Here is a 455980-nt window from a genome sequence, read left to right as displayed (position 1 = left end):
GTCGTCAAAAGGGGCATCCGGGGTATCTGTCGACTCAGTCATACCCCATCGTCACCATGGTTTTTCGAGCCGTCAAGAACCGCACAAGGGAAAGGACGACGGCGGGAACCTCCCGCCGTCGTCCGTCCTCCCATGCCTTACTTCAGCAGCGCTTCACGCACTCCGGCCGGTTCGAACCGGGCGCCGGCGCCCGGGAAGGTGGGCACCTCGATCCGGGCGTGTGTGTGGATTTCGTTGACGGTCGCCTTGGTGTGCTCGGCAATCTTCTCCATGGTGGTCACCCACATGCCGTCCATGCCCGCCACGCGCTCGATCAGCTGCTCCAGGGCCACGGCTTTGGAGGGCCGGCCGGAGATGAACGGGTGGTTGGTCAGGACGAAGCAGCTGCCCTGGGAGAGGTGGGCCTCGGCCTCGAGGGTCCACATCTCCAGGACCTTTGCAGGGCTTTCGATGACGCCGCTGCCGGTCACGCCGGGGTAGAAGGCATACTGTTCCCAGTCGTCCAGGGTCCAGTCCACGGGGATCTCCACGATGTCCCGGGGATCGTCCGCGGCGACGGCGAAGCGGTAGGGCGCGTCGCCGTCGAGCAGGCTCGAATCGTAGAGGAACCGGCGGTCGGCCAGCAGGCCGGGTGAGTGCCAGTTCAGCTCCCACCACGGCGCCCGGTAGCCTACGGGGCGGACGCCCGCTACCTTCGCAAGCGCCTCCAGGCCGCGGTCCAGGTAGGCGGCCTCGGTGGTGGCGTCAATGCCCTGCATGGGTTCGTGGAGGTAGCCGTGGTGCGCCACCTCGTGCCCGCCGTCCACGATCCGCCGCACCACATCCGGGTAGGACTCGGCGGTGAAGCCGGGAATGAAGAAGGTGGCCTGGATGTCCTGCCGCTCCAGGATCTTCAGGAGCCGCGGCACTGCGACCTTGGGACCGTAGGACTGGTGGGTCATCAGCGACATCCGGCGGGTGCTGGCGGGATCGTGGGCGATGGTGCAGGACTCGGCATCCACGTCGAACGTGAAGGACGCTGCGGCCTTGAAGCCCTCGGGCCAGGTGATCGGGTGCAGGAGGTCCGCGATGGCGGGCTGGTTCACGATGGATCCTTTCGGCGGGCGCACGGCGCCCGCCAGGGATAGGTAGGGAACGGTCAGAGGACCGGGATGACGGGGGTGCTGCCGGCGCTCTGGGGCTGTGGAACGTCCTTGTTCTCGACGCCGATGTACCGGACGTGGGCCCGCGGTCCGAGGACGGCGTAGACGGCGGCGCTGGTCAGGCCGCCTGCCAGCCAGGACAGGTCCCAGCCGCCCAGGGCCACGGCGATGGGGCCCTGCATGACGGGGATGAGGCCGTACATGAACAGCCACGTGGCGAAGATGCCGGCCAGGAGGGAGGTGACACCCGCCCAGTTGATGCTGGGCAGCCTGCCCGTGCCGACGCCGTCGAACAGCCGCTCGGGATCCCCCGGCCAGCGCTTGTCCAGCCAGAAGTAGTGCACCAGCATGACGCCGCCCCAGGCGGCCACCCAGGCCACCAGGCCGATCAGCCAGGCATCGAGGACCGCGGCGAAGTCCTCCTGGAAGATGAAGAAGACGACGGCGATGAGGGAGAAGACGCCGACGAAAAGGTTCAGTTTGCGGCGGCTGATGGAGATGTCCAAAGCCTGGGTAGCCACCGAGAAGGTGTAGATGTTCAGGATGTTGGTGGCGATGGGGCCGTGGAGCACCATCAGCAGGACCGGCAGTGCCAGGACGCCGAAGTTCTGCACGATGAGCTTGCCGGGGTCCACCTCGCCGCTGTTCGTGGCCAGGCTGGCGCCCAGCACTCCGAGCCAGACCACCGGGATGAACTGGCCCAGGACGGAGGCCAGGTAGACCTTGCGCTTGGGCACTTCGGTGCTGACGAAGCGGGAGTAGTCGGCCGCGTAGGTGAACCAGGTGATGCCCCAGCCGATGCCGATGGCGGTCATCACGGCACTCATCGCGGCGATGCGCTCGGAGCCTTCCAGGACCTGGCCGGCCGGACCGGCGTAGCCCCAGTCGATCTCCATGCCGAACCAGGCCACCGCGGACATAACGGCCAGGATGATGATGGTGGGCGGAACCGTCCACTTTTCAAAGGCGGCGATGGCCTTGTAGCCGAACCAGGCGATGGCCACCTGGGCGGCCATGATGGCGGTGGCGACGCCGATCTTCCAGGCGTAGTTCTGGGCTTCCGGGTCCACCCAGCCAAGGGTTCCGAAGAGTGCCATCACCAGGTCCAGGATGATCCAGGTGTTGACCGCGCACCACCCGATGACCAACAGTGCCTGGATGGCGGCCGGCAGGTAGTTGCCGCGCCGGCCGAATGCCGCGCGGGCCAGGACCATGCCGGTGGCGCCGGTTTTCTGGCCGAGAAGGACGAAACAGCCGAAGAGGAGCATGCCGATCAGGTTGCCCAGGACCAGGACGGTGACCGTGTCGGCGAAGCCAAGCCCGAGGTGGATTCCGAGTGCCCCGAGCACCCAGTTGATGGGTGCCAGGTTGGCGCCGGCCCAGATCCAGAACTGGCCGGATACCTTGCGGGTCCGCGCTGACTCGGGAATGGGCTGGAGCCAGGCTTCGTGGTCTTCAGTGCTGTGGCTTTGCGTGCTCTGGTTTCCTGCGGCAGCAGCGCGCCTTTGCGCTGCTGAAGAAAGCTTTTCGTGCATGGGAGCCTCCAGGAGGTGAATGAGTACTTCAAGGCTATGTGGCACCCATCACAAGCAACAAGATACGATGTGTCTAACACATCACTACTAATCCATACGGAACGTCATGTCAGTCTCCCTCGGCGATATTCTCGCCCACCCGGTCCTTGCTGCCGCCGATCCCGTGGTCCACTCCCCCGGCGCCATGGCGGAGCACCCGGTGCGCTGGGTCCACTCCAGCGAGGTGCTGGACATCGCTCCCCTGCTGCGCGGCGGCGAGCTGTTGCTGTGCGGCGGCATTACCCTCGCATCGGCAACGGCGGAGAAGCGGGCCGCCTACGTCCGCGAACTGGCGCAGCGCGGCATTGCTGCCCTCGCCGTGGAGACCGGCGGCGTGCTGCCGGAGATCCCCGCGGACATGCTGGAGGCGGCGAAGGAGCACGGCCTGGCCGTGGTGGAGCTGCGCAAGGTGGTGCCGTTCGTCGGCGTTATGCAGGCCATCAACTCGATCCTGGTGAGCGAATCCGTGGGGCACCTGCAGCAGGCCGACGCCGCCACCCGGGCCATGGCCGCGGAGTTGGCGCACGGTGCGTCGCTGGACCAGATCCTTGGCGTGCTGGCCGGCATCATCAGCTCGGCGGTGAAGCTCGTCTCGCCGTGGGGCGTTGCCCTGGGCAGCGCTGTGCCGGCCGGCTGGCAGGAAAAGGACGACGGCGGCAGCGGCCAAGATGCGCAGGATGGCCGCGGAGAGGCGGCCGGGAGAACAGCGATCACCGTGGACATTCCCGTCCGCGGCGTGCTGATGGGCCGGCTGGAGGTGGACGTTCCGGACGGGGTGGACACGGGCCTGGCGCGGGTGGCCGGCGACCGTGCGGTGGACATCCTTGGCCTGGCGCTCCTGCAGCACATGCCGCCGGGGCTGCATGCGCAGGCCGGGGCGGAACTCATGCGGGCGGTCCTGACCGCCGCGCCGGCGTGGCGCCTGGAGCAGCTGGCCCCGGGTGCCGGATTTCCGGCGGATACCCCGGCGGTGGTGGCGGCCATCCATGCCGCATCGCCCCAAAGGCTCCGCCGCGTGATCGAGTCATTCCTGAGCTCCAGCCGGATCCCCAGCGCCGCCTACCTGGACGATGCCGAGCTGGTGGTGATGATCGCGCTGCCCCCTGCCGATCCTGCCGGCGGGCGGCGGAAACTCCTGGCGTCCCTGGAAGGGGTGGACGGCGACCACGATGCAGCAATAGCAGTGGGGCCGCCGGCAGCCGGGGTGGCCGAAGCCGCCTGGTCACTGGCCGAAGCGCGCCGGGCCCTGGATGTGCGGCAGATCCGCCGCCGGAACGCATCCCCGCGCAGGCAGCACCCGTCCCGCGGCCTGGTAGTAATTGATGCGGAAGACACCGCCGTCGAGAGCCTTGCCCTGACAGGCATTGAGGCGTCGGCGCGGGCGGCGTTTGTCAGCCGGCACCTGAAGGCGCTGCTGGACCACGATGCGCAGCGCCAGTCCCAGCTGCTGGAGACCCTGCAGGTGTGGCTGGATTCCGGGTGCAACACAGCGCAGTCGGCGCGGGAACTGCACCTGGAGCGGCAGTCGATGCACCACCGGCTGCAGCGGATCTTCGAGCTGTGCGGGGGCGATCCGCGGGGCACCGGCCGGCTGGCAGCCCTGCACCTGGCGGCGCGGATGGCCGTGCTGCCCTAGGTGCAGCGTTATCCCGCGGCGCGTCCTCCCAGGCGGGTGGTCACCTGCGCCGCGGCAGCAACGCAGGCCTCGCCCAGGCTCTCCAGCCGCTCGCGAGAGACGCGGAAGCGCGGCGCAGGGACCAGCACCACGGCCACCACGTCGCCGCGGTGGTCGTGGACGGGGGCGGCAACCCCTACCTCGTCCATGGAGGATTCGCCGTAATTCTCGGCCCATCCCCGGCCCGCGACCTCCTGCAGCCGGGCCTCGTAAGCCGCGAGGCCGGCGTCGTCCATTCCCGGGTAGGTGATGGTTCCGCTGCGGAGCAGTTCGCGGACGCGTTCGGCGGGCAGGGTGGACAGGAAGACTTGGACGGAGGCGCTCATCGCGTCCCGGTAGCGGGCGCCCAGCGGCGTGGTGTGCTTGATCTGGTGGTGGCTGGCGATCTGCTCCACGCAGATGGCTTCGTCGCCGTTCCACAGCATGAGGGCGCTGGTCTCCCCCGTCTGCTCGGTGAGCCGGCGGAGCACCGGGTAGGCCACGCGCCGTTCCTCCATCTCGGCCAGCAGGGGCCCGGCGACGGCGATCAACCCCAGGCCCAGGCGGAACCGGCGGGTCTCGGGGTCCCGCTCCACCAAATTTTCCTGCTCGAAGGTGGCAAGGATCCGGGAAACGGAGCTCTTGTGCATGCCCACGCGGTTGGCGATCTCGGTGACGCCCAGCAGCGGCTCGTCCGCGGTGAAGGTGCGCAGGACGGCGATGGCGTTGACGACGACGGAGGCGCCTTTGGTGTCCGAGCTTCCGTTGGTGCCGTTGCCGTTCGCCGCCGGGGCATCGGTGTCCGTGTTCTTTGCTGCTGATGGGGTCATGGTAGCCATCATCTTTCCTTATCTTCGGCGGAGACGCCGAAAACGGCGCCACGTGGACCGCGGCGCCGCTTCGGGTTGTGGCGCCTACGCGCCGATGATGTTGTGTTCCGGGCCGAACGGGAACTTGGTGATGTTCTCCACCATGTCCTCGCCGATGACCAGGATGTCGTGCTCGCGGTAGCCGCCGGCGCCGGGCAGGCCGTCCATAACCGTGATCATCGGCTCCATGGAGACCACCATGCCGGGTTCGAGGACGGTGTCGATGTCCTCACGGAGCTCGAGTCCGGCTTCGCGACCGTAGTAGTGGCTGAGGACGCCGAAGGAGTGGCCGTAGCCGAAGGTGCGGTTGGCGAGCAGGCCGTGGCTGACGTAGATCTCGTTGAGCTCGGCGGCGATGTCCTTGCACACGGCGCCGGGCTTGATGAGTTCCAGGCCCCGCTTGTGAACCTCCACGTTGATGTTCCACAGTTCCAGCGAGCGCTCATCCGGCTGGCCCAGGAAGAGGGTGCGTTCCAGGGCCGTGTAGTAGCCGGAGGTCATCGGGAAGCAGTTCAGGGAGAGGATGTCGCCCTGCTGGAGCTTGCGCGTGGTGGCCCAGTTGTGGGCGCCGTCGGTGTTGATGCCGGACTGGAACCACACCCAGGTGTCGCGGACTTCCCGGTCCGGGAAGGTCCTGGCAATCTCGTGCACCATCGCCTCGGTACCGGCCAGCGCCACCTCGTACTCGGTGATTCCCTCGCGGATCGCGGCACGGATGGCCTCGCCGCCAAGGTCGCCGATGCGGGCGCCGTGCTTGATGACTTCGATTTCCTCGGCGGACTTGATCATGCGCTGGCGCATGGCGTCCTGGGAGACGTCAAGGAGTTCGGCGCCCGGGAAGGCTGCGGCGATCTTCTCGCGGGTCAGGCCCGGCAGGAGGTCGTCCTCGACGCCGAGGCGGCTGGCCTTGACGCCGCGCTGACGCAGGGCCTCCTGGAGTCCGAAGTAGAAGTTGTCACGGCGCCAGTCGGTGTACACGATGTTCTCGCCGTAGGACGTGCGCCACGGCATGCCGGCGTCGATGTTGGCGGTGACCGTCACCGAATCATTGGCGGTAACCACCAGTGCGTAGTTGCGGCCGAACGTGGTGTACAGGAAGTCGGAGTAGTACTTGATGCCGTGGTAGCTGGTCAGGATGACCGCGTCCAGGTTCTTTGCGGCCATGATCTGGCGGAGGCCGCCCAGGCGGCGCTCGAACTCTGCGTCGGAGAACGTGAGCTTGCCCTTGGATCCGTTGTGGAGGACCTTGAGGCGCTCGAGTTCGGCGATGGAGGAGATGTTCTCGGCGGTGGTGGTCATGGGTGATGCCTTTCTGTCTGAGTTTCTTAAGGTGTTGCTGGTTGTGGAAGGAAGCTATTCGTGGCGCAGGGGCTCTTTGCAGGTTTCCCTGGAGAGGGCCACGGCGATCAGGGAGACGACGGCGGCGGCGACGAGGTACCAGGCCGGCGCCAGGTCGCTGGCTGTGGCCGCGATGAGGAGGGTTGCCATGAACGGGGCGGTGCCGCCGAACAGGGCGTTGGACAGGTTGAAGCTGACGGCGAAGCCGCTGTAGCGGACCCGGGTCGGAAACATTTCCGCCAGGAAGCTGGGCAGGGTGCCGTCGTTCAGGGTGAGCATGGCGCCCAGGAGGATCTGGACCAGGACGATGACCAGGAAGTTCCCGGTTCCCAGGAGTGCAAAGGCGGGGACGGTCAGGAGGATGAAGGCTACCGATGCGCTGATGAGCACCTTCTTGCGGCCGTAGCGGTCCGAGAGCATGCCGGTGAGAAAGATGAAGCCGATGTAGGTGACCAGCGCGATGGTGGTGGCCAGGAATGATTCGGTTTCGCCCAGGCCCAGCTCCGAGGACAGGTAGGTGGGCATGTAGCTGAGGATCACGTAGAAGCCGACGGCGTTGAGCAGCACGGCCCCGACGGCCTGGAGCAGCTGGCGCCAGTGGTTCCGGAAGAGGCTGGAGACAGGTGTCTTGTCCTTTTGGTCTTCGGCCGCAAGTTCGCGGAACACGGGAGTGTCTTCCAGCTTCGTCCGGATGTACCGTCCGATGAGGCCCATCGGGGCCGCCAGCAGGAACGGCAGGCGCCAGCCCCAGCTGTGCATTGCGTCAGTAGACAGGAGTGTTGTCAGCAGGCCGGCCATCAGCGAGCCGAGGAGCAGGCCGGCCGCGGTGCTGGCCGGAACCACGGCGGCATACAGGCCGCGTCGGTTGGCAGGGGCGTATTCCACCAGGAATGCCGACGCTCCGGCGTATTCACCCGACGCGGAGAAGCCCTGGACCACCCTGATCATCAGGAGCAGGATGGGCGCCCAGATACCGATGGTGTCGTAACCCGGGATCAGGGCTATGCAGAAGGTTGCTCCGGACATGATCAGGATGGAAAGGGAGAGGGCTGTCCGCCGGCCCACCTTGTCGCCGATGTGGCCCCAGACGAAGCCGCCCAGAGGCCGGACCAGGAACGAAATCGCGAAAAGGGCGAAGGTCAGCAGAAGGCCGGTCTGGGGATCTGATTCAGGGAAGAAGACCGTGGCGATGGTGACGGCCAGGTAGCCGTAGACGGCGTAGTCAAACCACTCCACGAAGTTTCCGATAAAGCTGGCCGCGATCACGCGGCGCCGGACGTCCTTGCTCGGTCCATCGACGCTGACGGCACCAGTTGGATCAGTCACGCCGGAGCCTGGGGCATGTACGGCGGCTGCACCCGAAGCAGGACCGTTGGCGTCATCGGCAATGACTCCTGGCCCGGGTGCTTTCGATTCGTTGCTCATGTGTCCACCAATGAAAGTTGGAGTTGCATTTGTTGCAACACGGTTGCTTCAAGGTAGGCCGTGACCCACCACACAGTCAAGAGGGTTTGGTGGATTTGTTTTCCCTTCTACCGCTCGACCGGCCGGTTCTGCCATGAACTCTCGGAGATGTAGCGGTGCGGGTTTGTGTTGCAGCAACAGCAACATGGTTGTCACTATGGTTGGCGGAAGCTGAAAAGTGACCAAATCGCGGCTGAAAGGCGACAGTAATTGTGATGCCGGAGGCTCATACTGACCGCATGAACGGTGCAGCGAGAAAACCTGACAGGATCCTCATCGTTCTGCTTGCCACTGTCGGCGTGCTGGTGGCGGTCGCGCTGGCCGTCGTGTTTATGAGGGGTGAACCGGAACCGCTGGACGAGGCCAGTCCTGCCGGGGTGGTGCAGCGGTACAGCGCTGCGGTGATCGACGGCGATACCGTAACCGCGGGCTCATACCTGACAGCAGCCGCCCAGACACAGTGCGTGGGCAAATTCGACGGCATGCCTCCACCGGACCGGGTGGTCCTGGTCTCCACCAGGGAACGGGCGGAATCGGCCACCGTGACCGTGTCCATCGTGCAGTCTTCTGACGGCGGCCCCTTCGGCCCTTCCGAGTATCAGTCGGAGGACGCCTTTTCACTCGTGAAGGTCGACGGCAGGTGGAAGGTGGACGCGGCCCCGTTCCCCCTTCTTTCCTGCGCTGGCGTCCCGGCAAGGCCATGAGTTCCCAGCTAGTGTCGGCGTCGACGGGCCTGACCCGGGCACAGACCACCCTGCGCCGCCTCATCCAGTACGCCCTGCTGTTCGCCCTGGTGATGATCGCGGCTTCCGGCTTCAGCGGGTTGCTGGAGCGTCTGTTCGCGTCGGGGGCAGTGCTTGCAGCCCGGGATGTTCCCGGCCTCGCCGGGGGACTTGCCTTCACCCTGATCGGCGGGCCGCTCGCCCTGCTCCTGTGGTGGTTCCTGTGGCGCAGGATCGACGAGGCGGAGCGGGCCGCAGCCGCCTGGGGCCTGTACCTGGCCGGCATGTACACCGTCTCGCTGATCGTCGCCACCACGTCGCTGCTGCAACTCGGGGCGTCCCTCATCGGCAGTCCACGCGGCCAGTGGGCGTCCCTGTTGTCGAACGGCCTGGTCTGGGCCACCGTCTGGGTGTGGCACCGCTGGATGTGGAGGCATCCGGACAAAGGGGCTGCCCACCTGGAGGATGTACGGACCACCATCGGAAGCGTTTATGGCCTGGTCGTCGGCACGATTGCAGCGATTTCCGCGCTGGGCGGGTTACTCGACACCGCCATCCGGGGCGCCAGCCTTGCCATCACCGGGGCGGAACCATGGTGGTATTCCGTGCTCCGGTCAGTGGTGTGGGCGGCCGGCGGAGGCTCGGTGTGGTGGTGGCACTGGTTCCACGAGGGCGGCCACAGGCTCCGGACGGCCCTCGTTGACGTGAGCATGATCGCCGTCGGAATCTTCGCGGGCGGCATCACGGCGCTGGCTGGCGGCGCAGTGGTGCTGTTTGTCCTCCTCAGGCTGGCCTTCGACCGGGCAGACCCGATGGGCAAACTCCTCGAACCCCTGGCCCCAGCGCTGGCCGCTGCTGCGATCGGGGCAGTGGTGTGGCGCTACCACCGGGCCGTGTCGGTGGACCGGTCCGGTGAAACCCGGCGGGGAAGCCTCCTGGTGACGTCCGCGGTGGCCCTGGCGGCGGCGGCCTCGGGCATTGGCGTGATTGTGAGTTCGTTGCTGGGCGGTGCTGTATCGCCCTTGGCCGGAGGCACGGAGCGGACCCTGCTCTTGGGTGGCATCAGTTCCCTGGTGGTGGGCGGCCCGGTCTGGTGGCTTGCATGGAAACCTGCAAAGCAGCCAGACAGCGCCGATGCGATCACGCACGGAAGGCGCATCTACCTCATCGCGTTCTTCGGGGTCAGTGCCGTGGTGGCCCTGATTGCCCTGTTGGTGATCGGATACCGGATCTTCGAATTCCTCCTGGGCGAAGTATCGGGCGGCAGCGCCATCGACCGCATCCGCGGACCGCTCGGTCTCCTGGTGGCCGCGGGGATGGTGGCCGGCTACCACTTCGCCCTGTGGCGGCGCGACCGTGCTGCTCTCGCGGCAGCTGCGCCGCCACAGACAAGGACCATTGACCAGGTCACGCTCGTGGCCCGGCCCGGTTCGGAGGGGTTCGCTCAGGAAATTGCCGAGGCCACCGGGGGTGCAAAAGTTACCGTCTGGCTCCGAACGGACGACGGCGCCGCCTCCCCGCCGGACCCGGTCACCTCCCCTGCGTCCAACGAGAGCATGGGGCAGGTAGTGAAGGCCTTGGACGGCATTACGGCGCGGCACGTCCTGGTGGTGCTCGGTCCCGGTGCCCGGGTGGACGTGATTCCGGTGGACACCAGAGGCCGCTGACTGTCCGTCTCGCGCGGGAACAAACGGCATCACCGGAGACGTTGGCATACCTACGACCGTGGCGCATCCGAGGCCGACGGCACCCAACAGAAGGATCTACATGGTCAGGGCTATCTGGAACGGAAAAGTCATCGCCGAATCCGCCGACACCGTGGTGGTGGAGGGCAACCACTACTTCCCGCGGGACGCAGTCAACGCCGGCTATCTGCGGGACAGTGACATGTATTCCGTCTGCCCGTGGAAGGGCCAGGCCAGCTACCACACGCTGGAAGTCGACGGGAAGCTGAACGTGGACGCCGCCTGGTTCTACCCGCAGGCAAAGCCGCGCGCTCAGCAGATCGAGGACCGCATCGCATTCTGGCGCGGCGTGACCATCGAGAGCTGACAGACTCCTTCAACGGACGACGGCGGGACCTCCCGCCGTCGTCCGTTGGCCTTTGGTGCGTCCCCGACATCCGGACCTGCCGCGTCGGACCCGAAGTCACAAGGCCGGGGCCTCTTCCTCCGCCAGCCTGATCATCCGAAGCTCGTCCTCCACCGCACGGGCCGGCCAATAATCCTTCGCGAGCTCGTCCGCCCACACCCTGTCAGCTGACGGGAAAAGCTTGTGGAACAGCCCGGCAGCCTGAAGCAAAGCGATCAACGCCAGCGTCCTGGCATCGGGTGCCTTGGCAGCAGGTTGCGCGGCGTCCGTCGTCTTCCCATCAGTGGCCACTGCAGGGACCGGCGTGGATCCAGGCACCTGCTGCCCGGCCGGTACAACAGCGAGGGCCGCCTGGAGCTTCTTCATGAGCGCCGCCTCCGGAGCGTGGTCCTTCTCCGGGAACCGCACTGTCCGGAAGAAGCCGAGGTGCTTTTCGCCCGCATGTTCCACAATGCCCCGGGACGCCATGCCCTCATAAACGCGCTGCACTTCCCCCCGGCTCTCCATCATGGATACCCACCGTTTAGGTGTGTGGAGGCGGGATTTGTGCCGGATAGCCTCCAGCTCACGCCGGAGCTCGGTTTTGGGGGTGGCGCCGGTAGCCCTTACATGCTTTCCCTGCAGCTCGATCGCCCCCTGCATTTCCAGCTCCCCCAGTATCGCCCCGGCCAAGGTGGTCCTGAGTGCGAAGACGGGAATTTCGGGTTTGCCGTCGTTGTCATTTGTCGCCAAGAGGAGGAAGGCTTCGGGAAGGCTCAAGTCCACAGGTGCAGCTGTTTCCGCGTTCATACCACCATGGTGCGCCCGTCCGACAGCCACCACAATATGCTCCCGAAGAAGGCCGGATGGCACACCTGACATGCCAAAACAGCACCCGCCTCTGATCCAGCGATTGCTGAGAAACCGCTTTCTGGGTAGTCTCCTTGTCAGCGCTCACAATGCCGGCGTCATAGTGGACTCCGAGCCGGGCGCAGTTCATTCCAATGACGGAAGAGAGAACATGCGAAAACGCAGTACCCGCTTATCCCTGTCCGCAGCCCTTGCCGTGGCAGGAGCACTGGCCATTTCGGCTCCTGCGGGAGCAGCTCCGAGCCCGGTATCCGATCCCACCGCCCAGACCGCCCAGACCCCGCTGGAGCGCCAGGTTCTTGCCGCAGGGAACGGCTGGGCGTCCGAGGGAACAGGAACCACGGGCGGTTCAGCGGCAGACGATGCCCACGTTTATGACGTCTCCACCAAAGCCGAGCTGCTGGCTGCCTTCGCTGAAGCCGGCACCCAGCCCAAGATTGTCCGGGTCCATGGAACCATCAACGCCAACACCGCCGCGGACGGTTCAGCGCTGACCTGCGAAAGCTATGCCGAGGGCACCGGCTACAGCCTCGAGCAGTACCTTCTGGACTTCGACCCAGCAACCTACGGCCGCAGCCAGGAACCCGCCGGTCCGCAGGAAAGCGCCAGGCGCCTCGCCGCCGCAAACCAGGCGAAGGCCATCCGGTGGGACATCCCCAGCAACACCACCATCGTGGGTGCCACGCCGGAGAGCAGCATCAGCGGCGCCGCCCTCCGCGTCAACGGTGCCACCAACGTGATCGTCCGCAACCTCACGGTGCGGGACGCTGCCGACTGCTTCCCCGCCTGGGACCCCACCGACGGCGCCGAGGGCAACTGGAACAGCGAGTACGACCTGCTGCAGGTCATCAACAAAGCCACCCACGTCTGGATTGACCACTCCGAATTCACCGACGCCCCCAATCTGGACAGCTCCCAGCCGGAGTACTTCGGCCGCCCGTACCAGGTGCACGACGGCGCCGTGGACGTCACCAACGGCTCGGACCTGGTGACCATGTCCTTCAACCGGTTCTCCGACCATGACAAGCTGCTCCTGATCGGCTCCACGGACAACACCAACCGCGGGGACCCCGGCAAGCTGCGCGTCACCATCCACCACAACGTCTTCGAAAACGTCGGCCAGCGCGCCCCGCGCGTCCGGTTCGGCCAGGTGGACGTGTACAACAACCACTTCAAGGTGAATGAAGACAGCACCATCCCCTACGGCTACACGCTGGGCGCCGGGTTCGATTCCCACCTCTACGCCGAGGCGAATGCCTTTACGCTGCCGGACGGAATCGACCCCGCAAAGGTCATCACCCGCTTCAAGGGAACCGCGATCACCACCATCGGGAACGCCGTCAACGGCAAGATCACCGACCTGCGTGCCGAGTACAACGCCGCTGCCGCACCTGCTGACCAGCTGGCAGCGGACACGTCCTGGACGCCCACGCTTCGCACCCAGGTCCACCCGGCCCAGGCGGTGCCGGCACTGCTCCAGAACTCCACCGGCCCCATCTTCACCGCCGGAGGGGACCTCTGATGGCCGCCATCCTGCCGAGCCGCCGCAGCGTCCTGGCCACCCTCGCACTCACCGCAGGCACCATGGCACTCGCGGGAACGGGCATAGCCAGCGCCTTCCCCCAGGCCGAGCCGGACCCCACGAAACCCCGCACCAAGCCAGTCGTTTTCGTCGTCGGGGACTCGACGTCGTCGGCCTACCAGCAGTCCGAACGGCCCCGCGCCGGCTGGGGACAGGCACTGCCGCTCTTGTTGGGGCCGCAGGCCACCGTCTTTGACTACGCCTGGTCCGGCGCCTCGTCCAAGAGCTATGCCGACGCCGGGCTGCTGGACCGGGTGCTGGCCCTGATGCAGCCGGGCGACTACCTGCTGATCTCCTTCGGCCACAACGACGAGAAAGTCACGGACCCCAACCGGGGAACGCTGCCGGACTCCACGTTCAAGGAGTACCTAAGCCGCTACGTGGACGGCGCCAAAGCCCGTGGCGGCAAGCCCGTCCTGGTGACCTCCGTGGAACGCCGCCGCTTCGATTCCTTCGGGAATGCCCAGGATTCGCACGGCGCGTATCCGCAGGCCGTGCGGGACCTCGCCGCGGCGTCCGGCACTCCCCTGGTGGATCTGACGGCGTCGTCCAAGGCGCTGTGGCAGCAGCTGGGCCCGGAAGGGACCAAGCAGCACTTCCTGCACCTGGCTGCCGGCGAGCACCCGCAGTATCCCCAGGGTTCGGAGGACAACACGCATTTCCAGGCCGCCGGCGCGTTGGCGGTGGCCCGCCTCGTGGCCCGCGAGCTGCAATCCAAGGAAATCGTCCCGCCGGGCTACTTCCTGAATATCGACGCCGGCACCGATCCCCTGCTCGGCATGTACTGGCCCGCCGAGCGGCCCGTCGACGTCCCGGTCACGCTCGACGTCGGACCGGGCAGGACGTTCGCGACTGTACAGTCCGCCGTCGATTCCGTCCCTCCTGGCAGCCTTCAGCGGACAATCATCAGGATCCAGCCGGGCACCTATAGGGAAGCCGTGCGGGTGCCGAGCAACAAGCCCCGGGTCTCCTTCATCGGCCAGGGCGGACGGCCGGAGGACGTGGTGCTGGTCTACAACAACGCATCCGGAACGCCCAAGCCGGACGGCAGCGGGAACTTCGGCACCTCCGGCAGCGCCTCCGTGCGGATTGACGGACCGGACTTCGTGGCCCGGAACCTGACCATCAGCAACGATTTCGACGAAGCGGCCAACCTGGGCATGAAGGACCGCCAGGCTGTCGCGCTGCATATCACGGCGGACCGCTCGGTGCTGTCCAACGTCAGGATGCTGGGCAACCAGGACACCCTGCTGGTCAACTCACCGGCGGCGGGTGTCCAAGCCCGTTTCTACTTCGAAAGCTGCTACGTGGAAGGGGATGTTGACTTCATCTTCGGCCGCGGAACGGCTGTTTTCAGCGGCTGCGAGATCAAGTCCCTGAACCGCGCCTCGAGCACGAACAACGGGTACGTGACCGCCGGCAGCCTGGACCTGTCCATCACGTACGGCTACCTCTTTGACCAGTGCCGGCTGGTCTCGGACGCGGCGGCCAACACTGTCCACCTGGGCAGGCCGTGGCATCCAAGTGGCGACCCGAAGGCTGTTGCCCAGGTCCTGGTCAGGGACTCCTGGCTCGGCGCGCACATCTCCGGTACGCCGTGGACGGACATGAGCGGCTTCTCCTGGCGCGAGGCGCGGTTCCACGAGTACAACAACCGCGGCCCCGGCGCCCAGGTGACCCCCGACCGTCCGCAGTTGCCCGGGGCGGAGGCGGGCAACTACACGGTCAGGACCTACCTGCAGGGAACAGACGGCTGGGCACCGCAGCTCGCGGGCACCACTGCGGACAGCAGCGTAGTGCCCTCCGCGGCGGCCGCTTAGCCCGCTCCGCACATGCAACGCGGGGTCACTCCCGGCCCAATAATCGCCGGAAATTGGGCAGGATCTGACCCCGCGTTGGTGCAAAAGGGGACGTACGACGGCGGGAGGCGCCGCCGCCGTACGCTTCTTTGTGTGGCTGCCGCCTTACGAGGCCCGTGTGAAGGTGCCCAGCCCGGTCCGGTCGTAGAAGTCCAGCGTGACGCTTGGCGAGGAGCCGTTGCCGGCCCCGGCAAACAATGCACCGGCCAGGCCGTTGGCGTTCTCGCCGATGGTTTCGAAACTGAACGTGTCGCCGTCGAAGTGCGTGAGCGGAAAGCTGGTGGGGCTGCCGGCGGGGCCCATTCTCATGGCCAGTTTTCCACCCTCTTCGAGGACCACAAGCGGGCCGTAGTAGGGGTTGTCATAGGTGCCGGTGTAGGCACTGTTAGGCCCGGCAGGCGAGGGGCTGGGCGGAAGCTTGGTGTAATCGACCTCGGGTTTGTCGGACTCATCGATCCGCCTGAATGCATCGGCGGCGAAGGTGAGCCAGTCGACGGTGGGTGATCCGTGCTGTGCCGCGTCCAGGAAGCCGGCGCAGATTGCTTCAGGAATCCCCTGCGGGCGCCCGTTGGTCAGTGCCACAATGGCCAGTTGTTCGCCGGGAAGCATCGAGACGGCGGTGGCTGCGCCAAGGTTGAAAGCTCCGGAGTGCCCCAGCTGGACGCGCCCCTGGTCATCATAGGAGACGTTCCAGCCCAGTCCGTAGAAACGGGACCGGGCTGCCGGGGCCTGCGCCGGCCCGGAGACCGAGTGGGGAACGCGGGTTGTCTGGAGGGCGGCCGGATCGATGACGGGCTGGCCCTCGTAGCTGCCGTTTCCGAGCTGCAGCCGGAGCCACTGGGCCAGGTCCCGCACCGACGAACTCGCTCCTCCGGCCGGAGCCTCGGAATCGGCAATCCGGCGGTATTTTGCCGCCCACTCCTTGTTCCCGAGCGGAACATGGATGGTGGCCCTGTTGGAGGCGCGCTCATAGTCCGCGTAACGGTAGCTGCTGGCGGACATGCCCAGCTTCCGGAACAGGACCTCGTCGGCCAGGTCCTCCCAGCTCATTTGCATCGCATCGGCTGCCGCCTGGCCGGCTTCGGTGAAGCCGAAATTGCTGTAGTTGTAGCTTGCCCGGAACGTGTCCAGGGGCTCCTGGTTGAGGTGGCTGAGGATGTAGGCCCGGTCGAATCCGAGGTCCTCCAGCAGGTCACCCGAACCCGTTTTGAGCCCGCTGTGGTGCGACATCAGGTCAGCGAAGGTTGCATTCCGGGTGACGTACTCATCGTTGAGCGCGAAGCTTTTGTTGTGTTCAATGACGGGGTCCGTCCAGGTGATCACCTCCTGTCCTACTATCCCGGCCACCACGGTGGACGCCAGGGGCTTGGACACGGAAGCCACCTGGAACACGGTGTCAGGAGTGACCTCCCCGGGCTTCCCGACTTCCCGGACCCCGAAGCCATTGGAGTACAGCACCTCGTCCCGGTAGACGACGGCCACGGCCATGCCCGGGAGCCCGGTACTCCCCATGGCCTCCTGGATCAATCCCTCGAGCTTGGCCAGGGCGTTATCGACTTTGGCCCTGTCCAGCAGCGGCTCGACCTGTTGAGGCGGGGCCGGGAGCAGAGCTGCCGGCGCCGATGACGCTGCAAGCTGCGCCGATGCGCCCGTACAGGCGGACAGAACGGGCAAGCCGGCAACACCGGCCGCCCCCATTCCAGCCGCTTTCAGCAGCGTACGTCGGTTCGGGGAGACGGAGCCGTTATCCATGGTGAATCCTTGATCCTAGGGCGGTGAGCGCTTCCAGTAGGCGGCCCCAGCCTTCCCGACAGCCTCTATAGTGAACCCCGCACCGCACGCAGGCAATGGATTCTGCGGAAGTTGGGTAGGCCCCAGCGATGCGATGCTGTGGCCGCTGACCAGCAGGCATAAGCTGATAGGTACAGCTTCCTTCCAGACCCCGGGAGGTCATCGTGGACGCTGAAACCGCCACTGTGGTGGGTCATGATGTCACCACCATCACCTGCGTCTGCGGCAACACGGTCAGCCAGGACGGCTTGATCCAGGCCAACTCGCAGGGCGTGCCGGTCCACGCAGGAGGAGATGTGCCGGTCCCTCCGGAGTTGGCGGCATGGCCCGCGGATGAGGACCTCTACACCCTGTGCCCTAAATGCGGCCGTGTGTACCGCGACGCAGTCATCGAAGAGACAGGCACGGCGCCCGTTGCCTTCCGCGTGGACGTCGCCGCCGGACCGATTGCCGAAGCCATCCGCGTCCACTGGAACCTCAGCGCCTGAAACGCCGAGGGCTAGGACTCCCGCCGTCGTACGTCCTCTTGGTGCCAACGAACCTGGGCAAGTAGTAGGCCTGCGCGTTGTAGGTAATTAATACTCGTGCGCCCGGCCGCGGTCTCCTTGTAGCGTCGAACTACGTTTTGTGGCGCCCTGGCTTGAGACCCTGGGGCTTCGGGGACCGCTGGTTCCCACCCCCCTGATCGCGAGGAGGGAATGTGAATTGTCAGGTTCCTGGAGGGACGCATGACTCTTAAGCAACGGCACAGGGAACCCTGGCGCGTCGAGAAGATGGTGCTGCTGGTGGTCACGGCCCTCCTCACGGTGGAAATGCTCGATGGCTTCGCCGTCGTTCCTCCCACGCTGCCGGCCGTGGATGCAACCGTCACCATCGATCTAGATACAACGCTCAACGAGTTTCCTGGCACCCGGGTCCTTGGCGCCGGCGTGGACGGCCTGGAAGAAGGGGAAATCGACAAGGTCTGGACCCCCGCCAACGTCCAGGCGATGAAAACGGCCGGATTCGGACCCATCAGCTACCGGCTCCGCACTGAACTCGGCGTCAAGGCCTGGCACTGGAACCCGCGCGGGACATGGAGCGACCCCGCTGCGGAGCAGGGGTACTGGGTCTCCTCAGATGAACCGAAGGAAGATTACCGGGCGTCCCAGGGGTACCGCCTTCCCCGCCGCGGAAACACCGTCGACCAGGGAAAGAACGACGGCTACTCCCGGCTCTCCGACGGAGACCTCTCCACGTTCTGGAAGAGCAACCCGTACCTGGACTCGCATTTCACCGGGGAACCGGACGATCTGAACCCGCAGTGGATCATGGCCGTCTTCCCCCACGCTTTTCCGATCGACACCGTGATGTTCGACTGGGGTACGCCGTTCGCCACGGGTTTCAAGGTGCAGTACTGGTCCGGCAAGGACGCCCACTTTCCCGTTGACGACGGGAAATGGGTCGACTTTCCGCTAGGCACCCACACAGGAACCGGCGGTTCCCAGACAGTACGGATCGCGCCCCAACCCATGGATGTGCAGTATCTGCGCATCGTGCTGACCCAGGATTCGGACACCGCTCCCGAGGGTTCCACCGATGTCCGTGACAAGCTCGGATTCTCCGTGCGCGAGCTCTCCATCGGGCAGGAGACGGCCGACGGGTTTGTCGATTACATCGCCCATACGCCCTCGCAGGAGCAGACGGAGATGTGGACGTCCTCCACCGACCCGTGGCACAGTGCAGGCGACATCGACAAACACTACGAGCACGCCAGCTTCGAGCGGCTCTTCGACAGCGGCATCACCAACGGCCAGCCGATGATGGTTCCGGTTCCCGCACTGTACGGCGTGCCGGAGGACGCCGCAGCCCTGCTGCGCTACCTGAAGAAGCGCGGCTACCCGGTGGAACGCGTCGAGATCGGTGAGGAACCGGACGGCCAGCTCGCCCAGCCCGAACATTACGCGGCGCTGTACCTGCAGATGGCCCGGGCGATGAAAGAGGTTGATCCCGCCGTCGAGTTCGGAGGCCCGGGCTACCAGACCACCTTGCCGGAGTGGGTGCACTGGCCTGATGCGAAGGGCGTGAGGTCCTGGACGGGCCGCTTCGTGTCCTACCTGCGGGAACGCAACAAGATGGAGGACTTCGACTTCTTCTCTTTCGAGTGGTATCCGTTCGATGATGTATGCGCTGATCCGAGCGAACCGCTGGCCGAACACCCCAAGCTCCTCAAGGACCTCCTTGTCCGCCAGGAACAGGCCGGCCTTCCGGCTGACATTCCCAAGGTGATCACCGAGTACGGGTATTCCTCCTTCGCCGGCCAGGTGGAGCTGGAATTGCCCGGAGCCATGATTAACGCCGAAACAGCCGCCCTCTTCCTGGCCCTGGGCGGGGAGACCAGCTACTACTACGGGCTGGAACCGAACTGGGTTTTCCAGGAAAAGGAAGGCAAGAACTGCAACTCGTGGGGAAACCTGATGATGCTGCAGTTCTACGATGAGTGGAAAATCCGACCCCTGGCCGCGTTCCAGGCTGCCCGGCTTGTAAATGAGCACTGGGTGCATGCAAGCGACGGCAACCACACCGTCCATACCGCCACCAGCGACATCAACAACCAGAAGGGTGAGCCGCTGGTCACCGCCTACGCGCTGCGCCGGCCCGACGGCAGCCTGGGTGTGCTCCTGTTCAACAAGGACCCGCAAAAATCGATCAAAGTCCGGTTGATGCACAAAACCGGCGGTGAGCACGACGTTGTTGAGGGGGAGATCGCCCTCGAGCAGTACGGGTCTGCACAGTACAAGTGGAACCCGAGCCAGGGTGAAGGGAACGGCGGACAACCCAAACCCAACCAGCCGCCTGGTTCAAGTGTCATCAAGGCCGATGAGGCAGCCACCTTCACCCTGCCGCCGCACAGCATTTCCGTGGCAGTGACGGAGCCCTGACCGCCTTCTCAAGACAACGGTGCAAAGGGGACGTACGACGGCGGGACGCTTCCCGTCGTCGTACGTTTCCCTTTGTCAGGCGTCGGCGAAGGCGAGGCTGCTGGACAGGTCGCGGTGGGCGTTTGCCTGTTCCCCCAGCTTCTTGGCCCGTGCCTCGAAAGTCTCCACTGCGTCCGCGCCGGCCGCGAAGCGCAGCGGCGGGTCGTCCAGCTCGGCCAGCTGGATCAGGGCATCGGCGAGCTTGGCCGGGTCTCCCCACTGCTGGCCGTCCATACTCTTCCAGGCTTTGACTGTCTGCTCCGTGCGTTCGGCGTAGTCCTCGATGGTGGAGTCGACGTAGCTGGTGGATTCCGGGGTCAGCAGCTCGGTGCGGAAGAACCCGGGCTCCACGATCATGGACCGGATGCCGAACGGGGCCACTTCCGGCGCCAGCGACTCGGCCCAGCCCTCCACGCCGAACTTTGAGGCGGCGTATGCGGTGAGGAACTCCCCGCCCGCGATGCCGGCTGTGGAGGAGATGGTGACCAGCAGGCCGGATCGCTGGGCCCGCAGGACCGGCAGGGCGGCGCGGGTGACGTTGATGGGGCCGAACATGGTGGTTTCGATCTGGGTCCGGAAGTCCTGCGGGATGATTTCCTCGAAGAACCCGGCGTAGAAGTTGCCGGCGTTGTTCACCAGGACGTCGATCCGGCCGAACCGGTCCACTGCTGCCTGGACGGCGGCGGTCGCGTCCGCGGGGTCGGTGACGTCGAGCTTCACGGTGAGGAGGTCCTCATGGGCGCCGACCGCCTGGGTGACCTTTTCGGGGTTGCGGCCGGTGGCCACCACCGCGTGCCCGGCCGCCAGGGCAGCTTTGGCGATATCGGTACCGAGTCCACGGCCGGCGCCGGTGATGAACCAGACCTCTTGGCCGGTCCGGTTAGCGTTCTGTTCTGTCGATGGGCTCTGCTCAGTCATGTGGTTCTGTCTTTCCTGTGATGCGTGATTCCGCCTTCGCGTGGGGGCGGGCGGGGATAGTGGTTCCGCCGGCAGGACCGCCGGCGGTGGCCGTTTCGGTGGCTGCAGCGGACGGTGCTGACGCCCAGCTGGCGAGGAAGGCCAGCGCGCTTATGGAGGCGGAGTCCGGCTCCGCGGTGAAGGCGAACAGGGTCTGGCCTTCGTCGCCGGGGAGGTGCAGCGTCTCGAACTGCAGGGACAGGTCCCCGGCCACGGCATGGTGGAAGCGCTTGGTTCCGGTGGTGTGGATCCGCACGTCGTGCCCGGCCCAGAGCGCGGCGAACTGCCCGCTGCGTGTGGTCAGCTCCCCCACCAGTTCGTTCAGCGCCCGGTCGTGGGGATTCCGGCCCGATTCCGAGCGCAGCATCGCAACCGTGGTGGCCGCCACCGCATTCCAGTCGGGATACAGGTCGCCGGCGCCCCGGTCGAGGAAGAGGTAGCGTGCCTGGTTCGGCAGCCTGCCCGGCACGTCCGGCCCGTACGACACCTCAGAGTTGAACACGTCCGCATACAGCGCCTTGCCCAGGAGATTCGCGGCGAGCACGTCCGAGCGACCGTTCTGCAGCATCGCTGCCGCGCCGGTCACCCCTTCCAGCAGGCGCAGAACCCCGGGGCGGACCCGCTGCTGCGGCCGACGCGGCATCCGGCGTGACGGCGCGTTCGCCGTCCTTGCCAGGTCCATCAGATGTGCCCGTTCGGCCTCGTCCAGCTGAAGGGCGGATGCCACGGCTTCGAGGACCGAGTCGGAGACGCCGCGGAGGCTGCCGCGTTCGAGCCGCGTGTAGTAATCGGTGCTCACCCCGGCCAGCTGCGCCACCTCCTCACGCCGCAGGCCCGGAACCCGGCGCAGATCCCCGTAGCTGGGGATGCCGGCCTGCTCCGGGCTGACCTTCGCGCGGCGCGAGATCAGGAACTGGCGGATGTCGTCTTTTCTGTCCACATCCATCACGCTACGCAGCTTGGCCGGCCGGTGGCAGTGTCCACCAGACACCCCCAGATGTGGTGGGGAACGACGCCAGCAGGCACCACAAAAGCAGCCAGCGCAAAAGGAAGCGGCCGACGGCGGGAGGTTCCCGCCGTCGGCCGCTTCCCTTTGGTAGCTAGGAGGTGAAGGGGCCTTTCTCCCAGCTCACGACGGCGACGTCGGCGCTGTTGCCTGCCTCCGGTGGCGGAGGTGCTGAACTGCGCTGAGCACGAGGGCTGCGGCCAGGACCACGTAAAGGGTGACAGTGATGGGGCTGTCTACCAAGATGCCCAGATCTCCTTCGGAAACTGCCAGTGCCCGTCGGAGTTCGGTTTCTGCCATGGGCCCGAGAATCACTGCGATCAGAACCGGCGCCAGGGGGATGTTGTACCGGCGCATCAGGAATCCGATGAGGCCGATGGCGATGAGCAGCCACAGATCAAGGACTGCGGAGCTGACCGCGTAGACGCCGAGCATGGAGAAGACAGTGATGCCCGCGTAGAGGTAGTGCTTTGGGATGCTCAGCAGCTTTGCCCAGACTGATGCGAACGGGATGTTGATCATCACCAGGATCACGAGGCCGATGAACAGTGAGGCCAGCAGGGCCCACACCAGGTCACCGCTCCGTTCGAAGAGCAGCGGTCCTGGCTGCATGCCGTACTGCTGGAACGCGGCGAGCATGATTGCCGCCGTGGCCGATACCGGGAGCCCCAAGGCGAGCAGCGCGCCCATGGCGGTGCCGGCGGTGGCGTTGGCGGCGGCCTCGGGCGCGGCGAGGCCGCGGATGGAACCGGTAGTACCAAACTCAGGGTCATTCCGCCGCTTGGCCAGCTGCTTTTCGGTGCCGTAGGCAAGGAAGGTGGGGACCTCGGCGCCGCCTGCCGGGATCAGCCCGAACGGGGCGCCGAACGCGGTGCCACGCAGCCATGCTGGCAGGGCCTTCCTGAAGTCGGCCATACTCAGGCGGGCACGGCCCGTGGTTTGAATACGGGTTACCACCGGGTCGCGGTGGATGCGGGAGGCGATGTGGAAGACCTCGCCAAGCGCCAGGAGCCCCACGGTGATGACGATGACGGAGATTCCGTCGAAGAGCTGCGGCATGCCCAGCGTGAACCGGGCGGTTCCGCTGGGGCCGTCAATGCCGACGAGGGCCAGCGCGAGGCCGACGCCCAGGGCCGCGATGCCTCGAATCACGGATTCGGAGACGACGGCGGAGATGGCCAGGAAGGCGAATACTGCCAGGGCGAAGTACTCGGCCGGACCGAAGACGGTGGCCATCTTGACCAGGGTTGGTGCGAAGAAGACCACAAGGGTGGTGGCGATGAGGCCGCCGATAAATGCACCGATGGCGCAGGTGGCCAGGGCCTTTGCCGCCTGGCCGCTTTTGGCCATGCGGTGACCCTCGAAGGTGGAGGCGATGGCAGAGGAGTGGCCGGGGGTGTTGAGCAGGATTCCGGAAGTTGAGTCGCCGAAGAGGCCGCCGAAGTAGATCCCGGCAAACATGATGAAGGCCGCAGTGGGTTCCAGCGAAAAGGTGACAGGCAGCAGCAGGGCCACCGCCATGGCTGAGCCAAGTCCGGGGACGACGCCGACGGCGGTGCCCAGGAGGGCGCCGATCAGCACCCAGAGCAGGTTAATGGGGGTCAGGGCATTGGCGAAGCCGCCCATGAGGAGTTCGAGCTGTTCCATTTACAGGATTCCTCCTATGAAGCCAGAGGGCAGGCTGAGGCCGAGCGCGCCGCCAAAGGCGAGTTGGATGGTTGAGGAGAAGAGCAGGCCCAGGCCAATGTCGAAGAACGGACGGCGGCTGCCGAGAGCGTAGGCGACGAGCCAGAACAACGATGCCGCAGTGATGATCCAGCCCAGCGGTTCCAGCAGCAGGACAAAGGCCACGACGCCTCCAAGCATCAGGCCGACCGTGCGCCAATCGGAATAGGTTTTCCACGTTTTGCCGGGGCTTGGAAGTGGGGCAGCTTCATACGCGGCATCTTCTTCCTTCCCCAGGTGTCCGAGGTCGTGCAGCATGTCAGCGGAGAACTGGCCGTGCCCGGGATGGATGGTGTTGTCCGGGACGTTAGGTTTACGAAGGATTTGGATGGCCAGCAGCGTGGCTGCGAGGTAGAGGACAATGCACACGAGAATCGGGAAGAACTGAGGCCCGGGGGCTGACTTGCCCTGCACGTTCATCGTCACAGTGCCGATGGTGAGGACTATTGCCACTGCGTAAAGTACCGAAACCACAACAAATTCGCTGCGGCCGGTCCCAAAGCGGGGCTTGGGAGTGCCCTGTGGATCCATGACGGCTCCCGCTTCGGACTGGTGCTGGGTGATGCTCATAGGCCGAGGTCCTTTACGATTTCTTGGGCAGTTGCAACTTCAGCAGCTACGAACTGCTCGAATTCTTCGCCGGTTGAGAATGTGTCCGTCCAGCTGTTGCGCTTGAGGGCGCCCTGCCATTGCGCGCTGTCCCGCATCTCGGTGACGATCTTTATGAATTCCGCTTTCGCTTCCTCCGTGGTGCCGGGCGCCGCCACAAACCCCCGCCAGTTCGACATGGCCGCATCCACGCCCTGTTCTTTGAAGGTGGGAACGTCAACGCCCTCCAGCCGCTCCTCTGAGGAGATGGCCAAAGCACGCAGGGTTCCGGCTTCGATCTGGTCCCTGACCTCGTTGTAGCCGGACATGCCGGCGGCCGTGGTGTGGGACAACAGGGAGGTCAGCGCCTCGCCTCCTCCGGAGTAGGCGATGTAATTAACATCTTTCGGATCCATCCCGACGGTTTTGGCCACTATGGCGCTGAGCAGATGGTCGATGGAACCCAGAGAACCGCCTCCGATCGAGGTTCCGCCGGGATCCGATGTCCAGGCGTCCAGGAACTCATCGAGTGTCTGGAACCTGGAATCGGCAGGAACAACCAGGGCAGCGTAGTCATCGGCCATTCGGGCGATGGGAACAACGTCCGCCATGGACTCCGGGTTGTCGCCGAGCTCGATGGCCCCCACCATCACTCCGCCCGTCACCAGGAGGGCATCCTCGCGTCCTGGCGTCTGGACAAATTGGCTTAGTCCGATGGTCCCGCCGGCGCCGGGGACATTCACCACCTGCGGGTTGTTGACCACGCCGTCGCTCTTGAGCGCCTGCTGTCCTTCGCGCGCAAATCCATCCCATCCGCCACCAGGTGCTGCCGGGGCGATGAGGGTCAGTTTGTTCCTTGCGGTGCTGGTTCCGCCGGCGGTACCGGCATTGAGGAACGCAAGCGCAGCAATCACGGCGACGACCACGCCGAACACGGCATTGCGTAGGGGCTTTTTCATATCTCTCGTTCCGTAACGGCGTTGTTGAGCGGGCCAAGTCAGGTGAACGGTACTTTGCGTATGACATCCCGGCATTTGAGGATGAAGTGCGCATACATTTGTACACAATCGAATACAGTTATACCTGTGAGTCACGTCACCGGCAAGTCACAGCCCGAAAAAGCGCTCTTGTGCCGGGCGGCTAAGTTTGTATACAGTCGTATGCAACGGCAACGAAAGGACAAGGGATGTCTCTCGGAAAAGGTTTGAAGCCTCAGGACATTGAGGCTGTAGACGTGCTTGTGGTGGGCGGCGGGAACGCAGGCTTCACTGCAGCGCACGCAGCAGCAGTGCGCGGCCGGAAGGTAGTCCTGCTCGAAAAGGGCAGCGAAGACATGGCGGGCGGGAACAGCTTCTACACCGCGGGCGCCACCCGCATAGCCCACGATGGCCTCGCCGATCTGCTGGACTGGGTGGAACCGGACGAACGGCACAGCCGCACCGAAGTTCCGCCCTACTCCGCGGACGAATACGCCGCTGACCTTGCCAAGGTCACCGAAGGCCGGAACGACCCGGACCTGACCAAGGTGCTGGTTGAGGAATCCCAGCCCACGCTGCGCTGGCTCAACAGCCTGGGATTGAAGTACCGCTTGATGTACGAACGCCAGGCGTTTGAACGCCCCGATGGGTCGTACCTGTTCTGGGGTGGTCTCCACGTCGGTAACGTCGGCGGAGGCGAAGGACTGATCGAGGACCATACCCGGGTAGCCGCAGAGCTTGGCATCGATGTCCGGTACAGCCACGCGGCAAAAAGCCTCATCGTCGAGGGCGGCCGAGTGGTTGGCATCGTCACGGATTCCCCCTCGGGTGAACTGTCACTGCACGCCGAGTCAGTCATCCTCACGGCAGGAGGTTTCGAAGCCGATCCCCAACTGCGCAGGGAGTACCTGGGGGAAGGCTGGGAAAACGCCAAGGTCAGGGGCACGCCGAATAACACCGGCGACATGATCGCTGCTGCCCTTGCGGTCGGAGCAGCACGAGGGGGCGATTGGGGAACGTGCCACAGTGTTCAGTGGGACGCCTTCACCGCCACCAATGAGAGCAACCGTGAGCTGACCAACCGTTTGACCCGCCAGAGCTACCCGTTCGGCATCATCGTCAATACCAACGGTGAGCGGTTCCTGGATGAAGGGGCCGACTTCCGCAACTACACCTATGCCAAGTACGGCAAGGAGATCCTGAAGCAGCCCGGATCCGTGGCGTACCAGATCTTTGATGCGACCCTGCGCCCCATGCTGCGCACTGAAGAGTACGACATGCCGGGCATATCGGTGGAAGTGGCGGACACCCTGGAAGAGCTGGCGGCCAAGATCGGCATTGACGCCGAAAAGCTGTCAAAGACCGTGAGTGACTTCAACAACTCGATCGACCGCAGCATCACCTTCGATCCCAATATCAAAGATGGCCGCGCCGCCGCCACCGAGCCTGTGAAGAGCAACTGGGCCGCCCCGATCGAAACGGGCCCCTTCTACGCCTACGGTGTCACCTGCGGAATCACGTTTACGTTCGGCGGCATCAAAGCAGACACCCACGGCCGGGTTCTCGACAGCGAGGGGAAGCACATCGAAGGCCTGTACGTGGCGGGCGAAATGCTCGGCGGCCTGTTCAGCGCCAACTATCCGGGAGGCAGCGGGCTTGCTGCCGGATGTGTTTTTGGCCGACGGGCCGGCGTTCTCGCGTAAAGTTCCTTACAAGAGAATTGCCCAGCAGTAGCCATTCCAATGCCTCAAGGACCAGTCACGTGACGGACACAGCAACCGCCCGCATCGACGGAGAAAGCATCTTCCAGACCCTGCGGAGCGAGATCCTGTCCGGAGTGCACCAGCCTGGTACTGCTATTCGGGAAACATCGCTGGCCCAACGTTTCGGCGTCTCCCGGACCCCGGTCCGGGAGGCGCTGTCCCGCCTCCAGCAGGAGCGGCTTCTTGAGCGCGTCGACAGGGGCCTGCAAGTGCCCCAGGTGGACCCGCAGCAGGTCATCCAGATCTACGATATGCGCATCCTCCTCGAAGAAGAGGCCGCGCGCCAGGCAGCACGGTCGAGGCAGTTCCCGGACCTGATGCGGCTTGAAGCATTGCTGCAGCGCGACCGGCAACTGCAGGAACCGGATGACCATACTAGGATCACCACTAACCTGGAGTTCCATGCCGCCATCTGGAACTGCGCGCACAATCCCGTCCTCACAGACCTGTTGGACCGGTTGTCGACGCACCTGATCCATGCACCCCGGTCCACGCTCTCCACGGGGAACCGGTGGGCCGAGTCCCTGGACGAGCATGAATCCCTGATCCACGCCATCGAGCAGCAGGACGGCGACGCCGCCGGGAAAATTGCCAGGCAGCACATGGAAACAGCACGCGCCCTGCGTCTGCAGCTTCTCCGCGAGACGGCCCTGCAACATCCGCTGGGCAGTTCCCGCCGTTAATTCAGGCCAGCGGCCGACGGCGGGAGGTTCCCGCCGTCGGCCGCTTCCGTTTGTGTGCCTAGGAGCTGAAGGGGACTTTCTCCCAGCTCAGGACTTCGGCGCCGTCGGCGCTGTTGCCGGCCACCGTGAACCGGACGTAGTTGGTGGCGTTGGCCGAGCCGTCCACGGTGATGCGCTGCAGGTCGTCGGCGGGGGCCTGGCCGTAGATGTCCAGCCACGGTGAGCCCTCGGCCAGGGGCTGGTTCTCGGCGAAGATGTGGCTGTCGCCGTTGATGAGGTAGACAGGGCGGTCAAAGCCGTTGGTTTCCTCGACAATGGCCTGGACGATCCCGCGGACCCCGGACACCAGGTCAGGGTTGGCCGTGGCAGCGGCGAGCAGCGACGGGTCGAACATGTCGGCCTGGGTCATCAGCACCACGGCGCGGTCGTTGCGGCGCTCGGCGTCATCGAACGTTTCGCGGATCTGGCCCAGGACGTCGTCCGTCCGGTGCTCAACTTCGGCCAGCTGCTCGGGGGTGGCCGTGGTTTCGCCCAGGCCGCTCCACGGCAGCAGCGAGTTGTTGCTGCCCTGGATGTTCAGCACGGAAAAGGCCACTCGGTTCTGGGTGAAGCGGACGTTCTCCGGCAGTCCAAGGCTCTCCTGGGTCTTGACCGGCATGGTGGCGCCCAGGGTCTTGCCGGGTTCGTTGAAGAAGACGTCCCGCAGCTTGTCCAGCCGTTCCAGCGGGTTGTAGGCCCCATTGTTGGTGCGGTGGCAGTCCACCCACTCGTTGTCGCCCGGGGTGAAGACCAGCGGGTGCTCGAAGGTGTCGAACTGGGTGCGGATGTTGGCGAAGTACTCATCCGAGCAGACCGAGGAGCCATTCTTGATGTCTCCCACGTGGGTGACGAACTTCAGCGTACTGTCGGCGTTGATGTCCTGGATGCGGGCGGGGAATTTCGCGATTTCGGCCTCGCCGTAGGGGATGTCGCCCATGACGCCGAAGGTGAAGGCGTCGCTGGTGCTGTCAGCGGCCGTGGCCGGCTGGGACACAAGGAGGCCAAGCGCGAGGACGGCTGCCGCCGTCGTGGTTTTAATGGTCTTTGAAGGCATGGAACGCACTCCTGTTTCTCTGGGAAGGGCTACGCCGCGCGGGCGGTGAGGAACTGCTGCAGTCCGGCGAGGTCGTCGGTGTTGATGTGGTCCACCCCGGCGTCGACGAGTTCATTCCAGACCGCGTCACGCGCGTCGCCCGGCATGTCCGGGGTGGCCCAGAAGCGGACGCGGTAACCGTTCGCGTGCGCCTCGGCAACGTAGCCGTGCAGCTTGGTGCGCTCAGCCTCGGGCATGGGTCCGACGCCCTGCCAAGTGAAAAGCCTCGTCCAGTTGTCGCTGACCAGCGGCATCAGGTCGGCGGGCCTGCCGGAGGTGAGGTCGGCGGAGCGGCCGTCGTAGAAGCTGAACCGCTTCTCCTGTGCCTGCATGGTGGCCAGCGGGCGGTTGCCGCTGATGACGGCGGTGACCGGGCCGGTCTTGGTGGTGCCGTGGGTGTAGCGGCTCATGATGTCGCGGTGCTCGGCCAGTTCCTGCTCGATGGCGGCGTAGGTGGCCTCGCCTTCGCTCTTGATGTCGATCAGGAGCTGCAGGCTGCCGTCCCAGTGCGGGTAGACGCTGTGGCCCTGCTGGCTGCGGACCAGGTCCTGCAGCGGGTCAAGGTAGAGGCTTTCGAGTGTGACGCCGGGCTGGACGTCCTCCAGGTCGTGGGCCACCAGCAGCTCGCCGTCCACCAGCCAGACGTCCGCTTCGACACTGGTAAAGCCGTGCTCCAGCGCGTCGAACAGGGGGCGGTCATGCTCATAGTCGTTGTGCGCATGTGCCTGGGCCAGCGGTTGGCCGACGACGACGGGAGCGGGCTTGGTTGCCTCGGCCTGGGCCGGTGCTGCGGCCGTCCCTGCCAGGGAGGCGAGGATGGCGACGGCGGCAAGGGTGCTTTTCACGAACACGGAGTACTCCTGGTACCTCGGGGATGTCCGCCCGGGCGATGGGGTGCGCCGGGCAGAAGGGGTGCCTGAAAAGACTGCTGGTTACGGGAAAACGGCGAAGGACCTGTTGTTTGCCGGCGGGTGAACTGGAAGGGACCAATCCCCTGCCGCGGCCGCCGGCATGCCAAGGCTTATCCCTGCGTTACGGCGCCCCGAGGTAGATGCTGACGGCCGTACCGCCGCTGGGGGCGGGAGAAATCTCCAGCCGTCCGCCGTGGGCGGCAGCGATCCTGGCGCACGTGGCGAGGCCCAGCCCGGTGCCGGCGGGGTCGCCCGCCCTATGCAGCCGGACCAGGGGTTCGACTACCCTGCGCCGGTCTGTGGCCGCGATCCCTTTGCCGTTGTCCTCCACCCGGACCACTGCACCGGCTCCGGCTCCCTGCCCGCTGACGGTGATGACGGGGGGAACGCCCGGGCGCCGGTAGGCCACCGCGTTCTGGATCAGGTTCTGCAGGGCCACGCGCAGCTGGCTTTCGTCGGCGTCGAGAGAGAAATCCTCACAGTGCACTACGGCGCCGGCTTCCTGCAGGCCCAGCCTCAGGTCCTCGGTGGCGTCCCTGACCAGGCTTGCCAGCGACAGCCGGGACCGGGACAGGGAGCCGCCGACGGTAGAGAACGCCAGCAGCTCCTCCACCATGGACAGCATCCTCCGCGCGCTGCCGCCGACGATTTCCAGGTACTCTGCGGCCTCTTCCGTGTGGCCCGATTCTGCGTCTGTGGCACCCAGCTCGACGTAGCCCAGGATGGAGGTCAGCGGGTTGCGGAGGTCGTGGCTGACCCGGCCGGTGAATTCGGCGAGCCGCTCATTACTGTCCCTGGCTTCATCCAGGGCGGTGGCCAGGGCACCATGAAGTGCCGTGACCCGCCGGGCGGCCAGCAGGCGGGTGTGCAGGATGAAAGGGTCCAGCGGTTTGGCCACGTAGTCGTCCGCTCCGGCCCTCATGCCTTCCAATACGTCCTCCTGGGCGCCGTGCGAGGTCAGCAGCATGACGTACGCATAGGTGCCTGTTTCGGCGGCCCGGATGGCCCGGCACAGATCAAACCCATCCAGCCCGGGCATCATCACGTCGCTGATTACCACCTGGGGACGCCATTGCTGGTAAAGCTGCCACGCGGCATCGCCGTCCGCAGCGACGATGCAGTGATGCCCGGATTTCTCCACTGCGGCTTTCGCCACGAGCCGGGACCCTTCGTCGTCGTCGGCAACCAGCACCGTCATGGCGGCCCCGGGATTGTCATCCAGCAGTCCGGGAACCTTCGCGGCTTCCATGTCAGGGAGGTGCAGTCCTCCCGGCGCACTGGAGTTCGAATCAACCGTCATGATGCCCCCCGTTCACCGTCACGAAGCCGCCCTCCACCAGCGCGCTGGACCTATCGTCCCACGGGACAGGCTGGCCCGTGATGGCAACGGCAAAACGACGGCGGGAGGCTTGGTTCTAGCGGTCGTCCGCTTCTGCCTGCTGCCTTGTCATAAAGCGAGGACCGGTGGTTGACCCTGTCGAAACCGCTCGACACCAACCTCCTCAGCGAGCAAAAACTAGCAGCCGCTGATGATTGCTATTTGTTAGAGAAGAACGCTGTCATAACAATGACGCCGCCGACGAGCCCCAGGACACGGAGCACCTTTCCTGCCGTGGCCTTCACTCCCTGTTCTTCTGCCTTACGAGCGGTCATAAAGGCCACCACACCAAAGGTGATCCCAAAAATACATAACCCTACGACACCGAAAATAATCGAGTTCCGCCGATATCTTTGGCCAAGCACAAATCCCCGGAAGTAAGAATCTGCTCATCAACGGACATAGTGCCCCTACTGGTTTTTGGGGATCAGAAAAGTAAGCGAAAGTTAGCCTAACCGCTGCGCATGTTTTCGACATGCTGTGACTTTAGGACGGGCTTATCGCGCAACAGAGGCATTGACATGTATTTTGTTGCTTCAACAGCTTGGTTAAACGCTGCTCTGCTATGGCAGCAACCAACAGTCTTGTAGGGGGACCGATGGAGTTCGCAGAAAAACTTTCCGCTTTGGCAGCAAAGGTGCGCCAGCAGCGGGATGTGATCCAAACAGAAGAGGCAACGAAGAACGCGTTCGTGATGCCGTTCATCTCCACCATCCTTGGTTATGACGTTTTCAATCCCTTGGAAGTCGTGCCCGAGTTCATCGCGGACGTCGGGCTCAAGAAGGGCGAGAAGATTGACTATGCCATCGTCAAGGACGGCGAAGTCCAGATCCTGATCGAGTGCAAGAAGTCGACCGAACCGGTAAAAATTGAGCACGCGTCCCAGCTTTTCAGGTACTTCGCCGTGACCAATGCCAGGATCGCAATTCTCACCAACGGCGAGGTTTATCAGTTTTTCACCGACCTGGATGCGCCTAACCGTATGGATGCCAAGCCTTTCCTCGTGCTCGATCTCAACGACATCGACCAGTCACTGATCCCGGAACTGCAAAAACTGTCGAAGGAAGTCTTCGACCTCGATTCAATAATCAGCGCAGCGGGCGAACTGAAATACATCGGTGAACTGAAGCGGACGCTGGCGGCGCAGTTCAAGGAGCCTGAGGATGAATGGGTGAAGTTCCTGACCGGACGCGTTTACCCGGGCCCCTACACCCAAAAGGTGCGGGAACAGTTCACCGCCTTGGTATCCAAGGCGTCAAAACAGTTCTTGAATGACCAGGTCAACGAACGGCTGAAGAAAGCGCTGGGCGCACCCGGCTTCCCGCAAAACGAAGAAGTCGCAGTGGCTGCAACCGTCACCAGCGCTCCCGTCGCCGAAGCAGACCTAGCCGAGGCTGATGGCTTGGAGACGACCTTGGAAGAGATCGAGGGTTACCAGATCGTGCGGGCCATTGTCTGCAGCGAGGTTAAGCCAGCTCGTGTAGTACAGCGCGACGCCAAGTCGTACTTTGCAGTTCTACTGGACGACAACAACCGCAAGCCGATTGCGCGCCTGCACTTCAACCGGACGCAGAAGTACATTGGGATCTTCGACGAGAACAAGGAAGAAACCCGAGTACCCATCGCTTCCTTGGAGGAGATCTACGAACACACCGAGGCGCTGCGTGCGAGCGTCAAGAGCTACCTGCAGCCGCAATCCTGACCACTTCTGACTAACAACCCGCACAAGGGGGCGCTGGTGGTATCGGGTTTCGGCAATAAGGACTCTTCAGGTGTGCCTGCCAACGGCCATGACATTCCAGGCGTGAGGCGTTCGCCGAGCGGTCGTATCCCACAGTGGGCGATTGATGAGGCACTCGGCAAGCTTGAGAATCCCGAGCCCTGGCGGACGGCGGCAACCCAAGGCGCAGGAAAGAGGCGTCGCTTCCGGGAGACCAAGGCAGGTCGCACCCGTAAGTGGAGATCAGGGGTGGCCACGGTTCTTGGCGTCGGGCTCGTCGTCGGACTCTACTTCGCGCCATCATTGTTCGATCGGTACATCTTGTCGCAGGCACTGCCCCACTTGCCCGGCTCTGAAGTCCCGCCGCCAGGTTTTGAAGCCGCTTCATCCCCACTTGGTATCCCGCCTGCCAGCACCGGGTCGACGGCGTATGTCCTGCAGGAGTCGCCCGATGCGGACCAGCCGTTTGTGGCCTACGATCCGTGCCGTCCCGTTCACTACGTTGTCCGGACGGACCTGGCACCGCCCGGCACGGACCAGCTCATACAGGAGGCCGTGTCCGCCGTGTCCGCTGCTTCCGGACTGCAGTTCGTGTACGACGGGATCACGTCCGAAGCACCGACGAAGGTTCGAGAGGCGTACCAGCCTGATCGCTACGGCAAGAGATGGGCGCCGGTCCTGATTGCGTGGTCCACGCCGGAAGAGGCCCCTGAGCTGACGGGAAGAATTGCAGGAACGGGAGGCAGCGCCTCGATCCAGGTTCCGGGTGAGCCCTACGTGTACGTCACGGGCCAGGTACAGCTGGATGCGCCAGGACTGACTGAAACACTGGCCTCTCCGAATGGCCCGGCGTCGATTCGAGCCATCATCATGCACGAACTGGCGCATGTTGTCGGTCTCGGCCACGTGAACGATCCCACGCAGCTGATGTACGAAGAGAACAGCGGGCAACTGGACTTCGGCGACGGCGACCGCGCCGGGCTTGCGCTGCTGGGAACCGGCAAGTGCGTCCCGCGTTTATGAAGTGATGCTCCGCTTAGGGAGGTCCTGCCAGTACCCGTTTCAGCAGGGACTCCCACAGGCGCCGCGAAAAGCCGTTGACTGGAGGAAGGCCGGGCACGCCCCGGCAGCGACGTCATCAACGAGGGAGACTTCATGCACACTCGAACACTTGGGCAAGGTCTGCAGGTATCGGCTGTTGGCCTTGGCTGCATGGGAATGTCACAGAGCTACGGCCCCAACCCCGGGGACCGGCAGGCGATGATCGGGGTGCTGCGGGACGCCGTCGGGATGGGCATCAATTTCTTTGACACGGCGGAGGTGTATGGCCCGTTCGTCAACGAGGAGCTCGTCGGCGAAGCCCTCGCGCCGGTCAAGGACGAGGTGGTCATCGCCACAAAGTTCGGCTGGCGGATCGAGAACGGCAAATCCATAGGACTCGACAGTTCGCCGGAGCGGATCAAACGCGTGGCGGAGGAGTCACTCCGCCGGCTGCGCGTCGACACGCTTGACCTCTTTTACCAGCACCGGGTGGACCCCAATGTGCCTATTGAAGAGGTGGCCGGTGCCGTCGGCGAACTCGTCCAGGCCGGCAAGGTCCGCCACTTCGGGCTGTCCGAGGCCTCGGCTGCGACCATCCGTGCAGCGCATGCCGTCTTTCCGGTAACGGCTGTGCAGAGCGAGTACTCGCTGTGGACGCGGGACCCGGAGCCGGAAGTGCTGCCCACCCTGGCAGAACTGGGGATCGGGTTCGTGCCCTTCAGCCCGCTCGGCAAGGGCTTCCTCACCGGCACCGTAGACACGTCCACAGAATTCGCGGAAGGTGACGTCCGCGGCACCATCCCGCGCTTCACGGCCGAGAACCGCGCCGCTAACCAGGCGTTGGTGGACCACGTCGCAGGACTGGCCGCCGCCAAGAACGCCACCCCCGGACAAATCGCGCTGGCATGGCTCCTGGCACAGCAGCCATGGATCGTGCCGATCCCGGGGACACGCCGTCGCGAGCGCCTCGAGGAGAACGCAGCCGCCACCACCGTGGCGTTGTCCGCCGATGAGGTCGCCGATCTGAATGCTGTCGCCAGCCGGATCGGCGTGCAGGGAAACCGCTACAACGTCCTGCACATGGGCCTCGTCGGGCGGTAACGGCCTAACGCGCCTCACTCGGAAGCGGCCGACGGCGGGAGGTCCCCGCCGTCGACCGCGTTTCTGTTTGGTGGGGGTCGCTTCCCCAGTTGGTCCCGCTGGCACTCCTAGAACTGCCCGGTGGGGCCGCTGTCCTTGACTTCGCCGCGCCAGCCGCCGGTTTCGGTACCGCGCGATTCGATGAAGGCCTTGAACTTACGCATGTCCGCCTTCACCTGCATCTCGTCAATCTTCAGTGCCGCGCCTGCCTTTTCAGTGACGGTTTCCGGCGCCCATTCGAAATGGACCCTGACCTTGGTGTGGTTGGCATCCACCGGCGTGAACCTGATGATGCCGGCATGGGATTTGCCGTCGGTGCTGCGCCAGGCGATCCGGTCGTCAGGCTCCTGGTCAACGATCTCAGTATCGAATTCCCGCTGCACGCCACCCACTTTGGTTACCCAGTGGTTGGTGGTGTCGGTCAGCTGGGTTACGGATTCCACGCCGGACATGAACTGCGGAAAGGATTCGAACTGGGTCCACTGGTTGTACGCGGTCCGCACCGGGACATCGACTTCAACGGTCTCTTCAACGTGTTCCATTCTGCTTGCTCCTCATGACGGACGGCCGCAACAGCGGACCGGCAGCACTGGCAATCCTGCCAGTCAGGCAGCCGCCACACTTTCACCATAATTCCGCCCGTCACCGGGGTCCAGACCCTAAAATTGCAGGTCGGGATGGACGAATTGGCGGCGCCAGCCGGTAGATTTGAGCCGATGATTTCCATTGACCGGGACGACCCCGCACGCGCCGACGTCCATCAACTCCTCAGCGAACACCTGGCGGATATGTACGCCACTTCACCCGCCGAAAGTGTCCACGCCCTGGACCACTCCGCCCTGTCCGTACCGTCCATCACGTTCTGGACGGCCCGCGAGAACGGTGATCTGCTGGGGTGCGGCGCGCTCAAGCTCCTGGATTCCCCGTCCGGGCCAGCGATGCACGGCGAGATCAAGTCCATGCGCACCACGGCCAGAGCACGCGGCCGGGGCGTGGCTACCTTGATGCTCCGGCACATCCTCGACGACGCCCGCGCCCGGAACCTGGAGCGCGTCTACCTCGAGACGGGAACCGAGGACTACTTCGCCCCCGCGCGGCGGCTGTATGCACGGCACGGCTTCACCGAGTGCCCGCCGTTTGCCGGCTACACCCTGGATCCGCACAGCGTTTTCATGGAACTGGGCCTGTAGCGGGGACCCCGCAGCCAGCGGGCTCGAGAACTGACGTCACACAACGCGACAGCATCCCGCTCCGGACAGGCAACGGCCTACCCTTGACAGGTGACTTTGACTAAGATGCGCACCGCCGCCGCGAGCTCGCTCGCCGCCGCCGGTCTCCTGATTTCCCTCGCCGCCTGCTCCTCGCCGGCCGCCACCCAGCCAACCACTTCCGCACCGGCTTCCACCGCAGCGGCCTCAGCCAGCGCCGACGCCGGACCCTGCGAAGGCGTGAAGGTCATCGTGGATTCGGGCGCCCTCAAGCAGGACGCCGCCGACACCTCCGTTTGCGTGGATGTGGACGAGCCCACCGTCGCTTCCGAGATTCTCGACAAGGCTGACGTGAAAACCGAGGGCACCGAGCAGTACCCCACCGAACTGGTCTGCCGCGTGAACGGTGTCCCCGCCGCGGACTTCGACATTACCCACAAGGCCGGCACGTACCGTGAAGAATGCAAGGGGATGCCCGCCGCCTTCGCCTACTGGTCCCTCTGGGTGAAGCCCGCCTCCGGTGACTGGGCCTATGCCCAGGAAGGCCACGCCACCCTGAAAGTGAGCCCCGGCGAGAGCCTGGAACTGCTCTACACGGTCGACGGCGAACCGGCCGCCCCCAAGGCATGACCTTCCGACCCGCGCCGTTACGCGCCGCGGCGGCCCTGGCCGCCATCTTCGTCGCGGCGCGGGTCATCTACCGCATCCTTTTCCACGGGACGGCCATTGGCGGGCCGCTCCTGCTTGACCTGCCCGCAATCCGGCTGCCTGCCCCGTACGCCCACGTGGTCCTCCTCGGCCCCGTCACGGGATCCGGGCTGTGGGAGGCGGTGCTGTCCGCCCTGCCGATTGCCGGCGTGATCCTCGGTTTCGGCTTGCTCAACGCCTTCGTGGACGTGGCGCGCGGCTTCGTGCACCTGGCCCGCCGCGGCCCTGTGCAGGGTTTGGCGCGGACACTTGTGGTGGCGTGGGCGGCCCTTCCTGCACTGGCCGACGCCGTTGCCTCCGTGCGCCTGGCCTTCCGGCTGCGGGGTGAAAAGTTTGGAGCACGCGCCCTGGTGCCCGTGCTGGAGCGTACCCTTGAGCACGCAGGCCGGGTTGCCGCCGCCCTGGAGCTGCGGGGCTTCGGGAGCCGGGCGGCGCACCGCCCCGGCCAAAGTACAGAAGCGCCGGTCCTCATCCGGGACGCACAGTTCCGCATTGGTGGCGCGCAGGTGGCTGTGGCGAAATTCAAGCCGCCGCGCGGCTCAATAAACGTCATTACCGGGCCGACGGGCTCCGGCAAGTCCACCATCCTGGGGGGCATCGCCGGCCTCCTCTCCCACGTTGACGGCGGGGAAATTTCCGGCACCGTCAGCGTCGGCGGAATAGACCGTGCCGCCACGCCGCCGCGCGATACTGCCCGCCACATCGGCGTCGTCCTGCAGAATCCCCGCGCTGCGTTCGCCAGCACCCGCGTCCGGGACGAGATCTCCCTCGCCCTTGAGCTGCGCGGTGCCCCATCCGCTTCCGCCAAGGCCCGCGTGCTGGAGGTCGCCGGGCGTATCGGGGTGACGGACCTGCTGGACCGGAATCTCAGCACCCTCTCAGCCGGTGAGGCAACACTCGTCGCCATCGCTGCTGCCGTGGTGGATCATCCGGCCCTGCTGCTCGTGGATGAGCCCCTGGCGGACCTCGACACCGCCGCCCGCGGACGCGTCATCGCCGTGCTTCACGCCCTCGCCCGCGACGCCGGCGTCTGCGTCATTGTGGCGGAGCACCTTGCGGAAGCGCTCGTGCCGGTGGCCGATTCCTGGTGGACCATCGACGACGGCGCGCTGGTTCCGGGTGCCGCGCCCGCGCCGTCGCACCCTCTCGAGGCCCGTCCGATGCCGGTAGAGCCAACGGACCTCACACCCGTGCTGACGGCGACAAACCTTGCGGTGCACCGCAAGGGCCAGCCGCTCGTGCGCGACGCATCCCTGACCCTGCACCGCGGTGAAGTGGTGGCCCTGGTGGGGCCAAACGGGGCCGGGAAGTCTTCCCTCCTGGTGGCGCTCGCCCTGGGTGAAGGCACGGCGGGTGAAGGAAAGAGCGGTCCGAAAACGTACGACGGCGGCACGGTCGACGGGGGCCGCGTCGCCTTGGTGCCAGACGCCTCGGACGACCTTTTCACCAGGGATACGGTGGCAGGAGAGCTCCGCGCCGCCGAACGGCGGCTGGCCCGCCGCAAGAATGGCGGACAGCCGGAGCCCGGTTCTGCAGCTGCACACCTTGCCCGTCTGCGGGGAGACGTCAGTATTCCCATTGGCCACGAGCATCCCCGGGACCTCTCTGCAGGAGAGCGCAGGATCCTTGCCATCACGCTGCAGACCATGGACGACCCCCAGGTCCTCCTGATCGACGAGCCCACCCGTGGACTTGATCCGGCCGCGCGCACAGCAGTCTCGGCGGCGCTGCGTGCAGCGGCGGACACCGGCACGGCCGTCCTGATCGCCACGCACGACCTCGACTTCGCCCACGGCCTCGGCGCCCGGATCCTCCCGATGCGTGACGGCGTCGCGCCCTCTGCCGCGGCCGGTGCACCCGAACCGACCCTTCCGGATCTCCAACTGACAGCTGCCGGACCACAGCCAGAAGTCATCAACGAACAAGCAGATTCCCAGGCCCCGCAAAAACATCACCGCATCCGGCTGCCGCGCGGCGTCGAACTCGCAGTCCTCGCGGCCGCAAACATTCTGGCACTCGGCGCCTTCTGTTGGCCTTTGCTCGCCGCGGCCCTCCCCCAGGATGCCGCCGCTGCCCTCCCCTACGCGGCGTTGGCCATCGCGCCGTTAGCCGCGGTCGCCGTCGTCGTGTCCCTCGACGGTTCCGTCCGCTCGGCACACACGGTGGCGTTGCTCGGCGTCCTGGCCGCGGTCGGCTCGGCGGTGCGGGTGGCGAGCACCGGCGTCGGGGGCGTGGAGGCAGTCTTTATCCTGCTGATCCTGGCCGGGCGGGCGTTCGGTGCCCGTTTTGGCCTGCTCCTCGGCGCCGCCACCATCGCCGTCTCCAGCGTTCTGTGGGGTGGCGTTGGGCCCTGGACGCCGTTCCAAATCTTCGCGTGCGCGTGGGTGGGCGCCGGTGCAGGCCTGCTCCCCCGCCGGGTGCGGGGCAAAGCGGAACTGTGGATGCTGTGCGGCTACGGCGCCGTGGCGTCCTACCTGTTCGGTCTGCTGACCAACCTGTGGTTCTGGCCCTTCGCGGTGGGTGCCGGCACCGGCATCTCCTACGAGCCCGGCGCACCGCTGGCCACCAACCTCAGCAGCTTCCTGCTGTACTCGCTGGTGACGTCGACGGCGGGCTGGGACACCCTGCGGGCCGTCACCACGATCGTCGGAATCGTTGTGGTGGGGCGGGCGATTCTCGCCGCGTTCCGGCGGGTGAAGCCGGTCTCCAGCATGGGTAGCCAAGCCGCGACGGCGCACTCAACCCAAGCCAGGGACCGGCCGCAACTTAGGGTCTAAGGACCCCGCGGAAAGTAGCTCCTGCCGAAGGCCTTTGACTCGTATCGCGACCGTAAAGACTGCACATTGCCGCAGTCTCGGCTGGCGGGGAACCAGCCGAGACCTCGGTTTCAGGTGTGCGCGTTAGTGCGCCGTCACGTTGGACGAAGGCCGGCTAAATCTTCTGCCTCTCGTAATTGGCTTCCGGTCGGTGTCCATTGCCGCTGCCGTAGATGGGTGCTCCTGCGGCTGTGGCGTCCACGGCGTGCAGCGGTCCGGTGGCTGGGGCGGTGGATTCTTTGGTGGCGAGGATGAATTTTTGGTGGCCATGTTCATCGACGGCGGCGCGGACGGTGCGTCGCATGACGGAGTCGGAGAGTTGTTTACGGAGCCAGATGGGGTCCCGGCGAAGGTCCCGGGCGAGGGCGATGCAGAGGACGAGCAGCACGATAACGAAGGGCGCTGCGGCGACGATGGTCATCCGCTGAAGTCCGCCGAGTGCTTCGGCTGGTGTGTCACCGCCGGCCAGGAGCATCACGATCGCGACGGTACCCATCAGGGTTCCCCAGAACACGACGACGGGTTTGGAGGGTTTGAGGGTGCCGCGGGAGCTCAGTGAGCCCATCACGATGGAGGCAGAGTCGGCGCCCGTGACGAAGAAGATCGCGGTCAGGACCATAGCGAGGATGGCCAGGCCGACAGTAAGCCACTGGGGTGTACCGAGCCCGTTGAGCATCGCGAAGAGCGCACCGTCGAAGGAGATGGCGGGTGCACCGTCAACGATTGTCGCGATGCCGTCGCCGGTATCGGGAGTGCCGTCCGCGGCGCGCTGCTGGTGGATGGCTGTGCCGCCGAACACGGCGAACCACAGCAGGGAGACCAGGGACGGGACGAACAGCACGCCGGTGACGAACTGGCGAATGGTGCGTCCGCGGCTGATACGGGCGATGAACATGCCCACAAACGGGGTCCAGGACATCCACCAGACCCAGTAGAACACGGTCCAGCCCGAGAGCCAGGACCGCATTGTGTCATCCCCGGTGGCTTCGGTGCGGGCTGCCATCTCCGGCAGCTGCTGGATGTAGGAACCCAGGGCGGAGGGGATGAGGTTCAGGATGAACAGGGTGGGCCCGACGACGAACACGATGACGGCCAGAACGACGGCGAGGACCATGTTGGTGTTGGACAGGAACTGGATGCCCTTTTCCAGACCCGACACTGCCGAGGCGACGAAGCAGAACGTCAGGACGGCGATGATGATAACGAGCAGGGGTGTGGCGACTTCGCCGACGACGCCGTTGAACTGCAGGCCGCTGCCGATTTGCAGTGCTCCCAGGCCAAGGGACGCGGCGGAGCCAAAGAGGGTGGCGAAGATGGCGAGGATGTTGATGATTTTGCCGCCGATACCATCAACGGCCTTGCGGCCAAAGAGGGAGACGAACGATTCCGAGAGCAGGTTCTTGCGGCCCAGCCGGAAGGTGCTGTAGGCGATTGCGATACCGACGACGGCGTACATCGCCCAGGGGTGCAGGGTCCAGTGGAACACCGAGGTCGCCATCGCGGTTTCCACCGCTTCGGCTGTCTGCCCGTCCACGGTGCCCGGGGGCGGGGAAATGTAGTGGTACAGCGGCTCGGCGACACCGTAGAACATCAGGCCGATGCCCATGCCGCAGGCGAACATCATCGAGATCCAGGACCCGGTCCGGAACTCCGGGGCCTCTCCGTCCTTGCCCAGCGGGATGTTCCCGAAGCGTCCGACCGCCAGCCACAGGACGTACACGACGAAGACCGAGGAGAGGAGGACGAAGACCCATCCCGAGGTTCCGAGGACCCAGTTCAGCGCCAGTGTCGATGCGGCCGCCAGCCCATCGGTGTCGGTGAAACCCCACACCAGGAACGCAATGACCAGGGCACCGGTCACTACGATGATCGTCTTATCGAGCCCACGGGCGTGTTTCCTGAGTGCACCGCGCCGTTCGGCGACGCCGTCTTTTAGGTTTTCAAGGATCTTCACCTCCTCGGACTCGGTGCGGTGCAGGAGGGCGGTGTCATCCACGGGTGGCGCCGTTACCACCTCTTCTTCCGGCACGTCCGGAGCGGAATGTTTGGTGCTCATGGGAGCCTCTTTCAGCAAACGGTAGGGATTTTCGGGGCTTGCAGATGCGATGAAAGGCACTGCTGGGAAGTTGTCTTCCCATCAGGTCCCCACGGAGTGGGAAGCTGGGACGAGGGAACCGAAGGTTCCGGAGACTTTTGAAGGGTTAGTAGGAGGCCCGCCATTGGACGTCGACAAATTTGAACAGGGTGTTCATTGATTGAACATTCTCGATTGTGGCGCAGCTCACCCTGAACCACAAGGAGTATCTGCAAATATTTCGAACGTTACGTTCACTCAATGAACGGACTGGACGCGGAAGAGTGGGCGTAATACTGCCAGTCCGGACACGGAGGCTTCGTCAGAACGGCAGCGGCAGCCTGGCGGTCCTGCCGCCGTCGAGCGTGATGACCTCCCCGGTGAGAAAACCCGAATTATCGCCGGCCAGGAAAACAGCGAGGTCCCCTACGTCGCGAGGCTCGCCAATACGGCCCACGGGATGCAGCCTCTTCAAGGCGTCTCGCGCCTCTGCCGGTGCCGGCTGGGAGGCGAGATAGGTTTCGCTGAGTTCAGAGGCAATCCAGCCGGGGGCAATGGCGTTGCATCGAACGTTGTCGACGCCGAGATCCAGGGCGAGCGCTCTCGTCATCCCATGAATGCCCGCCTTGGATGCCGCATAAGCTGCGTGCTGGGGATTGGCGGCAATGCCTTCGATGGAGCCAATGTTGATGATGCTTCCGCCGCCGGCCTTACGAAACTGGGGAAGGACGGCCTGTGCAAGGAATAGCGGCGCCCGCAGATTCAGGGCAATCATGCTGTCCCACTCAGCGGGCGTGATCTCAGCGACACTGCGCTCGAACATGATGCCTGCGTTGTTGACGAGGATGTCCACCCCGCCAAGCCGGTCGACCACCTGATCGACGACCGCGGGAAGAACGGCCGTGTCCGCCAGGTCCGCGTGGATGCCAAACACCGAGGACCGGCCTTGCAGCTCCGGATCAAGTGAACGACGCTGAACGACGGCCACACGGGCGCCTTCGTCAAGGAAGCGGCCTACTACGCCCCTCCCGATCCCCTGGCCACCCCCGGTGACCAGGGCCTTCTTACCCAAAAGCTGCATAGTCGTGGTCAATCGGTTTCCGGGCTGGTGCAGAAGAAGCAGCTGTTGGCATCACAGTCGTCAGCAGCCGAATCGACAGCACCTTCGCTGCGGGTTGCTTCAGCATAAGGAGTGGCAGCCATGGCCTTATTCGCCGTACATCAAGCCGGCAAGGAATGAGTCCAGCTGCCGGCCCGGACCAGCCTCGCCGCCCCCAGTAGAGACAGGCCGCGCCTGCTCAAGGTACAAGCCTTCCCACGGCGAGCACTTAAGCTCCCCCGCTTCGTGGGAGACGCCTGTTTCAAAAGGAACGACAACGTCCCCTGTGGCCCCCGGCGAAAACTCCGGCGCGGACGGAGCATGCTCACGCCTCGCCACAGTGTTGCGGTGACCGAAAGCGGTAAAAATGGCGCGGTGCCCGATCGAGATAGACATGCTTGCTTTCCTTCCTTGACGCCGGCTTCGAGACGACGATGTCTCAAAACGGACCAAAATAAAATGAACGTGCCGTTCGATAAATGAACGTAATCCCAGTGTGGCACATCTCACGATTAGCGCGCAAGGGATGCCCTGCAGAAGTTCAGGGGGCGTGGGTGGGGCCCGCCTTGCAAAAGAACGTGAGGGTGGCCACAATAATATGTATGTTCATTTAATGAACGTGACGTTCAGGTAGCGGCGCGCCACTTGTTCCCGCCCGTGCATTCCTGAAAAGGAGGAATGACTATGCCGTACTGGCACCAAAAGCAGAAACAGAAACCGCGCAGGGAGCCTGCGGAAGTCCTCAGGGAGCGCGATGAGCGCCGGACCGCGGCATTGGTCCAATGCGTGAAGGAACTGTACGGCAGTCAACAGGGGCTGACGCACACCCTGGTGGCAGAGCGCACCGGCGTCCCGGTTCAGTACGTGCGCTGGAAGTACCCGTCCGTGGATCAGTTGCTACAGATGGCCGAGGCCTAGCCCGACAGGCTGTCCGCCATCCCGGATGCCGTACAGCCCGGCCCGTCAGACGTGAAGCGAAAGTTCAGGAGTTGCCCTGATCGATGCCGAGGAGGGCCTTAGCTATATCTCTGCTGGCCATACGGAGCTGTTCAATCGTGTCCGGCAGGCTGTCCGATTTCAGCCGCTGCTCCGGTCCGTTGACGGACACGATGCCTACCAGGGCGCCGCCTACGTCCCGGACCGGGACTGCCACGACAAAGAGGCCTTCTTCGAGTTCGCTGTCCAGAACTGCGTACCCCTGCTCCCGGATTGCGTGCAGTTCCTTGATGAGTGCGCCGGGTTTTGTGATGGTTCTTGAGGTATACGCTTCCAGCTTTTTGGGCAGCGCTTCAGCCACTTCTTCGTCGCTCATTTCCGCAAGCATGAGCTTGCCCGTGGCACTGGCATGCACCGGGTAGGTTTCACCCACGTACATGGTGACGTTCAGATACCGGGAGCCGGACGCTTCGGCAATCACGTCGTAGGCCAGCGCCTCCCGCACCATGGCAAAGCTGAGCGTCTCCTTAAGTACTGCCGCGTACTCCTCCAGGATGGGCTGCACCCTCGCAACAGCGCCGGCATAGGGATCGGCAAGCCGTCCCAGGCGCGCCATCTCCCAACCGAGGGTATAGCGGTTGTCAACCCGGTCAACGAATCCCGTTTGCTCCAGGCTCAGCAGCAGGCGGAAGGCCGTGGGGCGGGTCATTCCGACGGCCTGGGCCAGTTCGGTTACGGTGATTCCCGCCCTGTGCCGGCCGAGCTCACTGAGCAGGACTGTGGCTTTGATGACGGACTTGTTGGTGAGGTCAGCAGTCTCGCCGGGTGCGGTGTTGTCGCTGCCATTTCCCGCCTGCACGTCCAAATCTGCTTCCGCTGCCACATCGGCCCCCGGTCCCGGTTGGTTCAGTTCTGTCATGGCACAGCAGCCCTGACTGGTCTGCGTACCATCCTATGCCCCTTCAAAGAGCGAACAAGGCGTTCAAGACCGCAACGTTATGACCTGGCGGCGACAGATGCCAGGCCGGGCAACACTTACTTCCGACGGTTGTGGGTCAGCCGACCCTGGCGCCCTCGCGGGATATGGGTTCTCCAATGAGGAGCATGGTGGCAGTATCGATGCGCTCGTTGGCATCCTGTCCCTTGGCCAGCTCGGCCGCCTCCTCAACGCTGCTAACAACCGGCACTGAACCCAGGAGCGGCCGTCCTGCGGATTCGCGCATTTTCAACGTTGCCGTGAATGCGATGGCCGAGAAAAACATGATGTAAAAGGCCGGGGCATACGAGTTGCCGGTCACCTCGACGAGTACCTGGCTAACCAGTGGCGTCGTGCCGCCAAATATTGAAATGGCCAGGTTGTGTGTGAGGCCGACGCCGCCAAAGCGTGAGGCCGTGGGAAACAGCTCGGACATTACCGCACCGGTCAACGCGAGGAACAATGCGCTGGGCACCATGACCAGGAACATGGCCAGATACAACGACCAGAGGGTACCAAAATGCATCAGCCAGAATGCCGGCAACAGCAGGATGAGGTTGCCGATAGTGGCCATGATGTAGATGGGGCGGCGGCCAATGCGGTCCGACCAGTGACCGACCAGTGGAATCAGGACGGCCTGCAGTACCAGCACGAGCACTGCCGCCACAGCGGTGTGGACCGTTGGCGACCCCACCTGCGTTTCCAGGTACGTAGGCATGTAGCTCGTCAACATGTAGGACGAGGTTCCGTCGGCGGCAATCAACGCGAAGCCAATGAGGATCTGGTGCCAGTAGTGCTTCAGGATGTTCGGCAGGTTATGCCTGACGAAAATGGGGTTGTCGTTCTTATCCTCGGCGTTATCCTGGGCAACCTCAAAGCTCGGTGACTCCGGGATGCGGCTGCGGAGACAGATCGCAAGGATGCCCAGGGGAAGGGCGAGCAGGAACGGAATCCGCCAGCCGCCGTCGAGCATGGCTGAAGCACCCCACGCGGACGTCGTCACCTCCGTGGTCACAGCCACCACTCCGGCGCCCGCAGCGAAACCAAGCATCGATCCTGAATTCAGCAGGGCCGTCATGAACCCGCGGTGGCGGTCTGGGGAAAACTCGGAAATGTAGGTTGCAGCGCCGGAATACTCGCCACCGGTGGAAAAACCCTGCAGCATCTTCAACAGGTACAGGGGAATGATGACCCACAGCCCTACCTGCCCGGCGGTGGGCAGCAGGCCAATGATGGTGGTGGCGGCGGCCATCAGTGCCATCGTAAAGAAGAGCACTTTCCGGCGTCCGATCCTGTCACCCAGCGGGCCGAGAATCATTCCACCGAGGGGCCGCACCACGAAGGAGACGGCGAATCCCAGAAGCGTGACCAGCAGGCCCATCCGCTCGTCCATGCCCTCGGTGAAAACCGATGTCATGGTGACTGCCAGATATCCGTAAATGCCGATGTCGTACCACTCGATGAAGTTGCCGACGCCCGCACCAACCTGGGCCTTGCGCAGGTCGCGGTTGTCGATGACGATGCAGTCCTCGGCCCGCAGTCGACGCGTGGTTGTGGGCGGTATCGAACGCTTCGTACCGAGCTGATCGAACATCATTGTCCTTCTTTCCGTGGGGGATGGAAGCTCTTTTAGTTGGTCGCACAGACCCCTGTCCGGCGCTTAAGGCCACCTGGGCAGACACCCATCCGGGTTGTGCCAGTTTCTGCCACCGCGCTTCCTCGTAGAGCCTGCGCGTGGCTGGGGAACGCCTGGCTGGCGCTGCGGCATAGAAGGCGGCTGCCTCCGTTCGTTCAGTTGTCGAACGCGATGGTCAAAAATTATGGCATTCGCCACATTGCTGTCAAAAGTGACCTCGGGCAGCCGCATTCGAAGAAGCCCCTTGACAGTGAGTTTGGTTACAACCTAAGTTGAACGCAGTGTTCATATCTTGAACGTCATTGCTCTCACGTTGTCGCATTGTCCGGCACCAGTCCAAGGAAGCACCGCTGCCATGAAAAACGAGCCACTAAGCCTCTTCGCCTTCGATGTCTTTGCCCCTTCCCACCTGACTTCCGGGTCCTGGCGCAACGAAGCAGACCAGGGCTACCGCTACACGGACCTGCAGTACTGGACCGGCATCGCGCAGATGCTCGAAAACGCTGGCTTTGACGGAATCTTCTTCGCCGACAACGTCGGCTACCACGACGTTTACCGCGGGAACGGCGACGCCGCCCTCCGCGACGCGGCACAGTTCCCCATCAACGACCCCACCGTGCTGATCAGTGGAATGGCCGCCGTTACGAGGCATCTGACGTTCGGCGTGACCGTTTCGGCAACGTACGAACCGCCGTACCTGCTGGCCCGAAAGTTTAGCTCTCTGGATCACCTGACCTCCGGCCGCGTGGGCTGGAATATTGTCACCTCCTATTCGGAAGCAGCTGCCCGGAACCTCGGCAAGCAGCAGCAGCTCACCCCCGCAGAGCGTTATGACATGGCCGACGAGTACATGGACGTGGTGTACAAGCTCTGGGAAAGCTCCTTCGAAGAGGACGCCGTGGTCCGCGATGCCGAATCCGCGACCTATATCGACCCCGCCAAAGTGCACCCGATCGAGCATGCCGGAGAGCACTTCACGGTGCCCGGCTTCCACCTGTGCGAGCCCTCCCCACAGCGCACCCCGGTACTGTTCCAGGCCGGCTCCTCCGCACGCGGCATGGAGTTCGGCGGCAAGCACGCCGAAGCAGTCTTCATCCAGAGCACCTCGGTGGAAGGCGCAAAGCGCACGGTGGCGAAGCTCCGCCAGGCCGTGGCCGACGCCGGCCGGGATCCGCGCGACGTGAAGATCGTCATCCTGCTCACCGTCGTCGTCGCGCCCACCGACGAGGAAGCCCAGGCGAAGTACCAAAAGGCCGTGGATAACGCGCCAGTCGACGCCGTCCTGGCCCGTTTCAGCGGCTGGACCGGCATAGACATGTCCGAATACGAGCTGGACACCCCGCTGCGGTCCGTAGGCACCAAGGCCGGGCAATCCATGGTGGACATGTTCTCCAAGGCTGATCCGGACCGGGACTGGACCCCGCGCCAGATCGCGGAGTTCCTAGCCGTAGGCGGCACCGGATCCACCATCATCGGCTCGCCGGAAACCGTGGCAGCACAACTGCGCCGCTGGCGCGACGAAGCCGACATCGACGGCATCAACCTCAGCTACATCACCAAGCCCGGCGGCTGGGAAGAGTTCATCGAACTCGCCCTTCCGGAGCTCCGTGCCCAGGGCATTGTCGCCCCTGCCCGCCCGGAGGACCAGGAGCCGGTCACCCTGCGCGAGAAGCTCTTTGGCCGGAAGTACACGCTGGCCGGCCACCCTGCCACGGCCCAGCGCGCCAAGCACCTCAGCGACGCCGCCCTCTAAACGCAGCCGCCATCACGGAATTATCAACAAAGGATCCCTCAATGACTGAAGAAACTGACGTCGTCGTCATCGGTGCCGGTCTCGCCGGCCTCATCACCGCCCGGGAGCTCGGCAACCGCGGCTACCGCGTGGTTGTCCTGGAAGCCCGGGACCGCATAGGTGGGCGCCTGTGGACGGAAAACCGTCTGGGCCAGAAGCTGGAGCTCGGCGGCAACTGGCTGCACTGGACCCAGCCCCATGTCTGGGCAGAGGTCACCCGCTACGGACTCGAAGTTTCCCGAGGCCCTCGCTCGGAAGAAACCTACTGGCTGGCCGGCGATGAAGTGCGCCGCGGCAACCTGGACGACTTTATGAAGCTGATCGATCCCGGCATGACGCGCCTGCTCGAGGACACCATGAAGTGGCTGCCCCGCCCGGATGCCCCCCTGACCAATCCCAACCTCGCCGAAGCCGACCAGTACAACCTGCAGGAAATGCTGGACAAGCTGGACCTGTCCGAGGACGAACGGAACGCCAACGAAGCCGCCTGGGTGGGTCACTTCAACGCACCCCTGGACCAGTGCGCCTACGTCAACGCCCTGCGCTGGACCGCCGGATCTTCCGGGCACTGGCACCTCATGCACGAAGCCTCGGCAATTTTCCGCCTGAGGCACGGCAATGACACGCTGCCCAAAGCCATCGCCGCGGACACCAACGCTGACATCCGTTTCGACGCCCCAGTGACCGCCGTCCGGCACAACAGCGGCGGCGCGACTGTCAGCTATGGCGACGGCCAGGAGATCCAGGCAAAAAAGGTAGTCATCACCCTTCCCCAGAACATCCTGCACAAGCTCGATGTCGAGCCCGCCCTGTCCGAGGGCAAGCTCGCGGCCAGCCGGGAAAAGACTGCATCCCAGGGCGTCAAGGCCTGGATCCGGGTCAAGGGGCCCATCAAGCCCTTCTTCGCCTACTCCGCCCAGGACAAGCCACTGTCCGTGATCCGCACTGAATTCGTCAGCGATACCGACGCCGTCCTGGTGGGCTTCGGCGCCGACGCGAACCGCATCGATGTCACGGATGCCCGCCAGATCCAGGAAGCCATCAAGGTATGGCGCGACGACCTGGAAGTCCTCGAGGTCACCGGACACAAGTGGGGCGAGGACCCTTACGCCGAGGAAACCTGGCAGATCCAGCGGCCCGGTCAGCTCATCAAGTACCACGCCGCGCAGCAGGCCAGTGAAGGTGCACTGCACTTTGCCAGCAGCGACATCGCCAACATCTGGGCCGGATTCTTCGACGGCGCCATCGAAAGCGGACTTCGCGTTTCCCGTAACGTCCACGCAGAACTCAAGGAGGCACAGGCATGAGCGCCCCCGCACTCGAAGGCCGCCGGATCAATTCCGACACCTACCGGGCCGTCATGCGGCACCTGCCCACCGGTGTCGCCGCCATCTGCGCCACCCATCCTGTCACCGGTGAACAGAACGGCATGGTGGTAGGGACGTTCGCCTCACTGTCCATGGAACCGGCACTGGTGACCTTCAGCGTGATGCACTCGTCCACCAGTTGGCCCAAAATAACCGAATCCGGAACCTTCAGCGTCAGCCTGCTCGCCGAAGACCAGCAGCAGGTCTGCCGTGCTCTGTCCGCCAAGGGCGAGGACAAGCTCAATAACATCGCGTGGTCCGAGTCGGCGTGGGGCACCCCGCACGTGGACGGCTCCCTTGCCTGGTTCGACTGCCGAATTGAACAGCAGTTCACCGCAGGGGACCACGTCGTTGTCATTGCCAGCGTGCTGGACATGACTCCAGCCGAGGGGGCTTCCACCCCGCTCATCTTCCACGGCGGCCGCTTCGGAAGCTTCCGCGAAGCCGCCTGACCCACCCCTCCTCGATCAAGGACGATTGACATGGACATCACCCCGACACCCGAAAAGACTCCGGAAAACAGCATCACCCCCGCCTACTACCGCCAGATCCTGGGCAAGCTGCCCACCGGCGTCACGGCCATCACCGGCACCAACGACGATGAGGAAAAGCTCGGCCTGGTCGTGGGGACCTTCCAGTCCCTTTCGCTCGAGCCACCGCTGGTCATGTTCTGCGTGGACAAGTCCTCCTCCAGCTGGCCCAAACTGCGCAAGCTGCAGAAGTTCACGGCCAACATCCTTTCCGATGACCAGGTCGGTATCTGCCGCTCGCTGTCCCGGAAAGGCCCGCAGAAATTCGAGGGCCTGCCATGCACACCCGGCCCCCTCGGCACCCCGCACCTGGATGGGGCCACCGCCTACATCGACTGCCTCGTCACCGCAGAAGTCGTTGTCGGCGACCACTACATGGTGGTAGGTGCCGTCACCAGCATGGAAGACGGCACCGGCGACGCGCTGCTCTTCCGCGGCGGCAAGTTCGGGCAGTACCTGCCCATCGAAATTCCTACGCAGACACCCCAAGTAGCCAGGAGCGCATCATGAGCAACCGTCGCGAAGAACTCCTCAACGCCTGGAACCGTGCCTGGGGCAACGGCGACGTGGCAGCATTCGAACACATCATCTCTCCCGGTTACGTCCGCCGCTCAAAATCAGGCAGCGAGGACTCCAGCAGCGTCGTGGAAACCATCAAAGCCACCCATGAAGCATTCCCGGACTTCAGTACTGACATCCTGCACATCGTTGAGAACGGCGAAACCGCCGCCATTCACTGGCAAAGCCAGGGAACCCACCAGGGCTCGTTCATGGACGTGCCTGCCACAGGACGGAGCATCACCGTCACCGGCGCGTCCTTCCTCCGCTTTGACAATGGCAAAATCGCTGAGGAATTCGTTGTTTGGGACCCCAGGGAGCTCCTCTCAGCCCTCGGCATCTGGCACCTGGGATCCGGCAACGCCTGAAAACCCGCCAACCTGCCCGCACCCCTTCATTGTCTTCAGGAGACGTATCAAATGACGCTTAACGGACACTCCCTCATCGCGGGGAAGACCACCGCCGGAACCGGCGGCACAACCTATGGAATGAACCCGGCCACCAATGAACAGCTCGAGCCGGCCTACTCGCTGCTCACCGAGGACCAGCTGAAGCTGGCCACCGTAGCGGCCGCTGAGGCCTACCCCTCCTTCAGCGCCCTGGAGCCGGAGATCCACGCAGCTTTCCTTGAAGCCATCGCTGACAACATCGAGGCCATCGGCGAGGAGGAACTCATCACCCGGGCGAGCCAGGAGACCGGGCTACCCGCTCCCCGTCTGCAGGGCGAACGCGCCCGCACCACCGGCCAGCTGCGGCTCTTCGCGAACGTGGTCCGCACCGGCGACTTCCGCGGCGTCCGCATCGATCCCGCCCTCCCGGACCGCACCCCGCTGCCGCGGGCAGACATCCGTCAGCGCCAGATCCCGCTGGGACCCGTTGCCGTGTTCGGAGCCAGCAATTTCCCGTTCGCCTTCTCCACCGCCGGTGGTGATACGGCCTCAGCCTTGGCAGCGGGCTGCCCCGTGGTCTTCAAAGCCCACAACGCCCACCCCGGTACCGGCGAACTCGTCGGTCAGGCAGTCGTCAAAGCTGTCAAGGACTTCGGCCTGCATCCGGGCGTCTTTGCACTGGTTTACGGACCGGGCGCCAGCATCGGCCAGGCCCTTGTCGCCGACCCTGCCATCAAGGCCGTTGGTTTCACCGGATCCCAGGCAGCCGGCATCGCACTCATGAAGACCGCCGCTGCCCGCCGCGAGCCCATCCCGGTCTACGCCGAAATGTCCTCGCTGAACCCGGTGTTCGTGTTCGAAGGAGCCCTCAAAGGGGACATCGACGCCCTCGCCCAGCAGTACGTCGCATCCGTGACCGGAAGCTCGGGACAGCTCTGCACCTCCCCCGGGCTCCTCTTCGCCCCCGAAGGTGAGGCAGGGGACGAACTCGCTGCCGCCGTCGGCCGTGCTGTTTCTGGCTGCTCCGGGCAGACCATGCTCACCGAAGGCATCGCAGGTTCCTGGAATGCAGGAACCGAAGCAATCGCCAGCGCAAAAGGTGTAGACCTGATCGGGAAGGGACTGGAAGGACAGACCAGCAACGCCCCGGCCCCGACCATCTTCGGGACCCAGGTCCGCGACTTCGTGAGCAACCATGTCCTGCATGAGGAAATCTTCGGCGCCGCGTCCCTGGTCATCCGCTACACCAGCAGCCAGGACCTGATCGAGGCCATCAACAGGCTCGAAGGCCAACTCACCGCATCGCTGCAACTGACCGAAGAGGACTACCCCACCGCGGCGCCCCTCATCCCGGCACTCGAGCAGAAGGTTGGCCGCATCATTATTAACGGCTGGCCCACCGGCGTCGAAGTCGGCCACGCCATGGTCCACGGCGGCCCCTTCCCCGCCACCTCCGACTCCCGCACCACCTCCGTGGGAACCCTCGCCATCAACCGCTTCCTGCGCCCCGTCGCCTACCAGAACATCCCCCAGGAACTTCTTCCCTCCCCGCTACAGGACGAGAACCCCTGGAAGGTCAACCGCCTCATCGACGGCAAACCGGAACACGGCTAGGCCGGCGTCCCCGTATCTTCCGGACCCGGGCACGCCTCACGCAACGAGTCGCCCGGGGCCGGATCCCCAACCACTGAGAAAACCAGGGACCGTGACCATTACTACGCTTGAAGACATCGCCGATACGCTGCGCACCGCCCGGCTGCAAGGCCAGCCCGTCTCCGCCCCCACCGAAACCTGGCCCTCGCTGGATGCCGATGCCGCGTTCCAGATCCAGAAGATCAACGTTGAGCATGCCGTTGCCGGCGGCGACCGGCTCGTAGGCTACAAACTGGGCAACATCGCCAAGGTGATGCAGGACGCCTTCGGGCTGGACCAACCGGATTACGGCCACCTGCTGGCAGGTATGTTCGAGTTCGAAGGAACCACCCTCAATCGGGACGACTTCATTGCGCCCCACGTCGAGCTGGAGCCGGCATTCGTGCTCCGTTCCCGTCTGGGCGGCCGGAACACCACGGTCGCCGACGTCATCAACGCCATCGACTACGCGCTGCCCGCCATCGAAATCATCGACTCCCGGGTGCAAAACTGGGCCATTGGCCTGCCGGACACCCTCGCAGACAACGGCTCCACCGGGGCCGTCATCCTCGGTGGCACACCCCGGAAGGTCACCGACCTGAACCTTCGCGACACGCGCGGTGTCCTGACCTTCAACCACCGCGAAATCATCTCCGGCAGCACCAGAAACATCCTCGGAAACCCCCTCGCCGCCGTCGCCTGGCTGGTGAACCGCCTCGCGGACTACGACGTGGAGTTCGAAGCGGGTCACGTCATTCTTCCCGGCAGCTGCCTCCAGGCCGTTCCGATGAACGAAGCGGGCCGCTGGTCCGGGACTTTCGAAGGCTGGGGCACCGTCGAATTTGACGTTTCGGCGTGACCATGGGGTTGCGGATCCAGGACCCCTACGCGCGCTGACACGGCTTTCGCAGCGTGGCTTTCGCTCTGGCGGGCTGCCCGGTCCTTTGAGATCGGCAGCCCGCTTTCGTTCTAACTCTCCGAGGACCGGGGTGGGCGAGGCACCTCAGCCGGCCTGACCGCCGTCGGGCATTCTGTGGGCAGGCGGCGCCCGTTGGTCTCGCCGTGCACGGCACCCGTGATGACCTCGACAACAGCGATTTGGCCGGTTGTGTCCGGGACGCCAGGGAAATGAACCTGCGGGTCCTCGGCTGGCACGATCGGCTGTGGGCTCGCCGAACGCATTCGGAAAAGCGCGATCGCAGAAATGAGGAACCAGGCCACGTTCGTCACCACGGAAGGCCAGGCCCCGTGGACTGTGCCGTTGACGATGAAGGCAACGGCGCCAAACAGGTTCGCGGTCTGGAAGCCCTTGCCGGCCTTTAGCCAGCCCATGGAAACGGCGAGGTAGGCGCTGAGGATCGCAACAGCGCCAGCCCAGCCGGCGATTTCCCACAGCAGTTCCATGCTGTCCTTTCAGCGAGGCGCCCGGGGTGCCACTGGCTGGGCAGGGGTAGTGATGGTGGTTTGGAAGGGTGTTTTCACCAGAGTAGGCGAAGAACACTGCTCCTGCAGCAATGCCTCATTGTGCCATCTCCGAACGCTTCGTTCAACAAGCGAACGTTGGCAGACTTAGCTTCGCCGCTTCCGGTTCACCCCGCAGGTGTAACAGACTCCCTCGACAGTGCCCGTTTCGGCAGGCAGAAGCACCCTCATACCTTGAAGTACTTCGCCTCCGGGTGGTGGAACACGAACGCGCCGGTGGACTGTTCGGGGTGCAGCATCAGCTCATCACTCAAAACAACGCCCATCCGCTCGGGCTTCAGCAGCTCCGTCACCTTGCGGCGGTCCTCCATGTCAGGGGACGCGGGGTAGCCGAGGGAGAACGGGGCACCGCGGTAGTCGAGCTTGAAATACCCCGCCGTGTCCTTGGGTTCCTCGGCCGCGAAGCCCAGCTCCTTGCGGATCCGCGCATGCCAGACCCCCCGAGGGCAAGCGGCTGGTGCGCGACCATCCCTGACCCTGCACCGGGGTGAAATATGTGGCCCTGGTAAGGCCGAGCGGGGCCGGGAAGTCGTCCCTCCTGGTGTGCTCGCGTTGGGTGAGGGAACGGCGAGTGAATCAGCGGTCGACGGCGGCGGGATCGACGGCGGTGGCGTCGCCGTCGATCCGGACACCTCGAATGACCTCTTCACCGGGGACGCAGCCGCAGGAGAGCTGCGTGCAGCCGAGGTCCTTTGCGGTGGGCGCCGGCACCGGCATCTCGTATGAGCCCGGCGCACCGCTGGCCACCAACCTCAGCAGCTTCCTGCTGTATTCGCTGGTCACGTCGACGGCTGATGCGAATAATTTGTTCTAGTGCATGGTTCCACGGCAGCCCCGGCACGTCACACCGTTTGGTTCCAGAATGGTCAAGAACCGGATAGGCACTTGAAAACAGGATCCTAAGCATGCTTATTATGTTTGTAGCCGAATGCGAACGGCTGCCAACCAGAGGAGGAAACACCATGGGATTGGGCGACAAGATCGAAAACGCCGCCGAGAAAGCCGGCGGCAAGGGCAAGGAAGCGGCAGGCACGGCCACGGGTGATGAGAGCCTGCGGACCGAGGGGCAGGCCGATCAGGCCAAAGGTGATTTGAAGCAGGCCGGCGAGAAGGTCAAGGACGCTTTCAAAAAGGATTGACCAGCCTGCAACGAGGGGCGCACTCAGCGAACGGGGTGCGCCTTTTGTTGTCTCCGCACCGAGCGGAGCAGCGAAAGCAAATACCCGGCCGGATAAGACGGCCAGAAACGCCTACGGGAGCTCGCATGACGGAAGTACAGAGGTCGGCGGTAACCGGCCAACTTTTCTGCCGGCGATATCGGCTTCAGGAGCTGGTCGGCCGCGGCGCCGCCGCAGGCGTGTACCGGGCGCTGGATGAAGCCCTGGGCCGGGAGGTGGCGCTGAAGGTCTTCTCCAAGGAGGGCGGCGAGCCCGAGTTGCTGGCCCGCCAGGACGCTGAGATTCGGATCCTTGCCTCCCTGATCCATCCGTCCCTGGTGACTTTGTTCGACGCTGGCACCGATCCGGACACGGAGCGGAGCTTCGTGGTGATGGAGTACGTGCCCGGCCCTGACCTCCGCCGTCATCTGCGGGACGGGCCCATGGACCCCGCCGAAATCGCCAACGTGGGCTCGGATCTGGCAGCTGCCCTGGACTACGTCCACAGCCGCGGCGTGATCCATCGGGACCTCAAACCGGGGAACGTGCTTCTCTACAACCCCCGGCCCGGCCAGCCACGAATGCCATGGCGGGCCAAGCTCGCCGATTTCGGCATCGCCCGGATGATGGAGGAGGACCACCTTACGGGGACAGGCCGCATGGTCGGCACTGCCGCGTACCTAAGCCCAGAGCAGGCGCTCGGCGAGGCTTTGAACGGTGCAAGCGACGTCTATTCCCTGGGTCTGGTACTGCTGGAATGCTTCACACGCCAGGTTGAGTTCCCCGGCAACCAGATCGAATCGGGCGTGGCGCGGCTCCAAAGGAGCCCCGTCATCCCCGACAGTGTTGGCGCAGGCTGGAAGGCCCTGCTAACTGCGATGACTGCCCGGCAACCCGCCGACCGGCCAACCGCGGCAGAAGCAGCGACCGCACTGCAGCGATTGGCCCTGCAGGACGACACGCACGCCGCCTCCGTGACAACCGCTGATTTCGTACCCGTGGAGCGGAATGTCAGCAGTTCAAGGGCTCCCGCGCCCCCGCCGTTGCCGCCGCATCCGCCAACCGCTGCTGCCCGGCCGTTGCGAAAACCCGGAAAGCGCGCCCGGGCTGCTCTCGCCGCGTCCATCGCGGCGGTCCTCCTCGCCGGAGGCACAGCTGCAACCCTTGGCGGTGAGGGCACGGTCCAGTCAGCTTCACCTGCCGGGCCGGCAGTACCGGTGCAAAACAACCCAGTCGATTTTCACCTTGACCAGCTCGAAACCGCCCTCAAGCCCTCCCCTGCTTTCCAGTCCACACTCAACCGGGTGCGCCAGGCGGTGATCAAAGGCGACCTTCAAACTGCCCTCACCCAATTGGACCGGCTGGAAAAGGATGTCAGTGATGAAGCAGTCAGGAACGGGGTGACGTTCGAAAAATACCGGAGCATCACCGAGGCCATCCGTCTGGTCCGCAACGATCTGCAAACACTCATCACCGCTTCTGCCGGACCCACCGCTGACGCAGTCCCCGCAGCCCCCGGCCCTGTGCCGGTCACGACTGCAGACCCCGTTCCTGTTTCCAATCCCCTACCCGCGCCCGTCATTACCGTGGAAATCCCCGCCGGCGCACAGGCAGGTGATACCCCTCCCGGGGAGCAACAGGACCAAACCACGAACGAAGAACAAACCACCACAGGTGGAGGCCTCGACAACGAAAAGTCCAAGGCCGGCAAGCCGAAAGATCAGGGGGGCGGCAAAAACAAGAACTAAACCACACTCGGCTCCCCTCGGTAGGTGAAATGCAGGGCACCCTCCTGTTGATGATGTGCTTCAGGCACCTGCATATTGAGCAGGGGCATGGGCTTCTACTGCGGCGTTCAGTTCCTCAAGGGTCGGTGGGTTCGCTCCTGGGCGCTGCACGGTGATGGCCGCGGCTGCGGCTGCGGTGTGTCCAAGCTGCTCCAGGACAGCCGGGGCGAAGCCTTCGGTTCCTCGGGTGAGGAAGCCCAGGATCAGGGCTGACATGTAGGAGTCCCCGGCGCCGATAGTGTCTGCGACTGTCGTTTTCACCGCGGGGATGCTGATGTTGGCGTCGGCGGATGTGAACTGTGAACCTTCGGCGCCCCTCGTAATGACGGTCAACCGGGTGCCCAGTCCGAGGATGTGTGCCGCGGTTTCGTCCAGGCTTTTCCGGGGGTACAGCCACTGGGCATCCTCATCGCTGAGTTTGGTGACGTCCGTGAGGGCCACGAGCTCTTCGAAGATGGCTTTCGCTTCCGTGTGGCTGCCCAGCAGGGCCGGCCGGATGTTGGGGTCGTAGGTGATCATGCAGTGCCGGTGGGCCTGTTCGAGCAGGGCCTTTACCGCGCTGGCGCCTGGGCTGAGGAACGTGGCAATGGATCCCGTGTGCAGGATTTTGGGGAAGTACGCGGGCGGCGTGGGGGCCAGATCCCAGGAGATATCGAAGTCATATGTGGCGGAGCCGTCCGGTGCGAGGGTCGCTGTCGCAGACGGCGTCCGGGTGAGGGATTTTGAGCCGGGTAGAAGTGTGACTCCTGCGCTTCGGAGATGGTCTTCGATTGCGGTCCCTCGGGCGTCCGGGGCGATGGCTGTGAGCAGACCTGTGGTGACGCCAAGGCGGCCGAGTCCGTAGGCGACGTTGGCCGGCGAGCCGCCGGGGTGTTCCACCTGGCCGTCTGAGGTGGTGACCACGTCGATCAGCGCTTCGCCTACGACAGTGACGTCAAGCGTCGGGTGAGCGTCGGGCCGGGCTGTTGTGAGGTAATCCATGGTCTGTCTCTCGTGGGGATCTGATGGGGTGGGGGCTGTTCAAGCGACGTCAGTCCGCGGACCGGTAACCGGTGCGCGGACTGACGTAAGGGCAGCAGTTGGTTAGGCGCTGGCTGCGCCGGTCATGATCGCAACTGCTTCGGTCATGTTGTGGGTTTGAGGCGTGATCGTGGCCGCGCATTTGCCGAGGCGCTGGATGTGGATCCTGTCTGCCACATCGAAGACGTGGGGCATGTTGTGGCTGATGAGGATGACCGGCAGGCCGCGGTCCCGGAGGTCCCGGACCAGTTGCAGGACCTGGTTGGATTCGCGCACGCCCAGCGCCGCCGTCGGCTCATCCAGCACGACAACCTTTGAACCAAACGCCGCGGCGCGGGCAACGGCGACAGCCTGGCGCTGGCCGCCGGACAGGTTCTCCACGGGGACGGTGACGTCCTGGAGGGTGGAGATGCCGAGCCGGGTGAGCTCGTCCTTGGCTTTGCGGCGCATTCCCTTCGTGTCCAAGACACGGAAGATTTTGCCCAGCGGACCGGGGACCCGCTCTTCCCGCCCGAGGAAAAGGTTTGATGCCACATCGAGTGCCGGCGACACCGCGAGGTTCTGGTAGACCGTCTCGATGCCGTGGGCCCGGGCATCCTGCGGCCGTTTGAAATGCACCGGCTGACCTGAGACAAAGAGTTCACCGGAATCCGGGACTTCCGCTCCGGTGAGGCATTTGATCAGGGTTGATTTACCTGCGCCGTTGTCGCCGATGACTGCCAGGACTTCGCCCGGGTAGAGGTCAAGGCTGACGCCGTCCAGGCCGACGACGCGGCCGAAGGTCTTGACGAGGTTCCTGGCCTTCAGGATGGGTTCGCGGGTGGCGGTGTGGGTGGCTGCTGATTCTGTCATGGTCATGATTTGACCTTTCGGATCCACTGGTCGATGGACACAGCGAGGATGATCAGGACGCCCACCGCTAGGGTCTGGTACAGAACGTCCAGGCCTGCGAGGGAGAGTCCGTTGCGGAAGACGCCGACAATCAGGGCGCCGAGGAGGGTTCCCCAGACGGAGCCGCGGCCGCCGAAGAGGCTGGTTCCGCCAATCACGACGGCGGTGATGGAGTCCAGGTTCAGGTCCACACCGGCGTTGGGGCTGGCTGCGTTGGTACGGCCGATTTGGATCCAGGCGCCGATGGCCAAGACGGCGCCGGCGGCGAGGTAGACGCTCATGAGGACTTTGTTGACGGCGATGCCGGCCAGGCGGGCGGCTTCCTTGTCATCGCCCACGGCGTAGACGTGCCGGCCCCAGGCGGTTTTGCCCAGGATGAATGCGATGGCCACGTAGAGCAGAAGCATCACGACGACGCCTGTTGAGATGCGCACTGGCCCTACGGGGAAGGTGCTGCCGGTCCAGGTCAGCAGGTCCGGCATGGCCGAGCCGCGCACGGTCGCCCCGTTGGAGTAGAGCAGTGTCAGGGCGATGAAGATGTTCAGCGTGCCCAGGGTAACGATGAAGGGTGGGAGCCGGAACCTGGTGACCAGGAATCCGTTCAGGGCTCCTGTCGCGAGGCCGACCACCAGCCCTGCGAGCAGGGCAACAGGGGCGGGCAGTCCGTTGTTGACGGCGAGCTGGGCCACGACCATGGAGGAGAGGATCATGACGGCGCCGACGGACAGGTCGATGCCGGCCGTGAGGATGATGAGTGTCTGGGCGATGGCCAGGGTGCCGACGACGGAGACCTGCTGGGTAATCAGTGAGAGGTTTTCGACCCGCAGGAATCTGTCATTGAGCAGGCCGAACACGGCCACCGCTATCAGAAGGACAAGGGCGGGGCTGACGGCGGGGTGACGGTGGAGGATGTTGCGGATGCGGCTGAGCGGGGTCTGGCGGTCAAGGAATTCCTCGGCCAGGTCGGCATGCCCGGCGCTGGGCGGGCCGGCGGTCTGTTGCTGGGTCACGGTTGGTCCTGATCTTTGGTGATGGTCGCTGGGGCGTAGCTAACGCGGAAGTGGTGCGCCGGGGAGGCCGGAGCGGAGCACGGCCTCCCGGGACGGGTAGCGGGGGTTCTACTTACCCCAGCAGATCTCGGAAGCTTCGGTGGTGGTGATGCTCTTGATGCCGTCGGCCGGCTTGTCGGTGACGAGCTCGACGCCGGTGTTGTAGAAGTCCAGGCCTTCGGAGTTCGCGGGCTTGTTCCCGGTCTTGGCTAGGTCCACGATTGCCTTGACTCCGAGTTCGGCCATCTTCACGGGGTACTGCTGTGCCGTGGCACCGATAACGCCGGACTTGACGTTGTTCACGCCAGTGCAGCCGCCGTCGATTGAAACGACGAGCACGTCTTTGTCCTTGCCGGCCGACTTCAAGGCCTCGAATGCTCCCGCTGCTGCAGGTTCGTTGATGGTGTAGATGACGTTGATGTCGGGATTGCTCGACAGGAGGGTTTCCATGGCCGTCCGGCCGCCGTCTTCGGCACCCTGGGAGGCCTGGTTGCCGACGATTTCGTAGTCCCCGCCCTTGCCGCCGGTGTACTTTCCGGTCTTGGCCTCATCACCGTTCTTCTTGGGATCGGCAGTATCGATGCCGAGTCCGGTCAGGAAGCCCTGGTCGCGGTTGTAGTCCACGGAGACGACCTTGTCATCGAAGAGGTCAACGAGGGCGATCGTGGCCTTCTTGCCGTCCAGCTGTGCTGCCGTCCACTTGCCGATCAGCTCGCCGGCGGCGAAGTTGTCGGTGGCGAACGTGATCTCTGCGGCGTCGGCGGGGTCCGGCGGGGTGTCCAATGCGATAACGAACAGGCCGGCATCCCGGGCTTTCTGCAGCGCGTCAACCACGGAGGGGCCGTTGGGCGTGATGAGGATGCCCTTGTCGCCCTTGGAGATGGCGTTTTCGATTGCCTGGATCTGCGTATCTTCGTCGCCGTCAGCCTTGCCGGCGGCCAGTTTGAGGTCTACACCGTCAGCCTCTGCGGCTTTCTTCGCTCCGTCCTGCATTGAAACAAAGAACGGGTTCGTTGTGGTCTTGACGATCAGGGAGACGCCGACTTTTTCGCCTGACGTGCCTTCGCTGGCACCCGGCGCGGTGGAACTTCCTCCACAAGCCGACAGGCTAAGCGTTCCCAGGGTAAGGGCGGCTCCTGCCGCAAAGATGCGGGTGGCTGTTGCAAGGTGGGACTTGGAACTCAACATTGAATCTCCTGGTGTTTGAGGCCTCCATGGCCTCGACAACGATGTCATAGACGAGGTAAGCAGGATCACACGCTAGAGTCAATAGCAAAAGAACGAGAAGGAGCGACTTTCTTGACAACGATGTCCGATCGTTACCAGCCACCTCTGTCCCCCACCCGGCCCACGATGCGTCACGTGGCAGCACTCGCTGGTGTCGGAATCAAAACCGTTTCACGGGTGATCAACGACGAGGCCGGAGTATCCGAGGCCACCCGGCAAAAGGTGCTCGATGCCATCGCGCAGCTCAACTACCAGCTGGACGTCACAGCCGGCAGCCTCCGCCGGGCAGGTAGAAGGACCCTCTCGGTTGGCCTCCTGCTGCCCAGCGTCTCCAACCCATTCAGCGGCGAGATACACCGCGCCATGGAGGATGCCCTTGGCGCCCGGGGAATAGCCGTTTTCGCCGCCAGCCTCGACGACGACCCTCAACGGGAGCAGGCAATCATCGCAGCTTTCCTGGGCAGGCGGGTGGACGGCCTTGTCCTGACACCGATCGCTAAAAACCAGGCATATATGATCCCGGAGCACTCCAGAAACCTGCCAATGGTCTTTATTGACCGGGAGCCGGTAGGGGTTGAGGCTGATGCTGTGGTCACTGACAACGCAGTGGGCGCTGGCAAAGCGGCCGCACATCTGCTGGCGCACGGACACACCAAATTGGCCTACCTGGGCGACCGCACAGACATCCAAACCGCGCGGGAGCGCCGGCGGGGCTTCCTCGAGGAGATCGGCAACGCAGGCCTTCCCACCTCCGCACTACCGGTCATCGACAATCTCCATGATGAGGAAGCAGCGAGGCGGGCAGCCCTTGAACTGTTGACTTCCGAGGATCCTCCCACCGCAATCTTCTCCAGCCAGAACCTCGTCACCTTCGGAACGATGCGCGCACTGAAGGAACTGGACGTCCACAAGCGTGTGGCACTTGTTGGGTTTGATGACTTCACACTTGCCGACATGATGGACCCCGGGGTTACTGTCATCGCTCAACACCCGGAGCGGATCGGCGTCAAGTCGGCCGAACGGCTTCTGGCCAGGATCGATGGCGACGATCAACCTCCGCAGACCTACATTGTCCCCTCCGAGCTCATCCAAAGAGGCTCCGGCGAAATCCGCCCGTCGGCGTAAACCCTCAAAGAAAAACTGCACCTCTGCAAAAACCAACTGAAGAGAGAGATCATGACTAAAACCTTGTATGCCGAGTTCACCGTCAAAGCCGGCAGTGAGGCCCGCGTTGCCGAAATGATGGCCGAACTGACGCAGCACGTCCGCAACGAATCAGGCAACGAACTGTTTCTCCCCTACACCCGCGAAGAGAATCCCCGCGAGTACTTCGTCTTCGAGGTCTACCGGGATGAAGCCGCGTTCCAGGAACACATCACCGCCGACTACGGAGCCAGATTCAACGAGGAACTGGCCCGTCACATCGAAGGTGACGCCTCGGAGCTGACCTGGCTCAAACCGGTCGTATAACCAAGCTAAAACAGCGACAGTAGAGTGGGCGCGTCCCAGGGGTTTTACCTCTAGGGCAGCCCATTCGTACACACCTCAGCCCCCGTCCTCTGGACGCGGGGCCAGTCGTCGTGCCCGCGCCCGGCACCGAAATCAGCCTTAAGAAAAACGGCCACCAAAGGACCGTTGACTTGTCCGCTGGACATCTTTTAGAGTCCATCGCATTGGCTGACAACGTTGTCTACTGGCTAGACACGCGCAATGAAGGGCGACACAAGCAACATGAAACAATCCACAATGCGAAGCACGCGCAGCGTCTCCGCACTGACACTGGCCAGCCTCTCGCTCGCCGCAGCACTGGCCGGCGCCATGCCCGCGGCCGCCGCTGAACTCGGGGATGAGCAGCACCGGCCGGCCATCCACTACACGCCGGAAAAGAACTGGATGAACGACCCCAACGGGCTCGTCTTCCACAAGGGCGTTTACCACCTGTACTACCAGCACAACCCCTCCGGGAACACGTGGGGGAACATGTCCTGGGGCCACGCCACGTCCAAGGACCTCGTCCATTGGGAAGAGCAGCCGCTGGCCATCTCCACCGATGCCCAGGAAGATGTCTTCTCCGGCAGCGTCGTCGTGGACAAAAACAACACGTCCGGGCTGGGCACCGCGGAAAACCCGCCCCTGATCGCGATCTACACCAGTGCCTACAAGGAGCCGTCCCCGCACCGCGGCCTGCAGGCCCAGTCCTTGGCCTACAGCCTGGACGACGGCCAGACATGGACCAAGTACGACGGCAATCCCGTCCTGAACCGGAACTCAGCCAACTTCCGCGACCCGAAGGTCTTCTGGTACGACAACCCGGCCGGCGGAGGCTACTGGGTCATGACCGCGGTGGAATCGCAGGAACACAAGGTTGTCCTCTACAAGTCCGACAACCTCAAGGACTGGACCGCACTGAGCGACTTCGGGCCCGCCAACGCCACCGGCGGGCAGTGGGAATGCCCCGACCTGTTCCCCTTGGCTGTTGACGGTGACCCGAACAACGTCAAATGGGTCATGATCGTCAGCATCAACCCCGGCGGCGTCGCTGGGGGCTCTGCCGTCCAATACTTCGTGGGCAACTTCGACGGCACCACGTTCACCTCAGAAACCACCGAACCAGCCACTGCTCCACCCGCCGGAACAGTCCTGGCCGGATTCAACGACGGAACCTACAACGGCTGGACAGTGAACAACGAACCGGGCAACTGGAAGAACGGCCCCTTCGGTGACGCCCCAGCGCCCGGTTCCCTGCCCGGTCAGAGCCCCGTGACCGGATTCGGCGGCAGCGGACTGATCAACTCCTTCAATGATGGGGACTGGCCTCTGGGTTCCATGCAGTCACCCACATTCACCGTGACCGACGACTACTTGAACTTCCTCGTGGGCGGAGGCAAGCACCCCCACGTCTCGGACAAGCTGGACAATAACCCGCCCGAAGGAGAGCTCAAGTTTGAAGGCTTCGAGGTTCCCGACGGAACTACGCTGGCCAATGCCGGCTGGACCGGCACCGGAGACCTGACCCCCAATTTCCAGCCAGCCACCAGCGGCGGGGACTACTACATTGGCGCAAAACGGATCAACACATTCGAATCCGGTACGGTACCCGGTGATGACCGCCAAGGTACCCTGACATCCCCCGAGTTCCCCATCACCAAAGATTTCATGAGCATGTTGGTCGGAGGCGGCAACCGCTCCGCCGACTCCGGACAGACCCTCGCAGTCGAACTGCTCATTAATGGCAACGTGGTCCGCTCCCTGGCCGGCGACAACGGCGGGTTGCTGAACTGGAAAGGTTGGGACGTCTCCGAATTCGCCGGGCAAAACGCCCAGCTGCGTATCGTTGACCAAGCCACCGGCGGGTGGGGACACCTGACCCTTGACCACGTCATGCTCACTGACACTGCCGCTGTTCCCAGGTCCGATGAAGAAACGGTGAACCTGGTAGTCAACGGACAGGTGGTCCGTACGACCACCGGCAACGACAGTGAATCCTTGGACTGGGCATCATGGGATGTCAAGGAATTCGTTGGCCAGCAGGCACACATCAAGGTCGTCGATAACAACAGGTTCGGCTGGGGGCACATCCTCGCGGATGAATTCACAGCAAGCCCCACGCCAGCTGCCTCCCGGCTGGAGTCCTATGACTGGCTGGATTACGGACGGGACTACTACGCCACCGTATCCTTCGCCAACATGCCCGACGACAAGCGGGTAATGCTGGGCTGGATGAGCAACTGGGACTACGCCAACAACACCCCAACCAACCCCTGGCGCAGCGCCATGGCCCTCCCCCGTGAAGTGAAACTCACGCAAACCCCTGACGGTCCGCGCCTCACCCAAAGCGCCGTAAAGCAAGTGGAAAACCTGGGAGGGAAAGTCAGCTATAACGACAAGAAGGGCGGCCCGATTTCAGCAGGAACGCACCCGCTGCCGGCACAGTCGGCAGGCCAGGTCCAGCAGGTGGACATTACCTTCGCCCCCGGCACCGCAACAAAATCCGGCATCACAGTCCTCGGCGACGGACAGTCGTCCACCGTCATTGGCTACGATGCCACGACCGGCAAGATGTTTGTTGACCGCACAAAATCCGGCAACACCACATTCCACCCGGCCTTCGCTTCCATCGAGGACGCCCCCGTCACGCTGGACAAGAACGGCAACGTCACCATGCGGATTTACCTCGACCGCTCCTCCGTGGAGGTGTTCGCCCAGAACGGCCTGAAGACCATCACCGACCAGGTATTCCCCAACCCGGGAGCCGACAAGATGGCCCTCTTCGCCGAAGGCGGTACCGCCCAGCTCAAATCACTCACCGTGACACCGCTGGAAAAGGCAATGTTCCTCCCCGAAAAGAAATAACCCGCCCACGGTATGAACAGCTGACCTGCGAGCTGGAGCTGAAGGGACTGGGTTCGGTCATTACACCGGGCCCAGTCCCTTCAGCTTTCCAGGTGTAACAGACCCGCCCCAACAGTGTCTGTTCCGGCAGGCGGAAGTACCACCTCACACCTTGAAGTACTTCGCCTCCGGGTGGTGGAACACGAACGCGTCGGTGGACTGTTCGGGGTGCAGCATCAGCTCATCGCTCAAAACAACGCCCATCCGCTCGGGCTTCAGCAGTTCCGTCACCTTGCGGCGGTCCTCCATGTCCGGGCAGGCGGGGTAGCCAAGGGAGAACCGGGCACCGCGGTAGTCGAGCTTGAAATACCCTGCCGTGTCCTTCGGCTCCTCGGCCGCGAAGCCCAGCTCCTTGCGGATCCGCGCATGCCAGAACTCCGCCAGCGCCTCGGTGAGCTGCATGACCAGGCCGTTGAGCTCGTAGTAGTCGCGGTACTGGTTGGCGGCGAACATCTTGGACGTGAACTCCTCGATCTTCGAGCCGGCGGTGACCAGCTGCACGGGCAGCACGTCGATCTGCCCCGACTCGCGGGACTTCACAAAGTCGGCCAGGCACAGATGCCGGTCGCGGCGCTGGCGCGGGAAGTCGAAACGCAGCCGATCGGTCCCGATCGGACCGCCTGACCCACCGTCCGGGGCGAGCAGGCCCGCAGCGCCCAGGACGCCGTCGTGATCCTCCCCGTGGTGCAGCACCACCACCTGTTCCCCCTCGGAGACCACCGGGAAGTAGCCGTAGGCGACGGACGCGTCAAGCATTCCCTCGGCGAGGATGCGGTCCAGCCAGTAGCGCAGGCGCGGCCGGCCCTCGCGTTCCACCAGTTCCTCGTAGGAGGCACCGTCCTCGCCGCGGCCGGGCTTGAGCCCCCACTGCCCCATGAACGTGGCGCGCTCATCGAGCAAGGCCGCGTAGTCGTGGAGTGCCACGCCGCGCACAATCCGCGTGCCCCAGAACGGCGGCGCAGGGACGGGGTTGTCGGAGGCGACGTCGGACCGGCCGGGCATTGCCTCCGGCTCGGTCACCGTGAACTTCGCACCGCCCTTGTGGATGCGCTTCTTCAGGGGCGGCAGGCCGACGTCGTCCGGTGACTCGCCGCGGGCGACGCGCACCAGCGGTTCCATGAGGGCGAGGCCCTCGAAGGCGTCCTTGGCGTACCTGACCACGCCGTCAAACTGCTCGGCCAGGTCCTGCTCCACGTAGGCACGGGTCAGGGCAGCGCCGCCGAGGATGATGGGCCACTTCTTCGCCAGGCCGCGGGACTGCAGCTCAGCGAGGTTCTCCTTCATCACCACGGTGGACTTCACCAGCAGCCCAGACATGCCGATCACGTCCGCGTTGTGCTCCTCCGCCGCGGCCATGATCTCGGCGATGCCCTGCTTGATGCCGATGTTGATGACCTTGTAGCCGTTGTTGGTGAGGATGATGTCCACCAGGTTCTTGCCGATGTCGTGCACGTCGCCGCGCACGGTGGCGATCACCATGGTGCCCTTGCCCGAGGAATCCGACTTCTCCATGTGCGGCTCCAGCAGCGCGACGGCGTTCTTCATCACCTCGGCGGACTGCAGCACGAACGGCAGCTGCATCTCGCCGGCGCCGAAGCGCTCGCCCACCACCTTCATGCCCTCGAGCAGGTGGTCGTTGATGATGCCGAGCGGGGTCATGCCCTCGCTGCGCGCCAGGTCGAGGTCCTCCTCGAGGCCCTTGCCTTCGCCGTCGATGATGCGCCGCTCCAGGCGCTGGCCGGTGGGCAGCGCCGCGAGTTCAGCGGCGCGCTGGTCCTTGAGCGCTGCGGTGTCGACGCCGGCGAACATGTCCAGCATGACGGCCAGGGGGTCGTAGGTGGTGTTGCCCTCGGCGTCGTATTCGCGGCGGTCCCAGACGAGGTCCAGCGCTACCTTGCGCTGCTCTTCCGGCAGGGAGGCGAGCGGCACGATCTTGGCGGCATCGATGATGCCGCTGGTCAGGCCGGCCTGCGCGGCCTCGTGCAGGAACACCGAGTTCAGGACGACGCGCGCCGCGGGGTTCAGGCCGAAGGACACGTTGGAGACGCCGAGCGTGGTGTTGATGCCGGGGTACTTCGCGGTGATCTGGCGGATGGCCTCGATGGTTTCGATGCCGTCCCGGCGGGTTTCTTCCTGGCCGGTGGCGATGGGGAAGGTCAGGGCGTCGACGATGATGTCCTCGACGCGCATGCCCCATTCGCCCACCAGGGCGTCGACGAGGCGGGAGGCGATGGCCACCTTGCCCTCGGTGGTGCGGGCCTGGCCCTCTTCGTTGATGGTCAGGGCGATCACGGCGGTGCCGTGTTCCTTCACGAGCGGCATGATGCGTGCGAAGCGGCTGTTCGGACCGTCGCCGTCCTCGTAGTTGACGGAGTTGACCACCGGGCGGCCGCCGATGAGTTCGAGCCCGGCCTGCAGCACGGGCGGTTCGGTGGAGTCGATGACGAGCGGGAGGGTGGAGGCCGACGCGAAACGCGAGACGACCTCCTTGATGTCCGCCACGCCGTCGCGCCCCACGTAGTCGATGCAGACGTCGAGCAGGTGCGCGCCGACGCGGACCTGCTCGCGGGCGATGTCCACGCAGTCGTCCCAGCGCTCTTCGAGCATGGCCTGGCGGAACGCCTTGGAACCGTTGGCGTTGGTGCGCTCACCGATGGCGAGGTAGGCGGAATCCTGGTCGAACGGCACGTGGTGGTAGAGGGAGGCAATGCCCGCTTCCCGCTCGGTGGGGGTGCGGGCGGTGCCGTTGCTGGCTTTCGTTTCCTCGGTGCCCGGGGCTGCGGTGCGGAAGGGCGCAAGCCGTTCGACGACGGCGGCCATGTGCTCCGGCGTCGTACCGCAGCAGCCGCCCACCAGGCCCAGGCCGAACTCGCGCACGAACTGCTCGTGCGCGGTGGCGAGTTCGGTGGGGGAGAGCGGGTAGTGCGCGCCGTTGGGGCCGAGGACCGGCAGGCCGGCGTTGGGCATGCAGGCGATGGCGACGGAGGACTGCTTGGAGAGGTGGCGCAGGTGCTCGCTCATCTCGTCCGGCCCGGTGGCGCAGTTCAGGCCGATGGCGTCGACGCCGAGCGGTTCGAGGGCGGTGAGCGCGGCGCCGATTTCGGATCCCATGAGCATGGTTCCGGTGGTTTCGACGGTTACCTCAACGAAGATGGGGAGCCGGATGCCGCGGGACACGATGGCCTGCTTGCAGCCGTTGACCGCGGCTTTGGTCTGCAGGAGGTCCTGGCTGGTTTCGATGAGGAAGGCGTCCGCGCCGCCGTCGATGAGGCCCTCGGCCTGCAGGGCGAAGGTCTGCTTGAGGTAGTCGTAGGTGGTGTGGCCGAGGCTGGGGAGCTTGGTGCCCGGGCCCATCGAGCCCAGGACCCAGCGCATACGGCCGTCCGTTTTTTCTGCCGCCTCGGCGCGTTCGCGGGCGATCTGTGCGCCCTTGCGCGCGAGCTCCTCAATGCGGTCGTCAATGCCGTAGTCGGAGAGGTTGGACCAGTTGGCGCCGAAGGTGTTGGTTTCGACGGCGTCGATGCCGGTGGCGAAGTAGGCGTCGTGGATGTCGGCGAGGACGTCCGGCCTGGTGTCATTCAGGATCTCATTGCAGCCTTCGAGGCCCTGGAAGTCTGTTTCCAGGGACAGGTCCCGGCCCTGCAGCATGGTGCCCATCGCGCCGTCGGCAATGACGACCCGGTGGTTCACTGCGTCCAGAAGCTCCTGCGCACGGGCAGGACGGGGCACGGACTCAATATCAAGTGCAAAACGAGGCATCTAAACAGGTTAAGGGCGACACGTCGAAACATTGCTTCGTATGTCCGTGTGCTACGTGCGGCAATGGCCTGGGGCTGTCAACTCTGCACCCCTAATCCAGGCTTTGCAGACTCAATTCGTACGCCGCCCCGCGGGTAAGTTAGGCCCTGTGGGCGGTGAGGTATTGCTGCAGACTGCCGACTGACACCGACGTTGTTCGTGTTGATTTTGTCCATGCGGCGTCGAGAGGTTCATCAATGACGGCTTCGCATGCGGCGCCGGGCATGTCCGGAGTGGCCCAGACGCGGATGCGATAGCCGTTGCATGCGCCTCGGCCAGGTAGGCGCGCAGCCCGGCGCCTCGGCCTTCTGCACAGGGGCCGAAGCGCTGCAAGGTGAACAGCTTGGCCCAGTTGTCGCTGACCAGCGGCCCGTGTCGGCGGACGTGCCAGAGGTGAAGCCGGCGGAACGGGCGTCGTCGAAGCCTAACTGCTTAGAGCTGAAGACAGCATTGACCGGCCAGGTCTAGGTGGTCCCGTTGCCGTAGCGTTTTAGGGTTGAAGACCGGCCAGTTCCTGCTCGATGGCGGCGTAGGGATTCTTGTCCGCATTAGCTGGTTTGTGTCAGTCGGGTACTGCAGGCCGCCGACATTTGTATTAATACGTTAGAGCGTCGCGTCACTATCCAAAAGATAGAATTTATCACTCCCACCTTGGATGACTCTATGGACGCGGTTTAGATTACGAAGAGTGAGCCTTGTATACGCTGGCACGTTATTCAGAAAATCATCTAGCCCTGCACGCCAGTCGATAGTTTGTCCAGAATATTCTGGTGGAGAAAGCGGAATTACCTGCCTGTCGATCAATAACTTTTGGGTGACGGTGATGTGAAGTGGGCCGGAGTTGGTCATTTCCAGCGCCCGGATGTAGTTTTCAGCATCCAGCTCCGAGTATTGGGTCGCGTCGTATTCGAGTGAAAAACGAAGCGGTGGCACTCCGCTCGCGGACTCGCCGATAAGGCTAAGACGGAGTCCGGACTGATCGCTTCCATACATGGACAGAGCAACGCGGACGAAGACTGGCGTGATATTACGGTGCTTATTGGCATTTGAAAGATGACTTATGAACAGCGCTGACAAGTTTGCAGGAATATCAACAAGACCGCCAGCATAATCAGGTTGCGCTCGTTTTATCACCTCAACGAACCTATCGTCTAAGAGCGCGATAAACCTCCGAAGCCCATCGCCTTGTTTATTGCTTGCAATCTTCTCCTGGTAGTTCCCTTCCAAGGGGAACTGAACATTTATGCCTTTGCGAGGGAGCTTGTAGTTCTTCCAAATTGACTCCATGGCCATATCAAGGCAGGAGCGTGCATCCGTAACGATGTTTCCAATGAGGAAATTTACTGCTTGGGGAAGCTCTGGCAGATGTTGAACATCAACCGTGAATTCACAATGCCCCTTCGAAGATGAGCTGTCGTCCACTGTGATGCTGAGCATTGGATACTTTGGGTCCTCCAAGAATGGCTCACACAAAGCCCGCACGGTCTCGACCTGATGCTCAACCCAACCCAGCCGCTTCCAGGAGTCATTGAATATCGCATCTTGCTCTTCGCGTTCCCCGTACATGGGTGGAACTACACCTCGCTCTTCCACGAAGACAGGTCTCGGACGGACAACGTCTTCCTGCAATCAGGAAGGGCCCCTCTCCTCGCGCCAGGAACTGCTTCCCTGGCGCGAGAAGGGGCTTTTGGCTTAATCAGACCACCATTATCGCCGCTGGCGCTGCCGAACACTGCCGCAACAGACGCTAAACCTTTTGGTCCACCGCGTCCTCGTCGTCGACGTAGGCCGGAAGCGGGCCAGTCAGGTTAAAGGACGATATCAATTCGTTTCGATTCTGGTGCTGTAGCCAGATAAGGAAGCTGCGGTCCACGACGTTGAGCCGCCGCAGCGACTGATCATAGTCCAAAACTGGTGGCTTCACGTTGTGTCGAATCACTTGCAATGACGTTGATGACGTTAGCGCCTGAGTGATATTGCCCGGGTTGATCGGCGCGTCAGGGTGCGCACTGTTGATGAGCTCTGTTACCTCGGCGTAGCTCAGTCCGCGTTCCAAGTCTTCAATGGGAGCGGACAGGACGGCGTACAGAATCCACCGATGCATTTCCAGCCGGGTGGTCTGGAAACCAAGCGAGAATCCCAACATGAAGCCATTGAAGCGAGCAGAATGAACGGCCACGGACTCCCGAACCAATACCTCGGCGTCAGCGTCTACTACCTGCAGTTGAGGGACAGTCGCATTGATGCCAGCCTTGTCGCATGCCCTGCGGCAGGCGTCTTGAACGACCCAGACGCTATCGAAGGACCCGTCAAGAAGCTCTGAGGTGAACTTGTCACTGAACTTGATGTTGAGCATCTTGGCGCCTTCCTGAATAACCTCATTCAGTTCCTTCCTGGTCCATTTGTCCGCGTTGATGGACAGGACCCGGCCGCCGAGATCGCCATTGTATTGAAGCAGACGATTCTCATCAAGCCATACCCCTGCGATCACAAATGTGTACTCGGAGACCTCATGAAACGCCTTCAGCGCCATTGCAAAATCTAATTGTGTTTGTTCCGGCAAATAGTGAAAGTCGTCCAAAACAATGAATTTTGGTGCCTTCGCGTAGAGAAGGGCCTCGATTATCTCGTTGACATCAAAGGGGTCCAACTCCATTGGAGCTTCGACGTACTCAGTAGCGCTTCCGCTAAGTGTTTCTCCGCCAGCCTCAGCCTTGGCTTTGAAGCCGAGTATCCCAGCTTCTCCACTAAACTTGGCATTTATCTTATTCTCACCGCTGACTGTCTGAGTGGTAGTGCCTTCAACCCTATAACCCGCCGCCTTCAAAATCGCCGAATGCAGTTGGCCAAGCGTCCACCGATTCTGACAGACCACGGCTACGTAATCATCATCGTTGAGATTGTATTTGCGGACCGACGTCTTGCCTTGCTTCGAACTGCCGTGCACCACTATGTGCAGGGATTCCGTCAAGGCGCCAAGGAACGTCCCGTCCACGTCGTCCCTCACCACGTAGTTCCCTGGGAAGCCCCGAGAAATGCCGTAAACATCGCGTACCTTGTGTATGGTTTGCGCCACTGTTACCCCCATCGTCGTAATGGCCCCGTACGGAAACCCATGCCTATACAACCCCAAAGCGACCAATAGAGGAAACCGAGTGGTGGCAAGCCCTGCTCGACATAACCGGCACTACGAGTGGCCATCGCATAAGAACGACTGTGCCTAGATCTCCGCCACAGGAGCCGCGAACTGGGCCTCGTACAGTCGCGCGTAGGCTCCGCCCGCAGCCAGCAAAGAAGCATGCGTCCCCTGCTCCACGATCTGCCCGGCCTCCATCACCAGGATGAGGTCGGCGTCGCGGATTGTGGACAGGCGGTGGGCGATGACAAAGGAAGTCCGGTCGGACCGCAGAACACTCATCGCCTTCTGCACCAGCACCTCGGTCCTGGTGTCCACCGAAGACGTCGCCTCGTCCAAAATCAAAACAGAAGGCCGTGCCAGGAACGCCCGGGCAATCGTCAGCAGCTGCTTCTCCCCCGCGGACACGTTGGACCCCTCGTCCTCCAGGAGGGTGTCGTACCCGTCAGGCAATGACCGCACGAACCGGTCCACATACGTCGCCCGCGCAGCCTCCAGGATCTCGGCTTCAGTAGCACCAGGCCGCCCGTACGCAATGTTGTCCCGGATGGTCCCGGCGAACAGCCAGGTATCCTGCAGCACCATCCCCATCCGCGAGCGCAGCTCGCGCCGCGGCACCGAGGTGACGTCCACGCCGTCGAGCGTTATCCGCCCCGCATGAATCTCGTAGAACCGCATCATCAGGTTCACCAGCGTGGTCTTCCCCGCCCCGGTGGGCCCGACAATCGCCACCGTCTGCCCCGGCTCCGCCACCAACGAAAGGGAGGAGATCAGCGGCTGCTCGGGCGAATACGAGAACGAGACATCCGAGAACACCAGCCTCCCCCGCCCAAAAACCGGCCCCGCAGAAGGGGCAGGCTCAACCGATTCCTCCTCCTCGTCCAGCAACGAGAACACCCGCTCGGCGGACGCCACCCCGGACTGCAGCACGTTCGCCATGGACCCCAGCTGCGCCAGCGGCATGGTGAACTGCCGCGAGTACTGGATGAACGCCTGCACGTCGCCCAGCTGCATCGCCCCGGACGCCACCTGCAGCCCGCCCACCACGGCGATCCCCACATACACTAGGTTCCCGATGAACGTCATGGCCGGCATGATCAGCCCGGAAATGAACTGGGCGCCAAAACTGGCCGAGTACAGCTCCGCGTTCTTCTGCCGGAACCGCTCCCCCACCTCCTGCTGCCGGCCGAACACCTTCACCAGCGCATGCCCGGTGTACGTCTCCTCGATCTGCCCGTTTAGCTCCCCCGTGTGCTTCCACTGCGCCACAAACAGCTTCTGCGAGCGCTTGGCGATCAGCGCCGTCAGCCCCAGCGTCAGCGGAATGGTCACCAGCGCGATCAGTGCCAGCGTGGGCGAGAGGATCACCATCATCACCAGCACGCCCACCACGGTCAGCACCGACGTGACCGCTTGGCTGATGGTCTGCTGCAGGCTCTGCGAGATGTTGTCCACGTCGTTGGTGACCCGGCTGAGCAGCTCGCCGCGCTGGATCGAATCGAAATACCGCAGCGGCAGCCGGTTGATCTTCGCCTCGATCCGCTCCCGCAGCCCGAACACCGTCCGCTGCACCACCCCGTTCAGCACATACGCCTGCACCCACATAAACGCCGACGACAGCACATACAGCACCAGCGCCCACGTCAGCACACTGCCCAGCGCCGCGAAGTCGATCCCCTGCCCCGGCACCAGGTCCATTGCACTGAGCATGTCCGCGCGCTGCCCCTCCCCGGACGCCCGCAGCTGCGCAATCACCTGCTCCTTGCTCACCCCGGCCTGCAGCTCCCGGGACACCACGCCGGCGAAGATCAGGTTGGTGCCCTCCCCCAGCAGCCGCGGCCCGATCACGGACAGCGCCACCCCGGCCACCGCCGTCACGAACACCAGCAGCAGCCACGCCCGCTCCGGCCGCAGCGTCCCCATCAGCCGCTTGGCCGACGGCCAGAAGTTCATCGCCTTCTCCGCCGGGACGTTCATCCCCGCGAACGGTCCGCCGCGCCCCGGCCCGCCTGCCGGACGGGGAATGCGGACGACGTCGGCACTTGCCGTTTTGGCCCCGGGTGCGGTTCCGGCGGTGGTTCCTGGGGCGCCGCTTCCGGAAGAGGCGGACGACGGCGGGCGGTGCGGCGCGCTCATACCGTCTCCTCCGCTGCCAGCTGGGAGGAGACGATCTCGCGGTACGTTTCGTTCGTCTCCAGCAGCTCGCGGTGGGTTCCGCGCCCCACGATCCTGCCGGCGTCGAGCACCAGGATCTGGTCCGCGTCCACGATGCTGGAGACGCGCTGGGCGATGATCACCAGCGTGGCGCCGGCGGTGCTGCGCTTGAGGGCCTGCCGGAGCCGGGCGTCGGTGCCGGTATCCAGCGAGGAGAACGAGTCGTCGAAGATGTACAGCTCGGGCCGTTTCACCAGGGCCCGGGCGATGGCCAGCCGCTGCCGCTGCCCGCCGGAAACGTTGGTGCCGCCCTGGCTGATGGGCGCGTCCAGCCCCTCGTCCATCCGCTCAACGAAGTCGCGGGCCTGGGCGATCTCCAGCGCGGTCCAGAGCTCGTCCTCGGTGGCGTCCGGCTTGCCGTAGAGCAGGTTGCTGCGGACGGTGCCGCTGAACAGGTAGGGCCGCTGCGGGACCAGGCCGATGTGCCCCCAGAGCAGGTCCGGGTGCAGCTCACGGACGTCCACGCCGTTCATCCGGACCGAGCCTTCCGTGGCGTCGAAGAGCCGGGGCATGAGGTTCACCAGGGTGGTCTTGCCGGCGCCGGTGCTGCCGATGATCGCCGTCGTCTGCCCCGCCCTTGCGGTGAAGCTGATCCCGGTGAGGACGGGCTGGTCGGCACCCGGGTAGGCGAATCCGACGTCGCGCATTTCCAGCTCGCCGCGGCGGCGGCCGTCCTGTCCCGCCGTCGTACTGATGGGGTGAAGCGGCGGCCGGACGCTCGGCTCCGTGCGCAGCACCTCCCCGATCCGGTCACCGGACACCGCGGCGCGCGGGATCATCACGGCCATGAACGTGGCCATCATGACGGACATCAGGATCTGCAGCAGGTAGCTCAGGAACGCGATGAGCGTGCCCACCTGCATGGAGCCGTCCTGGATGCGGAACGAGCCGAACCAAATCACAGCCACGCTGGAGACGTTCAGGACCAGCATGACCATGGGGAACGCGAGTGCCATGAGCCGGCCGGCGCGCAGGGCGGTGTCCGTGACGTCCTCGTTGGCGCGGGCGAAGCGCTCGGTCTCAATGTCCTCGCGGACGAAGGCGCGCACCACGCGGATGCCGGTGAGCTGCTCGCGGAGGACGCGGTTCACGGTGTCGATCCGCTTCTGCATCTTGCGGAACAGCGGCACCATCCGGACGGTGATCAGGCCGACGGCGATCAGCAGCACCGGGACGGCGACGGCGATCAGCCAGGACAGCTGCGCATCCTGCCGCACGGCCATGATCACCCCGCCGATGCTGAGCATGGGCGCGGTGACCAGCATGGTGGCGGACATGAGCACCAGCTGCTGGACCTGCTGGACGTCGTTGGTGGACCGTGTGATGAGGCTGGGGGCGCCGAATCTGGTGACCTCCTGCTCGGAGAAGTCGCCCACCCTGGTGAAGATCGCGTCCCTGAGGTCCCTGCCCACGCCCATCGCTGCCTTCGCCGCGAAGTACACGGCGATGACCGCGCAGACGATCTGCAGCAGGGTGATCCCCAGCATCACGCCGCCGAGGCTGAGGATATAGCCGACGTTTCCCTTGGCCACGCCTTCGTCGATGATGTCCGCGTTCAGGGTGGGCAGGTACAGGGACGCGATGGACTGCGCCAGCTGGAAAACCACGACGGCGGCCAGCAGCTTCCGGTGCGGCCGCAGGTATTCAACGAGCAGTTTCCAGAGCATGGGCGGCTCCTGACACAGTGTCCACAAGGTGTGGTGCGAAGGTCAGTTTACGTCCGGCGGCTGGGATGGGGCCGTGCCTGTGGAGGAGAAGTTGGGGCGGTTCACGGAGGGCGTATTCAGGTGCGTCATAAGCAAAAGCGCCTTCACCAAATCAAGACATGAATTGGCCGGGGTGCGCTAAGAGCACCCCGGCCAATCCCCCAATTTAGGCCTTGTAGCCCGAGGGCGGCGTGAGTACCCCGCGCTCGATGAGTTTCTCGATATTGGCGGCTCGGGTTGAGTCTTCCCGGGCCAGCCAGTCCTCACCGGGAGGGGCGTCGAGGTACTGGTTCTTCGGGTAGATGGGGGTGTCGTAGATAACCCGGTACTGCTCGGTGCGCAGGTCCTTGTACTGGTTGTACAGGCCGTTGGAGACTCGGGCCCGGCGGAGCGCCTCGATGTCGATCGTGGTGCAGACGAACGAGTCACCCGACGTCCAGCCCTGCTGCTTGGTCAGGATCTGGCCCCGCGGACCGACGATCATGGACTGGCCGCCAAACAGGTCCTGCATGCTCCCGTCGTCACGAACCTCGGGCCCCAGGTTCGGGGCGACGACATACGCCGAGTTGAACATGGCGTGTGCCCGGTTCTGCAGTTCCCACATGCCGTTCTGCACGGCCGGCTCGATCAGGGTGCCCCGGATAATGATCTCGGCGCCGTTCATCGCGAGCCCACGCGGCACCTCGGGGTAGACACCCTCGTGGCAAATGGCGTACCCGATGTTGCCGATCTCGGTCTTCGCCACAGGGAAAATGGCATCCATTGCATTGCCATTGCCCTTCTTTTCAATCCACTCGTCCCACACGTCGTGCGGGTTCATGTTGCCAAGCATGCCGCCCTCATAGGCATCACTGGTGGCCTTGTAACGCTTGTAGATAATGTCGCCCTGCGGATCGATGATAAAGGCGACATTGAAGTGGCGGTCCGGGAAATCATCATCTTTTACCATGTACAGCTCGGCAGCGATGTAGGTGTTGAGTTCCACGGCCTTCTTGGCCAACTCGTCCGTCTCCGGCCCGGGGATTGTCACAGCAAAGTGGCGCTCCTTTTCCCGGTTACCCGGGGTGTTAGCGATCATCCCCTGGATAGCCATCTCCGGCAGGACAACCAGCTTGACCGGAGAGCCCTCCCAGGCCCCGACCATGACTGCTGTATCGATGAATTCGTTGATGCGCTTGACGTTCGCAACGCCGTCACCGGGATTCTTCACATTGATTGTCCGCGGCGAAACTGCAACGACGACAAATGGATCGACCATTGTTTTTCTCTCTTTTCTCTTCTTTGAGTTCCTGAGTTAGCGCTAACTCAACGTATTGCGGTGAGGTAGGGAATTGCAAGACCTGAAGGTCAATGATTTTCAGAAATAGGCCAGGAGCCCTTGGGGTCCCAGAGCTGGGAGTTCAGCCCCCCGGTTTGGGTGCAGGCAGACGCTGTTGGTATCAGCGCCTGCTACGCGGCGACGCGGTGGTGTCGCGGAGCATGAGGAGCGGTTCCAGCAGGGGGATGTCCCCCTCCGCCTCCTCTTTGATCATGGCGAGGACGCGGCCTACAGCGATGTGACCGATGGCTTCGAAGTCCAGCTTCACCGTGGTCAGTGCCGGCCGGAAGAAGGGTGCTTCCTTGACGTCGTCGAATCCCACGACGCTGACATCGCCCGGTACGTTGCGCCCGGCGTCGTCCATGGCCTTAATCACGCCGAGCGCGAAGGGGTCGTTGGCGGCAAAGACCGCCGTGACATCCTTCCTCGCGGCGAGTTCACGTCCAACGCGGTATCCCTCAGCGGCCGACCAATCGGTCGTTGCGAGCGGCGTCGGAACGACGCGTCCAGCCGCGCCCAGTTCCGCCGCCCATCCCTGGACCCGGGCTGATGTTGCCATCCAACCCGGAGGGCCTTGAACATGCCACACCGTTTCGTGCCCGAGGTCCAGCAAGTGGCGCACCACCATCCGGGCACCCCGCACTTCGTCAACGGAAACGCTTGTGGGGCTCGGGTGCGATCCCTGCTGGAAGGTGACCACGGGGACACCGATGTCGAGGTCCTCAAGCACCGTGATCGCATCCAACAGGGGCGCGAGCACGATTACGCCGTCGACCGTGTCCGAATTGATGGATTCGAAGGCTGCCCGGATATCCCGCCGTTCGAGACTGGCCAACGTGACCAGACGCGTAGCGTAGCCATGTTGCCTGGCTTCCTCCGAAATACCGTACAGCGCCACCGTTGGGCCCAGGACCGACAGTTCGAAGCTGACAACACCGATCGTCATGGTCCGGTTGCTGGCGAGCGCCGCGGCTGCAGGATTTCGCCGGTACCGGAGTTGCGCAATCGCGTGCTCCACGCGCTGTCGGATGTCCGGATCCACGTTGGTGGCTCCCCTGACAACCCGTGACACCGTCTGCTGGGACACTCCGGCGAGCCGGGCAACGTCGGACATTCGGGGAGCCTTTGACCTGGAGGCCAGCCGCTCCCCGCGCCCATTGGTGTTGCGGGCTTCTGAAGGCGCGGGAGTCGTGGACACCACTCCATTATCCCCGGCTACCCTCGAGGAGCCCCGGAACGCGCCGCCGGTCGGCGCGCCAGCTGTCACGGACGCCGGTACCGCAGGACTTCGGGATGCTGGTCGTACGGCCACTCGGCCCCCTCCACCATGTACTTGCGGGTTGTGTAGCTGCCGTCCATTGTTGAGGCCAGCGACGGAGGTCCGTCGAAGCCGATGACACCCCAACCGACGCGGTTCTCGTTCCCTCCATACACCGGGTCGCCGTAAAACCCCTGGCGGGTGTTGAGCACCAGCAGCGGGAAAAACTCCAGGAAGTCCTCGTTGACCGGTTGGTTTCCTGCCGGCGCGCCGCCAAGACCAACCTCGGAGTGCTCCAGCGAGAAAGCGTGTGGCTTCGCCGCGCCCGACAGTGTCTCGAGCACCGCGTCCTGGTCCTCTTCCGTAAGTCCGAGGAACTCGACGTCAGCACGCTCTTTCGCCAGCCGGTCCAGCTCCAGGACACCCTCGCGGTAAAACTCCCGGCGCTGCTTGATGCGCTCCTGCCATGCGGCCTCGTCGCGGCCCTCCATCCGGAGGAACCCGTTGCCGTCCGCTGCCGGGAAGATGAACTGCGTTCCCGCAAGCATCCGGTCAATGAAGCGGACCACCTTCGCCTCACGTGCACCCGGGTGGTGGTCGGTGGGGATAATCCGGGCCGACGCCGCTTCGATGGTGTTCCACTCGTGCTCGGTGAAGAAGACCGGCCCGTCAACGTCCCGTGTTGAGATGGGCACCGTAGCCCATTCCGCCTGTCCCATATGACATCTGTCCTTTCGTGTCCTGTGTTAAGTGCGAGTCAGTTTTCGGACCAGCCATGGCGGTCCACCTGAAGAATGCGGTCGGAGCACCGCCAGGCATTCGCCATGATCGTCAGGGCCGGATTGATACCGGTCGCTGTCGGGAAGAAGCTCGCGTCGAAGACGTAAAGGTTTGGTACTTCATGCGAGCGGCACCAGCGGTCCACGACGGACGTCGCAGGATCATTGCCCATGCGGGCGGTGCCCAGTTCGTGCGAGGTGTTGCCGGTGATCCGCTCCATGTTGACCGGGATGACCTTCTTCGCCCCTGCAGCCTCCAGGATTTCCCCGTTCTTGGCGACCTGCCAGCGTTCCTGCGCAAAGTCATTGGAGTGGGGCGTATGGGTAATACGGGCAACCGGCAGACCCCAGGCGTCCTTGACGTTCGGGTCAAGGTCGACCCGGTTGTCCTCCACCGGCAGGTCATGCAGGAGGACACCGATCTTCATGCTGTGGTTGAAAAACTCGCGGTCGGAGTCCTTTGCCGCCTGGCCCCACGTAGGCCGGCCGGGGTAACTCCAGTTCACCGGGTGTCCGATCATGGACGGGAAGATCAGTGATCCCAGGATGTGGCCCCGGCTCTCATCCGTCTCGTAGAAGTCGAACGAACACAGGCTCATGTAGTGGCCCGCCCACCCGTAAAGCGGGTCGCTGACCTCACGGTCGAACAAGCCGACGGAGAATGAGTACTGATGGAAGGTTGCATTCTTACCTACCATGCCGCTGCCGTTGCCGAGTCCGTCCGGGAAGAGTCCTGACTTTGACATGAGCAGCAGGCGCGGGGTTTCGATGCCGCCGCCGCAGACGATCACGGCTTTGGCGTGCTGGACGAACTCGTCGCCGTCCTCGTCCTGGTAGCGGACACCGGTGGCGCGGCCGTCCTTGCCGACGAGAATCTCGCTGACATAGCAGTCGGATCGGAGGTCGTAGCGCCCGGTCGCAACGGCGTCCGGGATGAAGCTGATCAGCGTGGATGACTTGCCGCTTCCCGGGTCCGGGTACTGCTGCCAGAAACCGTTCTCACTGAATGGCTGGCGCCCCCGGTAGGGTTCGGTCACCATGCCCTGCGGCATGGGGAACGTACCATGCCCGAGCTTGGACATCGCGGTGGCGAAGGTCCGCCCGATCTGGCTCAGCGGTGACGGCTTGGTGGGGTAGCCGCGGCTGCGCCACGCTTCCCATTTGTTCGCCCCGGCAAGACCCGACGTGCCGAACTCCCACTCAACGCGTGTGTAGTACGGCTCCAGTTCGTCATAGGAGATGGGCCAGTCGACAAGGCTTGCTCCCGGAACATCGCCGTGCAGGCTGCGCAGCTTGAAATCGCTCTCGGCCATGCGCGGGACCATGCCACCCCAGTGGGTGGTGCCTCCGCCGACGACTTGCGGCGTGGCTGAGAAGTTGGTGATTTCGGCTTCTACTTTGTCGTTTGGGCGGTAGGTCCGCGGTTTGATCTTCGGATCCTGCCAGATGAAATTCCGGTTGAGGAACTTGAGTTCGTCCCCCGAGGCGTGCTCGGGCTTCAGCCAGGGCCCACGCTCGAGGCCCACCACCTTCAGTCCGGCCTCCGACAGCACCTTTGCCGCGGTTGCCCCGCCGGCGCCTGCGCCGACGATGACGACGTCCACCGGCTCAGGCTGCTTCTTCCTGGTCATTGCTTCGTTTCCTTTCGTAAATTCCTGCTACTCGCCCCAGCGGTCAGACCGTCACGGCTTCAATGCCGTTCCGGCCCTCGCGTGCAAGAGGCAGGAGCTGGTCCCAGAGCTCCTGGGGGATGTCATGGTTGAGCAGGCGGAGGGTCTCCTCGACGCGGCTCGGCTGGGACATTCCGACGATGGTGGACGCCACGCGCTCATCACGCACGGAGAATTGCAGGGCAGCTGCGGCGAGCGGGACGCCGTGCTGCGCGCACAGTTCTTCCATGCGCAGGACCCTGCCGATGGTCGCCTGGTCCACAGGTGCATAGCAGTACCGCGGGACGGCCCTGGGTCCTTTGACGAGCATCCCGCCGCCGAACGGTGCGGCGTTGACGAAGGCGACCCCGCGGCGGGCCGCGTCCTCCAGGAGCGGCTCGGCAGTCTGTTCAACGAGGGTGTAGCGGTTGTGGCTGATGACGGCGTCGAATGCGTCGGTCGCCAGGTACTGCAGCTCCAGGTCGATCGGGCCTCCGGCGACACCCAAGTGCTGGATAACACCCTGGTCCCGGAGATCGATGAGGGCTTCCAGCGGGCCTCCCTTGGCCACCCCCTCCTCGAAGGAGATCTTCTCGGGGTCGTGCAGGTAGGCGAGCTGGAGTTTGTCGAGGCCGAGGCGCTCGAGGCTCTCCTCGACGGACCGGCGGACGCGGTCCCCGGAGAAGTCGGTGCTGCCGGGAAGCGGATCGACCTTCGTGGCGACGACGTATCCCTCGGGGATGCCGCCGCGCTCGGCGATGGCCCGGCCAATCCGCTCTTCGCTTGCACCGCCGCCGTACTCATTCGACGTATCAATGAACGTGAAGGGCCCGTCGAAGACGCGGTGGATCGTGGCGACGGCGGTGTCTTCGTCGACCTCGTAACCGTACTGGGCGGGAAAGCTGCCGAGCGCACTGGTGCCGACACAAATGTCGGAGACGGTCAGGCCGGTGCGTCCGAAGGGGTGAATGGACATGATTCCTGCTTTCTGAAGCTGAATTGGGATGACGATGACTACGCGGCTATGCGGGCTGGGTGCGCCGGAAATGTTTGGCGAAGAATCCGGAGATCCTCTGGACGCCGCCCGCGCTGGAAAGGAAGACGGCGAGGATAATCACTGCGCCTTTGATGACCAGCTGCGGCTCGGAGGAGATCCCGACGAGGTTCATGATGTTGATGATGGTGGTCAGGATGAATACCCCGATCACTGCGTTCAGCGGATCGCCCTTGCCTCCCATGAGGGAGGCGCCGCCCACCACGACGGCTGCGATGGCGTCGAGTTCGTAACCTACGCCGATGAGCGAGCTTCCCTGCCGCAGCTGGGCGGCAGCGACCAGGCCTGCCAGGCCGGCGAGCACGCCGGAGATGGTGTAGGTGATGATCAGGTTCCGGGCGACCGGCAGGCCCGAAAGCCGCGAGGCTTCAGGGTTGCCGCCGATCGCATAAAGTGAGCGCCCGAACGTCGTGTATTTGGCCACGAGCGCCGCGATCACGGCCACGATGATGAAGATCAGGACGGGGTTGCGGATGCCGAGGAAGCTGCCGCGGGAGAAAACCTGAATGATCCACTGGTCTTTGATCTCGATCAGGCTTGTTGACTGGATGATGTAGCTGAAGCCCTTGACGGCACTCATCATGGCGAGCGTCGCGATGAACGGAGGGATGTTCAGCCAAACGACGAGGATGCCGTTGATCAGTCCGGCGGCAGCGCAGCAGGCAAGCACAAACACGACGGACGCGCCGGCGGGCATCCCGGACTGCAGGGTCAGTGCCGTAAGTACCGTGGACATCGCCAGGATCGAGCCTACGGAGAGGTCGATGCCGCCGGTCAGGATGACAAAGTATTGGCCGATCGCCAGCACGACGACGATCGAGGCGGCCGTGATCACGTTTTCAGCATTGCGGAACGTCAGAAAGTCGTCGGAGACGTAATAGCCCACCGCAATGATCGCGAGAAGCACAAGGATAAGGTAGCTCTTCGGCAAGGCACGGAGGGTGCTGCCCCGCAGTCGGGAGCCGATGCTGGCCAATGGCGATGGGGACGGGGAGGGGGCGCCACTCGTTGGCGGCAGGGACGACAAGGTCCGGGACATAGGTGTACTCCTGAATAGAAACTGATTGGGGGCCGTCAGGCGAAGCGCTCAAGGATGGCGTTGCCGGAGGGGTCGATGTCGTCATGGTCGAGTTCGGCGACGACTTGGCCGCGCGCCATCACGAGGACGCGGTCGCACATCATCGCCTCCGTGATCTCCGAGCTCGCCACCACGACGGTTCCGCCGGCCTGCGCGAACTCGCGGATGAGCTCGTACATGTCCTCCTTCGCCCCGACGTCCACGCCGCGGGTGGGTTCGTCGCACACGAGGATGCGTGACTGGCGGACAAGCCAGCGGGCCAGGATGGCCTTCTGCTGGGTTCCCCCGCTCAGCGTCTTGAGCGGCTGATGCACTCCGGATACCTTCATGCCGAGCCGGCCCACCATCTCCCCGGCCACGGCACGTTCCCGCCGGGACTGGATCACGCTCAGCCGGCTGAATTGCGGCAAACTGGCCAGCGTGATGTTGCCGGCAACGCCCATGTCCGGGATGAAGCCCGCTGCCTTGCGGTCCTGCGGCAGCAGCCCGATCCCGCGGCGGATCGCGTCGCGGGGGGCACGGAAGTCCACCGCTTTCCCGTCGACGCGGATCTCGCCGGAAGTCCGCCTCCGCGCACCAGCGATGAGGCCAGCCAGTTCTGACTGGCCGCTGCCGATGAGCCCCGAGATGCCGAGCACCTCGCCTTCACGCAGCTCGAACGACACCTTGTCCACGTACCCCTGCTCGGAAAGGTCGCGGGCGGAGAGGATGATGCTCTCCTTCGGTCCGGCGCCGAGGCTGGGCGAGCGTTCCCCGCGGAGGGCCGCTTCGGCAATGGACCCTTCGAGGCTCTTCCCGACCATTGCCGTGACCACGTCCGCGGGCTTGGAGTTTGCTGTCTTCAAATCCGCAGCGTTTACCCCATCGCGCAGCACTGTCACGGCGTCGCAGAGCGAAAACAGCTCGTCCATGCGGTGCGAAATGTATAACAGCGTCACGCCTTGTTCGGACAGGGAGCGGAGGACGGTGAACAGCCGTTCAACATCGGGCAGGGGCAACGTGGAGGTGGGTTCATCCAGAAGCAGGACCCGGGCGTCCTTGTGCAGGGCCTTGGCCAACTCCACAGCCTGTTGCTCCGCTGTGGAGTAACTTGCCACGGGGCGGCGGACATCGAGATCGAAACCTACCCGGTCCAGCGCGGTCCGGGCTTCTGCCTGCATACGCTGCCAGTCGACAGAGGCCCCCGCCCGCCGGGGCAACTGTCCCAGGAAGATGTTCTCGGCCACCGAGAGGGACGGCACGAGCGAGAGTTCCTGGTAAATTGTGTGGATCCCGGCGCGCTGGGCGTCCATGGGGTCTCGAAAACGCTGAAGCTCGCCGCCAAGGCGGATGGTCCCGCCGTCCGGGGACTCCGCTCCGGAGAGGATTTTTACGAGCGTCGACTTGCCTGCGCCGTTCTGCCCGGCAAGTGCGTGAATGGATCCGCGGGAGACGCTGAAGCTGACTCCCTTCAACGCCTGGACGCCGGGATAGGACTTGGTGACGCCATCGAGCCGCAGCTCCGAAGCGCCGTCATGGGTGTCTCGTGCTGTCTCCGCCGCTGCGGTGGAAGGCGAGACCTGGTTATGGGCGAGCATCATGCTCCTTATATAGGGCTCTGGGTGGAACTGCCGGCCACGGGGCAGCGCCGGCCAGGGAGCTCAGTCTTTTGCGCGGACATAGGTGTCCGTGGGGACGTAGTAATCCGGCGCCTCGGCGGGCGTGATGACCGTCGTGTCGATGTAGTTCGTCTTGTCCGGGCACTGGGCCTGGTCGCCATTGAAGGCAGCAAGTGCCATCCGCACTGCGGCGGCTCCCTGGTCCCACGGCTGGTTGGAGGCATCCGCCTGCAACGGACCCGTCGGGTCGTCCACCATTTCCTTGATCGCCCCCATGCCGCCGTCATAGCTGGCCATGATGATCCCGTCACCCCAGAGACCGGCCTGTTGCAGGCCCTGAACGATGCCGCCATGCATCACGTCGCTCATGCTGTAGACAATCTTGATGTCCGGGTTGGCGGTGGCCACGTCCCGGATCGGGGCGAGCGCTTTGTCGGGCTTCCATTCCCCGTACTTCGTATCGAGCTTTACGGTAGTGACGCCCGGGTGCTTATCCATAACGCGGTTCCACCCCGCCATGAAACCGTTGAACCGGAGATCGCTCAACACGTCTCCCGGGAAGCCGCCGATACCGACGAGCTTGATCTGGCCGTTGTCGCCGTACTTCTCGAGCGCCTTCTGGGCAGCGGTTTCGCCGGCAAGTGAGCCGGTGTGCTCCTGGTCCTCGGCAACGTAGCAGAACATGTCCGGGACCAGTGACTTATCCAGGCTTGAGTTGACGGTGACGACGGGTATGCCCGCATCCTTCAGCGCCTGAACCGAGGGTCCGACGCCGAGCGGGTCGTTCGGGTTCATCACCACGACGTCTACGCCCTTTGTGATGAGGGTCTGCACGTCAGCGTTCTGCCGGACGGTATCACCATTGGCGTCAAGCAACTCGAGGCGCGCCCCAATCTTCCCCGCCTCAGCCTGGCCGCCCTCAACGAGGGTCTTCCACCAGTCACTGCCGCTGATGCCGCGCTGGCTCCAGCCGATGACAAGCCCCTTTCCGCTTGCCTTCTCCTCCGCATTGTCCGCGGTGGCGCCGCCCTTGCACCCGGCCAGCCCAAGCATGGCGACCGTCAGGACGGAAGCGCACAGAGCCGCCTTGCCAAGTCTTTTGTTCCGACGAATTCCAGTTGTAGTTCTCCGCATGAACAACACTCCCTTGTGTTCGTGATCACCCCACCTTTGGGGCTGTGAGCTAACTTACATGCTGAGTTAGCGCACTATCAAGGGTTTTCGGGAAACTCGTTAAAGGTGTGACGGCTGGTGTTACTGGCAAGCAAAGTGGCGGAAATAGACGGAGAAGAAGTCACTAACCGCGCCAGCAGCATTAGTAAGGGTGCTGATTTATCGCTAACTCAGCAGCTTGGGCCGACCACGCCCCTACGGCAAGATTGGCCAGAAGGAATGTAGTCACTAACGACGCTTTCCATCGCAGGTCGATGTGTAGCGCTGGCACGGAGCATCCGCGCCTGACTCCTCGAAGCTCAGCTACCCAACCCACGATTGGGGGAAGATTTCGGGGACGCCCCCTCGACACCGTTACTAAGGCTGCTTAGCATTAAGGCTCGATCAGTTCTCTTTTGCGTACAGCCGTCAGGCGGGATTTTCCCAACAGCCTGGCGGTCTGAAAACCTTTTGGCCTTACGAGCCTTGGGTGGGCTCAGGGGCCGCTATCCTTGTTCCCCCATTCCCTCGCCAGCTCCAATACGCGTATCGGGTGCCCCCTTTTTCCGGGCCGCAGTCCTGCAGGTCCCTTGCTTTGCTGCGCCCGGAAGGTACCACTGCGCCAACGATCGGGATGGGATAAAAGAAAAGAGCGGAAAAGTGAAGGCAGTAGTTGACAAAGGACCGAAAGACGTCAGCGTGGAGGACGTACCGGACGCCAAAATCGAGCACCCCGCCGACGTATTGGTGCGGATTACCGCTGCGAATATCTGCGGCTCGGACCTGCACATGTACGAAGGCCGGACCAGCTTCGAACCCGGACGCACCTTTGGTCACGAGAACCTGGGCGAAGTGGTTGAGACCGGCCCGGCGGTCAGCAAAGTAAAGGTGGGCGAGCGTGTCGTGCTGCCGTTCAACATCGCCTGCGGATTCTGTAAGAACTGCGATCGGGGCTTCACCAATTACTGCCTCACCATGCAGCCGGAACCCCAGCTCGCAGGCGCGGCCTATGGTTTCGCGGACATGGGCCCCTACCAGGGCGGACAGGCAGAATACCTGCGGGTGCCGTACGGAGACTTCAACTGCCTGCGCCTGGGCGAGGACTCCGTGGAGAAGGAGCTCGACTATGTCATGGTCGCCGATATCTTCCCCACCGGCTGGCATGCCACCGAGCTGGCGGGGGTCTACCCGGGAGACTCCGTGGTCATCTATGGTGCGGGACCAGTAGGCCTGATGGCAGCCTACTCGGCCATTATCAAAGGCGCTGGCAAGGTCATGGTCGTAGACCGCCAAAAGGACCGCTTGAAGCTGGCCGAGCAGATCGGCGCCATCCCTGTGGATGATTCCGCGGTGGACCCTGTCGAGTTCGTCAAGGACCAGACCATGGGATTCGGGGCCGACCGGGGCTGCGAATGCGTGGGCTACCAGGCACACGACCCGGGCGGCAATGAACATCCCAACCAGACCCTGAACCGGCTCGTGGACTCCGTGCGGTTCGTCGGCGGCCTGGGCGTGGTGGGCGTGTTCCTGCCCCAGGATCCTGGCTCCCCCGATGAGCTCGAAAAGCAGGGGCAGGTGGCCTTTGACTACGGAAACTACTGGTTCAAGGGACAGACGATGGGATCGGGCCAGTGCCCGGTCAAGAAATACAACCGGGCCCTGCGCGACCTCATCGCCGGCGGAAAAGCCAGCCCTTCCTTCCTCGTCAGCCACGAGCTGCCGCTGGACCAGGCCCCCGAGGGCTACCGAAACTTTGACAGCCGCGAAGACGGCTGGACCAAAGTCGTCCTCCACCCGGCCAGCGCCTGAGCGGCCGGACAGGAGATTTGATATGTCGGATCAAACTATTTCCCTGAGGCGGTACTGATGCGGTCAATGGTGTATCGCGGGCCCTACAAGGTCCGCGTGGAAGAAAAGGACATCCCTAAGATCGAGCATCCTAATGATGCGATCGTGCGGGTGACGAGGGCTGCGATCTGCGGCTCTGACCTGCACCTTTACCACGGCATGATGCCGGATACCCGGGTGGGAATGACTTTCGGGCACGAATTCATCGGCGTGGTGGAGCAGGTGGGCCCGTCAGTGGAGCGGCTACAGCCCGGGGACCGGGTGATGGTCCCGTTCAACATCTACTGCGGGTCCTGTTACTTCTGCGCCCGCGGCCTGTATTCGAACTGCCACAACGTGAACCCGAACGCGACGGCGGTGGGCGGCATCTACGGCTACTCCCACACCTGCGGAGGTTACGACGGCGGCCAGTCCGAGTACGTGCGGGTACCGTTCGCCGACGTCGGGCCAGGCTTGATCCCGGACTGGATGGACGAAGAGGACGCCGTCCTGCTCACCGATGCCCTGCCCACCGGCTACTTCGGCGCCCAACTCGGCGACATCGTCCAAGGCGACACGGTGGTGGTGTTCGGCGCCGGGCCAGTGGGCCTGTTCGCCGCCAAGTCCGCGTGGCTGATGGGCGCAGGCCGGGTGATTGTGGTCGACCACCTGGAGTATCGGCTCGAGAAGGCCCGCACCTTCGCCCACGCTGAAACGTACAACTTCGCGGAATACGACGACATTGTGGTGCACCTGAAGAAAGCCACTGACTACCTGGGCGCCGACGTCGTGATTGATGCGGTGGGGGCCGAGGCGGACGGCAACTTCCTGCAGCACGTCACCAGCAGCAAACTGAAACTCCAGGGCGGCTCCCCCATTGCCCTGAACTGGGCCATCGACTCCGTCCGCAAGGGCGGCAGCGTGTCCGTGGTGGGCGCCTACGGCCCGATTTTCAGTGCCGTGAAATTCGGTGACGCCATGAACAAAGGATTGACGCTGCGGATGAACCAGTGCCCGGTTAAACGGCAGTGGCCGCGGCTTTTCGAACACATCCGCAACGGGTACCTCAAGCCCAGCGACATCGTCACCCACCGCATCCCGTTGGAACACATCGCCGAGGGATACCACATCTTCTCCGCGAAGCTCGATGAATGCATCAAGCCCCTCGTCATTCCCAGCGCGGCCTGAAAGGAAAAACCATCATGGCTGAGATACCAACGCCCTACACCGCGGCCAAGCCGGCCCTGAAGGAGTCCGTGGAGGACCTGCGCGCCCGGATCCCGGGCTGGGGTGCGGACCTGGACCCGGCCGACAGGCCCTCCTACCCTCGCGAACAACCTGGCATCGAAACCGGCGCACATTGGGACTTCCCTGAGCGCCAGCCCGAGAAATGGCCCCGGGAACGGTCCGTCGAACACGCCTTCCTGACCCCCGTTTTCGGGACCTCCACCCCACCCAAGGGCGCGTCCGGGGCCATCCGGAAGTACGCCTACAAGTACAGCGAGGGCCGGGCAGCGCACTGGCTCCTGCTCGTCGCCGCAGACCGCGTGGACGCCACGGAACACCACGTGAAGTCCCTGGCGACGCTGCGCCCGGACAACCCCGTGACCGAAACCGGCGTGCTCAGCGAGTTCTCCAGCCACGGCATAAGCTCACGCTTCGGACAAAAGCGGGCCGACACCAACCACCAGTGGATCGACCCGATCATCGTGGCCGGCCCCTGGGTGCTGGCGGCTGTAGGGCTCGCAGCGGCCTATAGGACCTTGCGAAAGGAGCGCACAGAGCCTGACAACTGATCTGCCAGAACGGCGAAGGGTGTCACCAGCAAGGCATTTGCTGGTGACACCCGCACGTCATCCTTGGCCGAGGTTCGTGACCAAGTTGATGGAGACCGCCATCAGGACTGTGCCGAAGAAATACGACAGCAGAGCGTGCAGAAGAGCTTTGCGTCGGACCTCGGTATTGATGGGCTCGATCTCAGGCCCGGCGTACGACATCCCCACGGTGAAGGCGAAGTAGGCGAAGTCGCTGTAGGTAGGCTGCTTCTCCTGCTTGACGTCGAACCCGTCGTCGGGGTGATCCAGGAAGTACATGCGGGCGTACTTCAAGGCATAGACGGTGTTGACGAGCGCCCACGCAACTATCGTGCCGAGCACGCCCAGGATGACCAATGCCACCGAGGTGGGATCTTCGCTCCGGTCGCTGGACTGGATCAGTGCGACCACCACGGCCGCGATGCTCGCGATACAAGCCGTGACGATCGCGTTGTCGGTCACACGGGAGGCGGACTCCTCGCGCGCGAGGCGTTCAGTCCCCGGTGGATCCTTTCGCCAGCAGATCCGCCACACCCATGCCAGAGCGGTGACGCCGGCGGTGCACCACCCGACCAGGGGCCCAAGGGAAGGTTCTACGGCTACCGCTGCGACGGTGCCGGCCACTGCCCCGACTGCAACGCAGACAAGAGCACGGCGAGCTGACAGGATCCGACCGTTCATGGATGCTCCTCGAAGGGACGTTGCCGGCCATGCCCTGGCCTCAGGGCCGCTCAAGCCGGCAGGGTCCAATCCTCACATTCGTCCAGTGTGCGCAGCGGTGGACTCGCGCGCAAGGGTTTTGTTGCTAAGCCTTCGGGGACTTGCGGGGTGTGGCGCGGGTGGAGCTGTTGCGTACAACAAGTGTGGGTGCGATGGGAGTACGGTCTACCTCCTGCCCCTCCATGGCGCCGATAAGCACCTCCATGCTCATCAGCGCCAACGCGGTGAAGTCCTGGCGCACGGTGGTCAGGGGCGGCAGGAAATAGTCGGAACCTTCGATGTCGTCGAAGCCGACGATACTCACGTCGTCCGGGACGCGGACCCCATTTTCGGCGAACGCGCGAATAAGCCCTAGGGCAGTGTGGTCGCTGGCCGCGAAGATCGCCTGGGGGATCCTGTCTTCGCGGACCAGCTTGAGGCCTGTTTCGTAGGCCCATCGGGGGCTCCAGTCGCCCTCGAGACAGAGCCCGGGCGAAAGGCCGGCGTCACGAAGCGCGGCCTCCCAGCCGCGCTTGCGCACCCGTCCGTCGAACCAGTCCATTGAGCCGGCGATGTGGGCGATGTCTGTGTGGCCCAGGTCGATGAGGTGTTGGGTGGCCAGCCGTGCTCCGAGCTCCTGGTTTTCAGAGTATGTGAACACGTTGGGGGTGGATGATGCACCTGCGGCAATCATCTCCACGGGCACCCGGCACGATGCGTTCCAGACTGCTGCCGCCATGTCCACCACTGGTGCGATGACGATGATTCCACCCACGCCGACGTCATCGAGGGTGTCCAGGGCGGGCTGCACAGACTCTGCGTAGGGCTGCTCCACACTGATGACGGTTGTGGCGTAGCCCTTCTTCCGCGCCACGTTCTCGAGGGCCATGAGTGTCCCGACAGGACCGAACCGAGGGGAGCCGTCGGACAGTATCCCGATGGAGGTGGACCGGCTGGTGACCAGCGCGGTCGCAGCCCTGTTCCGGCGGTACCCGATGTCCTTGATGACGTCCAAAACGCGCTGGCGGGTTGCGGCACTGACATCCGGTGCATCGTTGAGAACCCGCGAGACAGTGCCAAACGAGACTCCGGCGAGTTGGGCCACATCGTTGATGGTTGGCTTCCGCCGCGGCGGGGCGTCCGAAAGCCGCCCTTTCGCCCCGCGTGGGATTGCAGCGTCTGCCATGCTCTCTCCTGTCTCGCGTCGCCAGTACCGACGCCGGCGCCGGTACGGCGTGCCTGTCAATCCTATGTCGACGCCGGTCCAGTCCATTGCTCCTCGGTCGTGCTGCTGTGAGGTTTGACACCTCGTTCCGTAAACGTTTACGATCGTCTCCGTAAACGTTCACGGTATCAGCGTTAGCGTTTACGGAAGCAAAAACATTCAATGAGGAAGGAGCGGAAATGCCTGGCACCGTTGCAGATGCACTTGCGCTCGATTCCTGTTTCAGGCTTCGAAATATTCACCGGGGACAGTGGGCAAACCTGGCACTGCTCCTCACTGATGAAGCAGTCGATGATCTCGCGGCAGCCGTCCGGGCCTTCGTTACCGCTGGCTCCTCGGCCGTTGTCTGCATCTTCAATGACAACGTTTTTTGGGCCGGCATGGTCATCACCGTTGACACGTCGGGCGGTGGCGCATCTGTGTCCACGCTGGACCGCCCGGCTGCCGAAGCCGGCGGTGACATGACTGAAACGGCAGGCGCGGCAGTGAGTTGGGTTCAGACCCACTATGGGCCGTGCTCCCTGGGCTTCTTCGTCAATAAAGAGCATGCACAGGCCATCCTGTGCGCTTCGGACAAGGCCAGCGCTGTCCGCTCGGCCTCTGCGGCGGGCGGCCTCATCCTGTCACCGATTCCCCCGGCGCTGGCCATAGCCCTCGCCTGATCCACCCCAACCATCCATCCACCTCAAAGCACTGGAGAACAATGATGATCCGCAGGCTTCCCCTCATGGCCGTGGCAGCAGTCCTGTCACTTTCGGTCGCCTCCTGCAGCAGTTCCACAACGGCTAGCTCGAACGCTCCTGACGCCGGTATCTCCGAAAAGGCTCAACAGGCCCTCGACAAGATCACCGGACAGGTTCTCAGCAAGGGCCCCAATGGCGAAACGCCCTCCCCGGCGTCCGTTGCAGACCTGACGACTGAAGAGATCGAGAAGGTCAAAGGACTCAACGCTACAGCAGCCATCGTGATGCACTACGGCGGCAACGACTGGGCCACAGCCCAAGTCAACGGACTCAAGAGCGAATTCGAAAAGCTGGGCATCAAGGTCATCGCCACAACGGATGCGAACTTCAAGCCGGACAAGCAGGTTTCCGACCTCGAGACGGTGATGACGCAGGACCCGGACATCATCGTGTCCATCCCCACGGATCCCGTTGCCACCGCCTCCGCCTACAAGAAGGCCGCTGCTGCCGGCACGAAGCTCATCTTCATGGACAACGTTCCCCAGGGCTTGACCGCCGGCCAGGACTACGTCTCCGTTGTCTCTGCCGACAACTACGGCAACGGCGTCGTCTCTGCCCACCAGATGGCCAAAGCGCTCGGCGGCAAGGGAAAGATCGGCCTTGTCTTCCACCAGGCCGACTTCTTTGTGACCAAGCAGCGGCACGAAGGCTTCAAGGACACGATCACCAAGGAATACCCGGAGATCCAGATAGTGGAGGAAAAGGGCATCGCCGGCCCGGACTTCGCTGGAGACGCCCAGGCTGCGGCCAACGCCATGATCAGCAAGTACCCCGATCTCGCCGGCATCTGGGCGGTATGGGACGTCCCGGCAGAAGGTGTCATGGCAGCAGCCCGCGCCGCCGGCCGGAAGGATTTGAAGATCGCCACGGAGGACCTCGGCAAGAACGTTGCGATCGCCCTTGCCAAGGACGAACTCGTCGTCGGCCTCGGGGCGCAGGTTCCCTTCGACCAGGGTGTTACTGAAGCACGGCTGGGCGCAGGCGCCCTGATCGGTAAGGAAGCACCGGCCTACGTGGCGTTGAGCGCCCTCCCGGTTGACCACTCCAACGTCCTGGAGGCCTGGAAGCAGGTTTACCACGAGGACGCCCCGAAGGACATCCAAGAGTCCTACAAGCAGTAGCCAGACCCGACGGTGCGGGGGCCCCACCCCCGCACCGCGCCGAAAGGGCAACAATGAACACCGCAGACAATGTCGTCGAGATGCGCTCGATTTCCAAGGGCTTCAATGGCGTTTCCGTGCTGAAGGATGTCAGCTTCGACGTCCGCCACGGCGAGGTCCACGCGCTGGCAGGCGGTAACGGTGCCGGGAAGTCCACGCTCATGAAGATCCTCCAGGGCGTCTACCAGACAGACGCCGGCGAGATCCTCATCGGAGGCAAACCTGCCTCCATCAACTCGATCCAGGACGCGAAGGCCGCCGGGATCGGCATGGTCTTCCAGGAATTCAGCCTCGTGCCGAGCCTGACCGTTGCGCAGAACATCTTCCTCGCCGCTGAACCGCTCGGCCCGAGCGGGCTCATCGACGACCGAACAGCGGTGAAGCGGGCCAAGGAGGTCTTCGCCGAAATGGAGGTCGACGTCGACCCCCGGGCGGAGGTCTCGCGGCTCGGCACCGCCTACTGGCAGCTGACCGAGATCGCCAAGGCCCTCGCACAGAACGCAAATGTGCTGATTATGGATGAACCGACCGCCAGCCTGGCCCGCCACGAGTCCGAAGCCCTCTTCGAACTGATTGACCGCCTTAAGCGGCGTGGCATCTCCATCATTTACATCTCCCACCGGATGGACGAGGTGTACCGGCTCGCAGATCGCATCACCATCCTCCGCGACGGCCGCCACCTCCTCACGAAGCCGCTCACTGACGTCACTCCCGAGCAGATCGTGGAAGGGATCGTCGGGAAGAAGATCGAGGGCCAGCTTTCGTACCGTGCCCGTCACGTGGCCCAGGACGCGGAACCCCTGCTCGAGGTCCGTGGGCTCAATGCCGGCCACCGGGTCCGGGACGTGTCCTTCGCGCTCCGTCCCGGCGAAATCCTCGGCCTGGCAGGACTCATGGGCAGCGGACGCACGGAGCTTGCCCGCGCGCTCTTCGGCATTGACAAGGTGGACAGCGGTGATGTCCTGCTTCGCGGCAAAAAGGTCAACCTTGCAACTCCGCAGCAGGCCATCAACGCCGGCGTCGCCCTCATCCCTGAGGACCGCAGGGCCCAAGGCCTGGTCCTGGAGCACTCCGTCCAGGACAACCTGCTGCTGCCGCTGCTTGGACAGATTCAGCGCGGACCCCTCCTGGACGGCACCAAAGGCAAGGAATTGTCCTCGTCGCTGATCAAGAGGTTCGCAGTAAAGGTGGCCCACCCCCACCGGCCGGTGCGGCTGCTCTCCGGCGGCAACCAGCAGAAGGTGGTCATCGCCAAGTGGCTGGGCACCGATCCGGACATCCTGATCCTGGACGAGCCAACGGCCGGCGTCGACATCGGCACCAAAAGCGAAATTTTGGACATGATCCGTGAGCTGGCCAGTGCCGGCAAAGCCGTCATCGTCATCTCCTCCGAGTACCCCGAACTACTCGCGGTCAGCGACCGCGTCCTCGTCCTCAAGGACGGCTCCATCATCCGCGACATCCCCCGCAGCGAGATCGCTGACGAGGAATATCTCCAACTTGCAGTCCAGGGAGTCTGAACAGTGAGCAAGGCAAACACCATCGCGCCCCGGGACACCACCGAGGCACCCCGTCAATTTGGCACCATCCTGAAAGAACTCGACTGGCGACGCTACGTCATCTACATCGGCTTCGTCGTCGTCTTCCTCTTTTTCGCCGTTCTGCTGCGCGACCAGGGCTTCCTGTCGCCGAACAACCTGCTGAACATTTTCCGGCAGACTGCCACCATCACCGTCATAGCAGTAGGCATGACATACGTGATCGCATGCGCTGAAATCGACCTGAGCGTCGGATCCGTAGCCGGCCTCTCCAGTGTCTGCACCGCTATGGCCCTCTCCCAGTGGGGCCTGATCCCCGGCATCCTTGCCGGCCTCGCCGTCGGGCTCGTGGTCGGATCGGTCAACGGCGCCCTGGTGAGCCTCCTCGGAATCCCCTCCTTCCTGGTGACCCTCGGCATGCTGGGAATAGCCGTTGGCGTTGCCCAGTGGATTACCGCCTCGGCGCCCCAGCCCATTCTGAACGACACCTTCAACACGCTGTTCGGATCGGGGAACTTCGGTCCAATTCCGGGCTTGGTGGTCTGGAGCGCCATCTTCGTTGCCATCGGCGCCGTCGTACTGAACCGCACCCGGTTCGGCCGGCAGGTCCTCGCCACAGGCGGCAACCGCAACGCGGCAGAGTTCACCGGCATCAACACCAAGCGGATCAAATTCCAGGTGCTCCTCATCTCGGGCATGGTGGCGAGCGTCGCCGGGATGCTGTACGCCGGCCGCCTCGAGTCGGGCCGATTCCAATGGGGAGCAGGCGACGAACTCTCCGCCATCGCCGCGGTCATCCTGGGTGGAACCAGCCTCTTTGGCGGATTCGGCTCAATCGTCGGAACTCTCTTCGGGGCCCTGCTGATTGGCCTGATCAACAACGGACTGATCCTGGCCGGGCTCGACAGCAGCCAGCAGCAGGTGGTCCGCGGCGTCATCATCATCCTCGCCGTCGCGCTCGCCCGGAAGAAGTAAAACAGTGCCGATGATTCCGGCACGCAACGTGCAGTCCATCCCTGCAGTCGAAAGGCACAAACAATGAAACTTGGTTACTGTTCCATCACCTGGGGCGGCGTCGTCGGCCACCCCCAAGGCGTGACGAGCGTCAAGGACCTTTTCTACATGACCCACGGATCCATGAGCGACGCCGTCCGGGACATCGCATCTGTCGGGTACGAAGGTGTGGAAATGTTCGACGGCAACCTCGCGGAGTACGCCAACAAGCCGGAGGAACTCAAAGAGCTCCTAAGCAGCTCCGGGGTCTCCCTGGCAAGTGTGTATACCGGGGCCAACTTCATTTACGCCGAGATCCTGCCCGACGAGATGCACCGGATCCACCGGGCCGCCGAGCTGGCGGCGAGCTTCGGAGCGGAACGGCTCGTGGTTGGTGGCGGGGCACGACGCGCCGCCGGAACCAACGAGGAGGACTACCGCCGCCTCGGTGAAGCGCTGGACCGCGTAACGGACATCGCAGAAAGCTTCGGGCTGTCGGCAAGCTACCACCCGCATCTCAGCACCATCGTGGAGAGCCCGGACGAGCTGGACAAGCTCATGCCGCTCACCCGGATAGGCTTCTGCCCGGACACGGCCCATCTTGCAGCCGGCGGAGCAGACCCGGCCGCCGTCATCCGGAAGTATCCCGACAGGATCCGGCACGTCCACCTCAAAGACTTCCAGCAGAACCCGTTCACCTTCCTCCCGCTGGGCCAGGGCGAACTCGACTTCCCGGACATCATTGCTGCCATCCGGGAAAGCGGATACGACAGCTGGCTCATGGTCGAACTCGACAACTACGACGGCGATCCACGGGAAGCTGCCGAAATCAGCAAGAAGTATCTCGAGAAAATCCTCTAACCAATTTTGACCATCAGGGAAAGCCAGCCTCGGCGACTCCCGTCTTTTCCGAAAGGAACCTCGTTCACATGCAGAACCTCAACGTCGGCCTCATCGGTGGGGGCTTCATGGGCAAAGCCCACTCCCTCGCGTACGCCGCCATGCCCATGTTCTTCTGGCCTGCACCGGCCCTCCCGGTCCGCAAGGTCATCGCGGAGGCCAATCCGGAACTGGCCGCCGAAGCGGCCCGTCGCTTCGGCTTCGAAAACTCCACCTCTGACTGGCGCAGCATCATCGAAGATCCGGACATCCACGTGGTGGATATTGCAACGCCGAACCATCTCCACGCTGAAATCGCCATCGCCGCCGCGGAAGCGGGCAAACACATCATCTGCGAAAAACCCCTGGCCCGCACGGGCGAAGAATCCAAGGCCATGTATGACGCAGTCAAAGACAAGAACATCGTCCACATGGTCGCCTTCAACTACCGGCGCACCCCCGCAGTGGCATTGGCAAAGAAGTACATCGAGGAAGGTGCCATAGGCAAGATCATCAGCTTCCGCGGGACATACCTGCAGGACTGGAGCGCCGACCCCAACTCGCCATTGTCCTGGCGTTTCCAGAAGTCGGTCGCAGGTTCCGGCGCGCTGGGAGATATCGCCACGCACGTCTTCGACATGGCCCGCTACCTCGTCGGTGAGTTCAGCGCCGTCAACGCCGTCCTGTCCACCTGGATCCCCGAGCGGCCCCTCCAAACGGGCGGGGCCGATGCGCTCGGCACCGTACGGGGCGGAGAGGGCCCGCGGGGCGAGGTTGATGTCGACGACGAGGTCATGACGATGATCCGGTTCGCCAACGGAGCCGTGGGATCCGTGGAGGCGACACGCAACGCGCACGGAAGGAACAACTACATCACCTTCGAAATCCACGGAACCGAAGGCAGCATCGTCTTCAACTACGAACGACGCGATGAGCTGCAGGTCTGCTTCGCTTCCGACCAGGCCGACCGCCGTGGATTCCGCACTGTGTACACCGGCCCTGCCCATCCCTACGGAGAAGGCCTCTGGCCCATTCCGGCCCTGGGCATTGGCTACGGGGAAACGAAGATCATCGAAGCGTACGACTTCTTCAAGGCCATCGCAGAAGGTGGCAGCGTGAGCCCTAACTTCGCAGATGGCTACCAGGTGGCCCTCATCGACGACGCGATTGTCGAATCTGCTGCAAAAGAATCATGGGTGGAAGTTCCGCAGATCACCGACTAACCCAGTTCCGGGAGGGACGGCGAAAGCTGTCCCTCCCGGAAACCCAGGACGACCATAAGCAAGGAAGACAAGATGCCACAGCCCCTCCCGATCCGCCAGGAGAGTGCAGAAGTCTGGCTCATGCCGGTTTTCATCGCCAAAGCAGGGCACGAAGCCGACCTCCAGGAAGCCCTCCACGCTCTTCAGACGCTAAGCCGGAAAGACCCTGGATGCCTGGAATACACCGTTTTCTCTGACGAACACCGGCCCGGCACGTTCGTTCTCTTCGAAGGCTGGGCGCGTGACGAAGACCTGGCATCACATAACGAAGAAGACCATGTCAAGGCGTTTGTAAGGGAAGTCGAACCGCTCTTGGCAGTACCGTTTTCCGTCACTCCAATCACGCCCCTCATCTAAATTCGATGCCCTGGGGGTCACTCCGAGAGCACGGCAATTCCGTCGATTTCCACCTTCATTCCGGGCCCCAGTCCGGCGGAGACGGTGGTGCGGGCGGGGTAGGGCTTGTCGAAGAACTCTCCGTAGACTTCGTTCATGCCGGGGAACTCCCCGTGTTCGCTGATGAACACACGGACCGTGACGAAGTCGTTCATGCTGCCGCCGGCCGCCTCGATGACGTACTTGAGGTTCTGGAGCGTCTGGCGGGTCTGCTCCTGAATGCCCTCGCCAACGAGCTGGCCGGTTTTTGCGTCGAAGCCGCCCTGCCCCGCGAGGTAGAGGGTGGTCCCGACTTTCACGGCCTGGGAGTAGCTGGCAACGGGCGTCGGTGCGAGGTCGGTAACGATCTCTTGCTTAGTCATCTGCACTGTTCTTCCTTTTCGTTGGGCTTTTCAGTTGGGAGAAGTATTCAAGGGCGGACGAATCGCTCAGGGCGCTGCCCACCCCGACGCCGACAGCGCCGGCATCGAGGAAGTCCTGGGCGTTGGACGGGGTGACCCCGCCGACAGCCACATAGCTGATCTGCGGGAACGGCCCCGCGAGGGTCTTCAGCGCGCCCGGACCTGCCATGTCCGCCGGAAACAGCTTCTGGACGTTCAGGGACATGCTGAGCGCACCATGCATTTCTGTGGGAGTCGCGACTCCCGGCAGGTACGGGAGCCCCATCTCCTGGGCACGCATGATGGACGGCGGGAAGAATCCCGGCGCAATCAGGAACTGGGCTCCTGCCTCCTGCGCACGGTCCACATCCTCGGGAGTGCAGATGGTGCCGGCGCCGATCAGTCGTTCGGTGCCGTCCGCAGCCCCGCCGGCTTCCTTCAGCGCGAGGAATGCCTCCTGGGACTGGAGCGGAACCTCCACCAGGCGGATGCCTGCGTCCCAGCACCGGACTGCCATCTCTACAGTCGCGGCGGCGGGCAGGCCCCGGAGGATGGCGATCACAGGTGACACCAGCAGGTGGCGGAGGAAGAAGTCGGAATCGTTAACCACGGCGCTTCCTTGATTTCGTGGGAGACTGTGCGGCTCCTACCCTATATAGTGGTTGCACATGCTGTCTAGTGCATTGCACATATTGCAACGGAGGAGTTGTGGAGCCACTTCGCGTATGGCTGAAGGCAGGGCACACCGTGGAAATTATCCGGCGTCTCTTGCCGGAGTTCCGCGAGGCGACGGGGATCGACGTTGCCCTCGATGTCGTCCCGGAGGGGGTGGCCCATGATGCCCTGGTGCAGGGGTCCCCGGTGGCCGACGTGGTCACGGTCCCTTTCTGGTACCTGGAGGAATTGCGCGCGGCGGGGACCCTGCTGCCCATCGCAGCGGCCGACGTCGGACTGGACGAAAGTGCCTTCGTCCCCCATGCGCTCGCGGCGCTGCGGCGGGGCGGGACGCTCTGGGCCGTGCCCCACACCCTCACAGGCGGCATGCTGGCGTACCGGCAGGACCTCTTCGAGGCCGCCGGTTTAGGGCGCCCGCAGTCACTGGCGGACGTCCTCACCGCCCACGGCGTGCTGCGGGAGCGGGGCATGGGCCTTGTTGCGCGGTGCAACGGGGAATTTTCCTCCTTGGAGACCTTCTCCGGCTGGGCAGCGGCCAAGGCGGTGAGGCTTCTTCCGGACGCCGGCGACCCCACCTTCGAGGACCTGCGCGACGGCGTTGGGGACCTGGTGCAGGCCCTCGCCCGCGGACCGCAGGACCTGACGGGGCTGGACTACGCGGGTGTGGGGAACCTGGTCTCCGACGGAAAAGCGTCCCATCTCTTCGACACCAGCGCCTGGGCATTCCAGTTCGAGGACCCGGGATCGCCGGTACGGGGACTCATGGGCTACACGACCGTTGGCGATGCGCGCCCCGCACAGTTCGTGTACGCCGAAGGCTTGGGCATCACCGCGGGGTGCCACAGTGAAGAGGCTGCGCGGCAGTTCATCGCGTGGCGCCATTCCGAGGAGGTGCTCCGCGCCGAGGTTGTGGGTGTCCGCCGCATCGATATTCCGCGGGCGGACCTGCGGGAGCGGGACTGGTACAGGGACTTCGTGGCCGGGGCGGGCCTGGAGGAATGCCTGCGGGCCGTGGACGAGTCCTGGTCCGGCATCGACTTCCGCCACATCCCGCTTCGGGTGGACTTCGTGGAGGCGGCCCGGAGGCTGATGGGCGCCATCAGCGGGACGGTCTCAGGAAAGTACGCCTCCCTTGCCCTGGCCTATGACGTCACTTACCAACAGGACGGCCAACGAGGATGACCTCATTGATCTTGTACAGCGCGCCCAGGTCTTCGAGCGGATCGGCGTCGAGGCACAGGATGTCCGCCCGCCGCCCAACGTCGAGATATCCCGCGCCGTCCCCCAGGAGTCTGGAACCGTTGACGGTCATGGCCCGCAGTACAGAGGCAGGGTCCATGCCGGCGCGGTTTAGGTGCAGCGCCTGCTCCTGCATGCCGAATCCGTGGGGGTTGAACGTTGTGCCGGCATCCGTCCCGACGGCCAGCGGCAGCCGTGCCCTAACGGCCTGCTGCAGCGCGGCGCGCTCGTGCGGGGCATGGGCGAGGATCTTCGACAGGGTTTCAGGGTTCGCCGTCTCGCGCTGGTCAGACGAGACGAAGCGCTCGGTGGCGACCAGGGTGCTGACCAGGGTGCAGCGGCTTTCGGCCAGCAGGGCGACCTCGTCCGGGGTGAGGTAGGAGAAGTGCTCGATGGAGTCCACCCCTGCCTCGATGGCATTCCTGATCCCGTCACTCCCGTGCGCGTGGGCTGCCGCGGCGAGTCCGGAACGGTGCGCCGCGGCCGTCACCTCGCTGATCAGGGAGGGCTCCATCTGCGTGGCACCCGGTACGGTGCCGGATGTAATGACACCGCCGGTGGCAAACAGCTTGACCCAGTGTGCGCCGAGGCCGGCGATGGCATTGATGGCTTCCTCGTATTCGGCGGGCGTCGTTGCCCACCGGGAAAGGAAATTGCCGTGGCCTGCCGGGGAGCTGATGGCACCCGCCGCCACAATCTGCGGCGCCCGCGCAGCACCCAGGCCGCCGCCCTTCACTGCGTGCAGCACCGCATCCTCCGGACTGCCGAGGTCCCTGACGGTGGTGACTCCGGACTGGAGATGGCGGAAGGCGTTGGCCTCGAGCAGGTCCTGCCGGGCCGCCGGGTCCGACGATCTTGCTTCCTGCTCCACATCCGCCCCGCCGGACAAGGCCAGGTGCACATGGCAGTCCACCAGCCCCGGTATCGCCACGGCGGCAGGGTGGCTGGGAATTCCCGCCGGCCCCTGGCCGGTGCCCAGCGCAGTGATAAGGCCATCACTGATGGTCATCCAGACGTCGTCCGCGGGCTCCATATCCGGGCCGAGAAGTGCTTTCCTGAAGCGAATGGCGTTGTACATCTTTCCCTTTCCAATCATCGGAGGTTTCCATGGCCAGCACGTCAATCCGGGTCGCAGTGATCGGTGCCGGTGACTTCGGCAGGCGGCACATCGCGGTGCTTTCTGCCCTTCCCGAGTTCCATCTGGCCGCCATCGCGGACCGCAATGAAGCAGCTGCGCGTGAGAGCGCGCAGGCGCACGGGGCCGAGCCCTTCAGCAGCCTGGAGGCGGTCCTCGGCAGGCTGGAGATCGACGCCGTCGTCATCGCAACTCCCCCGACCGCCCACACCGCAGATCTCCTCATGGCACTCGACCATGGCCTTCCGGTCCTCGTCGAGAAGCCGGTGGTGACCAGTGAAGAAGACCTGGCAAGGCTGGAGAGCCTGCCGGCCGAGCTCCGCCGCCTGGTCCTTCCTGGCCATATCAGCCGCTATCTTCCATCGTTCTGCGCCCTGCGGGAGCGGATGCGCGGTGAGACGGTGCGGGCCATCAGGGCCGTCCGGTATGTGCCCCGGGAGCGCGTGGCGATGCACGGGGAATCGCATCCGGCCCTGAGTGCCATGGTCCACGACTTCGATCTCATCCGCGCCCTCGTGCCTTCGGAACTGGAGCACGTCAGTTCCGTCCAATCATTGATTGATCCTGCACTGCCCCATCCGCAGGCGGTCTTCGTCCACCTCCGGTTCGCAAACGGGACAATCGCATCCGTGGACAACCTGTGGACCCTGCCCCACGCCCGGAAGTACATCGATGCACGTCTGGAAGTCTCATCGGACGAAACCCTTGCCACGCTTTCCCTTCCCGGGGGAGAAGTCTCGTTTGCTGCCCCTGACAGGGAATACGCTCCCGCCATCGAGCTGGAGGGCTCCGTCTACGGTGTCCCGGCAGGAGCCCTGGCGAACCAGCTCCGCTACTTCGCCGCCCACGTCCGGGGAACTGCAGTGGATACGGCAGTGACCCTGGAGGATGCGCTCTGGTCGGTGCGGGTGGCCCTTCAGGTCCAGCAGCAGGCGTCCGGTGGCTAGGTGAATTCCCTGCCGATGGCGGCCGCCGCCTCCTGAAGGAGGGGCTCGATATCCAAAAGCCGGTCGCGCGTCAGTGTCATCACCGGCGCGGACACGGAAATGGCGTGTGAAACCTCGCCAGACCCGGTGCTGATGGCTACGGCCACGCAGTGGATGTAGTCCTCGTGCTCCCGGTCATCGATGGCATACCCGCGCTGGCGGATCTGCTCCAATTCCGCCAGGTACGTTTCGGCGGTCATGATGGTGCGCTCGGTATGCCGGACGTACTCGATCTTGTGCGCCAGCTCGACCTGCTCTTTAACGGGGCGGTGGGCGACGATCGCCTTGGCTACCCCGGTGCAGTAAAGAGGGGCAGTTGCTCCGACGCGGGAGTACATGCGGACCGATGTCTGGGCTTCGTATTTGTCGATGTAGAACACCTCGCCCTCGTCAAACGCCGCAAGGTGGATTGTCTGCTGGGTCTTTTCGCCGAGCATGCGGAGGTGCGGGGCGGCGAGGGGGCGGATGTCCAGGCTGCCCAGGGCCACCGCTGCCAGCTTGAAAAGCTGCGGACCAAGGCGGTACCGGTGGGTGTCGCTGTGCCTGACGTAGCCCTGGGCTTCCAACGTCTGAAGCAGGCGCAGGGCAGTGGACTTGTGCACCCCCAGCATTTCAGCCGTCTCGGCGAGGTCCTTGTCACCATCGCCCAGGAACGGAAGGATCTGCAGGGCGCGATCAACGGTTTGGGACACGTGTGTTGCTGCTTTCTTTTAGGTTGGGCGCGAAGCGCTGGCCTCGCCAGCCTTCGTCGGTGAGCTGCAAGAGCTCACTTATGTATTCTCGCCCCGGAAGGGCCCCTATGTCTGTTACTACGCTGAGCGAGCAGCTGGCCGTAATCGTGCCGAGGCGTCCGGCGTCTCGGATTGTCATCCCCCTGAGGTAGCCGGAGAGGAACCCCGCGGCGAACGCGTCGCCGGCACCAACAGGTTCGACGACGTCGACGACGAGCGCCGGCACGAAGACCTGCTCGTCGCGGTGGAAGACGGTGCAGCCTTCCGCGCCTTGCTTCACCACAAGGTACTCAGGATCGGGAAGGAGCCGCCGTACCTCCATGGGGTGCGTCGATCCCCACAGGTCGTTCGCCTCATCCAGCCCGACGAACACGATGTCCGCAGCCCGGGCGACGTCGAGCATGGCCGCCGGGCCGCCGTCGTCCTTCCACAGTGCCGGCCGCCAGTTGACGTCGAAGGACACGGCGGTGCCTGTTGCCCTGGTGCGGATGAGCTCGGCCAGGAAGTCCCTGCATGACGCGGACAGCGCGGAGGTGATGCCGCTGATGTGGATCACCCTCGCTCCGAGGGAGCCGACAAGGCGGGCCGCTTCGGGGCCCATGGTGCTGGCAGCGGATCCCGATCGGTAGTACCACACCCTCGTCTGCTCTTCGGACCGGTCCTTGAAGGCAACACCGGTGGGGTGCTCAGGGTCGCGGGCCGCGTGCCCGACGTCAACGCCGAAGCTGCGGATCTCGTCCAGCAGGAAGCGGCCGAAGGAGTCGTCGCCCACCTTGCTGATCCATGAAACATCGGTTCCGAGCATGGATAGGTAGGCAGCAACGTTGGACTCCGCACCGGCCACCGAGAGCCGAAAAAGCGTATCGGAACTCATTGCACCGGGGTTTTCGGGCACAAGCATCGCCATGGACTCGCCCACGCAGACGACGTCTGCCGCGGAATTTCCAGATTTCTCTTCCAAGAACTTCTCCCTGGGTCGCAGCTCAGCGCATGTGATTGACACTACAAACAACGACTGTAATCATGGATTCATCGTTTTGCAACAGTCGTTGCACCATATGCAATAGCTCGGGAGAACTGATGAAATCACTGAAGAAGAGGTGGCTGGCCGGCATGGCGTCTCTTGTCGCCACCGCCCTGATGGTCACGTCATGTGGTGGCGGCGGCGCCACCGAGACCGCCCCCACAGGCGGGCGGGAGTCCTTCAAGGGGACGAACCTGCGCGTGCTGCTGAAGGAGGGCTATGAGATCCAGGCCATCCAGCAGTTCAAGGGAGAATTCGAGCAGGCCACCGGGATCAAGGTAGATCTGGAGGTGTACGACGAGCCGACCGCGCGGCAGAAGCTCGTCCTCGATTCCACATCGGGCACGGGAACCTACGACGTCACATCCGGATCCTTCTGGAACATGCCCGAGTTCGTCTCTGCCAAGTGGCTGGAGCCCCTCGATGAATATGTCAGCAAGGCCAAGGACGAGTGGCTGGAGATGGACAACATCCCCAAGGGTGCACTCGAATCAATGACGATCGATGGCAAGCTCTACGCCCTTCCGCACACCATCATCGGCGGCATGTTCTTCTACCGGGCTGATGTGTTCCAGGAGTTGGGAATCCAGCCGCCGCAGACCACCGACGAGATCCTCGCCGCAGCGAAGGTGATCAAGGAGAAGCGCCCGGACCTTGTCCCGTTCAGCGCCCGTGGCGCGTCCACGTTCGCTTCGCTCGGCACCGAGATCGGCTGGTCCTACGGCTACGACGCCCTCCTGTTCGACAAGGACGGCAACCCGAAGGCCAACAGCCCGGAGATGAAAAAGGCCATGGCCGACTTCGTCACGCTCATGAAGGATTACGGCCCCAGTGACGCTGCGACGCTGACCTTCACCCAGGCCGGTGAAAAGTTCTCCTCCGGCCAGGCGGCGATGATGTTCGATACCTCCGGGTTCGGCACCATCTTCGAAGACGCCAAGCAGTCCCAGGTTGCCGGGAAGATCGGGTACACCCTTCCCACCGGCCCCAGCGGCAAGAAGCTTCAGTGGCTGTACAACGAGGGCCTGGCCATCACGGCGAAGAGCAAGAACAAGAACGCCGCCTGGCTGTTCCTGCAGTGGCGGATGTCCCGCGACACCACCATGAAGGAGCTGACGCAGCTGAACCGCACGGACGTGCCCAACCTGAACGTCCTGCAGAGCAAGGAGTACACGGACTACATGGCGTCCAAGGGCCTTGAGGAATTCAGCACCGCCCTCCAGGGAAGCTGGGAAGGCACCACGGCAGAGCACTGGCCCTTCTACCCGGAGTTCACCTCCATTGGTGACACCTTCACCAAGGAGATCTCCGCGGCGATAGCGGGCAGCAAGTCCGTGGACGACGCGCTGGAAACGGCGCAGTCCGAGCTGACCACCATCATGAAGAACGCCGGGCACCTGAAGTGACCAGCTACCTGCTCCGGGGAGGCACCGTGTTCGACGGCGTCTCCCCGCGCAGGTCCTCCGGAGACCTGCGGATCGTCGATGAAAGGGTTGCCGAGCTCGGCCCGGATTTGCCGGCCGACGGCAGCAGGGTTATCGACGTCGAAGGCCTCTGGGTGATGCCCGGATTCATCGACGCCCATTCCCACGCCGACGCTGCGGTCCTGACGGGAGAAGGCATGGAAGTCAGGGCGCTGGCCGGGGTCACCACCGAGATCGTGGGCCAGGACGGCCTGGGGCTGTCCTTCGCCACTGGGGAAGCGCACCGGATCATGGCCGACATCCTCGAGCCGATCGCCGGGACACTCCCCGACCAGGAATTCCCCGATACGCGGTCCTACCTCGATTTCGCTGCCCGCGGCGCCTTTGCCCGGGTGGCCACCCTGGTTCCCCATGGCACTGTCCGCGCAAAGGTCATGGGCAGGCAGCTCCGGGACGCATCCGAGGAAGAGCGCGCAGCGATGCGCCGCCTGTTCCAGACCGGCATGGACCAGGGTGCGCTCGGGCTCTCCACGGGGCTCAGCTATGCCCCGGCGCTGGCTGCCACGACGGATGAGCTGATCGACGTTACCGGTGAGCTTCCCAAGGACACGCCCTATGTCACCCACCTGCGGGACTACGGGCCGGGCCTGGAGGAGTCGCTGGAGGAGGCACTCAAGATCTGCAGCAGCAGCCGGCTGTCGCTCCATCTGTCGCATTTCCATATTTCCGGTCCCGGCCGGGCCGGCACGGCAGGAGAGTTCGTTGAGCGCCTCCACCGTGCCGGGCAGGCGGTCACGTGGGACACCTACCCCTATACGGCCGGCTGCACCTTCATCGGCGCACTTCTCCCGCGCTCCGTCCAGTCCCTGAACGCCCCGGACCTCCTCGCCCACACCAGCGACGCGGTCCAGGCAGCGGACCTTGCTGCCGAGCTGGACGCCCGCGGCCCCGGCCCCACCTTCGCGGCGGGCTGGGATGCCATCTACGTGGCGGGCCTCCAGGGGACCCCGCTGGAACGCTGGGACTACTGGTCCATTGCACGCGTTGCCGAAGAGACAGGCATCTCCTGCGGACGGGCTGTCCTGCAGCTCTTCGTCCAGGCGCAGGGCCGGGCCTGCGTACTGGTGGACCAGGGCCATCCGGACAATATCCGGACCCTCGCCGGCACGGACAACCACCTCGTCGGGTCCGACGGCATCCTCGGATCCGGAATCCCCCACCCCCGGGCAACCAACAGCTTCTACCGGTTCCTGGACTGGGCCAACCGCGGCCTGCTGGACATATCCGTCGAGCAGATGGTGGCCCGCATGACCTCCCGCACCGCAACCCGTTTCGGTCTTCCCACCGGCCAGCTTGTGGCAGGGACGCCCGCCGACGTCGTGGTCATCCAGCCGGAGAAGCTCGAAGAAGGACCGTCCATGGGCCCCTACACCCCCAGCACGCTGCAGCACTCGTTTATCGCGGGTGTTCCTGCCGTCAACGAGGGATCGTGGCAGGGTTCCAAGCTGCCCGGTCTCACCGCCAGAAAGGAAGTGCGAGCATGAAAACCGTCTGTCAAAGCTGCGGAACGGCGTTTGCAGGCACCTCCGGGCACTGCGCCGTGTGTGGAGGAGTGTGCCTGAGGAGCGACCCGTGGTCTGCACCGCCGGCGAGCGCCCCCTCCCACACGCCGCTGGTCCGGAGCAGGATCCCGGGGCTCGAAGGCACCTGGTTGAAAGTCGAAGGGGCGAACCCGAGCGGGTCCTTCAAGGACCGCGTCATGGACGTGCTCGTCCGGGAAGCGGTGGCCGAAGGAGCCCCGGGAGCCGTCGTCGCCTCCTCGGGAAACGCGGCCGTGGCCGCCGCAACCCACTGCGCCCGTGCCGGCCTGCCCCTCCTGGTCTTGGTCCCGGAGCAGGTCCCCGCTCCCATCCTTGCCATGGTGCAGTTGCGTGGGGCCACCATCCTCCGCGCGGGCGAAGGCCCTGCGGCGGTGCACCATCTGGCGAAGCTTGTCTCCGGAAAATACGGCCTGCCGAACCTTGCCTCCACCTTCAGCGCCTCCGGCTGCGAGTGGGCCTGCAGGTCCATCGGGCACGAGATCGCCGCCCAACTGACGGACCGGGAAGTGACCACCATCGCCGCCTCCGTCAGTGTGGGCCCGGTCCTCCTGGGTGCAGCCCGGGGGCTCTCCGAATCAGGACGGCTTTTCCCCCGGATGGTGGCGGGACAGGCAGCGGGTTGTGCCCCCATCGCGAGGGCCTTCTCCGAGGGAAGCGCGGAGGTTCGGCCGTGGGAAGGACCCGTCGAGACACGGGCCACCTCGATCGCCGACAGGCTGACCGGCTACGCCCCGGAAGGCACGTTCTTCCTGAACCTGGTCCGGGCCGGCAACGGCACCGTGGGTGCTGCCGATGACGCCAGGCTCCGTGAGATCCGGACGGACCTTGCGCGCTATGACGGGCTGGACGTCGAACTGTCATCCTGTGCCGCCGTCGCAGCCCTCCTCGAATCGGGGCTGGGCGGCGAGGAATCCGTGTGCATCCTCACCGGCGCAGGCGTGAAGGAAACCCTCACCGGGTGGGAGCCCGCTTCCCCAGGCGCCGGCGTCGACGAATTCTTCCGATCAGTCCTCAAGGACCCCGGCGGGGCGAAGGAGGTGGACCAGTGGATCCACGAGTATCAGTTGTAACGGGCGGAGCCAGCGGCATCGGCCTGGCCGTCGCCCGCAGGCTCGCCGCCCACGGCCCCGTCGTCGTCGCCGACCTCGATGAGGCGGCGCTCGCCGCCGCCGAGCAGGAGGGGCTGATTCCTTACCGCCTTGACGTGGGCGACGCCGATGCCTGGGCAGGGTTCGGCCGTCACCTCCGCGGGGAGTACGGGCGCGTTGATGCGTTAGTCCACAATGCCGGCATCGCACCGATAGCGCCGCTCACCGAGACCACCAACGCCCAGATCGATGCTACGTACGCAACGAATGTCCGCTCCATACTTGTCGGCACCAGGGAGCTCTGGGACCTCCTTACCGCAGCCCGCGGAAGTATCGTCAACGTCGCCTCGGTGGCGGCACTCGTCGGGCAGGACCGCTCCGCGGCGTACGTCGCGTCCAAGGGCGCCGTGGTGGCGCTTACCCGGGCGCTGGCGATAGAGCTCGCACCATACGGCGTCCGGGTCAACTCGGTGTGCCCCGGCACCACCATGACTCCCCTGCTGGAACGCCATTTCAAAAGCATCCCTGCGGGGAATGAAGTGCAGGAGCACCTGACCCGCCGCCATCCCCTCGGCCGGCTCCTCACCCCGGAGGACATCGCGCCCTCCATCGTGCACCTGCTGTTCCCCGAAACGGCAGGGGCGATGACCGGCACCAACATCGTCGTCGACGGCGGCCTCACGGCTTCCTTCGACTACGGCAACTCATTCTCCGGAGGAGGTTCACATGCACGTTAGGACCGTGCGCGGCGTGGCCGAACTCGACCCCGCCCTGGCTGTACTGCCCCACGAACACGTTGTCATCGACTACCGGCAGAAGGAAGGAGCCGCTCCCCCGCCAACGCTTGCCACCGAGGACGACTGCGTGCGGGTCCTCCGGGCACTCCCCCCGCTGGGCATCCAGGCCATCGTGGACTGCACTCCTCCGGGGTACGGGCGGGACCTGGACTTCCTGCGCCGCGTCAGCGAGCGCAGCGGCGTCCACATCATCGCCAGCACGGGGACGTTCTGCGAGCAGTGGAGTGACCAGCCCGCGTGGGTGCGCAGCGCCGCCGTCGAAGACCTGGCCGCTGCCTTCGTGGCCGAACTGAACCGCGGCTGCGGGGTCATCAAGGTAGCCACGAGCCAGGGGGAAGCCAACGGTAACGAGATCAAAGCCATCCATGCTGCGGCGCAAGCCCACCGGGAAACCGGCGCGCCCATCGTGAGCCACACCACCGGCTCACTGGGCATTGAACAGGCCGCGCTCTACAGCGAATTGGGCGTGGACCTAGCGAAAGTCCTCATCTCGCACGTCTGCGCCGACGAGGAACCTCCCGAATACGCCATCGACATAGCTCGGCGGGGAGCATTCGTCGGCTTCGACAGGATCGGCCACACCTCCCACAGCGACGACCACTGGATCCAGCTCATCCAGAAACTCGCCGCCGAGGGACTGGCCGGCCGGATCCTGCTAAGCCACGACAGCGTCCAGCAGTTCAACGGTCCGGAGGCGATCGCAGGGCACACCTTCAGCGATATCTCCTACCTGCCGGAGTCCTTCCGGCACCGCGCGCTGGAGGCTGGACTCCAACGTGACGTCTTCGCGCAGCTCACAACAGCCAACCCCCTGAGGTGGCTGGCATCGAATGAGGTGAAATAGGAAATGAAAACAAGCCGGCGATACACGCTTCTTTCGCTGACACCCTCAGCACTGATCTTCCTCATCGTCCTGGTCTTCCCCACCATCTACATCATGAATCTGATGTTCAAGAGGGAGACCCTGACAGCCCCGGCAGGGAACCGCTACATCGGCTTCGAGAACTTCACCCGCCTCGCCGGCGACGAGAGGTTCTGGCAGGCGGCGGGCCAGTCAGCGGCGTTCTCGGCCGTGTCGATGGCCGTGAGTATCCCCGTGGGCATTGCCATCGCCCTGCTCGTGAGCCGCAGACTCCTCGGGCACGGTCTGTTCCGCATCATCCTGATCGTTCCCATGGTGCTGGCGCCCCTCGTGGTCGGAGCCGTGTTCCGTTTCCTGCTCGACTCGGGCGGGTTCATTCCCTGGCTGTTCAGCCTCTTCGGGCTCGCCGCACCCAGTTTCCTGTCCATCCCCGGGGTCTCACTCGTCACGGTCGCATTCGTGGACGCCTGGCAGTGGACGCCGTTCGTGGCGATCGTGGTGGGGGCAGCCATGGAAACGGTCCCCCAGAACGTTATGGAAGCAGCAAAGCTCGACGGCGCCAACGCCTGGCAGGAGCTGTGGCATTTCATCCTCCCGCAGATCCGTCCGCTGCTGGTGCTCGTTGCCCTGATTCGGTTCATGGACAGCTTCCGGGAGTTCGACAAGCTCTTCATCATGACCAACGGCGGGCCGGGAACGTCGTCCGAAACCCTCCCGATCTACCTCTGGCGCAACGCCTTCCAGTACCTGGACCTGGGCTTCTCCGCCGCCGTCGGTTTCGTGGTGCTGATCATCATCAGCGTGGTCAGCACGTTCATCGTCAAATTCTTCCGTGCAAACAAGGGAGTATCAGAATGAGCTCGCACACCACCTCCAAGAGCAGGACGGCCGCCGAGGCGCCTCCCCGGAGCCCAAGCTCGGCCTCCACGGGGCCTATCCCTCCCCGGCAGTTCCACTCCCGGAAGCTCTGGGACATCCCCAACTACGTAGCAATGATCCTGGTCAGCCTGGTGTGCCTGGTCCCGGTTGCGGTCATGCTCCGCATCGCAGTCACACCTCAGGTGGACTGGCGCCAGATGCCCATCGACTGGCTCCAGGCTCCGGACTGGACCTCCTTCGAGCGGGTCCTGGGCAGCGCCTTCCCGCGTGCATTGTTCAACAGCTTCCTCATCGCCCTGGTCACTACGGCCATCGTCGTCGTGCTCTCTGCCATGGGAGGCCACGCACTGGCCCGGATGAAGGGCAAGCACAAGGACCGCTTCCTGTTCCTGGTCCTGGGCACGCGTATGGGCCCTGCCGTGGTCTTCGCACTGCCGATCTATCTCCTGGCATCCGGCGCAGGCCTCATCGATACGTACGCCGGAATCATCGCCGTTTATATCGTCTACAACCTGGCCTTCGGCATCTGGATGATGCACGGCTTCTTCCTGGACATCCCTGCGGAAGTTGAAGAGGCCGGTTTGGTGGACGGCCTCACGGAGTGGGGCGTGTTCCGCAGGGTGTCGCTTCCCATGGCGGCATCCGGTGTCATAGCGACCGCGACCCTGGTTTTCATTCTTACCTGGAACGAGTTCTTCTACGCGTTCGTCCTGACGCAGCGGACCGCCAACACCTTCCCCACTACGATCCCCGGGTACTTCGGCGCCTTCCAGGTGGAGTGGGGGTCGATGTTCGCCGCGAGCACCCTGGGCATCCTGCCGCCTGTCATCTTCGGCATCCTTGCCCGGAAGTGGCTTGGTAAGGGGCTCTCGGGCGGCCTCGTCGACTGACCCGGCCGCTAACGGCACCGCAACGAAAACGACGGCGGGAACTCCCGCCGTCGTTTTCGTCCCTCAGGGGACCTCAGTATGTGGATCAGTGCCGAGCCGCGCTCGGACTCGACAATGGCGTCGTCGATGAGGGCCACCTGGTAGCTGCAAAAGAATCATGGGTGGAAGTTCCGCAGATCACCGACTAACCCATTTCTGGGAGGGACGGCGAAAAGCCGTCCCTCCCGAAAACCCAGGAAGACAAAATTCTCAATCCCCTCCCTATCCGCCAGGAGACTGCGGAAGTCTGGCTCATGCCGGTTTTCATCGCCAAAGAAGGGCACGAAGCCGACCTCCAGGAAGCCCTCCACGCCCTGCAGACGCTAAGCCGGAAAGACCCAGGATGCCTGGAATACACCGTCTTCTCTGACGAACATCAGCCCGGCACCTTCGTTCTCTTCGAAGGCTGGGCGCGTAACGAAGACCTCGCAGCACATAACCAAGAAAACCATGTCAAGGCGTTTGTGAAGGAAGTGGAACCGCTCTTGGCAGTACCGTTCTCCGTCACGCCCATCACGCCTCTCACCTGAATCCCGCTGACCGCAGAGGAGCCGGTCAGGATGTCGATCCCGTGGCGTTCGGTCCCACTCATGCAGGCGGGGGATCACTACTGTACGGATAAAACTGGGGAAGCCGCCAATCCCCACCACCCCTGCCACCGTGGCCCCGCTTTCCCGACTAATCAGCCGTGGCGAGAACGCCACCTGTGCGAGCAATGGCAAGAAGCACGAGCAGCCGGCGAGGGTCGATGTCCATGGTAAGCATTTCTAAACCATATCTTCAGATAAAAGCAATTGATCTAAAGCGATTTCTTCCACATAATTATCCGTAAAGCTACATCGCTAGATTTCACTGGCGCGAGCTGGGCCATTGCTCATCGCTCATCCGGCAATATTTGATGGGATTTCCGGGACGCACACTTATAAACCCGCTATTTACTGCCCGCAACGGTTGGACAACGCCGTCTTATCTATCCCTGGAAGGACATTATGGAACTGTTGTGGGAAATTTCCGGCTGGGCAGGCGCGGTTGCAATACTCGGTGCTTACCTTGCCGTGTCGATGGGTTGGATGAAAGCCGGCAAGAGCTTCCAGACAGCAAACCTCCTCGGCGCTTGTGCTTTCATTGTCAATGGCGCATTCCATGAAGCATGGCCGTCTGTGGTCTCGAACGTTGTTTGGTGCCTGATCTCCGCGGTGGCGCTTCTGCGCATGCGCTCCACGAAGTCGCCAGTGGCCTCTACTGAGAACCTGCCGGTCCAATTTCCCTGGTGTCCCTGACACAACGGGCCCACTGGCCATTACTGACGCGCCCCGAGCAACCTAGAGGCCCGTGAACCGAGGAAATCGTAGACGCCTGGCCCGTTAATGATGGGCTTCCCTGGGGGCGTATCCCATGTTTTCGCTGATTTTTCGGCCCGACGCTTGCAGCTCTTCGATCAGTCCCGGCACCTTTTCGGGGTCAAATCTGAAGGACGGGCCAGCGATGCTGACAGCCCCAATGACGGTTCCCTCGTGGCCGCGGATTGGGACGGCGATACCGTTGAGTCCATCTTCGAGTTCTCCGCGCACTGTGGAGTATCCGTGTTTCGTCACTGTCAGAAGCTGCTCCTCCAGTTCCTGACGTGATGTGATGGTCTGCTGCGTTACCGCGGGCATGCCCAGGTCTTCCAGGATGCGGTTGCGTTCTGCTGATGAGAGCGCTGCCAGGAACACTTTTCCGCTCGACGTGGCGTGGATGGGTGTCAAGCGGCCCATCCAGTTTTGGGTGGCAGCGAGCGTTGAGGGACCAAAGGCTTCGTCGATGTTAACGACGTGGTCAGAGCTCATAACAGCAAGATTGACAGTTTCCCCGAATTTTGCGGCGAGGGCTTCAAGGACGGGGCGGGCCTCCCTCGTCAGATCCAGCCGCATCGGTATGGCATTGGCCAAATGAAGGATGCCCAGCCCGAGCTGGTACTTCCCTCGCCCGCTGTTCTGGGCCATACCTTGTGCTTCCAGCGCTCTGAGAAGCCTGGAAATTGTTGACTTGTGCACTCCCATCTCCTCCGCGACTTCGGTAACGCCCGCGCTGCCGGCGCGGGCCAGAATCCTCAGAACCGCGATGGCTCGATCAACTGATTGAAGGCCGCCCCCCTGAAGCTCGGCGGCGGACTGCTCGCCATCCGTCGTCGTGTCCTCATCGCGCACTGGAAATGCCATGCATTCATACTCTCAGACTCGCTCCCTGAAAAATCGAAGACCTCTTCCGCCGAAACAAACGCCGAGGTCTGGCAAGACTCTTGACGCGGGACGTGATCCGAGTAACACTAAAACCATGAAGTTGCGGAGAACGCAACGTGGTACACATAGCGAACTAAATGAGGAAGCTGCCCTTCCACCGAAGAAGCCACCTCTGGGGAGATGAAACGCAAGACACAGAAGTAAGTGCTCGACATCATCGTGGACTAACTTCAGCGCCATGCCATCAAAGAGGGAAGCCGTGGCATCTTGGTCACCAAAACGCCGGGCCACTCCCCCGCTGAACTGGGCGATGACGTGCGTCACGGCGAATCGTTATGTCTTCCTGACTGAAGTGCAAATCAAACGAACAGAGGTGCATGTTTCATGGCTAAAGATGTATCGTTCACTTGCAGAAGGAACGGCGACGGAACTAAACATACCGGTCGCAAGGACGGCAAGCCGATAGGCAGTCTGGACTACATCCGGCCGCGCTACCCCCATAATATTCACCCGGCGTTGGTGCCTGGTATCAGCGTCGATGAACAGCGTCGGCACTACAGACTGGACAAAGTCGTCCTCACTGCGGCTGGTACCTTGACCGTGGCTTTCGTCGTCTGGGGCATCATCAGCCCATCCGGCGTTTCCGAGGTGGCAACCGCGGCATTCTCCTGGACCACCACGAACCTGGGCTGGCTCTTCAACGCCGTCGCCACCGTCGTGCTGCTGGCCCTTCTGTGGCTGGCTATCAGCCGATACGGAAAAATTCCGCTCGGCAAGGACGGCGAGACCCCCGAATTCTCAACGTTTTCCTGGGTGGCGATGCTCTTCGCCGCCGGCCTCGGCATCGGGGTGCTGTTTTGGGGCCCCGCCGAGCCGCTGACCCACTACCTGAACCCCCCGCCCCGGACGGTCGAGGCGGAGTCCGTCGAAGCCATGCATCAGGCACTGGCTCAAACGTACTACCACTGGGGATTTCACGCGTGGGCCATGTACGCCCTGGTGGGCGGCGCGGTCGCTTATGTGGGATACCGGCGCGGACGCCCCCTGCTGATGTCCTCGATATTCCGGCACCTCTTCGGAAAAAGGCAGACTGACGGATTCGCTGGAAAACTGGTGGACATCTTCGCCATCATCGCTACCCTGTTCGGCACGGCTGCAGCCTTGGGGATCGCTGCACTCCAGATCGGCGAAGGGGTCACCATCGTCTCTGGTGTCCCTGAACTGACCAACGACATCCTCATCGGCATCATCGGCGTCCTGACGGTCTGCTTTCTGCTCTCGGCCGTTTCCGGCGTCGCCAGAGGAATTCGCTATCTCTCGAATATCAATATCATTCTGACTTTGGGAATTGTCGGAGTGGTCTTCGTCTTAGGGCCGACGCTGTTCCTGCTGAATATGCTGCCATCGGCGATCACTCAATATATCGGATCATTGTTCGATTTGATGGCACGATCTGCTTCCTGGGGACAGGAGACACTCGAATTTCAATCCACGTGGACTGTCTATTACTGGGCCTGGTGGATCTCCTGGTCACCATTCGTCGGTATATTCATCGCTCGCATCTCCCGCGGCCGGACCATCAGGCAATTCATCCTTGGTGTTATCTTCATTCCGTCCGCCCTGCTTTTTGTGGCGTACGGAATTATGGGAGCAACCGCAATCTGGATGCACCGCGAGGGCAGCCCGGGGTTCCACGACTCGATGGCTGCTTCCGAAGTGCTGTTCACCTTGGTAGACAATCTTCCCTTCGCGGAATGGCTTCCTCTGGTCATCATGGTGGTGCTGGCGATCTTCTTCATCACCTCTGCCGACTCCGCCTCAATGGTTATGGGGATTCTCACCACGCGGGGTAGCCAGGATCCCCCCAAGCTCGTGGTGGTTTTCTGGGGCCTGGTCATGGCCGGCATCGCCGTGGTCATGTTGTTGCTCGGGAACGCGTCAGCTCTTGCGGGACTGCAATCACTGGTGATTATCACGGCTGTGCCGTTCGCCATCGTGATGATCCTGGTCATCTTCGCATGGTTCAAAGAACTGCGATCAGACCCGTATATTTTGCGCGCCCAGTATGCCGAGATCGCAATGAGCAATGCGGTATTGGAAGGCGTCCACAAGTATGGAGACGACTTTGGCCTCCACGTGGTTGAGACCGAGCCAGGGTGCGGAGCTGGTGCCGAAACCGATTCGGAGCATGAGGACTACACGGAGTGGTACCAGCGCACCAATGCAGAGGGCGAGCCGGTGGGTTTTGACTACGAAACCGGCAAATGGGCCGACGGCTGGAACCCCGAGACCGGCGAAATCGGCACTGTGCCGGTCCAGGAGAGCGAGGACGCAGAACGGGGTGAAGATGAGGAATCCATGAATGAGGGCGTCCGTCGTCATGGCGATTCCCCACAGCCGGTGCCCTCACTCCCGTCAAGCGGTGCCCAGTCAGCGACGGCTGGACTGTGAAAAGCCACTGCACCCGGCATTCAAAGTTGAGGACCACTTCCCATGAGTCTGAGCCTGCCGGCGCCATCGATCAAACCTAAAAGCCTTCGATAGGAGCAAAAATACGATGAATGAAATCCGCGACATTCTTCCCATCCCCACACGGAGAAGCCAACCGGTAACGGCGGCGATGGGAATTCATCAACAGGAGACACCCTTTACGCCTGTTGCCCCGCTCCGGGCCCCGGAGGGCGCTCCGAACGTGGTGGTTGTACTCATCGATGACATGGGCTTTGGTGCCTCGAGTGCGTTCGGTGGACCCTGCGAGATGCCGACCGCGGAAAAGCTGTCCGAAGAAGGCCTCCGCTATAGCCGCTTTCACGTCACAGCACTGTGCTCACCCACCCGCCAAGCACTGATGACGGGCCGGAACCACCACTCAGTGGGCATGGGCGTGACGACAGAAATGAGCACATCCGCCCCCGGCTACACTGGATTCCGCCCGGACAGTGCAGCAACGATTGCCCAAACCCTGAGCCAGAACGGGTACAGCACTGCAGCGTTCGGCAAATGGCACCAGACCCCGCCCCGCGAGGTAAGCCCGTCAGGGCCTTTTGACCGGTGGCCTGTGGGCGAGGGCTTCGATAAGTTCTACGGGTTCATGGGCGCAGAAATGAACCATTGGTACCCGCAGCTCTTCGATGGCACAACCCCCATCGAGCCGGCACGCCGGCCCGAGGACGGCTACCACCTCTCGGAAGACCTCGTTGACCAGGCCATCAACTGGGTCCAGACCCAAAAAACCCTCACGCCGGAAAAGCCCTTCTTCAGCTACATAGCCTTCGGCGCCACCCACGGCCCCTTCCACGGCTCTCCCGAATGGAAGGACAAGTACCGCGGCCGCTTCGACTGTGGCTGGGACGCCCAGCGCGAAGCGACCCTGGCCAGGCAGAAGGAACTTGGCGTCGTTCCCGAATCTGCCGAGCTGAGCCCGTGGGCCGACGTCGTGCCCCACTGGGACGAACTTGGCGATACCGAGCACCGGGTAGCCGCCGCTTTCATGGAGACCTACGCCGGATTCGCCGAACACACGGATACCCAGGTTGGACGCTTTGTTGACGCCCTGGACGAACTCGGCGAACTGGACAACACCCTCTTCATCTACATCCTTGGCGACAACGGGGCTTCCGGCGAAGGCGGCATCGAAGGCACCATGCGGGAGCACCTGGTTGGCCACGGCTTCAAAGACAGCACGGAGGCTATGGCCCGGGAAATCGACGCCCTGGGTGACGCCACCACCTACGCCATCTACCCCGTGGGCTGGGCGCTGGCAATGAACACCCCCTACCAATGGACCAAGCAGGTCGCTTCCCACCTTGGCGGCACCCGCGACGGCATGATCATGCGTTGGGGCAACGGCATCCGCCAAGGCGGCGGTGTGCGGCACCAGTACCACCACGTCATCGACATTGCCCCCACCATCTTCGAAGCAGCCGGCATCCCACACCCTGTTACTGTCAACGGCGTGACCCAGCAGCCCATCGAGGGCACCAGCATGGTCTACACGTTCAACGCCCCCGATGCCGAAGACCGCAGGCGCACCCAGTACTTCGAAATGTGCGGCAACCGCAGCATCTACCACGAGGGCTGGACGGCAGTAACCCGCCACGGCACACCGTGGGAAATGGTCCCGGAAGGGCTGCCCTCCTTCGACCAGGACGTGTGGGAGCTCTACGACATCCGGACCGACTGGAGCCAGGCCCATAACCTCGCCGATAAGCATCCGGAGAAGCTGCGGGAACTGCAGCAACTCTTCCTGATCGAAGCCAGCAAGTACAACGTCTTCCCCCTTGATGACCGGGTCACGGAACGGGAAAACCCCGAAGTTGCAGGACGGATTGACCTGCTGGGCCACCGGACATCGGTGACCTATCGCGCCGGGATGGGCCGCTTCACCGAAGAGACCACACTGAACGTGAAGAACAGGTCCCACAGCGTCACGGCCCGGGTTGATGTCCCCGACGGCGGCGCTGAAGGTGTCTTGATAGCACAGGGCGGCCGATTCGGTGGCTGGTCACTATATGTGGCAGATGGATACCTCAGCTACGCCCACAACTGCTACGGGCGGGACCTCTATATCGTCCGCTCCGACCAACGCCTCGTGCCGGGAACCCAGGAACTGGCCCTGGAATTCCAGTACGACGGCGGCGGCATCGGCAAGGGTGCGGAAGTCCGGCTCGCCGCTGATGGCCAGGTTGTCGGCAAGGGAAGGGTAGAGCAAACAACGGCCTATTACTTCTCTTTTGATGAGACACTCAACGTCGGCGTGGACCGTGGCACGCCGGTCACCGATGACTATCTCCCGATCGATAACGCGTTCACCGGCACCATCCACACGGTGCGCATCGACCTGCATGACGACGGCCACGACCAGCACCTCACGACGGCCGATCGTCAGCGCATGGCACTGGCCCACCAGTAACCAACGCGCGGGAAGACGTCCTTCCCCCAAAGCTGGCGCGCGGCCCGGACTTGAGGACTCTCGTCCGGGCCGTGCGCCCTCCACCAGTGGTTCTTCTGCGCGGGGAACACCCCACTCGATAAGATGCCGGAGACCCCTGGACCTCCAGAAACAGTGGGCTAAAGAGGAACCATGAATTTGCCAATCACCGAGGCCACCCAAGACTCATCCCGCGGCGGAACCACTAGCATCGGCCCAACGCAGGGATGCTGTGCACCCGCCCGTGAGCCGCTTCCTGCTGGTGCCGCCGCTGACAGGCATGCACACACTTCGAGTCTGACCCGCCAGGAATCCCATCACGGCATTGACATCCCCGGCGGAACATTCAGCATGGGCGATGCCTTCGGGGAAGGCTATCCAAACGACGGCGAGACACCAGTCCATGACGTTGCACTGGACGGTTTCCGGATCGATGCCACAACTGTCACCAACCGCATGTTCGCCGCCTTTATCCAGGCGACCGGGTACCGCACAGAAGCCGGGCAATACGGGTCCTCTGCGGTGTTCCACCTGCTCTCCACTGCCACCGGGCAGGACATCCTGGGAGCCGCCGCCGGCGCGCCATGGTGGCTAAACATCCGGGGGGCCGACTGGGCACACCCCACGGGCCCAAACTCAAACTGGCAGGACATCCCGGACCACCCCGTGGTGCATGTCTCCCACCATGACGCCCTCGCTTACTGTGCATGGGCCGGCCGCCGGCTGCCCACTGAAGCCGAATGGGAATACGCCGCCCGCGGCGGCCTGGACGGCATGCGCTACGCCTGGGGCAACGAACTTACCCCTAACGGCGAACACCGCTGCAACATCTGGCAAGGCACCTTTCCCACAACCAACACTCGGGAAGACGGGCACTCAGGCACCGCCCCCGTTCGTTCCTTTCCGCCTAACGGGTACGGCCTTTTTGAAATGGCGGGCAACGTCTGGGAATGGTGCGCGGACTGGTTCCTGCCCAAGTACTACCGCAACTCCCCCACCCACAACCCTCAAGGACCCACTATCGGTGCTGGACGAGTCATGCGTGGCGGCTCCTACCTTTGCCATGATTCCTACTGCAACCGGTACCGTGTCGCAGCCCGTACCGCCAACACACCCGAATCCTCTTCCGGCAATCTGAGTTTCCGCACCGTAGCGCTGGGCTGAAGCAGACGCCGTCGGCAACAAAGGGAACCCTCTATGGCAGCTACTCACTCCCCGGGCGACGGACGCAAGGGTCTCTCCGCCCGGATCCTCCGCGACGGAACCGAGCCGGATCCGCGGTTTACCCTTGCGAACGAACGTACTTTCCTGGCTTGGATCCGCACATCGCTGGCCCTGCTCGCGGGAGGTGTCGCCGTCGAAGCCTTCATGGCGGATCTCTTCGTCCCGGACCTGCGCAGAAGCATCGCGGTGCTCCTGCTGCTGCTCGCCCTCGTCATCGGCGGCGGATCGTTCTTCCGCTGGCTTAACGTAGAGCGCGCGATGCGGCGCAAGGTTCCGCTGCCGCTGCCCTGGATCGCGCCCATCCTCGCCGCCGGTGGCGCCCTCGTCGCAGCGGCCATGGTCGCCTTCGTCCTCTTAAGCACCGCCTGAGCCATGCCGGCACAAGGCAATGCACCTACCCATAACGACCCAGGAGTGCAGCCGGAACGCACAGACCTTGCGTGGGGCCGCACAACGCTGTCCATGGTGGCCGCCGCCGCCATTTTCCTCCGCTGGCTGCCCCACCACGGCTGGTTCGCCAGCACCCTGGTGGCCGCCGCCGTCGTCACTGCCCTGGCCATCAACCTCACCCGGAAGCACCGCTTCAACCGTGCCGTCCACGGCATTCAGCGGGGAATAATGGCCCCGGATATCGCATCGACAGCTGCGGTGGCCGCCATGGTCGTCATTCTCTCCGCATTGGGAATTTACACAGTGACCGTCCTGTCCGTTACCTAATCCGCTGGTAACGACAGGTAGTCCCCCTTATCCTGAAGGCCTCGGCGAACCGCTCTTGGCAGTACCGTTCTCCGTCCCTCCCATCACACCTCTCGCTTAACCTGCGGAACGCCGGCATCGAGTACATCACCGAGCTCTCCGCCCCCATGACGGAATCGGGGCCCGTTCTACACAGATGTGCAGCGACGTCGAGATGACCATCGCCCTGGACGAACAAAGGAGGCTGCTTTCTGGAATCCTTGGGATTGCCTCATTTTCAGCTGACCTGCAGGACCTGGGTTCAGGCGAGTTTGGTTACCTGGTAAGTGTGGCCGGCCGCGCGGAGTCGCTGTATGAGTACGTTGCCGAGTGCAGTGGCGGGTGTCAGCGATCCTTTCGCGGCAGGCAGCCGGTCACCGTCGAGGGCAAGAGCGAGTGCAGTCTCGCCTGCCATCACCGCGGTGGCGGCATAGCCGGGATCACCGGGGCCAGCAGCAACCGCCTGGTATCGGTGCCCGCCCTCGGTGCGGGCGGTCACCTGGGAGCGGAACCAGCCCGTGCGCTGCGTACTGGTGCCCGGACCCGCACCTGGTGCCGGAAGAAAGCGGTCAAGCACCCCCCAGGTCGGCGGGAACGCCATCGCGCCCGTGAATGCCCGCAGCCCAAGTGCCATTGCCCTGGCGATGACCGCCCCCGCCGGTCCCCGGGCCACCCCCATCACCTCGCCGTACTGAAGGGAGCGGCCGTAGGCCCAGCCCTGCAAGGCATTGCTGCGGCGCACTATCCGGGTGTTGAACGGGGCCATAATGAAGGGCGCGGTCCAGGTGCCGTCATCGGAACGGCGCACAGGACCGGAGTCAGGAGGCTGTTGTGTCGTCGGTTCCCGTGTGCGGTCCGGGCTCAGAGCGTAGGGGTCCGCGGCTAATGATCGCAGGGCAGGGCTCAGCCGCATTGCGTCGAGCTGCCCGCGCATCGATTCGAGCGTTCCTCCGCTGATGCCAGCCTTGGCCGAAGCAACGAGTTGGACTTCGACCAGACCGCCAGCGCCATCGGCTTCTGCCGCCTGATGAAGCATCAGTACAGCGAGGTCAGACGGCACGGAGTCGTAGCCGCAGGAGTGCACGATCCGGGCCCCACTCGTCCTGGCCAAAGCGTCGTAGCGATCGATCGCCTCCCGGACGAAGGACACCTCACCCGCAAGGTCGGCGTAGTGGGTACCGGCCCGCGCACAGGCGTCGACGACGGGTAGTCCGTGTTTCGCGTATGGACCGACGGTCGTGAAGAGTACGCGTGTGTTCGCGGCCAGGGCGGCGATAGAGTCCGCGTCCTCCGAGTCGGCTTCGATGAGGGCCCATCCCTGAGCCGCGACCGGCAACTGCGACCGAACCGCCGCGAGCCTGGACCTCGACCGGCCTGCGAGTCCGACTCGCATACCGCTCGGTGCATGCTCCGCGACGTAGCCGGCGATCAGTCGGCCAACGAAACCCGTCGCTCCGTAAAGAACGAGGTCATGTTCCCGAGATGAGGTGTCCATAACTGCAGCCTCTCACAGCGGCAACTCCAAGCTGACACACGGCTCCTTGTTTTCAGTCCACCTCACCTTGACCGTCATAGTGGGAGAACCCCTAGGATTCTTTATTTCCCGTGGATAGTCTGGGGCAGGACACCACCCTAGACGAGCGTCAGTGAGAACGTGATCGAAGCAGTTGCTGCAGTAATCGGCCGGAACAATGTCACCATAACCGGCCGGGATGATGGGCCCGTAATGATGTTTGCCCACGGTTTTGGCTGCGATCAGGCCATGTGGCGGAAGCTCCTGCCCTACTTCGCTGATGATTACCGGCTGGTGCTCTTTGATCATGTTGGTGCGGGAAACTCCGACATCAGCGCTTATGACTGGGAGAAGTACGGGTCCCTGGACGGGTACGCGTCGGACCTGCTGGAGATCTGCGCTGCCCTCGAACTTGAGGACGTCATCCTGGTGGGCCACAGCGTCAGCACAATGATCGCCGTGATCGCCGCAGTGCAGGACCCCAACCGCTTCTCCCAGCTTGTCCTGCTTGCTCCTTCACCCCGTCATACGGATGACCCGTACGACGGCTACGTGGGCGGGTTTTCGCGGGAAGACATCGAGGGTCTGCTGGCATCCCTGGACAGCAACTATTTCGCCTGGGCAGCGGCCCTGGCGCCCATGGTCATGGGCAATCCGCAGGAGCCGGAATTAGCGGAGGACCTGCGTGCCAGCTTCTGCCGGACAAATCCCGCCATCGCACGCCATTTCGCCGAGGTAACCTTCTTTTCCGACACCCGCCCTCAACTGAAAAAGTTGCGCACCAACTGCCTGATTCTGCAGTGCTCTGACGATCGCCTTGCCCCGCCGGAAGTGGGCGCCTACCTGCACAAGAATCTGGAACACAGCACCCTGATGCAGCTTCAGGCCACCGGACATTGCCCCCACGTCAGCGCTCCGGAGGAAACGGCCCGGGCGATTCTGCACTACCTCGACACCCGCTCCTGACGGGCACCGCACGCCCCTCGCCCGCTCGACTTACGGGCGAGGACTCCCCCAAGGCTAACCTCATGCTCCCCGTGCAATGAAGAGTTCGTGAGGAGTTCAAAGACACCGACGGGACAAAGTCACACTCATACGCTTTAGAGCGCTCCAACATCCAGAGTGCCACGTGCATCTCGGCCCTAGGTGGCGCTACTCTCCAGTGCATCAATGACGAGGCGACCCTTACGTCAGTCCGAAGCCAACGCACGCCAGGCCCGAGGAACCGCACCACGACAGCGATGCGATCAAGGACGCCTACCGGATGCTCGGCCTCCTTGAGGAGTGAACAGTCCACTCCCCCACCGCTCCTCGCCCTAGCTTGACGGAAGGTACACGGCGGCTCCATAAAATGGGCGGGGAGAGCCTGCTTATTCCGTCGCCGTGGGCCGGACTGTTTTCGCGGGAAATGAGGCAGCCCGGTTCTGGAGGGCATCGTTCATGTTCTGAAAACCCTTCTTTGTGCGTAGCAGCATCCCGGTTGAAAGGGGCACCAAGAGACCGGTGAAGGTCTCTGTTTGAGTAAGAGTGGTGCCGCCGGCCGTGGGCTCGAGGATGAAGGTATGACGGCCGTCGAAGAGTCCTGGTATTCCGAGTGTTCCGGACCATTCGAGCAGGTGTTCGGGTTCCAGGGCGGTCACTTGGGGCCGGAAGGTCATTCCGCCCGCGCCCGGGGGAACGATTCTCAAAATGAGTCTCTGGCCAACCTTGATGTCGCCGCTGGCCTGGGTGATGAACGGGTTCCAGTCGGGGTAGGCCCCGAAGCCGGTGAAGATTTGCCACACCACGTCCGGCGGTGACTGGATGTGTGTTGTAACTGAGATCGTTTCAAATTTCGCCTCCCACTAGCCCGGCCGATGATGAGCAGATTCAGTGTGCTTGAGCGGGCAGTACGGGAGGACGAGTGGTTCGTGCAGGTCCTTGGGCTCGACGGTGTATGAAGTATTCGGCCACCACAAGGCTGAGTACCCAGGATGCCCCGATCAGCAGTGCCCGGGTCAGTTCGTCAACCGGTCCTACGAGCAGGATCCAGGGGATGGTGACGACGACGATTGTTCCTTGGGCGATGCCGATGGCGTAGGCCCGGGACATCCATTCGCTGTGCCGGACGTAGTTGTGGCGCCGTACGGCGATGAAGCCCAGGACGATGAAGGCCACCATGGCGGAGCCGAAGACGAGTCGAAGGACGAGAAGAAGCGGGCCGTCCAGGGGTGGGAGGTCGTAGAAGACCGCCATCCACAAGCCGGACAGGGCGGCGAGCAGGCCTGTGGGCGCGAGGGTGCGTCCGGCGATTTTGTGCCAGCTGGGCCTGCCGCGTTTGCCGCGGCGGAGCGAGGGAACGAACTGGAAGGCCCCGAGCACCAGGTACACGGTGACGGTGGGAATGTGGATCAGCACGGGGATGGGCGAGTCGAAGAACCGTGCGTTATCCGGTGTTAGCTGACCTCCCGATAGTTCGGTCAGCCGCAGTGCGCCGGCGATGACCGGGACGAGGCTGAGGATGATCAGGGCGGCGGGCGCGAGCCATCGGGTCAGAGAGGGCTTGGGACGGGAACGGGGGTGGTTTTGGCCGTCATGGGTGTCGCTCTCTAGTTGGTGCGGTCACACACGCGTCGGGTTGATCCGGTTCAGGACCCCCCAGAGTCCCTTGTGGTTGTGCTGCAACCGGGCTTGGTCGCCGCATGGTCTCGGCCGGCATCATGCAGGCGTGGGTGACACCGCAGGGTTCGTTGGAGGATCGAGCGGGCCTTGGTCGAGCCGGAAGGGCGGGTACTTGTCACTCATCAAGGCCGCATACGAGATGGTCCGCACGGTCCATCGGTTGATGCCCATCAGCAGGTCGAAGATCCCAAGACGGTAAACGCCGGTGAAGAGCAGGATGATGGCGGCGATGCAAACCAGCAGGCTGAGCAGAGAGATGCTCGCCGTTGAGGAGGAGGCCGCGCTGCCGGTGAGGGCGGCAACGATGAGCAGCTGCGGCAAGGCGAACAGCCAGGACTTGAACAGTACCTTCCAGTGGGAGAGCTTCACGGGATAAGCAACGTCCAGTTCCGCCGGATAATCTGCGCGGGCGAGCGTAAAGGGCGGATAGCGATCGGTGCCAAGGACACCGTAGGCGTAAAACGTCACGCGCCAGTTCCAGCGGAGGACTCCGACGGTGAATTGGAAGAGCGAGGCCGGATAGCGGCCGGTGAACAGGATCGCAAAGCCCGCTGCCACGGTCACGACCAGGAATGCGACCCAGAGCAGGGCCAGGATGATGTAGTGGGGAATAACGAGGACCCACTTGACCAGCCAGAGCCACCGTGACAGTCCGGGATCAAGATGTCCGGTAAGTTGTGCCGGCTCGTTTCCGATCCGGTCGGCTTCCTGCGAGGCCCCGGGAGCGATCCCTCGTCCAAGGCCGGCAGCCCCGACGATGATCAGGAGCACGGATGCGCCGAGCGCGATAAGGGCCGTCGCGAGACCGTTCACTTCCGGCGGAAGTGAACGGTAGGCCGACAGCATACCGACCGCGGCGAGCCCGAGCAGGACCCCCACCACGAGGGCGGTCATGGGCAACGCGGGCATCTTGGCCACTGGTGAGTTCGGCACCCGCGCAGAATTGTTACTTGGCATTGACGTTGACATGGCGATCTTCTTTCAAGGAGCCGATGCTGGCGTGCCAAGAGTTGGTGATCGGGACTTCCGGTTGCCTGCAGCACACCTTCGTACGGCGTACGATCACCTTACCGTACGTTGTACGAAACGGCGATAGGTGCTAGCCCCCTATTTGCCGGAAAGGCGGGATGACTATTTTCCAGGGCTGGCGCAGGCACACTCGGCCCGTCCTCCAGCTTCCCCCGCTACGGCTGTGGACCGGGAGCTTTGTCCCTCCCGCGGGGCGGTTGATCGGGCGCATGGTCTGCCGGGGGCTGGATGGAGCGGGCGAGTCCGTCGAGGATGAGGTTCAGTCCGAAGTCGAACTCGTCCCCGAAGTCGTATCCGGGTTTGAGGACGTGTTCGGTAGCAATTTCAACCAGGCATGGGTATTGCCCGTCGGAGAAGAGCTTGACGATCGATGTTGTCACGTCGGCTGCGGCGTCGGGGCCGTGGAAGGGAAGGGCTGCTTCCTGCAGGGCGGCTCCGTAGATGTAGCTGTCCAGCAGCGCGTAGGCGTGGGCAGTCATCCGGACTGAAAACCCTGCGGTGCGCAGTGTGGCCAGGGTAGCCTCATGGTGACGCAGGGTGGCGGCCCCGGGAGTTGTCCGGGTTTCCAGCAGTCCGACCGCCCAGGGGTGGCGCCTAAGGGCACGCCGTACCGCATGCGCCCGTCGGTGCATTTGGTCCCGCCACTCCCCCTCCGGGGAGGGCGGCTCGATTTCGTCGAACACCCTGTCCACGATGCCGTCCAGGATCTCATCCTTGTTGGCAACGTAGTGGTAGAGCGACATCGGCTTCGTTCCCATGCTGATTGCGAGGGAACGGATGGTCAACGACGCGATTCCCGACTCGTCGGCGAGATCGAGGGCGCAGTCGAGTACCCTTTCACGGCTGAGCGGTATGCGCTGCGGAGGCGGGTTTTTCGTGCTGACTGACATCATGGCTCCCAGCCGGATCGTTTTAGTACTTTGTACGCTACCATGACCGTACGCTGTACGAACCGCCGCCGCGAGACCCTTACCCTTATGCTCGCGTGATCCCGTCGAGCACCTTAGCCCACTGGCGTCCAGCACGTCATACGTCGCCCCGAGGTCAACTCGTTGACGGGCCTTGAAAGAGAAAATCGGCAAGGTTCTGGACTCATTCTGGTAGAAGGTCACCTGCTCCTTGAAAGCGGCCCGCTTCTACTGAGCAACGGCAAGCAAGTGCCCAGGTTGGCCGACTCCGGCTACGGAACGTATTTCATAGCGATTCACCATCGAGGTGAGCTTCTAGGTCACGGTGAACTGTTTCGATGCCCTCTGTAGGTTTTGTCATCGCGTCCTCCGTGGCTAGGGCGGTCTCGAATAGTTTGAGGTTCGCCTGATGCTACGTCGTCTGCCTGGCCGGGCCAAGGACTCAGAGACCCCTGACCGGCGAGATGCAGCCTCCATGACAGGCGAAGTGCAGATACGTGGGCCTATCCGGATGAGAGACGTAACGGCTGCACGAGCTCCACTAGGTTGACAGAATATCCGTTATCGGCTTTTGAGTGGGACGAGTAGAAGTAGATGAGAGGACTCGTCTCGATCTGCTTTCGGAAGTTTCCGCAGGTCAAACTAATGCTTCGACGACCTGATACCGATCATCCCTAGCGGGCGATTGTGCGCCACGGCGCGGCTTAGCGACGTAATCTCTCATTAGATGAGAGATTTTTGCGTACAGTTTGGTCAGTGAGCATCGAACCTGGGCGGATTCCTGCCTTTCTGACAAACGTGAATGTCGGGCTGCTGCGGGCCGAGGATCGCGTTTTCGAGGCGATGTTGGATGGCTGGCGTGCGCAGATGCTGGCACGTGGCCTGTCGACGTCGTACATCAAGAGCTCGTGCGGGACGGTCCAGCGGTTCCAGGAGCACACCAACGAGTATCCGTGGACGTGGTCCGCGCATCACGTGGACGAGTTCCTGGCGGACCGGCGCAGCTCTGAAAAAGGTCTCGCGTTGACAACCCTAAGGGCCAATTCCGGAGCCATCAGGGCATTCTGCTCCTACCTGACGGACGGACGCTACGGCTGGGCGTCGTTCTGCGAACGGGTCTTCGCCGACATACCAGTGCAGGTGGTCTTCGAGTGGAACTCTCCCCGGCATACGACGGACGATGCCGTGCCGGCACGCCGCCGGGCGTTCACACGGACCGAACTGCAGTCGTTCTTTGACGCTGCCGACGACCTGGTCGACACCGAGTTCGCCAAGGGTTCAAAGCGCTGGCTGCCGGCACTGAGGGACTCGACGGCGTTCAAGGTCGCCTATGCCTACGGGCTGCGTCGGCGTGAACTGGTGATGCTTGAGTACGTCGATTTCGGCCCCAACCCGCACGTTCAGTCTTTCGGCCGGTTCGGGGCGCTGCAGGTGCGGTGGGCCAAGGGATCCAAAGGTTCAGGTCCCCGCCGCCGGACGGTGCTGACAGTCCCGGAGTTCGACTGGGTGGTGGGACTCCTTGAGTACTGGCTCTCCTCTGACGGCCGCAAAAGATTTCCTACCGCTGACCGGTCCGCCAGCCTGTGGCCGTCCGAGCGCTCCGGCTCGACTGTTCACCGCAACTTCGACAGATCTTTCCAGCGGGTGCGGAAAATCGCCGGGCTCCCGGAAGAACTGACCCTGCATACGCTGAGGCACTCGTACGTGACGCATCTGATCGAGGCCGGCTACGACCCCCTGTTTATCCAGCAACAGGTCGGGCACAGCTACTCCTCCACCACAGCCCTCTATACTTCCGTGTCGGCGGACTTCAAACAGAAGACCATCCAGAAAATGATCGCCCAGCGGCTACGCAAGGGCGACGGCGAGGGGAACAGCCATGGCTGAACAGCGACGGATCGGCTACCGCTGGAACCTCCGGCAACTGATGGCCCAACGAAACCTCTGGAAGACCACCGAACTGCTCCCCCTACTCAAAGCCCGGGGCATCAACCTCTCCAACGCCCAGGTCCACCGCCTCGTCACCGGAACACCCGAACGCATTCCCGCCCAGACCTTCGCCGCCCTCTGCGACATCCTTGAATGCACGCCCAACGACCTCTTCGAGCCCTACGTGCAGATGCGCGCCGCCAAGACCGCCAACGCACCCAAGCGGCCAGAAGACCTGGGCATCGCACCCGGCGCGCCGATCGCCCGCCGGATCCGCGTCCTGCCACCGGACGAAGATGACTAGACCCCGTAAAGCCGGCGATCCCCAAAAGTGGCCGGAAGCCTGCGGGCGCTGCGCCGAACACCACAAAATCGTGGTCCGTTGGCCCGACGGCGCAATCTGCGGCTACTGCTACCAGCAAGCCAAAAGAACCCGCGGCACCTGCGCCTGCGGCCACGAAGGGGTACTGCCTGGCCGCGTCGACACCCTGCCAGCCTGCCGCAAATGCTCCGGCGTCCGCCTCAACGTCGACTGCATCGGATGCGGCAAAGAAGACGAACTCCACTCAGGCAACCGATGCTGGTCATGCATCCTTGCCATGACCGTTGACCGGATCCTCAGCCCACCAGAGAACCAGACGCCCTCCCCCGAACTTCAGGCAGTCGCCACTGCTCTGAAGTCCATGAAACGCGCCAACAGCGGCCTCACCTGGATCCAGCAGCCACACGTCACAGAGTTCCTCCAACGACTCGCGGCTGAACCTGTGATCACCCACGCCCGCCTCGACGAAATACCAGCATCGCGCACCCGCGAATACGTCCGCGGTCTGCTGGTCGAACACAACGCGCTGCCGCGCCGCGATGAACTGAGCACCAGGTTCAGCGTCTGGGCCGAGCAGGCCCTCGACCGGATTAGCAGCCCGAGCCACCGCGACATCACCCGCCGATACATCCGCTGGCACCACCAGCGCCGCATGAATCAGATGGACGAAGTCACCCGAGGAACGTTCCTGCGGGCCAAACAAGCAGTCACCGTCGCTATCGAACTACTGAACTGGCTCACCCATCAAGGCGCCGAACTCGCCGAAGTGAATCAAGCGCACCTGGACCGATGGCAGGCAGAAGGCCCCACGACACGAGGCATCGCCTCACGCTTCCTCGACTGGGCAATCAGGACCAACCTCATCGACCCGTCCCTGAGATTGCAGCCCCACCGCCGCGGCACCAGCCCGCGGCTCGACGCCGCCGCCCAAACCGAACTCGTTACCAACCTCAGCCACATGACCGACATGAACCCTAGACAACGTGCCGCAGCCATCCTCATCCTGGTCTTCGGCCAACAAGTCTCAGACATCGTCCAACTAACCTGGGACAACGTCACCGTGACAGAGGAACTCGTCACCATCACCTTTGGAAGCGTCGAAATCGCACTTACGCCACCGCTCGATGAACCCTGGCGAGAACTCGCAGCCACCCCAACCCACCATCAGACAGCCGCGCACCCCAACAGCAAATGGGTATTCCGAGGAGGCTTACCCGGCCAGCACCTCCAGGCCTCAACCCTCACGGAGCAGCTCAGCGCTTCGTTCAGCAGTCGCGCGGCCAGGCTCGGAACCCTCCACGAACTCACCAAACTCGCCCCGGTGGCCATCATCGCAGAAGCCCTCGGCTACTCCCCGGCCACGATCGATCGCCACGCCATCGATTCGTCAGCCAACTACGCCCAGTACATACGTTCGCTCAGAACGGCCAAAGGTTAAGTCCACCGGCCCTCTGCCAGATCAGACCAAAAATCAACGCGGTGAGTCGGGGTCTGCAGATCTGGGTCGCGAAAAAACTCGGCAGCAAAGTATGCAGCTAGATCGCTGCCGAAATAGATCACGTCAGTTTGGTGCACGGAAAAGACAGGACTTCCTTCCGGCGCCGGCGCGCCAGGGAGATACCGGTGTGAGTAAATCGGAATCAACGTCGGCACCAGCCGCATCTGCTCGCGGGCTACCTGCAAAGCAGCAGCCGTTTCACTTGGCCTTTCGCCCCATTCATCAGGCCAGAAAGCATTCTGCTCAACGTCAAACAGGGCTCCCTCCAGTGGCCAGTTAAGCCGCTGCTGAATCCCGTCAGGCTCCCCCAACCAATCAACCCAGCCTGGGCCTATCGGCGTCGCCAGACTCAGCAGCCCCACATGATCAGGGCTGAATCTGATGTCGAATTGCTGCTCGACGTCGGCGATCTCGGTATTAGTTAGACCCGGACCCAACGGAATACGCGCCTCGTAAAGCGTTTCAATGGCTGCCTCAACGATAGAAGTCACGCCAGAATCATGTCACCGACTCGTCCCACATCGACACGTCTCGCTGCCAGTCCCCGTTTGCCTCACCGTGCACGGCATCCGTGAGGACCTCGACTACAGCGATCTGGGCGGTTGTGTCCGGGACGCCAGGGAAGTGAACCTGTGGATCCTCAGCCGGCACTCTCGGCTGCGGGATCGCCGTTCGTAGGCGAAATAGCGCGACCGCAGAAATGAGGAACCAGGCCACGTTCGTCACCACGGAAGGCCATGCCCCGTGGACTGTGCCGTTGATGATAAAGGCAACGGCGCCAAAAAGGTTCGCGGTCTGGAAGCCCTTGCCGGCTTTCAACCAGCCCATGGAAACGGCCAGGTAAGCACTGAGTATTGCGACCGCGCCGGCCCAGCCGGCGATTTCCCACAGCAGTTCCAATGTGTCCTTTCGGGGATTCTGCCCGTCTTGCCAGTGGCTGGGCAGGGGTGTTGATGGTGACTTCGGAAGCTGCTTCGTCCAATGCTGCGCGCATTCTCGGAGTAGTTGTGACCGCGGTTTAGCCCCCTCAAGTCGCTCCAGCCTTCGGGTGGCGGGCGTCTCCAATTCTTGAACCGAGGCGAGCGGTTTGCTGAGGAACAGCCGCTAGGACGGGTCGAGAAATGGTGGGCTATTTACTCTTGCGGTGCCACTAGATGGCGGTGCAGACACGATGCACCGGGTTCAGGATGCTTTCTCCAGGTTGTCGAGGCTTTTTGTGACTTCGTAGTGGAATCCGTCCCGGTCCTCGATGGCCCAGGCCTCGTAGAACTCAGCCTTTTCGAAGAGCTTGCGGTTGTTTGAAGGGGATTTGACCCAAAGAATTTCCCCGTCATCCGTTACTGCGTCCACGTAGCCGCTGCAGACGTAGTTGCCTTGCTGCCGGATTTCGATACTGGCCCCGGGAAGGAGCGTCCAGTCCTTGATGCGTCTCATGTCCAAAATTCAGTCGTCCTGTTCATTCTCGATGTCACAAGTCGCAGTAAGCCTGCCCTGGAGGATCCGGGGCAGGCTTACTCAGGAGAGGTTTCCCTAGCTGGCACGCTTTGTCAGTGCGCGTAGCCGGCCGCGGCTTCCGTGAGTGTTTTGCCCTTTGTCTCCGGGGCGAGCCACTGAGAGAGCGCGGCCCCGGCAAAGGCGACACCGGCGGCCATCAGCATCGTGGGACCTGCTCCGAGATTTTCCATGGACATTGGCAGCAGGAAGGTGCCGATGCCTGCTCCAACCCGACTGACGGCCGCCGCAAACCCTGTTCCGACCCCGCGGATCTCTGTGGGGAGGACCTCACCGGGGTAGACGTTCGTCAACGTGTTGTAGCCGGCGTTGAAGAACGAGAAGACCAGGAACAGGATTAGCACAATGAACGCTGGCGCACCGGCCCAGAGCCCGATGACTGCCAGGACCACGGCGCAAAGCCACTGCGGCGGAACCGTCAGGGCACGCCGTCCGATCTTTTCAATTAGCAGGAAGGTAACGACGACTCCGGCCAGGGCGACGGCGGAAAGACCGACTCCCCCGGCAAGCCCGCCCGCCAGCCCGTATTGGTTCAAAACGCTGTCGGCGAATGTAGCGATTGCGAAATAGGGTGTTACTGCGCAGAACCAGAAGCCGGAGATAAAGAGGGTTGAACGCCAGTACTCCTTAGAGAACAACATCCCGAAGCTGCCTTTACGGACATCCTCGTGCTGAAGATCGTCGAGCGCATCATCAGGCATGTACTTTGCAGCAAGGATGCGCGCCTCGTCCTTACGGCCCACGCTCCACAGCCAACGTGGTGACTCGGGCATTCCGAGCCGGGCGAGGAAGATGGCAACAGCAATAAATGTGCTCGTGCCCAAAATGAAGTTCCAGCTCAAGTCGGTGTACTCATTGAGCAGATGGCCTGTCAGGAATGCAAGCATGAAGCCGCCGTACCAGGCGATCCCCATCGCGGCCATTAGCCGCCCTCGCAGGTGGGAGGGCGAGAACTCAGCCATCAGGGGCCATCCAACCGCGTACTCGGCGCCGATTGCGATGCCCATCAGCAGCCGCACCACGACCAGCAATACCGGAGAATCGATGAAGAACTGCATTCCCGAAGCGATGGCGAACAATCCGATGTCGAACATAAAAATCGGCTTGCGGCCAAACTTGTCAGCGGCCCACCCACCAATCGGTGAACCGATCAGGATGCCGACCAGGGCTGCCGCGGCAATCAGTCCCTGCCATAAGGCGGTAAGTTGCAGGTCCTCGGCCATCGTCCCGGACACCGGTCCGATAATGCCCAGGACGTAACCGTCCAACACCATGCCGCCGATCAGGACGGTGACCATCCTGGTCAGGAACCGTCGCTTGCTTGCCGATGAGGCACCGCCCCTATGGGCGGTTGGGTTCTTCATGGATGACATTGTCACTCCTGGTTAGCCTCGGTTGTACATGACGTGTTTGGTGCGGGAGAAGTCGTCCAGGGCGTAGCTGGAGAGGTCGCGGCCGTAGCCGGAGCCCTTGAAGCCGCCCCAGGGCATTTCGGTGGCGATGACCAGGTGGGAGTTGACCCACACCGTGCCGAAGTCCAGCTTCCGAGGAACCGTGAGGGAGCGTGCGGAATCCCTGGTCCAGACCGAGGCCGCCAGCCCGTAGATGGTTTCGTTGGCTCGGGTGATGGCTTCCTCGTCGGTGCTGAAGGTCTCCACCGACACCACGGGGCCGAAGATCTCGTTGCTGGTGATCGCGGCGCCGGCCGGGACGTTGCTGACCACGGTGGGCTCGATGAAGTAGCCGGGACCGTCGATGGCGCGGCCGCCCACGGCGATGGTCAGTCCGTCTTTCCGTACTTCGTCGAGTGCGGCGAGGACGCGCTCGTAGTGGGCTTTGGAGATCATGGAGCCGATTTCGGCGTCGTCGGTGCCGGGGGCGCCGACGGTGATCTCGCTGATCTCCCGGACCAGCAGCTCGGTGAACTTCTCGGCGACCGATTCGTGGACCAGGACCCGGGTCGCCGCGCCGCACTCCTGGCCGCCGTTCCAGAACCCGGCACTACGGACGCCCTTTGCGGCGGCCTCGAGGTCGGCGTCAGCAAAGACGACGACGGGTGCCTTGCCGCCCAGCTCAAGGTGCACGCGCTTGACGGAACCGGCGGCAGCAGCGGCGACCTTCTGGCCGCTGCCCACGCTGCCGGTGATGGCCACCAGATCCACGTCGGGGTGCTCGGAGAGGCGGTTGCCCACCACACGGCCGGGGCCGGTGACGATGTTGATGACACCGGCGGGAACTTCGCTGGCGATGAGTTCGGCCAGCTTGAGGGTGGTCAGCGGTGTCTGCTCGGAGGGCTTGAGCACCAGGGTGTTGCCTGCGCCGAGGACCGGGGCGATCTTCCATGCGGCCATCAGCAGCGGGTAGTTCCAGGGGGTGATCACCCCGACGACGCCGACCGGCTCGCGGTGGATCACCGAGGTGTGGTTCTCGGCGTAGTCGTCGGCGCCGAGCGTGCTGTAGGCGCGGGCCGCGCCGGCGGAGAACCGGAAGGTGTCGATGGCGCTGGAGATATCGTCTTCGGCCACCGCCGAGGGCTTGCCGGTGTTGGCGGCTTCGAGGGTTTCGAATACCTCACGGTTCGCCTCGATGATGTCTGCAATTTTCAGCAGGACTGCGGAGCGGTCCCGGGGCGTCTTCGCAGCCCATGCTTCCTTGGCCGCTACGGCGGCCGCTACGGCTGCGTCCACGTCTTCGACGGTTCCCGCGGGAACCTGCGTCAGCACTTCCTCCGTGGCCGGGTTGACGATGTCTACTGTTTCGGAGGAACTGGAGGGAACGAATGTCCCGCCGATGAACTGGCCGAAAGGAGGAAGGGCAGGGGTCAGCGCCGCTTCTGCCCGGCGGACGGTGAACAGTGCAGTTTCTGTTGTCATGGTGTTAGCCCACGTTCTGGTAGAGGGCGGACACGGCCTGCTGGACGCAGGCGAGGTCGTCGGCGCTAAGGTCGGCGGTGGGGCGGCGGGGGGAGCCGGCCGGGAGTCCCTGCTGCGTGAGGCCTGCTTTGACGGCAGGGATGAACGGCACGGAGAGGAGGGCGTCGATGACCGGGTATACCTTCTTCCACAGTTCCAGTGCCCCTGCCAGGTCGCCTTCGGCGATGCGGCGGCTGACCGAAACGATCTCGTTGGGGACCACGTTGGCGGTGCCCGCCATGACCCCGGCTGCACCTTCGACCAGTGCGCTGTAGAGGTAGACGTCCCAGCCGATGAAGGTGCCGATGACGTCCGAGTGGTGGTGGATGAGCTGCAGCGCCTGTTCCCAGTTGGCGCTGGAGTCCTTGATGTAGCGGATGTTGTCCACTTCCTCGGCCAGCGCCCGGACGGTGGCCGAGTCCAGGTTGACGCCGGTGACGGCCGGGATGTTGTAGAGCATCACGGGGATGTTGACGGAGGTGGCAACGTCCTTGATGTAGGTCACCGTTTCTTCCAGGGACAGCGGTTCGTAGTAGGGCGTGATCAGCATGAGCACGTCCGCGCCCAGCTCCTCTGCGGCCTGGGACAGGCGGATCGCTTCAGCGGTGGAAGTGGCGCCGGTGTTGGCGATGACGGGCACGCGCCCGTTCGCCTGCTTGATGACGGTCTCGATCAGGAGCAGCCGCTCCTCGGAGGACAGGGCACCCACCTCACCGGTGGAGCCTGCGGCCACAACGCCGTCAACGCCGGCGTCGATGGAGCGGTCAACGATTTTCCGCAGGGTTTCGACGTCGATGGTCTCGTCATTGTTGAAAGGCGTGGAGAGTGCGGTGAGGACACCGCTGAGGTTGTTGGACATGAGTCGTTCCTTCTTAAGTTCGGTGGGTAGTGCAGCTTGTTCAGGCAGGTTTTGCTAGGCCACGATCGACAGCCCGGTGTTCGACGGTGACTGGCGGTGGGTGGCCAGCACGCTTGCGGCTTCCTGGGCTGCGGAGAACCCGGTGGTAATGGAGCTTTCGGTGTACAGGGTTCCCAGGTAGTCGCCGGCGAGGAAGACCCGGTCGGTGCCCCGCATGAGGGTGGACTGGATCTTGGCCCGGCCTGGGAAGCAGTAAGGGGAAGCGTTCTTCCAGCGGTCGACCTTGGCCTCGACGACGCTGTCGGCGAAGCCGTGGCCGAGGACCTGGTCGAGGTCGGTGAGGTGGGTCTTGATGACTTCCTCCTCGGGCTTTTCCAGCAGGGCACGGCCCAGGCTCGCCGGTGAGAACGTCATGAAGCTGCCGCCGGGCTTGCGCACGGACTCGGTTCCACGGACGATGCTCGCCTGGTTCAGTGCGATGGCGAACGAGCGTTTGGGAGCGGCGATGGCGTAGATGTCATCCCACGGCTTCGCGGTGGTTTCGTTGGTGAGGAATGCCGTGCTGACGTGAGGGCCGTACTTGATCTGGCCCAGCGCACCGCGCAGGTCCTCGGGAAGGTCCACACCAATCTTGTGGGACACGTCAGCGGTGGTGGCCAGGACCACCGTGCGGGCCTCCACCTCACGGTCGACGCCGTCCTGCCGGTACCTGACCACGACGGAGTCCTTCTTGTGGACTACTTCATAAACGGCGGCCCCGAGCTGGACGCGCTCGCCCAGCGCCACTGCGATGGATTCGGTGAGGGTGGACGGGCCGCCCACGATGCCCTGGCTGAGCCCCTGCCCAAAACCGAGGACCAGGCTGAAGTAGCCGATGCCGGCGCCTGCGGAGATCTCGTCCATGTCGCCGGCGGACCGGGTGACAGTGGTCTTGAATAGGGCCGCGGCGTCCTCTGACAGATTTCCGATGAAGTCCTGGAACGAGGTGTCGTTCGCGAAGTCGTAAATGCGCTGCTGCCGCATGGCGCCTGATTCGCCCGTCCGCTTCCGGACAACGCCGGTGTACTTGGCCACGCCGCTCACGACTTTCATGCCGGCGCGAAGCGTGTCCACCCGGGATGCCAGGGACATCGGGATACGGAATGGATAGGTGGCGATGTGCCCCTTTTTGATGAACTTTCCGTTCATGGACAGGCCCTGCAGGGACCCGGGGATCTGAACTGCCATGACGCCTACCTCGTTGAGCAAAGCGTCGGTAGAGGATCCCGCGCCGGCAAAGACATGTCCGCCCCAGTTCAGCCAGTAGTCACCACGGCGTTCGGAGCGGATCCGCCCACCCACGCGGTCCCCGGATTCCAGGACAACCGTGTCCCAGTGCCGGAGCCGCCATGCTGACGAAAGTCCGGCGAGTCCGCCGCCGACGATTACTGCGTCTTTCATGATTCCCATTCCTAGATGTTGTTGCTCGTCTTCTGATGCCGAAGGAGCCGCGGCGGCTCCGCGGAAGTTTTTTGGGGCTTAGCCGACTGTATGCTTCCTGAATCGCTGCCGGGCTCCTGCGTGTTGGCTGCCCTTCCCAGAAACCGCTGGGGTTGCACTGGAGCCGGTGTGACACAAACCACCATAGGATGTGATCACAGATCACACAAGTCTTTTTATGAAAGTTTCTTCTATCCGGGAAGGGCCGCAGCCGCTTGCGAACTGCGTGGGACAAGCGGCCGTATATTTGACTCGTGGTCATCTCCAAGCGCGCCGAACCCACCCTGCTGACCGATCAGGTTTATGCGGTGATCCACGCCGCCATCCTGAGCGGGGACCTCCCCGCCGGTTCGCGGCTTAAGGTGCGCGATCTCGCCGAGCAGGTGGGCACCAGCGTGATGCCGGTCCGGGAGGCGATCCGGCGGCTCGAGGAGACCGGCCTGGCAGAGCGCGAACCCCACAAGGGGGCAGTCGTCAAGAGCCTGACCTTCGAGGAGTTGATCCACGTCTATGACGTCCGTCGGCTTCTGGAAACCGAAGCCGCACGGCTGGGCAGCGAAAAGATCACGCCCCAGGACTGCGACAGGATGCAGTCAGAATATGAACTGATGCGCAAGGCCATCGATGAGCGCCAGGTCATTCCCCTGCTTGACCACGACGAGGCCATGCTGGCCATCCTGTACAAGGCTGCCGGCAACCCGGTCCTCCTCCAGATGATCAGGGCGCTATGGCAGCAGTGCCGGGCCTACAAGATTGTCGGCGCCCAGGGTTCCCTAGATGACGAAAAGGACGACTCGTTGTGGAGGTACCAGCAGGACCTGGTGACCGCGGCCCGCGACGGCGACCCCGCAGCCGCCGCAGCAGTGAACGAGGCCTCCCTCCTCAACGCCCGCGAACGGATTAAGAGCCGGCTCGCCGAGCAGGTCGCTCCCTAGCGGTTCGATACCCCGCGGTCGGACTGAAATCTCTTTCGCCGACCATCCCCACTTCATCGCTGCCGATTCCACCAGAGCAGCCCCTTAGAAGCCGCTGCTCCATCTCCCCTACCTTTGTGGTCAAAAAGAATTTTCGTGATCTGTGATCACAGATCTAGACAAGGACTAGTGGCGCTGGCTAAGGTGACATGCAGCACATGCAGTGACGTAAGCCACAGCCTGTCCCCCCGGCCCACGACTACCCGGCCCCTCAGCAAGGCATGTCACGGACCAGCCGCAGGGCGATATGCGTCATTTATCCAAAGGAACCAAAAATGAGCTTCAGTTTTGGCACTAAGACTCCCCCGATCGCGCTCTCGGGTGAGGTTGTGGTTTCCGGGCTCGGCAAGAGCTATGGACCAAGCCGCGTGTTGTCAGATGTAAATCTGGCAATGAGCGAAGGTGAGGTGGTCTCCATCATCGGCCCCTCAGGGGCAGGCAAAAGCACCTTCTTGCGGTGCTTGAACTACCTCGAAACGCCCACCGAGGGCACGATCGAAATTGGCGGCGCCCGCGTTGTTGCTGGCGGAAAGCTCCCGGACAAATCGAGCCTGGACCGCCTCCGGCGGGTCACCGGGATGGTCTTCCAGAGCTTCAACCTGTTTCCCCACCTCACCGTGATGGAGAACATCACCCTGCCCCAGCGGAAAGTGCTGGGATCCAGCAAGGAGCAAGCGGAGGAGGTCGCCAACAGCCTGCTCAGGCGCGTTGGCCTTCCTGAAAAGGCCAAGGCGTATCCGGCCCGCCTTTCCGGAGGCCAGCAGCAGCGCATCGCCATTGCCCGTGCTCTCGCACTGTCGCCGAAGGTCATGCTCTTCGACGAGCCGACGTCCGCCCTCGATCCCGAAATCGGACTTGAGGTCCTGGCAGTCATGCGCGACCTCGCGGACGAAGGCATGACCATGCTCGTCGTCACCCACGAGATGCACTTCGCGCGTGATGTCTCCAATCGCATCATGGTGATGGGCAACGGCGGCGTACTGGAAATCGGCCCGAGCGAGCAGGTGATGTCGGAGCCGCGAAACGACCGCACCCGGCAGTTCCTCAAAGCCGTACTGGACCGGTGAGACGACGATGATCGCAGAACTCCTGCCCGCCATCGCCCGGGGCGTCGGACTCACGCTCTACGTCACCGGCGCCTCATTGGTGATTGGCGGCATCATCGGCCTTGTCCTCGTAGGTGCCGCCCGTTCACCATTCGCGATCGTCCGGGGCATCGCCACCCTGTACATCAACCTGGTCCGGGTCATCCCACCGATTACCTGGTTGTTCCTGATCTACTTCGGCCTGCCCCAGTTCGCGCTGAAGCTGACAACGATCCAGGCGGCAATCATCGGGTTTTCCGTGATTGCCTCGGCATTCATGGCCGAGATCTACCGTTCGGGACTCCTCAGCATCCCCGATGGCCAACGCGAAGCCGCCCACGCACTCGGGCTGAGCACAGTAACCACTGTCCGGCACATCGTCACCCCGCAAGCGTTCCGTGTCGCACTGCCCGCCATCGCCACATACGGCATCGGACTGCTGAAGGACTCCGCCCTGGCATCCACAATCGGCGTCCGTGAAATCACCTACTATGCCCAGCAAGCCGCAAAGCAAACGCATGAAGGCCTTATGTCATTCATCGTCGCCGGGGCGCTTTACATCGTGATCAGCCTCGTGGTTGCCCTCGTCGCCCGGCAGATCGACCTCAGGTTGCGCAAGAAGATCGGAGTGGCGTGATGGACATACTCACACAGTGGATTGGATGGCTGCCCAACCTCACCCCCGGACTGCTCGTCAGCCTCCAACTGACCGGCCTCTCGCTGCTCTTCGGCTTCCCACTCGGCCTGCTGTTCGCCGTGATGGCAGCGTCGAAACTCGCACCCCTGCAGTGGATCTCGTTCCTGTTCGTCGAGGTCGGGCGGGGCCTGCCGGCCCTGGTGCTGTTGTACCTGCTGTACTTCAGCCTCCCCGACGCAGGCATCACCCTGACATCGCTGACCACAGCAATCATCGCCCTGACCTGGAACACCGGCGCCTACGCCTCGGAGTACTTCCGCGCCGGACTGGCCGCGGTACCACTGGGACAAAAAGAAGCCGCACTCACCTCCGGACTCCGCGGCTGGACCGGGTTCCGGATGATCATCCTGCCGCAGGCACTGCGGATCTCCACCCCGCCCCTGGCCGGACTCGCCGTCCTTGTCTTCCAAGGCAGCGCACTCGCATTCGTGATCGCCGTACCGGAACTGATGTCCAAAGCCTTCGAAATCGGATCCATCACCTTCGAATACCTCAGCGTCTACACACTCACCGCAGTGATCTACGGATCCCTCACCCTCGTCTTCCTCGGCCTCGTCCGGGTGCTCGAACAGCGCCTCGGACGCCACCTCCAACGCAACTGAATCCCCTCGACCCTCCAGGGCAACCCGCCCACCCCACAACAAAGGACACACCATGACGCAAACACGTCGTACTCTCGTGCGCGCACTTTCGGCCGGCACCGCCGCCGGACTGCTTGCCATCTCCCTCACCGCCTGCGGCGGCAGCGATACCGCAGGCACCGCGTCCGACTGCACCCCGGCACATGAGGGCCTCACAACCATCACCGAAGGTGAGCTCACAGTCGCAAGCTATGACTATGCCCCCGCCACCATCCTGGACGGCGAAAACGTCACCGGCATGGAAGGCGACCTGATCAACGAGATCGCCAAACTCGAATGCCTCAAGGTCACGGTGACCACCTCCGGCGGCGCCGGCGCGGTCATCCCGTCCGTGCAGTCAGGACGTGCCGACATCGGCTCCGGAAACTGGCTGCGGACCAAGGAACGGACAAAGATCGTCTACATGAGCACCCCGCTCTGGAGCGATCCGCAGGCGATCGTCTCCACGACCGGCCTGACCAGCGACAACCTCGAAGGCAAAATCGTCGGCTCGGTCGCCGGCAACCTCTGGAACGACAGCATGCAAAAGTGGCTTGGAGACAACTTCAAGATCTACCAGGATGACGAATCCATTTACGGAGACCTCAAAGCTGGCCGTATCGATGCCCTCGTGGCATCCGCCGCATCCGCCAACTACCGGTTCAAAGAAGCCCCCATCGAGGGCGTCCAGGTGATCGACGTCAAGCCCAACCCGAACGTCCCCCAGTTCGCCGCCGTAGGCCAGGTCATGCTGCCGTCCAGCCTTGAGAACGACACCCTCGGCAAGGCGTTGGACGAAGACATCCAGAAGCTCCGCGAAGACGGCACCATCAAGGAACTCCTTGAGAAGTACGGAGTCGACGCCAGCGTCGGCGAGCCGGGCGCACCCAGCGAGCTCTGACCGCAGCGTCCATCCACACAAGGGCGACGTCGGACATCCGTCCGGCGTCGCCCCGGCAGTGACTCAACGGGCGCCCCAATTCTTAGTATTTCAACGCAGGCAAAGGAGCATGCACATGAGCGGGACCATTGTTGTAGGGGTCGATGGCAGCGCAACAGCCAGAAAAGCCGCAGAGGCCGCAAGGGACCTGGCCACGGCACTAGGTGCCACCCTCCACGTTGTGTCAGCCTTCGACTCCGAGCGTTCAGAATTCTTCAGCAGCGGTAGCGACAAATGGCTGGTATCAGATGCTGACAAGGCCGAGCACGTCGCAAGGACCGTGGCGGACACCTTAGGCGGGGACATCAAAATCACCCACTCCGCAGCTGCCGGGAGGCCAGCGGACGCTCTCATCAGGGAAGCGATCAGCAAGGAAGCCCGCGTCATCGTGGTGGGCAACCGCAGAATGCGGGGCATCGGACGCGTCCTGGGCAGCGTGGCCAACAGCGTGGCACACAGCGCGCCCTGCGATGTCTACATCGCCAACACCTACGACGCCGACTAACTACATTTCAAGGAGCCCCAGTGCATGACGTGATAATTGTCGGAGCCGGCGCCGCAGGACTCGGGACTGCATACTATCTGCGCGACACGGGCCTGGACGTCCTCATCCTGGAATCAGGCCAGGACATCGGCGGCCGGTCACACACCGTCAAACTGGCCGGAACGTCGGCGAACTCCGGTGCAATGTTCGTTTACAAGGGAACAAAATCAGAAGAACTTGTCAACGAACTCGGCATCGAGACTGTACCCTTCCACCCCAAAACGTACGGTATCCACGTCAACGGTAAGACCGTAGTGGCCGAAACCAACGAGGACGTGGTCGCGGGACTCAATCTCACCGAGTCCGAAAAGACCGAGCTGATCAAATTCATCGACACCTCGCTCACCGAGTACCAGGACTACATCACTAACCGGACTTCCGCTGCCGGGCTCGACAAGCTTTCCGGTGAAACAGTCGCGGACCGGATCGCCGACCTGCAGCCGGCAGTCCGGAACATCATTGCCACCGCTATCCGCGGAGGCGCCGTGGGAGATCCTGCCAATCTGTCGGCCAAGTATGCGCTTCGCTATTTCGCCAGCTACCTGGCACGGGAAAAGAACAACCGCCTGTTCGCCCTGGAAGGAATGCAGGCCATTCCACGCGCCATCCTGAAACGCCTCGCCGAACGCACTGTCCGCTGCAACACCCGGGTAACAGATGTAGCCCTGCTCGAGGAAGAGGGCGTCTACGAAGTAGCTGTTGCGGGCGAAGGTGGCGAAGAGAAACTGAGGGCAAAGCATGTGGTCCTGGCAGTTCCTGGGCCGGTGGTCCCGGAGGTCGCCAGAAGCCTGCCGGAGTGGAAGAAGTCTGCGCTTAATAAGGTGGCCAGCCCCGGCAGCACTACGCTGAACATAGTTGCCGACATCGCAGGACTGCCGGAGTTCAAGGACTGGGCCTTCATCGTCACCGTCGGCATGCCCTTCGACGCCATCATCAACCCGGTCCCGGGCGGTACCGACAAGACCTCCGGCGCGGACATTGTGCAACTAACCTGCTACGGAAATTCCTCGGGCTACCTGCCAGGGTTCGCCGACGACGAGCAGCGGGTCGCGCAGTGGATGGAGGACGTGTACACGGTGGCACCCCAGCTTCGCGGCCGGGTCCTCGGTGTCCACGCCCAAACCTGGCATAACTGCTTTGCATTGCTCAGTCCCGAACGGGCAGAAGCCCTTCCGGAACTTCAGCGTTCGATCGGATCGCTGCACTTCGCGGGCGACTACACCTCCGAGACCGCCGGGACGCACGGGGCATACGCAGAAGCGGAACGCGTAGCGTCCCTGATAATTGCCTCCCTGAAGCCGTCCAGCCGGTCGCACTGATAGGGAAGTTTGGTAGCGCGCGTGACGTGATCGGTACCTTGCTGGGGTACACCCCAACCTGACGTCGGGGCGCTTGGTCAGGGAGGATTCGCCTGTCGGTGGAGCTCTGATCCTGTACTCAGACACTTGCCGACCCGCAAGAGGTGACATCGCAGCCCCTGCACGAAGCAATTTCTATCGAGTCCCGATTCTGTGGACTATTTCGATGATTCTCGGGCTACCGCACCCCGGTTTGCTGCCCCTCCGACTGTCAGGTGGGGTCTGAGAACATCATGAGCCACTGTCAATAAATCGGAATTCCGCTCAGTTCTGACACCAAAAAAATCTCCACAATTTCTGCGTCCGTGGGCATAACTCGACGGCTACTTGATTGAATATCCATTGTCGGCTCTTGGGGGACAGGCGTGAGTGACCTGTCCCCGAAAGTTGGACTGAGAAGTTCAGCGTCGAGTGTGCCCTTCGCTTCGCCGCGGGGACAATTCCGGTGACGAGTGTGTTCGAGGCGGGCAGCGAAAGAGCCGTGTCCTGGGATCAGGGCCGGTTACTTCTGCCTTGAACACTCCGCATTCTGGCGGTGAGTAGGCCGTCGGTCGTTGGAACAGCCGATGGGAGCTGGTGGTTGGTTTTCCTAGCTCAGGGTGCGCATCGGTTCCTCCGCGAGGAAAGCTTGAATGTTTTCCACAGCTTCGGTGTAGTAGCCGCGGTAGTTGCGTTCGGTGACGTACCCCAGATGGGGGGTTGCCAGAACATTGGGCAGGTCTCGGAAGGGGGAATTCTGAGGTAGTGGTTCCTCTTCGAAGACATCAAGGCCCGCCCCGGCGATCTGCTGCCGGGACAGTGCGTCCAGAAGTGCTGCTTGGTCTACTAGGCCGGCGCGGGAGGTATTGATCAGAAATGCGCTTTGTTTCATGATTGCAAGCTCGGGGGCGCCGATGAGGCCGCGGCTTCGTTCTCCCAGGACGAGGTGCAGGGATACGATGTCTGCTTCGGCGAGCAGTTCGTTTTTGGAGGATGCCAGGCGGACCCCTTGGGCTTGGGTGCGCTCAGGGGTCAGGTTCTCGCTCCAGGCGACCACGTCCATGCCGAAGGCGGCACCGACCCTGGCGACTTGTGTTCCGATTTTGCCCAGCCCAATGAGTCCAAGGGTTGCTCCGTGCAGGTCGCCGCCTACCGTGTGCTGCCAGGGACCTCCGGATCGCAGTGCTGTGCTTTCGGGAAGTATTTGGCGGGTCAGCCCGAGTATTAGCGCCCATGTCAGTTCGGCCGGCGGTTGTGAGTTGCTGGTCGTGCCGCAGACGGTGATGCCCTGCTCCCGCGCAGCGGGCAGGTCGATGGCGGCATTTCTCATGCCGCTGGTAATCAGCAGTTTCAGGCGGGGCAGGCGCTGCAGCAATGATGCAGGAAAGGGCGTCCGCTCACGCATGATCACAATGGCATCAAAGGGGGCCAGACGCTCAGCTACCTGGTCTTCCTGATCCAGATGATCGGTGAAGACGGTCAGCTCAACGTCGTCTGTCAGCTTTTCCCAGGCGCCGTAGCGGCGTGATGCCTCCTGATAATCGTCAATTACGGCGCACTTTAATTTCATGTCATGTCCTTCGATGAGGTCTTGGTTAGAGGCAAAGGAAGATCCGGAGCTCACCGGTTGATTGCGACTTCGCCGCGCATGAGTGTCCGGGCCGTCCGGAACAGCGATGCGCTAACAGCTGTCCATGCCCCGTTTTCGCATCTGGTGGAGGCGCTGACCATGACCACGCCCGAGGGCTGCCCGATGCGTACAGGGTTATGGGGAGTTGTGGAGGTGTGTATCTGGGCGGGAAGGGTGCCTTCGATAGCGACAGCCGTTGCCAGGCATAGCGCGCCTGTGCTTGTGACGGCGCGATGCCAGCGTCCCATCGAGAGCATGCGCACCGAGATGTCGTAATCGGCTGCGGCTATTTCAGTTCCGTCCAAGGCATTGAACCGCAGCGGCTTTCCTATCACCGCAATTTTAGGGTTGGCCAGACCGACGTCGTCCGGTTTGGTGGCCATGCCCATTGCCACGCCTCCGGCTCGGCGGATGCGATCGAGTCGTTCCAGCAGGGAACGCTCGGCGTCCAGTTCGTCAAGGGTTTCCTCACCGGTAAGACCCACGGTTGACGCTTCTACGAAGACGAGGGCATTGGTCGCGTCGACGAGGGAAACCTCGATTTCGCCCAGTCCGTCGACGTCGAGTACGTCACGTGTATTTCCCGAAGGCAGCAAGCCGGAGGTAACCGCCCCTCCGCCGTCATGGAACTCCAGTTGAATAGGGGCGCCCTGCCCGCCCACGCCCGAGAGCGTGAGATCACCAACGGTGACGGGAAGGCCATCCCGGACCTCAAAGGTAGATGTGATCAGCTGGCCGGTGTTGGTGGCATGAATGCGGACGGAAATCATTCCATCAGAAGCCGGTACTAATCCGGTCTCCACTGCCACAGGGCCAACAGCCGAGGCCAGGTTGCCGCAGTTGGCACCGTAATCCACGACGGGTGCGTCAACAGCGACTTGTCCGAAGGTGTAGTCAACGTCGGCGTCCGGGTGGGTGCTGGGTGCGAGGATGACAACTTTTGACAGGGATGAGAGGCCGCCGCCCATTCCGTCGAGCTGCCGGCCGTTAGGGTCGGGGCTGCCCAGGGCGGCGAGGAAAATTGCGTCCCGTTCCGCAGGGTCCTCGGGCAGGTCCTTTGCAAGGAAGAACAAGCCTTTGCTGGTTCCGCCACGGGCAAAGATTGCGGGGACATACGCTTGGGGCATTTTTCAGGCCTTTCAAGGTTCGCGTTTAGGTGCGGTCAAGGGTGGAGGGGTCATGCTGGCAGCCCGGCTGCGGATTTGAGCCGGGCTGCCAGCATCGATGGACGCTTTAGACGTCCTGCTTGGTGCGGCTGACAATCCTGTTCCGGATGGTGAATGCCAGTACGAGCACCAGCAGGCCGTACATCACCAGCGGAATGGGGCCGGTCACGAAGACGCTGTAGTCGCCGTTGGAGGACAGCAGGGCATCGCGCATGCTCGTCTCGGCGAGGGGGCCGAGCACCATACCGATCATCAGCGGCGCCAGGGGCACGCCGTGGCGCCGCATCACGAAGCCGATCAGGCCTATGCCCAGCAGCAGGAACAGGTCGAAAATCGAACCTGAGGTTGCGTAGACTCCGAGTCCGCAGAAGACGGTAATCCCGGCATAAAGGTACTGCTTGGGAAGACGGAGCACCTTAGCCCAGTGCCGGGCAAAGGGCAGGTTGATCAGCAGCAGAACGATCATGGCAATGAACAGGCTTGCCAGCAGGGTCCAAACCAACTCCGGAGAGCGGTCGAACAGCAGCGGTCCCGGTTGCATACCGTATTGCCGGAAGGCTGCCAGCATAATCGCCGCAGTGGATGAGACCGGCAGGCCGAGGGCCAAAAGTGCGCCCATGGCGGTACCGGTTGTGGCGTTTCCGGCAGCTTCTGGCGCGGCGAGGCCACGAATGGATCCCCTGCCGAACGTGGGTATGCGGCGCCGGCGGTCCAGGTTCCGTTCGACGGCGTACGAGACGAAGGTAGGGATTTCTGCTCCGCCGGCGGGGATGACGCCGAACGGCAGGCCGATTGCAGTGCCGCGGAACCACGCCGGGGCGGCTTCCCGCAGTTCGGACCGGGAGAGGAAGGGCCGTCCACTAAATTTCATGACGTGAGCGGCGGGGTCGCGGCGGATCCTGGACGCCACGTGGAGAACTTCACCCAGCGCGAGGACACCAACGCTGACGGTGATGAGGGAGATCCCATCGAAGAGTTCGGGCACACCCGAGCTGAACCGGGGGGTTCCGGTGATCGCGTCAATGCCAACAGTAGTGATGCCCAGGCCGACAACCAAGGCTGCCAAACCCTTGACCACGGAATCGGAAACCACGGATGAGGTAGCAACGAAGGCGAAGAGGGCAAGGGCGAAGAACTCGGCCGGGCCGAAGTTCGAGGAGAATTCTGCCAACGCCGGGGCGAGGAACACGACGACGACGCAGGAGATCATGCCGCCGATAAAAGCACCGATTGCAGCCGTGGCCAGTGCCTGCGGAGCGCGTCCGTCTTTGGCCATCTTGTGGCCCTCGAATGTTGACACGATGGCTGATGCCTGTCCTGGTGTATTCATCAAGATGGCCATGGTCGAGTCTCCGAATAGGCCGCCGAAGTAGACACCGGCAAAAAGGATGAACGCCGCGGTCGGGTCCAGAGCAAAGGTCAGCGGCAGCAGCAGGGATACCGCCATTGATGAGCCCATCCCCGGAAGCGTGCCCACCATGGTTCCGAGCAGACAGCCGACAAGGACCCAGAGCAGGTTCATGGGCGTGAAAGCCGCGCTGAATCCGCCCATCAAAAGATTGAGTGAATCCATCAGAAACCTCCCAGGATGCCGGACGGGAGGTTCAGGCCCAGCCCGGCGTCAAAAGCCAAATAGACAACACTGGACAGCGTCAGCGCCAGGGATGCATCGAACAAGTGCCGCCTCGAGCCAATACCGCGGGCTACGGCCCAGAAAAGCAGTGCTGCGGCGAGGATCCATCCGAGGAGTTCGATGGTGAGTGCGAAGATAGTGAATCCGCCGACGATCCAAGCCAGTGCGGACCAGTCGGAGTAGCTCCGCCACGAACGCCCCGAGGTTTCCACCACGTGTTCGGGAGAACGCAGGTAATGGATTACCAGCAACGCGGCCAGTACATAGCCGGCGACCATGAGGACGCCGGGGAACACCTGTGGGCCGGGGAAATCTGTCCCTTCCGGAACCTTCATGATCAGAATGCCGTAGAGCATGTAGGTGCTGAAGGCTGTCAGGAGCAGGGGAAGGACCAGGCCACTGCGGCCCTTGCTAAATTTCCTGGACTCCAAGTCGTCAGAGGTGGAGGGGATGTTTTCCGGCCCCCTTGATGTGCCGGTGTCGTGGGCCGTGGTGCTCACAGGTCCAACTCCTTTATCAGCCCTGCGATTCGGGCCTGGTCTTCTTTGAGGAACTTTTCGAACTCCGGCCCGTCCAGGTACACCGGGTTCCAGTAGTAGAGCTTTACCGTTTCGGCCCACTCCGGGGTTTCGGAGGTTTCTTTTACGAGCTCCTGAAGCGCAGCCCGCTCCTCGGCAGTGATTCCTGGAGGAGCCACGATGCCGCGCCAGTTGGTCATGTCGGTCGCGTACCCCTGTTCGGCGAAGGTGGGGATGTCCACCCCTTCGAAGCGCTGGGGGGCTGCAAGGCCGATAGCCTTCACCCTGCCGGCCTCAATCTGGTCCGCCACCTCACCGTAGCCGGTGCTGAGGGCCTTCGCGGTGCCTGCCAGGAGGCTCTGCAGGGCTTCACCGCCACCGGTTTTGGGAATGTAGGTGATTTGTGACGGGTCAATCCCGACCTTCAGGCCCAACTGGGCTATCAGGAGTTGGTCGATGGATCCTGCCGAACCGCCTGTAAACGGGAAGGCTTTGGGATTCACCTTCCACGCGGCGATCATCTCGTCGAGCGTGTTGAACGGGGCGTCCGTCGGCACCACGACCACGTTGTATTCTTCGGCCACCCGGGCGATCGGAGTGACGTCCGACATGTCGGTCGGCGAGTCATTAAGCTCGATGGCGCCAAGCATGACAGTGCCCGCGTTCATAAGGACGTTGGCCTGCCCGGTCATCGTTGCAAGCTGCGTAAGCCCGATAGTTCCGCCTGCGCCAGGGATATTGACCACCTGCGCATTAGCTACAAGCCCACTCTGGCGCATCGCCTGTTGCTGCTCGCGGGCGAAGGTGTCATTGCCTCCACCGACACTGCCGGGAGCGATGATGCTGAGGTTAGTGCGGATGTCGGTGCCGCCGTTGGCGGACTGTATCGATAGGAAACCGGCTGTGCCAATAACAGCTGCGGCGACGATGCCGTAGACCGTCATTGCTGCCGGGTGCTTGGTTCGACTGCGCTTGGACGCAGCCGAGGATGGAGAACTCATGGCGCGTTGGCCTTCCATGGGGGAGTTGAGGTGAAGAAAAGGGCCGCGGGGATAACCACTGGCCGTGGTGTGCCTTACACCACACGGTCTTGGTATTTTCAGTGTAATATAGACCATGCCTGCTAGCCAAGAGGAACTGCAGGCTTCCCCTTCTTAGACCCCCTACGCTTACTTTGGAGGCATCCCATGACCGTTGTCATAGCCCGCACCAGCTCACCCGAGGGCCAGGCAGCTCTCACCAGCGGAATAGAAGAAGCCCGCCGGCGCAATGAAGACTTGCTCGTCTTCAACCTCGAAGGGACGCAGCTGGACCCGGACACCGGCTCGCTTGAGGGAATCCCTGCCACGTTCCGTCTGCCGGACGCTCGCAACCGCGATGCAGTAGGTGAACTTCTCGACGCGGTCGAGCAGGTCCAGGCTTCCGCGATTGTCGTGGGAGTCAAACACCGCAGTCCCGTTGGGAAATTGTTGTTGGGCTCGGCAGCCCAGCAAATCCTGCTCGAGGCGAACGTGCCCGTCATCGCAGTGAAGCCTCCACGGGCTTAGAAGTGACGGCAGCCAGGCCACTTTCATCCTCACGATCATGGCTGTGGTTCCTTGTGGCAGCAGCTCTGCTGACCCAGACCGCACTGAACCTGGCCCGGCCGATCACCACCTATAAACTGCTGACCCTGGGAGCCGATGCTGCCACGGTGGGACTGGTTGCAGCAGCATATGCTGTGTTGCCACTGGTCGTGGTCATGTGGCTGGGGCGGCTGACCGAGCGGATCCCCCGGCTCGGATTAATGCTGGCGGCGGGTGCGCTGGTCCTTGCAGTTGGTGCAGCGGGGCTTGCAGTGGCTCCAAACGTTGGCGCCGTCGCTGCTGCCAGCGCGGTTTTGGGCCTGGGGCACCTGGTGTTCACGATCGGCGGCCAGTCATCCATCGCTCGATATGCTCCCCAGGATCAGTTGGACGCCGGCTTTGGCTGGTTTACGGCAGCCTTCGCAGCCGGGCAGCTCGCCGGTCCGCTGTTGGCCGGCATCCTGCTCCAGTCAGGCTGGGGGGCCGTCCCGGGTGAATCAATGGCGGGGGTGACCGCGTCACTGTGGCTGGGCGGGGCGCTATCCCTGCTGGCCGTCCCGCTGATGATTTGGCGCGGGTGCTCGGACAGGCCCTCGTCCACTCATCGCCAGAGTGTAAGCAGCCGCGACCAGGCTTCATGGGGCGACGGAGAGGTTTCTTCGCCTCCTTCGCCCGTTCAGCCCTCAGTGTGGAGGATCCTCAAAACCCCGGCCGTACCATCACACATGCTTGCCTCCGTCGCTTTGCTGGCCATGACGGATATCCTCACAGCGTTCCTTCCGTTAGTCGGAGAACGGGCGGGCCTGTCTCCGGCATGGGTCGGTGCATTGCTGGCAGTGCGCGGTGGCGCATCGATTCTTTCGCGTGCATTCCTTCCATGGCTGGCCCGCGTCCTCCCCCGCAAGGCGTTGCTCTTGAGCAGCCTCTACGGGACAGGGCTCGCCCTGGCGCTTCTGCCACTGGTGCTGTCCGAACCCTGGCTGGCCGTTGCGTTACTGTCCGTGGGTGGATTTTGCATGGGGCTCGGTCAGCCCATAACCATGACGATGGTTTCCACTGCCGTGCCGGATCATTGGCGTGGAGCTGCCCTTGCCGTGCGGCTCATGGGGAACAGGGCAGGCCAAGTGGCGATGCCGCTGGCCGCCGGGTTTGTGGCCGCTCCCCTGGGCCCGGCAGGTGCCATCTGGTTCAGCTGTGCGGTGCTGCTTGTCGGCGGGCTGGAGAAGACCTTTCGACGTTAGCGCTCTAGGCGGATCCGCCCGCCGCTGTCCCCCGAAGATGATCACCAAGGAATGCCGCGGCGGCAGCGTTATGTCCGGCCAGGAGCAGATCTATTAGCTGAAGGTGCTCCTGGGCTTTCGCAACAACTTTTTCGCGGGGTAGGACTTGGGTGTATTCAACCAGCCGGCGCAGACGCTCGACGCGCTTCAGGCTTTCGATGAAAAAGCTGTTATTCGAGCACTCCATGACTGCTTCGTGCAGGGAGCTGTTCAGGTCGAACAGCGTGGAAGCGTCGACCTCCCCTTCAATAACCTGGATCTGTTCTTTCCTGCACTTTTCCAGCGCGTCTCTATTGAGGACAAATGTTGGTTCCAGGATTGCAGCCGGTTCGATGACGGCACGAAACCGTACGCTGTCGCGGTAGGCCTCCATGGAGTTGAGCATGGGCAAGAACTTCCAGCCGTACCCTGGCCGCCGGTCGATCCAGCCCTCGATTGAAATCCGCCGCAAGGTCTCGTTCAGCTCAGTCCGGGTGCAATCGTATTCCCGCAGGAGATAGACCTCCGTTACGCGCTCTGGCAGCTTGCCTCTCAGCCGGTCTTGGGCGATTTTGTGGTAGAGATCTTCGGGGGCCTCCGGGGTATCAGAGCTGGGTTGCTGGTTCAGTTCCCCCACTTCGAAGCCGCCCCTCTCGGAGCGATGGACAACTCCCTGGGTCTCCAGAAGCTGCAGAGCCTGGCGGATGGGCGAGCGTGAAACCATGAGGTGTTCGCCGAGCTTCCGCTCCACCAGCCGGGCGCCTTGCGGCTGCTGGGTGGTCTCAATGAACTTGACGATCTCGGATGCGACGGAAGCCACGAGCGGCGAAGGTTGATTTGCAGGCATCCTTTTCCTTTCCGTGCGGCAGTTACGACGCCGGAAATGCGTCCGTGCCCGGGTGGAGGCTACTGGTATTTTGACATGAATAGTGCGGCGGACAGCGCTGGTCGTGAACCACGCCGGCTGCAAGATGCTCCTGTTCAGTCCTGATCTGCAAGAAATGGAAGAGAATCATCTCTATGAAGATCCTTGTTTTGCCGGGCGACGGTATCGGTCCAGAGATCACAGAGGCTACCTTGGCTGCACTGAAGGCAGCCGATAACAAGCTGGGTCTGGGGCTGGACTTTGAGATCCGCGACATAGGCCTGGCTACCCTGAAAAGCCAGGGAACAACTCTTCCGCAGGATGTCGTTGACCGGATTCCAGAGGTTGACGGTGTCATTCTTGGGCCGGTATCCCACTACGACTACCCTCCAAAAGAGGAGGGTGGGTACAACCCGTCGGGTGAACTGCGTTTGCGCTTCGAGCTGTTTGCGAATATCCGCCCCTGCCGCTCGCACCCTGACCTGACCATCCTGCGGACTCCTATGGATCTGGTGATCGTGCGGGAAAATACCGAGGGCTTTTATTCGGACCGGAACATGTACGCCGGCTCCGGCGAGTTCATGCCAGATAAGAGGAGCGCTTTTTCACTCCGCAAAATCACGGCTGAAGGCTCCGAACGCGTCGCCCGTGTTGCCTTTGAAATCGCCCGCGGACGCTGGAAAAAAGTCACGGCAGTGCATAAGGCCAATATCCTCAAGCTCTCCGATGGCCTGTTTCTTCAAGAAGCCCGCAGGGTTGCCGCCGAGTATCCTGACGTTGAGTTCGAGGAGCTGATTATCGACGCGGCAGCTGCAGGTCTGATTCGCCGGCCGGAGCAGTTCGATGTCATCGTCACCACAAACATGTTTGGCGATATCCTCTCGGACGAGGCTACAGAGCTTTGCGGCAGTGTCGGCCTGGGTGGCTCCCTGAATATGGGACACGATATTGCAGTGGCACAGGCCCAGCACGGTTCAGCCCCCGACATCGCCGGTTTGGGCGTCGCCAACCCGGTGTCGTTGATTCTCTCCGCCGCCATGTTGCTGGACTGGCATGGCAAGCGCGTGGGCAACGAAAAGCTCATGGAGTCCGCTGCGTTGATCGAGGAAGCAGTACGAAACTGTCTGGAAAACAGGGCCACCAGAACCCAGGACATCGGCGGCCCACTCAGAACAGACGCATTCACCAAAAGGTTGTTGGACACAATAGAGGCCACATCTTCGAGCTCCTACGCCCAATAAACCCAACGCCCCGGCGACTGATGGGCCCCTTGCCAGTATTCAAGACGTGACCCGTAACGCACCGGCCTCAGCGACGGCATCGGGTGAGTCAAGGCACGGCGGCCTGCCCTCCCCCGTCCGTGGTGTCCAGCCGCTCAGGACGGGGAAGGGGCTGGCAGACAAGCCTCCACACCTCACATAACCTAGTGACGGTCTTTATTTATTGAAAAAAACCATCACCCCTTCTATGCTTATGGCAACGGGTCGCTGATGATCCATAGGCCTGCAGCGTCAGGAGCTGGCTAAACCAGGCAAGAATGCCGCGTCGTCCGAGGATCGGACGCCCTTCTTAGGTCATCAGCCACCTTTTCACCGACTCGATTGTGAAACCCACTTCACATCAGGCCACTCAGAAGGGCGCACCCTTGATTGATCACGCCAACTCCGCGGCAGACCTCGCCCACTTCGGAACTGCTCTGCTGCAGAGACTAGGGGTTCCTCCCCGCGACGCGGCACTCGTCGCCGACACCTTGGTCCAGGCAGAACTCTGGGGGCATCCGTCCCACGGCCTCCTGCGATTGCCCTGGTATGCCGCCCGCTTGCGCAGTGGCGCGGTCACCACCGTCACTGCGCCGGAGACAGTGCTTGACAGCGGCTCGGTCCTGGTTCTGGACGGGCGCCACGGTATTGGACAGGTTTTGGCTGATGCCGCAAGGCGTGAGTCAGTGAAAAGGGCCCGGGACCACGGGATCGCGGTGGTCGCTGTCCGCAATTCCAACCACTTTGGGACAGCCCAGTACTACACCCGGCGTGCTGCGAAGGACGGATGTGTGGCATTCCTGACCACCAATTCCAGCCCGGCAATGGCCCCATGGGGTGGAAAGAAAAAAATGCTCGGTGCCAACCCTTGGTCCATTGCCGCCCCAGCCCCCACCCCAGGCGGGGTGGTCGTCACGGACCTGTCCAACACCGCAGCAGCCCGGGGCAAGATGTTCCTTGCCCGCGACCGCGGCGAGAAAATCCCGGCAGACTGGGCCCTTGATACCAACGGAGTTCCCACAATCGACCCCGTCGCGGCGCTCGAGGGCCTGATCCAGCCAATCGCGGGACCCAAGGGATACGGCATCACCTTCATGATGGACGTCCTCGCCGGAGCGCTAACCGGGAGTCAAACCGGCACACGCGTCAATGGCCCCTACGATCCCGATAAGCAAAGCGGCGTCGGGCACTTGATGATTGCCATCGACGTAGCAGCCCTGGGCGAGACGGAGTCCTACCTCAGAGCGGTCAAGCAACTCGTGGACGAAACCAAGGCGGCACCACTGGCCGCAGGTACCGAGGAAATCCTGTATCCAGGCGAACATGCAGAACGACATCAGCGGCGCCTGTTGTGTGCAGGAGGAGTGCAGCTTCCGGCCAAGACCCGAAGCGACCTGGAATCCCTCGCCTCAGAACTGGGTATCGAATCACCCTTCGAGGTGGCACCGCAGAGCGCAGCACGCTAACTGCCAGCCCTCAGCCCAAGATGAATTCGTCCCGCCGTAACCCCGAGGACACCGACGCCATGGCAACGCACAGTAATCCGGCCGCTGCCCACCAGCATCTGGAACCGGTCCTGAATTGGACGCAGCTTGCACGAAAAGACGAAGTGGAACTGATGCACCGCAGCGGCAAGACAATTGCCTCCGGACGGATCGACACCATCGCCCTGGACGGCAGCGTCTTCTGGATTATCCACAATGACGGGCGTGGTCGTTCACTGGTCCTTCCCCAGGAGGATCTTCTGGTGTACCGGTACCGCCGCCCCCGGAATGCGCGCCGTCGAGCAGGCTGATCCACGCTGCAGCAGCCACCTGCACAATATCGCCAAGCCGAACCCCGGCACTGGATGTCGTCAGCTTAGGAGCTAACGGGCGCTCTTAAAGCACCCAACTCACAGGCCACCGGCGCGACCGGGCTGCCCATATCAATGACGAGGCGCGCAGCCTCCCTCCACCACACCTCCTCAAGTAAATAAGGAACAACCTATGCAATCTGCATTGACGCCCGAGCAACCAGTCTCCCACTTGCCAAAGGCCGCCCCCCGTAAAGAAAACATTCCGGTGAGCGAAGCGCTGGCAACCGAGGAGCAACCTGGGCAAAACGCATCGCTGGGCACCGAAACCAGAAAATCCGCCGGACACGTCATTGTGGACACGCTTGTCGCCCACGGAATCAAGCGGGCCCATGTCGTCCCGGGTGAGAGCTTCCTGGATGTCCTGGACGGGCTCCACAGTTCGAGCATCGAGACCATCGTCTGCCGCCATGAGGGCGGCGCCACATACATGGCCGAAGCTGACGGCAAGATGAACCAGTCACCTGGCATCGCGATGGTCACCCGTGGACCCGGCGCCGCCAACGCCCACGTCGGCCTGCACACGGCCTGGCAGGACTCCACCCCCATGGTGCTCTTTGTCGGACTGATTCCGTTTGCCCACCGCGACCGCGAGGCCTTCCAGGAATTCGACATCAAGGCCTGGTTCGATACCGGCGCTAAACGCGTTATGGTCCTGGACCACGCGGAGCGTGCTTCCGAAATCGTCGCCGAAGCCCTGTTCGCGGCCATGAACGGCCGGCCCGGCCCCGTCGTCATCGGGTTGCCCGAAGACGTCATTCGCCAGCAGATCCCCGCCAAACTTCATCCGCCCATCCCGGTAGCCACCGGAGGCATGACCACGGTGGACTCCGATGCCCTCGCTACCGCCCTCGCGGCATCGAAGAAGCCACTCTTCGTTACTGGCGGCAACGACTGGAGGCAGGAAGGCGCCGACCAACTCACCAGCTGGCTGGAAAAGCACCATATCCCTGCCGCAGCGGAGTGGCGCACCCAGGGCACCGTCCCGTTCGATTCCCCGTCCTACGTCGGCCCCATCGGCTACGGGCGCCCGCGTCCGACCTATGACCTGCTCGAAGAAACTGACCTGCTGATCTTCGTCGGTACCGTGCCTGGCGACGTCATCACCGACGGGTTCCTCTGCCGCCAGGACTGGTCCAAAAAGAACTTCCTCGTCACGATCGACCCGTCCCTCCGCGGCCGCTCGGGACCGGTCTCCTACCAGATCGTCGCCAAACCCGACGTGTTCGTCCGCGACCTTGCCAAGATCGAACTACCGGTCAAGGACGAATGGAAAGCCTGGACGGCACGGATGCGCGGCGAACAGGTTGCCTTCGCCGCTCTCCCCCCGGCGGCGCCGTCGGGCGGTCCGGCACGGATGGACACGCTAATGGCCAACCTCGTCCCAACCCTCCCCCATGACGCCGTGGTCACCCTGGGCGCCGGCGAACACACCAACTGGGCGCACCGATACTTCCCCACCCAGCGCTACGCGTCCATGATCAGCGCCCGCAACGGCTCCATGGGCTACTCCATCCCGTCCGCTATTGCCGCATCACTGGAATACCCCGGCCGACGGGTCGTGACCATCGCAGGTGACGGGGAATTCCTTATGAACGGCCAGGAACTCGCCACCGCAGCCCAATACGGCGCCACTCCCCTGGTCATCGTCATGGACAACCAGGAATACGGCACCATCCGCACCCACCAGGAACGCCACTACCCCGAACGAATCTCCGGCACCCAGCTGAAAAACCCGGACTTCGCGCTCATGGCCCAGGCCTTCGGCGGCTTCGGCATCAGAGTAGAACAAGACACCGATATTCCGGCAGCCATCGAGGCGGCACTCAAAGCCATCGACGAAGACCAGATTTTCGCGCTCATCCACCTCATCGTCGAGCAAAGAGTTAAAGCCTACTAACGTCAACGCCGCGATGCTTGAGCCTTTCGATTCCACACTCTAAGGACTTCACATGACAGCTACTTCTGCCCTTTCCCCCGCCATCACCCAGGAGCGTGAGGCTGCGCTGATCGCCTCGGTGCCGACCGGCCTGTTGATCGGGGGCGAGTGGCGGGACGCGTCCGACGGCGGCACCTTCGATGTGCACGATCCCGCCACCGGGAAGGTCCTCACCACCCTCGCCTCTGCCACCAGCGAGGACGCCATCGCGGCGTTGAACGCGGCTGACGCCGCGCAGGCGTCTTGGGCCCGGACCGCACCCCGCGTGCGGGCGGAAATCCTTCGCCGAGCCTTTGACCTGGTAACCGAACGGGCCGAGGACTTTGCCCTGCTCATGACTCTGGAGATGGGCAAGCCGCTGGCCGAGGCCCGCGGCGAAGTCACCTACGGCGCCGAATTCCTGCGCTGGTTTTCCGAGGAAACCGTTCGCGACTACGGCCGCTACCTGACGTCTCCTGAGGGCAAGAACAAGATCCTCGTCCAGCACAAACCCGTCGGGCCCTGCCTGCTCATCACCCCCTGGAACTTCCCCCTGGCGATGGCCACCCGCAAGGTTGCCCCGGCCGTCGCCGCGGGGTGCACCATGGTGCTCAAGCCCGCCAAGCTCACCCCGCTCACGGCGCAGTACTTCGCGCAGACTATGCTCGACGCCGGGCTGCCCGCAGGGGTTCTGAACGTCGTCCCGTCCGCTTCGGCGTCCGGGATTTCAGGGCCGCTGCTGAAGGACTCGCGGCTGCGGAAGGTGAGCTTCACGGGCTCCACCCCGGTCGGCAAGCGGCTCATGGCCGACGCGGCGCAGAACGTCCTGCGGACCTCGATGGAGCTCGGCGGGAATGCACCATTCATCGTGTTCCAAGACGCAGATCTCGACGCCGCTGTCGAAGGTGCCATGGCGGCCAAGATGCGGAACATGGGCGAAGCGTGCACCGCGGCTAACCGTTTCCTTGTCCATGAATCCGTCGCCCAGGAATTCGCCCGAAGGCTTGCCGCCGCCATGGGTGGTCTGAACACCGGCCGCGGCACCGAAGCTGTCACCCAGGTCGGGCCCCTGATCGACGCCGGCGCCCGGGACGAGGTCCAAGCGCTGGTGACTGCCGCCGTCGACGCCGGAGCGGTCGCACTTACCGGTGGAAGCCCCGTGGATGGTCCCGGCTATTTCTACCAGCCCACCGTCCTGGCCGATGTCCCGAATGACGCTGCGATCCTGGGCCAGGAAATCTTTGGCCCCGTCGCCCCGGTCACCACCTTCGCCACGGAGGAAGACGCCGTCCGGCTTGCCAACGCGACCGAATACGGACTGGCTTCCTACCTCTACAGCCGCGACTTTAGCCTGCTTCTGCGCGTCGCCGAACAGATCGAATTCGGCATGGTCGGCTTCAACGCCGGCGTCATCTCCAACGCCGCAGCACCCTTCGGCGGCGTCAAGCAATCAGGCCTCGGCCGTGAAGGCGGCACCGAAGGAATCGCCGAATACACCACCACCCAGTACATCGGAATCTCGGACCCCTACGCCAGCTAAACCATGGACCAGGCACGCTAGGTTGAATGAAAGGAAAAACATGGCGCGAGGTCGACCCCTGGGAGGGGCCCGGCGGAAGCCTGAAGAAAAATCAAGGTACATGCCTCCCAGCGATGCCGATTACATCGGCAATTGGACCTCGTTGGCACGCGGAGAAAAAGTCGTCATCGCCGACAATACGGCTGAACTCCGTGGCCAGGTGGATGCTGTGACTGAAGACGGTTTGATCCTTTGGCTGCACCTGGAAGATGGCGCCGGACGACGGCTGCTCACGCGTACCGACGGTGTACAAGTTTGGCGACTGGCATGAAAGAGATGAGCACCCCTGCTTCCGGCACCACCAGAAGCCCCGCAGGCACTCGGACTCACGACACGTAATACATCGAGCGCGTCCTAATAGTGCACACCCCAACCTGACGTCAGGCCACCCCCGAAAAACCGTCAGGATAGGACCTGAGCGGTGATTACCAGACAGCCCTTCAGGGAAGTCCCAAGTCCTATCCTGACAGCTTCGGGCACGCGTCTGCACGAGCCGTCACCCAACCCGAGCATCAAACCGCCGCCGGTATTCCGTCGGCGTCGTGGAGAAGGCAGCCGCGAAGTTTTGGCGCAGGGTCACGGCGTTACCGAACCCGCAGTCCGCGGAAATCTGGTCTATCGACAGGTCCGTGGTTTCCAAAAGCCGGCGGGCGGCGTCAAGGCGGCGAGCGCGGATCCACGCGGCCGGCGTTGTCCCCGTCGCTGCCCGGAAGGCACGGACAAAGGTGCGGCGGCTCAGGTGCGCCTGCGCGGCGAGCCGGTCAATGGTCAGCGGTTCACCCAGGCGGCCCAGAGCCCATTCGAGCAGGCGCGAGATGGGATCATCCGTGGGGCGCTCCGGCACCGGGTGCTCGATGTACTGAGCCTGTCCGCCCTCCCGGTGCGGAGCGATGACCAGGCTGCGTGCCACCTGGTTCGCCGCCTCCGCCCCGAGCCGGGCGCGCACCAGGTGCAGGCAGGCGTCCAGCGCAGAGGCCGTGCCGGCGGAGGTCAGGACGTCACCGTGGTCGATATAGAGCACGGACCGGTCGAGCGGAACATCGGGGTGCCGAGCAGCAAGAGAATCAAACGCCTGCCAATGGGTGACCGCCCCACGCCCCGCCAGTAAGCCCGCGTCCGCCACTGGAATCGCGCCAAGGCACAACCCCAAAATCGGTGCCCCTCGACGATGTGCCCCTTGGAGCACCTGCCGCAGTGATTCGCTGGGGACGCGCCCGTCGTCGAACCATGAAGGCACCACCACCACGTCCGCCTCTTCCGCGGCTTCCGGCCCCTTCACCTCGCCCAGCCGGTAGCCCTCGGCAGTTGTAATCGCGCCCTCCTGGTCACTAAAAAGGACAGTCTTCCAGTCAGCAAGACCCTGGCGGGCCACCTCATCAAAGACCATCTGCGGAACGGCAAGGTGGAACATCGTCGCGCCATCGAAGGCGTACACCGCGATCCTCAAAAGTGCCCCTTCCGCTATATTGGCCCGAATCCATCGTACGTCCGCCTTCGTGCCACTGTTACCAACCACCGGCAACGGGAAGACTGGAAAAGCCGCCACAAGGCAGCCCATAGAACCAACAGGGAGAACCATCAACATGAGCACCCCCCGCCGCGCCCTCATCCTCATCGACGTGCAGCAGCAGTACTTCAGCGGCCCCCTCGAAATCCAGTACCCGCCGCACCAGGAATCCCTGCCCGCTATCGCAAAAGCCATAGACGCCGCCACCGCCGCGGGCATTCCCGTTGCCGTCATCCAGCACACCGCAGGTGAAGGAGCACCTGTCTTCGCGCCCGGCACGCCAGGCTTCGAGCTGCACCCCGAAATTGAGCGCCGCAAAACCGCCGGGTGGAAGTCGCTGGTCAAGCAGTACGGCTCCGTCTACGCCGGCACGGACCTCGCCGACTGGCTACGGCAGCACGACGTCGACACTGTCACCCTGGCCGGCTACATGACCAACAACTGCGTGCTCGCCTCCGCCGTGGAGGCAGAGTTCCTTGGCTTCACCACAGAGGTTCTCTCCGACGCCACAGGCGCCATCAACCTCGCCAACGACGCAGGCTTCGCCGACGCAAAGACCGTGCACACGACACTCCTCACCCTGCTGAACTCGAACTGGGCAGCGGTGGCCGATACTGATACGTGGACCAACGCACTGAACACCCGGCAGGCCCTCACGGGCAGTGACCTCGGCAGCTCCGCCATCGCGGGCTCCGAGCTGGTCTTCCAGCCATAACCAGCGGCCGGGCTTCCCACGGGGCAGGCCGGGTGGGAAGCCCGGGAACACCAGCGCCATCAGCGGTGTTCCCAAAAGGGGAGCAAGCCCCAACCGATCATCAAGGACTGTTTACATGAAGTGGATTCTTCTCGCCGGCGCGATCCTGAGTGAGGTGACGGCATCCCTCTCGCTGAAAGCGGCGCTGGATAATCCTGTCTTCTTCATTGTGGTTGTTGCCGGATACACCGCTTCGTTCGGCTTCCTCGCAGCAGTCCTCCGCAAAGGCCTGGGGCTCGGCGTCGCCTACGGCATCTGGGCCGCGCTGGGCGTGACGCTCACGGTCCTGCTGGCCGCCCTCATCTTTGGCGAGGCACTGACCCCGGTGATGATGATCGGCGTCGCCATGGTCATCGCCGGCGTGCTCTGCGTGGAACTGGGGTCGCACCAAGAACCGGCACAAGAACCCGAGAAAGAAATGGCCCGCTCATGATGTGGCTGCTTCTGGCAGGCGCGATCCTCACCGAGGTCACCGCCACCCTCTTCCTGCGCGTCGCCTCCACCGGCAAGCGCCGCTGGTACATCCCTGTCGCCGTCGGGTACTTCCTTGCCTTTACCCTCCTCACCCTGACCCTGGAGCAGGGCATGAGCCTCGGCGTCGCCTACGGCATCTGGGCGGCCGCCGGCGTGGCCCTGACCGCCCTGGCCAGCCGGGTCTTTTTCAAGGAGGCCATCACCCCCGTCATGATGCTCGGGCTCGGCCTCATCATCGGCGGCGTCCTGCTGATCGAGCTCGGCGCGGCACACTAGGGCTGAAGGGGGCACGCCAGGGCCGAAAGTGGTGGACGCGGCCCGCCGCCAGGGTCCAAACTGCGTAGATGGACGCACCTGCGGTGTCGATCCGCACACCCGACCAGCGCATCAGGGTTTTCGTTAGTTCCACCCTGCGGGAGCTCGAGCCGGAGCGCCGCGCCGTGCGCGAGGCCGTCGAATCACTGCACCTGGCGCCGGTCATGTTTGAGCTCGGCGCCCGCCCCCACCCGCCGCGCTCCCTGTACCGCTCCTACCTCGCCCAAAGCGACGTGTTCGTCGGCATCTATGGCGGCAGCTACGGGTGGGTGGCGCCCGGCGAGGACGTGTCCGGGCTCGAGGATGAGTATGCACTGTCCGCCGGCATGCCCAAGCTGATCTACGTCAAGGACGGCGTCACGCGCGAGCCGCGCCTGGACGGGCTGCTGGACCGCATCCGGAACGACGACGATGCCTCCTACAAGAGGTACGGCGACCCGCAGGAACTCGGCGACCTGGTCCGCGCCGACCTTGCCGTCCTCCTCGCTGAGCGGTTTGACGCCAGCCGCCCGGCGGCGGAGGAACCGCCGGCACAGCATTACGACGGCGGGCGCGTGCCTGCGCCGTACAGCGCCATCGTGGGGCGCGGCGGCGCCATCGCCACCGTCCGCGAACTGCTGGACCGCCCCGACGTAAGGCTCGTAACGCTGGTTGGCCCCGGCGGGATCGGCAAATCACGGCTCGCCATCGAAGTCGCCGCCGAAATCGCCAAGGAGGGGGCCGACGTCGTTTTTGTCATGCTCGAATCCGTGCGGTCGGCGGAGTTCGTTCCGGCGGCCATCGCCCATGAGCTCGGCGTCCGCGACGCCGGCGACGGGCCGCTGGAGGACAAACTGGTCACGGCGCTGGAGGGCCGCCGGCTCCTGCTGGTGCTCGACAACATGGAACACGTTCTGGACGCCACCGCCGTCGTTATGAAGCTGATCTCGGCGCTGCCGGAACTCACGCTCCTGGTCACCAGCCGCTCTCCCCTGCGGGTGCGCCCCGAGCGCACCTACGAAGTGGCCCCCCTCGAGGTGCCCGCGGAGGACGCCCGGCCCACACCCGAGACAGCCGCCGGCATCCCGTCCGTGGCGCTGTTCGTTGAACGCGCCCGCGCGGTGCGGCCCGACTTCGGGCTGACCGCCGCCAACTGCGCGGCGGTGCTCGGGATCTGCCGCGCCCTCGACGGCGTTCCGCTCGCCCTCGAACTGGCAGCAGCCCGTATCCGCACGCTCACCCCCGAATCCATCCTGCAGCGGCTCGGCACCGGCCTGGGGCTGCTGTCCGGAGGCGCCCGGGACCTGCCGGAACGCCAGCGCACGCTGACCGGAACCATCCTGTGGAGCGTGGACCTCCTGCCGGCATCCGCCCGCGCCGCCCTGGCCCGGCTCGCCGTCTTCACCGGCCCGTTCACCCTGGCGGCGGCGGAGGCCCTGGTGGGCGAGGGAGCCCTCGATGCCCTCGACGCCCTGGTGGAGTCCAGCCTGGTGAGCCAGCGCGACGTCGGCGGGGAAAGCGTCTTCACCCTCCTGGCCACCGTCCGCTCGTTCGCCGCCTCCCTCAGCACCAAGGAGGATTGGGACGCCGCCCGCGAGGACCACGCGCAGTACTTCTTCGGCCTCGCCCACACGGCCGCGCACGGCCTGCGCACCGGCGACCAGGGCCGCTGGCTCGCCGACCTCACGCTCCAGCGGGCCGACCTCGCCTCGGCCGTCGGATGGCTCACCAGCCAAGGGCAGTGGGACCGCGCCGCCGAACTCGCCTGGTCGCTCTACCTTTACCTCTGGCTCGGCGGGCTGCTGGGCCAGGTCCGGCTCTGGATGACGCGGCTGCTGGAGGAAGCGGCGGCAGGCGGTGAAACCCTCTCCAGCCGCGCCGAGGCCATCGCCCTGTACTTCACCCGGGCCGTCGCCTTCTGGCAGCAGCAGGACGTGGACCTCGTGGGCGGCCTCACCCGCAGCGCCCAGCTCTTCGCCGAGTCCGGCGATGCCTCAGGGGAAGCGCTCGCACTGGTGTCCGCAGCGCTGGCGCGGCTCGCCGCTCCGGTTCCGGACGTCCAGGGGGCCATCGGCGATTTGGAACGCAGCCTGGACCGCTTCCGCGCGGGCGGCGACCGCTGGGGCGAGGCGATGTCCCTCGTCACCATGGGACGGGTGCTGCTCGTCGCCGGCGAAGGTGAGGCAGCGGCGTCGCGGTTTGAGGAAAGCCTCGCGCTCGCGGGCGGGGAAGGCGAACCCCTCGGCATCGCCATCGCCCTGCACCACCGCGGCTGGGCAAGGATGCTGCAGGACGACGTCGACGGCGCCGCGCAGGATTTCGCGCGCGGCCTGGAGATCTCGGCGGGCCTCAGCCACGACGAAGGCATCGCGTACGGCCTCGAAGGCCTGGTGGCCGTCGCGGCGAGGCACGGCGACGTGGCCCGCGCGGGCGAGCTGGCCGGCGCCGCGGAGGCGCTGCGCCAGCGGACGGGCCTGTTCAATGCTGCCGTCGCCTCCTTCCACGGACCCGTGGTTGAGGCCCTGCGTTCGGGCGGGCTGGGCGGAACGTTCGACGACGGCGCCTCCCGCGGCCGTTCCCTGCCGCTGACGGAGGTGCTCGCCAATGCCTACGCGTGAGTCGGTCTCAGGGACCGACCGTGTGCTGCGCCCGGTACGGTGGCTGGCGGCCTTCATCCTGCCGTTCCTCCTGATCGCTGCCACCATCCTCGTCTTCCTTCCCGGCCGCATCGCGGAACTGTTCGCCTGGCCCATCAGGCCGCCCCTCACCGGAATGATCCTGGGCTCGGCGTATATCGGCGGGATCAGCTTCTTCGCCGCCGTCCTCCGGACGGGCCAGTGGCACCGCGTGCGGCGCGGATTCCTGCCCGTCCTTGTCTTTGCGTCACTGCTGGGCATCGCCACCGCGCTGCATGAAGGGCTGTTTACGCGGAACCTCTCGTTTTTCGCCTGGGCGGCGCTGTACGCATCCACCCCGTTCCTCGTGGCCGCGGCCGCCCTCGCCCAGCGCCGCGCGGATCCCCGGCTGCCCGGGCCGCGCGATGTGCTGATCCCGGACCACGTTGCCCGGGCGCTGGTGGGGGTGGGCGGCGTGGCCACCCTGACGGGCCTGGTGATGTTCCTGTTCCCGGCGCTGTTCATTCAGAGCTGGGGCTGGGACCTCACTCCGCTGACCGCCCGGACGCTCGGCGCGGTCCTCAGCCTCACCGGGTTCGTTAACGCGCCCATGGTGGTGGACCGCCGGTGGAGCAGCTACCGCGTCCTCTTTGCCGCCCAGCTGGTCAGCCTCGTATTCATCCTGGCCTCGGTCGCCGTCGGACGTTCCGACGTGCACTGGGAGCGGCCTGCCGCGTGGGCCTTCGTGACCCTCGTGCTGCTCGCCCTCGTGTCCTACGGAGCGCTCACAGTGTGGGCGGAGCTGCGGCTGAGGCGCGCGCGGGCGTCCGCCGGCACCACTGCCGAACGTTTCGGGTAGGGCTTAGGCTGGCTCCAGACGCAATGGACAGGAGACCGACGTGGCTGAGACGCTGACCGACCCGCAGGTGGCTGAGCTGATGGCCGAGCTCGCCGCGCTCGAGGACCCCAGGGCACGCGAGGTGAACGAAAAGCACGGTGACGACCACGGCGTGAACCTGGCCAAGCTGCGCGCCATCGCGAAGCGGCTCAAGATCCAGCATGACCTGGCCCGCCAGCTGTGGTCGACCGGCGACACGGCGGCCAGGCTGCTGGCACTGCTGGTATGCCGGCCGAAGGCGTTCGAACCTGGCGAACTGGACGCCATGCTGCGCGAGGCGCGGTCCCCCAAGGTGCAGGACTGGCTGGTGAACTACGTGGTGAAGAAGGGCCCGCACGCCGAAGAACTGCGGCAGGCCTGGTTCACCGATCCGGATCCGATAGTGGCCAGCGCCGGCTGGGCCCTCACCAGCGAACGCGTGGTGAAGAAGCCCGAGGGCCTCGACCTTGACGGCCTGCTGGACATCATCGAGGCGGAAATGCAGGGCGCTCCCGACCGGCTGCAGTGGGCCATGAACACGTGCCTGGCGCAGATCGGGATTGAGCACGCCGGGCACCGCGCCCGTGCCCTGGAGATCGGCGAGCGCCTGCAGGTCCTCAAGGATTACCCCACCCCTGCGGGCTGCACGCCCCCGTTCGCGCCAAGCTGGATCAACGAGATGGTGCGCCGGCAGCAGGATCAGTAGGGCTGGGCCCTCAGTTTGGGCGGAAGCCCCCACGCGAGTCGGGCTCCAGCGCGGGGGCTTCCTTTGCTTCCGTGTTGGGGGAAATAACGTGGAAACAGGTAGAAATTTACCCGCCAGTAATCTCGGTTCCAGACCGTTTCGGTCCGCTTGCGCAAATCTTGATTAAACCTTGAGTAGTGCCCGCCTTCATAAGGCTGGGCACTACTCAAGCGTCGGAGTGTGTGGTCTTCTAGCCGATCAGGGTGGTGATGAGCCTGATGGAGGAGGCGACGATGGCGATGAGGCCGATGGCTCCAAAGAGGTTGTGCCACCACTTGTTGCGGAGATCGCCCATGACGGAGCGCCTGTTGGCCATGATGACGATCAGCAGTCCCAGCATGGGGGCGATGAGTACGGTCAAGGATTGGGCGATGACGATCAGGGCCACCGGTGAGGACTGGAAGGACAGGGTGATGATCAGGCCGAAGGCGAGGATCATGCCGGTGACGATCCGGGCGGCGACTGATCCTGCCTTGGCGCCCCGTCCCATGGCGTCGGAGAGCATGGTGCCGCCGGCGGTGGCGTTGGCGATCATTGACGAGAACGCTGCTCCGGAGAGGCCGAGGGCGAAGAGCATTGCACCGACGGGGCCTGCCAGGGGCGTGAAGATGGAGGCGAGGGCGTTGATGGTTCCGGCTTCGGCTCCGGTTTTTCCGAGGACTGCCGCGGCGACCATGATGACCAGGGCCGTCATGATGCCGGGGGCGACGATGCCGGGGATGGTGTCGACGAGCGTGATGTCGCGGTAGTCGGCACGGGTGCGGCGGTGTTCCTTGATGCCGTAGGAGGTGTAGAAGGCGGCGTTGATGGAGAAGTTGGTGCCCACGAGCGCGACGATGAGGATTTCGCTTCCGGCGGGAAGGGTGGGGACCATGCCTTCAAGGGAGCGGTACCAGTCAGGCTGTGCCACCACGGTGCTGGCGATGAAGGCGATGCCCATGAGGACAACAATGACCAGAAGGGCTTTTTCGACGATCCCGTAGACGTTCTTGAAAGCCAGGACGAAGGCGACGGCGGCGGTGCAGACGACCGTCCAGAGGACCGGGGATCCGCCGAAAATGAGCGATAGTCCCAGGCCGGAGCCAACGGCGTTGCCGACGGAGAACATCAGCGTGATGCCGAAGACGCCGAATCCTGCCAGGACGCCCACCCAGTTGCCGAGGTGTTCCTTGATGGAGGTGATCAGGGAGGTGGGAGTGGCGATGCCGAGCCTGACGCTCATGTCCGTGAAGAAGATCATCAGGATGGTGGAGACCGCAATGACCCAGACGAGGCTGTAGTCGAAGCGGCTGCCGGCCTGGACTGCGGTGGTCAGGTTGCCGGGTCCGAATTGCCACGCTCCGACGACGAAGGCCGGGCCCATGAGGGCAAGGTAGCCCAGGAACGTCCGGCGCTTTCCGGTTCCTGCCGGTGCGGGGTGTACGTGCGGTGCAGCCATCTTCTGTTCCGTCGATCCGGGATGGGTGATGGTCCTATTGTGCTCGCGCATCTGCGAGTCCTCCTTATACAGCGACATTGCTGGGGGCGTGCGTTGGCCCGGGATGGAGAGTAAAAGCTGGGGCACGGGCGGCGGGCCAAAGGGGCCCGCCACCCGTGAGGACCCGTGATGGGTAGGGTCAGACGGCAGCGGTGGTGGTGACCTTGCCGATGTTTGCGGCGGCGAAGGCTTCCGCGATTTCGGTTTCGGCGCCTTCGGGCAGGGGCAGGAGCGGGGTGCGGACTGTGGCGTGGTCCAGGATGCCGCGGTTCACGAGGCCCCACTTCAAGGCGACGGTGCCCTCCATATGGGAACCGCGGTGGTAAACGTTCTTGGTCACCGGAAGCAGCCGCTCATGAATTGCGTGTGCACGCGGGTAGTCCTGCGCCTTGCCGGCCTCGATCAGTTCGACGAGCAGTTCGGGGGCGATGTTGCCGTAGCCGACGAGCAGACCATCAACATCGAACATTGTCGGCAGCAGGTACTCGTCATGGCAGGACAGCACCTGCAGCTCGGGATACGCGGCGCGCAGCGCGGGGATCTCGGTGTACCACCGGCGCATGTTCCGGACACCGTTCTTCGTGGCAAAGACGCCCTCCTGGCCGGCGATCTCCAGCTGGGTCTCGAGGTCGTAGGTCGCCTTGGTGTTGTCGGGGTACTGGAAGAGAATCAGAGGCAGACCCGACTCTTCATAGATCTCCTGGTAGCGCGACTGCGGGGCGCCCTTCTGGTAGCCGAAGCGCAGCCACCCGTGCGAGGGGTAGACGAGACCAGCTGACGCGCCGGCCTCGACGGCCTTCTTGGCCTCGAGGGCCGCGGTCTTGTTGCCTTCCTTCGTGATGCCCGCCACGACCGGTACACGGCCGTCGGTCGAGGCCACGAACGCACGGATAACGTCCAGCTGCTCCTCTTCAGTAAGGAACGTGCCTTCGCCGGCGTGCCCCAGGACGACGAGGCTCTTCACGCCCTCAATCGATCCGAGCCACGAACCCAGACGCTGGATCGCAGCGAAGTCGACAGCGCCATCTTCGGTGAACGGGGTGACAGGTGCGGGGCTGAGTCCGCGGAGATCGAGTGTCATTGCAGCTACCTTCTTCTCTTCTTTGATGGTCGGCAGTCCCGCGATGCTCCTTCTCGGATGAGAACGTTTGCGGGAACGTTTTCATTGTGCGCCGTGTCACAGGCCACTGTCAAGAGAACGTTTGCAGATTTCAGGAATAGAGTGTCTGTACACCGCCAAGGAAGAGGAGAACCGCCATGGAACGGGCCACGCCGGGCACCATCGTCACGCTGAAGGACGTTGCCGCAGCCAGCGGCGTGAGCATTTCCACCGCCAGCCGCGCCCTGGATGAGCGGACCGCTTCCCGTTCCGCTGCCGCCGCGCATGTCCGGAAAGTTGCCGAAGAGCTGGGCTACCGCAGGAACTCCTTTGCCTCCAGCCTTCGCCGCGGCGAGACACGGACCCTGGGCGTCCTGGTCCCCCGCCTCAGCGACACGGTCATGGCGCTGATGTTCGAGGAACTCGAACGTGCCGCCGCCGCCCGCGGATACTTCGCGATGGTGGCCACCAGCGGGGACGATCCCAATGATGAACGCCGTGCTGCCGAGACGCTGCTCGACCGGAACGTTGACGGGCTGATCCTTGCCACGGCACGGCTCGACGACGAGCTTCCGCGGCTGCTGCGCGAGCGCAACGTGGCGCACGCGCTGGTCCTCCGCACGGACGGCGCAAGTCCTTCGGCCCTGGGGGATGACGAGGTGGGCGGCTACCTTGCCGTCCGCCACCTGATCGACCTCGGGCACCGGGACATCGCCGTCGTTACCGGCCCGTCGTTCACCTCAACCGGCATCGCACGCCTGGCCGGAGCGCGCAGGGCTTTGAACGAGGCAGGCATTGTTCCCCGCGAGGACTGGGTCATTGCGGGTGGCTACGGCATTGAGAACGGGTTCGAAGCAGGCGAAGCCCTGTTGGACGCGGCCACCCGCCCCACCGCCGTATTCGCCGCAAACGACAACATCGCCATGGGAATCATGTCAGCGGCCCATCGGCATCATTTGAGGATCGGCACCGATGTAGCACTGGTGGGCTACAACGACACGCCCCTGGCGTCACGGCTCCCCACTCCCCTGACCTCGGTCCACGTCCATCTGGACCAGATCGCTCGGACCGCCATCGACCTCATCATGGAGCCCGGCTCGGAACCGCGGGTTCGGAAGTCCATTCCCACGCTGATTCCGCGCGAATCCAGCGGGCCGCGCTTTGAAGGGAAATCCGGCAGGTCCTAGCCCCGCCACCTGGCAGGCGTCCGGGGGCTAAGGCTCCTCGGTGGCGTCCGGGTCCTCTTCGGGCTCGAAGGTGTTCGGCTCCGCATCGGCTGAGATGCCAATGCCATCGCCACCCCTGGGGATCCCGCCGTCGTTCTTGCCTTCGGTACCTGCGGCACCCTCGCGGGGCTCGTCCTCAGGCAGGGAATCGGGTGAGTTGATGGTCATCGCTCCTCCTTCATTGGCCGGGCCTCCACGCTAACAGCCCTCGGGTGGAAAGGCGCCGAAGGTTTTGTATTTATTTACCGCGGCCCCGCAACCGGACCGGCCGCTTTCAGGATGACGTCCAGCCCTGCAGGGCTTCCAAGCCAGTGCCTGCGGATTGCGTCGGCGCCTGCGCGCTTGATGACCGAGCGCAGCACCAGCGCCACGATGACGGCGTCGTCCGCGTAGCCAATCACCGGGATGAAGTCCGGAACCAGGTCGATGGGTGAGAGCAGGTAAGCCAGCAGCAGCACCAGCCGGACACGGATTCCGACGGCGACACTGCGGTCCGCGGCCAGCCTGCGGATGAGCCGCAACAGGTCCGGGAGCAGCCGCAGCGCGTCCTTCATGGTGACGGTTTCCGGGTGGCGGCGTGCGTAGAGCCACAGGAGGAACAGGAGCACGGCGTATGCCAGCAGCACCCCTGCCACGATTCCGGCGACGGTTTCCCAGGACATCCTTCACCCCTCCGCGGGACCGGACGGATTCCGGCTCCTGTACGAGGGTACGCCGGAACGGACGGGTGGAGATCCGCCCGTCTACGGCGTCATGCGGTAGCCCACCCCGCGGACGGTTTCCACCCAGCGGGGACGGCCGGAATTGTCGCCCAGCCTCTTGCGGAGGTTGCCGATGTGCACCTCCACGGCACGCTCCTCACCGGCGCTGACGAAGGACCCGGTGGCATAAGGCTCATTGCGCAGGCGCCGGACCAGGTCAGCCTTGCTCTGCACCGTCCGGCCGCCCTCCATCAGAAACAGCAGGAGATCGAACTGGGTTCGGGTCAGGTCCACCGGCACCCCATCGATGGCGGCCTGGCGGGAACCTTCATGAAGGGTTAACCCCCGGTGGGCAAAGTCGCAGCGGTCCGGAGGCGTTGCAACGTCCGGCCCGTCGTCCGGCTGCTGAACGGCAGCGGCCGCCTGGGGATGTTCGGACAGCTGCCGGGGCTGGCGACGGCCGGGGCGGCGCCTGCCCTGCGGGCGCTCGGCGGGAGCGGCCTGCAGGGTGCGGGGCCGGCGCAGCATCGCGGCAATCCGGGCACGCAATTCCCGGGGCCGGAACGGCTTGGTGAGGTAGTCGTCAGCACCCGCCTCGAATCCCATCAGCGCGTCGGCCTCGTCCACCCGGCCGGTGACAATGATGAGGTAGGCGTCGCTGAACGTCCTGATCCGCCGCGACGCTTCGATCCCGTCAAAGTCCGGCAGCCCCACGTCCATGGTGACGATGTCCGGATTGTGGGTACGGACCGCTTCGACGCCAGCCCAGCCGGAGGACGTCGAGTGCACGGCAAACCCGGACTGCTGCAGCACCTCCGTCAGGGCGGACCTGATGTCGTCGTCGTCCTCGACCACCACGGCAACACCGCGCTCCACCATGCATGCCCCGCATCCCGTATTGACGTACTCATAGTGCATTCGGTGACACAAGCCCGACGGATGGCTTTTTTGTAAGGTCTGCGGAATGCGCTCCTGAGCCTATCCAATGAAATAGGGCAAATTGGCTTTCCTTGGCACAGGTTGAGTGATTCTTGAGGTTCGCACATATGGCATTTCTTTTACGATTTTTCGCTCGCCTTCTCGAGGCCGCCATCGGCTTCGGCCGGTGACGTAGTCGCAGGTCACACGCGTGTTGTGCACCGTCACCTGCTTTTCATTCCGCTGCGAGGAGCGCCATCAGAAGCGCCGTACAAAATGCGGCGCAGCGCACACTCATTCCAATATTGCTCGACCACATTCCCGATTCCGATACGCCCGGGAATATGCCGGACAAAAATTGACGGGCAAAAAGCCGCCACGCGGGTCAGGATTACAACCGCAGACTCCCGCGCGACCAGCGGCACTGGTCAGTGCGTGACATTTCCAACCAAAACCAAACATCAAGCGCACAAAATCTCTTGACTCCGAACAGCAGGCACTGTTACAAATGCTGTAACGCATCGCGATGAATCGTTACAAAAAGGCTTCCAAGCCCTTCAGGGCAGCCCCCACCCCATCAAAGGAGATGACCTTGATCATCAGCGCCGCCATGCCCACACAGCCGGGCAAAACCCCGAAGCGGACCACCGCCGTCGGACTGGCTGCGGCCGTCCTGCTCAGCGGCGCCGGGCTGACACTGGCAGCCCCGGAAGCCAGTGCTGAACCCAGCAACTACCGCTTCGACTTCGGCAACGGCCCGGTGGAAGACGGCTACACCGGCGTCAGCGCAAAAGACGCTTACAGCCCTGACACCCGCTACGGCTTCAACACTCCGGAGCACATGATGGACGTGCCTGCCAAGGTCACCGGAGCGGGAAGCGACGCCGTGCGTTTCCTCCAGTTCGGCACCAAGAGCGCCAACACGTTCAACGTGGACCTCAAGGAGGGCCTGTACAAGGTGACCGTCACGCTGGGTGACACCTCCAGGGCCAGCATCGCCGCCGAAGGCGTGTTCCAAGAGATGAACCTGACCGGCAACGGTGCCACTGCCTTCTTCGAACTCCCGGTCCTGGACGGCCAGCTCAACCTCCTGGTTACCGAGGGCAAGGTGGGAACTGCCTTCACCCTCAGCGCGCTGGAGATTGAGAAGGTGTCCCGCCACCCGGAGATGGACCCGACCATCTGGGTGGGCGGCGACTCCACCGTGGCCAGCTACTACCCTCTGGAATCCAGCGTGCAGGGCGGCTGGGGCCAGATGCTGCCGCAATACGTGGATCCGGAGGAGTTCGATGTCCGGAACATGGCCACGGGCGGCCAGATCGCCCGCGGTTTCCGCAATGACGGACAGCTCGAGGCCATCCTGCAGTACATCAAGCCCGGCGATCTGTTCCTGCTGGAAATGGGCATCAATGATACCGCCGCCAAGAACGCCACGACCGAGGCGGAGTTCAAGGAGATTATGCGGGACATGGTGCGGCAGGTGGCGGCCACGGGAGCCACCCCGGTGCTGGTGACCCCGCAGGGCCGCGCCACCGACTTTGTGGACGGCGTGCACACCTCCGTCAACCGGTGGTACCGGAACTCCACCGTGGCCCTGGCTCAGGAGGAGGGCGTACACCTGGTGGACCTGAACGTCCTGGCTTCGGCCTACTTTACGGAGATCGGTCCGGAGGCAACGCTGGCCCTGTTCATGGCCGGCGATGCGTTGCACCCCAACCGCGCCGGCGCCACCGAACTGGCCCGCCTGGTGGTTGAGGACCTGGCCCGGCAGGGCCTCCCGGCCGGCAGCGACTAAGCAGGCAAAAATCGACGGCGGGGTGCGGCTGGAAGCCGGCGTTCCGCCGTCGTTCCTTGCCCGTAAAGCAGCACAACCCGCAGGGCCGGATGACGCACCCGGAATTGATGCGATCTTGATTAAAACTTTGCTGACCCCCGCAGTTGCAGGTCCATGCTGGACGCATAAGGACCAACAGCTTGTGGGGAGCAGGACGTCATGGGAAACGAATTAGCCTTTGATGAAGTAACCGCCGTAGGAGGCGTGCTCACGGATCAGCATCCGCTCGACTTCTACACCCTGGGGCTTGCCGGTTGCATTGACCGGCTCACCGTGCCCCTCCGTCAGCAAGGGACCGCGGTCCGCTGGGATACTCCGCACTGGGGCATCGAGATTCCGGCGGACTGCGCGTCCCTGCTTTACCAGTCCGCCCGCGAGGCGCTCAGCAACGCTTACAAGTACTCGGAAGCATCGCAGCTTACCGTCCAGCTTGCCGCGGTGGACCACGGCATCCGCCTTGTAGTGGCCGACGACGGCTCGGGCTTTGACAGCAGGCTCGCCACCTGCGGGCGCCACCACGGCTACGGTCTTCGGCTGATGTCCGTGGCCGTCCACGAAGCCGGCGGCAGTGTGGACATCTGCTCCTCCCCGGGTCAGGGCACCAGCGTGACCGTTACCTTGCCGCTGGACTGAGGACACCAGCCGAAAGACCGATGCCCGCCGTCGCTGGGACGGCGGGCATCTGCTTGTCCCGGGGTTACCCCGGAAGCTAGCGCGTCAGCTTGGCGGAGTCGTGCTCGAGGTCGCCGATGTGGCCGGGTGCGTTGGCAGCCAGGACGCGGGCCACGAAGGCCCCGTACTCGTCCATGTAGTGGCGCAGGAACTTGGCGGTCCCCTCGTCCTTGACCTCGCCGCCCTCACCGAACACGTCCGCGTTGTAATGGATGTAGGCTTCCGGAGCATTCAGCTGCGGGGCATCCAGGAAGCTGAGGACGCTGCGGAACGAGGACTGCATCACCGCGGTACCGATGCTGCCTACGGAGGCGCCGATGATGCCGGTGGGCTTGCGGGCGAACGAGTTGCTGCCCCAGGGCCGGGAGCCCCAGTCGATCGCGTTCTTGAGTGCGCCCGGGATGGAGCGGTTGTACTCCGGGGAAACGAACAGGATGCCGTCGGACCCCTCGATGGCCTCCTTGAGGGCGCGGCCCTCGGGCGGGAAGTCGGCGTCGTAGTCGTAGCTGTACAAGGGGAGGTCCTTGATGGGGATTTCCGTGAACTCCAGGTCCTCCGGAGCCAGTTTGATCAACGCCTGGGAGAGAACCCGGTTGATGGAGCCGGTAGCCAGGCTTCCCACGAAGTATCCGATCTTGAACGGTGCCATGAGTGTTTCCTTCCACTGGCCGGTCACGCCGGCCGTCCATGTTCGTCTGGAAAAGGTGCCGCCGCTGTACCGAACCAGCGGCGGCGGTTGGTGCTCAGTGCATCACCAGTCCAGCACAGAAGAACGGCCCCGGCCAGAGCGGACGGAAGGTTCTTGACAGGCCCTTTCCGGAAGCGCTCAATGATCACTATCGCAGTCCCCACCATGTCCACCGCGCCCTCCGGAGGAGCAGAGCAGCCATGACCGAAAATCCACTGCAGGACCAGCGCGTCCATAACGAGGCCCCTGCCGAGGGCGATCCGGACGCCGACCCTACAGACATCCGGGTCCACACCCAGGATCCGGCCGAGGGCGCGGACGTGCCTGAGACTCCTGAAGCCAAGAAGAGCTCATAAATCCGGCCGTCCGGCATGCCCTTTGCCCGCGGCATGACCGCGCAGTTCGGCCTTGCTGTCATCCAGAACCTGGCGCTGATCGGCAGGCATCTGGACTGACACGGCCCTCCGCAACTCCCGCGGGGACCCGACGGGCGGCACCCTGCCAGGTGCCGCCGTCGGGCTGGTTTGGGGGTTCCGGCGGGTCTATCGTGAAGCTACTGATGACCTCAGTTTTCCCATCAATTCGGTTCAGTCGAAGGAGACACGATGGGCACGAAAGTGGAGAAACGGATTGTGGTCGATGTACCGGTCAGCACCGCCTACAACCAGTGGACCCAGTTCGAGGATTTCCCGCATTTTATGGACGGCGTGGAGAGGATGACGCAGCTCAGCGACGACCGCCTAAGATGGGTGGCGCACATCGCCGGAGTCCGCCGGGAATGGGAAGCGGAGATCCTTGAGCAGGTGCCGGACAGCAGGGTGGCCTGGGCATCCACCGAAGGAGCGACCAACTCGGGAAAAGTCGAATTCCGGGATGTCGGCGCGAACAGGACCGAACTGGCACTCACGCTGGAGTACCAGCCGGCAGGCGTGGTGGAAAAGGTTGGCGACCTGCTCCACGTGGTGGGCCGGCAGGCGGAACACGACCTGAAGAAGTTCAAGGAATTCATCGAGCACGAGGGCCATGCGACCGGAGCCTTGCGCGAATCGATTCCGGGCACGGCGGGTACCGCCGCGGGCACCGGTCCCGCTCCAGAGACAAGCGCCGGCACGACCACCGGAGAGGCTGAGGCAGCGCCCCGGCCCTACAACCGGTTTGAGCACCCCTTCGACCAGACCGGCGGCTTGGTGGACCTGGAAGGAGAGTCGGACGAGACGGCCGACGGCGAGAACTACAGTTCCGGTGAACGCCGGTACCGGCGCGAGGGCGGAGGCTACATCCCGCCCTTCACCGGCTCACCCTAGCGGCACTGACCGGAACCTCACCTCGGAAGGCACCGCCGCCGTCGTCTTTCCCATGCTCTGGAAACCAGCGCCCCCAAAAGGTATGTTGGTAAGCATGCTGATGATTTTTACCGACTCATCAGTTCCCGGTGACAAGTAAAGGAGACGTTATGAGCACGAAGGTGGAAAAACGCATTCTGGTGAACGTACCGGTGAGCACGGCCTATAACCAGTGGACCCAGTTCGAGGAGTTCCCGCATTTCATGGGCGGCGTCAAGAGCGTCACCCAGCTCAGTGACGACCGGCTGGAATGGGTTGCCGAAATCGGCGGCGTCCGCCGGCAGTGGGAAGCCAAGATCCTTGAGCAGGTACCGGACCGCAAGGTTGCCTGGGCAGCTACGGAAGGCGCCACGAACGCGGGCGTTGTCGAGTTCGAGGACATCGGCGGCGGCCAGACCTCCATCCAGCTGACGCTCGAGTACGAGCCCGAAGGACTTATTGAGAAGGTGGGCGACAAGCTCAACGTGGTGGACCGGCAGGCCGAAGCAGACCTGAAGCGGTTCAAGGAGTTCATTGAGGATGAAGGATACGCCAGCGGCGCCTGGCGCGGCACCGTCAACCCCGGCGCCACCTTTGGCACGCCCGGCGTTGAGGATGCCGCGGCATCCCGCGGGGACTCCGGCAAGGCAGGCGTCTCAGGCAAGGTGGCAGCCGGCCTGGGCGTTGCCGCAGCAGCGGGCGCAGCAGCAGCCATGGCAGCTAGTGGCAACAAGGGCGAAACCGCGGCTGCCGACGAAACGGTGACTCCGGTGGCTCCCGGGGAGCCGGCCACCGTCACGCCGCTGACCACCGACACCACCGTCACGGGTACCACAACAACCGGTACGACGGCGGCAGCCGGCTCCACCGGTTCGGTCGCCGACCTGGGCGATGACAGGATCGGGCATGCCTTCGACCAGACCAACGGCCTGGTGGACACCACCGGCGAGTCCGACGAGACGCTGGAAGGCGAGAACCTCAGCGCCGGCGAGCGCCGCGAGCAGGACCGCCGTCCCGACGGCGGGCTGCCGCCCGTGGGCGGCAACCTCGGCCAGCACTGACCGGGTTTAGCCGCTGTAGCCGCACAGCAAAAGCGCCGCCCGCCTCTTTCCCGAGGCGGGCGGCGTTTTGCCGTTCCTGCTTTTTTACTTGTCCGTGCCTGCGTAGGTCACGGACGGCATGGCCGGCGTTTCCATGCCCTCGCCGATGAAGAAGCTCGGGTGCGGCGGCTGGTTGTATGCCACGTTCTCCCGGGCCACGGCGGTGCGGTACACCGGATCATGCATGAGGGTGCGGAGCCGGACCTCGGTGGGTGAGGTGCTGGTGTAGATCCGCAGTTCCGTGCTGTCCGACGACGGGAAGGCCAGTTCCTCGCGCCAGTCACCCAGCAGGTCCGCCTGGAGTGAGGGGTTGCCCTTGGTGTGGTTGTTGGTGCGGGCGCCGGCAGCCGTCAGCAACCTGTCGCTGGATTCGGTTTCCCAGTTCCACTTGGAGATGGTGGGCACACCCACGCCGGCAACAGCGTCGAAGTCGTGGTCCACAATCTCGCGGAGCAGGTCCCCGTCCCACCAGGCCAGGAAGTTGGCTGCAGGGATCTTATTGGCAATGAGCTCACCCTTGGCCGAACGCAGCTGGCCCACGGGGGAGTTCCAGGCGGCGTCTCCGCCGACGGCCCAGCCTTCGGCGCCGGCGTGGCGGGGATCGATGTCCCCGGCGGCGCCGCGACCGGTGTCGCGGGTGGCCGGGATGCTCCAGAGCACCTCGCCGGTGGCCGAGTCGCGGAAGGTAGCGCCGCGGTTGCCGCTCTGGCTCATGCTTTCGTGCACGGCGAAGGTCTCCAGGCCGGGCCGGGAGGGGTCCAGGTCGCTGGTGTGGATGGCGTCGCCGTGGCCCAGCTTGGTGTTGTACAGGGGGGCGCCGTTGTCGTCGATGGTCATGGAACCGAAGACGAACTCGTCCTTGCCGTCCTGGTCAACGTCCGCCACGGAGAGGTTGTGGTTGCCCTGGCCCTTGTACTCGCTGCCTGCGGCGTCGGAGTCGAACGTCCAGCGCTTGACCAGCTTGCCGTCCACCAGGTCGTAGGTGACCAGGACGGTGCGGGTGTAGTAGCCGCGGCTGAACATCAGGGAGGGCTTCTCGCCGTCGAGGTAGGCCACGGCTGCGAGGAAGCGGTCCACGCGGTTGCCGTAGCCGTCGCCCCAGGCGGACACGGTGCCGCGCGGCGGGTCGTAGGGCACAGTGTCCATGATGGTTCCGGTGGCGCCGTTGAAAACGGTGAGGTACTCCGGGCCGGACAGGATGTAGCCGCCGCTGTTGCGGTGGTCCGCCGCACCGTCGCCGATGACGGTGCCCGCAGCGTCCTTGGTGCCGTCCGCGGTCTTGAAGGAGACCTCGGCCTTGCCGTCGCCGTCGAAGTCGTAGGCCAGCAGCTGCGTGTAGTGGGCGCCGGCACGGATGTTGTGCCCAAGGTCGATGCGCCAGAGCTTCGTGCCGTCCATCTTGTAGGCGTCAACGTAGACGTTGCCCGTGTAGCCGGACTTCGAGTTGTCCTGCGCGTTGGACGGGTTCCAGAGCTGGATGATCTCGTAGCTGCCGTCGCCGTCCAGGTCCGCCGTGGTGGCGTCGCTGGCGGTGTAGGTGTACGGCTTTCCATCCTTGCTGACGCCGTCGGCCGGCTTGTCCAGCGTGATGGACAGGTAGTTCTGCGCCAGCGGCGTGAATTCGGCACTGAGCTTGTCCTGCCCGTTGCCGTTGCCCACGGTCTTGATGACGTACTTCGAGGCTGCGGTTCCTGCCGGGTCAACGTATGTTGTGGTGTTACGGATGGGCTCTTCGGTGAGCTGGACTCCGTCGCGGATCACGTGGAACCCGACGGAGTCCTGGTCCAGGCCCAACATGCGCCAGCCCAGGGAGACACCCTGGTCCGTCAACACAGCTACCGGCGCCCGGTCCAGGTTCTCCACCTGGCGCTTGAGGTCGGCCTTGCCGGAGGCAGCCGGAAGGCTGGGGTTTGCCTGGGCCAAGGGAACGCCGGTGAAGGCGAGCGCCGCCACGGTCAGGGAGGCGGCAGCGGCAAGGGGGGCGGCTTTCCAGGCCCTGCCGGCATTGGATCGGAGGGAGCATTTCGAGGGATAAGGCAAAGAACATCTCCTTTGATGCGGCGGCAGCTGAGTCTGCCGCACGACAGTTTGGAACGTTTCACTCAGGCGCCCGGAGTCCTGCAAGTTGGATCTGCTGGGGAGTTCCAGGTGCGTGGAAAACGCTTTCTGCCCTTTAGGTTTATCAGCGGCCCTTGTGCGGGGTCAAGGACTTTCCGGTACTAAATGGGAGAATTTGTTCTATTTACTGTGCCTTCGCTGCCGCCGCCTGCAGCAGCGGCAGGGTCCGGGTGGGCATCACTTCCACCAGCGACATGGCCGTGCTGGTGCGTACGACGCCGGCAATCGCCAGCATTTTGTTGGTGACCCTGTGCAGGTCGGCCGGGTCCTTCGCGGCCACCTTCGCGAGCAGGTCGGCGTCGCCCGTGGTGGCATGCATCTCGATGATTTCCGGGATGGTGCGCAGCGCCGCCACCGCCTCGTCACTTGAGGACTGGCTGATCGAAATCGAGATGAATGCGATCAGGGGAAGCCCCAGCGCCTCGGTGCGGACCCGTTGGCTGAACGGCGCCAGGCTGCCGTCGCTGACCAGCCGCCGGAGCCGGGCATGGACGGTGTTGCGTGCCACGCCGAGTGTCCGCGACAGGGACAGGACCGTGGCCTGCGGATCCCGGTCAAGTGTGAGGAGGATCTCGGCATCAAGAGCATCAATAAGGTGCATACTGAGCATTTTGCCACCTCAGTCCATCCGGCAGCCCGGATCTGTCCTGCCGGGAACGGCTGTGTTGCGCAGACTCCACGCCGTGTCACACGATGCCTGTATGACCAGCACACTCCCCGAAGCGGCAGCGCCCGGACTTCGCGCCGCCGTCGCCAGCCTTCCCGCGTATGTTGCCGGCAAGAGCGCAGAGTCGGCACTGACCGCTGCCCTGGCCTCGAACGAGAGCCATTTCGCTCCCCTGCCGTCCGTCGTCGACGTCATCCCGGCAGAGGCTGCCCGGATGCACCGCTACCCCAGCATGGGAGCGGTGGATGCCCGCGAAGCGATCGCCCGCCACCACGCGGTATCCGCCGACGAAATTGCGGCGGGGCCGGGCAGCTCGGGCGTTCTGCAGCAGATCATCTCCGCAGTCTGTGATCACGGAGACGAGGTTGTTTTCGCGTGGCGGTCCTTCGAGGCCTACCCCATCCTGGTCACGGTGGCCGGCGCCGCACCTGTCCCAGTACCGCTGCTGGATAACGAGCAGCACGACCTTGCCGCCATGGCCGCCGCCATCACGGACCGCACCCGGCTGGTGATCCTCTGCTCCCCCAACAACCCCACGGGCGTGTCCATCGAAGCGGATGCGCTCGAGGAATTCCTGCGGGCCGTCCCGCCGCGGGTCCTGGTGGTCCTGGACGAGGCCTACATCGAGTACCAGCGCGGGCCCGGCCTGGACTCCCTGGAGTTCTACCGGCGGTATCCCAACCTGTGCATCCTGCGGACCTTCTCGAAGGCCTACGGCCTCGCCGGCCTGCGGATCGGCTATGCCATTGCCCGGCCTTCCGTGGCCGACGGCCTCCGCCGCACCGCCATCCCCTTCGGCGTCAACCGGATGGCAGCAGCCGCCGCCGTCGCATCACTGGCGGCCGGTGACGAGATTCTGGCCCGCACCAGCGCGGTGGCCGAGGAACGCACCCGCGTCATCGCAGCGCTCCGCGGCTTCGGCTGGAACGTCCCGGACAGCCAGGCCAACTTCTACTGGCTGCGCGCCTCGGACGAGCTGCGGGGGCAGCTGCTGGACGGCCTTTCCGCGGCGGACATCCTGGCCCGCGGCTACGCGGGCGACGGCGTCCGGATCACCCTGGCGGACAGGGAAACGAATGACCGGGTGCTCGCCGTCCTTGCGGACCGCGGGAGGTTTGCCGCCCAGTGAGCACCTCGACCGTAACCACCGCTGTCCCGGCCACGCCGGAAGAAGGGACGACGGCGGCACGCGCCACGCCGCCGTCGGCCGTCCGCCATTCCCTGGCTGAGGACGTCCTGGGCATCCTCACCGGCACGTTCGCTGCGTCGCTGGGCCTGTACCTGCTCAAATCCAGTGAAGCCGTCACCGGCGGGACCGCCGGCCTGGCCCTGCTGCTCAGCTACACCATTCCGCTGCCCTTCGGCGTCATCTTCATGGCCGTGAACCTGCCGTTCTTCGGCCTGGCGGTATGGAAGAAGGGCTGGAACTTTGCGCTGCGCACCGGGGCCTCCGTTGCCCTGGTCTCCGTCATGGCCAGCATGCATCCGGCGGCGCTCGGCGCCCTGGACATCGATCCCGTGTATGGGGTGCTGGGCGGAAACCTGCTGGCCGGCGTCGGACTGCTGATCATCTTCCGGCACAAGTCCAGCCTGGGTGGATTCAATATTCTGGCCCTGCTGCTGCAGGACAAACTGAAGTGGCGTGCCGGGTATGTGCAGATGGTGCTGGACGTGGCCATCGTGCTGGCCGCCCTGGCACTGGTGCCACCGCTGATGGTTTTGCTGTCCGCGGCCGGCGCCACCCTTTTGAACCTCATCGTCGCCCTGAACCACCGCCCCGGCCGCTACCTGGGGAAGTAGCTGCCGGGCCGCCCCTTTATTCCCCGAAACGGCCAGAAATATCTTCGGAGGGGCCGTGGTTGCCGCCCACATGACAACAATCGGAATCATCGGTGCAGGACATATTGGAAGCCAAGTCGCCCGGAAGGCGGTGGAACTGGGCTACGACGTCGTCATCAGCAACTCCCGCGGGCCGGAGACACTGGCAGACCTGGTGGCCGAGCTCGGCGCCAAGGCCCGGGCCGCCACTCCCGCAGAGGCAGCAGCGGCCGGCGACTTCGCCGTGGTCACCGTCCCGCTCAAGAACTACAAGGACATTCCGGTGGAGCCGCTGGCCGGCAAAATCGTGATCGACACCAACAATTACTACTGGGAGCGGGACGGCCGGATCCCCGCCCTGGACAACGGCGAGGCCACCACGTCCGGGCTGCTGCAGGAACACCTGCCGGAGTCCAAGGTGGCCAAGGGATTCAACCACATCATGGCTTCCGACATCACCACGGACGGGACTCCCACCGGAAGCGAGGACCGGCGTGCCCTGGCAACAGCCAGCGACTACCCGGAAGCCGCCGAACTGGTGACCCGCCTGTACGACGAGTTCGGCTTCGATACGGTGAACATCGGCCTGCTGGAGGACAGCTGGCGGGTTGAGCGGGACCGCCCGGCCTATGTGGTGCGGCAAAACGCCCAGGAGCTCAAGGACAACCTGGCCAAGGCAACGCGGACCGTCTAGCGCTGTATCCGGACACGGAAACCGGCTGCCAGCAGCCCCGCGAACGCGCGTCTGCTGGCAGCCGGTTTGTGTTGGATTTAGCCCCAGGCCGGGACCAGGACCACCTCATGCGGGCTGGCCGGCCGGCCGAACTGGGCATTGACCGCGGCCAGGGTGTCCCCAAACCTGGCAACAGTTGTGGGGACGTCGAAGTGCTTGCTGGTGATGACGTCCTTGACCGTGAACGAGGACAGGTCATCGGCGAGCTCCAGCCGGCTGATCTGGTTGGACATGTTCTGGACTGCCCATACCGTGTGGCGCTTCACCAGGATCCCGTCCACGAACTGGAGGTTCGGTCCCTTGATCCTGTTGCTTTCCCCGCTCCTTGAATGCACTGTGTAGAGGGCCTGGTTCTTGCTGTGGGCAACGATCAGCACCCGGCCGTCCCTGGCCGACGCAATGCCGTTCATGCCGAAGTCCTCACGCGCCAGGGCAGCTCCTGCCTCGCCCAGCACAGTCAGCGTCCTGACATTCTTGCGTACCTCACCCCAGCGGCTGACCTTGACCAGGTACAGCTCGTTGTACTTGGAGTTGGTGAACCAGGCGCCGTCGTCCGTGAGCGTCACATCATTGATGAACGCCCCTTCCTTTGTGGACAGGGTGAGCTCGGCGACCGTTGCCTTGGTTTCGGTGTTGTAGACGAACGCCTTGCCCGTCATACCACCGGCCACAAACAGCAGATCGTTCCTGGTGTCCGCCTTCATGCCGACGGCCATCCTGCCAGCCGGCACGTCAATGAAGCGCGTGGCTTTTCCCTCACCAATATCGCCGCGGAAAATATCGCCGCTCATCAGCTCCCCGGCGTAAAAAGTTGTTCCCTCGCCAGCCGCGATACCTTCGGCGGAGGTGGCGCCGTCGAGCACAATGACGTCGTCCCGGGACGGCGGTGAGGCTGTTGCCGGCAGTGCGGTGGGCAACAGCAAAGCTAGAAGAGCGATGAATCCGACCGCGGTACGGCGCTGTACGTTTCGGCGCATGATGCTTCCTTGATTGGCGGATGCGCGGGGCCGATCTGCGGCAGCTCCGCACGATGGTGCTGCCAGTTTAAGACTGCCGGATAGGCCCGCCAAGGCATCAAAGCCCCCCTTCTGCTTACAATCGAAACCTCAATCGACTACTGAGGGACCCATGAAGAAATTCGCCACAGCCCTGTTCGCCGCCGGCCTCGTTGTCTCCGCCACGGCCTGCTCCGCCTCCAACCAACTGTCCACCGCTGAAACCTGCGAGCGGATCCAGTCCGTTGTGTCGAACCCCGCCAACAACGCCGGCAAGACAGGCATGAACCGCCTCGCCAACCAGATCCGCCCCATCCACGCGGTGGCATCGGACGATCTCAAGCCCGCGCTGGAGTCCATCCTCGAATACACGGACGAGCAGGCCAAGGAGACGCCGGACGAGGCCAAGCTCGCCGAACTCCAGGCAGGCTACGAGCAGGCCGGCAGCACGTACAGCCAGTTCTGCAGCTAAGTATTTCTTCGCTGACCGGACCCGGCCGCCTGGACTACAGGGTGGCCGGGTCCGTATTGGCGCCGCACAGGATGACGGCCACGCGCTCATTCGGGCGGGGCGTATAGGCGCCGGAGGCCAGCGCGGCGTACGCGGCCGCGGCACCGTGCTCCACCACCATCCGGTAGCCGTCCCAGAGGGCCGCACGGGCGGCAATGATGTCGTCGTCGGACACCAGGACGCTTTCGACGCCGGTGCGGACCGCCACGGAGAAGCCGATGCCACCGATGCTGCGGGCGCCCAAAGAGTCCGCAGCCACTCCGGAGACCGGCACGTCCACCGGTTTTCCGGCGGACAGCGCCGCGTGCAGCGTGGGCGCCGTTGCGGTTTCCACCGCCACCACCTTGGCATGGCCCTCGACGGCAGCGGCGATCCCTGCCATGAGTCCGCCGCCGCCGACGGCCACCAGGACGGTCTCCACGCCGGGCACCTGGTCCAGCAGTTCGGATCCCACCGTTCCTGCGCCGGCCGCAATTTCCGGCTGGTCGTAGGCGTGGCAGTAGACCGCGCCGGTTTCCTTGGCGTGCGCAATGGCCGCCTGGTATGCGACGGCGTATTCCGTGCCGCCCTGCACCACCGTGGCGCCGATGGCCTTCAGCTTCCGGACCTTGACCTCCGGGGCGGAGGCAGGAACAAATACGGTGGCGGGCACGCCGAGCTGCGCGGCCGCGTAGGCATTGGCGAGCCCGGCATTTCCGCCGGAGGCCACCACCACGCCCACCTCCGGGCGCAGTTCGCCGCGTTCCTTGCTGGCCAGGATCCGGTTGAGGGCTCCGCGGGCTTTGAAGGTCCCGGTGTGCTGCATAAACTCGCACTTGAACCAGACGGGGCCGGGAAACGCGTCCCGGTCAGCCTCCATCACGGGGGTGAGCCGGGTGAGGCCTGCGGTCCGGCGCGCGGCCCGGTCCACGTCGGCGCGGGTGATCATGTCAGACCTCGTCGTCCCAGGTTCCCGGCTCCTCCAGCGCTTCCTCGGGCTTGTCGTCCTGGCCGGGGTCGCCGCTTCCCACGTACGACGCCGGTACGGTGCCGGCCGCGTGCGCCTGCTGCTCCTCGCGGATGTTGGACGCGTGGGGAAGCTCGGGGTGCTGCCCGCTCTGCGGGGCCTCCGTTACGGCATCCTGAGCACCCTTGGCTTCGTCAGGATCGCCGGGCCCCCGAAGGTCCGCGGTGTTCTGGGGTTCGTCGTTGGAAGCGGTCATGGTCCTGCCTTTCACCGTGGGAAAACTGACTGCCTGGCACCGGAGCGGAGCCCGGCACCGGTTTCCAGCCTACGGCTGCACACGCGGGTTCGGCAGGCAGCAGGGCCGGACCTGTGAATTGTCCGGCGTAAGCTGTGAAAACCGGCCCGTTACCTGTGAATTGCGACTCAACCGGGACTTCCGCGGCGTCCCCGGCGTTTAACCCCATGGCGGAAGGAGGCCACGTGATTATTGTTCTTACCGGAATCGACGGTTCCGGCAAGTCCACGGCGGCCCGTGCCCTGGTGTCCGACATTCAAGCCAAGGGCGGCAAGGTACTGCTGCTGAACAACCATGCGGGCCGGCGCAGCATGTCGGTCCTCGCCGCAAAGTGGGGGATCCGGCCGCCGGACCGCCTGGCTGACGGCATCGAAACCATCTTCCGCGTCTGGAACGTCCTGGTCTCCCACGTGCGGGCCGGCCGCTTCGACGGGCTGGTGGTCATGGACCGCCACCTCTACTGCCAGCTGGCCCTCCGCGCCACCAAAGGCCTACCCCGCGGCCGCTTTCTGCCGTGGCTCCTGGCCGTACTGCCACAGCCGGATGCCGTCATCCACCTGGACGCGGACCCGCGTGAGGCGCACCGGCGGATTGTTGCCCGCGGGACAGACGCCGAGACCCTGGAGGACCTCACCGCCTTCCGGGATGCCTACGCGGGGCTGCCGGAATACGAAGGCTTCGTCAAGGTGGATGCCACCCTTCCGGCTTCGGAACTGGCTGACCGCCTTGAGTCCGTTGTCAGGGACGTCGCCGGCCGCATCCCGGCTCCGGCAAAGAAAGCAGCCACGAAGTGAAAGATGGGCGGAACCAGGTCCCGCCCACCTTTCTGGTTTGCCCTGCTACTGCGAGGCCGTCGGCGATGCCGTCGGTGTTTCGCTGTCAACCGTCTCGGTGACCGTCACTGTTGGTGACGGTGACTCGTCAGGCGAGGCAGTGCCCGTGGAACGCGACGTGGACGTCGACGTCGGGCTGGACGTCGCGCCGCCGCCGTCGGCCTGCTCAAGCACCTCATTGATGAGGTCCTCGAGTTCCTTCTGGTCAGCGTCACCCAGGTCCGCGCCGCTCTTGGTGGCCACTACCAGCAGCCTGTCCTCGGCCGCGGACACCTGCATCAGCTTCTGCTGGTTCTCGCCGCTGCGGGTGCTGAGGGTCGCGAACGTCTCCTCCGCATCGGTGTTCGCCTGCAGTTCCTCGCTGGACACTTCGTAGCTCTGGCCCAGCGCCTGGACCGTGAAGGTGGCGCACTGGCTCATTTTGCCCTTGATGTCGGTGAGGACCTGCTCTGCGTCAGGTCCTTCGCTGCCGGACTGGGCGGAGAGGGTGCGGGGCGAGTTGCCTTCGGAAATCGCGACGGCCACCTCGCCGTTTTCCACGGTGTCCAGCAGGCCTGCGGTGGCAATGTCCTTGCAGTCCTCGGGATCCACAGTGGCCGTGCTCAGGAGCAGGTTGGCGAGGTTCCCGCCTTGGTCCACCTGCTCCTTGGAGTAGAGCTTGAGCTCGTTGCCGTCCGCGTCGGTCTTGCCGGAGATGAGGTTGCGAAGCTCATCCTCGGTGTACACCTTTGCGTCTTCCGTGGCGGAGGACGTCGGCGTCGGCGTGGGGCTGGGACTGGCGGAACCGCCGCCGCCTCCGGTGCAGCCGGCCAGGGCCAGCATTGCAGCAGTCATCAGTCCGAGTGCTGGAACTTTTCGCATGAGGACAACCCTTTCGAGATAGAAAGCATGCTTAGTGTTTCCAGCGTAAAGGGTCTGCGCCGGACTCGCACGTCACGGAGCGATAACTTTAGGGCCGTGTCCGGGTCAGGGGTGCAGGTCAAGGGGTGCCGCTGAGGCTGGACGCGGTGGACGGCGGATGCCGCCACGCGCCGCTGGCCTTCGCCTGGTGTCCCAGGTTCCTGGAGATGGCCCGGGCAGCAGCCCTCACCAGGGGCACCAGTTCATGGGCCGGTGTTACCGCATCCGGAACCACGATGGACAGCGCCGCAGCAACGTCGCCGTCCGCTCCGTGGATGGGCGCCGCTACGGACACCGTGCGGGAGGGATGGGTCCTGCGGACCACGGCGGCACCGGAGTGCTTGACTCCGGCGAGCGCCGCGCGCAGCTCCTTGGCCGGCAGGCTTCCGGACCCGGGCTCGGCGTCCCCAGGCCGCGCGAACACCTTCGCCTGCAGTTCCGGTCCGGCATGGGCAAGCAGCACCTGCCCGACGGCGGTCGTGCGCAGGGGCAGCCGGCCTCCTACGCGGTAGGCCACCTCGGTTGCGGTCCGGGACGAGAGCCTGTCGATGAGTACCGCGTCGCTGCCTTCGCGGACGGCGAGGAGCACATGGTGGCGGGTCACCTCGTACAGGTCCTCAAGGTACGGCAGCGCTATCTGCCTCACTCCGTGGCCACGGGGCGAGAGCGACGCAATCTCCCAGAGCCGGACACCCACCACATAGCGCCCATCCTCCAACTTTTCCAGGGCGCCCCACTCCGTCAGGTGCCTGGCCAGGCGAAGGGTGGTGGCAGGGGCGAGGCCGGCCAGGCGGGACAGCTCGGACAGGTTGAGTGCACGGCGCTGTTCCGTGAACTGCCCCAGCAGGCTGAGCGCCCGGACCACCACTGGCTGGCCGGCACCCTGGGGAACCACTCCGGCCACCCTGCCTGCTCCCGCCACAATGCCTCCACGCCCTTGATGTTCTCCTCCAAGCCTTCCGTTTGTGGCCCCCGCCACAAAGTGACTTTTCACTGAGTGAAAAGTACGATTTCGGAAGCTTGGGTTCGGGGACAGGCTGATGGACGTCCCGCCGGTGATCCTGTTGCCGCCCCTCCCCCGATTGGAATCAACGATGAACTCCAATGCCCCCAGGAAATCCCTGCTCGGAATTTTTGTCTTGTGCTGGCTTGGCCTGCTCGCCGACGGTTATGACCTCTACGTCTACGGCGCCACCCTTCCCGGCCTGATCGGCCAGCCGCCGTTCAACGTCACGCCTGCCGCCGCGGGCGCCGTAGGGTCCATCGCGCTGGTGGGAATGCTGCTCGGCTCCCTCATCGTCGGGACCCTGACGGACCGGCTGGGCCGGCGGCGGATCTTTGTCAGCGCCCTGGCCCTGTTTTCGCTGGCCATGCTGGCATGCGCCGCGGCGCCCACCTGGGAGTTGTTTGCGGTATTCCGCTTCATCGCCTGCTTCGGCGTGGGCGGCCTGCTTCCGACGGCGGTGGCGCTCACCAACGAGTTCGCCCCGCCGGGCAAAAAGTCCCTGGTCCTGGGCGCCGTCCTCACCGGGCCGGCGACAGGCACAGTAGTGGCTTCCCTGACCTCGCTGGCCCTGCTGGAATCGAGCGGCTTCCGCCCGGTCTACGCCATCGGCGCGGGCGGCCTGCTGCTGGTTCCGTTCGCCTGGTTCCTGCTGCCGGAGTCGCCGTCGTTCCTGCGGACCCAGCTCCGCACCGTGGAGGCAGACCGGATTGAAGCCATATACGGCCTTCCCCGCACGGCCGACGTGCCGGCAGCCGCCGTCCGCATCTCCCCCACCCGTGCACTGTTTGCCCAGGGCACCGCCCGCACCACCCTCCTGCTGTGGGCCATCACGGTACTGAGCCTGCTCACCATCTTCGGCGTCAGCACCTGGCTCCCGCAGATCATGCGGACGGCAGGGTTCGGCGTCGGCTCCTCCGTGTCTTTCCTGCTGGCCTACTCGGTGGGCGCCGTGGTGGGCACCGTCCTGGCCTCGGTTGCCAGCCAGAAATTCGGACCCCGGCCGCTGGTGATCGTTGGTTTCGCCAGTGCCGCCGCCGCCCTGCTCCTGATGTCCGTCAACCCGCCCGCCGCGGTGATGACGGTGCTCGCCGCCGTCGCAGGCTTTGGCGGGCTGGGCACGCAAAACATGATCAACGACTACATCGCCCAGTTCTACCCTGCGGCCACGCGCGCCACCGGGCTGGGCTGGGCGCTGGCGGTGGGACGCATCGGTGCCATCGCCGGGCCCTCGTACGGCGCACTGCTGGTGAGCTTCGGCGGTGGAGTGCCCGCGGCCGCCATGGCCTTTGCCGCACCGGCCGTGCTGGGCGCGGTGCTGATGCTGGCCCTCCGCACCAAGGCCGCCCGGCGCACAGCTCTGGACCGGGACGCCGAGCTGGTCGCCTGACCTCTCCCGCCCGGCCTGTAGCGGCCAAGCAAAGCCACTGCGGCCCCTCCTGTGGAATAATCCGAAGAAGTGGTCCTCACCGGACCGCTCCAGGATCAGGAGGGGCCCGCTTTGTCCGCCACATCAAGGAGCACCGCCGGGGCGGCCGGCCGGGCCATCAACAACTCGCAGGTCCCCAAGCACGAACAGCTGCGGCTGATCATCCTCAGGCTCGCCAAGGAAGAACTGGAGCCGGGCGCCAGGCTCCCCAGCGAGCGGACCCTCATGGATTCCTACGGCGTCAGCCGCATCACGGTACGGGCCGCCATCGGACGCTTGGTCAACGAGGGGCACCTGGTCCGGGTTCCGGCGAAGGGCACGTTCGTGGCGGACTCGCCGGTGCAGTCCACGCTGCACCTGGCCTCATTCACCCAGGAAATGGAGTCCATGGGGCACGTCCCCAGCACGGTGGTACTGGTGGCGGAAACCGGCACGGCCCCGGAGGACACCGCCGAGGCGCTCAGCCTGCTGCCGGGCTCCGAGGCCATCCACCTGAAGCGGCTGCGCCTGGCGGACGGCAGGCCGGTCAGCGTGGACGACGCCTGGTACAACCCGGAGCACGCCCGCGGCCTGCTGGACATCGACCTGACCGGCTCGGTGTACAAGGCCCTGGCGGCGCAGTTCGGCCACCAGATCGACCGGGCGCGGCAAAGCGTGCGGTCCGAGGGCGCCCCCGCCGACGTGGGGGCGCTCCTCGGAACCGGGACGGGGGCACCGGTACTGGCGTTTGACCGGGTTTCGTACTCAGGGTCCCTGGCCATTGAACATTCCCGCTCCTGGTACCGCTCGGACCGCTACTCGCTGAACATGGAAGTCCGGCTCTAAACGGACTTCCCGGCGAATGCCGGCCCAAGGCAGGCGTCAGTCCAACGAGAACAGGCGGGCACCCGCGGACACCGCGCCGGTTGCCGCCAGCGTTGCCGTGTCCGGCTTTGTATCGAGGACGACGACGGGACTCACCATCGAGTAACCGGCCGCCAGGGCGGCGGTAGGGTCCACATGCATCACGGGCTCGCCGGCGGCGACGGAATCTCCCTGGGCGATCAGCAGCTTGAAGCCTTCGCCCTTGAGCTTGACGGTGTCGATGCCTACATGGGTGAGCACTCCCCGCCCGGCTGGCTCCACCACCACAAAGGCGTGCGGCAGGAGCTTGACCACTTTTCCGGCAACCGGGGACACGACGTCGAACGCCTCGCCTGCCGGCGGCTCGACGGCCGCGCCGGAACCCACCATCTGGCCCGCGAAAACGGGATCCGGGACGTCGGACAAGGGAACCACGCTGCCGCTGATGGGCGCGTGGACAACCAGCGTTTCCGGCATCAGAGCAGGTCCTCGATGTCTTCGGCCAGGTTGTCCGCCTCCGGGCCCACAATGACCTGCACTGCAGTGCCGGCCGCAAGGACGCCGTGGGCTCCGGCGGCCTTCAGGGTGGCTTCGTTGACCAGCGACCCGTCCTTGACCTCGGTGCGGAGACGGGTAATGCAGGCCTCGACTTCCACGATGTTGGCGGCTCCGCCCAGGCCCTCAATGATCTTTTCTGCTTTGGACATGGCTGCCCTTTCTGACGGTGCCCCGGGGAGCACTGCTTCAGCACCAGGACCGGCGGCCCAAGTGCGACCAATTATGTGCCGGTTCATCGGAACTGTCAGCGGCTGCCCGGAAGATCTTCTCCCTTGACAGGCGCTCGTGGGATGAATCACACTGAGCTGGTCATAACCAGACAGTACCGGCTGGAACCGTTTCTCCACAAGCCCCCACCCGATCCCCGCAGAGGTGTAACCATGTCAACATCCGAGACCGCCGCCCTGGCTCCAGAGAAGAAGCCGAACAGGGCCTTCGCAACCCTCCAGCGTCTGGGCCGCTGCCTGATGCTGCCCATCGCCGTCCTCCCCGCAGCCGGCATCCTGCTGCGCATCGGCCAGGCCGACCTGCTGGGCGCCATACCGGGCTTCGAAGGCGGCTCTGCCGTCATCTCCGCGGCAGGCAATGCCGTGTTCACCTGGCTGCCGCTCATCTTCGCCGTCGGCATCGCCATCGGCTGGGCCAAGAAGGCCGACGGTTCCACCGCCCTGGCAGCAGTGGTGGGATACATGGTGATCGACGGCGTCTTCAAGGCCATGTCCCCGCTGGTCCTGGCCGGTCAGCTTGACCCCGCCGGCAAGCCCGCGATGATTAACTACGGCGTCCTGGCCGGCATTGTGGTGGGCCTGCTGTCCGCCATGCTTTGGCAGCGCTTCTACCGCACCAAACTGCCGGACTTCCTGGGCTTCTTCAGCGGCCGCCGCCTGGTGCCCATCCTGACGTCCGTCACCAGCCTGGTTGCCGGCGTCGTCCTTGCCCTGTTCTACCCGCTCTTCAACGCAGGCCTCTCGGCAGTGGGTGAAGCCGTCGCGGGCAACGCCGTGGCCGGTGGCGGCGTCTACGGTTTCGCCAACCGCATGCTCATCCCCGCAGGCCTGCACCACATCCTCAACTCCGCCGTCTGGTTCCTCATCGGCGACTACACGGACGCATCCGGCCAGCTGGTCCGCGGCGACCTCAACCGCTTCTTCGCCGGCGACCCCAGCGCGGGCATCTTCATGACCGGCTTCTTCCCCATCATGATGTTCGGCCTGCCCGCAGCAGCCCTTGCCATCTGGCGCCACGCCAAGCCCTCACAGAAGAAGATCGTGGGCGGCATCATGCTCTCCACCGCCCTCACCGCGTTCTTCACGGGCATCACCGAACCGCTGGAGTACTCCTTCATGTTTGTCGCCTTCCCGCTTTACATCGTCCACGCAGTCCTCACCGGCACCTCCATGGCACTGGTCAATGCCCTGGACATCCATCACGGCTTCACCTTCTCCGCCGGGTTGATCGACTTCGTCCTCAACTTCGGAAAATCAGAGAACGGCTGGCTGCTCATCCCCATCGGACTTGGCTATGCGGTGATCTACTACTTCCTCTTCTCCATCGTCATCAAACGCTGGAACCTGCGGACGCCCGGCCGTGAGGACGACGAAGTCAGCGTGGATACGGACGCCGCCAAGTAACGGCGCTCCGCTCCTCCCCCTACTGCACCTGCAACCGAAAGCAGCTTCACCGCATGGAAATCATCATCCTTCCCACCCCGGCCGACGTCGCCCGCACGGCCGCAGACGCCATCGAAGAGCAGGTCCGCAGCGGCCCGTCCGTCCTTGGACTGGCCACCGGGTCCACGCCCTTGGGCACCTACCAGGAACTCATCAAACGGCACCGGACCGGCGGCCTGAGCTTCGCGCAGGCGCAGGCGTTCCTCCTCGATGAATATGTGGGGCTGCCCAGCGCACACCCGCAGTCCTACCACTCCGTGATCCGGGACGAGTTCACGGCCAGCGTGGACTTTGGTGCGGACGCAGTGCACGGCCTGGACGGGATGGCGGCGGACCCCGAGGCCGAGGCGGAACAGTACGAGGCCCGGATTTCAGCGGCGGGAGGGGTTGACATCCAGATCCTGGGCATCGGGACCGACGGGCACGTGGGCTTCAACGAGCCCATGTCCTCGCTCGGCTCGCGCACCCGGATCAAGACGCTCACCCGTCAGACGCGCCAGGACAACGCGCGCTTCTTTGGCGACCCGGCGGACGTCCCGGACCACGTCCTGACGCAGGGGCTGGGCACCATCCGCGAAGCCCGGCACCTGCTGCTGCTGGCCATGGGGGAGGCAAAAGCGGAAGCCATCGCGGCCGCCGTCGAAGGCCCTGTTGCAGCCCTTTGCCCGGCTTCGGCGCTCCAGCTGCACCCGCACGTCTCTGTGCTGGTGGACGAGGCAGCGGCTTCCCGGCTGGCGCACCGGGACTACTACACGGACACTTTCGGCCGGAAGCCGGCGTGGCAGGGGCTCTGAGCATGGGACGCGGCGCACCCGTTACTGTCATCGGCCCGCCGCAGCTTGAACTTGCCGTGGAAAATGCCGACGGCGTACGGCTGGCTGCCGCCGTCGGCGCTGCCCGGGTGGAACTTTGCGCAGCCCTTGCCGAGACGGAGGGCATCACCCCCAGCATCGGCACGGTGGAGCAGGCGTGCCGTGCGGGCCTTCCCGTCCACGTCCTGGTACGGCCGCGCCCGGGCAACTTCAGCTATACGCGGGAGGAACTGGAGGTCATCGAGCGTGACGTGGCTGCGTCAATGGATGCCGGCGCCGCAGGGGTGGTGGTGGGCGTACTCGCAGCTGACGGCGGCCCGGACGCTCCGGCGATCCGCCGGATAGCCGAGGTGGCACGCCGGTACAAGCCCTCCGCAGAGGTCACGTTCCACCGCGCGTTCGATGCCGCGCTTGCTCTTGGATTCGACCCTGCGGATGCACTGGCCCGGTTGGAAACAGCAGGTGTGGACCGGGTGCTCACCAGCGGCGGCAGCCCGGACTGTGCGGCCGGCCTCAGCATGCTGGGCCGGCTGGTGGAGCTGGGACGGGCGCACGCGCCGGCGGTCCAGATCATGGCCGGCGGCGGGGTGACGCTTGAGCTGGTACCGTCGCTTCTCGAGACCGGCGTCCATGCCGTGCACACGTCCGCGCGGCCTCGCCTCGGCATCTCCGGTGCGGACCGGACGGCTGCCGCAGACCCCGCCCTTGCAGCCCGGATGGCGGCAGCACTGACAACGGGAGGCCGCTAGCGATGGGTAACCAACTGGTACTCCGTGGCCGCGTGGTCACCGGAAGCATGGACGTGGCCGATGGTGTTGTAGCGGTCGACGGCGGCCGCATCACCTACGCGGGTCCGGCGTCCGGCTTTGCGGGGCAAGGTTCCCCTGATTCAGCTGACCGGATTCTGTTGCCCGGCCTGGTGGACCTGCACTGCCACGGCGCGCTCGGCTCGGACTTCTCGGAGGGTTCCGTCGACGGTGCCCGGTCCGCGGCGCGCTACCTGCACAGCCGGGGCACCACCACACTGCTGGCCAGCCTGGTGACCGGGTCGCCTGAGGACTTGGTCCGGAACCTCACGGCGCTGCGGACTGTGGCAGATGAGGGCCTGATTGCCGGTTCCCATCTGGAGGGCCCCTTCCTCGCTTCGGGGCAGTGCGGCGCGCACGATCCCGCGTTGCTGCTTGAACCGGATCCGCGCCTGGTGGCCGAACTGCTGGACGCGGCCGGCGCCTCCCTGGCCTCCATGACTCTCGCGGCCGAACTTCCCGGGGCGTCCGGGCTGGCGGACCTCCTCGCAGCCCGCGGGATCATCCCCTCGCTGGGGCATACTGCCGCCGACAACAACGCTGCCGCCGATTTCCTGCAGCATGTGGCCGCCGGGCTCGCCGGTCCGGCGAATCCTACGGGGCGGCTCCGCCCGACGGTCACCCATCTGTTCAACGCCATGCCCAGCCTGCACCACCGTTCCCCCGGCCCGGTCTCGGCCAGCCTTAGTGCTGCCCGCGCCGGCAATGCCGTGGTGGAGCTGATTGCCGACGGTGTCCATCTTGCTCTGGAGACGGTCAAGCTGGTGTTCGACCTGGTGGGCGCAGAAAACATCGCCCTGGTCACGGATTCCATGGCCGCTACCGGCCTGCAGGACGGACAGTACCGGCTGGGTTCGCTGGCCGTGACGGTGGATCAGGGCGTGGCCAGGGTGGACAGCACCGGTGCCATCGCCGGTGGAACCTCCACACTGCTGGATGTTGTCCGCACCACCGTGGCTGCGGGTGTGCCGCTGCAGGATGCCGTGCTGGCGGCCAGCGGCGTTCCCGCCGAGGTCCTGGGACTGTCCTCGCAGGCAGGCGACCTGCGCGCGGGGATGCCGGCCGACGTCGTCGTGGTTGATGCGGACCTGAACCTGGCCGGTGTGCTGCGGCGGGGCGAGTGGGTGACCTCGCTGGAAGGGTCCGGGTAGACGACAGCTAATCCGCGCCCGGCAAGCAGACCTCCACAAGCCCGTCAGTGATGCGGGTTTCGAAGCGAGGCTGGCGTGAGGTGGCCGGCCCGGCCTGCACCTCACCGGTCCGCAGCGAGAAGGTGCTCCGGTGCCAGGGGCAGACGACACACTGTTCACCGCTATCACTGCCGGCCTCGGGTGCACCCTGCTTGAGTTTGCCCTCGTGCAGCGGCCCGGAGAGGTGGCTGCAGACGTCGGAGAGTACGTTGAGCGTGCCCCCCTCCCGGAAGACGAGCAGCGGCAATCCGGCAACATCGCGCTTGTGGAGCTTTCCATCGGGCAGTTCCTCAAGCCGCGCGAGGGGGTGCCAGCCGGACGGGAAGCGGTGCGGGATCTCCTCGCTGTGGTTCACTCCAGCGGCCTGCCGGTAGGTGAGGTGGCCACCCAGGAAGCCGCTGGCACTCACTGTGGCAAGCCCGAGATATGCCAGCACCTTCCCGCTGCCCTGGCTGCCGTGGGCGCGCTGCACCAGCGACGCAATGTAAAGGCTTGTTGCAGCGATGTTGGCGCCGGCGTGGATCAGTCCCACCCTCTGCTGCTGCGGGTGCAGTTGGGACCAGTCGGTAAATCCGGCCACGGCAGACGGTACAACGCTTACGGTCCCCACCCCGATCAACAGGGTGGCAGCTTTTTCATTGCCGGGAAGCGCGTCCAGGACTGCGGCCGAGATCCAGGCGCCAATGGGCACCTGGACGGCGAGCGGGTGAACGGGGTGGCCGATGGGCACGCCGTGGAGGATGTCCCGGGCCCACCGCGGGCGGATCACCTTCTTCACGGCTTTCCGGACGCTCTTGGCCAGCGGATCAAGCCATTCGGCGTCTTCGAGTCGGGTAACAAGCTCAAGTGCAGGCAGTGGCTTCATGTGTGTCCCCTTACCCCGTTAACCGGTGTCCAGTCGTTGCCCGCGACCTTAGCCGCTGGCGCACCCGGGCAACAGGGCTGTTCCAAAGCCGGGAGCGGAGGTCAGCGGAGCGGCGATCCCAGCACCCTGAACTGGTTGCCGCCCATCTCACCGGACAGCAGGGGCATGGCTTCGGCGATCGCTGCCCGCACGCTGTCCAGCTGCAGCGAAGCCCGATGCGCTTCCGGCGATTCCCACAGCTCGCACACAAAAACGGTGTCCGGCACATCGTCATTGATGCCCACTTCGTAGAGCAGGCAACCGGCTTCCTTCAGCCCGGGCATGGGCCGGAGCAGGATGGATACGACGGCGTCCCGCTGGCCGGGCTTGGTTCCGAGGCTTCCCACATTTGCAAAAGTCATACGGACAGTCTGCAGGACGGGTACGACAGAACGCCCTTTGAACAGGACCTGCGTGGCAGGACCGGGCAGCTGCGCCAGCTCTATTGCCGTTCGCGCTTGGTTCAGTAGCCGCCCCTCCCAACAGATGTCGCACCCCTGTGGTTGGATGGTGTTCTCTTTGGGGATGGAGGCTGACATGGAAGTCTGGACGGGGAACCCCTATCCGTTGGGTGCGACGTACGACGGCAGCGGCACGAACTTCGCGTTGTTCAGCGAGGCCGCGACCGCTGTTCACCTCTGCCTGTTCGACGAGGACGGCACTGAACAGCGCATCCGGCTGGAAGCCGTGGATGGCTTCGTGTGGCACTGCTACCTTCCCCATGTCCTGCCGGGCCAGCTGTACGGCTACCGTGTGGACGGCCCCTACAATCCGGCGGAGGGCCTCCGCTGCAACCCGAACAAACTGTTGATGGACCCCTATGCGAAGGCCATGAGCGGCGGCATTACGTGGGGCCAGCCCATGTTCTCCTACAACTTCGGCGATCCTTCGTCCTTCAACGCTGAAGACTCCGCATCCAGCACCATGCGGTCCGTGGTCATCAGCCCCTTTTTCGACTGGCAGCACGACCGCCCGCCGAAAATCCCCTACAACGACACTTTGATATATGAGGCACACGTCAAGGGCCTGACCATGACCCATCCGGAGGTGCCGGTAAAAGAACGCGGCACCTATGCGGGCATCGCGCACCCGGCGGTGATCGAGCACCTGCAGAAACTTGGCGTCACCGCCATCGAGCTGATGCCCGTTCACCAGTTCGTCCAGGACAGCGTGCTGCAGGACAAAGGCCTCAGCAACTACTGGGGCTACAACACCATCGGCTTCTTCGCCCCGCACGAAAGCTACAGTTCCAGCAGCAGGCCGGGGCAGCAGGTGCAGGAGTTCAAGGCAATGGTCCGCTCCCTGCACGCCGCTGGCATCGAGGTGATCCTCGACGTCGTCTACAACCACACTGCCGAGGGGAACCATCTGGGTCCCACCCTGTCTTTCAAGGGCATCGACAACGAGGCGTATTACCGGCTGGTGGACCACGACAAGCAGCACTACCTGGACTACACGGGCACCGGCAACACCATCAATGTCCGGCACCCGCACGCCCTCCAGCTGCTGATGGACTCGCTGCGGTACTGGGTGCTGGAGATGCATGTGGACGGTTTCCGCTTTGACCTCGCCTCGGCACTGGCACGGGAGTTTTATGAGGTGGACCGGCTGTCGAGCTTCTTCGACCTGGTCCAGCAGGACCCCGTGGTGTCGCAGGTGAAGCTGATCGCCGAGCCCTGGGACGTCGGCCCCGGCGGCTACCAGGTGGGCAACTTCCCGCCGCTGTGGACGGAATGGAACGGAAAGTACCGCGACGCCGTCCGCGACTTCTGGCGCGGCGCCCCCGCCACCCTGGGCGAGTTCGCGTCCCGGCTTGCCGGCTCCTCGGACCTCTACGAAAGTTCAGGCCGGCGGCCGGTGGCCTCCATCAACTTCGTCACCGCCCACGACGGCTTCACCCTGCGCGACCTGGTTTCCTACAACGCCAAGCACAACGAGGCCAACGGCGAAAACAACAACGACGGCGAGACCCACAACCGTTCCTGGAACTGCGGCGCCGAAGGCCCCACCACGGACCAGGGCATCCTGGCGCTGCGGGCACGGCAGCAGCGCAACCTGCTGGCCACGCTCCTCCTCTCCCAGGGAGTGCCCATGGTGCTCCACGGTGACGAACTCGGCCGCACGCAGCAGGGAAACAACAATGCCTACTGCCAGGACTCACCCCTGTCCTGGATCAACTGGGACACCGCGGACCAGCCCCTGACAGAGTTCCTCGCCGCCGTCACCACCCTCCGCAGGGAGCACCCAACCTTCCGCCGCAACAGGTTTTTCCAGGGCAGGCCCGTGCGGCGCAGCCTGGGGCAGCCCCTGCCGGACATCGTCTGGCTCAACACCGACGCGTCCGAGATGGTTCCCGAGGACTGGGGCAACCCCCTCGCCAGGGCCCTCGGAGTGTTCTACAACGGTGAGGCAGTGGGCAAGGACCACCGCGGCCGGGTCATCCACGACCACAACTTCCTGCTCTTCTGCAATTCCGGCGACGACCCCGTGGACTTCACCCTGCCCAGTGCCGAGTACTCGCCCGCCTGGGAGCAACTGATCGATACCGCGGGTGAACATGCGGACCAAGGTTTCCTTGAGGCCAACGGCACCGTGAAACTGGCCGGCAAGTCCCTGCTGGTCCTCCGGGCGTACGCCAAGCCACCGGAAAAACCGGACCACTCCGTGGCGGCCTCCCTTGCCCTGCTGGCAGCACCGGAAGCAGGAGGAGTGCGGACGTCCTGAGCGTCAGTCCGCGGCGTTGAGCGCGCCGGCCTGAACCACGACGGCGCCACTCGCCGTCGTGTCTCCGTTCAGCATCCAGCCCACCCGCTTGACCGTCCGCAGCATCACCACGCTCTCCACCAGCTCCATGCCCGGGACCTTTTGCTGCAGGGCGAGTTCTGCCGTCATCACGTCTGCGAGGGACTGCAGCCACATAATGATCACGAAGTTGGTGGGCCCCGTGGTGGAGGCACTCAGCCGGACGTTGCTGATGGTGCGGATGGCAGCAGCCGCTTCCTCATGCCGGCCTGCGGGGACGTTGGCGAACCACTGGCACGTGACCGGGTAGGAAGAGTAGCCCTGGGCAATTTCGCACCGGAACAACAGAATTCCGCTGGCCAGCACCCGGTTGAGCTGCCGCTGCACCGTAGCCGGGTGCCGCCCCAAATCCCGCGCGATCTCGGCCGCGGTTGCCCTGCCGTCCCGGGCCAGGAACGGCAGCAGGTCCAGGTGGCTTTCGGGGAGTTGCCCCGCCACAGCCTGTTTTCCGTCCGACGTGCCCGGCTGACCCAGCGTCCGCAGGGTCGCCAGCTGCGCCCGGCTCAAAATGTTGAGCCGCCACTCATCGGCGCTGGTGTGGAGCCGGGTGCACAGTGCCGTCTGGTACTTGGTGAGCCCTTCGATGGTTTTCAGCTGGGCAATCACCTTGGTGCTGAACTCCTCCAACGACCTGGTGATCACGGTCAGCATGAGGTCCCGGTTGCTCGCCGCCTCTTCCACGGTGATGATCTCCGGGATGGCGGCCAGCTGGGCAGTGACACGGTCCCGCAGGTTCATGTCGCAGTCCACGGCCACAAAGGCGAGCAGCATCTGTTGCGGATCACCTGCCAGATGCGCGGTCACCCAGGCCGCGCCGCCGGACTTCAGCCGTTCCCACCGTGCCGCCAGCGTGGTGGCATGGACGCCGAGGACCTTTGCGGCGTCGGCCCAGCCCAGCCTGGGAGAGGTTTGCAGGACCTGGATCAGGGCCAGGTCTTCCTCGCTCAATTCCACGCTTAGTCCTGCTCCTCTTCTGCACGAATCCTGCCTGCAGAAAGCAGAGCCTGCATAATTTCTGCGCTTTCGCGGATTGTGAACCACGCCACTTCACAATAGTCCACAAGCCGGAAAGCCAATGCCAAGGAGTTATTCGTGACGATTACCGCCGACGCCCGCGACCTGCAGGACGACCTCATCCGCCTGCGCCACGACCTGCACCGGCAGCCGGAAATCGGCCTGGAACTTCCCCGCACGCAGGAGCGTGTCCTGCAGGCCTTGGACGGCCTGCCCTTCGAGATCACGCTGGGCAAGGAAACGACGTCGGTCACCGCCGTGCTGCGCGGAGGCACCGGCTCAGCCGCGAATGAAAAAGGGAAGCAGCGGCCGGCGGTGCTCCTCCGTGCGGACATGGACGGCCTTCCCGTCCAGGAGAAGACCGGTGTTGACTACACGTCCAGGACCGACGGCGCCATGCACGCCTGCGGCCACGACCTGCACACGTCCATGCTCGCCGGAGCCGCCACCCTCCTGGCCGAGCAACGGCACCAGCTGGCGGGCGACGTCGTCCTGATGTTCCAGCCCGGCGAGGAAGGGTTCGACGGCGCCAGCTACATGCTCGGCGAAGGTGTCCTGGACGCAGCCGGAACCCGGGTCCAGGCTGCCTACGGCATGCACGTGTTCTCCTCGCTCGAGCCGCACGGCACCTTCTGCACCAAACCGGGCGTTATGCTCAGCGCGTCTGACGGACTCGAGGTCACCATCCTCGGCGCCGGGGGCCACGGTTCCGCCCCGCATGCGGCCAAAGATCCGGTGACAGTCGCCGCCGAGATGGTGACGGCCCTGCAGGTGATGGTCACCCGGCAGTTCAACATGTTCGATCCCGTGGTCCTGTCCGTGGGCGTACTCCACGCCGGCACAAAGCGGAACGTCATCCCCGAATCGGCCCGCATCGAGGCCACCGTCCGGACCTTCTCCGAGTCCTCGCGGCTGAAAATGATGGAGGCGGTCCCGCGCCTGCTCAAGGGCATTGCGGCTGCGCACGGGGTTGAGGTCCACGTGGACTACCAGCAGGAGTACCCCCTCACCATCACGGATGAGGACGAAACGCACACGGCGGAGAAGGTCATCTCCACGCTTTTCGGTGAAAGCCGCCTCTCACGCTGGGCCACCCCACTCAGCGGTTCCGAGGACTTCTCCCGCGTGCTGGCCGAGGTCCCCGGCACGTTTGTGGGCCTCAGCGCCGTTGCTCCGGGCGGCGACCCTGCCACCTCCCCTTTCAACCATTCCCCCTACGCCACGTTCGACGACGGCGTGCTGGCTGACGGAGCCGCGCTCTACGCCCAGCTCGCCATCTCGCGGCTTGCCGCACTTTCAACAGCGTCGTAACCACCGGCAGCAGCGCCGCTGCCCGGCATCCCCCTCGAAGCACCTTCGAACCGACCACCAGGAAGTCATCATGTCCATCACAGCGCACAAGCAGCAGGCTGGACGCACGTCCACCGCGAAGACCATCGTCGGAACAGGCATCGGCAACGCCGTTGAATGGTACGACTGGGCCATCTACGCCACCTTCACGCCGTTCATCGCCAGCCAGCTCTTCAGCAAGGCGGACCCCGCGTCGGCCGTCCTGTCCACCCTGGCGATCTTCGCCGTCGGCTTCGTGGCACGGCCCTTCGGCGGCTTCCTCTTTGGCTGGATCGGCGACCGGGTGGGCCGCAAGACATCCATGACGCTCGCCGTCGGCCTGGCATCGCTGGGCAGCCTCATGATCGGCATCGCACCCACATTCGCCAGCGTCGGCGCCTGGGCCTCGCTCATGCTGCTGGTGGCGCGGCTCGTCCAGGGCCTGGCGCACGGCGGTGAGCTGCCGTCATCCCAGACGTACCTTTCCGAGATGGCTCCGAAGGAGCACCGGGGATTCTGGGCGACGCTGATCTACACCTCGGGAACCGTGGGGATCCTGTTCGGCACGCTGCTGGGCGCAGTGCTGAACATGGCGCTGACCACCGAGGCAATGAACGAGTGGGGCTGGCGCATCCCGTTCCTGCTGGGCGCCGCGATGGGCCTCTACGCGCTGATCATGCGGTCGCGGCTGCATGAAACCGAGGCATTCGAGGGCGAAACCACCTCTCAGAAGCGGGCGCCCATCTGGCCGCAGATCGTCCGCCACCGCAAGCAGGCCCTGCAGGTCATCGGGCTGACGGTAGGCCTCACGGTCATCTACTACATCTGGGGCGTGGTGGCACCCAGCTACGCCACCACCGCGCTGAAGATCGACCGCGGCGAAGCTCTGTGGGCCGGCGTAATCGCCAATGTCGTGTTCATCGCCGCGCTGCCGGTGTGGGGCAAGCTCTCAGACCGGATTGGACGCAAGAAGGTGCTGTGGTCCGGCGCGATCGGCTCCGCGGTGATGCACTTCCCCATGACCTGGCTCCTGAAGGACTCGGCCTGGCAGCTGGCCGTAGGCATGTCCGTCATGCTGGTCTTCATCGCCGCGAGCGCCGCTATTGTCCCGGCCGTCTACGCCGAGCTGTTCCCCACGTCCATCCGCACCGTCGGCGTCGGCGTGCCGTACTCCATCTGTGTGGCCGCCTTCGGCGGGACCGCCCCGTACCTGCAGCAGTGGCTGGGGACGACCCTGGGCGCGCCACAGGTGTTCAACGTGTACGCGGTGGTGCTGCTGGCCATCAGCGCAGCGTTTGTCTTAACCATCCCTGAGACGAAGGGCAAGGACCTTACGCACTAGCTCCATCCCTCAGGCAGCGTCACCATTCGCTGCACACAGGAACGAGGCCAGAACCTTTGCCTCGGTGGGCGTCAGGAAGAGTTCAAAGGGCTTGAGCTGGCCAGCGACTTCGAGGGTGAGCCTGAAGCCCTCGGTCCCAACGCTGGGGCGGGCAAACCAGTTCTCCAGGATCTGCGGCATGTCCTGGCCTATCAGAATGGAGCACCCCTCCATGTCCCAAGGGGAGCCGGATTCGATCAGCGCCTGGTGTTCACCACAAATATGGGCCCGGTGATGAGTGGCAGCCGGGTGGCTTCCCGCAGTGAAGGCGGAGCCGGAGTTCGTACACCGAAGCACTGAACAAGTAACCATGCACCTGACGGTAGCGACTGGAGATTGGGGGAATCCTGTATGGTCCACTTGGAATTTCCTTGGAGCCGAACGGCACGGCGCCTACTCCTGCTGCAACTGGAAAACCAGAGGGTTTTTCCCCCTAAAATGCGGGGTTTAAAAGGGTAGGCGTGGCCCTAGCGCAGCGCCAAAATCCGGGTGCAGGATTGAACGTACCGGATCACAAACACTCAGATGGATCCGACGTTAAGCCCCCCGCCTCTGACGGGGCCGCTGATTAAAAATGGGACGGGCAGGCTGCGGCCGCCACGCTGATCAACCACGAGCTTGTTCAGCCGCGTCGGGCTCAACCTGTCCAAAAATGGTGAATCGCATCCTTACAGGAGCACAAAAATGTCCATCACTCCAACTATGAAAACCCGTTCAACCAGGGCAAAGATCGCCCTGGTTCCGGTCCTTTCATTCGGTCTGCTCGCGGGTGCCGCGGCTGTGGCCGCCCCGGCCGCAGCCCATGACGACCGCGACCGCGACCACCGACACGGCTGCAACGTCCAACCTTTGAAACCGACCGATGCCCGCGGCGATTGGGTGAACTTCCCGGTCAGCGTGAAATGCGATGACGGAAGAAAGGTCGTCCACATCCAGCAGAAGCGCTATGAAAAGGATCGCGGTCGCGACACAAGGCTGCACGATGGCCACTACGACGCATTCCACATCTATGTGCACCGCGCCGACCGCAAGGAGGTCAAAGACAGGTACGACCAGGTGAGCCGTAGGCTTGACCGCCGTGGCCCGGAAGAGGTTTACCACGAGATCAGGTTCGCTGTGGATAAAGGACATGGCCGGCTTGAGTGGTCCGGATGGGTCAAGAGCGACACATTGAGGGGCGTCAACTCGCATCACTAGTGAATAGAAGGACCCTCATACGGGAGCCAGGGGCACAAGCCCCTGGCTCCTTATTTGTGCCACGGTTCGTCTTTGTAATGCGGTTGGTCATTGGTTGGAGGACGCCCTGGAGTTGGAACGGCCCCTTGACTCGTGGCCCCACCCTTCCCTACACTTTTCATAAAGCAGAATCTAAATTCCACAAAGCGGAAACGGTCGAAGAGCCGGGGAAGCGCGGGAAGATAGATCAAAGCCCTCCCCGGAAGGACCTACGATGACGTACACAGTGAACTGCTCCATCCTCCTCACGGAGCTGCCCCTGCTTGAGCGCCCGGCAGCCGCCAAGGCAGCGGGTTTTGACGCTGTCGAGTTCTGGTGGCCGTTTGAGTCCTCCGTTCCCGCCGACGCCCAGGTCACGGAATTCGAGAACGCCATCAAGGACGCCGGTGTTCAGCTGACAGGCCTGAACTTCAACGCCGGCAACATGCCCGGCGGCGACCGCGGCCTGGTTTCCTGGAAGGGACGCTGCTCCGAATTCAAGGACAACATCGACGTCGTGGCCGGCATCGGCGAGCGCCTGGGCTGCAAGGCCTTCAACGCCCTCTACGGCAACCGGCAGGACGAATTCAGCCCCGAAGAGCAGGATGAGCTGGCCGCCAGGAACCTTGCAGCTGCAGCAGAAGGCGTCGCCCGCATCGGCGGCACCGTCCTCCTCGAACCCGTCAGCGGCGCATCCAAGTATCCGCTCCTCACCGCTGACGACGCACTCAAGGTCATCGCCCGCGTCAAGGCCGAGTCAGGCGCCACCAACGTCAAGCTCCTCGCCGACTTCTACCACCTGGCAGTCAACGGTGACGACGTCGAGTCCGTCATCGAAAACCACGCCAAGGACTTCGGCCACATCCAGATCGCCGACAACCCCGGCCGCGGCGCACCCTGCACCGGAGAGCTTCCCCTCGGCGAGTGGATCGCCCGCAGCCGCGAACTCGGCTACGACGGCTACATCGGCCTCGAATACAAGGAACCGCAGGAAACGGCCTTCAGCTGGGCAATCCGCCAGCGCGTCAGCCAGTAATCCCCACCCCGCCCAACTGAGTAGCAGTAGATGTCGTTTAGAGCCCTCAAAACGACATCTACTGCGACCTAGTTGGGTAACCCCACACAGACTTCAGAAAAGAGAACCATCATGAGCAACGTTGCAGTCATCGGACTCGGAATCATGGGACTGCCCATGGCCATCAACCTGGTCAAGGCCGGCCACACCGTCACCGGCTTCAACCGCAGCCAGGACAAGATCGACAAGCTGGTCTCCGAAGGCGGCAAGGGCGCCACGAGCATCGCCGACGCCGTGAAGGATGCCGACGTCGTCATCACCATGGTCCCGGACTCCCCCGACGTTGAGGGCGTCGTCACCGGCAAGGAAGGCGTCTTCGCCAACGCCAAGAAAGGCACGCTCTGGATCGACGCCTCCAGCATCCGCCCCGACGTCGCCAAGCGCCTCTCCGACGAGGCCCGCGAAGCCGGCATCCGTCCCCTCGACGCACCGGTCTCCGGCGGCGAACAGGGCGCCATCGACGCCGTCCTCTCCATCATGGTGGGCGGCGACAAGGAAGACTTCGATGCAGCGTCGGACGTCCTCAACGCCGTCGGCAAGACCATCGTCCACGTCGGCCCCTCCGGCTCCGGCCAGACCGTCAAGGCAGCCAACCAGTTGATCGTCGCCGTCAACATCCAGGTCCTCGGCGAAGCCATCGCCTTCCTCGAGGCCTACGGCGTGGACACCGACGCCGCACTTAAGGTCCTCGGCGGCGGCCTGGCCGGTTCCAAGGTTTTGGACCAGAAGGGCCAGAAGATGCTGGACCGCAACTTCGACCCCGGCTTCCGCCTCGCCCTCCACCACAAGGACCTGGGCATCGTCACCTCCGCCGCCCGCGAAGCCAACGTCGCCGTCCCCCTCGGCGCCGTCGTCGCACAGCTCGTCGCCGCCACCGTCAACCAGGGCGACGGCGCACTGGACCACTCCGGACTCTTCAAGCAGGTCCTGCAGCTCTCCGGCCGCGAGTAACCGGTGATTGAGCCTGTCGAAATCCAGGTTTCGACAAGCTCAACCACCAGCGCCCCCTCCCAAAACGGGGCACATTGACACGGACACGCCGGCCGCCGTCGTAAATTACGACGCCGACTCCCCCAAACTGCCCCGCGACGGCTCGCCGGGCTACTTCAGCACACCCAAAAACAGGTTTCAGCAGGCTCAACCACCGGGCCCAACCAAAAGCTTCCAAGGAGCACACCATGAGCAAGATGCGTACCGTTGATGCAGCGGTTGCCATCCTGGAAAAGGAAGGCGCCATCGAGGCGTTCGGCCTGCCAGGCGCGGCAATCAACCCCTTCTACTCCGCGATGCGGGAACACGGCGGCATCCGCCACACCCTGGCCCGCCACGTTGAAGGCGCCAGCCACATGGCCGACGGCTTCAGCCGCGCCAAGGACGGCAACATCGGCATCTGCATCGGCACCTCCGGCCCCGCCGGCACCGACATGATCACCGGCCTCTACGCCGCCTGGGCAGATTCCATCCCCATGCTCTGCATCACCGGCCAGGCCCCGGTTGCCAAGCTGCACAAGGAAGACTTCCAGGCCGTGGACATCGAGTCCATCGCCAAGCCCGTCACCAAGATGGCCATGACCATCCTGGAGCCCGGCCAGGTTCCCGGCGCCTTCCAGAAGGCCTTCCAGCTGATGCGCTCCGGCCGCCCCGGTCCGGTGCTGCTGGACCTGCCCATCGACGTGCAGCTGGCCGAGATCGAATTCGACATCGACACCTACGAGCCGCTGCCCATCGAAAAGCCCAAGGCCTCCCGCAAGCAGCTGGAAAAGACCCTGGACATGCTGACCGCAGCCAGCCACCCGCTGATCGTGGCCGGCGGCGGCATCATCAACGCCGGCGCGTCCGCACAGCTGGTGGAACTGGCCGAGATCCTCAACGTTCCGGTGATTCCCACGCTGATGGGCTGGGGCACCATCCCGGACGACCACCAGCTCATGGCCGGCATGGTGGGCCTGCAGACATCGCACCGTTACGGCAACGAGAACTACCTGCAGAGCGACTTCGTGATCGGCATCGGCAACCGCTGGGCCAACCGCCACACCGGCGGCCTGGAGACCTACACGGCAGGCCGGAAGTTCGTGCACATTGACATCGAGCCCACACAGATCGGCCGCGTGTTCTCGCCGGACCTGGGCATCGCGTCCGACGCCGGTGCGGCGCTGGCCGGGCTGGTTGAGCTCGCCAGGGAGCGCAAGGCGGCAGGGTCCCTGCCGGACTACAGCGCCTGGGTTGCCGAATGCCAGGACCGCAAGGCCTCCCTGCACCGCAAGACCCACTTCGAGAACATCCCCATCAAGCCGCAGCGCGTGTACGAGGAGATGAACAAGTCCTTCGGCCGTGACACCATCTACGTGTCCACCATCGGCCTGTCCCAGATCGCCGGCGCGCAGATGCTGCACGTGTTCGGCCCGCGCAAGTGGATCAACGCCGGCCAGGCCGGCCCCCTGGGCTGGACCGCCCCGGCAGCTCTCGGCGTTGTGCGCGGCAAGCCGGACGAGACCGTTGTTGCCCTCTCCGGTGACTACGACTTCCAGTTCATGATCGAGGAACTGGCCGTGGGTGCCCAGTTCAACCTGCCGTACATCCACGTGGTGGTGAACAACTCCTACCTGGGCCTGATCCGCCAGTCGCAGCGCGGCTTCAAGATGGAGCAGAACGTGTCCCTGGCGTTCGAAAACGTCAACAGCGCGGACTTGTCCGAAACCGCACGCGGGTACGGCGTGGACCACCTGAAGGTGGCCGAGGGCCTGGGCTGCAAGGCCGTGCGCGTGGAGGACCCCAACGACCTCGCTGCCGCGTTCGACAAGGCCAAGGCACTGATGGGCGAGTTCCAGGTTCCCGTGGTGGTTGAAGTGATCCTGGAAAAGATCACCAACATCTCCATGGGTGTGGAAATCAACGCCGTGAACGAGTTCGAGGAGCTGGCCGAGACCGCCGCCGACTCCCCCACCGCCATCCTGGCCCTGCAGGCCTAGACCAGAAAAGACAGCACTGCCATGCGCATCGTCATCGCCCCGGACAAGTTCAAGGGATCGCTCTCCGCCCCGGACGTCTGCACGCACCTGGAAAAGGGACTGCAGCGTGGCGCCGGCGGCAACCTTGACGTCGTCCGGATTCCGGTGGCCGACGGCGGCGAGGGCACCCTCGACGCCGCCGTCGGCTCCGGCTTCACCCGCCGCACGGCAACGGTGGGCGGCCCCACCGGCCAGCCGGTGCGCGCGGACTTCGCCGTCCGGGACCACGAGGCCGTCATCGAGATGGCCACCGCCTCCGGGCTGGCGCTGGTGCCCCAGGTGGCCCGCGGCGGAAAGCCAACGTCCGCGGATGCCACGACGGCCAGCAGCCTGGGCACCGGCCAGCTGATCCGCGCTGCCCTGGACACCGGCTGCCGCCGGATCGTGTTGGGGGTGGGCGGCAGTGCCAATACCGACGGCGGTGCGGGGCTCCTGCAGGGACTCGGCGCACGGTTCCTGGACGCAAGGAACAACGAACTGCCGCCCGGCGGTGCTGCGCTGGCAAACCTGCACAGCATCGACTTCACCCACTTTGAACCCCGTCTGGTGGACACACGCTTTGTGCTGGCGTCCGACGTCGACAATCCCCTGCTGGGCGCCCAGGGCGCCGCGGCGGTTTTCGGCCCGCAGAAGGGCGCCACACAACAGGACGTCGACATGCTCGACGCCGCCCTGGCCAGGTTTGTCGAAGTCCTGGCCAGGGAAATCGGATTCCGCGCCGTCAAGGCAGCGGAGGCTCCCGGTGCCGGGGCGGCCGGCGGGGTTGGCTTCGCAGCCATCGCCGCCCTGGCCGCCACCCGGCGCCCGGGAATCGACGTCGTCCTCGGATTCACGGGACTCGCCGAACGCCTGGCCGGAGCCGACCTGGTGATTACCGGGGAAGGCAGCCTGGACGAGCAGAGCCTGCTGGGCAAGACTCCCATGGGTGTGGCCCGGGCAGCCGCCGCGCAGGGCGTTCCGGTCATCGCCGTCTGCGGCCGCACCACGCTGGCGGAAGAGCAGGCAGTCGCCGCCGGGTTCGAGGAGATTTACGCTTTGACAGAGCTCGAAAGCAATGTAGACAGGTGCATAGCAGAGGCCGGACAGCTTCTGGAGCAGCTGGGCACCCAGATCAGCGGGAGGTTGGCGGCCGAACGGCCCGCCCGCACCGCAAGTACCAAGGAGGACCTCCATGTCTGAAGACCGTTACGACCTGGTCATCCGGGGCCGGCGCATCATGACCACCGCCGGAATCGCCCCGCGCGAGGTGGGCGTCCGCGGTGGCAAGATCGTTGCGCTCGAGCCGCTGGGCAACGGCCTGGCCGGCACCGAAATCATCGAACTCGCCGACGACGAAACCCTGCTTCCCGGCCTGGTGGACACCCACGTCCACGTCAACGAGCCCGGCCGCACCGAGTGGGAGGGCTTCGCCTCCGCCACCCGCGCCGCCGCAGCCGGCGGCGTCACCACCATTATCGACATGCCGCTGAACTCCGTGCCGCCCACCACCACGGTGGAGAACCTCAAACTCAAGCGTGAGGTGGCTGAGGACCAGGCGTTCATCGACGTCGGGTTCTGGGGCGGCGCCATCCCCGGCAACAAGGCGGACCTGCGCCCCCTGCACGACGACGGCGTGTTCGGCTTCAAGTGCTTCCTCCTGCACTCGGGCGTGGACGAGTTCCCGCACCTGGACGCGGACGAGATGGAGGAGGACATGGCCGAGCTGAAGTCCTTCGATTCCCTCATGATCGTCCACGCCGAGGACTCACACGCCATCGACCGCGCACCCCACCCCGGCGGCGACCACTACTCCACGTTCCTGGCCTCCCGCCCGCGCGGCGCCGAGAACAAGGCCATCGCCGAGGTCATCGAACGGGCCCGCTGGACCGGTGCGCGTGCGCACATCCTGCACCTGTCGTCGTCGGACGCGCTGCCCATGATCGCCTCCGCAAAGCGCGACGGCGTCAAGCTCACCGTGGAGACGTGCCCGCACTACCTGACGCTGATGGCCGAGGAAATCCCCGACGGCGCCACCGCGTACAAGTGCTGCCCGCCCATCCGCGAGGCCTCCAACCGGGAGCTGCTGTGGCAGGGCCTGCAGGACGGCACCATCGACTGCATCGTTTCGGACCACTCCCCCTCCACCCTGGACCTGAAGGACCTGGAAAACGGTGACTTCGCCGTGGCCTGGGGCGGGGTCTCCTCGCTGCAGCTGGGCCTGTCCCTGATCTGGAGTGAAGCCCGGCACCGCGGCATCCCGCTGGAGCAGGTTGTCAGCTGGATGGCGGAAAAGCCCGCCAACCTGGCCCGGCTCACCAACAAGGGCCAGCTGGCGCTGGGCTACGACGCCGACTTCGCGGTGTTCGCACCGGATGAGGCCTTCGTGGTGGACGTCTCCAAGCTTAAGCACAAGAACCCCATCACCCCGTACGACGGCAAGGCCCTCTCCGGAGTGGTCCGCAAGACGTTCCTGCGCGGCGCCGTGGTGGACGGCCAGACCCCCACGGGCAAGCTGATCCGCCGCGGCGGAGTGTAAGGACGCGCCATGGCAGTGGAAGTCCACCATCCGCGGACGGCTTACCGTCCGCGGATGGCACAGCCCAAAGCTGCCGCCCGCGGCCTCGCCGTGTGGGTGGTTCCGGAGGAGGGCACCAGCCCGGAACTCCTCGCCCGCGCCGCCCAACTGGTCCTTGCCAGGGCCCTGCAGACTGCTCCGGAGGCGGAAGTCCATTGGCCTGCTGCCGGAGCTCCCACGTCCGGGGTCTCCGCCTCGGCGGAAGGAGCCGCAGACGACTCCTCTCAGCCTTCCTCCGCAGCGGAGAACCCCGGCGGCGCCTCTCCTGGACAAACGGACGACGACGGCGGCACCCGGCTGCCGCCGTCGGCCGGCCCCGTCAGCCGCATGGCCGTGGACCTGGCCGCCGATACCGTCCTCCTGGACGGCAGGCCGGTGCCGCTCACCGGCGTCGAATTCAAGGTGCTCCGCTACCTGGTGACGCACCTGTCCCGCACCGTGGGCCGGGAGGAGCTGCAGGAGTTCCTGGACTCGTTCGAAACCCCCGGCGCCTCGGCTCGATCCATTGATGTTTACGTGGGCCGGATCCGCCGGAAACTGGGTAATGCGCGCCATGCTGTAGCCACTGTCCGCGGCGGCGGATACCAGTTTGTGCCGGGAAAATCGGCAACAGTTCGCGGCCCGGCGGAATACTGCATATGACGCCGGAGTTGTATGACTGAGCGGGAAGCCGCTTCACTTGATGTCTTGCCAGTAATGACAAACCCTTCCAAAGGAACGCCATGAGCCACACCCTGACCACCAAGCTTCAGCCCGGAACCCAGGCCCCTGACTTCACCCTCCAGGACGCCCAGGGCCGCCAGACTGCCTTGGCCGACTACCGTGGCAAAAATGTCATCGTGTACTTCTACCCCAAGGCCGCCACCCCCGGCTGCACCACCGAGGCCTGCGACTTCCGCGACAGCCTGGCCTCCCTGCAGGGCAAGGGCTACGAGGTCATCGGCATCTCCCCGGATGCCCCGGAGGCCCTGGCCGGCTTCACCGGCGACTTCTCCCTGACCTTCCCGCTGCTCTCCGACGAGGACCACGCGGTTGCCCTGGCCTACGGCGCCTGGGGCGAGAAGCTGGTCAACGGCGAGATCGTCGAGGGCATCGTCCGCTCCACCGTGGTGGTGGACCCGGACGGCAACGTCACCCTGGCCCAGTACCAGGTCCAGGCCGACGGACACGTCGCAGCGCTGAAGGAAGCCCTGGGAATCTAACCTCCCTGCCCTTCCCACCAGGACGCTCCATCACGTCCTGCGTGTTTTTTCAGGACGCTCCATCACGTCCTGCGTGTTTTCCCCTAACGCCCCTGCAGATCCTGCGGGGGCGTTAGGCGCTTTCCGGGTAAAGCCGGGCCGCAGGCAGATGCCGCCGGGCAGAATGGCCGTATAGCCGCTTTACGAGGAGGACCCGGATGGCAAGGAAAGAACTGGACCGCAGCGGGTTAGTCCTGGAGTTCGAGGACACGTTTGAAGGACCGGACCTGGACAGCAGCAAGTGGATCCCGCGCTACCTCCCGCAGTGGAGCAACTCCGAAAGCGCCCGCGCAAGGTACCGTTTCACCTCCGACGGGCTGGTGTTGATGATCGAGGAGGACCAGGCTCCGTGGTCCCCTGAACACAACGGGGGACTGCGGGTTTCCAACCTCCAGACAGGCGTTTTTTCCGGGCCGCTGGGAAGCACCGAAGGCCAGCACCACTTCACCCCCGGCCTCAGGGTCACCGAGGCCCAGGCAGAGCAGCGGCTGTACATCCCGCACTACGGGCTAATCGAGGCCCGCGTTGCCGCCATCGCCGACCCCGCCTGCCTGGTTGCCCTGTGGATGATCGGCTTCGAAGACATCCCGGAACACTCCGCCGAAATCTGCATCTTCGAGATCTTCGGCTCCGACATCGGTGCCGGCACCGCGAAGATCGGCATGGGAGTGCATCCCTTCGGGGACCCCCGCATCCAGGACGATTTCCGGAAAATAGAACTGGCCGCGGACGTGACCGAATTCCATACCTACAGCGCCGACTGGACGCCGGACGGTGTCGATTTCTATGTCGATGACCGGTTTGTGGCCGCGGTGGAACAGTCGCCGGACTATCCAATGCAGCTCATGCTCAACGTCTACGAGTTTGAAGGCGCATCCCCGTCGGCGTCCACGTATCCCAAGGAGTTCCTGGTGGACTGGGTCCGCGGTTACCGTCGCGAACCGAATCCCGTTGCCGCTTCCACAGCCGAATGACAGGATGGCCGCATGGTCATCGAGGTCCGTCCGGCCACCAGTTTCGAGGACGTCCGCGCGATCGTCGGGCCCAAACGGCCCGACGCGAACGTCTGCTGGTGCCTGAGCTACCGCATCCCGTCCAAGCAGAACCAGGCGCTGCACGGAACGGAGCGCGGGGAGCTGGTGAAGCAGTTGGTGGCGGAGGATCCGCCACCGGGTGTGTTGGCGTACGACGGCGGCGAGCCAGTGGGGTGGGCCGCGGTCCACCCCCGCGCGGACACAAGTTTCGCCGCGAACCGCCGCATCCCGCACGTGGATGACCTGGATGTGTGGTGTGTGTGGTGCATCCGTGTCCGCCCGGGGCACCGCGGCAACGGCATTTCGCACGCATTATTGGCAGGCGCAGTGGAGCTGGCTCGCACGTACCGGGCACCCGCCGTCGAAGGCTATCCCGTGGACAACGGCGGGAAGAAAGTGGACCTCACCATGGCCTATGTGGGCACACGCAAACTCTTCGAGGACGCAGGCTTCACCAAGGCCGCGGGCACGGACTCGGTGCTGAACGGCTTTCCGCGGGTGCTGATGCGGCTTTCGCTGCTGTGAGACGGCGTCCGGGCCGGCCGCAGGTGCAGCCGGCCCGGACGGACCATCCAGTGCCTTGGGGGTCAGCCCAGGTCGAAGCGGTCCAGCTCCATAACCTTCACCCAGGCCGCCACGAAGTCGTTAACGAACTTCTCCCCGCCGTCCTCGCTCGCGTAGACCTCTGCGATCGCCCGGAGCTGCGAGTTGGACCCGAAGACCAGGTCCACCGGGGTGGCCGTCCACTTCAGCTCGCCGGTGGAGACGTCGGTGATCTCGTAAACGTTCTCCTCGCCTTCCGAGGCCTTCCACTTGGTCCCCGGCGAGAGCAGGTTGACGAAGAAGTCGTTCGTCAGGACCTGCGGCCGGTCGGTGAGGACGCCATGGCTGGAACCGCCCACGTTGGTGCCGAGGGCACGCATGCCGCCGACCAGCACCGTCATTTCCGGTGCCGACAGGTCCAGCATGAACGCCTTGTCCAGCAGGAGGGTTTCCGGCTGGAGCTTCTCGCCCTGGCGCACGTAGTTCCGGAACCCGTCCGCGCGCGGCTTCAGGTACTGGAACTGCTCGACGTCGGTCTGGTCCTGGGAGGCGTCCGTGCGGCCGGGCCGGAACGGCACGGTGACCTCAAACCCGGCGTCCCTCGCCGCCTTCTCCACCGCTGCGCAGCCGCCGAGCACAATAAGGTCCGCCAGCGAAACCTTCTTGCCCCCGGCCTGGCCAGAGTTGAACTCCTGCTGCACCGCCTCGATCTTCTGCAGCGTGGTGGCCAGCTGCTCCGGTTCGTTGACTTCCCAGCCGCGCTGGGGTTCCAGCCGGATCCGGGCACCGTTGGCGCCGCCGCGCTTGTCGGTCTTGCGGAAGGTGGAGGCCGCGGCCCACGCCGTGCCGGCGAGCTGCGGGACGGTCAGGCCGGAGTCCAGGAGCCGTGCCTTGAGCGAGGCGATGTCCTCCTCGCCGACCAGCTCGTGGTCAACGTTCGGGACCGGGTCCTGCCAGAGCTGGGCCTCCGGGACCCACGGTCCGAGCATGTGCGGGCCGACGGGTCCCATGTCACGGTGCAGCAGCTTGTACCAGGCCTTGGCGAAGGCGAGCTGGAACTCGTCGGGGTTCTTCAGGAAGCGCCGCCCGATTTCCTCGTAGACCGGGTCGAAGCGCAGCGACAGGTCGGTGGTCAGCATGGTGGGCCGGTGCTTTTTCGCGGGGTCGTGCGCGTCCGGGATGATCTCGGGGGCATCCTTGGCCACCCACTGGTGGGCCCCTGCCGGGCTCTTGACCAGTTCCCACTCGTACTCGAACAGGATCTCCAGGAAGCGGTTGCTCCACTGGGTGGGCCGGTCCGTCCAGGTGACCTCAAGGCCGGAGGTGATCGTATCGCCGCCCTTTCCGCTGCCGTAGGTGCTGAGCCAGCCCAGCCCCTGCGTCTCGAGGTTCGCGGCCTCCGGCTCGGGACCTACGTGCGCGTCGGCGTCAGCGGCGCCGTGGGTCTTGCCGAACGTGTGTCCACCGGCGATCAGCGCGAAGGTCTCTTCGTCGTTCATCGCCATCCGCTTGAACGTCTCGCGGATAAACGCTGCGGCGAGCTTGGGATCCGGGTTGCCCATCGGCCCCTCGGGGTTGACGTAGATCAGGCCCATCTCGGTGGAGCCCACGTCCTCCGCCATCTGGCCTTCGCCGATGTAGCGTTCGTCGCCGAGCCAGGTGTCCTCCGGGCCCCAGAAGATTTCCTCGGGCTCCCACACGTCCTCGCGGCCGAAGGCGAAGCCGAAGGTCTTGAAACCCATGGACTCGAGGGCCACGTTGCCCGCGAGGACCAGAAGGTCTGCCCAGGAGAGCTTTTGGCCGTACTTCTGCTTCACCGGCCACAGGAGCCGGCGGGCTTTGTCCAGGTTGGCGTTGTCCGGCCAGCTGTTGAGCGGCGCGAACCGCTGGCTGCCGTCCCCGGCACCGCCGCGGCCGTCGTGGACGCGGTAGGTGCCGGCTGCATGCCAGCTCAGCCGGATCATCAGGCCGCCGTAGTGGCCGAAGTCCGCGGGCCACCAGTCCTGGGAGGTGGTCAGGACCTGGGTGATGTCCTGCTTGAGTGCCTCGACGTCGAGCTTCCGGAATTCCTCGCGGTAGCTGAAAGTGGGGCCGAGCGGGTTGCCGGCCGGGTTGTGCGCGTGGAGCACGGAGAGGTCGAGCTGGTTCGGCCACCAGTCGGCGACGGTGCGCGGCCGGTGAGCCTTGGGTTGCGGCGAATCGATGGCGGGATTTTCGCTCTCGCTGCCGTGCGAGGTCACGCTGTCATGGGCAACCGGGCAGCCACCCTCAACCTTGCTGTCCAAGCCCTGGGCGCTTCCCGGGGTAGGGACCGGGGGGTGGTCCTGACGATCGGTCATGTGCTTCCTTCCATATGGCCGAGGCCGTGGTCGGACTCGGGCAGCCGGTTCAACCCTCCTATTTGACCATGAGCGGAAGCCACAGCGAGAGTCCAGTTGGGCATGGAAAACGATCGCTTGCCCGGTGCACTGCCAGGACCAGGAATCACGGGGAGGGGGTCAGGGTTTCTTCCACCATTTGCCGGGCCAGTCTTCGTCGATCGCCCATAACGCCAGGAGCAGCGCGTCAACTGTCATAAGGCCGGCAATAAGGTACGCCCAACCTGTCCACCAACCCATGGCAATCTCCTGACTGTATCCCCCAGCCACTCGATTGCTCCTAAGTGTGGCACTTAAAGCGCCGGTACGGAACGGCCCCCGGCCGCAGTCCTGAAAAGTGCCTCAAGCCGGTAATGCGCCTCGGTTTCCAGCTTCAGGCGGCGGGTCAGCTTCTCCACCTGCTGGGACATCTCCGCCCCCACCGGGAGCCGGTCCCCGGGCCAGTTCCAGACGTCCCGGGATTCAGCCAGCGCCTCGGCCAGTGCGTGGGCGGCGGCCCGGACCTTCCGGGAGTGCAGGTAGACGCGCAGCAGCGCTTTGGCCTTGCCCGCGCCGGCCGCCAGTACATCCCGCACTATGAAGTCGAGTCCGACGGCGGGCTTCGCGGCGGCATCCACCACGGACACTTCGGGCGCGGCCCCGTCCCCTGCGGACGCATCCGGCCTCGCAGCGGCAAGCGCCACTTTGTGGTTCCTGAAATTGTGGTGTGCCATAGCGCTTTGCCTTCCCCAAGCCGTCCAGCCCGCGGGCGGGTCGCCTTTGACCCGCCCGCGGAGACTGCTGCCTGGCTACGAGTCTCCCGGCCCTTGCTCAATGTCCGGGCAAGTGCATCCCAAGATTTGCGCAAGATCCGGCAGTGTTCCCGGCACCCGGGGCGAACCCGCGAATAGGGCGCTGCCGGCACATACGAAGGCTGCTTCGCACTTTGTACGCGTGTGACATGCCGCGGGCCGGTTAATACTGTAGAAAGTAGGAATGGTCTCTCCCTCCGAACTCCGCCGCGCCGTCGTGATCGAGGACGATCCGGACATCCGGGGGCTGCTGGTCCGTGTCCTGACGAAGCAGGGTTTCGAGGTCACCTACGCGGATGCGGGCCTGGTGGGAGTGGAGGAAGTCCGCCGCAGCCAGCCGGACCTGGTGACTCTGGACCTGAACCTGCCGGATCTGGACGGCCTGGAAGTGTGCAAGCTGCTCCGCGAGTTTTCGGATGCCTTTATCGTGATGCTGACCGCCCGCGCCGATGAGCTGGACAAGCTCACCGGCCTGGATAACGGCGCGGACGAATACATCAGCAAGCCGTTCAGCCCGCGCGAACTCCAGTCCCGGATCAACGCCCTGTTCCGCCGCCGGCCCTCCGCCGCGGCGGACTCCGCGGCCCGCAGTGAGCTGGAGCGCGCCACCGAAGTCCAGCAGAGCCTGCTGCCCAAGGAAGACATCCGCGTGGAAGGCTACGACGTTGCCGGCGTTTTCCGCCCGTCCCGCAGCGTGGGCGGCGACTTCTACGACTGGTACCAGACCCCGGAGGGACTCCACCTCACCTTTGCTGACGCCATGGGCAAGGGCATGGGTGCTGCGCTGATCGCCGCCACGGTCCGGGCCGTCATGCGGTCCACCGTGCACCGTCCGGACCTTGACGGGGCCTTCGCCTCCGCCAGCAAGGCCATCGCCACGGACCTCGATTCATCCAACTCCTTCGTGACGCTGTTCCACGCCCGCCTCGACGCCGCGTCCGGGAACGTCAGCTATGTCGACGCCGGACACGGGCTTGCGCTGCACGTCCAGTCCGGCGGGACCGCCTACCGCCTCCCCTCCGGCGGCCCGCCCGTCGGCGCCTGGGCAGGAACGCAGTGGCCGCAATCCGGGCTGGAACTTGCTCCCGGGGACTCCCTGGTGGTGGTCAGCGACGGCGTGCTGGACGTCTTCGACTCCGTGGAAGACGTCACCGCGGCTGTCCAGCAGGCAACGCAGGGCAACGGCTCCGCGCAGGCAGCCAGCAGTGCCATCATGGCTCTTGCCCCGGCCGAGACCGCCGAGGACGATGTTACGGTGGTGGTGGTCCGCCGGCTGCCGCAGGAGGTGGCTGCATGACCCGCTTCTGGACGCGGCTGGTGGTGGTGCTGACCGTCCTCACCGGCCTTAACTACATTGCCTGGCGCTGGGCGGCCTCCCTGAACTGGGATGCGTGGTGGATCGCGCTGCCGCTGGTGATCGCCGAAACCTACAGCCTCATCGACGTGATGCTCTTCGGCATGACGGTCTGGAAACTGAAGATCCGCAAGGGCGCTCCGCCGCCTCCCGCGGACGCCACCGTGGACGTCTTCATCACCACCTACAACGAAGACCTGGACATGGTGATGACCACCGCGCTGGCTGCCCAGAAGATCCGGCACCCGCACAGCACCTGGATCCTGGACGACGGCGCCCGCCCCGAGCTCAAGGCCCTCGCCGAGGAGCACGGGCTGGGCTACGTCACGCGCAGCGGGGACTGGACCCCGGACCTCCCCCGGCACGCCAAGGCCGGCAACCTCAACAACGCACTGATGCAGACGGACGGGGAATTCCTCCTGATCCTGGATGCGGACCAGATCCCCGAGCCGGACATCCTGGAAAAGACCCTCGGTTACTTCAACAACCGCCGGGTGGCCCTGGTCCAGACGCCCCAGTACTTCAGCAACGTTCCCGCCGATGACCCGCTCGGCAGCCAGGCACCCCTGTTCTACGGCCCCATCCAGCAGGGCAAGGACGGCTGGAACGCCGCTTTCTTCTGCGGCTCCAACGCCATCCTGCGCCGCGAAGCCCTGATGCAACTGGGCCTGGTGGGCTATGTGAAGGAAACCGAGAAGAGCATCCGCCGCGCGCTCGCGGCCTCCCGCTCGGCCATCAGGCAGGCCCGGAAGTCCGCCGACGTGGAAACGCCTCTGGTGGCCGAGGTGCTGGATGAAGTGGAGGCCGCCACCCGCGAGGCCCAGCAGGAACTCGAAGCCGGCCAGCCGCTGGGCGAAATCACCTACCGGGTCCGCCGCCGCGTGGACGCCGCCGTCCAGACCCTGGTGCTGGCCGACGTCGAGGCACTGCAGTCTGACCTGGAGGAAATCGCCGCCATGGAACTCGCCCACGTGGGCGAGACCGGCGTGCCCGTGGTGGCGGACGACGCCGTCCAGCGGATGTCCCGCCGCGACTGGTCCCCGCTGGGTGCCCTGGAATCCGTCCAGGCCGTTCTGGACGCGCTCTCCGTGGAACGCAACGACGAAGCCCAGCCGGTGATGCCGCTGGCCACCATCTCCGTCACGGAGGACATGGCAACCGCCATGCGCATGCACGCCATGGGCTGGCAGAGCGTCTACCACCACGAGGTCCTCGCCTACGGCCTGGCCCCGGAGGACCTGAAGACCATGCTCACCCAGCGGCTGCGCTGGGCACAGGGAACCATCCAGGTGCTGCTCCGGGAAAACCCGCTGGTGCAGAAGGGCCTCAAGCTCGGCCAGCGGCTCATGTACTTCGCCACCATGTGGACGTACCTGAGCGGCTATGCGGCGGTCATCTACTTCGCGGCCCCCATCATCTACCTCCTGCTGGGCATCCTGCCGGTCACCAGCCTGAGCTGGGACTTCTTTGTCCGGTTTATCCCGTTCATGGTGGTCAACCAGCTCCTGTTCGCCGTCGCCGGCCGCGGCATCCCCACCTGGCGCGGCCAGCAGTACAGCCTGGCGCTGTTCCCCACCTGGATCAAGGCGTGTTCGACGGCGGCACGCAACGTGTGGTTCGGCCGTCCCCTCGGATTCGCCGTCACCCCCAAAGCCCGCCAAAGCGGCGGACCCAGCTGGAGCCTCATCCAGCCCCAGATCGTGGTGTCGGTCCTGCTTGCCGTGGCCGCCGTCGTCGGTATCATCCGCCTGGCCACGGGACTGGCCGAACCGCTGGGCACCCTGGTCAACGTGGCCTGGGTCATTTTCGACCTGGTGGTCATGAGCATCCTGGTCCGCGCCGTGCTCTACAAGGGCTACGAACCGGCCACAGAACCTGCAAACACAGAGAGGAATCCCGATGGAGTTTAGCTATGAGGTCAAGGACTCATATGCGGAGGTCAAGGCGGACGGGCGGCTCAACATGGTCTCCGCTCCCAAGCTGCGCGAGTTTGTGACCGACGTGATCGCCGGCGGATCGAACCGGATCGTGGTGAACCTCGAGAACACCGCATTCATGGACTCCTCGGGGCTCGGCGCGCTGATCGGCTGCCTTAAGGCGGCCCGGCAGGCAGGCGGCGACCTCCGCATCGCGGCCGTCCAGCCGCAGGTCAAGATGGTCCTGCAGCTCACCAGCATGGACAAGGTGCTGACCGCCTACGCCTCCTCCGCCGAGGCGTTCAGCAATGACTGAGGTCCTCGCCTCGCGCAGCTACCGGGGACTGGCTGCGGAGGACGCCATCGAATCAGTCCACAATGACCTGGACAGCCTCTGGCTGGACGTCCCGTTCGTAGGGGACATGGACCAGATGACGTTCACGACGGCGGTGATCGAGTCCGCGTCCAACATCGTCCAGCACGCCGAGCCGGCAGGGCAGGACCCCGTGGAGCTGGGCGTGGACATCGAAGTCCGGCCCACCGTGCTGCAGGCCCGCGTCAGCGCCTACCATGCCAAGCCGCCGTTCGGTGCGATGGAACCCGGGGCGCCGGGCGAGGATGCCGAGTCCGGCCGCGGACTGGCGCTCATTGAGGCGCTGGTCACCACCGTCACCTTCGAGCGGCAGGACGGCACCAACACCTGGGTACTGTCGCGGACCTCGTCCCGCGACTAGGAACGCGGGCGCCGGCCCGGGCAGCACCCGGGCCGCCGCCCTTCGCGTTTCAGGAACCGGCGGGAAAGTGCACCGATACGGTGGTGCCGCCGCCGGGCGTCTCACTGATGGTCAGTTCGCCCCCGTGCGACTGGGCGATCCGCCGGCAGGTGGCCAGGCCAAGACCGGTCCCGGGGCCGTCACCGGGACGGTTCAACCGGACCAGCGGCTGCAGGGCCCGCTCCCGGTCGGCTGCCAGGATGCCCTTGCCGTTGTCCGCCACGTGCACGGTGACCCCGCGGGGGCAGGTACCGGCAGTCACCGCCACCTCAAGGGCGCGTTGCGGGCTGCGGTAGTTCATGGCGTTGGCCAGCAGGTTCTGGACCAGGGTGCGCAGCTGCGCACGGTCGGCAAACAGCTCTGCGTCTTCGCACAGGATGCCGCTGCCCAGCCCAAGGTCCACGCCAAGGTCCTGGGCAGCCTCTGCCGTCACCGCCAGCAGGGACACCCGCTCCCGGTTCAGGGAGCCGTCCGTGCGGGAGTAATCCAGCACGTCATCGAGGGTTCCGAGCATGCGCCGCCCGCCACTGGCGATCAGCCCCAGGTATTCCATGGACGGATGGTCCGGTGCGATGCCGGGATCATCTTCCGCGAGCTCCACGTATCCCAGGATGGTGGTCAGGGGCGTCCGCAGGTCATGGCTGACGCGCCCCGCGAACTCCGCCAGCATGGCGTTGCTGCGCCGGAGCTCGGCCAGGGCGTCGTTCAACTGGAGGGTGCGGTGCTGCAGCTCGAAGAGCTCCACTGCCTGCTGCGCCAGCACCTCCAGCAGGTCTATCTGATCCGGCGTGGGAAGCGCAGCCTCCGTGGAAAACACGCACAGGGAGCCCAGCACCAGCCCGGTTGAGGTTTTCAGCGGCACCGACGCATAGAAGCGGACATCGGCAATTTCCCCCGTGACGAACGGGTTGGCCGCGAAGCGCGGGTCCTGGGATGCGTCACGCACCACGGTGGTGCCGGGGCCCATAAACACGGTGGCGCACATGGAATCCTCGCGCGAGCAGATGCCGGCGTCGATTCCCGAGGCCGCAACCTGCAGCTGGTGGCTGGATGTGATGATGTTGACCACGCCGTACGGGACACCGCACAACGATGCGGCGAGGCGCACCAGGTTATTGAGGGCACGCTGGGCCCGGTCATCGACCAGTGCCGGTATGGTCCCGGGGCTCGCGGGCACCAGCCCGTACTCCCGCAGGTCAACGTCCCGCCCGGCATCCTGTTCGGTCAGCATTTGCATAGCCGCCCCGTCCGTATTCACTTGATATTCCATTATTGGTTGACACGGCCTGCGGCCCCTCCGCGATAATACCGGCTGCGCGGAACAGCCGTTGTACTCTCTTGACACCAGTCGTTGACTGCCCTTAGATATTACGTATGCTGAAATAACAGTTCCATGATGCGGAAGCCTGGTTGCGATGTCGTCGCTGCCGGGTGCCGGGAAGTCCGGCCTCCGCATAGCCGTCACCATGGATGCCAGCATTCGTACCGAGGAACCAGCCAGCATGAAGCTTGCCGAATTCAACACCGCGGACCCGGCCGCCGCCGCGGACACCCTCCGGCCCTGCATCGACATCACCAGATGGGTGGACACCGTCGCCGCCGCCCGGCCCTTCGCCAGCAAGGAAGCCCTGTTGGCCTTCGCGTCCGAAGCGGCCAACCCGTTCACCTCCGCCGAGGTGGAATCAGCGATGGCGCACCATCCACGGATCGGGGAACGCCCGACGGCGGGCACCACCGAGGCATCCATGTCCCGTTCCGAGCAGGCCGGCGTCGACCCCGCCGATGCCGCGGCCGCGGAGGCCCTGGCCAAAGGCAACCGGGACTACGAGGAAAAGTTCGGCCGGGTCTTCCTGATCCGCGCCGCCGGGCGCACCGCCCCGGAAATCCTGCAGTCCCTCAACGAACGCCTCACCAACACCCCCGCCCAGGAGGACACCATCGTGGCCCAACAGCTGCGTGAAATCGCCGTCCTGCGGCTGGAAGGACTGATCACCGAATGAGCGTCTCCCACGTCACCACCCACATCCTGGACACCGGCGCCGGACGCCCGGCGGCCGGAGTCGCCGTCGCCCTTTTCCAGAACGACGGCGGCACCTGGCGCCGGCTGGCAGCATCCAGCACCGATGCGGACGGCAGGGCGAAAGACCTGGGCCCGGAGCAGCTGGAACCCGGCCATTACAAGCTCAATTTCGCCACAGGCCACTACTACGCCGGGCTGCAGACGGCCACATTCTTCCCGGAAGTGGACCTGGTCTTTGAAGTCACCGGGCCTGAGCACTACCACGTGCCGCTGCTCCTGAGCCCGTTCGCCTACTCCACCTACCGGGGCAGTTAGGGCGGGCTGCGTCAAGCGGATTAACGCAATGTCGGCCCCGTCACAGATCCCGTCATAGGATCAGGAAGGAGACTAACCGAGGGGCCGCTTTGCAGCCTTGTGGCGGGCAGTGAGCCGCAGAAACTACGTGAGAGTGGATCATGGCTTCGAACAATGACCTTGAATCCGACGCCGATACCGAGGGCACACAGCACGGCGGTGTCCAATCCGTGGAGCGGGCACTGACCGTCCTGGAGATCCTGGCCCGGGAAGGCCATGCCGGCGTGAGCGAAATCGCCGAAGAAATGGGGATCCACAAGTCCACCGTCTCCCGCCTGATGGGATCCCTGGTGAGCCGCGAGATGGTCCACCAGAACAGCGACCGCGGCAAATACCAGCTGGGGTTCGGCATCCTGCGCCTCGCCAGCTCCATACCCGGTCGGCTGAGCCTGGTGCAGGAAGCCCGGCCCGTACTGGAGAGCCTGGCCCTGGAATTCAAGGAAACCGTCAACCTGGCCGTCCTGCGTTCCAACTACGCCGTCAACGTGGACCAGGCCATGGGCCCGTCAACGCTTGCCACGTACGACTGGGTGGGCAGCCTGACACCCCTGCACGCAACGTCCAGCGGGAAGATCCTGCTGGCCGCCCTGAGCGCGGACGAGCGCGACCGGATCCTGAAGGAAACCGGCCTGTCGGCGCGGACCCCGCGGACCATCACCAGCAGGAAAGAGCTGGAAACCCAGCTGCTCGACGTCGCCCGGAACGGCTACGCGGTGGTGAACGAGGAGTTCGAGATCGGCCTGACGGCTGCCGCCGTTCCGGTCTTCAACCACCTGGGTGTGGTCGTCGGTGCCGTAAGCATCTCGGGACCTGCTTTCCGCTTCATTCCCGAGGAGACGCCCGGACTCATCGATGCACTCAAGCAGGCCGGACTGCAGATCAGCGCAAAGATGGGTTACACCGGCGGCCGCTGAACCACTTCGAGCCGGGCTGCGGTTCTTCGCGTGAAAGCGGAGGGCCGCAGCCTTTCGGCGTTTAACAGGCAACAAAGGCGAAAACCCTTGACATCTCCTGTGCGCTCCGTCACGGTGTTGCATATGGTGATGCGTGTTGCTCAGGGCGAGCGGGCGCGATCAACCCCCCGCAGCCAGCTCCCGCCAACGCCACCCAGGAGAACCACAGACCATGAGCGCATCACCACGCGTTGTCATCATCGGAGCCGGCATCGTCGGCACCAACCTTGCCGACGAACTCGCCGGCCGCGGCTGGACCAACGTCACCGTCCTGGAGCAGGGTCCGCTGGAATTGGCGGGCGGGTCAACCTCGCACGCACCGGGCCTGGTGTTCCAGACCAATCCGTCCAAGGCCATGACGGAGTTCGCCACCTACACCGTGAACAAGCTTCTCTCGCTCAGCGCCGACGGCGTCTCCTGCTTCAACCAGGTGGGCGGGCTTGAGCTGGCCACCACCGAGGCGCGGCTCGAGGACCTGAAGCGCAAGCTTGGCTACGCCACCTCCTGGGGCGTCGACGGCCGGCTGATCGACGCCGACGAATGCGAAAAGCACTGGCCGCTGCTGAACAGCGGAGCCCTGGCCGACGGGCGGCGTGTCCTGGGCGGCCTGTACGTCCCCTCGGACGGCCTGGCGTCCGCAGCCCGCGCCGTCCAGCTCCTCATCGCCAAAGCCCGCGCGGCAGGCGTGACGTTCCTGGGCTCCACACCGGTCACAGGCATCGAGCAGGCGGGCGGCAAGGTCACCGGCGTTGAAACGCCCGACGGCGTGATCCCGGCTGACATCGTGGTGTCCTGCGCCGGGTTCTGGGGCCGCGAGCTCGGCAAGATGGTGGGCATGCAGGTGCCGCTCCTTCCCCTGGCGCACCAGTACGTCAAGACCACTCCGCTCGAGGGGCTGCGGGACGTCAATGAGCTTCCGAACGGCGCCAGCAAGCCCATCCTGCGTTACCAGGACCGCGACCTCTACTTCCGCGAGCACGGCAACCGGATCGGCATCGGCAGCTACGCGCACAAGCCCATGCCCGTGGACATGGAACGGCTGCCGCGCGTCGGTGCCGGTGAGATGTCGGACCACAACATGCCCTCCCGCCTGGACTTCACCCTGGAAGACTTTGCCCCCGCCTGGGAGGACTGCCAGGACCTGCTGCCGGCCCTGCACGCGACGCAGATCAACGACGGCTTCAACGGCATCTTCTCCTTCACCCCGGACGGCGGCCCGCTTATGGGCGAATCGCCCGACGTCGAAGGGTTCTTCGTGGCGGAGGCCGTGTGGGTCACCCACTCAGCCGGCGTGGCCAAGGCGATGGCCGAGATGCTGGTGGAAGGCGAGTCCCGCACCGACCTGCACGGCTGTGAAATCTCCCGCTTCGAGAAGGTGCAGACCTCCGACGCATACGTCAGCGAAACATCCCAGCAGAACTTCGTGGAAATCTACGACATCCTGCACCCGCTCCAGCCCCGGGAAGCACCGCGGGACGTGCGCGTGAGCCCCTTCAACGTCCGGCAGAAGGAACTGGGGGCGTTCTTCCTGGAGTCCGCAGCCTGGGAGCGGCCGCACTGGTTCGAGGCCAACCGCGGCCTGCTGGAGGAGCTGCCCGCCGAATGGCAGGCCCCGGAACGGGATGAATGGTCCGGGATGTTCCACTCCCCTATCTCCGCAGCCGAAGCGTGGAAGACGCGTACCGCCGTCGCGCTGTACGACATGACGCCGCTCAAGCGGCTCGCCGTCACCGGCCCCGGAGCCCTGGACCTGCTCCAGCGCCTCAGCACCGGCAACATCGCCAAGAAGCCCGGAGCGGTCACCTACTGCCTGCTGCTGGCGGACGACGGCGGCATCCGCAGCGACGTGACCGTCGCGCGGCTTGGCGAGCAAGACTTCCAGCTGGGCGTGAACAGCAACGTGGACTTCGACTACCTGCGCGTGGAGGCCCGGAAGCAGTCCGCCGGGGACCCGTCGCGGTGGGTGCATGTCACGGACATCACCGGCAGCACCTGCTGCATCGGCCTGTGGGGACCGCTGGCGCGTGAAGTGATGGCCAAGGTCAGCACCGACGACCTCAGCAACGACGGCCTGAAGTACTTCCGCACCAAGGAAATCAACATCGGCGGCATTCCCGTCACGGCAATGCGGCTCTCCTACGTGGGCGAGCTCGGCTGGGAGCTGTACACCACCGCCGAATACGGCCTGAAGCTGTGGGACCTGCTCTTCGAAGCGGGCCGGGAGCACGGCATCATCGCTGCCGGCCGCGGCGCCTTCAACAGCATGCGGCTGGAAAAGGGCTACCGGCTCTGGGGCACTGACATGACCACGGAGCACCACCCCTACCAGTCCGGCCTGGGCTTCTCCGTGGCCAAGGACAAGGTTGGGTACGTGGGCTGCGATGCGCTGGCCGCCCGCAAGTCGCAGCCGGCGGCCAAGACGCTGCGTTGCCTGACGGTCGACGACGGCACCTCGGTGGTGCTGGGCAAGGAACCTGTCTACGTCAACGGCGAAGCCTCGGGCTACGTCACCAGCGCCGCCTACGGCTTCTCCATCGGCAAGCCGATCGCCTACGCCTGGCTGCCGTCCGCCGTTGACGTCGGGGAAGCCGTGGAGATCGAATACTTCGGCCGGCGCGTGGCCGCCACCGTCACCGCCGAACCGCTGTTCGACCCGGGCATGGAACGCCTGCGCGGCTAAGCAAAGCAGTGGCTGGGCCCGCCGAAACCCCCGATGGTTGAGCCTGTCGAAACCCGGCGGGCTCAACCACCTTTAAGTTCCGCTAACCCCCCAGCTGCACAGTCCCTTCGAGGTACCGCACGCACGTGCCGGAGAGCAGCGTGCGCCCGCCCTCCACGCGGCAAAGCACCGTGCCGCCCCTGGCCGAGAGCTGACGGGCAGCCAGGACCGTGCTGTCCAGCCGGCCGGCCCAGAGCGGCGCCAGCTGGGAGTGGGCCGAGCCGGTCACCGGGTCCTCGTCGATGCCGGCCCGGGCACCGAAGAACCGGGAGACAAAGTCATAGCCCGTTTCACCGCCTGCAGCGGTCACTACAACGCCGCGGACCGGCAGCTTCGCAAGCGCGCCAAAATCGGGCGACAGCGTGCGCACTGTCTCGGCATCCTCGACCACGTGGATGAGGTCGGTGGCCAGGAAAGCCTCCAGCGCCGGAACCCCGAGGGCCTCGCTGACAACCGGGTCAACGGCCACCGGTTCGGGCATTTCGGAAGGGAAATCCAGGACGTAGCCCTCGCCGTCCCGCTCCACATAGAGCCAGCCGCTGCGGCTCCAGAACTGCAGGCGCTTGGCGTCGGGGTGGACATCGGTGAAGAGGTACGACGCCGTGGCCAGGGTTGCATGCCCGCACAGGTCCACCTCGATGGCCGGCGTGAACCAGCGGAGGTGGTAGGCGGGCTGCGCGAAGTCGAAGGGCGTGGCCCCATCCGGGATCTCCGGGACGATGAAGGCGGTCTCGGAGAGGTTGTTCTCCTCGGCCAGCTGCTGGAGGACGCTGTCGTCCAGCCAGCCCTCCAGGGGCATCACGGCCGCCGGATTCCCTTCGAAAGGCCGGGTGGCGAAGGCGTCAATCTGGATCAGGGGTATGCGCATACTGTGTCCGCTTTCCTACGTTTAGCCGGGAACATTCCCACTACCGTAGCGGCGGACTGGACTGCAAAGTTAGAGCCAGTTGCAGGAAGTGGCCTTGGCGAACACGGCGACGGCGGCCTTCCGCACTCGCCGGAAGGCCGCCGTCGCTGTTTTGGCGGGTAGCTGCGGGTTATCCGGCCGTGGCCGGCTCCAGCGCCCCGGCAGCATCCTCCGCTGCTGCTTCGGTGTGTGGTTCGAAGCGGACGAACATGGCTTTGAAGCCGGGGGTGTTGGATTCCCGGGCGACGTTTTCCTTGTGGACCAGGGCGTTGGCTTCGGGGAAGTACGCGGCGGCGCAGCCCTTCGCGGTGGGGTAGGCCACGAGCCGGAACTTCTCCGCGCGGCGGTCAACGCCGCCGAAGGTGCTGACGACGTCCACGAGGTCGCGGTCGTTGTAGCCCTGTTCCGCGAGGTCCTCGGGGTGGATGAGGATCACGCGGCGGCCGCCGGAGATGCCGCGGTAGCGGTCGTCCAGGCCGTAGTAGGTGGTGTTGTACTGGTCGTGGCTGCGGATGGTCTGCAGCACCAGGTGCCCGGCCGGCGGGGTGAGGTACTCCAGCGGGCTGACGGTGAACCGGCCGCGGCCGATGTCCGTGGCGAACGAGCGGGTGTCCCGGGGCGGGTTGGGCAGTACGAAACCGTTTTTGGTGCGGACCCGGGCGTTGAAGTCCTCGAAGCCGGGCAGGACCCGTTCGATGTGGTCCCGGATCACGTCGTAGTCCTCAGCCATGGCCTTCCAGTCCACGGAGTGGTCCGGGCCGAAGGTGGCCTCGGCCATCCGCGCCACGATCACCGGCTCGGCGAGCAGGTGCTCCGAGACGGGGGTGAGCCGGCCCTGGGTGGAGTGGACCACGGACATGGAGTCCTCCACGGACAGAAACTGGGCGCCCTTGGGGTGCTTGTCGTCCTTGTCGGTCCGGCCCAGGGTGGGCAGGATCAGCGAGGTGCGGCCGTGGACGATGTGGGAGCGGTTGGGCTTGGTGGAGATGTGCACGGTCAGCCCGATCCGCTGCATCCCTGCCTCCAGCATTTCGGTGTCGGAGCAGGCGAGCGAGAAGTTGCCGCCCATCGAGACGAACACGTCCACCTCGTTGCGTTCGAACGCCTCCATGGACTCCACGGCGTCGTAGCCGTGGTGCCGCGGGGAGGTAATGCCGAACTCCTTGTCGAGGGACTCAAGGAGCCATTCCTTGGGTTTTTCCCAGATGCCCATGGTGCGGTCGCCCTGGACGTTGGAGTGGCCGCGCACGGGGCAGGCGCCGGCGCCGGGTTTGCCGAAGTTGCCCTGCAGCAGCAGGACGTTGACCATTTCCTTGATGGTGTCCACCGAGTGCGGCTGCTGCGTCACGCCCAGCGCCCAGCAGAAGATGGTGGCCTTGGACTTGATGAGCATCCCGGCCACTGTCTCGATCTGTTCCCGGGACAGGCCGGTGGCCTGCTCGGTCTCGGCCCAGTCCAGCTCCTTGCGGGCGTCGCGATAGGCGTCGAACCCGTCGGTCTGGGCGGCGATGAAGGAATGGTCCACGACGGTCCCGGGGTTCCGTTCCTCCTCCGCCAGCAGCAGGTGGCCCAGCGCCTGGAACAGGGCCAGGTCCCCGCCGACCTTGATCTGCAGGTACTCGTCAGCCAGCGGCGTGCCGCCGCCCACCACACCTGAGACGGTCTGCGGGTCCTTGAAGTTAAACAGGCCCGCCTCGGGCAGCGGGTTCACCGCCACCACCTTGCCGCCCTTGTCCTTGCATTCCTTCAGCGCGGACAGCATGCGCGGGTGGTTGGTGCCGGGATTCTGGCCCACCACGAAGATCAGCTCGGAATCGTGGATGTCCTCCAGGGACACGGTGCCCTTGCCGATGCCGATGGTCGGGTTCAGTGCCGAGCCGGAGGACTCGTGGCACATGTTGGAGCAGTCCGGCAGGTTGTTGGTGCCCAGCGCCCGGGCGAACAGCTGGTACATAAACGCGGTCTCGTTCGCGGTCCGGCCCGAGGTGTAGAACACGCAGCGGTCCGCCGTGGTAGCCCGCATGTGCTCACCGATCAGCTCGAAGGCATCGGCCCAGGAGATCGGTGAGTAGTGCGTGTCACCCTCGCGGATTACCACCGGTTCACTCAGCCGGCCCTGGTTACCCAGCCAATACTCCGTCTTGGTGGAGAGCTCCGCGATCGAGTGCTTAGCCCAGAACTCCGCCCCCACCGTACGCAGGGTGTTTTCCTCGGCCACGGCCTTGGCGCCGTTCTCGCAGAACTCGGCGGCCTTTCGCTTCTTGTCCGACTCCGGCCACGCGCAGCCCGGGCAGTCAAAACCGCCGCGCTGGTTCAGCCGCAGCAACGACTGGGCCGTGCGGGTCACACCCGCCTGCGCCACCGCACGTTCCAGGGCGACCATCACGGCCTTCACGCCGGCCGCCTCGGTCTTGGGCTTATGGACTTCGAGGTCGTCCTCGTTGATGTCCGCAACGGGTGCGGGCTGCTTACCGAACTTCATTGTTCCAACTTCCTTACCGGCATACGTAGTTCTGGCACCAGCAAAGGCGCACCAAGGTTCCTGGCGCGCCTTTGCTGGACACTGCTGTTACTTCGATGGCTACTGGGCGACCTTCGCCAGGGTTTCCTGCTCGGCGCCGATGGTGGTGTTGTCGCCGTGGCCGGTGCGGACCACCGTCTCGGCCGGCAGCACCAGCAGCCGCTCCCGGATCGAGGCCAGGATGGTCGGGTAGTCGCTGTAGGACCGGCCGGTTGCCCCGGGGCCGCCGTTGAACAGCGTGTCCCCGGTGAAGACCGTTCCTTCGCTTTCGAGATAGAAGCAGGTGGAGCCCGGCGAGTGGCCAGGGGTGTGGATGGCCCGCAGCGTAGCGCCGCCGACTTCGAACAGGTCACCATCGTGGTGCTCCCGGTCCGGCTTCGTGTCCGGGTAGACCTGCTCCCACAGCACCAGGTCCTCCGGGTTCAGCACGATCGGGGCGCCCACGGCGTCCGCAACCTCCCGGGCGGCGCCGATGTGGTCGTTGTGCGCGTGCGTCAGCAGGATCGCTTTAACTTTCCGGCCGCGGACTTGGTTGATGATCGCGGTGGCGTCGTGCGGGGAGTCAATGATGACGCATTCCTCGTCGTTGCCGACGATCCAGACGTTGTTGTCCACATCCCACGTGCCGCCGTCGAGCGAAAACGTCCCCGAGGTGACCAGGTTTTCAATCTGTACTGCCATTACAGTTCCACCACCGAGCGGAGGACCTTGCCCTGGTGCATCTTTTCGAAGGCTTCCTCCACCTGGTCGATGGTGATGCGCTCCGACACGAAGGCGTCCAGGTCCAGGTTGCCCTGCTTGTAGTGGGACACCAGCATCGGGAAGTCCCGGGAGGGCAGGCAGTCGCCGTACCAGGAGGACTTCAGCGACCCGCCCCGGCCGAAGACATCCAGCAGCGGCAGCTCGAGCTGCATGTCCGGCGTCGGGACGCCCACCAGGACCACCCGGCCGGCGAGGTCGCGGGCGTAGAACGCCTGCTTGTAGGTTTCGGGACGGCCGACGGCGTCAATCACCACGTCAGCGCCGTTGCCGCCCGTGAGGGCACGGATGGCTTCCACCGCGTCTTCCTGCTTGGAGTTCACCCCGTGCGTTGCGCCGAGGGACTTGGCCATCTCGATCTTGTTGTCGTCGATGTCGACGGCGATGATCGTCGTGGCGCCCGCGAGCTTGGCCCCGGCGATCGCGGCGATGCCCACTCCGCCGCAGCCGATGACGGCCACGGACTCGCCACGCTTGACTTCACCGGTGTTGATCGCCGCGCCGATGCCGGCCATCACACCGCAACCGAGCAGGCCCACCGCCGCAGCATCGACCTCGGGGTCCACCTTGGTGCACTGCCCCGCCGCGACCAGGGTCTTCTCCGCGAACGCGCCGATGCCCAGGGCCGGCGAGAGCTCGGTGCCGTCCTCCAGGGTCATCTTCTGGGTGGCGTTGGCCGTGTTGAAGCAGTACTGCGGCTGGCCCTTGGCGCACGCCCGGCACTGACCGCACACGGCACGCCAGTTCAGGATCACGCGGTCGCCCGGGGCCACCTCGGTGACGTCCGGACCAACAGCACTGACCACACCGGTGGCCTCATGGCCCAGCAGGTACGGGAACTCATCACCGATGCCGCCCTGCTTGTAGTGCAGGTCCGTGTGGCAGACGCCGCAGGTGAGAATATCCACCAGCGCCTCCCCCGGACCCGGGTCCGGCACCAGGATGGTCTCCAGCGAAACCGGGGCATCCTTCTCCCGGGCGATGACGGCTTGAACTTTATGGACCATTGTTCTCGTGTTCCTTTCCTGGACCCGGGCGGATCCGGCGACTCGGCACCACGTGCCAATCTAGCTGACGCAAATGTGCCTGACGAGGCCGTCCTCCTGGTTTGCCAGCCGCAACCAATTGCGTAATACACAACCAATTGCGCATAGCGCTACAGGAAAATATGACAGTGGCCACAGCCCCTGTCAATAGATATATCAGTACGGAGTGCTTAATCTGCTGCCCGCAGTAGGCTGGATGGCATGGCTTCTGAACAACCCCCTGCCGAGCGGCGCGAAGTAACAGTGCGCCGGGCCCCCAAATATGTGCCCTTCCTGATCCTGGGCGCATTGGTGGGGATTGTGGCCGCGGCGGTAGTGGCGTACGGCCTTCCCGGGAACGCCAGCTTCGATGCCGGCTCGGTCTTCGGCTTCTTCCTGGTGATGTTTGCCGGCTTCGGTGCCATCCTGGGCGCCGCGCTGGCCCTTATCCTGGACCGCCGCAGTATTAAGCGCCGGCAGCGGGCCGTGGTGGAGTCAGTTCCCGACTCTGAGCCGGACACCGATCCCCAGCCCTAGCTCCGGTCATAAACCGCGGGCCGGAAAAGTCATACCCCATGTCGTGAGATAATCGACCAGTGGCACGCGGCGATGGAAAACTTTCCCATGATCTTCTCCCTGGCGAAAAAGGCCCGCAGGACGCTTGTGGCGTCTTCGGAGTCTGGGCACCAGGTGAAGAAGTAGCAAAACTTACCTATTACGGGCTGTATGCACTGCAGCACCGCGGTCAGGAGTCGGCTGGTATAGCCACCAGCGACGGCAAGCGGATCAACGTCTACAAGGACATGGGACTTGTCTCCCAGGTCTTCGACGAGACCACGCTGAACACCCTGACCGGGCACCTGGCCGTCGGCCACTGCCGCTACTCCACTACCGGCGCAAGCCACTGGGCCAACGCCCAGCCCACCCTCGGTGCCACCAGCACCGGCACCGTGGCCCTGGCGCACAACGGCAACCTGACCAACACCGCCGAGCTCAACGCCATGATCCTGGAACGCAACGGCGGCAACCTCACCGGTGAAATGAAGCAGGGCAACACCTCGGACACCGCCCTGGTCACGGCCCTGCTGGAAGGCGAAGAGGGCAAGACCCTCGAGGAGACCGCCACCGAACTCCTGCCCAAGATCAAGGGCGGCTTCTGCTTTGTCTTTATGGACGAAGGAACCCTTTACGCCGCGCGGGACACCTACGGCATCCGCCCGCTGGTCCTTGGCCGGCTGGAGCGCGGCTGGGTGGTCGCCTCCGAGCAGTCCGCCCTGGCAACCGTGGGCGCCAGCTTCATCCGCGAAATCGAGCCCGGCGAATTCATCGCCATCGACGAAGAGGGCGTGCGTTCCAAGCGCTTCGCCGAGCCGACGCCGGCCGGCTGCGTTTTCGAATACGTCTACCTTGCCCGCCCGGACGCCGCCATCGCCGGCCGCTCCGTCTACGAATCCCGGGTGGAGATGGGCCGCCAGCTGGCCCGGGAAAACACCCAGGTTGCGGACATCGTCATTCCGGTTCCGGAATCCGGCACCCCCGCCGCGGTGGGCTACGCCGAGGAATCCGGCATCCCCTTCGCCCACGGCTTCGTCAAGAACTCCTACGTGGGCCGTACCTTCATCCAGCCCTCGCAGACCCTCCGCCAGCTGGGTATCCGGCTCAAGCTCAACGCCCTCGAGTCCGTGATCCGCGGCAAGCGCGTGGTGGTGGTGGATGACTCGATCGTCCGCGGCAACACCCAGCGCGCCATCGTCCGGATGCTCCGGGAAGCCGGCGCCGCCGCCGTGCACGTCAAGATTTCCTCCCCGCCCGTCCAGTGGCCCTGTTTCTACGGCATCGACTTCGCCTCCCGGGCGGAATTGATCGCCAACGGCGCCACCATCGAGGAGATCTCGCAGGCCATCGGTGCCGACTCGCTGGCATACATCTCCGAGGACGGCATGATCGGCGCCACCCGGCAGCCGCGCGAACGCCTCTGCACCGCCTGCTTCACCGGCAAGTACCCCATCGAACTCCCGGGTTCGGACAAGCTGGGCAAGAACCTCCTGGAGCGCACCGACCTGGGCGGCTTGAAGCCCTCTCCGTCCGCCCTCCCGGGCCAAACTGCGGCCCTTGCCGTGGACCCCGAAGTGGACCCGGCGGAAAAGTCCGGCGCCACCGGCTGCGACCCCGGACCGGACTCCGAGTTTGAAAACCTACTGACCGAAGCCGACCTCGTGCCGGACGTACACGCCGCCGCCGGCGCTGACAAGAAAGAGTCCGTATGACTTCCGCAACGCCCGCCGCAAACAACGCCGGCATCACCTACGCCTCCGCGGGCGTCGATGTTGAAGCCGGCGACCGCGCCGTCGAGCTCATGAAGGGTGCCATCAAGGCAACCCACAACTCCTCGGTGATCGGCGGGGTAGGCGGCTTCGCCGGCCTCTACGACGTCTCCCGGCTGCTGACCTACAAGAAGCCGCTCCTTGCCACCTCCACCGACGGCGTGGGCACCAAGGTTGCCATCGCCCAGGCCATGGACATCCACGACACCATCGGTTTCGACCTGGTGGGCATGGTGGTGGACGACATCGTGGTGGTGGGCGCCGAACCGCTGTACATGACCGACTACATCGCCTGCGGCAAGGTGGTGCCGGAGCGCATCGCCGACATCGTCCGCGGCATCGCGGCTGCCTGCTCGGTGGCCGGCACGGCACTGGTGGGCGGCGAAACCGCCGAGCACCCGGGCCTGCTGGGCGAGCACGAGTACGACGTCGCCGGTGCCGCCACCGGTGTCATCGAGGCGGACCACCTCCTGGGCCCGGAGCGCGTCCGCGCGGGCGACGTGGTGATCGGCATGGCCTCCTCAGGCCTGCACTCCAACGGCTACTCCCTGGTGCGCCGCGTGATCAACCACGCCGGATGGGCACTCGACCGCCAGGTTTCCGAACTCGGCCGTACCCTGGGCGAGGAGCTCCTGGAGCCCACCCGCGTCTACGCCGCCGACTGCCTGGACCTGGCCCGCACCTTCCCGGTGACGGGCAGCGCTGCCGTTCACGGCTTCAGCCACGTGACCGGCGGCGGCCTCGCCGCCAACCTGGCGCGCGTCCTCCCCCAGGGGCTGGTGGCCACGGTGGACCGCGCCACCTGGGAACTGCCGGCCATCTTCAAGCTGGTCTCCGAGCTGGGCAACGTCCCGCTGGCGGACCTGGAGCGCACCCTCAACCTTGGCGTGGGCATGGTGGCCATCGTTTCCCCCGAAGCGGCGGACGCCGCCGTATCCCGCCTGAACGACCGTGGCCTCCCGTCCTGGGTCATGGGCACTGTCACCGAGGATTCGGACTCAATCCTGAAGTCCGGCCCGGACTATGTCCAAGGCGCCAAGGGCGTGGACGGCGGCGCAGTCCGCCTGGTCAACGCCTACGCGTAAACACTACTCCCGCGGGCGCTCCGCGGCTGCCCCCTGACGGGCGGCTGCGGGGCGCCCGCTGCGTTCAACCCTGTACCTGGATGAGGTTCAGGATCCCGCCCTGCGCATCGCGGATGGTGGCCAACGAACCATTTCCCGGGTGGTCGTCCGGCGCCACAAGAATCCCGCCGCCGGCGGCCACTGCGGACTGTACGGCTGCGGTAAGGTCGGCAACACCAAAGTAAATCTGCCAGCCGGCTTCCTCCCCCGCCTCGGCAGGGACAACCCCGGCCACCTCCCCACCCTGCACCAGCAGCGTGCTGTAGCTGCCGCCGTCGTCCTGGGGATATTCGGTGACCTCATGCCCGAAAAGCTGCTGGAGGAAGCCGACGGCGGCCTGCGGTTCGGGCGTTGACAGTTCCGCCCATGCCAGTGCACCGGGTTCGTCGTACAGTTGGCTTCCTGTATGCGTTCCGGCCTGCCAGATGCCGGTAGTACCGCCCCCGGGAGGCCTCAGAAAAGCGAGGACGCCTGTATCCCCTACTGTTTCGGGTCCGAACTCCGCAGCCCCGCCGGCGTGGCCGGCGTCCTGCACAGTGGCTGCGGCATCACTGCAGGCGAGATAGATGTTCCACTGGGCATGGGTTCCGGCAGCCTGCTGCAGCGGGTTTTGCGGGGCGATGACCGCGACGAGCTGCCCATTCATGAAGGCGCGGGCGAAGCTGCGGCCATCCGGCGTGGGCAGGTCTTCATACGTCCAGCCGAACACCGTCGCATAAAAGTTCTTGGCAGCGGCAACATCGGGTGTCTGCAGGTCCGCCCAGCAGGGCTCACCCTCTTCGTACTTGGTGCGGGCAGTCATGCGGTCAGGCTACCAGTGCGGGCAGGACTGCCCGGCAAACCGGCAACAGAAAGCCCGCTGCCAGCACCTTTGAAGGTGCGGACAGCGGGCTTTCCAACTGAAGTCAGGACCCTCGATCCGCGGGGATCAGGGTACTGAAAAAGAAGCGCTGCACTGATCCATCGGAAACTGCAGAAACACCTGCTGCATCCATTGGTGCCGCGGCGTCACAGGGCTGCCGCCCTCAGGCGTTGGCAGCTTGCGACAACTAGCCGATCCGACGGGTGTCTACCTCGTCGTCGTCTTCTTCCAAATCATCCGCGTACTTATCCACATAAGCCGAATAGTCCGGTTCGACCGGCTCATTCGCATAATGGCTCGTGGCACGACTGCCTGGACCCGTCAGCTCACGCTGAAGTGCCGAGTAGTCAGTGTTCGGGGAGTAGTACTTGATATCCCGAGCCTGCTTGGTAGCTTTTGCCTTTTGACGGCCGCGCCCCATGGCGTGACCCCCTTTTGTACTTGGACCGGAGGTGGTCACCTTGGCGTAGGTGAGGCCCCGGAATGTTTGGTCAATTTGTCGTACACCTAGATTACATGCTTTCCGCCTGCCCTGCTTGCCAGACGGGACGCCCGGCCGTGGTTTGCGCTACTATTCCCCTGCTCCACCCGCGAGTTTCCAGCTTTTTTCTTCGGTAGAGTCGCTAAAACAACTGCCGAAACTGGACGGCTACCAGGCTGCCACCGCGGAAAGAACGCAGGAGGATGCACCCACGTGAACAACCAGGACGTCCCGCCGAAGCCCACCTCGCCGCCCACTGGCGGCCTGCCGAAGGTTCCTGCCGGGAACGAGGCCCCCGGCCACGGACACAGCCCAGCCGCAGGCCCTGCCCCCGCTCCCGAATCCGTCACCTGGTCCCAGCATGTGCCGGAAGCGAAGCCAAGGATGCGGGCAGGAACCAAACGCGCCCTGTGGAAGGCGTTCTTCGTCGTCGTGCTCCTGGCCGTGGTCAGCGGACTGGTGTGGCTCGCCATCTGGCTGAATTCCGGCCAGGGTTCCCAAGCAGCCGATGCCGAAACTTCCGGCGTGCTTGAGACCACTGTCACTCCCCCCGCAACACCGCTGCCCCTGCCGCGCGAAGGAGTGCCGGCCACCGAGTATGCGCTGGGGGACTGTTTCGCCGACTTCAACCCCGAAGCGCTGGCGTCCAGGGTGGTCCCGTGCGACACAGGCCATTCCGCACAGCTGGTGGCGGTCTTCCGCTACCCGGAAACCGGGGACTACCCCGGGGCGGACGCGCTCAAGGCCAAAGCACTGGAAGCCTGCCAGGCTGCCAGGCTGGGCCCGGCGGCCGACCAGTACCCGCTCAATTTCCAGCGCAGCTTCCCCAGCGATACCAGCTGGGGCTCCGGGGACCGCAGGGTGGACTGCTACGTGACTGCAGACGGCGGCAACGTCATCAACGCAAGCGTGCTGCCCTAGCGGCCAGGCCGCCGGGGCAGCACACCCTTTATGCGTTTAGTCCTTCCGACGTACGGAGAGTCCGGAATTCGACGCGCCGGTCAGGGCGTCCACGTCGCCCCCTGCCAGTTCTCCGACGTCGGCCGCGGTGTCCACCAGCACGGTGTCGCCGTCGCTGATGTCCCCGGAGAGGATGGCTTTCGCCAGCCGGTCGCCGATCTCGCGCTGGACCAGGCGGCGGAGCGGCCGGGCGCCGTAGGCGGGATCGAAGCCGGAGATTGCGAGCCAGGCCTTCGCCCCGTCGGTAACCTCCAGCGTGAGCCGGCGTTCGTGCAGGCGCCGGCCCAGTTCACCAACGTGCAGTTCCACGATGCGTGAGAGTTCCTCCACAGTGAGCGCGTCGAACAGCACCACTTCGTCCAGCCGGTTCAGGAATTCCGGCTTGAAGGAGGCGTTTACGGTTGCCATCACGGCGTTCCGCTTGGCTTCGGCGTCCAGGTTCTGGTCAACCAGGAACTGGCTGCCCAGGTTGGAGGTCAGCACCAGGATGACGTTGCGGAAGTCCACGGTACGGCCCTGGCCGTCGGTGAGGCGGCCGTCGTCGAGCACCTGCAGGAGGATGTCGAAGACTTCGGGGTGGGCCTTCTCCACCTCGTCCAGCAGCACCACCGAGTACGGCCGGCGCCGGACGGCCTCCGTGAGCTGGCCGCCCTCCTCGTAGCCCACGTAGCCCGGAGGGGCGCCCACAAGCCGTGCCACGGAGTGCTTCTCGCCGTACTCGGACATGTCGATCCGGACCATGGCGCGCTCGTCGTCGAACAGGAAGTCCGCGAGGGCCTTGGCCAGCTCGGTCTTGCCTACGCCGGTGGGGCCCAGGAAGAGGAAGGAACCGGTGGGCCGGTTGGGGTCGCTGATGCCTGCCCGGGCACGGCGGACGGCGTCGGACACGGCCGTGACGGCCTTGCCCTGGCCGATGAGCCGCTTCCCCAGCTCCTCCTCCATATGGAGCAGCTTCTGGCTCTCACCCTGCAGCATGCGGCCCGCCGGGATGCCGGTCCAGGCGGAGATGACCTCGGCGATGTCGTCCGCGGTCACCTGCTCCGCCACCATCTGCGAGGACTTGTCCGTGACGGCGGCTTCGGCCTCCGCAGCGGCATTCAGCTCCCGCTCCAGTGCAGGGATCTCGCCGTAGAGCACGCGGGACGCCGTCTCCAGGTCGCCTTCGCGCGCCGCTTTTTCGTAGGCGCCACGCAGCTCGTCCAGCTTTGCCTTGAGGTCGCCGACCCGGTTGAGGCCGGCCTTTTCAGCTTCCCAGCGGGCCTTGAGCGCGTTCAGCTCCTCTTCCTTGTCCGCCTTGTCAGCCCGCAGGGCAGCAAGGCGCTCGACGGAGGCCTCGTCCTTTTCACCCTGCAGAGCCAGCTCTTCCATGGTGAGCCGGTCCACAACGCGCTGCAGCTGGTCCACTTCCTCCGGTGCGGAGTCGATCTCCATCCTGAGCCGGGACGCGGCCTCGTCCACCAGGTCGATGGCTTTGTCCGGGAGCTGGCGGCCGGAGATGTAGCGGTTGGAGAGCGTAGCGGCCGCCACCAGGGCCGAATCGGAGATGGTGACCTTATGGTGCGCCTCGTAGCGCTCCTTGAGTCCGCGGAGGATGCCGATGGTGTCCTCCACGCTGGGCTCGCCTACGTACACCTGCTGGAAGCGGCGTTCCAGGGCGGGATCCTTTTCGATGTTCTCGCGGTATTCATCAAGCGTGGTGGCACCGATCAGCCGCAGCTCGCCGCGGGCCAGCATGGGCTTGAGCATGTTGCCCGCGTCCATGGAGGAATCGCCGGTTGCACCCGCACCCACCACCGTGTGGATCTCATCGATGAAGGTGACAATCTGGCCTTCGGAGTTCTTGATCTCCTCCAGCACGGCCTTCAGCCGCTCCTCGAACTCACCGCGGTACTTGGCGCCGGCCACCATGGACGCCAGGTCCAGGGCGATCAGGGTCTTGCCGCGCAGGCTTTCCGGCACGTCCCCGGCCACGATGCGCTGGGCCAGCCCCTCGACGACGGCGGTCTTGCCCACGCCGGGTTCACCGATGATCACGGGGTTGTTCTTGGTGCGGCGGCTCAGGACCTGCACGATGCGCCGGATCTCCGTGTCCCGGCCGATCACCGGGTCAAGCTTTCCGGACCGCGCCATGGCGGTAAGGTCCGTGCCGAACTTCTCCAGCGACTGGAAGGTGTTCTCCGGGTCCGGGTTATCCACCTTGCGGTCACCGCGGACACCCGGAAGGGCGGCGAGCAGCGCTTCACGGGAGGCGCCGGCGTCGCGCAACGCCCGGGCTGCTGCATCGTTTCCGCCCGCGAGGCCCAACAGGAGGACCTCGGTGGAGACGAAGGTGTCGCCCAGCCGGTCCGCCTCTTCCTTGGCATTCTGGATGGCCTGCAGGGCAGGACGGGAAAGCTGTGCCTGCTGGCTGGAGCCACCGGAAGTGGCCGGCAGCGCCTTGATGGCGCTGCTCGCCTGGACACTGACGGCGTCCGGGTCGGCGCCGGTGGCGCGCAAGAGCGCGACGGCGACGCCCTCGCGCTGATCCATCAGCGCCTTGAGCAGGTGGGCCGGTTCCACCTGCGGATTGCCTGCCGTGGAGGCGTTCATGGCCGCAGCCGAGAGAGCCTCCTGGCTCTTGGTAGTGAATTTGACGTCCAAAGAGGGCTCCTTTCAGGGGCAGATTTTCTAAGTTGAGTCTACTACGCTCAACTTTGGATTGGGACTGTTTATTTCCGAATGCAGGCATCTGTTTTCCTACAGCGAACGTCCACTCCGCTGTTCCCCTAACCTTCAGATGCCCCTAGGATCGGGCGTGTGACCGGGGAGGACGTTCCGCCGGCGCATTCGAGAGGGGACAGTCCATGAAGAAGTTCGTTGTTCTTTACCTTGGACCCAAGGCAGCCCAGGAGCAGATGCAGGAAAGCACGCCGGAAGCGGCCCAGGAGGGCATGAAAGCCTGGATGGAGTGGGCAGCCCGCGCCGGTGAGGGCATTCTGGACATGGGCAATCCATTGGGGGCCGGCAAGGAAATTACCAGCACCGGCGCGTCTGACACCACAAACGGCGTGGCCGGCTATGCCATTGTCCAGGCGGAGGACCTTGAATCCGCGCAGGCCCTGTTCGACGGCCACCCACACCTGATGATGCCCGGTTCCAGCATCCAGGTGTACGAATCCCTGGACCTGCCGGGAATGTAGAGCCCAACCGGTCGACCGGGAACCCCGGTGAAAGCCGTCATCTGCGGGGCCGGAATCAGTGGGCTCTCCAGCGCGGCGTTCCTGGCCCGTGGCGGCTGGGACGTGGTGGTGGTGGAGCAGTCCGAGGGTCCTCGGCCGCTGGGGTACATGATCGATTTCTTCGGCCCCGGGTGGCGTGCAGCGGCCAGTTTGGGCATCGTCCCCCGGCTCCATGAGTTGGGCTACCGGGTCCGGCAGGTGGACTACGTTGACCGGAAAGGCAGGGCACGGGCCACCCTTCCCTTCTCCGGATTCGCGCAGGTTGCCGGTGGCGGGCTGGTCAGCATCCTCCGCCCGGACCTGGAACGTGCCATCCGCGAAGCAGTGCCTCCCGGCGTGGAGCTTCAGTACGGCCGCACCGTAGTGTCGGTGGGCCAAAGCCGGGAGTCCGTGGCGGTGACCCTCGACGACGGCGAGGTGCTGGAGGCCCACCTGCTCATCGGCGCTGACGGGATCCACTCCGTGACCCGTGAGCTCGCCTTCGGCCCGGAAGACGAGTTCTTCCGCTATCTCGGCTTCCAAGTGGGCTCCTACTCCTTCAGCGACCCGGAACTCGCCGCCCGCCTCGGGAACCGGTTCGCCATCACGGACACCCGGAACGAGGCGATGTTCTTCTACCTGCTCCGTGACGGCCGGATCACCGCCATGGCCGTCCACCGCACGGACAGTCCCGGGCTTCCGGAGGATCCCCGGGCACTGCTCCGGTCCAGGTACGGCGGCCTGGGGTGGATCTGCCCTACCGCCCTGGAGCAATGCCCGCGGGACATCTACTACGACCAGGTAGCCCAGATCAGGATGCCCCGCTGGCACACGGGCCGCGTCGTCCTGGTGGGTGACTCCGCTGCAGCCGTTTCACTGCTCGCGGGCCAGGGCGCATCCCTGGGCATGGCTGCTGCCGGTGTGCTGGCCGAGGAACTGGGGCGCCACTCAACGATCAGCCGTGCCCTGGAATCCTTCGAAGCCAGGGTGCGCCCCGCGGTATTGGAGCACCAGAAGGCCGGCGCAGCTGCCGCCCAGTGGTTTGTCCCGGGAACCAGGCGAGCCGCATTCGCCCGCCGCACCGCCATCCGGCTTGCCGGCATCCCGGGCATGAAGCGGGTCATCAGCTCAGCAGTCATCGGAAAATCCGGCGCAGCACTCTAAGAATCCACAAGCGGGGGTCCCAGGGCGAGGTGTACAACTAGGTCCCGTAGACCGACACGGCGGCGGCCTTCACCACAAAGTGCACCGTCATGCCGGGAACCAGGCCCAGGTCCGCCGACGCCGCGGGCGTGATGTCTGCGGCGAGGCCGTCCGCGCGCACCCGGATCAGGTCGCCATGGGGCTCGAGATCCGTGATGGACACCGGGAAGGAGTTGCGGGGGCTGCCGTGTGCGTCGGTGAGGAACACTGACACGGCCGACGGCGGGAAGACCGCCACGCCCGGCCGGTCGTTCCCGCCGGCATCGGCGGGTTCCTCGAGGTGGCCGGAAATCTGCCGACCCCCGCCCGCCCGAATCCCGGTGCCCGTCATGGTTCCGGGGACAAAGTTCAGCCCGGCCAGTCCGGCAGCAAAGGAACTCCTGGGCCGTTCCAGCACGGTACGGGTGGGGCCCGCCTCCACAATCCGTCCGCCCTCCAGGACAGCCACCCTGTCCGCAAGCATCAGGGCATCCAGGACATCGTGGGTGACGATGATGGCCTGCCGCCCGGCGAGGACGCGCTTGAGCAGGCGGCGCAGCAGCGGCGCCGAGTGGATGTCCAGCGCGGCCAGGGGCTCATCCAGCAGGAGCAGGGCAGGATCGGCGGCGAGCGCGCGGGCCACCGCAACCCGCTGCGCCTGCCCGCCGGAAAGCTCCGCAGGACGACGGTCCGACAGGTCAGCGGCCTCTACCTCTGCAAGCCAATGCTTCGCCCGGCTGTTGGCCAGGTGCTTGGACATGCCGCCACTTCGCGGCCCAAAGGCCACATTCTCCAAGGCAGTGAGGTGCGGAAACAGCAGCGGTTCCTGCGCGAGCAGTACGGTGCCCCGGTGGTGCGGAGGCACCCATGCGTGCTGTTTGGGATCCAGGTGGAACAGCGTGCGGCCTTCGAGTTCGGCGCGGCCGCTGTCCGGTTTCAACAGCCCGGCGATGCTGGCCAGCAGCGTGGATTTGCCCGCCCCGTTGGGTCCCATCACGGCAAGGGTTTCCTCCGGCCCCACCGTCAGGGCCACGTCGAAGCCGCGCCCTGCCACGGCTGCCTGGAAGGAGAACGTCACGGAACGTTCCCTCCCGCCGGAGCAGGCGCCGTCGTCCGCTTTCCGGAGACCTGGCCGGCTGTGCGGCCGCCGGCAGGGCGCCCGTAGGCAAGTGCCACCACGGCTACGGCGACGGCCACCAGGACCAGGGAGAGCGCGACGGCGGCGTCCGGGTCCGTTTCCCGCTGCAGGTAGATTTCCAGCGGCAGGGTCCGGGTCACCCCCTGCAGGCTGCCGGCGAAGGTGAGCGTGGCGCCGAACTCGCCCAGGCTGCGGGCAAAGGCCAGCACGGCGCCGGACGCCAGGCCGGGCAGTATCAGCGGCAGGGTCACGCGCCGGAAAACGACCCTCGGCGGCGCACCAAGGGTCGCCGCCACCGCCTCATACCGCGACCCGCCGGTCCGCAGCGCGCCTTCCAGGCTGACGACGAGGAACGGCAGCGCCACGAAGGTCTGGGCCAGGACCACGGCGGTGGTGGAGAAGGCGATCCGCAGCCCCAGCACCTCCAGGGCCCCGCCCAGGAGTCCCTGCCGGCCGAACGTGTAGAGCAGTGCGATGCCGCCCACCACGGGCGGCAGCACCAGCGGAAGCAGCACCAGCGACCGCAGCAGCCCCTGCAGCGGGAACCTACCCCGCGCCAGGACCAGGGCCAGCGGCACACCCAGCACGATGCACAGCGCAGTACTGGCAGCCGAGGTGCGCAGGCTCAGGCCGAGGGCGGAGAGCGCGGGTTCGGAGGTGACCAGGGGAAGGAAGTTGGCCCAGTTGACTCTTGCCACGATGGCCAGCAGCGGGAGGACAACCACCAGGGCGGCCACCACCGCCAGGGCGTAGAGCCAGCCCGGGACCCCGGTGTAGGCCGCGCGCGCCTTTGTCCCCCTCATGGCTTGCGGGGTTGCTGGCGGAGCACTACTGCGCCTGTCATTGCGTGGCCGGCCCGAAGCCGGCCTGTGCCAGCACCTGCCGGCCTTCAGGGCCGGCCACCAGGTCCAGGAACGCGCCGGCGGCGGTGGTGTTCCTGCTCCCGGCCAGCACTGCGATGGGATAGTTGTTGACTGCCCCGGCCGCTTCCGGGAACGGCACGCTTTCCACCCTGTCCCCGGCGGACCGCACATCCGTGACGTAGACAAGCCCGGCGTCGGCTTCTCCGGAGATGACTTTGCCCAGGACGTCGGTGACCGAATTCTCCTCGCTGACCGGACTGAGCCCGGTTCCGTGCTGTTGCGAGAGAGCGGCGGCGGCCGCCCCGCACGGCACCTGCCGGGCACAGGTCACCAGCCGTGTTCCTGCCCTTGCGAGGTCGGCGAAGGAGTTGATGCCGGCAGGGTTACCCGTTGGGACCGCGATGGCCAGGGTGTTGGTGGCGAATATCCGGGGTTCTCCCTGCAGCAGTCCGGCATCACCAAGCTTGTCCATGTTCCGGGTGTCGGCCGAGGCAAAGACATCCGCCGGAGCGCCCTGGCTGATCTGGGTTGCCAGGTCCGACGATCCCGCAAAACTGACAGTGACGTCCGTTCCCGGGTGCTGCGCCTCGAACATTTCGGCCAGCTCACTGAAGCTGGAGGTGAGGGAGGCCGCCGCGAAGACCGTGAGCGTCCCTTCCCCTGTGTCATCCCCGGGGGAAGCGTTGCCTGCGCAACCGGCGAGGCCCAGCGTGAGGGCCGCCGCTGCCAGCACTGCGGGAATTCTCCCTCTCACGGGGCACCCTTTCCCTGCGGGGTTTCGATGATGACGGTGGTGGCTTTGACCACCGCAGTGGCCACCGACCCGAGCTCCAGCCCCATGTCCCGGACAGCCTCGCTGCTCATCAGGGACACCACCCGGAACGGCCCGCACTGCAGCTCCACCTGCGCCATCACCGTGTCCGCCGTGATGCCGGTGACCAGCCCGGTAAACCTGTTGCGGGCAGAACTGCCCGTCCGGTGCGGATCGTCCGGGAGCTGCGCCAGCTTTTGGGCATGCCGGGCGAGTTCGAGGCCGTCGACGGCGAGCCGGCCGGAATCGTCCCGGAGCGGAGTCAGGGAGCCGTTGTCCGTCCAGCGGCGCACCGTATCGTCACTGACGCCGAGCAGGCGGGCAGCTTCTGCGACGCGGATGATGGTCATTTCCCCACTATAGGCCGCAGATGCGGACGTTTCTCCTGCTTTGATCCGCTTTTTCGATTATGACCGGCCCCCGGTCCGCCGTCGGGGCAGCACACTAGACTTCCTCCATGTCCATCTTCATCGACCCGCCGCTGTGGCCTGCGCACGGAACGCATTTCTCCCACCTGGTTTCGGACACATCGCTGGCGGAGCTTCATGCCTTCGCCGCGGAGGCGGGCATCCCGGAGCGGGCCTTCGATGGAGACCACTACGACGTCCCGGAGCGCCGCTTCGAGGACCTGGTGGCGGCCGGAGCGGTTCCGGTGGAAGCCCGGATCCTGGTCCGCAAGCTGATCGCCAGCGGCCTGCGCATTCCCGCCCGGCAGCGGAACAAGTCACTCAAGGTGCCGCTGCAGCTGCGCTGGGACGCCATCATGCCCGGCCATGACGCCCTGTTCCTCGACCTGCTGGACCGCTGGAGCGAACCACACCGCCGGTATCACGGCTGCACGCACCTGCTCTCGGTGCTGGAGTCCCTGGACCTGCTGACCGATCCTGCCGACCCGCCGCGCACCGTGCTCCTGGCCGCCTGGTTCCACGACGCCGTTTACCGCGGCATCGCAGGCGAGGATGAGGAGGAGTCCGCCCGGTTGGCCGAGGACCGGCTCCGCGCCGCAGGCCTGCCGGACGCCGAGGTGGCTGAGGTGGCGAGGCTGGTCCGGCTGACCAGCGACCACCGCCCCGGGGCAGGGGACGGCGACGGAGCCCTCCTGTGCGACGCCGATCTGTCCGTCCTCGGCGGGGAACCGGATGACTATGCCCGCTACGTCGCGGCCGTCCGGCAGGATTTTGCGCACATTGGCGACGCCGACTTCGCGGCGGGGCGTGCCGCCGTCGTACGCCATCTGCTGGAACTTGACCCGCTCTTCCATACCGAGCGGGCGCAGGAGCTGTGGCTGGCTGCCGCGCACCGGAACCTGAAGGGTGAACTGACATGAACGCGCCGCATTCGAACGCGCTGCACGTGTATTCCGCAAGTGCGGCGCACCGGCAGCTCCCCTATACGGTGCGGCTGGAGTGGGGGCTCGACGGCGCCAGGACCGTAACGTCCGGAGTGGACCTTGCGGTGGTGGTGGACGTCCTGTCCTTCGGCACGTGCGTCAGCGTTGCCCTGGACCGCGGCGCCACGGTGTTTCCCTATCCTTGGAAGGACACCACCGCGGAGGACTTCGCAGCCCACCATCACGCCCAGCTGGCAGGTCCCCGCGACGGCGGCGGGCTGAGCCTGTCCCCGGCGAGCCTCCGCGCGGCTGGTTCGCTGGAGCGGGTGGTCCTGCCCTCCCCCAATGGCTCCTCCCTGTGCCACATGCTGGCCGCCGAGGTCCCGCTGGTAGCGGCAGTGTGCCTGCGCAACGCCGCAGCCACCGCGGACTGGGTGGCGGCCAACCTTCCGGAGGATGCGGTGATCGCCGTGGTGGCCGCGGGTGAACGCTGGCCGGACGGCACCCTCCGTCCCGCCGTGGAGGACCAGATCGGGGCGGGCGCTTTCATCGCCGGGCTGGTGGCTGCCGGCAAGGGCGGTTACGAGGCCGAGGACGGCAGGCACGGCTATTCACCGGAGGCGGTGGCAGCGGTGGCCGTGTTCGAGGCCGCGGAGCCGCGGCTCCGCGAGATGCTGCACGGGTGCTCCAGCGGGCGGGAGCTGCTGGGCGCGGGCTACGGGGACGACGTGGACATCGCCGCCGAACTGGACGACAGCGACTCCGTGGCTGTCCTGGTCAACGGCGCCTTCAGCACTATCCCCGGCACCCCGCCACGCCGTTGACCTGCGGACGTACAGGCCGGCTGACGCGCAGCTGTTTACCGGTATGCGGCCACGAACGGTGCGCTGGTCGGCACGATCTGCTTGCCTAGCGGCATCAATGACACCGGAATCAGTTTCAGGTTGGCGATGGCCAGCGGGATGCCGATGATGGTGATGGCCATAGCAAAAGCCGTCACCACGTGCCCGATGGCGATCCAGATGCCCGCCACCAGCAGCCAGATCACGTTGCCCAGCAGCGAAAAGACACCCGAGCCGCCCGGCTTGTCCACCACGGTCCGGCCGAACGGCCAGAGCGTGTAGGCGGCGATCCGGAATGAGGCGATGCCCCACGGGATGGTGATGATCAGCAGGCAGCAGATCACCCCGGCCGCGAAATAGCCGAGCGCCAGCCAGAACCCGCCGAAAACCAGCCAGATGATGTTGAGCAGTGTCTTCATCCATCCATTGTGCCCCGGCAGGTTCCACCCGGACGTAGGGGGATCCCCTGACCGGACCCTGAAAACGGCGGCCCGGCGAGGATCCCCGTGGGCCGTCAGACCGTGGCGTCCGACTTCGCGGCCTGCACGAAGGCGCGGATCTTGGCCAGGTCCTTGACCCCGCGGGATGCCTCCACGCCGGAGGACACGTCCACGCCCCACGCGTTGGCCGCCACGGACGCCTGCGCCACGTTGACCGGGTCCAGGCCGCCGGCGAGCAGCCACCGGCGTCCCTGGAGTTCGGGCACCTCGGCCATGGCGGCGTAATCCCACGCTTCACCCGAACCGGGAACCGCGGAGTCGATCAGCAGCAGGTCCTCGCCCCAGTCTTCAATCTCTGACCGGGCGGCACCCATCGTGACGGCCCTGATCAGCTTCATGCCGGCGTCGTGCACTGTTTCCACGTCCTGGCGGGAACGGGAGCCATGCAGCTGGATCCACTCGAGCCCGGCGGCCCGGGCAATGGCGACGGCGTCGGCCACCGGCTCGTGGCGGAACACGGCGATCGGGGACACCCCTGCGGGGACCTCCGCCAGCAGCGAGGTCACCTGGCCCGGCGAGACAACCCGGGGGCTGGCGGTGAGGACAAAACCCACAGCATCAGCGCCGGCGTCCACCGCCTCACGGATGGATTCGGGTGTACTGAGACCACACACTTTGACGAACATTCCCGGCTCCTTCAGGCTGTTTTCGTGTTGACCCCCCGGAGGAGAGTAGCAGGCAACGCCCCACCCCGCGATGCCCGCACCAGACGAACTAGGCTGGGCTGATGGAAATCATCCGTTTCGCTGACCTCAAGGCCGAACCATGGCGCAACGGCGGCGGGGTGACACGGCAGATCGCGAGCCGGCCCACCCCTGCGTCCCCCGTCCAGGACGGGGCCGGCGACGGTGGCTGGGACTGGCGGGTCAGCATCGCGGACGTGACCAAGGCCGGCAACTTTTCCCCGTTTCCCGGCATGGAGCGCGTCCTCACGGTGATCGAGGGCGAACTCCTGCTGCTCTCCGTGGACGGGGCCGAACACCTCATGGAGAAGTACCGCCCGTTCCGGTTCGCCGGTGGAGCAGCCACCCTCAGCAAACTTCCGACGGGCGATGTCCGGAACCTCAACGTCATCACGCGGACGGGGGCCTTCAAGGGCTTTACGTCGATCATCGAGTTGTCCAAAAAGCGCGCCCACCCCGTGTTCGAAGGGCAGCTGGGGGTCCTGCTGCAGGGGCAGGCCACGGTGGGCGTCGGCGACGGTGACCCAACGGACCTGGGCCGGTACGACGCCGTCGTCGGTTCTGATGCGGACACCCCCAACATCCTTGGCCGCGGCTTCCTGGCCGTCGTTTCCATCGACCGCGTTGAGGACTAGCCCGTACCCCGGATAGGCCAGCCTCGCCTTCGGAAGCAGAGCCTTTCCACACTGGTTACCGGTAGCCGCCGTCCCTAGACTCAGGCTATGACCACTTCAACATTCAACGCGCTCCTGTCCACCCAGATCGGCAACGAATTCACGGCCTCCCAGCAGTACATTGCCGTAGCCACCTGGTTCGCCAACCAGGACCTTCCGCAGCTGGCCCGCTACTTCTACCGCCAGTCCGTGGAAGAACGGAACCACGCGATGATGATGGTGCAGTACATGCTGGACCGGGACATCCCCTTTACCATTCCCGGCGTCCCGGCCGTCCGCAACGACTTCGCCTCCGTCACTGAGCCGCTGGCCCTCGCCCTGCAGCAGGAGAAGGAAGTCACCCGCAATATCGAGGACCTGTTCCGGGCGGCCCGCGGCGAGAACGACGCCCTCGGCGAGCAGTTCATGCTCTGGTTCCTCAAGGAGCAGGTGGAGGAGGTGGCGTCCATGACCACGCTGCTGAACATCGCCGAACGCGCGGACAACCTGTTCGACATTGAGAACTTCATCGCCCGTGAAACCGTCGGCGACGGCGGCCGCGACAGTGCCGCCCCGGTAGCGGCCGGCGGCACACTCTAACCACCGCCCCTCCCCCGGCGGTGAGGTTGGCCACCAACGTGGCCACCCGCCGTCGGGCGTTGCTACGCTGGAAACCAAGGCTCCCATCCGAAGCCTCCGGACGACGGTCCAGTACCCGGAACGCGACAAGACTGGCCAAAGGATCTGTAATGTCCTGGTTAATCCTTCTGGCCTCCGGCGCCCTTGAAGCCGTCTGGGCCGCAGCCCTGCACCGCGCATTCGAAACCACCGGCCGCCGCCGCGTCGCCGCAGGCGCCCTGTTCCTGGTGTCCGTGACCGCAAGCACCGCCGGCCTGGCCATCGCCATGCAATCCATTCCCACCGGCACCGCCTACGCCGTCTGGGTAGGTGTTGGGGTGGTCCTGACCTCCGCCTACGCGATCATCACCAAGGTGGAACGTCCGACGGCGGCGCGCCTGCTCCTGCTCTCCGGCATCGCCGCGTGCGTGGTGGGCCTGAAGGTGGTGGCGTAATGTTGCGGCGCTCCTTCCCCTGGCTGGTCCTCCTGGCCTCCGCCGTCCTCGAAGCAGTGTGGGCCACGGCCCTGGGCCTCTCCGACGGCTTCAGCAAACCGGTGCCCACCCTGGTATTCATCGTCACCGCCGCGCTGAGCATGCTGGGCCTGGGCATGGCCATCCGCCGCATCCCGCTGGGCACTGCCTACGCCATTTGGGTGGGCGTCGGGGCTGCCTTGACGGTGGGCTGGGCCATGGCCACCGGCGTGGAGCCCTTCAGCGTGCTGAAGGTGCTGTTCATCGCCGGGATTGTGGGCTGCGCGGCCGGGTTGAAGGCACTTCCCGGGGAGAAGGGGCACCCGGCTCCCGAACAGCCTGCCCGTGAGACCTCCCACCGCTGAGTCTCCCGCGCTGACTCTCCCCACCTTTGAGGCGCGCTTACGGCGTGTCCCGGCGAATCGCCGTCGTCCTTGGCGTTCCTGAATTCAAAGGTGGGGAGATCCGGCGCGCAGTCTAGGCTTTTGCCATGGACTCCCCCGAGATCACCCAGGCCATGGACGCGCTCCGGACCCGGCTGGTACCCGGGTCGCGGACCATCCTGGGCATCGCCGGCGAGCCCGGCTCCGGCAAGTCCACCTTCGCGGCCTGGATCCAGCAGCAATTCAGCCCCGGTACCGCTGTCGTCGTGCCCATGGACGGCTTCCATCTGGGAAACGCCATCATCGAGGGCACACCGCGCCGCCAGCGGAAAGGCGCCATCGACACGTTCGACGCCGGCGGCTACCTTTCGCTGCTCCGGCGCCTCGCCCGCCGGGACGAGGCCGTGGTCTACGCCCCTGAGTTCCGGCGCACCCTTGACGAACCCGTGGCCGCATCGATCGCAGTCCCCGCCGAAGTGCCGCTGGTGATCACGGAAGGAAACTACCTGCTCGCCGAGCAGGAGCCGTGGAAAGAGGTGCGGGCCCAGCTGGACGAAGTCTGGTTTGTGGACACACCGCGGGAGCTGCGGCTGGAACGGCTGGTGGCCAGGCATGTGTCGTTCGGGATGGACCGGGCGGCTGCCGAAGCCTGGGCAAACGGCCCGGACGAGGCGAACGCCCGGCTGATCCACTCGACCCGTCCGGCTGCCGACCGCATCATCCCCTGGCACTGACAAGCGAAGAGGAGAACTCATGGTGGCACTCGGCAACGGCCTCGACGTCAGCCCGCTCGGGTTCGGCGGCATGGCCCTTACTCCCGTGTACGGCGAGGTGGACCCGGCCGACGCACTCAAAACACTGCACCACGCCGTGGACTCCGGTGTCAGCTTTATCGACACCGCGGACGTCTATGGCGGAGGCAGCAATGAGGAACTGATCGGCCGGCTGCTCAGGGAGCGCCGGGACGAGGTGCAGCTGGCCACGAAGTTTGCGCTCGTCGGGAACCCGGCCGGCGGCTACACCGACATCCGGAACGACGCCGCGTACATCCGGCAGGCGGTGGACCGGAGCCTGCAGCGGCTGGGCATCGACGTCATTGACCTCTACTACATGCACCGCCGTGACCTCCGCGTTCCGATTGTGGAAACCGTGGAGGCCATGGCGGAGCTTGTGCAGCAGGGCAAGGTCCGGCACCTGGGCCTGTCCGAAGTGACCGCCCGGGAGTTGGAGGATGCCTTCGCTGTCCACCCCATTGCGGCGGTCCAGAGTGAATGGTCCATCTGGAGCCGCGACGTGGAACGCAACGTTGTTCCTGCCGCAGCCGCCCTGGGGGTGGGGTTTGTGCCGTATTCGCCGCTGGGCCGGGGATTCCTCACCGGCACCGTTGACGCTGCCAGCCTTGGAGACAATGACTTCCGGCGCCGGATTCCGAGGTTTTCCCCGGACGCCGCCAGCGCCAACCAGGCAGTGGTGTCGGCCGTCCGGTCAGTGGCCGGCGACCTTGGTGCGACGCCCGCCCAGACGGCCCTGGCCTGGCTGTTGGCGCAGGGCAAGCGGCTGGGCTTGCCGGTCGTTCCCATCCCCGGGACGCGTAAACGGCACCGGATCGACGAGAACCTGGGCGCGCTGGCCCTGGACCTCACCCCTGCGCAACTGGACGCCCTGGACGCGGCCTCGGACGCCGTCGTCGGCTCCCGTTCCGCGGATCCGCAGTGGGTGTCGGAGGGCCGTGAATAGACTCGTCCCATGGACTCACTTCAGTACGACCTGCCGGCCCTGACCATCCGCCGGATCTCCGTCAGCGCGATGGACAACAACGTGTACCTGCTGACCGCGAAGGCCAGCGGGGAACAGGTGCTCATCGACGCAGCGGACGACCTTTCCGCCATCCAGCAACTGCTGGCGGACGCCTCCGCGGACACGGCGGCCACGCCCCGGCTCGCGCTGATCGCCACCACCCACCAGCACTGGGACCATGTCCGGGCGCTGAAGGAGCTGGCTGCGGCGACGGGTGCGCCCACCGCCGCAGGGACGGACGACGCCGACGCGCTGCCTGTTCCGGTGGACCGGCGGCTTGGGCACGGGGACCGGGTGGCCGTGGACGGCTTTGAGCTCGCGGCTGTCCACCTGAGGGGGCACACGCCGGGCTCGATCGCGTTTGTGTACCAGGACCCGGAGGGCCCGGCGCACATCTTCTCCGGTGATTCGCTGTTTCCGGGCGGCGTGGGCAATACGCAGAAGGACCCGGAGCGGTTCAACCAGCTGCTCAGCGACGTCACGGAGCGGCTGTTCGGCACCTACCCTGATACCGCCGTCGTGCATCCCGGCCACGGCAAGCCCACCACCCTCGGCGCCGAGCGGCCACACCTTGAGGAGTGGCGCGCCCGGGGCTGGTGAGGAACGCGGCGGTTGAGCCTGTCAAAACCCGACAGGCTCAACCACCGAAAACGGAACGCTAGCGGCCGCGGCGTTCGTTGGACGCCGGAGCCGATGCACGGCGCGGACCGCCGGAGCGGCCTCCACCGGAGCGGCCACCGCCGTTGCCGGCAGCGTAGGATCCGCCGGAGGTGCCGCCGGTGTTGGAGGACCAGACAGCCTTGTTGCCGCCGCTGCCCGCAGCAGCACCTGCGCCGGCGGAGCGCCCGCCGGTGCGTGCACCTGTGCCTGCAGCTGCTGCACGCTGACCGGTGGCCGGACGTCCGCTGCGCTGGCCGCCGGTGGAAGCCGGACGCCCGGTTCCGCCGCGGGGGGCGTCGCTGCGGGTGACGCGGGATTCCGCACGGCCGTCTGAACCGCGGCCGGCCGATGCACGGCCACCTGCTGCGGGAACATCGTTGCGGTGCGTGGAAGCGGTGCCGCGGCCTCGGGCGTTGCGGCGCGCTGCCGCAGCGGCAATCGCGCGGTCCTCGTTCTGCTCTGCGTTGCGGTCGAACGCTGCCCGGGCTTCGGTGCGGCCCTCGAAAGCTGCAGCCCGGCGCTCGGCGCGGGGAACATCGGTGCGGACCGGTTCGGCCGAAACCTTGCCCCGGCCGCCGCGTCCACCGCGTCCACCGGTTGTGGGAGCAGCCTGGCGGCGGGCGCGCTTGCGCTCTGCGTTGGCGCCCGTGGAGGTTCCGCCGCCCTGCTTCTGGGCCTTGGCGGCCAGCAGTGCGGCACGGGTGCGGGGATCAACCTTGTCGGCCATTTCGCCCACCAGGTCAGCCACGATGGGCGAGTTGGCGGTGACGCGTTCGAAGGTGACCTCCACGCCGGCAGCCTTCATCAGCTTCTTGACGTCGGTCTGCTGCTCCGGGAGGGTCAGCGTGACCACGGTGCCGTCGGAACCGGCACGCGCGGTACGGCCGGAGCGGTGCAGGTATGCCTTGTGCTCGGTGGGCGGATCCACGTGGATCACCAGTTCGACGTCGTCCACGTGGACACCGCGGGCTGCAACGTCGGTAGCCACCAGGACGCGCACATCGCCGTTGGAGAACTCGGCGAGGTTGCGGTCACGGGCGTTCTGCGACAGGTTGCCGTGCAGGTCCACGGCGGGGATCCCGGCGTCGGTCAGGGTCTTGGCCAGCTTGCGGGCGTGGTGCTTGGTCCGCATGAAGAGGACGCGGCGGCCGGCGCCGGAGGCGAGCTCCACGATCAGCTGCTTCTTGACGGTCTGGTCGTTGACCACCAGCACGTGGTGCTCCATGGTGGTCACCGCGGCCTGCGGATCGTCCACGGAGTGGGTCAGCGGGTTGGACAGGTAGCGCTGGACGATCTTGTCCACGCCGTTGTCCAGGGTGGCGGAGAAGAGCAGGCGCTGGCCCTGGCTGGGGGTCATGTCCATGAGCTTCTTCACCACGGGCAGGAAGCCGAGGTCCGCCATGTGGTCGGCCTCGTCCAGGACGGTGATCTCCACGGCCTCGAGGGTGAGGATGCGCTGGCGGATGAGGTCCTCCAGGCGGCCCGGGCAGGCAATGACAATGTCGACGCCGGCGCGCAGTGCCTTTTCCTGGCGTGCCTGCGAGATGCCGCCGTAGATCACGGTGGTGTTCAGGCCGGCAGCCTTGGCCAGCGGCTCGATGGTGGCGTTGATCTGCGTGGCCAGTTCACGGGTGGGTGCCAGCACCAGGCCCATGGGGCGCCCGGGCTTGCGGAAATACGGAGCCTCGCGCTCGGCCAGGCGGGCCACCAGCGGGATGGCGAAGGCGATGGTCTTGCCGGAACCCGTGCGGCCGCGGCCCAGGACGTCGCGTCCGGACAGCGTGTCAGGCAGGGTCTTTACCTGGATGGGGAACGGGGTTTCGATTCCCTGCGCGGCGAGGGTGTCGGCGAGGGCTTTGGGTGTGCCAAGGGCAGCGAAAGTAGTCAAAAGTCAAAGGTCTTTCAGGCGGTATCCGTGCGGATATCGGCCCCCGATGCCGGTTGGCCCAGGGGTTCGCCGAAGAAAATTCAGGTGATCAACCAGCCTGCTGCCGCTTATGCAAAGCGGCGGCCGGGACCAAATGGAACGCGTTCATCGACGCAGGATGTGCCTCTCACATGAAAAAAGCCCTGTCCCCTAAATGAAGGGGTACATGGGCATCACTGCACATCAAGTTCCACCAGTCTAGCATCCCGGCGGCGCAGACCCGTTTTCGCGTCACTTCCGCTGCCCAACTGAGTAGCACCAAGTGTCGTATTGAGGCCCCGGAACGACAGTTGCTGCTACTTGGTTGGGGGCGTTGCCTTAGCAGTCGGTGCAGGGCAGTGTTGAGGCATGAACGAACACGTGGCGCGCCACCAGGACATGCACGACGACGGCACCTCCACAGGTGATAACGGCACCGGCATCGGCACCGGCATCCGCGGCAATGACGCCGCCTCCATCTGGAACGAGCGGTACCGCGCAAAACCGCAGATATGGAGCGGAAAGCCCAACCCGCAGCTGGTCCGCGAGGCGGGTGGCCTCCGGCCGGGGAAGGCCCTGGACCTTGGCTGCGGCGAAGGCGCCGACGCCATCTGGCTGGCACAGCAGGGCTGGACCGTGACCGCCGTCGACGTTTCCGCTGTGGCGCTGGAACGGGCCCAGTCGCATGAGAAAGCCGCCCTGGCCAGGGAGAGCGTGCACGCAGGCGAGGGCGCGATTGCCAGCCGCATCACCTGGCAGCAGGCCGACCTGGAGCAGTGGGAGCCCGGCGGGCCCTTTGACCTGGTGACCTCGCAGTTCCTGCACTCCCAGGAGCTCGCCTGGCAAGGGCCGCTCCGGACGGCCGCGGCGGCGGTCAAACCCGGCGGCACCCTGCTGGTGGTGGGGCATCACCCGGACCGGCTGCCGCCGTGGGGAGGCGGAGCCGGGCACACCCACCGGGACATGTTCTATACCGGCGACGAGGTTGTCCAGGAACTGGGGCTGGACGGCCCCGGATGGCAGGTTGAGGTCCTCACAAGCCGCGAGCGCCCGGTGACGGGTCCGGGCGGCGAGCACGCCATCATCGCCGACGTCGTCCTGCGGGCCACCCGGTTGGGCTGACGCCTTTCAGGAGGCCTTGGCGGTGACGCGCGGCGCCACGAAGGCCGCGGCTGTGGCGAGCACGGCGGCAAGGGCGAAGACGCCTGCGAAGGATCCCGTCGTCGTCGTAAATGCCGCGAACACGATGCCCGTGGTGGCGAGAGCCAGCGCACCGCCCAGCGAGTCCGAGATGGACATCGCGGAGCTGTTGAAGCCTTCGTTGTCCTTGGTGGACAGCGCAAGGGTCATCACGCTGAGTCGCGGATACAGCAGGCCCATGCCGCCGCCGGCGAAGATCCAGCCGGCAATCGCGACGGCGGCCGGCCAGTGGAGAGACGTGGTGGCCAGGGCCAGCAGCACCGCGCCCAGGACCATCAGCGCCCCGGTCAGGACTGCGCGGCGATGGGACAGCCGGGCCCCGAGGCGGCCCTGGACAGCCGACGCCCCCGCCCACGCCAGCGCTCCGCCCGTGAGGGTGAGGCCGGCGAAGGTGGGGGAAAAGGCGTATTGCTCGATCAGCAGGTAGGGAAGGTAGACCTCGGCACCGAAGAACCCGGCCGAGGCCAGTCCGCGTGCCAGGATCACGCTGGGCAGGCCGCGCCGGGCGATCAGGGTGCCGCGTGGCACCAGTGGCCGGACGGCCAGCAGCGCCAGGACGACGGCGGCGATGGCCAGGAGAGCGGTGGCCGCGGGAACCCCGGGGACGCGGACGCCGGCAGACAGGTTCAGCGCCAGCACCGCGATTGCGGCGAGGGCGGCCCACGCGAGCCGGCCGGCAGCCCACGGTACGGCTGCAGCGTCCATGGGCCGCTGGTCCATCCCGCGAAGCACCGGCGCGATCATCAGCAGCGCCGGAATGACCAGCCCCACCACGCCCAGGAACACCCAGTGCCAGCTGAACACCTGTGCCACGATCCCGGCCGCGAAGGGACCCACCAGCGACGGGATCACCCACGCCGCGGAGAACGCGGCAAAGATTTTGGGGTGCAGCACGCCGGGGTAGATGCGGGCCACGAGGACGTACAGCGCCACGGTGAGGGCTCCGCCGCCCAGCCCCTGGACCAGCCGGCCGGCGACGAGCATCGGCATGGACGTGGAGGTTCCGGCGATCAGCAGGCCCAGCACGAACAGCCCCACGGACGCGTACAGGGGTGCCGTTGGCCCCCGGCGGTCGGACCAGTTGCCGGCCGCCACCATGCCGATCACGCCGGTGGCCAGCGGACCGGCGAAAGCCAGGGCGTAGAGGCCGGCGCCGTTCAGCTCCCTGCTGACGAGGGGCATGATGGTGGTCACCGCGAGGGACTCGAACGCGGCGAGGAACACCAGGGCGCACGTGCCGATGGTCACCCACAGGTACGGCCGCTGCAGGATGCGGGCGGCCGGTTGGGTGGTTGGAACCGTGGAGTCGGGCATGCGGGCCTTAGCCGATATACCGGTCGCGGCCGGCGCGGTAGCCGAAGACGGCCGCGAGCAGGCCGACCACCAGGAACAGGAATCCGGCGGCGGTGAAGGAACCGGTGGCCTGGTGCAGCTGGCCCACCAGCAGTGTTCCGGTTGAACCGAGCCCGTACCCGACGCCCTGCATCATCCCGGACAGGTGCGCGGCGGTGTGGCCGTCGCGGGTGCGGAGCATGATCATGGTCAGGGCAACGGCCGTGAGGCTTCCCTGCCCCAGGCCCAGCAGCCCGGCCCACACCCACACCAGCTCCAGGGGCCCGAAGATGCTCAGCGCGAACCCGGCACCGGTCATCAGAGCGACCACTGTGTTGATGACCCGCTGGTCGCGGAGCCTGGCAGCAAGCGCCGGGGCGAACAGTGAACCCAGCATCTGCAGCACAATGCTGACGGACACGATCAGGCCCGCCGTCGCCCCGTCCACGCCCCGCTCGCGCAGGATCGGCGCCAGCCACGCGAAAACACTGAAGGACATCATCGCCTGCAGCACCATAAAAATGGTCACCTGCCAGGCCACCGCGGAGCGCCACACGTTCACCCCGTCCCTGGCAGCCTGGTGCCTGATCCGGGGCTGGCGGACCGCCACCGGCAGGAACAGCAAAAGGACGACGGCGGCGGGCACCGCCCAGAACCACAGCGCCAGGGTCCACTCCCCCGTCGCCGCGTAGACCGGGTACGTGAAGCCGGCACCTAGCGCGGCGGACGCGCAGATCGCCGTCGTGTACAGCCCGCCCATCAGCCCCAGCCGGTGCGGGAAGTCCCGCTTCACCAACCCCGGCAACAGGACATTGCACAGGGCGATCGCAGCTCCGCACGCCGCCGTCCCGGCAAGGAGCGCGGGCAGGTGGCCGGCGGCGGGCAGCCCCGTGTCCACCGGGCGCAGCAGCAGCCCCGCCGTCAGGACCGCCATGGCACCGAGCAGGACACGCTCGGCACCGAACCGGCGCGCAAGCACCGGGGCGAGCGGCGCGAACAAGCCCAGCAGCGTCACGGGAACAGTTGTCAGGACCACCACCGCCCATCCAGGCAACGCCGCCTGAGAACTGGCCTCCGGCAGCACGGCGGAGAAGCTGGAGAACACGGTCCGCAGGTTGAGCCCGACCAGGACCAGGCACAGGCCGAGGTAGGCGAGCTGCCGCCGGCTTCCCACCCGGGTTGGCCCGGGCGCGGGCACTTCATCAATCTCCGCGTCAACCAGGGCGCCGGGATCAACCCCGGCCTGCGGTGCTGCCTCCCCGGCAGGGCTTCCCGGCCGTTGCTTCCTTGCCTCGGCGTTCGTCGCTTCCGTCACCCGCCCATTGTTGCAGGAGCGGACTGCCCCAGGAGTTGTCCACATACGCGGCCCGCGCGCTTTTGGCAGACGGGCAGCGTCCCTAGGTTTGAAGGGCACGCTGCCGGGCCAGTCATTCACAATCAGGGAGAACCATGGACATGCCACCTCAGTCTGGGCACAACAATTCCGCGACGGAAGCCACAGCGCCTCAGTCCCAGGCCGTGGTTCCGGCACCACCAGGCGGCGGCCACACCGGCAAAGCGGTTGCAAGCCTCGTCCTTGCGATCGTGGCACCCGCGAGCCTCCTCCTCACGGCCCCCTTCGCCAGTTTTGCCATGCTGTTGACCTTCCCGTACGACGGCCCGTCAAAGAATCCCTTGCTGGCTCCCCTGGTGTTCTGGAGCCTGCCCCTGATCTTCGGCATCACCTCTGCATCGCTGGGCGTCTCCGCTCTTCGGAAGTCCGGACTCCGCGGTCAAGGGTCCGGTCTGGCGCTGGCAGCGTTGTGCATCAACGGCGTTATTTTCATTGTGGGGCTCCTCATGACCCTGCGGTTCGTGTACATGATGCGCTGAGGCGGCCGTGCCGCGGCCATTCCCGCCCGCGACGAACCGGACCCGCCGGCGGGTCCCGCCCCGGTATCCTTGAAGGGATGAGTGATTCCCCCGAAAACCCCCAGCAGCCGCATGTCCCGCGGCCCGTAACCCCCGGCACGCAGGCATCCTTCGGCACCTATGGCGGCCGGCCGGTCAGCTTTGTCCGCCGCGGCACCCGGCTGCAGGGCCGCCGGCAGGCTGCGTGGGAAGAGCATGCAGAGCGGTGGGCTGTGGATGTTCCCCGCCACGTCGCCAACACCTCCGTCCACCCGGATTACACGTTCGACGCCGAGGCGGAATTTGGCCGGAAGGCTCCCCTGATCGTGGAGATCGGCTCGGGCCTGGGCGATGCCATCTGCCACGCGGCGGAGCAGAACCCGGACACCGATTTCCTGGCCGTGGAGGTCTACACCCCCGGGCTGGCGAACACCATCATCAAGATCAACAGCCGGGGGCTGCGCAACGTCCGCGTGGTTGAGGCCAACGCCCCCGAAGTGCTGGCCACCATGCTGCCCGAAGGGTCCGTTGACGAGTTGTGGGTCTTCTTCCCCGACCCCTGGCACAAGTCACGGCACCACAAGCGGCGCCTCATCCAGCCCGAGTTTGCAGCACTGGCTGCCCGTGCCCTGAAGCCGGGCGGGCTGTGGCGGATCGCCACCGACTGGTCCAACTATGCTGTCCACGTCCGTGATGTCCTGGCCGGTTCCGAGGACTTCGAGAACCTGCACAACGGCCAGCGCCGCGGACCCGAAAGCCCGCTGACGCAGGTGTGGCAGTCCGGCGTCGAGTCGGTGGTGGGCGGCGCTCCGGTCCGTGAGGGCCGCGCCCCCGTCAGCACCTTGCACACCGGGCCCAACGAGGGCGTGGACGAGACGGGCGGCTGGGCTCCGCGGTTCGAAGGCAGGATCCGTACCAGCTTCGAGGCGAAAGCCCACGAGGCGGGGCGCCTGATCTTCGATCTCTGCTACCGCCGGCGGTAGCAGGAGGTCAGCCCACGCTGATGGCGGCCACAATCTCCCTGAGCATGCCGAGCCGCGGCTCCACGCCGGGGTCCACGTAGGGCCAGATCACCACGACGCCAATAAAACGCGAGCGCTCCCACACACCCACGGTGGCTGCCACCTTCCCCGCGCCTCCGGTGTCGTCGTAACCCACCACCACGGCGTACGCGGCTTTGCCGGGGAGGTTCAGTTCGCCCTCCCCCAGGAGGGTTCCACCCCGCTCCTCACGGTAGAAGCCGGACATCAGGTGCGCCCAGCCGTTGGCCTGCGGTGCGTCCTGCACCGAGGTGTCGTCCTTGATGACGGTGACCAGGACATCGCCCGGGAGTCCGTATTGCCCGCTGTTGGGCCCGGCCGTGGAGTCGCCGAGGACCTGCGTGTGCTCGGGAAAGTCTGCCGTGAACCCCAGCGGGGATTCGATGTGCACGGACATGGTCACAGCCTTTCAAGCTTCGTGTCGTTGGGGACTTTGTAGTAGGTGGACACGTTGGTGGTGGCCTGGCTCTCCGTCTTGACCTCCACCTCGCCCAGCTTCACGTCAAGGCCGGCTTCGGTGGACGCACTGACCACGCTGTTGACCTGCACCGTGGCGGACCCGGCCTCATAGAGCCGGGCGGCATCCCGGGCCGCCCCTGCCTCATCACCCAGTGCTATGTTGCGCAGGTAGCTGTCGATCACGGGGCGGTTCTCCGGCGAGTACTCCACGTCGATCCTGACCGTGCCCTGCGTGCCGGCGGTCACCGAGGACTCCACCTTGGCAGTTTTAACATCGGTGCCCGCCGTGACCCCATGCGCCACGGTACCGTCCATGGACACCGACACTGAATCGATGGTGTTGTCCTTGTCCATGGTGACCTGCAGTCCGCCCTTGCCGGAGGCCTCGAAGATCCGCCCGTCCAGGTTGAGCGTTCCCTGCGCTGAAACCTCTCCGCTGGCGGTGGAGGTGCCGTCCGTGAGGTTCCGCTCGTAGGCCAGGTCCAGTTTCGCGGATCCGGACGCGGCCCCGGTTTCCGCTTCAGCCTCCAGGGACAGGGTCCCCTTCGCTTTGTCCGTCAGCCCGGTGGACCCGTTGTCACCGGCCGCATTGTTGATGGTTTCCAGGATGTAGCCCGGCGGGTTGCCCGCCACGTCCTTGATCTCGCCCACGCTGTCCGGCGGCAGGTCGCGGTACATCTGTCCGCGGGCGGCCATGGCTTCCTCCACGCTGCCGAAGGTGTACTCCCGGGACACCTCCCCGCTGAGGGTGACGCCGGCGGCGCCACTGGTGTCGTTCACTCCCAGCCCCATGTTCCCGTACACCTTCATGGTGGCGGAGCCGTCCGCGTTTTCCACCACTTCGGTGCCTACCTCGGCGCCCCCGTGGACCCACGCCACCCTCGCCTCGATGGAGGCCCTACCGGCCTCGGCGTAGACGGGAATATCCGCCTTCGCCAGCTCCTGCAGGTGGTCCTTGGCCAGCTCCTGGGCAGATTCGGGGATGCCGCCGTCCATGCGCATGAGGTCTTCGGCGAAGGGGCCGTCGTCCCCCTCGCCCTCGACCAGGTACTTGCGGTCCGCTGCGGACAGGCTGTCCCACCACGTGGCCTGCTCCGCGGGGCTTGCATCCAGCATGCGGGCCAGGCCGGCTTCCAGTTCCCTGCGGTGTTCCGCGGCCGCGGCCGCCGCTGCAGCCTGTTCCTGCAGCCAGTCCCGGGCCTGGGCGGCGAGCGACTGGAGGGGGTCCCACGGGCCGGTGCCGCCGGTTCCGCCGGATGACGACGCCTTCTCCTGCTCATCCGCGTGCTTCAGCAGGAGTTTCGCGTTCTCCCGCAGGCTGGACACCACCTTGTCCAGCCCGGGGCGGTGGCTGCCGGCCCATTCCTGGCGGAACCGGTCGCCGTCCGTTCCCTTCCACGGTGCGGACTGGATCTGGTTGTGCAGCGAGCCGGCCCGGGCGCTCAGCAGCGACGCGGCCTGGTCAGCCGCCTTGGCCAGTGCCCGCAGCTGGCTGACGTCAGCGCCGTAAAAGGTCATGGTGTTCCCCCGGAGAAGTCCTCGGTGCGTGTCATCCGCTGCTGCTTATGGTGGCACAGCCGCCGGGACCGGGCGATGGGGATCCCTCCCCATGCATGTCCGAAGTGAGGCGCGGATCCACACCGCCAGGCCGCGTACTGTTCCCAGACCGTGTCCGCGTGGCACGATTGCCTTTGTGTGGGGCACGCACACCAGTGGACCACCGCGCACTGCGCACGCACAAAGGAACAGCCATCAAAAGAGAACTGAAGCAGGCCGTGGACGCGGCAGAGAACGTCACCAATTCGCGGACTCTGGAACTGCTGGCAAGGGCAGGGTTTGCGGCAAGCGGCATACTGCATCTGCTGGTGGGTGCAATTGCCATCCGGCTGGCCATGGGCGGCACGGGCAACGCGGATTTCAGCGGCGCCGTGGCGGAGCTCGCCACGCAGCCGGCCGGCCCCTTCCTGTTGTGGGCGAGTTTCGCGGCGTGCGCTGCCCTTGCGCTGTGGCAGGCCAGCGATGCCATCTTCGACTACAACCGGCTGCCCACCAAGGAAAAAGCCGGAAAAAAGGCCAAGGCCGGGGCCCAGGCTTTGGTGTTCGCCGGACTCGCCCTGACGTTGTTGTCCTTCGCGAGGGGAACCGGCTCGGGCGGCGACAACCAAAGAGCTGTCAGTGACCTGACGGTCTCCCTTATCAAAGCCCCCGGCGGTGTAGCCCTGCTGGTCCTGCTGGGCGCCGGCATCGCTGTGACCGGGGCGGTGTACGGCATCCGTGGGCCCAGGAAATCCTTCGACAAGCATCTGGTCATGCCCGCGTCCCCAAAGGCAAGGACTGCGGTAACGGTGCTGGGCGTGACAGGCTATGTGGCCAAGGGCGTGGTCCTGCTGCTGACCGGCCTGCTCATCGTCATTGCCACACTGCAGGCCCACCCGGAGGATTCAACCGGCCTGGACGGCGGGCTCCGTGCACTGCGCGACCAGCCCTTTGGCGTCTACCTGCTGGCAGCCGTGGGCGCCGGGCTCATCTGCTACGGGGTGTTCATGATCGTGCGGGCCCGGCTGGCCAAAATGACCCAGTAACCCGCAAACGGCGAGGGAACCGCCGTCGCGGTGGCCGCGTCGAATGGTTGAGCGCCGGGGTAGCTAGGCTGGGACCATGCCCCAGGTACGCGCCGAACGCTTCATCCGCCTCGACCCGGAGACGGTCTTCGCCTTCTCCCAGACCACCGGCACCTTCCGGCTCAAATGGGACCCGTTCATCTCGGCCCAGGGATTCCTGGCCGGAGCCAGCTCGGCCGGCAAGGGCGTCCGCACCAGGACGCGCTCCCGCCTGGGGCTGACGATGGTCAGCGAGTACGTCTCCTACTTCCCGCCGCGGAACGTGGGCATGACCATGGTGTCCGGCCCCTGGTTCTTCGGGAACTTCGGCGGCGGCTGGCGCTTCACGGCCGGCGACGGCGGCACGCAGGCGGCTTGGAAGTACACCTTTTCCTGCCGGCCGGCGCTGTTGCGGCCGCTGATGGAGAGGATCGGCACCTGGCTTCTGGGGCACGAGATCGAGAGGCGGATCGAGGCGTTCGCCCGCGCCTGCGAGGATGAGGCGCTGGTAGCTGAGTTCCGTGCCCTCCGCGGGCCTTCGCCGGAGCTCCCCTAGCCCGCGAGCCCGCGAGGCGTCAGTGCTTCAGGCGTCAGGGCACCGTGATCACGGCAACGGCATGCTGCGTGCCGTCCCGCAGCTCAACACTGGAAATGCTCCCCAGCTGGATGGGCGTGGCCCCCGTGACCTTGACCCTGCCGCTGGGGGTGGCCGACCAGGCGCACGCGCGGTCCTCGCCGCCGGCGCGGTCACGGACCCACAGGGACAACGTCCCGTCCTGCGGGAGGCTGCTTCCGTTCACGGCCAGCTCGGTCCCCCAGGTCTTGCGGGCCAGGTCGATGCTGAACTGGAGCCCGCCCCCAGACTGGACGGAATAGGTGGCGTCGGGTTGCTCGGGCCGCGCCAGCAATGGTCCAGCAGCGAGCCCCAAGGCGAGGCAGGCGGCGGCCACGGCGCCCACGAGTGCCGCCCACCGCCGTCGTGATGTCCGACGGCGGCGCGCCAGCTTGCTGAGGAGCGGAACCGGAACGGGGGCAACAGGACCGGCCGCTACGGCCGCAACGGCGGTCAGCGCCACGGCATCCGGCACGGGAAGGGCATCCAGCAGCATGGGAAGCTTCTCAAGCCCGGCCAGTTCCTCTCGGCAGGCGGCGCAGTCCTTGAGGTGGGACGCAAAAGCCGCCTGGTCGTCGTCGTCCAGGCCGCCCAGGAGGTAGGCACCCAGCAACTGGTGGGGATCAAAACCGTTCACCGTTCCACCCCCATTTCATCCAGGATGGTGCGCAGGGCACGGACCGCGTAATAGGCGCGGGACTTCACGGTTCCGCTGGGGATGTTGAGCTGGACGGCGGCTTCATTGACCGTGAAGCGGCGGTAATGCAGGGCCACCAGGACGTCGCGGTGCTCCTTGCTCAGCCGGAGCAGGGCCTCCTCGATCAATACCCGGATCAACAGCTCATCCACCTTTTCCATCGCCCCGCCGTGATCCGTGAGGCCGCTTTCCAGTGTTTCCGGGCGCCGCTGGGCACGCCGGTAATTGTCGATCATGATGTTCCTGGCCGTCCGGTACAGGTAGCTGCGGAGGCTTCCGTTGATCTCCGGCGCGTGCTGCCAGACGCGGAGCACGGTCTCCTGCACCACGTCCTCAGCCAGTTGGGGGTCCCGGGAGGCACTGAGGACGAACCGGCGCAGGGCGGGGCCGTGTTCACGGTAGATGGACGCCACCACGTCCTCATCCAGCGGCATGCCGTCCCTCCTGATGTGGTTCTGTCCCACATTCCTGCTGATGTCCTAAAGACGCCGCGGGCCGATAAAAAGTTCATCCTGTTTGAACCATTCTTCACCCGGATGCGTCGTAGAAGTTAGCGTCCGGTATCAGACGCCGGGCCCAGCCAAGGAGCAACCCATGAAACACCACCCGGGTGCAGGCCTCGCCATCCTGGCCCTTGCCGCGGTACTGACGGCCTGCGCCGGCGGCACCGGAACCGCGCCGGCCACCAGCCCCGCTGTCACCACCGGCGCGCCTGCCACGTCCGCAACGGCCCCCGCCGCGTCGGTGTCCCCGCCCTCGGCAACGTCCACCACGGCCAGCGCCGGCGTCGACCTCAAGACAGCGTCCACAAGCGCCGGCACCATCGTGGTGGATGGAAAGGGAATGAGCGTGTACTTCTTCACGAAGGATATGAAGGACTCCGGAACCAGTGCCTGCACGGACGCCTGCCTGGTTGCGTGGCCCCCTGTTTTTGCTTCCTCGGAAACTCCGTCCGCCGAGGGCGTCACGGGAGCATTGGGCACCATCACCACCCCGGATGGCAAGCAGCAGGTAACCCTGGAGGGACTGCCGCTGTACTACTTCGCGAAGGACACAAAGCCGGGCGATATCCTCGGCCAGGGCGTCAATGACGTCTGGTACCTGGCGGATCCGTCCGGCGCCATGATCAAGATGGGCGGTGCATCAGCCTACTGAGTTGGATTTGCCGGCCGGGCCGGCCCGCCTCCATGCTCTTCGCGGCAGGGCTTGAATGGCGGGCGGCGGCCGGAAAAACGGGCCGCAGGCGCCCTACCGCAGCTAGCGCAGCGGAACTGCGGGGAGAGTCCCGGGCAGCGGAAGTTCTGACGCGCCGGGGACGGGCACCTGCGGCGGCTGGCCTACACCGTTGGTGAGATCATCCGGAACGGCGGTGGCCAGGTCCTCCGCAGCAGGAAGGCCGGCCGGCTTCCCCGGGGCGGCGTCCTGCCCGGCTGCCGTTTCCGGCGGGGCGGGAGCGTTCGACGGCGTCACCTCCGCCGGTTGCCCGGCGGGACCTGGTGCGGCCGGGACAGTCTCTTCGGCTGCTTGGGTTGCCGGCGTGGCAGGAACCGGGGCTGCGGGTTCATCAGCCGGGTTCCCCGCGGGTACCCCGGTGGATCCCGTCACAAACGACGTGACGGCATGGTTGAACCGGCTGAAGGAGTCCCGGAACCCCTGGTCGGAAGCCGCGGCGACGGCTCCGCCGGCGGACAGCGAGACGGCCACGGACAGTGCTGTCAGGGTGACGCGCCGCTTGGCCCGGCGCCGCGCGGCCAGCTCATCGGGGGGTGCGGCGGCGGATACTGCTGCGGTCTCAACTGGCGCGGCCGCAGCAGGTGCGGCGGCGCTGGTTGAAGCCGCCACCTCCTCGGCGCGCTGCATCAGGGCTGCGACCTCCGCGGAGGGTTCCGGCGTCACAGCACCCAGGGCGCGGAGTTGCAGGAGCGCTGGATGGAGCTGTCCGTCGTCGTCCAGCCCTGCCTCCAGCAGCAGCTGGTCAACGAATCCGTCGCTGCGGGATCCTGCGGTGTCACTCATGATTCGCCTGGTTTCTTGAGAGCGTCTGTGCTTTGAGGTTCTGAAGGGCCCTTCGCTGGAGCTGTTTGATGGCCCCGGTGCTTTTGCCCATGATGCCCGCCACCTGTTCGATGGACAGGTCCGCCACCACGCGGAGCGCCAGTACTTCCTGGTGTTCCCCGCTGAGGCCGTCCAGCATCGCGGCGGCCCCGCCGTCCAGTTCCACGGCCTGGTCCTCCGCCGACGGCGTTGTGCGGCCGTCATGCTGGGGATCGTAGGGCGTCAGTTGCGGCCTGCGCTCCAGCCGGCGGTAGTGGTCCACCATGCGGGCGTGGGCAATGGAGAAGATCAAGGATTTGGCGCCCTGCAGGCCGCCGGTGAGCCCTTGGATCTTCGGATAGAACGCCAGGAACACGTCCTGCGTTACCGCTTCCGGGTCGTCAACACCGCGGGCCTTGAGGTAGCCCTGGACGGGGCCGGCGAAGGACCGATAGGCAGCGCCGAACAGCACAGCGGGATCTGTTCCGGCTGCGCTGTCGAATATGTCGATCTCTTCATGGGCCAAAGTGTCTAGCACCAGCGGCTCCTCCATCCCGGAACGCGGAGTGCGCCTGTCCCGGTTGTGCGGTGCGGATTGCCTGTCCCCGCTGCTTCTTCCGCCTGCTGCAGCACCATGCCGCCGGCGGGCGGGACTGCAGGAACGGGGGGCTGGTTCCTGCAGTCCGGAGTGGCCGCAGCCACAAAACAGCTGCGGTCCACCCTAGCCAACGGTGCCTAGCGGACTGAAACCGCGGGGGCTTCCACGACGTCGGCGCCCTCAACCGGAACAGCAGGCACGGCTGGAACGGCGGGCTCGCCGTCGACACGCGGGACGGCGGGGACGGCAGGAACGGCCGGAAGCTCGGGACGTTCAACCTCAACGGCGGCGGAGCCTGTGGCAGCCGCTCCGGCTTCGGCGGCGGCATCCGCGTCCGCAACAACATCGGCGCAGAAGTCCCCAACGTTAGCTTCGCCTTCGGCGGCAATAACCAGCGAGGAGAAGCCCTCGGCAGACGCGTTGAGGCTGCCGTTGGTGAAAGCAGTGCAGAGGCCGAAGGCTGCGGCGCCTGCTGCGTCAACGGCAGTACCGGCGGCAACGGAAGCCGAACCCTGGGCGGCTGCTTCCTCATCGCTGACCGTGGCGTCGGCAGCTGCATCAGCAGTTGCCGTTGCATCGGCGTCGGCTGCAGCATCCGTGGTGGACTCCGCACCGGCCTGGGCGTCAGAGGCTGCCTCGGCTGCCAGCTGCGGGGCGGGAGCACCGAACAGTTCGTGCGCGGTCTGCTGCGCGTCAGCGGGGAGGACACCGGTAACGGCGGCTGCGCCGGTTCCGCCGACGGCCAGGGTGCCTGCTGCCAGGACTCCGGCGGCGACTTTACTGGTGGCGAGAACGGTGAACAAAGACATCAAGTACTCCAAACCTGGACAACATATCGGGTTGGGCCCGGCGTGCGGACCCATCACCTCCTACATCGCCGGGGGCAGCGGAAAGGTTACGAACGCTGGAAATCTTTTTTATTGCCCGTCCGTATCAGGACCACCGGACCGTCGCCCTTACGATCGATGCATGTCCAACAGCAACCAGCCGCAGCAGTCCGACACACAAACCGGTGCGCCCCGGAAAGAGGCCGGCACCTGGCAATCCATGGTGGACAACAACAAGGCGTTGCTCCTGCGGAAGACCGGCCAGGATACGGCCCATTGGGTGGAGCAGGCCCGGGCGGCGGGCATCCGCAGCGACCGGGAACTCCGCGACTGGATGCGGGACGGTTTTGGCGTGACGGGCTATGCCCAGTACGCGGTGTCCTGGGAGCTGTTCGGCTACCCGGAGTTCATGCTGCGCGATGCCGACGAACTGATCGACGGCCAGTACGCCAACCACCCGCAGCTGCGGCCCATCGCTGATGCCATCCTGGCCTGGGCGTCAGCCACCGAAGGCGTCCAGATCCAGATGCGGAAGGGCTACGTGTCCCTGCACAGCCAGCGCCGGAAGTTCGCCCAGGTGACCCGGTCCACTAACTCGGCGGTGGACGTGACCCTGCGCCTTGATGCTCCCGCCGGGGGACGGCTGGAACAGGTCAGGACACGGGCGGACGATCCCTTTACGCTTCGGGTCCGGCTGGTGTCTCCCGATCAGGTGGACGACGAGCTGCTTGAGATCCTGACCGCGGCCCTGGAGCAGAACAGCTAGGAAAGCGCTGATTCGCGGGACAGGCGCCGGAGTCGCCGGATATTCACGGCGGCACCGGTGGCTGTCCCGCGAATTGGCGGACCGGAAGGACGTGCGACCTGTTTCTAGGCCTGCACGAGGTCCGCGTCGGCCTCTTCAAACTCCACGGCTGCGACGATTTCGAGGGTTTCGGGGTTGATCATGAAGGCTTCGTCGTCTTCCTCCACCATCAGGAAGTCGCCGTGGTCCGTGGAGAAGTGCCAGGCCAGGGTCTTCTCGCCGTCGTGCAGGTAGTTGGGGTCCCCCATGGTGATCCTGAGGAGTTGGTACCCGGCAACGCTGCAGAGCTCGCGGATGATGATTTCGAAGTCCGGGGCGTCCTCCAGCGCTTCGGCCTCTGCCTGGGCCTGGCGTTCGGGCAGGTCCGGGATCAGGGCAGCAAGCCGCTGGATGTACGCGCCCACCTCTTCGTCGTCGAGCACCAGGAGATCGGCCTGTCCGCGCAGCCAGGCGGCATTGAGTGCGGTGATGTTCTCCCGCTCCAGCAGCTCCTCGAACTCGCCGTCGAGCTCTTCCATCCGCAGGACGGCGTCGGGGGTCTCTGCAGCCTGGTCGAGTCCGCCGTCGAGGTAGTGCTCGGTCTCCTCCTCGGTCAGGGCGTCGTAGGCCGCAACAGCGCGGTTGAAGAGGTCCAGGTGGGCGGTTGCGCCCATGCCGGCCATACCCTCGCGGATCAGGGTGTCCGTTTCGGACCGGTCCACGGCCATGAAGGAGTACTGCGCGAAGCCGCCCTCGAGTGACTGCGTGAGGTAGAAATCCACGTAGTAGCTGCGGACTGCCACCGGAGACATCTCCTCGGTATGGAGAAGAGCGGTGTGCATGGCGTCCACCACGCTCACATTGGCCTCAACTGCCTCCTCATCGCTGGCTTCGATGCTGCTGCTGGTCAGGACGACGGGCTGCTGGCTGGTGATCATGGCAATCCTTACTGCTGTTCGCTGGTGGTGCTCAGGACGCTTTTCACGCTACGGCTGAGGGATTACCGGCCCATTGAGGAGGAAGTGAACGTCTAGCGAAGTTTTCAGCAACTGCACAAGGGTCAACCGTGCGCCCTGCTGCCGGGAATGCCGACAGACCCCCTCTTGACCAGGGTTGCGGAAAATTCAGGTTTTGCAGCAGGCGCCTTCCTGCCCTGGATCTGGCGGATGAGGGCTTCAGCCGCGGCGACGCCCATCTCGTAGACGGGCTGCGCAATCACGGTCAGAGGCGGTGTGGTGAGGCGGGTCCAGGCAAAGTCGTCGTACATCAGGAACGAGACGTCGTCCGGGATCGAGAGCCCCAGGTCCTGGATCGCCTCGACGACGCTGAGCCCGATGAGTCCGTCCGAGGCAATGATCGCCGTGGCGGGATCAGGCTGCTGCAGCAGTTCACGGGTGATTTTCCTGATGGACTCCGGACCGCCGGCGTTGAGCCGGACCAGGTCCTCGGGTTGGGGAAGCCCCGCTTCGTCGAACGCACGCTTCATACCGTCCCGGCGGTCCGAGATCTGCGAGGAGTCCAGCGGCAGGCCGGCGAAGTAAGGCTCATCCGTCCGAATGGTGGAAATGAAGGCAATCCGGCGGTGCCCTTCCCCGATCAGGTAGCTGGTGGATTCATAGGAGATTCCCTCCATCTCCACTGCCACCGTGTCCACCTCCACCCCCTGGGCCCTACGGTCGAGGAGCACCAAGGGCCTTCCGGACGTGTGAACGCTTGCCAGGTGCTGCGTATCAACCGATGAAGCCGGCGCGATGATCAGGCCGTCAACGCGCTTGTCCAGCAGCACCTTCACTGCGTCGACTTCGGCCGCTGTGTCCTCATCGGTATTGACCAGGATGACGTTGAACCCGCTCTTCTTCGCGGTGTCAGTAATGCCCCTGGTCGCGAGGCCAAAGTGCGGGTTCTCGATGTCGCCCACCACCACGCCGATCGTGTTTGACTTCCCGGTGTTCATGCTGCGCGCGAGTTCATTTGGGCGGTAGTTCAGCTCTTCCGCTGCTGCCAGTACGCGCTCCCTCACATCGTCACTCACTGCGCCATAGTTGCCCAGCGCACGTGCTGCCTGGGCCTTGGATACCTGCGCGGCCTTGGCGACGTCTGCGACTGTTACATCGCGTCGTCGTGAAGCGTCAGTACTCATTTCGGCCTTTCCCGTAGGACGCTTGACGCCCTTTTGTGGCTTGGGTTACATTTCTATCAATCGGTGTGAGTCCGGTCTCAATCCTAGAGACTGAGACCGGACTCAGCAAGAGGTACCGGCCAAGCATCACCCCACGGCGGATCTCGATCCTCCACTCCCGCTTCTCTCGATTGGAAAACTCGCTGTGTTTACTCGAAAGACTTTCCGCCCCGCAACACTGGTTGCCGCGGCCGTCGCCGCGGTCCTGGCACTGTCCGGCTGCGGAGCATCCACTCCTGCTTCCTCCTCATCCGCGGACAACCCCTACGGCCTGATTGAGCCCGGATCCATCCGTGTCGCCAGCCTGGGTGACTCGAAGCCGTACACCTTCACCGACGCCCAGGGTAAGTTCACGGGCTTCGATGTGGAACTCTTTACGGACGTGGCCCGCCGCGCCGGTGTAGACAACGTGGTCTTCACCGGCCAGGACTTCTCCGGCCTGCTCGCCGCCGTCGCCAACGGGCAGTTCGACGCCGGGGTCGCCGCCATCGGCATCACGGACAAGCGCAAGGAAACCGTTGATTTCTCCGACGGCTACCTGGCCGGCTACCTGACCATCATCACCACCAAGACGTCCGGCATCAACGATCAGGAAGGGCTCTCCGGCAAGCGCCTGGGCGTCGTCCAGGGAACGCTGCAGGAGGCCTACGCCGTCAAGAACTTCACCTCCGCAAGCCTGGTGCGCTTCCCGGACAACAACACCGCAGTCTCGGCCGTCAACAGCGGCGCTGTTGACGCGCACTTCCTCGACTACGAGGCCGCCAAGTCCTACCAGGAACAGTTTGGCCTGGTGAGCGCAGCAGATATCCCGTCCTTCGACGCTCCCGCCGGCTTCGCCGTCGCCAAGGGCAAGACCGAATTCAAGGAGGCCCTGAACAAGGGCTTGGCCGAAGCCATGGAGGACGGCACCTGGAAGAAGCTCTACGAAAAGTGGTTCCCGGGCTCCCCGATGCCCGAGCAGTACCTTCCCAAGGCCGAGCAGACGTCCAGCCCGGCGCCCAGTAACTAACCCCTCCCAAGGTTGCGGGGGCGGTCCACCGGAATTACCCGCCATGACCGCCCCCGTTCCACCAGCTAACAACGTCTGAGAGCAACCATGGACTGGCTCAACACCATCATCCGCACCTTCTTCGACTTCGAAGCAATGGTCGAAGTCCTGCCCCAACTTCTGGGCGTGGGCCTCCTGAACACCCTCATCATTTCCGTCTCGGCCACGATCATTGGCCTGGTGCTCGGCATGATCGTCGCCGTTATGGGCATTTCACCGTCCCGGTGGCTGCGGGTCCCGGCCCGCATTTACACGGACCTGTTCCGTGGCTTGCCGGCCATCCTTACCATCCTGCTGATCGGCCAGGGGTTCGCCCGGCTGAGCCAGTCCATCTTCGGCCCTTCGCCGTACCCCTTGGGCATCATCGCCCTAAGCCTGATCGCCAGCGCCTACATCGGTGAGATCTTCCGTGCCGGCATCCAAAGCGTGGACAAGGGCCAGGGCGAGGCCTGCCGCGCCCTGGGCATGAGCTACGGCAAATCAATGGCACTCGTGGTCATTCCCCAGGGCATCCGCCGCGTACTGCCGGCACTGGTCAACCAGTTCATCGCCATCGTCAAGGACTCCTCACTCGTCTACTTCCTCGGCCTGCTGGTCAGCGAACGTGAACTCTTCCGCGTGGGCCAGGACGCCGCAGTCCTCTCCGGAAACCTCTCCCCGCTGGTGATGGCCGGCATCTTCTACCTCATCATCACCGTGCCGCTGACGCACCTGGTGAACTACTTCGACAGCCGCTTCCGGGCAGGAAAACGCCGTCCCGCGGCCCCCTCCAGCGGCCTCAAGGAAGTCAAGGAACTCGACGCGGCCTCGCCGCTCACTACCGGGAGCAACACATGATCACCAGCACCAGCGCCAACCCCACCGCTGACATCCAGACCTTCCACGGATCCAGCCTGGAACTCAAAAACCTGACCATGGCGTACGGGGACATCGAGGTGCTCCGCAACGTCAGCCTTACCGTGGCCCCCGGCACCACCACCTGCATCATCGGGCCATCGGGCTCGGGCAAGTCCACCCTGCTCCGCGGGGTCAACAGGCTCCACGAACCCAAAGGCGGCGACGTGCTCCTGGCGGGCGAGAGCGTACTGAAGGTCAACCCTGACATCCTGCGCAGCCGGATCGGGATGGTCTTCCAGCACTTCAACCTCTTCCCGGACCACACAGCCCTGGAGAATGTGGCCCTCGCCCTCTGGAGCGTCAAGAAGATGCCCAAGGCAGAGGCACGGGAGCGGGCACGCCTCCGCCTGGCCGAGGTGGGCCTTGCCGAACGTGCCGACCACCGTCCACGGGACCTTTCCGGCGGACAGCAGCAGCGCGTGGCCATTGCCCGTGCCCTCGCCATGGAACCCGAAGTGATGCTCTTCGACGAGGCCACCAGCGCCCTGGACCCCGAGCTGGTCAAGGGCGTCCTGACCCTCATGGCGTCGCTTGCAAAGCGGGGCATGACCATGGTGGTGGTGACGCACGAAATGGGCTTTGCCCGGAAAGTGGCCGACCAGGTCGTCTTTATGGATGAAGGCGAAGTAGTCGAAGCGGGCACGCCCGCGGACATCTTCGACAACCCCAAGAGCGAACGCCTCCAGCGTTTCCTCTCCGAGGTGCTGTGATGGCGAAGGTCAGCAAAGGACCCATCCGTACCGCCGTCGTCGGCTTCGGGATTTCCGGACGCGTCTTCCATGCACCCCTGATCGAGGCGGACCCGTCCTATTCACTGGACGTGATTGTCACTGCGGACCCGGACCGCGCTGCCGCAGCAGCAGCCCGCTACCCGCGGGCCCGGATTGTCCCGACGGCGGAGGCCCTGTTCGCACTGTCAGCCGACCTTGACCTGGTGGTTCTGGGTACCCCTCCGGTCACCCATTTCGACTTCGCTTCGAGGGCGATCGCCCACAAGCTGCACGTTGTGGTGGACAAGCCATTCGTCACCACATCCGCACACGGCGAAGAGCTGGCCGCCAGAGCGGCCGACGCCGGCGTTCAGCTGACGGTCTTCCAGAACCGCCGGTGGGACGCGGATTTCCTGACCCTCAAAAAGCTCCTGGAGGCCGGTGGGCTGGGCGAGGTCCGGACGTTCGAATCACGGTTCGAGTGGTGGCGCCCGGAAGGTTTCGGGAACTGGCGCGACTCCGCCACCACGGCGGAGGGCGGCGGCATCCTCCATGACCTGGGCGCCCACCTCATCGACCAGGCCATCCAGCTGTTTGGGCCCGTGGCGCGCAGCTACGGCGAAACAGCCGGGCAGGGCACGGGCCGGCCAGGCCCGGAACAGGAAGCCTTCGTGTCCCTGCTGCACGAATCGGGCGTACGCGCCCGGCTCTGGATGAACGGCGCCGCCCCGCAGGCAGGCCCCCGGTTCCATGTGCTTGGCTCGGCAGCCGGTTACACCAAGTGGGGACTGGACGGGCAGGAACCTGCACTTGATGCCGGGGTCCTCCCCACCGATCCCGGCTATGGCGTGGACCCCCAGGTCTCTTGGGGGGTCCTGGGGGTGGACGGCGCCACAAGGGCCGTTCCCGCCGAGCGGGGGGCCTATCCCGAGTTCTACCGGCTCCTCGCCGACGCACTCCTCCGCGGGGCGCCGCTCCCGGTTGACCCGGCAGACGCCGTCGAAGTCTTGAAAGTCATTGAAGAAGTCCATGCCCTTGCCTGACACAGCACGTCACGGCACATCCCTTTACACAGGAAAGCGAGTACCCATGTCTTCCACCAACTCCGCCAGGAAAGTTGCCGTCATCGGTGGCGGAATCCTTGGTGTTTCCACCGCCGTCCACCTGCTGCGCGAAGGTGCCTCGGTAGTCCTGCTCACCGAAAGCGGTTTGACCAGCGAGGCCTCAGGCAGGTCGCTCTCATGGCTCAATTCCGCGGGGGAACGCTCCACGCCCTATCACCTGCTCCGCATGGCGGGGGTTGACCGGTACCGGACGCTGTTCGCTGCCGACCCCTCCCGCGAATGGCTCCAGTTTGACGGCGGACTGATGTGGAACGCGGAAGGCCAGGCGGATGCCACGGCTGCCCGCCACCGCTATGAACGGAACAAGGGCTACGACTCGAAGCTGCTGGCCCCCGCCGAGATCCCCGGAGTGGCCCCGGGCGTGGATGCCGCAGCCGTACCTGAGAACGCCATCTTCAACCCCGGCGAAGGCTGGGTGAGCCTGCCGGACCTGGTGGAGTTCCTGATGGCGGAGTTCCACGAACTCGGGGGTGAACTGGTCCTCAATGCAGGAAAAGCTTCGGTGGTGGTTGAAGGCGGGCGGGCTGTCGGGGTGCAGGCCGCTTCCGGTGCCGTGCACGGTGCCGACGCCGTCCTGGTTGCCTGCGGAGCCGCAACCCCGGCCGTTGTGGCGCCGCTGGGTGTCAACATCCCCAATGGTTCGCCGGTCTCCATGCTGGTTATCACCAAGCCGGTGGAGCACGGCCTGGCCCCGGTGCTGAACACGCCCCGCGCGGCCGTGCGGCCCAACCCCGGAAACACCCTCGCCCTGGACCACGACTGGTACGAGGAGAACATCACTGAGCATGCCGACGGCAGCTTCAGAATCCCCGATGAGGTAGTCCAGGAACTGGCAGACGAAGCCTCCAAGCTGGTTCAAGGCAACCCCGAGCTCAAGCCTGCGTCATGGAAGATCGGCTACAAGCCGATCCCGGGTGACGGGGAACCGGTCTTTGGCGAACTCGGCAAGGTTCCGGGCTGCTTTGTGGCCTTTACACACTCCGGCGCGACGCTCGGCCTGATCGCGGGCGAGCTCCTGGCGGGAGAAATCCTTACAGGGGAACGGCATCCAATGCTCGAAACCTTCCGTCCGGAGCGGTTCTCCTAGCATCCAGCCACCCTTCCCCGCAGGCCGTGGCGTGCCGCTGTTTCCGCAGCGGCACGCCACGGCCTCGTTCGTTCTGCCGCATCCTTTGCTGATCAGGTTGTCCACTCGTCGAGGGGCAGCGCGCACCCCGCCCCGGCAGCGAACTAAGATGGATCAGATAACCAACCACCGGACGCGGTTCCGCCGTGTCCTGCTGAAAGTAGCGCGCACCATGCCATCCCAACCGGACGAGAGTGCGGCACTGGCGATTCAGACACCCGCCATCAACGACCGCTCCCTCGCGGCGGGACTGGCCTATGCCATGGGCAGCCGCGTCTCCGGGATCTCGTTTGATGCCGGCACCGGCCTGATGCTGGGCAAGGTCCGGGGAGGCGCCGAGGTTCCGTACTCCACCACGGCCAAGCTGGTCCGCAAAGCCGGCGGCTGGAGCTGCACGGTTGGGGTGTGCAGCTGCCCCGTCCGCAAGGACTGCAAGCACGTGGCGGCGCTGCTCTTCGCGGCCGAGGACAACCCCGCCATCCGCGTCCAGCTGCTGTCACCCGCAACCGCCACCCAGGTGGCCCGGGAGCCGTCGGCCGCCGCCCTGTCCGACTGGGAACAGGCCCTCAGCCCGCTGATCTCGCAGCCAGGGGGCGCACCCTCCGGCACCGGAGTTCCGCTGGCGCTGCAGTTCGAGATCGAGGAACCGGCCCCGCACTTCTCCTACACAGGCCGCCGGGATCCGCTGCGCAGCGTCCGCCAGCTCAAGGCCCGCCCTGTCATCATGGGTGCCAAGGGCAAGTGGATCCGCGGCGACGTCTCCTGGAACACGCTGAGCTACCTGAACTTCCGCCGCGAGTGCAACGAAGCGCACGTTGAGTGGATGCAGGAGTTCCTGGCCGCCCATTCCGCGTCGGCCAGCCGGATGCACAATTCGTCCGGCCTGTGGCTCGGCCTGAACTCCTACTCCGGGAAGAACCTGTGGAGCCTGCTGTCCGACGCCCGCAAGATCGGGCTCGCCCTGGTCCACTCGCGCGGCACCGAACCGGTGCGGCTCGCGGAGGCCCCTGCCGCCGTCGGGCTTAATCTCGGGCGCTATGGCGCGCCCGCGGCAGGCAGCGCTGACCCCGCAGGGGATGGCGACGCGCCTCAGCAAGCGTCCGACGACGGCGGGCTGGAACTTTCGCCCACCATCACCGTTGAGGGGGTCGAGATTGATCCCGCCGCCGTGGGGACGATCGGCCGCCCTGCGCACGGCCTGTTCTTCACCTCCGGCGAGGCCGCCTTGCCCGGAGTTCCGGACCCCGACGGCACCATCACCCTGGCGCCGCTGGAGGGCGGCTTGAGCGAGGAACTGCTGGCGTTCGTCACGGCCGGCAGCACGCTGCATATTCCTGCCAAGGATGAGTCCCGCTTCCTCACCGGGTTCTATCCCAAGCTCAAGCAGGCGGCCCGGGTGACGGCGCGGGACGAATCCGTCGAGCTTCCCGCGCTTGCCGTTCCCACGCTCTCGCTGCTGGCAAACTACGGCGCGGACCACAAGGTGCGGCTGCATTGGGAGTGGCACTACAAGACCGGAAACCTGGTCACCGCCCAGCCGCTGTGGCGCCACCCCGGCGACCACGGCTACCGCGACGACACCGCAGAAGCCCGCATCCTCGAGGGCATCGGCCACCCGTGGGAGGTGGTTCCCGCCTTGGGCGAGTCGGCAACCGGCGGCTGGGGCACTCCCCGCCTGGCGGCGTCGGCCGAGCTCACGGGCCTGGACACGCTGGCGTTCACCGAGGAAGTGCTGCCGCGGCTGCGTGAAGCTCCGGATGTGGAGGTGGAAACGGCAGGCGATATCGCCGATTACCGCGAGGCCGAGGAAGCCCCGGTCGTCTCCATCTCCACCAAGGCCACCGAGCAGCGCGACTGGTTCGACCTCGGCATCCAGATTTCCCTCGAGGGCCAGCCGGTGTCCTTCGCGGCCGTGTTCTCCGCCCTGGCCGCCGGCCAGACCAAGATGCTGCTCCCCAGCGGCGCCTACTTCTCGCTGGACCTGCCGGAGCTGCACCAGCTGCGGGCGCTGATCGAGGAAGCCCGGTCGCTGCAGGACAACAAGGACGCCCCGCTGCAGATCAGCCGTTTCCAGGCCGGGCTGTGGGACGAGCTGGCGCAGCTGGGCATCGTGGACGAGCAGGCCGCCGCCTGGCGTTCGGCGGTGGGCGGCCTCCTGGAAGGCGGCGTGGACGGGCTGCCGCTGCCGGCCACCCTGAATGCCGAGCTTCGGCCCTACCAGCTCGAGGGCTTCAACTGGCTCACCTTCCTGTACCGGCACAGCCTGGGCGGTGTCCTGGCCGACGACATGGGCCTCGGCAAGACCGTGCAGGCCCTCGCGCTGATGTGCGCGGCGAAGGAACAGGCCGGGGAGAAGTCCCCCGACGCCGTCGCTCCCTTTTTGGTGGTTGCGCCCACCAGCGTGGTGGGCAACTGGGCGGCGGAGGCCGCACGCTTTGCGCCCGGGTTGAAGGTGCAGGCAGTCGGCGAGACGTTCGCAAAGAGCGGCCAGGAAGTGGCTGATGCGCTGGCCGGGGCGGACATCGTGATCACCTCGTATGCCCTGTTCCGCATCGATTACGACGCCTACGCCTCCCGTGAGTGGTCCGGCCTGGTACTGGACGAGGCGCAGTTCGTGAAGAACCACCAGTCCAAGGCCTACCAGTGCGCGCGCAAGCTGCCGGCCGCCTTCAAGCTGGCCATTACCGGCACGCCGCTGGAGAACAACCTCATGGAGTTCTGGGCACTGACGTCCATCGTGGCACCGGGCCTCTTTTCCAGCCCCAAGCGTTTCGCGGAGTACTACCAGAAGCCGGTGGAGAAGAACGGCGACAAGGGGCAGCTGGACAAGCTCCGGCGCCGGGTCCGTCCGCTGATGATGCGCCGCACCAAGGACCAGGTGATCAAGGACCTGCCGCCCAAGCAGGAGCAGATCCTGGAAGTGGTGCTGAACCCGCGCCACCAGAAGGTCTACCAGACCCACCTGCAGCGCGAGCGGCAAAAGATCCTGGGGCTGATCGAGGACGTGAACAAGAACCGGTTCACCATCTTCCAGTCGTTGACCCTGCTGCGGCAGCTCAGTTTGGACGCCTCGCTGGTTGACCCGTCGCTTTCGGGGGTCCGTTCAAGCAAGCTTGACGTGTTGTTCGAGCAGCTCGAGGACCTCGTCGCCGAGGGCCACCGTGCCCTGATTTTCAGCCAGTTCACCGGTTTCCTGGGGAAGGTCCGCGAGCGGCTCGATGAGGAGAAGATCGAGTACTGCTACCTCGACGGCGGCACCCGCAACCGTGCCGACGTGGTCAGTGAGTTCAAGAACGGCAGCGCCCCGGTATTCCTGATCTCGCTGAAGGCCGGCGGCTTCGGCCTGAACCTCACCGAGGCCGACTACGTCTTCCTGCTGGACCCCTGGTGGAACCCGGCCTCCGAGGCGCAGGCAGTGGACCGGACCCACCGGATCGGCCAGGCCAGGAACGTGATGGTGTACCGGCTGGTGGCCAAGGACACCATCGAGGAAAAGGTCATGGCGCTCAAGGCCCGGAAGTCGCAGCTGTTCGCCGACGTGATGGAGGGCGACGCCCTGGCCGGCGGCGCCATCACGGCCGAGGACCTGGCGGGGCTGTTCAAGGAGTAGATGGTCCGCCCGCTGCCCCGCTGCTCGACACGTTATTCTTGGTGCAACCAGAACTACAACGTTGGAGAAGTCGTGCACCAGCAGCCCGCCGCCACGGTGGCCATCCCGTCTGTCGGGCGGGCTCCCCTGCGGCATCTTCTTCCGCTGCGCGCGGACGCGTTTTCGGTCCCCTACCGTGATCCCGTCTGGGACGGACCCACCGATCCCGTCATCGTGGCCGACCACCTGAAGGGCGAGTGGGTGCTGTTCTACACCCAGCGCCGCGCCACGAAACCCGGGCTGACGGGCGTGGAATGGGTACATGGCACGGCCATCGGCGTCGGGCGGTCTTCCGACGGCGGGGCCACCTGGAACTACCAAGGCACTGCGGACGGACTGGTGCCGCCGGAAACTGAACGTCCCGCTACACTCTGGGCGCCCGACGTCGTGCGCATTGGGGACCAGTGGATCATGTACCTGACCGTGCTTGGCGGCGTCCGGACGGACTGGGCCGGGAGCGCGTCCATTGTGCAGTTCGCCAGCCCGGACCTCGAGGCGTGGGAGTACCTGGGGCAGATAGACCTGGACTCGCCCCGGGTCATTGATGCCGCCGTCGCACGCTGCGGCGATGGCCGCTACCGGCTCTGGTACAAGGACGAAGCCCGCGGCTCCAACACCTACAGCGCGGTCAGCGACAGGCCCCAGGACCCGTCGTCGTGGGTACTGGAAGGCCTCACGATCCCCGGCCGCCCGCATGAAGGACCGAAGGTGTTCCGGCTGGAGGGCCACTACTGGATGACCGTGGACGAGTGGCGTGGCCAGGCGGTCTACCGCTCCGCCGACGCCACAGGCAACTGGACGCGGCAGGAACACCGTGGCGGCCTCATCCTCACGGCCCCCGAATCCGTGGAGGGAAGGCCCGTCGTCGGACGCCATGCGGACGTGGTTCCCCTGGCACCCGGGGAGGACGGCAGGGAACGCGCCCTGCTGGTGTATTTCACCCATCCGCATTGGGGCGGCGAAGACATCGGCGCCATGGACCCGGAGCGCAGGACACGCCTCAGCCACGTCCGGGCGGCCGTCCTGGAAGTGCGGAACGGCAACCTGGTCTGCAGCGAGCACTAGTAGAGCAGGCAGCAGAACCGGCACGACAAAAGGCCAAACCTTGGAACTATAAGCCAGCTGCTGCTGGCACCGGTCCAAGGTTTGGCCCTCTGCCTGACTCGTCCGCCGGAGTGGTTACCGGACTTCCGGGAGGTCCCTACGCACGCTGCGGGGAGCCCAGGTCCACCGGGTCCTCGTCCGTGAGGTATGCAAGCTCGGAGTGTGCGGCGAGGTCGATGCCGCGCATTTCGTCCTCGGGGTTGATGCGCAGGCCGATCGTCTTGTCCAGGATCTTCGCGAGGATCCAGGTGATGCCGAAGGAGTAGACCAGCACTGTGACGGTTGCCAGCGCCTGGACGCCCAGCAGTTCAACGCCGCCTCCGTAGAAGAGGCCGTTGACGGCGTTGGGGGCGGCGTCGGTGGCGAAGAGGCCGATCAGCAGGGTGCCGAGGATGCCGCCCACCAGGTGGACACCGACGACGTCGAGCGAGTCGTCGTAGCCCAGGCGGAACTTCAGTTCGATGGCCAGCGAGCAGACGGCACCGGCAATCAGGCCGATAGCCACGGCACCCAGCGGGCTGACGGAACCACATGCCGGGGTGATGGCGACCAGCGCGGAAATCAGGCCGGACGCTGCGCCCATGCTGGTGGCGGCCCCGCGGCGGAGGCGCTCAACAAGTGCCCAGGCGAGGAGGCCCGCTGAAGCAGCCACGGCGGTGTTCAGGAAAACCACCGACGCCGACTGGCCGGCGGACAGTGCCGAGCCTGCATTGAACCCGAACCAGCCCACCCACAGCAATCCGGCGCCGATGAGCACCAGCGGCCGGCTGTGCGGTTTCGCGTGTTCCACTTTGGGCCAGCCGGAGCTCTTGCCGAGGACCAGTGCCAGGGCGAGGGCGGCCGCGCCGGCGTTCATGTGCACGGCGGTGCCGCCGGCGAAGTCGATGGCCTTGATGCCGCTGGCGATCCAGCCGCCGGTCACGCTGCCGTCCGCCGACGAGAAGGCGAACACCCAGTGCGCGATGGGGAAATAGACGATGGTGGCCCAGATGCCGGCGAACAGCATCCACGCGCCGAACTTCATGCGCCCGGCCGCAGCTCCCGCCACCAGCGCCGTGGTGACGCAGGCGAAGAAGAGCTGGAACGCGGCGAACAGGATGACCGGGATGGACGCCTCTTCATCCGCGGCCAGCAGCTGCCCCATCCCGGGGAACTCGGTGACGTCACCGATCAGGCCCAGTCCGCCCACGGAATTTCCGAAGGCCATCGAGTACCCAAACAGTGCCCAGAGGACAGCCACCAGGCTGGCGCCGCCAAAGCACATCATCATCATGTTGAGAATGCGGCGCGACCCCACCATGCCCCCGTAGAACAGGGCCAGGGCGGGGATCATCATGCAGACCAGCGCCGAGCTGGCCAATATCCAAGCGACATTTCCCGAATCCATTGGGAAACCCCTTTCGTGATGCGAGGAGAGAACGGAAATCGCCCGTCAAAGCCACTCCGGAGGAGGGACGCGGAGTCAGTACCACGTTCATCGGAGGGCGGCTATTGCCGTCTGGTTCCAACTGTATGGCGGGCTTTTTTGGGTGGGTTTCGGATGTGTTAAATGATGGTTTCAGTCGTCCGCACGCGAGTTTCACCAGCCCCTTCCTTACACGCGGGACGCGCGTACCCTGCAAGTAAGGGCAGGAGGAAAGGACGCATCATGCGGACCGTGACATACGGCGCGGCGTGCAGCCTCGACGGGTACATCGCCGGCAGCGGCGGTGCCATTGACTGGCTGCACTTCAGCAGGGACGTGGAAGACATCACGGCGGAGTACTGGACTACGGTGGACGCCATCCTGATGGGCCGGAAGACGTGGGAGTTCGCCGCCGCCCAGGGCATGAGCGGCGAGGCAGACCCGGGCAGCCGCTCGGCAAGCAACGAGGCCACCGGCATTCCGACGGTCGCCACCTACATCCTCTCCCGCACGCTGAAAGAGTCCCCGCCCGGAGTGGAACTGGTGTCCGCCGATGCCGCGGGATTCGTCAAACACCTCAAGGAACAGCCGGGCAAGGGGATCTGCCTGATGGGCGGCGGCGAGCTCGCCGGATCGCTCTTCGAAGCCGGTCTGATCGACGAGGTCAGCCTCAATGTGCATCCCGTGCTGCTGGGCTCCGGCGTCCCCTTCTTCCGGCCGCAGCCCCGGCGCACCGGCCTCGAACTCGAGGAGTCGCGCGTCCTCGACGGGGGCTGTGTCCTCATGAATTACCGCGTACGGCACTGAAGACAACGGGCCACAGCCGCTATCCGATGGCGCGTGCCTCGCCCATCAGCCCGGCGAGTGCATCTGCCAGCGCCACGGCACCGGCTTCCGCGTCCCAGTCCTCCACCAGCTCGTCCGGGGAATGCGAGATGCCGGTGGGGTTCCTGACGAACAGCATGGCCGTGGGAATGTGGCTGGCCAGGACGCCGGCATCGTGCCCGGCGCCGGTGTCCAGGACCGGCGCTCCGGGAAGCAGTTCCTTCAGCCGGTCCCGCAGGCCGCCGTCGAAATGCACTGTGGGGCTGAGCGATTCCATGGTGAGGCTGGCGCCGCAGCCTTCCTCCGCGGCGAACACCTGGGCGTTGAGGCCGATGGCTTCCACCAGGGCCGCGGTGACGGAGTCGTCCGGATGCCTGACGTCGATCCACAGGTCCACCCTGGAAGCGATCACATTGGTCCCGCCCGGAACGGGCTGGACCCTGCCGACCGTGGCACGTGCGTCCCGGTACTTCCTGGCGGTATCGCGGATGTTCACCATGATCTTGGCGGCAGCGATCATGGGGTCCTTGCGGTCCGCCATCAGCGTGGTGCCGGCGTGGTTGCCCTGCCCGCTGATGCTGAGTTTCCAGCGGCCGTGGCCCAGGATTGAGGAGCCAACGGCCACGGGCTGGTTCAGGTCAACCAGTCCCCTGCCCTGTTCCACATGCAGCTCCACGAAGACCCCCAGCTGCTGCAGCGTCTTGTAGTCCGCACCGATCAGCCGTGGGTCCTGGCCGTTGGCGGCAGCGACGTCGGCGAACGTGTTGCCGTCCGGGTCTTTGAGCCGGCGCGCCTTGTCCGGATCCAGCTCGCCGGTCAATAGACGGGAGCCCAGGCAGGCCACGCCGAACCGCGAGCCCTCCTCCTCGGGAAAGACGGCGATGGCCAGCGGCCGCCGGGGGCGGAGTCCGCGGGCTTTGAGGATGTCGACGGCGACCAGGGCCGATGCGACACCCAGCGGGCCGTCGTACTCGCCGCCGCCGGGAACGGAGTCCAGGTGGCTGCCGGTAACAACGGCGTCCCTGCGGGTGCCGGCGGAGGTGTCCCACCAGGCCCAGATGATCCCGTTGTGGTCCGTGGCGACGTCCAGCCCGCGCCGGCCTGCCTGCTCGATAAACCAGTTGCGCAGGTCGGTTTCGGCGGTGGAGAAGACCGGCCGCGAATAGCCGCCGCGTGACGTGTCCCTGCCGATCGTGGAGATGTCCTGCAGCAGGCTGGTCACACTGGATGGGCTGGTTGCGGCAGCAGGGCGGGCATCCGCCGTGGGGTCCGCCGGGGGTGCTGTCTGTGAAAGGCTCACTGGTATCCGTTCTATGTGGTCACAGCTGTGGACGACGCGGGCCGGAACCGCGGCGGGACACCGCCGGCCCCGGTGGCGAGGTCTGCAGCCCATTGGCCGATGAGCGGCGCGAACTTGGCCCCGTGCCCGGAACAGGGCGACAGGATGGTCAGGTTGTCCGCGCGGTCGATGATGAAGTCTTCGTTGGGTGTGTTCGTGAAGAGACAGGTGGTTTCCGCGTACGGCTCGGGGTCCAGGCCCGGCAGGTAGCGCCGGACGTAGTCCTTCACGCGGTCCCGGTTGGCCGGATCAACGACGCCGGTTTGCTGAGCCGCGGAGGGGATGAACGGGCCGCCGTTGTACTCGGCCACCTTTTGCCCGGCAAAGCCTGCGTCGCGCCCGCCGGGAAGGCCGTATGTCTGGATGTCGGCGGCCTTGTGGATGAAGGTGGGCCACTGGCCTGAACCCTCGGGGTCCCGGTATTTGAAGTGGAACGCCTGTTCCTGCCGGACGGTGATCTCCGGCAGCCCGGCAAGGAACCCTTCCGGAAGGGGCAGCTGCCCCAGCAGCTCCGGCAGCCAGCCGCCGGCGCTGATGACGACGTTGCCGGCGTCGAGCGTTTCCCCCGTGGCGGAAATGAGGCGGTAGCCGCTGCCGTTGCGCTCCATGCTGTTCAGGCTCCAGCCGGTCAGCACCTCGGCGCCGTTGCGCACTGCCAGGGCAACCATGGCGTTGACGGCGGTTTCGGCATCGATGACGCCGGCGCCGGGATGCCAGAGGACCTCGGTATCGAAGGCGATCTGCGGCCAGCGCGTCCTGGCGTCGGCAGCCGAGAGCAGTTCGTGCTCAACCCCGACGGCGGCCAGCACCCCGGCGAGCAGTGCAGGGTTGCGTTCGGGGCCGTAATCCACGGCGCCGAACGGGGTGATCAGCTGTGTGCCGGTGTCCAGGGCGAGCCCGTCCCACAGTGCCTTGGATTCCAGTACCGCCCGCGTGTAGAAGGGGTCCGGGTAGGCGTAGCGGAAGATCCGGGCGGAGCCGTGTGAGCTGGCGTCGTGGCTGGCGGGGACGTTGCGTTCCAGGATGGTCACCTGGTGGCCGCGGGCCGCAAGTTGCCAGGCGGTGGCGGCGCCGGCCAGGCCGGCACCCACCACCACATAATCGGACGAATCAGTCACGGAGTGCTCCTAGCCTGCGCCGGGGATCCAGGAGGTGCCTGCCAGCGGCACGCGGGCCATGGCGGAAGCCTCGATGGTGAGGGCCACCAGGTCCTCGGGCTCCAGGTTGTGCAGGTGCGACTTTCCGCAGGCCCGCGCAATGGTCTGGGCTTCCATGGTGAGGACCCGCAGGTAGTTGGCCAGGCGGCGTCCGGCGGCTACCGGGTCCAGCCGGGAGGCGAGCTCCGGGTCCTGGGTGGTGATGCCGGCGGGGTCGCGGCCGTCCTGGAAGTCGTCATAGAAACCGGCGGCGGAACCGAGGGCAGAGTATTCAGCGGCGTAGCGGGGATCGTTGTCACCCAGGGCGATCAGCGCCGCAGTGCCGATGGCGACGGCGTCGGCACCCAAAGCCATGGCCTTGGCGACGTCCGCGCCCGTGCGGATGCCGCCGGAGACGATGAGCTGGACCTTGCGGTGGACCCCGAGCTCCTGCAGCGCTTGGACAGCCTGCGGGATGGCGGCGAGGGTGGGGATGCCGACGTTCTCGATGAACACCTGCTGCGTCGCGGCGGTCCCGCCCTGCATCCCGTCCACCACCACAACGTCCGCGCCGGACTTCACGGCGAGCGCGGTGTCGTAGTACGGCCGGGAGGCGCCGATCTTGACGTAGATGGGGGTCTTCCAGTCGGTGATTTCCCGCAGTTCGCCGATCTTGATTTCGAGGTCGTCCGGACCGGTCCAGTCCGGGTGCCGGCTCGCAGAGCGCTGGTCGATGCCCACCGGCAGCGTCCGCATCCCGGCCACGCGCTCGGTGATCTTTTGGCCCAGGAGCATCCCGCCGCCGCCGGGCTTGGCGCCCTGGCCCAGCACGATTTCAATGGCGTCGGCCTTGCGCAGGTCGTCCGGGTTCATGCCGTAGCGGGACGGCAGGTACTGGTACACCAGGTGCTTGGACTGGCCGCGCTCCTCAGGCGTCATGCCGCCGTCGCCCGTTGTGGTGGAGGTGCCCACCTCAGACGCGCCGCGGCCCAGCGCCTCCTTGGCGTTGGCGGACAGTGCGCCGAAGCTCATGCCGGCGATGGTCACCGGGGTCTGCAGGTGCAGCGGCTTGCTGGCGTGCCGGTCGCCGAGGACGACGTCGGTATCGCACTTTTCGCGGTAGCCCTCCAACGGGTAGCGGGACATGGAGGCGCCGAGGAAGAGCAGGTCGTCGAAGTGCGGGACCTTGCGCTTGGCGCCCCAGCCGCGGATGTCGTAGACGCCGGTGGCGGCGGCGCGCTGGATGTCGGCGATGGTGGCGCGGTCGAACGTGGCGGATTCGCGCAGGCCCAGTTCAGCGATGTTCTGGGTGGGCGCCTGCTGCGGAACGGAGGTGATGGTCATGGTGGCTCCTAGTACGACGTCGAGTTGTCGACGTGGAAGTGGTAAAGGTTCCGGGCTGAGCCGTAGCGCTTGAAGTCGGCGGGGTTGTCCGTGCGGCCGGCGGCGGCGAGCAGCTCCGCCAGCTCGGCGAGGTGCTCGGCCTGCAGCGGCTTTTCGACGCAGTCCGCGCCGAGGGAGGCGACGGTGCCCTTGACGTAGATCCGGGCCTCATAGATGGAGTCGCCCAGGGCGTCTCCGGCATCGCCGCAGACCACCAGGCGGCCGGCCTGCGCCATGAACGCGGACATGTGGCCGATGTTGCCGCCCACCACGATGTCCACCCCCTTCATGGAGATGCCGCAGCGTGCGCCGGCGTTCCCGTCGATGACCACCAGGCCGCCATGGCCGGTGGCCGCAGCGGACTGCGATGCGTCGCCTTTCACGTGGACCCTGCCGGACATGATGTTCTCGGCCAGTCCGACGCCGGCATTGCCGGTGATGGTCACGTCGCCTTTTTGGTGCATCCCGGCTGCGTAGTAGCCGGCATGGCCTTCGATGGTCACCTTGATGTCGGTAGTGATGCCGACGGCCAGGCTGTGCTTGCCGCCGGGGTTGGTGACGGTCCAGGCCTGTCCGTCCACGGCGTCGTGGATGCCTTGGTTGAGTCCGCGGACGGTGCTGGCGTCCAGGTCCACCGTGGTGGTGGCGGGCCCGTCTGCTGCCGGGACGTCCGTCGCGATGTTTTCGGGGGCTGTCAGAGTGACCATGTGTAGACCTTTCCGGGTTCCGGTTCAAAGATGCGGGCGTTGTCGATGCCGGGCAGGCCGGCCAGGGCGCGGTATTCGGAGGCCATGGCCACGTAGTCATCCGTTTCGGCGATGATGGCCGGTTTGCAGGCGATGGGGTCCCGGACCACGGCCATGCTGTCGGCAGTGGTGACCACCAGGGTGTAGAAACCGTCCAGGACCTTGCCCAGGTTCACCAGGGCTTCCTCCAGGGTGTCGCCCTGCTTGAGCCGGGAAGCGACGTAGCGTGCGCCCACCTCGGTGTCGTTTTCGGAGTCGAACACCACGCCTTCGCGCTTGAGGTCGCGGCGCACCGTGGCGTGGTTGGAGAAGGAGCCGTTGTGGACCAGGCACAGGTCGTCGGCAACCGAGAAGGGGTGGGAGCCGCCTGCGGTCACGGCGGATTCGGTGGCCATCCGGGTGTGGGACAGGCCCTGGCTTCCGGCCATTGCCTCGAGGCCGTGCTCGGCGGCGATGTCCATGGGATGGCCCACGCTTTTCATCACTGCCACGTGCTCGCCGCGGCCGATGATGGTGGCGCCGGGCAGGGTTTCGCTGACGGCCTTCACCAGCAGGTCAGTCCCGACGGCGGCGCTCACCAGGGTGGTGTCTCCCACCACTTTCGTTGCTGCTGCCGCGCCGGTCGGGAGCATGGCGGCGACGCCTGCGGTGATGGCCGCCGTCGTCATGCCCTGGTCCTTGCCGAGGAGGCTGAGGGTGGAGGTGCCGTCCGACACCAGCCCGGGGGTGTTGTAGACGGCCAGGCCGGCGGAGTCCGGCCCGCGGTCCACGATCTGGCACAGCATGGAGGACAGCAGGCTGCCCATCTGGGGATGCAGCGAGGGATTGCGCAGCTGCAGCGCGGCGATTCCGCACATGGTGGGGGTCCTTTACTCGGTGGGGATCAGATGGAGGTCAAATACGTGCGGATTTCCCAGTCGCTGACCTGGTTGTGCCAGCTCAGGAATTCCTCTTCCTTGGCGTCGGCGTAATAGGCGCCGATCCGGGCGTCACCGCTGAGGCTGGAGAGGATCACAGGGTCTTTCCGCAGTGCTTCCACGGCGTGGAGCAGGGTGGCCGGCAGGAGGTGCGCGTCGGGCCTGGACTCGCCGGGTCCGGAGGGAGCACCGGGGTCGGCGGCTTTCTCCACGCCGTCCAGTCCTGCCGCGATGGCTGTCGCGATGGCCAAGTAGGGGTTTGCGGAGCCGTCCCCGGAGCGCAGCTCAATCCGCTTGTTGTCCGGCACGCGGATCATGTGCGTGCGGTCGTTGCCGCCGAAGGACGCCTTGCGCGGTGACCACGTGGCGCCGGAGGAGCTGGTGGTGGCGCCCGTGCGCTTGTAGGAGTTGACGGTCGGTGCGAGGAACGCCTGAAGCGCGGGGGCATGGTCCAGGATGCCGGCGATGAATGAATAGGCGAGGCTGGAGATTCCAAGGCCCCGGCCGTCGTCGTCCGGGCTCCCGCCCGCCGGGAACAGCGCTTCGGTTCCGGACCAGAGGGACAGGTGGAAGTGGAGGCCGGTGCCGGTGCGGTCCGTGAAGGGCTTGGGCATGAACGTTGCGGTCATGCCGCGCTGTTCGGCCAGGATGTTCAGGATGTAGCGCAGGGTCACCACGCGGTCAGCGGTGGTGAGGGCATCCGCGTAGTTGAAGTTCTGCTCGAACTGGCCCGCGGCGTCTTCGTGGTCGTTGGCGTAGTTGCCCCAGCCCAGCCCATTGATCGCGTCCGAGATGGAGGTGAGGTGGTCATACATGCGGGTGACGCCGCGGGCGTCGTAGCAGGGGCGGGGCGAATCGTCCCGGGCGTCGGCGGTACTCAGCGTTCCGTCGTCGTTCTTCTTCACCAGGAAGTATTCAACCTCCGCCCCCACCTTGGCCTGCATCCCATTGTTTGCGAGGCGGGCGAGGGTGTTCTTCAGGATCACCCGGGGGGCGTAGGGCCAGGGCTTGCCGTCGACGTACGGGTCGCAGTGGATGATGGCAAGGCCCTCCTTGATGAAGGGAACCGGCGTGAAGGACGCCAGATCGGGAACAGCGATCAGGTCTGAGTCCTGCGGCTTCTGCCCGATAAGGCCCGCGGCGTAGCCGGCAAAGCCCATGGCACCATTTTCGAGCTCATCGGCGGCTTCCACCGGCACAAGCTTGGCGCAGGGCTTCCCCGTCATGTCCACGAAGGTGGCCAGCAGGAAGCGGACGCCGTGGGCTTTGGCAATATCCGCCAGGGAAATCCGGCTGGCGTCCGCTGCCGCCGGCCCGGCTGCCTGTACTTCAGGGGTTGCGAGACTTGTCATCGAAACTGTCCTGTTCGCTTGCTGTTGCTTCTTATGAAACCGTGTTGAACCAGAGTAGTCAAAGTGATGTTTCAGCTGTTCGCGGCGTTTGTTAAATCTGGAAGTCGGGGACGCGGGAGATGGCAGCAGCAAGCGCTGCCGGGCGGGGCAGGAGTACTTCAGGTGAAGGAGCTCGGGCGGAACAGGAATCGCCTCGGCGCGCTCGAACCGCGGCTGGCCACGGCGGGTGCGGCTGGTCCGGCTCGTTCGGAGGCTGTCCTACTTGGCGGCTACCGCGAGGAAACGGATGGGCAGCTCCAGCAGCTCCAGCGGACCGTGCGGGCCTTCGCCATCGAGCAGGAGCGAGTCTCCGGATTCCATGGTGTATTCGTACTGGCCGTGGCCGTAGACCATTTTGCCGGCGAGCATGTAGATGAATTCAGTGCCAGGGTGCTGGAAGAGCGGGAAAACGTCTGACGCGTCGGTCAGGGTCACGAGGGTGGGCTCCAGGGCATCGGTGCGGCCCTTGAGGGTTCCCAGGACGCGGTATTCGTGCCCGTGCTGGGTGCCGCTGCGGACAGTGAGGCTGCCTTCGCCGCTTTTGGTGAACGTCGCGTCCCGGTCCGTGTCCGCACCGCGGAACAGTGCCGTCACGGGGATCTTGAGTCCGTCAGCGAGGCGCTGCAGGCTGGTCAGCGAACAGGACGTACTGGCCGTCTCGATCTTGGAGATCATGGCTTTGGACATCCCCGTGCGGCTTGCAAGCTCAGCGGAGGACAAGCCCTGGGAGGTGCGGTAATGCCGGAGCTGGGCAGCGATCACCTGTTCGAGTTTTCCGGCAACCTCTTCCCGGGCGTGATCGGTCATGTCAGCCATCTTAGGTGGCCCAACCCCCAGCAGGCCTGCCGCCTCAGGCGTTTCGCTGCGCTGCAGCTTCGGCGCCAACTGCGCCCTGGACTCGCACGGTGGCTCGGGTTAGGGACCCATAGGCGGGTTATGCTGGGAAAACCAGCCACAGCACTGGACGGCACGGGCATGGCAGCGAGGACCTAGGTCATTGGTCGCGGAAGGAAACGACACATGGCGCGAGCGACAGTCCAGGACGTCGCCAAAACGGCTGGAGTGTCCGTCGGGACCGTCTCCCGCGTCCTGAACGGGAGTCCGGCCGTCAGCGCAGCGAGCAAGGAAAAGGTCACGGGGGCCATCCGCAAGCTCAACTACCGGCCCCTCGCCTCCGCCCGTGACCTGCGCCGCGACCGGACCATGCGCGTCCTGGCGCTCGCGAAGAACCTCAACTCCCCTGTGATCAGCGAGGCCTTCCGGGGATTCGGTGACGCAGCGGCATTATCCGGCTACGTCAGCCTGATTGCGCCCACCTCCGGGGACCTCGAACGCGAACAGCAGCTGGTGGACATGCTGCGCAACGGCTCGGTGGATGGCCTCATCCTGTTTTCGCCCACCATGCCGGATGCCGAGGTTGAAGCGCTGGCAGAGCAGTTGAGCGTTGTCCAGGTCTGCGAAATCGTTGATTCCGAGGCTGCGTTTGGTGTTTCCATCGATGACCGGCAGGCGGCCTTCGACATCACGGAGCACCTCATCCAATCGGGGAGCCGCCGCCTGGCGATGATCGGCAACAGGCTGGCACGCTCCGGCCGGCTGCGTGAGGAAGGCTTCCGGGAAGCCGCCGCCCAAGCGGGTTTGTCGCCGGAACATCTGCTCCTGGCCGAGGGCGAGTTCGACTTCCACGCCGGACGCCGCCTCGCCAAGGATCTCCTGCGGCTGGACCCGCTGCCGGATGCCGTTTTCTGCGGCAGCGATACGGTGGCGGCCGGGTGCGTCCGGGAAATCACGGACGCCGGCCTGCGGGTTCCGGAGGATGTCGCCGTGGCGGGTTTCGACGACTCCATCCAGGCGGAAATGTGCGTTCCAGAGTTGACCACCATCCGGCAGCCCGCCTATGAGATGGGCCGGGTGGCCTTTGAGGCACTTTTCGCCCGCATGACGGAACCGGGCGGGCACCGCCGCGGGCGCACGTTCCTTCCGCATCAACTCGTGGTCCGCGACTCCACCAGGAACTAGCGCCAGGGGTTGACAGCCGCAACGGATAGCTGCCATTCTTTTTGGAATCGATTCCAAAGCTTCAAGCGTGCTAGAAACCCCTTCAATTTGGAATCGATTCCAATTCCTGCCCCCACTCTCCCAGCCGACACACGTAAGGACGCATCTTTTGAACCACGAGCAGCAGTCGTCAACGCAGCCCGCAGCTCTCCCGGACGGAGCACGGGCCCAGGATTTGCGGGTGGGAGTCGTTGGCATCGGTTGGGCCGGCCAGCAGCACCTGAAGGCCTATGAGGCACTGGACGGCGTCAGCATCGTTTCGCTGGCCGGGATGGAGCAGGAACTCCGCGAGTCCCTGCAGGCCGAATACTCCATTCCTAATGCGTTCGCGGACTGGAAAGACATGCTGGACCATGGCGGCCTGGATGCGATCAGCGTCGCAGTGCCCACCTTCCTGCACGCACCCATCGCGGTCGCAGCCCTGGAGCGCGGAATTCATGTGCTGAGCGAGAAGCCCATCGCACGGAACGCCGTCGAAGGCCAGGCCATGGTGGACGCGGCCCGTAAGGCCGGGCGTGTCCTGGACGTCGCCTTCAACCACCGCCGCCGCGGCGATATCCAGGCACTCAAGGGTGTCATCGACGAGGGCGGCCTGGGCCGCCCGTACTACGCGAAGGCATCCTGGCTGCGCCGTTCCGGCATCCCCACGCTGGGCAGCTGGTTCACTAATCCCGAACTCGCCGGCGGCGGGCCGTTGGCGGACATCGGCGTCCACGCCCTCGACTACGCCCTGCACTTGCTGGGCGAACCGAAGGTGGTGGCCGTGTCCGCCGCCACCCACTCCGAGCTGGGCCCGCAGGGGCGCGGCGGCGGGAACGAGTACTCTGCCCTCGCCTCCAGCCACGTTTTCGACGTCGAAGACTTCGCCTCCGCGTTCCTTCGGCTTGAGGGCGGCGGAACCCTCCTGGTCGAAGCAAGCTGGGCCACCTACCGGGAATCGGACGACCTCCTGGACTTCACGGTTTACGGCACCGATGGCGGAGCCGAACTAAAGGTGCAGGGCGCACCTTTCCCGACCGTCGGACAGCTTCGGGTGTTTACGGACAAGGACGGCGAATCGGCAGACTATGTCCCGCCGGTGCTGCCGGGCCGCGCCCACGACGGAGTGGTGGAAGACTTCATCACGGCAGTGCGGGGCGGCGAGGCAGTCTGGGGTGAGCATGATGGCTCCCTGGCGCTCTACCGTGCACAGATCATCGACGCGTGCTACCAGTCCGCGCTGGAGCAGAGGGAGGTTCGTCTCTAATGAACGGCAAGCTAAGGATCCGGGTGTGGAACGAAGGCGTCCACGAGGCCATCAACGAGCCGTCCCATATCGGCGAGATCTACCCTGACGGCATCCACGGCGCCATCGCCGCGGGCCTTCGCCCCTACTACCCGGACGCGGAAATCACGACGGCGGTCCTGGCCACCGACGACGAGCACGGCCTGGACGAGGAGGTGCTCGCCGAGACGGACGTCCTGCTCTGGTGGGGACACATGGCCCACCACGAGGTGAGCGACGCCGTCGTCGAACGCGTCCACAGGAACGTGCTGGGCGGTATGGGGCTGATCGTGCTCCACTCGGGGCACTTCGCCAAGGTCTTCACCAAGCTGCTGGGCACCAGCTGCTCCCTCGCCTGGCGGAATGACGGCGAGCGCGAGCTGGTGTGGACCGTGAAGCCCTCACACCCCATCGCCGAGGGCGTGGACAGCCCCATCGTTATCCCCGAGCAGGAGATGTACGGCGAACTGTTCGATATCCCGGACCCGGACGACCTGATCTTCATCAGCTCCTTCGCGGGCGGCGAGGTGTTCCGCTCCGGCGTCACGTTCACCCGCGGCAAAGGGCGGATCTTCTACTTCAGCCCCGGCGACCAGGAATACCCGGTCTACCACCACCCGCAGATCCAGCGGGTCCTGGCCAATGGGGTGAAGTGGGCAGCCCAGCCCGGACTGCACCGTTCGGCCCCGGAGGTCACCAACCCGCAGAGGGAATGGTTCGAGAACGCTTAGCATTTCACGATGCCGACCACAATTCTGCGGTTTCTCCCATAGCCCGTCCGGCCGCCAGCGGGTACAACTGAGAGATGACTACCCCAGCGCTGGTGCTAGGCCCCATGATGCGGTACGTGGACGAGACGTCGGCGAGTATCTGGGTGGAAACCCGTGATACTGCCCGGGTCAAGGTCAAGACCAGTGCCGGGGAGTGGGCAGTCCCCACGTTCGCAGTGCACGGCCACCACTATGCGCTGGTGGAAGTGGAGGGCCTCGGGCCGGGAACGGTGACGCCCTACACCGTGGAGATCAACGGAACACACGTCTGGCCGGCGCCGGAACAGCGCGCGGCTGCTGGTCCCGGTCTGGACGGCCAATTCCCGCCGCCGGTCATTGCCACCCTCAACCCCGGCAAGCCCCTGCGTTTGGCCTACGGTTCCTGCCGCACCAGCGTGCCGCATGATGCGGCAGGAAACCGGAGCCACGGGGTGGACTCCTTAAGGGCCTATGCGCTGAACATGATCTCCGGCAGCAGCGAGCCGTGGCCGGATCTGGTTGCCTTCCTGGGGGACCAGGTCTACGCCGATTCCACCAGCAAGCAGATGCAGGAGTTCATTAAGGCCCGCCGGGACATCAAGGCACCGCCCGGCGAGGAGCTGAAGGACTACGAAGAGTACGCGCACCTCTATTACCTCGCCTGGTCGGACCCGGCCAACAGGTGGCTGCTGTCCACCCTGCCCAGCGCAATGATCTTCGACGACCATGACATCCGGGACGACTGGAACGCCTCACGGTCCTGGCGCCAGGCAATGCAGGATGTTCCCTGGTGGCGGGGCCGGATCAAGGCCGGGCTGGCGTCCTACTGGGTGTACCAGCACCTGGGCAACCTGTCGCCGCAGGAACGGGCCGCGGATCCCGTGTGGCAAAAAGTCGCCGCGCACCGGGGCGCGCAGGAGCTCGACCTCAGCGACGAGCTGGACAGCCTCGCGGAACGGGCGAACAGGGACCCTGAGTCCTATCGGTGGAGCTACTGCCGGGATTTCGGGGATACCCGGCTGATCGTGGTGGATTCCCGCGCCGCCAGGAACCTGGAACCGGACCGCCGTGCCCTCCTGGACGACGTCGAAATGGCCTGGCTGGACGAGCGGATGCAGGGCGGCTTCCGCCATGTCCTGGTGGCGACGTCCCTGCCGTTCCTGCTGCCGATGGGCCTGCATCACCTGGAATCGTGGGACGAAGCCATCTCGGAAGGAGCCTGGGGAAAGCCGGCGGCGCGGGCCGGTGAAAAGCTGCGCCAGGCGGCGGACCTGGAGCATTGGGCCGCGTTCCAGAAGAGCTTCCGGCAGGTGGCGGCAATGGCGGTGGAGGTGGCCGACGGCAGGCGGGGGCCGGCCCCGGAAACCATTACCTTCCTGTCCGGCGACGTCCACTTTTCCTATGTCTCCGAGGTGGAGCGGTCCTCGGGCAGCCGCATCATCCAGGCGGTCTGCTCACCCATCCGCAACCCCCTGCCGCGGGTGATGCGCTCCTTCGGGGCGCTCATGTCCTACGGCCTGGCCGCACCGGTGGGCGCGGCTGTGGCGCGTTCGGCAAAGGTCCAGGACCCGCCGTTCCGCTGGTCCGGCATCAATGGCCCCTGGTTCGACAACAACCTTGCCTGCCTTGAAGTGGTGCCCGAGGGGCTGAGGCTGTGGTGGCAAAAAGGGGTGGTGGACGGCGGCGATCACCTGCACCCACGGCTGGAACGCGTGGCGGAGATGACTGTCGCCCGCCGCAAAGCCGGCGAGCCGGCGAGGGAACGGCTGTAGACGCCGCTCACGCCGGGTCCGGCTGCCGCCGAAGCCGCGCCACCAGCGTTGCGGCGAGCATCGCCGTCGTCATTTCCAGCCCGATGACCAGCAACAGGCGGGCAGCCCCGGACGTGTCAGGGACGTACGACGACGGTCCGCCGCCATGCGCGTGTCCGGCACCTGCCATACCCAGCAGCAATGCCGCATGCAAAACGGCCATCAGCACGGCGGTGACGGTCACCTGATGGAGCGCACCCACCCGGCTGTGCCGCCACACGTGCACGGTGCAGGGGACGCAGACTGCCGCCATCGCCACCATCAGGACGCCAAGCCACACACCATGATGGCCGGCAGCCGCCAGCCACACATGCACCAGGCAGGAGACAGCGGTGGCCACGGCGCACACGCGGGGATGCAGGACGGGCCCGCAGGCGCGAACCGGTCCCGCCGTCGTCGTCATGTCCCGGATCCCGCTGCGGGTACTAGTGGCAGGAGCCACCGCTGTCGCCCCCGCTGTGGCAGGACCCCGAGGCCGGCTTGTTCGGGTTGGCCGGCACGTCCAGGACGGGACTGCGGTCAAAGAAACCTTCGGGGCGGAGCTTGAAACCCACCGTGTCCACGGGCATGATGGGCCAGTCCTCGACGCGCGGGAAGTGGGTCAGGCCGAAGGTATGCCACACCACGATGTCCTGGCCGTCGATGTCACGGTCCTGCGCAACATACGCGGGCAAACCTGCGCCGCCTGCATGCTGGTTCACGAAGTCGCCCGTGGGGTACCGCTCATCCTCGGCGTAGCGGGTGACCCAGAGATCCTTGGTGGCGAAGGCGGCCCGCGCGGCGATGGAGGACCCGGGGTCGGCCAGCAGGGTGGGCTGGTTCTCGGAGTGGAGTTTGTAGCCCACGGGCTCACCCAGCCGGTTGCGGGACTCCGGATTGGAGATGATCCAGGTCCGGCCGGCGCGGGCGTCGGCTTCCCGGACAGCCTCGGACTCGCGGGCCAGCACGGTGCGCTTGCGGGAGAACGCATTGCCGCGTTCGTTGTCCGGGCCCATGGCCTGGCGGACCACGTCCTCCTCCTCCACTCGGTTGATGAAGCCGTCGATGGCCATGTCCAGGCGGGCGCTGAACAGGTGCTGGTGGAAGGGGGCGCCGAGGCCGGGTGCCAGCTGTGAGATGTTGTCCGAGCCGCCCTCAGGAAAGGCGGATGTGAAGACGATGCCGGTGGCCTTGGCCTCGAATTCGATGGTGCCGTCCAGGTAGAGGTACCAGTAGAAGCCGTAGTCGTAGTTACCAATGGTGGTGAAGAAGGAGATCACCAGGCGGCGGTTGCGGCGGGTGTAGTTGACGCCGGACCACAGGTCGGAGTGCTTGGACAGGATGCCCCAGTCCTCCTCGTGCATGCAGATGCCGTTGCGGATCTCGCGCGGGTTGCCGAAGGCGTCGCTGATCACCGGGCTGAGGTACGTGATGTCGCCCAGGCAGTCACAGCCCAGCTCCAGGGAGTTCGCGTACTGGCCCACCAGGTACTCGCCCGTGTCGAAGTAGTTCTGCCAGGATCGGATGGGCGAGGGGTCCCCGTAGGGAACCACCATTTCCGCAATCGAGGCGCAGTTGATGATGGGGCGCTTGTTGTCGCCGTCCTGGAAGGCGAGGTTGTGCAGCACCACGCCTTCCCGGACGTCGAAGCCCACATCCACGCTCCACTTTTCCCACTCCACGTGGTTGCCGCCCGAAACTGAGAAGCTGGGGCCTTCCGGTTGGGTGATGCTGATGGGCTTCTGCGTGGTGCGGAGCGGGCCGGTCAGTTCAGGATCCGTGTAATTGCCGTGCTCGGACGGCACCGGCATTGCACCGAGGTCCAGCACCTGGGTGACTTCCTTGTTGACCACGTCAACATAGGCCACGAGTCCGTCCACGGGATGGGCCCAGGCGCTGTCCTCCGGAAATTCCTGGACAAACGCCAGGCCGCGCAGGATCCGGCGGCCCTTTTCCTCGGTGTACTCGAACGAGCCGGCGGAGAGCGGGGCAACCCGGACTTTGTTGACGTCCAGGTCCCGGTCCACCAGCGCTTTGAGCCAGCGCTCATCTTCGGCCAGGAGCGCCTCGACGACTTCGAACTCCTCCTCCAGGACCGGGAGTTCTCCGGTCACCGCAGTGTCAAGCACGACGGCGGACACCACCTTGCGCTGCGTCAAAGAGACGACGACGTCGCTGGGGGCACCACCCGAGACGTCGTGGATGAAGATGCGGAAGCGCCGGTCAACAGTATGTGCCGCGGCTCCCCGGGGTGGCTCCACCAAACCCAGGTAGGCGATGCGGTGGTGCGGCTCGAGGTGGCCTTCAGACTGCAGGATGGACCGGGCCTCGAAAATTTCGTCGCCGGTGGCCAGTTGGAAGGCTGATGTGGCGTGGGTTGGAGCAAGTGTCATGGGGAACCTTTGTCCTGACCCTTTCGGGTCTGCGGATTTATTTTCTATAGTTGTAGAGAATAAACGTCCGTAACATGGCTCACAAGAGTCTGAGCGAAAATATTTCCTGGGGAGTGGCCGCGGTGCCGAAGATAGTTGACCATGACGAGCGGCGCCTGGAACTGGTGGACGCCACCTGGCGCATCATCGCCCGGCAGGGCCTGGAGGGGGCAACCATGCGGGAGATCGCCATGGAAGCGGGCTTCGCAAACGGGGCGCTCAAGCCCTACTTCCCCACCAAGGACACGCTCCTGGAATTCGCGTTCGGCCATGTCTTCAACCGCACGAACCAGCGGATCGCGGACGTCACCCGGGGCAAGTCAGGGTTGCCCGCCCTGCGGGCCTTCTGCCGGGAAGTACTCCCGCTCGACGAGGAGCGGATCAACGAGGCACGGATCGTCATCCCGTTCTGGCAGAAGGCGGTCAACGACCCCCAGAAGGCTGACATCCATCAGCAGTCCATGAGCGAGTGGCTGGCCACCATCCGGCGCTACCTGGCAGAGGCGAGGGACAGCGGAGACGTCCGTGCCGCCGTCGACGATTCCGTCCTGGCGGGCCAGCTCCTGAACATGCTGCTCGGCGCGCAGATTGCCGCAGCACTCGGCAACGGCACACCCAATCCCGGGCTCGAGGAGCAGCTCGAGGGATTCCTGGCCCTGTTATGACCATTCCGCCCGTCATCGACACCCCGGACATCCTGGTGGACCTCGACATCCTGGACCGGAACATTGCCAGGATGGCTGAAACCGTCCGGGCAAAAGGCCTCACCCTTCGCCCGCACGCCAAAACGCACAAGATCCCGGAGATCGCCGCCCGCCAACTGGCAGCTGGGGCCGCCGGACTCACGGTGGCAACCATCGGCGAGGCTGAAGTCTTCGCAGCCGCAGGGGTGACCGACCTCTTCATCGCCTACCCCTTGTGGGTCTCGCCAGGGAAGGCCGAACGGCTCCGGCGCTTGGCGGACACAGTGACTGTCGCCGTCGGCGTGGACTCGGCGGAAGGCGCAGCAATGCTCGGTGCGGGGCTCGGCCCGGCAGCCCGAAGCGTCAGCGTGCTGGTTGAAATCGACAGCGGCCATCACCGCAGCGGTGTCCGCCCACAGACGGCGGCGGACGTGGCAAAAGCAGCGTCCGACGCCGGCCTTGAAGTCGCGGGAGTGTTCACCTTCCCCGGGCACAGCTACGCGCCCGGCATGCCGGTGGAAGCAGCGGCACAGGAGCAGGAGGCGCTCAGGCAGGCTTCGGGTGCGCTGGCCGCCGCCGGACACAACGCAACCGTGCGAAGCGGTGGATCCACGCCCACTGCACTGCTGACCGAAAGCTCGGTGGCAACGGAGGTGCGCCCGGGCGTCTACGTGTTCGGCGACGCCCAGCAGCTTGAGCTTGGCCGGTGCGGTGTGGAGGACATCGCACTGACGGTGGCGGCGACGGTGGTGAGCCACCATGCAAGCACGCCCGGTACCCCGGAACGCTTCATCATCGATGCCGGAAGCAAGATCCTGGGCAGCGACCGGCCGGCCTGGGCCACCGGATATGGCCGCCTGATCGATCATCCGGAGGCCCGGATCACCGCCCTCTCGGAGCACCATGCCACGGTCGAGTGGCACGGCCCGGGAAACAGGCCGGCCCTGGGCGACCGGCTGCGGGTCATCCCGAACCACGTCTGCCTGGCCATCAACCTCGTGGATAACGTCGCCGTCACCAGCGGCGGGCAGCTCGTGGACCGGTGGACGGTGGCGGCCCGCGGCAGGAACGCGTAGCACTTCCACTCTTTTTTCGCCAACCGTTGAAAAAAGATCCTGCGGACCGTAACCTGATGGGACTGTGTTGCAGGACACAGCTCCCGGGGAACATCAGATGGCCAGCCGTCGTCAGGAACATCCATGCCAGCACCAGCCCGGCCTGCGGTACATTCCGCCAGCCAAAGCCTTACGTCCAGCGTTGCCACGTCCTTTGACCACTGGAAGCACCTGGTGGCCGAGTCCTTCGTACCCCTCGCGGCACGGACGGCAGACGTGGACGGGTTCCGCGGACAGCTGCGCGCAAGGGTGGTGGACCGCATGTCCATCGTCGAAGTCACGGCCACCTCGCACGAGGTCCACCGCACCCCGGCCCTGATCGCCCAGGCCCATGAGCGCTACTTCAAGCTCAACCTGCAGCTGGAGGGCACCGGGCTGCTCATCCAGGACAACCGCGAGGCCGTCCTCCGGCCCGGCGACCTGGCCATCTACGACACCAACAGGCCCTACACCCTGACGTTCGCGGAGCAGGCGCGGATGATGGTGGTGATGTTCCCCTGCGACGCACTGTCCCTGCCCACCGACTTCGTGGGCCAGCTCGCTGCCGTGAGGATGGCCGGCAGCACCGGCCTCAGCGGAATTGTGGGACAGTTCATCCGCCAGCTGTCCGAGAACCTGGACGTCCTGGACGGCCCCAGCGGTTCGCGGCTGGCAGCCAACGCCCTGGACCTGGTGTCCACCATGCTGCACGCCGAAATGGACATAACGCCGGACCGGATGAAGCCGCAGGCACTCCTGGCAGTTTCCGTCCGTGAATACATCGAGGCCAACCTGGCCGATCCCCTGCTGTCCCCCGCCAGCATCGCCGCCGCGCACTTTATCTCCACGCGCCACCTGCACAACGTGTTCCACGAGTCCGGGACAACGGTGGCCAGCTGGATCCGGAGCCAGCGGCTGGACGGCGCCCGCCGCGACCTGCGCGACCCGCTGCACGCCGCACAGCCCGTGGGTGCTGTCGCAGCCCGCTGGGGCTTCCTGGACGCGGCGCATTTCAGCCGCACGTTCCGCGATGCCTTCGGCGTCTCCCCAAGCGACTGGCGCCGGGGCGCTTAGCACTCCTAGATGAGCCCCTGGGCCAGCATGGCGTCCGCCACCTTCACGAAGCCGCCGATGTTGGCGCCGAGGACGTAGTTGCCAGGGTCTCCGTACTCGTCGGCTGTGGACGCGCACCGGTGGTGGATTCCCACCATGATCTCCGTCAGCCGTTCTTCTGTGTGCTCAAAGGACCAGGAGTCCCGGCTCGCGTTCTGCTGCATCTCCAGCGCGGACGTCGCAACGCCGCCCGCGTTGGCTGCCTTGCCCGGGCCGAACAGCACGCCCGCCTCCTGGAACACCGCGACGGCGTCACGGGTGGACGGCATGTTGGCGCCCTCGCCCACTGCAAGGAGCCCGCCGCGCACCAGCCTGGCGGCAGCACCGCCGTCGAGCTCGTTCTGCGTGGCGCACGGCAGTGCCACCGACGCGTCAACGTCCCACACGGAACCGCCCTCCACGTAGGAGACGCCGGCCCGGCGGGCAGCGTATTCCTTGAGCCGTGCGCGCTCCACCTCCTTGACCTGGCGCAGGAGCCCGACGTCGATGCCCGCCTCATCCACGATGTAGCCGGAGGAGTCGGAGCAGGCCACCACGGTGGCGCCGAGGGCCTGGGCCTTGGCGATGGCGTTGATGGCGACGTTGCCGGAGCCTGAGACCACCACACGCTTGCCGTCAAAGGACGTTCCGCGGGTCTTCAGCATTTCCTGCGTAAAGATGACGGTCCCAAAGCCGGTGGCTTCGGGCCTGACGAGCGAGCCGCCCCACGAGATGCCCTTGCCGGTCAGCACCCCGGATTCGTACCGGTTGGTGATGCGCTTGTACTGGCCGAAGAGGTACCCGATTTCACGTCCGCCCACGCCGATGTCCCCGGCCGGGACGTCGGTGTATTCGCCGATGTGCCGGTACAGCTCCGTCATGAAGGACTGGCAGAAGCGCATGACTTCGGCGTCGCTGCGGCCGCGCGGGTCAAAGTCGGAGCCGCCCTTGCCGCCGCCGATGGGCATGCCGGTGAGGGCGTTCTTGAAAATCTGTTCGAAGCCAAGGAACTTGACGATGCCCAGGTAGACGGACGGGTGGAACCGCAGGCCTCCCTTGTACGGGCCCAGCGCGGAATTGAATTCCACCCGGAAGCCGCGGTTGATCTGCACCCGCCCGGTGTCGTCCGTCCACGGCACGCGGAAGATGATCTGGCGCTCGGGCTCGCAGAGCCGCTCCAGGATGGCGGCTTCGAGGAATTCGGGGTGCCTGTCGTGGACGGGGCCGAGGCTTTCGAAGACTTCGACCACCGCCTGGTGGAACTCCGCTTCGCCGGGGTTCCGTGCCAGGACCGTGTCCCTGATGGCCTCGAGCCGTGAATCCATGGTTTTCCTCACCTCTGCGTGAAACAGGAACGGTACGTTTTGTTGAACCGCTCGAAACTTGACCCTTCAAGCTATCGGATTAAGACCGGAGGCCAGTAGGCGGAGCGCTATTTGTCCCTTATTCTCCGTATTGTGACAGCTCTCTTCCGCATAATGAAAGGAGGGTGCACGAGGATGTGCATCCGGAAGGCCGTCTGATGGCCTATATCTGCCTGCTGCTTTCGGGGGCAGCCCTGCTCCTCAACGGACTCGCCACGCTGGGCCTCCTCCCCCGTCGCGACGCAGCCGTGGTCAGCCTTGCCATCGGGACCGTTCAACTGGCGCTCGGCGTCGTATTTTTGTCAGGCGCGGCGGCGCTCGAAGAGGCAGGGCCGCTGTTGACTGCTGCAGGGATGTTCCTGTTCGGCCTGACGTACGTGTACGTGGGGCTGGACACCCTGCTGGATCTTGGCTCGAAGGGCCTGGGGTGGTTCTGCGGCATGGTGGGCGTCGTCGGCCTGCTGCTCGCCGCCGCCTGGGCTGGATCGGACCCGCTGCTGGCCGTCCTGTGGCTGGCCTGGTCTGCGCTGTGGGCGTTGTTTTTCGCATCAATGGCGCTGGGCCTCAGACGCCTGGACCCGTTCATCGGCTGGGCGCTGGTGCTGACCAGCCAGACGACTGCCACACTTCCGGCTTTCCTCGGGCTGGCCGGCAACTGGCCACGCGGGCAGGCAGCGGCCTGGACGGCGGCAGCATTCCTGGCCGCACTGTTTGTTGTGGCACGCGTGCTGGCCCGGCGCGGAGCCGCTCCACGCCGGGCCAGTGCCGGACATCCCGTGCAGCCCCCGGAAAGGCTGACCTCTACCTGACCGGATGCCCCAGGCTTGCAGCTTTCTGCCGGCGCTGCACCTGGGCTTCCACCAGCACCCCGGCCGCAAAAACAAGGGGAACAGCAACCAGAAGGGCGGTTGCCGTTTCTGCGCTGCCGCCGATCAATGCCGTGAAGTTGCTGACCACCAGGAACAGGATCCATCCCAGCAGCAGCGCCGCGAGCGTCGGGGCAACCAGCGTCTGCCAGAGCTGGGCACCGGCGCGTTCACGGCGGAAGAAGCCGACGACGGCGGTCGAGCAGAGCATGTACAGCACCAGGAGTGCCGCTACTGCCAGTCCGCTGAACCAGGAGAAGAGCGTCAGGACGGGATCCAGCGCCAGGATGGCGAACGGCGCCACCAGGACGACGGCGGTGGCGGTCTGGATCCAGGCAGCCACGGCCGGTGCGCGGTGCCGGTTGGTCCGGGCCACGATAGCGGGCATGGAACCGCGCAGGGCAAGGGAGTGCAGGTAGCGGTTGATGCCGTTGTGGAAGGCGATGATTCCGGCGAGCAGCGAGGTGACCAGCAAAACGCCGGTGACCACGCCGGCCCACGGACCGAAAAGCTCCACCATGGGCCCCAGGACGAAGGTGGTGGCATCGCCGGATTCGAGGGCGGCGCCCGCTGCGTCCATGACCTGGGACGGGCCGTAGTAGCTGACCAGCATCCAGGAGATGAAGGAGAAGAAGACCGCGATGACGCCCACGGACAGGTAGGTTGCCCGGGCCACGGTGCGGTGCGCGTCCTTAGCCTCGGCCGAATAGATGGCCGTGGATTCGAAGCCGAACATGGAGGCAACGGCAAACATGATGGCCACTCCGGGTGCCCCGGCAGCGATGGCTTCCGGCGAGAAGGAGGCCGCCACACTGATGCCTTCGGGGCCTCCGCCGCTGAACAGGACGGTGAAACCGAACAGCAGCAGCACGGCAACCTCAAGTCCCACCAGCAGGGCCAGGACGCGGGCGCCGAGTTCGATGTTCAGGGACCCGAGCACCTGCACGCCCGCCATGGTGGCCAGGGCCAGGAGCCACCAGGGCACGTCCAGGCCCATCGAGGCGAGCAGACCGGAGAAGACTGCCCCGTAGAGTCCGTACATGGCAGCCTGGACGGTGTTGTAGGCAAGCAGCGCAAGCCAGGCCGCCCCGGCACCGGTTTTCCTGCCGAAGGCGGCGGTGATGTAGGCGTAAAAGGCGCCGTTGGCCTGGATCCTGCGGCTGATGGCCACGAAGCCCACGGCAAAGATGACGATGACGATGCCGACAATCAGGTAGGCGCCCGGAGCGCCGGCGCCGTTGCCAAGGGCCGCCGCGAGCGGGGAAGCGCCCACAATGCCCGTCAGCGGTGCCTGGGCGGAGAGGACAAAAAAGAGGATGCCCATGACGCCGATGCTCCCGGCGCGGAGGGCTGTGGAATGCTCCTTGGCCGGAGCGTCAGTGGTCCGGGACTCGGAATTCGAAATACTCATTGGATCCTTCTTAACGGTCATGAGTGTGGGGAAATGCTGTGAAATCCAGCTTGGCAGCGGGCGGCCCGGCGGCTTTGTCCGCCAGCGATCAGTTCTTGTCGGTCAGCGCAGTGCCGGATGCGGCGGCGGAAAGTGCTGCCGCTTCCAGGGCAGCCTCCATGCCACTTTCGATGGCGCCGTCGATGAATCCACCCCAGCCGTTGGCGATGTCCGAGCCGGCGAACAGGATGTTGCCGTGTGGTGCCTGCAGGGCGGCCAGGTGCGCGGAGAGGAAACCGGTGCGGTGCATCGGCCAGGTTTCGCCGGCCAGCGGGTCGGACACCCAGTCATGGGTGGCCACGTCCACCACCTCGGCGCCGGGCACCAGACGGTTAAGGTGCGCCTGGACGGCGGCCGGGTCCGTGGCGTCGATGTTCGAAGCGTCCGGGCCGAAGCCGACGGCGATCGTGTCGCCGTCGAGCGTGTATTCCACCTGGAAGAAGTTCAGCGCCCAGTCAGCCTGTCCCAGCGCGACAAACGGCGCATGCTCGCCCCGCAGCCGGATCCAGACCTTGACGCCTTTGGACACCTGCCCGCGCCTGGCTCCGTCCGCCTTGGCGGGCGGCAACGGCGGCTCAAAGGCGATACAGGGCAGGACGTGGAGCGGGACGGTAACGATGGCGGACCGCGCGGAGATGGTCCTGCCGTCGTAACTGCGGACGGTGACGCTGCCGCCGTCGTCCGAAATTCCTGCCACGGTGAAGCCGTAGTCAATGCCGGCTCCGCTGTCCCGGAGGATGGAATCCGCGAGGGCAGCCGTCCCGCCCTCGATCTTGTAGGTGGCGCAGGCCTCGAAGTTGACCGCCCAGTCGCCGTTGGTCAGGGCTACCCAGCGCAGGGCCTGCGTCAGGGCGGCGTCTTCGAGTGGACCGTTGAAGTTCAGGGCCCAGAATGACTCAAGGATGTCCCTGGATGAACCTGCCGGGAACTGTTCCCTGATGCGGTCCTGGACGGAAATGTGGTCGATCTCCTTGAAAGCGTCCCGGGCCAATGGCCGGAAGGGTTCGGGGAAGTACTCGCGGGAGTCCTTCACCAGTTCATGGTTGTACTTCCCGATCAGCTGCAGGAGGGTGCCGGGGGCACCTTCCTGGCGGCCGCCGTCTGCCCACCAGAAGGCGCGCTCCGGCTCCGGACTTGCGACGGCGCCCAGGCCATAGCGCTTCAGCTCAGCCCAGACATAGGGCTGCGTCCAGTGGACCCATGTTCCACCGATCTCCAGGTTGCGGCCGAGGCGGTGGTCCAGCCACGTCCTGCCCCCGATCCGGTCGCGCGCCTCGACGATATGGACCGAGAAGCCCTGCCGGGTAAGTTCGCGTGCCGCGGTAAGGCCGGCGAACCCGGCCCCCACCACGATGACGTCCGGCTTTTTTCGGTCAATGTCCTGCTGCTCCATGATCATGGCCCCTAGGAATAGACGAAGAATTCGATGGTGGGTGCCAGCACGACCCAGCGGGTGCGCACGCCCTTGTTGAATGACGCCGAGCTTCCGGCAGTGAGCTCATAGGCCTCGCCTCCCTCAACCTCTATGCGGAGGTGCCCAGCGAGGATGTGGATGGTCTCATCGGCCTCCATGATCAGGTCAAAGGGGTCCGGCGCTTCGGACGGGCTGACGTGCCAGTAGCCGCAGGCGAGCGCCTCTCGGCCGCCCTCGCCGAACCGGCGGACCCACTGGACCTGGCCGAGTTCGAAGGGTTCATTCTTGGCCTGATCAAGGGTCGAGGACGTGCTGAAGGCAGGTGCGATGGTCATGAATGGCTCCAAGGGGGGACGGGCGGGATGCGTCGGAAGGAAGTGGTTCATCCGGCTCGGCCTGTGATTGCCGTCACGGATGGTGAACTAATCTAAGCAAGTGCTTAGTTTTAAGTCAATAGCCGCCGTCGCCGCCACGCAGGTGGCTAGAATCGACGGCATGGCCCCTTCCTCCGCCCCAGCCTCCCCGCCGAAGTACGGCAAAGGCCGCGAAGCGCTGCTTCGGGCCGTTGTGGATGTGGTGGCGCACAAAGGCCTTCGGGGACTCACCTACCGGGCAGTGGCAGAGGCGGCGGGAGTCAACAACACCTTGGTGGCACACCACTTTGGATCACGTGACGCGCTGATCGCGGCCGCCCTGCAGTGGGCTTCCGAACAGTCAATTGCAGCCTCCCGCCTGCGCGATGCGGCGCAGCAGGAGGCAACGTTCACCGAGGCCCTGATGGACCTGCTCCTCACGGACCCCGAGCTGCAGGTATTCCAGTACGAGATGATCCTGGAAGCCAGGCGGCGCCCGGAGCTGGCAGGGCCGGTAGCCGCGCTGTACGAGAGTTACGTTGACGCCCTCGCCGCGGGACTTGAGGCTTTTGGAGTCACTGCACATGTCCGCGTCGTCGCCCGCACACTGTTCGCCGCCTTGGACGGGCTGGTGCTGCAGTACCTGGCCGGGGTTTCACGGGAGGAGATTGCGGCGGCCCTCGAGGAGGTGCACCAGGTGGTCATCCTCCGGCGGGATGGTGCAGCCGCTTCCGGCGTCACCTGACCCTTGTCCGGCCCGTCTCCTCGCGGACTGACGGCACTCCGGCTGCTTTAACGCGCAGGGCCCCTGCCGCCGCGCAGTTCGCGCGGCCGCAGGGGCCCTTCTGTTGCTGTTCAGTTATGTCACATGCCTGCTTGCGCGTGCCGAAGGCTAGCGAAGCACCACGGTCCTGTTGCCCTGCAGGATGACCCTGCCCTCGCAGTGCCAGCGCACCGCGTTGGAAAGGGCCTTGCATTCGGTGTCGCGGCCGGCGGCCACGAGGTCTTCGGGTCCGTAGGTATGGTCCACTTCCACCACCTGCTGGGCGATGATTGGTCCCTCGTCCAGCTCCGCGTTGACGTAGTGGGCTGTGGCACCGACGGTCTTGACCCCGCGGGCGTAGGCCTGGTGGTACGGCTTGGCACCCTTGAAGCTGGGCAGGAACGAGTGGTGGATGTTGATGGCGCGGCCGTCCAGCTTCCGGGTCAGCTCGTCGCTGAGCACCTGCATGTAGCGGGCCAGCACCACAAGCTCAACATCCAGTTCGTCCACCAGCTCCAGGAGCCTGGCTTCGGCCTGGGGCTTGGTATCGGCCGTCACCGGGATGTGGTGGAACGGGATGCCGTGCCACTCCGCGAGTGCCTGGTGGTCGGTGTGGTTGGACACCACCGCAACCACCTCCATGGGCAGCTCGCCGATCCGGGCACGGAACAGCAGGTCATTGAGGCAGTGGCCGAACTTGGACACCATGATCAGGACCTTGCGCTTGGCTCCCTGGCGTTCCAGCTGCCACCGCATGGCGAACTTTTCAGCTACAGGGGCGAAAGCTGCCCGCAGCGTATCCGCTGTGGAGGCATCGCCGTCGGACGCAAAGTGCACGCGCATGAAGAAGTGGCCTTCGGAGCGTTCGCCGAACTGCTTGTTGTCGATGATGTCGCAGCCATGCTCCAGGAGGAAGCTGGAGACCGCATGCACGATGCCGGGCGATTCCGGGCAGTCGAGGGTCAGCACATGTTCCACCGTGGTGGACTGCTGCGGGGCGGGGATGTGGGTTTCAGTAGCGGTCATGGTTCAGCACTCGATCACATTCACGGCCAGGCCGCCTCGGGAGGTTTCCTTGTACTTGGTTTTCATGTCAGCTCCTGTGTCGCGCATGGTTTTGATGGCCTTGTCCAGGGAGACCTTGTGGCTGCCGTCCCCGTGCAGGGCCAGCCGGGCCGCGTTGATGGCCTTGACGCTGGCGATGGCATTCCGTTCGATGCAGGGAATCTGCACCAGCCCGCCCACGGGATCGCAGGTGAGCCCAAGGTTGTGTTCGATGCCCACCTCGGCGGCGTTCTCCACCTGCGCGGGCGTTCCGCCCAGCACCTCGCAGAGGCCGGCGGCCGCCATGGAACAGGCCGAGCCCACCTCGCCCTGGCAGCCCACTTCGGCTCCGGAGATGGAGGCGTTCGTTTTGAAAAGGATCCCGACGGCGGCTGCCGCCAGGAGGAAGCGGACCACACCGTCGTCGTCGGCTCCCGGAACAAACTTCACGTAGTAGTGCAGCACCGCCGGCACGATGCCGGCCGCGCCGTTGGTGGGCGCGGTGACGATCCGCCCGCCCGCGGCATTTTCCTCGTTGACGGCGAGGGCGAACAGGTTCACCCATTCCATCGCCAGCAGCGGATCGGCAGGGGCCTGGACGGGCGACGGCGATGCTGCCGCGGCTTCCGCGCTGGCAGCCGAGGCCGTCAGCGTCCGGAACAGCGCCGGCGCGCGCCGCGTCACGTTCAGCCCGCCGGGCAGGATGCCCTCCGCGTTGCAGCCGTTCTCCACGCATTCGCGCATCACTGCCCACAGGCCCAGCAGCTTCTCCCGCAGCTCGGCCTCCGTGTGCCAGACCAACTCGTTGGCCAGCATGACGTCGGAGATGGACATGCCTTCGCGCTTGCAGATCTCCAGCAGCTCGTCGGCAGTGCTGAACGCGTACGGCAGCACGGTGTCATCCGCCACTACCTTGTCCGCGCCCGCAGCGTCACCGTCCACCACGAAGCCGCCCCCAATTGAATAGAAGCTCCGTTCACTGAGCACGGATCCGGTGTGGTCCAGCGCGCGGAACGTCATGCCGTTGGGGTGGGCGGGAAGGGATTTGCGGCGGTGCAGGACCACGTCTTCATCCCAGTTGAAATCCACCCGGTGGGTGCCGGCGATGTGCAGCTCGGCGTCCAGCGCGGCAGCCGCCACCTGGTCGTCGGCGGTGAAGGTGTTGACGGTTTCAGGTTCGAGGCCCTGCAGCCCCAGGACAACCGCTTTGTCCGAGCCGTGGCCCCGCCCCGTGGCGCCCAGGGAACCGAAAAGTTCCGACTGGACGCGCACGGTGGAGCTGAGCTGCCCGTCGCCCTTCAAGCCGTCCGCGAAGAGTTTGGCCGCCCGCATCGGGCCCACCGTGTGTGACGAGGAGGGCCCGATGCCGACAGAGAACAGGTCAAGGACGCTGAGCGCCATTAGGGGACCTCTGGCGAGGCGTACTCCCGCATCGCGTCCAGGAGCCACCGGCCCAGGAACTCGGCGAAGGACGCCCTGGGGAAGATCCGGAAGGACTCCTCGCCGGTCTTCCAGAGGATGGCGGGGATGTTGGCGATCTCGGTGGAGACGGCGGTTCCGGCCTTGAACTCCCGGGGGTGCAGGTCCAGGGAGCAGCCCTTCTCAAGCACTGCCCGCCCCTGTGGACCGGTCAGTTCGAAGGTGGTGCGGTTGGCGGAGAGGTCCACCACCTGGCCTTCGCCGTCGCCCAGTGCATCCTGCAGGGCACGGATCAGGTCGCCGCCCAGGGATTCGTGTGCCTCGGTGGGTGCCACCACCAGGAACTCCCCGGGTCCCAGCCACAGGACGGAGGTGTCACCGTTGCCGGCCACGTCACCGGACCGGGCGGGCAGGCCGCCGGTGACCGAGGCCAGCCGCTGGGCCGTTTCGGTGCCGGCACCGGCGCGGAGCCCCACCATGGTGAGGAAGGGCAGCTCGGACAGTTCCACGGTGCCCGCCAGGGAGCCGGCAGCGAAGGCGTCCTGCAGCTGCTTCGCCGGGCTGACGCGGACGGCAAGGTTCTTGTCTGCGAGGTTCTTGGCAGAGGTCGGGGATGCTGCTGTTTCAGCCATCTTTACGGGTCCCTTCGGGGTCAAAAAGCACTGTTTCTGCGACAACGACGTCCACCAGCTGATCGCCGGCTGCTGCCACGAGGGTCTCGCCGATGCGGTTGCGGCCGTTCTTGATCAGGGCCAGGCCGAATGACCTGCCCAGTGCTGCGCTGTGGTAGCTCGAGGTGACGAAACCTTCCATGGGCACCGGCCCGTAGGCGGGGTTGGTGGAACGGCCCTTTTCCACGAGCTGGGTGCCTTCGGGCAGCCGCAGGGTGCCGTCCACCGGAAGGACGCTGACCAGGTGCTTGCGGTCTTCACGCTGCGCGTCCGCCCGCGAGTAGGAGCGCTTGCCGATGAAGTCCTTGGCCTTGGAAACGATCCACTCCATGCCGGCGTCCTGCGGGGTGACGGTGCCGTCCGTGTCCTGCCCGACGATCGGGTAGCCCTTTTCGGCGCGCAGGACGTGCATGGTTTCGGTGCCGTAGGGGGTGATGTTGAATTCGGCACCGGCAGCCGCAACGGCTTCCCAGGTGTTGAGCCCGTACCAGGCCGGGATGTTGATTTCGTAGGCCAGTTCACCGGAGAACGAGATCCGGCAGATGCGGGCACGGACGCCGGAGGCGAGGGTGGTTTCCCGGAAGGTCATGAACGGGAAGGCCTCGGTGTCCAGGCCTCCGTTCGCGGCCAGCTCCGGTGCCACCTTGGCGATGACCTCGCGTGACTTCGGTCCGACGACGGCGATGGTGTTCCACTGTTCGGTCACTGAGGTGCAGTGCACGTCCAGTTCCGGCCATTCCGTCTGGAGCCATTCCTCCAGCCAGTCCAGCACCTTGCCGGCTCCGCCGGTGGTGGTGGTCATGAAGAAACGGTCCTCGTCGAGGCGCAGGGTCACGCCGTCGTCGAAGATCATGCCGTCCGGTGTGCACATGACGCCGTAGCGGGCGGAGCCGGGGGCGAGCTTCTTGAACGCGTTGGTGTAGATGCGGTTCAGGAATTCGCCCGCGTCCTTGCCGCGGATTTCGATCTTGCCCAGGGTGGTGGCGTCCATGAAGCCCACGGAGTCACGGACTGCTGCGCATTCGCGCAGCACGGCGGCGTCCATGTCCTCCCCGTTCTGCGGGTAGTACCAGGGCCGCTTCCACTGCCCCACATCCTCGAACAGTGCGCCCTTGGCGACGTGCCACGGGTGGATGGAGGTGATGCGTGCGGGGTCGAAGAGTTCGCCGCGCTGGCGTCCGGCCAGTGCCGCGAACGCAACCGGCGTGAACGGGGCGCGGTAGGTGGTGGTGCCGATGTCGCCGATGCCGCGGGACGCTTCGCCGGCGGTCCGGAGTGCGGCGGCGATGACGCCGATCGCGTTGACGCCGGAGGTCTTGCCCTGGTCGTTGGCGGTGCTGATGGAGGTGTAGCGCTTGATGTGCTCAACGGACCGCATGCCGGCGCCGGTGGAACGGAGGACATCCGCCACGGACTGGTCACGCTGGAAGTCCACGAAGTGGTGGTGCCAGTCGTCCGGCGTGCCGGTCTCGCCCGGCACCAGCCACAGCTGGCGGGTGGGGGCAGACGCTGTCGGCCCGCCCAGCGGGGAAGGTTCGACGGCGGAGGTGAAGCCGGCGCCGATGGCCGCCTTCGCGCCGGCGGAGACGCCCTCGGCGAGGCAGTCAGCGGTGTCGAAGGAGCCGCGGCCGGAGCCGACGATCTGCTGGTTCGGAACCTCGGTGCTGGGGACGAAGGCGGCCAGGGCGTCGTCCCAGCGCAGCTTGCCCTGCCGCTGGGAGTGCAGGTGCACCAGCGGGCTCCAGCCGCCGGACACTGCCAGCAGGTCGCAGGCGATCTGCTCGATGCCCGAGGTGAGTTCGCCGTCGTCGTTGATGCTGCGGACGGTCACGCCGTCCAGCCGGCCTGCGTTCGCTCCCTCATCGGTGGCGGCGCTGGTGTTGGCTACGGCGCTGCCGATCAGCACGCGGGTGCCGGCTTCGACGGCGGCGGCTGCCACGTCCGTGAGCTTGGGGCGGGCGTCCACCACTGCGGCGATCTTGACGCCGGCGGCGCGGAGGTCGGCGGCCAGGGCGTAGGCGCTGTCGTTGGTGGTGCTGATGACCACGCGCTGGCCGGGGGCCACGGCGTAGCGGTTCAGGTAGCTGCGGACGGCGGAGGCGAGCATGATGCCGGGGCGGTCGTTGTTTTCAAAGACCAGGGGACGCTCGTGCGCGCCGGGAGCCAGCACAACCTGCTTGGCACGGATGTGCCAAATACGCTGGCGGGATACACCGGGGGCGGCCGGGCTGGAGAGGTGGTCCGTACGGTTCTGGACGGCGATGACGTAGTTTGCGTCGTAGGCGCCGAACGCCGTGGTGCGGTTCAGGACAGTGCATTCGGCGTTGGAAACCAGCTCGGCTTCCACGTCCGCCACCCATTCCAGGGCGGGCTTGCCTTCGACCGTCTCACCCAGTTCCGCTGCCGTGGAGCCGGAGAGCAGGGCACCGCCCAGTTCGGGCTGGTCATCAAGGAGCATCACGCGGGCACCGGTGCGGACGGCCTCACGGGCAGCGGCCAGGCCGGCGGGGCCGCCGCCAATGACCAGGACGTCGGTGTGGACGTACTTCTTGTCGTATTCGGCGCGGTCCTCTTCGGGGTCCAGCCGGCCGAGGCCGTTGAGCAGTTCGGCCTTCAGGCCGTCCACCAGGGAGATGGTGGTGGCGGGAAGCATCGATTCGGCAACGTGGCCGGGGAAGCGCGGGGCCACCTTCACCAGGGCGTTGGGTTCCTCGACTCCGGCAGCCAGGATGCCCCGGGGCCGGTCCTCGTACAGCGAGTTGCCGACCGCGACGCGGCCGTTGGCGAGCAGCGCGGAAGCCAGCGTGTCCCCGGGGTGGCCGGTGAATTCCTCGCCGTCCACAGTGAAGCGCCAGGAAATGGTGCGGTCGATGCGGCCGCCGGCGGCGAGGCGGGCATTCTGGGAAGTCACTTGGTTGCTCCTTCCGGGGCGGTGGTGCTGGCAGGTGTTGTGCTGGTGCCTGAGATGTCGGGCGCCGCGGTTCCGGTGGTGGTGCTGTCAGCAGCGGTGCTGGCAGTTCCGGATTCGGCGGTTCGCGGGGCTGCCCGGTCGGGCCGGGGCGTGCCCATCGGGTAGATGGCCTGGATGTCGTAGCTGACGGTGTCGCGCAGCATGTTGAACCACTGGCGGCAGCCGGTGCTGTGGACCCAGCGCTCGGCGAAGGTGCCCTTGGGGTTCTCGCGGTAGAAGAGGTACCGGGACCACTCCGTGTCGTTCAGTTCGTTCGGGTTTTCCGGGTAGGCCACGTGGGCCTGGCCGCCATAGTGGAATTCGGTTTCATCCCGGGGGCCGCAGTTGGGGCATGAGATCAGCAGCATGTGCGTTGTCTTTCTGTGGAGGCGGCGGCTAGTGGGCTACGGCGGCGGCGCCGTGTTCGTCAATGAGAGCGCCGGTTTCGAAGCGCTCCAGGGAGAACGGCGCGTTCAGCTTGTGCGGGGAGCCCGTGGCGATGTTGTGCGCGAAGGTCATGCCGGCTGCGGGCGTGCCCTTGAAGCCGCCGGTACCCCAGCCGCAGTTCACGAACATGTTCTCCACCGGGGTGTTGCCCACGATCGGGGAAGCGTCCAGCGTGGTGTCCACGATCCCGCCCCAGGTCCGGAGCACGTGGGCCCGGGCGAAGATGGGGAAGAGTTCGACGGCGGCCGCCATCTGCTGCTCGATCACATGGAAGGAGCCGCGCTGGCCGTAGCCGTTGTAGGAGTCCACGCCGGCGCCCATCACCAGTTCGCCCTTGTGGGCCTGGGAGACGTAGACGTGCACGTGGTTGGACATCACAACGGTGGGGTGGACCGGCTCGTGCAGCTCGGAGACCAGTGCCTGCAGCGGGTGGGACTGGATGGGCAGCTGGAAGCCGGCCATTTCGGCCAGGACGGAGCTGTGGCCGGCGGCGCACAGGCCCACCTTTTCCGTGTTGATGGTGCCGCGGTTGGTCTTGACGCCCACCACGCGCTCTCCATCCTTGACGAAGCCGGTGACTTCGCAGTTCTGGATGATGTCCACGCCCAGCTCGTCGCACTTGCGGGCGAAGGCCCAGGCCACGTGGTCGTGCTTGGCGATGCCGGCACGGGGCTGGTAGGTGGCGCCCATGACGGGGTAGCGGATGTTGTCGCTGATGTTCAGGATGGGGCAGAGTTCCTTGACCTGCTGCGGGTCCAGCCATTCGGCGTCAACACCGTTGAGCTTGTTGGCGCCCACGCGGCGCATGCTCTCGCGGACGTCGCCGAGGGTGTGGGCCAGGTTCATCACGCCGCGCTGGCTGAAGAGGAAATCGTATTCGAGTTCCTCCGGCAGGATTTCCCACAGCTTGAGGGCGTGCTCGTAAATGGCCGCGCTCTCGTCCCAGAGGTAGTTGGAGCGGATGATGGTGGTGTTCCGGGCCATGTTGCCGCCGGCCAGCCAACCCTTTTCCAGGACGGCGATGTTGGTCATGCCGTGGTTCTTGGCCAGGAAGTACGCGGTGGCCAGGCCGTGCCCGCCGCCGCCGACGATCACGGCGTCGTAGGAGGACTTGGGCTCGGGGTTCCGCCAGAGGAAGTCCGGGTGCTCCGGAAGCTGCTGGGTGCTCACTGGGCGGCTCCAATCAGGTCTGCTTCAACACCGGCCAGGGCGGCATCGTCGTTGAGGTGGGGGTAAAGGGGGAACTGGTCGGCAAGGGCGGTGACGCGGCTGCGGAGTTCGACGGCGGTGTCCTCGGCCAGGCTGCCGCTGCCGGCTGCCGCGATCAGGGCGGTGGCGATGATGTCCGCGACCTCGGTGAATTCCGCGGCCCCGAATCCGCGCGTGGCCAGGGCAGGGGTGCCGATCCGGAGGCCGGAGGAAACCATCGGCGGGCGGGGGTCGAAGGGTACTGCGTTGCGGTTGACGGTGATGCCGATCCGGTGGAGGGCGTCTTCGGCCTGCTGGCCGTCGAGCTCCGAGTTCCGCAGGTCCACGAGGACCAGGTGGACGTCCGTGCCGCCGTTGACCACGGAGATGCCTGCGGCTTCGACGTCGGACTGGAGGAGACGCTCGGCCAGCAGCTTGGCACCCTGCAGGACCCGCTCCTGGCGTTCCTTGAATTCGGGCGATCCGGCGAGCTTGAAGGCCACGGCCTTGGCTGCAATGACGTGCTCCAGCGGGCCGCCCTGCTGGCCGGGGAACACAGCGCTGTTGATCTTCTTGGCGTACTCCTCCTTGGCCAGGATGACGCCGCCGCGCGGTCCGCCCAGGGTCTTGTGGGTGGTGGTGGTGACCACGTCCGCGAACGGGACCGGGTTCGGGTGCAGTCCGGCGGCAACGAGGCCGGCGAAGTGGGCCATGTCCACCATCAGGTAGGCGCCAACGAGGTCGGCGATGCGGCGGAACTCGGCGAAGTCCAGCTGGCGGGAGTAGGCGGACCAGCCGGCGACGATGAGCTTGGGCTTGTGCTCCAGGGCCAGGGCTTCCACCTCGGCCATGTCCACCCGGAGGTCGGATTCACGGACGTGGTAGGGAACCACGTTGTAGAGCTTGCCGGAGAAGTTGATCTTCATGCCGTGGGTGAGGTGGCCGCCGTGGGCCAGGGAAAGGCCAAGGATGGTGTCGCCCGGGTTCAGCAGGGCGAACATGGCGGCAGCATTGGCCTGCGCGCCGGAGTGCGGCTGCACGTTGGCGAATTCCGCACCGAACAGGGCCTTGACCCGGTCGATGGCGAGCTGCTCCACAACGTCCACGTGCTCGCAGCCGCCGTAGTAGCGCTTCCCGGGGTAGCCCTCTGCGTACTTGTTGGTCAGGACCGAACCCTGCGCCTCCATGACCGACGCCGGAGCGAAGTTCTCCGAGGCGATCATCTCGAGGGTGTTCTGCTGCCGCTCCAGCTCCTTTGCTACAGCGGCGGCAACATCGGAGTCCACCTGGGCGAGCGAGGCGTTGAGTACGTTCTGCATGTTTCTCCTTCAGAGGCCCTTCGGGTTACTGATCAACAACTGACCTGTAACTGATATATTAGAACTGACGTAATAGTATGTTCCACATCACGCAGGAGTCAATAGGAACCATGGAGAGCCTCTTAATGAGCCTGACGCTAGAGAACCATCTGGAGGGCGGCGGGGATCTCTCGCTGGCCGAGCGGGCCTACCGGCATCTCCGGGACCGGCTCATCATGCTGGACATCCGGCCCGGCGAAGCCATCAACGACGCTAAGCTCGCAGCCGAAATGGGCATCGGACGCACCCCTGTCCGGGAAGCCTTGAAGCGCCTGGAAAGCGACCACCTGGTGATCTCCTACCCGCGCCGGGGCACCTTCGCCACCGTTGTGGACATCACCGAGCTGGCCGATGTTTCGGAGCTCCGGGAATCGCTGGAGCCCCTTGCCGCGCGGCGGGCAGCCAAGCTCGCCACACCCGCAGTGCGCACCGAGCTGCGCGAAACCGCAGCGGCGATTGCCCGGATGGCCGCCGCCGAGGACCCGTATGACCTGATGCGGTATGACATCAAGGTCCACCGCCTTATCTACCGTGCGGCAGCCAACGCCCACCTGGAAGATGTCCTGATCCGCTACGACAACCTGGCCACCCGGATCTGGTGCATGGTGCTGGAGAAGGTGCCCGCGGTGTCCGAGCACATCTCGGAGCATGTGGAGCTGCTGGAAGCCATTGCCGACGGCGACGCCGACCGGTCCGGCAAGCTCGCCCTGGAACACGTCACCAGCTTCGAACACGCCATCCGCGCAGTCCTCTAAGGAACCTTCAGCGGTTAACCGCCCGCCGCTGCGTCAGGGGTCAAGCCGCCTGCGGAGGAGGCAGAACTCGTTGCCCTCCGGGTCTTCCAAAACGTGCCACTGTTCGTCGCCGCTCTGCCCTACGTCAGCCGGCCTGGCGCCGAGGGCGAGCAGCCGTTCCAGCTCGGCGGCCTGGTCCCGGTCCACGGGATTGACGTCGATGTGCAGGGGAAGCCGTCCGGTCCGCGGATTGCTGCTCGGACTCAGGATGATGGTGGGCTGCAGGCCGCCAAAGCCGGCGGGCGGGCCGATTTCGATGGCACCGTCCTCCCGGTCCAGTTCGACATAGCCAAGGACGTCACTCCAGAACTTTGCCAGCAGTTCGGGGTCGGCGCAGTTCAGGACCAGTTCGCTGATTCGGCATGACATGAGAGCCAGTCTAGGTTCGGGGGGCCCGCGGGAGGAATGCGCCAGGTTCGCGCCTGACCTGCGTCAGGGCCGACTCGATGGCACCTTTGACCACCACCTCCGCTCCGAAGGTGCTTGCAACCAGGTCCGGGAGGGGCACGCCGGAATCGGTGGGCAGCAGGCAGCGTGCCTGTTCCAGGACAGGTTCGATGGCCCGGGAGATCCCGCCCGCGATGATGACGCGTTCAATGTCCAGGAGGCTGGAAAGCACAACAGCAATACGCGCCAGCCTGGCGCCGAGCCGGGCGATGATGTCCCCTGCGAACGGATCCCCCTCCCGGGCTGCCTGGAACACATCCTCGGCGTTGATCTCCCCCTCGGGTATGTGGCGCAGTGTGGATTGTCCGCCGTGGGAGTGGATCCGCGAGCGCGCCCACTTGCGTGCCAGTGCCCCAAACCCGTCCGTGCTGCCTTCGTCGGGCACGAACTTGCCGGCGGTAATAGTGTCGAGGAACCTCATCTCGCCGGCGCCGCCCCGCGGTCCCCGCAGCAGGCGACCATCGACGATCAGGCCGGCGCCGAACCGCTCCCCTGTCAGCAGTGTGGCCAGGTTGGCTGACGGATTGTGTGCACGTTCGGCAATGGCGGCGAGGTTGGCGTCATTTTCGACAACCACCTTGCCGTGAAGGTGCGAGGCGAATCCGGAATTCATCAGATGCCAGAATTCTCCGTCAGGAGAATTGCCATGGGCGTCGATCGGCGCGGGAACGCCGACAACCGTAAGTAAAACGTCGTCCACCTCGTGTCCGCTGTCGTGGAGGGCCAGGCCGATCAGCTCCCGCGCAGCCGCGCAGCGGCCGGAGCGCCCGAGCATCTTCGAGTCAACGTTCTGGCGGCGCAAACCCAGCTCACGGCCCCGCAGATCCGCCACGATGGTGGTGAAGTAGCTTTCCCCGGCGTCCAGTCCAACAACCACACCGGCAGCCTCACGCAATTGGTAGCGGCGCGCCGGCCTGCCTTTGTTGGTGCGGGCCGCGGCAGGACTGTCATCCACTTCCTCCAGCCAGCCGGCGTCGACCAGGGCATGGCAAACGCCGAGCACCGTCGCGCGGGTCAACCCCGTCACCGCCATGGCTTCCCCGGCTGTGAACACTTGCTCCTGCAGGGCAAACCGCAGCAACGCATCGGAATTGATCTGCCGCAACAATTGCGTCGAACTCGCGGTGGTCTCCTTCATCCCTTGACGATATCCCCACGATGCCTCATCCTCGTATAGGACTTAAATATAAGATCCAAATAAACTCTGTGAGACCCTGAGGAGCCGATGTTGCCACCTTTGCCGTCCAGAGGGACGCGAGTCTCCCGACGCACCTTCCTTGCCGCTGCCGGGGGCACACTGGCCGCTTTCGGCCTGGCAGGGTGTGCTCCGGGAGGAACCCGTCCCACCATCACGTTCCACCAGTCAAAACCGGAGGCCGTGCCATACTTCCGCGATCTCGCGGCGAAGTTCACCGCGTCGCAGGACCGCGTCCGCGTCCTTCATGACATGGCGACAAATCTCTCTGCCAGCTTTGTGCGCAGCAGTCCGCCGGACCTCGGTTGCCTCAACTACAACCTTGAAATGGCCCGGTTCATGGAGCGCGGCGCCCTCTCCGACCTTTCCGATCTCCCGGCAGCAGCTTCCATCCGGAACGACGTTCTGGCCCTCACGAACTGGTACCCCACCTACCCGGGCCGTACGAGCGTCATCCCCTACTCGGTCATGGCCGCCTCGGTCATCTACAACCGCCGCATCTTTGAGCAGAACGGGCTGGCCGTTCCCACAACCTGGGACGGACTGATTGAAGTATGTGAAGTGTTAAAGGCCGCCGGCATCACACCCATTTACGGCACTTTCCGCGACCCCTGGACCATCGCGCAGGGCCTGTTCGACTACACGGTGGGCGGCATGGTCAACGTGCGCGACTTCTATAAAGCAATGCATGGGATTGGCGAGAATGTCGGCCCGGATTCCGAAGTGTCGTTCCAGAAAACGATGCTCGAGCCAGTGCAGCGCATGGTCCAGCTGACGTCCTACGTCAACCCCGATGCGTCGAGCCGAGGCTACGGTGACGGCAACACTGCCATGGCGCAGGGACAGGCGGCCATGTACTTCCAGGGGCCGTGGGCCTTCGGAGAAATTGAAAAGGCGGGGACCGATGTGGATCTGGGCACCTTCCCACTGCCAATGACCAGCAATCCCGCCGACCTGAAAGTCCGCGTTAACATCGACCTTTCGCTTTGGGTTCCCGAAGCCGGCAACGCTCAGGAGGGGGCCCGCGCCTTCCTCCAGTACCTCATGCAGCCGGAAATCCAGAACTCCTACAATGCCGAATTCCTGGGATTCGGCACGGGTAAGGACGCACCAGCGGTCACCGACCCCCGAATCGTTGAGATGCAGAAGTACTACGACGAGGGCCGTTTCTACATGGGTGCCTCACAGTTCATTCCAAACTCGATTCCCGCCGCCAACTACCTCCAGTCGATCATCGGCGGTGCCGACGCCGAGAGCACGCTCCGCCGTATGGACGCCGACTGGGCGCGCCTGGCTTTCCGCGCGTGATCACACTTCCAACGCACGAAACGAGGACCATTCATGTCATCGACGACTAAGCCTTCCCCTCGAGCGGTGGTGACGGCCCCGGCAGCGGTGAGAGCGGCAAGTGCGCGCAAGAGCCGCATCGATCCGCTGTACTACTTTTTCCTGTTTCCTTCGCTCGTAATTTTCACGCTCGCCGTCACGCTGCCGGCCATACTCGGCTTCATCTACAGCTTCACGAACTCGGTTGGCTTCGGCGACTTCGATTTCATCGGCATCCGAAACTTCATAGCGGTGTTCCAGGATGAGGGGGTCCTCAGCGCCTACGGCTTCACCCTTGCCTTTGCGCTCGTGACCGTCATCGTGGTCAACGCCGTGGCCTTTTTCCTGGCTCTGGGACTCACGTCCCGTGTCCGCTTCCGCGCCGCGCTGCGCACGGTATTCGTTATCCCCATGGTGATCTCAGGCATCGTCATCGCGTTCGTCTTCCAATACCTCTTCTCGAACTCGCTGCCGCTCCTGGGCCAAGGCATGGGAATCGAACCGCTGGCGACGAGCATCCTGGCCAACCCCGAACTCGCGTGGCTGGCCATCGTCTTCGTCACGGCGTGGCAGTCGATCCCGAGCGCGATGCTGATTTACATCGCTGGGCTCCTCACGGTTCCCGCCGAGGTTTACGAGGCAAGCTCCATCGACGGAGCAACGCCCTGGCACAACCTGCGGCACATCACTTTGCCGCTCGTCGCCGGGTATGCAGTGATCAATATGGTCCTTGGTTTCAAGAACTACCTCAACGCCTACGACATCATCGTGGGCCTTACCGACGGCGGCCCGGGCGTCGCTACACGCAGCGTCGCCATGTCGATCTTCCGCGGCTTCGAAGGCGGCGACTATGCCTACCAGATGGCCAACGCCGTGATCTTCTTCCTCATCAGCATCGTCATCGCACTCATCCAGCTTCGCTTCACACGTGGCAAAGGAGGGATCGCCGCATGAGCAGCGCACCCAGCACCATCCCAGCAGGACCCGCCGCCGCCGGAAAGAAGCAAAGGATCCGCGCCGGCCATGAACGCAGCAACTGGCCTGCCACCATCGTCCTGATCGTCTGCACGCTCAGCGTGCTCGTGCCGCTCTACGTCACCACCAGCATGGCGTTCAAAACCACCGGCCAGGCGGTGGACGGCAACGCCTTCTCGCTGCCAAGCCCGCTGACCTTCGACAGTTTCGTCCAGGCATGGACGCTCACGAACTTCCCCCGCGGCTTCGCGATCTCCGTGTTCGTGTCCGTAACCGCCGTAGCGGGGGAAATCATCGTCTCGGCGCTGGCAGCCTACGCAATCGTCCGCAACTGGGACCGCCGGCTCTTCCGCTGGTCCTTCTTCTACCTGCTCGCGGCAATGTTCATCCCGTTCCCCGTGGTGGCACTGCCGCAGATCCAGCTCACCGGCCTCGCCGGTCTGGACAACCCGCTCGGCGTCGCGATCCTGCACATCGTCTTTGCCCTGGCGTTCAACACCATGCTGTTTACCGCGTTCCTGCGCTCCATCCCGCTGGAGCTGGAAGAAAGCATGCGCATCGACGGCGCCGGCACCTGGCAGGTGTTCTGGAAGCTCATCTTCCCCCTGCTCGCACCCATGAGCGCCACTGTCGGCATCTTCGCTTTCATCGCCTCATGGAACGACTTCATGATGCCGTCGCTCATCATCTCCGACCCGGAACTGCAGACCATCCCGGTGCTGCAGAAGATCTTCCAGACCCAGTTCAGCAACAGCTACAACGTCGCCTTCGCCTCCTACCTGATGGCGATGGCGCCCGCGATCGTCGTCTACCTGTTTACCCAGCGCTGGGTCATGTCCGGACTCACCCAGGGCGCCGTGAAATGATCCCGGCCGCGAACCCGACCTCCACGAAAAACGCAAAGGACCCAGCCTTGCCCTCCATCGCCACCACGGCAACCAGCACCGAACCCAAAACCATGGCCGACCCCAACTGGTGGCGCCAGGCCTCGGTCTACCAGATCTACCCCCGCAGCTTCTCTGACTCCAACGGTGACGGCATCGGCGACATCAACGGCATCACCGCCAAGGTCCCGTATCTGAAGGACCTGGGGGTCGACGCCGTCTGGCTGAGCCCGTTCTACCCTTCAGCCCTCGCCGACGGCGGCTATGACGTGGACGATTACCGTAATGTTGACCCGCGGCTCGGCACCCTCGAGGACTTCAGCCATATGGCATCCGCCCTGCACGCCGCAGGCATCAAGCTGATCGTGGACATCGTCCCCAACCACTCCTCAAACCGCCACCAGTGGTTCCAGGAAGCCCTGGCCTCGCCCAAGGGGTCCCCGGCCCGCGACCGCTACATCTTCCGCGACGGACTGGGCGACAACGGCGAACTGCCGCCGTCAGACTGGGACTCCGTGTTCGGCGGTCCCGCATGGGAGCGCATCACAGAACCTGACGGGACGCCCGGCCAGTGGTACATGCACATCTTCGCCAAGGAACAGCCTGACTTCAACTGGGACAACCCCGAGGTCCGCGAAGACTTCCTCACCACCCTGCGCTTCTGGTCGGACCGGGGCGTGGACGGCTTCCGCATCGACGTCGCCCATGCCCTGACCAAGAACCTCGAAGAGTCCCTCCCCAGCAAGGCAGACCTTGAAGCCCAGGGCGAGGCGCTTTACCTTGCCGGATCACATCCGTACTGGGACCGTGACGAAGTCCACGGGATCTACGCCGAGTGGCGCAAGGTCTTCAACGAATACAGCCCGCCGCGCACCGCCGTCGCCGAAGCCTGGGTGCACGCGGACCGCCGTGCCCGTTATGCCAGCCCGGAGGGGCTGGGCCAGGCCTTCAACTTCGACCTGCTGCAAGCAGACTTCGACGGCGCCCAGTTCCGGAAGATCATCACCAAGAACCTCGTCGAGGCCGAGGCGTCCGGCGCTTCCTCCACGTGGGTGTTTTCCAACCACGACGTCGTCCGGCACGCCACCCGCTACGGGCTCCCCGTGTCAGGGCCCTCGGCCGAGGGCGGGATCATGGCCGGCGAGGCCGGCAAGCAATGGTTGCTCGCCGGCGGCAAGCAGGAAGACGTCGACGCCGAACTCGGCCTGCGCCGCGCCCGCGCCGCATCCTTGCTGATGTTCGCCCTTCCGGGCTCTGCATACCTGTACCAGGGCGAGGAACTGGGCCTGCAGGAAGTGGGCAGCGAAATCCCCGACTCCCAGCGCCAGGACCCGGCCTTCTTCCGCAACAAAGGCGTGGAAATCGGCCGCGACGGCTGCCGCGTCCCGTTGCCATGGACAGCCTCCGGCACCTCGTTCGGTTTCGGGACCGGCGGCGCGCACCTGCCGCAGCCCGAATGGTTCGCCGGCTACTCGGTGGAAGCCCAGGAGTTGCAGAAGGACTCAACCCTGTCCCTCTACCGCCGCGCATTGGCCCTGCGGTCACAGCTGCAAACCGCCGAAGCGCTGGAATGGCTGGAAACCGGGAGGACCGACGTCCTGGCCTTCCGGCGCCCTAACGGCTGGATCTCCGTCACCAACTTCGGGACGGAAGCCTTCGGACTGCCCGACGGCGAGGTCCTGGTCTCCAGTTCGCCGCTCATGGCAGGTTCCCTGCCCGGGGCAACCACTGCCTGGCTCCAGGCGTAGCCGGTGAAACCTCCCGTGACCGCTGCCGCGTCCTGGTCCAGGTCCAGGTCCATGTATAGGTCCAGGTCAACGCGCGGAAGTGTGGCGTGGAATACTTCCCTACAGGTGCTGCCGGAACCGCTGGCGGAAGTGGGAAAGGGCCGTGGGCATGCAGGAATCCGTTAGTGCGGACGAAATGACCCGGCAGCATGTCCTCACGGCGCTTTTCCGCGAACGGACGGCCGGGCTCAGCCCGGACCCGGTCTTTGACCGAAGGCTGGACCGGCAACTCCCACAGCTGACGGAACTGTTTGGCTCCCTGTACGGTTCCCGGCCGGACTGGCAGGAACAGCTGGCAGCCTTGGTGGTCCAGAGCGCCCGGTCCTGGCAGGAGCGCCCGGCTCAACTCAAGGAGCTGGACGCGGAGCGGGAAGGCAACAGCGGCTGGTTCCAGTCCAACACCATGCTGGGCGGGGTCTGTTACGTGGACCGCTACGCGGAGAGCCTGGAGGGAGTGCGGGCACGCATTCCCTACTTCAAGGAGCTCGGACTCACCTACCTGCACCTGATGCCGCTGTTCCTGGCCCCCGAACCGCACTCCGACGGCGGCTACGCGGTGTCCAGCTACCGTGAGGTCAACCCGAAGCTGGGCACCATGGAGCAGCTTCGCTCGCTGGCGGCCGAACTCCGCAGCAACGGGATCAGCCTGGTGGTGGATTTCATCTTCAACCACACCTCTGACGAGCATGAGTGGGCCCGGAAGGCGGCCGCAGGGGACCCGGAGTACAGCGATTACTACTGGATTTTCCCGGACCGGACCATGCCGGACGCCTTCGAGCAGAATGTCCGGGAGATTTTCCCGGAGAACCATTCAGGCTCGTTCATCCAGATTGAGGACGGGAGGTGGGTCTGGGCAACGTTCCACACGTACCAGTGGGACCTTAACTACTCCAACCCTGCTGTCTTCCGTGCCATGGCAGGCGAAATGCTGTTCCTGGCCAACCAGGGCGTGGACATCCTGCGCATGGACGCCGTGGCCTTCATCTGGAAACAGCTGGGCACCCCCTGCGAGAACCTTCCCGAGGCGCACACCCTGCTCCGGGCCTTCAACGCGGTGTGCCGGCTGGCGGCTCCGTCGCTGCTGTTCAAGTCGGAGGCCATCGTGCATCCGGACGAGGTGGCGCTCTACATCGACCCCGCCGAATGCCAGATTTCCTATAATCCCCTGCAGATGGCGCTCATCTGGGAGTCCCTGGCTACCCGGGATGTCTCGCTCCTGGCCCAGGCCCTGAAGCGCCGGCACAACATCCCCGAGGGGACGTCCTGGGTCAACTACGTCCGAAGCCATGACGACATCGGCTGGACCTTCGCGGACGAGGACGCCGCGGAACTGGGCATCAACGGCTTCGACCACCGCCGCTTCCTCAACTCCTTCTACGTCAACCGCTTCCCCGGCAGCTTTGCCCGCGGCGTCCCCTTCCAGGACAACCCGCGCACCGGAGACTGCCGTATTTCAGGTACGACGGCGTCGCTGTGCGGCATGGAGGTCAACCCGGCCGAGGCGGTGGAACGGATCCTCCTGGCCCACTCGGTTGCCTTCAGCACCGGCGGCATCCCGCTCCTGTACTTGGGCGACGAGGTGGGCCAGGTCAATGATTACGGTTACGCGGATGAACCCGGCCACGGGGATGACAGCCGCTGGGTACACCGGCCGCACTACCCGGCCGCGCAGTACGCCCGGCGCACTGATCCGGCCACACCCGGAGGTGCCGTTTACGCGGGCCTGCAGCGGATGACCGAGGTCCGCGCGAACACTCCTGAGTTTGCCGGGACCACATTGATCGATTTCCAGACCCACAACCGGGGAGTCCTGGCCTACCAGCGGCCGGGCGGCGTGACTACGGGCGGAACCCGCATCCTGGCACTTGCGAACTTCAGCGACGTTCCCCAGTCCCTGCCCGCGGAAACCTTCGGCGGGTTCCTGCCCGCCGCCGTCGACCTTCTCTCGGAAGCCCGCCTGCACCTGAACGAAGGCGTCATGCTCCTCCCCCGGCAATACGTCTGGCTTCGCGTCACCCCGGTGTGACGCACCCTCCCCAACTGGGTAGCGCTAAGTGTCGTTTTGACAGCCCATAACGACACTTAGCGCTACCCAGTTGGGTCCTCGGGCGCGGGGCGTGAAACCATACGGATCATGGCCCAGAAGATTGCGTACCAGGGTGAGCCCGGCGCCAACTCCAATATCGCGTGCAAGCAGATGTTCCCCGAACTGGAAAGCGTCCCGTGCGCCAGCTTTGAGGACGCCTTCGAACTGGTGGCCAGCGGCGAGGCGGACCTGGCCATGATCCCCATCGAGAACTCGATTGCCGGCCGCGTGGCAGACATCCACATCCTGCTGCCACAGTCCAACCTGCAGATCGTGGGCGAGTTCTTCCTGCCCATCCACTTCGACCTGCTGGGCATCCCCGGCAGCACCATCGAGGACGCCACCGAGGTCCACAGCCACATCCACGCTTTGGGCCAGTGCCGGAAGCTGATCCGCGAGCATGGGCTCAAGCCGGTCATTGCCGGGGACACCGCAGGCTCGGCCCGCGAAGTGAGCGAATGGAACGATCCCCGGAAACTCTCCCTCGCTCCCCCGCTGGCTGCCCAGATCTACGGCCTGGAAGTGCTTGCTTCACGGGTTGAGGACGACCCATCCAACACCACCCGCTTTGTGGTCCTGGCCCGCGAAAAGGAACTGCCGGCCCGGGATGAACTTCCCGGACCGGCAGTCACGAGCTTTGTGTTCCGCGTCCGCAACGTCCCCTCCGCCCTTTACAAGGCGCTGGGCGGCTTCGCGACCAACGGCGTGAACATGACGAGGCTGGAAAGCTACATGGTGGGCAACGAATTCGCTGCCACCATGTTCATGGCGGACGTCGAAGGCCACCCCGAGGACCTGCCGCTGAAGCTGGCCCTCGAGGAACTGGACTTCTTCACCACCGAGGTGCGGATCCTCGGCGTGTACGCAGCCGCGGAGTACCGGACGGCTCAGACAGCGGCGGCCTGACGCGGCTTCGCCAGCGGCGTTTTCAGGAACTGGGCGCAGAACGCGCCGAGTTCGGCCGTCGCCGTCAGCGGCAGGACGTTGGCCACGTATTGGTCCGGGCGGACCACCACCACCACGCCGTTGCGGTCCAGGCCGCGCAGCTCAAAGATGTCCGCGGACGGATCGGTGGCGTACACCTTCTCGTAATCGGTCAGTTTGAACGGGCCCACCTGCGGTTTGAAGACGGCGGGAACCTGCCCGATGTCCACGGCCGTGTGCGGCTGCTGGTAGATCACCTTCACGTCGAACCAGGCGTCGGGGTCAGCGCCCGACGGCGTTGCGGCCAGCGGTGAGTCCGGCGAGTTGGCGATCCACTCGGCGAAGTCCGCCACACCTGATTGCCCGCCTGCCGGCGCTGCGTCAGCGAAGACGTAGATGCGCCAGCGGCCGTCGGCTGTGGCGTGGTGGCCGAGGTGGAGCGGGTTGGTATCACCGACGCGGACCACGGGCGCGGACTTGAAGCGCTTGCCTACAGGAAAGCCGGTGGCCAGGCCCTGGTGCGTGGCAGGTGCCACCAGCATGGACGGCGCGTATTCGGTCATGAAGCCGGCCGGGAATTCGGCAGTGCGCACGTAGAAGTCCTCGAGGTCCGAGGGGTTTTCGAACTCCTCGGGCTTTTTGGCCATCATGGTGGACCATTCCTTGTCGAAGTCGATCAGGTTCTTGGCCACCACCTGGCGCTCCGCCGAGTAGGTGGACAGCAGGCTCTCCGGGCTGCGGCCTTCGAGGACGTGCCCCAGTTTCCAGGCGATGTTGAAGCCGTCCTGCATGGACACGTTCATGCCCTGGCCGGCTTTTGCGCTGTGGGTATGGCAGGCGTCGCCGGTAATGAAGACGCGCGGCGTGCGGGTGCCGCGGTCCTCCGGCAGGACGTCGTCGAACCTGTCTGTAAGCCGGTGCCCAACCTCGTAGACGCTGTGCCACGCCACGTTCCGCACGTCCAGGGTGTAGGGGTGGAGGATCTCGTTGGCTTTGTCGATGATCTGTTCGATGCTGGTGTTGCGCACGGCGTGGTGCGTGGCCGGGTCCACCTCGCCAAGGTCCACATACATGCGGAACAGGTGGCCGCCTTCCCGGGGGATCAGCAGGATGCTGCCTTTTTCGCCCTGGATGGCGCATTTGGTGCGGATATCGGGGAAGTCGGTCACGGCGAGGGTGTCCATCACGCCCCAGGCGTGGTTGGCCTGGTCGCCGGCGAGGGTGCAGCCGATTGCCGCGCGCACTTTGCTCCTGGCGCCGTCGGCCCCCACCACGTACTTGGCGCGGACAACCCGCTCCCGGCCTTCGTTTGGGCCCGCGGTGTGGAGCAGCGTCACGGCCACGGGGTACTCGCCCTGCTCCGTAACCTCCAGGCCCTGGAACTCGTAGCCGTAGTCGGGCTTCAGGCGCGTAGGCGAGTTGGTCGCGAATTCGGCGAAGTAGTCCAGCACGCGGGCCTGGTTGACGATGAGGTGCGGGAACTCGCTGATGCCCATCTCATCATCCACGGCGCGGGCCGTCCGGATGATATTCGAGCGGTTGGTGGGGTCCGGCTTCCAGAACGCCATCTCGGTGATCCTGTATGCCTCCGCGATGATCCGTTCGGCAAAACCGAAGGCCTGGAAAGTCTCGACGCTGCGCGCCTGGATACCGTCGGCCTGGCCGATCGCGAGCCGCCCGGGACGGCGCTCAATAATCCGCGTGGTGACATTCGGGAACATGGACAGCTGCGCGGCGGCGAGCATTCCCGCAGGACCTGTGCCGACAATCAGCACGTCAACCTCGTCCGGAAGTTCATCGGGGCGGTTGAGTCCGACGCCGGCGGCCGGCTTTACCCGCGGGTCTCCGGATACGTAACCGTGATGGTGAAACTGCACGGGATGTCCTCACTTCGTTGTGTGGCTGGGAAGCCAAGAGCTGTTCGATAATAGAACTGGGGTTTCCATATGAGAAAACCTGCTGTTGGAGCATCACTGTACGCCACCTGTGATGCAGACGACAAGAGTGCCGGAAGAGGCCGGAATGCAGGGGTTGACAACTGCCGGGTATCGAGCGAAAGTGATCGTATACGATTTCGTACCTGATAAGGGAGACTGTTTTGGAGCAGGTCAACGGCGACACCCTGGCGGCGGCACGCAAGGTGATCGCGGTGCACATCAACTACCCAAGCCGTGCTGCCCAGCGGGGACGCACGCCGGCGCAGCCCTCCTACTTCCTCAAGCCGTCGTCGTCGCTGTCCCTGACGGGGAGCGCCGTCGAACGCCCCGCGGGCTGTGAACTGCTGGGCTATGAGGGCGAGATTGCGCTGCTCATCGGCAAGGCCGCACGCCGGGTAGGCATCGACGACGCCTGGAGCCACGTTGCCGCCGTCACCGCCAGCAATGACCTCGGCGTCTACGACCTGCGCTACGCGGACAAGGGATCCAACCTCCGGTCCAAGGGCGGCGACGGCTTCACGCCCGTTGGCCCGGCACTCATTTCGGCAGACGCCGTCGACCCCGCCCAGCTGCGCATCCGGACCTGGCACAACGGCCAGCTGGTCCAGGACGACACCACGGAGGACCTGCTCTTCCCGTTTGCCCGGCTGGTGGCGGACCTGTCCCAGCTCCTGACACTCGAGGAGGGGGACATCATCCTCACCGGCACCCCCGCCGGCGCGTCCGTCGCCAAACCCGGCGACGTCCTCGAAGTGGAAGTATCCGCCGGCGGCCTCACCACCGGTCGCCTGGTCACCCGGGTGGAGGAAGGCACGACGCCGTTCGCTGACTTTGGTGCCGGACCGAAGGTTGACGACGTGCAGCGTGAGGAGGCGTGGGGCTCACGCGAGGCTGCTGGCCTTCCTGCCCCTGCCAGCACCCTCACCCCTGAGCTGAAGGCCAAGCTGGAGAGCGTGGCCACGGCCACCCTGTCCTCCCAGATGCGCAAGCGCGGCCTTAACAACGTGAGCATCGACGGCCTGCAGGCCACCCGGCCGGACCGCCGGGTGGTGGGACTGGCCCGCACCCTGCGGTACGTGCCCAACCGTGAGGACCTGTTCAAAACCCACGGTGGCGGGTTCAACGCCCAAAAGAAAGCCATCGATTCCGTGAACGAGGGCGAAATCCTGGTCATGGAAGCCCGCGGTGAAAAGGGCACCGGCACCGTGGGCGACATCCTCGCCCTGCGCGCCCAGGTCCGCGGCGCCACTGCCATCATCACCGACGGCGGCGTCCGCGACTACACCGCCGTGGCCGGCCTGGACATGCCCACCTACTTCGCCAACCCGCACCCGGCTGTGCTGGGACGCCGCCACATCCCGTGGGACACGGACATCACCATCGCCTGCGGCGGCGCCACCGTCCAGCCCGGCGATATCATCGTGGCCGATTCCGACGGCATCCTGGTGATCCCGCCGGCCATCGCCGAAGAACTCGTGGACGACTGCATCGCCCAGGAGCAGGAAGAAGCGTTTATCTTCGAGATGGTCAAGCAGGGCAACAGCGTGGACGGCCTCTACCCGATGAACGCCGAGTGGCAGGCCCGGTACGAGGAATGGAAGGCAGGCGAGGCGAATGACTGAAACATTGGCTGAGTTTTCCGCTGCGGCCCCTGCCGGCAGCAAGTCCGAACAGGCCTACCAGGCCGTCAAGGCACGCATTGTGGAAGGCACCTACACCCCCGGCTACCGGCTGGTCCTGGGCGCCATCGCCAAGGACCTCGGGTTCAGCGTGGTTCCGGTCCGCGAAGCCATCCGCCGGCTGGAGGCTGAAGGCCTGGTGACGTTCGAACGCAACGTGGGTGCCACGGTGGCCGGGATCGACCCCACCGAATACCTCTACACCATGCAGACCTTGAGCATCGTGGAAGGCGCCGCCACCGCATTGTCCGCTCCCCTGATCGATGCTGTGGCCATAGCCAGGGCCCGAGCCGTGAACGAGCAGATGCGCGAATGCCTGGACCACTTCGACCCCGTCCGCTTCACCCAGCTCAACCAGGAATTCCACAGCGTCCTGTTTGAGCACTGCCCCAACCCGCACATCCTGGACCTCGTCCACCGCGGCTGGAACCGGCTTGCAGCACTGCGGTCCTCCACCTTCCGTTTCGTCCCCGGCCGCGCCCGCGATTCCGTGGACGAACACGAGGCACTCCTGAAGCTGATCGAAACCGGCGCTGATGCCGACAACATCGAAAAAGCCGCCCGGCTCCACCGCTCCGCCACCCTGGACGCCTACCTCGCCCAGGCCAAAACCATCTGACACTTCCCACCCGTTCAGAAGCAGTAAGGAAACAACAATGACGTTCACTGCAGCAGAAACAACCGCCCATTACGTGCCCCAGGATCTGCCCACCCACATCCAGCACTACATCAACGGCCAGTTCGTTGACTCCGTGGGCGGCAAGACCTTCGATGTGCTGGACCCGGTCTCCAACCGGAACTACGCCACCGCCGCCGCCGGCCAGAAAGAGGACATCGACCTCGCCGTTGACGCCGCACGCGAAGCGTTCGTGAACGGCCCCTGGCCGAAGATGAAGCCCCGCGAACGCGCCCGCATCCTGAACAGGATCGCGGACGCGGTCGAGGCGCAGGAAGCCCGGCTCGCCGAACTCGAAACCTTCGACACCGGCCTGCCCATCACCCAGGCCAAGGGCCAGGCCCTGCGTGCTGCCGAGAACTTCCGCTTCTTCGCGGACCTGATCGTGGCCCAGTTCGACGACGCCATGAAGGTCCCCGGCTCGCAGATCAACTACGTGAACCGCAAGCCGATCGGCGTCGCCGGCCTGATCACCCCGTGGAACACCCCCTTCATGCTGGAATCCTGGAAGCTCGCCCCGGCCCTGGCCACCGGCAACACCGTGGTCCTCAAGCCCGCCGAGTTCACCCCGCTCTCGGCCTCGCTGTGGGCCACCATCTTCAAGGACGCCGGGCTCCCTGACGGCGTGTTCAACCTGGTCAACGGCCTGGGCGAGGAAGCCGGCGACGCCCTGGTCAAGCACCCGGACGTGCCGCTGATCTCGTTCACCGGCGAGACCACCACCGGCCAGACGATCTTCCGGAACGCGGCCGCCAACCTCAAGGGCCTGTCCATGGAGCTCGGCGGCAAGTCCCCGTGTGTCGTGTTCGCCGATGCCGACCTGGACGCCGCGATCGATTCGGCGCTGTTCGGGGTCTTCTCCCTCAACGGCGAACGCTGCACGGCCGGCTCCCGCATCCTTGTCGAGCGCGCCATCTATGACGAGTTCTGCGAAAAGTACGCCGCCCGCGCCAAGAACATCGTGGTGGGCGACCCGCACGACCCCAAGACCCAGGTGGGCGCCCTGGTCCACCCGGAGCACTACGAAAAGGTGGCCTCCTACGTGGAGATCGGCAAGTCCGAAGGCCGGCTCCTGGCCGGCGGCGGCCGCCCCGGCCACCTGCCCGAAGGCAACTACATCGCACCCACCGTGTTCGCCGACGTCGCGCCCGACGCCCGGATCTTCCAGGAGGAAATCTTCGGACCCGTCGTGGCCATCACCCCGTTCGAAAACGACGACGAGGCCCTCGCCCTGGCCAACAACACCAAATACGGCCTCGCCGCCTACATCTGGACCCAGAACCTCACCCGGGCCCACAACTTCTCGCAGAACGTCGAAGCCGGCATGGTGTGGCTGAACAGCCACAACGTCCGCGACCTCCGCACCCCGTTCGGCGGCGTCAAAGCCTCGGGCCTGGGCCACGAGGGCGGCTACCGCTCCATCGATTTCTACACCGACCAGCAGGCCGTGCACATCACCCTCGGCACCGTCCACACTCCCAAGTTCGGCAGCATCGAAACCTCCGCGGCCAACGAGGGCTAAACCCCTTAATTACTGAAGAACCTGCTCAAAGAAGAGAGACCATCATGACCAACTTCGTCCCCACCCCTTCCGTCCCGGCACCGGACATCGTCCGCTGCGCCTACATGGAAATCGTGGTCACCGACCTCGCCAAGTCCCGCGAGTTCTACGTTGACGTCCTGGGCCTGCACGTCACCGAGGAAGACGAGAACGCCATTTACCTGCGCTCCCTCGAGGAGTTCATCCACCACAACCTGGTGCTCCGCAAGGGACCCATCGCCGCCGTCGCCGCGTTCGCCTACCGGGTGAAGTCCCCCGCCGAAGTGGACGCCGCCGAGGCCTACTACCGCGAGCTGGGCTGCCGCGTTGAGCGGCGCAAGGACGGCTTCACCAAGGGCATCGGCGACTCCGTCCGCGTCGAGGACCCGTTGGGCTTCCCCTACGAGTTCTTCTACGACGTGGAGCACGTCGAGCGCCTCACCCAGCGCTACGACCTCTACTCCGCCGGTGAACTGGTCCGCCTGGACCACTTCAACCAGGTCACCCCCGACGTCCCCCGCGGCCGCGCCTACCTCGAAGACCTCGGCTTCCGCGTCTCCGAGGACATCAAGGACTCCGACGGCGTCACCTACGCCGCGTGGATGCACCGCAAGCAGACCGTGCACGACACCGCCCTGACCGGCGGGAACGGACCGCGCATGCACCACGTCGCGTTCGCCACCCACGAGAAGCACAACATCATCCAGATCTGCGACAAGATGGGCGCCCTGCGGATCAGCGACCGGATCGAACGCGGTCCCGGCCGGCACGGCGTGTCCAACGCCTTCTACCTCTACATCCTGGACCCGGACGGCCACCGCATCGAGATCTACACCCAGGACTACTACACCGGCGACCCCGATAATCCCACCATCACCTGGGACGTCCACGACAACCAGCGCCGCGACTGGTGGGGCAACCCCGTGGTCCCGTCCTGGTACACCGAAGCATCCCTGGTCCTGGACCTGGACGGCAACCCCCAGCCGGTCATCGTCCGTGAGGAAAAAAGCGAAATGGCCGTCACCGTGGGCGCCGACGGCTTCTCCTACACCCGGCCCAGCGAAGCAGCCGGGGCTGAGGGCTTCAAGCTGGGAGCGCAGCTGTAGCCATGCTGGATGACAGGACGATCGAGGCCATCGCGGACGAGCTGGTGGAAGCCGGCCGCACCCGCACCCCCGTACCGCGGCTCACTGCCCGGTACCCGGAGATGACCGTGGAGGACTCCTACGCCGTCCAGCAGTTGTGGCGCCGCCGCAACGAGGAGGCCGGCCGGACCTTGGTGGGGCGCAAGATCGGCCTCACGTCCAAGGCCATGCAGGCGGCCACGGGCATCACCGAGCCGGACTATGGCGCCATTTTTGATGACATGGTGCTGGAGACCGGATGCTCGGTCGAATGGGACAAATACACCCACCCCCGGGTGGAGGTGGAACTCGCCTTCGTGCTCAAGGACGGGCTCAAAGGCCCCGGTATCACCATCTTCGACGTCCTGAAGGCCACCGACTACGTGGTTCCGGCCCTGGAAATCCTCGATTCCAGGATCGAGATGGAGGGCCGGACCATCGTGGACACCATCTCCGACAACGCAGCCATGGGCGCCATGGTGATCGGCGGCAACCCGGTGAAGCCGGACGCCGTGGACCTCCGGTGGGTCTCGGCCATCCTGTATAAGAACCAGACCGTGGAGGAGACCGGCGTGGCCGCCGGAGTCCTGGACCACCCCGCTAACGGAGTGCACTGGCTGGCCAACAAGATTGCCGCCCACGGCGATTCGCTGAAGGCCGGTGACATCATCCTCGCCGGTTCCTTCACCCGCCCGCTCTGGGTCTACAAGGGCGACACCGTTCACGCTGACTACGGACCTTTGGGGAGTGTCACATGCCGCTTCGAATAGAGGACACCTTCCGGTCCGCTTTGGGTGAGGCCAAGCGCCCGCTGGCCGGGATGTGGGTCTGCTCCGGCAGCCCCCTGGTTGCCGAACTGTGCGCGGGGTCCGGCCTGGACTGGCTGCTGGTGGACGCCGAGCACAGCCCCAACGGGCTCGAGTCCGTCCTCGCCCAGCTCCAGGCCATCCACGGCTACCCGGTCCACACCCTGGTCCGGCCGCCCGTGAATGACACCGTGATCATCAAGCAGTACCTGGACCTCGGCGTGCAGAACCTGCTCATCCCCATGGTCAACTCCGTCGCCGAGGCCGAGGCCGCCGTGGCGGCCACCCGCTACCCGCCGCTGGGCGTTCGCGGTGTCGGTTCGGCGCTGGCCAGGGCTGCCCGTTGGAACCGGGTGCCGGATTACCTGGCCCGGGCCGGCGAGACCATCAGCGTCACCGTCCAGATTGAGTCGACGGCGGCAGCGGACTCTGTGGCGGACATCCTGAAAGTCGATGGCGTGGACGCCGTCTTCGTCGGGCCCTCCGACCTCGCCGCCTCCATGGGCCTGCTGGGACAGCAGGAACACCCTGAGGTGCGCGCCGCCGTCGAACACTGCCTCGCCGCCGCGAAAGCCGCCGGAAAGCCGGCCGGGGTGAATGCCTTCAACCCGGACACGGCCCGCCACTACCTGGACCACGGCGCAGACTTCATCCTGGTCGGCGCCGACGTCGCCCTCCTGGCAAGAGGCTCCGAAGCCCTCGCCAAGCAGTACGTCCAGAAGGCCGACGGCGACACCCCGGCCAGCTACTAACGGTGGTTGAACCCGTAACCCCGCCACCGGTGGTTGAGCCTGTCGAAACCCTGAACTTCCCTAGGAGCACCATGACTCTTTCTCCCGCACTTTCCCCTGCCATCTCACAGGAGCGCGAAGCCGCACTCCTTGCGTCCGTTCCAACCGGCCTTTTGATTGGCGGGCAGTGGCGCGACGCGTCCGACGGCGGCACGTTTGACGTGCACGATCCCGCCACCGGGGAGGTCCTCGCCACCCTCGCCTCCGCCACGAGCGAGGACGCGATCGCTGCACTGGACGCCGCCGACGCCGCCCAGTCGTCGTGGGCCCGGACAGCACCGCGGGTGCGGGCCGAGATCCTTCGCCGCGCCTTTGACCTGGTCACCGAGCGTGCCGAGGACTTCGCCCTGCTGATGACCCTGGAGATGGGCAAACCCCTGGCCGAAGCTCGCGGCGAGGTCACCTACGGGGCCGAGTTCCTGCGCTGGTTCTCCGAAGAAACCGTCCGGGACTACGGCCGCTACCTGACGTCGCCGGAGGGGAAGAACAAGATCCTGGTCCAGCACAAACCCGTCGGGCCCTGCCTGCTCATCACGCCGTGGAACTTCCCCCTGGCGATGGCCACCCGCAAAGTCGCACCCGCAATTGCTGCGGGCTGCACCATGGTCCTCAAACCCGCCAAACTCACCCCGCTGACGTCCCAATTGTTCGCGCAGACCATGCTCGACGCCGGTCTGCCCGCCGGCGTCCTGAACGTCGTCGCCTCCTCCTCCGCGTCCGGGATCTCCGGGCCGCTGCTGAAGGACTCCCGCCTCCGGAAGGTCTCCTTCACGGGCTCCACCCCGGTCGGCAAGCGCCTCATGGCAGACGCCGCCCAGAACGTACTCCGGACCTCGATGGAACTCGGCGGGAACGCCCCCTTCATCGTCTTCGAAGACGCCGACCTGGACGCCGCCGTCGAAGGCGCCATGGCCGCGAAGATGCGGAACATGGGCGAAGCCTGCACCGCAGCCAACCGATTCCTCGTCCACGAAACCGTCGCCGCCGAGTTCACGCAGAAGTTCGCCGCGGCCATGGGCGCCCTGGCCACCGGCCGCGGCACGGAAGCTTCAACACAGGTGGGTCCGCTGATCGACGCCGGTGCCCGCGACGACGTGCACGCCCTGGTGGCTGCCGCCGTCGACGCCGGAGCAGTAGCCGTCACCGGCGGGGCACCCGTGGACGGGCCCGGCTACTTTTACCAGCCCACTGTCCTCGCCAACGTCCCCAACGGTGCGGCGATTCTGGGCCAGGAAATCTTCGGCCCCGTCGCCCCCGTTACCACCTTCGCCACCGAGGAAGATGCCATTAAGTTGGCCAACGCCTCCGAGTACGGCCTCGCTTCCTACCTCTACAGCCGCGACTTCAATAAGCTGCTGCGGGTGGCCGAGCAGATCGAGTTCGGCATGGTCGGGTTCAACGCCGGCGTCATCTCCAACGCCGCAGCACCCTTCGGCGGCGTCAAGCAATCCGGCCAGGGACGGGAAGGCGGATCAGAGGGCATCGCCGAATACACCACCACCCAATACATCGGTATCGCCAACCCCTACGCCGGCTGACCACGGACAACGCAAACACGACGTCACGCACGGCACGCTTTTGATGCACCACAATCGCGGGACCCCCGGGAAACCGGGGACCCGCCGTCGGTCGTCCCGCAAAACGGTGCCCTGCGTGACGCAGGTGCTGAGCAACGCGCGTGACCGTTCCTTCAACGTCAACGGTCCTGCACACATAGACAAGAGACGCGCGGCAAGCTCGGCCAGACTGGGGGGTAACCCGCCACGCCGCCCGGCCGGCGCCCTTGCCTACTCGAAGTGGAGTAAACCTTGGAAACCTACGATGCACTCCTAGCGTCCATCACCCCCACGTCCGGCCCCACCCGGACCATCCTGGACCCGGCCACGGGTGAGGCGGTAGGTGAGGCCCCCATCCACAGCCTCGAATACCTCGAGCAGGCCGTCGCCACCGCCGTCGAGACGCAGCCGGCATGGGCTGCGTTGGGCCACGACGCCCGTTCCGCCGCGCTCCTCAAGGCCGCCGACGCCGTCGAACGCTCCGCCGAGGAACTCGCCCAGCTGCTCTCCCGTGAGCAGGGCAAGCCGCTGAATGGCCCCAACGCCCGCTTCGAGGTGGGCGCCTGCGTCGCGTGGCTGCGCGCCACGGCCTGCCTGCCCCTTGAGCCTGAAACTCTTGTTGATGACGGCCAGACCTACGCGGAGCTGCACTACAAGCCCATCGGCGTTGTCGGCGCGATCGGCCCGTGGAACTGGCCCATGATGATCGCCATCTGGCAAATCGCCCCCGCTTTGCGGATGGGCAACACCGTGGTCGTCAAGCCCTCCGGCAACACTCCGCTCTCCGTCCTGGCCCTGGTCAAGGTCCTCAACGAAGAACTCCCCGACGGCATAATGTCGGTAGTCTCCTGCGGCCGGGAAGTCGGCGCCCGCCTCACCAACCACCCCGCCATCGGCAAAATCATGTTCACCGGCTCCACCACCGCCGGCCGCGCCATCATCAAATCCTCTGCCGACACCGTCAAACGCCTCACCCTGGAACTGGGCGGCAACGACGCCGGCATCGTCCTGCCCGATGCCGACCCCAAAGCCATCGCCGAAGACATCTTCTGGGGCGCCTTCCTCAACACCGGCCAAACCTGCGCCGCCCTCAAACGCCTCTACGTCCACAACGACATCTACGACGCCGTCTGCGAAGAACTCACCGCCGTCGCCAAAGCCATGCCCATGGGCAACGGCCTCGACGAGAACAACGTCCTCGGCCCCCTGCAAAACAAAGCACAGTACGACGTCGTCGCGAACCTCGTGGAGGCCGCCAAGGACTCCGGCGCCCGCGTACTCCTGGGCGGAAACCCGGACACGGACCAGCCCGGCTACTTCTACCCCACCACCCTGGTGGCGGACATCGACAACAACAACCCGCTCGTCGCCGAAGAACAATTCGGCCCCGCCCTGCCCATCATCCGCTACAGCACCATCGACGAAGCAGTGGAAAAAGCCAACGGGCTCGACGTCGGCCTCGGCGCCTCCGTCTGGTCCTCGGACCTTGCAGCGGCACGCGAGGTCGCAGGCCGGATCCAGGCCGGCACCGTCTGGATCAACAAACACGGCGCTGTGGACCCCCGCATCCCCTTCGGCGGCGCCAAGCAGTCCGGCTACGGCCTCGAGTTCGGGGTCGAAGGCCTGAAGGCCCTCGGCGTACCCCAGGTCATCAACGGCTAAGCCAATTACCGGCGTGCTGCCCTGGCGACGGGATTACCCCATCGCCGGGGCGGCGGCGGTCCGGCCGGCAAACTGCCGCCGGGCCCAGCGGGCGAGCTTCTTGCCCTTGCCCTTCCACCAGTTGTCCTCGTCCTTGTCGTGGTGCAGCCGGAAGATGATGGCCATGAGCACGAACATGCCCATGACCACATCGATCCAGGATGCCACCACCAGTGCGATGAGGACCGTCAGGCCGTTGGCGATGATGGACGGGATGGCCAGGGTCCGGAAAACGGTGCTGGCTACATAGCGCCGGTGCGACCTCGGGACGGACAGCGCCCGCACCATGTCGAAGCAGACGCACACCACCACGATCGTTTGCCCAATGGCGAGCAGGAGCTGGCCGGGGACCGAGCCGCTGAACGCGGACACCGCCTCCATCCCCGGGCTCATGGCCGGGCCTTGTTGGAACCACACATGGAAAACCCCCAGAAACTTGGAACCACTGCTGATCCAGCGGTGGTTCCATTGAAGTTTCCGGGGGTGGAAGGGTCACGAGTAGTGGGTACTCTACTTTCGACCCGCGACCAATATCAGGTACTTATTGCCCTGTGCCCAGTTATTGCCCGATGGCCCGGGGCCGCCAGAGCACCACTGCCTGGGAGCGGGGCCGCGGACGCTGGCCGCGGGCCAGGCTCACCACATCGCCGGCCGCGCCTGCAGCGAAGATGCGGGAATCGAAGGACTGCGGGCGGCGCGTGAGTTCCTCCGTAAGTTCGGAGACGCGCCGCTGGAGGGCGGCCACCTGGTTTTCGAGTTCCAGGATGCGCTTGATCCCTTCCAGCGAGACGCCTTCCTGCGACAGCCGCTGCACCTCCCGGAGCATGTTGACGTCCCGCTGCGAGTAGCGGCGGGACTTCCCGGGTGCACGGCTGGGCGAGACGATGCCCAGCCGGTCGTACTGCCGGAGCGTCTGGGGGTGCATGTCCGCAAGCTCAGCTGCCACCGAAATCACGAAGATTGGCTGGTCAGCATTGATCTCCACGCAACACCTCCGCTCCTACAACCGGGCCTTGGCGGCCAGGCCCTCTCGGACGTCGGCACCGGCCGTGGCTTCGGCAAACGCCTTGACCGCAGCTTCGGCTTCCTTATTCAGGTTCTTCGGAACGGCGACGTCGATGGTCACCAGCAGGTCGCCGGTGGCCTTGGACGTCTTCACGCCTTTGCCCTTGACCCGCAGGGTACGGCCCGACGGCGTCCCGGCCGGAACGCGGACCCGCACCTTTTCGCCGTCGATGGTGGGCACCTCGATGTCGGCGCCCAGGGCAGCCTCCGGGAAGGTGACGGGGACGTGGATGCGGAGGTTGTCGCCGTCGCGCGTGTAAAACTCGTGCGGCTTGACGGACACGGTAACAACCAGGTCACCGTTGCCGGCCGGGCCGGGCTGGCCCTTGCCGCGGACGCGGATCTTCTGGCCGTCCTTGATGCCGGCGGGCACGCGGACATCAATAACCTCGCCGCTGGGTTCCCGCAGGCCGATGGTGGTGCCGCGGATGGCGCCCGAGAACGAGATGCTCGTGGACGCGGTACGGTCGGCACCCTTGGAAGGCGCCCGCTGGAAGCCGGTCTGGCCGAAGCCGCCGCCGAACAGGTCCGCGAACTCGGGCGGGATGCCGCCGGCGGAGGGGTTGAACCCGCCCGCGTGCCGGCCGGTGTTGCCGGTGAACAGGCCGCCGAACATGTCCTCGAACCCGCCGTTGCCGCCGCCGGCACCGCCGGGAGCGAAGCGTGCACCGCCGCCCATGGCGCGGATGGCATCGTACTGCTGGCGCTCGTCGGGATCCGAGAGCACCGAATAGGCCTCGGAGATGTCTTTGAACTTCTTCTCGGAAGCAGTGTTCCCCGAGTTGGTATCAGGGTGGTGCTCGCGGGCCAGCTTCCGGTAAGCCTTCTTGATATCGGCGTCGGAAGCGTCCTTGGCAACACCAAGGATCTTGTAAAAGTCCTTGTCCACCCAATCCTGGCTAGCCAATGGCGTTTCCTTTCAAAAGTTATGGGTCGGTGGTTGAGCTTACCGAAATCTGGTTTCGACAAGCTCAACCACCGAAGTAGTACTACGCAGGTACTGCGACGATCACCTGTGCTGCGCGGAGGACGCGTTCGCCTGACTTGTAGCCTGAGCGGAGCACCTGGCTGACGGTGTCAACCTCGATGTCGTCGCCGGGCTGCTGGATCAGGGCCTCGTGGATCGTGGGATCGAACTCCACGCCGGTCTCGTCGATGCGGACCAGGCCGTAGGTCTTCAGCGCGTTCTCCAGCTTGGTGGCGATCGCGGCGAAGGGCCCGTCGGTGAGGTCGCCGTGCTGCCGGGCGGCGTCGACGTCGTCCAGGACCGGAAGCAGGGAATTCAGGACGCCGATGACGGCCATCTCCCCTGCCACGGCACGGTCGCGTTCAACGCGCTTGCGGTAGTTGACGTACTCGGCCTGCAGGCGGAGGAGGTCGTTCTTCAGCTCGGCGGCCTCGGCGGTGGCTGAGCCTGCCGGAACCCCCTGCGCCACGGATTCCTCGGCCGGCACGTCGATGCCGTTGAGGATCTCCTCGGCCTGGGCGAGCGCGTCGCCGTCGGAATCCGTTTCACCCGCCGAAGCGCCGCCGGCGGACTGGCCGCCCTCCGGGTGTCGGGCCTGGCCGGTCACCGGGTCAACCTTGCGGTTGTCCCGGATGACCGGTTCCTGTGCGTTGCCCTGCTGGCCCATGCGCTCCTGGTTTGTGGATGAGTTGTGCTCTTCCTCGTTACCGTGGTGCGGCATGGCTACTTCTTCGCTTCGTCTTCGTCGATGATCTCGGCGTCGACGATGTCCTCGTCAGCCTTGGAACCTTCGGAACCGGCTGCACCTTCGGCGCCTGCGGCACCGGTGGCGCCGTCCGGCGAACCGGCCTGGGCGTAGATGGCCTCGCCCAGCTTGCCCTGCGAAGCCTGCAGCTTCTCGAAAGCGGACTTCACTGCGGCGTCGTCGGTGCCTTCGAGGGCCTTCTTGAGGTCGTCGACGTCGCCCTGGACCTCGGTCTTGACCTCTTCGGGCAGCTTGTCGGCGTTGTCGGCGATCAGCTTGTCCACGGAGTAGGCGAGCTGCTCGGCGCTGTTGCGGGTGTCGGTTGCCTCGCGGCGGGCCTTGTCCTCGGCTGCGTGCTCCTCGGCGTCACGGACCATGCGGTCGATGTCCTCCTTGGAGAGCGCGGTGCCGCCGGTGATGGTCATGGACTGTTCCTTGCCGGTGCCCTTGTCCTTCGCGGAGACGTGGACGATGCCGTTGGCGTCGATGTCGAAGGTGACCTCAACCTGCGGGACGCCGCGCGGAGCCGGCGCGATGCCGGTCAGCTCGAACGTGCCCAGCGGCTTGTTGTCGCGGGTGAACTCACGCTCGCCCTGGAAGACCTGGATGGCCACGGACGGCTGGTTGTCGTCAGCGGTGGTGAAGGTCTCGGACCGCTTGGTGGGGATCGCGGTGTTGCGCTCGATCAGGTGCGTCATCACGCCACCCTTTGTTTCAATACCGAGGGACAGCGGGGTGACGTCGATCAGCAGGACGTCCTTGCGCTCACCCTTCAGCACGCCGGCCTGCAGGGCTGCGCCAACGGCCACAACCTCATCCGGGTTCACACCCTTGTTGGGCTCCTTGCCGCCGGCGAGTTCCTTGACCAGCTCGGAGACTGCGGGCATACGGGTGGAGCCACCCACGAGCACGATGTGGTTGATGTCGGAGAGCTTGATGCCGGCTTCCTTGATCACGTCGTGGAACGGCTTCTTGGTGCGCTCCAGCAGGTCCTTGGTGAGGTCCTGGAACTTGGCGCGGGTCAGCTGCTCGTCCAGGTGGACCGGGCCGTCGGGGGTGACGGACAGGTACTGGAGGGAGACGTTGGTGCTGGTGGAGGAAGACAGTTCCTTCTTGGCCTGCTCGGCAGCTTCACGGAGGCGCTGCAGGGCGATCTTGTCCTTGGAGAGGTCGATGCCCTTGACCTTCAGCTGGTTCAGCAGGTACTCAACGACGCGGTTGTCCCAGTCGTCGCCGCCCAGCCGGTTGTCACCGGCGGTGGCACGGACCTGGATGGTAGAGAAGTTGTCCTCGTCCTTGCCGACTTCGAGCAGGGAGACGTCGAAGGTGCCGCCGCCGAGGTCGAAGACCAGGATGAGTTCGTCTTCCTTGCCCTTGTCCAGGCCGTAGGCGAGTGCTGCGGCGGTGGGCTCGTTGACGATGCGCAGGACGTTCAGGCCTGCGATTTCGCCGGCTTCCTTGGTGGCCTGGCGCTCGGCGTCGTTGAAGTACGCGGGAACGGTGATCACAGCGTCGGTGACCTTTTCGCCCAGGTAGGACTCGGCGTCGTTCTTCAGCTTCATGAGCGTACGCGCGGAGATTTCCTGCGGGGTGTACTTCTTGCCGTCGATGTCCACCTTCCAGTCAGTGCCCATGTGGCGCTTGACCGAGGCGATGGTGCGGTCGATGTTGTTGACGGCCTGGCGCTTGGCGATTTCGCCGACCAGAACCTCGCCGGACTTGGAGAATGCAACGACGGACGGCGTGGTGCGGCCACCCTCGGCGTTGGCAATAACGGTGGGCTCGCCACCTTCAAGAACGGAGACGACGGAGTTTGTGGTTCCGAGGTCGATACCTACTGCACGTGACATGTGTTGCTTCCTTCTTTCCTTGGAAACTTGCTGGCGCCCTGATATTGAGCGTTCTGCACTCAACTTTACTCAGGGCGCTTCCGATGTCAACCAAAGTTGAGTGGAGTACGCTCAACTTCCGTTCTTGCAGGAGGGCGGAGCGTCTTTGCATTCCTTGGAATGCCGCGGTTTTACGCTCAAAAAAGGCCGACGGCGGCTCTCCGGTTTCGCTACGGGAGAACCACCGCCGGGCTGCTGTCGGCGGGCGTCAGTGCACCAGGGGTTACCTTTCGACGTTTCCGTCGCCGTGCAGGGGGCCACGCTCTTCGGCCGTGGTGTTGACCTGGCCGTCCGTGAGCCGCTCCCGGATGGAATCCTCCTGGCGTGCGGAGCCCACGGTACCTGCAGGTCCGTAATCCCCGTCCGGATATTCTCCGTCCGCAAGGTTCTCAGTGGGGCTTTCCACGGAGCCGGTATCGCTGTAGTCCCCGCCTTCGCCTTCCAGGCCCGGGGCAGGGCCGCCCTGGCGGGGCTCCTCATAGGCGTCATATTCACTCATGTGGCATCTCTCCTTTGAGTTCCGCGTCCGTACGGGCACACTCGCAGTTTATCGAGCAGCGAATCCGGTCAACAGGGCCCGGATACGGCCGTCGGCAGCCCCGCGGGTTCACCGGCGGCCAGCACCTTCCAGGTCCGTCTCCGGGCTGGTGCCGGCGCCGGAGCGCGCAGCAGTATCCGCCTCAGGCCGTCCCAGCTTGCTCGGCCACCAGATCTTCGGGCCGATGTCGTAGGCCAGGGCAGGTACCAGCAGCGAGCGCACCAGCACGGTGTCCAGCAGCACGCCAAAAGCCACAATGAAGGCCAGCTGCACCAGGAACATGATGGGGATGACCCCCAGCGCGGCGAACGTCGCGGCCAGCACCACACCGGCCGAGGTGATGACCCCGCCGGTGACGCCCAGGCCGCGGAGGATGCCGGGGCGGGTGCCGTGCTTCAGGGACTCCTCGCGGACCCGGCTCATCAGGAAGATGTTGTAGTCCACGCCCAGCGCCACCAGGAACACAAAACCGAACAGCGGAACGGTGGCGTCGGCGCCGGGGAAGCCCAGGATGTTGTTGAAGACCAACGCTGACACGCCCATGGCCGCGGCGTAGGACAGCACCACGGAGAGCACCAGCAGGACCGGGGCCACCACCGAGCGCAGCAGCAGCATCAGGATGAAGAGGATCACCACCAGGACCACCGGGATGATGATCACCAGGTCACGCTGGGCGGTGGTGTTGGTGTCCAATGCGGTGGCCGTGACGCCACCCACCAGCGCCCCGGGGTCCACGGCCTTAACGTCGTTGCGGAGGGCCTTGACGGCTTCCTCGGCTTCCAGTGAATCAGCGGCAGAGCTCAGGGTGGCATTGATCAGCACCCTGCCCTCGCGGACGTCCGGCTCGCTGGGAGTGCCCGGGGCCCCGGTGATGGGCACACTGCCCTCAGCCAACAGATAGGCCTCGCCCACGCCGTCGGCCGCTTTCACGCTGTTGAGGACCTCCTGGGCCTTGCCCTGGTCCGCCACCACGACGGCGGGGCTGCCGCTGCCGGCGTCGAAGTGGCGCGCCAGGGCGTCCTGGCCGTCAACAGCATTGGAGGCGGAGAGGATGACGTCCGTCTGCGGCACGCCGTTGGCCTTGAGCTGCAGGACGCCGGCCGAGGCCGCCACGAGCAACAGGACCGAGGCAACCCAGATAGTCCGCGGCCTCCGCGACACCAGGGAGCCGGTGGCGCGCCACAGCCCCTTTTGGCCTTCCAGCCCCGTGACCAGTTCCGGTTCACGCTCCTCGGCGGGCACCAGCTTGGGGCGGAAGGGCCAGAAGGCTGCGCGGCCCAGGAGCGCCATCAGGGCGGGCAGGAGGGTCAGCGCGGCGAACAGCGAGCAGAGGATGCCCGCCGCGGCCACGGGACCGAGCGCCTTGTTGGAGTTGAGGTCCGAGAAGAGGAGGCACAGCAGGGCAATGATCACGGTGGCGCCCGAGGCCAGGATGGGCTCGAAGGATGCTTTCCAGGCTGTCAGGACGGCCCCGGTGCGGTTGGTGGTGTGTGTCAGCGCCTCGCGGAAGCGCGCCACATACAGCAGGGCATAGTCCGTAGCGGCGCCGATCACCAGGATGGAGAGGATGCCCTGGCTCTGGCCGTTCAGCTGGATCCAGCCGGCCTTGGCCATTCCGAATACCAGGAGGATGGCGGCGCACAGCGCAAAGACGGACGTCAGGAGGACCATGATGGGCAGGAGCAGGGACCGGTAAACCACCAAAAGGATCACGAACACTGCGGCCAGCGCCACCAGCAGCAGGATCCCGTCAATGCCGGCGAAGGCAGCGGTGAGGTCGGCCGCCAGGCCTGCGGGGCCGGTGACGAAGGTCTGCATCCCGGCAGGCGCCGCTTCAGCCACCGCGTCCCGCAGCTCCTGGACGGCTTCCTTGATTTCCGTCGATTCATTGACCGGGACGATGAACTGGACCGCTTTGCCGTCGTCGGACGGAATAGGCCCGACGGCGGCGCTGCCCAGTTTCAACTCTTCCAGTTCCGTCCGGAGTCCGGCCACTTCGCCCAACTGGGCCGGGGTGAAAGGTGCGCCGCTTTCAATAACGATGACGCCGGGAACCTCGTCCGAATCCCGGAACCTTGCCTGCCAGTCCTGCGCAGCCGTTGCCTCGGCACTTGCCGGAAGGAACGAGGCCTGGTCATTCGAGGACACTTCCTCCAGCCGCCCAAAGGTGGGTCCGCCCACGCCGGCGATCGCAAGCCAGGTGAGCACCAGGATGACAGGGAGGAGCCAGCGCAGCCAGAACGGGACGCGTTCCTTGCCAGCGGTGTGATGTTTCATGATGCCTTCCGGAGGGGACAGGGGCGTAGACTTGTTCCACAACAGAGTATCTCCATAATGGAGATAAGTGCCAGTCAAGCTTTTGTTTTGTGCTTCACCGGTACGCGGGTCGCTGGGCTGCTGAAGTAATATCCGTCAGGACGTTCCGGCAGATCCGGTGCGGGTGAGTGAAGAAGAATGGAGGAGGTGGACATGGCAGGCAAGGAACCCTCCGGCGTACAGGCTCCTCCCGCAGGCCCCGTACCCAATGGCGGCCCCCACCCCCTGGTCCGGCTCCTGCAGGACTTCACGATCGAAGCCAACCGGTACGTGGATGCGGCCGGGGGCCGGAAAGACATGCACCGGACGGACCTGAACGCCCTGGCCGTCATCATGCGGCACACGGCCAAGGGCAGCGTGGTCACGCCCGGGATCCTCCGCAAGGAGCTGCACCTCAGCTCGCCGGCCACCACCGCCTTGATCGACAGGCTGGACAGCTCGGGCCACGTGGTCCGCGAGCGCGGCACCTCGGACCGGAGGCAGGTCCAGCTCAAGATGACGCCCAAGGCATACCAGGAGGGCGGCGCCATCTTCGGCCCGCTCGCACGCCACATGGGGACGGCCATGGCCAGCTTCTCCGAGGATGAACTGGAGACCGTTTCCCGGTTCATGACGGCGATGGTGGAAGCAACGGTGGCGGCGCGGGACGAGACATCCAGCGAGTAGCGACAAACGCGCTTTTCGCGACGTTAAATGCAGCCCGGTTGGGGGTAGCGTTTGGTTATGAGTGCCCAGCAGCCTGAAGACGACATTTACACGCACGGACACCACGAATCGGTGGTCCGCGCCCATGCCGCCAGGACCGCAGAGAATTCCGCCGCGTTTGTCCTGCCGCACCTGACGCCGGGCTCGGACGTCCTGGACGTCGGCTGCGGCCCGGGCACCATCACCTGCGATTTCGCCACCCTTGTCAGCCCCGGAAAAGTCACCGGCCTGGACCGCTCACCGGACATCATCGCCCAGGCGCAGGCCCTCGCCGTCGAGCGCGAGGTGCCCAACGTGGAGTTCGTGGCCGGAAACATCTATGACCTGGACTTCGAGGACGAGACCTTCGACGTGGTCCACGCCCACCAGGTGCTGCAGCATCTTACAGATCCGGTTGAGGCACTCCGGGAGATGCGCCGCGTGGCCAAGCCGGGCGGCATCGTTGCCGTGCGGGACGCCGATTTCCACGGCATGAGCTGGTATCCCGCCATTCCTGAACTGGACGAGTGGATGGACCTGTACCAGCGCATCGCGCGGCGAAACGGAGCAGAGCCCGACGCCGGGCGGCGGCTGGTCAGCTGGGCCCAGGCGGCGGGCTTCACGGACGTCGCCCCTACCAGCAGCAACTGGCTTTACGCCACTGGCCAGCAGCGCCGCTGGCAGGCGCGCGTCTGGGGCGAGCGGGTACTTCACTCCGCCTTCGCCGAGCAGGCGCTGGAGTACGGCTTCGCGAACGCTGCAGACCTGGCCCGCATTTCGGCGGGCTGGCACCGCTGGGGCTCCACGGATGACGGCTGGTTCCTGATCCCCAACGGCGAGGTCATCGCCCGGGCATAAGTCCTTGTCCACATAGCCTGTGCTTGTACTCCCGCCTGCAACTCCGGGTCCATAGCATCGAAGCATGATCATCCAAGCAGGCTTCGACCTCGAGTTCCTTGCACGTCTGCTGATAGCTCCCGCTGGCGAACTCCTACCCCGGCTCGTCCTGATTGAGCTGGACGCCGACATGCAGTTTGGAGACATTGCGCTTGTCAGCTGCCAATTCGACGGGAGGCTCAAACCCCATTACGACACCATCCTGGGTCATTTGGATCAGGACTCGACGCGGTACTTTGCGATCGCACATGCCGGGTGCTGGCCGGAGTGCGCTGACATCCATGAACCGGTCCTCGTAGAAGCGGAGGAATTGCGGGAACTGGCCCTTCACCGTGGATTCGTCATGATCGGACATTTCGGCCTCGATGATGCCGGGTACATGTCGAACGGACCCCACTACTATTTTGACCGCTATCGCCTGGGCCTGCCGTGCACAATGGACCATTGGGTGCATTCAAAGCACGGGAAATGCGGCTGACCTTTCGGGTGACCCACATGGAAAACCGCGCCTCCAAACGACCACATTGTGGTGACGGCTGTCGCCGCACGTGTGCCGAGTAGGATTGTGAGGTGCAATTTTCCCTTTGGCTGGCTCTGGCCGGCGCCGGCGCCCTGATCAGCTTCACCCCGGGCGCGGGGGCCATCAACACCATGAGCAACTCGCTGAACGCCGGTTTCCGGCGCTCGATGTGGGGAATCCTTGGGCAGCAGGCAGCCCTGGTGGTCCACGTGGTGATCGTGGCCCTGGGGGTGGGCGTGCTGGTTGCCAGCTCCCCGGTCGCTTTCAACGTGATCCGCTATGCAGGCGCCGCGTACCTCGTGTACCTGGGGGTCCGGCAGTTCCTCAGCAAGCCGGACATTGAAGAGGACAAGGCTGAGGCCCTGCGGAACGAGCCGGCCTGGTCGATCTTCCGGCGCGGGTTGTGGGTCAACCTGCTCAACCCGAAGGCCATCGTCTTCTTCCTCGCGTTCATGCCGCAGTTCATCCGGCCCGAACAGCCCCTCTTCGCGCAGTACGCGGTGCTCACCGCCACCATTGTGGGCATCGACATCCTGGTGATGTGGTTCTTCTTCGCCGCCACAGCCAGGTCCTTCCAGCGTTTTACCCAGACCAGCCGTGGACAGTTGCTCCTCAGCAAAGTGTTTGGCGTGCTGTTTGTGGCCGTCGGAATCCTGCTAGCCCTGATCCACTAGCCGGTCCGGGCGGCTCAACGACGGCTCAAAAGTGCGGGAATGGCACGGATAGTCATCGTTCTTTACAAGCCTGTCAACATTTATGAATCGGGCCCTAGCCAACAGGGCTAATTAGCGCGCATGCTTACTTTCATGAACTCAGCGTCGAGCCCATACCGCGTCATTGCCGTCTGTACCGGCAACATCTGCCGCTCCCCCATGGCTGAACTTATGCTGAGGGCGGCTCTGGAGCGCGAAGGGCTGGACAGAATGGTGGCCGTGGACTCGGCCGGAACCACAGGTTATGAGGCGGGCCGGCCCATCGATCCCCGCGCTGCCCGCAAACTGGCGGTTGCCCACCTGGCTTCCGAACTTCACATTGCCCGGGAATGGATTCCCGACTGGTTCCGCGAACGGGACCTGATCCTGGCGCTGGACGTTGACCACTACGCCTGGCTGAGCGAGGCGGCCCCGGACCGCGAGTCACTGGAAAAGATCCGCATGCTGCGCAGCTTCGACCCCAAAGTGGCCGGCCGGGACATGCTGGATCAGGGGATTGAGGACCCCTGGTACGGCGGGCAGGCCGATTTCGACACTGTATGGCGCCAGATCAGCGGCGCCCTGCCAGGCATCGTGGACCACATCAGGACGGCAGCGCTCCGGGACGCCCAACGGCAAAAACAGAGCCTCTGACGTTCCGGCCGGTGGAGCGCCTCCACACGCAGGCACAACACCGCGTGCCGGGCTGGTGCAGCAGCGTTTGTAATTGAGAATGATTCTCAACTACTCTTGCTTGCATGCACCTGATCGTTGTCAGTTCCCTTGATGCCCTCTGCCGCCAGCAGGCCTGCGAGGGCCTGGCTGCAGCCCACCCGGGAAGCCTGGTGGTCCTCCACGACCTTTTGGAAAACGGACTCGTCATCCGCCGCGTGTACAGCGGCTCCATAATGCTGGAACGGGACGAGACCATGTTGGAGCATGGCTGCCTCAGTTGTGCGGTCCGCCTGGACCTGGTCCCGGCCGTCGACCGGTTGATCGAGGAAAACCAGGGCCAGCCGATCATCATCGGCCTGCCTCCGGCCGTGCCTGCGTCGGTCGCCGTTTCCGCATTAGACCGGGGCCTCAGGAGCCCGGCCCGGGTTTCCTCGGCCATCCTTGCCTGCGCCCCGGACGCGGTGGAGGACCACATCTGGGACCCGCACACGCTGTTCGAGTCCGGGTTTACTCCGGTGGCCGATGACGAGCGCACACCCGGTGAATTCCTGCTCGGCGAACTCGCGTTTGTGGACACCGTCCTGCCGGCAGAACCGGATATCGTTCCGGCTGATCCCGTGGGGCGGAAACGTGGCCTGCACCTGATCCGGGAAGTGGCCCCGCACGCAGACATTGCACCAGGGGCCGCAGCTGTCCGACCCGGCCTGCACCGGTATGCAGAGGCCGTGGCAAGGACAGCTCCGGGGACCATCCAGGAGCCCCGCCCGGACGGCAACGGCGCCGGCTCGCCGTTCACCACCGTGTTCCAGCATGTTGAGCGCCCCCTCCATCCCGGACGTTTCCGCCAGGCGCTGGGCATCCTCGCCCAGGGCTGCTGCGTCCTGCGGGGCCAACTGTGGGTCGCCTCCGCGCCCGAATGCCGGATAGCCATCCAAGGCATCGGCCCGCGGGTCTGGCTCGAAAACGTGGGCGGCTGGCCGGAGGGGCGGCCGGGGAAACAGCCCGCGGTGCGCGCACTGGCCCCTGCCGCCGCCACCGTGATTGCCGCAACGGGAGAGGACCTGGATCCGGAGGAGTTCGAGCGGCTCCTGCGGAACTGCGAGCTCACCGATGAGGAACTGGCATCCAGCGAGGGCCTGCACGACCCCTTCGGCCTCCGGCCTGCCAGCTAGCATCCAGACAAGTCACCCCCAAAAAACAAACAAAGGAAGAACACCATGAAGGTACGCAATTCATTACGGGCACTGAAGAAGATCCCGGGGGCACAAATTGTCCGCCGCCGCGGCAGGACCTTTGTCATTAACAAGAAGAACCCCCGGATGAAAGCGCGGCAGGGATAACGGTACGCTCTAATCCATGAGCCCAGCCCCCGTCATCATCGCCGTCGACGGGCGCTCGGGCGCAGGGAAGACCACACTCGCCGTCGAACTGGCGGCCCGCCTGCGCGTCCACCACAAGGTCTCCCTCTTCCACCTCGAAGACATCTACCCCGGCTGGAACGGCCTCGCGGCCGGCGTCGAACGCTACGTCTCCACCGTCCTCGGCCCGCTGAGCCGGGGGGAGGCGGCAACATGGATCAGCTGGGACTGGGAGAAACATTACGACGGCGACCCCAAGGTAACGCTCCCCGCAGAGATCGTCATCGTGGAGGGAGTGGGGGCGGCAGCGGCGGAAGCGCGTCCGCTCCTGAGCGCCGTGATCTGGGCCGAGTCGCCGGACGACGTGCGGCGGACCCGGGCACTGAACCGCGACGGCGACACCTATGAACCCTACTGGGACCAGTGGGCGGCGCAGGAAGAGGAATGGCTGGCGGGCGATGACGTCCCGCGGCACGCGGATGTCCGCGTCAACAATCTCGCAGACGGTTCCGCGGTGACCGACCTGCTGCAACTCCTCCCCTACCTCCCGCCACTGGCCCCGGTCCTGGCACCCGAACTGTCCGCCCGCCGCGGCCTCACCCTCAGGGCAAGGCGGCTGGACCGGCTCCCGGACGCCCCGGCCCTGTTCCGCTCCCTCTATGGCGGCTCGGCCAACGCCGTCTGGCTGGACTCGTCCAACGCCGCTGCCGCTGGTTTCCAACCAGGCGGGGAGGACCTGACCGGAAAGACAGCCGCCGGGCGCAGCCGCTTCAGCATCATGGCGGACGACGGCGGCACTTTCGGCCAGGCAGTGACCCACCGCTCCGGGGAAAGCCTGATCAGCACGGGCTCCGCGGCAGTCCGGGTGAACGGGCCGTTCTTCCGGTGGCTCGACACCGTGTGGGGCCGCCGGGCGGTCCGCGCGCCCGAAGGCTACCCGGGCCACTTCACACTGGGCTGGCTGGGGTGCCTGGGCTATGAGCTCAAGCGCGAAACCGGCGGCGCCGACCTGCCTGCACCCACCCCTGACGCCGCGCTGATCTTCGCAGGCAGGGCCGTGGTCCTGGACCACGCCGAGGGCACGGCCTGGCTCCTCGCCCTGGAGGCTCCGGACGCGGAGGCCTGGCTGGACGCCGCGGCAGCGGCCGTCGAAGACGCGGCGCAACGGCAAGAAGAAACCCCTCCCGGCGGCAGCACCGGCGTCGTACTCCCTGCAGCGCCTGCCTTTCAAAGCCGCGACACAGGCGCGGAATATCGGGAAAAGATTGCCGCTGCCCAACACGAGATCGCCGAGGGAAACACCTACGAGGTCTGTCTGACCACAACACTGTCAGCCCGCGTGCCGGCCGACACCTTGGACCCCTGGAGCACGTACCTGGCGCTTCGCCGGAGGAACCCCGCACCCTTCGCGAGCTTCCTCCGGCTGGGCAGCGTCACGGTGGCGAGCACCTCCCCCGAGCGGTTCCTCAAGATAGCGTCCGACGGCGGCATGCGCGCCGAACCGATCAAGGGCACCAGGCGCCGGGCTGCTGATCCGGCCGAGGATGCACAGCTGCGCACCGATCTGGCCACGTCATTGAAGGACCGCGCGGAGAACATCATGATTGTCGACCTGCTGCGGAACGACCTCAGCCATTTCGCCGTCCCAGGTTCCGTCACGGTAAGCCGGCTCTGCGCCATCGAGAGCTACGCCACCGTGCACCAGATGGTCAGCACCATTGACGCCCGCCTCCTGCCCGGATCGTCCCGGGCGGAGGCAGTTGCCGCCTGCTTCCCGGCGGGCTCGATGACCGGCGCGCCCAAAATCAGCACCATGGCCATCCTCGACCAGCTGGAAGGCGAAGCGCGGGGCCTCTATTCCGGCGCCATCGGATACTTCTCGCTGAACGGCGCAACGGACCTCGCCGTCGCCATCCGGACCCTGGTGATCAGCACAGACGGGAACGGAACCGCGGAACTGACGCTCGGCGTCGGCGGTGCCATCACCGCCGACTCGGTGCCGGACGAGGAGTACGAGGAGATCCGCACCAAGGCATATGGAGTGCTGTCCACGCTGGGTGCGGAATTCCCGGACACCTGATGCGCCGCGCGGGCCGTTGCCGTGCCGCCCGCGCGACAGGTCAGCCGCGGCGGGCGGGCCTGTCGAACTTCCAGCCCTCGGACTTGAGCTCCGGGATGACCTGGTCAACGGCTTCCACGGTCTGGGTCCTGTCACCGCCGCCGTCGTGCAGGAGCACAACACCGCCAGGCCGGATTCCCTCACGGATACGGCGGACCAGTTCCGGCGTCCCCGGCGGCTCCCAGTCGCCGATGGTCAGCTGCCAGCCCAGCGGCTGCATGCCCAGTTCGGCGGCCACTTCAGGCGTTTGTCCCCAACTGCCGTACGGGGCGCGGAAGTAGTCGATCTTTGCGTCCGGCACCGCTTCCCGGATAACGGCGCTGGTTTCCAGCAGATCAGCCTTGATGGCTTCCGGGCCCCAGGTGGCCATGTTGTCGTGGTGCATGGTGTGGTTGCAGAGCAGGTGGCCGGCGGCGGCAATCTGCCGCACGATGTCGGGGTACTGCTTCACATGGTCACCCCACAGGCAGAAGGTGGCCTTGACGTGGTGTTTCTCCAGGACGGCCAGCAGTTTGGGGGTACTTACGGGGTCGGGACCGTCATCGAACGTCAGGCTGAGGTATTTGCCCTCATGCCGGGTCGAATCGACAATGGCCGGGGTTGCCTGGTCCGCCTGCGCGGGGGTTGCTCCGGCGAGGCCTGCCGGGACGGAGGCACCGAGGGCAAGGACAGCCGCCGCGAGTGGCAGTGCGGCCCTGCGCAGGGAAACCGGGTTGTACGTCGGGAGGTGCATTGTTTTCCTTCCTGTCGTCATGAACCTCGCCGGCACGCCGCACGTCGTGAAAGCACGAAAGACCGCTGCTTTGCGGACCACAGAGCCGCGTGGCTGGCGGGGAGGATCATGGAAGTTTTCCGGTAAGTTCCGGAACTTGCTCAGCGTAGGTCCACGCCGCGAGCGCCGTCAAGGGTTATCCGGCCCTGGTGTAGTTGCGGGGAGGCAGCGGCTTCCGGAGGTCAGCGGCCGGCCGGCGGAGCCGTGCTCTCCCGGACCATCAGCCGCGTGGAAAGTTCCACCCGCGGGCTCTCCACGCCTTCGCCCTGCAGCATCCGAAGTACCGTGCGGGCGGCAAGTTTGCCCATCTCGGCCAGCGGCTGCCGGACTGTGGTGAGCGGAGGTGAGGCCCACTGGGCCTCGGGAAGATCATCGAAGCCCACAACGCTGATGTCCTCGGGCACCCGGAGTCCCTTCTTGCGGACCGCTTCGTAGACGCCAAGGGCCATCTGGTCGCTGGCTGCGAAGACGGCGGACGGCGGCTCGGCTAACTCGAGCAGGCGGCAACCGGCGCGGAAGCCGGACTGGTAGTCGAAGTCCCCCTCGATAACGAGTTCGGGATCGAAGGAAATGCCCGCCGCGTCCAGGCCTGCCCGGTAGCCGTCCAGCCGGGCCCTGCTGCACCATAACCCCGGCGTTCCGGCCACAAAGCCGATGCGGCTGTGGCCGATTCCGGTCAGGTGCTCGGTGGCACCCACTGCTCCAGTCCAGTTGGTGGCGCCAATCGTGGGCACATCCAGGTCCGGAACGCCGGCCGGGTCCACCACGACTGCCGGCACGTGGAGGCGCTGCAGTTCGGCGCGGAGGAAGGAATCGAGGTCGGTGGTGACCAGGATGGCCCCGTCACTTGCCCTGGCACTGACGTTGTCCAGCCACTGCCGGGTGGACGCGGGGCTGCTCTGGCGATGAATGGCGGAGACCACGGTGGAGGCACCGGCTTCGTTGGCGGCTTCCTCCACCCCGCGGATGATCTCCACTGCCCACGGGCTGTCCAGGTCATTGAACACGAGGTCGATAAGGCCGGACCGTACTTCCGGGCGCGCGCCCCGGCGTTGATACCCGTAGTCCCGGAGCAGCGTTTCCACGCGTTCCCGGGTTTGCGGGGCGACGTCGCTGCGGCCGTTGAGCACCCTGGAGACAGTGGGCACCGATACTCCCGCTTCGGCGGCGATGGCCGAAATTGTGACTGCCCTGCGGGGACTCTCCTGCACGCATTCCTCCTGGTCCGCTGCAAGTATAGGCCCTCGCCCGGCGGGGCGGTTTCAAAAGTTTTGCCGAAACCCTTGACGCACTCTCCGGAATATTCCTAATCTACAACGACCGACTTCCGGAAACTTCCGGAAGTCGGTCGCCATCGACCCTCCGGGACCGATCGATTCAGCACCTCAAAGGAGAGCATTTAATGAAGGTTGCCCAACTAGTCGCCGCCGCCGTGCTGGCGTCGACGTTTGTCCTCCCCACGGCACTGCCCGCAATGGCCGGCCAAAACGACCAGCCGAAGCCCCCGGGACTTGCCAAGCAGGACACCCTGCGCTGGGCCGCACCCAACGACGTCCGGATCGGCACCGCGGTTGCCGGCGGCGGCCATCATGACACCATGCCCTACGCCAACCCGTTCAGTTCCGACGCGCAGTACCGGGACGTCCTGGCTGCCGAGTTCAGCTCCGTATCCCCCGAAAACCAGGCGAAGTGGGAGTTCATCCACCCCCAGCGGGACCAGTACCGCTTTGCTGAGATGGACGCCATCGTCGAGTTCGCCCAGCAGCACGGACAGGTGGTCCGCGGCCACACCCTGTTCTGGCATAGCCAGAACCCCGCCTGGCTGGAGCAGGGCAACTTCAGCAAGGAGGAGCTCCGTTCCATCCTGAAGGACCACATCACCACCGTGGTGGGACGCTACGCCGGAAAGATCCAGCAGTGGGATGTTGCCAACGAGATCTTCAAGGATGACGGCACCCTGCGCACCACCGATAACATCTGGATCCGCGAACTGGGTCCGGAGATCATCGCTGACGCGTTCCGCTGGGCGCACGAAGCAGATCCGAAGGCCAAGCTCTTCTTCAACGACTACGGCGTTGAAAGCATCAATCCCAAGAGCACGGCCTACGTCAGCCTCATTTCGAAGCTCCAGAAAGAGGGCGTGAAGGTGGACGGCTTTGCTGTGCAGGGCCACCTGAGCACCCGCTATGGCTTCCCCGGCGACCTCCAGGCGAACCTTCAGCGTTTCGAAGACCTTGGCCTGGAAACCGCCGTCACGGAGATCGACGTCCGCATGGACGTTCCGGCCGGGACCAAGCCGACCACCGAACAGCTGGCCAAGCAGGCCAGCTACTACCAGCGTGCGTTGGAAGCCTGCCTGAACATTGAGGGATGCAAGTCCTTCACCATCTGGGGATTCAACGACAAGTACTCCTGGGTGCCTGTCTTCTTCAGCGGCGAGGGCGAGGCAACGGTGATGTGGGAGGACTACACCCGCAAGCCCTCGTACTACGCGCTGCAGTCCACCCTGGCCGCAGCAACCCCGGGCGGAGAGCAGCGCCTGGCCCACCACCCGGCCCACCAGCAGTAGCCACTGCCGCAGTAAATCCTGGCGAAAGCGGCAATTGCCGGCAAAGCGGCCCGGAACCGAAGGGTTCCGGGCCGCTTTGTGCTCCAGCTACTGCCCAGTGCCGGCTGTCCTGATCCGCCGACAGGTTTGATCCCTAACCCTCCAGGGCGTGGATCGTGAACGCGAGCGTGTGCGACTGGCCAGGTTCCAGGACAACAAGGTCCTGGCCGGAGTTAAAAGCATCGGGCGGGCAGGTCATTGGTTCAACCGCCAGCCCCTTGCGGCCGCGCAATTCTCCTGAATAGAGCTGCAGCCAGGGTGCCTGGTCCCCCGTTGATTGCAGCACCGCCGCAAGCTGCAGGGCAGGGTTGCGGAGGATGACGTCCCACTCCCCCTCAGGGAGGTTGGTGAAGGCATGGTCCAGCGACTGCGAGGCAATCCTGCGGGCGTCCGAGAAGTCAAAGTCCGTGCCCTTGGTATCAACAAGGTCCGTAGGCTGCAGCTTGTCGTCCGTCAGGAGCACCTTGCCTGCCCGGAAACTCAACTCGCAGGTGGAGATGTCCCCGCCGCCCACCGTGAGGTAGGGATGGGAGCCGCAGCCGTAAGGCACTGGTGCCGGGCCGCAGTTGAGGGCACTGAGCTCGATTCGCAGCCCCGTGGCCGCGTCCAGCGCGTAGGTTGCCGAGAGCGCAAGCGGAAAGGGGTACCCGGGCTCGCCGTGCAGCAGGTGCGCCAGGGTCGCTTCGGCCTGCGAGCGCTGCTCCACCCGCCATTCGCTCCACAGCGCAAGCCCGTGCAGCGCGCTCCCGGTGGCCGCCTCGTTGACCGGCAGCTCATAACGCTGCCCACCGAAGGAGTACGCACCGCCGTTCACCCGGTTCGGCCAGGGCATGAGCGTCTTGCCTGCGAAGGCGGGGGGCAGTTCGTCGGCAGGGTAGGGCAGGACCAGGTCCTGGCCGCGGAAAGCCAGGCTGTGCAGCCCGGCCCCCACAGTGGTGACAACTGCCGTGTAGTCCCCCGCCTCAAGCGTAATGAGCTCACCGTTGGCGTTGACGATGGATGACATGAGGTTCCTTTCGGGAGGCGGGGCCAGGATCAGATCCGGCTTGGAGGTGCAGTGCTTTGGCGGACAACGAGTGACGTCGCGAGATCCAGGCGCAGGTTGTTGGGCCGCTCGCCCTCCCGCAGGCGCAGAACCATCCGGGCAGCCTCTTCGGCCATCTCGATCAGGGGCTGGTGCACGGTGGTGAGGGCCGGGCTGGACCAGCGTGCCACCTGAAGGTCGTCGTATCCCACGATGGACAGGTCCCCGGGAACGGACAGGCCCAGTTGGCGGGCGGCATCGAGCACGCCGAGGGCCTGCAGGTCACTGCCCGCGAAGATGGCGGTGGGCCTTTCCTCGAGGGCCAGCAGCTCCAGGGCATGGGCGCGTCCGCCGTCCACGTGGAAGTCGCCGTACCTGATCAAGGAGCGGTCGATGGGAATACCGGCTGTATTCAGGGCTGAGCTGTAGCCGTCGATCCGCGCCAGGGAGCACATCATGTCCTCCGGGCCGGAGATGGCGGCTATTCGTGTGTGGCCGAGTTCGATGAGGTGGCGGGTCGCCATCATGCCTCCGGCCCAGTTGGCGGAGCCAACGGAGGGAACACCGGGGGCGGGGTCACCCGCGGGATCAATGATGGCAAAGGGAATGGAGCGGGCCTCCAGCTGCTGCCGGTATTCCAGCGGCAGGTCGGAGAAAACGAGGACAACCCCGGCGGGCTGCCGCGCCATCACGCCCTCCACCCAGCCTGCGCCCGGCGCATGCCTGGTGCCGCTTTCGGTGAGGATGACGCTCATGCCGTTCGCCTTGGCGACATTTTCGACGCCGCGGATAATCTCCAGCGCCCAGGCGCTTTCGAGTTCCGGGAAGACCAGCTCCAGGAGCGCCGACTTGGTCGATGCCTTTCGCCGTTTGTACCCATGCTCCTCCAGGAGCTCCTCAACTTTCGTCCTGGTTTTGCGGGAAACGTCGGCGCGGCCGTTGAGGACCTTCGAAATTGTCGACAGCGAAACGCCCGCCTCCTCCGCCAGCTGGGCGAGAGTAACGCGCACGTCGGAAGAAGAAGCAGGGCTCGTCATGAGAAACAGCATAGCGATACTTTCGGTTTTTGTGCCGCAAATTTGCGAACCTCTTGCGCCGGTGAATGGCCGCGCCTAGACTGTGATCCATCAAACAACTTTCGGTCCTAGTATCGAAACTTTCGAGAGGCGTTCAAAGATGAACCACCACGGTTGGGTGGCCCGCACGATTGCCGGCAGCGCGGCTCTGGCCCTTGGCCTGACAATGGCCGGCTGCTCAGGAGGGTCCGGCGCAGCAAGCCGGCCCGAAAATGAAATTCACGTCGCCATGTACGGCGATGCGGGGAACACCGTCGAACAGAAAATGATCGACACCTTCAATGCAACATCCGACGTCAAGGTTGTCCTGGACAAGATCCCGGGCGCGGAGTACCAGTCCAAGCTCCAGACCATCATCGACACGCCCACGGCTCCGGACATCTTCTTCAACTGGGGCGGGGGCAGCATCAAGAACTTCGTGGATGCCGACCTCCTGCTCCCCCTTGACGACTTCATCAAGGAGGACCCGCAGCTGAAGGACGCCTTCCTGCCGTCCGTGTTCGAGACTGCAGTCATCGATGACAAGGCATACGGGATCCCCATGCGGGGCACCCAGCCCGTCATGCTGTTCAACAACTCCAAGGTCCTCGCGGACGCAGGCATTTCCAATCCTCCCGCAACGTGGGATGAACTCCTTGAAGACGTCAAGATCCTGAAGGACAAGGGCATCACCCCCATCGCCCTGGGTGGCGCAGACAAGTGGCCCACCCTGATGTGGGTGGAGTACGTCTACGACCGCGTTGCAGGCGAAGGGCTGTTCAAGAAGGCCCTGGAGGGAGACACCAGCGTCTGGGAATCGGAAGAGAGCCGCAAGGCCCTGGGCATGCTCCGCGAACTGGTTGACGCCGGTGCCTTCGGCACCAATTTCGATTCCGTGAAGTTCACGGACGGCGGCTCCCCCGCCCTCCTCGCCAGCGGCAAGGCGGGCTTTGAGCTGATGGGCTCATGGGAATACGCCACCCAGCAGAGCAGCGACCCGCAGTTCGCCGCCGAGGTCCTGGGCTACAGCGAGTTCCCCAAGGTTGAAGGGGGCCTCGGCGACGAGGACAACCTGGTGGGCAACACCAACAACTTCTACTCGATCCACAAAAACACGCGCTACCCGGAAGCCGCCCGCGACTTCCTGAAGCTCATGTACTCCGATCAGTTCGTGCAGGAGCAGGTGGGCATCGGAAACCTGCCCACCACCACGAACACCGAGAAGTTCCTCGACAAGGCAGCAGATCCGGAATACGCCAAGTACCAGTTCAACCTGGTCAAGGAAGCACCTTCCTTCCAGCTCTCCTGGGACCAGGCGTACCCGCCGGAAGCAACTGTCACCATCCACACCGCCGTCGCCCAGTTCTTCAGCGGACAGATCGACGAAGACGGCTTCATCAAGGCCATGCAGAGCCTCTAGGAAACAACAATGACGACGACGCTTGCACAACGCAGGCGCCCGGCACATCCGGGCGGCCCCGCCAAGGGCCGCCCGGCAGGCCGGGGCAGCTCCAACGTGGGCCGCCCCGGCTTTGTCTGGGCCCTTCCTGCCAGCATATTCTTTGCCCTTTTCGCACTTGTCCCGCTCCTCGCGGTGGCCGTGCTCTCCTTCACCACCTGGAGCGGCCTTGGCGACCCGAAGTTCGTCGGGCTCAAGAACTGGGAAGCCCTCTTCGCAGACCCGGTCATGCTCCAGAGCCTCTGGCTCAGCCTGCTGTTCATTGTGCTCGGCATCGTCACACAGACTCCGCTCAGCATCCTGCTCGGCGTCTGGGCAGCCGGCAACCAGAAGAACCGCGCCATCCTGAGCGCTGTCTACTTCGTGCCGCTGCTGCTCTCCTCGGCCGCCATCTCCGTGCTGTGGCGGGCACTTCTTGACCCCAACTTCGGCATTCCCGGCCAGATGTCCTGGCTGTTCGGGGACGGCAACATTCTTGGCACGCAGCCCGGCGCCATCGCGGTGCTGATCTTCGTGGGCATGTGGCAGTTCACGCCCTTCCACACGCTGATCTACCAAGGCGCCGCCCGGCAGATCCCGCCCGTCCTGTACCAGGCCGCGTCAATCGACGGCGCCGGCACCGTCCGGCAGTTCTTCAGCATCACCCTGCCGCAGCTGAAGAACAGCATCATCACGTCAGTGATCCTGATGGTGGTCGGCGGCCTGACCACTTTTGAAACCGTCCTCATCCTGACCAACGGCGGACCGGGCACAGGTACCACCATCACCGCTTTCCACATGTACCAGGAAGCGTTCCGGCGGTTCGATTTCGGCACCGGCAGTGCCATCGCGCTGGTCCTCGTGGTCATCTCCACGGCCATTTCCTTCGCCGTGGTCCGCCTGTCCGGGTACGACAAGATGCGCAGTTCGCTGGAGGGGCTCTAAATGAAAACACGCCCGAATTACCTCGCCGGCATCGGAGCCTTCATCTGGCTGGCCATCGTGGCTGTTCCGCTCTACGTCATGCTGTCCGCGACGTTCCAGACCCGTGCCGAGTTCGGCGACAACGGGCCGCTGTCCCTGCCGACCAGCTTTACGCTGCAGAACTACGTGGATGCCGTGACCAGCGGCTTTGGCCGGTACTTCCTGAACACCATCATCGTTACCGTCGGAGTCGTGGGCCTGGTCCTGCTCCTGGTGCCGCCATTGAGCTACGCGATCGTGCGGAGCCAGAGCCGCGCCGCCTCGGCCATCTTCCGCTTGTTCCTGCTGGGCCTCGCGATCCCCGCCCAGGCCGTCATTGTCCCCGTGTTCTACCTCATCAACACCGTAGGCCTTTACGACAACCTGCTGGGCGTCATCCTCCCCACCGCGGCCTTCGCCCTGCCCATCTGCACCATCATCCTCAGCGGAACCATGCGGGATATCACCCCCGAGCTGTACGAGGCCATGGCCATGGACGGCGCTACCCCGGCCAAGTCCTTCCTGCGCCTGGTGCTGCCGCTGTCCAAGGGCGGCCTGTCCACCATCGCCGTATTCTCGGCCCTCCAGGCCTGGAACGGCTTCCTCTTCCCGCTGATCCTGACCCAGTCCGAGTCCACCCGTGTGGTCACGCTGGGCCTGTTCAACTTCCAAACCCAGTTCGGCATCAACATTCCCGGGCTCCTGGCCGCCGTGACACTGTCCATGGTGCCGGTACTTCTTGTCTACCTCTTCGCGCGCCGCGCACTTGTCCAGGGCCTGATGGGCGCTGGCGGAAAGTAATCATGACCGAAACCGCAACTCACAACGCGCCTTGGCGCGACACCGACGCCACACCGCAGGAACGTGCCGAAAGCCTCATCGCAGCCATGACCCTTCGGGAGAAGACGGGCCAGCTCTTCGGGGTCTGGGTGGGCGCCTCCACCGAAGGGGGCGAAGTGGCCCCGCACCAGAACGAGATGAACCCTCCCGTCGACCTGGACGACATCCTGCCGAACGGCCTCGGACAACTCACCAGGCCGTTCGGGACCGCACCCGTGGACCCGGCCCTGGGCGCCTTGTCGCTCCAGCGGACCCAGCAGCGCATTGCCGCGGCCAACCGCTTCGGCATCCCCGCCCTGGTCCACGAGGAATGCCTGGCCGGCTTCGCCACCTGGCAGGCCACGGCCTACCCGGTTCCCCTTGCCTGGGGAGCCACCTTCAACGCAGACCTCATCCGCACCATGGGTGCCGCGATCGGCACCGACATGCGCTCCGTAGGTGTGCACCAGGGCCTTGCCCCCGTCCTTGACGTCGTGCGCGACGCCCGCTGGGGCCGGGTGGAGGAAACCATCGGCGAGGACCCTTACCTCATCGGGACCCTGGCCACCGCCTACATCCAGGGCCTGGAAAGCAGCGGCATCATCGCCACGCTCAAGCACTTCGTGGGCTACTCGGCGTCCAAGGCCGGCCGGAACCTGGCACCTGTGTCCGTCGGCGCGCGTGAGCAGGCCGACGTCCTGCTGCCGCCGTTCGAGATGGCCATCCGGGAATCGGGCGTCCGCTCGGTCATGCATGCCTACACGGACATGGACAGCGTCCCCACCGCCGCCGATGCTTCCCTGCTCACTGGGCTCCTCCGCGACACCTGGGGATTCAGCGGCACGGTTGTGGCCGACTACTTTGGTATTGCTTTCCTCAAGGAACTGCATGGCATCGCAGGGTCCCTCGGTGAAGCTGCAGCCGCGGCACTGTCCGCGGGAGTCGACGTCGAACTTCCCACCGTGCACGCCTTCGGCGAGCACCTTATCGCCGAAATTGAAGCGGGCCGCCTCCCCGTCAGCATGGTGGACCGCGCCCTGCGCCGCGTCCTTGTGCAGAAGATCGAACTGGGCCTGCTGGATACTGACTGGTCGGCGGTTCCGCCTGCCCTGCAAGACGCCAATCTGCAGGATACCGCCGGCCTTGAAGGCAGCATCACCCTGGACACTGAGGCCAACCGGAAACTCGCAGCCAGGATTGCCGAGGAATCGATCATCCTCGCCAGCAACAACGGCATCCTGCCGCTGCGCACGCCCGGCCGCATCGCCGTCGTCGGACCCAACGCCGACAACACCCAGGCGTTCCTGGGCTGCTACTCCTTCCCCGCCCACGTTGGTGGACAGCACCCGGACGTTCCGGTCGGCATCGAACTGCCCACCGTGGCCGAGGCCCTCCGGTCGGAGTTCCCTGACAGCTCCTTCTCCGTCACCGCCGGCTGCTCCATCGACGGCGATTCCAGCGAAGGATTCGACGAAGCCGTTGCTGCCGCTTCCTCCGCGGATGTCGTCATCGCCGTCCTGGGCGACCGCGCCGGACTTTTCGGCCGCGGAACCAGCGGCGAAGGCTGCGACGTGGAATCCCTGGTGCTTCCGGGAGTCCAGCAGCAACTGCTGGACCGGCTGATCGAAACCGGCGTGCCGGTGGTGGTGGTGCTCCTTACAGGTCGCCCGTACGCTGTGGGCTCGGCCGTCGAGAACGCCGCAGCGATTGTGCAGGCGTTCTTCCCCGGAGAGGAAGGGGGCCCTGCTGTTGCAAAGATCCTCAGCGGCCGCGTCAATCCCAGCGGCCGGCTGCCCGTGAGCATTCCCGCCCGGCCGGGGGCGCAGCCCTCGACCTATCTGGCGTCCCGGCTGGCCCGCGCCAGCAGCGTCTCCAACATTGATCCCGCCGCGGCCTACCCGTTCGGCCACGGCCTGAGCTACACCACCTTTGAGTGGAACGGCCTGACTGTTGACGGCGCCACCGCTGTACCGGTGGACGGCGAGGCCAAGGCCAGCATCACGGTCACCAACACGGGCGACAGGGCAGGAACGGAACTGGTCCAGCTGTACCTGCACGATCCGGTGGCATCGGTAGTCCGCCCGGAGCAGCGGCTCGTGGGATATGCCCGCGTCCCCCTGGAACCGGGAGCCTCGGCCCGCGTTGCCTTCACGGTCCCCGCCGACGTCGCATCCTTTACCGGCCGCGACGGACGGCGCATCGTGGAGCCCGGTGACCTGGAACTCGGCTTCGGCGCCTCAAGCGGGGACATCCGCCTGCAGGCAACGGTCACCCTCACCGGTGCGCCCCGGACGGTGGACCACACCCGCCGGCTGCACTGCGGAGTCACGGTTACACCCTCCGCCTGACGGCAAGGTGGCCGGGGCGCCCTTCCGGTGCCCCGGCCACCCGCAGCCCTGCTCCCCGACCACCCTGGCACAACCGGACAAGGCTGAAAGGACATGCCATGACCACCGACCATTGCGTGACAATCTCCGCAACCACCAGCTCCGAGGCCGACGAGAAGCTCAATTCCTCCGTACGGCAGCTCCTGGACCTCGCCAAGGAAAACCCGACGAGGGGTATCCTCGTGACCAAGCGGGGTGCCGGCCAGTTCACGGTGGAACTGAGCGACCACGTCCCTTACGGGCAGACGTGGGAATCCGTGCAGCTGCTGGACTCCGCCAACTGAAACGCTCAAGACATGCGGCGGCCATCAGTCCTTCAAAAATAGTTAGGTTAGCCGCGTGACGGACACCGCCCGATCCCCTGCCCCGCATCCCAGGCCACCCCGTACCGTCAAGTACGTCCTGATGCTCGGCGCCCTGGCCGCCCTCCCGGCCGTGACCACCGACATGTACCTGCCGTCCCTGCCCGCCGTGGTGGCCGATCTTGACACCACCCAGGCAGCAGCCCAGCTCACGCTCTCCGGAATGCTCCTGGGCGGCGGAATAGGCCAACTGGTCATGGGCCCGTTCTCGGACCGGTTTGGACGGCGCCTGCCGCTGGTCATCGGCATCTCTCTGCATGTGGTGATCTCCATGCTGTGCTCCATCACGCCGAACATCGAAACGCTCGTGGGACTGCGCGTGCTCCAGGGCTTCTTCAACGCCGCCGCAGCGGTGGTGGCCATTGCCGTCATCCGTGACCGATTCGTGGGCGCCGCCGCCGCGCGGCTGCTGTCCCGCCTAATGCTGGTGATCGGCGTCGCGCCCCTCTTTGCCCCGACCATAGGCCAGGCAATCGCCGGAATCTCACACTGGCGTGGCGTCTTTTACGCCCTGGCACTCATCGGCGTGGTCCTGGTGGCCATCGTCTGGAAGTTCATGCCCGAAACCCTGCCGGAGGACAGACGCAGCCCCGGCAGCCCGCGGCACGTTGCCAGCGCCTACTGGTCGCTCCTGCGGGACAAGCACTTTATGGCGCTGGCCGTCATCCCGGGGCTGGGACTGGGACTGATCATGAGCTACGTGGTGGGGTCGCCCTTCGTCTTCCAGGACGAGTATGGCTTCACCGGGCAGCAGTTCGCCCTGGCCTTCGCGTTGAATGGTGCCGCGCTGGTGCTCTCCGCCCAGCTCAATGCCGCACTGGTCCGCAAAGTCCCGCCTGTCCGCCTGCTGCGCACGGCAGTCATTGTCCAGCTGGGCCTGGCCCTGCTGCTGCTCGCGGCGGTGTCCACAGGCACCGGCGGCGCTTTTGGCCTGATGGCTGGCCTCTGGCTTGTCCTCGGGGTGCAGGGAATGATTCCAGCCAATGCCTCGGTATTGGCCCTGCACAACTATGGACACATGGCCGGGACCGCGGCGGCCGTCATCGGAGCCCTCCAGTCCGGCGTGGCGGGACTTGTCAGTCCCTTGGTGGGACTCCTGGGCGGAAATGCGCTGTCGATGGTGGGAGTCATGATCGGGACCTGTGTCCTGACCGTGATTGTGCTTGCCGCCGGGACCCCCGCCTACCGGAAGGGCGGCTGGCCCGACCACGCGGCCCGCACCGGCAACGAACGCGTCGCTGCCGACGATTAGCACCTCTTCTACTGCGCCGTTTTCCTACTGCACCGTTTTCCTACTGCACTGTCTTTATTACTGCACTGTTGCCGTCAGCCGGGCCACGTTGTCCACGTACCGCGCCGCCAGCGGACGGTTGAGCCAGTCCGCCAGCCGTAGTTCATGCGAAATGTCCCGGTAGGTGTCCTCCACAGCGCGCATCTTTGCCACGATGTCGTCACCCAGCAGCATCACGGACACCTCAAGGTTGAGCGAGAACGAGCGCATATCCATGTTGCTGGAGCCCAGCACCGCCACTTCGTCGTCGATGGTGAAGTGCTTGGCGTGCAGCACAAACGGTGCCTTGTAGAGGAAGATGCGCACGCCCGCCTCCAGCAGCGCCTCGTAGTAGGAGCGCTGGGCGTGGTGGACCAGGAACTGGTCGCCTTTCTCGGAAACAAACAGTTCCACGTCCACGCCGCGCTGGGCGGCCGTCGTGATGGCGTAGAGCAGCGAATCGTCCGGCACGAAGTAAGGGCTGCAGATGGAGATGCGGTGCTGGGCCGAGTAAATCAGGGTATTGAACAGCCGCAGGTTGTTTTCGGTAATGAAGCCGGGGCCGCTGGGGACCACCTGCGCCGTGACCTCCCCCGGATGGGGATTCGCCGGGAGCTGCAGCTGGTGCTCCAGGGACTCGTCCGTTTCACTGAGCCAGTCGGTGGCGAAAACAACGTTCAGGGTGGTGACGATGGGGCCGCGCAGGCACGCCATCAGCTCCACCCACTCACGGCCCGCCTTGCGGTGCCGGGGGTTGTTGTAGGAGGGCTCGATGAGGTTCTGCGAGCCCGTGAAGGCGATCTCGCCGTCGATCACCATGATCTTGCGGTGGTTCCGGAGATCGGGCCGGCGCCACTGGCCATGGATGGGCATGAGCGGCAGCATCCGCTTCCACTGGATTTTGCCAGCCTTGAGGCGTTTGAGGAGGTTCCTGTACCCCTGGACCCGGAGGGTGCCGATGTGGTCGAAGAGCACCCGCACCTCCACCCCGCGCTCGGCCGCTTCCTCCAAAGCGGTGAGCAGGTCATTGGTGATGTGGTCCGTGCTCATGATGTAGAACTCGGCGTTGACGAACTTCTTCGCCTTCCGAACTGCCTCCGTCATGGCCAGGATGGAGTCCGGGTAGCCGGGAATGAGGTCCACCGCGTTGCCGTCCACCATGGGCAGGGACCCCAGCCTGCGGTTCAGCTCGGCCGCAGACTTCACCCATTCAGGGCCGGGGTAGACGCTTTCGACGTCGGCGAGGGAGGAAATGCCAGCGCGCACCCGGTCATTGACCTGCTGCTGCTGCTCCCGGCGGCGGCTGGACAGCTTGAAATTGCCGAAGAGCAGGAACAGGACGATGCCCACAAAGGGCACGAAAAAGATGCCAAGCAGCCACGCCATGGCGGTGGTGGGGCGCCGGTTTCCCGGAATAATTCCCAGGGCAAGCACCCTGATCGCCAGATCGGCGACGGCAAGCAGCACCACTACCCACATCGGCGCCGAGCCGGCAAGCGAAAATGGCCACAACACGAGAAAACCCCCGGAACATGGGCTCCCGGCGGGCGGTTTCCGGCCGGGGCACTCCGCCCAGCTTATCCGCGCGGCGCCGCACTAAGCTGGAGCCATGACCTCTCCAGCTTCCGTGGTTCTCGTTTTCCTCGACCCCGCTTTCCCCGACGGCCGGCTCGCCGACGCGTCCAAGCCGCAGCTGATGGTCACGGACCAGGGCGCCACACGGGGTGACGGTATCTTCGAAACCATGCTGGCCGTGGGTGGGACGGTCCGCAAGCTGCAGGCACACCTTGACCGGCTTGGCGGTTCCGCCGAGGCGATGGACCTCAGGATCCCGGACCAGGACGCATGGCGGCGTGCCATCGCGACCGGCCTCGCCGAGCACCGGTCCCAGCACCCGGCGGCCTCTGCCTCCGAGGATGAGCTGGTGGTCAAGCTGGTGGTAACCCGGGGCGTCGAAGGTGCCCCCAACCCCACCGCCTGGGTGCAGGTGTCACCCGTGGGAGCGGCGGGGCGCCGGCAGCGCGAAACGGGCATCGATGTCATCCTCCTTGACCGCGGCTACGACAGCGACGCCGCCGAACGTGCCCCCTGGCTTCTCCTCGGTGCCAAAACCCTCTCCTACGCCGTGAACATGGCGGCCCTGCGCCACGCCCATAAGCAGGGCGCCGACGACGTCATTTTCTTCTCCTCCGATGGTCGGGTCCTGGAAGGCCCCACGTCCACCGTGCTGCTGGCCCATGTGGAAAAGTCCGACGGCGGGGCTTCCGTTAAGCGCCTCATCACGCCCCAGTTGGACAGCGGCATCCTGGCCGGGACATCCCAGGGTGCCCTGTTCAACGCCGCCAAGGCCGCGGGCTGGGAACTGGGTTACGGCCCGCTGGAACCCCAGGACCTCCTCGACGCTGACGCCGTCTGGCTCATCTCGAGTATCCGCATGCTTGCCCCAGTGAACCGGATAGACGGCAAGGAGATCGGCACGCCTTCGCTCCAGAAGGAGCTGACCGCGGAGCTGAACGAATTGTTCGCCGGTATTCAATAACGATTTCCAGGGCCGTAGGGTGTGGTCATGACTACTCACGAGCAGCCCACCGGGAATCTGACCTTTGATGAGTGCTGGGACTTGCTGGACAGTGACACCCTTGGCCGCCTGGCCGTTGTGGTGGACGGCCACCCCGAGATCTTCCCGGTCAACTACGTAGTCCACCGCCGGAGCATCGTCTTCCGCACCTCCGGAGTCACCAAGCTCTGGAACGCAAAGGAGGAGCGGCCCGCTGCCCTCGAAATCGACGGTTACGACCCCCACGCCGAAGAGGCCTGGAGCGTGGTGGCGCGCGGCGGCACAGGGATCATTGAGGACCAGGCTGACAAGAACGCCGTGGACAGCCTGGGGCTGGAGCCATGGCAGCCGGGCGAGAAGGTCCACTACATCCGGCTTTCAGCACGCGCACTCACCGGCCGGCGTTTCAAGGTCAACCGGCCGGATGTCTGGAACACGCGGGTTCAGGACCGGAGACGGGCCTCGTTCGAGTAGGTGCGCAGGTGGTTCACAGGCCGGGCACCTAAGCCGGGGAATGCGCAGGCTGCAGCGAGAGCTGGGATTCCAGCCCGGACAGCAGGATAGTGAGCCCCTGGTCAAGTTCGGCCGAGCCGTCGTACTCCGCGAGTGCCGGCGCCAGCGCGCGGAGCAGAGGGAATTCCTTGGCAGGCAACCGATGGAGTCCCAGCCGCAGCAGTACCTCGTTCTCCTCCGGGTCCACCACGAATTCCTGCAGCTCGTTCAGGATGTGCCCATACAGAAAGCCGTAGTACGCGCGGTAGACGTGCAACGCGTCCGGCGGCGAAAATCCTGCCCCCACCAGCAACGCGAGGATCTGTTCGAGCGGACGCAGGGTGCCGAGCGGCCGGAGGCCCAGCGGCGTGGACAGCGGCCGGGTCACCAGCAGCGGCACCACGTTCGGGTGCTGCAGCGCCAGCAGCCGAAGATTGTGGGCAATCTGCCGGAGCTGGGCTTTCCAGTCCGGGTCTTCTTCGTGGACAGGGAGTTCGTTGAGTACCAGTTCGGAGACCCCGTCCAGCAGTGCGGCCCGGTTCTCGGCGTAGCGGTAAAGGCTCATGGGGTCCCGGCCAAGTTCCTGGCCGAGGCGGCGCATGGTCAGCGCGTCCAGGCCTTCGGCGTCCACGAGTTCCAGGGCCGTGGCCAACACCAGTTCCCGGCTCAGCCTGGCCTTGCGGTCGGCGGCCGGAGCGCTTTTCGGGGAAGCCATTGGTTCCATCCTGGGAGGGGCGGTGCAGGGTCCAGCGGTAATTCCAGACGCTTGCCGTATTTGTAGTCTACGAGTAAAGTCTACATTGTAGATGCAGTGTTTACGCCGCATCCGGACCTCATTTCTTTCGGGGCCCACCTCACACTCCATTGCCCCGTGCACGGCAGTTGAGGCTTGCTGCTGTAGCCGAACGGCGGCGCCACGCACTTAGCGAAGGGACGCCGTCATGGCTAATTCGCAGTTCGACCTTTTCCTCCATGAAGCCACCTACATCGACCAATCCTCCGACTCAACGCTGGACCAGGACCGCCTTTACGGCCTCTACACCAGCTGGTGCTTCATCAACCAGCAGGCCCCCGGTCCGGAGTCAAAATTCTGGGCGGCCATGAAAAACAGGATCACGCCGGGGCACAACGGCCTGCGCATGAAGGGGCCCGCCGCTGCGGACTACATCATGACCAGCTACCCCGGACTCGTCTAAGAGCCCACACAAAAGGGCGTGAACCGCCGGCACCTGGCCGGCGATTCACGCCCTTTCAGTTTGTTAGGGCCCACCTACGTGGGAATGATCCGGAAGAGGAACCTGGTCCGGACCATGACCCACAGGAGTCCCAGTACCGCGGCGTAAGCGGCAGTGTTAAGCAGCACGTTCTCCTGCTGCAGGGCCGGGATATTGGCAACGACGGCGATCAGCACCACGTGCATGATGAACACGTAGAGGGTGGCGCGGCCCAGCGGAATCAGGAACCAGCCGAGCGCGCGCCGCACGGGTTTCCAGTACGCCGTGAGGAAGGCGTAGGCCGCCACCACCAGGACCAGGACGTTGAGCAGCCGTCCCGGCGCAAGGTACGTCCGGGAGAACAGCAGATCATAGAGCGACCGGTACAGGGTGTCCGGGATGATGGCGAGCCGGACGTCAAAGCCGTTGGCCAGGTAGGGGTTGCCCCAGGAGAGGAACGCAAACAGCAGTGCGACGGCGGTGCACGCGGCCACCACCCAGAGCCTCGCCGAGAGCCAGGCGACGATGCTGCGCCGGTGGTACCCCGCCACCAGTCCGATCACGAACAGCACTTGCCATACGAGCAGCGGGAACGAGTCCTCGAACTGTGACGGCAGGAGCCGGAAACGGGTCAGCGAGCCTACGGCGTAAACCGCCAGGGCGGCGGCCAGCACCCAAACGGCTTTGCCGCGGTTGAGCGCCGCGAGGATCAGCGGGCTGACCAGAAGCAGCACCACGTAAAGTCCCATCACGTTGAACTGCCACGGGCCAAATTGCAGCAGCAGGATGGCAGGGAGCACCTGTGGCGGCACCGGGAACTGGAACAGGGACTCCATGCCCGCGTAGAGGTAATAGGTGCGCCCGGCGCCGTCGTGCCCCGCGCCGCCGGTTCCCTGGTCCACGAAGGTGGTCAGGGCGTCGGTCCGGAAGATCGGCAGCAGCGAGGCCAGGAAGACGCCGATGAGGACTATCAGCGCGGTCAGGTAGAGCTTGCCCGCCCTCCGCGAGGTGAGGTCCACCACCGTTCCGAAGTCGTCCTTGGCCCAGGGCCCGTACACCATGCCCACCACCAGGCCGGAGAACAGGACGAACAACTCGGCGCCTGAGACGAACCCCACCGCTTCCTGCGTGAGCAACTGGAACAGCGAGGTCATGCCCAGGTGGTTGACGACCACAAAAACAATGGCCAGGCCGCGCAGCATATCCACCCGGGAATCCCTGCTGGACGGGTCTGAGTATCCCCACGCCGTTGCGGCATTGACCCGGCGGGGAATCTGCCACAGGGCGACCAGGAGGATGAGGAGCGCCGCCCCCACTGTCCACGCAGCCGCCCCGGTGAGGGTGTTGGCCCGCACGAACGCACTGCCGGAGCTGACCTCGGTGACGGGGCCGGTGACAATGGGGGACGCTTCCAGCCTGCCCAGGGCGGCCTTGGCGATGCCCGGGTTTCCGGTGAGCAGCCAGTCGATGCTTGCCACTCCGGTATCCCGGGTACTGGTCCGCTCATCCCACACCACCGCCCCTGTCATGCGGAACCCGGCATCAGTGGCCGTCCCCACCACCTGGTCCCACCAGCTCGTTTTGATGTCCGCTTCCGGGGCTCCACCGGAAGCCGGGCTGTAAAACGCGGCGGTCTGCAGGAGGAACGGCTTGTCGCGCCCCTCCGAATAGGTGGCGTAGAAGTTTTCCCCGCCGGAGGCCGTCAGCATCTCCTGCAGCTCCCCCGCGCGGGGGACGGTATTGACCGCCGCACCGCCGGCTGTGTCGTCGTGATAGGCCGTCAGGCCCACCCAATCCACGGCATCGTCCCCGGGATAGTAGGGGGCGTAGGCTGAGTCTCCGCCGTCCCACTGGCCGTCACCGTTGGTGTCAAGCAGCGCGAACCCTTCACTTCCCTGCGCAGGCGCGTTCCGGTTCCGGCCGAACGGATAGTCCGTGCCCAGGTACGGTTCCCAGACCATCACCGTGCCGCCGTCAGCCTCCCGGAACGCCGCCGTCACGGCCTGGAACGCTGCGCGGTAGGCAGCGGGCTGCTGTCCCCATTCAACCCAGCTTGCGTTCATGTCCGGGGCAAACCGGATCAGCAGCTGGCCCTTGAAGGTGGAAGCAAGCTCCCGCACCTCGCCGGCGAAGGCTTTCGCGGCCGCGCCGTCAATCTGATCCAGCGGCACCGTCGGTTTCACCGTGAGCATCGCGTGGGCGCCCTGCAGCGAGGACTGCTCCAGGAAGCCCTCAATGTCGTCCTGCTCGGATGGACGGTAGGGAAAGGTGATGTCATGGCCAAAAACGGCCGGTGACGCACCCAAGCGGCCCGCAAAATCGGCGGCGGTATCCTCGCCCCATTCAAGGACTGCGCCCAGCAGCGGCTTCCCCTCTTCCGGAAAGCTCCGTGCGGCCTGCGCGGGCCCGGCGGGGAGCACTACGGCGATGAGGGCCATCAGCACCACGGCGAGGAGTGCCAGCGTTTTCCGGTGGAGGGGCACGGTGGATGACCCGGCGCGGACTCGAGGCACGGCTGTACGCATGCTGATGGGACCCCCTGCTGATGACCTGGTGACGGGGCGATGCCCCACGTGAACTCTATCCGGACGCAGGCCTGGCGGACGGTAAGGAACGCCCGCCCACCTGCGGCGATGCCGCCGTCGGACGTTCCCTTGCTGAGGTGCGCATCGTCGCCCACCACGGCCCGGACCGTTCAGTTACGGAACATGACGACGGCGGCGGTGCGGCTCCGCGTGCCAGATGTTACGTTTTTGGGGAGTAATGAGTACCGGCGCCAAGCCCTGACTGGCCGGTCGGCAACCCTCCCTTTCGCGGCGGGGTGCCTCAGGTGAATACTCGGCATATCGACCGATTCGAGCTGCAAGCGTGAGAGAAGGAGATCCGTCGTGTCTGACGCACCTGCCCCTGAAGAGAGACTGTCGTACCGGCTTGTCACCGGCCCGGATGACAGGTCTTTCTGTGAACGGATTTCCACCGCCCTGGCCGAGGGCTATGTCCTGCACGGCAGCCCGGCAGCAACGTTCAATGGCAGCAGCGTCATCGTTGCCCAGGCCCTGGTCCTGCCGGCGGCCATCGCTTCGGCTGATGCCGCCGTCGCCACTGCTGTTGACAACCTGGAGTCAGGCACCGAGGACCTCGAGTTCGACGGCGAGGGCCACGCATGAGCTACGCAGGAGACCTGACGCCTGAGGAGGCCTGGGCCAAGCTGGAGCAGGGCGCCATCCTGGTGGATGTGCGCACCGAGGGCGAATGGGCCCACATCGGCATTCCGGACACCAAGGCCACTGACAATGATCCCCTGTTCATCCAGTGGACGTTCCCGGGCGGCATTCCCAACCCCGATTTCATCAAAGACCTGAGCCAGCAGGCGCCGGAGGACAACGGGACCGAGCTGCTGTTCATCTGCCGCTCCGGCCAGCGCTCCATCTCCGCGGCCATCGCCGCCACCCAGGCCGGTTTCACCTCGTACAACGTCCTGGAGGGCTTCGAGGGTGAGCCGGACCGCTACGGCGAACGCACCGTCAACGGCTGGAAGAACCGCGGCCTGCCAACCAACCTGGGAAAGAACTAAGTGACCTTCAATAACGACGCCGCCGGCTGGAGCCCTGACACCCAGGCCGTCCGCGGTGGGCTGGACCGCACCAACTTCCAGGAAACCAGCGAGGCCGTGTTCCTGAACTCGGGCTTCGTGTACGAATCCGCTGCCGCCGCCGAGCGGGCATTCACGGGTGAGGACGAGCGCTTCGTCTACTCCCGGTACGGCAACCCCTCGGTGGCCACATTCCAGGAGCGGCTCCGCCTGCTCGAGGGCACCGAGGCGTGCTTTGCGACGGCGTCGGGCATGTCCGCCGTCTTTACCGCCCTCGGCGCGTTGCTGGCTGCCGGCGACCGCGTTGTTGCCGCCCGTTCGCTGTTCGGGTCCTGCTTCGTGATTTTGAACGAAATCCTGCCCCGCTGGGGCGTGGAGACGGTCTTCGTGGACGGGCCGGACCTGGAGCAGTGGCGTGAGGCCCTGTCCCAGCCCACCACCGCCGTCTTCTTCGAATCGCCGTCCAACCCGATGCAGGAGATCGTGGACATCGCCGCGGTCAGCGAACTCGCGCACGCCGCGGGTGCCACCGTCGTCGTCGACAATGTCTTTGCCACTCCCCTGCTGCAGCGCTGTGGCCAGCTCGGTGCGGACGTTATCGTCTACTCCGGCACCAAACACATTGACGGCCAGGGCAGGGTTCTGGGCGGCGCCATCCTGGGCACCAAGGAATTCATTGACGGGCCCGTCAAGCAGCTGATGCGCCACACCGGGCCGTCGCTGTCCGCGTTCAACGCGTGGGTCCTCACCAAGGGCCTGGAGACCATGTCCCTGCGCGTCAACCACTCTTCCGCAACCGCCCTGCGCCTCGCCGAGTGGTTGGAGCAGCAGCCCGCCGTGAGCTGGGTGAAGTACCCGCTCCTGAAGTCCCACCCGCAGTATGAGCTTGCGGCCAAGCAGATGCGCGCCGGCGGTACGGTGCTCACTTTGGAGCTTGCTCCGTCCGGCGGCCGCTCGGGCAAGGAAGCCGCCTTTGCGCTGCTGGACGGGCTGCGCATCATCGACATCTCCAACAACCTTGGCGATTCCAAGTCCCTGATAACGCACCCTGCCACCACCACGCACCGCGCCATGGGGCCGGAAGGCCGTGCCGCCATCGGCCTGAGCGACGGCGTGGTGCGGCTGTCCGTGGGGCTTGAGGACGCCGATGACCTGATCCGGGACCTGGAACAGGCCCTCAAACAGATCTAGTTCTGTGGAGCATGGTCCGGCTGGAAGTCGAGCCGGACTTCCACGGTGTCCCCGGCGCCGATCCCGGCTTTGTCCCTGACGGTCTTCTTGACCGGCAGAAGATAGGTGCCGCGTTTGGTGTCGGGGAACAGCGAGGTCTGCCAGGAGTGGCCTCCGATATCGGCTGTCACCTTCACCGCTCCGAAGGCCCTGCTGCTGGCAGCGGTCCGCTCCTTGATGTCATCCGCCACGTCCGCAGGCAGGGTGACGAAATGCCAGCCCGCTTCGCCGGGATTGAGCCATACCTCGGCGTGGAATTCGTACGACGGCGTCACGCGCCTGAGTATGCCACGTCGCTTTGGCGGCGCGCTACGACCGGCGGCCCTGCCAGTTAACGGCCAGACACCGGTTACCCTGACCACCGGGCTGGATGGGCTGCCCCATGCTTTGTCAGACCCCCCTGTCATAGTTTTCCTATGGCGGGCAGGGCGGCATTGGAAGCGTTGGAGGTCCTTGAGGCGTCCCTTGCTGAGCTGGGTGCTGTGCTGCGTGGGACCGGTGAGGGCTTTGATCCGTTGCGGGAGCAGGCTGATCGGAGCCTGGACGGGCTCGCCGGGGTCGCCCGGATTGAGGCCGGGACCGCGGCGTTGAAGGTGCATCTGGCGGCAGGGTATGCAGAAGCTGCCAAGGCTGTGGCGTCGCGGGCCATGGTGCCGTGCGGGGCGATGGCGCAGGAAGCGTCAATGGTCGCCGAAGTCGCCGGTGTGCTCACCATTGGTACGCGGGCTGCCGGTGTGCTGTTGAACGAGTCGCAGGTGCTGGCCAATGTTTTGCCGTTGACCCTGGCGGGGTTGCAGGACGGGAGCCTGTCGTGGGCGCACGCGAAGGCGATGGTGGAGGAAACCGCCACCCTGGATCGGGCCGGGGCCGCCGCGCTGGAGGCGCACTTCCTGGGCCCGGACGCACCGAACCCGGCCACCGGGTGTGCGGGGCCGGGTGAGTTGGTGCCGCACCGGTTCCGGCACAAAGCCCGGACCTGGCGCGAACGCCACCACCCCGAATCCCTCGAGAAGCGCCACGCCAGGAGTGTCGCGGAGCGGCGGGTGGAACACCGTCCGGACCTGGACGGGATGGCCTGGTTCCACGCCTACCTGCCTGCCGACACCGCGTCGGCGATGTGGAACCGCACCACCGCCCTGGCCCGGGGACTGCAGGGCCCGGACGAGTCCCGCACCCTGCCCCAGCTCTGCGCCGACATCTTCGCCGACGCCGTCCTCAGCAACGGACAGGACGGGCGCAACGGGCAGACCGTGCAGGATTCCGGCGGTACGGTTGCGGAGGTCCGCGCACCGCACGCGGAGGTCCTGGTGACGGTGCCCGTGTTCTCGCTCATGGGGCTGACGGATGAACCGGCGATGCTCGACGGCCACGGACCCATCCCGGCGTCGATGGCCCGGAAGCTGGTCGCGGACGGGGCCGGCTCGTTTTACCGGGTGCTGGTGGACCCGCGGGACGGGGCGCCCCTGGAAATCGGCCGCACCAGCTACCGGGTCACCAAGGCCATCCGCCGGTGGCTGCGCTTGAGGGACGGGAAGTGCCCGTTCCCGGGCTGTTCCAACAACTCGTTGGACAACGAAGCAGACCATTTGCTGGCGTGGCATCACGGTGGGACCACCGGAATATCCAATCTGGGTCAGCCCTGCCGCAAACACCACCGCCTCAGGCACACCAGCGGCTGGACACCCACCCCGGCCACCAAAAACGAACCACCCGGCTGGATCTCACCATCAGGCCGTCGCTATAAGAGCGAACACCAGGACTGGGAACCACCACAATGGCCGGAAGGGTTTTGGCCCGAAGGGTTCTGGCGGGAAGGGGGCGACGACCTGCAGGGTGGCATGCCTCAGCCGCGGGTTCCGCAGGACTTGCCGGTCAAAGATCTTCCCCCGCTCGGGGATCTGATGTATCCGGCACCTCCACCAGAGGAACCATCCGGCGACAACTTCCTGGACATCGACGAACTGCCACCCGACGATCCACTGTTGGAGGAGTTCTACGCCATGCCCCTTGTCCTGCCGGAGGACCCGCTCCGGGTTTTGATGTACCCGGCACCTCCATTGGAGGAACCACCTGGCGACAACCTCCTGGACATCGACGAACTGCCACCCGACGATCCACTGTGGGAGGAGTTCTACACCATGCCCGTTGTCCTGCCTGAGGACCCCTGCAGAGACTGGGAACTCCTACCCTCCTGGGTGCCTGTGCCTGTGCCGGCAGGTCACAGGACCGTTGACCCAATATCGAGCAAGGAGTAGCTTCGGCCTCATCTGGCCGATACCAGTGCTTCTTTCCACGGCCAGGGCGGGAGTGAAAGGAGTCGGGTTGTGAGCCAGCTGAAACCGTACCGCCGGGCAGGAGCCGTTATCACCGCTGCGAGCGTGTGCTGGGGGCTGGGAATCGCCATGGTTGGCAATGTCCACGCCATCCATGACCCTGCCGTCAGGCTGTCTACCCTGGAACGCCACCGCGGCCTCTGGATTCTGGGCCAGTTCCTGGCCGCTGCCGGCACCGCCGCGGCCCCCCTGGGCTTCGCCAGGTTTGCCCAACAGCTCGGGCGGGCCCAACAGCACCAGTCCGGCCCGGTGAAGGACTCCGGAGCCGGACCCGGACCAGCGCAAAAGCTGGCCACTGCGTCGGCCGCTGCATTCCTGGCGGGCAGTCCCATGTTCGTCGTGACCCTCGCCGGACGGGCCGCTGACATCGAACGTTTCGCTTACCGGCGCGGCCCGGCCTGGCCATTCCTCAGCTATGCGGGCCTGCAGACCTTCGGCATTGGCGCGCTGGGCGGAGCCCTCCTGCTTTCACCGCTCAAAGGGCCCACGGCCACAGGCGCAGCCGCGAGTGCCCCGCTTTTCGCCGCCATGCTCCTGCGCTACAAAGACCTCCCGCCTTTTGTTTTCTACGCCGTGGAACTCGCCGCAGGAATCAGGCTGATGCGCTATGCAGCGGGACCGGAAACTGCTTCCCCTAGGATTGCCGCACCCGCAGCAGCTCCGGAACCGCATCAGCCTCCGGTAAATCCGCGGCTCCGCTCATAGTGATGTTCACGGCGTGCCTGACCACTGCGCCGAAGCCCATGTCTTCAGGCGGTGGTCCTGCCAGGACCTTGTCCCGCACGCGGCGCTGTTGGGCTGCTCCGGTCCCCCGGGCAATGATGTCTTCCACGCTTTGCCGGACCAGGCCGAGCTCTCCCTGTTCGTCCAGAACCGGAGCGAGGTAGTCCACCAGGGAGCGCACCACGTCGGCCGCACGCTTTGGCCGGAAGTTCCCGAAGTCCAGGAGGTCACCGCTGAGCCCGGCGCTGCTCGCCTGCCACGACGCCATCCGAAGAAGCACCGTAGGTACGGGGGCCGGCTCGACGCCGGCATGCCACTCCCTGCTGGCCGACTCGACAAGTGCACGCACAAGCAGGGCGATGAGGGCAGCATCCTCGGCACGCAGGCAGACGTCGGCCACCCGGACTTCCACGGTGGGGTGATTCCGTGAGAGCCGGGCGTCGAAGTACAGCATCCCTTCATCCAGCATCACGCCGCTGTCCAGCAGCCGCGTGACCACCCGACGGTAGGCCGGATAGGTTCCGTAGATACCTGCAGGACCGGCCGTGGGCCACCGGTTCCACGCCTGCGTGCGGTAGCTCTCGAAGCCCGTTTGAAGACCGTTCCAGAACGGCGAGTTGGCACTCAGCGCCGTCAGCACGGCGAGTTTGTCGCGGATGCGGTCCAGCACCGCAACACCCTCCTCGGGCGACTCCACGTAGGTGTGGACGTGGAAGCCGCAGGTCAGCTGCTCCTGGGCAGTGAGTCCAAAGCGCTCCAGCATCCTGGCATAGCGCGGATCCGGGGTGGTGTGGGTGGTCGAAGCCAATGGCGAGGTTGCCAGGGCTGCCACCCGCGCATCGTTCTTCCGGGCGGCCTGGTCAGCCAGTGCCCGTCCCGCCCGGATCTGTTCAAGCAAGGTGCCGTAGTCCAGGCACGGCCTGGTCTGGGTCTCGATCTGCTCAAGCTTAAGCTCGGCACTCAGGCCCATCTCGTCGTCGTCATAGACGGTGGTGTCTTCAGTCTCGAGGGCGTGCGGATCCCGCGGGGAATCATCGGCTGCCATGCGCCGCCCGGACAGCAGCGCGTCGGCCAGGGCAAGCGGTTCCCCGGTCTCCGGATCAACGATCAGGAGTTCTTCCTCGACGCCGAAAGTACGCATACTCACATTCTGCGGCAGTCACGGGATATTTAACGGGACCTGGCCCTTCATGACGAACCGTGAAAGCTCAGTCCTGGAAGTACTCGATTTTGGCGCCGATGGTATTCAGCCGCTCTGCCAGGTCCTCGTACCCACGTTCGATCACGTAGATGTTCCGCAATTCGGAGACGCCGCGCGCGGCCAGCATCGCCAGCAGCAGGCAGGCGGCAGGCCGCAGCGCCGGCGGGCAGCCCACTTCCGCTGCACGCCACCGTGTGGGCCCGTTGACGTAGATCCGGTGTGGATCCAGCAGCTGCACCTGCGCCCCCAGCCGGTTGAGCTCGGTGAGGTAGATGGCCCGGTTTTCGTAGACCCAGTCGTGGATCATGGTCTGGCCGCTGGCGTTCGCTGCAATGACGGCGAAGAAGGGCAGGTTATCGATGTTGAGGCCGGGGAACGGCATGGGATGGATCTTGTCTTCGGGTGCTCGAAGCTCCGACGGTTTGGTGGTGACGTCCACCAGCCGCGTGCGGCCGTTGCGTGCCATGTATTCGCCGGAAATCTCCAGCTGCTGGCCCATCTGGCCAAGCGTTGCCAATTCGATCTCCATGAACTCGATGGGGACGCGGCGGACCGTGACCTCGGAGTTGGTGACGATGCCGGCGGTGATGAGGCTCATGGCCTCAATGGGGTCCTCGGACGGGAAGTATTCAATCTCGGCGTCAATCTGCGGGCGCCCGGTGATCTTCAAGGTGGTGGTGCCCACGCCCTCAATGGTCACCCCCAGCATCTCCAGGTAGAAGCAGAGATCCTGGACCATGTAGTTGGGGCTGGCGTTACGGATGACGGTGGTGCCCTCGCGGTGGGCGGCCGCCATGATGGCGTTCTCGGTGACGGTATCCCCGCGCTCGGTCAGGACGAAGGAACGGTCCTGCCTGTCTGCGGACGGCGCCTGCACCGTGTAGAAGCCGGCGGTGGCTTCCACCGAAAGTCCGAACTGGCGCAGTGCCTGCATATGCGGCTCAACTGTACGCGTGCCAAGGTCGCAGCCTCCGGCGTAGGGAAGCCGGTATTCCTCCGACTCATCCAGCAGCGGACCCAGCAGCATGATCACGCTGCGCGTCCGGCGCGCGGCGTCAACGTCCATGGCTTCCAGGTTCAAAACGGCCGGGCGGCGGAGCCGGAGGTCCGTGTCGTTGAGCCAGGTGCACTCCACGCCGATGCTGCTCAGCACCTCGACAATCCTGTTGACTTCCTCGATCCGCGCCAACCGGCGGAGCACTGTTGTTCCCCTGTTGATCAGGCTTGCACAGAGCAGGGCGACGCCGGCGTTCTTGCTGCTGTTCACGTCCACCGCGCCCGACAGGGTCCGTCCGCCCTCCACCCGAAGGTGCGTCATCTGCGGTTTGCCGACGTTGACGATGCTCCGGTCGAAGATGGCTTCCAGGCGCTGGATCATTTTCAGGCTCAGGTTCTGCTTCCCCTGCTCCATCCGTGCCACCGCACTCTGGCTGGTTCCGAGTTCGGCGGCCAACTGGCCCTGGGTCCAGCCCTTCTCGTTGCGGGCGTCCCGCAGCATGGCGGCAACGTGTTCAGCGGTTTCCTGAGTCATGGAGCAAATATATCATTCATGAGTTACAGCTGGCGAAATATTGGGGTTTCAGCTTGATTCGGAGACCGCTTACCCGCTACATGCGATAGAAATGGGCCCGGCCCGCTCCTTGTCCCACCCCGAAGTCCGGAGGAAACTGGAGGGGAACTATCTTTTCGACCAACTAACGGAGCCTACATGCCCCGGACGCCAGCCCTTCTGCCCGCCATCCGGCTTGCGTGGATACTGGCAGCAGCCCTGATTCTGGTTCTTGCAGGTCCCGCGTCCGCCGCGCCGTCACCGGGTGAGGGAAACCAATCACTCCTCGGCAACGACATCTCCTGGCCGCAGTGCAAAAAGGAACTGCCTAAGGGCCAGGCCTTCGGCATCGTGGGCGTCAACAACGGCCTGGCCAACAACACCAACCCGTGCCTGGAGGAGCAGCTCGAGTGGGCAGAGACGTCTCCGGGCCTCCCGACCCAACCGGCCGTGTCGCTGTACGTCAACACTGCCAACCCCGGCAGCGCAGGATCCTGGTGGCCGGTCAGCGACGAGTACCCCATCGGGCGGCACGTCCACAACCCCTACGGACCCTGCGAAGAAGGGGACTACGGCACGGCCTGCGCCTACATGTACGGCTATGCCAAAGCCTACGACGACGCCTACATCCGCGGAATCAGCAACCCGGCGGACTATGTCTGGTGGCTGGACGTGGAGACTGAAAACACCTGGTCCAGCGACAAGGACGCCAACCGGGCTGTCCTGGAAGGCATGACGGACTTCTTCCACAGCATTGGGGTGGAAGGCGTGGGCCTCTACTCCACCGGATTGCAGTGGGGCCGGATCGTGGGCAGCGTCAGCAGCTCCAGCAACCTCTACCCGCTGCCGAGCTGGCTGGCGGGCTCCCGCAACGCCTACCGGGCGGCAGGCGCTTGCTCAAAGGCTCCGCTAACGGGCGGCGGCACGGTGGTCCTGACGCAGTTCGTGGCGCGGGGCTTCGACTACAACCATCCCTGCAAGCAGGAACCCTAGCTTCCCAGCCACACCATGTTCCACGTTCCCGCAGAGAGAGCCGCGGCAACGGCCAGGCCCGCCACGAGCAGGCCTCCCGCCAGCACCCAGGCGTCCAGGAGACTGTAGGTGGACTTGCGGGCCCACGTCCGGCTTCCGCCGCCGAAGCCCCGCGCTTCCATGGTGACAGCCAGCCTTGACGCGCGACGGATCGCCTGCACCAGGAGGCCGAAGCTCTGCCCCAGCGTCGCTTTCACGCGCTGCACAATTGTGCCCCGCGAGCCCACGCCCCGCGCCCGGCGCGCCATGCCGATGGTCTGCCATTCCTCAGCCATCAGGCCCACCAGCCGCATCGCGGCCAGCGTGCCCAGCACAAAACGGTGGGGCAACCGGGCCTTCTGCGCCAGTGCATCCGCGAGGTCGGTTGGATCCGTGCAGCTCATGAGCAGCACCGCCGGCAGGGCAATGGCCAGGCCCCGCAGCATGAACCCGATTCCCGTCTCCAGGGAACCCTCGCTCATGGTCCAGATGCCGACGTCGATCAGGGTCCGTCCGCTGTCCGCGGCAAGGATGGAGGTGCTCCAGCCGCCCACGGCAGCGGCGAGAATGAGCGGCCAGCCACGCTGCCACAGCAGCGTCAGGGTCAGGCCGGCAAGCGGAAACAGCAGGAACTCAAAAAACAGCGCCACCGAGGCCGAGACCCAGTCGATGGACAGTGCCAGCACCACCGTGATGAGGACGACGGCGGCCACTTTGCTGAGCGGATTGGCACGGGTGAGGAGGGCATGGTTGCCACGCAGGTTCAGCTGCTGCCTCATGGTGCCACCCGTTCCGCTGCAGCCATCCGCAACTCCGTCCCGCCCAGCGCGGCGGTGAACTCGGCATCGTGGGTCACCGTCACCACTGCGGTGCCCGCGTCCAGGAGTTCGGAGAGGAAGGACGCCAGTTCCGCCCACGTGTTGGCGTCCTGGCCGAACGTCGGCTCGTCCAGCACCAGGACCTGCGGGCTCGCTGCAAGGACCGTAGCCACGGAGAGCCGCCGCTTCTCCCCGCCGGAAAGTGTGTACGGGTTGGCGTCCACCAGCGCGGTGAGCCGCAGCCGTTCCAGCAGTTCGTCAACGCGATCCTCGCCGTGCCCCAGGTGCCGGGGCCCGAACAGCAGTTCATCGAGCACATTGCCGGTAACGAACTGGTGCTCGGGTTCCTGGAACACCGTCCCCACCCGCTCGATCAGCTGCTCGGCTTTCCACTTGTAGGGGTCGATTCCGGCTCCCCGGCTCAAGTCGGTGGTGGCGGAAACCTTGCCGGCAACCGGCTCCAGGAGCCCCGCGAGGGTCAGGGCGAACGTGGATTTTCCCGCACCGTTGGAGCCCACCACTGCCAGCGCCCGGCCGGCCCGCACCTGCGCGGTGATGTCTTCCTGCACCGGGACTGGCGGGATCCTGCGGAACCCGCTGCGGCGCGGACGTTCCCGGGACACTGCCAGCTTTTCGGCGGCGAGCAGGAGATTTCCCGTCCCCGCGGCCGGCACGGCAGCACGGGCACGGGTGGCGGGCACATAACCGGGCACCCATACCCCGGCGGCCATCAGCATGGTCCGCGCGTCACTCAGCACCTGGTCCGGAGGGCCGTCCAGCAGTACCGCAGGATCAGAGGCCGAGCCGGGCTGCAGGACCACAATCCGGTCCACCAGGTCCTTCCAGACCGACACCCGGTGCTCCACCACCACCAGCGTTGCGCCGGTCTTGTCCAGGCACCGGGCCACGGCGTCGCGGACCTCCAGCACACCCGCCGGGTCCAGGTTGGCGGTGGGCTCATCCAAAAGGATCAGCCCGGGCCGCATCGCAAGGATGCCCGCCAGCGCGAGGCGCTGCTTTTGGCCGCCGGACAGGGCCGACGTCGGATGGTCCAGCGGCAGGTGGGACAGGCCGACGTCGTCAAGCGCCTCGTGCACGCGGGTCCAGATGGCATCACGGGGCACGGCAAGGTTTTCGGCGCCGAAGGCGACGTCGTCGCCCACGCGGGAGAGGACCACCTGTGTTTCGGGGTCCTGCTGCATCAGCCCGGCATGGCCGCGCTGCCCGCGGGGGGACGCGCCGTCGACGAGCAGCGAACCTGACTCGTCCGAATCGCCCGCCTCGCCGTCGTCGTTCGCGTCGCCCAGAACCCCGGCAAGGGCATGCAGGAGGGTGGATTTGCCGGCACCGGAAGGGCCGAGCAGGAGCACCCGCTCCCCCGGCGCGATGTCGAGGTCAAGGCCGTGGACCGCGGGCTTGGGGCGGCCGGCATGCCGCCACCCCCAGCCGCGGGCCGTGACGGCCGCCGGCCGCACAGCTCCGGGCCCGGCCTGGTGCGAAGGTGCCTGCATCAGGAGAGGACGGGCTCCGTGGCGGCCCTGCGCGAGGCGAAGGAGCTCAGCACCCCGGTCTTCGCCAGTCCCCGGGTGGCGATCCAGGACAATGCACCGGCGATGACCGCTCCGGAAATCGCGGTGAAGATGATGTAGGCCAGCTTGTCGCCGCCCGAGTAGGCGATGTTCCAGCCCCACGGCGCGAAGGAGTCATTCAGGCCGCAGAAGAGGCCCGCCGCCGCGCCGGCCAGCAGGGAAACGGGCAGGTTGAACTTTTTGTACACGAAGATGGCGAAGATGATCTCCGCGCCGAGGCCCTGGACGAAGCCGGAGAACAGCACGGAGGCGCCATACTGCGATCCCATCAGGAGCTCACCGGTGGCCGCGACGGTTTCGCAGAACAATGCCGCGCCGGGCTTGCGGATGATGAGCATGCCCAGCACCGCCGGGATCATCCAGCCGCCGGCGATCAGGCCGGTCAGGGGCGGGTAAACGGCGTTCATCGGCGCGGAAACCGCGGCCGCACCCTGGGACCAGGCCCAGAAGATGACGCCGCCGGCGATGGCGATCAGGGCTGCCACCACGATGTCCACGACGCGCCAGGACTTGCTGGTGGTCTTCTTGATTGCTGCAGTGCTCATGTGATCCTCCTGGGAAACAGGAGGGGAAAGCACGGCAAGCGGCTACTGCCGTTGCCGGACTTCGAGAACTCGACTCCCTTGCGCCGGTACTAACCGGATCAGGTTCGAGGGTCTGCGGCTGTCCGCACTCTCAGCGCCCACCTCCGGTTCCCGGCCTTTGGCCAGTGCCCGACGGCGGCGCTCCCCTGTCGTTAGGTAATGCTCTGAATGGAATGATGCTTGGGTAGAACTGCCCTGCTGGGCGGAGTCCAGTTTACACCGGGACAGGGGTAGATTGTGGGCCATGACTGCTAATCAGCCGCATGTGACCGACTTCGATCCGGACTCTGACGCCGCGCAGCCGGAAGGATCGCTGCAGGCCCTCATCGGCCGCATCGAGGGGGAGATCCATGAGCTCCAGTTCCCCGGCTTCTCCCTGGACGACTCGCTGAACCTTGGACTTCTCCTTGTGGAACTGGGGAAGGAGCGTGGCCTGCCCATCGCGATCGACATCACCAAGGGCGATCAGGTCCTGTTCCATGTGGCCCTGCCCGGCGCCACCCCGGACAACGAACACTGGATCCGGGCGAAGCAGCGCACCGCCGCCCGGTATGAGGTTCCCTCGCTGCTGGTGGGGCTTCGCGGCCGGCTCCGGGGCGGCCGGATCGAGGACCAGGGCTGGTTCGACCAAACCCTGTACGCCGCGCACGGCGGGTCCTTCCCGGTCTATGTCTCCGGTGTGGGCGCGGTGGCCACCGTCACCGTTTCCGGGCTCCCGCAGATGCAGGACCATGACCTGGTGGTGGAGGCCATGCGTGAGGTGCTGCGCCCGGCAGGGGCAGACGGCCCGGCATGACCGGCAGGGCCGCTGACAATGCCGTCCGGGCGGCACTGGACAAAGCCGAGGACGAGATGATCTTCATCGGCCCGGACCATCCCTACTATCCGCTGCTGGCCGAACTGGTGTCCGCCGTCGGCAAGGCCTGGCAACAGGGGTACGAGCAGGGCCGCAGCGGCGGGCAGCACCCCAACCCCTACACCTGGACCGGTCCGGCGTAAGAAAAGGCCGGAACGGGGAATGTTTCCGCATCCCTCAACGCAGAAACAAAGCCTGCTTAGCTTTTATTAGTAATCATGCTTACTATATTGTTTCAGGCGTGAGAGGAGTACAGGACATGGCAGTCAGCACCCGCCCACCGGGCGTCCGAACCGCCCTGCAGTGGTCTGCCGTTGCCGCCGGCGTCGTATTCCTGCTCGTTGGCATCCTGGGATTCGTCCCCGGAGTTACCCAAAACTATGATTCCCTCGGTTTCGCAGGGCCCGGTTCAGGGGCGCTGCTGCTGGGTGTGTTCCAGGTATCCATTCTCCACAACCTTGTCCACTGCCTCTTCGGCGCCGCCGGCCTGCTCATGGCGCGGACCCACCGCCAGGCCAGGAACTTCTTCACGTACGGCGGGGTCATCTACCTGGTGCTCTGGCTGTATGGCCTCCTCATAGGAGACAACACGCCGGCAAACTTCATCCCGGAGAACGGTGCGGACAACTGGCTGCACCTCGTCCTGGGCCTGGCCATGATTGCCCTGGCCATCATGCTGTCCCCGCGCACTCCCGCCGCCGGCCGCGGCAACTGACCTTTCTTGACGGGCCGTCACTGCAGACGGCACCGCACCGGCACACCGCCCGAACCCAAGGAGCACCATGAAACTTCCGGAACCGAGAGGCCCCATCAGCAGCGCCCTGTTGGGGGTTTTGGCAGGACACCCCTGCAGCGCCGGCGAGTCCCTTTCCGGGCTGCGCAGGCTGGTCGGCGGGAAGCTGGCCGGGGTCACGGACATCATCGGCGACGATGATGTCCAGCTGGCCCTCTTCTGCCTCTACGAGCTGCATTACTCCGGCCTGGAAGGTGTGCCGGACGAGTGGGAGTGGGAGCCCGGCCTGATCCAGGTGCGGCAAATGCTGGAGAAGCCCTTCGAGGAAGCCCTGCGCCTCGCCGCCCGGGAGGCCGGCGGGGATCTGGACCTTCCGGCCGGCTCCGACCTGACCAGCGACGCAGTTGCCGACGTCCTGTTCGGCCTGGCGGCCCGCGACACCGGCCCCAGCGTCTCCCGGTTCGTGGCAAAGAAGGCAAGCCTCGGGCAGCTCAAAGAGTTCCTGATCCACAAATCCATCTACCAGCTCAAGGAAGCGGATCCGCACACCTGGGCCATTCCACGGCTGAGCGGCCGGGCGAAAGCCGCCCTGGTGGAAATCCAGGCAGACGAGTATGGCGGCGGCCGGCCGGACCGGATGCACAGCGCACTGTTCGCCCGGACCATGCGCGGCCTGGGGATGGACGACCACTACGGTGCGTACGTGAACGCCGTCCCGGCCATCTCCCTGGCCGCCGTGAACCTGATGTCCCTCTGCGGACTGAACCGGCGGCTCCGCGGCGCCATCACCGGGCACCTCGCCATCTATGAAATGACGTCCTCCCAGCCCAACCGCCTGTACGGCAACGGCTTCCGCCGGCACGGCTTTGATGCGGACGTCACCCACTATTTCGACGAGCACGTGGAGGCAGATGCCGTGCACGAGCAGATCGCCGGCCGGGACCTGGCAGGCGGCCTCGTGGAGGCCGAGCCCGGGTTGCTGGATGACGTCATTTTCGGCGCCACGGCGGTGATGGCGATCGACACCAGGCTGTCCGCCCACCTTTTGGCGTCCTGGGAACATGGCCGGTCTTCGCTCAGGGCGGCAGTGCCGGCGGCAGCATGACGTCCCGGGCCATGGAGCAAGGCCTCGACGCGGCCGAGTACATCCTTCCCCTGCGCTGGGCCGACGACTCCGGCCTTCCTGACCTGGTGGCCTACCTGCAACGCCTGGCCACCTGGATACCGGTCATTGTGGTGGACGGTTCAGCCCCGGACCTGTTCGCCCGCCACCGGGAGCAGTTCCCGCCGGAGGTCCGCCACATCCGCCCCGATCACCCGGCGGGACCGGGAAATGACGGCGGGCAGCACGGCAACGGCAAGGTGGCAGGGGTGATGACAGGCATCCGCGCCGCCACGGCAGAGATTCTGGTGATCGCCGACGACGACGTCCGGTACACGCGCGCGTCCCTCGCCGCCGTCGTGGGTCACCTGGGGACGGCGGACGTGGTGCGCCCGCAAAACTATTTCGACCCCCTGCCCTGGCACGCGTGCTGGGACACGTCCCGGACGCTGATCAACCGGGCCTGGTCCGCCGACTTTCCCGGCACGCTGGCCCTGCGCCGAAGCGCCCTGCTGGCCACGGACGGCTACGAACCCGTCCTGTTCGAAAACCTTGAGCTGATCCGGACGGTGACAGCCGCAGGCGGACGGGAAAAGATCGTTCCGGACCTGTTCGTGGCGCGCCGGCCGCCCCGCGCCAGGCATTTCCTGAAGCAGCGCGTCCGGCAGGCGTACGACGACTTCGCGCAGCCCCGGCGCCTGGCCGCGGAACTTGCCCTGCTCCCGGCCATCCTCGGGGGCACCCTTCTCCCCAGAAGGGCGCGCCTCACGGTTTTCCTGTCACTGGTGGCCGCCGCGACGGCCGTAGCAGGGATCGGACGGCGGCGGCTCAACGGAACGGACGTCTTTCCATTGCGCGCCGTGTGGTTCGCGCCGCTCTGGGCCATGGAACGGGCCGTCTGCATCTGGTGGGCAGTGGCTTTTCGACTGGCCGGCGGCGTGCCGTACGCGGGCGCGAGGCTACGGACGGCGGCCCACACCGAAGCTGAGCTTAGGCGCCGCCATCAAGGCAAGCTGCATGCATTCCGGCAGCAACAAACAACCAGAACAGCAGCAGCTACGAAGGAGCGGATATGAACCAGGAACCGGCCGAGAGCTCCATTGTGGTCTGCCCCGACGGACCGTTGATCATCAGGGGTGACTTTGAGATCGTCACGCCGTCGGGCGTCCCCGTGCCGCGCGACCGGAAAACGGTGGCTCTGTGCCGGTGCGGGGCCTCGGCCATCAAGCCGTACTGCGACGGGACCCACAAGATGATCAAGTTCCGCACGGAGCCGCCCGCCTCCTGAGCACCTCCTGCGCCCGCGCCTGCCGGCCGGCCGACAGGTCCGGGCCGGTTGACAGCCGGAGGTGTGCCAACAAGGATGGGACCTTGGAAAGCGTTTTCTGACCGAGGAGGGCCAGCGCTGTGTACAGCCGGCCGACAGCCATCGACCGCAAGGCCCTGGTCCGCCGCCACGCAGTGGAACAGGACAGCCTCGACCCCCGGAGTCCGGTGTCGGTGGGGAACGGGGAATTCTGCTTCACGATGGACCTCACCGGCCTGCAGTCCCTTCCGGCGGAATACCCGGTGGGCGCCCGCGGCGAGCTGCCGGCCGGCACCCTGCTCGGAACGCAGGCGCAGTGGGGCTGGCATTCCATCCCTCCGGAGCAGGATTACACCCTGGCCGGTTCCACCGTCCTCTACGACTCTCCCCGCGGCCCGGTCCCGTACGTGGACATGGCGGGCGGGCTCGTGGACGGCCGCGAAACGGAGTCCTCCCGCGCTGAAACCTGGTTGCGGGCCAACCCGCACCGGCTGGACCTGGGCCGGATCGCCTTCGCCCTGCCGGGACGGGACAGCCCGGGGCTGGCCCCGGAAGACGTTGCCCACCCGCGGCAGGTGCTGGACCTGTGGACCGGCACGGCCACCAGCCGCTTCACCCTGCACGGCCAGCCCGTCGGGGTCACCACCGCGTGCCATCCGCACCGCGACGAACTCGGCTTCCGCATTGAATCCACCGCGCTGCAGCAGGGCCTGGCCATCTCCCTGTCGTTCCCTTACGGCTCCGAGGCCTGGCATAACGCCGCGGACTGGACCCGTCCCGAGGCCCACAGCACCCGGGTGGAAGAGGTGCCTGCTATCGGCAAGGGACGGGAGTGGCTGATCTCCCGTTACCTGGACAATTCCGGATACCAGGTCACCGTTGCCGGCGCCGGGCTGGAACTGGAACAAACCAGCCGGCACGGGGTGATCCTTAGGGCAGCCAACGGCGCGGAGGTCCTGGACTTCAGCGTGCACTTCATCAGCACCGGCCAGGGCGACTGCCTGCTGCGCGGATCGGGAGGCATCGGCTTCGCCAGTGCCAGTGCCAGTGCCAGTGCCACCGGCAAGGATCAGGCACCTGAACCGGGTACTGCGGTGATCGAGGCGTCCCGCACCGCCTGGCCGGACTTCTGGACGTCAGGCGCCGCCGTCGAACTCTCCGCGACGGAAGACCCACGCGCGAAGGAACTCGAACGCCGGGTGGTCCTCTCGCAGTACCTCACCGCCATCAACTGCTCCGGGTCCCTGCCGCCCCAGGAGACCGGGCTGGTCTGCAACTCCTGGCGCGGGCGGTTCCACCTCGAGATGCACTGGTGGCACGCTGCCCACTTCGCCGCCTGGAACCGCACTCCGCTCCTGCTCCCGGCGCTGCGCTGGTACGCCTCCATCCTGGAACCGGCACGGCAGACTGCCAAGGCACAGGGGTTCGACGGCGTCCGCTGGCCCAAGCAGTCAGGACCGGACGGGCGCGAGAGCCCCAGCCCCATCGGCACTTTCCTGGTCTGGCAGCAGCCGCATCCCATCCACCTCGCCGAACTCGCGTACCGGGCCGAACCCTCGCGTGAACTGCTGGAGGAGTTCGCGGAGATCGTGTTCGAGAGCGCGGATTTCATGGCCAGTTTCGCGCACCCCACCGCCCGCGGATTCGAATTGGGCCCGCCTCTGGTTCCGGCCCAGGAAAGCTACGAATCGATCAGGGGCACGGTCAGCAACCCAACCTTCGAGCTCGCCTACTGGCAGTGGGCGCTGCGTGTCGCCTGCAAGTGGCGGAAACGCCTGGGGTTGCCGCCCCGGGATACATGGCTTGCCGTGGCCGACGGCATGGTCCGGCCCAAGGTGGTGGACGGCGTCTATGCGGCGATCGGCGTCGAACCCTTCACCATCCGCACCGACCATCCCTCCATGCTCTGCGCCCTGGGCGTGCTGCCGCAGACGGACATTATCGACCCCGCCATCATGCGGGCCACCCTGGCAGACCTGATGGCCGGCTGGGACTGGGACAGCACGTGGGGGTGGGACTACCCGGTGATGGCCATGACCGCGGCCAGGCTGGAGGACCCGGAGACCGCCGTGGCGGCGCTCCTGCAGGACGCGCCCAAAAACCTGGTGCTGCCCAACGGGCACAACCGGCAGACCGACTCGCTGCCGCTGTACCTGCCCGGCAACGGCGGGCTGCTCGCGGCCGTGGCGCTGATGGCGGCAGGCTGGGATGGCGGACCGGACCGGCACGCCCCGGGGTTCCCCGCCGATTGGACAGTTGCCTGGGAAGGACTGGTCCCGGCACCGTAGTTCAGCCTGCCCCGATAGCGGCACAGGGACGGTTAGGCTGGGTACAGCCCGTTTTCCGCCCGCAAGGAGTACTAGGAATGAACCTCTTCATCAAGCTGCTCGGCACCGGTGTGAGCCTCGGCGCCGGCCTGGTCGGCACCAAACTGGTCAATGCCATCTGGGAAAAGACCACCGGCCGGAAGCCGCCCACCGGCAAGGACGAGGACGTCCCCACGAGCCTCCACTCGGCCCTGACGTTCGCGCTGATCTCAGCGTCCGTGAGCACCATCATCCAGGTGCTGGCAAACCGCGGCACCCAGCGTGCCATCACCCGCTTTGCCAAGAGCCAGGACATTGTCTAAGCCAAGGACTTAGTTTGGCGGCCAGGCACGTGCCTGGCTTTAGCGCGTTGAGCCGTCGCCGGAACCGTCCTCCTGGGCGGCTTTGGCGGCGGCTTCTTGCACGGCTGCCTTTTGGCCAGCTGCCTTCAAGACGACGGCTTCCAGCTCGTCCGAGGTCAGCAGCTCCCGGTGGAGGTGCTTGGTGCGGTAACCGGCCCTGCCCACCATGTGCGCGGAGACGGGCACGGTGAGGAGCTGGAAAATCCACGCCACCAGCAGTACCGGCCATACCCACCAGGTGCGCATCTGCAGCCCGATCGATGCCAGCAGCAGGAACAGGCCCAGTACCTGCGGCTTGGTGGCGGCGTGCATGCGGCTCAGCAGGTCCGGGAAGCGCAGCAGGCCGACCGCAGCGCCCAGGGACATGAGTGCACCCACCACCATAAAGACGGCGGAAACCAGGTCGATCCAGCCGTCCACGCCGGACACATCAGGGTTGGCAACATTAGGGTTCATGGGGCTGTTCCCTCCGGTCTGCCACGAACCTGGCCACCGTCACGGACCCGATGAAGCCGATGACCGAAATGGCCACCACCAGCATCAGGTTGTTGAGGTGCCGGTTCACGGCCATGTCGATGCACAGCGCCCCGCCCAGGATCGCGAGCAGCACGTCCGCCGCGAGCACCCGGTCAAGCAGTGACGGGCCCCGGGCGATGCGGATGATTGCGCCACCGGCGGCGAGCGAGAAGATCACGGCCGTGATGGCCAGGACGGCCTGCATCATGCGGCTGCCTCCGATCGGACGGCTTCCAGCTCTTCGGCAGTGCCCATGATGCGGATCAGGCCGGCCTCGATGGAGCGCACCTCATTGCGCAGGTTTTCCACGTCCTGCGGGGAGCTGATGTTGATGGCGTGCAGGTACAGGGTGGACGTGGAACGGTCCACCTCCACCACCAGGGACCCGGGAATCAGGGAAATGACGTGCCCGGTGGCGGTGACCATCAGGTCCTGGTGGCTCCGCAGGGTTACTGCCACCACAGCATTGGTCACCGCGGGTCCCCTGGCGATGGCCAGGTACAGGATCTGGGCACTGGCGATCACCACCTTGGCCAGGAACACCAGGGCGAACGGGATGGCGTACAGGATGTTGAAGCGGCCGCTGAGCTCCACGGGCGGGAGGTAGAACAGCCTGGCCACTGCTATTGCCAGCAGCGCCCCGAACAGCAGGTTGCCGGGGCTGAAGTCCTGCCAGAGGGCGCCCCAGACGATCACCAGCCACACCAGGAGCGGCAGTTCCTGGCGCAGTGAAATTCGTTGGCGGCTCATTGCCCTCCTCCCCTGGTGCTGACCGCCGGAACAACGGTGTCCTCACCCATCACGGCCTGGATGTAGGGGGACCGGTCCAGCATGTCGGCGGCGGCGCGGTCGGACAGTCCGAACAGGGGCCCCGCGAAAACGGTGAGGGCCACGCCCAGCGCCACAAGGCCCAGGGTGGACCCCACCATGGTCCTGGGCAGGAGTGTGGCGGGACGGGAGGCCCCGGCGCGCGGCGAGGCGCCGGCGAGCCGCTGGACGCCGGTGCGCGCAGCAAGCATGATGCCGGTCCGGCTGCCGGCGCGCTGGACCGCGTCCTCTGCCCGGTCCGCTTCTTCGGGAACCGCCAGCAGCACCGGGTCCGGGTGCTCGGCGTCAGATGGCCGGCGCCAGAACGCCCGGTTCCAGACCCTGGCGATTGCCAGCAGGGTCAGCAGGCTGGTGAGAACTCCGCCGATGACCAGGGCGTAGGCCAAGGGCGTCCCGAGCTCGACACCGGCCTGCATGAGCCCCACCTTGCCCAGGAATCCGGAGAAGGGAGGAATGCCGGCAAGGTTCATGCCGGGGATGAAGAACAGAATCGCCAGGAGGGGCGAGAGTTTGGCCAGCCCGCCCAGCCGGTCCACCGACGAGCTGCCGCCGCGGCGTTCGATAAGCCCGGTGACCAGGAAGAGGCTGGTCTGGATGGTGATGTGGTGGGCCACGTAGAACACGGCAGCGCCCAGCCCCGCCACGGAGGACATCGCGAGCCCGAACACCATGTACCCGATGTGGCTGACCAGGGTGAAAGAGAGAAGACGCTTGATATCGCTTTGCGCCAGCGCACCGAGGATTCCCACCACCATGGTCAGCAGCGCCGCCACCATCAATGGTGTGTTCAGCGAGTCGCCGGGGAAGAGCAGGGTTTCCGTGCGGACCATGGCATAGACGCCCACCTTGGTCAGCAGGCCGGCGAACACCGCGGTGACCGGGGCCGGCGCGGTGGGATAGGAGTCGGGAAGCCAGAAGGACAGCGGGAAGACGGCCGCCTTGATGCCGAACGCGACCAGCAGCATGACGTGCAGGAGGGTTTTGGTGCCCTGGTCCAGTTCGCCCAGCTTGATGGCAAGGTCGGCCATGTTCACTGTTCCGGTTGCGCCGTACACCATGGCGATGGAGATCAGGAACAGCACCGAGGACACCACGGAGACCACCACATAGGTGACGCCGGCGCGGATGCGCGGCCCGGTTCCGCCCAGCGTCATCAGCACGTAGCTTGCGGTCAGCAGGATTTCGAAGCCCACGTAAAGGTTGAAGAGGTCGCCGGAGAGGAACGCGTTGGACACCCCGGCCACCAGGATCAGGTAGGTGGGGTGGAAGATCGAAACCGGTGCGTCATGGTCGCCGTCGGCCATGCCCTGCCCTGTGGCGTACACCAGCACGGCCAGGCTCACCGCCGACGAAACCACCAGCATCAGCGAGGAAAACTGGTCCACCACCATCACGATGCCCCACGGCGGCAACCACCCGCCGATGGTCACTGCCGCCGTGCCGGCGGTCCACACATGGGCCAGCAGGAGGCATTCGAGCAGCAGCGTCAGGGACAGCAGGCCGATGCTGACCGCCCGCTGCGCGCGGGAATGCCGGATCAGCAGGAAAGTGAGGGCAGCGCCCAGGATGGGAAGTACGACGGCGAGCGGGGCAAAGCTTGCGATGTTCACTTTCCGCCTCCTTCCGGGCCGGGGGCGATGTTTTGGGAGCCGGGCTTTTCTTCCGCGGCGGCATGTTCGGCAAGCATTTCGCGGCCGCCCGCCACGAGGGTGGCAGTGGCAGATCCCCCGTCGCCGGACGGCCTGTGGTCCGAGATGTCGCGTCCGTTGCCGCCCAGCATGGTGAGCGGGAACTCGGAGGTCTCGGCGGGAATCTCGGCATCGTCCTCAGCATCGAAGCTGGGGGTTTCGGCAACGCGGAGGTCTTCCACGTCATCCTGGATTTCGTCGCGGCGGGCCAGCACCCAGGTGCGGTAGATGATGCCGAGCATGAAGGCCGTCACCGCGAAGGAGATGACGATTGACGTCAGGATCAGGGCCTGCGGCAGGGGATCGTTATAGTCCCCGGCCGCGATGTCCTTGGAGTACAGGGGAGCCAGGCCCGCATAGCCGCCCGTTGCCAGGATCAGCAGGTTGGTGGCGTTGGCCAGGAGCATCAGGCCCAACAGGACACGGGTCAGGCTGCGTTCCAGGATCAGGTAGATTCCGCAGGCGTACAGGGCCCCCATGACGATCAGCAGGGTCAGGTTGACGCTCATGCTTTGCCCTTTGCGGTGGTTTCTGCAGGAATGCCGTCCGGCTCCTGGTCTTCGGCGGGTGCCGCGGACCGTTCCTCGAAGTGTTCATCAATCTCGGCGCCGAGGCTCCGCAGCACGTCCAGCACCAGGCCCACCACCACGATGTAGACGCCGATGTCGAAGATGGTGGACGTGACGAACTTGATGTCTCCGAACACCGGCAGCCAGAACTCGATGATGGCGGTCTGGAACACCTGGCCGCCCAGGAGCAGGGGCACCGCGCCGGAGGCTGCGGCCACGGCCAGGCCGATGCCCAGCAGCGCGCCGGCGCTGACCGGCGTGGCCTCACGGAGTTCGAACCGGCCGCCGGCCAGGTAGCGGATGGTCAGGGCCAGGCCGGCTGTCAGGCCGCCGGCGAAGCCGCCGCCCGGAAGGTTGTGCCCGGCCAGCAGGAGGTACAGGGAGAAGATCACCAGGGAGTGGAAAACCAGCCGGGTGACCACTTCGAAGATGATGGAGCGGCGTTCCGGCGCCAGGGTCCGTCCGGCAACCAGCCAGGCGTCACGGGCAGAGGCTGCGAATTTGCGGCTGATGGCCAAAGCGGCGCCGTCGCGGGAACCGGGGTCCACCCCGTGGTGCCGGCCCACCGTGCCCTCGGCGATGCTGGCGGAGGTCCGGATCCGGTCGCCGCGGCCGCGAACAAAAATGAGGCTGGCCACTCCGGTGGCGGCCAGGGCAAGGACGGTAATTTCGCCGAAGGTGTCCCAGGCACGGATGTCCACCAGCGTCACGTTGACGATGTTCAGTCCGCCGCCGCCCTCGTAGGCCAGGAGCGGGAACTCCAGCGACACGGGGGTGGCGATCCGTGCACCCATGGCGAAGATCGCGGCGAACACCATAGTGACGCCGAAGCCCAGGCCGATGATTACGCGCACCACCCGGTATTTCCCGCCGGTGCGGTCGCGGAGCTCGGCAGGCAGGCTTCGCATCGCCAGGACGAACGCCACCAGGATGATGGTTTCCACCAGCATCTGGGTCAGGGCGAGGTCAGGGGCACCCTGGAGGGCGAACATCAGCGCGATGCCGTAACCGGTGACGGAGACCATCAGGACGGCCAGGAAGCGCTTGTTTGCCTTCACGGCTGCCAGGGCGCCGATCACGATCCCGGCCCCCACCACAAGCTGGAGCGGGGAGCCCGGATCCACCAGGTAGATGCCCTCGGGCAGCGGCTTTCCGGCGAGCAGGATCACCGCCAGGGGCAGCACGAAGGCGACGCTGAGGATGACGGCCAGGTAGTAGTACAGCGAACCGCGCTGGGTACGCCCGGTAACCCAGACGGCGACGTCGTCCAGCGCGCCGATGGTCAGCTGGTAGGCGCGGTCGGCGTCCACCCACGGCGGCACCAAGGACTGCAGCCGGGCCACCGCGTTCCGGCCAAAGTACATGGCAAGCCCCAGGGCGAACGTGACGGCAGTCAGGCCAAGCGCCGGCGTGAAACCGTGCCACAGCGCAAGGTGCCCTGCCTGTTCAGCCGGCGTCCCGGCGTCGGACGCGGTGGAGGCAAACAGCGCCGCGTACGGCTGGATCCAGGCATCCACGGGGACAGGCCACACGCCGTAGGCAATGGTGAGGATGCTGAGGATGGCGGGCGCGGCGAGGAAGGAAGGCTTGATGGCCTTGAACGGAGTAGGCTCCACGCCGGGCTTGGCGGCAAAGGCACCCCACATGAAGCGGGCGCTGTAGGCGAAGGTAAGGACGGACCCCAGGACCAGGCCGGCCAGGACGACCGTTCCCCACGGCCCTGCGCCGGGATCCGCGGCATGGTGCACAAAGGCTTCCAGCACGGATTCCTTGGCGACGAAGCCGGCAAGCAGCGGAAACCCCGCCATGGATGCGGCACCGATGCCGGCCACAATGCCCAGGGCGCGGGAGGAGCGGAAGACTCCGGAGAGCTTGCGGAAGTCGCGGGTTCCGGACTGGTGGTCGATGATGCCCACCACCAGGAACAGGGTTGCTTTGAACAGCCCGTGCGCCAGGAGCATCGCGAGGCCGGCGAGCGCCGCGTCAGGCGTGCCCAGCCCCACCACCATGGTGAGGAAGCCCAGCTGGCTCACCGTGCCGTAAGCCAGGATGAGTTTGATGTCCGTCTGCCGCAGCGCCCGGTAGCCGCCAACCAGCATGGTGGCCAGCCCCAGGCCCAGGACCACAGGCTGCCAGTACGCGGTCTCGGAAAAGCCCGGCGCCAGCCTGGCCACCAGATAGATGCCGGCCTTGACCATCGCGGCGGCGTGCAGGTAGGCGCTCACCGGGGTGGGCGCAGCCATGGCGCCCGGCAGCCAGAAGTGGAACGGGACCAGCGCTGATTTGGTGATCGCACCAACCAGGATGAGCACGACGGCGGCACTCACCATGGTGCCGGATGCACCGCCAACCAGCGCGGGTGCCTGTTCAAGGATGACGGAGATACGGTAGGTTCCGGCGGCGTGGCCCAGCATGATCAGGCCCACGAGCATGGCCAGGCCGCCTGCGGTGGTGACCATCAGTGCCTGCAGCGCCGAGCGCCGGGCTGCCAGCCTGGTCCGGGCGTAGCCGATGAGCAGGTAGGACAGGATGGTGGTCAGTTCCCAGAAGATGAAAAGGAGCAGGAGGTCATCGGCCACCACCAGGCCGAACATGGCACCCGCGAAAGCCAGGAGCTGCGCCCCGAAGGCGCCCAGGTCCTGGTCGCCTGCCTTGAAGTACCGTGCACAGTAGACCAGCACCAGGGAGCCGACGCCCAGCACCAGGAGGGACATCACCCACGCCAGCGCATCCATGCGGAAGGCAAGCTCCAGGTGGAGGCCGGGAATCCAGGGAATGACCTCCGCAACTGCCCCCTGGGCCGAGTAGACCGGGGTGTGCTGGAAGAGGAGCCAGGCGAAGGAGGCGGCCGGCACCGCTGCCAGTGCGTAAAACGCGTTGCGGCCCCACGTCCTGAACAGTAAGGGCGCCAGCACAGCCACCGTAAAGTGCACGGCAAGGACTGTGATCACTGGTATCTCCGCAACGTCAGGGATTCGATTGTCAAAAGTTGGAGCAGGCGGCAAAAAGTAAGGTTCGGGAGTGGACAGTTTATCAAGTCCTTGTACCCGTTCTGTCGGCTTGGCAGCCGCTGACGCCGTCCTCCCCCGGAGGCCCGGGGGCCGCGTCCGCTGGATGTTCGCCACCGGCGGATACGATGCATCGTATGAACACCGCCAGCGCTCCCGGGGCCATGCAGCCGGCCTCGGAACTTGAATCCGGGCACCACGCGTCCAGCAAGGGCCGGATCCTGGCCTGGGCTTCCTGGGACTGGGGCTCCGCCGCCTTCAACGCCGTGATGACCACGTTCGTGTTCACCGTCTACCTGACGTCCAACGCCTTCGGCGGGGAGGACCAGGCATCGGCGGTCCTGGGCGGCGCCCTGGCCGTGGCGGGCTTCGCCATCGCAGTGCTGGCCCCCGTCACCGGGCAGCGCTCCGACGCCGGCGGCCGGCGGAAGCTGTGGCTGGGAATCAACACGGCTGCCGTCGCCATCCTGACAGCCCTGTGCTTTTTTGTGTTCCCGCGTCCTGAATTCCTTCTCCTCGGAGTATCCCTGATCGCCCTCGGAAACGTCTTTTTCGAATTCGCCGGCGTCAACTACAACGCCATGCTCGCCCAGATCTCAACACCCCGGAACATTGGCAAGGTCAGCGGGTTTGGCTGGGGCGCGGGATACCTGGGCGGCATCGTGGCGCTGCTGGTGGTCCTGCAGCTGTTCGTCCAGCCCAGCTTCGAATGGTTCGGCGCCTCCACCGAGGACAGCCTGAATATCCGGCTGGTTGCTCTCTTTTCGGCCCTGTGGTTCTTCATTTTCGCCCTGCCTGTGCTGTTTGCGGTCCCCGAACTGCCGAGGACCGGCCAGGCGGCGCGGCTGGGCTTCCTGGCCAGCTACGGACTGCTGGCCCGGCGGATCAAGGCGATCTACGCCACCAGCCCCCACACCATCTACTTCCTGCTGGCCAGTGCGGTGTTCCGCGACGGCCTGGCGGCGGTCTTCACGTTCGGTGGAATCATCGCCGCCGGCACCTTCGGCTTTGAGCTGTCACAGGTCATCTTCTTCGCCATCTTCGGAAACGTGGTGGCGGCCGTTGGCGCGATGATCGGCGGATTCCTTGATGACCGGGTGGGACCCAAGGCAGTGATCATCGGCTCCCTGGTAGGCCTGCTGATTGCCGGCACGGTCATCCTGGTCCTCGGCAACGGCGACTACGTCTTCTTCGGCATGGACTGGGCCGGCAGCACCACCTTCTGGGTGTTCGGCCTCTTCCTTTGCCTGTTCGTGGGGCCGGCCCAGTCCTCCTCGCGGGCTTACCTGGCCCGGCTTGCCCCGCATGGCGAATCGGGCGAGCTCTTCGGCCTGTACGCCACCACCGGCCGGGCCGTCAGCTTCCTGGCGCCGGCCCTGTTCACGCTCTGCATTGCGGTGGCCACGCCGATGGTGGCATCCGGCCAGGCGCAACGCTGGGGAATCCTGGGCATCATGGTGGTCCTCCTCGCCGGGCTCCTTGTCCTGCTGCCCGTGAAGTCTCCGGGGAAGGCGTCCATCGCGGTTGTTCCGGCCGCCTGACCGGACGGAGCAGCCTGCCTGCGGCAGAGCAGGAAAAGCATCCGGATTCCTTACCGGAAGCATTGACTCCTTTTGTTATCGATCACATACTGGGAGGTGATAACATTTTGAATGCTTTCAATGACGAGGAGCACTGCCCATGCAACGGACCCCTCCACGCCCCCGGGCCGGAATCATCGGTACCGGCGGGATAGCCCACGCCCACGCTGAAGCCCTCAAGCTGGCCGGGGCAGAGCTGGTGGTTGCCGTGGACATCGACCCTGACCGGGCCGCCGCCTTTGCGGCAGAGACCGGGTTCGCGCAGACCGCGCCAAGCCTGGCTGCGGCCGCCGACGCCACGCTGGACGTGGTGGCAATCTGCACGCCGCCGTCGTCGCACGCTTCCCTTGCCCTGGAGGCACTCGCCCTGGGCCTGAACGTGGTGCTTGAAAAGCCGCCCGCGTTGTCGCTGCGGCAAATGGTTGAACTGCAGGCGGCGGAGCGGGCATCGGGCAAACACGTGAGCTGCATCTTCCAGCACCGCTTTGGCACGGGCGCGCGCAAACTGGCAGCGCTGCAGGAATCGGGGGTCCTCGGCAACCCGCTCACCGGCTTCTGCAACACGCTGTGGTTCCGCAACCAGGAGTACTTTGACGTTCCATGGCGCGGCCTGTGGGATGTTGAGGGCGGCGGGCCCACCATGGGGCACGGCATTCACCAGTTCGACATGCTGCTCCACCTGTGGGGCCCCTGGCAGGAAGTCACCGCGTTCGCGGGCCGGCTTGCCCGGCGCACGGAAACGGAGGATGTGTCCACGGCCATCGTACGGTTCGAATCCGGCGCCCTGAGCACCGTCATCAACTCCGTCATCTCCCCCCGGGAGACGTCTCAGCTCAGGTTCGACTACGAGAACGCCACCGTTGAGCTCGAGCACCTCTACGGCTACGACGACTCCCACTGGCGTTTTACCCCCGCGCCTGGACAGGAGCACCTTGCCGGCCTATGGGCAGACGGTTCCGCCGCCGTCCCCAGCGGGCACCCCGCCCAGTACTCGCACATTGTGGAGGCCATCGGCTCCGGAGCCGTCCCGCCGGTCACCCTCGCCGAGGCCTACCCCACCATGGAGCTCGCCGCCGCCATCTACGCCTCCGCCATCACCGGCAAGACGGTGCGCCGCGGCGACATCACTGAAGGAAACCCGTTCTTCGACCGTGCCGACGGCCGGCTGGAACCCTGGAAACTCGAAAAGAGCAATGCATGAGCACCACCACCGCCCCCGCCGCCGGCACCTCCACCACCGGCGGCCCGTTCAGCTGGACGGACGACGGCGCAGCCGTCACCGTCACCCTCGACGGCGTCCAGGTCCTGACGTATACGTATGCCGCCAATGACCCGCAGGAGGAGTCCCCGCGGCCGTACTTCCACCCCGTCCGGACCAGGACGGGGGACCTGGTGAGCGCCTACCGCCCGCACGACCATGTGTGGCACAAGGGCATCGCCTGGTCACTGCCGCACCTTGGCCCGGACAATTTCTGGGGCGGGCCCAGTTACCGGCGGGGGCAGGACTACCGGTGGCTGCCGAACAACGGCGCCATGCGGCACCGCGAGCTTGGCCAGGCAACGGACGACGACGGCACGTTCCGTTTTGCCCATTCCCTGCAGTGGGTCACGCAGCAGGGCTCCCTTGTGGTGGAGGAGGAGCGGTCCTTCCAGGTGGTGCCGGGGACGGACAGCAGCTACACCCTGGTTTTCGACACGGCCATGACCAACGTCTCAGGGGAACCCATCCACATCGGCTCGCCCACTACCGAGGGACGGGAGAACGCCGGCTACGGCGGCCTGTTCTGGCGCGGTCCGCGGTCCTTTGCCGGTGGGTCCATCATCGGACCGGGCGGCGCTACCGGCGAGGAGCTCCGCGGCCAGCGGGCACCCTGGCTTTCCTTCGTTGGCCAGCACGATGAGACCTGCCGCTTCTCCACTCTGGTCATGGTGGATGATCCCGGCAGTGAACACCCCGAGCCGGAGTGGTTTGCCCGGTCGGAGCCATTCGCCTGCATGGGGCCGGCACCGTTTTTCAGCCAGGAAGTCCTGTTCGAGGCCGGCACCACCCTGCACTACCGGTACGGGGTGGTAATCGCCGACGGGCAGTCCGACGCCCAGCGGTCCGAAGCCCTGGCCCTTGCGGCACGGGAACTCCTGGCCGCCACCCAGGGCCGGAACGGCCAGTGAACACTGCAGGCGTTCCCGGCTTACCGGGCGTTCCCGGCTTTCCGGGCGGGACCGCGGTCAGCGGCCTCCGGGTCTATGACTGGGAGGCCGCTGACGGGCTGTGCGGAGGGTCGCCCCACCTGCATACCGTTTCCACCGAGGCCTACGTGGTGACGGGCGGCACCGGCCAGGTGCACACCATCTCCATGGCGGGAGCCGCGGAACATGGGCTTGCCGCCGGTTCACTGCTTTGGTTCAGCCCCGGGACAGTCCACCGGCTGGTCAATTCCCGTCAGCTCACCCTCAATGTGATCATGTCCAACGCCGGGCTGCCCGAGGCAGGGGACGCTGTCCTCACGTTTCCCCGGGCCATCCTGGCGGATCCGGACAAGTACGTGCAGCACGCGGTACTGCCACGCGATGCTGACGAGGCCGTCGTCGCCGCAGCCGCCCGCAGGCGCCGCGACCTCGCCGTGGAAGGATACGCCGAGCTGCATACATCCGTCCTGCGTGAGGGCCCTGACGCCCTTGCCGCTTTCCACCGTGCAGCCGCCGTCCTGGTACGCCCGCGCGTGGAGCGCTGGAAGAAGATCTGGTCGGAAACGGTCCGCAGCCAGGTTGACGCAACGGAGCAGGCGCTGGAGGACCTGGCGGACGGCTCGGCGCGGCCGTTGGCCGGAGCGGCAGTGGCCACCGCCGGCCGCCGCCCCGGCGAGGGGTACGGCATGTGCGGAAGGCTGACCACCTGGGATGATTCCCGGGTGGTATGACTCCCGCGCCAAGTGCGTCCCGGGAGACTAGGCTTGGATCATGAACGTGGATGAGACCAACCTTCCGGGCCTGGGCCGGCGGAAGGATTTCATGACAGCATCCGGGCGCCGGATCGGCGTGGTGGAGCTGCGGGAGGGCCAGACGGAACTTATCGTTTCCACCTGGGACGATCCCGATACCTGCCAGGCTTCAATTCCGCTGACCAGCGACGAAGCAGCCACCCTGGGCAACCTTCTGGGAGGGCAGCACCTGGCCATGAAGCTGACGGAGGAGCACAAGGATGTCCCCGGGATCGTCACCCGGCAGTTCTCCATCGCTCCGGACTCCCCGTTCCAGAACCAGCCGATGGGCAAGGCCTGCATCCGCACCCGGTGCGGCGTGTCCATTGTGGCCATCATGCGTGAAGGCGAGGTGCTCCCGTCGCCGGGACCCGACGTCGTGCTTCACACGGGTGACCTGCTGGTGGCAGTCGGAACCCAGGAAGGCCTCGACTCGGCGGCCGACATCCTGCGCCACGGATAAATCCTATGGATCCGCTGGCCCTGACCCTCATTGAACTGGGGGCCGTTGTGTTCTGCCTTGGCCTGTTGGCCAGGCTCGCCGGACGGATTGGAATGTCACCTATCCCGCTCTATCTCCTGGGCGGGCTCGCTTTCGGTGCCGGGGGGATCGTCAAGCTCGAAGGCATGCACGAGTTCGCACATCTTTCCGGCGAGATCGGCGTCATCCTGCTGCTGCTTATGCTCGGGCTGGAATATACGGCAGCGGAGCTGTTTACCGGCCTCAAGCGGTCATGGCAGGGCGGTGTCCTCGACCTCGTCCTGAACTTCCTGCCAGGCGCCGCCCTGGCGTATTACCTGGGCTGGGGCGGGGTGGGAGCCATGGTGCTGGGCGGCGTCACCTACATCTCGTCGTCGGGGATCGCTGCGAAAGTCATCACCGACCTCGGCCGCCTGGGCAACCGCGAAACTCCCGTAGTGCTGTCCATCCTGGTGTTCGAGGACCTGGCCATGGCCGTCTACCTGCCCATCCTGACGGCCATCCTTGCCGGCGTCAGCTTCCTGGGCGGCCTCACAACGGTGGGCATCGCGCTGGCGGTGGTAAGCCTCGTGCTTATGGTGGCCCTGCGCCACGGCCACAGCGTCTCCAAGGCCGTCCACAGCGAGAACTCCGAGGTCTTCCTCCTGAACGTCCTCGGCGCCGCCCTGCTGATAGCCGGGGTGGCGTCAGCCATGCAGGTTTCAGCGGCGGTAGGCGCGTTTATGCTGGGCATCGCCATTTCCGGAGCCACCGCCCATAACGCCACACGCATCCTTGAACCGCTGCGTGACCTGTTCGCGGCCATCTTCTTCGTGGCGTTCGGCCTCAATACCGACCCCACATCCATCCCGCCCGTACTGGGGTGGGCCCTGGTGCTGGCCGTCATCACGGCCGTGACCAAGATGGCCACCGGGATCTGGGCGGCGAAGCGGGCAAATATTGCACGTCCCGGCCAGTTCCGTGCCGGGGCTACGCTGATTGCGCGCGGGGAATTTTCCATCGTTATCGCCGGGCTGGCCGTGGCCTCCGGAGCCATTCCCGCGGAACTCGCTGCCTTGGCCACCGCCTACGTGCTGATCATGGCCGTGGTTGGACCGCTGGCAGCCCGCTACGTTGAACCGCTCGCCAGGATGGCGACGGGGAGCCCGGGCGTCGCCGCAAAGGCGTAGCCTCCGATACCGGCCCTAAATGCTGGTGCGGTGGAAGTTCAGGTGGCTGCGGCTGGCTGTGGGCCCGCGCTGGCCCTGGTAGCGGTTGCCATACCCGCCATGGCCGTACGGGTACTCAGCGGAGGACGTCAGCCGGAAAAAGCACAGCTGGCCGATCTTCATGCCCGGCCACAGTTTGATGGGCAGCGTGGCCATGTTGGACAGCTCCAGGGTCACATGGCCGGAGAAACCGGGGTCAATGAACCCCGCGGTGGAGTGGGTCAGGAGCCCCAGCCGCCCCAGGGAGGACTTGCCTTCCAGGCGCGCCGCGATGTCATCCGGCAACGTAACAGTCTCGTAGGTTGAGCCCAGGACGAACTCGCCGGGGTGCAGGATAAAGGCTTCGTCCTGCTCCACTTCCACCAGCCGCGTCAGCTCGGGCTGCTCCTGGGCAGGGTCGATGTGCGCGTACTTGTGGTTGTCGAAAAGCCGGAAGAACTTATCGATCCGGACGTCCACGGATGACGGCTGCACCATCGCCGAATCGTACGGCTCCAGCACGATCCGTTGGGAGTCTATTTCGGCACGAATATCGCGGTCAGAGATCAGCACCGTCCCAAATTACCGTATGCCTTATCCACACCTATATTTTCCCGTTGTTGCTGTGGCCTAGTGGGGCTAATGTTGCCTCAGATGCACAGGCGCCGGATGGTCTCCCGGATGGCCCAACAGAGCTGGGGATGTTGTGAATAAATTGGTTGCGCCCTCTTTTATTGGTGTGCTCTGCGCCCTTGCGCTGGTCTCATCATCAGCGGGAACACTGTCCGTGCCGGCGCCCGCCAGCCAGTCGGCCGGCGCAGCGGCTCCGCTGGGCGTCTCACTGGAGCCTGCGGTCAACGACGGCGGTGCCTCCGCCGACGGCGGATCCGCCGGGTCCATCCTGAAACCCGCTGTGGAACCGGACATCCGCCCGGCATCACCTGCTGCTGCGACAAGCATGGTCACCGAGCCCGCCGTCAGCCCGTCCACAGATGCCCCCGCTGCACCTGCGCCCACGCCCGCGGTTACCGGAGAACCTGCTCCGGCCGGCTCTGCAGACCCTGTCCCCTGGATCCCGCCGCTGTGGGCGCCGGACGAGGAATTGGCCTCACCCCCGGCCACCCGCCTGGCGGCCCCCGAGTCCGCCACGGCGATGCCCGCACCTGAAGGCCTGGTCCGGGACAGCAATGCCGCAGCTGTCCTCACGGTGTTCAACCGGATCAATGAATACAGGGTGGCCAACAAGCTGAACCCGGTGAAATACCATGCCACCGTTGCCGGGTTGGCGCAGGAATGGTCCGACAACATTGCCTCGCGGGAGGTGATTGAGCACCGCGCCAGTTTCTGGACGGATCCGCGCGCCATGAATCCGAACAACGGCGCCGGCGAGGTCATCGCCATCCGCACGGACCGCGATGCCGCTCAGCTGGTGGAATGGTGGAAGGGTTCCCCGGGCCACAACGCCATGCTGCTCGACCCGCGTTTCAATGTCATGGGCGCCGGGATCTCGTACACGGACAGCACGTACAAAATCTGGGGCGTGGTCAACTTCTTCGGCTACACAACACTTCCGGCAGGCACCACCGATTCCCCCGGCGGCGCAGGCTCAGGCAACGCCTTCCCGCCGCCGGTTGCCAGCATGTGCGATGCCCCCGTCAGGCACATGCCGCCCACGCTTGACCTGTCCGCCGCCGCGATCAAGGGCCCGGCAGACCTGGTAACCGTGGATTCCGCCGGCCAGCTCCTTAACCGGTCCTCGCTGGGCGCGCGCTCCTACGCTCCGGCCAAGGTGATCGGCTCCGGGTTCACCGGCGCCAAGGAGGTCTTCGTGACGGACTGGGACCGTGACGGCGCGTATGACCTGCTGACGCAATGGACCAATGGGAACCTCACGTTTCACCGGGGCATCGCCACCGGTGGATTCCAGGCTCCTGTCACGCTGGGAGCGGGGGGATGGCAGTCCCTGACCTTGGCGGTGGGTGGCTGGTGCGCCAACAACCGGATGCCCCAGATCCTCGCCCTGGATACTGCCGGCGGCCTTTACCTGTACCCCAACAAGGGCACCGGTGACCTTTCCGGACGCACGCTTATTGCCAGCGGCATCACGGCCAGCCGGCTCTCCATGGTTGATTACGACGCCGACGGCTTCCAGGACATCCTGGCAGTGCGGTCCGATGGTGCTGTGCAGCTCTATCGGGGCTGGGGAACCATCGCCCTGCGGGCGGAAGCGAGGCCGACTGTCGCCACGGGGTGGCAGGACGTCACGGGCGTCAAGGCGCTGCGGGACGTCACCGGGCTGAACTCGACGGGACTGGCGCTCCGCCGGGCGTCGGACGTGGTGCAGTACTGGGACCTGACCGGTGGAACCCTTGCCACGCCGTCGAACATCGCCGGGCCGTGGTCCGGACAGCGGCTGGCACAGTAGGCCAACCCGGGCGGCGGCTGCGCAACAAGCTGCGGCCGGCCGCCTACTGGGTGGCGGGCTGAAGTTCCAGGACGTCCTTGAGCCGGTCCAGCTGGGCAACCTCGGAGCAGACACTTCGCTGGACCATCCGGTTCAGGAGGCCGAGCCGGTCGAGGAAGCCGAATGAGCCCTCCGGCAATGCTTCCAGCGCGAACCTGACGCGGGTTCCCGAGCCCTCGGTGCTGAGGTAGTAACCGCCCGTGCGGTTGGCGGGGCCGGAGGTGACCTGGAACTCTATCTCCGCCCCTGGCCTTGCCTGCGTGATTTCCAGGTCGGCCGGAATGCTCAGTCCGGACCGCCCTGCCACCATCTGCCGGTACACGGCGCCCTTGGTCCCGGCCGGGCCCTGGAGCAGCTTGACGCTGCGGACGCCCTCGCGCCAGAGCGGAAGATTGGTGGCGTCGAGCAGGTACAGGTACACAGCCATGGCGTCACGCCGGATGAGGACCTCGTGCTCTGCGAATGCCATGAAATTCTTCCTGTGGTTGACGTCGGCCTGCCGCAATAGCCGCCTCCCCCTGACGCCCGCAGCTATCCGGTTCAGGTTAGCCAGCTCATTGTGTCCCCACCTAGCCAGGCAGGGGGACGTTATTGAAGAGTTACTGGATGACGCCGCGGGTAACGGGACACGGCGGCGCGGCTTTCGGGTTGGGCGGCACGCCGCCGCAACTGCGCTAAGCTAAGTTCTGCCCCGCGCGAGTGGGGGCAATGCGGCTGTAGCTCAATGGTAGAGCGCTAGCTTCCCAAGCTTGATACGCGGGTTCGATTCCCGTCAGCCGCTCCACTCTTGCCCTTGGCGGCACCTGCAGCCCCGTTAGGCGCCCAGGTGTATCGTCAGTAGTCAGGAACCTTTTCGGTTCCGCTACAGGAGCAATCATGGCTGACAAGTCCCCGCGTCAAACGGCATCAAAAAAGTCCGGCAAGTCCATCAAGGAAAAACGCGCAGATAAGAAGGCCGCCTCCGCACCGGCCAGTTCCCTGGACATCACGTCCGGCAAGGCTCCCAAAAAGAAGTGACCGGCCACCAGAGCCAACTGAGCCTGGGAGTCCTGGCATCAACAAGGAAACCGGACGAACTCCGCCTCCCCATTCATCCCCTGCATTTTGAACGCATTGCCCCGGCCCTGCGGCGGCGGATCATCCTGGAGCACGGCTACGGCGAGCGCTTCGGGGTTTCGGACCAGCACCTCGCCACCCTTGTGGGCACGATCGCCAGCAGGGAAGAGCTACTGGCGGAATCGGACATCGTGCTGCTGCCTAAGCCGCAGCCAGAGGATCTCGCCGAACTGCGTGACGGGCAGGTTCTGTGGGGCTGGCCCCACTGCGTCCAGGACCGCGCCATCACGCAGCTGGCCATCGACAAGAAGCTCACGCTGATTGCCTTCGAGGCCATGAACCACTGGGCCAGCGACGGCGGGTTCGGCCTGCACGTGTTCCACAAGAACAACGAACTGGCCGGGTACTGCTCGGTTCTGCATGCGCTCTCCCTGACGGGTTCAACGGGAGATTACGGGCGGCGCCTGAGTGCCGTGGTGATTGGCTTTGGAGCCACCGCCCGTGGCGCCGTCACTGCGCTGAATGCGCATGGGATCCACGATGTGCAGGTGCTGACCAACAGGGGAGTCGCCGCCGTTGGCGCCCCCATCCACTCCGTGAACATCGTGCAGTTCGACCACGACGACGAGGCGCCCTTCCTGAGCCAGGTCATCACCGAGCGGGGCCGGGTTCCGCTCGCCCCGTTCCTCGCCGAAAGCGACATCGTGGTCAACTGCACCCTGCAGGACCCGAACAATCCGCTGACGTATCTGCAGACCGAGGACCTGGACGCCTTCGCCCCGGGCAGCCTCATCATCGACGTGTCCTGCGACCCCGGCATGGGCTTCAGCTGGGCGCGTTCCACCACCTTTGCCGAGCCGATGGTGACCATCGGGGACCACATCAGCTACTACGCGGTGGACCACAGCCCGTCGTATTTGTGGAATTCCTCGAGTTGGGAAATCAGCCAGGCCCTGCAGCCGTTCCTGGAAGCGGTCATGGGCGGGCCCGATTCCTGGGCGGGAAGCGACACCATCACCCGTGCCATTGAAATCCGCGACGGCGTGGTGCGCAACCAGGACGTGCTGGAGTTCCAGCAGCGCGATGAGGCGTACCCGCACCGTGTGCTGCAGGTGCAACCGGCTCTTAAAGCGCACCTTCGTTAAGCGATGCCGGCACGCTGAAACGTGCCGGCATCTGCATTCTCACGCAGCCGCGGCCGCTTTCACGATGCGCACCGGGTGGCTCCGGTCCTTGAAGTCCACCTGCAGCTTGAGCGAACCCTTTCGCGCCAGGACGACGGCGACGGTCAGGGCCGCGAGCACCGGCACCCCGCCGGAAACCAGCAGGGCCACGTGCGGGTCCGCATGTTCAGCGATCCAGCCGAGCATGGGTCCGCCGAGGGCCTGGCCGCCGATCAGCACCATGATGTAGAGGCTCATCACGCGGCCACGGATACCCATGTTGGAGCTGACCTGGACCAGTTGGTTGGAACCCGTGAGGAACATCAGGCACCAGAATCCGGACAGGACCATCGCAGCGCCGAACCAAGCCATGGAGGGCGCCCCGGCGGCGAGGCACAGCATGGCCCCGTACATTCCTGCGCAGAACACTACTGACCGGAGCCGGAGTTGCCGGCGGCGGGTGGAAGCCACGGCCCCCGCCAGGGCGCCCAGCGCCACCAGTGCATTGAGCAGGCCATAGCCGCCGGCACCAACCTTGAACACGTGGTCCGCGAAAGCGGCAAGCACCACGGGAAGGCTCATGGCGAACACTGCAATGAAACCGGCCATGAGCCAGGGCCAGTAGATGGTGGGCTTGCTCAGGGCATAACGGAGACCCTCGCGCAGCATCCCCTTGCTCTTGGGCGCCGGCGGGCTCACGAAGAGCTGGTCCTTCCGGAGGACCAGCAGCATGGCTACCGTTGAGCAGCAGGCCACGGCGTTGGCGGCAAAGGCCCAGCCGGCACCCACGGCTGTCAGCAGCAGCCCGGCCAGTGCCGGGCCGATCAAGCCACCAAGCTGGAAGGTGGTGGAGTTGACGCTGATGGCGTTGCGCAGGTAGGTGGGTCCCACCAGCTCGTTGACGAACACCTGCCGCGCAGGCTGGTCGAGGACCGTGACCAGGCCCAGCACCAGTGCGATCACATAGACGTGCCATACCTGGACGCTTCCGGTGAGCGCGAGGGCTGCGAGCGCTGCAGCCAGCACCGCGGCAAGGCTTTGGCAGAGGATCAGGATCTTCCGCTTGGCGAAGCGGTCGGCCACCATGCCGCCCCACGGCCCCAGGAGGAGCGAGGGCAGGAACTGCAGCGCCACGGTGATTCCCACGGCAGTCACGGAACCGGAGAGCTGCAGCACCATCCAGTCCTGGGCGATCCGCTGCATCCAGATCGCGATGACGGCGATGAAATGCCCTGCCGCGAAAATCCGGAAGTTGGGGACTCTCAGGGAGATGAAGGTGTGCCGCCAGGGAAGGCGTTCCGAGGCAACCGGCAGCGGCTGGGTCTGGTTGTCCAGCGGAGCGGTGCCCGCGGAATCGATGACGGGCTGGGTGACGCTTGCCGATGACGGCGGTGGGGGTGCCACAGTGGTGTCCTCAAAATTGCGGGCGGTCCGGGATGCCCTTAACGCTAGGCTGGGCCCAACGGATTATGGAGGCCTATTCTCCCTATAACTCGTATTGCGAAGCACAATGAGAGATCCGGCAGTGCCGGCCGAAGGAGCCCGACGTGTTCGAACCAGCCCAGTTGCGTTCTTTCCTGGCCGTTGCCGAAACCCTCAGCTTCACGAAGGCCGCCGAGCGGCTGGGCCTGGCCCAGCCCACCATCAGCCAGCACATCCGGAAGCTGGAGACGGCAGCCAAGCGCGTGCTGATCACCAGGGATACCCGCGACGTCCGGCTCACGGACAACGGGGACGCGATGGCCGGTTTTGCCCGGAACATTCTCTCCGCGCATGACGCTGCGGCACGCTATTTCTCCGGTTCGGCCATGCGTGGGCGGCTCCGGTTCGGCACCGCGGATGATCTTGCCATTACCGGACTGCCCCGGATCCTGCGGGAGTTCCGGCAGATCTATCCCCAGATCAACCTGGAACTCACGGTGGGGCAAAGCGACCAGCTGTACCGCAAGCTGAATGCCGGCCAGCTGGATCTGGTGTTCGTGAAATGGGTGGCAGGCGCCAAGGACGGCACGGTGGTGCAGCACGATTCCTTTTCCTGGGTGGGACTTGAGCAGACCACGCTGGAACCGGGCCATCCAGTCCCGCTCATCGCCTACCCCTCCCCCAGCCTGAGCAGGAAACTTGCCATCGACGCCCTCGAGGCGCATGGCAGGACCTGGCGCATCACGTGCACCACCCGCCAGATCAGCGGGGTGCTGGCCGCCGTCCGTGCGGGAATCGGCGTGGCCGTCATGCCGTCGTCGCTGGTTCCCGAGGACCTGAAAATCATCACCCGCCGGTTCGACCTTCCGGCCGTCGGGGACGTGGACTTCACGCTGATCCGCAACCCGCTGGCCAACCCGGAGGTGATCGATGCCCTGACGCAGTCGATCGTGGGCCGGACCATCAACCGCCAGGGCTAACAGGCGGCCTTAGCACACGAGACAACCCGTTCTCCATTGATGTCGGAACGTTGCATAATCTATGCTGGTTTTCCAGGTCAAGCAGCTGGCCGGTTCAGCAACACGAGCGCGCCTGAATCACAGTGAACGCGCCCGGGACAGGCAGCCAATGACGACAGCCAGGAACACCCATTTCAATGCGGCCCATGCACGTCCGCACACCACCGCGCGGCCTTCCACACGCCAATCCACCCTCGGCGCCGGAATAGCAACCACGGATTCCGGTTATGTGGGTAAGCCAACCTGCGACAAGTGCCGCACCGACGAGTTCGTCTACCTCGAGTCCTACATTCCGCCCACCTACCGCCGTGACGGGTCTGTGGCTACGCTCGGCGAAGTCGCCTACACCTGCACGCGTTGCGAGGATTTCTCAGCCCACAGCGTCCCGGTGACGTGGTCACCTCCGGGGTGGTACCTGGGCTAATTTTCCCAAGGTCTCCTGCCGCGCAGCCGGCGCGGACACATGACATCAAGAAGGCCGGACGGCCACCCCCTAAGGGTGGCCGCCCGGCCTTCTGCTTGCCCTAGGGCATCATCCCCGGACCTGGATCAAAGCGTCCGAGAGGTGGTTCGGTGTGCCGAAGCGGTGGGCAGTGATGCTGACGGCCTGCTCGTGCAGGAACGGCAGGAGTTCAACGCGGCCTGCCTCGGTGACGGGGTGGGCGTAGACCGCAAGGTCAGGACGGCCGCCCGTTGCTTCGGCGAGTGCCGTGGCGTCGCCGCCGATAAGGCGGACGCGGGCACCGGACAGCCTGCCCGCCTTGGCGAGCCGGCCCGCGGAAGCCAGCCAGCCGGCGTCGGACTCCACCGTCACGTCGATATCCAGCGCGGTGAGCACGGGGCGCAGCTGGGCGGGAAGCTCGACGGCGGTGGACACCGTCAGCTCCGAGCCCGCCAGAACGCCGGCTGCTACGGTCCGGACAAGATGCGCCAGCGGCGCACCTTCGGACAAGCGGATGGTCACCGGAAGGCTGCGGTAGCGGAAGATGTTGCGTTCCGCGCTCAGCCCGGACACGTCCTTTGCGGTCCCGAATTCGTCGGCCCAGGCCTCGGCGTCGGACGCCAAGGCACGCTGGACCGATTCCAGCGCGGCAGGCTCCAGAGCGGCGCCGGCTGCGTTGATGATCCGGCGGACGCCCGGGTGGGTGACGGCAGCTGTTGCCGTGCTGCGGCTGGAGGTCCAGTCCCCCAGGCCGGCCAGGTAGTTGGGCCCGCCTGCCTTGGTGCCGGCGCCGACTGCCGACTTCTTCCAGCCGCCGAAGGGCTGCCGCTGCACGATGGCACCGGTGATGCCGCGGTTGACGTAGAGGTTGCCGGCCTGGATGGAGTCCAGCCAGATTCCCAGCTCCTCCGGGTTCAGGGAGTGCAGGCCCGCAGTCAGGCCGTACTCGATCTGGTTCTGGATGGCGATGGCTTCCTCGAGGGTGTCGGCCGTCATCACGCCCAGCACCGGGCCGAAGAATTCGGTCAGGTGGAAGTAGGAACCGCGCTTGACGCCGTAGCGCACGCCCGGGCTCCAGAGCTTTCCGGTGTCGTCCAGCTTCTTGGGTTCAACGGCCCAGTTTTCGCCGTCGCCCAGGGTGGTGAGGGCGCTCAGGAGCTTGCCGTTGGCAGGCTCGATGATGGGCCCCATCTGGCTCGTGGGGTCCTCCGGGTAGCCCACCTTCAGGGAGGTGACGGCGTCGATCAGCTGGTTGTGGAACCGCTTGGACTTGGCCACGGAGCCCACCAGGATCACCAGTGAGGCGGCGGAGCACTTCTGGCCGGCGTGGCCGAACGCGGAGTAGGCCACGTCCTTGGCTGCCAGGTCCAGGTCTGCACTGGGGGTGACGATGATGGCGTTCTTGCCACTGGTCTCGGCCAGCAGCGGCAGGTCCTGCCGGAAGGACCGGAACAGTTCGGCCGTTTCATAGCCGCCGGTGAGGATCACGCGGTCCACGGCCGGGTGCGAGATCAGCTGCTTGCCGAGTTCCCGTTCGCCGAGCTGGACCATGGTGAGGACGTCCTTTGGAACGCCTGCTTCCCAGAGGGCTTCGACCATGACGGCGCCGCTGCGGGCGGCCTGCTTGGCAGGCTTGATCACGACGGCGGAGCCGGCGGCGAGTGCCGCGAGGGTGGAGCCGGCCGGAATGGCGACCGGGAAGTTCCACGGCGGCGTCACCACGGTGAGCTTCGCCGGAACGAACGTGGCGCCGTCGACCTTTTCCAGCTTGCGGGCCGACTCGGCGTAGTAGTGGGCAAAGTCCACTGCCTCGCTGACCTCGGGGTCACCCTGGTCGATGGTCTTGCCGGTCTCGCTGGCCATGACCTCGAGCAGGTCCGCCCGGCGGGCCTCCAGGACATCGCCGGCGCGGTGCAGGATCTGGGCCCGCTCGTCGCCGGAGAGCTGGCCCCAGGCCTTGCCCTTGTCCAGGGCGGTCTGGATGACGGTGTTGAGTGTGGCCTCGTCCTTGATGGATGCTGCCGCCACCGATGCGTTGCCGAGGGTGGAGGACGGGACGCGCTCCAGGATGGCCCGGCCCCAGTTGCGGTTGGCCGGCAGCGACGGATCCGTGTCGGGGGTGTTGTCGAAGCCCTCGTGCGGCATCGGGGCCGGCGGCAGGTTGCGGTCCTGCCGGCGGTTCGGCAGGGGAACGCTGTTGTCCAGGGCCTCCAGGGAGGAGAGGAAGCGCTGCTTTTCACGTTCGAAGAGGGCTTCGTTTTCGCTGAGTTCAAACACGGCGGACATGAAGTTGTCCTGGCTGGCGCCCTCTTCGAGGCGGCGGATCAGGTAGGCGATGGCGACGTCGAACTCGGACGGGTGCACCACGGGTGTGTAGAGCAGCAGCGAGCCGACGTCCTTCTTGACCGCTTCAGCCTGGCCCTGCGCCATGCCCAGCAGCATCTCGAACTCGATGCCGGATTCAACGCCGCGCTGCTTTGCCAGGAGCCAGGCGAAGGCGATGTCGAACAGGTTGTGGCCGGCGACGCCGATCCGGATGTTCTTGATGCGCTCCGGGTGCAGGGAGTAGTTGATGACGCTCTTGTAGCTGGTGTCGGAGTCCTGCTTGGTGCCCCAGGTGGCCAGCGGCCAGTCATGCAGGGAGGATTCCACCTGTTCCATGGGCAGGTTGGCGCCCTTGACCACGCGGACCTTGATGCCGGCGCCGCCGTTGGCACGGCGTTCGGCCGCCCAGTCCTGCAGGCGGATCATGGCGGAGAGTGCGTCCGGAAGGTAGGCCTGGAGCACGATGCCGGCCTCGAGGTTCTTGAACTCCGGCTTGTCCAGGATCCGGGTGAAGACCGCGATCGTCATGTCCAGGTCCTTGTACTCCTCCATGTCCAGGTTGATGAACTTGGCCTTCCCGCCGTCGCGGGCAAAGGAAGCGGCGCGCTGGAACAGCGGGGTGAGCTTCTCCACGACGTGTTCCACGGCTTCGTCGAAGGCCCACGCGGAGTGCGGTGCCACTGTGGAGGAGACCTTGATGGAGACGTAGTCGACGTCGGGGCGTGCCAGCAGGGTGTGCGTTCCTTCGAGCCGGCGGGAGGCTTCGTGCTCGCCAAGGACGGCCTCGCCCAGGAGGTTGACGTTGAGCTTGACGCCGTCCTTGCGGATCTTGGCGATGGCCGGGCCCAGCTTGGCGTCGGTGGCGTCCACGATCAGGTGGCCCACCATTTCGCGGAGGACCTTGCGGGCGACGGGGATGACAACCTGCGGCAGGACCGGTGCCATGGTGCCGCCCAGCTGCACTGCGCTGCGCATGTACCAAGGCAGAAACGCGGGAACCTTGGGGGCCAGGGCGGCGAGGTTGCGGGCGGCGACGTTCAGGTCTTCGGGACGGACCACGCCGTCCACGAAGCCGACCGTGAATTCCAGGCCGTTGGGGTCCTTCAGGACGCCGGCCAACTGCTCGGCAGAGGCGTCGACGGGAACCTTTGCTGCCTCGGTCAGCCAGCGGCGGACCAGGGCGACGGCGTCGTTGGCCAGTGCTTTGGCCTGGGGCACGTCGACATCGACGGTCTGCGGCGCGAGGCCGGTTGCAACTGCCGGTTCCATTGCAATGTGGGTCATGGCTTTTCTCGTTCTTTCCTGGGGATTCAAGGAGGTCTTAGAACCAGTATGAGCTTGCTGTCACATAAGATAAAGCGATGTTTTCTAAGCAATACAGGTTAGAAAACATGAAGCTTTTGGAGCCTCTTGAAGGGCGCCGCCCTCCGGCCGCAAGGGCACCTATGCGCGCCTGCTTTAGTTCGCTCTTCGAACATTTGTACGTTGAATGAACCGCGCTGTACTCTGGCTGACCGTAAGCATGCCGCAGGTCACCTCACTATGTGTCAGGGCTCTCAGCCGGCTGCGCTCCCATCTGTCCCTAATCAATGAGGATTCCATGACAACTTCCCCCTCCACCTCCCCGTCACGGTGGCCCGTGTGGCTCTGCTGGCTGGCAATGGTCCTGGACGGTTTTGACCTCGTGGTGCTTGGCACCGTCATCCCCACCCTCATCAAGACGGGCGAACTGGGCTTCGACGCCGTAGGCGCAACGTTCGTCGCCACCATCTCCCTCGTGGGTGTAGGCCTGGGAGCACTCTTCATCGCCCCGCTCTCCGACCGCTTCGGGCGCCGCAACCTGCTGATTGCATGCGTGCTCTGGTTCTCGATTTTCACCCTCGCGGTGGTGTGGGCACCGAACGTCGCCGTATTTGGTGCCTTCCGGCTTCTTGCAGGGGCCGGTCTCGGGGCCTGCCTTCCGGCTGCCCTTGCCTACATGAACGACTATGCCCCGGCAGGTTCCTCCGGCAAGTCCACAACCCGTACCATGACGGGATACCACGTGGGCGCCGTGGCCACCGCCTTCCTTGCATTGATCGTCATCCCGGACTGGCGCACCATGTTCGTGGTGGGCGGCATCGCCGGCCTGGTTCTCCTGCCGTTCCTGTGGTTCAAACTTCCCGAGACCCTGCCCTCCGTCCGGACTGCAAGGACGGAGGAGCGGACGGGATTCCGGGATCTGGCCAAAAAGCCCTACCCCCTGGTCGCCGCGGCGATTGCTGCAGCCTCGTTCATGGGCCTGCTGCTGGTCTATGGCCTGAATACCTGGCTTCCGCAGCTGATGGCCTCCGCCGGTTACCCCGTCAGCGCAGGGCTGTCCCTGCTCCTGGTCCTGAATCTTGGCGCCGTTGCCGGCCTCATCATCGCCGGCGTCCTGGCGGACAAGCACGGCACCAAACCCATCGTGCTGCTGTGGTTCGGCCTTTCGGCGGTGTGCCTCGCCCTCCTGAGCATCAAGGTGGACAACGCAATCCTGCTTAACGCCCTGGTCTTCGTCACGGGAGTGTTTGTCTTCAGTTCCCAGGTGCTCGTGTACGCCTGGGTCAGCCAGCTGTTCCCGGCCCGCCTTCGCGCAACGGCACTCGGATTCGCGGCAGGCGTGGGCCGTATCGGCGCCATCGCCGGACCTGCCGTGACAGGCGGGCTGGTCGCAGCGGGTATCGCCTACCCCTGGGGGTTCTACATCTTTGCTACGGCCGGCGCCCTCGCCGTGGTTGCGCTGCTGGCAGTTCCGCATTCCATGGCTGCCAGCAGTGAGAACGCCGTCGCGTAGTAGGCCTGCCGCCCGGAAACTAAAAGAACCCTTTCCCACAGGACTGTGGGAAAGGGTTCTTTTATTTCCTCCCAATGCGAGAGGGCGTCGCGTGAAAACCTGCGGAAGCTGAGAGAGCGTCCCGAGGGCCGGTCAGCGGAGGGGGCGGTGCATCTCCACGATCTCCTCGTGCCGCGGGCTGGCGGGGTTCATCAGGGAGTTTTTCTTGCCGTAGAAGAAGTAGATCGCCAGGCCCACCACCAGCCACACCCCAAAGCGTGCCCAGGTTTCCCAGTGGAGCTGGAACATCAGGAAGGCCGATGCCAGGACGCCGAAGGCCGGAATGACAGGCATCAGCGGCAGGCGGAAGGTGCGCGGCGCGTCGGGCCTCTTGTAGCGGAACACGATCACGGAGAAACAGACCACAACGAACGCCGCCAGAATGCCGATGTTCGTCAGGTCAGCAACAGCCTTGATGGGGAAGACGCCCGCCAGCAGGGCCGAGGCGACGCCGGCAATCCACGTGACGCGCTGCGGGGTGCCGTGGCGGTCGGTCTTGGCAAACCAGCCGGGCAGCAGGCCGTCGCGGCTCATGGAGAACCAGACACGGGTGACGCCCAGGAGGAAGGTCAGCATCACGGTAAGGATGGACAGGACGGCGAACACGGAGATGATCGTGGCAATCACCGGCAGGCCCACACCCGTGAAGGCCGAGGCGAAACCGGCCGTGGGGTCGATGTCCTTGTAGTTCTGCATGCCGGTCAGCACCAGCGTGGCGGCTACATAAAGCAGCATGGCAATGATCAGCGACAGGATGATGGCCTTGGGCATGTGCTTCTTGCCGTCCTTGGCCTCTTCGGCGGCGGTGCTCATGGCGTCGTAGCCGAAGACGGCGAAGAAGACGGTGGCTGCGCCGGCCAGGACGGGGCCGAAGCCGCTGGGCATGAACGGGTTGTAGTTGTTGGTGTCGATATAGAAGACGCCCAGTCCGATGATGAAGAGGATCAGGAGGACCTTGATGGCCACGGCCACGAGCTCGAACCGGCCAAACGCCTTGGTACCGCGGGAAAGGATCCAGGTCACCAGGAGGCACACCACGATGGCCGGGATGTTCACGATACCGCCCCGGCCCTCGTCAGCAGTGGAGGTCATCCAAAGGGGCATGTTGATGCCGATGCCGGAGAGGAAGGCGTCGAAGTAGCCGGAGATGCCGATGGCCACCACGGCCACGATGGCGATGTATTCCAGCAGGAGGTCCCAGCCGATGAACCAGCCGATAATTTCGCCCAGGGCCACGTAGCCGTAAGTGTAGGCGGAGCCGGCGCGGGGGATCATTCCCGCGAACTCCGCGTAGGACAGTGCAGCTGCTGCGGACGCAAGCCCGGCAACGAGGAACGAGATCAGCACAGCCGGCCCCACTCCGGGTGCGCTTTCACTTCCGGCGGCCACCAGCCCCGCGAGGGAGAAGATGCCGACACCGATGATGCCGCCTACGCCAATGGCGGTCAGCTGCCACAGCCCGAGTGACTTGAAGAGGCCACTGTGTTTGTTCTCTTCCTCAATGTCATCGATGGGCTTGCGCCGCATGACCGACTGGCTCATATCTCTAGTACTCATCAGGAACTCCTGCTTGGGGTGCGACCCCGCCGCGGCACGCCGAAAATCGGCTGTGACGGGGGTAACTCGGTCCCAACAGTATGCAAGCATGCTTGCATTAGATAAAGTGACTACTTCTAACCTATATTCGTTAGTTTCGGTAAGGAATTCCTCATGCTTGATGTCCGCAGGCTTCGGCTGCTCCGGGAATTAAGCATCCGCGGGACCCTTGCTGAGGTGGCGGACGCACTGCAGTACAGCCCGTCGTCAGTGTCCCAGCAGCTTGCCCTCCTGGAAAAGGAGGTGGGTGTGGAGCTGCTCCGGAAAACCGGCCGGCGGGTGCAGCTGACGCCGCAGGCTGAAGTGCTGGTGGCCCACACGGAGCAGCTGCTCCAGACGATGGAACAGGCCGAGGCGGACCTGGCGGCGTCGCTGACCACCGTCACCGGAACCGTGCGGATCGCGGTCTTCCAGTCGGCAGCGCTGGCGCTGATGCCGGACACCCTCACACGGATGTCCGCCACATACCCGGAGGTCCGGATCGAGATGATCCAGCGAGAGCCCGAAACGGCGCTCCACGAGACGTGGGCACGGGACTTCGACCTGGTCATCGCCGAGCAGTACCCGGGGCACGCCGCGCCACGTTATCCCGAGCTGGACCGCGTACGCCTGACCAAGGATGCCATCCGGCTGGCTGTTCCCCCGGCGTCCGACGGCGGCCCGGCGATCCGTGGGCTGGCGGACACCGCGGAACTCGCCTGGGTCATGGAGCCGCGGGGTGCCGCGTCGCGCCACTGGGCGGAGCAGGCGTGCCGCAGCGCCGGTTTCGAACCGGACGTGCGCTTCGAAACCGCGGACCTGCAGGCCCAGATCCGGCTGATTGAGTCCGGCAACGCGGTGGCCCTGATGCCGGACCTGGTGTGGACCGGGCGCGGCACCTCTGCCCAGCTGCTGGAGCTTCCGGGCAAACCGCACCGCACGGTTTTCACCTCGGTGCGCCGTTCAAGCGCGCAGCGGCCTGCCATCCTCGCAGCCCGCGAAACCCTGGCGGCGGCTGCGGCGGCCGTGGCGCGGGAAGACGCCGCGTAACCACCCGCCGTCGTACATTGTCTCTTCAGCGAGGGCTGTGAAGTGTTCCCTGCGTCACTGCGGGGAAGCGGGCCCGGCGCTAGACTTGTGCCGTTATGAATCGAACAATGTTCAAGTCCAAAATCCACCGGGCCACCGTCACGCACGCCGACCTGCACTATGTAGGTTCGGTCACCGTTGACCTGGACCTGCTGGATGCTGCCGACATCCTTCCCGGTGAGCTCGTGTCCATTGTGGACGTCACCAACGGCGCCCGCCTGGAGACGTACACCATCGCGGGCGAGCGCGGCTCCGGCGTCATCGGCATCAACGGTGCAGCGGCGCACCTTATGCACGAGAACGACATTGTCATCCTGATTACCTACGCACAGATGACCTCCGAGGAAGCCAAGGCGTACGAGCCCCGGGTGGTCCACGTGGACGAGAACAACAAGGTCATCCAGCTGGGCAACGACCCCGCCGAGGGGCTTACCCCCGGGATGATGCGTCCGCCGTTCGCCCTTAACAACGCCGCACTCTAACCCGGAGCGTGAGCCCCGGTAGACAACTCCGCCGCGACCGGCAGGTTGCCCCGTGCTAGGAGTGCTGGCGGGCTTCTTTGTGGTGTGGTGCATCATCCTGGTGGGCTGGTTTGTGGGCCGGCGGAAAATCCTCGGAGACAACGCCCGCCAGGTCCTCAGCTCCCTCACCTTCTTCGTGGCCAGCCCGGCGCTGCTCTTCGAAACGCTGAGCAAGGCCCGCCTTCAGGAAGTCTTCGCCGAACCACTGCTGGTGACGGCGGTGGCCGCCATGTCCACAGCGGTCATCTTTTTTGCCCTCGCCAAGTTCTGGCTGAAACGCTCACTGCCCGAATCCCTGATGTCCTCCATGGCGGCGTCGCTGGCCAACTCGGCCAACCTCGGCATCCCCATCGCCGTCTACGTCCTGGGCGATGCCAGCTATGTGGCCCCGCTGCTGATTTTCCAGCTCGCCTTCTTCACCCCGCTGTTCCTGATGATCCTGGATTCGAGCACCAGCTCGCACCGCACCACTCCCCTCAGTTTTATCGTGATGATCCTGCGGAACCCCATGATCGTGGGTTCGGCGCTGGGGCTGGTGGTTGCCGGGACCGGCTTCCAGGTTCCGGCGCTGGTCATGGAACCCATCCACCTGATCGGCGGGGCCGCGATCCCCGCGATGCTGATCGCGTTCGGGATGAGCCTTAACGGCAGCCGGCCACTGCAGGCCGCGGCGGCCCGGCGCCTGGACACCCTGCTCGCGAGCGGCTTCAAGCTGGCCGTCCAGCCGGCACTGGCGTACCTTTTCGCCCGGTTTGCCCTGGGGATGGACGACCATGCCCTGTTCGCGGTGGTGGTGACCTCGGCGCTGCCAACCGCGCAGAACGTCTTCGTGGCCGCCAGCCGTTACAAAACCGGACTTACAGTGGCAAAGGACACCGTCCTGATTACCACCATCGTGGCTGTGCCTGCGATGATCGGCGTCGCGCTGCTGCTCACGTAGGAACGCACTGACTGCACAACCCGGACCGAGAGAGCAATTGGAGAACCATGCACACCATCCTTGACACTGTGGTGATCGGCGGCGGGGCCATGGGCTCGGCTGCCGCGTGGGCGCTCTCGCGCCGGGGCCGCCACGTGACGCTGGTGGAACAGTTCGGCCCGGGGCACCGGATCGGCGCTTCGCACGGCACCACCCGGAACCTGAACCCCGGCTACCACCGCCCGGAGTACGTGGCCATGCTGGCCGAAGGGCTGGCCCTGTGGGACGAACTCGAGCAGGACAGCGGCGAGAAGCTGCTCACCCGGACCGGCATTGTGAACCACGGCCCCGAGCCGATGCTTCCCGACGTCGCTGCCGCGCTGACCCAGGCCGGCAACCGTGCGGAGTTCCTTCGCCCGGCCGAGGCTGCCGAGCGGTGGGGCGGCATCCGGTTCGACCAGCAGGTGCTGCACATGCCCGACGGCGGCCAGCTCAATCCGGAGGCTGCACTGCCCGCCTTCCAGCGGCTTGCCGTCGCCCGCGGCGCCGATATCAGGCACCACACGAAGGTGGTGGACTTCGAGGTGATGGACGACGGCGTCCGGCTGGGTTTCGAGACCGCAGCGGGCACTGAGGTGGTCACCGCGGCCCAGGTGGTGGTCACGGCGGGCGGCTGGACCGAAAAGCTTTTGGGTGCCGCTGGTAATGCGAAGCTGCGGGTCCCGAAGCTCACCGTCACGCAGGAACAGCCCGCGCACTTCCGGATCACCGACGGGCAGGCTGTGTGGCCGGGGTTCAACCACTACCCCGGTACCGGCGGGGACTACCAGGGCTGGTACTCCCCGGTGTACGGAATGCACACCCCGGGCGAAGGGATCAAGGCCGGGTGGCACGGCGTGGGGCCCGTGGTGGACCCGGACCGGCGGTCCTTCCAGCCCGAACCCAAGCAGCTCGCGGCGCTGCAGGACTACGCCCGGACCTGGCTGCCGGGAGTGGACCCCGATTCCTTCGAGGCAATCAGCTGCACCTACACCACTACCCCGGACGAGGATTTCATCCTGGACCGGATCGGACCAGTGGTGATCGGCGCCGGTTTCTCCGGGCACGGCTTCAAGTTCACGCCGGTGGTGGGCCGGATCCTTGCCGACCTTGCCACCGGCACCCGCCCGGCACCGGAGATTTTCCGCGCCTCCCGGTAAGCGCTGGGCGGTTTCCCCTGTAAAAGAGCCGGAGCAGTCTGCTATCTCAGCGTGACTGCCCTCGACGCTGATCCGCCTAGGGTGCTTTTCACCGTGATGTTCCCGGGGTTGGAACTGATGTTGCTGAGGGTTGCGCGATAGCGCCCGTTGCCCTGGCTGCTCAGGGTGCCCATCTGGACGTCAGTGGACGTTTTGAACACCTGCAGGGCCGCCGACGGATTAGTGCTGGTGGCTTCCACCGTCAACGTCCGCTTCCTGGCATCGTATTCCGCCCGCTGGATGGCGACCGTGTCCGCTGCCGGCGGTGATGATGGTGGCGCCACCGAGAGGAACGCGAATCGGCTGTCCGGGCCCAGTGTGGCAGTGATGACGACTGTGAACGATGACGTCACGGGCTGCGTCGTCACCAGAAACGTCGCGCTGGTTTGGCCGGCGGGTACCGTGACGGACGCTGGCATGGTCGCGACCCCGGGTTCTCCGTTGGCAATGGCGATTGTTGTACCGCCGCTGGGGGCAGGAAGAGTAAGGGAAACTCCACCGTTGGCTGAGCTGCCGCCCGTGATGTTGGCGGGGTTCACGGAGACCCCAGAGAGTGCCGGGGCGTTGGTCGTCCCGGTAACGGTGACGGTCCGGGCCGTTGAATAATCTCCGGCACCATCGGCATTAACGGCTTGGACCCGCCAGAAGTAGCTGCCGTTCGGGATGTTGTTGACCGTCGCTTGCGTGACGTCGCCGGCGGCGGAGCCTACCGCGGATGTTGCCGTAAATGAGGATGATGTGCTGACTTGCCAGTTGTACGCGGTGATCCCTTGGCTGTCCGCCACCGCCTGCCAGGAGATGGTGAACGGTGTTTCAACGGAGGCGCCGTTGGCGGGGCTGAGCAGGGTGGGCGCTGTTTGCGGCGGCTGCGGCGCCGGAGCGGGTGTGTTGATGGTGATGCTGAACGTTCCGGTTGCGGACTGGCCGGCGGAGTCGACAACGCGGAGGGTGAAGCTAAACGTCCCTGCCGTCGTCGGCGTGCCCTGGATCCTGCCTGGCGAGGCCTGCAGAGCGAGACCCGGTGGCAGGGCACCAGCAACCAGGCTCCAGCTATAGGGAGTAGTGCCGCCGTCGGCAAAGACGCCGACGGCATAGGCGGTGCCGACAGTGCCCGCCGGGAGTTGATTCGGGCTGTTGATCACCAGCGCCCGGGCAGCGTTGATGGTGATGGTGAACTGCCGGCTGGCAGTGTTGCCGGCCTGGTCAGTTGCACGGACCGTGAAGGTGGAAGTCTGTACGGTAGTTGGCCGCCCTGATATCAGCCCCGAACTGGGAGCGAAGTCAGTGAGAGCCAAACCCGCCGGCAGGGCACCGGCAGCAATTGACCAGCGAAGCGCACCTTCGCCACCGGTTCCGGTCACGAAATTGGCGTAGTCGGTTCCGACATTTCCGGGGGGAAGCGGCCGGTCATCGATCGCCAAGGTACTGGGAGGCGGAGAACTGACAGAGCAACCGGAGAGCGTTGCCGTTCGGGGCGTTGCCGAACCATCATTCACGTCGACCGTGCAGTCCCCCGGAGGGGTGTAACCGCTGCGTTCAATGCGGAAGCGGCCATCCGTGGCGCTGCGGCCCATGACAACGCCGTCCACGGTGATATCGCGGCTGGCAATAGCCGTTCCCTCGATGCGGAGGTCGGAGCCGCTCACCTCGGCGCGGGACACGGAAACGGCAGCCGAAGCCGGTGCCGCCACCAAGAATATCGAGATCAACAGGATGAGGAGGCCGAGGGCTACTGCAGATTGCCGCCCTATTTCTGCTGTGGCTCGGGTGGACAATTTCTCCGCCATGGGAAGCCCCCTCCCTGCATTGGCCGCCGTTGGCCCTAAGGCAAGTCTAGGCCTGATGCCGGGCATGCGAATCAGCTAATTTTGCATGTACTCCCCTCGTTGTCTTCCGCCCCGCAGGAGTTGCATGCTGCACTGTTCATGCTCGCCCGGACTTCTACCTGCAGCTGCTGGGCGGCGTCTGTGAGAAACCGCCCTGCCGCTATTGGGTGCTGTCCTCCGCATCGGCGAGGACCTGGTCCGGCCCCTTCCCTCCGCTGGTGCCGGCGCGGACAGCGGGCATGGCCAGGACCGCGGCGACGGTGACCAGACCGGCCACCAGCGCGGCCAGGAAGACGGCACCGGAAGCGGCCACCACCGCCGGCCCGCTGCTGTCCCCGCCCGGGGTTCCTGCGTAGATTGCGTTGGCCACCGCGCCGAACACGGCCACGCCCAGGGCGCTGCCGATGGACCGGGCGAACATGTTGGTGCTGGTGACCACGCCGCGCTCATTCCAGGGAACGCTGGACTGGGCGGCGATCAGGGTGGGGGTGGCCACCAGCCCCAGCCCGAGTCCCACCACGAAGCAGCTGCCGGCCACGGACGCCACGTTGGGTACGGTTGCCGTCAGGGCCAGGACCAGGAGTCCCGCCACCGTCACGGAGACGCCGATGAGGGCCGTGGCCTTGAAGCCGATCCGCAGGTACAGCCGGCCGGCCTGCGAGGCGCTGATCGGCCAGCCGACGGTCAGCGCGGCCAGGGCCAGCCCGGCCACCAGGGGTGAGCTGGACAAGGCCCCTTCCAGGAAGGTGGGCACGAAGGAGGTCAGCCCGATCAGCACCGCCCCAACTCCGAAGGACACCAGGGCGGTGGTGCCAAGAAGGCGGCGGGACACCACCCAGGACGGCAGGACGGGCTCCGCTGCCCGCCGCTCCACCAGGAGGAAGAGGGCCAGGAGCACGCCGCCCACCGCAAAGACGCCGATGCTGGCGGGTGAGTTCCACTCCCATGCCTGGCCGCCCTGGAGGGCGCCAAGGATCAGCAGTCCCAGGGAAACTGCCAGCAGCGCCGCCCCGGCGAAGTCCACCCGGTGTTTGGCCCGCTCCACGTTCTCGTGCAGGGTCCGGAGCAGCATCCATCCTGCCAGCAGGCACAGGGGGACGTTGACCAGGAAAATGCCGCGCCACAGGCCCAGGGACGCAAAGATTCCGCCGAGGCTTGGCCCCACCACGGAGGACACGGCCCACACGCTGGCGAGGTAGCCCTGCACCTTGGCGCGTTCCTCCAGGGAATAGATGTCGCCGGCGATCGTGATGGACACCGGCAGCACCGCGCCGGCGCCGAGCCCCTGCAGGGCCCGGAACGCGATCAGCGAGGGCATGCTCCAGGCGATACCGCACAGGACGGAGCCGAGCAGGAACAGTCCGATGCCGGCCAGGATGATGGGCTTGCGGCCGGCCATGTCGGACAGCTTGCCGTAGATGGGCACGGAGACGGCCTGGGCCAGCAGGTAGGCCGAGAAGAGCCAGGGGAATGACGAGAACCCGCCGACGTCCCGCACGATTGACGGGACAGCGGTGGCCACGATGGTGGAATCAATCGCGACGAGCCCCGTGGCCAGCATGAGGGCGATGAGGATGGGCCCGCGTTCGGAGCGGAATCCTACGCCCTGGGATGTGGTTGTCATGGTGGGTTTCCTGCCTTGGTCTCCGTTGCCGGAACCGTCCGCTGCAGGCACCCGGAACTTCCACTCTAGGCAGCAATCAGGACAAGCGGCTACCTTCTGCCCTGCAGGGCGTCCAGGAGGCGCGCACACTTGATGAAACCGAGGTGGGAGTAGGCCTGCGGGTGGTTCCCCAGGTGGGTCTCGGTGCCGGGATCGTATTCTTCGGGCAGCAGGCCGGTTGGCCCGAAGAGGTTCACCAGCTGGTCGAAAAGGTCCCAGGCCTCCTCAACCCGCCCCACCGCAACGTACGCCTCAATCAGCCAGGTGGTGCAGATGTGGAACCCGCCCTCCAGTCCCGGCAGGCCGTCGTCGTACCTGTAGCGGAATACGGTGGGGCCCACCCGCAGTTCCCGTTCCACGGCCGTGACCGTATCCAGGAAGCGCTGGTCCGAGACGTCCAGCAGGCCTGACAGCCCGATGTGCAGGACGGCGGCGTCCAGATCGGGGCTGTCATAGGCCACGGTGTAGGAGGATGCTGTCTCATTCCAGCCTTCACGCAGCACCTCGTCCCGGATGGCTGCGGCGGTGGCTTCCCAGGAGGGGTCGGGGGTGCGCCCGTGCCGGGCGGCGGTTTGCAGCGCCCGGTCGAGGGTCACCCAGCACATCACTTTGGTGTACACGTGGTGCCGGGGAGCGCGCCGCGCCTCCCAGATGCCGTGGTCGGGTTCGTGCCAGCGGGCCAGCACCGCGGAAGCCATCTGGACCATCAGCTCCCAGTGGCCGTCGGTCAGCGCCGATTCCTTTTCGCTCAGGGCATGGATCAGTTCCGCGATGGGGCCGAACACGTCCAGCTGGACCTGGTGGTCCGCGGCGTTGCCGATCCGGACCGGCCGGGAGCCGGCATATCCGGGGAGACTGTCGATGACCGCTTCGGTTGAGAGCGGCGCGCCCGTCACGGAGTAGAGGGGATGCAGCCATTCCGGGCCGGGGGCGTGCTCGAGGATCCGGCCCAGCCAGTCCAGGAAACCGGCCGCTTCCTGCGTGGAACCAAGGTCCACCAGCGCGTTGACGGTCATGGAACCGTCCCGCAGCCAGCAGTACCGGTAGTCCCAGTTGCGGGTCCCGCCGATCCCTTCGGGCAGGGACGTGGTGGGCGCGGCGAGGACGGCGCCGGTGGGTTCGTGGACCAGCGCGCGGAGCACCAGGGCGGACCGGCGCACCAGGGAGGGCTTGACGCCGGGCAGGTCCAGGCTCTGCACCCAGCTGCGCGAGTGGAGTGCCACGCCGGCCCGCCGGTCCGTTTCGCCGCCGGGATCTGCGGGCTGGTGTTCGGTGTCGCCGCACCGCATGTTGAGCACCACGGGACCGTCCTGCAGGTTGACAGCAGCCGTGGCCGTGGCGTGCCGGCCGTCCGAGGCGATGGCGAACTTCACGCCCGGGGCGTAAAGGACAATGGGGTCCGAGGTCCCCGCAACATGGAGTTCGTCGCCGCGGGCCTCCATGCTGAACGGCGCGTTGGCGTAGTCGGGGCGGGGGGCGAAGACGATCCGGGCCGCACCGCTTCCGGACAGGACCCGTACCAGGCTGGTGATGCCTTCCGGGGCCGGTTCAAGGTAATCCGTGACCGTGACGTCCGCCCAGCGGGTCTCCACGATCATGGTGCTGTCCACGTAGCGCTGGCCCAGCACCTGTGAGGCCTTGACGGGCTCGATGGAGAAGTGCCCTGCCGCGTCGCCGCCGAGGATGTGGGCAAAGAGTGATCCGGAGTCCGGGAGCGGATGGCTCATCCAGCAGATCCTGGCGTCCGGGGTGACAAGGGCCGTGGAGGATCCGTTGCCGATCATGGAGTGCCGCTCGAGCCCCACGGCGTCCTCGCCGAACAGCCACGCCCTGCGCAGTTCGAACAGGATGGCCAGGACCCGGGCAAAGCACTCCGGGTCGCGGAGCCGGTGCGCGGCGCGGGTCTCCCCCGGGCCCACCCGCAGGCCCATGTCCGGGCCGCGGAGGGTGGCGATGGCCAGCTCGTCGCTGTAGGCGTCGCCTGCGTACATGGCGGCGCTGGCGCCGAGCCGCGACCGGAGGTTTTCCAGCGCCTCGGCCTTCGCCGGTTCCACGACGGAAAGGTCCAGGACCGACCCGTCCACGATGAAGAACAGCCCGTGGCTGCGGGCTATCTCCCGGGCGGTTTCCGTGACGGCCGCGACGACGTCCGCGGTGGCAGGCCGGGTGTGGACCGAAACGGCCACAGGCTTGCGCTCGATCCAGATGCCCTTGTGGAAGCCAACAGCCTCAGTGAGGGCTGCGTTGACTTTGTGCAGGACCGCTTCGGTGGCCAGCGGCTGGACATGCGCGAACTGCATGTCCGGCTCGGCACCGTGTGAGCCGATGAGGTGCACTTCCGCGGGCAGGCGGGATACGGCAGCCAGGTCACGAAGCGAACGGCCGGAGATGACGGCGGCATGGGTGTTGGGCAGCGCCGCGAGGGCGCGCAGGGCGATGGCAGCGCTTCCCAGGGGGAGGGTTTCCGTGGAGATCCCCTCGGCATCGCACAGCGTTCCGCCGTAATTGCATGCCACCAGGAGCCCCGGAACCCGGGCGAGGACCTTGAGTTCCGCCAGCAGGGTGGGAGTCAGCCCGTCGCCGGCCGCGTCAGACTGGATGAAGGAACGGAGCAGCCCCAGCGGGAGGGACCTGGTAAGCAGCGCGGAATCCGCCACGCTTTGGTTCAGCGGCATCGCCATTCGTGCACCCCTTAGGCAGGACGCACCCGGTAAGGCAGCCGCGGGATGGCCCGCGGCGATCGGGTGGTGCCCCTCCCCGGAGGTCCGCCGGAACTCCGGAGGGGACATCCCTCATGGTCCGCCCGGCCGGTTTCCGCCGAAAGTCCCCACCATTGCGTATGTGTAAAAGCACTGCGTATGTGGAAAAGTCCGGCGCGGGTGGCCGCCCCCGGCTACACCCGGGCCAGGCCGGCCGCCTGGGCAAGCAGCTCGACGGACCGCAACCGGGCCTCGGTGCCGGTGCTTTGGTGGGCCACGATGAGTTCGTCGGCGTCGGCGTGCCGGCCGAAGCTGTCGAGATACTCCATCACGGCGTCGGGCGTGCCCACCGCCGAATAGGTCATCATCTGGGAGACGTGCTGGCCCTGCGGTGAGTCGAGGATCATGTCCGCCTCGTCGTCGGTGAACTCCCGCCCGCCGCCGAAGAACAGGGAGACTCTTGCGCGCTTCGTCTCCTGCAGCATGGCCTGCGCTTCAGGGGCGGAATCAGCGGCAATAACATTCACGCCGGCAATCACGTGCGGCGCATCCAGCTGGGCGGAGGGCTTGAATTCCCGGCGGTAGATGGGCACGGCATCTTGCAGCGCGTTGGGCGCAAAGTGCGAAGCGAAGGCGTAGGGAAGTCCCAGCTGGGCGGCCAGCCGTGCGCCGAACAGGGATGAGCCCAGGATGTAGAGCGGCACGTTGGTGCCCTTGCCCGGGGTGGCTTCCACACCCTGGATGCGGGTGGGGCCGGTGAGGTAGCCCTGGAGCTCCAGGACGTCCTGCGGAAAGCTGTCCGCGGACATCGGGTCCCGCCGCAGCGCACGCATGGTGTTCTGGTCGCTGCCGGGTGCGCGGCCCAGGCCGAGGTCGATGCGCCCCGGGTGCAGGGTTTCCAGGGTGCCGAACTGTTCGGCGATGGTCAGCGGCGAGTGGTTGGGCAGCATGATGCCGCCGGCGCCCAGCCGGATGCTTTCCGTGTGGGCGGCCACGTGGGCGATCAGCACGCTGGTGGCGGAGGAAGCGATGGAGGACATGTTGTGGTGCTCGGCGTACCAGATCCGCCGGTACCCCAGCCGCTCGGCGCTTTGCGCCATGGCCACGCTGCCTGCGAAACTCTCCGCCGCCGTCTGGCCTTTGCCGATGGTTGCCAGGTCAAGGATGGAAAGCGGAAGAGTCACGTGAGGTGCCGGCCTTTCGAAGCGTTGCGTAGTTTTGCCCGCCGGGTCGCGGTGGGCACGAAAGGTATAACCATGGCGGTACCCGTCTTATTTCTGTGATGTTCGGAATACTCAGCAAGCTGATGAGGCTGGGGCAGAACCACCAGTCCAGGGAGGACGTGGCGAAGGAAGTCGTTGAGGCTCTGGGTAGTCTCCTGGAGCAGACACGAAGGGGCCAGGCCTGACGGCCTGGCCCCTTCGCTGCGGCGCACGTCATTGGGCGCCGGCCTTCCACGCCCTTAGACGGCGCAGCCTCCGTTCCCGATCTGCGTGTCGATGGCATTGATCTTCGTTTGCACTGCTCCCACTTGATCCTGCAAGCTGCGCACCACTGCCTTCTGGACATCGATGGTTTTACTGTTGCTCCCCTTCCTGCCCTGCAGGCCGGCCAGCACACCCTGGGCTTCCACCAGCTGCCGGTCAAGCGCGTTCAGCTGGAGCTGCAGGTCCTTGAGCGCTGATTCCGCCGCGGTGATCTCACCTTCCAGAGCGGTGAGCTGGGCCAGAAGCGGCGTCACCCTGCCCTGCAGCACGAGGATCTCCGCTTCCTTGGACTGGATTTCCGCGTTCTTCAGGGCCAGGTCAGCCACCAGCTTGTCCATGATCGCGTTCAGGCTTTCGATCTCTTTCGTCTTGCCGGAAACCAGGCTCTGCGCTGCATCAACAGCCGCCTGAAGGGCCGGAAGTTCGCCTTTGAGACCGGTGATTTCCAGCTGTTTTGCTCCGACCGCGGATTCCGCTGCAACACGGGCCGCCTCGGCCTCCGCCAAAGCCACCTTCCTTGCCTCCACCACGGACCTCTGGCCGGCAATGGCTTGCTCGGCAGCGGCCACGTTCCCGATGAGTGCCGGCAGCGCCGCTTCCAGGTCCTCCAGAATCTTCTTCTGGGCCGAGAGCTCGCCTGATGCCACAGCGGCTGTGTCCGTAAGCACTGTGAGCTGCTGTTGCAAAGCGTCCAGTTCAGTCTGCTTCCCAGCGACGGCTCTGTTGGCCTGGTCCACGGCGCCCTCAAGCGCGGGAAGTTCGGCCGTCAGCTTCGCGATCTCACCTTCCTTGGCCGTGACGGCCGCATTCGCAATCGTCAGGACCGACTGCAGCGGCACGGACAGCGTCTGCAGCGCGCTGCTTTCCTGCTGCCTGGCCAGCAACTGGCTGTTCAAGGATGACACCTGCGCGTTAAGGGCCGCCAGGTCCCCTTGAAGTCCGGAAATCTCGGCGTCTTTGTCGGTGATCTGCGCGCTGACGGCAGCAAGCAGTGTCAGCTTCTCAGCCCGTTGGGTAATAAGGCCGTTCGCGCTGCCATTGTTCTTGTCTATTTTCGCCGTCAACGCCGCGATCTCTGCGTCAAGGGCGCTCTTGTTGGCCTCCAGCTGGCCCAGCTGGGCCTGGGCCGTTGCCAGCTCATCCTGTATGGCCACTATGGCGGTATTTATGGTGCTGATTCGGCCTTGGAATACCGCTACGTCTGCTTCTGCCGCAGCGATGTGGTCATTGTTGGCTTTCACCGCGGCCGCAGCTGCCGCTGCCTCCGCCTCCAAGGTGACGAGCCGTGCCTCGGCCGCAACAATCTCGGCGGTCTTGGCTGCGAGCGCTGCCGCTGCTGAGCCGGCGGCAGCTTCACGAACCTCCAGATCCGCTTCGACGGCCGCGATCTCAGCTTTCTTATCTGCCACGGCTTTGTCCGCTGCCGCCGCCGTTGCCTCCAGTTCCGCGAGCTTCTGCTCTGCCAGCCGTATGGCCTCCCGCTGCGCCTGCAGGGCTTCCTCAGCGGCTTCGCCTGTTGTCTCCAATGACGTGAGGTCAATTTTGGCTGCGGTCAGTTCGTCCGTTGCGGTGGCTACAGCCGCGACGGCTTCTTGCGCCGTGGTGGTCAGGGTTACTAGATCGTCCTCTGCCGCCTCGATGTGAGCTTCCGTGGCCGCCAGTTCAGAGGCCGCGTTCCCGGCGGCCTGCTGAAGGACAAGAAGCTCGTCGGCGGCGGTATCGATCGCGCGCTGGGCACCGGCCATTTCCGCGGTCAGGGCAGCGGCTTCGGCGCGAAGACCGGCAGCGGCCGCTTCAGCCGCAGCCTGCTGCTCAAGCAGGGGCGCGAGCTCGGCTTCGACCCCAGCCTTGTCGACATGCAGGATGGCCAGGGCCTCCCGGGTGTCTGAAATGGCGGCCAGCGTTGCGGTTTTCTCCCCGTCAAGCCTGGCGATGTCGGCGTCGGCAGTGTTGACGTCTTTCGCCAGCTGCTGTGCCTCCGCCTCGAGGGCCGCCATCTCCGTATTCACTGCAGCCTTCTGCTCCATGAGTGCCGCCTGCTGTGCCGCCAGCCCATCACGTTCAGCCTGCAGCCTGGCAATGACATCGGCGTTCTTTTTGGCCGCGGCTTTCAGCAGGTTTTCCTGGACGGTCCCCCGGTGTGCCAGCTGGTTCACCACGCCATTGCAGATCGATCCGTTGGACGATGTCCCGGCGACGGCCGGCTGCACCAGCACCAAGCTGGTGGCCAGCAGGCCCGGCAGGACAACGGCGGCGGCGAGGCGGCGTGGAACCGACGGCTTTGACGGGGAAGTGCGCATGTGTGCTCCTGAGACCGGTGAGCGGCCCCCATTGGCCGCTGCTAGCCCAACGGTAGGTTGCGGCAGCTGCTAAGCACACGCGTAATCCCACACCTGTCTTTACGCCCCGGGTACTCGCTAAAGGGTGACACCCGGCGGGAGCGCTACTTGGTTCTTGACTCGGCAGAGGGCCCGAATATGACCGCCGCGGTCGCCCGATTAACCGGCGTTACGCCCTGTATCTCCGGGTTTCGGCGGCCTTTGATTCCCTTCGCGGCGCTGGCGGATAGTTGCTGCAACGAGCACACCCGATGCAACCGCTACCTACTTCCCAAGGGGGAATCTTGGCCATCACCAGAACGAAACCCGCCGCCGTCGCGGCCCTGACAGCAGCAGCATTGCTGGGGCTGGCTGCCTGCGCTGATCCGGGCGCGACGGCGGCGACAGCACCGTCGTCGTCGTCCGCCACAGTGGCGGGGAAGCAGTTCAACCTGTCCCCGGAGCAGGACCGCTTCAAGGTCACCGTTGACCCCGCTGCGGCGGCACTGGTCCCGGAGGCCATCAAGGCCGACGGGAAGCTCACCATCGTAAGCACCGGAGGCACTGCTCCGCTGAGCCTTTTCGCGACCGACAACAAGACCCTGATCGGCAGCGAGGTGGACATCGCCTACGCGGTGGGCGAGACGCTTGGCCTGGAGGTCGAAGCGCTTCCCGTGGCCTGGGCTGATTGGCCGCTGGGCGTTGAATCCGGCAAGTATGAGGCCGTGCTGTCCAACGTGACCGTCACCGAGGCCCGCAAGGAAAAGTTCGATTTCGCCACCTACCGCAATGACCTGCTGGGCTTCTACGCAAAGAGCGATTCAAACATCGGCGCAATCAAGGAGGCCAAGGACGTGGCGGGCAAGCGGGTCATCGTTGGCTCCGGCACCAACCAGGAAGCCATCCTGGTGCGCTGGGACGAGGAAAACAAGAAGAATGGCCTGGCGCCGGTCGAGTTCCAGTATTACGACGACGACTCCGCCTCGTCGCTTGCCCTGCAGTCGGGCCGGGCGGACCTGACCTTCGGACCCAACGCGGGCGCCGCCTACAAGGCTGCGCAGGATGGAAAGAGCAAGCAGGTGGGCACGCTCAACGGCGGCTGGCCGCTGACGGCGGAAATCGCTTTCACCACCAAAAAGGACAACGGCCTGGCCGTGGCTGCCCAGGCAGCGTTGAACGAACTGATCGAAAACGGCACCTACGCCAAGATCCTGGACCGCTGGGGCCTGTCATCCGAGGCCATTCAGAAGTCCGAGCTGAACCCGGCAGGCCTGCCCAAGAAGTAAAGGTCCTGCCGACGAAGGAATCCCCGCCGGGCACCAGCCCGGCGGGGATTTTTCGTGCCCAGTTCCGCTGGTGACGTGACCGCCGGAAACTAAGCTGTGATAGAGCGGATCCAGGTCCACGGAAGTATGAAAGGGACGAGCCATGACGGACGGGAAGTATGACATTGACGGCCGCCTGGCGCAGCTGCTGGCCGCAACCGTCCGCTCCGACCCTGATGCAACAATCGAGCTGACTGTCGTCGTTGACGGCACCATCATTTCGGGATCGGTCGCGTCTAGGCAGGCCTGGGAGCGGCGGCAGGATGACCAGATCCGGATCGGCAGCCCGGCCATCGCCGACGCGCTCGCCTCCGTTGCCTCACCCGCGGACGAACAGACATTGAACGATGATCTGTACGTTCATTTTCTTGGCCCCGTGCTCGTTACAGGGGGACGCCAGGTCCGCCTGCAGGCAACCAGGGTCGATCTGCGAAAAGTCTCCGCCTGGAGCATCGGCCGTGTGCCCGCTGATCAGGAATGGCACCGCCCTGCCTACGACTGAAGTCCCGCCGGGAGCGCAGGAACTAAAACGGCGGCGGTTCCGGCGGCTTGCCTGGATCAGGCCCCGGATGGACTTCCACGGGTTCGCTGATGTGGACGCGGCCGAATGGTGATTGCCACTCGAGGTTGCCGGACCCAGGCAACTGCCTGTACTTCCAGGCCCCTATGGACTTGAGCGCGTGGTGTCTTCGGCACAGCATTGCAAGGTTTCCGGCGTCGGTCGTCCCCCCGTCCTGCCACTCAACGGTATGGTCGGGTTCGCAAACAGAGACCGGGCGGGTACAGCCCGGGAACCTGCAGGTGCCGTCACGGCTGTGCAGGTACCGTAGCAATGCCTTCGGCGGACGGTAAGCCGTCCGCCCAACCCCGAGGGCTTTGCCGGTGGTGCAGTCAGTGAAAAGCCGCTGCCAGTTGGGGGCCAGTGCCGCCAACTGTCGGGCGGTGGGACCGTCAATGGGCCCGTAGCCGGCAAGTTCCGCGGAGTCCAGTGTCGCTTCGCTTCCTGTGCCGCCCCCGAGTGCCAGGCCTAGGGGAATGGTCACTACCACCTCGGCCCGGAACACCCCGAACTCTAACTCCCCAGTTCCGCCGAGGAGACGGTGGGCCAGTGCATCCGCCCGGAACTCCGGGAGCGTGCTGGAGCCGGACCGGACACCGTCCCCAACAATGGCGCCTGAGTCACGGCTATGTTCCGCAACCTTGGCCTTGATCAGCCGTGCGTCGTGGTCGAGCCCGTTGTAAATGGCCAGGCCAACCTCTGCAGGAAGGGAGGCGGTGAGGGTGCACATCCCGTCCGGCTCGGGTGAGAACCACACACCGCGTTCGCGGTGGGCGGCTGCTTTCCGGGCCGCGAGGCTCTCTGGGTGGAGCCGCTCACGCAGCCTGCGCAGGCAGCTGCGCAGTTCGACGGCCGTGCGAAGACGGCCGTGGCGGGTCCGCGCCCGTTGCAGGGCCACCCGCGAGAACTTCTCAGCGTGCCCGGCAGGCAGGAAGCGCGCCTGTTCGAGGATGATCCGTGCGTGCCCGTTGGAAATCTTTCCTTCTTCAACCGCTTCAAGAACTTCCCATTGGGACGTGGTCAGTTCTGCGGCTTCATTCAAGGAGCGTGCGGCTGAACCTTCGGAGACGGCGCAGGCGGTAGCCACCTCTGTGACGGCGAGCGCATGGGCCTCGTCCCCGCCAAAACGCACGGGCTGCTCCTCCCGCCTCACCGGGGTCTCTTCGCCAACGGCCTCTTCGACCCGGGCCAGGGCACGCGTTTTCATGGCCGTTCCCCAGGCAATGAGCCGGTCAGCTGATGCGACGAGCCGAAGAGCCTGGTCAGCCGAGAGGAAGGAAGGGAGTGGAAAGCTCACGGTCCCGATCAGAAGCGGATCCCCATCCGCGAAGGCGACAGCAGGAACCCAGGCGTCATCAGCCTCCGGGGCCGTTTGATGCCGCATGCGCTGCCCTCCTCCTGAGACGTCGGGTTTTCCTTATCCGGACGCTTCCAGCCTAGGTGCGGGGTCTGACAAACGCCCTACAGATGCTGCTCCCACACCGTCAGCTGCAGCTGCACAGCCCCAGCGGAAGGCTCGACGACGGCGGCACCCTCCTCGCCGTCGTCGGCCTTTCCACCGCGGTGCCAATTCATCAGGCGCGGACCGTCTCGGCGGAGCGCACGGGCGCCTCCAGCCCCAGGTTCTCCCGCAGGGTGGTGCCCCGGTATTCGGTGGGGTAGACGCCGCGTTCCTGGAGTTCGGGCACCAGGTGGTTCACGATGTCATCCAGCCCCGTTGGAATGAGCCACGGTGAGATGTTGAAACCGTCCACCGCGCCCACGCGGGCGTACTCGGCCAGCTGGTCGGCCACCGCAGCGTAGGAACCCGTGAAGGTGGAGTCCACGCGCGCGGTGCGGGACGTGACGAACTGGCGGATGGAGAGCCCCTTGTCCTTGGCCTCGGCCCGCCACTGGTCCGCCAACTGCCGTGCCTTCGCGCCGTGGAAGCCGCTGCCCCGGGTTTCAGAGGTTTCCTCCACCACGGGATCAATCTCCGGAAGCGGGCCATCGGGATCGTAGTCGGACAGCTCACGGCCCCAGAACTGTTCCAGGTACGCCACCGCCTGCTGCGGACCGATCTGCAGGCTGCGGACCCACTCCTTCTTCTCCGCCGCCTCTTCGGCGGTGGGAGCCAGGATGAATTCGCTGGCCGGCATGATCTGCACCGCGTTGGCCCCGCGGCCGGCAGCCAGCGAGCGCGCCACGAGGTCCTGGCGGAACTCGACGGCGTCATCGAACTTGGGGTGGGCGGAGAAGATCACATCGGCCTGCCGGGCTGCGAAATCACGGCCTTCCGGGGAGTCGCCGGCCTGGAACAGCACCGGCCGGTACTGTGCGCTCCGCGGCAGGCGGGGGGTGACATCCACGGTGTAGTGCTGCCCCTCATGGAGCACCCGGCGGGCAGGACCGTTCGGGGTCTCCCAGGAGTCCCAAATCCGCTTTGCCGTCTCCACGAACGCTTCGGCGTGCTTGTACCGGTCTGCGTGGTCCAGGTAGCCGCCGCGGCGGAAGTTCGCCCCGGTCCAGGCGTTGTCCGTGGTGACGATATTCCATGCCGCCCGGCCGCCGGAGATCAGGTCCAGCGAGGCGAGCCGGTGGGCCAGATCCGCGGGATCGTTGTACGTGGTGTTCTGGGTGGCCACCAGACCGATGTTGTTGGTGACCGAAGCCAGCGCCGCAAGCATGGTCTGGGCGTCCGGCCTGCCAACCACGTCCAGCGCGTGCGGCCGCCCGAGGTGTTCCCGCAAGCGGAGCCCTTCACCCAGGAAGAACGCGGCGAACAACCCCCGCTCGGCGGTCTGGGCGATGCGGCGGAACGATTCGAAGTCGGTCTGCGAGCCGGATTCCGTGGCCTTCCAGATGGTTCCCGAGTTGACCCCCTGGAAGAAAATGCCGAACTGCAGCTTCCCTGTCGGCGTGAAAACATTGAATGTAGCACGGCTGTGCTGCGTCATGGTTTTTCCCTTACTTTCCGGTGCCGGCAGCGGCGGATGCATAGCGGTTGGCCGGACGCCCGAGGCCCAGCAGGTCGCGGAAGGTACCGTCCTGGACGGGAGAACGGAGGGCACCGCGCCGCCTCAGTTCAGGCAGGACCAGCCGGGCCAGTTCTCCGAGGTCCACCGCGAGCGACGCCGGGTGGAGCCGCACGCCGTCGGCCTCCGCGAGCAGCGGCGCCAGGAGGTCAACGAGGGCTGCCGCCGGGCCGGCGTACCTGGCCCGGCCGCTGTCGGCGCCGGCCCCGCGGTCCCCCGCAGCCTGCCCCCGGGCATCCAGGACGACGTCGAGCTCGGCAACCACCGCCACCGAAGCTCCAACGCGGGTGCGGACGTCGCGGACCTCGGCGGCCAGCAGTTCAGGGGTCGGCGCGTTCACCAGCACACCGTCCACGGCGTCCGCTGAAACCCCGCCCAGCAGGGACGCCGGAACCAGCACCGGCAGCTGCCCCTGGAGCGGCCTGGGAATAATGGATGGGCCCTTGACCGAATAGGCCGCGCCCGCGAAATCCGCCGGGGTTTCAAAGTCGGCGTAGTGCAGCTTGTCCACATCGATGTAGCGGCCGGTGGCGACGTCACGGATCACCGCATCGTCCTCCCACGAGTCCCACAAACGCCGGGACACCTCGATGGAGGCAGCGGCTTCCTGGCCGAGCGCAGCGCCGCTCACAAAGTCGCGTCCGACGGCGGCAGCGGCTTCGGGTGATTCCCCTGCGGTAGCGATCCATCCGGCGCGTCCGCCCGCCACGTAGTCCAGGCTCGCGAGCTGCGTGGAAACGTGGAACGGCTCGGTGTAGACCGTATCCACCTCCGGCACCAGGGCGATGGTCCGCGTGATGGGGCCGGCGTAGGCCGCACGCTGCAGGGCGTTGGCACGCCCGGGTGCAGGTTCATCGGTAAAGGTGGCCACATGGAACCCGGCGGATTCCGCGGCAAGCACGGCTTCGGTGAGGCTGCCGAAACCGGCACCGTCCCACCCGGCGCCGTCGAGTTCGATCGCCAGGAACCCGGCGCGGGCTGATTCGTTGGGGCTCACTTCGGGTCCTGACGTTCGTAGGGGATCTTCTCGCCGGCTTCGATGGCCACGGGCAGCCGGTTTTCGGCCGGCGGCAGCGGGCAGGTGGCCAGGTCCGTGTAGGCGCAGGGCAGGTTAATGGCCCGGTTGAAGTCCAGCTCCACCGAACCGTCCGCGGCCGGCACCACGGAGAGCGAACGGTTGGCTGCGTAGGTGGTTTTGCCGGAGGTCTGGTCCGTAAACAGGACGGCCAGCGAACCGGGTGCGTGGCCGTTGAACGCCGTCAGCGCCAGTTCCCGGCCTGCCAGTTTGAAACGGATTTCACCCGGGGCCTCGTAGACATGCCGGATGCCTTCGACGGCGGCCCCCACCGTGGTGGGCCGCGGCGCCTCGAAGGGCACAAAGGTCCCGCGGACGGCGTAGGCAGCGTCCGGCGAGTAGGCGGGGGTGCCCTGGTATTCGCGGAGCAGTGCGTTCTCCGGGTTCCGCGGCCGCACAATGTACTCGCCGCCGCGCTTTGCCACCTCAATGACCGTATCGCCGGACGCCAGGTTGATCCCGCCGCGCTCCTCGATGGAGCCCAGCTCAATGGTGGCACCGGAGCCGGTGTTCAACTCCTGCCCGTCCCGCTGCAGGCTTTCGCCTGCCTCCAGGACGATGCGGACGGCGTCGTCCACTGCACTCCACGTGCCCGGAACACCGTCCAGACGCCTGGCGGAGGAGTCCAGCCAGTGCAGGTGCGTGACGGCGAGGAAGCCGTGCGGGTGGGCGCGGTGGCGTTCGTGGGCGGTGTGCCATTCCTGCCAGTCGGCGTCGAAGGACTCGAGGGCGGTTTCAGTGTGCGTAGACAAAGTGGCTCCTTGTGGTGCTGGTGCGGGCGGATTCGGGGCGGTTGCCGTAAGGATCTTCGGCTTCCCAGAGCGTGGTGGGCGCGGCCGCCCGGACAGCGGGGATGACCTCCAGCGCGAACCGCTCCAGGATCTCCAGCTGCTGTTCGAACGGCAGCGTGGTGGGCAGCGAGATGGACTGCAGGTCGTGGCCGTACAGCGAGTGGTAGCTGAGGATTTTGTCGATCACCTGCTCCGGGCTGCCCACCAGCGCGGGGCCCTCGGCCACCGCGTGCTGGATGTCGCGGAAGGGTGAGTTGTTGCCCGGCACATTGCGGTTCGCCGTCAGGGCTTCATACACCGGCCCGAACTGCCGGATGGCCTCCTTGGTGGTGTCCGCGATGAACACCCCGCCGGCACCGCTGCCCGAACCCACGTACTGCTGCCGGGGATCGTGGCCGTGCCGCTCATACTCCGCCCGGTAATGCTCGATCAGCACCTGGTAGTTCTCCCGGGGCTGGATGGCGTTCGCCGTGAACAGCGGGTCACCCCATTTGCCGGCAAGGGCGGCGGACGTAAGCGTTGTAGCAGAGCCGTGCCAAATCCTGGGCGGACCGTCAAAGGGGCGCGGCGTAGTGGTGGTTCGTTCCGTCAGCGGCGGACGGAAGCGCCCGGACCAGGTGACGCCTTCCTCGCGCCACAACCGGCGCAGCAGCTCATACTTTTCGGCCAGCAGGTCCCACTGGTCAGCAAGGTCCAGCCCGAACAACGGGTATTGCAGCACCTCGTTGCCCTTGCCGATCACCAGTTCCAGCCGGCCGCGGCTGAGCTGGTCGATGGTGGCGTAATCCTCGGCCACGCGCACCGGGTCCAGCACCGACAGCACGGTGACGCCGCTCTGCAGCCGGATCCGGTCCGTCACGGCGGCGATTGCTGCCAGCACCGTGGTGGGCGAGGAGGAGATAAACTCCCCGGCGTGGCGCTCCCCTACGGAGAAGCTGTCGAACCCCAGTTCCTCGGCCCGCCGCGCGGTTTCCACCACCTGGTTGAGGCGGTCCGCTGTGGAGACGATCTCCCCGGTCACCGGGTTTTTCAGGTGCGGGATGATGTCCAGGACCTGGAACTTCATGAGGTCTTCCCGGAAGGAGCGGCACTGGCTGTAGCCTGGGCGGCCGCGAAGGTCTCCTCGGTGATGGTCTTCGACTCCGGCAGCGCCTCCTCGGACAGGCCCCAGCGCTCCAGCACCTCTGCGTACGAACCGTCCTCAATTGCCGAGTTCAGGGCCTCGGTGATGACCGGGGCCAGTCCGTTGCCGCGAAGGGTTGTGGCTGCCACCAGGGTTTCCGAGGGCCAGCCGGCGTTGACCTTGCCCACCACCTTCAGGTCGTCCCGGGTGTTTTCCCGGTACACCGTGGACGGGTAGGGGGCGATGTTCAGGTCTGTCCGCCCCGATGAGAGAGCCAGGATGGTGTCGGCGTCGGACGAGTAGTACTGCAGGGTGGCGGGCGCCTTGCCCTTGGCCTCGAGTTCCTTGTTCCACGCGAGAAGGATCTTCTCCTGGTTGGTGCCGGACCCTACGGATACCTTCAGCCCGGAGATGTCATCCGCGCCCTTGATGTCATAGCTGGCGGACTTCTTCGCCTCGAAACCCATAAAGGCGGCGCGGTAGCTGGCAAAGTCGAAGAGCTTCACGCGGTCCTTGTTCACACCCACGTTGGAGAACACAGCCTCGAAGTCGCCGGACTGGGTCTTCAGCGGCCAGTTTTCCCAGGAGGTGACCTGGACATCCAGCTCCAGGCCCAGCTTGTCCGCCACCAGTTGCGCGAGGTCCAGCTCGGATCCGATCGGCGTCTTGTCGTCCGTGGCGTGGAAGGACAGCGGAATGGAACCGGCTGTGGTGGCGATGGTGAGCTTGCCGTCCTTGCCAATGAGTTCGGGGACCTTGGCGGCGAGCGCCGGATCCTTCTCCGCCCGGATGCGCTGCTGGTCCGGGGACGCGTTGTAGACCACGCCGTTGCGTGCCGCCGTCGTCTCAGCTCCGCCCGTGGCAGAGCCCGCAGCTGTTGCACCGGGATCGGCGCAGGCAGACAGCGCGGCTGTTCCGAGGAGTACGACGGCGGGCAGCGCCGCCAGGGTGCGCCTGTTGCGGAAGCGTGGGGTGCGGATGCCGGCAGGTGAAGAGAATGACATGGGAAGTCCTTAGATGTTGAAAGCCGGTTCGAGCACCTTGGAGAAGAAGCTCCTGGTGCGCGGTTCCTGGGGGTTGGTGAAAATCTCCTGCGGGGTGCCCTGCTCCACGATCTGGCCCTGGTCCATGAACACCACGGTGTCCGCCACGTCCCGGGCAAAGCCCATCTCGTGGGTGACGATGATCAGGGTGGTGCCGGAGGTGGCGAGCTCCCGGATAACGTCGAGCACCTCATTGACCAGTTCAGGATCCAGCGCCGAGGTGGGCTCGTCGAAGAGCAGGATCTTGGGATCCAGTGCCAGGGCCCGTGCGATCGCCACGCGCTGTTGCTGGCCGCCGGACAGCTGCCGCGGGTAGGCATCCGCGCGGTCCTTCAGGCCCACGCGGTCCAGCAGCTCCAGGCCACGGCGCTTTGCCTCTTCCTTGGAGGGGCGTGCTTTTCCGGGACGCTGCGCCACGACGGGCGCTTCGGCCACGTTCTCCAAAGCGGTGAGGTGCGGGAACAGGTTGAAGTTCTGGAACACCATGCCGATCTCGGTCCGCTGCTTGAGGATGTCCTTCTCGCGCAGCTCATGGAGCCGCCCGCCCCGGACTTCGTAGCCCACCAATGTGCCGTCGATTGAGATGTGGCCGCCGTCCACCTTTTCCAGGTGGTTGATAGTGCGCAGCAGGGTGGACTTTCCCGAGCCGGACGGGCCGACGATCACGGCCACGCCGCCCGGCTCAACCGTGAGGCTGACGCCTTTGAGGACCTCGGTGGCCCCGAAGGACTTGCGCACGCCGGTGATTTCCACCAGGCCGCGGGTGGCTGTAGCAGCTGTAACGGTCATCAGAGGCTCCTGGTCCGGTTGGCCACTGCGTGGGTGGCGAAGAATTTACGGGCTTTCTGCAAGGGGGTCAGCGGCAGGTTCCGCACCGCACCCTTGGAGTAGTGCCGTTCGATGTAGTACTGGAAGACGCTGAGGACCGAGGTGATCACCACGTACCAGAGCGTTGCCACCAGGAGCAGCGGGAGGACCTGCTGCGTGCGGTTGTAGATGACCTGCACTGTGTAGAACAGCTCGGAGTAGGCCAGGACGTAGACGATCGATGTGCCCTTGACCAGGCCGATGATCTCGTTGAAGGCGGTGGGCAGGATGGCCCGCATCGCCTGCGGCAACACAATCCGGGTGGACCGCCGCCAGGCCGGGATGCCCAGGGCCGCCGCGGCCTCCAGCTGCCCCTGGTCCACAGAGAGGATTCCGCCGCGGATGATCTCGGCCGAGTAGGCCGCCTGGTTCAGGGTCAGGCCCAGGACGGCGGCCGCGAACTGGCTGATCAGCGTGGTGGTCTGGACCTCGAAGAACCTCACGTCGGTGAAGGGGATGCCCAGGCTGATCTTTTCGTAGAGGTAGCCCAGGTTGTACCAAAGGAGCATCTGGACCAGCAGCGGCGTGGACCGGAAGATCCAGGAGAACGTCCAGGACACCGAGACCAGCAGCGGTGAGGCGGACAGCCGCATGAGCGCCAGGATGAAGCCCAGGACGAACCCGAGCAGGCCCGAGATGGCTGTCAGCTTCAGCGTTTCCAGCAAGCCGTTGATCACGGACTGCGCGGTGAACCACTGCGCCACCACGCCCCATTCCCAGCGCGGGTTCGTGGCCAGGGACCAGGCCACCGCCAGGACACCAAGCGCGACGGCGGCAGTCCCCACCCAGCGCCAGGGATGCCTGGCTGCCACCACCGGGTAGCCGGAGTAGTCCGTGGCGGCCCGGGCAGGTGGCGCAGGCTGCGGAGCCGCGCCTGCCGTCTGTGCCGGCTGTGATTGTGCTGACTGCGCCACCTTCGTTGCTGCTGAACTCATGCGCCACCTCGCTTCTCGGATCGGGTTGGAGCCACCGCCCCGGTACCGGTCCTGGCTGGCCCGGTTGCTGGCTGCAAATCTAGGACCGGCCGGAAGAGGCCAGCAAGGCGCCAGGTTGCATATCGTCACGGGACTTAGTGCGGCGTCATGAGTCGGTTTTTTGCGTCGCTTGACGCGCTGTGACGCGGAGTTAACGGGCGTGACCAGGCGCTCGACCGCCGTCGTCACCGCTGCCTAGCATGGGCACTCCGGCGGCCCTTCCAAGGCCGCCGCATCCCCGTCCGCCCCGCACCGCCGTCAGGAGTCCCATGCCAGCGAACATTCCGGCCGTCGTCTTCATTGGGGGCGGCCCCCGGGCGGCCGGCGTGCTGGAGCGGATTGCCGCCAACCGGCCGGAGATCTTCGCCGGCGCCCTGCAGATCCACGTGGTGGAGCCGTACGTTCCAGGATCCGGCCGCATCTGGCGGTACGACCAGCATCCCGGGCTGCTGCTGAACTCGACGGCGGCCGACGTCACCATGTTCACGGACGCGTCCGTCGCCTGTGATGGTCCCCCGGCGTCCGGCCCCGGACTGGCGGAATGGGCGGACGGCGTATTGGACGGATCCATTACCGACGTTCCGGACTTCCCCCGGCAGCTGCGGGACCAGCTTCACTCCCTCACGGGCTCCTCGTTCCCCACCCGCCAACTTCAAAGCCAGTACCTCGAATGGTTCTTCCGCCGCGCTGCCCGGTCCCTCGGCAAGAGCGTGACCGTGCACCGGACCACGGCGGTGGACATCGCCCCGCTCGGCGGCGGCGCGCGTGCCGTGGAACTGGCCAACGGGCGGACTTTGCATGCCGACATCCTGGTCACCGCGCTGGGCCACACCGACTCCCGCCCGGACGCCGCCTCCGCCGGCTGGTCCCGCTTCGCCGCCCGCCACGGCGGGTTCCATGCGGCGCCCAGCTACACCACCGACGTCGACTATTCAGCCATCGCCCCCGGGCAGGACGTGATCGTCGCCGGCATGGGACTCGCGTTCGTCGACCTGCTGGTCCTCCTGATGGAGGGCCGCGGCGGGCGCTTCGAGGAAACGCCCGACGGCGGGCTGCGCTACCTTGCGTCCGGCAGGGAACCCCGGCTGTGGGCAGGGTCGCGGCGCGGGGTGCCGTACCACTCCAAGATTTCGTCTGCCCTCCGCGGCCAGGCACCCGGTCCGCTGCTGTTCTTCACCGCAGACGCCGTCGAGGCCCTGCTCCGGCGGCACGGCGAACTGGATTTCCGAAGCCACCTCTGGCCGCTGATCGCCAAGGAAGCCGGCTACGGCTACTACCGGGAGCTGCTGATCGGCAGCCCGGAGCGGGCCGCCATGGGCTGGGAAGAGTTCGCCTCGCGCTACTCCGGCCTGGACTGGTACAGCTCCGCGCGCACCGAACTCGTGGCTGCCGCCGTCCCGGATGCCGGCCTGCATCTCGACCTCGAGCGGCTGGACCGGCCCTTTGACGGGCGCCGCTTCGCCGGCCTCGGGGAAGTACAGTCCGCCGTGGCAGGGTACATCGGAGAGGACCTCGCGCTGCGGGACAGCCCGGACCATCCGGAGACCCTGGCACTCTTCCTGGCCCTGCTGCACGTTTACATGGAACTGGGGCGCGTGGTGCCTGCGGAACGGCTCAATGCACGGTCCCAGCAGACCGTCCACGGCTGGTGGCACGGGTTCTTCAGCTTTGTCGACTCCGGCCCGCCGCCCCACCGCCTGCGCCAGATGCTGGCCCTGCACCGTGCCGGGCTGCTCCAGTTCGTGGGTCCCGGCCTCGAAGTGACGGCCGACGAGGCCACCGGGCTGTTCCGGGCCACGTCCCCGCACCATCCCGCCGCCATCACGGCCAGCGCCTTCATCGAGGCCCGGCTGCCGTCCACGTCGGTCACCCGGTCGCTCAATCCCGTGCTCGCGTCCCTGCATGGCAGCGGGCTGGGCACGGAGCAGCAGCTGCTCACGGCCGACGGCATCCACTCCACCGGCAAACTGCTGGTTTCCGCCCGGCACCAGCTGGTGGATGCCGCCGGAACCCCGCAGCAAACCGTGTTCGGCATCGGGCCAGGAACGTCAGGCTGGGGTGCGGGAGCGTTTGCCCGGCCCAATACCAACGCGGCACCGTTCCGGGAGAACGATGCCCTGGCCCGGACCATCCTCACCGTTGCCCGCAGCCTGTCCGCCGAAACCTCCGCCACAATAACTCCAGAACCAGCCGCCGTCGGAAAGTACTGAACCCGTGACCGCAGAACCCGAACTCAAGCGCAGGCCCCTTGACCCCGCAGCCCTGGCCGTCCTGAACCTGCCCATGCACGATCCCCGCGTCCGGCCGCTGCTGGACGAACTCGCCGTCGAATACGACACCCGCTACGGCGACCTTTTTGGCCGGGGCGCTGCCGCAGAGGAGCTGAACCGCTACCCAGCCGCCGAATTCGAGGAGCCCCGCGGTGCGCTCCTGGTGATCCAGGAAAACGGTGAATCCATCGCCGGCGGGGCTTTCCGCCGGTATGACGCCGCCACGGCGGAACTGAAGCGGATCTGGACGCACTCCGCACACCGCCGTCGGGGCCTTGCCCGCCTGGTGCTCGCCGAACTGGAGGCCCTGGCTGGCCGCCGCGGATACACCCGGCTCTACCTCACCACCGGCCCGCGGCAGCCCGAGGCCAAGCACCTCTACCTCACCACCGGCTATGAGCCGCAGTTCGACCTGGCCGCCGACCCCGAGACCATCGGCCCGCTGGCGTTCACCAAGGAACTTCCGGCCGCGCAGAACTGACCGGCGGAGTGCCGCCGCGCAGGCACCGGGCGCCGCTAAGCTGGCGCCATGGCCAACAAAACCACAGCAGAGAAGCTTGCCACCATCCAGAAGGGCTACGCGCTGGACGGTGCCACCATCGAACTGGGGGCCGCCATCATCGACGGCGAACTCCACAAGAACGCGCCGGTGCGGCTGCCGCTGGCCATGATGAACCGGCACGGCCTGGTGGCCGGTGCCACCGGTACCGGCAAAACCGTCACGCTGCACATGATGGCCGAGCAGCTCTCCACCGCCGGCGTCCCCGTCTTCCTGGCGGACATCAAAGGTGACCTCTCCGGGCTGGCCACCGCCGCTACCGGCAGCGCTAAGCTCACCGCCCGCACCGAGGGCATTGGACAGGCCTGGCAGGGGAAGACGTTCCCGGTGGAGTTCCTGGCCCTGGGCGGCGACGGTAACGGGGTCCCCGTGCGGGCCACGGTATCGTCCTTCGGGCCCATCCTCCTCTCGCGGATCATGGAACTGAACGACACGCAGGAATCCAGCCTGCAGCTGGTGTTCTACTTCGCGGACAAGAACGGCCTGGAACTCATCGACCTCAAGGACCTCCGGGCCGTAATCCAGTTCCTGACCTCCGCCAAAGGCAAGGACCAGCTGGAGGAGCTGGGCGGGCTGTCCAAGGCAACCGCCGGTGTCATCCTCCGCGAGCTCGTGAACCTCGAGGCGCAGGGGCTGGAAAAGTTCTTCGGCGAACCCGAGTTTGATACCGCGGAGCTGCTGCGGACCGCGCCGGACGGCCGCGGCGTCGTCACCTGCCTCGAGTTGCCCACGCTCCAGACCAAACCGATGCTGTTCTCCACGTTCCTCATGTGGCTGCTCGCCGATCTCTTTGAGGACCTCCCGGAAGCAGGGGACCTGGACAAGCCGAAGCTCGTGTTCTTCCTCGACGAGGCCCACCTGCTTTTCAACGGTGCGTCCAAGGCGTTCCTGGAAGCCATCACCACCACCGTCCGGCTCATCCGGTCCAAGGGCGTGGGCATCTTCTTCGTCACCCAGACTCCCAAGGACGTCCCCGCCGACGTCCTTGGCCAGCTGGCCAACCGCGTGCAGCACGCCCTGCGCGCCTTCACCCCGGAGGACGCCAAGGCGCTCAAGGCCACCGTGTCCACCTTCCCGGTCAGCGACTACGACCTGGAGGAAACCCTGACCTCCGCAGGGATCGGCGAGGCCGTGGTGACGGTCATGAACGACAGGGGCGCGCCCACTCCTGTGGCACTCACCCGGCTGCGGGCGCCCGAGTCGGTCATGGGACCCAGCGATGACGCCCTGGTCCGGAGCACGGTGGCCGGCTCGGCACTCCTGCCCAAGTACGGAACCGCGGTGGATAACCATTCCGCCTACGAGAAGCTGACCGGCAAGGCTGCCGCACCCACCGGTTCCGCGGTGCCGGGCGGGCCGCCGGTTCCGGGTTCCGGCGACGCTGCGGACGTGGACGCCGAGGCCCGCCGGATTGAGGAGGAGATCCTGGGCCAGCCCAGCAGCAGGCCGGCTCCCGGCCGGAACACTGTTCCCCGCACGCCGGCCGGGGCGCCCCGGTCTTCGCGGCCGGAGTCGGGCGGCGGGATGATGGACGACCTTGGCGGCGCGCTCGGTGGCGCCTTGGGCGGCGGCCTGAAGAGCATGGCCCGGTCCATCGGCACCCAGCTGGGCCGTGAACTGCTGCGGGGCGTGTTCGGCACGTCGTCCCGGCGGCGCCGCCGCTGACCCGGGCCGTTCCGAAGGGGCCGCGGACGCCAGTTCCGGCTGCCGTCGTCGGGCCTTAACACCGTGCTTCTCCCCCACAAAGGGTAGACGCCGACTTCAGTGCGCGTTCGCACTAACGTTAGTGTAAGGAACGTGCAGATGAGTCAAGCGTTGGTGAGGATAGCGGCCGGATGGCTGCTGGGCCTCATGCTTGCCGTGGCCGGAGCCATTGTTGCCGTGAACCTGGTGAACAAGACGGTGGCGAGTCCGCAGCAGCCGGTGCGTGAGTATCTGGACGCGCTGCAAAGCGGCGACGGCGGGAAGGCGCTGGGATTGTTGCGCGCCACTGTACCGCCCAGCAATGCCGCCATGCTCGACGGAACAGGGCTGCAGACCGCCGCGTCCCGCCTGGCCAACGTGGAGATCGGTGAACCGGAGGAGCGTTCCGGCAACCAGGTCATGGTGCCCATGGAATACACCATCGACGGCAGCCGGCTCCGCACGGAGTTCATGCTGCAGAAGACCGGCACCGAATGGATCTTCTTCAACACCTGGGCGTTCGTCCCGTCACGGCTGCCCACGGTGGACGTCACGGTGGTCAACGGCAGCGAGGCCAACGTCAACGGCGTGCCGGTGAACATGCCCAACGGCAGGAACTCCTTCGCGGTGTTCTATCCGGGTGAGTACGAGGCAGCCCTCAACGGCCAGTACTTCTCGGCCCCCGCAACCCGCGCGACAGTCACCGCCCGGGACGTCCCCGTGGCGCCGCTCAACCTGCTGACCCAGGCTACTGCCAGCCTCAAGAAGGACGTGGCGGACAAGGTCAAGGAGTTCCTGGACGGCTGCGCGGCGGAAGCGGTCAAGGAGCAGAAGCTCCAGCCGGACTGCCCGTTCTACTACGCCAGCAACAACAGGGTCCAGGACGGCACCATCAAGTGGACCGTCACGGAGTACCCAAACGTTGCCATCGAACCCTTTGACGGACGGTGGGTGGTGGCACCCCTGGACGGCAAGGCCAAGGTGGAAGCGCTGCAGCAGAACTCCTTCACCGGGATCTGGTACCCGCTGGAGGAAGAGGTGGACTTCAGCTTCACCACCCGCCTGGACGTCTCCGGCGGCGCGGTCAGGGTCACCCCGGTGCTGAGCTTTTAGGCCGCGCACGCCGCTCTGGCCCGGTTTTGGTGCCTGGCCCCTATTGGTAGCCGCGGCTACGGGCCCGATGAGGTTGATAGCTGGGCCGGTCCGGCTGCGGCCACCGCAAGGAACCCCGTGCCAGAACCTCCCGGACCTGCGCCAGAACAGAGTCGGGCGCGTGAACTACATCGTCGTAGAAGAACCTCAGCACGGGTAGACCCTGCAGTATTGCCGAGTTGTCCCTGCGCCTGTCCTTCTTGAATTGCCGTGCCTCCAGGTGGAAAGCGATGCCGTCAATTTCCACAATCAGGAATCCTTCCAGGAGAAAGTCCACGCGCCCAATTCCGTCAATCCATACCTGGGTGGCGGTGTTAATACCAGCGTCCCTGAACAGCACTCTGGCCAGGGACTCAAGGAGGGAGTCGGCGCCGCGTTCAACCTTGGACACCACGTTCCGCGCCTTGCCGCACCGGTTCCCGGGAAGGTGGCGGAGAAGGAATGCCAGATCGATGTCACCCCGGTTGTAGGCACACTCGACCATGACCAGGGATTCGAGTTCCGGTAGGCACAGCAGTGCGTGCAGAAGGACATCCGGAAGGGCGGCAAGTGTCCCGTGACTGGGAGACTGCGTCAGTGGAAGCCTATGACTGACACAGCCGGCGGGCTTCCGTCCGTTACTTTGCCAGTAGTGTGGCTGAACGGGGGGACGAAGCCGCCAGAGGCTGAATGCCGGTGCGGCGGACACACATGTGACGAGCCACGGGCACGCCCTGCGGCCACTGACGCGGGATCAGCGTCCGCAACCGCCAAGAGCCCCCGCTCGAGGCGGACCACGTCGCCACTCCGAACCGCCTGGCGAAGGCGGGCTTCCGTGGCACCGGCAGTCAGCACGTCCCGCGTCAGCAGCACTCCGCCAGCCGACCTGAGAATCTCCGCTGGGTTCATAAGGCCACAGTGACGGCCGCGACGGTCTGCCGGCAGCCCCACGACGGGGCTATGTGGATAAACCAGCCGCCTGACCTGCTAACGAACTGGCCCGCTTTTGGCAGCAGCGAAGACAAAAATGGCCTCAGGGGGTTGAAAGCCGGGCCATTTCAGCGGACGACGGCGGCGCGTCAGTCCATGCCGCGGAGGTCCAGTACCAGCTCGGTGTCTCCGTCGGCCTGCAGCAGCACGGGGATGCCCCAGTCCTGCTGGTAGAGGTGGCAGGCGGCGTGATCGGGGATCTCGCCGTCCTCGGTCTCCGGCCCGTCGCAGGCGGCCGCGCGCGCGGTGATGTGCAGGATGCCTTCCGGAACGTCCTGGGACAGCTCAAGGGTCCGGAGAAGCCCCACCGATGTTCCGCCGCCGGATACCAGCAGCTCCGGGGGTGTAGAGGAGATCTTCAGCTGCGTGGGATCGCCCCATCGGTCATCCAGCTTCTGCCCGGTGGGGGCGGTGAAGCGGACGGTCAGCTCCAGCGGGCCGGGGGCCACTGGGCTCTTGGGCCGGTGCGTCTGGGATGCGCCCTCGTCCACTTGCTGTGCTTCCTTGGGGATGGGGACGTACACCAGCTGGTGCTGGTTCGCCTCAACCACCACCAGCAGCGGCTCGGAGCCGGCTGCCTTGGTGTGGTCCACAATCACGTCGGAGGGTTCGGCGAGGCCGCGGGCCAGCGTGGAGACGGTCTTGGTGGCGGGGTCGTAACGGCGGACCGCGCCGTTGTAGGTGTCGGCGATAGCCACTGAGCCGTCCGGCAGGACCGTCACCCCCAGCGGGTGCTGCAGGCGTGCCTCCTCGGCGGCGCCGTCCCGGAAGCCGAAGTCGAACAGACCCTTGCCGACGGCGGTTTCCACGGTGATGGCGCCGTCGTCGTCAATGGCCAGCTTGCGGAGGGCAGACGTTTCAGAGTCGGCCACCCAGATACTGCCGTCGGCGTCCTCGGCCAGGCCCGAGGACTGGGCGAACCAGGCCTCGTGGGCAGGTCCGTCCAGCAGTCCTTCGAGGCCGTTGCCGGCAATAATGTCCACTTCACCGGACACGGGGTCGAAGCTGAAGATCTGGTGGGTCCCGGCCATGGCCACCACCACGGCGTTAAGCTTGCGCGACCAGACCAAGTCCCAGGGCGAGCTCAGCGAGACTTCCAGGGGGTGGTCGCTGAGGCGGCCCGTGAACCCGGCAGCGTCCTCGTCCACCCGCGCGGGGCCGGTTTCGAGCAAACGCTGGACGCCGTTGCCGGCCAGGGTGGAGGCCTTGCCGTCTGTCAGCGACAGCCCGCGAAGGCGGTGGTTGACGGAGTCGGCAATAACGACGTCGTAGCCCACCTTGGCTGCCACGTCTTCCGGCAGCAGGACCAGGCCCTGGGGTTCGTTGAACTGTGCGGTCGCGGTGTCGCCGGCGGCCGGACCGTCGGCGTAGCCCTTGGTGCCCGAGCCGAAGGTGGCCAGGACGGTCTGGAAGTCGGTGCCGAGCTCCACGAGGCGGTGGTGGCCGGTGTCGGTGACCAGCCATGAACCCTGCGTTGCGGCACCTGCTGCCGCGCCGCCGTCGGACGCTTCATCTGCGCCGGAACCACGGCCTGCGGGAAGGAAGAGCGCCTTGCCCGGGAACCGCAGGGTGCCGGACGTCGGCTCGGGCGCCACGTACGGGCCGGAGCCGCGGTGCAGGGTGCCCTTGGCCTCGTGTTCGGCGATGAGCTCGGGGATCAGCACGGCCAGGCCGTCCGCGTGGCCCTCCCCGGAGAGGTGCGCCACGATGTAGCCCTCCGGGTCGATGACCACCAGCGTGGGCCAGGCACGGGCGGTGTACGCCTTCCAGGTCTCCAGCTCCGGATCGTCCAGGACCGGGTGGTGGATCTCGTAGCGCTCCACAGCGGCGGCCAGCGCCACCGGGTCCGCCTCGTGCTCGAACTTGGGCGAGTGGACGCCCACGGTGACCAGGACGTCCGAGTACTCTTCCTCCAGTGGGCGCAACTCGTCCAGGACGTGCAGGCAGTTGATGCAGCAGAAGGTCCAGAAGTCCAGCAGCACGATCTTGCCCCGCAAGGCTTCGAGGTCGAGGGTCTTGCCGCCGGTGTTCAACCAGTTACGGCCCACCAGTTCGGAGGCTCGGACCCGGTGGTGGGTGCGTACGGTTTCGCTCATCAGCGTCCTTCCAGCTTGTTGCGGTCAGCCAGCTTGGCATCGCGTTCGGCCAATTTGGCAAACATATCGTTGTAAGCGGTGAGATCGGCGTCGTTATTCCTGTCGGCCGCCCGATCCACCCGTTTGGTTTCCCGCGCATCGGACCGGGACCACATGATGGCGACGCCGATCGCCACCAGGAGGGTGGGCACCTCGCCGATGCCCCAGGCCACTGCGCCGCCGGTCTGCTGGTCCATCAGTGCGGACTGTCCCCAGTCCCGGCCCAGGTTGCCGAAGTAGTCGGCGGCCAGGAGGTTGGTGCCGCCCATGATCGCCACGCCGAAGAACGCGTGGAAGCCCATGGTGGCCAGGAGCAGGAGCAGCCGCATGGGGTACGGCGCCCGGCGCGGCAGCGGGTCCGAACCGATCATGCTCAGCACGAAGATGTAGCCCGTGAGCAGGAAGTGCACGATCATCAGCTCATGGCCCACATGCTCGCGCATCGCGAACCCGAACAGGTCGGAGTAATAGAACAGCACAATGGAGCCGGCAAAGTTGGCGGCCGCGAACAGCGGATGGGTAACCACCTGGGAGAACTTTGAGTGCACGAAGACCAGGATCCACTCCCGGGCTCCGCGTGAACCGTCGCCGCGGGGTTGCAGGGCGCGCAGGGCGAGCGTGACCGGGGCGCCGAGCACCAGGAAGATGGGGGCCACCATGGTCAGCGCCATGTGGTCCACCATGTGCGCGGAGAACAGGACGCGGCCATAGACCGACGGCGGCCCGGACGTGATGTAGGTCAGCACCAGAAGGCCGATCACCCAGTTCACGGACCGGAACCACTGCCACGTGTCGCCCCGGCGATAGACCTTTGCCACCCCGAGGAAGTAGGACACCAGCCCGAACAGGGCCACGGCAATCCAAAGCCAGTCCAGGCGCCATTCCGTCAGCCAGCGCTCCGGCGTCAGTTCGGGGGGCAGTTCGTAACCGGTCAGGATGAAGGCCGGCGACGCGTCCGGCGCATAGGTTGTGGGCTCCGGCGGGGCCGAACGCCCCAGGGCGACGGCCACGCCGGAGGTCAGGCCCATCACCAGGAGTTCGGCCAGGACCAGCTGCCACAGCACGCGCCGCGAGGACATTGTGGAGCCCTTGCGGCCCAGCTGCGGGATGACCCATTGGCGGTGCATGAAGCCGATCCCGCCCAGGACCAGGGTGGCTGCGGATTTGGCCAGGATCAGTTGACCGTAGGCGGAGCCGAAGAGGTCTCCCCAGTTGGTGATCCGGATGCTGGCATTGATGACTCCGGACGCGAACACCAGGACAAAGGCGAAGCCGGCCAGGGAGGAGAACCGGCGGAGGGTGGATTCTGTGATGTCACCGGCTGCCCCTGCCTTGGAACCGGTGAGGATGCCGGAGAGCAGGGCCAGCAGGATGATCCCGCCCACCCAGGTGCTGACGCCCACCAGGTGCAGGCCGAGGGAGTTGATGGCACCCTCGTGGTCTGACGAGCTTGAGGAGTGGCCAATCAGCGCCGTGGGGACCAGCCCAATGAACGCCAGGACCAGGGTCAGCGCCAGCCCGCCGAGGGACCGGACGCCGAACAGCGCTGTGGTGACTACGGCGGCGATGATGGTGACGGCCAGCCAGGCGCGCCCCGTCTCGATATCCGTCATGAAATACACCAGGGCCTGCGTGAACTCGGCGTCCCCCGAGAGCGACTGCCCGGCAACGTCCGCGTACGTCAGTACCAGGACGGCGATTGCGGACAGGGTCCAGGTTGCGCCGGCGGCGGCTGCCACAGCCAGAGCACGGCTGAAGGCGGGGTGCTCGGGGCCGCCGTCGGCTTCGGACGCTTCCCTGGCCCTGCTGCGGGGCGCCAGGCTCCTGGGCAGGATTCCGACGGCAAAGATCAGGCCGCCGATGACCGTTGCCAGGGAAATGTTGTGGATGGCCTTGCTGGCAGGCAGGCCCCAACGCACTAGGGCCCCGGGGTCAGCGACGCCCCGGGTTGCCGCAGCACCGGAGAAGATGAGGGCAGCAACAAGGCCAAGGAATACTGCGGCCAGTCCGGCAAGCTGCCAGGGGCGTGAGATGCCGGAGGCGCCGCTGTCCTGCCCCTGCGCTCCCTTGCCGGGAGCGGACTGGGGGTTTGTGGAACGGGGTTTTGCGGCAGAAGACACCATTCCATTGTCCGCTACGCCTGCCCGGGCCGCGAATCGGCCTTAAAAGCAAAAGGAGCGGCAACCTCCCGGTCACCGCTCCTTTTCCACGCCGGCTCTGGGCCGGGGAGGAAGAAGCTTACTTCTTGTTGGAAACCGCAGCCTTGAGCTTGGAACCGGCGGTCAGTTTGACGCTGTGGCCTGCTGCGATCTGGATGGTCTCACCCGTCTGCGGGTTGCGGCCGGTGCGTGCTGCACGGTCGGTACGCTCGACGGCGAGCCAGCCCGGGATGGTGATCTTCTCGCCCGCGGCGACAGAAGTCTCGAAAACCTCGAACAGTGCGTCGAGGACGGAGTTGACGGCTGCCTGGCTGGTGCCGGCCTTGCCCGCTACCTCTGCAACAAGTTCACTACGGTTCTTAGCCATTTATGTCCTCCTGGACGGTCATCTTTATGGAGCCTGCACGCGGCATGCGCACAAGCCACTGTTCGAAAACTTACCAGCTTGGGCGGTCGAGGTCCGCAAATTCCGCGTGTTTCCGCCACTTTTTGAGGTTAATCACCGGATTTTGGGGGGTTTTCAGCCCCGATTGTGCCCTCAGCGGACGCTCTCTCACCTAATGCAGGTTCCCGGGCGACGCTCTATCAGCTGTTGCGGGTTCCCGGGCAACGCCGCATCACTTGTCCTGGGTTCGCTGTGGACGGCCTATCACCCGGGCGGATTGTCCGACGGCGGGACGGTGCCTTGGTGCCTTGCCGCGTGACCCGGGGTGGGTTGCTCTGTCAGTTGTGGTTGCTATCCGGGGTTTTTGGGTGCGTTATTTGATAGGGCATCCCGGGGCGGTGGTGTTTAAATGCGGGAGGCCCCAACCATTGCTGGTTGGGGCCTCGACCTTAATGGTTGTCCGGCGGTGACCTACTCTCCCACACCCTCCCGGGTGCAGTACCATCGGCGCTGTGGGTCTTAGCTTCCGGGTTCGGAATGGGACCGGGCGTTTCCCCCACGCTATGACCGCCGTAACCCTTGCTCCACACCCCCGCGGGGGTGGGAAAACCTGGTGGTTACAACATTCGTGCTCGTGTTAGAGCTGTGGTGTTGTTATTCAATTTGGTGTTCCCTGCAACAAACGGGTTTGTTGTTTGGGAACCACATAGTGGACGCAAGCAGTCTTGTGTATCTTTTTACCCAACCCGGGTGCAAACGCTTTTGAAGTTCGTTTGCGGGGTGGGTGTGTGGTGTAAGTTGTTGGCCTATTAGTACCGGTCAGCTTCACGAGTCGTTAGTCCTCGCTTCCACATCCGGCCTATCAACCCAGTGGTCTGGCTGGGGGCCTCTCACACACG

413 protein-coding genes, 1 tRNA gene, 1 rRNA gene, 2 pseudogenes and 3 riboswitches (1 of these 420 cut by a window edge) are annotated in these 455980 nt (G+C 65.4%); of the genes and pseudogenes, 227 read left to right on the top strand and 190 right to left on the bottom strand.

Going from position 1 to position 455980, the window contains the following annotated elements:
- From DXK94_RS03485 to DXK94_RS03475, 3 genes are all read right to left on the bottom strand, one after another.
- Nucleotides 1-42, bottom strand: the beginning of a protein-coding gene (locus DXK94_RS03485) for a hypothetical protein (RefSeq protein ID WP_079595094.1). Its footprint begins 198 nt before the window's first position; only the first 42 of its 240 coding nucleotides appear in the window; it begins with the start codon at nt 40-42; its stop codon lies beyond the left edge, outside the window.
- Nucleotides 43-137: 95 nt separating this feature from the next.
- Entirely contained in the window at nt 138-1085 is a 948-nt protein-coding gene (locus DXK94_RS03480; protein WP_115523844.1) for a polysaccharide deacetylase, read from the bottom strand.
- A gap of 53 nt (nt 1086-1138) precedes the next feature.
- Nucleotides 1139-2677, bottom strand: a complete 1539-nt coding sequence (locus DXK94_RS03475) for a cytosine permease (RefSeq protein ID WP_115523843.1) — start codon at nt 2675-2677, stop codon at nt 1139-1141.
- 106 nt (nt 2678-2783) lie between these two features.
- On the opposite strand from DXK94_RS03475, the gene DXK94_RS03470 reads away from it, so the two are divergent.
- Nucleotides 2784-4352 carry a PucR family transcriptional regulator gene (locus DXK94_RS03470; protein ID WP_115523842.1) on the top strand — a complete coding sequence of 523 codons (1569 nt, stop codon included), beginning with the start codon at nt 2784-2786 and terminating at the stop codon, nt 4350-4352.
- 8 nt (nt 4353-4360) lie between these two features.
- On the opposite strand, the gene DXK94_RS03465 is transcribed toward DXK94_RS03470, so the two are convergent.
- The 3 genes from DXK94_RS03465 to DXK94_RS03455 all read right to left on the bottom strand — a co-directional run bounded on the left by DXK94_RS03465 (nt 4361) and on the right by DXK94_RS03455 (nt 8002).
- Complete coding sequence (locus DXK94_RS03465; RefSeq protein ID WP_115523841.1) at nt 4361-5212, bottom strand: IclR family transcriptional regulator; 852 nt, start codon at nt 5210-5212, stop codon at nt 4361-4363.
- A 72-nt stretch (nt 5213-5284) separates the two neighbouring features.
- A complete protein-coding gene (locus tag DXK94_RS03460) occupies nt 5285-6538 on the bottom strand; it encodes a M24 family metallopeptidase (RefSeq protein WP_115523840.1) in 1254 nt (417 codons plus the stop codon).
- Nucleotides 6539-6592: 54 nt separating this feature from the next.
- The gene (locus DXK94_RS03455) at nt 6593-8002 is read right to left on the bottom strand and encodes an MFS transporter (RefSeq protein ID WP_115523839.1); all 1410 of its coding nucleotides are present in this window, start codon (nt 8000-8002) and stop codon (nt 6593-6595) included.
- A gap of 278 nt (nt 8003-8280) precedes the next feature.
- Here DXK94_RS03455 and DXK94_RS03450 point away from each other — a divergent pair, with 278 nt between their 5' ends.
- The 3 genes from DXK94_RS03450 to DXK94_RS03440 all read left to right on the top strand — a co-directional run bounded on the left by DXK94_RS03450 (nt 8281) and on the right by DXK94_RS03440 (nt 10815).
- Entirely contained in the window at nt 8281-8745 is a 465-nt protein-coding gene (locus DXK94_RS03450) for a hypothetical protein (protein WP_115523838.1), read from the top strand.
- Nucleotides 8742-10430: a DUF5671 domain-containing protein gene (locus DXK94_RS03445; protein WP_115523837.1), complete on the top strand. Its 1689-nt coding sequence runs from the start codon at nt 8742-8744 to the stop codon at nt 10428-10430. Before DXK94_RS03450 ends, DXK94_RS03445 begins: the two co-directional genes overlap by 4 nt.
- Nucleotides 10431-10530: 100 nt before the next feature.
- Nucleotides 10531-10815, top strand: coding sequence for a DUF427 domain-containing protein (locus tag DXK94_RS03440; RefSeq protein ID WP_115523836.1), 285 nt, complete (start codon nt 10531-10533; stop codon nt 10813-10815).
- Nucleotides 10816-10911: 96 nt separating this feature from the next.
- Here DXK94_RS03440 and DXK94_RS03435 read toward each other — a convergent pair whose 3' ends face one another.
- Nucleotides 10912-11643, bottom strand: a complete 732-nt coding sequence (locus tag DXK94_RS03435) for a GPP34 family phosphoprotein (protein ID WP_115523835.1) — start codon at nt 11641-11643, stop codon at nt 10912-10914.
- A gap of 211 nt (nt 11644-11854) precedes the next feature.
- Here DXK94_RS03435 and DXK94_RS03430 point away from each other — a divergent pair, with 211 nt between their 5' ends.
- Nucleotides 11855-13225: a polysaccharide lyase family 1 protein gene (locus DXK94_RS03430; RefSeq protein ID WP_115523834.1), complete on the top strand. Its 1371-nt coding sequence runs from the start codon at nt 11855-11857 to the stop codon at nt 13223-13225.
- Complete coding sequence (locus tag DXK94_RS03425; protein ID WP_115523833.1) at nt 13225-15105, top strand: pectinesterase family protein; 1881 nt, start codon at nt 13225-13227, stop codon at nt 15103-15105. The genes DXK94_RS03430 and DXK94_RS03425 overlap by 1 nt, the downstream gene beginning before the upstream one ends.
- 144 nt (nt 15106-15249) lie before the next feature.
- On the opposite strand, the gene DXK94_RS03420 is transcribed toward DXK94_RS03425, so the two are convergent.
- Entirely contained in the window at nt 15250-16896 is a 1647-nt protein-coding gene (locus DXK94_RS03420) for a serine hydrolase (RefSeq protein ID WP_115523832.1), read from the bottom strand.
- 203 nt (nt 16897-17099) lie between these two features.
- Here DXK94_RS03420 and DXK94_RS03415 point away from each other — a divergent pair, with 203 nt between their 5' ends.
- Together DXK94_RS03415 and DXK94_RS03410 are read left to right on the top strand one after the other, a co-directional pair.
- Nucleotides 17100-17423 carry a hypothetical protein gene (locus DXK94_RS03415; RefSeq protein ID WP_115523831.1) on the top strand — a complete coding sequence of 108 codons (324 nt, stop codon included), beginning with the start codon at nt 17100-17102 and terminating at the stop codon, nt 17421-17423.
- A gap of 240 nt (nt 17424-17663) precedes the next feature.
- Nucleotides 17664-19856 (top strand): discoidin domain-containing protein, encoded by a 2193-nt coding sequence (locus DXK94_RS03410; RefSeq protein WP_115523830.1) that lies wholly within the window; start codon nt 17664-17666, stop codon nt 19854-19856.
- A gap of 75 nt (nt 19857-19931) precedes the next feature.
- Here DXK94_RS03410 and DXK94_RS03405 read toward each other — a convergent pair whose 3' ends face one another.
- The 5 genes from DXK94_RS03405 to DXK94_RS03385 all read right to left on the bottom strand — a co-directional run bounded on the left by DXK94_RS03405 (nt 19932) and on the right by DXK94_RS03385 (nt 25130).
- Entirely contained in the window at nt 19932-20813 is an 882-nt protein-coding gene (locus tag DXK94_RS03405; protein ID WP_115523829.1) for an SDR family oxidoreductase, read from the bottom strand.
- A complete protein-coding gene (locus tag DXK94_RS03400; RefSeq protein ID WP_220272951.1) occupies nt 20806-21798 on the bottom strand; it encodes a helix-turn-helix transcriptional regulator in 993 nt (330 codons plus the stop codon). The genes DXK94_RS03405 and DXK94_RS03400 overlap by 8 nt, the downstream gene beginning before the upstream one ends.
- Before the next feature lie 183 nt (nt 21799-21981).
- On the bottom strand, nt 21982-23505 hold the full coding sequence (locus DXK94_RS03395; protein WP_115523827.1) for a tripartite tricarboxylate transporter permease: 1524 nt from the start codon (nt 23503-23505) through the stop codon (nt 21982-21984).
- The gene (locus tag DXK94_RS03390; RefSeq protein WP_220272950.1) at nt 23506-24153 is read right to left on the bottom strand and encodes a tripartite tricarboxylate transporter TctB family protein; all 648 of its coding nucleotides are present in this window, start codon (nt 24151-24153) and stop codon (nt 23506-23508) included.
- Nucleotides 24150-25130: a tripartite tricarboxylate transporter substrate binding protein gene (locus DXK94_RS03385; RefSeq protein WP_115523826.1), complete on the bottom strand. Its 981-nt coding sequence runs from the start codon at nt 25128-25130 to the stop codon at nt 24150-24152. Before DXK94_RS03385 ends, DXK94_RS03390 begins: the two co-directional genes overlap by 4 nt.
- Nucleotides 25131-25357: 227 nt before the next feature.
- Here DXK94_RS03385 and tcuA point away from each other — a divergent pair, with 227 nt between their 5' ends.
- Together tcuA and DXK94_RS03375 are read left to right on the top strand one after the other, a co-directional pair.
- Entirely contained in the window at nt 25358-26851 is a 1494-nt protein-coding gene (gene tcuA, locus DXK94_RS03380) for an FAD-dependent tricarballylate dehydrogenase TcuA (protein WP_115523825.1), read from the top strand.
- A 59-nt stretch (nt 26852-26910) separates the two neighbouring features.
- Nucleotides 26911-27594 carry a GntR family transcriptional regulator gene (locus DXK94_RS03375; RefSeq protein WP_115523824.1) on the top strand — a complete coding sequence of 228 codons (684 nt, stop codon included), beginning with the start codon at nt 26911-26913 and terminating at the stop codon, nt 27592-27594.
- A gap of 58 nt (nt 27595-27652) precedes the next feature.
- On the opposite strand, the gene DXK94_RS03370 is transcribed toward DXK94_RS03375, so the two are convergent.
- From DXK94_RS03370 to DXK94_RS03360, 3 genes are all read right to left on the bottom strand, one after another.
- Complete coding sequence (locus DXK94_RS03370) at nt 27653-28687, bottom strand: metallophosphoesterase (protein ID WP_115523823.1); 1035 nt, start codon at nt 28685-28687, stop codon at nt 27653-27655.
- Between the two features lie 29 nt (nt 28688-28716).
- Complete coding sequence (locus tag DXK94_RS03365) at nt 28717-29577, bottom strand: phosphatidylinositol-specific phospholipase C/glycerophosphodiester phosphodiesterase family protein (RefSeq protein ID WP_115523822.1); 861 nt, start codon at nt 29575-29577, stop codon at nt 28717-28719.
- Between the two features lie 181 nt (nt 29578-29758).
- Nucleotides 29759-30937 (bottom strand): response regulator, encoded by a 1179-nt coding sequence (locus DXK94_RS03360; protein ID WP_309544307.1) that lies wholly within the window; start codon nt 30935-30937, stop codon nt 29759-29761.
- Between the two features lie 676 nt (nt 30938-31613).
- On the opposite strand from DXK94_RS03360, the gene DXK94_RS03350 reads away from it, so the two are divergent.
- From DXK94_RS03350 to DXK94_RS03340, 3 genes are all read left to right on the top strand, one after another.
- Nucleotides 31614-32717, top strand: coding sequence for a type I restriction endonuclease (locus tag DXK94_RS03350; protein ID WP_115523820.1), 1104 nt, complete (start codon nt 31614-31616; stop codon nt 32715-32717).
- A 267-nt stretch (nt 32718-32984) separates the two neighbouring features.
- On the top strand, nt 32985-33758 hold the full coding sequence (locus tag DXK94_RS03345) for a matrixin family metalloprotease (protein ID WP_258868418.1): 774 nt from the start codon (nt 32985-32987) through the stop codon (nt 33756-33758).
- A 132-nt stretch (nt 33759-33890) separates the two neighbouring features.
- Nucleotides 33891-34877: an aldo/keto reductase gene (locus tag DXK94_RS03340; protein ID WP_115523819.1), complete on the top strand. Its 987-nt coding sequence runs from the start codon at nt 33891-33893 to the stop codon at nt 34875-34877.
- A 107-nt stretch (nt 34878-34984) separates the two neighbouring features.
- Here the strand turns inward: DXK94_RS03340 and DXK94_RS03335 are convergent, their stop codons facing one another.
- Nucleotides 34985-35458 carry an SRPBCC family protein gene (locus tag DXK94_RS03335; RefSeq protein WP_079595115.1) on the bottom strand — a complete coding sequence of 158 codons (474 nt, stop codon included), beginning with the start codon at nt 35456-35458 and terminating at the stop codon, nt 34985-34987.
- Nucleotides 35459-35632: 174 nt separating this feature from the next.
- On the opposite strand from DXK94_RS03335, the gene DXK94_RS03330 reads away from it, so the two are divergent.
- The 3 genes from DXK94_RS03330 (at nt 35633) to DXK94_RS03320 (ending at nt 39609) form a co-directional block, all read left to right on the top strand.
- The gene (locus DXK94_RS03330; RefSeq protein WP_115523818.1) at nt 35633-36106 is read left to right on the top strand and encodes a GNAT family N-acetyltransferase; all 474 of its coding nucleotides are present in this window, start codon (nt 35633-35635) and stop codon (nt 36104-36106) included.
- Between the two features lie 90 nt (nt 36107-36196).
- Nucleotides 36197-36754: a hypothetical protein gene (locus DXK94_RS03325; RefSeq protein WP_258868417.1), complete on the top strand. Its 558-nt coding sequence runs from the start codon at nt 36197-36199 to the stop codon at nt 36752-36754.
- Nucleotides 36751-39609, top strand: coding sequence for an ATP-binding cassette domain-containing protein (locus tag DXK94_RS03320; RefSeq protein ID WP_115523816.1), 2859 nt, complete (start codon nt 36751-36753; stop codon nt 39607-39609). The genes DXK94_RS03325 and DXK94_RS03320 overlap by 4 nt, the downstream gene beginning before the upstream one ends.
- Before the next feature lie 154 nt (nt 39610-39763).
- Here DXK94_RS03320 and DXK94_RS03315 read toward each other — a convergent pair whose 3' ends face one another.
- From DXK94_RS03315 to DXK94_RS03305, 3 genes are all read right to left on the bottom strand, one after another.
- Nucleotides 39764-41704: a BCCT family transporter gene (locus tag DXK94_RS03315; protein WP_115523815.1), complete on the bottom strand. Its 1941-nt coding sequence runs from the start codon at nt 41702-41704 to the stop codon at nt 39764-39766.
- Between the two features lie 340 nt (nt 41705-42044).
- Nucleotides 42045-42803: an SDR family NAD(P)-dependent oxidoreductase gene (locus tag DXK94_RS03310; RefSeq protein ID WP_115523955.1), complete on the bottom strand. Its 759-nt coding sequence runs from the start codon at nt 42801-42803 to the stop codon at nt 42045-42047.
- Between the two features lie 126 nt (nt 42804-42929).
- Nucleotides 42930-43217, bottom strand: a complete 288-nt coding sequence (locus DXK94_RS03305) for a hypothetical protein (RefSeq protein WP_115523814.1) — start codon at nt 43215-43217, stop codon at nt 42930-42932.
- A 282-nt stretch (nt 43218-43499) separates the two neighbouring features.
- On the opposite strand from DXK94_RS03305, the gene DXK94_RS03300 reads away from it, so the two are divergent.
- Nucleotides 43500-43739 (top strand): hypothetical protein, encoded by a 240-nt coding sequence (locus DXK94_RS03300; protein WP_115523813.1) that lies wholly within the window; start codon nt 43500-43502, stop codon nt 43737-43739.
- A 64-nt stretch (nt 43740-43803) separates the two neighbouring features.
- Here DXK94_RS03300 and DXK94_RS03295 read toward each other — a convergent pair whose 3' ends face one another.
- On the bottom strand, nt 43804-44676 hold the full coding sequence (locus tag DXK94_RS03295) for an IclR family transcriptional regulator (protein ID WP_115523812.1): 873 nt from the start codon (nt 44674-44676) through the stop codon (nt 43804-43806).
- Between the two features lie 136 nt (nt 44677-44812).
- Complete coding sequence (locus DXK94_RS03290; RefSeq protein ID WP_258868416.1) at nt 44813-46330, bottom strand: MFS transporter; 1518 nt, start codon at nt 46328-46330, stop codon at nt 44813-44815.
- A gap of 394 nt (nt 46331-46724) precedes the next feature.
- Between DXK94_RS03290 and DXK94_RS03285 the strand changes: the two genes are divergently transcribed.
- The 7 genes from DXK94_RS03285 (at nt 46725) to DXK94_RS03255 (ending at nt 53496) form a co-directional block, all read left to right on the top strand.
- Entirely contained in the window at nt 46725-48122 is a 1398-nt protein-coding gene (locus DXK94_RS03285; RefSeq protein WP_115523811.1) for an LLM class flavin-dependent oxidoreductase, read from the top strand.
- An 11-nt stretch (nt 48123-48133) separates the two neighbouring features.
- Complete coding sequence (locus DXK94_RS03280) at nt 48134-49468, top strand: NAD(P)/FAD-dependent oxidoreductase (RefSeq protein ID WP_258868426.1); 1335 nt, start codon at nt 48134-48136, stop codon at nt 49466-49468.
- Nucleotides 49465-49980: a flavin reductase family protein gene (locus tag DXK94_RS03275; RefSeq protein ID WP_115523809.1), complete on the top strand. Its 516-nt coding sequence runs from the start codon at nt 49465-49467 to the stop codon at nt 49978-49980. Before DXK94_RS03280 ends, DXK94_RS03275 begins: the two co-directional genes overlap by 4 nt.
- 30 nt (nt 49981-50010) lie before the next feature.
- Nucleotides 50011-50568, top strand: a complete 558-nt coding sequence (locus DXK94_RS03270) for a flavin reductase family protein (RefSeq protein WP_115523808.1) — start codon at nt 50011-50013, stop codon at nt 50566-50568.
- Entirely contained in the window at nt 50565-50984 is a 420-nt protein-coding gene (locus tag DXK94_RS03265; protein ID WP_115523807.1) for an ester cyclase, read from the top strand. The genes DXK94_RS03270 and DXK94_RS03265 overlap by 4 nt, the downstream gene beginning before the upstream one ends.
- A 51-nt stretch (nt 50985-51035) precedes the next feature.
- Nucleotides 51036-52619: an aldehyde dehydrogenase (NADP(+)) gene (locus tag DXK94_RS03260; protein ID WP_115523806.1), complete on the top strand. Its 1584-nt coding sequence runs from the start codon at nt 51036-51038 to the stop codon at nt 52617-52619.
- Between the two features lie 91 nt (nt 52620-52710).
- Nucleotides 52711-53496: a 2-keto-4-pentenoate hydratase gene (locus DXK94_RS03255; RefSeq protein WP_115523805.1), complete on the top strand. Its 786-nt coding sequence runs from the start codon at nt 52711-52713 to the stop codon at nt 53494-53496.
- Between the two features lie 110 nt (nt 53497-53606).
- On the opposite strand, the gene DXK94_RS03250 is transcribed toward DXK94_RS03255, so the two are convergent.
- From DXK94_RS03250 to DXK94_RS21350, 3 genes and pseudogenes are all read right to left on the bottom strand, one after another.
- The gene (locus tag DXK94_RS03250) at nt 53607-54041 is read right to left on the bottom strand and encodes a YgjV family protein (protein WP_115523804.1); all 435 of its coding nucleotides are present in this window, start codon (nt 54039-54041) and stop codon (nt 53607-53609) included.
- Between the two features lie 245 nt (nt 54042-54286).
- Nucleotides 54287-54553 (bottom strand): annotated as a pseudogene (locus DXK94_RS21880) (vitamin B12 dependent-methionine synthase activation domain-containing protein); the annotation flags it as partial.
- 142 nt (nt 54554-54695) lie between these two features.
- Nucleotides 54696-54902 (bottom strand): hypothetical protein, encoded by a 207-nt coding sequence (locus tag DXK94_RS21350; RefSeq protein ID WP_181884727.1) that lies wholly within the window; start codon nt 54900-54902, stop codon nt 54696-54698.
- A 179-nt stretch (nt 54903-55081) separates the two neighbouring features.
- On the opposite strand from DXK94_RS21350, the gene DXK94_RS03240 reads away from it, so the two are divergent.
- Complete coding sequence (locus DXK94_RS03240; protein WP_115523802.1) at nt 55082-55258, top strand: CsbD family protein; 177 nt, start codon at nt 55082-55084, stop codon at nt 55256-55258.
- Between the two features lie 125 nt (nt 55259-55383).
- Nucleotides 55384-57024, top strand: coding sequence for a serine/threonine-protein kinase (locus tag DXK94_RS03235; RefSeq protein WP_115523801.1), 1641 nt, complete (start codon nt 55384-55386; stop codon nt 57022-57024).
- A 60-nt stretch (nt 57025-57084) separates the two neighbouring features.
- Here DXK94_RS03235 and DXK94_RS03230 read toward each other — a convergent pair whose 3' ends face one another.
- The 4 genes from DXK94_RS03230 to DXK94_RS03215 form a co-directional block, all read right to left on the bottom strand.
- Complete coding sequence (locus DXK94_RS03230) at nt 57085-58044, bottom strand: carbohydrate kinase (protein WP_115523800.1); 960 nt, start codon at nt 58042-58044, stop codon at nt 57085-57087.
- A gap of 102 nt (nt 58045-58146) precedes the next feature.
- Nucleotides 58147-58941 (bottom strand): ATP-binding cassette domain-containing protein, encoded by a 795-nt coding sequence (locus DXK94_RS03225; RefSeq protein ID WP_115523799.1) that lies wholly within the window; start codon nt 58939-58941, stop codon nt 58147-58149.
- Nucleotides 58938-59984 (bottom strand): ABC transporter permease, encoded by a 1047-nt coding sequence (locus DXK94_RS03220; protein WP_115523798.1) that lies wholly within the window; start codon nt 59982-59984, stop codon nt 58938-58940. Before DXK94_RS03220 ends, DXK94_RS03225 begins: the two co-directional genes overlap by 4 nt.
- Nucleotides 59985-60092: 108 nt before the next feature.
- Nucleotides 60093-61211: a substrate-binding domain-containing protein gene (locus DXK94_RS03215; RefSeq protein WP_115523797.1), complete on the bottom strand. Its 1119-nt coding sequence runs from the start codon at nt 61209-61211 to the stop codon at nt 60093-60095.
- Between the two features lie 165 nt (nt 61212-61376).
- Here DXK94_RS03215 and DXK94_RS03210 point away from each other — a divergent pair, with 165 nt between their 5' ends.
- The 3 genes from DXK94_RS03210 to DXK94_RS03200 all read left to right on the top strand — a co-directional run bounded on the left by DXK94_RS03210 (nt 61377) and on the right by DXK94_RS03200 (nt 65603).
- Nucleotides 61377-62375, top strand: a complete 999-nt coding sequence (locus tag DXK94_RS03210; RefSeq protein WP_115523953.1) for a LacI family DNA-binding transcriptional regulator — start codon at nt 61377-61379, stop codon at nt 62373-62375.
- 51 nt (nt 62376-62426) lie between these two features.
- Nucleotides 62427-62720, top strand: coding sequence for a putative quinol monooxygenase (locus DXK94_RS03205; RefSeq protein WP_115523796.1), 294 nt, complete (start codon nt 62427-62429; stop codon nt 62718-62720).
- Between the two features lie 261 nt (nt 62721-62981).
- Nucleotides 62982-65603 (top strand): GH32 C-terminal domain-containing protein, encoded by a 2622-nt coding sequence (locus tag DXK94_RS03200; protein ID WP_258868415.1) that lies wholly within the window; start codon nt 62982-62984, stop codon nt 65601-65603.
- 144 nt (nt 65604-65747) lie between these two features.
- Here DXK94_RS03200 and metH read toward each other — a convergent pair whose 3' ends face one another.
- The 13 genes from metH to DXK94_RS03130 form a co-directional block, all read right to left on the bottom strand.
- Nucleotides 65748-69401, bottom strand: coding sequence for a methionine synthase (metH, locus tag DXK94_RS03195; protein ID WP_115523794.1), 3654 nt, complete (start codon nt 69399-69401; stop codon nt 65748-65750).
- A gap of 642 nt (nt 69402-70043) precedes the next feature.
- Nucleotides 70044-71006, bottom strand: coding sequence for a hypothetical protein (locus tag DXK94_RS03185; protein WP_115523792.1), 963 nt, complete (start codon nt 71004-71006; stop codon nt 70044-70046).
- Between the two features lie 181 nt (nt 71007-71187).
- A complete protein-coding gene (locus tag DXK94_RS03180; protein WP_220272949.1) occupies nt 71188-72516 on the bottom strand; it encodes a hypothetical protein in 1329 nt (442 codons plus the stop codon).
- Nucleotides 72517-72660: 144 nt separating this feature from the next.
- Nucleotides 72661-74712, bottom strand: a complete 2052-nt coding sequence (locus DXK94_RS03175; protein WP_309544306.1) for an ABC transporter ATP-binding protein — start codon at nt 74710-74712, stop codon at nt 72661-72663.
- Entirely contained in the window at nt 74709-76457 is a 1749-nt protein-coding gene (locus DXK94_RS03170) for an ABC transporter ATP-binding protein (RefSeq protein WP_115523791.1), read from the bottom strand. Before DXK94_RS03170 ends, DXK94_RS03175 begins: the two co-directional genes overlap by 4 nt.
- 205 nt (nt 76458-76662) lie before the next feature.
- Nucleotides 76663-77754 (bottom strand): nitrilase-related carbon-nitrogen hydrolase, encoded by a 1092-nt coding sequence (locus DXK94_RS03165; RefSeq protein ID WP_079595143.1) that lies wholly within the window; start codon nt 77752-77754, stop codon nt 76663-76665.
- 181 nt (nt 77755-77935) lie between these two features.
- Nucleotides 77936-78928 (bottom strand): LacI family DNA-binding transcriptional regulator, encoded by a 993-nt coding sequence (locus tag DXK94_RS03160; protein WP_079595144.1) that lies wholly within the window; start codon nt 78926-78928, stop codon nt 77936-77938.
- Nucleotides 78929-79077: 149 nt separating this feature from the next.
- Entirely contained in the window at nt 79078-79791 is a 714-nt protein-coding gene (locus DXK94_RS03155) for a gluconate 2-dehydrogenase subunit 3 family protein (RefSeq protein WP_079595145.1), read from the bottom strand.
- A 38-nt stretch (nt 79792-79829) separates the two neighbouring features.
- Nucleotides 79830-81482 carry a GMC family oxidoreductase gene (locus DXK94_RS03150; RefSeq protein ID WP_115523790.1) on the bottom strand — a complete coding sequence of 551 codons (1653 nt, stop codon included), beginning with the start codon at nt 81480-81482 and terminating at the stop codon, nt 79830-79832.
- A 43-nt stretch (nt 81483-81525) separates the two neighbouring features.
- Nucleotides 81526-82476, bottom strand: a complete 951-nt coding sequence (locus DXK94_RS03145) for an aldo/keto reductase (protein ID WP_115523789.1) — start codon at nt 82474-82476, stop codon at nt 81526-81528.
- A 46-nt stretch (nt 82477-82522) separates the two neighbouring features.
- Nucleotides 82523-83593 (bottom strand): ABC transporter permease, encoded by a 1071-nt coding sequence (locus DXK94_RS03140; RefSeq protein ID WP_115523788.1) that lies wholly within the window; start codon nt 83591-83593, stop codon nt 82523-82525.
- Nucleotides 83594-83628: 35 nt separating this feature from the next.
- Nucleotides 83629-85212: a sugar ABC transporter ATP-binding protein gene (locus DXK94_RS03135; RefSeq protein ID WP_254865431.1), complete on the bottom strand. Its 1584-nt coding sequence runs from the start codon at nt 85210-85212 to the stop codon at nt 83629-83631.
- Nucleotides 85213-85272: 60 nt separating this feature from the next.
- The gene (locus tag DXK94_RS03130; RefSeq protein ID WP_115523787.1) at nt 85273-86364 is read right to left on the bottom strand and encodes a substrate-binding domain-containing protein; all 1092 of its coding nucleotides are present in this window, start codon (nt 86362-86364) and stop codon (nt 85273-85275) included.
- A gap of 678 nt (nt 86365-87042) precedes the next feature.
- On the opposite strand from DXK94_RS03130, the gene DXK94_RS03125 reads away from it, so the two are divergent.
- The 3 genes from DXK94_RS03125 to DXK94_RS03115 are packed head-to-tail and all read left to right on the top strand — an operon-like array spanning nt 87043 to nt 90005.
- Nucleotides 87043-88191 carry a glutathione-independent formaldehyde dehydrogenase gene (locus DXK94_RS03125; protein ID WP_115523786.1) on the top strand — a complete coding sequence of 383 codons (1149 nt, stop codon included), beginning with the start codon at nt 87043-87045 and terminating at the stop codon, nt 88189-88191.
- A 57-nt stretch (nt 88192-88248) separates the two neighbouring features.
- The gene (locus DXK94_RS03120) at nt 88249-89397 is read left to right on the top strand and encodes a zinc-dependent alcohol dehydrogenase (protein WP_115523785.1); all 1149 of its coding nucleotides are present in this window, start codon (nt 88249-88251) and stop codon (nt 89395-89397) included.
- A gap of 14 nt (nt 89398-89411) precedes the next feature.
- On the top strand, nt 89412-90005 hold the full coding sequence (locus tag DXK94_RS03115) for a hypothetical protein (protein WP_079595151.1): 594 nt from the start codon (nt 89412-89414) through the stop codon (nt 90003-90005).
- A 57-nt stretch (nt 90006-90062) separates the two neighbouring features.
- On the opposite strand, the gene DXK94_RS03110 is transcribed toward DXK94_RS03115, so the two are convergent.
- Nucleotides 90063-90704: a DUF1345 domain-containing protein gene (locus tag DXK94_RS03110; protein ID WP_115523784.1), complete on the bottom strand. Its 642-nt coding sequence runs from the start codon at nt 90702-90704 to the stop codon at nt 90063-90065.
- A gap of 124 nt (nt 90705-90828) precedes the next feature.
- Nucleotides 90829-91908: a LacI family DNA-binding transcriptional regulator gene (locus DXK94_RS03105; protein ID WP_115523783.1), complete on the bottom strand. Its 1080-nt coding sequence runs from the start codon at nt 91906-91908 to the stop codon at nt 90829-90831.
- 218 nt (nt 91909-92126) lie between these two features.
- Here DXK94_RS03105 and DXK94_RS03100 point away from each other — a divergent pair, with 218 nt between their 5' ends.
- The 7 genes from DXK94_RS03100 to DXK94_RS03070 all read left to right on the top strand — a co-directional run bounded on the left by DXK94_RS03100 (nt 92127) and on the right by DXK94_RS03070 (nt 98879).
- Nucleotides 92127-92609 (top strand): hypothetical protein, encoded by a 483-nt coding sequence (locus DXK94_RS03100; protein ID WP_115523782.1) that lies wholly within the window; start codon nt 92127-92129, stop codon nt 92607-92609.
- Between the two features lie 41 nt (nt 92610-92650).
- The gene (locus DXK94_RS03095) at nt 92651-93811 is read left to right on the top strand and encodes a substrate-binding domain-containing protein (RefSeq protein ID WP_115523781.1); all 1161 of its coding nucleotides are present in this window, start codon (nt 92651-92653) and stop codon (nt 93809-93811) included.
- Nucleotides 93812-93864: 53 nt separating this feature from the next.
- Nucleotides 93865-95370: a sugar ABC transporter ATP-binding protein gene (locus DXK94_RS03090; RefSeq protein WP_115523780.1), complete on the top strand. Its 1506-nt coding sequence runs from the start codon at nt 93865-93867 to the stop codon at nt 95368-95370.
- A 3-nt stretch (nt 95371-95373) separates the two neighbouring features.
- Complete coding sequence (locus DXK94_RS03085) at nt 95374-96363, top strand: ABC transporter permease (RefSeq protein ID WP_115523779.1); 990 nt, start codon at nt 95374-95376, stop codon at nt 96361-96363.
- Nucleotides 96364-96426: 63 nt separating this feature from the next.
- Nucleotides 96427-97242 (top strand): sugar phosphate isomerase/epimerase, encoded by an 816-nt coding sequence (locus DXK94_RS03080; RefSeq protein WP_115523778.1) that lies wholly within the window; start codon nt 96427-96429, stop codon nt 97240-97242.
- A 68-nt stretch (nt 97243-97310) separates the two neighbouring features.
- A complete protein-coding gene (locus DXK94_RS03075; RefSeq protein ID WP_115523777.1) occupies nt 97311-98483 on the top strand; it encodes a Gfo/Idh/MocA family protein in 1173 nt (390 codons plus the stop codon).
- Between the two features lie 72 nt (nt 98484-98555).
- Nucleotides 98556-98879, top strand: coding sequence for a putative quinol monooxygenase (locus tag DXK94_RS03070; protein WP_258868414.1), 324 nt, complete (start codon nt 98556-98558; stop codon nt 98877-98879).
- 17 nt (nt 98880-98896) lie between these two features.
- Here DXK94_RS03070 and DXK94_RS03065 read toward each other — a convergent pair whose 3' ends face one another.
- Both DXK94_RS03065 and DXK94_RS03060 read right to left on the bottom strand, forming a co-directional pair.
- On the bottom strand, nt 98897-99280 hold the full coding sequence (locus DXK94_RS03065) for a RidA family protein (protein WP_115523776.1): 384 nt from the start codon (nt 99278-99280) through the stop codon (nt 98897-98899).
- Entirely contained in the window at nt 99273-99908 is a 636-nt protein-coding gene (locus DXK94_RS03060) for a bifunctional 4-hydroxy-2-oxoglutarate aldolase/2-dehydro-3-deoxy-phosphogluconate aldolase (RefSeq protein ID WP_115523775.1), read from the bottom strand. The genes DXK94_RS03065 and DXK94_RS03060 overlap by 8 nt, the downstream gene beginning before the upstream one ends.
- A gap of 98 nt (nt 99909-100006) precedes the next feature.
- On the opposite strand from DXK94_RS03060, the gene DXK94_RS03055 reads away from it, so the two are divergent.
- The gene (locus tag DXK94_RS03055) at nt 100007-101155 is read left to right on the top strand and encodes an ABC transporter substrate-binding protein (protein WP_181884726.1); all 1149 of its coding nucleotides are present in this window, start codon (nt 100007-100009) and stop codon (nt 101153-101155) included.
- Here the strand turns inward: DXK94_RS03055 and DXK94_RS03050 are convergent.
- A complete protein-coding gene (locus DXK94_RS03050; protein ID WP_181884725.1) occupies nt 101124-102290 on the bottom strand; it encodes an amidohydrolase family protein in 1167 nt (388 codons plus the stop codon). The genes DXK94_RS03055 and DXK94_RS03050 overlap by 32 nt on opposite strands.
- A 29-nt stretch (nt 102291-102319) precedes the next feature.
- Here DXK94_RS03050 and DXK94_RS03045 point away from each other — a divergent pair, with 29 nt between their 5' ends.
- Nucleotides 102320-103294, top strand: coding sequence for a Gfo/Idh/MocA family protein (locus DXK94_RS03045; protein WP_115523772.1), 975 nt, complete (start codon nt 102320-102322; stop codon nt 103292-103294).
- Here the strand turns inward: DXK94_RS03045 and DXK94_RS03040 are convergent.
- Both DXK94_RS03040 and DXK94_RS03035 read right to left on the bottom strand, forming a co-directional pair.
- Nucleotides 103291-104025 carry an IclR family transcriptional regulator gene (locus DXK94_RS03040; protein ID WP_115523771.1) on the bottom strand — a complete coding sequence of 245 codons (735 nt, stop codon included), beginning with the start codon at nt 104023-104025 and terminating at the stop codon, nt 103291-103293. The genes DXK94_RS03045 and DXK94_RS03040 overlap by 4 nt on opposite strands.
- The gene (locus DXK94_RS03035) at nt 104009-105025 is read right to left on the bottom strand and encodes a sugar kinase (protein ID WP_147294352.1); all 1017 of its coding nucleotides are present in this window, start codon (nt 105023-105025) and stop codon (nt 104009-104011) included. The genes DXK94_RS03040 and DXK94_RS03035 overlap by 17 nt, the downstream gene beginning before the upstream one ends.
- Before the next feature lie 119 nt (nt 105026-105144).
- Between DXK94_RS03035 and DXK94_RS03030 the strand changes: the two genes are divergently transcribed.
- From DXK94_RS03030 to DXK94_RS02990, 9 genes and pseudogenes are all read left to right on the top strand, one after another.
- Nucleotides 105145-106494 carry an ABC transporter substrate-binding protein gene (locus DXK94_RS03030; protein WP_181884724.1) on the top strand — a complete coding sequence of 450 codons (1350 nt, stop codon included), beginning with the start codon at nt 105145-105147 and terminating at the stop codon, nt 106492-106494.
- The gene (locus tag DXK94_RS03025) at nt 106491-108056 is read left to right on the top strand and encodes an amidohydrolase family protein (RefSeq protein ID WP_115523768.1); all 1566 of its coding nucleotides are present in this window, start codon (nt 106491-106493) and stop codon (nt 108054-108056) included. The genes DXK94_RS03030 and DXK94_RS03025 overlap by 4 nt, the downstream gene beginning before the upstream one ends.
- Nucleotides 108053-109183, top strand: a complete 1131-nt coding sequence (locus DXK94_RS03020; protein WP_115523767.1) for a pyridoxal-phosphate dependent enzyme — start codon at nt 108053-108055, stop codon at nt 109181-109183. The genes DXK94_RS03025 and DXK94_RS03020 overlap by 4 nt, the downstream gene beginning before the upstream one ends.
- Nucleotides 109159-109938 (top strand): SDR family NAD(P)-dependent oxidoreductase, encoded by a 780-nt coding sequence (locus DXK94_RS03015; RefSeq protein ID WP_181884723.1) that lies wholly within the window; start codon nt 109159-109161, stop codon nt 109936-109938. Before DXK94_RS03020 ends, DXK94_RS03015 begins: the two co-directional genes overlap by 25 nt.
- Entirely contained in the window at nt 109928-110842 is a 915-nt protein-coding gene (locus tag DXK94_RS03010) for a phosphotriesterase (protein WP_115523765.1), read from the top strand. Before DXK94_RS03015 ends, DXK94_RS03010 begins: the two co-directional genes overlap by 11 nt.
- A gap of 3 nt (nt 110843-110845) precedes the next feature.
- On the top strand, nt 110846-111718 hold the full coding sequence (locus tag DXK94_RS03005; RefSeq protein ID WP_115523764.1) for a carbohydrate ABC transporter permease: 873 nt from the start codon (nt 110846-110848) through the stop codon (nt 111716-111718).
- Nucleotides 111715-112629, top strand: a complete 915-nt coding sequence (locus DXK94_RS03000; RefSeq protein WP_115523763.1) for a carbohydrate ABC transporter permease — start codon at nt 111715-111717, stop codon at nt 112627-112629. The genes DXK94_RS03005 and DXK94_RS03000 overlap by 4 nt, the downstream gene beginning before the upstream one ends.
- A 293-nt stretch (nt 112630-112922) precedes the next feature.
- Nucleotides 112923-113198 carry a putative quinol monooxygenase gene (locus DXK94_RS02995; RefSeq protein ID WP_115523762.1) on the top strand — a complete coding sequence of 92 codons (276 nt, stop codon included), beginning with the start codon at nt 112923-112925 and terminating at the stop codon, nt 113196-113198.
- 459 nt (nt 113199-113657) lie between these two features.
- A pseudogene (locus DXK94_RS02990) lies at nt 113658-113994 on the top strand (YgjV family protein).
- Between the two features lie 38 nt (nt 113995-114032).
- Here DXK94_RS02990 and DXK94_RS02985 read toward each other — a convergent pair.
- Nucleotides 114033-114869, bottom strand: a complete 837-nt coding sequence (locus DXK94_RS02985; RefSeq protein ID WP_115523760.1) for an IclR family transcriptional regulator — start codon at nt 114867-114869, stop codon at nt 114033-114035.
- A gap of 405 nt (nt 114870-115274) precedes the next feature.
- Here DXK94_RS02985 and DXK94_RS02980 point away from each other — a divergent pair, with 405 nt between their 5' ends.
- The 5 genes from DXK94_RS02980 to DXK94_RS02960 all read left to right on the top strand — a co-directional run bounded on the left by DXK94_RS02980 (nt 115275) and on the right by DXK94_RS02960 (nt 121761).
- Entirely contained in the window at nt 115275-117341 is a 2067-nt protein-coding gene (locus tag DXK94_RS02980; RefSeq protein WP_115523759.1) for a BCCT family transporter, read from the top strand.
- 106 nt (nt 117342-117447) lie between these two features.
- Nucleotides 117448-119802 carry an arylsulfatase gene (locus DXK94_RS02975; RefSeq protein WP_115523758.1) on the top strand — a complete coding sequence of 785 codons (2355 nt, stop codon included), beginning with the start codon at nt 117448-117450 and terminating at the stop codon, nt 119800-119802.
- 171 nt (nt 119803-119973) lie between these two features.
- A complete protein-coding gene (locus tag DXK94_RS02970) occupies nt 119974-120984 on the top strand; it encodes a formylglycine-generating enzyme family protein (protein WP_115523757.1) in 1011 nt (336 codons plus the stop codon).
- 33 nt (nt 120985-121017) lie between these two features.
- Nucleotides 121018-121413, top strand: a complete 396-nt coding sequence (locus DXK94_RS02965) for a YidH family protein (RefSeq protein WP_115523756.1) — start codon at nt 121018-121020, stop codon at nt 121411-121413.
- A gap of 45 nt (nt 121414-121458) precedes the next feature.
- Nucleotides 121459-121761, top strand: coding sequence for a DUF202 domain-containing protein (locus DXK94_RS02960; RefSeq protein WP_309544305.1), 303 nt, complete (start codon nt 121459-121461; stop codon nt 121759-121761).
- A 280-nt stretch (nt 121762-122041) separates the two neighbouring features.
- Here DXK94_RS02960 and DXK94_RS02950 read toward each other — a convergent pair whose 3' ends face one another.
- Nucleotides 122042-123274 carry a trans-acting enoyl reductase family protein gene (locus DXK94_RS02950; protein ID WP_115523753.1) on the bottom strand — a complete coding sequence of 411 codons (1233 nt, stop codon included), beginning with the start codon at nt 123272-123274 and terminating at the stop codon, nt 122042-122044.
- Between the two features lie 159 nt (nt 123275-123433).
- Here DXK94_RS02950 and DXK94_RS02945 point away from each other — a divergent pair, with 159 nt between their 5' ends.
- On the top strand, nt 123434-124258 hold the full coding sequence (locus DXK94_RS02945) for an alpha/beta fold hydrolase (RefSeq protein WP_115523752.1): 825 nt from the start codon (nt 123434-123436) through the stop codon (nt 124256-124258).
- A 404-nt stretch (nt 124259-124662) separates the two neighbouring features.
- Here DXK94_RS02945 and DXK94_RS02940 read toward each other — a convergent pair whose 3' ends face one another.
- The 4 genes from DXK94_RS02940 to DXK94_RS02925 all read right to left on the bottom strand — a co-directional run bounded on the left by DXK94_RS02940 (nt 124663) and on the right by DXK94_RS02925 (nt 127875).
- Nucleotides 124663-125115 (bottom strand): SRPBCC domain-containing protein, encoded by a 453-nt coding sequence (locus DXK94_RS02940; RefSeq protein ID WP_115523751.1) that lies wholly within the window; start codon nt 125113-125115, stop codon nt 124663-124665.
- 46 nt (nt 125116-125161) lie between these two features.
- Nucleotides 125162-125689 carry a DUF2306 domain-containing protein gene (locus tag DXK94_RS02935; protein WP_258868413.1) on the bottom strand — a complete coding sequence of 176 codons (528 nt, stop codon included), beginning with the start codon at nt 125687-125689 and terminating at the stop codon, nt 125162-125164.
- Between the two features lie 300 nt (nt 125690-125989).
- A complete protein-coding gene (locus DXK94_RS02930) occupies nt 125990-126886 on the bottom strand; it encodes a DUF4389 domain-containing protein (RefSeq protein WP_309544304.1) in 897 nt (298 codons plus the stop codon).
- A gap of 251 nt (nt 126887-127137) precedes the next feature.
- The gene (locus tag DXK94_RS02925) at nt 127138-127875 is read right to left on the bottom strand and encodes a TetR/AcrR family transcriptional regulator (RefSeq protein ID WP_258868412.1); all 738 of its coding nucleotides are present in this window, start codon (nt 127873-127875) and stop codon (nt 127138-127140) included.
- Nucleotides 127876-128646: 771 nt separating this feature from the next.
- Here DXK94_RS02925 and DXK94_RS02920 point away from each other — a divergent pair.
- The 3 genes from DXK94_RS02920 to DXK94_RS02910 are packed head-to-tail and all read left to right on the top strand — an operon-like array spanning nt 128647 to nt 131579.
- Nucleotides 128647-129777: a tyrosine-type recombinase/integrase gene (locus DXK94_RS02920; RefSeq protein WP_115523748.1), complete on the top strand. Its 1131-nt coding sequence runs from the start codon at nt 128647-128649 to the stop codon at nt 129775-129777.
- A complete protein-coding gene (locus DXK94_RS02915) occupies nt 129770-130123 on the top strand; it encodes a helix-turn-helix transcriptional regulator (protein ID WP_115523747.1) in 354 nt (117 codons plus the stop codon). Before DXK94_RS02920 ends, DXK94_RS02915 begins: the two co-directional genes overlap by 8 nt.
- Nucleotides 130116-131579 (top strand): Fis family transcriptional regulator, encoded by a 1464-nt coding sequence (locus DXK94_RS02910; protein WP_115523746.1) that lies wholly within the window; start codon nt 130116-130118, stop codon nt 131577-131579. The genes DXK94_RS02915 and DXK94_RS02910 overlap by 8 nt, the downstream gene beginning before the upstream one ends.
- Here the strand turns inward: DXK94_RS02910 and DXK94_RS02905 are convergent.
- From DXK94_RS02905 to DXK94_RS02875, 7 genes are all read right to left on the bottom strand, one after another.
- A complete protein-coding gene (locus tag DXK94_RS02905; RefSeq protein ID WP_115523745.1) occupies nt 131576-132130 on the bottom strand; it encodes a hypothetical protein in 555 nt (184 codons plus the stop codon). The genes DXK94_RS02910 and DXK94_RS02905 overlap by 4 nt on opposite strands.
- Before the next feature lie 7 nt (nt 132131-132137).
- Nucleotides 132138-132539: a YgjV family protein gene (locus DXK94_RS02900; RefSeq protein ID WP_115523744.1), complete on the bottom strand. Its 402-nt coding sequence runs from the start codon at nt 132537-132539 to the stop codon at nt 132138-132140.
- Between the two features lie 282 nt (nt 132540-132821).
- Entirely contained in the window at nt 132822-133073 is a 252-nt protein-coding gene (locus DXK94_RS02895) for a hypothetical protein (RefSeq protein WP_115523743.1), read from the bottom strand.
- Nucleotides 133074-133186: 113 nt separating this feature from the next.
- Nucleotides 133187-134515, bottom strand: a complete 1329-nt coding sequence (locus tag DXK94_RS02890) for an MFS transporter (protein ID WP_258868411.1) — start codon at nt 134513-134515, stop codon at nt 133187-133189.
- A gap of 21 nt (nt 134516-134536) precedes the next feature.
- Entirely contained in the window at nt 134537-136024 is a 1488-nt protein-coding gene (locus tag DXK94_RS02885) for an aldehyde dehydrogenase family protein (RefSeq protein ID WP_115523741.1), read from the bottom strand.
- A 4-nt stretch (nt 136025-136028) separates the two neighbouring features.
- On the bottom strand, nt 136029-136922 hold the full coding sequence (gene dapA, locus DXK94_RS02880; RefSeq protein ID WP_115523740.1) for a 4-hydroxy-tetrahydrodipicolinate synthase: 894 nt from the start codon (nt 136920-136922) through the stop codon (nt 136029-136031).
- 54 nt (nt 136923-136976) lie between these two features.
- Entirely contained in the window at nt 136977-138362 is a 1386-nt protein-coding gene (locus DXK94_RS02875; protein ID WP_115523948.1) for an NAD(P)/FAD-dependent oxidoreductase, read from the bottom strand.
- A 293-nt stretch (nt 138363-138655) separates the two neighbouring features.
- On the opposite strand from DXK94_RS02875, the gene DXK94_RS02870 reads away from it, so the two are divergent.
- The 7 genes from DXK94_RS02870 to DXK94_RS02840 all read left to right on the top strand — a co-directional run bounded on the left by DXK94_RS02870 (nt 138656) and on the right by DXK94_RS02840 (nt 144580).
- Complete coding sequence (locus DXK94_RS02870) at nt 138656-139336, top strand: GntR family transcriptional regulator (RefSeq protein WP_220272948.1); 681 nt, start codon at nt 138656-138658, stop codon at nt 139334-139336.
- 314 nt (nt 139337-139650) lie between these two features.
- Nucleotides 139651-140442: an amino acid ABC transporter ATP-binding protein gene (locus tag DXK94_RS02865; RefSeq protein WP_115523739.1), complete on the top strand. Its 792-nt coding sequence runs from the start codon at nt 139651-139653 to the stop codon at nt 140440-140442.
- 7 nt (nt 140443-140449) lie between these two features.
- Complete coding sequence (locus tag DXK94_RS02860; protein ID WP_115523738.1) at nt 140450-141097, top strand: amino acid ABC transporter permease; 648 nt, start codon at nt 140450-140452, stop codon at nt 141095-141097.
- Nucleotides 141097-141759 (top strand): amino acid ABC transporter permease, encoded by a 663-nt coding sequence (locus DXK94_RS02855; protein ID WP_115523737.1) that lies wholly within the window; start codon nt 141097-141099, stop codon nt 141757-141759. Before DXK94_RS02860 ends, DXK94_RS02855 begins: the two co-directional genes overlap by 1 nt.
- A 52-nt stretch (nt 141760-141811) precedes the next feature.
- On the top strand, nt 141812-142678 hold the full coding sequence (locus tag DXK94_RS02850) for an ABC transporter substrate-binding protein (protein WP_115523736.1): 867 nt from the start codon (nt 141812-141814) through the stop codon (nt 142676-142678).
- A 115-nt stretch (nt 142679-142793) separates the two neighbouring features.
- A complete protein-coding gene (locus tag DXK94_RS02845; protein WP_115523735.1) occupies nt 142794-143222 on the top strand; it encodes a universal stress protein in 429 nt (142 codons plus the stop codon).
- A gap of 20 nt (nt 143223-143242) precedes the next feature.
- Entirely contained in the window at nt 143243-144580 is a 1338-nt protein-coding gene (locus DXK94_RS02840) for an NAD(P)/FAD-dependent oxidoreductase (protein ID WP_181884722.1), read from the top strand.
- Nucleotides 144581-145208: 628 nt separating this feature from the next.
- On the opposite strand, the gene DXK94_RS02835 is transcribed toward DXK94_RS02840, so the two are convergent.
- The 5 genes from DXK94_RS02835 to DXK94_RS02815 all read right to left on the bottom strand — a co-directional run bounded on the left by DXK94_RS02835 (nt 145209) and on the right by DXK94_RS02815 (nt 150489).
- Nucleotides 145209-146168 carry a D-2-hydroxyacid dehydrogenase family protein gene (locus tag DXK94_RS02835; protein ID WP_115523733.1) on the bottom strand — a complete coding sequence of 320 codons (960 nt, stop codon included), beginning with the start codon at nt 146166-146168 and terminating at the stop codon, nt 145209-145211.
- Between the two features lie 50 nt (nt 146169-146218).
- On the bottom strand, nt 146219-147355 hold the full coding sequence (locus tag DXK94_RS02830; protein WP_115523732.1) for a 2-methylaconitate cis-trans isomerase PrpF family protein: 1137 nt from the start codon (nt 147353-147355) through the stop codon (nt 146219-146221).
- Nucleotides 147356-147461: 106 nt separating this feature from the next.
- The gene (locus DXK94_RS02825; RefSeq protein WP_115523731.1) at nt 147462-148967 is read right to left on the bottom strand and encodes a tripartite tricarboxylate transporter permease; all 1506 of its coding nucleotides are present in this window, start codon (nt 148965-148967) and stop codon (nt 147462-147464) included.
- Entirely contained in the window at nt 148967-149527 is a 561-nt protein-coding gene (locus DXK94_RS02820; RefSeq protein WP_309544303.1) for a tripartite tricarboxylate transporter TctB family protein, read from the bottom strand. The genes DXK94_RS02825 and DXK94_RS02820 overlap by 1 nt, the downstream gene beginning before the upstream one ends.
- Entirely contained in the window at nt 149524-150489 is a 966-nt protein-coding gene (locus tag DXK94_RS02815; protein WP_115523730.1) for a tripartite tricarboxylate transporter substrate binding protein, read from the bottom strand. Before DXK94_RS02815 ends, DXK94_RS02820 begins: the two co-directional genes overlap by 4 nt.
- A 243-nt stretch (nt 150490-150732) precedes the next feature.
- Here DXK94_RS02815 and DXK94_RS02810 point away from each other — a divergent pair, with 243 nt between their 5' ends.
- Nucleotides 150733-151092 carry a universal stress protein gene (locus tag DXK94_RS02810; protein WP_115523729.1) on the top strand — a complete coding sequence of 120 codons (360 nt, stop codon included), beginning with the start codon at nt 150733-150735 and terminating at the stop codon, nt 151090-151092.
- A gap of 53 nt (nt 151093-151145) precedes the next feature.
- Nucleotides 151146-152351 (top strand): MFS transporter, encoded by a 1206-nt coding sequence (locus tag DXK94_RS02805; RefSeq protein ID WP_258868410.1) that lies wholly within the window; start codon nt 151146-151148, stop codon nt 152349-152351.
- Nucleotides 152352-152355: 4 nt separating this feature from the next.
- On the opposite strand, the gene DXK94_RS02800 is transcribed toward DXK94_RS02805, so the two are convergent.
- The gene (locus DXK94_RS02800; protein ID WP_115523727.1) at nt 152356-153216 is read right to left on the bottom strand and encodes a GntR family transcriptional regulator; all 861 of its coding nucleotides are present in this window, start codon (nt 153214-153216) and stop codon (nt 152356-152358) included.
- A gap of 173 nt (nt 153217-153389) precedes the next feature.
- Between DXK94_RS02800 and DXK94_RS02795 the strand changes: the two genes are divergently transcribed.
- The 6 genes from DXK94_RS02795 (at nt 153390) to DXK94_RS02770 (ending at nt 160116) form a co-directional block, all read left to right on the top strand.
- The gene (locus DXK94_RS02795) at nt 153390-154475 is read left to right on the top strand and encodes an isocitrate/isopropylmalate dehydrogenase family protein (protein ID WP_115523726.1); all 1086 of its coding nucleotides are present in this window, start codon (nt 153390-153392) and stop codon (nt 154473-154475) included.
- Nucleotides 154476-154879: 404 nt separating this feature from the next.
- A complete protein-coding gene (locus DXK94_RS02790; RefSeq protein ID WP_220272947.1) occupies nt 154880-155959 on the top strand; it encodes an Ldh family oxidoreductase in 1080 nt (359 codons plus the stop codon).
- Nucleotides 155960-156018: 59 nt separating this feature from the next.
- Complete coding sequence (locus DXK94_RS02785; RefSeq protein WP_115523725.1) at nt 156019-156288, top strand: hypothetical protein; 270 nt, start codon at nt 156019-156021, stop codon at nt 156286-156288.
- A 268-nt stretch (nt 156289-156556) separates the two neighbouring features.
- Complete coding sequence (locus DXK94_RS02780) at nt 156557-158248, top strand: thiamine pyrophosphate-dependent enzyme (RefSeq protein WP_395927978.1); 1692 nt, start codon at nt 156557-156559, stop codon at nt 158246-158248.
- A gap of 52 nt (nt 158249-158300) precedes the next feature.
- A complete protein-coding gene (locus tag DXK94_RS02775; protein WP_115523724.1) occupies nt 158301-159806 on the top strand; it encodes an NAD-dependent succinate-semialdehyde dehydrogenase in 1506 nt (501 codons plus the stop codon).
- A 100-nt stretch (nt 159807-159906) separates the two neighbouring features.
- Nucleotides 159907-160116: a hypothetical protein gene (locus DXK94_RS02770; protein ID WP_115523723.1), complete on the top strand. Its 210-nt coding sequence runs from the start codon at nt 159907-159909 to the stop codon at nt 160114-160116.
- Nucleotides 160117-160341: 225 nt separating this feature from the next.
- Here DXK94_RS02770 and DXK94_RS02765 read toward each other — a convergent pair whose 3' ends face one another.
- Nucleotides 160342-161292, bottom strand: a complete 951-nt coding sequence (locus DXK94_RS02765; RefSeq protein ID WP_181884721.1) for a GlxA family transcriptional regulator — start codon at nt 161290-161292, stop codon at nt 160342-160344.
- Between the two features lie 136 nt (nt 161293-161428).
- Between DXK94_RS02765 and DXK94_RS02760 the strand changes: the two genes are divergently transcribed.
- The 6 genes from DXK94_RS02760 (at nt 161429) to DXK94_RS02735 (ending at nt 167072) form a co-directional block, all read left to right on the top strand.
- Entirely contained in the window at nt 161429-162067 is a 639-nt protein-coding gene (locus DXK94_RS02760) for an isochorismatase family protein (protein WP_115523722.1), read from the top strand.
- Nucleotides 162068-162182: 115 nt separating this feature from the next.
- Nucleotides 162183-162539 carry a multidrug efflux SMR transporter gene (locus tag DXK94_RS02755; RefSeq protein ID WP_115523721.1) on the top strand — a complete coding sequence of 119 codons (357 nt, stop codon included), beginning with the start codon at nt 162183-162185 and terminating at the stop codon, nt 162537-162539.
- The gene (locus DXK94_RS02750; protein ID WP_115523720.1) at nt 162536-162856 is read left to right on the top strand and encodes a multidrug efflux SMR transporter; all 321 of its coding nucleotides are present in this window, start codon (nt 162536-162538) and stop codon (nt 162854-162856) included. The genes DXK94_RS02755 and DXK94_RS02750 overlap by 4 nt, the downstream gene beginning before the upstream one ends.
- A 68-nt stretch (nt 162857-162924) precedes the next feature.
- On the top strand, nt 162925-165492 hold the full coding sequence (locus tag DXK94_RS02745) for a DUF4062 domain-containing protein (RefSeq protein ID WP_115523719.1): 2568 nt from the start codon (nt 162925-162927) through the stop codon (nt 165490-165492).
- Nucleotides 165479-166348 carry a hypothetical protein gene (locus DXK94_RS02740; RefSeq protein ID WP_115523718.1) on the top strand — a complete coding sequence of 290 codons (870 nt, stop codon included), beginning with the start codon at nt 165479-165481 and terminating at the stop codon, nt 166346-166348. The genes DXK94_RS02745 and DXK94_RS02740 overlap by 14 nt, the downstream gene beginning before the upstream one ends.
- Before the next feature lie 79 nt (nt 166349-166427).
- Nucleotides 166428-167072, top strand: a complete 645-nt coding sequence (locus tag DXK94_RS02735) for a DNA alkylation repair protein (RefSeq protein ID WP_220272953.1) — start codon at nt 166428-166430, stop codon at nt 167070-167072.
- Between the two features lie 229 nt (nt 167073-167301).
- Here DXK94_RS02735 and DXK94_RS02730 read toward each other — a convergent pair whose 3' ends face one another.
- Together DXK94_RS02730 and DXK94_RS02725 are read right to left on the bottom strand one after the other, a co-directional pair.
- Nucleotides 167302-168600 (bottom strand): Nramp family divalent metal transporter, encoded by a 1299-nt coding sequence (locus DXK94_RS02730; RefSeq protein WP_181884720.1) that lies wholly within the window; start codon nt 168598-168600, stop codon nt 167302-167304.
- Nucleotides 168601-168727: 127 nt separating this feature from the next.
- Nucleotides 168728-169669: a dihydrodipicolinate synthase family protein gene (locus DXK94_RS02725; protein ID WP_115523716.1), complete on the bottom strand. Its 942-nt coding sequence runs from the start codon at nt 169667-169669 to the stop codon at nt 168728-168730.
- Nucleotides 169670-169845: 176 nt separating this feature from the next.
- Between DXK94_RS02725 and DXK94_RS02720 the strand changes: the two genes are divergently transcribed.
- A complete protein-coding gene (locus tag DXK94_RS02720) occupies nt 169846-170874 on the top strand; it encodes a LacI family DNA-binding transcriptional regulator (RefSeq protein ID WP_115523715.1) in 1029 nt (342 codons plus the stop codon).
- A 27-nt stretch (nt 170875-170901) separates the two neighbouring features.
- Here DXK94_RS02720 and DXK94_RS02715 read toward each other — a convergent pair whose 3' ends face one another.
- The 3 genes from DXK94_RS02715 to DXK94_RS02705 all read right to left on the bottom strand — a co-directional run bounded on the left by DXK94_RS02715 (nt 170902) and on the right by DXK94_RS02705 (nt 172493).
- Nucleotides 170902-171081, bottom strand: coding sequence for a hypothetical protein (locus tag DXK94_RS02715; RefSeq protein ID WP_115523714.1), 180 nt, complete (start codon nt 171079-171081; stop codon nt 170902-170904).
- Nucleotides 171082-171155: 74 nt separating this feature from the next.
- Nucleotides 171156-171575, bottom strand: coding sequence for a YkvA family protein (locus DXK94_RS02710; protein WP_115523713.1), 420 nt, complete (start codon nt 171573-171575; stop codon nt 171156-171158).
- 81 nt (nt 171576-171656) lie between these two features.
- Nucleotides 171657-172493, bottom strand: coding sequence for a response regulator transcription factor (locus DXK94_RS02705; RefSeq protein WP_115523712.1), 837 nt, complete (start codon nt 172491-172493; stop codon nt 171657-171659).
- Nucleotides 172494-173124: 631 nt separating this feature from the next.
- Here DXK94_RS02705 and DXK94_RS02700 point away from each other — a divergent pair.
- Complete coding sequence (locus DXK94_RS02700; protein ID WP_258868409.1) at nt 173125-174327, top strand: rhamnogalacturonan acetylesterase; 1203 nt, start codon at nt 173125-173127, stop codon at nt 174325-174327.
- A 198-nt stretch (nt 174328-174525) separates the two neighbouring features.
- Nucleotides 174526-174999, top strand: a complete 474-nt coding sequence (locus DXK94_RS02695) for a sensor histidine kinase (protein WP_115523711.1) — start codon at nt 174526-174528, stop codon at nt 174997-174999.
- A 76-nt stretch (nt 175000-175075) separates the two neighbouring features.
- On the opposite strand, the gene DXK94_RS02690 is transcribed toward DXK94_RS02695, so the two are convergent.
- The gene (locus DXK94_RS02690) at nt 175076-175687 is read right to left on the bottom strand and encodes an NADPH-dependent FMN reductase (protein WP_079595196.1); all 612 of its coding nucleotides are present in this window, start codon (nt 175685-175687) and stop codon (nt 175076-175078) included.
- A gap of 239 nt (nt 175688-175926) precedes the next feature.
- On the opposite strand from DXK94_RS02690, the gene DXK94_RS21345 reads away from it, so the two are divergent.
- The 3 genes from DXK94_RS21345 to DXK94_RS02680 all read left to right on the top strand — a co-directional run bounded on the left by DXK94_RS21345 (nt 175927) and on the right by DXK94_RS02680 (nt 178109).
- Entirely contained in the window at nt 175927-176082 is a 156-nt protein-coding gene (locus DXK94_RS21345) for a hypothetical protein (RefSeq protein WP_176156718.1), read from the top strand.
- A gap of 249 nt (nt 176083-176331) precedes the next feature.
- Complete coding sequence (locus DXK94_RS02685; protein ID WP_115523710.1) at nt 176332-177030, top strand: SRPBCC family protein; 699 nt, start codon at nt 176332-176334, stop codon at nt 177028-177030.
- A gap of 149 nt (nt 177031-177179) precedes the next feature.
- Nucleotides 177180-178109, top strand: coding sequence for an SRPBCC family protein (locus tag DXK94_RS02680; protein WP_115523709.1), 930 nt, complete (start codon nt 177180-177182; stop codon nt 178107-178109).
- Nucleotides 178110-178193: 84 nt separating this feature from the next.
- Here DXK94_RS02680 and DXK94_RS02675 read toward each other — a convergent pair whose 3' ends face one another.
- Together DXK94_RS02675 and DXK94_RS02670 are read right to left on the bottom strand one after the other, a co-directional pair.
- The gene (locus DXK94_RS02675) at nt 178194-180188 is read right to left on the bottom strand and encodes a rhamnogalacturonan lyase (protein WP_115523708.1); all 1995 of its coding nucleotides are present in this window, start codon (nt 180186-180188) and stop codon (nt 178194-178196) included.
- Between the two features lie 202 nt (nt 180189-180390).
- Nucleotides 180391-180876 (bottom strand): Lrp/AsnC family transcriptional regulator, encoded by a 486-nt coding sequence (locus DXK94_RS02670; protein ID WP_115523707.1) that lies wholly within the window; start codon nt 180874-180876, stop codon nt 180391-180393.
- A 91-nt stretch (nt 180877-180967) separates the two neighbouring features.
- Between DXK94_RS02670 and DXK94_RS02665 the strand changes: the two genes are divergently transcribed.
- The 3 genes from DXK94_RS02665 to DXK94_RS02655 all read left to right on the top strand — a co-directional run bounded on the left by DXK94_RS02665 (nt 180968) and on the right by DXK94_RS02655 (nt 183445).
- Nucleotides 180968-182062: a histidinol-phosphate transaminase gene (locus DXK94_RS02665; protein ID WP_115523706.1), complete on the top strand. Its 1095-nt coding sequence runs from the start codon at nt 180968-180970 to the stop codon at nt 182060-182062.
- Nucleotides 182059-182733 carry a YitT family protein gene (locus DXK94_RS02660; protein WP_115523705.1) on the top strand — a complete coding sequence of 225 codons (675 nt, stop codon included), beginning with the start codon at nt 182059-182061 and terminating at the stop codon, nt 182731-182733. Before DXK94_RS02665 ends, DXK94_RS02660 begins: the two co-directional genes overlap by 4 nt.
- Before the next feature lie 70 nt (nt 182734-182803).
- On the top strand, nt 182804-183445 hold the full coding sequence (locus tag DXK94_RS02655) for an NADPH-dependent F420 reductase (protein WP_115523704.1): 642 nt from the start codon (nt 182804-182806) through the stop codon (nt 183443-183445).
- A 77-nt stretch (nt 183446-183522) separates the two neighbouring features.
- Here DXK94_RS02655 and DXK94_RS02650 read toward each other — a convergent pair whose 3' ends face one another.
- A complete protein-coding gene (locus DXK94_RS02650; protein ID WP_115523703.1) occupies nt 183523-184461 on the bottom strand; it encodes a YncE family protein in 939 nt (312 codons plus the stop codon).
- Nucleotides 184462-184612: 151 nt separating this feature from the next.
- Here DXK94_RS02650 and DXK94_RS02645 point away from each other — a divergent pair, with 151 nt between their 5' ends.
- A complete protein-coding gene (locus tag DXK94_RS02645) occupies nt 184613-184951 on the top strand; it encodes a hypothetical protein (protein ID WP_079595203.1) in 339 nt (112 codons plus the stop codon).
- Between the two features lie 34 nt (nt 184952-184985).
- On the opposite strand, the gene DXK94_RS02640 is transcribed toward DXK94_RS02645, so the two are convergent.
- Nucleotides 184986-185918, bottom strand: coding sequence for a threonine/serine dehydratase (locus tag DXK94_RS02640; RefSeq protein WP_115523702.1), 933 nt, complete (start codon nt 185916-185918; stop codon nt 184986-184988).
- A gap of 1 nt (nt 185919) precedes the next feature.
- Entirely contained in the window at nt 185920-186192 is a 273-nt protein-coding gene (locus DXK94_RS02635; protein ID WP_079595856.1) for a hypothetical protein, read from the bottom strand.
- A 224-nt stretch (nt 186193-186416) separates the two neighbouring features.
- Here DXK94_RS02635 and DXK94_RS02625 point away from each other — a divergent pair, with 224 nt between their 5' ends.
- Nucleotides 186417-187025 carry a thymidylate kinase gene (locus DXK94_RS02625; RefSeq protein ID WP_115523700.1) on the top strand — a complete coding sequence of 203 codons (609 nt, stop codon included), beginning with the start codon at nt 186417-186419 and terminating at the stop codon, nt 187023-187025.
- A gap of 45 nt (nt 187026-187070) precedes the next feature.
- Here the strand turns inward: DXK94_RS02625 and DXK94_RS02620 are convergent, their stop codons facing one another.
- Both DXK94_RS02620 and DXK94_RS02615 read right to left on the bottom strand, forming a co-directional pair.
- Nucleotides 187071-187925, bottom strand: coding sequence for a hypothetical protein (locus tag DXK94_RS02620; RefSeq protein WP_258868408.1), 855 nt, complete (start codon nt 187923-187925; stop codon nt 187071-187073).
- Between the two features lie 118 nt (nt 187926-188043).
- Nucleotides 188044-188886, bottom strand: coding sequence for an IclR family transcriptional regulator (locus tag DXK94_RS02615; protein WP_115523698.1), 843 nt, complete (start codon nt 188884-188886; stop codon nt 188044-188046).
- Between the two features lie 172 nt (nt 188887-189058).
- On the opposite strand from DXK94_RS02615, the gene DXK94_RS02610 reads away from it, so the two are divergent.
- Both DXK94_RS02610 and DXK94_RS02605 read left to right on the top strand, forming a co-directional pair.
- The gene (locus DXK94_RS02610) at nt 189059-190357 is read left to right on the top strand and encodes an MFS transporter (protein WP_115523697.1); all 1299 of its coding nucleotides are present in this window, start codon (nt 189059-189061) and stop codon (nt 190355-190357) included.
- 111 nt (nt 190358-190468) lie between these two features.
- Nucleotides 190469-191221, top strand: a complete 753-nt coding sequence (locus tag DXK94_RS02605) for a GntR family transcriptional regulator (RefSeq protein WP_115523696.1) — start codon at nt 190469-190471, stop codon at nt 191219-191221.
- 36 nt (nt 191222-191257) lie between these two features.
- Here DXK94_RS02605 and DXK94_RS02600 read toward each other — a convergent pair whose 3' ends face one another.
- Both DXK94_RS02600 and DXK94_RS02595 read right to left on the bottom strand, forming a co-directional pair.
- The gene (locus tag DXK94_RS02600; RefSeq protein WP_115523695.1) at nt 191258-191716 is read right to left on the bottom strand and encodes a glucose PTS transporter subunit IIA; all 459 of its coding nucleotides are present in this window, start codon (nt 191714-191716) and stop codon (nt 191258-191260) included.
- The gene (locus DXK94_RS02595; protein ID WP_079595209.1) at nt 191716-191946 is read right to left on the bottom strand and encodes a glucose PTS transporter subunit EIIB; all 231 of its coding nucleotides are present in this window, start codon (nt 191944-191946) and stop codon (nt 191716-191718) included. The genes DXK94_RS02600 and DXK94_RS02595 overlap by 1 nt, the downstream gene beginning before the upstream one ends.
- Nucleotides 191947-192177: 231 nt before the next feature.
- Between DXK94_RS02595 and DXK94_RS02590 the strand changes: the two genes are divergently transcribed.
- From DXK94_RS02590 to DXK94_RS02575, 4 genes are read left to right on the top strand one after another with little or no spacing between them, the layout of a single operon-like run.
- Nucleotides 192178-193428 (top strand): PTS transporter subunit EIIC, encoded by a 1251-nt coding sequence (locus tag DXK94_RS02590; RefSeq protein ID WP_115523694.1) that lies wholly within the window; start codon nt 192178-192180, stop codon nt 193426-193428.
- Nucleotides 193429-193481: 53 nt separating this feature from the next.
- Complete coding sequence (gene nagB / locus DXK94_RS02585; protein ID WP_115523693.1) at nt 193482-194261, top strand: glucosamine-6-phosphate deaminase; 780 nt, start codon at nt 193482-193484, stop codon at nt 194259-194261.
- Between the two features lie 2 nt (nt 194262-194263).
- Nucleotides 194264-195028: a copper homeostasis protein CutC gene (locus tag DXK94_RS02580; RefSeq protein WP_115523692.1), complete on the top strand. Its 765-nt coding sequence runs from the start codon at nt 194264-194266 to the stop codon at nt 195026-195028.
- A 2-nt stretch (nt 195029-195030) separates the two neighbouring features.
- A complete protein-coding gene (locus DXK94_RS02575) occupies nt 195031-196236 on the top strand; it encodes an N-acetylglucosamine-6-phosphate deacetylase (RefSeq protein WP_115523691.1) in 1206 nt (401 codons plus the stop codon).
- Between the two features lie 7 nt (nt 196237-196243).
- Here DXK94_RS02575 and DXK94_RS02570 read toward each other — a convergent pair whose 3' ends face one another.
- On the bottom strand, nt 196244-197140 hold the full coding sequence (locus DXK94_RS02570; protein WP_115523690.1) for a Rieske 2Fe-2S domain-containing protein: 897 nt from the start codon (nt 197138-197140) through the stop codon (nt 196244-196246).
- 101 nt (nt 197141-197241) lie between these two features.
- On the bottom strand, nt 197242-197541 hold the full coding sequence (locus tag DXK94_RS02565; RefSeq protein WP_079595215.1) for a putative quinol monooxygenase: 300 nt from the start codon (nt 197539-197541) through the stop codon (nt 197242-197244).
- Nucleotides 197542-197716: 175 nt separating this feature from the next.
- Between DXK94_RS02565 and glgX the strand changes: the two genes are divergently transcribed.
- Nucleotides 197717-199903, top strand: a complete 2187-nt coding sequence (gene glgX, locus DXK94_RS02560; protein ID WP_115523689.1) for a glycogen debranching protein GlgX — start codon at nt 197717-197719, stop codon at nt 199901-199903.
- Between the two features lie 3 nt (nt 199904-199906).
- On the opposite strand, the gene DXK94_RS02555 is transcribed toward glgX, so the two are convergent.
- A complete protein-coding gene (locus tag DXK94_RS02555; protein WP_115523688.1) occupies nt 199907-200935 on the bottom strand; it encodes an Lrp/AsnC family transcriptional regulator in 1029 nt (342 codons plus the stop codon).
- Between the two features lie 138 nt (nt 200936-201073).
- Between DXK94_RS02555 and DXK94_RS02550 the strand changes: the two genes are divergently transcribed.
- Both DXK94_RS02550 and DXK94_RS02545 read left to right on the top strand, forming a co-directional pair.
- Complete coding sequence (locus tag DXK94_RS02550; RefSeq protein ID WP_115523687.1) at nt 201074-202306, top strand: M20 family metallopeptidase; 1233 nt, start codon at nt 201074-201076, stop codon at nt 202304-202306.
- Between the two features lie 70 nt (nt 202307-202376).
- Nucleotides 202377-203666, top strand: a complete 1290-nt coding sequence (locus DXK94_RS02545; RefSeq protein WP_115523686.1) for an MFS transporter — start codon at nt 202377-202379, stop codon at nt 203664-203666.
- Between the two features lie 9 nt (nt 203667-203675).
- On the opposite strand, the gene DXK94_RS21340 is transcribed toward DXK94_RS02545, so the two are convergent.
- The gene (locus DXK94_RS21340) at nt 203676-203846 is read right to left on the bottom strand and encodes a hypothetical protein (RefSeq protein WP_181884719.1); all 171 of its coding nucleotides are present in this window, start codon (nt 203844-203846) and stop codon (nt 203676-203678) included.
- A 543-nt stretch (nt 203847-204389) separates the two neighbouring features.
- Here DXK94_RS21340 and DXK94_RS21195 point away from each other — a divergent pair.
- The 10 genes from DXK94_RS21195 (at nt 204390) to DXK94_RS02495 (ending at nt 214357) form a co-directional block, all read left to right on the top strand.
- The gene (locus DXK94_RS21195; RefSeq protein ID WP_147294351.1) at nt 204390-204902 is read left to right on the top strand and encodes a hypothetical protein; all 513 of its coding nucleotides are present in this window, start codon (nt 204390-204392) and stop codon (nt 204900-204902) included.
- 253 nt (nt 204903-205155) lie between these two features.
- On the top strand, nt 205156-205956 hold the full coding sequence (locus tag DXK94_RS02535; protein ID WP_115523684.1) for a hydroxypyruvate isomerase family protein: 801 nt from the start codon (nt 205156-205158) through the stop codon (nt 205954-205956).
- 111 nt (nt 205957-206067) lie between these two features.
- A complete protein-coding gene (locus DXK94_RS02530; protein ID WP_115523683.1) occupies nt 206068-206946 on the top strand; it encodes a 2-hydroxy-3-oxopropionate reductase in 879 nt (292 codons plus the stop codon).
- A 227-nt stretch (nt 206947-207173) separates the two neighbouring features.
- Nucleotides 207174-208964, top strand: coding sequence for a glyoxylate carboligase (gene gcl, locus DXK94_RS02525; RefSeq protein WP_115523682.1), 1791 nt, complete (start codon nt 207174-207176; stop codon nt 208962-208964).
- A gap of 21 nt (nt 208965-208985) precedes the next feature.
- Nucleotides 208986-210182: a glycerate kinase gene (locus tag DXK94_RS02520; protein ID WP_115523681.1), complete on the top strand. Its 1197-nt coding sequence runs from the start codon at nt 208986-208988 to the stop codon at nt 210180-210182.
- A complete protein-coding gene (allB, locus tag DXK94_RS02515) occupies nt 210175-211518 on the top strand; it encodes an allantoinase AllB (RefSeq protein ID WP_079595225.1) in 1344 nt (447 codons plus the stop codon). Before DXK94_RS02520 ends, allB begins: the two co-directional genes overlap by 8 nt.
- Nucleotides 211519-211527: 9 nt before the next feature.
- Nucleotides 211528-212199: a winged helix-turn-helix domain-containing protein gene (locus tag DXK94_RS02510; protein ID WP_115523680.1), complete on the top strand. Its 672-nt coding sequence runs from the start codon at nt 211528-211530 to the stop codon at nt 212197-212199.
- 80 nt (nt 212200-212279) lie between these two features.
- Nucleotides 212280-212759 (top strand): thioredoxin-dependent thiol peroxidase, encoded by a 480-nt coding sequence (gene bcp / locus DXK94_RS02505; RefSeq protein ID WP_115523679.1) that lies wholly within the window; start codon nt 212280-212282, stop codon nt 212757-212759.
- Nucleotides 212760-212956: 197 nt separating this feature from the next.
- On the top strand, nt 212957-213772 hold the full coding sequence (locus DXK94_RS02500; protein ID WP_115523678.1) for a glycoside hydrolase family 16 protein: 816 nt from the start codon (nt 212957-212959) through the stop codon (nt 213770-213772).
- Between the two features lie 12 nt (nt 213773-213784).
- Complete coding sequence (locus DXK94_RS02495) at nt 213785-214357, top strand: GNAT family N-acetyltransferase (RefSeq protein ID WP_115523677.1); 573 nt, start codon at nt 213785-213787, stop codon at nt 214355-214357.
- A 62-nt stretch (nt 214358-214419) separates the two neighbouring features.
- Here the strand turns inward: DXK94_RS02495 and katG are convergent, their stop codons facing one another.
- Entirely contained in the window at nt 214420-216714 is a 2295-nt protein-coding gene (katG, locus tag DXK94_RS02490) for a catalase/peroxidase HPI (protein ID WP_115523676.1), read from the bottom strand.
- 332 nt (nt 216715-217046) lie between these two features.
- Entirely contained in the window at nt 217047-217466 is a 420-nt protein-coding gene (locus DXK94_RS02485; RefSeq protein ID WP_258868407.1) for a hypothetical protein, read from the bottom strand.
- A gap of 262 nt (nt 217467-217728) precedes the next feature.
- Here DXK94_RS02485 and DXK94_RS02480 point away from each other — a divergent pair, with 262 nt between their 5' ends.
- The 4 genes from DXK94_RS02480 to DXK94_RS02465 are packed head-to-tail and all read left to right on the top strand — an operon-like array spanning nt 217729 to nt 221548.
- Nucleotides 217729-218841 carry a PP2C family protein-serine/threonine phosphatase gene (locus DXK94_RS02480; RefSeq protein WP_115523675.1) on the top strand — a complete coding sequence of 371 codons (1113 nt, stop codon included), beginning with the start codon at nt 217729-217731 and terminating at the stop codon, nt 218839-218841.
- A complete protein-coding gene (locus tag DXK94_RS02475) occupies nt 218838-220808 on the top strand; it encodes a glycosyltransferase family 2 protein (RefSeq protein WP_115523674.1) in 1971 nt (656 codons plus the stop codon). The genes DXK94_RS02480 and DXK94_RS02475 overlap by 4 nt, the downstream gene beginning before the upstream one ends.
- Complete coding sequence (locus tag DXK94_RS02470) at nt 220798-221130, top strand: STAS domain-containing protein (protein WP_115523673.1); 333 nt, start codon at nt 220798-220800, stop codon at nt 221128-221130. The genes DXK94_RS02475 and DXK94_RS02470 overlap by 11 nt, the downstream gene beginning before the upstream one ends.
- A complete protein-coding gene (locus DXK94_RS02465) occupies nt 221123-221548 on the top strand; it encodes an ATP-binding protein (protein ID WP_115523672.1) in 426 nt (141 codons plus the stop codon). The genes DXK94_RS02470 and DXK94_RS02465 overlap by 8 nt, the downstream gene beginning before the upstream one ends.
- Nucleotides 221549-221597: 49 nt before the next feature.
- Here DXK94_RS02465 and DXK94_RS02460 read toward each other — a convergent pair whose 3' ends face one another.
- Nucleotides 221598-222824, bottom strand: coding sequence for a GAF domain-containing sensor histidine kinase (locus DXK94_RS02460; protein ID WP_115523671.1), 1227 nt, complete (start codon nt 222822-222824; stop codon nt 221598-221600).
- Nucleotides 222825-223089: 265 nt separating this feature from the next.
- Here DXK94_RS02460 and uraD point away from each other — a divergent pair, with 265 nt between their 5' ends.
- From uraD to DXK94_RS02440, 4 genes are all read left to right on the top strand, one after another.
- A complete protein-coding gene (gene uraD / locus DXK94_RS02455; RefSeq protein ID WP_115523939.1) occupies nt 223090-223587 on the top strand; it encodes a 2-oxo-4-hydroxy-4-carboxy-5-ureidoimidazoline decarboxylase in 498 nt (165 codons plus the stop codon).
- Entirely contained in the window at nt 223584-223922 is a 339-nt protein-coding gene (uraH, locus tag DXK94_RS02450; protein WP_115523670.1) for a hydroxyisourate hydrolase, read from the top strand. The genes uraD and uraH overlap by 4 nt, the downstream gene beginning before the upstream one ends.
- Nucleotides 223923-224062: 140 nt before the next feature.
- Nucleotides 224063-224875 (top strand): IclR family transcriptional regulator, encoded by an 813-nt coding sequence (locus tag DXK94_RS02445; RefSeq protein ID WP_115523669.1) that lies wholly within the window; start codon nt 224063-224065, stop codon nt 224873-224875.
- A gap of 211 nt (nt 224876-225086) precedes the next feature.
- Nucleotides 225087-227594, top strand: coding sequence for an FAD-dependent oxidoreductase (locus DXK94_RS02440; RefSeq protein WP_115523668.1), 2508 nt, complete (start codon nt 225087-225089; stop codon nt 227592-227594).
- Nucleotides 227595-227676: 82 nt separating this feature from the next.
- Here the strand turns inward: DXK94_RS02440 and DXK94_RS02435 are convergent, their stop codons facing one another.
- The 4 genes from DXK94_RS02435 to DXK94_RS02420 all read right to left on the bottom strand — a co-directional run bounded on the left by DXK94_RS02435 (nt 227677) and on the right by DXK94_RS02420 (nt 232827).
- Nucleotides 227677-228501: a PhzF family phenazine biosynthesis protein gene (locus DXK94_RS02435; protein WP_115523667.1), complete on the bottom strand. Its 825-nt coding sequence runs from the start codon at nt 228499-228501 to the stop codon at nt 227677-227679.
- A 169-nt stretch (nt 228502-228670) separates the two neighbouring features.
- Nucleotides 228671-231022: an FdhF/YdeP family oxidoreductase gene (locus tag DXK94_RS02430; RefSeq protein ID WP_115523666.1), complete on the bottom strand. Its 2352-nt coding sequence runs from the start codon at nt 231020-231022 to the stop codon at nt 228671-228673.
- 99 nt (nt 231023-231121) lie between these two features.
- Nucleotides 231122-231742: an MBL fold metallo-hydrolase gene (locus DXK94_RS02425; protein WP_115523665.1), complete on the bottom strand. Its 621-nt coding sequence runs from the start codon at nt 231740-231742 to the stop codon at nt 231122-231124.
- Nucleotides 231742-232827 (bottom strand): S-(hydroxymethyl)mycothiol dehydrogenase, encoded by a 1086-nt coding sequence (locus DXK94_RS02420; protein ID WP_115523664.1) that lies wholly within the window; start codon nt 232825-232827, stop codon nt 231742-231744. Before DXK94_RS02420 ends, DXK94_RS02425 begins: the two co-directional genes overlap by 1 nt.
- 240 nt (nt 232828-233067) lie before the next feature.
- On the opposite strand from DXK94_RS02420, the gene DXK94_RS02415 reads away from it, so the two are divergent.
- Genes DXK94_RS02415 through purM form a run of 3 tightly spaced genes read left to right on the top strand, consistent with a single transcriptional unit; the run spans nt 233068 to nt 236254 of the window.
- Nucleotides 233068-233382 carry a hypothetical protein gene (locus tag DXK94_RS02415; RefSeq protein ID WP_115523663.1) on the top strand — a complete coding sequence of 105 codons (315 nt, stop codon included), beginning with the start codon at nt 233068-233070 and terminating at the stop codon, nt 233380-233382.
- Between the two features lie 59 nt (nt 233383-233441).
- Entirely contained in the window at nt 233442-235112 is a 1671-nt protein-coding gene (purF, locus tag DXK94_RS02410) for an amidophosphoribosyltransferase (protein WP_079595245.1), read from the top strand.
- Nucleotides 235109-236254: a phosphoribosylformylglycinamidine cyclo-ligase gene (purM, locus tag DXK94_RS02405; protein WP_115523662.1), complete on the top strand. Its 1146-nt coding sequence runs from the start codon at nt 235109-235111 to the stop codon at nt 236252-236254. Before purF ends, purM begins: the two co-directional genes overlap by 4 nt.
- Before the next feature lie 64 nt (nt 236255-236318).
- Here purM and DXK94_RS02400 read toward each other — a convergent pair whose 3' ends face one another.
- Both DXK94_RS02400 and DXK94_RS02395 read right to left on the bottom strand, forming a co-directional pair.
- A complete protein-coding gene (locus DXK94_RS02400; RefSeq protein WP_115523661.1) occupies nt 236319-237095 on the bottom strand; it encodes a VOC family protein in 777 nt (258 codons plus the stop codon).
- 247 nt (nt 237096-237342) lie between these two features.
- On the bottom strand, nt 237343-237576 hold the full coding sequence (locus DXK94_RS02395; protein WP_050053419.1) for a DUF3073 domain-containing protein: 234 nt from the start codon (nt 237574-237576) through the stop codon (nt 237343-237345).
- Nucleotides 237577-237849: 273 nt separating this feature from the next.
- On the opposite strand from DXK94_RS02395, the gene DXK94_RS02390 reads away from it, so the two are divergent.
- Nucleotides 237850-238557 carry a septum formation family protein gene (locus DXK94_RS02390; protein ID WP_115523660.1) on the top strand — a complete coding sequence of 236 codons (708 nt, stop codon included), beginning with the start codon at nt 237850-237852 and terminating at the stop codon, nt 238555-238557.
- 36 nt (nt 238558-238593) lie between these two features.
- Here the strand turns inward: DXK94_RS02390 and clpB are convergent, their stop codons facing one another.
- Nucleotides 238594-241236: an ATP-dependent chaperone ClpB gene (gene clpB, locus DXK94_RS02385; protein WP_115523659.1), complete on the bottom strand. Its 2643-nt coding sequence runs from the start codon at nt 241234-241236 to the stop codon at nt 238594-238596.
- A gap of 203 nt (nt 241237-241439) precedes the next feature.
- On the opposite strand from clpB, the gene DXK94_RS02380 reads away from it, so the two are divergent.
- Together DXK94_RS02380 and DXK94_RS02375 are read left to right on the top strand one after the other, a co-directional pair.
- A complete protein-coding gene (locus DXK94_RS02380) occupies nt 241440-241775 on the top strand; it encodes a YciI family protein (protein WP_115523658.1) in 336 nt (111 codons plus the stop codon).
- 27 nt (nt 241776-241802) lie between these two features.
- Nucleotides 241803-242957 (top strand): FAD-dependent oxidoreductase, encoded by a 1155-nt coding sequence (locus DXK94_RS02375; RefSeq protein WP_115523657.1) that lies wholly within the window; start codon nt 241803-241805, stop codon nt 242955-242957.
- Between the two features lie 37 nt (nt 242958-242994).
- Here the strand turns inward: DXK94_RS02375 and DXK94_RS02370 are convergent, their stop codons facing one another.
- From DXK94_RS02370 to DXK94_RS02355, 4 genes are read right to left on the bottom strand one after another with little or no spacing between them, the layout of a single operon-like run.
- Entirely contained in the window at nt 242995-244053 is a 1059-nt protein-coding gene (locus tag DXK94_RS02370; protein ID WP_115523656.1) for a sulfate/molybdate ABC transporter ATP-binding protein, read from the bottom strand.
- On the bottom strand, nt 244050-244916 hold the full coding sequence (locus DXK94_RS02365) for an ABC transporter permease (protein WP_115523655.1): 867 nt from the start codon (nt 244914-244916) through the stop codon (nt 244050-244052). Before DXK94_RS02365 ends, DXK94_RS02370 begins: the two co-directional genes overlap by 4 nt.
- Before the next feature lie 37 nt (nt 244917-244953).
- Nucleotides 244954-245730, bottom strand: coding sequence for a molybdate ABC transporter substrate-binding protein (gene modA, locus DXK94_RS02360; RefSeq protein ID WP_258868406.1), 777 nt, complete (start codon nt 245728-245730; stop codon nt 244954-244956).
- The gene (locus DXK94_RS02355; protein ID WP_115523653.1) at nt 245727-246137 is read right to left on the bottom strand and encodes a molybdopterin-binding protein; all 411 of its coding nucleotides are present in this window, start codon (nt 246135-246137) and stop codon (nt 245727-245729) included. Before DXK94_RS02355 ends, modA begins: the two co-directional genes overlap by 4 nt.
- 107 nt (nt 246138-246244) lie before the next feature.
- Between DXK94_RS02355 and DXK94_RS02350 the strand changes: the two genes are divergently transcribed.
- The gene (locus DXK94_RS02350; RefSeq protein WP_115523652.1) at nt 246245-247114 is read left to right on the top strand and encodes a DUF4031 domain-containing protein; all 870 of its coding nucleotides are present in this window, start codon (nt 246245-246247) and stop codon (nt 247112-247114) included.
- Nucleotides 247111-247941: a 2-phosphosulfolactate phosphatase gene (locus DXK94_RS02345; RefSeq protein WP_115523651.1), complete on the top strand. Its 831-nt coding sequence runs from the start codon at nt 247111-247113 to the stop codon at nt 247939-247941. The genes DXK94_RS02350 and DXK94_RS02345 overlap by 4 nt, the downstream gene beginning before the upstream one ends.
- Nucleotides 247942-247976: 35 nt before the next feature.
- Here the strand turns inward: DXK94_RS02345 and DXK94_RS02340 are convergent, their stop codons facing one another.
- Together DXK94_RS02340 and DXK94_RS02335 are read right to left on the bottom strand one after the other, a co-directional pair.
- Nucleotides 247977-248378 carry a YccF domain-containing protein gene (locus tag DXK94_RS02340; RefSeq protein WP_115523650.1) on the bottom strand — a complete coding sequence of 134 codons (402 nt, stop codon included), beginning with the start codon at nt 248376-248378 and terminating at the stop codon, nt 247977-247979.
- 95 nt (nt 248379-248473) lie between these two features.
- A complete protein-coding gene (locus tag DXK94_RS02335; protein ID WP_115523649.1) occupies nt 248474-249085 on the bottom strand; it encodes a phosphoribosylanthranilate isomerase in 612 nt (203 codons plus the stop codon).
- 101 nt (nt 249086-249186) lie between these two features.
- Here DXK94_RS02335 and DXK94_RS02330 point away from each other — a divergent pair, with 101 nt between their 5' ends.
- The 7 genes from DXK94_RS02330 to DXK94_RS02300 all read left to right on the top strand — a co-directional run bounded on the left by DXK94_RS02330 (nt 249187) and on the right by DXK94_RS02300 (nt 253666).
- On the top strand, nt 249187-249777 hold the full coding sequence (locus tag DXK94_RS02330) for a HutD family protein (protein ID WP_115523648.1): 591 nt from the start codon (nt 249187-249189) through the stop codon (nt 249775-249777).
- Nucleotides 249778-249864: 87 nt separating this feature from the next.
- Nucleotides 249865-250395, top strand: a complete 531-nt coding sequence (locus DXK94_RS02325; RefSeq protein ID WP_115523647.1) for a ferritin — start codon at nt 249865-249867, stop codon at nt 250393-250395.
- Between the two features lie 74 nt (nt 250396-250469).
- Nucleotides 250470-250535: riboswitch (guanidine-III (ykkC-III) riboswitch) on the top strand.
- A gap of 9 nt (nt 250536-250544) precedes the next feature.
- Nucleotides 250545-250868, top strand: coding sequence for a multidrug efflux SMR transporter (locus DXK94_RS02320; RefSeq protein WP_115523646.1), 324 nt, complete (start codon nt 250545-250547; stop codon nt 250866-250868).
- On the top strand, nt 250868-251251 hold the full coding sequence (locus DXK94_RS02315) for a multidrug efflux SMR transporter (protein WP_115523645.1): 384 nt from the start codon (nt 250868-250870) through the stop codon (nt 251249-251251). Before DXK94_RS02320 ends, DXK94_RS02315 begins: the two co-directional genes overlap by 1 nt.
- A 125-nt stretch (nt 251252-251376) precedes the next feature.
- Nucleotides 251377-252003: a nucleoside/nucleotide kinase family protein gene (locus DXK94_RS02310; protein ID WP_115523644.1), complete on the top strand. Its 627-nt coding sequence runs from the start codon at nt 251377-251379 to the stop codon at nt 252001-252003.
- A gap of 19 nt (nt 252004-252022) precedes the next feature.
- Complete coding sequence (locus DXK94_RS02305; RefSeq protein WP_115523643.1) at nt 252023-253006, top strand: aldo/keto reductase; 984 nt, start codon at nt 252023-252025, stop codon at nt 253004-253006.
- Between the two features lie 9 nt (nt 253007-253015).
- The gene (locus DXK94_RS02300) at nt 253016-253666 is read left to right on the top strand and encodes an MBL fold metallo-hydrolase (RefSeq protein ID WP_115523642.1); all 651 of its coding nucleotides are present in this window, start codon (nt 253016-253018) and stop codon (nt 253664-253666) included.
- A gap of 58 nt (nt 253667-253724) precedes the next feature.
- Here the strand turns inward: DXK94_RS02300 and DXK94_RS02295 are convergent, their stop codons facing one another.
- Nucleotides 253725-255614 carry a DEAD/DEAH box helicase gene (locus tag DXK94_RS02295; protein ID WP_115523641.1) on the bottom strand — a complete coding sequence of 630 codons (1890 nt, stop codon included), beginning with the start codon at nt 255612-255614 and terminating at the stop codon, nt 253725-253727.
- 387 nt (nt 255615-256001) lie between these two features.
- Here DXK94_RS02295 and DXK94_RS02290 point away from each other — a divergent pair, with 387 nt between their 5' ends.
- Complete coding sequence (locus DXK94_RS02290; RefSeq protein ID WP_115523640.1) at nt 256002-256754, top strand: bifunctional 2-polyprenyl-6-hydroxyphenol methylase/3-demethylubiquinol 3-O-methyltransferase UbiG; 753 nt, start codon at nt 256002-256004, stop codon at nt 256752-256754.
- A gap of 6 nt (nt 256755-256760) precedes the next feature.
- Here the strand turns inward: DXK94_RS02290 and DXK94_RS02285 are convergent, their stop codons facing one another.
- Both DXK94_RS02285 and DXK94_RS02280 read right to left on the bottom strand, forming a co-directional pair.
- A complete protein-coding gene (locus DXK94_RS02285) occupies nt 256761-258146 on the bottom strand; it encodes an MFS transporter (RefSeq protein WP_115523639.1) in 1386 nt (461 codons plus the stop codon).
- 7 nt (nt 258147-258153) lie between these two features.
- Nucleotides 258154-259479, bottom strand: coding sequence for an MFS transporter (locus DXK94_RS02280; RefSeq protein ID WP_181884718.1), 1326 nt, complete (start codon nt 259477-259479; stop codon nt 258154-258156).
- A 140-nt stretch (nt 259480-259619) separates the two neighbouring features.
- On the opposite strand from DXK94_RS02280, the gene DXK94_RS02275 reads away from it, so the two are divergent.
- Both DXK94_RS02275 and trmB read left to right on the top strand, forming a co-directional pair.
- Nucleotides 259620-260036, top strand: coding sequence for a hypothetical protein (locus DXK94_RS02275; protein WP_147294350.1), 417 nt, complete (start codon nt 259620-259622; stop codon nt 260034-260036).
- 77 nt (nt 260037-260113) lie between these two features.
- Complete coding sequence (trmB, locus tag DXK94_RS02270; RefSeq protein ID WP_115523637.1) at nt 260114-261037, top strand: tRNA (guanosine(46)-N7)-methyltransferase TrmB; 924 nt, start codon at nt 260114-260116, stop codon at nt 261035-261037.
- A 7-nt stretch (nt 261038-261044) separates the two neighbouring features.
- On the opposite strand, the gene DXK94_RS02265 is transcribed toward trmB, so the two are convergent.
- Together DXK94_RS02265 and DXK94_RS02260 are read right to left on the bottom strand one after the other, a co-directional pair.
- Entirely contained in the window at nt 261045-261491 is a 447-nt protein-coding gene (locus DXK94_RS02265) for a hypothetical protein (protein ID WP_115523636.1), read from the bottom strand.
- A gap of 2 nt (nt 261492-261493) precedes the next feature.
- Nucleotides 261494-263071, bottom strand: a complete 1578-nt coding sequence (locus DXK94_RS02260; RefSeq protein ID WP_115523635.1) for a hypothetical protein — start codon at nt 263069-263071, stop codon at nt 261494-261496.
- 194 nt (nt 263072-263265) lie between these two features.
- On the opposite strand from DXK94_RS02260, the gene DXK94_RS02255 reads away from it, so the two are divergent.
- Nucleotides 263266-264135, top strand: coding sequence for a DUF1206 domain-containing protein (locus DXK94_RS02255; protein ID WP_258868405.1), 870 nt, complete (start codon nt 263266-263268; stop codon nt 264133-264135).
- A 76-nt stretch (nt 264136-264211) separates the two neighbouring features.
- On the top strand, nt 264212-264709 hold the full coding sequence (locus DXK94_RS02250; RefSeq protein WP_115523634.1) for an SRPBCC family protein: 498 nt from the start codon (nt 264212-264214) through the stop codon (nt 264707-264709).
- Nucleotides 264710-264743: 34 nt separating this feature from the next.
- Here the strand turns inward: DXK94_RS02250 and DXK94_RS02245 are convergent, their stop codons facing one another.
- Both DXK94_RS02245 and DXK94_RS02240 read right to left on the bottom strand, forming a co-directional pair.
- Nucleotides 264744-265403 (bottom strand): zf-HC2 domain-containing protein, encoded by a 660-nt coding sequence (locus DXK94_RS02245; protein WP_079595276.1) that lies wholly within the window; start codon nt 265401-265403, stop codon nt 264744-264746.
- The gene (locus tag DXK94_RS02240) at nt 265400-265897 is read right to left on the bottom strand and encodes a sigma-70 family RNA polymerase sigma factor (protein WP_079595277.1); all 498 of its coding nucleotides are present in this window, start codon (nt 265895-265897) and stop codon (nt 265400-265402) included. The genes DXK94_RS02245 and DXK94_RS02240 overlap by 4 nt, the downstream gene beginning before the upstream one ends.
- 160 nt (nt 265898-266057) lie before the next feature.
- Here DXK94_RS02240 and DXK94_RS02235 point away from each other — a divergent pair, with 160 nt between their 5' ends.
- On the top strand, nt 266058-266618 hold the full coding sequence (locus tag DXK94_RS02235; RefSeq protein ID WP_115523633.1) for a hypothetical protein: 561 nt from the start codon (nt 266058-266060) through the stop codon (nt 266616-266618).
- Nucleotides 266619-266720: 102 nt separating this feature from the next.
- Here DXK94_RS02235 and DXK94_RS02230 read toward each other — a convergent pair whose 3' ends face one another.
- The 3 genes from DXK94_RS02230 to DXK94_RS02220 all read right to left on the bottom strand — a co-directional run bounded on the left by DXK94_RS02230 (nt 266721) and on the right by DXK94_RS02220 (nt 268904).
- Nucleotides 266721-267479, bottom strand: coding sequence for a hypothetical protein (locus DXK94_RS02230; RefSeq protein ID WP_115523632.1), 759 nt, complete (start codon nt 267477-267479; stop codon nt 266721-266723).
- The gene (locus DXK94_RS02225; RefSeq protein WP_079595280.1) at nt 267472-268050 is read right to left on the bottom strand and encodes an RNA polymerase sigma factor; all 579 of its coding nucleotides are present in this window, start codon (nt 268048-268050) and stop codon (nt 267472-267474) included. The genes DXK94_RS02230 and DXK94_RS02225 overlap by 8 nt, the downstream gene beginning before the upstream one ends.
- 182 nt (nt 268051-268232) lie before the next feature.
- On the bottom strand, nt 268233-268904 hold the full coding sequence (locus tag DXK94_RS02220) for a protein tyrosine phosphatase (protein WP_115523631.1): 672 nt from the start codon (nt 268902-268904) through the stop codon (nt 268233-268235).
- A 160-nt stretch (nt 268905-269064) separates the two neighbouring features.
- Here DXK94_RS02220 and DXK94_RS02215 point away from each other — a divergent pair, with 160 nt between their 5' ends.
- The gene (locus DXK94_RS02215; protein WP_115523630.1) at nt 269065-269688 is read left to right on the top strand and encodes a DUF5655 domain-containing protein; all 624 of its coding nucleotides are present in this window, start codon (nt 269065-269067) and stop codon (nt 269686-269688) included.
- 104 nt (nt 269689-269792) lie between these two features.
- On the opposite strand, the gene DXK94_RS02210 is transcribed toward DXK94_RS02215, so the two are convergent.
- On the bottom strand, nt 269793-270644 hold the full coding sequence (locus DXK94_RS02210; RefSeq protein ID WP_115523629.1) for an exonuclease SbcCD subunit D C-terminal domain-containing protein: 852 nt from the start codon (nt 270642-270644) through the stop codon (nt 269793-269795).
- A 122-nt stretch (nt 270645-270766) separates the two neighbouring features.
- Nucleotides 270767-271846 carry a LacI family DNA-binding transcriptional regulator gene (locus tag DXK94_RS02205; protein ID WP_115523628.1) on the bottom strand — a complete coding sequence of 360 codons (1080 nt, stop codon included), beginning with the start codon at nt 271844-271846 and terminating at the stop codon, nt 270767-270769.
- A gap of 184 nt (nt 271847-272030) precedes the next feature.
- On the opposite strand from DXK94_RS02205, the gene DXK94_RS02200 reads away from it, so the two are divergent.
- The 7 genes from DXK94_RS02200 (at nt 272031) to DXK94_RS02170 (ending at nt 281504) form a co-directional block, all read left to right on the top strand.
- Entirely contained in the window at nt 272031-272894 is an 864-nt protein-coding gene (locus DXK94_RS02200) for an ABC transporter substrate-binding protein (protein WP_115523627.1), read from the top strand.
- Nucleotides 272895-272981: 87 nt separating this feature from the next.
- Nucleotides 272982-273770, top strand: a complete 789-nt coding sequence (locus DXK94_RS02195; protein WP_079595286.1) for an amino acid ABC transporter permease — start codon at nt 272982-272984, stop codon at nt 273768-273770.
- A complete protein-coding gene (locus tag DXK94_RS02190) occupies nt 273767-274540 on the top strand; it encodes an amino acid ABC transporter ATP-binding protein (protein WP_115523626.1) in 774 nt (257 codons plus the stop codon). The genes DXK94_RS02195 and DXK94_RS02190 overlap by 4 nt, the downstream gene beginning before the upstream one ends.
- Entirely contained in the window at nt 274540-275583 is a 1044-nt protein-coding gene (locus DXK94_RS02185; RefSeq protein ID WP_115523625.1) for a Gfo/Idh/MocA family oxidoreductase, read from the top strand. Before DXK94_RS02190 ends, DXK94_RS02185 begins: the two co-directional genes overlap by 1 nt.
- 46 nt (nt 275584-275629) lie before the next feature.
- Entirely contained in the window at nt 275630-276751 is a 1122-nt protein-coding gene (locus DXK94_RS02180; protein WP_115523624.1) for an FAD-binding oxidoreductase, read from the top strand.
- Between the two features lie 211 nt (nt 276752-276962).
- Nucleotides 276963-280400, top strand: coding sequence for a DEAD/DEAH box helicase (locus DXK94_RS02175; protein WP_115523936.1), 3438 nt, complete (start codon nt 276963-276965; stop codon nt 280398-280400).
- A 72-nt stretch (nt 280401-280472) separates the two neighbouring features.
- Nucleotides 280473-281504, top strand: coding sequence for a family 43 glycosylhydrolase (locus tag DXK94_RS02170; RefSeq protein WP_258868404.1), 1032 nt, complete (start codon nt 280473-280475; stop codon nt 281502-281504).
- A gap of 136 nt (nt 281505-281640) precedes the next feature.
- Here DXK94_RS02170 and DXK94_RS02165 read toward each other — a convergent pair whose 3' ends face one another.
- On the bottom strand, nt 281641-282930 hold the full coding sequence (locus DXK94_RS02165; protein ID WP_115523622.1) for an ammonium transporter: 1290 nt from the start codon (nt 282928-282930) through the stop codon (nt 281641-281643).
- Nucleotides 282931-283191: 261 nt separating this feature from the next.
- On the opposite strand from DXK94_RS02165, the gene DXK94_RS02160 reads away from it, so the two are divergent.
- Entirely contained in the window at nt 283192-283755 is a 564-nt protein-coding gene (locus DXK94_RS02160; protein ID WP_181884717.1) for a dihydrofolate reductase family protein, read from the top strand.
- A gap of 19 nt (nt 283756-283774) precedes the next feature.
- On the opposite strand, the gene DXK94_RS02155 is transcribed toward DXK94_RS02160, so the two are convergent.
- From DXK94_RS02155 to DXK94_RS02125, 7 genes are all read right to left on the bottom strand, one after another.
- A complete protein-coding gene (locus DXK94_RS02155; RefSeq protein WP_258868403.1) occupies nt 283775-285073 on the bottom strand; it encodes an allantoate amidohydrolase in 1299 nt (432 codons plus the stop codon).
- Between the two features lie 11 nt (nt 285074-285084).
- The gene (locus tag DXK94_RS02150; protein ID WP_115523619.1) at nt 285085-286230 is read right to left on the bottom strand and encodes an FAD-dependent oxidoreductase; all 1146 of its coding nucleotides are present in this window, start codon (nt 286228-286230) and stop codon (nt 285085-285087) included.
- Between the two features lie 9 nt (nt 286231-286239).
- Complete coding sequence (locus DXK94_RS02145) at nt 286240-287592, bottom strand: FMN-binding glutamate synthase family protein (RefSeq protein WP_115523618.1); 1353 nt, start codon at nt 287590-287592, stop codon at nt 286240-286242.
- Between the two features lie 8 nt (nt 287593-287600).
- Nucleotides 287601-288338, bottom strand: a complete 738-nt coding sequence (locus DXK94_RS02140; protein ID WP_115523617.1) for a protein glxC — start codon at nt 288336-288338, stop codon at nt 287601-287603.
- Nucleotides 288326-289234, bottom strand: a complete 909-nt coding sequence (locus tag DXK94_RS02135) for a glutamine amidotransferase (protein ID WP_115523616.1) — start codon at nt 289232-289234, stop codon at nt 288326-288328. The genes DXK94_RS02140 and DXK94_RS02135 overlap by 13 nt, the downstream gene beginning before the upstream one ends.
- 26 nt (nt 289235-289260) lie before the next feature.
- A complete protein-coding gene (gene glnT / locus DXK94_RS02130; protein WP_115523615.1) occupies nt 289261-290646 on the bottom strand; it encodes a type III glutamate--ammonia ligase in 1386 nt (461 codons plus the stop codon).
- Between the two features lie 258 nt (nt 290647-290904).
- A complete protein-coding gene (locus tag DXK94_RS02125) occupies nt 290905-291492 on the bottom strand; it encodes an XRE family transcriptional regulator (protein ID WP_258868402.1) in 588 nt (195 codons plus the stop codon).
- A 213-nt stretch (nt 291493-291705) separates the two neighbouring features.
- Between DXK94_RS02125 and DXK94_RS02120 the strand changes: the two genes are divergently transcribed.
- The 4 genes from DXK94_RS02120 (at nt 291706) to DXK94_RS02105 (ending at nt 296528) form a co-directional block, all read left to right on the top strand.
- Nucleotides 291706-292704 carry a LacI family DNA-binding transcriptional regulator gene (locus DXK94_RS02120; RefSeq protein ID WP_115523613.1) on the top strand — a complete coding sequence of 333 codons (999 nt, stop codon included), beginning with the start codon at nt 291706-291708 and terminating at the stop codon, nt 292702-292704.
- A 214-nt stretch (nt 292705-292918) separates the two neighbouring features.
- Nucleotides 292919-293989 (top strand): Gfo/Idh/MocA family protein, encoded by a 1071-nt coding sequence (locus DXK94_RS02115; RefSeq protein WP_115523935.1) that lies wholly within the window; start codon nt 292919-292921, stop codon nt 293987-293989.
- Nucleotides 293989-294738: a ThuA domain-containing protein gene (locus DXK94_RS02110; RefSeq protein WP_115523612.1), complete on the top strand. Its 750-nt coding sequence runs from the start codon at nt 293989-293991 to the stop codon at nt 294736-294738. Before DXK94_RS02115 ends, DXK94_RS02110 begins: the two co-directional genes overlap by 1 nt.
- A gap of 74 nt (nt 294739-294812) precedes the next feature.
- A complete protein-coding gene (locus DXK94_RS02105) occupies nt 294813-296528 on the top strand; it encodes an alkaline phosphatase D family protein (protein WP_115523611.1) in 1716 nt (571 codons plus the stop codon).
- A 7-nt stretch (nt 296529-296535) separates the two neighbouring features.
- Here DXK94_RS02105 and DXK94_RS02100 read toward each other — a convergent pair whose 3' ends face one another.
- Nucleotides 296536-296970 (bottom strand): hypothetical protein, encoded by a 435-nt coding sequence (locus DXK94_RS02100; protein ID WP_115523610.1) that lies wholly within the window; start codon nt 296968-296970, stop codon nt 296536-296538.
- Between the two features lie 22 nt (nt 296971-296992).
- The gene (locus DXK94_RS02095; RefSeq protein ID WP_115523609.1) at nt 296993-298939 is read right to left on the bottom strand and encodes a primary-amine oxidase; all 1947 of its coding nucleotides are present in this window, start codon (nt 298937-298939) and stop codon (nt 296993-296995) included.
- A 122-nt stretch (nt 298940-299061) separates the two neighbouring features.
- Here DXK94_RS02095 and DXK94_RS02090 point away from each other — a divergent pair, with 122 nt between their 5' ends.
- The 3 genes from DXK94_RS02090 (at nt 299062) to DXK94_RS02080 (ending at nt 301829) form a co-directional block, all read left to right on the top strand.
- Nucleotides 299062-299643: a TetR/AcrR family transcriptional regulator gene (locus DXK94_RS02090; RefSeq protein WP_115523934.1), complete on the top strand. Its 582-nt coding sequence runs from the start codon at nt 299062-299064 to the stop codon at nt 299641-299643.
- The gene (locus DXK94_RS02085) at nt 299640-300737 is read left to right on the top strand and encodes a D-TA family PLP-dependent enzyme (protein ID WP_115523608.1); all 1098 of its coding nucleotides are present in this window, start codon (nt 299640-299642) and stop codon (nt 300735-300737) included. Before DXK94_RS02090 ends, DXK94_RS02085 begins: the two co-directional genes overlap by 4 nt.
- A 123-nt stretch (nt 300738-300860) precedes the next feature.
- Nucleotides 300861-301829, top strand: a complete 969-nt coding sequence (locus DXK94_RS02080; protein ID WP_115523607.1) for a helix-turn-helix domain-containing protein — start codon at nt 300861-300863, stop codon at nt 301827-301829.
- Nucleotides 301830-301834: 5 nt separating this feature from the next.
- On the opposite strand, the gene gdhA is transcribed toward DXK94_RS02080, so the two are convergent.
- Nucleotides 301835-303172, bottom strand: coding sequence for an NADP-specific glutamate dehydrogenase (gene gdhA, locus DXK94_RS02075; protein ID WP_115523606.1), 1338 nt, complete (start codon nt 303170-303172; stop codon nt 301835-301837).
- Nucleotides 303173-303369: 197 nt separating this feature from the next.
- Here gdhA and DXK94_RS02070 point away from each other — a divergent pair, with 197 nt between their 5' ends.
- Nucleotides 303370-304020, top strand: coding sequence for an AmiS/UreI family transporter (locus DXK94_RS02070; protein WP_115523933.1), 651 nt, complete (start codon nt 303370-303372; stop codon nt 304018-304020).
- On the opposite strand, the gene DXK94_RS02065 is transcribed toward DXK94_RS02070, so the two are convergent.
- The 3 genes from DXK94_RS02065 to DXK94_RS02055 all read right to left on the bottom strand — a co-directional run bounded on the left by DXK94_RS02065 (nt 304013) and on the right by DXK94_RS02055 (nt 307276).
- Complete coding sequence (locus DXK94_RS02065) at nt 304013-305488, bottom strand: APC family permease (RefSeq protein ID WP_115523605.1); 1476 nt, start codon at nt 305486-305488, stop codon at nt 304013-304015. The genes DXK94_RS02070 and DXK94_RS02065 overlap by 8 nt on opposite strands.
- 88 nt (nt 305489-305576) lie before the next feature.
- A complete protein-coding gene (locus tag DXK94_RS02060) occupies nt 305577-306920 on the bottom strand; it encodes an NAD(P)/FAD-dependent oxidoreductase (protein ID WP_115523932.1) in 1344 nt (447 codons plus the stop codon).
- Nucleotides 306921-306931: 11 nt separating this feature from the next.
- The gene (locus tag DXK94_RS02055) at nt 306932-307276 is read right to left on the bottom strand and encodes a cupin domain-containing protein (RefSeq protein ID WP_115523604.1); all 345 of its coding nucleotides are present in this window, start codon (nt 307274-307276) and stop codon (nt 306932-306934) included.
- Between the two features lie 160 nt (nt 307277-307436).
- On the opposite strand from DXK94_RS02055, the gene DXK94_RS02050 reads away from it, so the two are divergent.
- On the top strand, nt 307437-308039 hold the full coding sequence (locus DXK94_RS02050) for a TetR/AcrR family transcriptional regulator (RefSeq protein ID WP_115523603.1): 603 nt from the start codon (nt 307437-307439) through the stop codon (nt 308037-308039).
- Between the two features lie 147 nt (nt 308040-308186).
- Here DXK94_RS02050 and purU read toward each other — a convergent pair whose 3' ends face one another.
- From purU to glyA, 7 genes are read right to left on the bottom strand one after another with little or no spacing between them, the layout of a single operon-like run.
- Nucleotides 308187-309083 (bottom strand): formyltetrahydrofolate deformylase, encoded by an 897-nt coding sequence (gene purU / locus DXK94_RS02045; RefSeq protein WP_115523602.1) that lies wholly within the window; start codon nt 309081-309083, stop codon nt 308187-308189.
- Between the two features lie 3 nt (nt 309084-309086).
- Nucleotides 309087-310502, bottom strand: coding sequence for an L-serine ammonia-lyase (locus tag DXK94_RS02040; protein ID WP_115523601.1), 1416 nt, complete (start codon nt 310500-310502; stop codon nt 309087-309089).
- Entirely contained in the window at nt 310502-311152 is a 651-nt protein-coding gene (locus DXK94_RS02035) for a sarcosine oxidase subunit gamma (RefSeq protein ID WP_079595315.1), read from the bottom strand. Before DXK94_RS02035 ends, DXK94_RS02040 begins: the two co-directional genes overlap by 1 nt.
- Entirely contained in the window at nt 311145-314102 is a 2958-nt protein-coding gene (locus DXK94_RS02030) for a sarcosine oxidase subunit alpha family protein (RefSeq protein WP_115523600.1), read from the bottom strand. The genes DXK94_RS02035 and DXK94_RS02030 overlap by 8 nt, the downstream gene beginning before the upstream one ends.
- A complete protein-coding gene (locus tag DXK94_RS02025; RefSeq protein ID WP_079595317.1) occupies nt 314099-314509 on the bottom strand; it encodes a sarcosine oxidase subunit delta in 411 nt (136 codons plus the stop codon). Before DXK94_RS02025 ends, DXK94_RS02030 begins: the two co-directional genes overlap by 4 nt.
- Nucleotides 314510-314537: 28 nt before the next feature.
- On the bottom strand, nt 314538-315758 hold the full coding sequence (locus DXK94_RS02020; protein WP_079595318.1) for a sarcosine oxidase subunit beta family protein: 1221 nt from the start codon (nt 315756-315758) through the stop codon (nt 314538-314540).
- Complete coding sequence (gene glyA / locus DXK94_RS02015; protein ID WP_115523599.1) at nt 315755-317095, bottom strand: serine hydroxymethyltransferase; 1341 nt, start codon at nt 317093-317095, stop codon at nt 315755-315757. Before glyA ends, DXK94_RS02020 begins: the two co-directional genes overlap by 4 nt.
- 125 nt (nt 317096-317220) lie before the next feature.
- Between glyA and DXK94_RS02010 the strand changes: the two genes are divergently transcribed.
- Nucleotides 317221-317889 carry a GntR family transcriptional regulator gene (locus DXK94_RS02010; RefSeq protein WP_115523598.1) on the top strand — a complete coding sequence of 223 codons (669 nt, stop codon included), beginning with the start codon at nt 317221-317223 and terminating at the stop codon, nt 317887-317889.
- A gap of 33 nt (nt 317890-317922) precedes the next feature.
- On the opposite strand, the gene DXK94_RS02005 is transcribed toward DXK94_RS02010, so the two are convergent.
- Both DXK94_RS02005 and DXK94_RS02000 read right to left on the bottom strand, forming a co-directional pair.
- Nucleotides 317923-318297 carry a VOC family protein gene (locus tag DXK94_RS02005; protein WP_115523597.1) on the bottom strand — a complete coding sequence of 125 codons (375 nt, stop codon included), beginning with the start codon at nt 318295-318297 and terminating at the stop codon, nt 317923-317925.
- Between the two features lie 10 nt (nt 318298-318307).
- Nucleotides 318308-319513, bottom strand: coding sequence for an ROK family transcriptional regulator (locus DXK94_RS02000; RefSeq protein WP_115523596.1), 1206 nt, complete (start codon nt 319511-319513; stop codon nt 318308-318310).
- A gap of 87 nt (nt 319514-319600) precedes the next feature.
- Here DXK94_RS02000 and DXK94_RS01995 point away from each other — a divergent pair, with 87 nt between their 5' ends.
- The 6 genes from DXK94_RS01995 (at nt 319601) to DXK94_RS01970 (ending at nt 327534) form a co-directional block, all read left to right on the top strand.
- The gene (locus tag DXK94_RS01995; RefSeq protein WP_181884715.1) at nt 319601-320878 is read left to right on the top strand and encodes an ABC transporter substrate-binding protein; all 1278 of its coding nucleotides are present in this window, start codon (nt 319601-319603) and stop codon (nt 320876-320878) included.
- 33 nt (nt 320879-320911) lie between these two features.
- On the top strand, nt 320912-321850 hold the full coding sequence (locus DXK94_RS01990) for a carbohydrate ABC transporter permease (RefSeq protein ID WP_115523594.1): 939 nt from the start codon (nt 320912-320914) through the stop codon (nt 321848-321850).
- The gene (locus DXK94_RS01985; RefSeq protein ID WP_115523593.1) at nt 321847-322737 is read left to right on the top strand and encodes a carbohydrate ABC transporter permease; all 891 of its coding nucleotides are present in this window, start codon (nt 321847-321849) and stop codon (nt 322735-322737) included. The genes DXK94_RS01990 and DXK94_RS01985 overlap by 4 nt, the downstream gene beginning before the upstream one ends.
- A gap of 47 nt (nt 322738-322784) precedes the next feature.
- Entirely contained in the window at nt 322785-324503 is a 1719-nt protein-coding gene (locus DXK94_RS01980; protein ID WP_395927887.1) for an alpha-amylase family glycosyl hydrolase, read from the top strand.
- A 148-nt stretch (nt 324504-324651) separates the two neighbouring features.
- Nucleotides 324652-326568, top strand: a complete 1917-nt coding sequence (locus DXK94_RS01975) for an alpha-amylase family glycosyl hydrolase (RefSeq protein WP_115523592.1) — start codon at nt 324652-324654, stop codon at nt 326566-326568.
- A gap of 108 nt (nt 326569-326676) precedes the next feature.
- On the top strand, nt 326677-327534 hold the full coding sequence (locus DXK94_RS01970) for a prephenate dehydratase (protein ID WP_115523591.1): 858 nt from the start codon (nt 326677-326679) through the stop codon (nt 327532-327534).
- Here DXK94_RS01970 and DXK94_RS01965 read toward each other — a convergent pair.
- On the bottom strand, nt 327516-329429 hold the full coding sequence (locus tag DXK94_RS01965) for an FAD-binding monooxygenase (protein WP_115523590.1): 1914 nt from the start codon (nt 329427-329429) through the stop codon (nt 327516-327518). The genes DXK94_RS01970 and DXK94_RS01965 overlap by 19 nt on opposite strands.
- A gap of 221 nt (nt 329430-329650) precedes the next feature.
- Between DXK94_RS01965 and DXK94_RS01960 the strand changes: the two genes are divergently transcribed.
- The 8 genes from DXK94_RS01960 to DXK94_RS01925 all read left to right on the top strand — a co-directional run bounded on the left by DXK94_RS01960 (nt 329651) and on the right by DXK94_RS01925 (nt 339323).
- On the top strand, nt 329651-331111 hold the full coding sequence (locus DXK94_RS01960; protein ID WP_115523589.1) for a fumarylacetoacetate hydrolase family protein: 1461 nt from the start codon (nt 329651-329653) through the stop codon (nt 331109-331111).
- On the top strand, nt 331104-331787 hold the full coding sequence (locus DXK94_RS01955; protein WP_115523588.1) for a GntR family transcriptional regulator: 684 nt from the start codon (nt 331104-331106) through the stop codon (nt 331785-331787). Before DXK94_RS01960 ends, DXK94_RS01955 begins: the two co-directional genes overlap by 8 nt.
- 37 nt (nt 331788-331824) lie before the next feature.
- On the top strand, nt 331825-333366 hold the full coding sequence (hpaE, locus tag DXK94_RS01950; RefSeq protein ID WP_115523587.1) for a 5-carboxymethyl-2-hydroxymuconate semialdehyde dehydrogenase: 1542 nt from the start codon (nt 331825-331827) through the stop codon (nt 333364-333366).
- Nucleotides 333367-333410: 44 nt separating this feature from the next.
- Nucleotides 333411-334490, top strand: coding sequence for a 3,4-dihydroxyphenylacetate 2,3-dioxygenase (gene hpaD / locus DXK94_RS01945; protein WP_115523586.1), 1080 nt, complete (start codon nt 333411-333413; stop codon nt 334488-334490).
- Between the two features lie 2 nt (nt 334491-334492).
- Nucleotides 334493-335278 carry a 2-oxo-hept-4-ene-1,7-dioate hydratase gene (hpaH, locus tag DXK94_RS01940; protein ID WP_115523585.1) on the top strand — a complete coding sequence of 262 codons (786 nt, stop codon included), beginning with the start codon at nt 334493-334495 and terminating at the stop codon, nt 335276-335278.
- Nucleotides 335263-336066: an HpcH/HpaI aldolase/citrate lyase family protein gene (locus DXK94_RS01935; RefSeq protein ID WP_181884714.1), complete on the top strand. Its 804-nt coding sequence runs from the start codon at nt 335263-335265 to the stop codon at nt 336064-336066. Before hpaH ends, DXK94_RS01935 begins: the two co-directional genes overlap by 16 nt.
- Before the next feature lie 71 nt (nt 336067-336137).
- Nucleotides 336138-337643, top strand: a complete 1506-nt coding sequence (locus DXK94_RS01930; RefSeq protein WP_115523584.1) for an NAD-dependent succinate-semialdehyde dehydrogenase — start codon at nt 336138-336140, stop codon at nt 337641-337643.
- A gap of 270 nt (nt 337644-337913) precedes the next feature.
- Nucleotides 337914-339323, top strand: a complete 1410-nt coding sequence (locus tag DXK94_RS01925) for an aldehyde dehydrogenase family protein (protein ID WP_115523583.1) — start codon at nt 337914-337916, stop codon at nt 339321-339323.
- Nucleotides 339324-339356: 33 nt separating this feature from the next.
- On the opposite strand, the gene DXK94_RS01920 is transcribed toward DXK94_RS01925, so the two are convergent.
- From DXK94_RS01920 to DXK94_RS01890, 7 genes are all read right to left on the bottom strand, one after another.
- Complete coding sequence (locus DXK94_RS01920) at nt 339357-339743, bottom strand: hypothetical protein (RefSeq protein ID WP_079595346.1); 387 nt, start codon at nt 339741-339743, stop codon at nt 339357-339359.
- 178 nt (nt 339744-339921) lie between these two features.
- A complete protein-coding gene (locus DXK94_RS01915) occupies nt 339922-340347 on the bottom strand; it encodes a heat shock protein transcriptional repressor HspR (RefSeq protein WP_079595347.1) in 426 nt (141 codons plus the stop codon).
- Between the two features lie 15 nt (nt 340348-340362).
- On the bottom strand, nt 340363-341334 hold the full coding sequence (locus DXK94_RS01910; RefSeq protein ID WP_181884713.1) for a DnaJ C-terminal domain-containing protein: 972 nt from the start codon (nt 341332-341334) through the stop codon (nt 340363-340365).
- An 82-nt stretch (nt 341335-341416) separates the two neighbouring features.
- Nucleotides 341417-342115, bottom strand: a complete 699-nt coding sequence (locus DXK94_RS01905) for a nucleotide exchange factor GrpE (RefSeq protein WP_115523581.1) — start codon at nt 342113-342115, stop codon at nt 341417-341419.
- Nucleotides 342116-342117: 2 nt separating this feature from the next.
- Nucleotides 342118-343989: a molecular chaperone DnaK gene (dnaK, locus tag DXK94_RS01900; protein ID WP_079595350.1), complete on the bottom strand. Its 1872-nt coding sequence runs from the start codon at nt 343987-343989 to the stop codon at nt 342118-342120.
- 262 nt (nt 343990-344251) lie between these two features.
- Nucleotides 344252-344527: a hypothetical protein gene (locus DXK94_RS01895; RefSeq protein WP_115523580.1), complete on the bottom strand. Its 276-nt coding sequence runs from the start codon at nt 344525-344527 to the stop codon at nt 344252-344254.
- 108 nt (nt 344528-344635) lie between these two features.
- Entirely contained in the window at nt 344636-346843 is a 2208-nt protein-coding gene (locus DXK94_RS01890) for an efflux RND transporter permease subunit (protein ID WP_115523929.1), read from the bottom strand.
- A 192-nt stretch (nt 346844-347035) separates the two neighbouring features.
- Between DXK94_RS01890 and DXK94_RS01885 the strand changes: the two genes are divergently transcribed.
- The 8 genes from DXK94_RS01885 to pabB all read left to right on the top strand — a co-directional run bounded on the left by DXK94_RS01885 (nt 347036) and on the right by pabB (nt 353788).
- On the top strand, nt 347036-347548 hold the full coding sequence (locus DXK94_RS01885) for a MarR family winged helix-turn-helix transcriptional regulator (protein WP_115523928.1): 513 nt from the start codon (nt 347036-347038) through the stop codon (nt 347546-347548).
- Nucleotides 347549-347605: 57 nt separating this feature from the next.
- Complete coding sequence (locus tag DXK94_RS01880) at nt 347606-348424, top strand: methyltransferase domain-containing protein (protein ID WP_115523579.1); 819 nt, start codon at nt 347606-347608, stop codon at nt 348422-348424.
- 64 nt (nt 348425-348488) lie between these two features.
- A complete protein-coding gene (locus DXK94_RS01875; protein ID WP_115523578.1) occupies nt 348489-348941 on the top strand; it encodes a hypothetical protein in 453 nt (150 codons plus the stop codon).
- A 92-nt stretch (nt 348942-349033) separates the two neighbouring features.
- Nucleotides 349034-349657: a LysE family transporter gene (locus DXK94_RS01870; protein WP_079595356.1), complete on the top strand. Its 624-nt coding sequence runs from the start codon at nt 349034-349036 to the stop codon at nt 349655-349657.
- A gap of 132 nt (nt 349658-349789) precedes the next feature.
- Complete coding sequence (locus tag DXK94_RS01865; protein WP_115523927.1) at nt 349790-350329, top strand: low molecular weight protein-tyrosine-phosphatase; 540 nt, start codon at nt 349790-349792, stop codon at nt 350327-350329.
- A 104-nt stretch (nt 350330-350433) separates the two neighbouring features.
- Complete coding sequence (locus DXK94_RS01860; protein ID WP_115523577.1) at nt 350434-351522, top strand: GTP-binding protein; 1089 nt, start codon at nt 350434-350436, stop codon at nt 351520-351522.
- Nucleotides 351523-351567: 45 nt separating this feature from the next.
- On the top strand, nt 351568-351690 hold the full coding sequence (gene ykgO / locus DXK94_RS01855; RefSeq protein ID WP_011693081.1) for a type B 50S ribosomal protein L36: 123 nt from the start codon (nt 351568-351570) through the stop codon (nt 351688-351690).
- Between the two features lie 16 nt (nt 351691-351706).
- Nucleotides 351707-353788, top strand: a complete 2082-nt coding sequence (pabB, locus tag DXK94_RS01850; RefSeq protein ID WP_115523576.1) for an aminodeoxychorismate synthase component I — start codon at nt 351707-351709, stop codon at nt 353786-353788.
- 40 nt (nt 353789-353828) lie between these two features.
- Here the strand turns inward: pabB and DXK94_RS01845 are convergent, their stop codons facing one another.
- Both DXK94_RS01845 and DXK94_RS01840 read right to left on the bottom strand, forming a co-directional pair.
- Nucleotides 353829-354560 (bottom strand): polysaccharide deacetylase family protein, encoded by a 732-nt coding sequence (locus DXK94_RS01845; protein ID WP_079595359.1) that lies wholly within the window; start codon nt 354558-354560, stop codon nt 353829-353831.
- 221 nt (nt 354561-354781) lie between these two features.
- Nucleotides 354782-355810, bottom strand: coding sequence for a LacI family DNA-binding transcriptional regulator (locus DXK94_RS01840; protein ID WP_115523575.1), 1029 nt, complete (start codon nt 355808-355810; stop codon nt 354782-354784).
- A 191-nt stretch (nt 355811-356001) separates the two neighbouring features.
- Here DXK94_RS01840 and DXK94_RS01835 point away from each other — a divergent pair, with 191 nt between their 5' ends.
- Nucleotides 356002-357168: an endo-1,4-beta-xylanase gene (locus DXK94_RS01835; protein WP_115523574.1), complete on the top strand. Its 1167-nt coding sequence runs from the start codon at nt 356002-356004 to the stop codon at nt 357166-357168.
- Nucleotides 357169-357301: 133 nt separating this feature from the next.
- On the opposite strand, the gene DXK94_RS01830 is transcribed toward DXK94_RS01835, so the two are convergent.
- Together DXK94_RS01830 and DXK94_RS01825 are read right to left on the bottom strand one after the other, a co-directional pair.
- Nucleotides 357302-358213, bottom strand: coding sequence for an aldose-1-epimerase (locus DXK94_RS01830; protein WP_115523573.1), 912 nt, complete (start codon nt 358211-358213; stop codon nt 357302-357304).
- Nucleotides 358214-358242: 29 nt separating this feature from the next.
- Complete coding sequence (locus DXK94_RS01825) at nt 358243-359268, bottom strand: LacI family DNA-binding transcriptional regulator (protein WP_115523926.1); 1026 nt, start codon at nt 359266-359268, stop codon at nt 358243-358245.
- A 139-nt stretch (nt 359269-359407) separates the two neighbouring features.
- Between DXK94_RS01825 and DXK94_RS01820 the strand changes: the two genes are divergently transcribed.
- The 6 genes from DXK94_RS01820 (at nt 359408) to DXK94_RS01795 (ending at nt 366507) form a co-directional block, all read left to right on the top strand.
- Entirely contained in the window at nt 359408-360706 is a 1299-nt protein-coding gene (locus DXK94_RS01820) for an extracellular solute-binding protein (RefSeq protein WP_079595364.1), read from the top strand.
- A gap of 9 nt (nt 360707-360715) precedes the next feature.
- On the top strand, nt 360716-361669 hold the full coding sequence (locus DXK94_RS01815) for a carbohydrate ABC transporter permease (protein ID WP_115523572.1): 954 nt from the start codon (nt 360716-360718) through the stop codon (nt 361667-361669).
- Nucleotides 361670-362488 carry a carbohydrate ABC transporter permease gene (locus DXK94_RS01810; RefSeq protein ID WP_079595366.1) on the top strand — a complete coding sequence of 273 codons (819 nt, stop codon included), beginning with the start codon at nt 361670-361672 and terminating at the stop codon, nt 362486-362488.
- A gap of 2 nt (nt 362489-362490) precedes the next feature.
- Nucleotides 362491-364854: a glycoside hydrolase family 3 N-terminal domain-containing protein gene (locus tag DXK94_RS01805; RefSeq protein ID WP_115523571.1), complete on the top strand. Its 2364-nt coding sequence runs from the start codon at nt 362491-362493 to the stop codon at nt 364852-364854.
- A 98-nt stretch (nt 364855-364952) separates the two neighbouring features.
- The gene (locus DXK94_RS01800) at nt 364953-365177 is read left to right on the top strand and encodes a hypothetical protein (protein ID WP_115523570.1); all 225 of its coding nucleotides are present in this window, start codon (nt 364953-364955) and stop codon (nt 365175-365177) included.
- A 55-nt stretch (nt 365178-365232) separates the two neighbouring features.
- Nucleotides 365233-366507 (top strand): multidrug effflux MFS transporter, encoded by a 1275-nt coding sequence (locus DXK94_RS01795; RefSeq protein WP_258868401.1) that lies wholly within the window; start codon nt 365233-365235, stop codon nt 366505-366507.
- 57 nt (nt 366508-366564) lie between these two features.
- On the opposite strand, the gene cls is transcribed toward DXK94_RS01795, so the two are convergent.
- Entirely contained in the window at nt 366565-368004 is a 1440-nt protein-coding gene (gene cls, locus DXK94_RS01790) for a cardiolipin synthase (protein ID WP_079595370.1), read from the bottom strand.
- A 130-nt stretch (nt 368005-368134) separates the two neighbouring features.
- On the opposite strand from cls, the gene DXK94_RS01785 reads away from it, so the two are divergent.
- Nucleotides 368135-369064, top strand: a complete 930-nt coding sequence (locus DXK94_RS01785; protein ID WP_115523568.1) for an aminodeoxychorismate lyase — start codon at nt 368135-368137, stop codon at nt 369062-369064.
- A 27-nt stretch (nt 369065-369091) separates the two neighbouring features.
- Nucleotides 369092-369556 carry a pyridoxamine 5'-phosphate oxidase family protein gene (locus DXK94_RS01780; protein WP_115523567.1) on the top strand — a complete coding sequence of 155 codons (465 nt, stop codon included), beginning with the start codon at nt 369092-369094 and terminating at the stop codon, nt 369554-369556.
- 28 nt (nt 369557-369584) lie between these two features.
- On the opposite strand, the gene DXK94_RS01775 is transcribed toward DXK94_RS01780, so the two are convergent.
- Nucleotides 369585-370289 (bottom strand): TetR/AcrR family transcriptional regulator C-terminal domain-containing protein, encoded by a 705-nt coding sequence (locus DXK94_RS01775; protein WP_115523566.1) that lies wholly within the window; start codon nt 370287-370289, stop codon nt 369585-369587.
- Nucleotides 370290-370515: 226 nt separating this feature from the next.
- On the opposite strand from DXK94_RS01775, the gene DXK94_RS01770 reads away from it, so the two are divergent.
- On the top strand, nt 370516-370770 hold the full coding sequence (locus DXK94_RS01770; protein WP_079595374.1) for a hypothetical protein: 255 nt from the start codon (nt 370516-370518) through the stop codon (nt 370768-370770).
- Nucleotides 370771-370844: 74 nt separating this feature from the next.
- Here DXK94_RS01770 and opgC read toward each other — a convergent pair whose 3' ends face one another.
- Nucleotides 370845-373313 carry an OpgC domain-containing protein gene (gene opgC / locus DXK94_RS01765; RefSeq protein ID WP_115523565.1) on the bottom strand — a complete coding sequence of 823 codons (2469 nt, stop codon included), beginning with the start codon at nt 373311-373313 and terminating at the stop codon, nt 370845-370847.
- 234 nt (nt 373314-373547) lie between these two features.
- Nucleotides 373548-373663: riboswitch (SAM riboswitch) on the top strand.
- 13 nt (nt 373664-373676) lie between these two features.
- On the opposite strand from opgC, the gene DXK94_RS01760 reads away from it, so the two are divergent.
- From DXK94_RS01760 to DXK94_RS01750, 3 genes are read left to right on the top strand one after another with little or no spacing between them, the layout of a single operon-like run.
- On the top strand, nt 373677-373955 hold the full coding sequence (locus DXK94_RS01760) for a DUF1737 domain-containing protein (RefSeq protein WP_115523564.1): 279 nt from the start codon (nt 373677-373679) through the stop codon (nt 373953-373955).
- The gene (locus tag DXK94_RS01755; RefSeq protein WP_079595377.1) at nt 373952-374362 is read left to right on the top strand and encodes a rhodanese-like domain-containing protein; all 411 of its coding nucleotides are present in this window, start codon (nt 373952-373954) and stop codon (nt 374360-374362) included. Before DXK94_RS01760 ends, DXK94_RS01755 begins: the two co-directional genes overlap by 4 nt.
- Entirely contained in the window at nt 374363-375571 is a 1209-nt protein-coding gene (locus DXK94_RS01750) for an O-succinylhomoserine sulfhydrylase (RefSeq protein ID WP_115523563.1), read from the top strand.
- Here the strand turns inward: DXK94_RS01750 and DXK94_RS01745 are convergent.
- Nucleotides 375568-375885 carry a DUF1905 domain-containing protein gene (locus tag DXK94_RS01745; RefSeq protein WP_258868400.1) on the bottom strand — a complete coding sequence of 106 codons (318 nt, stop codon included), beginning with the start codon at nt 375883-375885 and terminating at the stop codon, nt 375568-375570. The genes DXK94_RS01750 and DXK94_RS01745 overlap by 4 nt on opposite strands.
- A 141-nt stretch (nt 375886-376026) precedes the next feature.
- On the opposite strand from DXK94_RS01745, the gene DXK94_RS01740 reads away from it, so the two are divergent.
- Complete coding sequence (locus DXK94_RS01740) at nt 376027-377865, top strand: HNH endonuclease signature motif containing protein (RefSeq protein ID WP_115523561.1); 1839 nt, start codon at nt 376027-376029, stop codon at nt 377863-377865.
- Nucleotides 377866-377934: 69 nt separating this feature from the next.
- Nucleotides 377935-378648: a hypothetical protein gene (locus tag DXK94_RS01735; RefSeq protein ID WP_181884712.1), complete on the top strand. Its 714-nt coding sequence runs from the start codon at nt 377935-377937 to the stop codon at nt 378646-378648.
- On the opposite strand, the gene DXK94_RS01730 is transcribed toward DXK94_RS01735, so the two are convergent.
- Nucleotides 378578-379807: a glutamate--cysteine ligase gene (locus tag DXK94_RS01730; RefSeq protein WP_115523560.1), complete on the bottom strand. Its 1230-nt coding sequence runs from the start codon at nt 379805-379807 to the stop codon at nt 378578-378580. The genes DXK94_RS01735 and DXK94_RS01730 overlap by 71 nt on opposite strands.
- A 67-nt stretch (nt 379808-379874) precedes the next feature.
- Nucleotides 379875-381398: a UDP-N-acetylglucosamine 1-carboxyvinyltransferase gene (locus DXK94_RS01725; RefSeq protein WP_115523559.1), complete on the bottom strand. Its 1524-nt coding sequence runs from the start codon at nt 381396-381398 to the stop codon at nt 379875-379877.
- A 177-nt stretch (nt 381399-381575) separates the two neighbouring features.
- Between DXK94_RS01725 and DXK94_RS01720 the strand changes: the two genes are divergently transcribed.
- Nucleotides 381576-382409, top strand: a complete 834-nt coding sequence (locus DXK94_RS01720; protein WP_115523558.1) for a hypothetical protein — start codon at nt 381576-381578, stop codon at nt 382407-382409.
- On the opposite strand, the gene DXK94_RS01715 is transcribed toward DXK94_RS01720, so the two are convergent.
- The 3 genes from DXK94_RS01715 to DXK94_RS01705 are packed head-to-tail and all read right to left on the bottom strand — an operon-like array spanning nt 382406 to nt 385379.
- Nucleotides 382406-383206, bottom strand: a complete 801-nt coding sequence (locus DXK94_RS01715) for an energy-coupling factor transporter transmembrane protein EcfT (protein WP_115523557.1) — start codon at nt 383204-383206, stop codon at nt 382406-382408. The genes DXK94_RS01720 and DXK94_RS01715 overlap by 4 nt on opposite strands.
- Nucleotides 383203-384756, bottom strand: a complete 1554-nt coding sequence (locus DXK94_RS01710; RefSeq protein WP_115523556.1) for an ABC transporter ATP-binding protein — start codon at nt 384754-384756, stop codon at nt 383203-383205. The genes DXK94_RS01715 and DXK94_RS01710 overlap by 4 nt, the downstream gene beginning before the upstream one ends.
- Nucleotides 384756-385379, bottom strand: coding sequence for an ECF transporter S component (locus DXK94_RS01705; RefSeq protein WP_115523555.1), 624 nt, complete (start codon nt 385377-385379; stop codon nt 384756-384758). The genes DXK94_RS01710 and DXK94_RS01705 overlap by 1 nt, the downstream gene beginning before the upstream one ends.
- Before the next feature lie 57 nt (nt 385380-385436).
- Nucleotides 385437-385576, bottom strand: a riboswitch (TPP riboswitch).
- An 86-nt stretch (nt 385577-385662) separates the two neighbouring features.
- On the opposite strand from DXK94_RS01705, the gene DXK94_RS01700 reads away from it, so the two are divergent.
- The 8 genes from DXK94_RS01700 to DXK94_RS01665 all read left to right on the top strand — a co-directional run bounded on the left by DXK94_RS01700 (nt 385663) and on the right by DXK94_RS01665 (nt 392044).
- On the top strand, nt 385663-386214 hold the full coding sequence (locus DXK94_RS01700) for a heme-degrading domain-containing protein (protein ID WP_079595387.1): 552 nt from the start codon (nt 385663-385665) through the stop codon (nt 386212-386214).
- Nucleotides 386211-386417, top strand: coding sequence for a hypothetical protein (locus DXK94_RS01695; RefSeq protein ID WP_115523554.1), 207 nt, complete (start codon nt 386211-386213; stop codon nt 386415-386417). The genes DXK94_RS01700 and DXK94_RS01695 overlap by 4 nt, the downstream gene beginning before the upstream one ends.
- 116 nt (nt 386418-386533) lie before the next feature.
- Nucleotides 386534-386989, top strand: a complete 456-nt coding sequence (locus DXK94_RS01690) for a DUF4383 domain-containing protein (protein WP_115523553.1) — start codon at nt 386534-386536, stop codon at nt 386987-386989.
- 67 nt (nt 386990-387056) lie between these two features.
- Nucleotides 387057-388112 (top strand): iron-containing redox enzyme family protein, encoded by a 1056-nt coding sequence (locus DXK94_RS01685; RefSeq protein WP_115523552.1) that lies wholly within the window; start codon nt 387057-387059, stop codon nt 388110-388112.
- On the top strand, nt 388109-389185 hold the full coding sequence (locus tag DXK94_RS01680; protein ID WP_258868398.1) for a glycosyltransferase family 2 protein: 1077 nt from the start codon (nt 388109-388111) through the stop codon (nt 389183-389185). Before DXK94_RS01685 ends, DXK94_RS01680 begins: the two co-directional genes overlap by 4 nt.
- Nucleotides 389182-389397 carry a CDGSH iron-sulfur domain-containing protein gene (locus DXK94_RS01675; protein ID WP_115523551.1) on the top strand — a complete coding sequence of 72 codons (216 nt, stop codon included), beginning with the start codon at nt 389182-389184 and terminating at the stop codon, nt 389395-389397. Before DXK94_RS01680 ends, DXK94_RS01675 begins: the two co-directional genes overlap by 4 nt.
- Nucleotides 389398-389636: 239 nt before the next feature.
- Nucleotides 389637-391703, top strand: coding sequence for a hypothetical protein (locus DXK94_RS01670; RefSeq protein WP_395928110.1), 2067 nt, complete (start codon nt 389637-389639; stop codon nt 391701-391703).
- 77 nt (nt 391704-391780) lie between these two features.
- Nucleotides 391781-392044, top strand: coding sequence for a DUF4235 domain-containing protein (locus DXK94_RS01665; protein ID WP_079595394.1), 264 nt, complete (start codon nt 391781-391783; stop codon nt 392042-392044).
- A 39-nt stretch (nt 392045-392083) separates the two neighbouring features.
- On the opposite strand, the gene mnhG is transcribed toward DXK94_RS01665, so the two are convergent.
- From mnhG to DXK94_RS01635, 6 genes are read right to left on the bottom strand one after another with little or no spacing between them, the layout of a single operon-like run.
- Nucleotides 392084-392539, bottom strand: a complete 456-nt coding sequence (gene mnhG / locus DXK94_RS01660; protein WP_115523549.1) for a monovalent cation/H(+) antiporter subunit G — start codon at nt 392537-392539, stop codon at nt 392084-392086.
- Nucleotides 392529-392807: a monovalent cation/H+ antiporter complex subunit F gene (locus DXK94_RS01655; RefSeq protein ID WP_079595396.1), complete on the bottom strand. Its 279-nt coding sequence runs from the start codon at nt 392805-392807 to the stop codon at nt 392529-392531. The genes mnhG and DXK94_RS01655 overlap by 11 nt, the downstream gene beginning before the upstream one ends.
- On the bottom strand, nt 392804-393349 hold the full coding sequence (locus tag DXK94_RS01650; protein ID WP_115523548.1) for a Na+/H+ antiporter subunit E: 546 nt from the start codon (nt 393347-393349) through the stop codon (nt 392804-392806). Before DXK94_RS01650 ends, DXK94_RS01655 begins: the two co-directional genes overlap by 4 nt.
- Nucleotides 393346-395037 carry a Na+/H+ antiporter subunit D gene (locus tag DXK94_RS01645; RefSeq protein ID WP_079595398.1) on the bottom strand — a complete coding sequence of 564 codons (1692 nt, stop codon included), beginning with the start codon at nt 395035-395037 and terminating at the stop codon, nt 393346-393348. Before DXK94_RS01645 ends, DXK94_RS01650 begins: the two co-directional genes overlap by 4 nt.
- Nucleotides 395034-395624, bottom strand: a complete 591-nt coding sequence (locus DXK94_RS01640) for a Na(+)/H(+) antiporter subunit C (RefSeq protein WP_079595399.1) — start codon at nt 395622-395624, stop codon at nt 395034-395036. The genes DXK94_RS01645 and DXK94_RS01640 overlap by 4 nt, the downstream gene beginning before the upstream one ends.
- Nucleotides 395621-398635: a Na+/H+ antiporter subunit A gene (locus DXK94_RS01635; protein ID WP_115523547.1), complete on the bottom strand. Its 3015-nt coding sequence runs from the start codon at nt 398633-398635 to the stop codon at nt 395621-395623. The genes DXK94_RS01640 and DXK94_RS01635 overlap by 4 nt, the downstream gene beginning before the upstream one ends.
- Before the next feature lie 194 nt (nt 398636-398829).
- Here DXK94_RS01635 and DXK94_RS01630 point away from each other — a divergent pair, with 194 nt between their 5' ends.
- The 6 genes from DXK94_RS01630 (at nt 398830) to DXK94_RS01605 (ending at nt 404900) form a co-directional block, all read left to right on the top strand.
- A complete protein-coding gene (locus DXK94_RS01630; RefSeq protein ID WP_115523546.1) occupies nt 398830-400233 on the top strand; it encodes an MFS transporter in 1404 nt (467 codons plus the stop codon).
- A 139-nt stretch (nt 400234-400372) separates the two neighbouring features.
- Nucleotides 400373-401473, top strand: a complete 1101-nt coding sequence (locus DXK94_RS01625; protein ID WP_115523545.1) for a Gfo/Idh/MocA family protein — start codon at nt 400373-400375, stop codon at nt 401471-401473.
- The gene (locus DXK94_RS01620) at nt 401470-402441 is read left to right on the top strand and encodes a PmoA family protein (RefSeq protein ID WP_115523544.1); all 972 of its coding nucleotides are present in this window, start codon (nt 401470-401472) and stop codon (nt 402439-402441) included. Before DXK94_RS01625 ends, DXK94_RS01620 begins: the two co-directional genes overlap by 4 nt.
- Nucleotides 402438-403190: a cupin gene (locus DXK94_RS01615; RefSeq protein ID WP_115523543.1), complete on the top strand. Its 753-nt coding sequence runs from the start codon at nt 402438-402440 to the stop codon at nt 403188-403190. The genes DXK94_RS01620 and DXK94_RS01615 overlap by 4 nt, the downstream gene beginning before the upstream one ends.
- A gap of 40 nt (nt 403191-403230) precedes the next feature.
- Nucleotides 403231-403713, top strand: a complete 483-nt coding sequence (locus tag DXK94_RS01610; RefSeq protein ID WP_079595405.1) for a cation:proton antiporter regulatory subunit — start codon at nt 403231-403233, stop codon at nt 403711-403713.
- A 5-nt stretch (nt 403714-403718) separates the two neighbouring features.
- Nucleotides 403719-404900, top strand: coding sequence for a cation:proton antiporter (locus DXK94_RS01605; RefSeq protein ID WP_079595406.1), 1182 nt, complete (start codon nt 403719-403721; stop codon nt 404898-404900).
- A 15-nt stretch (nt 404901-404915) separates the two neighbouring features.
- Here the strand turns inward: DXK94_RS01605 and dcd are convergent, their stop codons facing one another.
- A complete protein-coding gene (gene dcd / locus DXK94_RS01600) occupies nt 404916-405491 on the bottom strand; it encodes a dCTP deaminase (protein WP_115523542.1) in 576 nt (191 codons plus the stop codon).
- A gap of 133 nt (nt 405492-405624) precedes the next feature.
- Here dcd and DXK94_RS01595 point away from each other — a divergent pair, with 133 nt between their 5' ends.
- Entirely contained in the window at nt 405625-407343 is a 1719-nt protein-coding gene (locus tag DXK94_RS01595; RefSeq protein ID WP_258868397.1) for a CAP domain-containing protein, read from the top strand.
- 43 nt (nt 407344-407386) lie between these two features.
- Here DXK94_RS01595 and DXK94_RS01590 read toward each other — a convergent pair whose 3' ends face one another.
- A complete protein-coding gene (locus tag DXK94_RS01590) occupies nt 407387-407851 on the bottom strand; it encodes an SRPBCC family protein (RefSeq protein WP_115523540.1) in 465 nt (154 codons plus the stop codon).
- Nucleotides 407852-408092: 241 nt separating this feature from the next.
- On the opposite strand from DXK94_RS01590, the gene DXK94_RS01585 reads away from it, so the two are divergent.
- The 3 genes from DXK94_RS01585 to DXK94_RS01580 all read left to right on the top strand — a co-directional run bounded on the left by DXK94_RS01585 (nt 408093) and on the right by DXK94_RS01580 (nt 409583).
- A tRNA-Gly gene (locus DXK94_RS01585) sits at nt 408093-408166 on the top strand.
- Nucleotides 408167-408258: 92 nt separating this feature from the next.
- Nucleotides 408259-408399, top strand: coding sequence for a hypothetical protein (locus DXK94_RS21335; RefSeq protein WP_176156728.1), 141 nt, complete (start codon nt 408259-408261; stop codon nt 408397-408399).
- Nucleotides 408396-409583, top strand: coding sequence for a N(5)-(carboxyethyl)ornithine synthase (locus DXK94_RS01580; protein ID WP_115523539.1), 1188 nt, complete (start codon nt 408396-408398; stop codon nt 409581-409583). The genes DXK94_RS21335 and DXK94_RS01580 overlap by 4 nt, the downstream gene beginning before the upstream one ends.
- Before the next feature lie 39 nt (nt 409584-409622).
- Here the strand turns inward: DXK94_RS01580 and DXK94_RS01575 are convergent, their stop codons facing one another.
- A complete protein-coding gene (locus tag DXK94_RS01575; protein WP_115523538.1) occupies nt 409623-411005 on the bottom strand; it encodes an MFS transporter in 1383 nt (460 codons plus the stop codon).
- Nucleotides 411006-411148: 143 nt separating this feature from the next.
- On the opposite strand from DXK94_RS01575, the gene DXK94_RS01570 reads away from it, so the two are divergent.
- Together DXK94_RS01570 and DXK94_RS01565 are read left to right on the top strand one after the other, a co-directional pair.
- Nucleotides 411149-412003, top strand: a complete 855-nt coding sequence (locus DXK94_RS01570) for a LysR family transcriptional regulator (protein WP_115523537.1) — start codon at nt 411149-411151, stop codon at nt 412001-412003.
- Between the two features lie 148 nt (nt 412004-412151).
- Nucleotides 412152-412466 carry a hypothetical protein gene (locus DXK94_RS01565; protein ID WP_115523924.1) on the top strand — a complete coding sequence of 105 codons (315 nt, stop codon included), beginning with the start codon at nt 412152-412154 and terminating at the stop codon, nt 412464-412466.
- Between the two features lie 108 nt (nt 412467-412574).
- On the opposite strand, the gene DXK94_RS01560 is transcribed toward DXK94_RS01565, so the two are convergent.
- Nucleotides 412575-416093 (bottom strand): bifunctional proline dehydrogenase/L-glutamate gamma-semialdehyde dehydrogenase, encoded by a 3519-nt coding sequence (locus DXK94_RS01560; protein ID WP_181884711.1) that lies wholly within the window; start codon nt 416091-416093, stop codon nt 412575-412577.
- 316 nt (nt 416094-416409) lie between these two features.
- Between DXK94_RS01560 and DXK94_RS01555 the strand changes: the two genes are divergently transcribed.
- The gene (locus tag DXK94_RS01555) at nt 416410-417624 is read left to right on the top strand and encodes an aromatic acid/H+ symport family MFS transporter (RefSeq protein ID WP_115523536.1); all 1215 of its coding nucleotides are present in this window, start codon (nt 416410-416412) and stop codon (nt 417622-417624) included.
- Nucleotides 417625-417756: 132 nt separating this feature from the next.
- On the opposite strand, the gene DXK94_RS01550 is transcribed toward DXK94_RS01555, so the two are convergent.
- Nucleotides 417757-419220: an amino acid permease gene (locus tag DXK94_RS01550; RefSeq protein ID WP_079595414.1), complete on the bottom strand. Its 1464-nt coding sequence runs from the start codon at nt 419218-419220 to the stop codon at nt 417757-417759.
- Nucleotides 419221-419373: 153 nt separating this feature from the next.
- On the opposite strand from DXK94_RS01550, the gene DXK94_RS01540 reads away from it, so the two are divergent.
- The 4 genes from DXK94_RS01540 to DXK94_RS01525 all read left to right on the top strand — a co-directional run bounded on the left by DXK94_RS01540 (nt 419374) and on the right by DXK94_RS01525 (nt 422966).
- On the top strand, nt 419374-420288 hold the full coding sequence (locus DXK94_RS01540) for a LysR substrate-binding domain-containing protein (RefSeq protein WP_115523535.1): 915 nt from the start codon (nt 419374-419376) through the stop codon (nt 420286-420288).
- A gap of 95 nt (nt 420289-420383) precedes the next feature.
- The gene (gene panD, locus DXK94_RS01535) at nt 420384-420809 is read left to right on the top strand and encodes an aspartate 1-decarboxylase (RefSeq protein ID WP_176156730.1); all 426 of its coding nucleotides are present in this window, start codon (nt 420384-420386) and stop codon (nt 420807-420809) included.
- 52 nt (nt 420810-420861) lie between these two features.
- Entirely contained in the window at nt 420862-421788 is a 927-nt protein-coding gene (locus DXK94_RS01530) for an AEC family transporter (protein WP_115523534.1), read from the top strand.
- Nucleotides 421789-421835: 47 nt separating this feature from the next.
- Nucleotides 421836-422966: an FAD-dependent oxidoreductase gene (locus tag DXK94_RS01525; protein WP_115523533.1), complete on the top strand. Its 1131-nt coding sequence runs from the start codon at nt 421836-421838 to the stop codon at nt 422964-422966.
- Between the two features lie 41 nt (nt 422967-423007).
- On the opposite strand, the gene DXK94_RS01520 is transcribed toward DXK94_RS01525, so the two are convergent.
- The 5 genes from DXK94_RS01520 to DXK94_RS01500 form a co-directional block, all read right to left on the bottom strand.
- Nucleotides 423008-424792, bottom strand: a complete 1785-nt coding sequence (locus DXK94_RS01520) for a putative Ig domain-containing protein (RefSeq protein WP_181884710.1) — start codon at nt 424790-424792, stop codon at nt 423008-423010.
- A gap of 199 nt (nt 424793-424991) precedes the next feature.
- On the bottom strand, nt 424992-426455 hold the full coding sequence (locus DXK94_RS01515) for an MFS transporter (RefSeq protein ID WP_115523531.1): 1464 nt from the start codon (nt 426453-426455) through the stop codon (nt 424992-424994).
- Nucleotides 426456-426544: 89 nt separating this feature from the next.
- Nucleotides 426545-429175 (bottom strand): trehalase-like domain-containing protein, encoded by a 2631-nt coding sequence (locus DXK94_RS01510; RefSeq protein WP_115523530.1) that lies wholly within the window; start codon nt 429173-429175, stop codon nt 426545-426547.
- Nucleotides 429176-429387: 212 nt separating this feature from the next.
- Entirely contained in the window at nt 429388-430377 is a 990-nt protein-coding gene (locus tag DXK94_RS01505; RefSeq protein WP_115523529.1) for an LLM class flavin-dependent oxidoreductase, read from the bottom strand.
- Nucleotides 430378-430655: 278 nt separating this feature from the next.
- A complete protein-coding gene (locus DXK94_RS01500) occupies nt 430656-432980 on the bottom strand; it encodes a chromosome segregation ATPase (protein ID WP_115523528.1) in 2325 nt (774 codons plus the stop codon).
- Between the two features lie 323 nt (nt 432981-433303).
- Between DXK94_RS01500 and DXK94_RS01495 the strand changes: the two genes are divergently transcribed.
- A complete protein-coding gene (locus tag DXK94_RS01495) occupies nt 433304-434284 on the top strand; it encodes an ABC transporter substrate-binding protein (protein WP_258868396.1) in 981 nt (326 codons plus the stop codon).
- 142 nt (nt 434285-434426) lie between these two features.
- On the top strand, nt 434427-434825 hold the full coding sequence (locus tag DXK94_RS01490) for a hypothetical protein (RefSeq protein WP_115523526.1): 399 nt from the start codon (nt 434427-434429) through the stop codon (nt 434823-434825).
- Between the two features lie 22 nt (nt 434826-434847).
- Here the strand turns inward: DXK94_RS01490 and DXK94_RS01485 are convergent, their stop codons facing one another.
- From DXK94_RS01485 to DXK94_RS01450, 8 genes are all read right to left on the bottom strand, one after another.
- On the bottom strand, nt 434848-436266 hold the full coding sequence (locus DXK94_RS01485) for an HNH endonuclease signature motif containing protein (RefSeq protein ID WP_115523525.1): 1419 nt from the start codon (nt 436264-436266) through the stop codon (nt 434848-434850).
- A 190-nt stretch (nt 436267-436456) separates the two neighbouring features.
- Complete coding sequence (locus tag DXK94_RS01480) at nt 436457-437818, bottom strand: NtaA/DmoA family FMN-dependent monooxygenase (protein ID WP_115523524.1); 1362 nt, start codon at nt 437816-437818, stop codon at nt 436457-436459.
- 10 nt (nt 437819-437828) lie between these two features.
- Nucleotides 437829-438893, bottom strand: coding sequence for an LLM class flavin-dependent oxidoreductase (locus DXK94_RS01475; RefSeq protein ID WP_115523523.1), 1065 nt, complete (start codon nt 438891-438893; stop codon nt 437829-437831).
- The gene (locus DXK94_RS01470; protein ID WP_115523522.1) at nt 438890-439723 is read right to left on the bottom strand and encodes a DUF1684 domain-containing protein; all 834 of its coding nucleotides are present in this window, start codon (nt 439721-439723) and stop codon (nt 438890-438892) included. Before DXK94_RS01470 ends, DXK94_RS01475 begins: the two co-directional genes overlap by 4 nt.
- The gene (locus DXK94_RS01465; RefSeq protein WP_115523521.1) at nt 439707-440828 is read right to left on the bottom strand and encodes an LLM class flavin-dependent oxidoreductase; all 1122 of its coding nucleotides are present in this window, start codon (nt 440826-440828) and stop codon (nt 439707-439709) included. The genes DXK94_RS01470 and DXK94_RS01465 overlap by 17 nt, the downstream gene beginning before the upstream one ends.
- Nucleotides 440825-441889 (bottom strand): ABC transporter substrate-binding protein, encoded by a 1065-nt coding sequence (locus DXK94_RS01460; protein WP_115523520.1) that lies wholly within the window; start codon nt 441887-441889, stop codon nt 440825-440827. Before DXK94_RS01460 ends, DXK94_RS01465 begins: the two co-directional genes overlap by 4 nt.
- A gap of 9 nt (nt 441890-441898) precedes the next feature.
- Nucleotides 441899-442717 (bottom strand): amino acid ABC transporter ATP-binding protein, encoded by an 819-nt coding sequence (locus tag DXK94_RS01455; protein ID WP_115523519.1) that lies wholly within the window; start codon nt 442715-442717, stop codon nt 441899-441901.
- On the bottom strand, nt 442717-443730 hold the full coding sequence (locus DXK94_RS01450; protein WP_115523518.1) for an amino acid ABC transporter permease: 1014 nt from the start codon (nt 443728-443730) through the stop codon (nt 442717-442719). Before DXK94_RS01450 ends, DXK94_RS01455 begins: the two co-directional genes overlap by 1 nt.
- Nucleotides 443731-444038: 308 nt before the next feature.
- Here DXK94_RS01450 and DXK94_RS01445 point away from each other — a divergent pair, with 308 nt between their 5' ends.
- The 4 genes from DXK94_RS01445 to DXK94_RS01430 all read left to right on the top strand — a co-directional run bounded on the left by DXK94_RS01445 (nt 444039) and on the right by DXK94_RS01430 (nt 449394).
- On the top strand, nt 444039-445979 hold the full coding sequence (locus tag DXK94_RS01445; protein WP_115523517.1) for an FAD/NAD(P)-binding domain-containing protein: 1941 nt from the start codon (nt 444039-444041) through the stop codon (nt 445977-445979).
- Nucleotides 445980-445983: 4 nt separating this feature from the next.
- Nucleotides 445984-446520 carry a GNAT family N-acetyltransferase gene (locus DXK94_RS01440; RefSeq protein WP_115523516.1) on the top strand — a complete coding sequence of 179 codons (537 nt, stop codon included), beginning with the start codon at nt 445984-445986 and terminating at the stop codon, nt 446518-446520.
- 48 nt (nt 446521-446568) lie between these two features.
- Entirely contained in the window at nt 446569-448263 is a 1695-nt protein-coding gene (locus DXK94_RS01435) for a helicase HerA-like domain-containing protein (protein WP_115523515.1), read from the top strand.
- Between the two features lie 138 nt (nt 448264-448401).
- Nucleotides 448402-449394, top strand: coding sequence for a hypothetical protein (locus DXK94_RS01430; RefSeq protein ID WP_181884709.1), 993 nt, complete (start codon nt 448402-448404; stop codon nt 449392-449394).
- A gap of 40 nt (nt 449395-449434) precedes the next feature.
- Here the strand turns inward: DXK94_RS01430 and DXK94_RS21590 are convergent, their stop codons facing one another.
- From DXK94_RS21590 to rrf, 6 genes are all read right to left on the bottom strand, one after another.
- A complete protein-coding gene (locus DXK94_RS21590; protein WP_258868395.1) occupies nt 449435-449917 on the bottom strand; it encodes an endonuclease domain-containing protein in 483 nt (160 codons plus the stop codon).
- A gap of 89 nt (nt 449918-450006) precedes the next feature.
- On the bottom strand, nt 450007-450321 hold the full coding sequence (locus tag DXK94_RS21585) for a type IV toxin-antitoxin system AbiEi family antitoxin domain-containing protein (protein ID WP_258868394.1): 315 nt from the start codon (nt 450319-450321) through the stop codon (nt 450007-450009).
- A 170-nt stretch (nt 450322-450491) separates the two neighbouring features.
- Nucleotides 450492-452498, bottom strand: a complete 2007-nt coding sequence (locus DXK94_RS01420; protein ID WP_115523513.1) for an NHL domain-containing thioredoxin family protein — start codon at nt 452496-452498, stop codon at nt 450492-450494.
- On the bottom strand, nt 452498-454660 hold the full coding sequence (locus tag DXK94_RS01415) for a cytochrome c oxidase assembly protein (protein ID WP_115523512.1): 2163 nt from the start codon (nt 454658-454660) through the stop codon (nt 452498-452500). The genes DXK94_RS01420 and DXK94_RS01415 overlap by 1 nt, the downstream gene beginning before the upstream one ends.
- 115 nt (nt 454661-454775) lie before the next feature.
- Complete coding sequence (locus DXK94_RS01410) at nt 454776-455063, bottom strand: HU family DNA-binding protein (protein ID WP_009358243.1); 288 nt, start codon at nt 455061-455063, stop codon at nt 454776-454778.
- Nucleotides 455064-455539: 476 nt separating this feature from the next.
- Nucleotides 455540-455656, bottom strand: a 5S ribosomal RNA gene (gene rrf, locus DXK94_RS01405).
- Nucleotides 455657-455980: the final 324 nt, after the last annotated feature.

This window comes from Arthrobacter sp. RT-1 (assembly GCF_003367205.1).
In the GTDB taxonomy this organism is placed as follows: Bacteria; Actinomycetota; Actinomycetes; order Actinomycetales; family Micrococcaceae; genus Arthrobacter.
The sequence above is the reverse complement of the archived record's forward strand: the minus strand, read 5'-3'. Positions and strand labels throughout refer to the sequence as shown.

Excerpts from the sequence above, each read along its gene's own strand:
- DXK94_RS01665 (WP_079595394.1), top strand. The coding sequence starts at position 391,781 with ATGAACCTCTTCATCAAGCTGCTCGGCACCGGTGTGAGCCTCGGCGCC.
- DXK94_RS02425 (WP_115523665.1), bottom strand. The coding sequence starts at position 231,742 with ATGGCAGTACAGATTGAAAACCTGGTCACCTCGGGGACGTTTTCGCTC.
- DXK94_RS02565 (WP_079595215.1), bottom strand. The coding sequence starts at position 197,541 with ATGACTTTTGCAAATGTGGGAAGCCTCGGAACCAAGCCCGGCCAGCGG.
- DXK94_RS01815 (WP_115523572.1), top strand. The coding sequence starts at position 360,716 with ATGACGACGACGCTTGCACAACGCAGGCGCCCGGCACATCCGGGCGGC.
- DXK94_RS01710 (WP_115523556.1), bottom strand. The coding sequence starts at position 384,756 with ATGCAGGCACCTTCGCACCAGGCCGGGCCCGGAGCTGTGCGGCCGGCG.
- DXK94_RS01415 (WP_115523512.1), bottom strand. The coding sequence starts at position 454,660 with ATGGTGTCTTCTGCCGCAAAACCCCGTTCCACAAACCCCCAGTCCGCT.
- DXK94_RS03140 (WP_115523788.1), bottom strand. The coding sequence starts at position 83,593 with ATGTCCCGGACCTTGTCGTCCCTGCCGCCAACGAGTGGCGCCCCCTCC.
- DXK94_RS21345 (WP_176156718.1), top strand. The coding sequence starts at position 175,927 with ATGACCGAAAATCCACTGCAGGACCAGCGCGTCCATAACGAGGCCCCT.
- DXK94_RS02620 (WP_258868408.1), bottom strand. The coding sequence starts at position 187,925 with ATGCGAAAAGTTCCAGCACTCGGACTGATGACTGCTGCAATGCTGGCC.
- DXK94_RS01485 (WP_115523525.1), bottom strand. The coding sequence starts at position 436,266 with ATGCGGCATCAAACGGCCCCGGAGGCTGATGACGCCTGGGTTCCTGCT.
- DXK94_RS02055 (WP_115523604.1), bottom strand. The coding sequence starts at position 307,276 with ATGACCATCGCACCTGCCTTCAGCACGTCCTCGACCCTTGATCAGGCC.
- DXK94_RS02240 (WP_079595277.1), bottom strand. The coding sequence starts at position 265,897 with ATGCCGCTGGATGAGGACGTGGTGGCGTCCATCTACCGTGAACACGGC.
- DXK94_RS02460 (WP_115523671.1), bottom strand. The coding sequence starts at position 222,824 with ATGCAAATGCTGACCGAACAGGATGCCGGGCGGGACGTTGACCTGCGG.
- panD (WP_176156730.1), top strand. The coding sequence starts at position 420,384 with ATGAATCGAACAATGTTCAAGTCCAAAATCCACCGGGCCACCGTCACG.
- DXK94_RS03270 (WP_115523808.1), top strand. The coding sequence starts at position 50,011 with ATGGACATCACCCCGACACCCGAAAAGACTCCGGAAAACAGCATCACC.
- DXK94_RS01820 (WP_079595364.1), top strand. The coding sequence starts at position 359,408 with ATGAACCACCACGGTTGGGTGGCCCGCACGATTGCCGGCAGCGCGGCT.
- opgC (WP_115523565.1), bottom strand. The coding sequence starts at position 373,313 with ATGCGTACAGCCGTGCCTCGAGTCCGCGCCGGGTCATCCACCGTGCCC.
- DXK94_RS01430 (WP_181884709.1), top strand. The coding sequence starts at position 448,402 with ATGAGTCAAGCGTTGGTGAGGATAGCGGCCGGATGGCTGCTGGGCCTC.
- DXK94_RS21335 (WP_176156728.1), top strand. The coding sequence starts at position 408,259 with ATGGCTGACAAGTCCCCGCGTCAAACGGCATCAAAAAAGTCCGGCAAG.
- DXK94_RS02655 (WP_115523704.1), top strand. The coding sequence starts at position 182,804 with ATGACAACAATCGGAATCATCGGTGCAGGACATATTGGAAGCCAAGTC.
- DXK94_RS02105 (WP_115523611.1), top strand. The coding sequence starts at position 294,813 with ATGACTACCCCAGCGCTGGTGCTAGGCCCCATGATGCGGTACGTGGAC.
- DXK94_RS01775 (WP_115523566.1), bottom strand. The coding sequence starts at position 370,289 with ATGGCTTCCCCGAAAAGCGCTCCGGCCGCCGACCGCAAGGCCAGGCTG.
- DXK94_RS03305 (WP_115523814.1), bottom strand. The coding sequence starts at position 43,217 with ATGTCTATCTCGATCGGGCACCGCGCCATTTTTACCGCTTTCGGTCAC.
- DXK94_RS03065 (WP_115523776.1), bottom strand. The coding sequence starts at position 99,280 with ATGACTAAGCAAGAGATCGTTACCGACCTCGCACCGACGCCCGTTGCC.
- DXK94_RS03390 (WP_220272950.1), bottom strand. The coding sequence starts at position 24,153 with ATGAGCATCACCCAGCACCAGTCCGAAGCGGGAGCCGTCATGGATCCA.
- DXK94_RS02690 (WP_079595196.1), bottom strand. The coding sequence starts at position 175,687 with ATGGCACCGTTCAAGATCGGATACTTCGTGGGAAGCCTGGCTACCGGC.
- DXK94_RS02005 (WP_115523597.1), bottom strand. The coding sequence starts at position 318,297 with ATGTCATGCCGAATCAGCGAACTGGTCCTGAACTGCGCCGACCCCGAA.
- DXK94_RS03130 (WP_115523787.1), bottom strand. The coding sequence starts at position 86,364 with ATGCGGAGAACTACAACTGGAATTCGTCGGAACAAAAGACTTGGCAAG.
- nagB (WP_115523693.1), top strand. The coding sequence starts at position 193,482 with ATGGAAATCATCATCCTTCCCACCCCGGCCGACGTCGCCCGCACGGCC.
- DXK94_RS03225 (WP_115523799.1), bottom strand. The coding sequence starts at position 58,941 with ATGACCATGACAGAATCAGCAGCCACCCACACCGCCACCCGCGAACCC.
- DXK94_RS21195 (WP_147294351.1), top strand. The coding sequence starts at position 204,390 with ATGTCCATCACTCCAACTATGAAAACCCGTTCAACCAGGGCAAAGATC.
- DXK94_RS03135 (WP_254865431.1), bottom strand. The coding sequence starts at position 85,212 with ATGATGCTCGCCCATAACCAGGTCTCGCCTTCCACCGCAGCGGCGGAG.
- DXK94_RS02065 (WP_115523605.1), bottom strand. The coding sequence starts at position 305,488 with ATGAGTATTTCGAATTCCGAGTCCCGGACCACTGACGCTCCGGCCAAG.
- DXK94_RS02670 (WP_115523707.1), bottom strand. The coding sequence starts at position 180,876 with ATGCTCAGTATGCACCTTATTGATGCTCTTGATGCCGAGATCCTCCTC.
- DXK94_RS03000 (WP_115523763.1), top strand. The coding sequence starts at position 111,715 with ATGAGCTCGCACACCACCTCCAAGAGCAGGACGGCCGCCGAGGCGCCT.
- DXK94_RS03330 (WP_115523818.1), top strand. The coding sequence starts at position 35,633 with ATGATTTCCATTGACCGGGACGACCCCGCACGCGCCGACGTCCATCAA.
- DXK94_RS03430 (WP_115523834.1), top strand. The coding sequence starts at position 11,855 with ATGCGAAAACGCAGTACCCGCTTATCCCTGTCCGCAGCCCTTGCCGTG.
- DXK94_RS03050 (WP_181884725.1), bottom strand. The coding sequence starts at position 102,290 with ATGTACAACGCCATTCGCTTCAGGAAAGCACTTCTCGGCCCGGATATG.
- DXK94_RS02250 (WP_115523634.1), top strand. The coding sequence starts at position 264,212 with ATGCCCCAGGTACGCGCCGAACGCTTCATCCGCCTCGACCCGGAGACG.
- DXK94_RS03185 (WP_115523792.1), bottom strand. The coding sequence starts at position 71,006 with ATGTACGGGGAACGCGAAGAGCAAGATGCGATATTCAATGACTCCTGG.
- DXK94_RS02570 (WP_115523690.1), bottom strand. The coding sequence starts at position 197,140 with ATGAAGCCACTGCCTGCACTTGAGCTTGTTACCCGACTCGAAGACGCC.
- DXK94_RS03295 (WP_115523812.1), bottom strand. The coding sequence starts at position 44,676 with ATGACAGAACTGAACCAACCGGGACCGGGGGCCGATGTGGCAGCGGAA.
- cls (WP_079595370.1), bottom strand. The coding sequence starts at position 368,004 with ATGTGGGTAGTGGTGCTGCTTGCCGTCGCCGATCTGGCGATCAGGGTG.
- DXK94_RS02850 (WP_115523736.1), top strand. The coding sequence starts at position 141,812 with ATGACGCAAACACGTCGTACTCTCGTGCGCGCACTTTCGGCCGGCACC.
- DXK94_RS03410 (WP_115523830.1), top strand. The coding sequence starts at position 17,664 with ATGACTCTTAAGCAACGGCACAGGGAACCCTGGCGCGTCGAGAAGATG.
- DXK94_RS01435 (WP_115523515.1), top strand. The coding sequence starts at position 446,569 with ATGGCCAACAAAACCACAGCAGAGAAGCTTGCCACCATCCAGAAGGGC.
- DXK94_RS02895 (WP_115523743.1), bottom strand. The coding sequence starts at position 133,073 with ATGAGACGCATCAAGGACTGGACGCTCCTTCCCGGGGCCAGTATCGAA.
- DXK94_RS01725 (WP_115523559.1), bottom strand. The coding sequence starts at position 381,398 with ATGACTCAGGAAACCGCTGAACACGTTGCCGCCATGCTGCGGGACGCC.
- DXK94_RS02685 (WP_115523710.1), top strand. The coding sequence starts at position 176,332 with ATGGGCACGAAAGTGGAGAAACGGATTGTGGTCGATGTACCGGTCAGC.
- DXK94_RS01555 (WP_115523536.1), top strand. The coding sequence starts at position 416,410 with ATGACAACTTCCCCCTCCACCTCCCCGTCACGGTGGCCCGTGTGGCTC.
- DXK94_RS01920 (WP_079595346.1), bottom strand. The coding sequence starts at position 339,743 with ATGGAGGCGGTGTCCGCGTTCAGCGGCTCGGTCCCCGGCCAGCTCCTG.
- DXK94_RS02165 (WP_115523622.1), bottom strand. The coding sequence starts at position 282,930 with ATGGATTCGGGAAATGTCGCTTGGATATTGGCCAGCTCGGCGCTGGTC.
- uraH (WP_115523670.1), top strand. The coding sequence starts at position 223,584 with ATGAGCGTCTCCCACGTCACCACCCACATCCTGGACACCGGCGCCGGA.
- DXK94_RS03070 (WP_258868414.1), top strand. The coding sequence starts at position 98,556 with ATGCCACAGCCCCTCCCGATCCGCCAGGAGAGTGCAGAAGTCTGGCTC.
- DXK94_RS03080 (WP_115523778.1), top strand. The coding sequence starts at position 96,427 with ATGAAACTTGGTTACTGTTCCATCACCTGGGGCGGCGTCGTCGGCCAC.
- DXK94_RS02650 (WP_115523703.1), bottom strand. The coding sequence starts at position 184,461 with ATGCGCCGAAACGTACAGCGCCGTACCGCGGTCGGATTCATCGCTCTT.
- DXK94_RS02260 (WP_115523635.1), bottom strand. The coding sequence starts at position 263,071 with ATGACCTTTTACGGCGCTGACGTCAGCCAGCTGCGGGCACTGGCCAAG.
- gdhA (WP_115523606.1), bottom strand. The coding sequence starts at position 303,172 with ATGGATTCACGGCTCGAGGCCATCAGGGACACGGTCCTGGCACGGAAC.
- DXK94_RS03370 (WP_115523823.1), bottom strand. The coding sequence starts at position 28,687 with ATGCCTTCAAAGACCATTAAAACCACGACGGCGGCAGCCGTCCTCGCG.
- DXK94_RS01720 (WP_115523558.1), top strand. The coding sequence starts at position 381,576 with ATGCCCCGGACGCCAGCCCTTCTGCCCGCCATCCGGCTTGCGTGGATA.
- DXK94_RS02665 (WP_115523706.1), top strand. The coding sequence starts at position 180,968 with ATGACCAGCACACTCCCCGAAGCGGCAGCGCCCGGACTTCGCGCCGCC.
- DXK94_RS01800 (WP_115523570.1), top strand. The coding sequence starts at position 364,953 with ATGACCACCGACCATTGCGTGACAATCTCCGCAACCACCAGCTCCGAG.
- DXK94_RS02725 (WP_115523716.1), bottom strand. The coding sequence starts at position 169,669 with ATGACACTCGATCTCCGCGGACTCAGCCCCGCACCTGTCACCCCGTTC.
- DXK94_RS02085 (WP_115523608.1), top strand. The coding sequence starts at position 299,640 with ATGACCATTCCGCCCGTCATCGACACCCCGGACATCCTGGTGGACCTC.
- DXK94_RS01810 (WP_079595366.1), top strand. The coding sequence starts at position 361,670 with ATGAAAACACGCCCGAATTACCTCGCCGGCATCGGAGCCTTCATCTGG.
- DXK94_RS03165 (WP_079595143.1), bottom strand. The coding sequence starts at position 77,754 with ATGGTCGATCCATTTGTCGTCGTTGCAGTTTCGCCGCGGACAATCAAT.
- DXK94_RS02480 (WP_115523675.1), top strand. The coding sequence starts at position 217,729 with ATGGTCTCTCCCTCCGAACTCCGCCGCGCCGTCGTGATCGAGGACGAT.
- DXK94_RS02395 (WP_050053419.1), bottom strand. The coding sequence starts at position 237,576 with ATGGGGCGCGGCCGTCAAAAGGCAAAAGCTACCAAGCAGGCTCGGGAT.
- DXK94_RS02010 (WP_115523598.1), top strand. The coding sequence starts at position 317,221 with ATGAGCCTGACGCTAGAGAACCATCTGGAGGGCGGCGGGGATCTCTCG.
- DXK94_RS03075 (WP_115523777.1), top strand. The coding sequence starts at position 97,311 with ATGCAGAACCTCAACGTCGGCCTCATCGGTGGGGGCTTCATGGGCAAA.
- DXK94_RS02705 (WP_115523712.1), bottom strand. The coding sequence starts at position 172,493 with ATGGTGGAGCGCGGTGTTGCCGTGGTGGTCGAGGACGACGACGACATC.
- DXK94_RS02925 (WP_258868412.1), bottom strand. The coding sequence starts at position 127,875 with ATGATGTCAGTCAGCACGAAAAACCCGCCTCCGCAGCGCATACCGCTC.
- DXK94_RS03210 (WP_115523953.1), top strand. The coding sequence starts at position 61,377 with ATGCGTCACGTGGCAGCACTCGCTGGTGTCGGAATCAAAACCGTTTCA.
- DXK94_RS01865 (WP_115523927.1), top strand. The coding sequence starts at position 349,790 with ATGAACTCAGCGTCGAGCCCATACCGCGTCATTGCCGTCTGTACCGGC.
- metH (WP_115523794.1), bottom strand. The coding sequence starts at position 69,401 with ATGCCTCGTTTTGCACTTGATATTGAGTCCGTGCCCCGTCCTGCCCGT.
- DXK94_RS02060 (WP_115523932.1), bottom strand. The coding sequence starts at position 306,920 with ATGGAGCAGCAGGACATTGACCGAAAAAAGCCGGACGTCATCGTGGTG.
- DXK94_RS01770 (WP_079595374.1), top strand. The coding sequence starts at position 370,516 with ATGGCTAATTCGCAGTTCGACCTTTTCCTCCATGAAGCCACCTACATC.
- DXK94_RS02035 (WP_079595315.1), bottom strand. The coding sequence starts at position 311,152 with ATGGCTGAAACAGCAGCATCCCCGACCTCTGCCAAGAACCTCGCAGAC.
- DXK94_RS03460 (WP_115523840.1), bottom strand. The coding sequence starts at position 6,538 with ATGACCACCACCGCCGAGAACATCTCCTCCATCGCCGAACTCGAGCGC.
- DXK94_RS02340 (WP_115523650.1), bottom strand. The coding sequence starts at position 248,378 with ATGAAGACACTGCTCAACATCATCTGGCTGGTTTTCGGCGGGTTCTGG.
- DXK94_RS03405 (WP_115523829.1), bottom strand. The coding sequence starts at position 20,813 with ATGACTGAGCAGAGCCCATCGACAGAACAGAACGCTAACCGGACCGGC.
- DXK94_RS03250 (WP_115523804.1), bottom strand. The coding sequence starts at position 54,041 with ATGGAACTGCTGTGGGAAATCGCCGGCTGGGCTGGCGCTGTTGCGATC.
- DXK94_RS02440 (WP_115523668.1), top strand. The coding sequence starts at position 225,087 with ATGAGCGCATCACCACGCGTTGTCATCATCGGAGCCGGCATCGTCGGC.
- DXK94_RS01700 (WP_079595387.1), top strand. The coding sequence starts at position 385,663 with ATGACTGCTAATCAGCCGCATGTGACCGACTTCGATCCGGACTCTGAC.
- DXK94_RS03400 (WP_220272951.1), bottom strand. The coding sequence starts at position 21,798 with ATGGATGTGGACAGAAAAGACGACATCCGCCAGTTCCTGATCTCGCGC.
- DXK94_RS02140 (WP_115523617.1), bottom strand. The coding sequence starts at position 288,338 with ATGGTCACTCTGACAGCCCCCGAAAACATCGCGACGGACGTCCCGGCA.
- DXK94_RS02220 (WP_115523631.1), bottom strand. The coding sequence starts at position 268,904 with ATGTCTTTGTTCACCGTTCTCGCCACCAGTAAAGTCGCCGCCGGAGTC.
- DXK94_RS02875 (WP_115523948.1), bottom strand. The coding sequence starts at position 138,362 with ATGAAAGACGCAGTAATCGTCGGCGGCGGACTCGCCGGACTTTCGTCA.
- DXK94_RS01465 (WP_115523521.1), bottom strand. The coding sequence starts at position 440,828 with ATGAAGTTCCAGGTCCTGGACATCATCCCGCACCTGAAAAACCCGGTG.
- DXK94_RS02890 (WP_258868411.1), bottom strand. The coding sequence starts at position 134,515 with ATGAAGAACCCAACCGCCCATAGGGGCGGTGCCTCATCGGCAAGCAAG.
- DXK94_RS03465 (WP_115523841.1), bottom strand. The coding sequence starts at position 5,212 with ATGATGGCTACCATGACCCCATCAGCAGCAAAGAACACGGACACCGAT.
- DXK94_RS02865 (WP_115523739.1), top strand. The coding sequence starts at position 139,651 with ATGAGCTTCAGTTTTGGCACTAAGACTCCCCCGATCGCGCTCTCGGGT.
- DXK94_RS21590 (WP_258868395.1), bottom strand. The coding sequence starts at position 449,917 with ATGGTCGAGTGTGCCTACAACCGGGGTGACATCGATCTGGCATTCCTT.
- glgX (WP_115523689.1), top strand. The coding sequence starts at position 197,717 with ATGGAAGTCTGGACGGGGAACCCCTATCCGTTGGGTGCGACGTACGAC.
- DXK94_RS02760 (WP_115523722.1), top strand. The coding sequence starts at position 161,429 with ATGAGCACCCCCCGCCGCGCCCTCATCCTCATCGACGTGCAGCAGCAG.
- DXK94_RS03240 (WP_115523802.1), top strand. The coding sequence starts at position 55,082 with ATGGGATTGGGCGACAAGATCGAAAACGCCGCCGAGAAAGCCGGCGGC.
- DXK94_RS01680 (WP_258868398.1), top strand. The coding sequence starts at position 388,109 with ATGACGTCCCGGGCCATGGAGCAAGGCCTCGACGCGGCCGAGTACATC.
- DXK94_RS01695 (WP_115523554.1), top strand. The coding sequence starts at position 386,211 with ATGACCGGCAGGGCCGCTGACAATGCCGTCCGGGCGGCACTGGACAAA.
- DXK94_RS03335 (WP_079595115.1), bottom strand. The coding sequence starts at position 35,458 with ATGGAACACGTTGAAGAGACCGTTGAAGTCGATGTCCCGGTGCGGACC.
- DXK94_RS02640 (WP_115523702.1), bottom strand. The coding sequence starts at position 185,918 with ATGATCACCCGCGCCGACGTGGACCGGGCCGCGCGCCGGACCGCAGGC.
- DXK94_RS01730 (WP_115523560.1), bottom strand. The coding sequence starts at position 379,807 with ATGCGTACTTTCGGCGTCGAGGAAGAACTCCTGATCGTTGATCCGGAG.
- DXK94_RS02485 (WP_258868407.1), bottom strand. The coding sequence starts at position 217,466 with ATGGCACACCACAATTTCAGGAACCACAAAGTGGCGCTTGCCGCTGCG.
- DXK94_RS03285 (WP_115523811.1), top strand. The coding sequence starts at position 46,725 with ATGAAAAACGAGCCACTAAGCCTCTTCGCCTTCGATGTCTTTGCCCCT.
- glnT (WP_115523615.1), bottom strand. The coding sequence starts at position 290,646 with ATGACAAGTCTCGCAACCCCTGAAGTACAGGCAGCCGGGCCGGCGGCA.
- DXK94_RS01845 (WP_079595359.1), bottom strand. The coding sequence starts at position 354,560 with ATGCACCTCCCGACGTACAACCCGGTTTCCCTGCGCAGGGCCGCACTG.
- DXK94_RS02315 (WP_115523645.1), top strand. The coding sequence starts at position 250,868 with ATGTTGCGGCGCTCCTTCCCCTGGCTGGTCCTCCTGGCCTCCGCCGTC.
- ykgO (WP_011693081.1), top strand. The coding sequence starts at position 351,568 with ATGAAGGTACGCAATTCATTACGGGCACTGAAGAAGATCCCGGGGGCA.
- DXK94_RS03105 (WP_115523783.1), bottom strand. The coding sequence starts at position 91,908 with ATGGCAGACGCTGCAATCCCACGCGGGGCGAAAGGGCGGCTTTCGGAC.
- DXK94_RS03200 (WP_258868415.1), top strand. The coding sequence starts at position 62,982 with ATGAAACAATCCACAATGCGAAGCACGCGCAGCGTCTCCGCACTGACA.
- DXK94_RS02835 (WP_115523733.1), bottom strand. The coding sequence starts at position 146,168 with ATGAAATTAAAGTGCGCCGTAATTGACGATTATCAGGAGGCATCACGC.
- DXK94_RS02335 (WP_115523649.1), bottom strand. The coding sequence starts at position 249,085 with ATGTTCGTCAAAGTGTGTGGTCTCAGTACACCCGAATCCATCCGTGAG.
- uraD (WP_115523939.1), top strand. The coding sequence starts at position 223,090 with ATGAAGCTTGCCGAATTCAACACCGCGGACCCGGCCGCCGCCGCGGAC.
- DXK94_RS02855 (WP_115523737.1), top strand. The coding sequence starts at position 141,097 with ATGGACATACTCACACAGTGGATTGGATGGCTGCCCAACCTCACCCCC.
- hpaH (WP_115523585.1), top strand. The coding sequence starts at position 334,493 with ATGCTGGATGACAGGACGATCGAGGCCATCGCGGACGAGCTGGTGGAA.
- DXK94_RS02135 (WP_115523616.1), bottom strand. The coding sequence starts at position 289,234 with ATGTGCGGAATCGCCGCGCTGCAGCTGCGCAATCCCTCGCTGCATCCC.
- DXK94_RS02475 (WP_115523674.1), top strand. The coding sequence starts at position 218,838 with ATGACCCGCTTCTGGACGCGGCTGGTGGTGGTGCTGACCGTCCTCACC.
- DXK94_RS02070 (WP_115523933.1), top strand. The coding sequence starts at position 303,370 with ATGGCCTATATCTGCCTGCTGCTTTCGGGGGCAGCCCTGCTCCTCAAC.
- DXK94_RS02080 (WP_115523607.1), top strand. The coding sequence starts at position 300,861 with ATGCCAGCACCAGCCCGGCCTGCGGTACATTCCGCCAGCCAAAGCCTT.
- DXK94_RS02965 (WP_115523756.1), top strand. The coding sequence starts at position 121,018 with ATGGCAGCTACTCACTCCCCGGGCGACGGACGCAAGGGTCTCTCCGCC.
- pabB (WP_115523576.1), top strand. The coding sequence starts at position 351,707 with ATGAGCCCAGCCCCCGTCATCATCGCCGTCGACGGGCGCTCGGGCGCA.
- DXK94_RS01975 (WP_115523592.1), top strand. The coding sequence starts at position 324,652 with ATGCAGGAATCCGTTAGTGCGGACGAAATGACCCGGCAGCATGTCCTC.
- DXK94_RS02795 (WP_115523726.1), top strand. The coding sequence starts at position 153,390 with ATGAAGATCCTTGTTTTGCCGGGCGACGGTATCGGTCCAGAGATCACA.
- DXK94_RS02810 (WP_115523729.1), top strand. The coding sequence starts at position 150,733 with ATGACCGTTGTCATAGCCCGCACCAGCTCACCCGAGGGCCAGGCAGCT.
- DXK94_RS01520 (WP_181884710.1), bottom strand. The coding sequence starts at position 424,792 with ATGGCGGAGAAATTGTCCACCCGAGCCACAGCAGAAATAGGGCGGCAA.
- DXK94_RS01985 (WP_115523593.1), top strand. The coding sequence starts at position 321,847 with ATGAGCAGCGCACCCAGCACCATCCCAGCAGGACCCGCCGCCGCCGGA.
- DXK94_RS01935 (WP_181884714.1), top strand. The coding sequence starts at position 335,263 with ATGCCGCTTCGAATAGAGGACACCTTCCGGTCCGCTTTGGGTGAGGCC.
- DXK94_RS01825 (WP_115523926.1), bottom strand. The coding sequence starts at position 359,268 with ATGACGAGCCCTGCTTCTTCTTCCGACGTGCGCGTTACTCTCGCCCAG.
- DXK94_RS02975 (WP_115523758.1), top strand. The coding sequence starts at position 117,448 with ATGAATGAAATCCGCGACATTCTTCCCATCCCCACACGGAGAAGCCAA.
- DXK94_RS03100 (WP_115523782.1), top strand. The coding sequence starts at position 92,127 with ATGCCTGGCACCGTTGCAGATGCACTTGCGCTCGATTCCTGTTTCAGG.
- DXK94_RS02310 (WP_115523644.1), top strand. The coding sequence starts at position 251,377 with ATGGACTCCCCCGAGATCACCCAGGCCATGGACGCGCTCCGGACCCGG.
- DXK94_RS03030 (WP_181884724.1), top strand. The coding sequence starts at position 105,145 with ATGAAATCACTGAAGAAGAGGTGGCTGGCCGGCATGGCGTCTCTTGTC.
- DXK94_RS01805 (WP_115523571.1), top strand. The coding sequence starts at position 362,491 with ATGACCGAAACCGCAACTCACAACGCGCCTTGGCGCGACACCGACGCC.
- DXK94_RS03115 (WP_079595151.1), top strand. The coding sequence starts at position 89,412 with ATGGCTGAGATACCAACGCCCTACACCGCGGCCAAGCCGGCCCTGAAG.
- DXK94_RS01455 (WP_115523519.1), bottom strand. The coding sequence starts at position 442,717 with ATGACCGTTACAGCTGCTACAGCCACCCGCGGCCTGGTGGAAATCACC.
- DXK94_RS03095 (WP_115523781.1), top strand. The coding sequence starts at position 92,651 with ATGATGATCCGCAGGCTTCCCCTCATGGCCGTGGCAGCAGTCCTGTCA.
- DXK94_RS01540 (WP_115523535.1), top strand. The coding sequence starts at position 419,374 with ATGCTTGATGTCCGCAGGCTTCGGCTGCTCCGGGAATTAAGCATCCGC.
- DXK94_RS02355 (WP_115523653.1), bottom strand. The coding sequence starts at position 246,137 with ATGACCATCATCCGCGTCGCAGAAGCTGCCCGCCTGCTCGGCGTCAGT.
- DXK94_RS03435 (WP_115523835.1), bottom strand. The coding sequence starts at position 11,643 with ATGAACGCGGAAACAGCTGCACCTGTGGACTTGAGCCTTCCCGAAGCC.
- DXK94_RS01835 (WP_115523574.1), top strand. The coding sequence starts at position 356,002 with ATGAAGGTTGCCCAACTAGTCGCCGCCGCCGTGCTGGCGTCGACGTTT.
- DXK94_RS02885 (WP_115523741.1), bottom strand. The coding sequence starts at position 136,024 with ATGACAACAGAAACTGCACTGTTCACCGTCCGCCGGGCAGAAGCGGCG.
- DXK94_RS03150 (WP_115523790.1), bottom strand. The coding sequence starts at position 81,482 with ATGACCAGGAAGAAGCAGCCTGAGCCGGTGGACGTCGTCATCGTCGGC.
- DXK94_RS02230 (WP_115523632.1), bottom strand. The coding sequence starts at position 267,479 with ATGAGTGACACCGCAGGATCCCGCAGCGACGGATTCGTTGACCAGCTG.
- DXK94_RS02465 (WP_115523672.1), top strand. The coding sequence starts at position 221,123 with ATGACTGAGGTCCTCGCCTCGCGCAGCTACCGGGGACTGGCTGCGGAG.
- DXK94_RS01630 (WP_115523546.1), top strand. The coding sequence starts at position 398,830 with ATGAACACCGCCAGCGCTCCCGGGGCCATGCAGCCGGCCTCGGAACTT.
- DXK94_RS02915 (WP_115523747.1), top strand. The coding sequence starts at position 129,770 with ATGGCTGAACAGCGACGGATCGGCTACCGCTGGAACCTCCGGCAACTG.
- DXK94_RS02985 (WP_115523760.1), bottom strand. The coding sequence starts at position 114,869 with ATGGCATTTCCAGTGCGCGATGAGGACACGACGACGGATGGCGAGCAG.
- DXK94_RS01565 (WP_115523924.1), top strand. The coding sequence starts at position 412,152 with ATGACGACAGCCAGGAACACCCATTTCAATGCGGCCCATGCACGTCCG.
- DXK94_RS03110 (WP_115523784.1), bottom strand. The coding sequence starts at position 90,704 with ATGAACGGTCGGATCCTGTCAGCTCGCCGTGCTCTTGTCTGCGTTGCA.
- purM (WP_115523662.1), top strand. The coding sequence starts at position 235,109 with ATGACTTCCGCAACGCCCGCCGCAAACAACGCCGGCATCACCTACGCC.
- DXK94_RS21585 (WP_258868394.1), bottom strand. The coding sequence starts at position 450,321 with ATGAACCCAGCGGAGATTCTCAGGTCGGCTGGCGGAGTGCTGCTGACG.
- DXK94_RS02275 (WP_147294350.1), top strand. The coding sequence starts at position 259,620 with ATGCCACCTCAGTCTGGGCACAACAATTCCGCGACGGAAGCCACAGCG.
- DXK94_RS03215 (WP_115523797.1), bottom strand. The coding sequence starts at position 61,211 with ATGTTGAGTTCCAAGTCCCACCTTGCAACAGCCACCCGCATCTTTGCG.
- DXK94_RS03120 (WP_115523785.1), top strand. The coding sequence starts at position 88,249 with ATGCGGTCAATGGTGTATCGCGGGCCCTACAAGGTCCGCGTGGAAGAA.
- DXK94_RS02530 (WP_115523683.1), top strand. The coding sequence starts at position 206,068 with ATGAGCAACGTTGCAGTCATCGGACTCGGAATCATGGGACTGCCCATG.
- DXK94_RS02610 (WP_115523697.1), top strand. The coding sequence starts at position 189,059 with ATGAACTCCAATGCCCCCAGGAAATCCCTGCTCGGAATTTTTGTCTTG.
- DXK94_RS02815 (WP_115523730.1), bottom strand. The coding sequence starts at position 150,489 with ATGACGGTCTACGGCATCGTCGCCGCAGCTGTTATTGGCACAGCCGGT.
- DXK94_RS02120 (WP_115523613.1), top strand. The coding sequence starts at position 291,706 with ATGGCGCGAGCGACAGTCCAGGACGTCGCCAAAACGGCTGGAGTGTCC.
- DXK94_RS03470 (WP_115523842.1), top strand. The coding sequence starts at position 2,784 with ATGTCAGTCTCCCTCGGCGATATTCTCGCCCACCCGGTCCTTGCTGCC.
- DXK94_RS01755 (WP_079595377.1), top strand. The coding sequence starts at position 373,952 with ATGAGCTACGCAGGAGACCTGACGCCTGAGGAGGCCTGGGCCAAGCTG.
- DXK94_RS03275 (WP_115523809.1), top strand. The coding sequence starts at position 49,465 with ATGAGCGCCCCCGCACTCGAAGGCCGCCGGATCAATTCCGACACCTAC.
- DXK94_RS02825 (WP_115523731.1), bottom strand. The coding sequence starts at position 148,967 with ATGGATTCACTCAATCTTTTGATGGGCGGATTCAGCGCGGCTTTCACG.
- DXK94_RS03445 (WP_115523837.1), top strand. The coding sequence starts at position 8,742 with ATGAGTTCCCAGCTAGTGTCGGCGTCGACGGGCCTGACCCGGGCACAG.
- DXK94_RS02400 (WP_115523661.1), bottom strand. The coding sequence starts at position 237,095 with ATGACTGCCCGCACCAAGTACGAAGAGGGTGAGCCCTGCTGGGCGGAC.
- DXK94_RS01970 (WP_115523591.1), top strand. The coding sequence starts at position 326,677 with ATGGCCCAGAAGATTGCGTACCAGGGTGAGCCCGGCGCCAACTCCAAT.
- DXK94_RS02290 (WP_115523640.1), top strand. The coding sequence starts at position 256,002 with ATGAACGAACACGTGGCGCGCCACCAGGACATGCACGACGACGGCACC.
- DXK94_RS03010 (WP_115523765.1), top strand. The coding sequence starts at position 109,928 with ATGCACGTTAGGACCGTGCGCGGCGTGGCCGAACTCGACCCCGCCCTG.
- DXK94_RS02025 (WP_079595317.1), bottom strand. The coding sequence starts at position 314,509 with ATGCTGCTGATCTCATGCCCCAACTGCGGCCCCCGGGATGAAACCGAA.
- DXK94_RS01780 (WP_115523567.1), top strand. The coding sequence starts at position 369,092 with ATGACTACTCACGAGCAGCCCACCGGGAATCTGACCTTTGATGAGTGC.
- DXK94_RS01995 (WP_181884715.1), top strand. The coding sequence starts at position 319,601 with ATGTTGCCACCTTTGCCGTCCAGAGGGACGCGAGTCTCCCGACGCACC.
- DXK94_RS02495 (WP_115523677.1), top strand. The coding sequence starts at position 213,785 with ATGGTCATCGAGGTCCGTCCGGCCACCAGTTTCGAGGACGTCCGCGCG.
- DXK94_RS02225 (WP_079595280.1), bottom strand. The coding sequence starts at position 268,050 with ATGGAGGAGCCGCTGGTGCTAGACACTTTGGCCCATGAAGAGATCGAC.
- DXK94_RS02980 (WP_115523759.1), top strand. The coding sequence starts at position 115,275 with ATGGCTAAAGATGTATCGTTCACTTGCAGAAGGAACGGCGACGGAACT.
- DXK94_RS01675 (WP_115523551.1), top strand. The coding sequence starts at position 389,182 with ATGAACCAGGAACCGGCCGAGAGCTCCATTGTGGTCTGCCCCGACGGA.
- DXK94_RS21340 (WP_181884719.1), bottom strand. The coding sequence starts at position 203,846 with ATGCCGCAGATCCTGGAGAACTGGTTTGCCCGCCCCAGCGTTGGGACC.
- DXK94_RS02380 (WP_115523658.1), top strand. The coding sequence starts at position 241,440 with ATGAAGAAGTTCGTTGTTCTTTACCTTGGACCCAAGGCAGCCCAGGAG.
- DXK94_RS02435 (WP_115523667.1), bottom strand. The coding sequence starts at position 228,501 with ATGCGCATACCCCTGATCCAGATTGACGCCTTCGCCACCCGGCCTTTC.
- DXK94_RS01655 (WP_079595396.1), bottom strand. The coding sequence starts at position 392,807 with ATGATGCAGGCCGTCCTGGCCATCACGGCCGTGATCTTCTCGCTCGCC.
- DXK94_RS03440 (WP_115523836.1), top strand. The coding sequence starts at position 10,531 with ATGGTCAGGGCTATCTGGAACGGAAAAGTCATCGCCGAATCCGCCGAC.
- DXK94_RS02645 (WP_079595203.1), top strand. The coding sequence starts at position 184,613 with ATGAAGAAATTCGCCACAGCCCTGTTCGCCGCCGGCCTCGTTGTCTCC.
- DXK94_RS02040 (WP_115523601.1), bottom strand. The coding sequence starts at position 310,502 with ATGGCGCTCAGCGTCCTTGACCTGTTCTCTGTCGGCATCGGGCCCTCC.
- DXK94_RS01640 (WP_079595399.1), bottom strand. The coding sequence starts at position 395,624 with ATGAGCGTCAACCTGACCCTGCTGATCGTCATGGGGGCCCTGTACGCC.
- DXK94_RS02095 (WP_115523609.1), bottom strand. The coding sequence starts at position 298,939 with ATGACACTTGCTCCAACCCACGCCACATCAGCCTTCCAACTGGCCACC.
- DXK94_RS02445 (WP_115523669.1), top strand. The coding sequence starts at position 224,063 with ATGGCTTCGAACAATGACCTTGAATCCGACGCCGATACCGAGGGCACA.
- DXK94_RS02785 (WP_115523725.1), top strand. The coding sequence starts at position 156,019 with ATGGCAACGCACAGTAATCCGGCCGCTGCCCACCAGCATCTGGAACCG.
- DXK94_RS01590 (WP_115523540.1), bottom strand. The coding sequence starts at position 407,851 with ATGGCATTCGCAGAGCACGAGGTCCTCATCCGGCGTGACGCCATGGCT.
- DXK94_RS02720 (WP_115523715.1), top strand. The coding sequence starts at position 169,846 with ATGGAACGGGCCACGCCGGGCACCATCGTCACGCTGAAGGACGTTGCC.
- DXK94_RS03045 (WP_115523772.1), top strand. The coding sequence starts at position 102,320 with ATGGCCAGCACGTCAATCCGGGTCGCAGTGATCGGTGCCGGTGACTTC.
- mnhG (WP_115523549.1), bottom strand. The coding sequence starts at position 392,539 with ATGAACCCTAATGTTGCCAACCCTGATGTGTCCGGCGTGGACGGCTGG.
- DXK94_RS02715 (WP_115523714.1), bottom strand. The coding sequence starts at position 171,081 with ATGACCATCAACTCACCCGATTCCCTGCCTGAGGACGAGCCCCGCGAG.
- DXK94_RS01650 (WP_115523548.1), bottom strand. The coding sequence starts at position 393,349 with ATGAGCCGCCAACGAATTTCACTGCGCCAGGAACTGCCGCTCCTGGTG.
- DXK94_RS03315 (WP_115523815.1), bottom strand. The coding sequence starts at position 41,704 with ATGAGCACCAAACATTCCGCTCCGGACGTGCCGGAAGAAGAGGTGGTA.
- DXK94_RS02500 (WP_115523678.1), top strand. The coding sequence starts at position 212,957 with ATGGCAAGGAAAGAACTGGACCGCAGCGGGTTAGTCCTGGAGTTCGAG.
- DXK94_RS02580 (WP_115523692.1), top strand. The coding sequence starts at position 194,264 with ATGGGACGCGGCGCACCCGTTACTGTCATCGGCCCGCCGCAGCTTGAA.
- DXK94_RS02860 (WP_115523738.1), top strand. The coding sequence starts at position 140,450 with ATGATCGCAGAACTCCTGCCCGCCATCGCCCGGGGCGTCGGACTCACG.
- DXK94_RS02520 (WP_115523681.1), top strand. The coding sequence starts at position 208,986 with ATGCGCATCGTCATCGCCCCGGACAAGTTCAAGGGATCGCTCTCCGCC.
- DXK94_RS02740 (WP_115523718.1), top strand. The coding sequence starts at position 165,479 with ATGCCTACGCGTGAGTCGGTCTCAGGGACCGACCGTGTGCTGCGCCCG.
- DXK94_RS02995 (WP_115523762.1), top strand. The coding sequence starts at position 112,923 with ATGCCGGTTTTCATCGCCAAAGAAGGGCACGAAGCCGACCTCCAGGAA.
- DXK94_RS01860 (WP_115523577.1), top strand. The coding sequence starts at position 350,434 with ATGCACCTGATCGTTGTCAGTTCCCTTGATGCCCTCTGCCGCCAGCAG.
- DXK94_RS01895 (WP_115523580.1), bottom strand. The coding sequence starts at position 344,527 with ATGAGTGAATATGACGCCTATGAGGAGCCCCGCCAGGGCGGCCCTGCC.
- DXK94_RS02180 (WP_115523624.1), top strand. The coding sequence starts at position 275,630 with ATGTCTTCCACCAACTCCGCCAGGAAAGTTGCCGTCATCGGTGGCGGA.
- DXK94_RS03300 (WP_115523813.1), top strand. The coding sequence starts at position 43,500 with ATGACTATGCCGTACTGGCACCAAAAGCAGAAACAGAAACCGCGCAGG.
- DXK94_RS02755 (WP_115523721.1), top strand. The coding sequence starts at position 162,183 with ATGAAGTGGATTCTTCTCGCCGGCGCGATCCTGAGTGAGGTGACGGCA.
- DXK94_RS03475 (WP_115523843.1), bottom strand. The coding sequence starts at position 2,677 with ATGCACGAAAAGCTTTCTTCAGCAGCGCAAAGGCGCGCTGCTGCCGCA.
- DXK94_RS02285 (WP_115523639.1), bottom strand. The coding sequence starts at position 258,146 with ATGCCCGACTCCACGGTTCCAACCACCCAACCGGCCGCCCGCATCCTG.
- DXK94_RS02300 (WP_115523642.1), top strand. The coding sequence starts at position 253,016 with ATGGACTCACTTCAGTACGACCTGCCGGCCCTGACCATCCGCCGGATC.
- DXK94_RS02730 (WP_181884720.1), bottom strand. The coding sequence starts at position 168,600 with ATGCGCGAGCACAATAGGACCATCACCCATCCCGGATCGACGGAACAG.
- DXK94_RS01460 (WP_115523520.1), bottom strand. The coding sequence starts at position 441,889 with ATGTCATTCTCTTCACCTGCCGGCATCCGCACCCCACGCTTCCGCAAC.
- DXK94_RS02305 (WP_115523643.1), top strand. The coding sequence starts at position 252,023 with ATGGTGGCACTCGGCAACGGCCTCGACGTCAGCCCGCTCGGGTTCGGC.
- DXK94_RS02125 (WP_258868402.1), bottom strand. The coding sequence starts at position 291,492 with ATGACCGATCACGCCCGGGAAGAGGTTGCCGGAAAACTCGAACAGGTG.
- DXK94_RS01550 (WP_079595414.1), bottom strand. The coding sequence starts at position 419,220 with ATGAGTACTAGAGATATGAGCCAGTCGGTCATGCGGCGCAAGCCCATC.
- bcp (WP_115523679.1), top strand. The coding sequence starts at position 212,280 with ATGAGCCACACCCTGACCACCAAGCTTCAGCCCGGAACCCAGGCCCCT.
- DXK94_RS02510 (WP_115523680.1), top strand. The coding sequence starts at position 211,528 with ATGGCAGTGGAAGTCCACCATCCGCGGACGGCTTACCGTCCGCGGATG.
- hpaD (WP_115523586.1), top strand. The coding sequence starts at position 333,411 with ATGACCAACTTCGTCCCCACCCCTTCCGTCCCGGCACCGGACATCGTC.
- gcl (WP_115523682.1), top strand. The coding sequence starts at position 207,174 with ATGAGCAAGATGCGTACCGTTGATGCAGCGGTTGCCATCCTGGAAAAG.
- DXK94_RS02695 (WP_115523711.1), top strand. The coding sequence starts at position 174,526 with ATGGGAAACGAATTAGCCTTTGATGAAGTAACCGCCGTAGGAGGCGTG.
- DXK94_RS03175 (WP_309544306.1), bottom strand. The coding sequence starts at position 74,712 with ATGAGCGCGCCGCACCGCCCGCCGTCGTCCGCCTCTTCCGGAAGCGGC.
- DXK94_RS02590 (WP_115523694.1), top strand. The coding sequence starts at position 192,178 with ATGTCAACATCCGAGACCGCCGCCCTGGCTCCAGAGAAGAAGCCGAAC.
- DXK94_RS01930 (WP_115523584.1), top strand. The coding sequence starts at position 336,138 with ATGACTCTTTCTCCCGCACTTTCCCCTGCCATCTCACAGGAGCGCGAA.
- DXK94_RS03020 (WP_115523767.1), top strand. The coding sequence starts at position 108,053 with ATGAAAACCGTCTGTCAAAGCTGCGGAACGGCGTTTGCAGGCACCTCC.
- purU (WP_115523602.1), bottom strand. The coding sequence starts at position 309,083 with ATGACCGCTACTGAAACCCACATCCCCGCCCCGCAGCAGTCCACCACG.
- DXK94_RS03320 (WP_115523816.1), top strand. The coding sequence starts at position 36,751 with ATGACCTTCCGACCCGCGCCGTTACGCGCCGCGGCGGCCCTGGCCGCC.
- DXK94_RS01715 (WP_115523557.1), bottom strand. The coding sequence starts at position 383,206 with ATGAGGCAGCAGCTGAACCTGCGTGGCAACCATGCCCTCCTCACCCGT.
- DXK94_RS02535 (WP_115523684.1), top strand. The coding sequence starts at position 205,156 with ATGACGTACACAGTGAACTGCTCCATCCTCCTCACGGAGCTGCCCCTG.
- DXK94_RS03235 (WP_115523801.1), top strand. The coding sequence starts at position 55,384 with ATGACGGAAGTACAGAGGTCGGCGGTAACCGGCCAACTTTTCTGCCGG.
- DXK94_RS01420 (WP_115523513.1), bottom strand. The coding sequence starts at position 452,498 with ATGAGCGAAACCGTACGCACCCACCACCGGGTCCGAGCCTCCGAACTG.
- DXK94_RS02190 (WP_115523626.1), top strand. The coding sequence starts at position 273,767 with ATGATCACCAGCACCAGCGCCAACCCCACCGCTGACATCCAGACCTTC.
- DXK94_RS01560 (WP_181884711.1), bottom strand. The coding sequence starts at position 416,093 with ATGACCCACATTGCAATGGAACCGGCAGTTGCAACCGGCCTCGCGCCG.
- DXK94_RS02110 (WP_115523612.1), top strand. The coding sequence starts at position 293,989 with ATGAACGGCAAGCTAAGGATCCGGGTGTGGAACGAAGGCGTCCACGAG.
- DXK94_RS03310 (WP_115523955.1), bottom strand. The coding sequence starts at position 42,803 with ATGCAGCTTTTGGGTAAGAAGGCCCTGGTCACCGGGGGTGGCCAGGGG.
- DXK94_RS01445 (WP_115523517.1), top strand. The coding sequence starts at position 444,039 with ATGCCAGCGAACATTCCGGCCGTCGTCTTCATTGGGGGCGGCCCCCGG.
- DXK94_RS02175 (WP_115523936.1), top strand. The coding sequence starts at position 276,963 with ATGCCATCCCAACCGGACGAGAGTGCGGCACTGGCGATTCAGACACCC.
- DXK94_RS03425 (WP_115523833.1), top strand. The coding sequence starts at position 13,225 with ATGGCCGCCATCCTGCCGAGCCGCCGCAGCGTCCTGGCCACCCTCGCA.
- DXK94_RS01830 (WP_115523573.1), bottom strand. The coding sequence starts at position 358,213 with ATGTCATCCATCGTCAACGCCAACGGTGAGCTCATTACGCTTGAGGCG.
- DXK94_RS01740 (WP_115523561.1), top strand. The coding sequence starts at position 376,027 with ATGGCGGGCAGGGCGGCATTGGAAGCGTTGGAGGTCCTTGAGGCGTCC.
- glyA (WP_115523599.1), bottom strand. The coding sequence starts at position 317,095 with ATGCAGAACGTACTCAACGCCTCGCTCGCCCAGGTGGACTCCGATGTT.
- DXK94_RS02680 (WP_115523709.1), top strand. The coding sequence starts at position 177,180 with ATGAGCACGAAGGTGGAAAAACGCATTCTGGTGAACGTACCGGTGAGC.
- DXK94_RS02710 (WP_115523713.1), bottom strand. The coding sequence starts at position 171,575 with ATGTCCTGGGAAACCGTCGCCGGAATCGTGGCAGGGGTGCTGCTGGCA.
- DXK94_RS01620 (WP_115523544.1), top strand. The coding sequence starts at position 401,470 with ATGAGCACCACCACCGCCCCCGCCGCCGGCACCTCCACCACCGGCGGC.
- DXK94_RS02845 (WP_115523735.1), top strand. The coding sequence starts at position 142,794 with ATGAGCGGGACCATTGTTGTAGGGGTCGATGGCAGCGCAACAGCCAGA.
- DXK94_RS02735 (WP_220272953.1), top strand. The coding sequence starts at position 166,428 with ATGGCCGAGCTCGCCGCGCTCGAGGACCCCAGGGCACGCGAGGTGAAC.
- DXK94_RS02000 (WP_115523596.1), bottom strand. The coding sequence starts at position 319,513 with ATGAAGGAGACCACCGCGAGTTCGACGCAATTGTTGCGGCAGATCAAT.
- DXK94_RS02470 (WP_115523673.1), top strand. The coding sequence starts at position 220,798 with ATGGAGTTTAGCTATGAGGTCAAGGACTCATATGCGGAGGTCAAGGCG.
- DXK94_RS03260 (WP_115523806.1), top strand. The coding sequence starts at position 51,036 with ATGACGCTTAACGGACACTCCCTCATCGCGGGGAAGACCACCGCCGGA.
- DXK94_RS03205 (WP_115523796.1), top strand. The coding sequence starts at position 62,427 with ATGACTAAAACCTTGTATGCCGAGTTCACCGTCAAAGCCGGCAGTGAG.
- DXK94_RS02745 (WP_115523719.1), top strand. The coding sequence starts at position 162,925 with ATGGACGCACCTGCGGTGTCGATCCGCACACCCGACCAGCGCATCAGG.
- DXK94_RS02215 (WP_115523630.1), top strand. The coding sequence starts at position 269,065 with ATGTCCAACAGCAACCAGCCGCAGCAGTCCGACACACAAACCGGTGCG.
- DXK94_RS01685 (WP_115523552.1), top strand. The coding sequence starts at position 387,057 with ATGAAACTTCCGGAACCGAGAGGCCCCATCAGCAGCGCCCTGTTGGGG.
- DXK94_RS03090 (WP_115523780.1), top strand. The coding sequence starts at position 93,865 with ATGAACACCGCAGACAATGTCGTCGAGATGCGCTCGATTTCCAAGGGC.
- DXK94_RS02430 (WP_115523666.1), bottom strand. The coding sequence starts at position 231,022 with ATGAAGTTCGGTAAGCAGCCCGCACCCGTTGCGGACATCAACGAGGAC.
- DXK94_RS02950 (WP_115523753.1), bottom strand. The coding sequence starts at position 123,274 with ATGGACACCTCATCTCGGGAACATGACCTCGTTCTTTACGGAGCGACG.
- DXK94_RS02545 (WP_115523686.1), top strand. The coding sequence starts at position 202,377 with ATGTCCATCACAGCGCACAAGCAGCAGGCTGGACGCACGTCCACCGCG.
- DXK94_RS01490 (WP_115523526.1), top strand. The coding sequence starts at position 434,427 with ATGACGGACGGGAAGTATGACATTGACGGCCGCCTGGCGCAGCTGCTG.
- DXK94_RS02195 (WP_079595286.1), top strand. The coding sequence starts at position 272,982 with ATGGACTGGCTCAACACCATCATCCGCACCTTCTTCGACTTCGAAGCA.
- DXK94_RS01905 (WP_115523581.1), bottom strand. The coding sequence starts at position 342,115 with ATGCCGCACCACGGTAACGAGGAAGAGCACAACTCATCCACAAACCAG.
- DXK94_RS01705 (WP_115523555.1), bottom strand. The coding sequence starts at position 385,379 with ATGAGCACTGCAGCAATCAAGAAGACCACCAGCAAGTCCTGGCGCGTC.
- DXK94_RS01955 (WP_115523588.1), top strand. The coding sequence starts at position 331,104 with ATGACTGAAACATTGGCTGAGTTTTCCGCTGCGGCCCCTGCCGGCAGC.
- DXK94_RS03145 (WP_115523789.1), bottom strand. The coding sequence starts at position 82,476 with ATGTCCATTCACCCCTTCGGACGCACCGGCCTGACCGTCTCCGACATT.
- DXK94_RS03170 (WP_115523791.1), bottom strand. The coding sequence starts at position 76,457 with ATGCTCTGGAAACTGCTCGTTGAATACCTGCGGCCGCACCGGAAGCTG.
- DXK94_RS03420 (WP_115523832.1), bottom strand. The coding sequence starts at position 16,896 with ATGGATAACGGCTCCGTCTCCCCGAACCGACGTACGCTGCTGAAAGCG.
- DXK94_RS02420 (WP_115523664.1), bottom strand. The coding sequence starts at position 232,827 with ATGGTCCATAAAGTTCAAGCCGTCATCGCCCGGGAGAAGGATGCCCCG.
- DXK94_RS01880 (WP_115523579.1), top strand. The coding sequence starts at position 347,606 with ATGAGTGCCCAGCAGCCTGAAGACGACATTTACACGCACGGACACCAC.
- DXK94_RS02365 (WP_115523655.1), bottom strand. The coding sequence starts at position 244,916 with ATGAGGGGGACAAAGGCGCGCGCGGCCTACACCGGGGTCCCGGGCTGG.
- katG (WP_115523676.1), bottom strand. The coding sequence starts at position 216,714 with ATGACCGATCGTCAGGACCACCCCCCGGTCCCTACCCCGGGAAGCGCC.
- DXK94_RS02205 (WP_115523628.1), bottom strand. The coding sequence starts at position 271,846 with ATGAGTACTGACGCTTCACGACGACGCGATGTAACAGTCGCAGACGTC.
- DXK94_RS01785 (WP_115523568.1), top strand. The coding sequence starts at position 368,135 with ATGACCTCTCCAGCTTCCGTGGTTCTCGTTTTCCTCGACCCCGCTTTC.
- DXK94_RS03005 (WP_115523764.1), top strand. The coding sequence starts at position 110,846 with ATGAAAACAAGCCGGCGATACACGCTTCTTTCGCTGACACCCTCAGCA.
- DXK94_RS01890 (WP_115523929.1), bottom strand. The coding sequence starts at position 346,843 with ATGAAACATCACACCGCTGGCAAGGAACGCGTCCCGTTCTGGCTGCGC.
- DXK94_RS02100 (WP_115523610.1), bottom strand. The coding sequence starts at position 296,970 with ATGACGACGACGGCGGGACCGGTTCGCGCCTGCGGGCCCGTCCTGCAT.
- DXK94_RS03455 (WP_115523839.1), bottom strand. The coding sequence starts at position 8,002 with ATGAGCAACGAATCGAAAGCACCCGGGCCAGGAGTCATTGCCGATGAC.
- DXK94_RS01610 (WP_079595405.1), top strand. The coding sequence starts at position 403,231 with ATGAACGTGGATGAGACCAACCTTCCGGGCCTGGGCCGGCGGAAGGAT.
- trmB (WP_115523637.1), top strand. The coding sequence starts at position 260,114 with ATGAGTGATTCCCCCGAAAACCCCCAGCAGCCGCATGTCCCGCGGCCC.
- hpaE (WP_115523587.1), top strand. The coding sequence starts at position 331,825 with ATGACGTTCACTGCAGCAGAAACAACCGCCCATTACGTGCCCCAGGAT.
- DXK94_RS01670 (WP_395928110.1), top strand. The coding sequence starts at position 389,637 with ATGGACCTCACCGGCCTGCAGTCCCTTCCGGCGGAATACCCGGTGGGC.
- DXK94_RS02235 (WP_115523633.1), top strand. The coding sequence starts at position 266,058 with ATGAAACACCACCCGGGTGCAGGCCTCGCCATCCTGGCCCTTGCCGCG.
- DXK94_RS02770 (WP_115523723.1), top strand. The coding sequence starts at position 159,907 with ATGCCTCCCAGCGATGCCGATTACATCGGCAATTGGACCTCGTTGGCA.
- DXK94_RS02800 (WP_115523727.1), bottom strand. The coding sequence starts at position 153,216 with ATGCCTGCAAATCAACCTTCGCCGCTCGTGGCTTCCGTCGCATCCGAG.
- DXK94_RS01690 (WP_115523553.1), top strand. The coding sequence starts at position 386,534 with ATGGCAGTCAGCACCCGCCCACCGGGCGTCCGAACCGCCCTGCAGTGG.
- DXK94_RS02910 (WP_115523746.1), top strand. The coding sequence starts at position 130,116 with ATGACTAGACCCCGTAAAGCCGGCGATCCCCAAAAGTGGCCGGAAGCC.
- DXK94_RS01500 (WP_115523528.1), bottom strand. The coding sequence starts at position 432,980 with ATGCGCACTTCCCCGTCAAAGCCGTCGGTTCCACGCCGCCTCGCCGCC.
- DXK94_RS01625 (WP_115523545.1), top strand. The coding sequence starts at position 400,373 with ATGCAACGGACCCCTCCACGCCCCCGGGCCGGAATCATCGGTACCGGC.
- DXK94_RS01885 (WP_115523928.1), top strand. The coding sequence starts at position 347,036 with ATGGCAGGCAAGGAACCCTCCGGCGTACAGGCTCCTCCCGCAGGCCCC.
- DXK94_RS02265 (WP_115523636.1), bottom strand. The coding sequence starts at position 261,491 with ATGTCCGTGCACATCGAATCCCCGCTGGGGTTCACGGCAGACTTTCCC.
- DXK94_RS02050 (WP_115523603.1), top strand. The coding sequence starts at position 307,437 with ATGGCCCCTTCCTCCGCCCCAGCCTCCCCGCCGAAGTACGGCAAAGGC.
- DXK94_RS02635 (WP_079595856.1), bottom strand. The coding sequence starts at position 186,192 with ATGACCGCTTCCAACGACGAACCCCAGAACACCGCGGACCTTCGGGGG.
- DXK94_RS02345 (WP_115523651.1), top strand. The coding sequence starts at position 247,111 with ATGAACGCGCCGCATTCGAACGCGCTGCACGTGTATTCCGCAAGTGCG.
- DXK94_RS01525 (WP_115523533.1), top strand. The coding sequence starts at position 421,836 with ATGCACACCATCCTTGACACTGTGGTGATCGGCGGCGGGGCCATGGGC.
- DXK94_RS03155 (WP_079595145.1), bottom strand. The coding sequence starts at position 79,791 with ATGGGACAGGCGGAATGGGCTACGGTGCCCATCTCAACACGGGACGTT.
- DXK94_RS03230 (WP_115523800.1), bottom strand. The coding sequence starts at position 58,044 with ATGGATTACCTCACAACAGCCCGGCCCGACGCTCACCCGACGCTTGAC.
- DXK94_RS02145 (WP_115523618.1), bottom strand. The coding sequence starts at position 287,592 with ATGACCATCACCTCCGTTCCGCAGCAGGCGCCCACCCAGAACATCGCT.
- DXK94_RS03395 (WP_115523827.1), bottom strand. The coding sequence starts at position 23,505 with ATGGAACAGCTCGAACTCCTCATGGGCGGCTTCGCCAATGCCCTGACC.
- DXK94_RS01990 (WP_115523594.1), top strand. The coding sequence starts at position 320,912 with ATGTCATCGACGACTAAGCCTTCCCCTCGAGCGGTGGTGACGGCCCCG.
- dnaK (WP_079595350.1), bottom strand. The coding sequence starts at position 343,989 with ATGTCACGTGCAGTAGGTATCGACCTCGGAACCACAAACTCCGTCGTC.
- DXK94_RS01410 (WP_009358243.1), bottom strand. The coding sequence starts at position 455,063 with ATGGCTAAGAACCGTAGTGAACTTGTTGCAGAGGTAGCGGGCAAGGCC.
- DXK94_RS03340 (WP_115523819.1), top strand. The coding sequence starts at position 33,891 with ATGCACACTCGAACACTTGGGCAAGGTCTGCAGGTATCGGCTGTTGGC.
- DXK94_RS01515 (WP_115523531.1), bottom strand. The coding sequence starts at position 426,455 with ATGACAACCACATCCCAGGGCGTAGGATTCCGCTCCGAACGCGGGCCC.
- DXK94_RS01605 (WP_079595406.1), top strand. The coding sequence starts at position 403,719 with ATGGATCCGCTGGCCCTGACCCTCATTGAACTGGGGGCCGTTGTGTTC.
- DXK94_RS01875 (WP_115523578.1), top strand. The coding sequence starts at position 348,489 with ATGATCATCCAAGCAGGCTTCGACCTCGAGTTCCTTGCACGTCTGCTG.
- DXK94_RS02775 (WP_115523724.1), top strand. The coding sequence starts at position 158,301 with ATGACAGCTACTTCTGCCCTTTCCCCCGCCATCACCCAGGAGCGTGAG.
- DXK94_RS02750 (WP_115523720.1), top strand. The coding sequence starts at position 162,536 with ATGATGTGGCTGCTTCTGGCAGGCGCGATCCTCACCGAGGTCACCGCC.
- DXK94_RS01480 (WP_115523524.1), bottom strand. The coding sequence starts at position 437,818 with ATGACGCAGCACAGCCGTGCTACATTCAATGTTTTCACGCCGACAGGG.
- DXK94_RS03385 (WP_115523826.1), bottom strand. The coding sequence starts at position 25,130 with ATGAAAAAGCCCCTACGCAATGCCGTGTTCGGCGTGGTCGTCGCCGTG.
- DXK94_RS02575 (WP_115523691.1), top strand. The coding sequence starts at position 195,031 with ATGGGTAACCAACTGGTACTCCGTGGCCGCGTGGTCACCGGAAGCATG.
- DXK94_RS03265 (WP_115523807.1), top strand. The coding sequence starts at position 50,565 with ATGAGCAACCGTCGCGAAGAACTCCTCAACGCCTGGAACCGTGCCTGG.
- DXK94_RS02320 (WP_115523646.1), top strand. The coding sequence starts at position 250,545 with ATGTCCTGGTTAATCCTTCTGGCCTCCGGCGCCCTTGAAGCCGTCTGG.
- DXK94_RS03450 (WP_115523838.1), top strand. The coding sequence starts at position 8,281 with ATGAACGGTGCAGCGAGAAAACCTGACAGGATCCTCATCGTTCTGCTT.
- DXK94_RS02415 (WP_115523663.1), top strand. The coding sequence starts at position 233,068 with ATGGCTTCTGAACAACCCCCTGCCGAGCGGCGCGAAGTAACAGTGCGC.
- DXK94_RS03350 (WP_115523820.1), top strand. The coding sequence starts at position 31,614 with ATGGAGTTCGCAGAAAAACTTTCCGCTTTGGCAGCAAAGGTGCGCCAG.
- DXK94_RS02830 (WP_115523732.1), bottom strand. The coding sequence starts at position 147,355 with ATGCCCCAAGCGTATGTCCCCGCAATCTTTGCCCGTGGCGGAACCAGC.
- DXK94_RS02160 (WP_181884717.1), top strand. The coding sequence starts at position 283,192 with ATGCGGACCGTGACATACGGCGCGGCGTGCAGCCTCGACGGGTACATC.
- DXK94_RS02350 (WP_115523652.1), top strand. The coding sequence starts at position 246,245 with ATGTCCATCTTCATCGACCCGCCGCTGTGGCCTGCGCACGGAACGCAT.
- DXK94_RS02325 (WP_115523647.1), top strand. The coding sequence starts at position 249,865 with ATGACCACTTCAACATTCAACGCGCTCCTGTCCACCCAGATCGGCAAC.
- DXK94_RS02185 (WP_115523625.1), top strand. The coding sequence starts at position 274,540 with ATGGCGAAGGTCAGCAAAGGACCCATCCGTACCGCCGTCGTCGGCTTC.
- tcuA (WP_115523825.1), top strand. The coding sequence starts at position 25,358 with ATGTCTCTCGGAAAAGGTTTGAAGCCTCAGGACATTGAGGCTGTAGAC.
- DXK94_RS03290 (WP_258868416.1), bottom strand. The coding sequence starts at position 46,330 with ATGATGTTCGATCAGCTCGGTACGAAGCGTTCGATACCGCCCACAACC.
- dapA (WP_115523740.1), bottom strand. The coding sequence starts at position 136,922 with ATGTCCAACAACCTCAGCGGTGTCCTCACCGCACTCTCCACGCCTTTC.
- DXK94_RS02210 (WP_115523629.1), bottom strand. The coding sequence starts at position 270,644 with ATGATCACCAGCCAGCAGCCCGTCGTCCTGACCAGCAGCAGCATCGAA.
- DXK94_RS02330 (WP_115523648.1), top strand. The coding sequence starts at position 249,187 with ATGGAAATCATCCGTTTCGCTGACCTCAAGGCCGAACCATGGCGCAAC.
- DXK94_RS02595 (WP_079595209.1), bottom strand. The coding sequence starts at position 191,946 with ATGTCCAAAGCAGAAAAGATCATTGAGGGCCTGGGCGGAGCCGCCAAC.
- DXK94_RS02970 (WP_115523757.1), top strand. The coding sequence starts at position 119,974 with ATGAATTTGCCAATCACCGAGGCCACCCAAGACTCATCCCGCGGCGGA.
- DXK94_RS03160 (WP_079595144.1), bottom strand. The coding sequence starts at position 78,928 with ATGTCCGACGTTGCCCGGCTCGCCGGAGTGTCCCAGCAGACGGTGTCA.
- allB (WP_079595225.1), top strand. The coding sequence starts at position 210,175 with ATGTCTGAAGACCGTTACGACCTGGTCATCCGGGGCCGGCGCATCATG.
- DXK94_RS01510 (WP_115523530.1), bottom strand. The coding sequence starts at position 429,175 with ATGGCGATGCCGCTGAACCAAAGCGTGGCGGATTCCGCGCTGCTTACC.
- DXK94_RS01450 (WP_115523518.1), bottom strand. The coding sequence starts at position 443,730 with ATGAGTTCAGCAGCAACGAAGGTGGCGCAGTCAGCACAATCACAGCCG.
- DXK94_RS02600 (WP_115523695.1), bottom strand. The coding sequence starts at position 191,716 with ATGCCGGAAACGCTGGTTGTCCACGCGCCCATCAGCGGCAGCGTGGTT.
- DXK94_RS03360 (WP_309544307.1), bottom strand. The coding sequence starts at position 30,937 with ATGACGGTTGATTCGAACTCCAGTGCGCCGGGAGGACTGCACCTCCCT.